This is a genomic window from Thermaerobacter composti (assembly GCF_033582035.1).
GTDB lineage: Bacteria > Bacillota > Sulfobacillia > Thermaerobacterales > Thermaerobacteraceae > Thermaerobacter > Thermaerobacter composti.
This window is the reverse complement of the sequence record NZ_CP132508.1, coordinates 519043-980415: the sequence shown is the minus strand read 5'-3', so window position 1 is coordinate 980415 and position 461373 is coordinate 519043. Positions and strand designations below refer to the sequence as shown.

Here is a 461373-nt window from a genome sequence, read left to right as displayed (position 1 = left end):
AGATCACGCCGTCCATGAACACGGCGCCCAGCACCGTCTGCCAGGGCACGCCCTGCCCGAGGACGACGGTGAAGGCGAAGTAGGCGTTGAGGCCCATGCCCGGCGCCAGCGCGAAGGGCATGCGCGCGAACAGTCCCATGATCAGCGTGGCCACCCCCGAGGACAGGGCGGTGGCCATGAGGACCGCGTTGGGATCCAGGCCGGCGGCCCCCAGGATCTGGGGATTGACGAACAGGATGTAGGCCATGGTGACGAAGGTGGTCAGGCCGGCCAGGATCTCCGTGCGCAGGTCGGATCCACTGGCCTGGATGGCGAAGAACCGGTCCAACCAGCCGCCGCGGCGCGGCGCCGGTGCGTCCCCCGCCGGCTGGGGCTGAACCGCAACCGACATGTGGTCGACCCCCTTGGGTGCGATGCAGCCGTGCGGCTCGCCGGCGGCCCGTTCGCCGTGGTCGCTCCCGCGGCTTCGCCGCCGATCCCGCAGTTTCCGCGAACGACCCCGTGGAATGTGCCGACGGGTCGCCGGCCGATCCCGGGAATGCGCCGCCGTGCCGCCGGTCGAGCCGGTCAACTCTGGCGTACCACAGCATTGCCCGGCAAGCAACGGTGAAAGTTTGCTCCTGCTGAAACGTTTAATATTAATATGGCTTAATCGTTCGGTAACTGATAGTATCGATCGGGTCGAAGACCTTCCGCGCCGGATCGGCCCTGGCTCTTGATAAACGTGGTGCAAGCCGCCAGGACCCGCCCCGCCCCGTCGGGTTGCGGCCCGGACGTCGCGCGGCCCTGCGGCCCCCGGCGGGCCGGGCACCGGACCGCCGGCCGGCGTGGTTCGCCGTCCCGCACGACCCCCAGGGGAGCCGCGGCGGCCCCAGCCGTGTCGAACCTCGGCCGTCGGCCCGGGGATTCACTGTGGGCCCCGGATTTGCGAGCCTACCCCCCGGCGCCGGCGCGCACATTAGGCCGTGGGAACGCCACCTGAACGGGTTCCGGACGAACCGGTCCCGAGCCAGCGGATCGGCAGCACGGGTCGCGGCGCGCAGGACCGCGAGGCGGCGGCAGCGGCGGCCTGGGCGCCGCCCGGGCGCCGAGGGCCGGCCCCGACGGCGGGTCCGGCGCGGCCGGCGGCTCCCGGGTCGAAGAGAGGCCGGGTCAGGGCGGCAGCCCGGGCAGGCAGCGTCGCGCCGCGCCGCGTTGGGGCCGCGACGCACCGCGAGCGGAACGGTGGCGATGCGCCGCACGGTGGGGCCGCGACGCACCGCGAGCCGGACGGTCGCGCCGCGCCGCACACCGCGCGCCGGACGAGCCGGGTGGGATCGGGCCCCAGGGCGGTGAGCCGCGAGGGCGCATCGGGACGGCACCCGATCCGCGCCGCGAAGCGGGCGACCGGGCTGAAGGCGGAAGGGCGGTGCGGTACGCGCCGCGGGCGCGCGGGTCCAGGTCGGCCCATTGAGGTGATCCCCATGGCGTTGGGACAGAAGACCAACCGGTTGCTGGTGAAGGAAGCCCACCCGGCGCTGGACAACCTGAAGTACGAGATCGCGGCGGAGCTGGGGTTGCCGGTCCATCAGGGATCCGAGGACTACTGGGGAGAGATCCCCGCGCGCCAGGCGGGCGCCGTCGGCGGCCGCATGGTGCGCCGGATGATCGCCCTGGCCGAGCAGGCGCTGGCCAGCGGCCAGGCGCTCCCCCCGGATCCCAAGGCGCCGCAGGGCTAGGGCGGGTCGGTGCCGCGGGTCGGAGCCTGGGTCGCGGGAACGCCGCGGCGGGCTCCGCAGTCGCAGCGCCCGTGCCGCCCGAGCGCTCGCCGGCGCAGCCCGAGCGGGACAGCGGCCCCGGGTCGAAGAGCGGCGTCAGCACCTGCAGCAGCACCTGCTGGATCAGGGGTCCAGGACGGTCGGGATGCTCAACGCGCCAGCGGACGGGGCCGGCGCCGACATCGCGGGCGCGATGTCGGCGCCGGCCCCTTGTGGCTCTTTTCGGAAGGAATGGCGGGATGCCCGCACGAATAGCGGGTAATCAAACGCCCTGCCGACCGATTTCCCGCGACCGTGCGCGGTCGGCGACCGGCCTGCGCCCGGCGCACGGCGCGACGCCGCCACTGCCACGCCGGTGGCGGCCCCCCCGCGTCCCTCGGCCCGGGGGGCGTCCGCGCCGTGGACGGCGGGCGCGGCGCCTCCCCGACCTCCCGTCGGCGCGCCCGCCGCGGTGGGCGGCGGCAAGGCTTCGACCGCGCGGATCCGGCCGGTGGCCGGTTCGTCCCGCACCTCTCGGGAGGGGTGGCCGTGAAGGCGCTCAACTTCTACTCCACCGTCTATCAGGCCAACCTGCTGGCCGCGGAGAAGCGCTGCACCATCCGCCTGGGCGACAAGCGCGACAAGTATCGCGAGGGCGATCTGGTCTGGGTGACCTACGGCAACCGGTATGAACCCCGCCAGAAGCTGTTCACCGCGGTGATCGATCGCGTGGTGGTCAAGCGGCTCGGCGACCTCACGACCGAGGAGCTCCGGGCCGAGGACGCCAACCTGAAGGACCCCGCAGAGCTGGCCCGGTTCCTGGAGCGGATCTACGACCGTCCGGTGGCGATGGACGAGACCGTCAGCGCCATCTTCTTCTCCCGGGTGCTGGAGTGACCCACGCCGCCGGACCCGGGGACGCGAGCCGCGCCGCCGCCGCGACCCCCTCGGCCCGCGGAGGCCCGAGGCCGTGCCCCGTGGTCCAGACAGGGGCCGGTGGCCTAGGACCGCGGCCGCGCGGCGGCCTGTCGCCGGCTGAGGATGTGGCGCACGATCCGCTCGCCGTGCCAACGGCCGTTCTCGATGAAGATCTTGTTGGCGTCGTACCCTGCGGCCGCGACGCCGGCCAGATAGACGCCCGGGATCGGCGTCGCCATGGTCTCCGGGTCGTGACGGGGCTCCCCCGTCGCGGGATCGATGGGGATGCCGAGCCTGCGCACCAGGCGGTGATCGGGGCGGTACCCCACCAGGAGGAAGACGAAGTCGGCCGGCAGCCGGCGCGGCTCGCCCGCCACCCTCAGCCGCACGGCCTCGGGTTCGATGGCCTCGACCTCGGTGTTGTAGAGCACCGTGATCCGGCCCTTGTCCACCAGGCTGCGGAAGGGCGGCAGCACCCACGGCTTGATCCGCTCCGAGAGGGCGGGGCCGCGGTGCGCCAGGGTCACCCGGGCACCGCAGCGGTGCAGGTCCAGGGCCGCCTCGACGGCCGAGTTCTGTCCCCCCACCACCAGGACGCGCCGCCCGTAGAAGGCGTGGCCCTCGCGGTAGTAGTGGCTGACGTGGGCCAGGTCTTCCCCCGGCACCCCCAGGCGATTGGGGCGGTCGTAGTAGCCGGTGGCCAGCACCACGTGGTGCGCGCGATAGACGACGGGACGATCCAGCCGGCCCACAGGCGCCGCCGGTTCGTCCTGTTCCGCCTGTGGCGCCCCCTCCGGCCCCAGGGGCGGCCACCCCGCCACCAGGCGCGGCGCCCGTCGCGCCACCACGCGAAAGGGCCCGTCGGGCTCGCGCTGGATGTCGACGACCTCCGTGTACGTCTCCACCGCCAGGCCGAGGTGCTGGACCACCGCCCGGTAGTAGTCCAGGGCCTCGCGCCGGGTGGGGTTGGGCCGCTCGCTGACGAAGGGGATCCCCGCGATGGCCAGGTTGTCCGCCGTGCTGAAGAAGTTCATCTGCAGCGGGAAGTGGACCAGGGAGTTGACGATGGCCCCCTTCTCCAGGACCCGGTAGCGCAGCCCCGCCCGGTGGGCCGCCGCGGCACAGGCCAGGCCGCAGGGCCCGCCCCCCACGATCACCAGATCGAGGGGCGCCTCCTCCGCCGGGTGCGCCGGCCCGCCCCCGGACTCCGCCGGACGCGGCGGAGTCTCCCGGGTCGGGCTTGCCTGGCCGGTGGGGGCGTGGCGCGTTGCCCGGGTTCCATGGCCTTCGGGGGTTTCATGGGTCTCGTGGGTTGCGGTGGCCATGCTGCGCGTCGGACCTCCCTACCCGCTCCGCCCGCGACGGGCGATCCTCCCTCCGGCCCGCCAACCGGCGGCCCTCCAGCCCTCGAACGGACGGCGACCGGCAGCGGGGGCCGGGTTCGTCCGGTCAAGACGCAAGACGGTGTCCCCGGCCTCTGCGGCCCTGGCATCGCTCCGGCGTCGCCCCGCCGCCGGCTCGGCTCCCGGTGAGGGCCATGGGTCGCTCCGCAGCCTCTTCCCGCGCCCGCGGGGCGGATCCCTGCCGGCGCCGCATCACTGCTGGTCGGCCGGCACCAACGGGCGCATGATCACCGTGCCGTAGATGACCCGGCGCGGCGCCGCGGCCACCTCCAGCACGGTGTGGGCCACGTCCTCGGGCCGCAACGCGTAGTCCCGCGGCGGCGTCCCCCCGAAGTGGGTCTGGACCGAGCCGGGGCACACGGCGGTGACCCGCAGCTCGTAAGGACGCACCTCCTGCCGGAGGGTATCCGCCAGGGCCATCAGGCCCCATTTCGAGGCGCAGTAGCCCGCCCCGTTGACGAAGGTGGTGGTGCCGGCCACGGACGAGATCATGATGATGTGGCCGTCCCGCCGCTCCATCATATGGGGGAGCACGGCCTGGGACCAGAGGAAGGGTGCCTTGAGGTTGACCGCCATCATCTCGTCCCAGGCCGCCTCCGGGAGCTCGTGGACGGGCGCGAAGTGGCCGACCCCGGCATTGTTGACCAGGATGTCGATCCGACCGAACCGCTCCAGCGTCTCCCGGACGACGTCGCGGGCCGCCGCCGCAGAGGTCACGTCGGCGACGCGCGGGACGAACCGGCTCGCAGCCTCGCCCAGCGCCGCCCGCAACGCCTCCAGGGCGTCGCCGGAGCGGGCCACGCCCACCACCTGGGCCCCCTCGGCCACGAAGGTGCGCACGATGGCGGCGCCGATGCCGCGGCTGGCGCCGGTGACGATGGCCACCTTGTCCTGAAGCCGGCCTGCCATGCTCTTGCCTCCCCCGTCGCTGGCGTCGGGTTGCGGGTTGCTCGCACCCTTCCACTTTAACCCGATTCGACCCGAGCGTGGGTAGCGCCGCGGTGCGGCGCGGGAGCACCGCGCCACGGCGACCGCGGGGACCGGCGGGCGCCGACCGGTGCGGGCGGGCGCCGTGGGTCGGCATGGCGGGCCGGGATCCCCGCCGCCGGGCGCCTGCGCACATCGGCATCCTGGGGCGGGGTGGCGGTATGGCCGCGGCGGCCGGCCAGCCCGCTTACGGAGGAGGGCCAACGCCTGCACCGTGGGGCGGGGTGGCGGCGTGGTCGCGGCGGCCGGCTTGCCGGTCGCAGGGCGCCGGTGCTATCGTGGTAGCCGCCGTGCCCCCCTCCGCCGCGAGCTCCGCGGGCCAGGACGGTGCGGGGTCGCAGCGGCGGAGCGACGCCGGCCCGTCCGGCCGATCACGGCCCATCCGGCAGCGGACGCCCGCGGGCCGACGGGCGGCGAGGGCCGGCGGTCCGGACCCCGGCGCAGTTCCGGGTGCCTGCGCCGTTCTGGGGCCCCGGTGCACCGGGGCGGCAGTCGGGCGGTGCGCCGGGCTGAGGCCGGCGCCGGTCGCGGGGCGGCGATCCCACGGAAGGACGACGATCGGTTCCATGGATCCCCAACGTCCCGTCCAGGTCGAGGCCGACCCATCGTCGCCCGGGGAGACGACCCCCGCCGCCGTCCGGGGCGGCGACGACGCCGCGGGTGTCCGACCGGCGTCGGTCGGCGACGCGCCGGCCGGGGGTGGCGCCACGTCACGCCCGCGCCCCCCGGCGGGCGGCCTCCGGCGGCTGGCCCGGTTCTATGGGCCGCTGGCCGCCAGCGACCTCCTGATGGCCGCCTCCGAGATGGCGGTTAGCGCCGGCATCGCCCGGCTGGCGGCGCCGGACCTGTCCCTGGCGGCGTACGGGGCGGTGATCGCCACCTGCCTGCTGATCGAGAGCCCCGTCATCATGTTGCTGCATGCGGGCAACGCGCTGGCGACGCATCCCCAGGCGCTCCGCCGCCTGCAGCGGTTCACCCTCCTGCTGGCCGGGGGGCTGACCGGCCTGCACGCCGCCCTGGCCTTCACGCCGCTGTTCGATCTCTACTTCGGCCGGATGCTGGGACTCGATCCGTCGGTGCTGGCCCTGGTGCGGCCGGCCTTCGCCCTGATGCTGCCCTGGACGGCCGCCATCGCCTGGCGCCGGGTTCATCAGGGGCTCCTCATCCGGCACGGACACACCGTCGTGGCCAGTCGCGGCACCTTGCTCCGGTTGACCACCCTGGCGGCGGTCATGACCCTGGCGGGGGTCCTCGGACGGCAGCCCGGGGCGGTGGCCGGGTGTGCAGGACTGGCCGCGGCCGTGACGGCCGAGTGCGCCTACGTCGACGCGTACGCGCGGGGCTGGCTGGCCCGGTCCGGATGGCGACAGCCGGCGGCGCACGCCGCGACGTCTGCGGGATGGCCTCAGGCCGGGGTCGCCGCCGGGGAACCCCGGGGTGAGGCCTCTCCACGGCCTGCCGAGGCGAATCCGGAACCCTTGAGCTGGCGGGGGCTCTTGGGGTTCTACGTTCCGCTGGCCCTGACCAGCGTCACCACCTTTGCCGCCCGGCCGGTGCTGACGGGCCTCCTGGCCCGCTCGGCCGACGCCGCCCGCGCCCTGGCCGCATGGCCGGTGGTCTGGGGGACCGTGCTCCTGTTCCTGTTGCCCATGCGCACCGTCGAGCAGGTGGCCATCGCTCACGGCGAGGCGGAAGCCCAGCGGCTGGTGCGGGCCTTCGCCCTGCGCATCGGCCTGGCGGGAGCCGCCGCCCTGGCGCTCCTGGCCGCCACGCCGCTGGCCGGGGCGTATCTCACCGCGGTGATGGGCGTCGGCGGGGGCGTGGCCGAGGCGGCCCGGGTCGGTCTGCTGGCCATGGTCCCCGTGCCGCTGGTGGTGGCGCTGGCCTCGTGCGAGGCCGGCCATCTGGTGCGGGCGCGGCGCACCCTCTTCATCCACGGCTCGGCGCTGGCCAACGTGGCGGTCCTCTGCGTCACCGCGGGGCTGCTGGGCCACCTGGCACCGCACTGGCCGGGCACGCGCCTCGCGGCGGTGGCCCTGGTCGCCGCCTATCTGGCCGAGTGGGCGGTGGTGGCCGCCGGGACCCTGCGCGGTCCCCATCGCCTGCCCCATGGCCCCGGCGTGCGTCGTCAACCGCCGTCCGAGGCGTGGGCTGCGCGGTGATTGGGTCACCCGCCGCCGGTGGGCGCACCTTCGTCGGAGCGCCGGCCGTCCCCCGCGCCGCGGGGGTTGCCGGGGCCGCGGGCGATGCGGTGGGCCGCCCGCACCGACTCCGTGGACTGCCGGGTCGCCTCGTAGTCCGTCCCGCTCTCCGGATCGGCGCCGTAGGTGGCGCCCCACAGCCGGGCGGCCTCGGGCGACCGCGGTCCCGGGACGCCGCCGTCCACGGGCACCACGGGGCCACCGGCCCCCCGACGAACCCGGCCGGGGACGCTGCCGTGGGGGGCTGCCCCCGCGCCCTCCCGCCCTCGCCCGTCGGCCTTCGCCACCGCTCGTCCCTCGGCCCTGCGTCCTGCCGGTTCGTCCCGATCCGCTCCCTCCATGACCGTCACCCCCTTGGCGGCTAGTATGGCTCGTGGGGCTTGCGTCGCCGTCCCGCCGGCGGCCGCGGCCGGATCGGCCCGGCCGCGATGGGACCGCGACGGGACCGAGGGACGGGCACCGGCGAACCGGGGAGCCGCCCAGGGATGCCGGCGGGACCGAGCGGCCCGCTCCGCGTCACCGTCGCCCGTCGGTCCCGTCGGCGCGACCCGGTCGGCCGGGATCAGGGCACCGGCACGGCGGCTCCTGCGGCCAGGAAGACGAGGTAGGCCTCCTTGACGGGGCGGCCCGTGATCTCCCTGAGCGCCCGGCGGTAGAAGCGGACCTGCCCCGCGTAGAGGGCGGCCATCGCCTCCAGCGTCCGCCCCCGCGGCTCGTCGGTCTTGAAGTCCAGCAGGAGCAGGCCGTCGTCCTCCTCCACGAAGCAGTCCACGACCCCCTGGACGACCACCACGTCCGCATCCGCGCCGGTGCCCCCCTCCGTCCCGCCGGCCGCCAGGTCGGGGTAGAGCTCCGTGGCGGGCACACCCAGGGTGAACATCCACTCCCGCCGCACCCGCTCGGGCGCGCGGCGGAGCCGCCGCCCCAGGGGACCGGCGAAGAAGCGGGCCAGCGCCTGCCGGTCGACGACCTCCGCCTCCGCCGGCGTCAGCAGGCCCCGTCCCACCATGGCCTCGATCTGGCGGGCGACGTCGTCGACGTCCAGCGGGCCCGTCAGGTCCAGGTGCTGCAGGACGCGGTGGGTCGCCGTGCCCCGCTCGGCGCCGCTCAGCGGGAGGGCTGCCCCGACAGCCGGCGCCGCCGCGGCGTCCAGGCGCGGCTGCCGGAGCCCCCGGCGCAGCTCGGCCGGCAACGGGTAGGCCTGCCACTCCGGGTCGGCACGGCCCTCGAGTTCGCTGACGGACCGCTTGGCGAAGCGGTTGGCCAGGGCAGCGAAGGGATACCGCCACGCCAGGCGCCGCCGCAGCGCCTCCACCGCCTCGCGGTCGACGGCGCCCGGCGGTAGCGGCTCCCCGCGCAGCAAGGGCTCCAGCCACCCGGGGACCGGGACACCTTCCACCGCGCCCGGCGTCGCCTCCTCCGCCTCCCGATCCCCGGTCCCATCCGAGGCGGCCGGCTGCGACCTACACGATCCGTCCGCCGGCGGTGCAGCGGAGGGGTCGCCGGGACCGCCGTCGGCCGGTGCGGGCGCGGGTCCCGTCGCCTCCCGGGGCGCGGGCCCGGCGGGGTCGTCCGGTGCCGCCGCCGGCATCGCCGGCCGCAGGAGCAGCGCCCAGGCCCAGCGGGACGTCCACCCCGGGCCCGGCGGCGGCTCGACCGCCCCGCGCCCCGGGCCAGCGGGGGAGGGCGCGCCGGGAGGGTCCGGGTCCTGGGGCCGGCCGCGCCCCTGGCCGCCCAGGGCCAGCCGGCGCAAGGGGGTGGCGTCGGGATGGTGGATGAGGGCGGTCCCGATCCAGTCCAGGAAGCTCCTGGCGCCCTCGAGGATCGCCGCCGGCAGGGGCTCGGGCCCCCGCCCGTCGCCGGCCCAACCGCCGGCCGCCGCCCACCACGCGGCCGCGGCGGTGGGCAGGTCGCGGACGGATCCGACCAGGATCAGCCGCTCCCGCGCCCGCGTCAGGGCGACGTAGAGGATGCGCAGCTCCTCGGCCAGGGTGTCCAGGCGCTGCCGCGCCCGGACCGCCTCGTAGGCCAGGCTGGGATAGCGGATCCGCAGTTCCGGGTCCGCCACCTTGAGCCCGAGCCCCAGCTCCCGGTGCAGCAGGGCGTGGCCCCTCTCCTCGGGGAATCGCGCCCCCAGGTCCGCGACCACCACCACCGGGAACTCCAGCCCCTTGCTCTGGTGGATGGTCATCACCCGGACCACGTCCTCGTTCTCCCCCAGGGCCGGGGCGGTGCCCAGGTCGTCACCCCGCTCGCGCAGCCGCTCGATGAACCGGAGGAAGCGGAAGAGCCCCTGCCGGGCGAACCGGTCGAACTGGCGGGCCCGGTCCCGCAGCGCCTCGAGGTTGGCCCGGCGCTGTTCGCCCGCCGGCAGGGCGGCGACGAAGGTCAGCAGGCCCGTCTCGTCGTAGATCGCCTGGATCACCCGGGAGAGCGGCCAGCGGCGGGCCAGGCCCCGCCAGCGGGCCAGGTCGGCCAGGAACGCCCGCAGACGCTCCGCCAAGCCCTCGCCGGCGGCACCGGCCCAGCCGGTGCCGCCGGCGGCCGGCCCCCCGGGGCGGCCCCCTGCGGCCCTCAGGTCGCCCGGGCCGGAGGCGCCCCCCGCCGCTCCCGCATCGCCGAGGCCGCCCGCCGGTCTGGCGTGGCCTGGGCCCCCCGCCGGTCCTGCATCGCCGGTGCCCCCCGCCGCTGCGGCATCGCCGGGGCCGCCCGCCGCCCGGGGGCTCGCGAGGGAGGGCGCCGCACCGGCGGCGGGCGGCCCCGGGCGGGCGTCCGAGGCCGCCGCCTGGCACGCCTGATCCCGCGGCGCAGCCGGTTCCTCCCGGTCGGGATCCCAGCCGGCGACGCGGCAGACCGCCTCGTAGAAGGGGACGTCGCGGGCGGCCACCCGGATCCGGGCCAGGTCGTCCGCGTCCAGCCCCACCACCGGCGAGCGCAGCACCGCGGCCAGCGGGATGTCCTGGCGGGGGTTGTCCAGCACCTGCAGCAGGGCGAGGACCATCTCCACCTCCGGCGCGGTGAGGTAGCCGGTCCGCGAGCGGGTGTAGACCGGCACCCCGTGGCGGGACATCACCTCCACGAAGGTGGCCGCCCGCACCTTGGCGCTACGCAGCAGGACCACCACGTCCCGGTACCGCACCGGCCGGTAGCGCTCCAGGTCGGGATCCCAGACGTGCAGCGGCGGCTGGCCCGGTGCCCCCTCGACGAGGCGCCGGATGCGCCAGGCCACCAGCCGGGCCTCCCGCTCGAGGACGGTCGGGTCGACCTCCTCGTCCTCGCTGCCCTCCTGGTCCCCCGTCCCGTGGGACCCCGGACCCGCCTCCCCATCCCCCTCCTCCGCGCCGTCGCGCAGTTCCGGTCCGGGTTCCCCGGCACCGCGCCCAGCGGGTTCCCCTGGGCGGAGCCCAGCCTCCGCCTCGGGATGCGACGGTCCGGCAGCCGGCCCGCCGTCCGCCGCCTCGAGGCCCGGGACGGGGATGGAGCCGGCGGCCAGGGCGTCGGGGAGGTCGTCGTCCAGCGCCTCGGGCTTCCGTTCCAGCACGTAGACCTCCACCGGGGCCTCGCCGGCCGCCGTGCCCGCGGGCGGGTCGGGGAAGGAGGCCCGCGGGCGGAGCCGGGCGGCCTCGTCGTAGGCGAGGCCCCCCAGGTCCTGCACCATGAGGCGCGCGAAGAGGTCGTTGACCGCCGTGAGGATGGCCGGCCGGCTGCGGAAGTTGGCGTTGAGCTCGATGCGCCAGCCCGATGCCGGCGCGGCGTCCGCCGGCGCCGGCACCGGGGGCGCCGGCTCGTAGGCGCGGTAGCGGCCGAGGAACAGGGCGGGTTCGGCCTGGCGGAAGGCATAGATGCTCTGCTTGACGTCGCCCACCAGGAAGAGGTTCGGCGCTCCGTCCTCGCCGTCCCGCGCCACGAGGCGGAGGATGGCGTCCTGCAGCGGATTGATGTCCTGGTATTCGTCCACCAGGACCTCCTGGTAGTGGCGGCGGAGCTCGCGGGCCACGGCGGACGGCACCAGGGCGCCGGGATGGGCGGGGTCGGCCAGGAGCGCCAGGGCGTAGTGCTCCATGTCGGTGAAGTCCATCAGGCTGCGGTCCCGCTTGGCGACCTGGAGGGAGGCGGCGTACGCCTTGACCAGATCGACCAGGGTGGCCACGTGGGGCGCGAGGCGTTCGAGGTCGGCGGCGACGTCGGCCGCCGGGCGGGCCCATAGGCCCTCGCGCAGCCCGCGGAGGTCCCGCTTGATGTCCTCCCGGCGCCGTTGGATCCGTTTGTGGAACGGGTTCGCCTTGGCCTCGGGGTTGCCGGGGAGACGGGGCCACTGGGTGGCCGCCTCCAGGATCTGCCCCAGCGCCTCCCACCCCACTCCCGCGGCCTCGGCGGCCAAGGATGCCAGCCGACGGGCGTCGCCTTCCAGCGTATCGGCCCAGACCGCGGGTCCTCCCGGCCGGCGACACTGGGCGGCGAGGCCGGCCAGGGCCATGGCGTGGCGCTGCAGGCGGCGGGCCACCCCCTCCCGCGCCGCCTGCAGCCACCGCGCGCCGTCCAGGTCGGCGCCGGCCTCCCGGTACATGCGCACCAGCGCGTCGAGCCAGGCCTCCGGCCAGGGCTGGGCATAGGCGCTCTCGTAGAGGGCCAGGACCAGCTGCCGCAGGTCCTCGTCGCCGCGGCGGCCGCCGTACGCCTCCACCAGGGCCAAGAAGTCGGCGGCGGCGGCCGCGTAGCGCCGTTCGAAGAGGTCGTCCAGCACCTCGTGGCGCAGCAGCTGGGCTTCGTGCTCGCCGGCCACCTTCGTCGCCGGGTCGAGGCCGAGGCGGTAGAAGTACTGTCGGATGATGCGCAGGCAGAAGGCGTGCACCGTCGAGATGCTGGCCCGTCCCAGAAGCGCCAGCTGGCGGCGCAGCCGCCGGTCGTCGGGGTGCTGCGCCAGGGCCGCCTCCAGCCGCTCGCGGATCCGCTCCTTCATCTGCGCGGCGGCCGCCTCGGTGAACGTCACCACCAAGACCCGGTCGACGTCCAGCGGATCCGCGGGGTCCAGCACCCGGCGCACGACGCGCTCCACCAGCACGGAGGTCTTGCCGGCACCCGCGGCGGCGCTGACCAGCAGGTTCGCACCGCGCAGGGCGATGGCCTGCCACTGTTCCCCGGTCCACCGCGTGCCCGTTCGCGCGCCGCCCTCGGCCGCCACCGGGCGCGACGCCGCGCCGCCGGTGGCTGCGGCCCGGGCCGGCCCCCCTCGGCCGCCTGCGGGTTCACCGACGGTCATCGTCCGCCCCTCCCTCCGCGGCAGCGGGGACGGGCCCGGCGGGTCCGCCCCCGTGGGATCCGTCGGCGTCCGCCGGGGCGGGCCGGTCCGGCGGCCGCGGGGCCGCCCGGCCGGCCGACAGGCCGGTCGACGCCCCACCGCCGCCGTCCGGGGCGTGGGCCTGCCGCACCCGCTGCCAGACCTCTTGGGGACGCAGGGGCCGCATCACCCGGTAGCGGTTGCCCGGCAGGCGCGGGTCGAACTGGCAGAGCGCGCGGAAGGCGCAGGTGCCGCAGGGCGAGCGTTCCTTGAGGCGGTACGGCGCCACCTCCACCCGCCCCGCCAGGATGGCCGTCGCCATCGCCTGGACCCGCGCCTCCACCAGCCGGAAGAGATCCGCCATCTCCCCCGGCTGGAGGACCCGCGCCCAGGCCGTGGGCGTCCCATCCCTCCTGAGCTCCACCGGGATCAGGGTCTCGGGCTTGAGCTCGCGGTCATGGGCCCGGATGACCTCCGCGTCGTCGACCACCCAGCCCTGGGCCCGCAGGAGCCGGCGCGCCCGCCGCCGGGCGGCCTCCTCCGCCGGCAACGGACCCTCGGTGTCGAGGAACGGGTCGTGGACCGGGAAGTACAGCAGCGCCGCCGGCTCCACCGCGGCCGCCGGGACCGGGCTCCCGGGCGGGCCGCCGTCCGGGGCCGGGACCGGCGATCCGGCTCCCGGCCGCCCGGGCGCCCCCCCGGGGTCGATCCCCAAGGCGGCGCCCGCCCGGACGGCCACCAGCAGGTACAGCGGCAGTTGCAAGGCCAGCCCATGGTAGACCTGGTCCAGCGGCAGGTCGTGGGCGCTGCTCTTGTAGTCGACGACGCGGACGAGCCAGCGGCCCGACGCGGTCCGGGCCCCGTCGATCCGGTCGATCCGGCCTTGCAGGGCCAGGCGCTCGCCCGAGGGCAGCCGCCACGGCTCGACCTGCAGCGGCGCGTCGGGATCGGGCCCGAAGTCCACCTCCACCGCCAGCGGCCGGAAGTCGCCGCGACGGGCGTGCTCCGCCAGGCGACGGGCGGTCTGGCCGAGGATGCGCCGCGTCCGCTCCAGCAGGTGCGCGTGGTACGCCGTCTCCACGGCCAGCTCCTGGGCCAGCCGGGGGCCGATCTCGTCCAGGCACGCGGCGACCATCGCCTCGAGCCGGGAATCATCAAGGTCCTTCCAGTCCAGTCCCTCCTCCCACACCTTCCGCGCCAGGAGGCTGAGGGCGGCATGGTGGATCCGGCCCAGGCGCGGCGCGTCGAGCCGCCCGACCACGCGCTCCCGCAGCCCGAGCCCATGGGCCGCGAAGTGCTGGAACGGACAGGCGGCGAACCGCTCCAGCCGGCTGACGCTGGTCCGCAGCAGCCATCCGGCCGCGGCCGGGCGGGCATAGAGCTGCCGCCCCAGCTCGCGGCCCAGGGGACGAGGCCGGTTGGCATGGGCCAGGGCGGCCAGCGAGCGCAAGGCCCGGGGCCGGACGGCGGGGTCGGTGACGGCCCACTGATAGAGCACCGCCCAGGTGGGAGGCGGGTCCCCGCGGCGCGGGGCGGGCGGAGCCCATGGCCCCGCGGAGACCCCCATTGCATCCCGGTGGCGGGCCAGCAGCCGGGCCAGCCGGTCGATGCCCTGCGCCGGCGTCGCCACGTCGTCCGTCCCGTCGGCCGTCGCGGAACTCACGGCGAGGCCGGGCAGGAGGACCCGAAGCCGCCGCGTGAGCCAGGCCGGCGCCACCGCCCGGCCCTCCTCGTCGCCCAGCGGGTAGCTCACCCAGAGGCGGTCCCGCGCCCGGGTCAGCGCCACATAGGTGTGGTACTGCTCGTGCAGCGCCCGCACCCGCCCGGGCGGCCCCAGCTCGACGCCGCGCTCGGCCAGTTCGTCCCGCTCCTGATCGGTGAAGATGGCATCCTCCTCGACGCGGCGGGGGAAGGCGTCGTCGGTGGCGCCCAGGACGAACGCGGCCCGGGCGCTGGGGTGCCGCGAGCGCTCCACGCTGCCCGCCACCACCTGGTCGAGGCCCGGCGGGATGAGGCCGACCCGCAGGCCCTCCATGCCCGCCTCCAGCACGCGCAGGAACTCGGCCGCCGTCAGGGCGATCCCGGGCAGGCTGGCTCCCACCTGCTCCAGCAGCTCGGCGACGCCGTTCCAGACCTGGAGGTGCTCCTGGGCCGCCTCGAGGTCGCCGGCCCCCTCGGCCTCCTCGCTCCACCCCTGGAGCCGGGCGGGGACGTCGAGGTCGACCAGCAGCTGGTACAGGGCCGCCGCCAGGTCCGCCGCCGGCACCGGTTGCCGGCGGGCCGGCGCCACCCGCTGGAAGAACCGGCGCAGGTGCCCGGTGGCCTCGTCGCGGATGCGGTTGATGGCCTCGAGCTCCGCCTGCTGCACCGGCGTCGGCTCGACGTCCGCCTCCAGGGCCTCGTGGCGCCACCAGCGCCACGGGCCCCCTCGATACCACCGCGAGCCCCGGATGCCGAAGGCCAGCACGTAGTTCTCCAGCCGGTCCACTTCCCCCCGCGGCACGGGCACCAGGTCGGTCTTGAGGTAGCGGAAGACCGCCTCGTAGGGCCAGTCGCCCGCCACCACCTCCAGCGCCGCCCGCACCAGCTCCAGCAGGGGGTGGTGGGCCACCGGGCGACGGCGGTCGACGAAGAGGGGGATGCCGTGTTCCGCGCAGGCGGTCGCCAAGAGGTCGTGGTAGGTCTCCAGATCCCGCACGATGACCACCATGTCCCGGAACCGGTATCCCTCTTCCCGGGCCAGGCGCAGCATCTCCCGCGCGGCCGCGGCCACCTCCGCCCGCCGGTCGGGCGCGGCCACCAGCGTGATGCCCTCGGGCGGACCGGCGAAGCGGCGGCCAGGGAACTGGAACAGCTCCCGCTCCAGGTGGGCCAGGGCTGGGTTGCGGAAGCGCGGCATGCCCCCGCCCGCTTCCGGGAGGACCCGGGCGGGGGCGACGGCCACCCCCGCCCGCCGCGCGATGTCCAGCAACTGCCGCGCCGTCACCGCCGTGGGGTGGAAGAGCGCCGACTCGTCGTCCCCTCGTCCCACCTGACCGGCGCCGCCCACGGCCCAGGGCGCCTCCTGAGGGTCCAGGCAGAGACTGACCTCGACGCGGTCCGCCACCCGCAGGAGGGCCTCCAGGACCCGCAGCTCGCCGGGGGTGAACCCGGTGAAGCCGTCGACCCAGACGCGGGCCCCCTGCAGCCAGGCGGCGTCGTGGATGCACCGCGCCACCCGCTCCAGCACCTGGACGGGGTCGTGCAGGTGGTGTTCGGCCAGAAAGTCTTGGTACGCCTCCAGGATCAGGGCGAGATCGTGCAGCTTGACGGCGAGGAGGCCCTCGCGGCCCTCGCCCACCAGGGCCGCATGGCGGGCCCGCAGGGCGTCGGCGTCGATCCCGTAGGCCGCCAGCTCGCCGAGGGTGGCGACCAGTCGCTCGATGAAGCCGGGCCGGTCAGCCACCTGGCCGAACAAGGCGAGCCGCGGGGCCTCGCGGGCGACCAGCGCGCGCAGGATCAGCCGCTTGCCCAGTTCGGTGACGGTGGGCGTCGCCGCCCCGCCGGCCTCCTGCTGCACCCACCAGGCCAACCGCTGGAAGCTCGCCACCCGCGCCCGGGCGAACCCCCGCCGGCCATGGCGATGGACCGCGGCCAGCAGCGCCTGCTCCATCTGGAACGTGGCCTGCTCGGGCACCAGGAGGATCAGGGGCGGTCCGGCCGGACGGGCCGCCTCCTCCCGCGCCACCGCCTCCAGGCAGTGATGGGTCTTGCCGGCCCCCGCCCGGCCGAGAATCAGCCGCAGGCTCACGAGCCCTCGCCCTCCCCTTCCCGCGTCGCCCCGCCACCCGCCGCATCCGTCGGCCCCGCCGGCGCAGACGGCGCCGACGCCACGGCGACCTCCTGCGCCGTGGCCGGCAGCGCCCCGGCCAGCTCCACCGGTTGCCCCCACGCCGCCAGCGCCGGCCGGTGCGACAGGACGACCACCTGGCGGTCCTGGGCCAGGGCGGTCACGATCCGCCGCCCCTCCTCCAGACGCCGGTCGTCCCAGTGGACGAAGGGGTCGTCCAGCACGAAGGGGAGGTTGACGTCGCCGGCCAGCAGGTCGGCCACCGCCACCCGCAGCGCCCAGAACAGCTGGTCCCGGGTCCCCTGGCTGAGCTGCTCGGCCACCACCGGCGTGCCGTCGGCTTCGCGCACCGACAGGCGGAACCGGGCATCCAGCACCACCCGCCGCCCCGGCTGGCCCGTGATGCGGGCGAAGTAGCGGCTGGCCGCGTCCTCCAGCCGCTGCCGGTAGGTGGCGTGGAACTCCTCCAGCGCCTCCCGCAGGTGTCGGTGGGCCAGCACCAGGGCGTCCAGCTCGTCCCGCAGGGCTTCGCGCCGTGCCTGCAAGGCGACCAGCTCCAGCTCCGCCTGGGCGATGTTCAACGGCGCCTGCTGCAGGAGCGCCGCCTCCTGCGCCGTCAGGTGCTGGAGCTCCGCGTCGGCCTGGCGGATCGCGGCCTCGATCCCGCGCCGCTCCTCCTCGAGACCGGCCAGGGGGTGCGCCGCCTGGGCCGGGTCGAGGTCCTCCCCCGTCGGCAGCTCGGGGAAGCGCTTCGCCAGGTCCTCGATGGCCCGCAGCTCGACCAGGCAGGCATCGCGCCACTGCTCGAACCGCACCGCCAGCGCCTCCGTGTCGGGCGCCTCCCAGGCGCCCAGGACTCCCTTGAGCTCGCCCTCGCGCTCCCGCCGCCGCTGGCGGTGGGCTGCGTACGCCTGCCACTGCTCGCGGGCCTGGATCGGATCGCCCCCGCAAGCCTCGAGGAGGGCGCGGCACCGCGCCCGCAGGGCGGCCTCCTGCGCCGTGAGGGACGCCAGCTCCTGCGCCAGGGTCTCCGCCCGGCGAGCCGTCGCCTCCGCCTCCTGGGCCTGCTCGACCTCCAGCCGCTGCAGGTGTTCGTAGACGGCCGGCGGCCCGTCGGGCACGGCGGCCGGCTCGGGGTCGCCGCCAGGGGACCAGCTGGCCTCCAGCGCCTGCAGCCACGCGGCCTCCCGCTCCTCGAGCCGCCGCCACCGGTCGGCCTCCGCGGCGGGTTCCTCCCAGGACGCGGCGTCCCACCGACTGAGCTGCTCCACCAGGCGCCCCACCGTCCAGGCGCCGGAGGACGCGCCGTCCCCCAGCGCATCCCGCGGGTCCGCCGGCGACGCGGATCCTCCCGGGCCCGCCCCGCCGGCCATCACGAGGCGGGCCATGGCGCTCCACGACGGACCGGTCTCGGGCAGCGACAGCCGCGCCACCTCGTCCGCAGACGGGGGCGGGCCGGAGCGGACCCCCCAGAGCTCGGCCGCCAAGCGGGCCCGCTCCTCCTCCAGCCGCCGCCGCAGGCTGCAGACGGCGTCCCACCAGGCCGTGACCTGATCCACCGCCCCCGCCCCGCCGGTGAAGGAGGTGACCCAGCGGCGCAGATCTTCGATGGACGCCTCCACCGCCTCCAGCCGCCGCCGGACGTCGTCACGCGCCGCGGTCTCGCGCCCTCGGCGCTCCTCCAGGTTCGCCTGCCGCGCCTGCCACTCCCGGAACCGGCCTTCCAGCTCGCGGAGGCGCGCGGGCGCCTCGTGCGCCCAGGGCCCGAGCCGCGCCCGCACCGCCTCCAGGCGCTGGCGAAGCCCCTCCTCGGCGGCGGGAGCGACGCGCTGGGCCCCCGTGACCCCTCGCCACGCCAGCCACCCGACCCCCAGCGCGGCGAGGCCCACGGCCAGGACGAGCATCCACCCCGGGGCCTCCACGGCGCGGCCCAGGGTCGCCGCCGCCACCCCGGCCGCGGCGGCCACCGCCAGGGCGACCCGGCGGCCCAGCCTGCGCCGCTGCACCATCTCGGCCCGTCGCCGCGCCGCCTCATGCTCCCTCCGCTGGATCTCCTCCTGCAGGGCCGCCGCCTCGGCGGCGGCAGCGGCGATCTCCGGCGTCCACCGTTGGACCTCGGCAAAGGTCGCCGCCAGTGCCCGCCCCTCCTCGGCGAGGGCCTCGAGCGCCTGCTCCCGGGCCCGGAGCTCCCCAGCGAGGGCCGCCGCCTGGCGCTGCAGCTCGGCCTCCTGGCGCGGCGCCGCCCGCAAGCGCTCGAGCTCGTCCGCCGACGCCGCCGCCAGCCGCGGGGCACGCCGCCCCAGCCGGTCCAGCGTCGCCAGGGCCCGATCGAGGAACCGGTAGCGACACCACGCCGCCCACAGCACCCGCGCGGCGGCCTGCCACCGCCGGCGCTCCAGGACCGCCAGCTGATCCCGCAAGGCCGCGGCCGCCTGGCTCAGCTGCAGCAGCCGGTCCAGGGCGGCCGCCAGGCCGCTCTCGTCGTCGCCCGCCCAGTCCTCCCAGCCCGGCCAGCGACAGCGCTCCTCCTCCCGGAGGGCCGCGACCTCCGCCTCCAGCACGGCGGCCCGCTGCACCGCCTGCTCGATGCGCCGCCGCTGGACCAGCCGGTCCCGGTACCGTTCCACGCGGCGACGCCACTCGGCCCAGGCGTCGTGGCGCTCCCGGCACCGCTCCAGCCGCTGCTCCAGCGCCTGCCGTTGTGCCGCCACCTCCGCCCGGCGCCGCCGCACCCCCTCGAGGGCATCGGCCGCCTCCCGGTCGCGGGCGATGGCCTCCTCCAGTTGGCGGATCCGCTGCTCGACCTGCTCGATCGCCCGATCCTGCCGCAGGTTCTGCCCCGAGACGCCGAGGTCGCGGGTCCAGCGGGTGAGCGCCCGGATGGCCTCCTCCAGGGCGGCCAGCGCCTGGGCGGGCGAGCGGGCGCCGGCACCGGCCAACAGCTCCTGCACCTCGGGGGTCAAGCCGGGCTGCCGGTCGGCGGCCGCCGGCGCGGGCAACGGCTGCTGGAGGCAGAAGGTCTCGAGCAACACCGTCCGGGAGCCGATCCCCACCAGCCGCCGGATCGCCTCCTCGTACCCGGGGGCGGGCCGGTTGGCGGCGGGGTTGTGGGTCCCGGCCCACTCCTCCACCGGACCGCGCGGGTCGAGCCGCACGAGCCGCACGCGGTGGGTGGCGAAGTCCCGCTGGATGCGGTAGCGCCGCCCGTCGACGGCGGTGAACTCGAGCTCGCCCTCGAAGCGCGCAGCCCCGCCCCAGTGCCGGTACCGGGCCTGGCCGTAGCGCGACGGGTCGGACGAACCCGGCAGACCGAAGAGGATCGCCACGAGCCCGGCGACCAGGGTGGACTTGCCGCTCTCGTTGGGCGCCACCCAGTGCCCCAGGCCGTCGGGGAACCGGAACTCGACGGCCTCCCGGAAGGGTCCGAAGCCCTGCAGCCGCAGCCGGTGCCAGCGCACCCGGCCGCCCCCTGGGAGCGGGCATCGCCCCCCCGCCCCGCCGGCGCCGTCCCCCGGGCCGCCGGCACCGGCGCCCTCCGCGGGGACCGGGGTGCGGCGGTCCCTCGCACCGCCTGCGCCCGTCACGGTCGGGGTCCCTCCCGCAGCAGGGCGCGGACCCCCACCCGCAGGGCCCGCTCGGCGACCTGCCGCCGGCGGGGGTCGGCCGCCGCGTCGATCTCGCCCAGGAGCCGCTTGACGAACAGGCCCAGGATCGTGGGTTCCGCCGCCCAGGCCGCCAGCTGCTCCGGGCTGACGGGATCCGTGGCGTCCTCGATCTCGAGGTGGAAGAACCGGTGGCCCAGCGCTACGGCCAGCGCCTCGGCATCGACGGGGAACGCCGGCACCCCCTCCAGGCGCACTCGCAGGATGGCGTCGGGCGGGGCCACGTCCTCCAGGTGGGACCGCAAGCGCTCCACCGAGGGGAATCGCCCCGCGTCCACCGTGACGGTCACCACGGGCTGGACCTCCACCGGCTCCCGTCGCAGCCCCACCACGCCGCGGCCGGGCTCCACCTCCACCAGCGTCCACGCCCCGGTCCCCGGGTCGTCGAAGCCCTTGCCCTCGACGGCGCCGGCGTAGGCGGCCAGCGTTGGCCCCAGCCACTCCTCGTGGGCCTGGTGGATGTGCCCCAGGGCTACGTAGTCGTACCCCGCCCGTCGCAGGCCCTCGCGGTCCAGGGGCAGGCTGCGGTCGCCCCCCCACCGGCCCAGCGTGCCGTGGAAGACGGCCACGTGCAGGCCGGGTTCGTCTGCCCGGGGGAAGTCCGCGAGCGGGACCCCCGCCGGGGTGATGCCGCCGGTGTAGGCGAGGCCGTACAGGTGGACGGGGGTACCCGCCACCGTCAGGGTCGCGACCCGGTCGGGGAGGGCGTTGCGCACCAGGACCCCCGGCCACGAGCTGCCGTAGAGGCGGTACACCGAGTCGTGGTACGTGATCTCGTCGTGGTTGCCGGGCACGGTGACCACCGGGATGCCGGCGGCCTCCAGGCGACGCAGCTGGCCGACCACGGCCGTCACCAGCGCGGCTTCGGGGCGGTGGGTCTCGAACAGGTCGCCCGCGATCACCACCAGGGCGACGCGGTGTTCGGGATCCAGGGCGTAGTCGACGGCCCGCTCCAGCAACCGGTCCCGCCGCTGCCGCCGCTCGGCGGCCCGCGCTGGCGGCATGAAGGCCGGTTCCCAGCCCAGGTGCAGGTCCGCCAGGTGCAGGATGCGGAACAAGGCTCGTCCCTCCTGAGGGCGCGGGCGGTCCCTGCCGCCGTCCCGTGTCGCGTCGCCACCTGCCGACGGCCGGCGGTGCGCCGGCCGCGGGGCGACGGCCGCCCTAGATCCACCGCCCGCGGTGGCGGGTCCACTGCAGATACCGCAGGCCGACGGTGACCATCGCCGCCACCGCGGCGGCCACGCGGATCCCCGGCGTGTGGGTCAGCAGCATCAGCACGAGCCCGAGGGGAAAGCCGACGATGCCCACCCACGGGGTGCGCCGCCGCCAGAGCGCCACCCCGCATCCGACCAGCAGGGCGGGGATCAGGGCGGTCGGGGCCAGGTAGACGGTCACCCCAATGGCGCTGGCCAACCCTCGCCCGCCGGGACGGAACCCCCGTTGCAACGGCCAGTTGTGTCCCGCGACGGGAGCCACCGCCGTGGCCACCAGCAGCCAGCCGCCGGCGCCCAGCCGGTCGGCGAGCCAGATGGGGATCAGCCCCTTGGCGAAGTCGAAGGCGAAGACCGCAAGCCCGGCGGCGGCCCCCGCCTGACGCCAGGTGCCCGCCGTGCCGGGTTCGTCCCCCAGTTCGCGCGGCGAGGCGCCGCGACGCCAGCGCACCAGGTACTCCCCCGGCAGGATGCCGCCGAGCAGATAGGCCGCCACCGGCAGCAACACGACCCCGTCCATGGACGACCTCCGATCCTCGAAAGACTGACCATCGGCCCGCAGGCCTCGCGGGGCGCCCGGGCAGCCGGCACCGAGGGGCGCCCCAGGACCCCCACCCCGGAGGCCGCCCCGCCCGATGCACCGGCCAACCTCGTCCGGTTGGGCCTAGCCACCGCCCGAGACCCACCCTCGCCGTCGCCCCGCCCCCCGGCCGCAGGCAGGATCATCCTACCCAAACATGTGTTCCCTGTCAATGGGCTACCAGGAGGGACCGATCCATGGAAGGCGGCCGGACCCGCACCCGCGACCGTCCCGGCCTCGGACGGCGCGGCCTCGTCAACCGGGACGGGTTGCGTCGGGATCGTCGCCCGCCTCCTTGACCGCGGTGCCGTCGGCCGCGACCACGCTCCCCGCCGGCACCGACGCAGGCCGGGCGGCGCCGGTCGCGAGCCCGCCGCCCTTCTCGGCGGCCGTCGCCACGATCTTCCGGACCCGCACCGCGGTCACCCGCAACCCCTCGCGGCGCTCGACGGCGATGTGCCAGCCGCGGTGCTCGAACCCCTCCCCGACCTCCGGCAGCCGGCCCAGCGTGTAGAGGACGAACCCGGCCAGCGTCTCGTAGTGGGGACTGGCCGGGATGCCCAGGTTCAGCCGCTCGTTGGCATCCTCGATGGGCGTGTCGCCCTCCAGCACCCACTCCGTGGCCGCCACCTGGCCGGTGGCGGCCGGCCCTCCGCCCACCTCGCCCACGATCTCCTCCAGCAGGTCGTCCAGCGTCACCAGGCCGGCCACGCCGCCGTACTCGTCGACCACCACCGCGAGCCGGAAGCGGTCCCGCTTCATCTCCTTCAGGAGATCGAGGGCCAGCTTGGACTCGGGGACGAACCGGACGGGCTGCATGCAGCCCTCGACCGTCTTCTCGCCCTCCCCTGCCAGCGCCGACAGGAGCAGGTCCCGGGTGCTGACCTGGCCGACGATGTCATCCGGCCCCTCGCCGGTCACGGGGTAGAAGGCGTGGCCGAGCTGCACCGCCCGCTCCACTGCCTGGCGCAGGGGCAGGTGACGCGGCAGGGTCTTCATCTCGGGCCGCGGCACCATGAGCTGGCGGACCACCCGGTCGCCGAAGTCGAAGACCCCCTGGATCAGCTGCTTCTCCTCCGAGCGCAGGTCCTGGTGCTCGGCGACGTAGAAGCGGATCTCCTCCTCGGTCAGACCGCGCTCCTGGACCTCCTCGACCCGCCCCCCCAGGGCGCGCACCACCAGGTTCGTCGAGCGGGCGAGCAACGCGGTGAAGGGGCCGGCCAGGCGCGCCAGCGCCGCGATGGGGCGGGCCACCCGCAGGGCGAGCGACTCCGGGTTCTGCAGGGCCAGGCGCTTGGGGACCAGCTCGCCCAGCACCAGGCTGACGTAGGAGATCAGCAGCGTGACGACGGCCACCGCCGTCGGACCCGCCACCTGGGCACCGAGGCCCGCCCCCTCGAGCCACCCGGCCAGCGGGCGCGCCAGCGTCACCGCCGCCGACGCGCTCGCCAGGAACCCGGCCAAGGTGATGCCCACCTGGATGGTGGCGAGGAAGCGGCTCGGGTCCCGCATCAGCTGCAGGGCCACCTGCGCCGCCCGGTGGCCGTCCTCCGCCAGCTGGTGGATGCGGGCGTCCCGGGCGGCGATGACGGCGATCTCGCTGGCGGCGAAGAAGGCGTTGAGCAGCACGAGGACGGCGATCCAGACCAGTTCCGGCAACACCTCGGCCAACGTGGGTCGTCCCCCCTCCGCCGCGACCGGAGCCGATGCCCGCGGCACCCCCATGCGGCGGTTCGTCGAACCGGTTCTTCCAACAATATAGCGGCCCCGGCCAAAATCGGAGGTGAACGGTGGGCGTGACCGATCCGGGCGAGGGCGCCGGCACGCCGGACCCGCGGGCGCCGCGCCCAGGGGACCCGGATGCGGGAGGTGAGGCCGCTTGGCGAGGTTCCAGTACCCCACCCATCCCCGGCCGTCCTGCCACGCGGTGGTGAGCGACGGCGAGCGCCTCGTCCTGGTGCGGCGAGGGGGCGAGCCCTTCCGCGGCTGGTGGGGCTTGCCGGGCGGGGCGGTGGAGCTCGGCGAGACGGTGGAGGAGGCCCTGCGCCGCGAGGTGCTGGAGGAGACCGGCCTGGAGGTGGAGGTCGAGGGGTTCCTGACCTACAAGGACGCCGTCAACCGCGACGAGGCGCAGCGGGTGCGCTTCCACTACGTGATCCTGTTCTTCGCCGCCCGGCCGGTGGGAGGCCGGCTGCAGGCCAGCGACGACGCCGCCGAGGCGGTCTGGGTGCCCTGGAGCGAGGTCGACCGCTACCGCCTGGTGCCGGGGACCCAGCAGGTGCTGGCGGCCTGGCGGGCCGCCCGGGCCCGGTCGCGGGGCGAGGGGTAGGGCCCGCCCCCGCCTCACGCCCCGGCGCTCGCCTGCCGGAGCAGCGCCACCAGCTGGTCGTGGATCCGGCCGTTGGTCGCCACCACCGACGGCTGCCAGATGTCGAAGGGGCTGCCGTCCAGCCGGCTCAGCCGCCCGCCGGCCTCCCGCACCACCAGCGCGCCGGCGGCCAGGTCCCACGGCCCCAGGCGCAGCTCCCAGAAGCCGGAGAGGCGGCCGGCGCCCACGTAGCACAGGGACAGGGCCGCCGAGCCGATGGCCCGCACGTTGCGGGCCTCGTTCAGCACGACCCGGAACAGCTCCACGTTCAACCGCCGACCTTCGACGGCGTCGTACTGGAAGCCCGTCGCCAGCAGGCTCTCGGCCAGGACCTCCTCCGTCGAGACCCGCAGCGGCCGGCCGTTGAGGGTGGCCCCGTGACGCCGGACGGCGACGAAGAGCTCGTCCTGCATCGGGTTGAACACCGCACCCGCCAGCACCTCGTCGCGGTACATCACGGCCACCGACGTGGCCACGATGGGCAGCCCGTGGATGAAGTTGGTCGTGCCGTCGATGGGATCGATCAGCCACTCCCACTCCCGACCCTCCGCGGCCTGGGCCACGGCCCCCTGGCGGGAGGCGGCCTGCCCCGAGAGGACGCGGCGGGAGACGTCCTCCTCCCCCACCACCGCATGGTCCGGGAACTGGCGCCGGACGTAGGCCGTGAGCTCCGCCTCGATGGCCTCGTCGGCCTCGGTCACCAGGTCGTAGCGCGAGCTCTTGGTCCGCACCCGGCTCGCCGAGCCGAAGCGCTGGCGCAGCATCTCGCCGCCGCGCAGGGCGACGTCGATCACGGCATCCCGCAATGCCTCCACGTCCAGGTCCATCGACCGTTCCCTCCTCGTCGCCGGGCGGCGTGCCGCCGGGGCACCCCGCCGGCATCCCGGACCGGTGCAGCCGCAGCCGGCCCCACGTCCGCCGCGCGGACGCGACCACGAAGAACCCGCGCCCTGGGGCGCGGGTCGACGCGGGCAGCCCAAGCGGCGGCCCGGGTCGCCGGGACACCGGCTCCATTGTCGCAGATGGGGCAACCGCGGCCAAGCCGGTGGGAGGCTCCCGGCCGTGGGCAGGCCGCCGGCCGCAGGCAGGCTCCCGACCGTGGGCAGGCCCCCGGCCGTGGGCAAGCTGGGGCCGTGGGCAGGCTCCCGGCCGGGGGCCGGCCACCGGCCGTGGGCAGGCCGGGGCCGTGAACAGGCTGGGGGTCAGGCTGGGGTCGCGAGCACACTCCCGGCCGCGGGCCGGCCGCCGACCGCAGGCAGGCTACGGCCGTCGGCAGGTTGCAGTCGTGAGCCGGCTGCGGGCCGGCCACCGGCGGACCCGCCCTGGCCCGTCGCGGCCGCGTCCTGACCGTCGGTCGGTGCGGCGGATCGCGTCCCCGGTCGCCGGCCCGCGGCTACGCGGCCACCGGCCCGCCCGGCGCGGCCGGTTCGCTGCGCCCCCGGCGCCGCAGGCCCATGACCAGCACCCCCACGGCCAGGGCCAGGAACGCCCCCGCCAGGGGGCGGCTCACGAAGATGGCCGGCGAGCCGCCCGCCATGGTCAGGGACTGGCGGAACGACTCCTCCATCAGCGGGGCCAGCACGTTGGCCAGCACCAGGGGCGCCACGGGGAACCCCAGCTGCCGGAGCCCGTACCCCACGGCCCCGAAGGCCAGGGCGACGCCGACGTCGAACAGCGAGTACCTCAGGCTGTAGGCGCCCAGGGCCGAGAGCACCAGGATCGCCGGACCGAGCACCGCGAAGGGCACCCGCGCCACCCGCACCCAGAGCCCGATCAGGGGCAGGTTCAACAGCAGGAGGATCAGGTTGCCCACGTACATGCTGGCGATGACGGTCCACACCAGGTCGGGGTGCTGCCGGAACAGCTCGGGACCGGGGTCGAGGCCGTACATCATGAGGCCGCCGAGCAGCACCGCGGGCACCGGGCCGGCCGGCAGCCCCAGGGCGAACAGCGGGACGAACCCGGCCGTGGACGTGGCGTTGTTGGCCGCCTCCGCGGCGGCCACGCCCTCGATGGCGCCCCGGCCGAACCGCTCGGGCCGCCGGCTCAGCCGGCGCTCCGCATCGTAGGCGACGAAGGTGGTCACCGACGGGCTGCAGCCCGGCAAGAGGCCCAGCAGGAACCCCAACAGGCTCGCCCGCAGCATGGCCGGCGTGGCGAGCCGCAGATCGCGCCGGGTGGGAAGCCAGCCGCGGACCCGGGGCTCGTAGAGGTGGCGCACCCGCTCCTCCGCCGCCATCAGCACCTCGCTCACCGCGAAGAGCCCGATGATCACCGCGACGAAGGGGAAGCCGGCCGTCAGGGGCAGCCAGCCGAAGGTCCAGCGGGCGACGCCGGTCACCGGGTCGAGCCCGACCATGGCCACCAGCAGCCCCAGCAGCGCCGCCGCCGCCCCCTTCAGCCCCTGCCCCCCGGACAGGCTGGCCACCAGCGCCGCCGCCAGCACCGTCAGGGCGAAGTACTCCGGCGGACCGAAGGCCAGGGCCACCGTCGCCAGGGTCGGGGCAAAGAAGGTCAGCCCCACCAGCCCCAAGGTGCCCGCCACGAAGGAGGCCATCGCCGCCACGCCCAGGGCCGCGCCCGCCCGTCCCTGCCGGGCCAGCGGGTAGCCGTCCAGGGCCGTCGGCACCGACGACGCCTCCCCCGGGATGTTGACCACGATGGCCGTGGTCGACCCGCCGTACATGGCGCCGTAGTAGATCGCCGCCATCATCACCAGCGCCGGCCCCGGCGGCAGGACGGCCGTCAAGGGGAGCAGCATGGCGATGGCCGAGGTGGGCCCGATGCCGGGCAGCACCCCGACCAGGGTGCCCAGGAGGCACCCCGTGAGCCCGTACAGCAGCGTCTGCGGCTCCAGGGCCATCGTCAGGCCGTGTCCCAGCCAGTGGAAGGCCGACACCCCAGCACCCCCTCTCCGGGCCACGCCCGCCGCGACGGCGACACGGGGGACGAGCGGCGCCCGCGGGCGGGCGCCGCGAGGTGCCGCGATGCCGTGCCGCGGACGGGCCGGCTGGTGCCCCGTTGCGGGCGGGGGGACGCGGGCCGCCGGGTGACGCGATGCGACGGCGGCGGGGGACGCCCCCTGGTGCCGGGCGGCCGCCTGGGGCCGAAGCTTCAGGACGCGGGCCCCGGTACGCCACGGGGGGCGACGCCCCGTGGCCTAGGCAGCCGCCTGCGGCCGAAGCGGAGGGACGCAGGCCGCCACGCGGCCCGGTGCGACCGCGGCGAGGGACGACGCAGGGCGGCTCGGGTCTCCCCACCCCCGGGGCTCCCCGCGCCGGGGACCGCGCGGTCAGGGGCGCCCCAGCGGCCCCAACGGCAACGGGACGCCAAGCCCGCGGACGAACCCGGCCCACAGGGCGGCGGCGAACAGGCCGCCCCACAGGACCGCCACCGTCACCCGGCGCTCGCCCAGGTACCAGCTCAAGCCGGCCACGAAGAGCGCGCTGGCCAGGGGGAAGCCCAGGTCGGGCAAGGCCGCCGCGTACGCCGTGGTGGCGAGGGCCGTCACCAGCAGGCGGACCCGCCCCCGGTGGGGCGCGCCGGCCGCCCTGGCCGCCGGCGGATCCGCCGCCGGCGGATCGGTCGCCCCCGCCTGGGAGGGCCGCGGGTCGGCCTGGATCGCCGCGGGGCGTCCCGGCACGGACGGTCCGTCGGCCGCCCGGGCGCGGCAGGCCGGGTCTGGCCCGGCTGCTGCGGCGGCGCCCCGCGCCGCGGTCGCGTCACCAGCCCCTCGGCCCCTCCGGCGCCTGCCCGTCGGCGGCCGCAGCGCCGACGCCACCAGGCCGAGACCGCAGAGCACCAGCCCCAATGCCACCAAGGAGGGCAACACGCCGGGTCCCATCACGCCGGCGACGGGATCGCGGGGCGGCGCCCCGGCCAGCGCCACCGTCCCCAGCACGGCGAGAGCGGCTCCTGCCACGGCGTCGCGGTCCACGTTCCGTACCCTCCTTTCGTCGGATCCGGGGAGCCCATGGGGATCCCGTGCCTTCGCTTCGCGCGCCGCCCGCCGCCCGCGTTGGTCGGGTCCGGGGAACCCATGGGGATCCCGTGCCCCTCCCCCTGGTCGGCGCGGACCGACTTCATCGGCGCGGATCGACCTCATCGGCGCAGATCGTCCAACAGGCTCCGGTAGGTCGCGGTGACCTGGCGGATGTAGGCCTTGCTCTCCTGGTGGCCCATGGCCAGGGGGACGAAGCCCTGCTCCTCCATCTGGGCGCGGATGGCGGGGTCCTCGGCGATGGCCAGGAACGCCCGCTCCAGCTCGGCGAGGATGGCGGGCGGCGTCCCGGCCGGCACCCCCACGCCCCGGTCGATGCGCTCTACCAGGTGGATGCCCTGCTCCTCGAAGGTGGGCGCGTCCGGCAGACCGCGAAACCGCTGCTCGGCGGCGATGCCCAGCACCCGGATGCGGTCGCGGTACCGGACCAGGTCGTTGGAGTTGGCGAAGACCGCGTCCACGTGGCCGCCCAGGAAGGCGGTCATCTGGGGCGCCGCGCCGCTGAAGGGCACGTAGGTCAGGTCGATGCCGGCCAGCTTCTCCAGGCGCACCGTGGCCACGTGGTGACCGGAGAAGGTGCCGGACCCGCCCACGGTGAGGGCCCCCGGCCGGGCCTTGGCCGCCGCGATGAACTCCGCCAGCGTGCGGTAGGGGCTGGACGCCGGCACCGCCAGGCCCAGCGGCGTCGACTGGAAGAGCACCACCGGCTCGATCTGCTCGGTGCGGTACCCGGTCTGCTGCTGCAGCGGTTGCAGGACGATGTGCGGCACGTTGATCCCCGCGACCACGGAGCCGTCGGGCCGGCTGCGGACCAGCTCGCTCCAGCACAGGGCGCCGCCGCCGCCGACCTTGTACTCGATCACCACCTGGCGCCCCAGGAGCCGCTCGAGACGGGGCTGCTGGCGGCGGGCCTCGATGTCCGACTGGCCGCCGGGGTCGAAGCAGACCAGGTAGGTCAGCGGCCGCGCCGCAGCCGATCCGGTGCCGCCGGCGGCCGATGGGGACGGGCCGCCCGGGGCCGTCGCCTCCCCGGGGCCGGCGGGGCCGGTTCCTCCGGACGAACCGGCCGCGGCGCCGCCCCCCGCCGAGGCGTCGGGGGACCCAGGGCCGGGGCCGCACCCAGCCGCCGCCAGCACCAGCAGCGCCACGCCCACCAGGGCGAGTCCCCGCCGCCACCGACACCCCGAGCGACTCCCCCCGTGCCGATGGTCGCCGTGGTCCATGGTCTGTTCCCTCCCCGCCCGGCGCCCAGGGCCGGCCGCTCCCCGCTAGCGGGGCCGTCGGCGGACTTGCGCGGTGGCGATGGTCGCCCGCAGGGCCCGGGAGCCGCGACCCAGGCGGGTGGGGCCGGCACCCAGCGTCCCTGGGCACCCATCCCTTCCGGGCTAGGCGTACTCTATGCCCGCCGGGGCCGGAGGGTGCCCCCACATCGGTCCAGGTTGGGACGACCGACGCGCCTCCGCGCGGCGTCCGATGGACCGTCGGGCAGGGCCGTAGGAGGGGGCGCGCACCCGAAGACCGCTACCCCTCGACCCGAGCCCCATGAAGCCTCGGACGCCGGTCGTGGGCGGGGGTTGGTGCGCCGTCAGGCCCGGGCGCCCTTGCGGCTGCGGGCGTAGAGGCGCGGCGTGCGGGCGCGGGGGGCGGCCATGGTGGCCGGCGGGTCGCTGGCCGGGAACGTGCCCTCGACCACGTCGTCGTAGTCGAAGGCGAATTCCTCGAGGCCTCGCTCCAGCTCGGCCCCCAGGCCGGCGAGCCCCTCCTCCAGGTGGCGGCGGGCGAGGGGGAACAGCTCCTCTTCCTCCCGCTGGACGTGGTCCGCCAGGGCCTCGGCCAGCCGGTCCAGGAGCCGCTCCGGCGTCCCGTCCTCCCGGCCGCCCGGACCACCGGGGTGGCTGGGGCCCCCGCTCCCCTCCACCGGGAGGCCGGCGCCCGCCGTTCCCGACGATCGCGCCGCCGCTGGCCGGGCCGCCACGCCTCCCGGCCGGGCCACGGCGGGGTCCGGTCCCGGGCCGCCCTCGCCGGCGAGCCCCTCGGCCACCGCCCGCCCGAGGCGGTCGGCCAACCGCTCCAGCTGCCGGTGCTCCGCCAGGCGAGCCGCCAGCCGGTCCGACACCGTGGCGTCGCCGGTGCGCCGCAGCGCCGGGTAGAACACCTCCTGTTCCAGACGGCGGTGGGCATCGAGCTCGTCCATCAGCTCCACCACCAGGTCGGGGCGGTGCGCCGCGCCCGCCTCGCGGGCGTCGGTGAGCAGCCGTCCCAGCCGCCGGTGGCGATCCGCGAGGATCTGCAGGGCGCGGGGGCCGGTTCGTCCGGTCTGGTCGGGCAGGCTTCCGCTCGGCGGGGTCCGTCCGGTCATGCGGGTCCCTCCTTCTGGTCTTCGGCCGTCCCTAGTGTGTCCGCCGTCGGGCCGCGGGGCGGCCGGGACGCATCTTGGCCACTTGCGCTCACCCTTCAGAGCACACCCGGGTGTCCGCGGTGGGGCCGTGGCCGGCGCCGCGCGGAGTGGGTCCCGGGCCAGTCCACCGCTGCGTACGCGAAGCAACGGTCTGCGATGGTGCCGCAACGCACCGGGCGTGCCCTCCGCAGGTATGAGCGGGGGTCGCAGCGGCCATACTGATGGCTGCCCGGGCACCAAGAAGGAGGATGCAGGTTGGTCGGCAAGGTCAGGCCGCGGCGCGTCATCATGCCGTCGGACCTGGTCGGGCCTCGGGGCGCGAACCGGCCCCGATCCGGTCCGGTGGTCCACTACCGACTGGACGATCCGGCCGCAGCGGCCGCGGATCGTCGCGCCGCGGGGGGTCGGCCGCGAGCCGAGGCCCCCGCGGCGGGGTCGCAACCGGCCGCCGGTCCATCCCCGGCCGCCGGTTCCCCGATGCAATCCCTGGGAGGAGGACGGATGCCGATGCAGGAGCCGATGACCCACGCCGGTGCCAGCGGCTACGGCCAGGGGGTGGGCGCCGCCGCCCCCGCGGGTCCCGCCGCCAGCGCCGCCGCCGGCGCCTCGTCCACCGGGTCGAGCCCGGGCGGGGCGGCGCGGCGCATCGACTTCCACCGCCTGAGCCCGCAGCAGCAGCGGCAGGCGCTCTTGGAGCTGGTCCGCGACGGCCGCAACGACGAGGAGATCGGCGAGCTGTTCGGCCTCAGCCAGTGGCAGGTGCGCAACCTGCGCTACCGGTTGGGGATCAAGAAGGACCGCGGCGGCAACGTGCACCTCGAGCCCATCCGGCTGCGGGGCGCCGACGTCGCCGACGGCGTGGAGGCGCTGGAGTCCGGGGACGGCCGCCCGCGCCTGGCCCTCACCCTGGAGGGCGAGTTCAGCGGCGCCACGTTGGCCAGCTACCTCGAGGGGATCACCGGCTTCGTGAGGGCCGCCGGGTCGCGCCCCTTCCGGGTGCGCTGCTTCGTCTGCGAGGCCGAGGCCGACGAACCCGGCCCGTCCGGCCGGTAGCCGACCGCCCTCCGCCGGCGTCGCCCCATCCGCGGGCGGCGCCGATGACCGAAGCGAAGACCTGGTCGAACCGGGGCGCGCCCGCTGCCGTTACCGCCCTTCGCCGCCCTTGGGCCCTGGCCTGGGGCCCGGCGCCGGGGAGCCGGCGGTCTCCCCGGCGCCGGGCCCCCGGGCATCCGGCCGCCCTCCCTGGGAGGCCACCGCCCCCCGCCCGTCGTCCCCACGGACAGCCGGCCCGTCCTCCCGCTCGTCCGGGAGACCGTCCGGCGGACCGTCCGCCGGTTCGTCCCGCGATGCGCTGGAGGGAGGGGCCGTCGCCGGGGTCGCCCGCGGAGCGCCCGATCCCGTGCCGGCCCCCTCGGGGGCCGCCCCGCCGCCCCCGGCCCGCCGCACCGGCTCCCCCGCCTGCCCGGTGGGGCATTCGGGCCGCAGGGCGCAGAGGTCACAGCGCGGGTTGCGGGCATGGCAGATGCGGCGACCGTGCCAGATCAACCAGTGGTGGGCCCGCGACCACTCGGCCTCGGGGAGCTTCGCCATCAGCTCCTCCTCGACCCGTTCGGGGGTGTTGCCCGAGGCCAGGCCCAGTCGGCGGGCCACGCGGAAGACGTGGGTGTCCACGGCGATAGCCGGGATGCCGAAGGCATTGCTGAGGACGACGTTGGCCGTCTTGCGGCCGACGCCGGGCAGCTGCATCAGCTCCTCCCGGGTCCGCGGCACCTGGCCGCCGTGGCGTTCCACCAGGATGCGACAGGCGGCCAGCAGGTTGCGGGCCTTGTTCCGCCAGAGGCCGATGGTCCGGATCATGGACCCGAGCTCGTCCTCGCTCAGCTGCAGCATGGCCTCCGGCGTGGGACAGCGCGCGAACAGGGCGGGGGTGACCTGGTTCACCGCCGCGTCGGTCGTCTGCGCGGAGAGGATCGTGGCCACCAGCAGCTCGAAGGGCGTGCGCCAGTGGAGGGCGGTGGTGGCGTCAGGGTACATGCGGGCCAGCTTCGCCCGGATGCGGGCGATGCGGGCCGCTTCGGCGTCCCGGTCGGTCGTCGTGGCCGGGGCGCTCCCCTCCGTCACCGGAGCCGCCGTCGCCGGGGTCCCTGCCCGGGCGGGGCGCGCTGGAAGCCCGCCAGCTGACCCGCTGGGGTGCCGTCGGGCCGCTTCCTTGCGCAGCGGCGTGGGCTTCGACCGCTGGGATCCCCGCCGGGGGTCCTGACCGTCTCCGGGGCTGTGCACTCCGCGTCACCGCGCCTAGCCTATCACGTGTCGCGCTAGCGGAGTAGGGTGGCGTCGCGTGCCGCACCAGCGGGGTGGGGTGGCGCTGCCTCCGTTCTACGTCGCCGGCCCGTCCCCCGGACCCCCCGCGGACGGCCGAGCCGGTTCGTCCAGCCGCCGCACCAGGGTCTCCGCCAGCTCCCGGGCGATGCCGGCGGGATCGACGGCAAGCCGTCGGCAGGGGCACCACCAGGGCTCGTCGGCAGCCCACACCGGCTCCGCCCCCGTGCGGCGCGGCAGCCGATACCGCGGGACGAACCCGGCCGGAGCCTCCGCCAACCGGCGGTACGCCATCCCGCTGACCCCCACCTGCAGGAGCCACCCCGACTCTCCCGCACCCGCCGAGGGGCCGTCGGGTCCGTTGCCTCCGTGGCCGTCGGCCGGCCCCCGCCTCGGGCCAAGGCGCGGCGGTGCCGCCCCGCCGGCTTCGACGCCCGGCGTCGCGGTCGCGCCTCCCGTGCCGGCGGCAGGACCCGGGCCGCTCCGGCAGTCCGTCGCCAGGGGCTCCAGCAAGCGGCGCAGCTCCGCCTCCACCCGGGCCGGGGGGATGAAGAAGAGGGCGAGGGGATCCCGCGGGTCGTTGGGGGCCGTCAAGCTGGCCGTCGCCACCCGCACGCCGTCCTCCTTCGCCACGTCACGCCGCTCCCTTGCGGAGTCCACCCGGACCGCCACCAGGTGCAACCACGCGTCGAAGCCCCCCGGCGGCGTCACCCCGCGGCGGACGGCTTCCAAGGCGCGGCGGGCTTCTTCCTGGCCGCGTTCGTCCGGCGGGGACATCCGATCCCGGTCCTCCGCTGCCACCGGCAGATCCCCCTTCGCCATGTCGTGCCCGAGGGGCGTTCCCACGGCCCACCCGTCGCCTGTTCCCGCGCATCAGGAAGCTCCAAGATCATCCAAAGCCACCGTACCAGAGCGTCCGTTCTCGGGCAACGAGCGGGCCGAGGCCGGAGGGCCGTACGAAGCATTGGCCGACGGCGATTTGGCGACGGACCACGGAGGAACGATAAGACGCGCACGAGCCGTGCTCGGCCCCCGCGGAGACGGCGTCGCCGGGGGGTGCTGGCCGGCGCAGGACGGGGTGGGTGCAGACACCCGTGACCGGTGCGTCCGGTCTCGCCACCCTCTTCGCGGTCACTTTGGCCGCGGTGCTGGTCGGCCTGGCCAGCGCCATCCTCAGCCTGTGGGCGGTGCGGCGGAGGCTGCTGGACCGCACGGTGGATGGGGCCGTCCGCCGGCTGCTCAGCGATCCCTACCCGGAGAACCTCTGGGACCTGGCTGTGGGGATGCAGCGCGTGCCCCCGACGGTCCTGCTCGAGCTCGAGCTCCGGGCGCACAAGGGTGCGCTCCTCGAGCGGCCCCTGGGCAGCGTCACGCGGCGCAGCCAGTGGGAGGACATCGCCTTCAACCCGGCCCAGCTGGTCCGCCCTCCCTTGCCACCGGACGCCCCGGTGGACACCTCCGTCGTCCTCGGGCCCGAGGCGGGCCGCCCGTTGCGCCTGGAGACCCCCTTGCTGGTCGGTGCCATGGGGTACGGGGTCGGCGTCAGCAGGGCCGTGGCGTTGGCCCTCGCCCGGGGCGCCCATCAGGTGGGGACGGCGTACAACGCCGGGTCGGGCCCCATCCTTCCGGAGCTCCTGGACGGTCGCGGTCCCCTGATCCTCCAGTTCACCGGCGGGGCGTGGACCCGCGACCCCGCCGTCCTGGCGCGGGCCGACATGGTCGAGATCCGCCTCGGCCACGGGGCGCGGGGTGCCCTGGGGCGGCGCTTCGATGCGACCCGCCTGCCCCCCGAGGTGCGGCGCCTGCTGGGAGGGGGAGCCGATGCACCCCCGGTCCTCGAGGCGCCCCTGCCCGAATCCCTCGATCCGCAGGCCTTCCGGCAACTGGTCGACCGGCTGCGCCGGTGGACCGATGGGGCCCCGGTGGCCGTCAAGCTGGCGGCGACCCACGACCTGGAGCGGGAGCTCCTGGCGGTGGTCGACGCCGGGGTCGACGTCGTCGTCCTGGACGGGTCCGAAGGGGGCACCCACGGGACGCCCCCGGTCCTGGCGGACGACTTCGGCATCCCCACGCTCCACGCGTTGGTGCGGGCGGCGGCCCTGCTCGAGGCCACGGGCCTCCGTCCGTGGCTCAGCCTGGTCATCGGCGGTGGGCTGCGCACCCCGGGTGAGGCTCTCAAAGCCCTCGCCCTGGGCGCTGACGCCGTCTACCTGGGGACCGCCGTGCTGATGGCGGCCACCCACGGCCAGCTCAGCAAGGCCATCCCCTTTGAGCCCATCACCCAGCTGGTGTGGGCGACGGGGCGGCGGGCACGCCGGTTCGACCCCGAGCGCGGGGCACGGACCGTCGCCAACTTCCTTCAGGCATGCACCCTGGAGATGGCCGAGGCAGCCCGGGCCCTGGGCAAGGACAGCCTGCGGGCCGTGGACCGGTCGGACCTGGTGGCCCGAACCCCCGAGGCCGCCCGGATGCTGGGGCTGCCGCCGTCGTGGCGTCCTCCGGGGTCCGGGACGCCGTGAGCGGGCCGCACGAGCGCTCGGGTGCTCCGCAAGCGCTCGGTTGGTATAAGATGGGGTCGTGACCCGCACCGCGCGTCCCGCGGTTGGCCGCAACCGGAGGAGGGTCCCCCATGGCGTCTCCCGTCTGGTCCCCGGGGTCCAGCCCGCGACGCGCTGCGGCGGCCGCCGTCGTCGCCGCCGGTCTCGTCGCCGTCGCCGGGCTGGCCTACGTCAAATGGCTACCATACTACCATCGCCTCCTCGCCGTCTCCCTCACCCACACCCTCGGATCGTCGCTGTTCGGGCCGGAGGGCTACTTCACGGCAGTAAACCTGGGAGTCGCCTGGAGCTATGCGGTCGAGTACTTCCGGAGCGTGTGGCAGGCCGCTCTCCTGGGCCTCGTCCTCGGTGGGGCCGTGGAGGCTGTCCTACCGGCAACGTGGATTCAACGACTGCTGGGGGCACGTCCCCGGGCCGTGGCCTTGGCAGGGCTCTTCGCCCTTCCCGGCATGATGTGCAGCTGTTGCGCCACGCCCGTGGTGGCGGGGCTCCGGCGGCAGTCCGCCTCGGCAGGTGCGGCCGTGGCCTTCTGGTTGGCCAATCCCGTCCTCAATCCCGCCACCCTGGCCGTCCTGGTGATGGTGCTGGGGTGGCCCTTCGGCCTGGTCCGCCTGATCTTCGGGGTGCTGATGGTGTTCGGGATCGGCCTTCTGGTCGATCGGCTCTTCCCCGAGGAGCGCCACCCGCCCCAGGCTGCGACCACGGGACACCCGGCGACCCGGACGCCGCACCCGGCTTCGGCGTCCTGGCCGGTCCGGTGGCTTCGAAGCACCCTGCGCCTGGCGGCGTGGATCGTGCCCGAATACCTCGTGATGGTGTTCCTCACGGGCCTGCTGGGGGGTGTGTTCTTTCCTGCCGGCATCGGGCAGTGGGCCCATGCGCCCCTGGCCCTGCCGCTGATCGCCCTGGCGGGGACCCTGTTCGTCATCCCGACCATGGCCGAGATCCCCATCGTGCAGGGGCTGATGGCCGTCGGACTCCCGACGGGACCCGCCGCAGCCCTGCTGCTGACGTTGCCGGCCGTCAGCCTGCCCGGCTTGGTGATCCTGGGTCGGTCCTTCCGCGCACGAACGCTGGGGGTGGTCACCCTGGCCGTGACGCTGGTAGGCGTAGCCGGCGGGCTGGTGGCGGCGGCCCTGCTCTGAGCTGAAGGCTGTCATCGATGCGGGACGGTCGCGGCATCCCGCCGTCCACGGAGGGCGGTCCGTCGCCCTCAGCCCGCGGCGGAGGGCGCCTCGGCTGGAAGGCGGACGGTCACCGTCGTGCCCCGGCCCGGCGCGCTGTCGATGGCGATGGAGCCGCCGTGGCGGTCCACGATCCAGCGGGCGATGGACAGTCCCAGCCCCGTGCCGCCGGGATCGCGGCTGCGGGCGGGATCGGCCCGGTAGAAGCGTTCGAAGACGTGGGGCAGATCGGCGGGAGGAATGCCGACCCCGGTGTCGGCCACGGTGAGGGTGGCACCGCCATCGGGACCGGCGCGGAGCCCCAGGGTGATCCGGCCGCCGGCGGGCGTGTACTTGATGGCGTTGTCCAGCAGGATCAGCAGCAGTTGCTTGATCCGATCCGCGTCGCCGCGGATCCGCACGGGCTCCAAGGGGTCCAGCACCAGCTCCTGGCCGCGGGCGAGCCCGCGTGCCTCCTGGAAGGCCTCCAGGACGACGGCGTCCACGTCGACGGGCTGGATCGCCAGGGGCACCCCCGCGTCGGCCCGCGCCAGCGCCAGCAGGTCGGCCACCAGCCGGCTCAGACGCTCGGCCTCCCGTCGCGCCTCGGCGAGGGCCTGGGCCTGTTCCTCCGGGGGGAGGTCGGGCCGCCGTCGCAGCAGGTCCAGGTTGCCCAGGATCGCCGTCAGGGGCGCCCGCAGCTCGTGGGAGGCATCGGCGACGAACCGCTGCTGCAGCCGGTAGGCGGTCTCGATGCTGTCCAGCATCTGGTTGAAGGTGGCGGCCAGCATGGCCAGCTCGTCACGCCCGGCGGCCTGCACGCGGCGGGACAGGTCGCGGGAGGCGGCGATGGCGCGGGCCGTCTCCGTCAGCCGCGCCACGGGGCGCAACGCGCTTCCCGCCACCGCCCAGCTGCCGACGCCGGCCACCACCAGTCCCAGCGCCCCGAGCCCGGTGAGGAGCACGCGGAAGTCGGCCATGGATGCGTCCAGGCCCCCCAGCGGCGAGAGGGCTACCACGTAGCCGGGGCCCTCCCCCGCGCCCTCGCCACCGTCGTCCACAGGCCGGACGAACACGCGCCACCGCTGCCGGCCGTCGTGAAGGGTGCCGAAGGCGCCCTTCGCCACCGGCGGCATGTCCACGATGGAGGGCGCCAGGGTTGGGAAGAAGCCGTAGGCGGGTCCGGATGGGCGAGCCAGCACCGATCGCGGGTCCACCGCCGGCGCCGCGTCGTCGGGCGAGCGCTGCAGGAGCCGGCCGTCCGCGGCATGCAGCCGCAGCGCCATGGCCACCCCCTGCTGGGCCGCCAGATGCCCGAGGTGGCTGGGCGCAGCCGGGTCCGCCACGGCGGCGGCGGTGGCGGCCAGGAGGGCGCGGTCGACGGCCTCGTAGTGGGCGCGGGCGTGGAAGGCGTAGCTGGCCATGGAGCCCACCAGCACCACCACGGCCATCACGGCGCCAAACCACACCACCAGGCGCCAGCGCAGGGGCAGCGCTCATCCCTCCCGCAACACGTAGCCCACGCCCCGCACCGTGTGGATCAACCGGGGCTCCCCCTCCGCCTCCAGCTTCTGGCGGAGCTGTCTGACGTACACCTCGAGGACGTTGGCGTTGCCGCCGAAGTCGTAGCCCCACACCCGCTCCAGGAGCTGGTCCTTGGGCAGCACTTGCCGGGGGTGGCGCATGAACTCGTGCAGGAGCTTGAACTCCAGGGCGGTCAGGTGGATCTGGCGCCCACCGCGGCGGGCGGTGTAGGTACCGGTGTCGAGCACCAGGTCCGCGAAGCGCAGGACCTGGGGCCGCTCCGCCTGGCGTCGCCGCAGCAGGGCCCGCACGCGGGCCACGAGGACCTCGAAGGTGAAGGGCTTGACCACGTAGTCGTCGGCGCCGGCCTCCAGCCCCCGCACCTGATCGGCCGGCGCGTCCCGGGCCGTCAGGAACAGCACCGGCAACTCGGGGTCGGCCGCCCGCAACCGGCGCAGGACCTCCATCCCATCCATGCCGGGCATCATGATGTCGAGGATGACCAGGTCCGGCGGTTGCTCGCGGGCGATCTTCAACGCCTCTTCGCCGGAGCCCGCGGTGTCCACGGTGAACCCCTCGTACGACAGGCCCCGCTTGAGCAGGCTGGTGACGGCGGGGTCGTCGTCCACCACCAGGATGCGCTCCACGCGCTCTCCCTCCGCCCCTCGGAGCGGTACCGCCGCGGCAGTCCCCGGCTCCCATTGTCGCCGCGGGCCGTGATGGCGGTCAATGCGGCGGGGCGCCTCGGCGGGGGCATGATCCGGACACCCTTCCGGCCGCTGGGGTCGCCGTGGCCTCCGCGCCCGTGCGTTGCACAGCCGGGTGCACGCGGGGCAGGCCGTCCCCGGCCCGCGCGACGGCGCCGGCCACTGGCCGGCGCCGTCGCGGACTTCGTCGCCACCGCCGACTGCATGGCGACATCGCCGCCTTCCCCGCCTGACCCCCCAGGCGGAAAGGGCGGAGCCCCGGCTGCCGCCGCCCGGCGCCACCGCCGGCGAGCGCCGGGGCTCCCTCGACGCTGCCGATCGGTCGCTACCGCCGCCGTCCCGCGAACACCGCACCAGGCTGCCAGGGCGTACCCAGGGCCGGCAGCACCCAGCGGTCGGCCCCATACCAGCCGGCCACCCTCCAGGCGAGCACGAGCCACGTGGCAACGATGAACATGACGGGGTTGCTGCTCACGGTGCCGGCGAAGAGGAAGTTGGCGTTCATGAAGCTTCCGGCGAAGGCCGCGATGCCGGTGAACAGGCCCAGGATCAGCGCCACGCCGATCAGGACCTCGCCGTACGCCACCAGGTGCCCGAAGAGTGGTGCATGGGGCAGGGCCACCCGCTCGATGAACCAGGCGTACCAGGCGGGCACGTCCGGGTGCTCGCCGGCGGTCTTGGCCAGCGCCCCCTTCAGGAACCCGGCCACCGCCGCCCCCGCCTGGTCGCCCGTCCAGGCCGGGTTGCCCACCTTGCCGAGTCCCGCCTCAAGCCACCGCCATCCCAGCCACACCCGCAGCACCAACCAGATCCAGGCGGAGCGGGTGTCGCTGAAGAGCCACCGCACCACGGGCGGCTCGGTGAACACGCCGTGCTGCTGCTTGATGCCCTCCACCGTCCGCGCCGGTCTCACGGCGCCCACGCTTCCCGTCGTCGCCATGGCCGTCGCCTCCTTCCGGTTCCAGGATGGGAGGCAAGGCTGAGGCCCACATGAGCGCCATCTGAGCGGTCGCTGAGAAGTCCGCTCAGCCGGCACGCACGAGCCTCGTCGGCCTGCGCCGGTGCCGTGAGAGGGGAAGGAGGAGGGATCCGACGATGCCGACGACACCCCAGCGCCCTCAGGAGGCGGAGGCACGAACCGGCCGGACGAACCGGCTGCCGCTCACCGCCGGGAAGGCGAGGTCTGGCGCAGAACCACCGGTCCACCCGAGGCCCGAACGGCCACCTTGCCCGGCTGCATGCCCGACGCCGGCCTGCGCCCCACACCTCATCGCCTGGGGTCGACCGCCGCCTCAAGCACTTCCCCGCGCTGCTGATCGAAGACGGGCTGGCACGGCGGGTCATTCCACGTCCACCTCCACTGCCGTTCGTCGGAGGATCACCAGGAACCATCCTCCCGGCCCCGAAGTTCCCAACGAGGGGGTCGTCCATGACGTCGCACCGCGGACCCGACGGCCGGCGCGTCCCCGACCCGCGCCGGTGGCGCAGCACGGGGGCACCCGCCGGGAAACCCGGACCGTGGGGCCTGGTGGCGGTCGCGGCCATCCTACTGGTGGCCGCCGGCGCGCTGGCCTGGCTTGCCCATACGGGTGGGGCACCCGAGGACGGCGGTGCGGGACCGGCCTCCCCTCCGGGCGGCAGCGCCACCGGGACGGTGCCGGGTCCGACCGCGGAGGAACCGGCCACGCCGCCGGGCGACGACACCCAGGCGGCCGGCGGCGCCCAGGGAGGGGAAGGCGAGCCGGGATCGCCCGCGGGGCGAGGCGACGGCACCGGTCCGAGCACGGGGGACGCAGGGGGCGGCAGGGTCGTCCTGCGCGTCGAGGAAGTCGCCGCGGGCCTCGAGGTCCCCTGGGACATGGCCTTCGACCCCGAGGGCCGGATGTTCTTCACCGAGCGGCCGGGCCGGATCAACCTGCTGGACGGCGACCGGGTGATCCGCCTGGCCTCCCTGCCCGATACCCTGGCCATCGGGGAGGCCGGCCTCCTCGGCATCGCCCTCCACCCCGGGTTCCCGGACCCGCCGTACGTCTACGTCTACCAGACGTACCAGACCCGCGGGCGCGGCGCCGCGGTGAACCGCGTCCTGCGGTTCCGGTTCGACCCTGGCGCCGTGGCATCGGGCGGCGCTTCGGGCCCCGGCGCCCGGTCCCCGCGGCTGGTGGACCGGACGGTGGTCTTCGACGGCATCCCCGCCTCGTCCATCCATGACGGCGGACAGCTGGAGTTCGGCCCCGACGGCAAGCTCTACGTCACCACCGGCGATGCCCGCGCGGCGGCGCAGGCCCAGAACCCGCGCTCGCTCCACGGCAAGATCCTCCGCCTCAACCCCGACGGCTCCGTTCCCCCCGACAACCCCCTGGGGCCCGACAACCCCGTGTACTCCTACGGGCACCGCAACCCGGAGGGGCTGGCCTTCGACCCCGTGACGGGCCGCCTATTCGCGGTCGAACACGGCCCCGACGCGGGGGACGAGATCAACCGCATCGAACCGGGCGCCAACTACGGCTGGCCCGATGCCGTGGCCCCCGCGAGCCACCGGGGCCGCTTCACCCCGCCCCTGCGAAGCTACGACCCGATCATCGCCCCGGCGGGGGCCGCCTTCTACCGCGGGCCCGTCCACGCGTGGGACGGCAGCCTCTTCTTCGGAACCCTGGGATTCTCGCCCGACAGCGCGGGGCGGCACCTGCGGCGCGTCCGCCTCGATTCGTCGGGGGTGCGGGTGGTCGAGGAGGAGGAACTCTTCAAGGGACGGTACGGACGCATCCGCGCCGTGCAGATCGGCCCCGACGGCTGCGTCTACTTCGGAACCAGCAACCGCGACGGGCGCGGCGAGCCGGGCCCCCGGGACGACCGCATCCTCCGGGCGTGTCCGGTCAGTTGAGGGTCGGGCCGGGATCCGCCGGTGCGCTCCGCCCGCAGGGTGTCGCGTCGCCGCCCCCACCCCCCAGCCGTCGGGGAGCGGGCCACGGCGCCGCCGCACGCCATGGGCACCGGGGGTGCGCCATCGGTACCGGGGGTCGGGCGGGTTCGTCCTGCGTCGGGCGGGTTCGTCCGCCGCAAGGCCGCCCGCAGGCCCGTCGTGCGGGACGTGGCTCGGGGCCCCGCCCTTCGGGGGCCGGCTCATCGCCCGGCGAGGGGCGCCCGGGACCGGTCCTGGAGAGCCTGCCACAAGGCCTCGGCCGCCGCCTCGCCCTGCCGGATGCAATCGGGGACGCCGACCCCGAAGTACCCCGCACCGGCCAGGACCAGCCGCGGGTGCTCCTGCAGCGCCGCCCGCACCGCCGCCATCCGCTCCAGGTGCCCGACGGGATACTGCGGCATGGCCCGCGGCCAGCGGTAGACCCGCACCAGCGCCGGCTCGCCCGCCACCCCGGCCAGCTCGGCCAGGTCGGCACGCACCCGCCCCACCAGCTCCTCGTCGGGAAGAACCAGCGGGTCCTCCCCCGGCCGGCCGACGAAGGCCCGCAGCAAGGCCATCCCCGGCGGCGCCGTGCCGGGCCACTTGCTGGAGACCCAGGTGCAGGCCGTGACGAACCGCTGTTCGTCCAGCGGCACGATGAAGCCGCTTCCGTCCAGCCGACCGGCCCGCTCCTGCGGGTAGGCCAGCGCCACCACCGCCGTGGACTTGTACGGGATCGCCGCCAGCCGCTCGGCCACCGCGGGGAGGAACGGCTCGACCAGCGCGGCCGCCGCCCAGGCGGGGACGGCCAGCACGACGCCGTCCACCGTCTCCCGACCGCCGTCGGCGGCGTGCACGCGGTATGCGGCCGGACGGCCGCCCGCCGCACCGGCCGGCACCACTTCCATCGCGACGACGCGCGTGGCGGGGACGATCCGGCCCCCCAGCGCCACGATGCGCCGCGCCACCTCGACGGGCAACCGGCCGAGTCCCCCGCGCAGGGTGACGAACGGCGAAGGGTGCGCAGCCGCAGGCCGACGACCCCCTTCCCCATCCGGCGCTGTGCGCGACGCGGGGTCCCGGTCCGGCCCGTTCGTCCCCGAGCTGCGCTGCCGGCGGGCCATCCCCCGCATCAGGCTCCCGAACTCGCGTTCCAGACGGACCAGTTGCGCGAACGTTGCCTGGATGCTCAAAGACTCCGGATCGCCGCTGGCCACGCCGGCCAGGAGGGGAGCGGCCAGCCGATCCGCGACCTCCCGGCCCAGGCGCCGCCGCAGGAAGGCGGCGATGGACTCGTCGGCCCCGTCTCGCCGCGGGGGCAGCCAGGGCTCCAGGCTGGCCCGCACCTTGCCGCCCAGGCTGAAGAGCGACGCCGCCCAGAGGGCCCGGACGCTCTGGGGAACGCCCAGGGAGAACCCCTGCGGCATGGGCCGCAGCCGTCCCCGGTGGACGATGAAGGTGCGCCCAGCCGCCGGACCGGGCGCCACCAGGTCGTCCTCGAGCCCGAGGTGGCGCACCAGCTGGAGGCCGTGGGGCTTGGACGTGACCAGGGAATCGGGCCCCTGTTCGATGACGAAGCCGCCGACCCGCTCGGTCTGGATCTTCCCGCCCACCCGCCGCGCGGCCTCGATCACCCGCACGTCCAGGCTCGCGCCGTGGGACCGGGCGAGCTCCAACAAACGGAGGGCGGCCGCCAGTCCGGCGATGCCGCCCCCCACCACGACGACGCGTAGTGCCGCGGTCCCTGGTCGCAGCGGCGAGGCCATGGGCGTCACGGCTCCCCCCCGTCTTCCGCGCGCGCTCCCGCCGCCGCGGCCTCGTGCCGGGTCGCGCCCAGGCGGTCGAGGACCAGGTCGGCCAGCACCTCGATGAAGTCGGGATCGGCGTTGAGCGACGGCGTGCGCGCGAAGCCCACGCCCGCCTCCTCCGCCACCTGCCGCGCCTCGATGTCCAGGTCGTAGAGCACCTCGAGGTGGTCCGCCACGAAGCCCACCGGGCAGGCCACCACCGCCCGCGCCCCCTCCCGGGCCAGTTCCCGGATCACGTCGGTCACGTCCGGGCCCAGCCAGGGGTCGGCCGTCCGGCCCGCGCTCTGGTAGGCCACCCGCCAACGCTGGAGCCCTGCCGCCGCCGCCACCTTGGCCGCGGTCTCCTCCACGTGGCGCGGGTAGGGATCGCCCCGGTCCACCACGGGCTGGGGGATGCTGTGGGCGGTGAAGACCACCACCGCGCCGTCCCGTCGGTCCGGCGGCAATGCGGCCAGCGTCGCCTCGACCCGCCGGGCCAGGGCGGCGACGAAGCCGGGGTGTCCGTGGAAGTGGTCGATGAAGTGCACCGGCGGTGCGCCGGCGTGCCGCGCCAGCGCCTCGCGGGCCGCCTGTTGGTAGAGGGCCACGCTGGCCGCCGAGTACTGGGGGGCCATGACCAGCGCCACCGCCTCGCGCGGCCGCGCCCCCACCAGCCGCTCCACGGCCTCGGCGATGAAGGGCTTGGCGTGCAGGTAGCCGACGAAGGCCGACACCGGCCGGCCCAGGCGCTCGGCCACCGTCGCGGCCACGCGGCGGGCCTGTTCTTCCGTGATCTCGTGCAGCGGCGACCGGCCGCCGATGGCCTTGTAGCGGTCGATCAGCTCCTGCAGCAGCTCGGGCGTCGGCGGACGCCCGTGACGGATGTGGGTGTAGTAGGGCTCCACCTCGTCCAGGCTCTGGGGCGTCCCGTAGGCCATGACCAGCAGACCCAGCAGGCCCTCGCCCCGCACCGTCCCCTCGGCCGCCGCGCTGGAGGGCGGCGACCCCGGGGGCCGGGGGGCGTTGTCGGTCGTCCTTCCGTCCATCGCTGCTCCCGCCTCCCAGGCCACGTTAGCACACGCAGCGCGGCGTGGGCGTCGGGTCAAGGCCCGGGGACGCCCACGGGCATGGACCGGAGCCGCGACCTGCCAGGGGCCCCCGCCTCACTGGAGCCACGTCTCCACCAGCCCGCGGTTTTCCTCGAGCCAAGCCGCCACGCCCTTCGCCGGCTGGTCCGCGCCGTGCTCCTGGATGGCCGCCTCTAGCGCCGCCAGCTGGTCGAGGGTCAACTCGAACCGCTCCAGCCAACGGGCGACCTCGGGGAAGTCGTCCCGGAAGCCCTGGCGCGCGATGATCTGGAGCTTCTCCGCCCCCTCGGGATTCATCAGCCCCTTGGGATCGTCCAGGTAGCGGATGTCGTACTTCGCAAACGCCCAGTGGGGGCGCCACAGGGTGACCACGATCCACTCCCGGTTCTGGATGGCCCGCTCGAGCTCCGCCAGCATCGTCGGCGTGCTGCTCTGGACCAGCTCCCAGTCGTCCAGGCCGTATCCTGGCATGGCGCTCTCCCGCGTCACGCGCATGAGGCCGGCACCGGCCTCGATGCCCACGATGCCCTTGCCGAACCGGTCGGCGTAACGGGGCAGGTCGGCGATGCTGCGCGCCTCCACGTAGTCCGGAACGGCCAGCCCCAGGTCGGCCTGGTCGTACCAGGTGCCCAGGACCTCCACCCGATCGCCGAACCGCTCCATGTATTGGCCGTGGGTCGAGGGCATCCACACGTCCAGGAAGAGGTCGATGCTGCCGTTGGCGACCGCGGCGAAGAGCGGCGCTACCTCGACCTGCGTCAGTTTGACCTGGTATCCCTGCTCTTCCAGCAGCGCTTTCCACAGGTAGGAGACGGCGATGTCCTCGTCCCACGGGATGTAGCCGATCTCGAGGGTCCCCTTGGCCTCGTTCCCCGCCCCGTCCGAGCGACCCATCCCGCCGCAGGCCCCCAGCAGGAGCGTGGCGAGGACCACCAGCCCGGCCAGCCATGGACGCCACCCCCCGCCGCGCCACCGTCGTGGACGAATCCGGTGATTCCGATCGCGATGCATCGTGCCACCTCCCGCTCCTTCGTGGCTCGCGCCGCCGGTCCCCGCCGCGAGCGACCACCGGCGGCTTCCCACAGGACCAGCCCGCCCGCGGGTGCCAGGCCGCCCGCTGGCGCGCCGCGGCCTTCGGACCGTCACGCCGCCCGGACGCCGGCGTCCCGTGCCCGACCGCCCGCGCGTCGAGACACCCTGCCGGCCAACCCCTCCGTCACCCGGTCCAGGTATACCGCCAACAACACCACGGCCAGCCCGGACTCCACGCCCAACGGGATGTCCAGCGCCGTCAGGCCGCGGACCACCTCGGCCCCGAGGCCTGGCGCACCGGCCATGCCCGCGATCACGACCATCGACAGCGCCAGCATGATCACCTGGTTGACACCGGCCATGATGGTCGGCAGGGCCAGGGGTAGCTGGATCTTGCGCAGGATCTGGTTCGGGGTGGATCCAAAGGCGCGACCCGCCTCCACCACGTCGGCTGGCACCTGGCGGATCCCCAGGTCCGTCAGGCGTATCGCCGGCGGGACCGCGAAGACCACCGTGGCCAGCAAGCCCGGCACCACGCCCGCGCCGAAGAACAGCACCGCCGGCAGCAGGTGGACGAAGGCCGGCAGGGTCTGCATGAGGTCCAGCACGGGCCGCAGGACCGCCCGCAGCCAGGGGGACCGGCTGGCGGCGATCCCCAGGGGGATGCCCAACGCGACGGCGATCACGGTGGCCGCCAGCACCAAGGCCAGGGTCTGCATCGCCGGCTCCCACTCGCCCATCGCCGCGACCAGGACGAACGCGGCCGCGGCGAACAGCCCGAAGCCCCGTCCCCGCAGCCACCAGGCCAGGGTGGCCAGCACGGCGATCACCAGCAGTGGAGGGCTGCCGACCAGTAGCGTGGTGGTCGCATCCACCAGACCGCTGACACCCTGCGCCAGGGCGTCCCAGACGGGGTCCAGGGCGTCGAGCAACCAGTAGATCCCGGCCTCCACCCACTCCCCCAGCGGCACGTCGATCTCACCGATCCCCACCGGCAACGGATACATCCCCTCCTTCCCGCGTCTGCCCGGCGCCGCCGTCGGCGGACTGGCTCCGCCCTCCGGCCGTGGAGGCGCCGTCGTCGCGACCGTGGGCCTGCGCCGGCTCGCCGGAGCCCTCGGGCGGGTTGACCGCCACCTCCCCGGCCATGCCCGCGAGGACCTGCACCCGGGCGACCAGGCCGACCAACCGGCCCCGCTCGTCGACGACGGCCACGGGCCACGGGCTGCGGGCGATGACCGGAATCAAGTCTCTGAGGGTGGTCTCGGGGGAACACGTGGGGACGTCGCGCCGGACCACCGCAGCCAGGGTCCGCTCCCCTCGCCGGGCCGCCTCGAGCGCGTCGTCCGCCGTCACCAGACCCCGCAGGCGCCGCTCCCGGTCCACCACGAAGACCGACGAGAGCTGCAGCTCCTCCATCTTGCGGAGCGCCACCCGGGGGCCATCGCTCTCCCGCACCGTCTCCGGCCGCCGCATGACCGTGCGCGCCGTGAACACCTTGCTCCGGTCCACGTCTTCGGTGAAGGAGGCCACGTAATCGTCGGCCGGTCGCGCCAGCACGCCCTCGGGCGTGTCGACCTGGACGACGCGGCCGTCTCGCATGATGGCGATGCGGTCCCCCAGCTTGAGGGCCTCGCTGAGGTCGTGGGTGATGAAGACGATGGTGCGCTGCAGCTCCGCCTGCAACTGGAGCAGTTCGTCCTGCATCTCGCGGCGGATCAGGGGATCCAGCGCGCTGAACGCCTCGTCCATGAGCAGGATGTCCGCATCCGTGGCCAGTGCCCGGGCCAGGCCCACCCGTTGTCGCATGCCGCCGGACAGCTCCCCCGGGTAGCTGTCGGCCCACTGGGCCAGGCCCACCGTCTCCAGCGCCTCCAGGGCGCGCTGGCGGCGCCGCCTCGCGTCGACGCCGCGGACCTCCAGGCCGTACTCCACGTTCCCGAGGACGGTGCGATGGGGGAGGAGGGCGAAGTGCTGGAACACCATGGCGAAGCGCTCCCGCCGCAGCTGCAAGAGGGCGCGCGGCGGCAGCGCGGTGACATCCTCTCCGTCCAGCAGGATGCGGCCCGCCGTGGGCTCGACGAGGCGGTTGAGACAACGCAGCAGCGTCGACTTGCCGCTGCCGGAGAGCCCCATGATGACGAAGATCTCGCCCTTCTCGATGGCCAGGCTGACCCCCGCCACCGCCAGGGTGTGGCCCGTGCGCCGCAGGATCTCGTCCTTGGAGCGGCCCGCGCGCGCCAGGGCGAGGGCTTCGTGGGGGCGTGGCCCGAACAGCTTGTAGACGTCGTCCACCACGATCTGGGCCACGCGTCGGCTCACCTCCCCGTGGCTTGTCATGGTGGGCCATTCCGGCGAGCAAGGCAGGGCAGTGCCGGATGGGGCGCGACCTCGCATGGAGAGGAGGCGACTGGGAGCGGGCCCCTCAAGGCCCGCATCGGAGACCCTGGGGTTCCAGGGGGAAACAAAAAACCGGCCTGCGGAGCCTGCCGGTTCCAGTTGTGGGCACTCGCCGGAACGATGGGCTGCAGCCTCCTCCTTGGTAACACAACAGCGCGCCGGTCTGCAAGGCCTGCTCGGCGACGTCCCCGCGGCGCCCGGTCGTGCGCCGCATTTCCGCGGCATTTCGGCGGTATTCTCTCCCCGCCCCTTTCCCCTATACTGGGGGCGAGGTCCTCGGACCGCCGGGCCGCGCAGCCGCCACGGCAGGAGCCCAACGGTGCTCGCTTGGGCCGAAGAGGAGGCCGTCCACCATGGAAGTCATCAAGATCTCGCCCCGCGGCTACTGCTATGGCGTGGTCGACGCCATCGCGCTGGCGCGGCGGGCCGCCGCCGACCCCACGCTGCCCCGGCCCATCTACATCCTGGGCATGATCGTCCACAACCGCCACGTGGTGGAGGAGCTGGCCCGGGAGGGCGTCCACACGCTGGATGGCGAAGACCGCTTGTCGCTGCTGGAAAAGGTGGACCGCGGCACGGTGATCTTCACCGCCCACGGCATCGCGCCCCAGGTCCGGCGGCGGGCCATCGAGAAGGGGCTGACCTGGATCGACGCCACCTGCCCCGACGTCACCCGCACCCACGAGCTGATCAAGGACCGCGTGGCCAAAGGGTTCGAGATCATCTACATCGGCAAGAAGGGCCACCCCGAGCCCGAGGGCGCCATGGGCGAGGCGCCCGGCCACGTGCACCTGATCGAGACCGTCGACGACCTCGACGCCCTGCCCCTGGACCCGGCGACCACGCCGCGGGTCGCCGTGGTCACCCAGACCACCCTGAGCAAGTGGGACACCGAGGCGCTGATCCGCGCGGTGCTGGAGCGCTACCCCCACGCCGAGGTCCACAACGAGATCTGCCTGGCCACCCAGCTGCGCCAGGAGGCCGCCGTGCGCCAGGCCCGCGACGCCGACGTGGTGATCGTCGTGGGCGACCCGCGCAGCAACAACTCCAACCGCCTGGTCCAGGTGGTGCGGGAGATCGCCGGCAAGCCGGCCTACCTGGTGGACAGCGCGGAGCAGATCGACCCCGCGTGGCTGAAGGGCGCGCGCCGCGTCGCCGTCACGGCGGGTTCGTCCACACCGAGCCAGATCACGCGGCGGGTGATCGAGTGGCTCGAGGCCTACGAGCCGGACGAACCGGCCGGGATGACCGCCTCCGGTTGACCCCTACACCGACCCCAGCCCCGCCATGCGCATGATGCGCTCCCACAGCGGCTCCGGCACCGGCATGACCGACAGGCGCGAGTTCCGTACCAGCTCCCAGTCCTTGAAGGCCGGGTCCGCCTTGATCTGCACCAGGGTCACCGGCCGCGGCAGGCGCAGGCGGGCCTTGAGATCCACGGCCACCCAGCGCCCGGTCGGGTCGGTGGGGTCCGGGTAGGCCCCGCGCACCACCTCGGCCACCCCTACCGCCTGCTTCTCGCTGCCCGTGTGGTACACGAGCACCAGATCCCCGGGCTGCATCGCCTTCATGTGCTTCTGCGCCAAGTTGTTGCGGACACCGTCCCAGTAATCCGTCCCCTCCCGCTCGAGGTCGGCGTAGCTGTAGACCGCCGGCTCGGTCTTGACCAGCCAGTAGGCCATCGCGCACCGAACACCCCTTCCTCCGCAGACCCCATGGGCCCGGCCCCGTGGTACATTGTTGCCCAGCGGCAACCGCGCCGCCGCGCGGCGACCGCGCCCCGCACGGCCCGGGCGCCGCGCGCCGGCCGGGCCTGCCGTCGCGGGCGGCCGCGGCGTCCCCGTCGCGGACCTCCCGCCGCTCCGCGCATCCCCGCCGCCACGGCGGGCGAGAACGCCATCCCGGGAGGGGGAACCGGCCGTGCTCCGGACCTTCATGCGGGCCAAGCTGCACGGGGGCACCATCACCGAGGCGAACCTGCGCTACGTGGGCAGCCTGACCGTCGACCGGGAGCTGCTGGCCGCCGCGGACATCCTGCCGGGGGAACTGGTCCAGGTGATCGACGTGACCAACGGGGCCCGCCTGGAGACCTACGTGATCCCCGGTCCCGCCGGCTCCGGCGTCATGGCGGCCAACGGCGGCGCCGCCCGGCTCGTCCAGCCGGGGGACCGGGTCATCGTCATCGCCTATGCTCACCTGACGCCGGACGAGATCCCCGGCTTCCGCGGCCGCGTCGTGGTCCTGGGCGAGGGCAACCGGGTCCTCGAGGTCCGGGAGCAACCGGCTGCGTGGTGACAGGCCGTCGCGGCCTCAGAGCCAGAACCGCCGTCGCCGCCGCACCGCGGGCCGGGGCAGGTCGATCCGCTCGCCGGCCAGGACCGCCGCCGTGGCCCGTTCGACCACCGCCAGGGTCTCCATGCCGCCGGGCAGGCGCCCGAGCTCCCGGTAGGCCTCCGCCAGCTGCGGCGGGCGATGGGCGTTGTGGGCATCCGAGCCGATGAGGTGGACCATCCCCCGCCGCACCAGCCACTCCGCCGTCCGTCGGATCGGGTCCCGCCGCGGTCGCAGGAGGGCGGACGCCGTGATCTGGAGCCACACCCCCCGCTCCACCAGCGGAACCAGCCACTCCGGCCGTCGCTGCACGGGAAGGTACCGCTCGGGATGGGCGACGACTGGAACCGCCCCCGCTGCCTGCAGCTCGAAGAGCACCCCCTCGACGTAGGGCGGCAACGCGATCATGTTCCACTCCACCAGGACGTACGGCCCCTCGCCGCCCAGCGGCACCAGCTCACCCCGCCGCCACGCCCGCGCCGTCTCCGGCACGAGGAAGACCTCGCTGCCCGGCCGCACCCGGAGCGGGACGCCCGCCGCGTCGAGGCGCCGCTGGAACTCCGCGGTCAGGCCGCGGATGGTCTCGGGCCGGTTGTCGTAGACCTCGGGGTAGACGTGGGGCGTCAGGATCAACTGCGCCGTACCGTCGGCGACGGCCGTGCGGGCCAGGGTCAGGGCCTCGTCCCAATCGGCGGCGCCGTCGTCCAGGCCCGGCAGCAGATGGCTGTGGACGTCGACGCGAGCTGCTGCGGTCACCCTCTCCCTCCCGGATGCCCAGTCTGCCCACCGCATGCCGCCGCCGACGATGGCGGCTCAGGGAGGCAACCGCCACGGCTCGGCCGCACGGGGAACCGCGCTTCGCGGCGAGGCCCGGGTCGGCCTGGGCCGGCCCCGGCCGGTGGTCCGGGCCATCACCGCGGCCGTGGGACCCGTTCCTACGCGGAGGCCGGGGTCGCCGCCTCGGCCGCCGTCGCGCCCGAGGGGTGCGGGAAGGCCCGGGCCAGTTCGCGCACGCGGTCCGCGAGCCGCTCCAGCTGGGCCGGTTCGTCCCGGTGCCGCAGGACGGCGGCGATGAGCTGGCCGATCTCCCGCATCTCCGCCTCCCCCATGCCGCGGGTGGTCAGGGCCGGGGTACCCAGCCGGATGCCGCTGGTGACCATGGGCGGCTGGGGGTCGAAGGGGATGGCGTTCTTGTTCACGGTGATGCCCACGCGCTCCAGCACCTGCTCCGCCTCGCGCCCGGTGACGCCCAGGGGGCGCAGGTCGACCAGCACCAGGTGGTTGTCCGTGCCTCCGCTGACGAGGCGCAACCCCTCGGCGGCCAGGGTCTCGGCCAGGGCGCGGGCGTTGGCCACCACCTGCCAGGCATACGCGCGGAAGGCGGGCTGCGCGGCCTCGTGGAAGCACACGGCCTTGGCGGCGATCACGTGCATGAGCGGCCCGCCCTGCATGCCGGGGAACACCGCCTTGTCGAGCGCCTTCGCCTCGCCGGCGCGGCACAGCACGAACCCGCCCCGTGGGCCGCGCAGGGTCTTGTGGGTGGTCGAGGTGACGAACTCGGCGAAGGGCACCGGGTTCGGGTGCTCGCCACCCGCCACCAGGCCGGCGATGTGGGCCATGTCGACCATCACCTTGGCCCCGACCTCGTCGGCGATGGCGCGGAAGCGGGCGAAGTCGATGACCCGCGGGTAGGCCGACGCCCCCACCACGATGAGCTTCGGCCGGTGCTCCCGCGCCAGGCGTGCCACCTGGTCGTAGTCGATGCGCTCGGTCTCGGGGTCCACCCCGTAGGCCACGACGCGATAGAGCTGGCCGGAGAAGTTCACCGGGCTGCCGTGGGTCAGGTGGCCGCCGTGGGCCAGGTCCATCCCGAGGATGGTGTCGCCGGGCTGGAGCGTGGCGAAGTAGACCGCCATGTTGGCCTGGGCACCCGAGTGGGGCTGCACGTTGGCGTGCTCGGCACCGAAGAGGGCGCAGGCCCGGCGGCGGGCCAGCTCCTCCACCTCGTCGACGAACTGGCAACCGCCGTAGTAGCGGCGGCCGGGGTAGCCCTCGGCGTACTTGTTGGTGAGGGCGGAGCCCATGGCCTCCAGGACGGCGGCGCTGGTGAAGTTCTCCGACGCGATGAGCTCCAGGGTCTCCCGCTGGCGGCGGTGCTCCTCCCGGATCCAGCGGAGGATCTCGGGGTCCGTGGCGGCCAGCGCGCTCATCACCGGGGCATCTCCTCCTCTCGGCGGCCTCGCGGCACCGGGGTGGCGTCCTCGGGGCGGCGCCTCCTGACGGCGGTCTCCGCCACCCGCCGGGACGAACCGGCCCGGGCCCCCGGGCACGGCGACCTGCTGCAAGTGTTCGCAGATCGCATCCGATCCCCTGCCCTCGCCGCCCCGCGGCGCGGGCGGTGCGCCACGGCCGCCGGTTCGTCGCGGTAGGGGGCCCCCCGGCGTACCCGGCGATGGCGTCGGCCCGCCGGAGAACGGCACCGGCGGTCGGGCCTTGCGTTACCTTACTTTTCTAAAGTAACTTGATGTTCAAAAGGACGGCGGAGGATCACCCTCCTGCCATAAGCCCGCACGAGGGAGGGCTAGCCTTGGAGATCGGCATCTACAGCTTCGGCGAGCGCAACGTGGACCCCGAGACCGGGCAGCTGATCAGCCCGGCGGAGCGCATCCGGCGCCTCCTCGAGGAGATCGAGCTGGCCGACCAGGTGGGGCTCGACGTCTTCGGCGTCGGCGAGCACCACCGCCCGGACTATGTCGTCTCGGCACCCGCCGTGGTGCTGGCCGCGGCGGCCGCCCGGACCCGCCGCATCCGCCTGACCAGCGCCGTCAACGTGCTGAGCTCGGACGACCCGGTGCGCGTGTTCCAGCAGTTCGCCACCCTGGACCTGATCTCCGGCGGGCGGGCGGAGATCATGGTGGGGCGCGGCTCCTTCATCGAGTCCTTCCCCCTCTTCGGCTACGACCTCAGGGACTACGACGCCCTGTTCGAGGAGAAGCTGGACCTCCTGCTCAAGCTGCGGGAGTCGGAACGGGTGACCTGGTCGGGGCGGTTTCGGCCGCCCATCCGCGACCGGGGCGTGTACCCACGGCCGATCCAGAACCCCATCCCGGTGTGGATCGCCGTGGGCGGCACCCCCGAGTCGGCCGTCCGCGCGGGGCGGCTGGGCCTGCCCATGGCCCTGGGCATCATCGGCGGCATCCCGGCGCGGTTCCGGCCGCTGGTGGAGCTGTTCCGCCAGGCGGCGCGCGAGGCCGGCCACCCCGTGCCGCGGCTGAGCATCAACTCCCACGGCTTCATCGCGGACACCTCCAAGGACGCGGCGGACACCGCCTTCCCCGCCTTCAAGGAGGTCATGGACCGGCTCGGGCGCGAGCGGGGCTGGGGGCCGCTGACGCGGGAGCAGTTCGAGTTCTCCCGGTCCCTGCACGGCGCGGATTTCGTCGGCAACCCGGAGGAGGTGATCGAGAAGATCCTCTACCAGCACGAGCTGTTCCACCACGACCGGTTCCTGCTGCAGCTGACGGTGGGCACCCTGCCCCACAAGAAGGTGCTGCGGGCCATCGAGCTCTTGGGCACCAAGGTGGCGCCGGCGGTGCGCAAGGCGCTGGGGAAGGATCGGGAGGACCGTGGGGGCCGCGGTGACGGGGGCAACAGCGGTGGCGGCCGGGGCCGCGACGGCCAGAAGGATGCTGCGGCACCGAGCACGGCGGTGGGGACGCCTCCTGCCACGGGGCGGTGACCGGACGGGCGGGCGCCGGGCACAGCGGCCCAGGGTGGGCAGCGTGGAATCCGCGGACCCGCCCCTGGCAGGCCCGCCCGAGCGAAGGTACGGACCCGGCGGAGGTCGGGAACGTCACGGCTCGCCCCGGGGTTGGTCAGAGCCGTCACGGCTCGCTCCGGCGGACGGAGCCGTAACCGGTCTCGCCTCGGATCAGGAGGTCGGGAGCGGTGGTTCTCCGGACGAACCTCCGTCGCGTAGGGGCCGGTGCATCGCGCCGGCCCCTACGAATGCCGTGCCCGTTGCACTTAAGCCGCGGACCGTCGCCCCAGTCCCCCGCCACGTCGGCCCTGTGTTCCTCGGTTTAGGTGTCCCGCGGCCCCCAGATCATGAGCACGGCCCCGGCCACGGCGACGGCAGCCCCGACCAGATCCCAGCGGTCGGGCATCCATCCGTCCACCCAGCGGCCCCAGGCCAGGCTCAGCACGATGAAGAAGGCGCCGTAGGCGGCGTACACCCGCCCGAAGTGCGGGATCGGCTGCAGGGTGGGGATGACGCCGTACAGAAAGAGGATCGCCGCCCCGACGACCAGCCACCCGACCCCCTTGCCCTCCCGCAGGGACTGCCACACCAGCCATCCGCCACCGATCTCGGCCAGGCCCGCCAGGACGAAGAGGGCCAGGCTGACCAGTGCCGTCACCCTACGATCCCTCCCGTTCGACCCGTTCAGCACCTCGTTCGCGCAACGCCTTGTCCCATTCTGGTCATACTTCGGAAGCGAGGGCAGGTCCCGCCTGCGCCCCGCGCGCCCGGGCCCGAAAAAGCCTGGGACAGGCCTGGGACGGGGACTGCTGGGCACCCCACCCGCCCCGCGGCCGCAGCCGCAGTCGCGGGCACCGGACGCAGCGCCGCTACGGAACAGGCGCGGAGCCGTACGCGGAGCCGTATTCGTCACCACTCGGTTGGACTGCGGGGTGATCCGATGCTCCAAGACGGCGACCGTACCCCGGAGGCCGCCAAGCATGCGAGAGACGGGAGGGACCGCTACCGTGCAGGCCCCACGGCGACCGGTCCCGGCCCTGGGACCGCAGCGGGCACCGCGAGCGAAGGGGACCGCAGCGCCGGCGACCTCCGGGCCGCCGTGCGCCGCGCCGAGGCCAAGCCCTACCCCACGCCCGTCAGCGGCCAGGGCGCCCAGCCCGCGGCGACGGAGGAAGCCCGCGAGCGCCAGGCGCGGGCGCGGGCCATCACCGCCCAGAGCCCGGAACCCGAGGTGACGGGCGCCCCCGCTGGCGAAGGGCCCCGCTTCTCTCAACAGGACGAGCTCGAGCCCGACGTGATCCGCCGCCTCGACGCCCACCCCTCCATGCGGATCCCGGGGGTGTGGCAGTGGCTGCCCGGCATCGTCACCGCCCGCCTGCAGGAGCTGGTCAACTGGGGGCGGGCCAATTCCCTGTGGTATCTGCTCTTCGGATTGGCCTGCTGCGCCATCGAGATGATGGCCGCCGGCGGCACCCGTACCGACCTGGACCGGATCGGATCGGTCTTCCGCGCCTCGCCCCGCCAGGCGGACCTGATGATCGTCTCCGGCACCGTGACGGAGAAGATGGCCCCCGTGGTCAAGACCCTCTACGACCAGATGGCTGAGCCGAAGTTCGTGGTCTCCATGGGCGCGTGCGCCACCAACGGCGGGCCGTACTACCAGGGCTACAACGTGGTCGACGGCGTGGACAAGATCATCCCGGTGGACGTCTACGTAGCCGGCTGCCCGCCGCGGCCGGAGGCGCTGGTCCACGCCATCTTGAAGCTCCAGGACAAGGTCCGGCGCATCGGGGTGGCCCATGAGGCCTGAGGCGGAGAAGGGGGCACCCGGTCCAGTCCCGCCCGCCGGCCCACGGCCTATCTCGCGTCCCGACCCGGCCGCCACACCGGGGCTCGAGCGGGAGGCCGCCCGTGACCTCGACTCCACCACCTCTCCGGGCTTTGACCGGGTATCCCCGCCGCCGGCCCGGCCGGCGGTTCCACCGGATCTGCCGCCTCCACCCGATCTGCCGCCAGCCCCTGCCCCCCTCGAGCCCACGCCCGTGCCGCTGCCCGGCCCTTGGCTTCCGTGGCAGCGCTACGTGGCCGCGTTCGTCCGCAGCCGGCAGGCCCGAACGGGGGCTCACAAGCCCCTCTGCACCGCCCGCGCCTGCCACTACAACCACGGGGGCACCTGCAACCTCGAACGGGTGGAACCGGCCCCGGCCCCGGTGATGGACGCGAGCCTCTGCCCCCACGCCGTCTTCCTCACGCCGGGACCCTCCTGATCCCCGCCCTCAGTCAGAGACCTCCTCATCTAAGTCGGGTTGACACGCCCGGGAGCTGTCGGATGTCGGCGCAACGGATTTGTCTGCGATAGAGTAGACCTGTCCCGTTTCTCCGGCTGCGGCGAGGAGGCGATCCTCAATCGCCTCCTTATGCTCGCCTCAATCACCTCCATATGCTCGGCCATAACGACAAAGGCGCGGTAGCCGTGATGCAGATCGAGCTGCTGGGCTTGGGGCCGGTAGACGCCCTGTAACCACTGGCGCACCAGGCCATGCTTGGATCAGGGGTCGGTCAGACGGTTGAGGACCATGGTGAAGACGGCCTCGGCCACGTCGAAGGCGAGCTGGCGATCTTGCAGTAGTGCCTCGAAGGCTTTGTCCAGTTCGGCCTCTCGCCACATTCGAAGATCAGCGCCGGACCCCACTGCTTGGACCAGCGGACGTTCAGGCGCTCCACCTGTTCTTCGAGCCGCCGCCAGGTGCTCTAGGAGAAGCGGGCCAGGTTCTCGATCAGGGCATCGAGGCGGCCGTTCTGGAGATCCTCCAGCCGGCCCAAGGTGGCGACCACCCGCTGCCGGACGCGACCGCCCTGGCACACGCTGTCGACGAGTTGGAGGTGGGTGCGGGCGGAGCCGTCTTCATTCATGCGGGTTCTTGGGGCAGCATGGCACCGAGAAGGGCCGTCAGCTGTCGAACCCGAACCTGCACTCCGCTGCCGCCTCCGCTCGCGGAATCGACACAAGTTTATCTCTTGACTGCGCCGATTCGTGCGCTGAGGGACCTGACCTCAATTGTGCACACACGAATTTACGGGAAATGATCGAAAGCAGTAGGAAGGAGTCACCGTCTTAACATGTTGTCGAATCTCTAGTGAGAGCGTCGACAAGTTTGGGCTTGCGCGATTCCATCGGTTACGTTAAACTCAATGCCATAGTTGCCATTGGAAGGGGTGATTCTGATGCGCTGATAGCTGATAAACCGACCGATGTGTTCGTTATGGGGGCGGTGTGATTGATTGATCGACTAAAGTCCTGCTCCTTTTGTGGGAAAACCGAAGCGAAAGTCAAGCTCATAAGTGCTCCTGATGACTATGATTTGGAAATGAATATTTGCAGTGAGTGTGTAGAAGAGTGCATACACATCATTGATGGTAAAATCACGGCAGGAAAGCTATTTCGTAGTGCTACTGTGGATACAACGGAAGAACGATCTACAAATTGCTCCTTGTGCTTTAAGAGTCCGAAGCAGGCAGGTATGCTTCTGACGAACGGCACCCTCTTCATCTGCAATGAATGCATCTCTCTCTGCAAAATGGTTCTTGACGAAGAGAGCAAGAATCGGGCGGGAAAGTGATGTTTGTCGCAGTGAGAAGGTTGCATTTTATCACGTGGGCAGTACTTCTTGTGGTGGTGTTAGCGCTCTATGGGGGCTTGGTGACGGCGTCAGCTAGTGCCCACGCGGTCGAGGGAGGGTTGGTGGCCCCAGAGTCTAACAGTGGGGGCGATATCCAACCACATCATATCATAACCGGTAACTGTGGTAGTGTCGACTTCACTGTTTTCCGTTCTGGCAGAACTGCTGCAGCGAGAATCGGTATATTTGGGTATCCAGGTGTTACTGTAACTGGTCGCTGGACTGTGGATTGGGGTGATGGGACCACTAGTAGTGGGTGGATACCTACGGGTGTATCATCTTGGTCCTATCGAATAACTTTCAATAATGTTACAGTAGCTCTTCGCCTTCTCCACAAAATTGGAAACAGCGCTTCCGTTGCTAACCGACACCTGAACACCACCTCACGGCGCGAGCATAGGCTCCTAATGCTAGCGACGGCGGAGTCGTCCCATCTTCTCAGCAATTCGTCGTGCAAGCGTGATCGGTCTATTTCACCATGGTGTTCGTGCTGCTGCCGCTGTCCGTTGGCATCGTCCACTGGATGTTCCGTGTCATACGCGAGGGTTCCTAGCCGGCGCGTGGCAGCGGGGTGAGCTCAGCCCAGAACTGCAAGATCACCCAAGCGCAAAGCGCAACGCCCCTTGCGGAGCGGGCAATTACGGCACCGTCCCGACACGTTGGGGCGCTAGGCTACGGCGCTCCAAGGCCCCGCGGGGCTAAGCGGTGGCCATCCCCCGCTCCAGCTCCTCATCCCCCACGAGGTACCGCAGCGTCACCGCCAAGAGCGCGCGGCCCGCCACCAGCATGGCCCGCTCGTCGATGTCGAAGCGCGGGTGATGGTGGGGGTACGACGCCCCCACCTCGGGATTGCCTGCCCCCGTGAAGAAGAAGCAGCCCGGCACCTTCTGCAGGTAGTAGGCGAAGTCCTCGCCGCCCATCACCGGCGCCACCCGCTCCACCGCCTCCGCGCCGGCGTAACGCTGGATGGCTTCGGCCGCGAAGGCCGTCATGTCCTCGTGGTTGCACAGGGCCGGATAGCCCCGCTCGTACTTGAAACGATACCCGGCCCCGTGGGCCTCGCAGGTCCCGCGCACCAGCCGCTTGAGCAGGGTCTCCATCCGGTCCCGCACCGCGGGGCTCAAGGTCCGTACCGTCCCCGTCAGGGTGGCGGTGGCGGGAATCACGTTGAAGGCCGCGCCGGCATGCAGCGTCCCCACCGAAACCACCGCCGGCTCCAGGGGGTCGACCATCCGCCCCACCACCTGCTGCAGCTGCGTGACCACCTGGGCCGCCACCAGGATGGGGTCGACCCCCTGGTGCGGCGCCGCGGCGTGGCAGCCCTGGCCCAGGATCTCGATCTCGAACCGGTCGGCGGCCGCCATGGCGTAGCCGGGGCAGTAGCCCACCCGCCCCACGGGCAGCGGGGTCCAGAGGTGGGTGCCGAAGATCACATCGACCCCGTCCAGGCACCCGTCCTCGATCATGGGCTTGGCGCCGCCCGGCGCCACCTCCTCGGCGAACTGGTGGATCAGCACCACGCGGCCCCGGAGGCGGCGGCGTTCTTCCATCAAGACCCGTCCCACCGCCAGCAAAGTCGCCGTGTGGGCGTCGTGGCCGCAGGCGTGCATGACGCCGGGCACCTGGGAGCGATAGGGCACGTCCTTCTCGTCCTGGATGGGCAGGGCGTCGAAGTCGGCCCGCAGGGCCACCGTCGGGCCCGGCCGGGCGCCCTCGATCACCCCCACGACCCCCCGCCCGCCGACGCCGGTGCGGACGGGGATGCCCGCCTCCCGCAGCCGCTCCGCGATGAAGCGCGGCGTCTCGACTTCCTGGAAGGACAGCTCGGGATGCTGATGGAGATGGCGCCGCCAGGCCACCATAGTGCCGAACAGGGCCTCCAGGCGCGGACCCCAGGGGGCAGGGAGCACGGCCAACGGACCTCCCTCCTCGGGTTCCAGGACGGGTGCTCCGTCCCGCGACTCGGTTCCCTGGATTTCACCGCCGAGGGGCGGTCATCCTGGCACGGATCGGAGGAATGGAAGCCTTGCCAAGGCAGCGCGGCTGGACCGGTGAGGCCAGCGACCCGGCCGGTGCGGCGGGAGGCGGGGCCGGTTCGTCCCCCGGCATGGGCGGACCGAACGGCGCAGCCGGTTCGTCCGGAGGAACGCGGCCGCGGACGGCCCTCGGTCCCTTGCGGGTGGCCGCCACCTATATCGGCACCGTGGTGGGAGCGGGATTCGCCTCGGGCCAGGAGATCTTGCGGTTCTTCACCGCGTACGACGGGTGGGGCACGCTGGGCCTCCTGGGGGTCGCCGCGCTGCTCGCCGCCTTCGGGGTGGCCATCATGCGGCTCGGCGCGGCCACGGGCGCCGAATCCCACCAGGAGCTGGTCCGGGCGGCGGGCGGTCGATGGCTGGGCGCCCTGGCCGACTGGGTGATCACCGGGTTCTTGTTTGCTGGCACCGCCGTGATGATCGCCGGGTCCAACGCCATCTTCCGGGAGCAGTTCGGGTGGCCCGGGTGGCTGGGCGGGCTGGCCATGGCGGCGGCGGCCACGGTGACGGTGCTCTTCCGGCTGCGGGGGGTGACGGCCGTCACCTCCCTGGTGGCGCCCGTCCTGATGGTGGGGGCGCTCGGCGTCAGCGCCGGGGTGCTCGTGCGCGAGGGCTGGCCGGCCACCCCGCCCGGCGGCACCGGCGTGGCTGGGGCCGCGCCCTTCTGGCCGCTGGCGGCCATGCTCTATGCCAGCTTCAACCTGTTGCTGGCCATGCCGGTGCTGGCCCCGCTGGGCGCCCAGGTGCAGCGTCCGTCTACCCTGCACGCCGGCGGGCTGCTGGGGGGCGCGGGGCTGGGGCTGGCCGCCCTGGCCCTGCACCTCGCCGTGTGGGCCGGCCTGCCGGCCACCGCCCGCGTCGAGGTCCCCATGCTCGCCCTCGCCCGCGGCTTCGGCCCCGTCCTGGGCACAGCCTACGCGGTCATCCTGTGGCTCGAGGTGTTCACCACCGCCGTCACCTCCCTGTACGGGGTGGCGGCGCGCCTGCGCTCCCCCGAGCGGACGGGCTACGCCACCACGGTCCTGGGCCTGGGAGGCGTCGCCTTCGCCGGCAGCTTCGTCGGCTTCGCCAACCTGGTGACGCGGGTCTACCCGCTGGTGGGGTACCTGGGCCTGCTGGTGATGGTCGCCGTGGCCTGGCGGGCCGTGCCTCTCCTGCTGACGGGACGCGAGTCGGCCCAGGCTGACCGGCCGGCGAAGGAACCGGACCGTGTCCCGGCGGGAGCCCCGGGACGGCGAGAACCCGGTGGTGTCCCGGCAGGAGCGCCGGCACGGCGGGGGCCGGAGCGCAGGCCCGCGGAGGCGCTCACGTCTCGTCCCCTGAGGGAACACCGGTCGGCACCGGTGCCCGTTCCGGCCCTCGGCCGTGCCCTGGCCCGGGCGACGGCCGCGGCCGGGGTGCTGTGGGGCGGCGCCCACCTGACCGGTGGCACGGCCACGGGCTGGAGCGTGCCCGAGCTGGGCCTCTGGCTCGCCGCCGGCACCGGCCTCGCCCTGATCGGCGCCCTGGCGGACCGGCTGCGCTGGGCGGCGGTCCTTGGCGCCGGCGCCCGCACGAGCCTGGCCGCGGCGGCCATCGCCTTCCTACTGGAGTTCGGTCTCGGCAGCCTGTGGCTGGCGACCACCGGGTCCGCCGCCGGGGCGTGGCTGGGGGGCGACGCCGGCAGCGGCAGCGGGGCGCCGGCCGCCCCCGACCCGGCAGGACCCGGCCGGGCCGGGCCTTCAGGCACGGGAGTCCGCGACCTCGCCGGCTCGTCCCCGCCGGCCGGCGTCCCGGACCAGCCCCTGCCCGAGACAGGCGACCGCTCTCCGCCGGCGCGCGGAGCGGAGTCCGGTATGCCGGGCGCCTGGTGGCTCGAAGCCCCTTCGGCGGGTCTAGTGCCCCCGGAGGCCGCGGGCGCCGACAGCCTGCCGAGTCCGGCCTGGACCGGGGACCTCCCGGCGCAGGCGAGCCTGACCTGGAGCACGGCGCTCCTGGCCGTCGTGGCGGGGACCGCCGCGCCGGTAGTGATGGCGGGCCTGGCCCGACGGCGGAGTGGGGGCGCCCCGCCGTCCCCGCCGTGAGCCACAGGCCCGCACGCTAGCTCGAGGTGGCGCCGCTCTCATTTCCGCCGCTACCATGGGCGGGAATGGCTGCGGCGCCTACTTCAACGCCTCTGCAACTTGGTCGATCATGCGGGCGACCGACTCCAGGCCGCCTCCCGCGAGGTACCAGACATCCGGCGCCAGATAGACCACATTGCCGTTCTGGAACGCCTTGGTACCCCTGACCAGCTCGTTGTCCAGAACCTGCTGGGCGGGTGGCAAGCCCTCGCCCCCGACCACGCTGTTGCGGTCGATGACGAACAGGAAATCGGGGTTCTTCTCCGCGAGGTACTCGAAGGAGACGTTCATCCCGTGGGTGGACGGCTCGATGTTGGGGTCCACGGGCTCGAAGCCGAATTCGTCGTAGACCAGGCCAAAGCGCGACTTCGGACCGAACACGGTGATGTTCCGGTCACTGACCAGGACCACCAGCGCCTTGCGAGCATCGAGGGCTTCCACGCGCTGGCGCAACGCTTCGACCTTCTCGTCGATGCGGGCAAGCTCGGCCTCCACCTGTTCCTCGCGACCGAAGATCTTGCCCAGCAAGCGCATGTTCTCCTTGAACGAGTCCATGTACCGGGACGGGTCCACGGCCATGTACACGGTTGGCGCCAGCTCCTGGAATTGCTTGTAGTAGTCGCGCTGGCGACCGGAGATGAAGATCACGTCGGGCTCGAGCTCACTGATGGCCTCGAAGTCGGGCTCCATCAGGCTGCCCACGTTGATGTAGGGGTCCCCCTTGTACTTCTCAAGGTAGGCCGGCACGTTGGCCTGCGGGACGCCCGTCACCTGAACCCCCAAGCGATCCAACGAGTCGACCACGCCGAAGTCGAAGGCCACCACCTTCTGCGGGTTCCGCAGGACGGTGGTCCTGCCAAGCGCGTGTTCGACGACGATCTCGCCCTCGCCGCCTGCCGTCGCCGAGGACGCAGCCGTTTCGCCGCCGCCGGGAGAACCCTCTTCCGGGCCGGAGCCGCCGCCGTTCGACGCGCCTCCGCCGCACGCCGACAGGATGAGAGAGGCCAACAGCAGGAGGAAGGACACGCGGCGCTTCAACGCCACGCCCTTGACCCAGGCCCTGACCACGACTTTCACCCTCCCCGGTTCGACATGCCATGCCGCGGGCCGGGACGAGACAGGATCATCCCCTCTGGAGCGACACGGCTGCACACCCGACCATGCGCCCCGCATCCACGCGGCCACGGTTATGCTAGTGATAGTAGTTATCATTCTCTTTTTTGGATGTCAAATCCGCACCCCCTCGCTTTGTCGATAGGCGACTGGATGCCCGGCTCCCCTTCGCTCCCGCCGACCTGCGGACCCCGGGCCGCGGAGCCCTACCACTGGGCGTAGATGCAGATCCGTCGGCCCTGCAACGACGTCACCAGCATGTCGATGTCGAACAGGGAGCGCAGCACGTCACGCTGGATGACCGCGTCCACCGATCCGTGCTTCCGGACCTGCCCGTCCTTCAGCGCTACGATCTGGTCGGCATAGACGGCGGCCATGTTGACGTCGTGGAGGGTGATCAGCACGGTCTTGTGGAGATCCCGCACCAGCCGTCGCAGGAGCCTCATGATCTGGACCGCGTAGCGCATGTCCAGGTTGTTCAGGGGCTCGTCGAGCAATATGTAATCGGTCTCCTGGGCCAGCACCATGGCGATCAGCGCCCGCTGCCGCTGACCGCCGCTGAGCTCGTCCAAAAAGGCGTCGCCCAAGGTCTCCAGTTCCATGTAGCCCAGCGCCCGCTCGACCGCCTCCCAATCCGCCCTGCGCAGCCGCCCCTCGCAGTGGGGAAAACGGCCGAAGATGACCAGGTCGCGTACCGTGAGCCGCGCCCCGACCGTGACGGTCTGGCGAAGGTATGCGACCTTCCGCGCCAGTTCCATGGAGCCGTAGGCGTGGAGCTCCTTGCCGTCGATGTAGACGCTGCCGGCGTCCGGCCGGATCAGCCGGGCGATGATGGACAGCAACGTACTCTTTCCGGCCCCGTTGGGACCGATCAGGGCCACCAGGGTGCCCTCCTCGACGTCCAGCGAGACGTCCCGCAGGGCCCAGTGCTCGCCATACCGCTTCGAAAGTTGACGAACGGTCACCATACCACTCGCTCCTTCGTCAGCAGGAACAGGAAGTACACGCCACCGACCAGCTGGATCACCACGCTGAGCGGCGTCGAGAACTCCAGCACGCGTTCCACCGCCCACTGCCCTCCGACCACGATGGCGACGCTGACCAGCGCGACGGCGTGGAAGAGGAGCCCGTGGCGCCAGTGCTTCACCAGCTGGTAGCCCAGGTTGGCGGCGATCAGGCCCAAGAAGGTCATGGGGCCGATGAGGGCTGTGGCCACCGACGTCAGGGCGGCGATGTCGACCAGCCATCGGCGGACCTGGCTCTGGTAGTCGACCCCCAGCGTCATCGCGACGTCGCGGCCGAGGGTGAGCACGTCAAGGTACCGATGGGTGCGCACCAGGTCGGCCACCAGACCGGCGACCAGCAGGGCGGCCGGCAACAGCAAGTCGGCGTTGACCCGGCTCGGGCTGGCGAACATCCGTCCTTGCAGCTGCAGGAACTCGTTGGGGTCGATCAACACCTGCATGAAGGTGGTCAGGCTCCCCCAGAAGGTGCCGAGCACCATGCCGACGAGCAGCAACCGGTAGACGTCTTGCAGGTGGCGGCCGAAGACCAGCCGGTAGAGGCCCAGCGCAAACAGGACCATGACCGCCAGCGACGCGAAGAAGTTCGCCTGGGGATCCGCCAAGGCAGCCAGATATCGCCCCCCCACGAACGTGGCCGCGGTCTGGATGAACAGGTACAGCGAGTCGAGCCCCACCACCCCCGGCGTCAGGATGCGGTTCTGGACGACGGTCTGAAACGCCAGGGTGGACACGCCGATGGCCACGGCGCTGATCACCATGGCGGCCACCTTCACTGCACGCCGGGAGAGGATGTACCGCCAGTGGCTCCCCATGTCGCCGAAGAGGAACACGCCGACGGCGATGAGCACCAGTGCGGCCAGGAGCCAGATCGTCCGCTCAGCCGGCTTCACGGGGCCGGATCCCCCTCAGCAGCAGATAGAGGAATGCCACCGATCCCACAATGCCGGCCATCAAGGCGATCGGGACCTCGTACGGCCGGATGATCAGGCGACCGACGATGTCACAGGCTAGGACGAATGTGGTTCCCGTCCAGGCCGTCAGGGCAAGATTCCTGCGCACGTGGTCCCCCCGCACCAGGGCGACCAGGTTGGGCACGATCAGGCTGACGAAGGGGATCTTGCCCACGGTGAGGATGACCACCGCCGTCAGCAGGGAGACGATGACTAGGCCCAAGGTCACCACCTGCCGGTAGTTGAGGCCGAGATTGGTGGCAAAGGACTCCCCCAGGCCGGCGATGGTGAACCGCTCCGCGTACAGGTAGGCCAGGGCCACCAGGGGAACGGCGAGGTAGAGCAGCTCGTAGTTGCCCTGGATCACCAGGGAGAAGTTCCCTTGCAGCCAGGCCGAGACGTTCTGGACCAGGTCGAACTGGTAGGCGAAGAAGGTGGTGAAGGCACCGACGACATTGCCGAACATCAACCCGACGATGGGGACGAAGATCGACCCCTTGTTGCGCACCCGGTTCACCAGGGCCATGAAGACGGCCGTCCCGGCAAGGGCGCAGACGAAGGCCACCAGCATCCGTTGCCAGGGCGCCGCGTGGGGGAAGAGCAGCAGCGCCACCAGGACGCCGAACCGCGCCGCGTCCTCGGTGCCCGCGGTGGTGGGTGACGCCAGCCGGTTCTGGGCCAGGTGCTGCATGATCAACCCTGCCACGCCGAGACCCATGCCGGCCAGGAGGATGCTGGCGAGCCGGGGGATGCGGCTCAGGATGAGCAGACGCCTGGCCTCATCCGTCGGGTGCAGGAGGTCGCGGGGAGTGAGCTCCGCCGTGCCGATGAACAGCGAGGTCAGGGCAAGGAGAAGGGGGATCGCCCACAGGCATCGTCTCACAACGGGGCCTCCCCACCCGGAGTGCCGTGACCCGTGACTCTGACCAGACCCACAGCAACCGCACGGCCACGGCCAGCTCTTGAGCGCCGGCAGCCAGCGACACCGCCGTGAGGAGCATCATCAGGCGGGGCCGGCTGCCGGCGAAAATGATAATGAATTGCGACGGAGGGTGCAAGCCCCGTTCGTCGTCAACCTAGGATCGCATCGAGCCGGACGGCCGGCCCCGCCCCCCTCACACCCGCAGCCGCGGATCCAGCATCTCCCGCAGCCCGTCGCCCAGGGTGTTCACCGCCAGGACCAGCACCAGCACGGCCAACCCCGGCAGGGTGGAGACCCACCACGCGGTGCCGAGATAGTCGCGCCCCTCGGCCACCATGGAGCCCCACGCCGGCACGTCGGGCGGGACGCCGATGCCCAGGAAGCTCAGGGACGCCTCCATCAGGATCATGTGACCGGCCCGCAGGGTGGCCACCACCAGGAGCGCGTGCACGATGTTGGGCAGGATCTCCCGCGCCAGGATGCCAGCGTGGCCGCGCCCGATGGCCCGGGCCGCCTCGACGTAGGGCTTGGCCTTCTCCGCCAGCACCTGGCCCCGGGCCACCCGGAAGAACTCGACCCAGGCCTTGAAGGTCAGGGCCAGGATCAGGTTGCCGATGCCCGGCCCCAGGATCCCCATCATCAGGATGGTGAAGAGCAGATACGGGAAGGCCATCAGCAGGTCGGCCGCGCGGGAGAGCACCTGATCGACCAGGCCCCCGAAGTATCCGGCCACCGCGCCGAGCACCGACCCGAAGAAGCCGGCCACCGTGACCCCCACCGCCCCCACCAGCAAGGAGACGCGGGCCCCGTAGAGCAACCGGGTCAAGAGGTCGCGCCCCAGCCGGTCGGTGCCCAGCAGGTGCTCCGGGTGGCCGCCGGGGAGGAAGGCCGGCGGTGCCAGCCGCGCGCTCAGGGTGAAGTCGTCGGGGTCGTAGGGCGCGAGCCAAGGCGCCGCCACTGCCGCCGCCACGTAGAGCACCACCACCAGCAGACCGACCACCATCTGGGGATGTCGCCGCCACAACCGGCGCCAGGCGCCGGGGGTCCCACCGGGCGCGGGAGCGCCGCCGGGGACCCGGCCTGGCGCGACGACGGTGGAGGCCGGGCGGTCGGCGATCGGGCCAGCCCCCTGGGGCGCCGCGTCCGGCCTGGCCACCGCTCCCACCCGGTAGGCAGCGGTCGGGCCGGAGGAAGGGGCGGCGACGAATCCGGCGGCCGCGGCGACGACGGTCGCCCCGCCGGACGCCCCGGTCCCCCGGATCGCATCGCCCAGATCGCCCCCGACGCCACCCTCCGGCCGGAGGTGCCAGGCCCGTTCGTCCCGTCGCCCGCCCCGCACCGGATCCTGCCTCCCGTCTGGCATGGCCGCCCCTCCTCTCCAACCGGTCCCGCTCCCGCCGCTCGCAGCCAGCCGCCGTCGCTGCCGCCCCCGGTAGCCCTCGTCCCCGGTTTCGCCCATGGGTTCGCGGTGCTCGCCCGCCACCACCCTGCGCCCGTCGTCCTCCGGCCGTGATGGTCCCGTCTTCGCCTGGGATGGCCCCGTGCGCCGCATCCCTCCCCAGGTCGGCCCGGCGGATGTCCAGTTTGACGGACCGCCCGGGCCGCCTCGGCGCGCCTGCGGGCAGGGACCTCGCCTGGCCCGGGCAGCGGCCACCGCGTGCCCGTGGGAACGGCCCCGTGTTCCAGCACGCAGGGAGCTCGCCTGGCCCGGGCGGCGGCCGCCGCGGGCCCGCGGGAACGGGCCCCGGCGTGCCGGCACGCGGGGACTTCGCCTGGCCGCAGGCAGGGACCGCTGCGTGCCCGCGGACGCGGGCGCCGGCGTGACCGCACGCACGGACCACGGATGGTCGCGGGTGGGACCCCGGCTTGCCGCAGGAAGGAGCCTCGGTCGGCACCTCCCCTGGCCGCGCGATTGGGCCTCGATTGGCCCAGGACCGGGAGCCGGTCGCCCTCGGCAACCGCCCCGCGCAGCGTCCCCCACCTCGTCCGCCCCCTCGTGCGGGGTCCGTACCTGCCGCGCCGTCCGCACCCCCGCCGTCGGCACGCCCCAGGCCGCCCGGCTACGCCTCCCGGATGCGCGGATCGAGCCACGTGTAGGCCAGGTCGACCAGCAGGTTCATCACCAGGAAGGTCAGCGCGTAGACCATCACCGCCCCCTGGACCACCGGGTAGTCCCGGGCGAAGATGGCCTCGACCACCAGCCTTCCTAGACCCGGCCAGCCGAACACCGTCTCGACGATCATGTTGCCGCCCAGCAGCACCCCCGCCTGCAGCCCCACCACGCTGGCGGTGGGGATCAGGGCGTTGCGCAGGGCGTGGACCAGGACCACCCGCCGCTCGTGGAGGCCCTTGGCCCGGGCCGTGCGGATGAACTCGGCCCCCAGCACCTCCAGCATGCTGGAGCGGGTCACCCGGGCCACCACCGCCGCCAGCTCCGCGCCCAGGGTCACGGCCGGCAGCACCAGGTGGGCGAGGGCGGACCGGAAGGCGGCCCCGTTGCCCGCCAGCAGCGTGTCGATCAGGAGGAACCCGGTCCGCCAAGGCACGGCGCCGGCGTACTCGGAGGCGATGCGACCGGAGGTGGGCAGCCAGCCGGTGCCCACCGCCAGCACCAGCATCAGCACGATGCCGAACCAGAAGGCGGGCATGGAGATGCCGAGGGAGGCCGTCGCCATGACCAGCCGGTCGAGCCACGAGCCGCGGCGCACGGCCGCCAGCACGCCCAGCGCCACCCCCACCACCACGGCGAAGCCGAGCGCCGCCACGGCCAGCTCCACCGTGGCCGGCAGGGTCGCCAGCAGCACCTGCCCCACCGGTTGGCGGCTGCGGATGGACTCGCCCAGGTCGCCGTGGGCCAGATCGGCGACGAACCGGCCCAGCTGGACGTGCAGCGGCTGGTCCAGGCCCAGCTCGCGGGCCAGGGCCCGCGCCTCCTCCTCGCTGGACATGCCGCCGCCGCGCAGCATGATGTCCACGGGGTCGCCCGGCATCACCCGCAGGAGGATGAAGCTCACCAGCACGATCCCCACCGCCAGGGGAAGCGCCATGGCCAGACGACGCACGATCCACGCGCCCCGCATCCCGTCACCTCCCGTCCCCTGCGGCCCGCGCCGCGCGGGTCCCCGGGCCGGCGCGCCCAAAGGGCGCCGACGGTCGCCCCGTCCCCGGCTGGCATTGGAACCGGCCGCCGGGGGGCAGCGGAACCGGCCGCAGGGCGGCCACGCCCGCCGGCGGCGCGGACGAAGCCATGCCGAAGCCACCTCCGGGAGCGCCACCGCTCCACGGCGGCCACACCCGCGGCCCGGGCGCCGCCACCACCCGCCGCCACCGCCCGCCGTTACCGCCCGCCGCCGCCCGCCGCCCTCGCCCGCCGCGCGCCCCGGCGCGGCCGCCGCGCGTCGGTCCGCCGGGCGAGGGTGGGCTCACCTGCCGCGCGGGTGCCGGGGAGGGTCCCATTCGTCCGCCCGGCGATGGCCGGGTTCGTCCCTCAGTCGACCGTGTAGCCCGCCTCGCGCAGCAGCTGCTTCGCCTTCTCCGGGTCGTAGGGGTACGGCTCGAGGCCCTCGTGGTAGCCGAAGCCGCTGGGCAGCATCGCCGTCGCCACGCGGTGGGCGTGGCCCTGGTACAGCTCCTGGAGGATCGCGTCCCAGTCGATGGCGTAGTTCAGCGCCTGTCGCACCCGGGGGTCGGAGAGCACCTTGTTGTTGAGCTCGATCATGTAGAGCCGGGTCCCCTGGGTGACCTTGACCTGCACGTTGGGGTCTCGCTCCAGGTCGGCCACCATGTCCGGCGGCACCTCCTGGACGATGTGGACCTCCCCGCTCTTCAGCGCCGCGATGCGGGTGGCTGGCTCCGGCATCATGCGGAAGACCACGCGCCGCACCTTGGCCGGGCCCACGGGCGGCAGCTCCGGCGAACCGCCGTAGTACCCGTCGAACCGCTCCAGCACGATCTGGCCGTCGAGGCTCCCCTCGACGAACTTGAAGGGACCCGCCCCCACGGGGTGCTCCGACAGCCCCCGGCTGCCCACTTCCTCCACGTAGTCCTTGGGGACGATCTGGGTGTGCACCAGGAGCTGGAGGAACGCGGCCGACGGCTTCGCCAGCTTCATCCGCACGGTGTAGTCGTCCACCTTCTCGACGGACTGGAGCGGCTCCACCAGCCCCTTCCGCGGCGAGGGCTGGCCGTCCAGCCCGTCGTCGGCCAGGATCCGCTCGAAGGTGAACACCACGTCGTCGGCCGTCAGCTCCTCACCGTTGTGGAACTTGATGCCCCGGCGCAGCTTGAAGATGTAGGTGGTCGGGTCGGGCTGCTCCCACGACTCGGCGATCTCCGGCACTACCTCGCCGTCGGGCGTCCGGGTCACCAGACCGTCGTAGATGTTGCGGATCACCGTCTCGGTGTCTCGGTCCCGGTAGGCCGCCGGATCCAGGGAGAGGATGCGGTCGGCGCGCAGGCCCACCACCAGCGTGTCCCCGTCCTCCAGCTCCACGTCGTGGAGATTGACGCGACTGTCCATGGAGGGTTGCCAGTTCTTCAACCGGGTCGACGCCGCCTCGATGGCGTCCAGGTAGTAGCCGAAGATCCACGGCGCATCCCGGTAGATGATCTCCTGCGCCTTCTTGTAAGCCTCGAGGGCCTCGCCCTCGTCGGTGGTGGCGGCCGCCTGCCGGAACAGGGCGTCGACCTCGGGGTTGGAGTAGAAGGAGTAGTTGCCGCGCCCGCCGGTCTCCAGTTTGGGCACCGCGAGGTCCACGGGACTGAACGTGGAGCTGCCCCAGTCGGTGGCGTAGGCCTGCCGGGTCCCCTTCTGGGCCTCGGCCACCAGGGTCTGGTACTCCCACACCCGCACCTGGGCGTCGATGCCCACCTGCTTCAGGTACTGGGCGATGACCTGCAGCTCCGCCTCCCGATTCTTCGCCCCGTCCAGGGTCAGGGTCAGCACCTTCCCCTCGGACGAACCGGCCTCCCCGCCGGCCGTCTCCTGCCCGCCGCCGGTGCAGCCGGCCACCGCGAAGCCGAGCAGGACGACCACCAGCCAGCACAACCAGGGCCGGGCGCCGGGCCGCCGCCCGTCCCACGACGGCGGGTACCCGGTCCCGGCTCCGCAGCCTTCATCGCGAACCATCCGGGGCCCGAACCACCTCGTCCGACCGACCATGCGTCTCCCCCTTTCGCCGGCGACCGGCGCCCCCGCGCCCGGTCGCAGTCCAGAAGGTCTCCGCCACCCCACCGGCCTTCGAGCCCTCGAACTCTTCCGCATCTCGCGGGCGTCCCGGCCGCGCTTCCGCGGGTCCCGACCGGGCCGCGGTCCCGGCGCCCCCGGGACCGGAGACGGTCCCTCCCCGTCCTCGGCGCCCGTCGACGGGGCCCGTCGACGCGGGCGCCGCGGCGTCGCACCGGGTCAGCGCCGGCGCCGCGGCGTCGCACCGGGTCAGCGCAGGCGCCGCGGCGCGGCGCCGGCCCGGTCGCCTGGCACGCACCCATCCCTCCCAGGCAGGCCAACGCACCGACCGGAGGCATGGCGGTGGGAAAAAGCCAGCGGGTCACAGGGACCGCGGGAGTCGGGGTGCATGGGCTGATGCGCGCACTGCGCATCGCGGTGCGGGCGTCACGCTGGGCACCGCGTCCGGGATTCCGATGGGTCGCCGCAGGGCGGTTCGATCCGGTTCGGGACCCCTGGGGGACGAAGGCTTCCCCGCCCCGAATCTAAGGACATCGCAGGCTCCGCGCAAGAGGAGGCGGCAGCGGCGGCCGCCCCGGGCGCTGGGCCCGCCCCGCGCGGTGGCGGGCGCGGGGCCGATGGACGGGGATGCGGTCCAGAGCGGCCGCGCGGGGCGCTGGGCCCGCCCCGCGCGGCCGTCCCCTCGCCGTCGCGGGATGCGCCGGGGGCTACGCCCCCTCAATCGCCGGACGCCCCGGTGGTCACGGGCTGCCCGCTGCCGGGGACCACCGGCTCCCGGCCCACCTCGAAGAAGCGCCGGGTCTCACGGACCACCACTCCGCTCAGGGCGAGGAGGCTGATCAGGTTCGGCACCGCCATGAGCCCGTTCATCACGTCGGCGAAGTCCCACACCAGCCCGAAGGTGGCCACCGAGCCGGCGAACACCCCGACCGTCCACAGGACGCGGTAGACGGTGATGGCGCGGGTCCCGAACAGGTACTCGAAGCACTTCTCCCCATAGTACGCCCAGCCGAGGATGGTCGAGTACGCGAAGAGGATCAGCCCGATGACCACGATCAGCCCACCCGGTCCCGGCAGGCCCATCTCGAAGGCCCGGGTGGTCAGCTGGGCGCCCGTCAGCGTCGCCGGGTCGGCCTGCTGCCACATCCCCGTCGCCACGATCACGAGGCCGGTGATGGAGCAGACCACGATGGTGTCGATGAACGTCCCCGTCATGGACACCAGGGCCTGCCGCGCGGGGATGTCCGTCTTGGCCGCGGCGGCGGCGATGGGCGCACTGCCCAGGCCCGCTTCGTTGGAGAACACGCCGCGGGCCACGCCCCAGCGGATGGCCTCGCGCACCCCGGCCCCCACCACGCCGCCGCCCACGGCCTCCCCGGTCAAGGCGTGGCCGAGGATCAGGGCGATGGCGCCCGGCACCGCCTCGATGTGCCGGACGAGGATGACCAGCCCCCCGATGACGTAGAACAGCGCCATGAAGGGCACCAGGAACGCCGTCACCCGGCCGATGGCCTTGATCCCGCCGATCACCACCAGCCCGGTCATGCCGGCCAGCACGACCCCCGTGATCCAGGAGGGTACGCCCCAATACTGCTGGATGTTGTTGGTGACCTCGTACGCCTGGACCGTGTTGCCGATGCCGAAACCGGCGAGCGCCCCGAAGAGGGCGAACAACACCGCCAGCCACCGCTGCCCGAGCCCGCGCTCGAGGACGTACATCGGCCCGCCGGCCATCTCGCCACGGGCGTTGCGCACCCGGTAGGCGACGGCCAGGATCGCCTCGGCATACTTGGTGGCCATGCCGACCAGGGCCGTCACCCACATCCAGAACACCGCCCCGGGCCCGCCCAGCGTCACCGCCGTCGCGACGCCGGCGATGTTGCCCGTTCCCACGGTGCCGGCCAGAGCCGTCGTCAGCGCTTGGAAGTGGTTGATGTCGCCCTCGGACCGATGGTCCTGCCGCCGGCTGAAGGCGAGGCGCAACGCATACCCCAGCTCGCGGAACTGCAGCCCGCGCAGGCGGATGGTGAGGAACAGGCCCGTGCCGACGATGAGGACCAGCATGGGCGGCCCCCACACCAGGTCGCTGGCGGCGTCGAGCAACGCAGCCAGCCCGTCCACGAACCCTTGCACCCGGATCCCCCCTCGTACCGGAATGGTCTCGGATCGCCTTCACCGGGCCCCGGAAACATCCGGAGGAGCCCGGCGTGCTGCGGGGCCATCCGATCGATACCGCCGGCGACACAGGCGAGAGAGACGAGTCGACAGACAGGTTCGGTCGAAAGGAGCACGAATCCTGCCCAGAGCGAACCCGGGTCTCCCGCGGCGGGAACGAGGACCACCGCGGCCAGGTACGCGCCGCCGCCGACGCGGGTACGCCGCCGACGCGGGTGCGCCGCCGCACCACCCGCGACCGGCGACTCGCGAAGGGGAGGGGGACTCGTGCACGACCGGGCGGTCCGCCCACCAGCGGGCGAGCCGCTCACGCGAACCCCGCAGGAACGGGTCGACGTCGCACGGAACCGCCCGAACCCCGGCGGGCAGACATGATGACGGATGCGATGGACAACCTGCCGGTGGGGCAGGTGGTGGTGACGGTGGGCGGCTGGACGGATGCCCAGGCATGGGCACGGGAGCATGGGACATCAGGCGCAGGCAGGAACCTCCCGAGCCGGCCGCGGCGGCATCCGGTCCGTATCCGCTGGCCGGGCTACCCGGCCAGGATGAAGCTGAGGATCATCCCCACGGCGGTGACCAGGCCGACCACGTTGCCCCCCTCCCGGTATGCCTCGGGGGTCAGCGTGTCGGCGGCCATCGCCACCACCCCGCCGGCCGCCAGGGAGAGGATCAACGCCTCCGTGACGCCGGCTAGCCGCTCGGCGAGGACGAAGCCGGCCGCTGCGGCGGGCGCCGCCACCAGGGCCACAGCGGCCCAGATCGACGCGATGAACCCGGGGTTGTAACCGGCGCGCCGCAGCCCCACGGACCCGGACAGGCCCTCGGGCAGGGTGCTGAGGAAGATGCCGGCGACCAGCGCGAGGCTCACCCCCCGGCCGGCGTACAGGTCGACGCCCAGGGCGAAGGCCTCGGGGATGCCGTCGAGCACCGCGCCGGCCAGGATCGCCCAGGCCGCGCCGGCCCGCGGCCCCGGGGCATCGCCAGCCCCCGCCCCTGGGGCGCCGCCGGTCCCGGCTGGGGTCGGCCCCAGGCCGCGCCCCGTCGCCCGCTGGCGTGGACCCGTCGACGCCGGCGCCCGCGGCGCCGCCGGCTCGACGCCGCTGCGCTTGCGGCCCGCCGCCCCGCGGCGATCGAGGGCGAAGTCGACCAGGGTGAAGAGGAGCGCCCCCGCCAGGAACCCGGCCACCGCCGGACCCGGCCCGCCCCGGTCGTGGGCCGCGGGCAGCACGTCGAAGGTCACGGCACCCAGCAGGGCCCCGGCGCCGAAGGCCATGACGGCGGCCAGCACCTCGCGTCCCAGGGGGATGAACAGGCCGGCGAGACAACCCCAGAGCCCGCTGCTGGCCGCGACCAGCGCCCACAGGGCGGCTTCGCCCCATCCGGGCCACCCCACCGTCCCACCCCTTCAGGGCGCGTGCTGACATCAACGTCCATCGACGCCCTGACATCCACAGGATGGCCAACAGGATGGCCCAGGCGCCGCGGCGCGGCCGCCCGCTTCGGGATACCCGTCGTCGGCCCCCCTTCCGTGGTCGCTTGCGGCAACCGGCTGGTCTGCATGAGGACCCCCGCTCCGGGGTGCCCGTCGTCGGCTCCCCTTCCGTGGGTCCTGCACCCCCGTCCCCCTGCCGGCAGCAAGCCCTGGCGGGGGGAGCGGCTGGCCCTGGCGCCCGGCTCGCCGCGGCGCGGCGAGCCGGGCGGGCCGGTTCGTCCCGAACCGCGGGATCGAGCGCGACAGGGACTCCCCCGACGGCTTCCCGGGGCTTCCCCGGGCCAGCGACGACAACCGCAACTACAGCGCCCGCATCATGCCGCCGTCGACGAACACCGCCTGCCCGGTCAGGTAGCGCGCCGCGTCGGAGACCAGGAAGGCCACCACGCGGGCGAACTCGTCGGGCTCCCCGTAGCGACCGAGGGGGATCTGCTGGCAGTAGCTCCGGCGCACCTCCTCCAGGGTCCGGCCGGAGTGGCGCGCCAGGTCCTCGTCCAGGCTCCGGACGCGAGCGGTGTCGATGCGCCCGGGCGCCACGGTGTGGATGCGGATGTTCCGCGCCGCCAGATCGGGCACCAGGCTCTTGACCAGCGCGTAGACGCCGGCCCGCATCACGTTGGAGAGGATCAGTCGCGGCAGGGGGACCTTGATGGAGGTCGAGGTGATGGCGACGATGGTGCCGCCGCCCGACCGCTCCATCAGCGGCACGCACGCGCGGACCAGCCGCACCACCGACATCAGGTTCTGCTGGAACGCCCTCTCCCAGTCCGCGTCGGTGACGTCGAAGAAGTCGCCCGGCGGCGGGCCGCCCGCGTTGCAGACCAGCACCTCCAGCCGGCCGAAGGCCTGTTCGACCCGCCGGGCCAGGGCCTCCACCTGCTCCGGCACCGCCACGTCCGCCGGCCAGGCCTCGACTCGCGACCCGGGGCCGGCCCGCCGGCTCACCTCGGCCGCCGCCTCGCGGATCCGCTCCGCCGATCGGCTGCACATCGCCACGTGCATGCCCTCTTCCGCCAGGCGGCCGGCGATGGCGCGCCCCAGCCCCTGGCTGGCCGCCGTGACCAGGGCCACCTTGCCCTGCAAGCCCAGCTCCACAGCTCGCACCCCCGATCCGCGGATGGCAAAAAGTTGCGCGGGACGGCAGGGACCGTCCGTCCCGCGTCCAATTCCTCTCAGCGACTGCCCCACCACGCGGATGGACCGAAGGCGGCCACGCCCCTCTTGGTGCACCGCACCGGCCCCTTCGCCCGCCGCGTGGTCAACCTCTGAGCCCGCCTTCGCCCTGGGCGGGCTCAGGTCCTCCTGGCGCCCCTGCACGGCATCGCGGCGGCGATGGCCCGGGCCCGGGCCCTGCGCGCCATCGCCGTGGCGACTCCCCAGCCTCGGCGGATCGGCCCGCTTGCCCCCGGCCCCCGCGCCTCCCGGCCGGCCCCGCGGCGGAGCCCCGCGGGCGATCAGGCGGCGCCTATGGCCGTGGCCGGGCCCGACCCCGGCGTTCGGCCGCGGTGATCCCCGCCAGGGCCGCGGCCAGGGCGGCTTCGTGGATGGCGTCGTGGGATGCGTGCCAGCGCACCATGCCGCGGTGCCAGAGCAGCACCTGGGGCGAGGCGTGCTGGACCCCCAGGCGCCGGGCGATGGCATCGGACAGGGCGCGCTGTTCGATCACGTGCACCACGCCGTAGCGGGCCGCCCCCGGCCGGCTGGCGGCGAAGCGCCGGAAGGCGCGATAGGCGGCGGCGCTGATGGGGCACCGCGTGCTGTGCTTGAAGATCAGCACCGGCTGCGAACCCGTCAGCATGCGGTCCAGGTCGGCCTCCGTCCGCAAGGGGACGATCACGGTCCTCCCTCCTCGGCGACGGGCGCGTAGGCGCCCGGCTTGCCCCGGCCACCGGACCGTGCCACCCGTCGCTTGCCGCGGCGCTTCGCGCCGTACATGGCCTCGTCAGCCAGGCGCAGCAGCTCGGTCCAGTCCCGGGCATCGGCAGGATACGCGGCCACGCCGATGCTCGCCCCCAGTCCCCGCCCGCCGGTGCCCGCGGCGAGGGGGTTGGGTTCGTCCGCCAGCCGCTGCTGGATCCGGGTGGCCACCGCCATGGCCCCCTCGGGTCCCGTCTCCGGCAGGACGACGACGAACTCGTCGCCTCCGTACCGGGCGGCGTAGTCCACCGACCGGCAGGCCTCCCGCAGCACGCGGGCCACCCGGACCAGCACCCGGTCGCCGGCCTCGTGACCCAGCCGGTCGTTGATCGCCTTGAGGTCGTCGAGGTCGATGAACAGCAGCGCCAGCGGCCGGCCGTAACGGGCGGCCCGTTCCCCCTCCTCCCGCAGCCGCGCCATCAGGTACGTCCGGTTGTAGAGCCCGGTCAGCGGGTCGGTGATCGCCTGCTGCTCGATGCGTTCCAGGAGCGACGCCCGCTCCAGGGCCACGGCCACCTCGTCGGCGATGGCCCCCAGCAGGCGCAGGTCGCGCCGGCTGAAGGCGGCGGGCTGCGGCGACTCCACGCTCAGGACGCCGACCACCCGCCCGTGTCGCGTCACCGGCACGGCGATCTGCGAACGCGCCCCCGCCAGGCCGGGGTAGTAGCGGGGATCCCGGGTCACGTCGTCGACGATCACCGGCTGGCCGGTCTCCACCACCGCGCTGCAGATGCCCTGGCCCTTGCGGAGCACCAGCCCCTGCACCTCCGGCGGATAGAGGGGCGCCGACGCCAGCCGCAGCGACCCGTCGGGCTGGACCAGCAAGAGGGCCAGATAGGGGTAGCCGAGCCGGGCCGAGAGTAGGTCGTTGAACTCGCGGATCAGGTCGTCGAGGCTGGTGACCTTGTTCAACGCATGGGTGCAGGCGTAGAGCACCTGCAACTCGGATTCGTCCAAGGGGTCGCGTTCCGGTAACGGCTCGCGATCCGGTCCCCCCGACGCCACCGGCGGCGTCGGCCCCGCCACGGCCGCGCCCGCTGCTCCGGCGGTCGCGGCTCCCCCGCCCGGCCCCGCCCCGGCAGGTCCGCCCCGCCCCGGCGCCACGGCCACCATCCGCCCCTGCCCCTGCCCCGCCGCCACGGCCACCATCCGCCCCTGCCCCTGCCCCGCCGCGACGGCCACCGCCCGCCCCTGCCCCTGCCCCGGCGCCGGCCCGCCGGATCCCTCTCCCGACTCCCGCGCCGCCGGTGGCACCGTCGGCCCCGGCGCGCGGGATCCTCTGGCGAGCGCCGCCGTGCCCACCATGGCCGCCGCCTCCGCCAACCACAGCCGCCAACCGGCTCCGCCGCCCGGATCGAGCGCCAGCCCCACCGCCATGGCCGCCAGCACCACGGCGGCCGCGGCGACGCCCCACCGGCCTCCGCAGCGACGCTGGACCAGGGCCGCAACCGGCAACGCCAGGACCCAGACCTCGACCCAGCCGGCGAGCCGATGGACCGCCGCCAGCGCCAGGACCAGCCCCGCCAGGCCCACCGCCCCGGCAGCCGCCCAGCCGCGCGTCCCGGTGCCCCTCCGGCCGGCGCGCCCGGGACCCGCCCCGCGGGCTCCCGCGCCCCCTTCCGCGGGGACCGCTGGCGGATGCCCGGTCCCCCGTCCCCCCTTGGCTGCCGCTCCCCCTGCCTCTGGCCTCATGCCCCCAACTCCCCACCCCACGGCCGCTTCCCCGGGCAGGACGCCCCGCACCCCGCGCCGGGACGAACGGCACCACCGACCCGCCCCGGCGGACGACGCCACCGGGGTCCCCGAGCACCCCGGGCCGGCGGCCCCGCGCCGTCCCCCCGGCCCACGACGGGGCGGCCGGCAGGCCCTGGACGCCCTTCCTGCCGCTGACCAGTTCACGCCGAAGCCCGTGCGATACAATCGGGGTGACGTCCGATGCCTCCGGGAGGGAGGACGGGATCCCATTCCATCCACCGTGTGAACCGCGGGTTCTGTGCGTGTCGGAGAGGGGAAGTTTTTCCACTCGCTACAGGGGAATTCGTGATGGTGGCCCCGGCTCCTGCCGGGCCCAAGGCGAGGGATTGCGAGATGGTTGGTCTTGGAAGAACGCGGCGTCGCTGTCTGCGCCGCACCGTGCTGTGGGTGGTCGGCCTGACCGCCCTGGTCTGCGGCCTCGCGGTCGCCTACTTCGCGGGGTCCGAGCTGACGGTGCCACCGGAACCCGTGGCCCCGGTCCCGAGCGAAGCGGGGTCCGGCTCGCCCGCCGGGCCGGGACCGGGCGGCGCGGAACGGGTCAACATCCTGCTGCTCGGCATCGACGCCCGCCAGGAGGGCGCCCAGACGCGGTCCGACACGATGATCCTGCTCTCCATCGATCCGGCCACGAAGGCGGTGGCGATGCTCTCCATCCCGCGCGACAGCCTAGTCGAGATCCCGGGACACGGCATGGACAAGATCACCCACGCCCACGCCTTCGGTGGTCCCCAGCTGGCCACCCGCACCGTGGCGCAGAACTTCGGCATCCCCATCCACCACTGGGCGCGGATCGACATGCCGGGCTTCCTCGAGCTGATCGACGTCCTTGGGCCCGTCGAGGTCAACGTCCCCTATGACCTCCGGCTCCAGGACGGCCGCTTCCTGGAGGCGGGCCGGCACACCATGGACAGCCAGCTGGCCCTGGCGTACCTGCGGGAGCGCTACAACGACCCCGACGGCGACTTCGGCCGGGCCGACCGGCAGCAGCAGTTCCTGATCGACGTGGCCAAGCAGCTCAAGGCCAACCTGACGTTGCTGGACGTGCCCCGGACCCTGGCCATCGTCGGCCGGTACGTGGAGACGGACATGGGCCTGCGCGACGCCGTCGCCCTGGCCCGCCTCGCCTGGGCCACCGACCTGGACGGCATCCGGCGCGGCATGGTGCAGGGCCATGGGATCATGCAGAACGGGATCTACTACTATGCCATCGACTGGCCGGCCACCCGGCGGGTGCTGGCGGACCTGGGCATCAAGGCCGATTCCCGTGTCGGGACGAACGCGGCCGCGGCCGCTGCCGCCCCTGCCCTCGCCCTGCCTCCGGCGGCCGGGGAGTAGCCACCGGCTCCCCCGCCTGGGGTGCGGTCCGCCCGGGCCGTAGGATCAGCGGCCGGTTCGTCCGCCAGGGGCTCCGCCTGGGGTGCGCTCCGCCTGGGGCTCCCCCTGGCGCGCGGGATCGACGGCCGGTTCGTCCGCATGGGGCGCGGGGCTCGCGGCTGCTGCGTCTCGCCGCAGGGCGGGGCGCGCGACCGGTGGGTCCGCCAGGGGGCGGGGATGCGGGGCCGCTTCGTCCGCCTGCCGACCGGGGCTCCCGACCGGTTCGTCCGCCTGGGGGTTGTCGCCCTTGAAGACGGCGAAGAGCAGCCACAGCGAGGGGATCAAGATCAGCAGGCCCACGGGCGTCACCCAGAGGGCGAAGCGCAGGATCGGGTCGGGGGCGGCGGCGTTGAACACCGTCACATCGGGGTAGATCAGGTACGGCCACTGGCCCAGGGCCCAGCCCCACAGCAGCACCACCACCTCGGCCACCGCGGCCACCCGCGCCAGCAGGAAGCGGCGTCGCCAAACCAGCCACGCCGACAGCGCAGCCAGCGCCGCCCCCGCCGCTACCAGCGGCCGACCGCGCTCCGACAGGAGCTCCCACAGGTGGGGTGCCGTGCGCGGCGCCAGCGGGAGCAGCACCGCCGCCAGCACCGCCACCGCCAGGCCCGCCCCCAGGGCGCGGCGGCGGAAGTCTTCCTGCAGGGCGCCCCGCGTCTCCACCGTCAGGTACACGGCGGCCAGGTAGGCGAAGAGCGCCACCGTCAGCGCCCCCACCAGCAGGGAGAAGGGGCTGAACCAGGCGTAGACGGCGTCCACCGTCACCGTGCCGTCGGCATCGACCCGGATGCCGCCGGACGAGACGGCGGCCAGGGTGGCCCCCAACAGGAAGGGCGTGATGGTGCTGGCCGCGCCGAAGACGCTGGCCCAGGCCCGCTGCGGGCCCGCCGCCGTGGCCGCCGGGGCGCGGAACACGAAGGCGGCGCCGCGCAGGACGATGCCCGCCAGCACCAGGTGGAACGGGACGAACAGTGCCACCCCGAGGCTGCTGTAGGCGCGCGGGAAGGCCGTGAAGAGCAGCACCAGGGCGAAGATCAGCCAGACGTGGTTCGCCTCCCAGACCGGGCCCATGGCCCGGGCGATGGCCTGCCGCTGGGCCTCGGCCCGGGGCCCGCGGGCCAGCAGGTCCCACACGCCGCCGCCGAAGTCGGCGCCGCCCAGCACGGCGTAGGCCGTCAGCGCCAGCATCAGGACCACCGCCACCACCGTCTCGGGCAGGGGATCGCCCACTCCCACCGGCACGAAGACCACCTGCCTGCTCGGCCTCCAGCCGCAGCCGACCGGCTGTCACTCCACGCTGGGCATGCGACCCGGCCGGCCGGTGCGCAGCGCGTCGCTCGCCCAGCGCCCCGTCGAACTCACTCCACGCCGGGCGTAGCGGCCCGCCCCGCCCCCCTCGCCCCGAGGGAACCCGACGGGCCGCCCGGCCCGGGGCCGTCGGGCGCAGCCGTGGCCCGCGGGCGCAACCCCGCACCCGCGGTCGTGGCACCCGGCACCGGCGGGCACGCCGACCGACCGGTGCCGGCGCCTGGCCGGAGCAACCCCGCCTCGATGGTCGTGGCATCCGGGACCGCCGGTGTCCCCGCCCGGCCGGTGGTGGCCTGCGCGGCCGACGCCGACGAGGGTGCGGCCCCGGACCGACCCGGGCTCGCCGACGCCGACGCCTCCGCAGCCACGGCCGATCCGGACCCGCCATCGCCGCCCGCCCCGGGCGGCGCCGTCACCCCCGGCACCGGACCGTGACCGATGCGCCGGAGCAGCCACACCAGGGTCGCGCTCAAGAGGAGGTAGAGCAGCGTGAACGCCACCAGCGTGGTCACCACCCCGGGCGCCGGCGTCACCGCCTCCGCCGTCCGCATCACCCCGCGGATGATCCACGGCTGCCGTCCGACCTCGGTGACGATCCACCCCGCCTCGAGGGCAACGATCCCCAGCGGCCCCGCCGCCACGAGCCCGCGCATGAGGGCGCGGTGGTCCATCACCGCCCCCCGCCGGCGCCAGGCGATCCACCAGTACCAGGCGGCCGCCAGCACCATCAGCACGCCGGCGATGACCATGACCTGGAAGGCCACGTGGGTCACCGGCACGTTGGGCCAGAGGTCGCGGGGCACGCGGTCGAGGCCGGGGACCACCGCCCGGGTGTCGCCGTAGGCGAGCCAGCTCAGCATGCCGGGGATCTCGATGGCATACGGCACCGCGCCCGTCTCCGGGTCGGGCAAGCCGCCCAGGCGCAGGGGGGCGCCGGCCTCCGTCTCGAACTGGGCCTCCATGGCGGCCAGCTTGACGGGCTGGTTGGTCGCCACGAACTTGGCGCTGGCGTCGCCGGTGACGGGCATCAGCAAGGCGGCGACCGTGCCCAGGGCCATGGCCATGCGCAGGGCGCTACGCCGCATGGGATCCCGGTGACCGCGGAGGGCGGCCCAGGCGTAGACCGCCGCCACCATGAACGCCGTGGCCGCATAACAGGCCAGGGTCGAGTGGATCGCCATCACCGGCCATGCGGGGTTGCCGAACAGGGCCCGCACGGGGTCGAACCGGTGGGGCTCGGACAGCAGCGTCTCCACCGCCACGGGGTTCTGCATCCAAGCGTTGGCCGCCACCACCATGACGCTGGAGGCGGCGCTGCTCACCGCCACGGGGATACCCGTCAACCAGTGCGCCCACGGCGACAGCCGGTTCCACCCGTAGAGGTAGAGGCCGAGGAAGATGGCCTCCGTGAAGAAGGCGAAGCCCTCCATCGTGAAGGCGGGACCCGTCGCCGGGCCGGCCAGTTCCATGAAGGCGGGCCACAGCAGGCCGAGCTCGAAGGAGAGGGCCGTGCCGCTGACCGCGCCGATGGCGAAGGTGATGGCTGTGACCTTGCCCCACGTGCGGGCCAGCTCGAGGTACCGGGGATCGCGCCGCCGCAGGTAGAGCCCCTCCGCCATCAACATCAAGACGGGCATGCCCACGGCCAGCGACGCGAAGATCATGTGAAAGCCCAGCGAGATGGCCATCTGCAGGCGCGCCGCCAAAAGCGAGTCCACCGCTCCGCCTCCTTTGCGCCCCCGGCGACGTCGACCGGATCCCCTGCCCTGGTCCCCAGACTAAACCGGGGGCGCGGTCTCCACCATCGGGCCCAGGGCCATCGGATGCCGCCCGGGGCCCGGTCCGGCAACGGTCGGGTCCATTGGCCCGGTCGCCCTCCCGGCGGCCGCCAAGCCTCGGGTCCCGTCCGCACCGGCCCCGTGCGGCCCTGTGCCGCCGCCGGATCCCGGACCGGGCCCTCGCCCGGCGGCCGAGTCCCCGGCCAGGCGGACGCACCGGTCCCCCGCCCCTCCGACCCGCGCCGGGCTTCGGTGAGGCACCCGGGTTCGCCGGTCCGGCCACGGCTCCCTGTCCGGCCACGGCTCCCAGGCGGGACCGGGGCACGGCTTAGGATGCACCTCCAAGCGAGGAAAAAGGCGAGAAAAAGAAAGAAACCCCGCGGTTCTCCCGCGGGGCTCCGTACCAGGTGCCGACGGTCTTTCGCGGCGCCGCACACCGATTGGGTTCCGGGGAGGGCGGGTGTGCAGCCGGGCCGGTTGGGTTCCCGGGGAGGGCAGCGGATGGGCAGTTCCGCTTGCATCCGGCCCGGGGCGCCGCGCGGCGGGGGTTCCGACCGCCGCACCGTGGCGATCACCTGGTCAGGATCGTGGCCGGCTGCATCGGCGGGGATGGACCGCATCAAGCCGATCAATCCGTCGGGGTGTCCCGCCGCTCCGGCCACTTCCTACTCTAGGGGGGCGTTGTTGCCGGGCAAGGTCGGTCGGTTTGCAAAAGTGTTACGGTTCCCGTCGCTCTTGACAATCCATTGCAGCAGCTGACCCAGCGTCCCGCGGGGCGCGTCGACCGCGCCCGGCTCCCCCTCGTGGAGCACCAGTCCCTCCGCGACGTACACGGCCATGCCCACGGCCCGCGCCGGGGCGATGTCCTGGCGCAGGTCGTTGCCGACCATCAGGCACCGGCCGGGTTCGACCCCGATGCGGTCGGCCACCTCCAGGTAGTAGTCGGGCTGGGGCTTGCAGCTGTGCATGTTCTCCAGCACCGTAACCAGGTCGAACTGGCCGACATCGAGCCCGGCCCAGCGCAGGCGCTCGGCGATGGCCGCCATGGGGAAGATCGGGTTCGTCGCCAGCACCACCTTCCATCCCCGGGCGCGGGCCGCCTCGACCAGCGCGGCCGCCTCCGGTCGCCGTCGAGCCATGAACTGCAGCTTGGGGAACTCCTCGCGGTAGAACCGCTCGAAGCGCACCAGCGCCTGCTCACGGCGATCGGGGCGCGCGCCGGGGTGGCGCGCCGGGTCGAGCCCCGCCCACAGCGTCTCGTAGAGCAGCGCCGCGTTGGTGCGGGAGCGATCGCGGTTCTCCATCACCGCCGTCGTGGCGCGGATCAGCTGGCGCACGAAGTCCTCCGGGTCGAACAGGTCCGCCACCCACGCCGCCAGCCGCCGCAGGTACACCGGCAGGAAGCGGTCCATGTCCAGCTCGAGCAGTGTCCCGTCGAGATCGAAGAGCACGGCCTCCACGGGGCCTCCCGGCCCGCTCGGGATCGCCGTCTCGGTGCCCGCCGGCCGCACGTCCGCCAACGGCCAGCCTCCCCCTTTCCCCCGTTTCCTCGCCCGTTTCCGCGCCCCTTGCGTGCCGGGACGCCCGCCGCCCCTGCCGCGCCGGAGGGGCTCGGCCGGCGACGGCATCCCGGTGCACGGACGCGACGGACCAACACGAACCCTGACGCAACACCGAACCGCTTCTTTCCAAGGAGATTGTACCGCTGCGATGGTACCGCTGCGGCGAAATCGCGCCGTCACGTCTCGTCGCGCCGGGCTCCCCACGACGCCTTGGCTCCCCTTCGCACCGCGCCGCGCGCATGACACCCTCCTGCGCGACCCAGACTATCCTGGGCAAGACCGGCGACCCCAGGGGCAAGACGATCCGCGCCGCAAGGGCAAGACCCGCGCCCGCCGGAGGCTGCATCGGCCGGAGCCTGCATCGCCGGACGGGCCGCGGCGCAGGAGGTGGAGTCCGTGGCACCCGAACCCCGGGGCGGCACCGGCCGGATCCTCCGACACCCCGCCGGCAGTCGTGCGGCGGCGCGCCGCGCCGACCCGGCCGCGCGCCTGCCCGGCGAGCCCTTCCCCTTCCCGGGCCACGAGCCGGCGACCCTGCCGCGCCGGGAGGTCGGGCCGGACCGGTGGCCGCGGGAAGAGCCCGAGACGGTGGTGGCGCCGACCGAGGTGGTGGAACCGGCGGTCTACCCGAAGCCGGAGCCGGCCACGCCCATCGACCCCTATCCCGACACGGACCGGGACGACGGCCGCGACGGCCGCGACGACCACGGCGACGGGGAGCGGTCGACCGGGCGCGAAGAGGAGCTGGGGACGGCCGGACGCGACGGGGCGTGGACCGTCGGCGGCGAAACCGCGGGGGTCTTCATCAGCCGGGTCAAGGTGGGGCCGCACGCCTTCGAGCGCGTGGTGGTGCGCACCCACTGGTTCCAGCGGGGGGAAGACCTGGCCACCGCCCTGCGCCGGTACCTCGGGCCCCACCTGCGGCCCGGCGACCACGTCATCATCAGCGAGACGGCGGTGATCGCCGCCCGCGGGCGGATGATCCCCGCCCAACAGGTGCGGCCGGGGCGTCTCGCCCGGCTGCTGGCCCGCCACGTCCGGCCCACGGGGTGGGGGCAGGGGCTGTCCGTCCCGGAGAAGATGCAGGTAGCCATCGCGGAGACGGGCCGGCTGCGGATCCTGGCGGCGGCCGCCGCCGCAGCCCTGACGCGGCCGCTGGGCATCCGCGGCGTGTTCTACCACGTGGCGGGCGACGGGGCGCGTTGCCTGGACGGGATGCGGGCCGGAAGCCCCTACGAGGGGTGGGTGCTCCCGCCCCTGCGCCGGGCCGAGGCGGTGGCCATCGCCCGGGAGCTGGCCCAGGCGTTGGGCGTGCCGGTGCACATCGTCGACATCAACGACAACGGGGGCACCATCCGGGCCAGTTCGCACCCCTTCCCCCCGCGCCTGCTGCTGGCCATCTTGCGGGACAATCCCCTGGGACAGGGCGCTCGGTGCTGTCCTGTGGGGCTCATCCGGCGTTGGGAGGGCGCCTTCGGCCTGCTCGGGGACGAATGACACTCCCGGCAAGTACCTCCTGCCTCCTCGTGGGTTATAGTCCAAGCAGGTTTTGACTCCCGCCTTCGCCAAGTTTCGTCAGGGCCGGAGGAGGTCCACTGCCTCCTCGCCGTGCGACGGCCTTAGGCAGACCGACCCCTCCGGCACCTGGCGAATCCGCTGCTCAACGGTCGCTAGGGCGTCGTGCCGCGAGCACCGATTCCACGAGGGCACCGTGGGTGGCGGGGATCGCCCCACGCGGAGGTGGCATCATGTTGCACGTCGGAATCGACCAGGGCAGCCAGCATCACGACGTCTGCCTGGCGTCCGAGGGGCAGGCTCCTTCCTACCTCCGGGTCCCCAACGATGCCGACGGCCTGCAGGAACTGCTCGCCGCGATCCGGCGTCGAGAACCGGACCCAGCACAGGTGCACGTGGCTATCGAAGGCTCGGGGCAGGGGCTCTTCGTGGCAGCGCTCCTCGCCGCAGGCTTTCGGGTCTATCCCGTCAATCCCAAGGCGGTGGACCGCTACCGGGACCGCCTCTCCCCGGCCGGCAGCAAGGACGACCGCCGGGATGCCCTGGTCCTGGCCGAGATCCTCCGCACCGATCGCCATCGCCTTCAGCCCCTGCGGCTGGAGAGCGACACCCTGCGCCAGCTCCGGGTGGCCTACAGCCACCACCAGACCCTGGTGGAAGAACGCACGCGGCTTCTGAATCAGCTCACCGCCTGCCTGCGCGCTTACTACCCGCGGGCCCTGGAGCTGTTTGCGGACTTGGGCCGGCCCGTGGCCTGGACCTTCTTGCGCGCCTTCCCGACCCCGGCGCACTTCGCCCGCGCCCGCCGGTCCCGGATCGAGAAGCTGTTGCGTCAGCACCGCTACCCTGGAGTCGCCGCCAAGACGGCCGAACTGCTCGAGCTCGCGCGCAAGCCCCAGCTCCCGGCCGATCCGGCCACCGTGGCCCTGTGGGCACGTCGCATGCTCTTTCTGGTGGATCAGCTCGAAGCCGTCTGCCGCGAGCTCGAGGCCTGTCATGAGCAGCTGGAGACCCTGGTGCAGGCGCACCCGGACGGCGATTTGTTTCGCTCCATGAAAGGCATCGGCACGGTGCTGGCTGCCGGCATGATCACCGTCTTCGGGGAGGACCGCCAGGCGGTCCCCAGCGTCCGCCCGATCCAATGTCGGTCGGGGACAGCCCCCGTGACCGTTCGCAGTGGCAAGACCGTCCGAGTCCGTTTCCGCCACGCTTGCAACAAACAGGCTCGCAATACGGTGCAACTGCTGGCGCAGCAACTCGTTCTACACCACGACTGGGCCCGGGAGATTTATCAGACCCACCGCGACCGAGGGCGTCACCATCATGAAGCCTTGCGCATCGTGGCCCACCACGCCCTTCGGGTCCTTTTTGCGATGTGGCGAGATCGTCAGCCCTACGACCCCACCCGGTTCGAGGCGGCGCGTCGTCAGCGGCAACAGCCCAAGGCCGCGTAGCGCCCACGGGCACGTTCCTCAGCAGCCGCTTTGTCAAAGATCACATCCCCGACTACGGCGACTTGACCCTAGGGCGTCTGCCGTGTTCGCACTCGAGCGCCAAGCCTCCGGAGCGGCACCGTTTGCGGACGCCTACCTCGCCTGCCGCTGCCAGGAGAACGGCGTCCACCTCTTGACGAACGTGGAGGGGTGAGATCGGGGTCGACCCCCTCCCCGAGCCTGGTCCTAGAAGGCCCCCAGGCCCGTCACGTCGCGGCCCACGATGAGCGTGTGGATGTCGTACGTCCCCTCGTAGGTGTCCACCGTCTCCAGGTTCAGCATGTGGCGGATCGCCGCGTACTCCAGCGTGATGCCGCTGCCGCCCAGGATCTCGCGGGCCGCGCGGGCCGCGCGCAGCGCCGCCCGCACGTTGCTGCGCTTGGCCAGGGACACCTGGGCGTAGGTCAGCTTGTCCTCGTCCTTGAGCTTGCCGAGCCGCCAGGATATCAGGAGCGCCTGGGTGTGGGACTCCACCATCTCCACCAGCTTCGCCTGCACCAGCTGGCGCTCGGCGATGGGCCGGCCGAAGGTGATCCGGTGCCGGGCGAACTCCAGCGCCTCGTGGAAGACGGCGTCGATCACCCCCGCCGCGCCCCAGGCGATGCCGTACCGCGCCTGGGTCAGGCAGCTCAGGGCCGCGCCCAGGCCGCGGGCTTCGGGCAGCATCTGGGCCGCGTCGACCCGCACCTCATCGAGGATGAGCTCTGAGGTCACGGAAGCCCGCAGGCTCATCTTGTGCTGGATCTCCCGCGCCCGGAACCCCGGGGCGTCCGTGGGCACGATGAACCCCCGCACCACGCCCTCGTCGTCCTTCGCCCAGATCACCGCGATGTCGGCGATGTTGCCGTTGGTGATCCACATCTTCCGGCCGGTGATCACGTAGGACGAACCGTCCTTCCGGGCGCGGGTCTTCATGGAGCCGGGGTCCGAGCCGCCGTCGGGCTCCGTCAGGCCGAAGCAGCCGACGATCTCCCCCCGCGCCAGCCGGGGCAGGTACTCTCGCTTCTGTTCCTCCGAGCCGTAGCGGTAGATGGGGTACATCACCAGCGAGCTCTGCACGCTGACGAAGCTGCGGAGGCCCGAATCGATGCGCTCCAGTTCGTACATGATGAGGCCGTAGGCCACGTTGCTGGCGCCGGCTCCGCCGTACGCCTCGGGCAGGTTCGACCCCAGGAACCCCAGCTCGCCGAAGCGGGGGATCAGGTGGCGCGGGAAGGTCCCCTCCTCCCACCACCGGGCGATGTGGGGCGCCGCCTCGGCCTCGAGGAAGCGACGCGCCTCCTCCTGGATCAGGCGCTCTTCGGGGGAGAAGAGCTCGGCGACGCGGTAGTAGTCCAGGCCTGCCAAGGGAAATACCTCCTCGCGGGCCGGCGGGGAGCCCCCACCGCCCGCTGCACTGGTCGAAGGTTGCATCTCCGGGTACGATTCGTTGCCTTCACCGGGCGCCCCTTCCCGGAGCTCACGGCGCGGCGCGCGGGCTGTCCAGGAGGGACTCCAGTTCCCGCCGTACCTCCCCCGGCAGCGGCTCCCGCAGCATCCGGGCCACGCAGTCCGGGGCGGCCCCGTGCTGCCGCAGGTATCCGGCCAGCAGATCCGCGCGATCGTGGCGGTTCAGCAGCCGGTAGGCCACCAGCCAGACTTCGGGGCTGGCGGTGGGCACGCCCTCCCAGGTCCCACCCTGCAGGGCCGGCAGCTGGCAGATCCCGCTGGCGGTGCGGATGGCGAACCCGCCGATCAGATCCACAGGGCGGCGGCATAACCCGCCGGGCGGGCGGGGTGAAGCCCTGGAGGAGCCCCGGCCGGCACTGGCGGGCCCGGGTTCCGCATCCGGGGCCCCCTCGGGGACCGGCGTCAAGCGCAGGAAGAACCAGCTGGCATACGGTTGCCGCGCCCGCAGCCGGAAGGACCCGCTCCAGCCCCGGAAAGCAGGTACTGCGGACAGGACCCGTTCCACCGGCGCGTCGGTGACCAGGTCCCAGTCGCGGACCCGGTCGATCAGCCCCAGGCTGGCCAGAAGCCCGCTACCGCCCAGCACCACCGGGCAGCCGGCCTCGGCCAGAGAGCGAACCAGGGGAAGGATCTCCACCCGGGCTGGGCGTAGCGATCGGCGGGCCGGCGGGGCGCTCGGCCGGAAGGTCATCCCGGTTCGGGTTCCCGTTGCGGTTCCTGTCCATGCTCGGTTGCGGGTGCACTCCTTGACGTGGCCGGCTTACGGGCCTGGGGACGCGGTCCCTGCTCCCAGAACCCGTGCCAGCCGGAATAGGGCCAGGTCTTTCTTCTGCGCCTCCACCATCCCGTCGACCTCCGGGACGCCCAGCCGGGGGAGGATCGCCAGCAGCGGCTTGACGAAGGCCGGGTCCACGTAGTCGGCATGGGCCCGCAGGCTGGCGCCGTCCCGGGGACTAGAGAGGTGGATCTTGGGCGGCCGGTCCCGCCACAGGCGAAAGCTCCGGACCAGGAGCGGCTCCAGGGCGGCCAGGCCCTCCGCGCTCCGGGGCTCTGGAAAGCCTGCCGGCGGGCAGCAGACGTGGTGGTGCCAATCGAAGGCCACGGGCAGGCCGAACCGTTCCGCCAGTTCCAGGGTGGTGGCGATGTCCACGGTCCGGTCGTCGTTCTCCAGGACCAGCCGGGACCGGGCCCACCCGTCCAGTTGCTCCAGATGACGCCCCGCTTTCTCAAGGATCGCCCGCGCTCCATCCCCGGCCGCAGCCCGCTGGTGCCGCTCGCGCCCGCGGTTCTCGCCCGGACCCTGGCTCCGGCCCCGGCGCCCGCCCACGTGGATCACGATCCGGGCCCGTTCGTCCAGATCCAGAAGGTCGAACAGGCGGCGGTGGTAGGCCAGGTACGCCTGCACCCAGCGGAACTGGCTCGCGCTGCCCAGGCCACAGACTTCGGGCAGGTGCGAGCTCAGCCGGATGCCCGCCTCCCGGGCCACCCGGCCGACCCGGGCGCCCGTGGCCTGAAGGTCCGGCTCGCCCCACCACCGCCAGTCGGCGGTCAGGGGGTGGGTTGCCAGGGGAATCATGTTGGCAGAGATCCTGTAGAGGCGGATTCCGTGGGCCCGGGCGAAGAACAGGATCCGCAGGGTGTTCTCTGGTGTTCTCTAGATTGCGGCGGGCGATCTCCCGCAACCGGTAGCGCCGCGCTTCGGGGTCGAGGCGCGACGCCGCCGTCACCGTCATGGACCCGGCGGGCGAGCAGTCCCGTTCCGAAAGGCAAATGGCAACGAAGCCCAGGTGAAGCTGCACGCCGCCCACCTGGATGGTCGCACCCCGAAGAATGCCGGAACGAGGACCCGCCCCCGTGACGCCGGCGTCAGGACCCTCCGCCGCGATGGCGGCGCCAGGCACCGCCGCCGAGATGCCCGAACCGGACACCTCCGGCGCCCCCCTGCGGTCCTCCGGGGAGTTGGAATGCGTCCCGCCGGCCGGGTCCGGCCCTGCCTCCGCCGGCGCCTGGGGCGACGGTGCCGTACGGCGCCCCCTGCTCCGGGGCGCTGCGGGCGATGCCTGAGGGGTTGGGCGCGGTGATCCTTCCGTCATGGGGGCGTCCTTTCGACTTGCTGCGGCTACCCGGGACCCGGGGCCGGTCGACGTACCTGCGGCCGACAGCTCGACAAAAAATGCAGGCCTTTCCGAGATTGCCCCGCAGGGGATCACCGCCATGTAGCGAGCAGCGGTGCGATGCGCGCCTCGAGGTCGGGTGGATAGAAGTGCCCGTCCCCCTGGACGATCTCGACCTGTACCGTGAGGCCCGCCGCCTCCATCCACCTGGCCACGTCCTCAATCATGCGGACGGCCCGTTCGTCCCGAGACCCGGCCCAGAAGTAGGCCCGGAGGCCTGGGTTGCGAGGGCTTGGCTCCAGAAGTCCTTCCATGTAGTTCCAATCCGTCAGGTGAGGCGCAAGGGCGATGACACCCCGGGCAGGTAGAACCCCCGACAGGGCGAGGTGGAGGGCAAGGGCTGCACCTCGGGAGAACCCCGCCAGCACCACCCGCTTGGGATCGAGGGAAGCCCCCGGGGCAGCCGCATCGTCGAGCATCGACCGGTAATGGTACCGGACATCCTGGGCACCCCGGTCGAGATCGTCCCAGTGGTAGGCATCCGGACCCATGACCTGGGTCGACTGGGGGACCAGAAGGGCCCATCCGTGGGAAGCCACGAAGCGCCAGCAACCCGCCGCCCTGGCGGCGTTCTCGGCGTTGCCGTGAAGCGCGATGAGGACTGGGACGGAACTCCGTCCCGGCGGGGCGGACCCGCTGCCCTGGCTCAGCGCGGTACCCTCGGGACGGAGGGCGGTTCCCTCGGGGAACTGGAGGACGCGCCGCGGCACGACCCTTCGTTGCGCTTCGCTCTGACGTTGCTCGCACACCGCGACCGCCCGCTCGAAGCGGGGATGGCCCCGAAGCCCGGCCAGGTCGGGGTCGTTGCGCAACCATGTCACGGGAATCCACAGGCCCTGGTCGAGCAGTTGCTCCAAATGGGTCAACGCAGCCTCCGCGTCGCCCAGGCGCGTTAGCAAACAAACCCGCCAATACCCGATGTGCCAGGCCTGTTCCGGGTGAGCGGCCCCCTCCCTGTCAAGAAGATCCAGGGCCTGCCGGTATTGCTGGCGCTCGTAGAGATCGAAGACCCGGGATGCCAGCCGGTCGAAGGTTGTCACCGCGGCACCACTCCTCTCACCGGAGAAACGCCGCATGTTAGGAAAGCAGCAGCAGGACCGCCGCCCCCGCGGCCGCGTATAGCCAGTACCACCCGCTCCCGCACGCCAGCCAGCGCCGCATCCGCCTCACCTCCCCCGCGACGCCGAACGAGCCGATCCAGCCGCAGCGACCGGGCGGGTCGGACGGGACCTTGATCGGACACGTCCCTGCGCAGACCAGATATGTCCTTGGGCCGGCCCGGCACCTCCTGATGGGACCGGGCGCGTCCTGGAACGGGCCCGGCGAGTCGCCGCCCCCAAGCCCCCGCGCGGCCAGTCCCCCGCGCTCTGGCGTCCATGCCCCTCGCAACGCTTCTTGTGCGCTACCATGGGTTCGATGGGGACCACCGGACCGGCCCGGGGGCCGGATCCTCTTCCGCCCTATCGGGGCCAGGACCACCCTCCCGGGTCCAGGACAAGGAGGATTCGCCATGGATCCGAACCTTCTCGCCTTCGCCCGCCGCCTGGAAGAGCGGCTCGTCTTCACCCCCGGCCCCACGGAGGTCTCGCCCCGCGTCCGGGAGGCCATGGCCCTCCCCGTGGCCAACTCGGACCTCGACCCGGACTTCGCCGCCCTCTACCGCGCCACCTGCGCCGGGCTGCAGGAACTGCTGCATACCCGGAGCGACGTCCTGATCCTCGCCGGCGAGGGCCTGCTGGGCCTCGAGGCCGCCATCGCCTCGCTGGTCGAACCCGGCGACCGCGTCCTCGCCCTGGCCAACGGCCTGTACGGCCACGGGTTCGCCGACTTCGCCCGGGACTACGGCGCCGAGGTCACCGTCTTCGAGGCCCCCGACCGCCAGCCCCTGGATCCGGACGCCCTGCGCCGGTTCCTCCGGGACCAGAAGCCCTTCAAGCTGGGGACCCTGGTCCACTGCGAGACGCCCACCGGCCTGACCAACCCCGTGGACCGGATCCTGCCCGTCCTCCACGAGCACGGCATCCTGACGGTGATGGACAGCGTCTCCGCCATCGCCGCCGAGCCCCTGGAGGCCGACGCCTGGCACGCCGACGTGGTCCTGGGCGGCTCGCAGAAGGCGCTCTCCGCCCCGCCCGGCCTGGCCTTCCTCAGCGTCAGCCGCGCGGCCTGGGAGGCCATGGCCCGGCGCCGCACCCCGATCCGCGGGGTCTACCTGAACCTGCGGCTGTGGAAGGACCTCTGGGTGGAGAAGGGCGAGTTCCCCTACACCCCGTCGACCTCGGACGTCTACGCCCTGTACGCGGCCGTCGCCGACGCCCTGGCCGAGGGCGAGGCGGCGCGCCTGGCCCGCCACGAGCGGCTGGCGCGGGCGATCCGCGCGGCCGGCGAGGCGGCCGGTCTGGAGCTGTACCCCGAGCCACGGGCGGCCGCCCGGGCGGTGACCGCCTGGCTCATCCCGGACGACCTGCGCCCCCGCGAGCAGGAGATCCGCCGCTTCATGTGGGAAGAACACGGCGTCCTCATGGCCGGCAGCTGGGGGGACGCCGCCGGCCGCGTCTGGCGGGCCGGCCACATGGGCGAGAACGCCCGCCCCGAGAAGGGCGAGCGGTTCGTCCGGGCGTTGGCCGCGACGCTCCGTCACTTCGGGTGGCAGCTGCCGGGCGACCCGGTGGCGGCGTACCGGGAAGCGTTGGGGTCGGGCGGCGCACCGGGGGTGGGGAGCGGCGGCTAGACGGCCGGGCCGCGCCCGGCGACCCGCCGGAAGAGCCCAGAGGAGCCCACCGGCCCCCCGGCGAATCCCGCCACCCGAACGGGACGAACGCAAGGCCAGGTCTGGTTTCGGAGGGGGCTTTCGCCGTGACCACCGGTCGTCCTGCCGTGACCATCCGGTTGGCCGAGCCCGGCGATTTCGAGGCCATCACCCGTCTCCTGGAAGAACTCGGGCGCCCCGCCGTCCCGGCGGAGGACGAAGCGGCCGCCCGGGCCGTGTTCCTCCGGCACATCCAATGCCCCGACACCGCCTCCCTGGTGGCCGAGCTGGACGGCCGCATCGTCGGCTTCATGTCGTTGGAGTTCCGCGACCGGCTCAACCACCTGCGACCGCAGGCGTGGATCCCCGACCTGATCGTCACCGCCTCCGCCCGCGGCCTCGGCATCGGCAAGGCCCTCCTCCAGCGGGGCTTCGAGCTCGCCCGAGAGCGGAACTGCTGGAGCGTGACCGTTCCTCAAAACATAGGCATTTATTGCATCCGCCTATGACGCCGGGCGAACGGTGTTCCCGACGATTCGCGCCGGGGGATCGCACCCCGGACCCCAAGCCAGACCATCGCACCCGGGGCCGTGCGGCCTGGAGGCCGCCGGTGCCCGGGTGGATCGGGGTTCCCCCCGACCTGGGGCGTCCTCGGAGGACCGCTGATAGAGCCGGTGCGCCCGCTGGCCGCGCACCGACGGAGCGATGCGCCGCCAATCGCTCCAGACGTGCCGCCCTCGATTCCTCGCGGGTAGAGGGCGGGCGGTTCCGGAGCGCAAGCGCTCGCCCAAACCCAGGCCCCGGCGGGCGATCGCCACCGCCGCGGCCGCGTGGGGCGACAGCCCGTACCGGGCCATGAACTTGACCTTGCCGATCACGCTGGTGAAGGCCGGGTTGACGCGGAGCACCTCCACGCCTTCCCGGGCGGCCCGGGCCATGAGCAGGGCGGAAAATTTGCCGTAAGCAAACGCGGACAACTTCCGGGCGTAGCGCTTGTCGTCTTCTCGAAGACGGGCCTTCTTCTCCCGGAAGTCCAGGTGCTCCACCACGATGGGCTTGCCGGCGCCCTTGGCCCATGCCACCAGGTCCGCCACCGCATCGCCCAGGATGGCCTTCACCTGCTCCCGGCGCTTGCCTTGGAGCGGAAGTCGGATGTCGCGCGCCGCCACCGGGTTGCCGAAGCGGTCGACCTCCGCCACGGCCAGCCGGTCGGGGTTCAGATCGGCACCAAGGGCCCCCGCCCTTCGCGATGTCGTGATCGGGGCCGCGGGCCGTTCGGTGGTGGCGAAGACGTACCAGGCGCCGTTCTTCCGGACAAAGCGGTAGGAAATCGCTTGCCCGGACGCGAGGGCCGCCAGGATGACATCCTGCCCATAGGAGAAACGGACGCCGTGCAGCCAAACATGCCGCCCGAAGCGGCCGGCCAGGGCGTTGGGCACCCGAAGGCGCAAGCGGTCGCCCAAGAGCGAACACGTCTGGTTGCCGCTCCTCTCGTCTTTGGAGCCGAGGCAGAAGAAGCTTTGGCTGCGGGCATCGCGCCATGCCTTGCGCCATGCGTCGTGGGAAGCGAACCCATTCGCCTCGAGGTGGAACTGCCGGTGGAACAAACGCCGCGAGCCAAAGCAAATCGGCGGCGATCCCGCCCGCGCTTCCGCCGCTTCCAGGCGGGCGCGCAGCATCGCCAGCCGCCGCTTCTTCTGGTGCAGCCGAAACCGGACCCGACGCCGGCGCGCCGCCCGTTCTTCGGGGGCAAGGGTCGCCCAGCGCCCCTTGCCCGAGGCCAAGGCTTTCTCCTGCTTGTGGAGCTTGGCGATCGCTCGTTCGGTGGATTGGATCTGCCCGCGCAGGTGCGCCAGATGGTGCCGATGGGCTTCCTCCGCCGCCTTCACCTTGGCCTTCAGTTCGGTGGCCAGCGCGTTGAAGTAGCGGGCTGTGATGCCGTCGCGGGCAATGGACTCCCGCTTGCATTCGACAAGGGGACGCTTCCGCACGTAGAGATCGACGAACAACCGGCGCAGCAGGCGACCGTACAGGGCGGCGAGGGCGTCCAGGGCCGGGTAAACCGACCGGTCATGGATCTTCGTCTGGAAGGTCGCCTGCATCGGCCCGATCATCCTCCCTTCCCAGGATACCAAACATATGTTCCGTCCGCAAGCCGAAGAGGGGACGGGTCGGAAGTGGGGGAACCGTTATGCGAAAGGTTCGCCTACGGCTGATAACAGATGGCGATGGAATGGTAAGCAGCTACGAACCCTGGAGTCGGGCTACCACCGCCGGGTGGCGCACCAGCTGTACCGCGCCGCCGGCATGCGGGACGAGGGCCTCTATTTCCGGATCTACCTGTAGATCAGGGATGTAGGTCGGCGCCCTACATGTGGGTCGCGTTCCACAGCTTCCGCAACACGATGACCTGCCCCATGTGGTGCTGGGCGTGTTCCACCAGGTGGTGCAGGATGAACGCGGCCTCCGCCGGCACCTGCTGACGGCCCACCACCCGCTGCGCCGCCAGGTCGGCGTCGCTCAGGCCCCGGATCCGCTCCTGGACCCGGGCCATCTCTTCGTGGAACTGGCGCAGGACCTGCGCCGGCTCCACCTCCGGCGAGGGCTTGAGCTCCTCCCGGGCGCGGGCGCGCAGCTCGTCGGGGATGGGCTCGCCCACCGCGTAGCAGAGCAGCCGCAGGCTGGACCCCGCGATGTGGCGCAGCAGCCCGCCGATGGGGTTCATCGCCGGCCCGGGCACCCACCAGAAGGCCTCGCGGCCGAGGTCGCCGGCCCACCGGTCCGCCATCTCCCGCACTTCCTCGAGGCCGCGCCACCAGGCTGACGGGAGCAGCCCCGCGCCCTGGACCCGCCCCCGGAGGAACGGCGGTTGGGCCACGGTGCCTCCATGCCCCGCCGTGCCCGCGCCGCCCGCTGCGGGGGTCTTCCGCTCGTTGGCCATGACCACCCCTCCCTCGTTCGGGATCGGTTCGCGACCGTAGCCGGATCGGCTACAGGGATTCCCTGCCCCATGGCGAAGCCGGTTCTTCCGGCGACGAACCAACAAAAGTTGACACCGTTCGACTCCGGTTCGACGCTGGCTCCCGTGCCGGCGGCGCCGCGGGGACACCGGGACGACCGGGGCGAGGATGCGCCCGGCGGGTGAGGATGCGCCCGGGCCCGGCGGCTGCGACGGTGGCGGCCGGCCAAAGGGGATTGGAACGTGCGAAGGATCTGGCGCCTCGTCATGGATTCGCTGAAGAAGGTCTTCCTCATGGGCGAACCCCCCGACTCCCCCCGGGAGGCCACTATCAACCCCGCCGCCTGGGAACTGCTTCGCGAGACGCTGACGCTGTTCCTGGGGCTGGCCCTGGTGCTGGGGCTGCTGGTGGTGGCATGGCTGACCGGCCAGGGGTGAACGGGAGGCCTCCGGGCCGCGCCCTGGCCGGCGGCCGCCCGGCCGCGCCGTGGCCGGGAGCCACCTAGCCCCACCTCAGCCGACGGCCTCCCTGCCCCTACCGGCGACCCCCCGGCCGCGGTCTGGCGGGCGCCCCCACCCGCGTCCTAGCCGGCCGGCGCTGGCTGCCCCGCCCGCCGGCGTCCTACCTGGCCGCACCCTACCCGCCTGCCGCCGGCTGCACCGCCGCCCGCGGCCTACCCGGCCGCACCGTACTTGCCTGCCGCCGGCCGAACCGCCCGCCCGCGCCCTACCCGGCCGGCGCCGGCTGCACCACCCGCTGGCGGTACCAGCGATAGGTCAGCGCGAGCCCCTCGTCGAGGCTCACCTGGGGAGCCCAGCCCAGCCGCTCCCGCGCCCGCCGGTTGTCCAGGACGCTGTGGCGGATGTCGCCGGGTCGAGGCGGCCCATGCCGGGGCGAGGGCGCCCCCTCCACCAACCGGCCGATCCGCTCGGCCAGATCCCCGATGGTCGTCGCCGACCCGCCAGCGACGTTGGCCACGAGCCCGGCCGGCCCCACCAGCGCCCGGGCGAAGGCCCGCGCCACGTCGGTCACGAACACGAAGTCCCGGGTCTGCCGGCCGTCGCCGTAGATCACCGGCCCCTGCCCGCGCAAGGCGTCGAGGAAGAACCGGGCCACCACGGGCCCCGTCTCGGGCCGCTGCCCCGGGCCGTACACGTTCCCCAGGCGGAGGATCACCGCCTCCAGGCCCGCGCCCCGGGCGTACTGCTGGATCAGCCACTCCGCCGTCTGCTTGGACCGGCCGTACACCGAGAGCGGCTCCAGCGGGTGGTCTTCGTCCACCGGCAACCGGCGGGGGTTCCCGTACACCGCCGCCGACGAGGCGAACACCACCCGGCGCGTCCCCACCGCCACCGCCGCCCGCAGGACGTTGAGGGTCCCGTAGACGTTGACCTCCACGTCCCGGTCCGGCCGCTGCAGCGACCGCTCCACGCTGACCTGGGCGGCCAGGTGGATCACGGTCTCGGGCCGGAAGGCGCGGAACACCGCCTCGACCGCCTCGGGCTCGGTGACGTCGACGCGCTGCACCACCACCTCCCCGATGCGGTCGACGCGACCGGCCGAGAAGTCGTCGATGGCGGCGATCTCGCGGGCCGCCACCGCGCTGCGCCCAGGCCCGGCGTCGCCCGCCCGGCCGTGTTCCTCCCGCCCCTCGAGCAGATGCTGCACCACGTGGGAACCGATGAAACCCGCCGCGCCCGTCACCAGCACGCGCAAGACCCGCCCGCCCCCTCGGTGCCCCGGCCCGCGTCCGGCCCCGCAATCGGCGCCGCCCACCGGGACCACGGCCGCTTACATGGCCGATGGATTCGACTACACGATCGATGGATTCGAATGGATTCAAATAAGGGCAGAAATCAACCGAGGAGGAACCCGAGACCCGCCCGGCCGCATCACGCGCCTCCGCCCACCGCCCCGCTCCGCGCCCCCACCACCTCGCCCCGCGGGAGGTCCAGCGCCGAGGAGACGACCGCGTCGCGGCCTTCGGCGAGCCGCTGCCGGCCCCGCCCCACGCCGCGGTACCGGAACCCCAGCGCCGCCATCCGCGCCGGGTCCAGCGCGTTGCGGCCGTCGAACACGAACCGCGGCTCGTCCATCCGCCGCGCCGCCTCCTCCCAGTCCAGGCGGACGAAGGCGTCCCACTCCGTGGCGAGCACCACCGCCCGCGCGCCGTCCAGTGCCTCGAGGGCCGACGGGGTCAACCGCACCTCGCCTGGCAGCACCGCCCGCGCCCGCTCCACGGCCTGCGGATCCGCCGCCCGCACCTCGGCCCCCTCCTCCACCAGGAGCGGGATGAGGTCGAGGGCCGGCGCCTCGCGGACATCGTCGGTGTTGGGCTTGAAGGCCAGGCCCAGCACGGCCACGGGCACCCCGGCCAGCGAGCCGAAGACCTCCCGCAGCGCGTAGAGGGGCAGCAGCCGCTGCCGCGCGTTGACCGCGATCACCGCCCGCAGCAGCTCGAAGGGGTAGTCGTAGACCCGGGCCAGGTGGTCCAGGGCCGCCACGTCCTTGGGGAAGCAGGAACCGCCGTAGCCGAGGCCGGCGCGGAGGAACTGGCTGCCGATGCGCGGATCGAGCCCGATGCCCCGGGCGACCTCCTCCACGTCGGCCCCCACGCGGTCGCACATGTTGGCGAGCTCGTTGATGAAGGAGATCTTGGTGGCCAGGAAGGCGTTGGCCCCGTACTTGACCATCTCCGCCGTCGTGGTGTCGGTGACCAGCACGGGCGCCCCGTACCCCGCGAAGAGCGCCGCCACCCGCTCCGCCGCCGCGCGCTCCTCGCTACCCACCACCACCCGGTCGGGATGGAACCAGTCGTGGACCGCGCTGCCCTCGCGCAGGAACTCGGGGTTGGCGACGTAGGCGAGGCCCAGGGGCGCCAGGTAGCGCCGGGCCAGCCGCCGGCCGGTCCCGGGCGGCACGGTGCTCTTCACCACCACGATGGGCGCCCGCAGCCCGCCGGCCGCAGCAGGCCACACCGTCCCGGCCGTCGCTTCGGTCCCGGCCATGGCGACCCGGTCGGCCGCGCCGACCCCGTCGGACGAACCGGCACCGCCCTGCGGATCGACAGCCTCCCCGGCCCGGAGAACGCCCGCCCCTGCCGGGCGCCCTCGGCGCACCCGTTCGGCCACCCAGGCCAGGGCCGCCTCCACCTGACTCAAGTCCGCCGCCCCGGTGGCCCGGGACGGCGTCCCCACGGCGACGAACACGAAATCGCCCAGCTGGCCGGGTTCGACCTCCCCGGCCAGGGCAAACCGCAGCCGGCCGGCCGCCACCCCTTCGCGCACCAGCTCGTCCAACCCGGGCTCGTAGAACGGCACCTCCGCCCGGCGGTATCGTTCGACCTTGGCGGGGTCGACGTCGACCCCCAGCACCTGGTGGCCGTCCCGCGCCAGCGCCGCCGCGGCGACGGCGCCGACATAGCCGAGCCCCAGCACGGTGATGCGCACGAAGATCTCGCCCCCTGCGAAATCGTTCAATCCATCCAAATGGACCAGCCCTCGGCGGCTGGAAACATGATACCATAGGGTCCCGCGAGCAGGATGACAACGGGCGTCATGGTCCTCTCCCGGTTCGGCGCCGCGAGCCGCCCAGGCCCCTACTCCGGGATGATGGGCAAGATCAAGTGCGACGGCCACGCCGGGGTGTGCCAGACCCGGTTCTCCGCCACCACCATGCGCGTCGAGGTGGCCAGGGGCTCGCCGGTGTTCAGGTTGCGGTCGTACTTGGGGAAGGCACTGGAGGCGATCTCGAGGCGAATCCGGTGCCCGGCCTTGAACACCTGGGCCGTGTTCCAGAGGTCGATCTCGAACCGGTACACCTTGCCCGGTTCCATCAGGACCTCCTTGTGCATCCCCTCCCGGAACCGCGCCCGCACCATGCCGTCGCACAGCCGCTGGCAGAAGCCATTGGGGTGCACGTCCACCAGCTTGGCCATGAAGTCGGTGTCCACCGCCGACGACGAGGCGTACAGCACCAGCTTCACCGGCCCCGTGACCTCCACGTCCCGCTCCAGGGGCGGCGTCGAGTAGACCAGCACGTCGCCCCGGGTCTCGATGGCGGAATAGTCGTCGGGGCCGCCGATCTGGCTGGAGAGCGGGTCGGTGATGAAGGGCACCGGCCGCGCCGGATCATACAGGTACACGTCCGGCGGCTCATCCGTGGCCGGTGGCTCGGTGGAGAGGACCCCGTCGCCGAAGCGGCTGTTGGCCCGCCCGCCGCTGCGCAGGTAGAACTTCGTCCACTTCGTCCGGGCCAGGGGCCACTCGTGCTCGTCCCGCCAGCGGTTCGCCCCCATGATGAACAGGCGCACCGGCGGCTCTTCGCCGATGCCGTTGTCGATCCCCTTGAGCCAGTAGTCGAGCCAGCGCACCTCGTAGCCGTCCAGGTCGATCACGGCCTCCGGCCCGAAGTCCACCTCGCCCAGCTTGCGGCTCTCGTTGACCCGGTGCCCCCAGGGCCCCATGATCAGCTTCTGGCCCCGCCGGGCCCGCTCACTGGGGGCGTGCCGCACCATGCCGGCGAAGTTCAGGGGCGTGCCGATCTGCTCATCGTCATACCATCCCGAAACGTGCAGCACCGGGAGGTCGATCTCGTGGAAGCGGTGCTGGTAGCGCAGGGGCTCCCACCACTCATCCAGGGTGGGGTGGGCGCAGTCCTCCCGCCAATGGCGGCTCGCGAACCCGGCCGCCTCGTCCATGGTCAACAGCGGCAGGTGCTCGTAGACCTTCATCCAGTCGATCTTGTCCACGTACTGAAGAACCCGGCCATCGGTCATGCGGTTCCAGCAGACGTGCATGGGCCCGGGCGTGCCCGTGGGCCACTCCACATAGGGGTCCGACGGCGTCACGTGGACGATCATGGCCTTCAGGTGCGGCGGCTTCTCCAGGGCGGTGAGCCACTGGATGCGCCCGAGGTAGGAGCCACCCCAGGTGGCCACGTCTCCGGTGGACCAGGGCTGGCGGGCCAGCCACTCGATGGCGTCGTAGCCGTCCCGGGCGTCGTTGCGGTAGGGGACGAACTCCCCCTCCGAATCCCCCCGCCCCCGCACGTCCATCCACACGAACACGTAGCCGTGCTTGGCAAAGAAGTTCCCGTAATGCCAGGCCCGCTGCGAATTCTTGTTGTAGGGCGTCCGGGCCAGGACCACGGGGAAGCGGCCGGGGGCGTCGGGGCGGTAGATGTCCGCCGAGAGCGTGATCCCGTCCCGCATGGGGATACGCACGTTGAAGTGGTGCCGCACACTATAAACGCCGCCCGCCGCCGATCGATCACTCGGAGCGGGCATGTCACCAACCCAAGCCAAAGGGGAACCTCCTTCACGCGAAAGGAGGAGGGGCCGACAGGACGAAATGACCTGTTTCGAACAGGCCCAGTTCCTCCCCCAATCCGGTTCGCAGGAGGAAATCGCGTTGATCCGATTCTGGCGTGTCCTTATCAAGGCTCTCCGTCAGCACCGCATCGACCGTCCCACGCCGGAAGACGTTCTCTCCAACGCGGAGAAAGCCCTGCTGCGGGAGACGCTGCTGGTGGCGGCCGGTATCACGGTGGTCGGTTTCGTCCTCGGCCTGTGGTGGCTGATCGAAGCAAGCATGCGCCGGTAGGGCAGCCGACCCCTACCGCCGCCGGTAGTATCGGGCGTAGTAGCCCATCTGCTTGAGCGGCACGTCGTTGAGCACCGCGCCCAGGATGCGAGCACCGACCTTCTCCAACGCCTCCTTGGCCTTCTGGGACTGCACGTAATCGGAGTTCTGGGCGCTGACCACGAGAATCACCCCGTCCACGTGAGGCGCCAGCACCAGAGGATCGGCCACCATCACCGGGGGCGGGGTGTCGTAAATAACAACGTCGTACTCCTCCGCCAGGGAGGCAAAGAGCTCCTGGGCCCGCCGCGATCCCAGAAGTTCCGCCGGATTGGGTGGCGTCGGCCCGGCGGGAAGCACCCAGAGGTTCTTGGCCCGAGGCACCGCCTGCAGCGCCTCATCCAGAGTACAGGACCCCGCCAGCACCGCTGACAGCCCATAAACGTTGGGGAGCCCGAACATCGCCGCCTGCACCGGCCGGCGCAAGTCGGCATCGACCAGCACCGTCGCCTTGCCGGCGTTGGCGAAGCTCAAGGCCAAGTTGGCTGAGGTCAACGACTTCCCCTCGCCCGGCAGGCCACTCGTGACCAGGATGCTCCGCAACGGCTTGTCCACGGCCAGGTACTGGAGGTTGGTGCGAATCATCCGGTAGGCCTCGATGGCTGGGGAATGCTCCTGAACCCCTCCGAGCATCCCCGCCTCGGCGCCTGCCGCCGGCTCTCCCCTCCGCTGGCGCCGGGGCGCCTGCAGCCTTCCCCGCCGTGGCCCGCCGGATTCGCGTGCCGGTACAGCATGCCCTTCAGCCAAAAGCTTTGCCTCCCCTCGATCGTCTACAAGGTCAATATGTCGAATCCCGCCAAGACAGGCAAGTCTAGGCGGAGCCTACGGCAGCCTTATCCCAAAAATGATTCAGCATTCAGCGGTCGCCACACAAGACGCCCGGCATGAGCCGTAGCGAGGGTGCTCCAAAGGGGGATCTCGAACCGGCACAGCGGGTCGGTGATGAAGGGCACCGGCCGCGCCGGATCATACAGGTACACGTCCGGCGGTTCATCCGTGGCTGGCGGCTCGGTGGAGAGGACCCCGTCGCCGAAGCGGCTGTTGGCCCGCCCCGCCGCTGCGCAGGTAGAACTTCGTCCACTTCGTCCGGGCCAGGGGCCACTCGTGCTCGTCCCGCCAGCGGTTCGCCCCCATGATGAACAGGCGCACCGGCGGCTCTTCGCCGATGCCGTTGTCGATCCCCTTGAGCCAGTAGTCGAGCCAGCGCACCTCGTAGCCGTCCAGGTCGATCACGGCCTCCGGCCCGAAGTCCACCTCGCCCAGCTTGCGGCTCTCGTTGACCCGGTGCCCCCAGGGCCCCATGATCAGCTTCTGGCCCCGCCGGGCCCGCTCACTGGGGGCGTGCCGCACCATGCCGGCGAAGTTCAGGGGCGTGCCGATCTGCTCATCGTCGTACCAGCCCGAGACGTGCAGCACCGGCAGGTCGATCTCGTGGAAGCGGTGCTGGTAGCGCAGGGGCTCCCACCACTCGTCCAGCGTGGGGTGGGCGCAGTCCTCCCGCCAATGGCGGCTCGCGAACCCGGCCGCCTCGTCCATGGTCAACAGCGGCAGGTGCTCGTAGACCTTCATCCAGTCGATCTTGTCCACGTACTGAAGAACCCGGCCATCGGTCATGCGGTTCCAGCAGACGTGCATGGGCCCGGGCGTGCCCGTGGGCCACTCCACATAGGGGTCCGACGGCGTCACGTGGACGATCATGGCCTTCAGGTGCGGCGGCTTCTCCAGGGCGGTGAGCCACTGGATGCGCCCGAGGTAGGAGCCTCCCCAGGTGGCCACGTCTCCGGTGGACCAGGGCTGGCGGGCCAGCCACTCGATGGCGTCGTAGCCGTCCCGGGCGTCGTTGCGGTAGGGGACGAACTCCCCCTCCGAATCCCCCCGCCCCCGCACGTCCATCCAGACGAAGACGTAGCCGTGCCGGGCGAAGAAGTGGCCGTACTTCCACGCCCGCTCGGTGTTCTTGTTGTAGGGCGTCCGGGCCAGGACCACGGGGAATCGGCCGGTGGCGTCGGGCCGGTAGATGTCCGCCGAGAGGGTGATCCCGTCCCGCATGGGCACGCGGACGTTGAACTCGTGGCGGACGGGGTAAACAGGCCGCGACAATTCCCGATGACTGAATAGGAATTCCCGATGACTGAATAGGGACGATCGGGAGGAAGCCATCCCACTGGAAGCTACCGAGGGTTCCGGGGTATCGCCAAGCCAGGCCAAGGCGACTCCTCCTTTCGACCTTGCAGTGGTGGGACCCGAGTCGAAGCAATCAACCGGTATGTCCGAGCCCCCGACCCGTTTTTCATAGCCAATCCGGCAAGAGGAACGAACCTGTAGGGGAACGCATAGACACCACTGGATAGACAACTTACGAAAAGAACCGACACTTGGCTTGAGAAGTGTCTAAGCTCACGGACGATCACGGCCACACTTGTACCAACTATTTCGGACAGACGGAGGAATCAACGTTGGACAAGCTGTTCCGCGTCGTGATTAAAGCCCTGCGGCAACGCCACTATGACCGCCCGACCCCGGAGGATGTTCTTTCCGCTTCCGAGCGAGCCCTCCTCAGGGAAGCTATGCTGGTGCTCGCGGGAATCACCGCTGTGGGTGGATTGCTGGCCATCTGGTGGATGGTAGAATCTATTGGACTCCGGTGAAGCCTGGCAGACGTTAGAAAAAGTGCCGGTCGAACGGAAGACCGGCATTTCTTTACCTCTATCACTTCCGCGTTCCTCTTCCTCCCTGGCCTAGCCAGCACACGCCCACCCGCGACCTCACCGCCGGCGGTAATAGCGGGCGTAATAGAGCCTGTTTCACGAACCCAGGTATTTCCGCAGGACTGCAGCCCCGGGAGGTTAAGTGAAAGCATCGGTTGGAATTCGCCATTGCCTGAGGTGTTCCTATGGCCTACAACTTCCGCCCGGTGAACCGCGACCAACTGTACCTGCTCCCACCGAGCCTTCGCGACGGGCTGCCTGAGGATCACCTGGCCTGGTTTCTGATCGACGCCGTCGAGCAGATGGACCTGCGGGCCTTTTACGAGAAGTACCGCGCCGACGGTTGGGGCGGAGAGAGTTACGACCCGACCATGATGGTGACGCTGCTGCTGTACGCCTACTGCGTCGGCGAACGGTCGAGCCGGCGGATCGAGCGGTTGTGCCTCGAGGACGTGGCCTTCCGGGTGATCACCGCCAACCAGAAGCCGGATCACGTGACCATCGCCCGCTTCCGCCAGCGCCACGAGCGGGAGCTGGCCGCGCTGTTCACCCAGGTGCTGCGGCTGTGCCGCGAGGCGGGGCTGGGGAAGGTCGGCGTGGTGGCACTGGACGGGACGAAAGTCAAGGCCAACGCCTCGCTGGCGGCCAACCGAACGTATGATGTGATTCGCCAGGAAGTGGAGAAGATGCTCCGGGAGGCGGAGGCCACGGACCGGGAAGAAGAGGAGCGGTACGGCCCCGGGCGCCGTGGGGATGAGTTGCCGGAGGAACTGCGCTCCCGCCAGAGCCGGCTGGAGCGGCTGAAGGCATGCAAGCGGCGGCTGGAGGACGAGGCGGCCCGGGAAGCGGCTCGGCTGCAGGCCCGCATCGAGGAGCGGAAGGCGCAGGAGCAGGCGACTGGCAAGAAGCGGCGGGGACGGAAGCCGAAGGCGCCGGATGCCTCGGTGGATCCGGCGGCCAAGGCCAACGTGACGGATCCGGACAGCCGGATCCTCAAGACCCGGCAGGGCTTTGTGCAAGGGTACAACGCCCAGGCGGTGGTGACCGAAGACCAGCTCATCGTGGCCGCGGCGGTGACGCAGGACGCCAACGACGTGGGCCAACTGCACCCGATGCTCCAGCAGGCGCAAGCCAACCTCCAGGCAGCAGGCGTGGACAAACCCATCCGGGCCGTGGTGGCCGACGCAGGGTACTGGAGCGAGGCGAACGTGAAGCAGGCGCCGGTCGAGGGGCCGGAACTTTTCCTGGCGACGCGCAAGGAGTGGAAGCAGCGCCAAGCCTGGAAGGATGCACCCCCTCCGCGGGGCCGGATCCCCAAAGGGCTGAGCCTGCGGGAGCGGATGGAACGCAAGCTGCGGACCCGGCGAGGACAGGCGATCTACGCCAAGCGCAGCCAGACCGTGGAGCCCGTGTTCGGGCAGATCAAGACCGTGCGAGGCGCCGACCGGTTCCTCCGTCGGGGTCTGGCGGCGTGTGACAGCGAGTGGAAGCTGCTTTGCTTGACCCACAACTTGCTGAAGCTCTGGCGGAGGGTCAGGGAGCGATCCGCCACCTTGCCCTTTGAATGTACGGTGGCGGGCTTGGCGTAGAAGGGTCACGATCGGGCCGCCGGCCTACACAGTCCTGACCGTCAGCCCATGTGACATGAGCGAATCGACCCGGTACGTTCCCACTAGGCCCGATCTCTCAGGGTCGGTGCAACAGGCTCAATAGCCCATCTGTTTGAGCGGCACGTCGTTGAGAACCACACCTAGAATCCGGGCACCGACCTTGTCCAGAGCCTCCTTGGCCTTCTTGGACTGCACGTAGTCGGAGTTCTCGGCGCTGACCACCAGGATCACGCCATCCACTTGCGGTGCCAGGACGAGGGGGTCGGCAACCATACCCGGCGGTGGAGTATCGTAGATCACGACATCATAATCGTTGGTCAGCCCGGCGAAGAGTTCCTGGGCGCGACGTGACCCCAACAGCTCCGCTGGATTGGGTGGCGTTGGGCCGGCGGGGAGAACCCATAGGTTCTTGGCACGGGGTACAGACTGGAGCGCTTCGTTCAAGGTGCAGGAGCCGGCCAGGACTGCAGAGAGGCCATACACATTGGGAATACCAAACAGCACCGATTGCACCGGTCGCCGCATGTCGGCATCGACGAGCACTGTGGCCTTCCCCGCATTGGCAAAGCTCAAAGCCAAGTTCGCCGCCGTGAGCGATTTACCCTCGGCAGGTAGGCCGCTAGTGATCATGATGCTGCGCAGGGGCTTGTCCACGGCCAGGTACTGCAAGTTGGTCCGCACCAGCCGGTAAGCCTCCACGGCTGGTGAATGAGCAGGTAGCTTGCCGACGATACCCGTGTCGTGCCCCTCCTCGTGGGTTATAGTCCAAGCAGGTTTGGACCCCGATTTTCGCCAAGTTTCGTCAGGGCCGGAGGAGGTCCAATCCCTCCTCGCCGTGCGACGGCCTATGTGAGACCGACCCCTCCGGCACCTGGCGAATTCGCTACCAAACGGTTGCTAGGGCGTCGTGCCGTGAGCACCGGTTCCACGAGGGCACCGTTGGTGGCGATCGACATCCAGTCCGGGAGGTTTGGAGCATGCTGCGCGTCGGAATCGACCAGGGCAGCCAACATCACGACGTCTGCCTGGCTCCCGAGGGGCAGGCCCCTTCTTCCCTCCGGGTCCCCAACGATGCCGACGGCCTGCAGGAACTGCTCGCCGCGATCCGGCGTCTGGAACCGGACCCGGCGCAGGTTCACGTGGCCATCGAAGGCTCGGGACAGGGGCTCTTCGTTGCGGCTCTTCTCGCCGCGGGCTTTCGGGTCTATCCCGTCAATCCCAAGGCGGTGGACCGCTACCGGGACCGCCTCTCCCCGGCCGGCAGCAAGGACGACCGCCGGGATGCCCTGGTCCTGGCCGAGATCCTCCGCACCGATCGCCATCGCCTTCAACCCCTGCGGCTGGAGAGCGACACCCTGCGCCAGCTCCGGGTGGCCTACAGCCACCACCAGACCCTGGTGGAAGAACGCACGCGGCTTCTGAATCAGCTCACCGCCTGCCTGCGCGCGTACTACCCGCGGGCCCTGGAGCTGTTTGCGGACTTGGGCCGGCCCGTGGCCTGGACCTTCTTGCGCGCCTTCCCGACCCCGGCGCACTTCGCCCGGGCCCGCAGGGAACAGATCGAGAAGCTGTTGCGCCAGCACCGCTACCCTGGCGTCGCCGCCAAGACGGCCGAACTGCTCGAGCTTGCGCGCAAGCCCCAGCTCCCGGCCGATCCGGCCACCGTGGCCCTGTGGGCACGCCGCATGCTCTTTCTGGTGGATCAGCTCCAAGCCGTCTGCCGCGAGCTGGAGGCCTGTCACCAGCAGCTACAGACCCTGGTGCAGGCGCACCCGGACGGGGATTTGTTTCGCTCCATGAAAGGCATCGGCACGGTGCTGGCCGCCGGTCTGATCGGCCTCTTCGGCGAGGACCGCCAGGCCGTCCCCGACGCACGTCCCATCCAATGCCGAGCCGGCACGGCCCCGGTGACCGTCCGCAGCGGCAGGACCGTCCGCGTTCGCTTCCGTCGCGCCTGCAACAAGCAGGCTCGGAACACGGTCCAGCAGTTCGCCCAGCAGCTCATCCGGCACCACGACTGGGCCCGGGAGATCTACCAGGCCCACCGCGACCGAGGGCGACACTACCACGAAGCCTTGCGCATCGTGGCCCACCACGCTCTTCGGGTCCTGTTTGCCATGTGGCGGGATCGTCAGCCCTACGACCCCACCCGGTTCGAGGCGGCGCGCCGTCAGCGGAAGGAGCCCAAGGCCGCGTAGCACGCATCGGCACAATCCCCAGCAACCGTTTGTCAAGGATCAGAACCCCAACGACGGGTACTTGACCCTAGGGCGTCTCACCAGAACGAAAGCGCTCCGGTCGCGCAGAACGGAAGCGCGGCAACGCGGCCTGCCCCTCGGCTTTAAAGGCTTCTGCCAACGTCGTGCCTCCCTTCCGCAATCCACGCCCTACAGGTCAATATGCGGGATCACACCCAGGACGGGCAAGCCCAGGCGCCGTTCGACGGACGCCTCGTCACGGATGCGGCGGTCCAATGTCTCCAGGGCGAAAGCAACGCCGGTACCTACCAGCAAGCCCATTACAGTAGCCACCGCCATTTCCAACAACGGGCGCGGGCTGACGGGTTTCTCGGGTGGTGCCGCGGGATCCAGGAGCACCAGCCGCTCCTCCTGCATGATGTCCGCGGCAACCCGGGTCATGATTTGCGCTGCACCGGTAGCGATGCGAGCCGCTTCCTCTGGCGAAGGGGCTCGAACGCGAACTTCCAGTGTTTGTGACTGCTCATCTTCCTCGATTCGAACCCGTTTGCGGTATTCTTCCGGAGACCAGCCCAGGTTCATTTCCGCCAGGACGGTTTCCATCACCCGGCGGCTAGAAAGGATTTCGCGATAGGCGGGCACCAGATTGCGGTACAGTTGCAATGTCTGCAGGTCCGCTACGGCCTCATTCGGAGCCAAGACAATGAGCTTGGCTTGCGCCTCATACTGCGGGGTGACCACCACCAGGCGCAAGACAACTAAAGTGACTGCAAACAGGCCTACCAGCACCACAGTCCGCCAGCGACGTAGGACGGGTGCGACAAGGTCACTTAGTGAGACTTCAGGTTCCGCGAAGTCGGTATTCATTGCGTCATCCCCCTCGTGGGTTATAGTCCAAGCAGGTTTGGACCCCAGTTTTCGCCAAGTTTCGTCAGGGCCGGAGGAGGTCCATCCCCTCCTCGCCGTGCGACGGCCTTCGGCAGACCGACCCCTCCGGCACCTGGCGAATCCGCTGCTCAACGGTCGCTAGGGCGTCGTGCCGCGAGCACCGATTCCACGAGGGCACCGTGGGTGGCGGAGGTCGTCCCCCGCAGGAGGTGGCATCATGCTGCGCGTCGGAATCGACCAAGCCAGCCAACACCACGATGTCTGCCTGGCTCCCGAGGGGCAGGCCCCTTCCTACCTCCGGGTCCCCAACGATGCCGACGGGCTTGAAGAGTTGCTTACGGCCATCCGGCGCCTGGAACCGAACCCCGCGCAGGTGCACGTCGCCATCGAAGGCTCGGGACAGGGGCTTTTCGTGGCCGCGCTCCTCGCCGCAGGCTTTCGGGTCTATCCCGTCAATCCCAAGGCGGTGGATCGCTACCGGGACCGCCTCTCCCCGGCCGGCAGCAAGGACGACCGCCGGGATGCCCTGGTCCTGGCCGAGATCCTCCGCACCGATCGCCATCGCCTTCAACCCCTGCGGCTGGAGAGCGACATCCTGCGCCAGCTCCGGGTGGCCTACAGCCACCACCAGACCCTGGTGGAAGAACGCACGCGGCTTCTGAATCAGCTCACCGCCTGCCTGCGCGCTTACTACCCGCGGGCCCTGGAGCTGTTTGCGGACTTGGGCCGGCCCGTGGCCTGGACCTTCTTGCGCGCCTTCCCGACCCCGGCGCACTTCGCCCGCGCCCGCCGGTCCCGGATCGAGAAGCTGTTGCGTCAGCACCGCTACCCTGGAGTCGCCGCCAAGACGGCCGAACTGCTCGAGCTCGCGCGCAAGCCCCAGCTCCCGGCCGATCCGGCCACCGTGGCCCTGTGGGCACGTCGCATGCTCTTTCTGGTGGATCAGCTCGAAGCCGTCTGCCGCGAGCTCGAGGCCTGTCATGAGCAGCTGGAGACCCTGGTGCAGGCGCACCCGGACGGCGATTTGTTTCGCTCCATGAAAGGCATCGGCACGGTGCTGGCTGCCGGCATGATCACCGTCTTCGGGGAGGACCACCAGGCGGTCCCCAGCGTCCGCCCGATCCAATGTCGGTCGGGGACAGCCCCCGTGACCGTTCGCAGTGGCAAGACCGTCCGAGTCCGTTTCCGCCACGCTTGCAACAAACAAGCCCGGAATACGCTGCAGCTACTGGCGCAGCAGCTCGTCCTGCACCATGCCTGGGCCCGGGAGATTTATCAGACCCACCGCAACCGAGGGCGTCACCATCATGAAGCCTTGCGCATCGTGGCCCACCACGCCCTTCGGGTCCTGTTTGCGATGTGGCGAAATCGTCAGCCCTACGACCCCACCCGGTTCGAGGCGGCGCGTCGTCAGCGGCAACAGCCCAAGGCCGCGTAGCGCCCACGGGCACGTTCCTCAGCAGCCGCTTTGTCAAAGATCACATCCCTGACTACGGCGACTTGACCCTAGGGCGTCTCACCTCTAACAGCCCTGTCGCATAGTCACAGGGGCGCGCTTAGATGGCGCAATCCACGGCATCACTCATTCCACTCAATAGGCCCCCTTTCCGGACAGAATAACCCGCACTGTCTTCGCCAGGATATACAAGTCCAACCAGATCGACCAGTTGCGGATGTAGTACGTGTCGAGCGCTTCCTGAACCCGAAGATCTCCCTCGCTCCTCGCCGTTACCTGCCAGAGCCCGGTCATTCCGGGGCGGACGCGACACCGCAACTCACGGAACTCGGACGGGAAAGCTTCCAGGTGATAACGAGGAAAGGGCCTAGGCCCCACCAAGCTCATCTCACCCCGCAGCACGTTCCAGAGCTGTGGGAGTTCGTCCAGACTCGTCCTGCGGAGAAAGTGTCCTACCCCGGGCAGAATCCTCGGGTCGTCTTTAAGCTTGAAATAGCGCTCCCACTCGGCCCGGGCACCAGGGTTTTCATCAAGGTACCGCTCAAGCCTCTCTTCAGCGTCCGGGTACATCGTTCGGAGTTTCCAGACCCTGATAGGCCTTCCCCCAATACCTTCCCGCTCCTGGGCAAAGAACACTGGCCCCGGACTAACCCACTTGATCCACAGCGCAAAGGCTGCAATCAACGGCAAGCTGGCGAGGAATAGCGGTATCGCTAGGGAATAGTCCAGGACGTACTTAACGATGCGATTCCGGACCAGCAGGAGATTCTTGCGGATCTCCAGCCCGAGGACACCGCCCAGGTCCTTCGCTTGAACCCACAATGATTCCAGGCCCAAAAGGTCCGGTACCAGGATCACGCGTGGAAACTGCAAATCTCGTACAATCCGACCTAGGCGGGTGCGTCCCGCACCGGGCATCGCCACGATGGCGACCCGCGTACATCTTGCCCATCGAGAGGCTGCCTCCAAAGGGCCTACGACGGGCACCCCCTCTACCAACTTTCCTTGTTTGGCCGGATCGTCGTCGAAGAGCGCCACCGGCACTAGCCCCAGCTCGGGGTTTTCCCTTAGTACCCGCGTCACCATGGCACCCGTTTGCCCGGCGCCTAGGATAATAACCGGCCAGCCCCATGCACGAATCCGTACGAGAATTGCCCGCACCAGCGCTTCCATCAAGGGCACCAGGAGTAGGGCGTAAACCACGGCGAATAACAGCATCCCTCTGGACCAGCGCCCTCCAAGGACGAGGTAGTCCCAAATGGCAAGAGCTGCAAAGAAGAGCACCGTCGAATAGCTCTGCTCACGTAGTCGCCCCACCGGACCCATACCATAGCCGGGATACAGTCCCCGAGCCGTTTGGAAGACGGGCAGCAGAAGTACCACGACAGCAAGCGTTCCGACTTGTTTAGAATCAATTTCTACGGGGACCCACCGCGCAAGGACAAGTCGTGTGATCCAGCCCATCACAAGGGAAAATTCCAGAGCGACCGAGTCGGCCATAAAAAGGACCGGCGCGACCCATCGCTTTTCACGAAAGGTGCCACCGTATACAACTTCCCATGATGTCGGCACCACTCGGTCGGCGCTCATCCCAGGTGAGCCTACCCCCGTTTAGATTTGCCATACTGTGACTCAGTCCCACTTCGCGTGCCAACTGGTTCCACTTTTGCCCCAACCATCCGGACACAACGACCCTTGGAAGCTTCCGTACTACTGGACGTCCGACCATACGGTTGCTCGCCGAACTTCCGGAACTGCGCTATTCCTGATTACCATCTACTCCGAAAGGTTGGCGGCTCCGGTACCATAGCCAGGCGGTTTCGATGATGGTAGTCAAGTCCGAGCGAGAGGGCCGCCACCCCAACAGCTCTCGGGCCCGCCGGGCGTCGGCGATGAGTGCCGGCGGGTCCCCCGGACGCCTTGGCCCCTGCCGGACCGGCACGCATCGGCCGGAGATGCGCTCCACGGCAGCAAGAACTTCGCGTACCGAGTAGCCACGCCCCGTGCCTAGGTTCAGCGCAGCGCTCTCGCCGCCGGCAAGCAAGTACTGAAGGCCGAGGACATGGGCCTCCGCCAGGTCCGCCACGTGGATGTAGTCACGGACGGCCGTGCCGTCCGGCGTCGGGTAGTCGGTACCGTAAATCTCCAATGGAGCCGCCCGGCCGAGGGCGGCGAGAATGGCTCGGGGGATGAGGTGGGTCTCGGGGACGTGCACCTCGCCCAATTCGCCATCCGGATCAGCACCGGCCGCGTTGAAATAACGTAAGGCAAGCCAGCGAAGGCCGTAGGCCTGGCTATACCAGTGCAGTGCCCGTTCGACTGCGAGCTTGGTCTCGCCATATGGGCTGACCGGCCGTTGAGGATGGCTTTCAGGGATGGGGATGACCTCCGGTAGCCCGTAGACAGCGCAGCTGGATGAGAAGACGATGACGTTTACACCTGCATCCAGCATAACGTCCAGCAGGTTCAGAGTGGCGAGGACGTTGTTCCGATAATAGCCGCGCGGATCGCGAAAGGAATCGCCCACACAGGCGCGGGCGGCAAAGTGGACCACAGCTTGAATGCCGTAGTCCTTCAAAACCGTAGAGAGGGCAGCCCGATCACCTAGGTCTGCCTCGATTAGCGGGCCCCAGCGAACAGCCCAGCGGTGGCCCGTGCTGAGATCGTCGAGCACCACCGGCTGGAACCCCGCGTGGGCCAGGACTTTTGTCGTGTGACTACCAATGTAACCGGCCCCGCCCGTAACCAAGACCGGCACTTTGGATGACCGGACGGAATGGCTCACCTTCTCATCTCCCCTACCCCAGCCTGTAACTGCCCGTCCGCCAGAACTTGGTGGAAATACTCGATGGTTCGGCGTAATCCCTCGCGCAAGGACACCTTTGGCCCCCACCCCAGGAGCTGGCGAGCCCTGGTAATGTCAGGACGCCGCTGCCGGGGGTCGTCCTCAGGCAGGGGCCGGAAGACAATGGGCGAGGAGCTCCCCGTCAGTTCCAGCACGAGGTTGGCGAGCTCCAGGATGGTGAACTCCTCCGGGTTACCGAGATTCACAGGCTCTTGGATCGGCCGCTCCATGAGGCGAATGATGCCCTCCACCATGTCGTCCACATAGCAGAAGCTGCGGGTCTGGCAACCGTCGCCGTAGACGGTCAGCGGCCGCCCCGTAAGCGCCTGGGTAATGAACGTACTCACCACCCGACCATCCGCAGGGTCCATGCGGGGTCCGTAGGTGTTAAAAATGCGAACAATACGCACGTCTAGGCCGTAGGTACGGTGGTAGGCCATAGTGAGCGCCTCAGCGTAGCGCTTCGCTTCGTCGTATACGCTGCGCGGTCCCACCGGGTTAACATTCCCCCAGTACGACTCAGGTTGCGGGTGGACCAAGGGATCTCCATAGACCTCGCTGGTACTGGCCAGGAAGAAACGGGCTCCGGAGTTACGAGCAAGTTCGAGCAGGTGATAGGTCCCCTCAGAGTTGACCCGCAGGGTCTCGATAGGAAGGCGCTGGTAGCGTGGCGGAGAAGCCGGACTCGCAAAATGCAGGACCCAATCAAAGGGCCCATGCACACTAATGCCGCTAGTGACATCACAGTGAACGAACTGAAAGCGGCAGTGATCCACAAGGTCACGAAGGTTCGTGTCGCTACCCGTAGAGAAATTGTCTGCACCCACCACCTCGTAACCCATATCGAGCAGCCTGAGGGCCAAGTGGCTGCCAATGAACCCCGCTACACCTGTGAGCAGTACCCTCATCGCATATCCGCTCCCATCAACGACCAGCGAGTCAGATACTCCGATCTCCAAATCCAGAGGCACTCATATAATCCCATAGCCCTTCGACACGCGCCTGACGGATAAAACACCGTCCACAACACCACCCTTATCTTGGCTACCATTTCTCACCCCGTATAGTCATGAGTTCCTCCTAATCCGTTTTACAACGTCGCCAATAAGCAATGGCAATAAGAACCAGGGCTCCCACAAATAGCGCCGCCACAATCTGCGTGGCTCCGACATAAGACGATACAACCATTCGAACCCAATTCGTCCCATCCAGCGTGGTGGCGTCGGAATCGCACCGGCCACATAATCAAAACACGCGCCAGCGGTGAGAATGGCATTTGCTTGAATCTTGTCGAGGTTATCAAGAACCCAATGTTCCTGGCGCGGCATGCCCATGCCCACCATCAAAATGTGCGGTCGGTACACTGCAATATCTGCCAGTATTTTCCCGTTCTCCTCAGGCGCAAAATAACCATGGTGTGTACGAATCTCCAGCCTCGGATACTTCTCCCTCAACCGCAACGCAGCCCTTGACGCCACTCCCAACTTGCCTCCCAGATAAAAAATGCGCCATCCCTTTGTCTCTGCAATAGACGCCAATGAATAAATCCAATCTATGTAAGTTACTCGCTGCCCTGAACTTACTCGATATCCCAAGGCTCTTGCCCAGTAGACAAGAGGCATCCCGTCGATATGGATAACATCCGCTTTTTTAAAGAAGGCACGCATCTTGGAATCCGAGTGATATAAATACACGCTATGAAGATTGTGATTGGCAATAATTATCTTACGGCCGTCCCTAACTGCCTCTTCTATAAGGCCGTTGAGTTCGTCCATAGTCAGTGGATCAACTTCTACGCCGAGCAGGATAAGGCGCCCCATACGCTTCCTCCAGAATTGATTCAATTTTGTTAATCGCGTCTCGCACACGTGCATGCCAACTGTGACGTTCGACCACAATCTTTCTTGCCCGCCGCCCCATCTCATTCCACTTGTGTTGTTCGGCATAGGCTTGCCTTAAGACTCGCTTAAGATCCTTTTTGTTCCCCATCCTGAAGATATATCCGCAGGACGCCTCTTTAACTAGTATACGCGCCTCATCAAAATCAGACGCTAGTATCGGCCGCGACATCGCGGCGTATTCGTACAATTTTAGAGGCGAGAGGTACATTACTCCAGGGGAAAGTGGTACCGGGCCGACATAGCCTATATCAAACCCGGCAATGTACTTCGGCACATCACTCCACGGAACTCGCCCCAAAAACCTAGTGTGCTGCGATTGGCCAAGGCGTCGAGCCAAGGATTCCCATTCCGCACGATGTGGGCCATCGCCTATTACTACCAGCTTCAAATCAACATCTTCCGCACGCAGCTCAGTAAGAACTTCAATCAACAGGTCCAGCCGCTGCCACGCGTGAAGTTGGCCGACAAATCCGATCGTGCAACCTTGGAACAGCCGTTTCGGTTGATGGCATCGCGGATCAAATATTGCAGTATCCACTCCATTCGGCATGATCACTATCTTCCTCGGATCGATCCCGACTTGTTCTACCACCATATCTGCGAGCGCTTGGCTGACACAAATCAACACATCACACCGATGATAAGCCCAACATTCGACCAGTCTTTGCAGACCAGAAAAGGCTACCGAGGCTCGATCCGCGCTTGCCTCCCGAAAGAGAAGGGCATTTGTCTCCAGAATCCACGGAATACCCCTTCGCTTAAACCACCATCCCAGCGCCTGAAAGGCACCTAGTCGCTCGTATACCCAGTCTACCTCTCCGATTTCACGAGTTGCCCGCCAACCATTTAGAACACTCATGTACCAACGTAGACCATCTGCTAATGCTCGCTTCAAGTAGTTGGACCGTAACGTGTGTTCCGTACGGCCATCGGTAACCCATCGGAGCGGCACCTTGTCCCCTACAATGTACGGTTGAACTTCCCATCCGAGGGCCTCGAAAGCTCGCATGACACCGAGGACGTGCGCACGCGGTCCAGGCAGTGCAGTTTCTTCGCGTGTGGATACCAGTGGTGCACCCGATAGATATCCAATTCGCCGCTCAGGAGTTTCGGTCCCTTCCGGAATCACGTCTCCCGACCACCTCGCATCCCGTTTCCTACTCCATTGTGTTTGTTGAGCTCTGGATATGGATCCATGGTTGGCTACAGATCAAAAGCAAGTAGAGCTTATTGTATGTAGTCAGGCGACCTTTTTGATCGTGCCCTGTAGATGCATCCTCTTCACCGACATATTTCTCGACATCAAATAGATGTAGGTCAGCAGCACCCAGTAAATGGCCTTATTAAGTCCACTTTCTAAGAAAACGCTCTCCGTAGCATTGGCAAGCCCGAAGAAGACGGAGTAAAGGAATGCAAATGTCGATATTTCTGATCCATTTTCTCTAAATACCCAGGCAGCCGACCGAAAAACTGTTAACACCAGCAATAGAACGCTCAACACGGCCCCCACTAAGCCCAATTCCAGCCAGAGGTCCAAGTAGCCATTGTGCGCATGCGGCGGATTCCAGCTCCGCGCCCATACAGCAGCTAACGGACTTCTCTCTCCCAGCCAGAACGCCCCATAGCCATACCCTAGCAAGGGTCTCTCAAGAGCGATGGGAATGAGGGTGCGCCACAGGGGAATGCGCCCCGTTAGGGTCAGATCCCTTCCGAAAAACCCTAGGATACTTTCAAGCTGGCTTGGCAACATTATGCTCAACACAAGAATGAGTGCTACCATGAAAGGCGCAATTGCTAGTCGATAGGCACGCTGCAATCGAGTCATGATCTGAATGGCGATCCAGCATGGGGGCAGGAGCAGGGCCATGGCGAGTGATGTGGCTGAGCGAGATCCGATTAGCGTAACAGTTCCAGCCAATCCCAATAGCGCCCAAACGACTCGATGGCGCCGCTCTTGACGAAAGAGTGTCCAATAGACAATAAGAGCGAGGACGCTGAGGCGTCCAAGGGTGTTCTTGTGAGTAAACACGCCCCTCCAAGCACCCGGGTGCGGGGGGCCCATGACCCCCCACTGAGGCGACAGTAATATCGATGCAAGACTTCCGATTATTATAATGCCCAATGCCATACCTAGCACGCGCAGTACCATGCGAGGAGAGTAACGGACCGCCAACAGGAGGCCGTACAAGGCAGCCAACATAGCCGCCGCCCCCCGGCGTAGCGTGGTCGCCGGCGCGGTTGACCAGAGAGCTGAAATCAAAACCCAGCCCAGGAGCACCCACAGCAGTGTTCCCCTGCGCCCGACCGCTATTGCCTTTCTGGAATGAAACACAAGTAGGATGACCCCTAGATAGGCCACACCTAGCAAAAAGCGGCCAACTGGGTCTCCCTGGTACAGATCTACCTCGCCAACTGTCATACGCCGCCACACTTGGAGGAACGCCCCGCTTAGTAATACGACGGCAGTCCCTTGCCAGGCAAGTTCCAGCTTCCGCAGAACGATATTCATCGAGCCGTTACACACCTCTGGCGCCAATGAGACAAGTCGCGTCCCAACAGCCTCTCCAACCGTCGGATGTCTTCTGCAAAGTAGCGGTCCAATTCGCCACGGAATTCTGGAGGCAGCGGAGGACGCGGCCTGCGACGAGTACCGATCTCTTCCAGTCTCCGCATAATGCCTAGGCTACGGCGAGGAAGCACGCCAGCTATGTGCTTAGCCCAGGCCACGCGCCGGCCAAGGCTGCGAAGGGCTTTCCCAAACCATCGAACCCGCCACTCCCGCGCCGGATTGTGCACGGGGAACGCCTGCCGACCATCGTCCGGCACGCCCAAGAACTCGAGCACGCGAAGATACTCGCGACGGGGATTCGCCTTAACATCGTCCAATACAACCACCAAGACGCGGTCCCTTGGCACTATAGAGTACAGACGTTCCAGTTGCTCACCAAGCCGACACCACACAGGGTAGTCTAGCAACACGGGATCGGGACAGCTCGACGGTACTTGGCGTCCGAGGCGCCGATGCGGAGCCATGTACCAAGCTTGCACGAAATCCGTAACGTTCTCATAAAAAACCCTAAGTTGTTCTTCGTGCAGGGAATACGCCATATCGATGGGGTTGCGCACCATCACGATGTATCGCGCGCCAGGAAACACTCTCTCGATCGATGGGACCGCTACCTTCGAGAAGAGGTAGCTGGTGGACGCTTCTCCAACTGCAGTATGTTCTAAACGCGCCGGCTCAAATAATCGTAGGTACTCCTCCCAACTACGTATGGATTGCTTCTTAATGTCGCGCGAAAAGTACCATGGCTCCTTAATAGGTGAGATATAGACATTTGGGTGTTGCGCAAGCCAAGCTGCCAGAGATGTCGTACCGCACTTTGGTGCACCAATGATAAAGAAATTTGGCATTTTCCCCATAGCTGTTCCCTGCTCCCGGCCTAGCGTCCCCACACGATTGGGAGCTCTCTCGTTAGCTCTATCCTGCGACATCTCTTTTAACTGTCGTAAACCAATTTGAAAAATCACGCTCAAGTAAGCGCTCCAGCTTCCGAATCTCCTCCGAATAAAACTTTTCAAGACGAGCTCTAAGTTCGTCTGGCATAGGCGGACGGGGCCTAGGCTTCTTGTTTAGGTCATTTAACCTCCATAGAACCTTGGAGTTCTGAGGAGGCAAACCAACCTTGCCCCGAACCACTCGTTCCGCCTTCAGAGCAAGTAGTAAAGCACGTTGAAAACCTCGCCACCGCACTCGCTTAGCCCGATTGAGCACTGGAAATTCTGTTCTGTTGTCGTCGGGAACCCCCAGAAAGGCAAGAACTCTCAAGTACTCCCTTCGAGGATTTTCCTTAATGTCATCCAAAACCAGCACCAGAACTCGCTCTTTCGGTACGATCGCAAAGAGCCGCTCTAATTGCGTTCCCAGCATGCACACTGACTGGTAATCCAGCAAGCGCGGCTCTGCGACCCAGCGGCTAACACCATGGCCCGCTCGGCGCACCGGACTTAGTTCCCATGCCTTGGCGAAATCGTAAACATGCTCAACCTGGTGAGCTACCATCTGTTCGTGCAACGAGTAGGCCATTTCGACTGGATTACGAATCATCACAATGTAACGCGCTCCAGGAATCTCCCGCTCAATGTTGGGAACAGCCTCCTGTGAGTAGAGATACCATACTGTAGCCTCGCCCACTGCAAGATGCTCGTCCGTGGCCCGTTTGAAAAGCGCAAAGTATTCGCGTTCCTTAATACGGAAGCGAGTTCGGAGGTCTCGGTCAAAATAACGCGGCTCTTTCCACGGTGACATATAGATTTTCGGATGTTCCCGCAGCCAACGCGCAAGCGACGTAGTGCCGCACTTTGGTGCACCAATAATAAAGAAATTTGGCTTCCTCATGTCGACCTTCTCACCTCGATATGGAACGCTAGACTGTTGACACCCAGCACCAAACGCACGCGCCACCACAGTAGCACATTCAAAACAATCATAGATATAGCAGTGGCAGCAGCAGCCCCGCGAATGTCCCAAACGGGCACTAGGATGAGATTGAGAATTATATTTAACACGGCCGCCACACCCATTCCCTGAACCGTTTGCCGCTCATGCCCGGTCATGTTAAGTAGAAAAGCTACTGGGCCTGTCGCGGAATTGATAAGCTGTCCCAGAAGCATTATTAGCAGCGGCACGTATGAAGCGGCGAATTCCGCCCCAAATACCAGCGGGAGGACTGGGCGCCCGAACACAGCGAAGACTATAGTGAGTACCATATTGAAGGCCAGGGCCACTCTGGTACTCACCGTCACCAGCTGCTGCAAGCGCTTGGTATTTCCGCGAGCGTATAGTTCTGCAAAACGGGGTGCCACTACCAGATTAACTGCCTCCAATCCGAAGGCAGCTAATGTGGCCATTTGGACCGCCACTCGGTACACGCCCACCTGGCCCGGCGATTCGAAGGCCCCAAGAGTAATTGTGCTGATCTGTTTATTAATCACCCCCAAGCCGGTAATCAATGCAAAGAGCGCACAACTCGTTAACCAGCCCTTCGTCTCCGCGGAAGGGCGCGCTCGTTGCACTGCTAATGGCGTGTGAAGCCAGAGCATCCAGGCTCCAATGACAAAGGCCACCAATGCGGCCATGACGTGCAGCGCCATCGCCAGGGATGCCGATAGTGAGTCTGGGACGAAGAGGGCCGTGCCTCCCACCAACATCAGAAACAATCCGGGGCGGAGGACAAACTCCGGTAACTGCCCGGCGACGACGTACTTTAAACCCCGCAAAGCCGCACCACGGAGGTTACCCAGAGCAATGAGGGGCACCAAGGGTAAAGCCCAAGCCAGAGTCTGGCCCTTGGCGCTATGGATCCCGCCCTGCCAGGCGACCAGGACGGGGCCTAATACTAGAACTAAGGGGAACGACAAGACCGCCACCACACGCCCCGCCCAACGCCAAGCACCTGCCACCGCTTCGGGCTGACCCTGCGCCATGCCGCGGGCGGTTTCACGCACAATCAGATTGGGCAACCCAGAGTGGGCGGGCATCGCCAGCAGCGTAACCAGAGCATAGGCATAAGCGTAGACGCCGTAGCCCTCGGCTCCCAGGAGGCGTGCCAGGAGCACCGTCGTTAGGAAACCCAACAGGGTATTTGTAGTTTTGAGAACGACGCTCCAAGCTCCATCGCGGGCCAGCCTGGAACTACGTAACCTGACCACCATCGAGTGCACCTGCATCGTCAAGCTGCGGTGTCCCGTTGCAGTACCAGCCCCTGCAGCAGCTGACCACGCTGCCCGCTTAAGTCCATGATGCTGTGGTATGCCCTGGGGCCGTCGTTCTGTAGCTGGCAAGGCATTATGTGGCGCTTGTTTGCTGAGCCTCACTCGCAAGCCACTTCACCGCTTTTCGTTGGCATGCCCTACGGGCTACCGAGAAATCCTAACCTTTCTAGTGTTGCGAGAATCGTCGCTACTCCCTCTTCCACGGACTGCTTGTCCGTTTCCACCACGACCTCTGGCTGCGAGGGTGGCTCGTAGGGATCGTCGACCCCTGTGAACCCTGTCAAGAGCCCAGCACGTGCCTTCCGGTATAAGCCCTTCACGTCCCTCTGCTCGCACACTTCTAGGGGGGCGTTGACGTATACCTCAATGTACCCCCCGTAGCGACTAATAAGCTCACGGTTGAATCGCCGGTCCGCTTCGTAGGGAGCGATCGGTGCGCAAATCACGATACCCCGGTGCCGCACGATCTCGGACGCCACATAGCCGATGCGCCTTACGTTCGTGGACCGGTCTTCCCTAGAAAAGCCCAGACCTTTGGAAAGATGCGTCCGGACAACATCGCCGTCCAGCAGCGTTACAGGACGGCCGGTCAGTTCCATCAGCCGCACCATCAACGCGTTCGCCAGGGTGGACTTCCCGGAACTGGGCAGGCCTGTGAAGAACACGCAGAACCCCTGCTCGTGACGTGGCGGGTAAGCCCGCCGGAGCTCCGCCGCCACCTCCGGGTAGGTAAACCAGGAGGGGAGTTCCTCGCCTTTCGCCAGGCGTGCCCGTAACTCGGTGCCGGAAATGCGCCAGGTCTCAATGCCTGGCTCGACTTCGTCGGCCGGAATATAGGCATCCCGGGACGGGACGTACACCATCTCCTGAAAAGGCACCATACGGATACCCAGTTCGTCCTCATAACGGGCGAAGAGCTCCTGCGCTTCATAACGCCCATAGAACGGGCGCCCCTGGCTGTCGGTCCCTGGACTGGCATGATCGCGCCCCACGATCAGGTGGGTGCACCCATAGTTCTTGCGAATGATTCCGTGCCACAGAGCTTCCCGCGGCCCGGCCATGCGCATAGCCAGCGGAAGCAAGCTGAGATCGGCCAATCCCTCGGGATAGTACTTGAGAATCGCCCGATAACAGCGCACGCGGGTCATATAATCCACGTCGCCGGGCTTGGTCATGCCCACCACGGGATGGATCAGTAGGTGGCCCCCGATCTGGCGGGCTGCCCGGTCCGTCAGCTCCTTGTGCGCCCTCTGCATGGGATTGCGGGTCTGGAACGCGACCACCCGCGTCCACCCCCGCTCGGCGAAACGGTGGCGTAACTGGGCCGGCGTAAGGCGCAACTCCCGGAAGTCATAATGGATGGGAAGTTGGACCCCTTCCACCCGGCCTCCCACGTAGTAGTCGCCAGCTACGTCGAACAAGTAGTGGACGGCCGGGTGCTTACGGTCGAGGGTGCGGAAGACCTCCCGCGCCTCCCGCTCCTTGTCGGGTTGCCACACGTCCTCCACGGTCATCACGGCGAGCAAGACACCCGTGGGATCGCGGAGAGCCACGCGATCCCCCACCTCAAGGCTCCGGGCCACGTCACGGTGTACGTCCAGGGTGATGGGTATGGGCCACAGGGTGCCGTCCGCCAGGCGCATCTCCTCGACCACGCGGTCGTAGTCGCGGCGGGTCATGAACCCGGTCAGCGGGGAGAACCCCCCGTTGAGCAACAGCTCCAGGTCGCAGAGCTGGCGCTCCGTCAACACGATGGAGGGCAGCTGGAGGGCCTCCTCCTTCAGCTTCTGGGCCCGCTCTGGCCCCACCAGTAGCTCACACAACCGGCCCCCGTGGGGGGCGATCAGCGCACCTTCCTTTAGCAATGCAGGACCACACCTCCACACACCTTGTCAAGATTTGTCATGGCTCTTAGTTCCCAACTTGCCAAAGTACGACGGAAATGGCGGTAACACCTACCAGCAGGCTCAACGGTAATCCGACCCGCACAAAGTCCTGGACACGATATCTGCCGATGCCCATGACCATGAGGTTGGTCTGGTAGCCAATCGGAGAGATAAATCCGGCTGAAGCACCGATCGTAACTAGCACGGCGAGAGGCCGCGGGTCGAGCCCCACCGATTTGGCGAGGTTGAGCGCTATGGGCATCATAAAAGCCACGGCCGCGGCGTTCGTCACCAGCTCAGTGACCAACACGGTGGCTATGTACAATGCAACCAGCAATCCCAACAACCCAGTAGAGTACCCGACCATTTGAACGCCCCGCCCGATAGTCGCAGCGAGGCCGCTGCTTTCTATGGCCTGTGCAATTCCCAAGCCGGCTGCGATGGTCACCAGCAGGCCCGGCCGCACCACGTGACGCAAATGCTCATACTCTAGGCACCGCGTCATCACCATACCACCGGCTGCGATCATGGTGGTCACCACCAGCGGCAGATCCAATGCCAAGTGGCCCGCCACGGCCGCTGCCAGCCACAACAGGGCCACGGGTCCCCTTTCCGGGACGGAGGCATAGGGGCGGTCCCGCCGGACCACGAGGTAGAACTCGCCGCCGTTCTTCCAACGATGGTCAAAACCAGGCGGAGCCTCAATGAGCAAGACGTCCCCCACCTTCAGGGGCACGGTTCCCAGCCCGCCATCGATCCGCTCCCCGCGCCTGCGTATGGCGACCACAACGCCGCCGAATCGCTCCCTGAACCGTACCTCTTTCAAGCTGCGCCCGACAAGAACCGAAGTGTCACTGACCACTGCCTCGTAAAGAGGGAGGACCGCGGGCGGACCCGCTGAACCCGTGCGCCGGGACGTCATGACTCGCTCCAAACCCGGTCGCCTCAGGAGCCGGTCCATCATGGCCGGATCGCCGACAAACGTCAGTACGTCCCCGTCCTGGAGGCGATCTTCTGGTCCTACCGGACCCAACACTTCGCCGTCTCGCTGGATGTGGGCCAGATAGGCCCGCCCCAGCGCCCGGAGACCCGCTTCCCGGACGGTCTTCCCTCCCAGCCCTCCCCCGGGCCGCACGCGAAGTTCAAACTGGAACGCCTCAGTCTCCTCAGCATCATTGGAGGAGCTACGTGCGGGCAGCAACCGGTGTCCAACGAGCAGCAGAAAGGCCACGGCAACGACGGCTACCGGCAAGCCCACGGGAGTCAAGTCAAACAGCCCGAAGGGTGGCAAGCCATGCTGCTCAAGGACCTGCGACGCCACAAGATTGGTGGAAGTCCCAACTAGGGTGATCATTCCCCCGACGATCGTCGCGTAGTTGAGGGGTAATAACATCCGGGAGAGCGCTAAACCGTAACGTTCGGCCAGGTCTTGGAGAATGGGTATCCAAAATGCCACCAACGGCGTGTTGTTGATGAATGAGGCTAGTAGAGCCGTAACGGGCAGGATGCGCCCGAGGACCTGCCCTTCATGCACGCGGTCGCCAGAGAAAGTGAGCCACCGATGAACAATCCGCAGGGCGTCCGTCCGCTGGATGCCCGCCGTGATGATCAACAGAGCGGCGATGGTAAACAGCGCTGGGCTCGCAAACCCCTGCAATGCCTGCTCGGGCGGCAATACGCCGGTGGCCATTAGCACCACGAGGCCGCCCATCATGATGACCTCGGGTCGCGCCCACTCTCGCAGCAGAGCTAAGAATATGAGTGTAACTACACCTAGCGTAATCCATGCTTGCCAGCTGAGGCCCATATCATGCGCCCATCCAATCGCAGTCCTCTAGAATGCGTTGAATACGGTTGGTCCAGTCGATGCTGGGATCTCCCGCTGCCACAAAGGGTGGGTTCACCAGTTCCACCTTGTTGTAGGTTAATGTGTCGCCCTCGGCCGTCCGCACTACGCCGCCCGCCTCTTCCAGGATGCACTGGCCGGCCGCGGTGTCCCACTCCATGGTAGGCCCGTCCCGATAGTAGAGGTCGGCCCTCCCCTCCGCAATGAGGCAAAACTTCAGGGCGCCGTCCATGGATACCGTCTCCGCACCGGCCACCCGCTCGAGGAGCCTCTGCACAACCGGCCCGGCGTGATGGCGGCTGGCGAGAATCCTGATCCGCTTCGGGTCCACCCGGACCGTGGAGAGCCTCACCCATTGCCCGTTGTCACCGAGACGGTAGGCCCCGCCTCCCTTCACGGCCACGAAGGTCTGCCGTAAGGCCGGAGCGTGTACAACGCCAACCACGGGTGCCCCTTGCTCCACGAGGGCAATGTTGACCGTGAATTCATCCGTACGCTTGAGGAAGCCCTTGGTGCCATCCAGGGGGTCGATCAGCCAGTAGCGGGACCAGGCCGTACGCTCAGCATAGGGGATCATGCGGGCCTCTTCCGAGAGCATGGGAAGGTCTGGTGCAGCCTGCTTCAATACCCGCACCAGCACGCGATGGGACGCGAGATCGGCTTCTGTGAGCGGCGAAGAATCATCCTTCAGGCGGACTGTCCCGACACCTGTCCCCATGTAGTACTCCAGGAGCGTCGCTCCGGCTTCCCGGGCTGCGCTGAGCGCTATTTCTGCATACGCGTCTAAGGGAGGCTGAAAACGCTGCCGGGCATCTTGAGGCATGCTCATTCACCCTATCCTGCTGACAGGATAAATGCGATCCGTCGAGATCGCGCAACATGTGCAGATTAGTCCGGACGCTTACCGGTCAAATCGGTGTGCCATTCGCTGCGCCGCCCGAACGCTCCACCGGCAACAGCATCACCGGGACGGTCCAGAGTAGGATCGCTAGGTCGAGCCATAGACTCCACTGCGTGGCGTAGCAAATCAAACCATAGCTGGGGGTCCGCACCGGTATCGTAGCGCCCTAGAACCTGGAACCTGTGCTATTCCCATAGTATCCGGTCTGGTCGGCTCCAGGGAATGGAACATGGAGTAAGCAAGAGGCCAGCTTGCCCACCACCTCGGGTGCGCTTCGGGCACGGTCCTGCCAAGCTCATCGCACCCCGAAAAACGTTGACGAAGGTCCTCGAATCGGGTCGAACGCAACAATTGCCCAATTCGAGTAACAGGCGGATCTTCCTGCCCCGCCCTAGTAGGGCCTGTCAACTTTTTCCCGCTACGTATCGAGCACCACGGTCCGGAACTTGAGGACCGGCCGTCCTGCCCCACCCGCTATCAGCGGGTCCCCCAAAGGCCGAATCGGGAGAACGGCAATACCACGAAACCGTACGGGTCGAGCTTCCGTCAATAGGTGTGTAAATGCGCTCAGGCGGCGACTCCCTTCTCCGCGACCTCGATGCCGTCTTCGTACCGCGCCCCGGCGTAGACCTTGGCCAGCAACTCCGGGGCGCTTAGCCGCCGGAAGCGGGTCTGGGCCACCATGAGCATCTTCCAGATCACCGCCGTGGCCCGCTCCACCTTCTTGAACCGCTTGGCCGCGTCCGTACGCAGCCGCAGCGCGGCGAAGGGGGATTCCACCACGTTTGTGGTCCGCAGGTGGCGCCAGTGCTCCTTGGGGTACCGGTAAAACGTCACCATGCGCTCCCAGTCCCGCCCCAGCGTCTCCGCCGCCTTCCCGTCGCCGTGCCGGTGACACCAGGCCTCGAACGCCTTGCGCTTCCGTTCCGCCTCCGCCCGGGTCGGGGCGTAGGCGATGGCCCGGAGCATGGGCTTGGCCACGGCCTGCTGCCGGCGCGGCAGCTGCTCCAGCACGTTGAGCACCTTGTGGTTCCAGCAGCGCTGCTCCTCCGCTTCCGGCCAGACGTTGCGCAGCGCGCCCCAGATCCCTAGGTGCCCGTCCCCGATCACCAGCCGGCGCGTTCATCCCTCGGTCCCGCAGGTCCCGCAGCACCTCCGACCAGCTCGCCACCGACTCCCGGTAGCCCGGCACAACCGCCACCACCTCCTTCCGGCCGTCCACCAGGCCCGCCACGGCCACGAGCAGCGCCGCCCGCTCCCGCTCCAACCCCGCCTTCACGTACACTCCGTCCACCCACAAGTAGACCACCTGCAGCTCATCCAGCCGCCGCGTCCGCCAGGCCTCCCACTCCGCCTGCCACCGCTCCTTCAGGCGCGCCACCGTCCGGGCAGAAAGCGGTGCCTCTTCACCGAGCAGCCCCCGCAGGGCCAGGTCGAAGTCCCCCTCGGCAAGCCCGTGCAGGTACAGCTCCGGCAACAGCTCCGAGACCTCCTTCGTGCGCCGAACGAACAGAGGCAGGATCCGGCTCTCGAACCGCTCCTCGAGGCCCCGCACCCGGGGACGCCGCAGGGTCAGGGTGCCCATGGGGGTTGTCAGCTTCCGCGGCTTGCCGTACCCGTTCCGGTACCCGGCCGGTGCATCGACGGCGGCACGCCGCTGGTAGCGGACCCGGCCCAAAAGCTCGGTCACCTCGGCCTCCAGTGCCTCCTGGATCAGCGCCTGGATCGCGTTACGCAGCCACTCGTGCAGTCCTTCCCACGTGGGGCTTGACGTCAGGTTCCCCGACGTGGTCCGCTGGTGCATGGCGGTGGCTCTCCTCCTCCGGGCTTCCAAGCCCTCGTTGTTCACCAAGAGGAGGGTACACCGCCTTCGCCATTTACACACCTTTTGAGGGTACCTCGTACGGGTCGGCCTAATGCCGACAAGATCTCGCACGTGCCCGGCACAAGCGTAGTTGTCCCTCTGCTGTCACAGGCTCCAACCGGCGATCCGTCCCGATCCACTACCCGGACGCCGAGGGTAATCATGACCGGCGCAGTCTAAGCGGGCGTGTACGAACGCGTTGGGCGATGCGGAATTATGGTGCACGACATACAGCGCTACGTAGGCCCTCCGTTACTTGAGTTTTTCACTTCTGATGGACGTCAAGCCCCCGCCGGGCGGAATCCCATTTCCTTCGTCCTCCTTGCCGCCGCCGTGGCCACCGACCCCGATCCCATCCCGAGACGGGCCAGGGTGGCCTGCAGCACTCGCTGCCCAACCGTCTCCTTGTCCGCACCCCGCTGGGTCCAGCGGCGGAGGGTCCACAGCTTCCGCTGCACGGTGCGCGGCTTTTGCGCCCGGTACGGCTCCCCCGTCCGCAGGATCCGCCAAGCCACGATCAAGAGCTTGCGCGCCAGCGCCACAAGGGCCTTGCGGGTACCGAGCTGCGCAGCCTTGCGCCGGAAGAACCGGCCCAGCTCCCCCTCGTCATGCCGGGCCACCGACCAGGCCGCCTCGATCAGCGCCCTCCGCAGCAGCCGATCCCCGTGGCGGCTGATGCGCCCTCGCCGGTCCCGTTCCCCCGATTGGTCGACCGAGGGGTCGAGCCCCGCGTACCGCGCCACCTGCTTGGGACCACGAAACCGCCCGGGATCGCCCAACTTGGCCCAGACGGTGGCCGCCGTCAACAGCCCCACGCCCGTGACGGTCAGCAGCAGCCGGACCTCGGGCACTTTCGCAACCTGCCGGGCGATCTCCGCCGTGAGCACCTCCACCTGCGCCTCCAGCACCTGCGCGGCCTCCAGGGTGACCTGCACCGCCAGCCGTTCGCCCGGCGGCAGCGGCACACCCTCCACGCGCTCCAGCAGGACCGCGGGGTCGGCACCCCGGGGGACCCGGATCCCGTGGCGGCCCAACGCAGCCCGCGCCTGGTTCAGCAGAGCCCGGCGCTGGCTGTCCAGCCGTTCCCGCGTCTTCAAAAGCCGGCGCACCTGCCGCATCGGCTGGGGCGGGACCCATACGGTGGGTACGATGCCCAGCGCCGCCATCTTGGCCAGCCGCGCGGCGTCCACGCGGTCTGTGTGCCGCCCTGAACCCAAGCGCTTCAGCTCCGCCGGGTTGGCCAGGAGGATTTTCCCTGCGTGGGGCAAAAGGATATCGTGGATCTCAAAGGCATTTCCGGTGACCTCGAGGACGACGACCGCCTCGCGGTCCAGTTCGGCCACCAAGGCCGTCCACGCCTCAGGCGTGTTGGGGAACCGGAAATGCCTTTCTTGCTGCCCTTCGGGCCGATCGGGCCGGAACTCGCAGGCGTGCACGTAACGCTGATGCACGTCCAGCCCAATGTAGCGCGGCATCGAAATCACCTCCCGCAGGAACCGGGCTCGGAGCGCAGACGGCGGTTTTCTCTACGATCGCGTGCGCGCGCAGTCACTTCTCCGGGTTCTCCGGCCGCTGCCGGTACCCATGCGGGCGATGCGCAGAGGGGGCCGACCAGACAGAGACTCGGGCTCGAGGCCCATGAAAAACCACGGCGCGCCCTCTGCTCTGCGCTCCGCGACCGCCTCCGCCCGCCTTTCGGGAGCGGAGATTAGCCGCCGCCTGCGGCCTTTCCTGGCCGCCCGGCGGGGGCTTGATTCCATCATGCCGACAGAGAAATAGGCACTCAGCCAGGACTAGAGCCGAGTCGGGACGCCGGCGGCCTCGATGCCTTCCGCCACGAAGGGCAAGCTATGAACCGTGAAGACATAGGCGATCCCCAGGGACCTGCCTGCCAGCCGATGAGGCCAGCTGGTTTTGGGCAATGGGCGGTAAACTGCTGGGGACCAGTTTCCTAAGGGCGCCGTGGGGTTCCACTACCGCGAGGACATCGGCTGGCGGAGCGAGGGACCTGTCAACGTTGTGCAAGGTGCGGTACAAGTCCCTAGGCCCAGCAACTCCGCGGCCTACAGCCGCTTGGACCGGTGAACAGTCTGACGTCGAAGCCGATCCGTCGGAGTTTCCGGCCCCGATCCCGCCGATGCACCTGGGCCCGCTGCTCGTGTTGGCACGGTCACCGCGTTACTGTCGAAGCCCCCACTTGCTTCATTACTAAGCCCTCATAGAATTCCAGAGTTCTCCTAGCGAGGTTCTCCCAATCCAGAGCATCTATCGACGGTCTTCCCTCCCGGGGGTAACGCACCGCCCATTCCAAGGCGCTACAAAGGACCGCTGGCGTTAGTTCACCTTTATACGTGTATAACCACGCCGGCCCCACCAACGCTTTCAGTTCACTCAGAGCACCTAACTCTGGCACCAGGACTGGCCGTCCAAACGACAACGCTAGTATGGCACTTCCAGAATTCAGAATCTCTCGATACGGAAGTACGACCAGATCAGCCGCTCTTAGAAAAAACTGTAAATCCTCATCTGGAACGAAATTTAAGTGTAGACGAATTCGCGAGTCGCCACGAGCCGCTTCGACCACTTGCTGTCGCAATTGACATAGGTCTACCTTTCCTGCAACAACAAGCCGCGCTTGTGGTTCCTTCACCTGTCGGAATACCCGAATCAAATGCGGCACATTCTTATAAGGCCGCACTTGACCAACAAAGAGTGCCACCTTATCATGTATAGACAATCCTAGACGACTTCTCGCGTGCCCTTTGGTTACAGTATCCGGATAAACCCCACAGTAATGCCCATGCGGGACAATAATGCCAGGCACCCGCTCCAAGTTACGAAACCGTTGACGAGCCAAATCCATTCCTGTTCTGCTCAAACTAATATATCCATCTATCTGCCTTGTAAACTCATCCCAGAACCTAGCTTCAAGATCTCTGTGAAAACCTTCATGCGCAGAAAGGTTATGAATTGTCCAGACAATTTTGATGCCACGAGCTCGTGCCCATTTCACAAGAACTAGAAGGGCTCTACTCTTGAACCATGCTTTCTTTCGATCCGGATCATTAAAAAATCTTTCCGGCCAGTGAAGATGCCAGATTGAGTAATGCCTATACAGCAATTTCCAAGGCGAAAACTCCTCCACGTTGATACCGTGCCGTAGAAGGTGGGTATACAATAGCCAGTTATATGGATTGTGAGCTTTATTCTTGAAAGCAGGCCAAGCAAGTACGTACACCATCAGTACCCCCAACTCTATTTCCGTATCGCTCCAGGGTGTTGACGATCATAGTTGCAAGGCCCAAGTGTCTACAAACCTCACGGCTCGCAGGGGCGTTTGCTACGAACTCATAACTCAATAAATACTTACATCTGACCAACCAGACCACTCTCGCCTTCTTATAACCTCTCTTCTGGGCTCATAATTTTTAGCCGAAGGCTCTGTCCGTGCTCCTCCCGGTCGGTAGCACGAGCCAGCGGTAAAAGCACTACGGGTAGTGTTCACAGTACTAATAACATATCGAGGCTAAAGCTCCAACTCCTTACATAGCGTAGATCGAACCGAATCTTAGCATCAGGGTCCGTATCGTAGCGACCAAGGACCTGGGCTAGCCCCGTAATCCCAGGCTTGACGGCTTCCCGCACCCTATACACGGGGTTACGGGCGACAAATTCTTTGACCAGCGCTGGCCGTTCCGGCCGGGGGCCGACAAGGCTCATATCGCCTCGCAGGACGTTGACGAGTTGCGGAAGCTCGTCGAGATGGGTCGAACGCAATAATTGTCCGATTCGCGTAATACGGGGATCTTCCTGCTGTGCCCAGACAGGACCCAACTCCCTCTCCGCGTCCGGCACCATGGTCCGAAACTTGATAAGATCGAACAACTTACCGTCACGGCCAACTCGTTGCTGTCGGTACAAGACCGGTCCTCGGTCTTCCACCCAGATCAACAGCGGGACGACTAGGAACGCCGGTATAAAAACGCAAAAAAGGATGATGGCGCCCACAACGTCCATCACCCGTTTGATTGCCCGGAGCTCGACTGGCAGACCCAGGCGCGGCATCTCCACAAGGAGAATGTCGCTGAGCTGCGTCGACCGGGCAGAGGCCACTAGAACTTCGTACACGTCGGGCACCAGGAAAACCTCCACCTCGTTCCGCAGGGCCCAGCCGACGATCCGCTCACGATCCTCTACCCGGACGTCGGGTGTCACCATGACCCGCTGGGTTGCCGGTCGTGCTTGAAGGAAGGCCTTTGGGGACATCCAGCTGTGAACCGCTACGTAAGACGGTAACCGCCGGCGCCAAACCTCGGATTGCGTGGAAATGGGCGTCACCGGCCTCTCCCGCCAGGCGTTCCTAGCCCACCGGCCGAAGGGGACGCGCCACATGGTCACCAGACACGCGGTGATCACTCCGGCTGGCAGCCAAGCTGAACCTGCCGCCAGCGCCGGGCTCCCGGGTTCATAGAAGTGCAGCACCGCCGTCGTCAGAAAAGTGGACCAAAGACCGGCGGTGAACACATCGCGGCCGAGTTCGAAATACGAGCGGTGCAAGTCCCGGTAACCCCTGTAGAGGGCAAGAAAGACGAGGCCGGACATGACCGGGACCACGGTAGCGAGCGGGTACTCCAACCACGGTCCAGGATCGAGAGGTACCGGGGTTCCATGCACCAATCCTCCCACATAGGTCCCAGTAACGTAACCCGTTAGAGCCAAGACTGCATCGCCGACCCCCAGGAGCACGAGCCGCGAGTAGCTGCCAAAAAACGCGCGGAACGTGATCGGTTCGTTCCGGGTAAATGGGGGTAAACCTTGCGGGCCCGCGGTGGCGTCTCGGAAAGGCGTTGCAGGCCCCCTCAATACGGTGCCCTCCCCTCTTCAGGTTCTTCCGGCTGTCGCGCCTGCCTACTCACCGGGAAACCGTATTTGGGCGGCGAGGGGTGTAAGCAGGTCACGGTACAGGCGCAGCAACCGCTGCTGCATGATCCGCCACGAGAAATGCTCGTCGTAAATGAGCCTGTTGCACCGACCCTGAGAGATCGGACCTAGTGGGAACGTACCGGGTCGATTCGCTCATGTCACATGGGCTGACGGTCAGGACTGTGTAGGCCGGCGGCCCGATCGTGACCCTTCTACGCCAAGCCCGCCACCGTACATTCAAAGGGCAAGGTGGCGGATCGCTCCCTGACCCTCCGCCAGAGCTTCAGCAAGTTGTGGGTCAAGCAAAGCAGCTTCCACTCGCTGTCACACGCCGCCAGACCCCGACGGAGGAACCGGTCGGCCCCTCGCACGGTCTTGATCTGCCCGAACACGGGCTCCACGGTCTGGCTGCGCTTGGCGTAGATCGCCTGCCCTCGCCGGGTCCGCAGCTTGCGTTCCATCCGCTCCCGCAGGCTCAGCCCTTTGGGGATCCGGCCCCGCGGAGGGGGTGCATCCTTCCAGGCTTGGCGCTGCTTCCACTCCTTGCGCGTCGCCAGGAAAAGTTCCGGCCCCTCGACCGGCGCCTGCTTCACGTTCGCCTCGCTCCAGTACCCCGCGTCGGCCACCACGGCCCGGATGGGTTTGTCCACACCTGCTGCCTGGAGGTTGGCTTGCGCTTGTTGGAGCATCGGGTGCAGTTGGCCCACGTCGTTGGCGTCCTGCGTCACCGCCGCCGCCACGATGAGCTGGTCTTCGGTCACCACCGCCTGGGCGTTGTACCCTTGCACAAAGCCCTGCCGGGTCTTCATGATCTGGCTGTCCGGGTCCGTGACGTTCGCCTTCGCCGCCGGATCCACCGAGGGATCCGGCGCCTTCGGCTTGCGCCCCCGCCGCTTCTTGCCGGTCGCCTGCTCCTGCGCCTTCCGCTCCTCGATGCGGGCCTGCTGCCGGGCGGCTTCCCGGGCCGCCTCGTCCTCCAGCCGCCGCTTGCATGCCTTCAGCCGCTCCAGCCGGCTCGCACGGTGGCGCAGCTCCTCCGGCAACTCGTCCCCACGACGCCCGGGGCCGTACCGCTCATCTTCTTCCCGGTCCGTGGCCTCCGCCTCCCGGAGCATCTTCTCCACTTCCTGGCGAATCGCATCGTAGGTTCGGTTGGCCGCCAGCGAGGCGTTGGCCTTGACTTTCGTCCCGTCCAGTGCCACCACGCCGACCTTCCCCAGCCCCGCCTCACGGCACAGCCGCAGCACCTGGGTGAACAGCGCGGCCAGCTCCCGTGCATGGCGCTGGCGGAAGCGGGCGATGGTCACGTGATCCGGCTTCTGGTTGGCGGTGATCACCCGGAAGGCCACGTCCTCGAGGCACAACCGCTCGATCCGCCGGCTCGACCGTTCGCCGACGCAGTAGGCGTACAGCAGGAGCGTCACCATCATGGTCGGGTCGTAACTCTCTCCGCCCCAGCCGTCGGCGCGGTACTTCTCGTAAAAGGCCCGCAGGTCCATCTGCTCGACGGCGTCGATCAGAAACCAGGCCAGGTGATCCTCAGGCAGCCAGTCGCGAAGGCTCGGTGGGAGCAGGTACAGTTGGTCGCGGTTCACCGGGCGGAAGTTGTAGGCCATAGGAACACCTCAGGCAATGGCGAATTCCAAGAGCCTGTTGCACCGACCCTGAGAGATCGGGCCTAGTGGGAACGTACCGGGTCGATTCGCTCATGTCACATGGGCTGACGGTCAGGACTGTGTAGGCCGGCGGCCCGATCGTGACCCTTCTACGCCAAGCCCGCCACCGTACATTCAAAGGGCAAGGTGGCGGATCGCTCCCTGACCCTCCGCCAGAGCTTCAGCAAGTTGTGGGTCAAGCAAAGCAGCTTCCACTCGCTGTCACACGCCGCCAGACCCCGACGGAGGAACCGGTCGGCGCCTCGCACGGTCTTGATCTGCCCGAACACGGGCTCCACGGTCTGGCTGCGCTTGGCGTAGATCGCCTGTCCTCGCCGGGTCCGCAGCTTGCGTTCCATCCGCTCCCGCAGGCTCAGCCCTTTGGGGATCCGGCCCCGCGGAGGGGGTGCATCCTTCCAGGCTTGGCGCTGCTTCCACTCCTTGCGCGTCGCCAGGAAAAGTTCCGGCCCCTCGACCGGCGCCTGCTTCACGTTCGCCTCGCTCCAGTACCCTGCGTCGGCCACCACGGCCCGGATGGGTTTGTCCACGCCTGCTGCCTGGAGGTTGGCTTGCGCCTGCTGGAGCATCGGGTGCAGTTGGCCCACGTCGTTGGCGTCCTGCGTCACCGCCGCGGCCACGATGAGCTGGTCTTCGGTCACCACCGCCTGGGCGTTGTACCCTTGCACAAAGCCCTGCCGGGTCTTGAGGATCCGGCTGTCCGGATCCGTCACGTTGGCCTTGGCCGCCGGATCCACCGAGGCATCCGGCGCCTTCGGCTTCCGTCCCCGCCGCTTCTTGCCAGTCGCCTGCTCCTGCGCCTTCCGCTCCTCGATGCGGGCCTGCAGCCGAGCCGCTTCCCGGGCCGCCTCGTCCTCCAGCCGCCGCTTGCATGCCTTCAGCCGCTCCAGCCGGCTCTGGCGGGAGCGCAGTTCCTCCGGCAACTCATCCCCACGGCGCCCGGGGCCGTACCGCTCCTCTTCTTCCCGGTCCGTGGCCTCCGCCTCCCGGAGCATCTTCTCCACTTCCTGGCGAATCACATCATACGTTCGGTTGGCCGCCAGCGAGGCGTTGGCCTTGACTTTCGTCCCGTCCAGTGCCACCACGCCGACCTTCCCCAGCCCCGCTTCGCGGCACAGCCGCAGCACCTGGGTGAACAGCGCGGCCAGCTCCCGCTCGTGGCGCTGGCGGAAGCGGGCGATGGTCACGTGATCCGGCTTCTGGTTGGCGGTGATCACCCGGAAGGCCACGTCCTCGAGGCACAACCGCTCGATCCGCCGGCTCGACCGTTCGCCGACGCAGTAGGCGTACAGCAGCAGCGTCACCATCATGGTCGGGTCGTAACTCTCTCCGCCCCAACCGTCGGCGCGGTACTTCTCGTAAAAGGCCCGCAGGTCCATCTGCTCGACGGCGTCGATCAGAAACCAGGCCAGGTGATCCTCAGGCAGCCAGTCGCGAAGGCTCGGTGGGAGCAGGTACAGTTGGTCGCGGTTCACCGGGCGGAAGTTGTAGGCCATAGGAACACCTCAGGCAATGGCGAATTCCAACCGATGCTTTCACTTAACCTCCCGGGGCTGCAGTCCTGCGGAAATACCTGGGTTCGTGAAACAGGCTCCCAACCGATGCTTTCACTTAACCTCCCGGGGCTGCAGTCCTGCGGAAATACCTGGGTTCGTGAAACAGGCTCAAATGCGGCGCACCCGCACCGCGAAGGCCCGCCTCTCCTCTCCCGTCCACCCAGCGGCCTCCTCCAGGGCGGTCTCCAGGCTGTCCGTGTCACCGTAGGGGACCACGTGCCCCAAGTCCCAGGCTTTGACCCGCCGGTCGATTCCGGTGCCTTCCGCCACCACGATGGGCTTCCCCAGCCGCATGGCCTCAAATAGCTTGTTGGGGCTGGAGTACCGGTAGTTGGGGATGGACGGGTCGTAGGTGGCTACCAGCACGTCTGCCCGGACGTATACCTCCATGCAGCGATGAGGGGAGACGCGCCCATGGAAGCGAACAATGGGCAGGGCCGCAGCCGCCCCCCGGATCAGGTATTCCTCCGCCCCGAACCCGCCCAGGTCCAGTTCCCAGTCCGGGTGCCGGCCCATGACCTCGATGAGCTCCAGCAGTCCCCGGTCGGCCTGGAGCAGGCCGATGTAGGCCACCCGCAGCCCCCGCCGGGACGGCAGCCCGCGGATGACGTCGTCGGGATCCCAGTCCGGGCTGTTGTAGACGATCTCCAGCCGGCGGGGGCGGGCCTTGCCCAGTTGAGGCAGGCGGTTTTCGTCCGCCAGGATCACGGCGTCGGCCCATTGCAGTAGCCATGCGTCCAGCCGCGCCAGCCAGCGGCGCAGGCAGCCGGGCATCCCCCTCACCGCGTCGGCGTACCAGTCGAAGATGTCGTAAACCACCCGCTTGCCCAGGAGGAGCTTCAGGAACAGGGCGGGCAGCAGGGTGTCGAAGTCGCAGGCGTGGATCACAGCATAACGCCGCCGGTGGGAAAGGAGCCAGCCCACCAGCTGCAACTGCCAGCGAAGCAGGGCGAGCAGGTTGCGGAGGCCCGCCCCGTAGCGGCCCCGGGCGCGGAGGCGCACCACCGGCCCGTAGGGGGCCATTTCCAGCGGCGGCAATCGGCCTTCCCGGTCCCGCGCCACCACCGTGACCTTGAACCCCTCGCGGGCCAGGGTGCGGGCAACCCGCTCCACCCGGGGGTCGGGGGCCACGGGATTGGACCTCAGGATCACCACTCCCTTCGTTCGGGGAGCGGCCGCCCGTGTCACGGCCCGGGCGGCGAGGTCCACGGCCCCGCCCAGGAAGAGGTATGCTAGGGTCCACTGCAGCGTCGCCCCGGGCTCCTTGACGAAGCCGCCCGCGGCGAAGAGGGCGCAGACCGCGTAGACCCAGCCGGGTCCACCAGGCAACACAGGTGGGATGCCGGGGTGCAGGCGCCTCGCAGCGGCCACCGTCAGGCGGGCGCCGGGCCTGAAGCCTGGGGAAGCCCTTCCTTCGCTCCGGCCGCTCGCAGAGGGGCGAACTACGTCGGGCACGCCGCGGGCCCGGCGCCGGTCCCGGTGCTGCCCCGGCGGCCCGACGGGGAAACCACTTCTCATGGCCCCGCCGCGCCAGATCCACCGGTCGCCCCCGGCCGCCAGGAGCCCCGCCAGGACCCCCGCCGCGGGCAACGGCCAGGGCCCGAAGTTCAGGTAGACCTCCTGGGGCAGGGTCACGTTGAAACCGAAGCGGGTCTGCCAGTAGAAGTGCTTCCACCGGTACTCGTTGAGGAGGTCGGCGGCCGTCCGCCAGCGGGTGGCCTGCCGGGCGGAAGGAGTCAGGAACCGGGCCGGGATGGCGGCCAGGGTCGACCCGCAGCGGAACCCGTGCTCGGCCGCATAGCCCTGGGCCAGGCCCCAGACGTCGACGTGATCGAAGGTGGCGCCCCTGCGGAGGGGCCCCATACCCGGAATAGGATCCTCCCCACCGTGCGTAGCAGCACCATGATGTCCCGAAACAGTCGCCACCCGGCCATATACCGGAGATCCCAAAGAAGCTTCACGGTAGGCGACGTTTGGTACACCCCTTCGACCTGGGCCAGGCCGGTGAGCCCCGGCTTGACGGCCTCGCGGAGCCGGAAGGCCGGTTCGTCCAGGGAGAACCGGGCCGCCAGCTCCGGCCGCTCGGGCCGGGGGCCCACCAGGCTCATCTCTCCGCACAGCACATTGACCAATTGGGGCAATTCGTCGAGATGGGTCGACCGCAACACTCGTCCAATTCGCGTTACCCGGGGATCTTCCTTCTTTGCCCAGGTGGGGCCCGTGTCGCGCTCGGCGTCGACCACCATGGTCCGGAACTTGAGGATGGTGAAGGGGTGGCCGTGGAGGCCGAGCCGCGTCTGGCGGTAGAGGACAGGTCCGCGGTCGTCCAGCCAGATCAGCAGGGGGATCAGGACGAAGGCGGGCGCGAAGACGACGAGGAGGATCAAGCTCCCCACCACGTCCAGGAGGCGCTTGGCCAGGCGGACCAGCGGGGGCGGCTCGAGGGGGCCGATGCGCAGGAGGGGTGCGTCCCCCAGGCGGCTCCACCGGGCGCTGGCGACCAGCACCTCGTAGGGATCGGGGATGAGGTCGACGGCCATCCCATGGCCCAGCGCCCAGATCAGGACGCGACGGCGCACGCCAGGCGGGACCTTCGGGCCGATGAGCACGCGGGGACCCCGGGGGATGCCCCGGCGTGGGACCACAGGGACACGGGGCGGGATGTGATCCTCTTGGTCGGGGAGGTCGGAGGGGTCGAGTTCCTGCCGACCGTGGTGATCGCGATGGGCGCCGGGGTCGCCACCGGCGTGGGGCAGGCGATCAGCATCCGGTTCGCCGTGGGGCGTGGCGAGGGGTCGCCCAGGGGCGTGGTCGGCGTCGCCGTCCGACGGAGGGTTTTCGCGGGGGAGCCCGGTGCCGTGGGTTGGGGTATCGCCCGCCGAACCAGGACCGCTACCGGTAGGCCGGAGGTGGCCCTCGGGCCTGCCCCCCTCCGACGGCTCGCCGCCGGCCCGGCGGGTCACCGCCCGATAGAGGGCGAGCAACCGCCGCTCCATGTGAGGCCAGGCCCAACGTCGTCTGAACAGACGCCGGACGCGGCGGGCGAAGGCGCGTCGCCGGGCCGCACTCCACCGTGCGGCGTCGGCGAGCGCCGCCTCGAGCCCCTCGCTGTCGCCGTAGGCGACGACCCACCCCAGGCGATGGCGCCGGACGCAGCGGTCGACCCCGGTCCCCCGGGCCACCACCACGGGCTTGCCCAGGGCCAGCGCCTCGAACAGCCGGTTCGGGCTGGCGTAGCGGTGATTGGGGATGGCGGGGTCGTAGAGGGCCAGGATGACGTCGGCCCGGCTGTAGATCTGGCGGCACCGGTCGTGGGCGACGCGGCCGTGGAAGGTCACGTTGGGCAACGCGGCGGCAGCCTGGCGGACCAGCGGCTCGTCCGGGCCGAAGCCGGCCAGCTCCAGGTGCCACTCCGGGTGCCGGGCCATGAGGGACAAGACGAGGTCCAGGCCCCGTCCCGGCTGCAGGGTGCCGACGTAAGCCAGACGCAACGCAAGCCGGCCCGCCGCGGGCCGGGTCGCCCGGGTCTCGCCGTTCGCACGGGGCGCGGGGTCGGACGGGGGCGGCGCGTCCTGCGGCAGCGTCGCGTCGCGACATGCCGTTGGGTCCGTGGGCGTCGCCGCGTCCTGGAGCGGCCCCGGCTCCTGCGGCGGCAGGGGATCCCGCGGTCCGTCCCAGTGCGGACTGTCCCAGTCCGGGCTGTTGTGGATCACGGCCAGCCGGCGCGGGCGGGCCCCGCCCAGCTGGGGGCGGCGGTGTTCGTCCGCCAGGATCACGGCATCGGCCAGGGTCAGCAGCCGCCGGTCGAGGGCGGCGACGAACCGCCGCAGAAGCGGCGGCAGGCCCCTCACGGTGTCGGCGTACCAGTCGAAGATGTCGTACACCACGGCGATCCGGGTCGCCGACCTGCGGTCCCGGCGTGCCGCCCCGTCCCTGGCTGCGCGAGGCGCCGGCCCGGTTTGGTTCGCCGCGCTGGCGAGGCGGTGCCGTCTGCGGGTCAAACCGCGGACGATCAGCGCCGGGATCAGGGTGTCGAAGTCGCAGGCGTGGATCACGTCAGTGCCGTGCCGGTGGCGCCAGAGCCAGGCGAGGAGCCGAGCCTGCCAGGCGAGCCACCGCGGCAGGTTGCGCAGGCCGTTGCCGTACGGGCTGCGGGGCGGGCGGGGCCGTGACCGCGACCGGAGCCCGAAGACGGGCAGGTCCGTGGCGAGGAGCACCTTGTGCACCCCCGTCCCCGTTCCCGGGGCCGTTCCCGTAGCCGTCCCCGGGGCCGTTCCCGTGACTGTCCCCGCCGCCAACCCCGCTCCCACCCGAGCGGGTCCCCTTCCCCTCCCCACCCCCGAGCCCGTCCGAGACCCGGGGCCCGGCCCGTTCCCCGCCGCCGATCCCGCTCCCGTCGCCGTCGCCCGCTCGGCCGTTGCCCGTCTGCCCTCCCGATCCCAACCCACCACCGTCACCCGGTAGCCGGCCCGGGCCAGGGTGCGGGCGATGCGTTCCACCCGGGGGTCGGGATCGACCGGGTTGGAGCGGCAGATCACCACCCGGACGCTGGAGGGTTCCGCGCACCCGGGAGCCCCCGCGGGTTCCGCACCCCCGGGGTCCGGCACCGCGCCCCTGGGGTCGGAAGGCGCATCTCCGGGGTCCAATGGCGCCCCCGGCCCGCGGCGGGACGGGGTGGTGCCCCTGTGCCCTGCATGCTCTCGCTGGGGCGGACCCGCGCCGTGCGGCGGGACCCCCCCGGCGGCCGCGGCGTGCACGCCGGCGCCGACCAGCAGGTGCGCCAGGACCCACAGCAGGGTCGCCGCCGGCTCCTTGGTGAACCCGGCCGCGGCCAGCAGCGGCGCCGCGGTGTACACCTCCCGGGCGGTGGGAAGCCCCGCCGGCCGCCGGCTCCACAGCCAACGGTCGGCCAGGGCCGCCAGCAGCCCCGCCACCCCGCCGGCCACGGGCAGCGCCCCGGCCCCGAAGTTGAGGTAGACCTCCTGGGCCAGCGAGACGTTGAAGCCGAAGCGCGTCCCCCAGTAGAACTGCCGCCAGCGGTACGTGTTGAGGAGGTCGACGGCCGTGAGGAGGCAGCGGCGGGACCGGTCGTCCGGGGGGAGCAGCCGGGCGGGAACGGCCGCCAGGGTCCGGCCGCCAAGGAGGCCGTGGCGGGCGGTGAAGCCCTGGACCAGCACCCACACGTCGGGCCCGTCGAAGTCGGGGGTGCGGGCCACGAAGCGAGCCGCCCCGAGGACCCAGGCGCCCAGCGCACCGGGCACCGCCCCGCGCAGGGCCGAGGCCCGCGGCGCCGCGGCCTCCCCCGCAGCCGGGTGCGCCGGCGCCTCCGCCCGGACCGCCCCTTGTGCGGGGCTGCTGCCTGCGGCCCCTGCGGCCGGGGCAGTGGGCCGGGCGGCCCAGGGGGCGGCGCAGCGTGGCATGGCGGCTGCGGCCGGCCCGTCCCGCGGCCCGGGACGGTTCGTCGACCGGGCCGCCCCCGAGGCCGTCCCGGCGGGCGCCCGCGATCTGGGTGCACCGGGGGCTGGATCGTCCGTCAGGGCTGCTGTGGGCAGAGCCCCGGGGTCCGGGGGCAGGCCACCCAGGATGGCCACGAGCCCCTCCGCCACCACCCCCGCCAGGGGCCGGGCGCCGGCCAGGAGGACCATCAGAACGACCAGCAGGGCCCCCAGGCGGCGGACGGTCCAGGGCCGGCGGCGTTCGTCCAGCCAGGCGGCGACCACCACCGCGTTGAGCAGATAGCCCCGCTGGTAGAGGAGGAGAAGGAGCGCGATGGCCCAGAGGGTTCCGACCCCAGGGGTGGCGCGAAGGGTGGCGCGCCCGACCGCAAGGGCGACCCTTCCGAAGGCGGTCCCGCGCCGGGACCCCTCCGCCCGGGGGCACGACGCCTGGCGGCGGCCGGTTCCGCCGTAGCCACCGTGGTCCGCGGCGGGGCCTGCGGTGGGGCCCGCGGCGGGTCGCGCCGCGGAGCTCCAGGTGGGGCCTGCCGCAGGTCCCGCCGCGGAGCCCGCGGTGGGGCCCCGATTCGGCCCGGCCGTCATGGCATAGGCCAGGGGCAGGCTGGCCGCCAGGGGGATGGCCGCCAGCGGGAAGAGGATCTTCCCGTACGGGACGGCGGCCGTCACCGTGGTCCCGCCCCGCCGGCCCGGAAGCCACGCGCCGTCGGAGAGGACGTGCATGGCCACCACCGCCCCCGTCCCCACGAGCAGCGAGAGCAGCCACGCGACCCGCAGATGGGCGGCGGTCCGGGCGACCTGGGCGCCCGTGCGGTTGGGAGGCGCGGGCGACGGCGGGGTGGGGGACGGCCGTGCGGGCGGCGACCCATCGGGCGACGGAGTACCTAGGGACCGGGCCGAACCGACGGGCCGGGCCGGCGGATCCCCCGGGACCGATGGCGGCACCGGTCGCACCAGGAGGTATGCCGCCACCAGCGCCGCCGCGAAACCCAGCTGCAAGGCCAGGCCGCGGTTGTAGGCCGCCCAGGCGGCCGGTTCGACCGGCGCCGGGGGCAAGAAGGAGAGCGGCGCCCCGCCGGGGTGCAGGTCGGCCGGAAACCCGTAGAGGAGGTAGCCGCCGATCAGCACGCTGGCCAGGGGTCGGAGCCCGTAGGCCACGGCGTCCAGGCCCAGGAACACGTGAAAGCCGGTCAGCAGCGGGCGACGGGTCCGCCCGAGGGCGACCGCCACCAGCGCCAGGTGCGCGCCGGCCAGGGCCACGGTGCCTGCCGGACCGGCCCAGATGGGGTCCATCGCGGCCCTCACCCCCGCCCCCTTCACCCCGGTCCCGCCCGCCGCCCCGGCGCGGGAGCGAACCCGCGCGCGACCGGGCTGGTGACGGTGCTTCCCGCCTGCGGCCCCGGGGGCCCAGCCGGGGCCGGTTCGGGGCCGGTTCGTCCCAGGGACATCGTGGATGTCCTGGTTGTTCCTGAGATCGGTGGATCGTGGGGCTGGAATATAGGAGGAACCGGCCGGCGCAGCTCGCCATTGGCGGCGCGGCCCGCGGGAACGACGCCGGGAGCGATCCGCTGCCGCATTGCAGGCGGGGTGGGTGGCAGGGGCGTCGCAAGAGCCGACTTGACGGTGCCCTTTCCGGACGGATCCGCGCGTGAGGGCAGCGGCCCGGTCGGGTGGTCCTCAGGAAATATGTGGTGTATGCTGGAGCGTAGGTGATGCCCGGCCGTCACGGCCAGACGTGTGTCGGGGTCCCGACGATCCCGCCTCGGGGTGGATTCCCTGGCGCGGGCCGCGGGAGTGGCGCCGGAGCGGGCTTTGGCCTGGCTCGAAGGCCGGGCTCGTCCCACCTACAAGCAGGCTCAACGGATTGCCAACCGGCTGCACGTGTCGCTGGGCCAGCTGCTGATTCCGCCTCCGGAGCGCGTGAGCGCCCCCATCCCCGACTTCAGCGTCGCACAATTTCAATCTTCGGCGTATCCTGCGTGCCCTGGTATCATGCGATGCTGGGCTTCTCCTGACGCTGGCGAAGCATGGACTGTCGCAGGTCGTCGGCCACCACGGACCGGTATACCGCCAGGGTCGCACGGACCATGCGATGGACGGTGAAGCGAGCCCGGTGGCGCCGGGATCCGGCGACGCCCATCCGACGCCGCAACACGGGATCGGTGAGCAGGCGGGCCAGGGCACCGGCCAAGGCGGCCGGGTCGTCCGGAGGAACCAGCAAGCCCGTGACCCCGTGGCGCACGGCCTCGGGCACCCCGCCGACCGCCGTCGCCACCACGGGCACACCCGCCGCCATGGCCTCCAGGACCGCCAGCGGCAGCCCCTCCCGGTGCGAGCAGAGCACCGCCACCGTGGCCCCCACGACGGCGGCCGCGCCGTCACCCCGAACGCCGAGGAAGCGGACCCGATGACCGATGCCCAGTTGCCGGGCCAGGTCCATCGCGGGGCCCAGGCCGGGTCCATCGCCCACCAGCTCGACGACCCACGGGGTCGCCGCCAGGGAGGATGCCCACGGCTCGGCACCACGTGAGGGTGCCGAAGGGCAGCAGGGCCCGTGCCCGGCGGCCGGCACCCGCCCGGCGCCCCGTTCCGCTCGCGATCGTCCCTCCAGCAAGGCCACCGCCCGCAGCAAGGTGGTGTGGTCCTTGGGCGCTTCGAAGCGCGCCACCATGACCACCCGCAAGGGCGGCCCGCACGGCCCTTCGGCACCAGCGGGCGGCTCCCCGCAGGGCGGCCCTTGGGCGCCAGCGGACGGCCCTCCGTAGAGCAGCCCTCCGGCGCCAGCGGGCAGCTGCCCGCAGGACGGATCGCCGGAGCCGGACGAGCCGGCAATCAGCGGGAAGCGGGCCGCACGTCCCCGACGGGGTCCCGGATGGAGCCGCGGACGGGGACCCGGTCCCGGAACGCCGTTGGGGATCACCACCGCCTGCCGGGGGTCGAACAGGCGCCGCCGGAGGCCCTCCTCGCGGTCGTGGCGGGACACCGTGATCACCGCGGCCGCCAGGCGGCCCAGGATGCGCTCACCCTCCAGGGCCAGGCGGACGGACAGGCGCCGCAGGATGCCGCCTTGCCCCGCTGTCGCGTCCCAGGGCCAGCCGTGCACCGTCACGATGCACGGGATGCCCAGGGTGGCGGCGGCGAGCCGAGCGAGCCAGGTGGCCTTGGTCGAGTGGGCGGCCACCAGGGCCGGCCGGTGGTGGCGCAAAAGGCTGCGGATCGCGAGGAGCGCACGCAGGTCGTCCAGCGGACGGACGGGACGGACTAGGTGCGGGACGGGATGGGACGGGATGCCCGCCCGGTGCAGGGCCCCGGTGAAGGGACCGGGCGGTCCGGTGATCACGCGGACGGGGATGCCCCGGCGGCGCAGGCCCTGGGCCAGGTGCAAGACGTGCACCTGCGCCCCGCCGACGCGATCGGCCCGGGTCACCACCATCACGACCCCGCGGCGCCTCAGCCGCGCGTCGGCGGCCGTCCCCGCACCGGGGACGGGAATCCAGCGTTCTCCCGCCAGCGGGCATCCGGTCGCGACGGCCGGGGCGGCGGCCGCCGTACGGGTGGGGACTCGGCCCCGCAGGCACCCCACGGCCGCGTCCCTCCCGACCCGCCCTGGCAAACGCGAGGGCGGGCCTGCTCGAAGGCCCGCCCTCGCGTGCCGGACGGGTTCCCGGAGGACGGAGCGCCTGCCCCTCGCCCTGCCGCGCCGTTCCCGGGGGACCTGCCCTCCCCCGGGCCGCTCCACCGCGCTTGCCGGGGTACCCATGCCCCCGGAACCCGCCGGTCACCGATGTGAATTCGACACCGAGGGCCAGCCTTCCTTCTCCTGGTATCGCGTTTTTATGGAGGATTTTTTAGGAGGGCCTGCCGTCATCGCGCGGCCGCGCCCTGGGGGTGCGCGTCGTGGGCGCGCAGGGCGACGGCCGCCGCCTCCGCCCGGGTGATGGAGCGGTGCGGGTAGAAATATCGCACCCCGCGCACCCGCACGCCCTGCATGATCCCGGCCCGTGCCACGGCCCCCACCGTGCCGGCGAAGCGGCCGGCGACGTCGACGAAGGGGTTGGGGGCCTCCCCCAGGCCCAGGGCTCGGGCGACGACGATCGCCGCTTCCTGGCGGGTGATGGGTCGCTGGGGACGGAAGGTGCCGTCCGGGTAGCCCTGGATCCACCCCGCCACCGCCGCCTTGAGCACGTGGGGCCCGAGGTTGCCGTCGCGTTCGTCCACGTCGGGGAAGTCCGGGGCCGGGGTGCCGTCGGGCGGCCGGTCGGGCAGCGGCCGGCGCGTCGCCCGCTCCACCGCGCCCACGATCAGCTTGGCGAACTGGTGCCGGGTGACCGGTTCGTCCGGGGCGAAGCGCGTGGCGGAGTAGCCCTGGGCCAGACCCAGCCGCGCCGCCCGCAGGATCTCGTCGTACAGCGCCATGCCGGCGGTGACGTCCCGGAAGGGCGGCGGGGCCACCGCCTCCGCCCACACGGCGTTGCCGGCGGAGACCATGGCGCCCGTGCCCACCCAGCCCTCCAGACCGGGCAAGGGCTGGGCCGTCGACAGCACCTGCTGCGCCAGCTGCTCGGGCGTGAGCCAGGGGTAGCGGCTGGCCGCCAGGGCCGCGGCGGCCGTGACGAAGGGGGTGGCCATGGAGGTGCCGTGCATCCAGCCGTAGGTCCCGCGGCCGAGGCCCGGCTGGCGGGGGATGGGGTCGGGCTCCTGGCCGGTGCCAGCCCGTTCGACCCGGGTGGGAAGGGTGCTCAGGACCGACCAGCCCGGCGCCGCCACGTCCACCGCCTCCAGCCCATAGTTCGAGAAGACGGGTAGCAGGCCGCGGTTCTCGGCGGCGGCGACGGCCAGCAGGTTCGGCGCCTCGCAGGACGCCGGGTAGAAGGGGGCGACGTCCAGGTCCTGGGCCTCGTTGCCGGCTGCGGCGACAAACAGCATGGGCGATTGGGCGATGACGCGGCACAGGGCCGGGTCGACCGGGCCCGGCGCCCCCCAGGACATGTTGACGATCCGGGCCCCCATGCGCCGGGCGTAGCGGATGGCCTCGATCACCGTGGCCGTGTCGGTCTCGCCCCGCCCGTCGAAGACCTTGAGCACCATGATCTTGACGCCGGGGGCGACGCCGGCCACGCCCTCGCCGTTGTCCGCCCGCGCGGCGATGATGCCGGCGATGTGGGTGCCGTGTTCCTCCCCGTCGGCGGGGTCGAAGAGGGTGGCGTCGCGGTGGACGAAGTCGAAGCCGTGGACGTCATCGACGTAGCCGTTGCCGTCGTCGTCCCGGCCGGGGCGGCCGGCGGCCTCGGCGGCGTTGGTCCAGAAGGCGCCCTCCAGGTCCGGGTGATCCAGCTGTACCCCGCTGTCGATCACCGCGACCGTGACCGTCGGGGCTCCGCGGGTCAGGATCCACGCGTCCAGGACGCCGACGTCGGCGCCCGGGGTCCCGGGCTGACCGAACACCGCCTGGCCCTCGTTGGCGAGCCCCCACTGCAGGGGGAAGCCCGGATCGGAGGGACGCAACCCGGCCGCCGGGGTCGCGGCGGCGGCCGGTGGGACGCGCCCTGGGCCGACGGCGGCGAGCGCGGTCAGGCTCAGCAGGGTGCCCACGGTCATCGTCCAGCGCAGAACCCGGGTCCGGATCCGTCGCCAGCGCAGAAGGTGCCGCGGCATGCGCCGCGGTCCGCAGCGACGCCCGCCGGTCGGCTCCATGGCACGGCCCTCCTCTCCCCTCTGCCGCGGCCGGCCCGCTTCCCATCGGCGCCGCCAGTACCGCGACATCCTCGTCGCCGGGCCGGACGCAGCGGACACGCAGGGTGTCTCCACCTGTATTCGCCACGGCGCGTCGAACCCTTCACCCGGTCGAACCCCCGCCCCTGGCGGCGACCCAGGAGATCCAAGGGCCGGCGTGCGGATCGGCGCGCAGCCGCCCCGTTACAAGGGGGGACGTCGCGCTCCTTAGGGGGGACCGTCGCGCTCCCGCTCAGCTCTCGCGTTCGGGTGCGGTAGAGAGGCCGTCTCGCTCCCGGTCGGCCGTGGCGCCCGGGTACGGGAGGCAGCCGTCGCGTTCCCGGTTCGCGACCGTCTCCCCGCCTCGCGGCCCGGCGGCGGCGTCGGTTCCCGGTCGCCGGGCGGGCTCCGGGTCGGCAACGGGTCCCGCTGGCGGCGCGGACTCCCGGCCAGCGGCGGGTGCCGGTGGCGCGGCGGGCTCCCGGCCGACGGCGGGTTCCGGGGGCGGGGTGCCCCCCTGGGCGGCAGCGGAGCCCTCGGGGGAGGCCGGCCCCCGGCTCGCGGCGGGTCCCTGGGGCGGAGCGACCTCCCGGCCGGCAGCGGACCCCTGGGGCGGGGCCGGCTCCCGGCCGGCGGCGGGTCCCAAGGCGGCGCGGAGGGAGCTCAACGGCCGGACCGCCCGGGCGGCGAGATCCTGGATCAGGGCCCACTCCTCCACCCGCAGGGCCCGCAGGACGGCGGCGTAGGCCGCGGCACCCACCAGCGCCAGGACCAGCACCTCGGTCAGGAGGGGCACGAAGCCCACGGGATCGCCGGCCCGGGCGGCCCGCGCCAGCTCGCCGAAGGCGTAGCGCCGGACCAGCTCCACCACCGCCGCCATCGCCGCCGTGGCCACCAGGGCCTGGACGGCGCCCTGGCCCACCGCCCGGTAGCTCACCTGCCCGGCCCGGCGCCGGATGCGCACCATGAGCATCGCCGCACCCCACCACATGGCGGCCGACGCCGCCAGGGCGATGCCGCCGTGGGCGAGGAAGCGCACCAGCACCAGGTTGAGGGCGATGTTGAGCGCCATCGCCACCGCCGCCGTCGAGGCCGGGGTCCACGTGTCGCCCATGCTGTAGAGGGCCCGCGCCAGGAGCTCGCGCCAGGCGTAGCCCACCAGGCCCAGCATGTAGAACAGCAAGGCGAAGGCGGTGAGCCGGGTGTCCTGGAAGTCGAAGGCGCCGCGCTCGAAGACCAGGCGCGTCACCTCGATGCGCAGCAGGATCAGACCGGCGGCGATGGGCGTCAGGGCGAAGGTCAGCACGCGCAGGCTCCGGTTCAGGGCGGCGCCGAAGCCCCGCCGCTCACCGCGGGCGATGCGGGTCGCCAGCTCGGGGTAGATCACGTTGATGATCGGGAAGGTCACCAGGCCCAACGGCAGGCCCTGCAGCCGCTGGGCGAAGGTCAGGGCTGCGGCACTGCCCGCGGGGAGCCCCGAGGCCAGGGCCTTGTCGACGATCTGGCTGAGCTGGACCGACCCCGTTCCCACCAGCACCGGCCCCGTGCGGCGGAGCACCAGCCGCAGGTCGGGATGGCGCCAGTCCAGGATGGGGCGATACGGCAACCCCAGGGCGCCGAGCCCGCGCCACTGCACCACCACCTGGGAGGCCATGGCGGCCAGGGACGCCCAGGCCACCGCCTCGATGCCGAACCGCCGGCCGAGGAAGTAGGTGCCCGCGATCAGGATCAGGTTCATCGGGATGCCGACCATGGCCGGTGCCGTGAAGCTGCGGGCGCTGTTGTGGACCGCCTGCAGCCAGCCGTTCATCCCCATGAACAGGATGCCGGGCAACAGGATCAGCGCCAGCCGCCGCGCCAGCTCCAGGGTCTCGCCGGTGAACCCCGGCGCGAAGAGGCGCAACACCACGTCGACCCCGGCCATCAGCACGGCCAGGAAGCCGAGCAGCAGCACCAGCAGGGCGTGGAAGAGGGTCCAGGCCACGCGCTGGAGGTCTTCGTGCCGCCCCCGGGCGCGATAGTGGGCCAACAGCGGCAGGACCACCGTGGTGATGGCCGATCCGAAGGCGGCGAAGACCACGAAGGGGATGGAGAAGGTGATGGTGTAGGCGTCGGTCACCTGGCTGGCCCCGAAGACCGCCGCCAGCACCATCTCCCGGAAGAACCCGAGGACACGGCTGATGACGCCGATGATGAAGATGATGACGACCGACCTGGCCAGCCGAGACCGGGACAAGCCTTCGCCCCCCAACACCTCCTTTATAGCAGCTGCGCGGCCGCTACGGTTCCAGCCCCGCGGCGGCGTCCCGGACCCTCCCCATCATCGTCACGAAGGCCTCCGCCAGGTGGGGGTCGAACTGGCGCCCGGCGTTGCGTTCGATCTCCGCCAGGGCCATGTCGACGGTGATCACCTGGCGATGGTAGGGCCGCCCTCCCACCATCGCGTCGAAGGCATCGGCCACGGCCAGGATGCGGGCGGCGGGCGGGATCGCCGGACCCGCCAGGCCATCGGGGTAGCCGCCCCCATCCCAGCGCTCGTGGTGGGAGCGCACCCACGCGGCCACCATCGGGAGCCCGGCCACCCGCTGCGTGAGCTGCTCGCTGACCAGCGGATGGCGCCGGATCAGTTCCCACTCGTCCGGGTCGAGCCGGCCGGGTTTGTGCAGGATGCGGCGATCCACCGCCAGCTTGCCGGTGTCGTGCAGGATGCCCGCGAGGGCGAGAAGGCGCAGGGACTCGCCCTGCCACCCCACGCACCGGGCCAGGCGGCAGGCCAGGGCGGCCACCCGGCGGCTGTGCCGGTAGGTCGCCTCGTCATACCGGAGGAGGACGTGCAGGAGTTGGCGGACGGCGGCGACGCCCGGCCGACGCAGTGAGGTCACCAGGCGGGCGACGGACTCCCCTGCGAGGGAGGCCGGTTCGTCCACGCCCTGGGGCGAAGCCGCGGGGTACGGCGCGACCGCCTCCCGCACCTGCGCGGCATCGGCCCCCGAGCCCGCGGTCCGCCGACCGCCCGGTGCCGCCGCGCCGTCCACAGGCTCGACGGCGCGCCCTGCCGGCGGGCGGTCGCCCTCTCCCCGTGCAGCGGACGGGTGGCCATCAGGCAACGCCGGGCCGGATGTCCGGGCAGCGGGGCTGGCGGGCGGTGACGGGCGCCGGGCCGAAGCGGGCCCTGCGGGCGGCGTCCCGCACCCCCCGGCGCCTTGCCGTCCGCCGTCGCGCCGGAAGGCGTCCCCGGTCGCTGCCGGACGCCGCGAACCTCGGGCCTGACCGGAACCGCCGCCTGCACGTGCCACCTCATCCCCTCCCTTTGCCGTCGTCGGCGTGGGACGGGGCGCGATCCGGATCCGCACCACCGCCCGGTGCCGTTGGCCCCGTCTGCCGGTAAGAGACCCATCATTTGTCACACTTTGTCATCCAAGTTAAGGGGAGTCGCTGGCAACATCAACGGCTGGGCCTTGGGACCGGAGCCCCATTTTCCTGGGCCGAGGGCGGTCAGCGGTCCCACCCCGGCATGGCGTGCCGTCGCGGCGACGGCGGCCGGGCGCTTGTCCCAGGCCGTCCCCACCACGGGGTCCCGCCCCCGGGGTGGGCGCCGCCCTTGGGGTCCCTCGCCGCCGATCCGCGCGGTGGGGTCCAGGCTCTGGCGCAACAGGACGATCTCCACCCGCCGGTTGCGGGCGCGGTTGGCGGCGCTGGTATTGGGGTAACGGGGTCGCCACTCGCCGTACCCTGCGGCCGCCAGGCGGCGCGGGTCGATCCCGCCCTGCTCGGCGAGGAACCGCACCACCGTGGTGGCGCGGGCGGTGGAGAGCTCCCAGTTGGTCGGGAACCGGCCGCTGCGGATGGGCAGGTCGTCGGTGTGCCCTTCGACCAGGATGGTCCCCGGCACCGCGGCCAGGATGGGGGCCAGCCGACGCAGCAGGTCGCGGCCCTCGGGTCGCAGCTCCGCACGCCCCAGGTCGAAGAAGACCTGGTCGTCGAAGATGATGGCGACGCCGCGGTCGGTCAACCGCGCCGAGGCCCGGCCGCCCAGTCCCGCCTCCCGCAGGGCGGCGTTCACCCGCTCCACCAGCCCCTCCAGCCGACGCCGCTCCTCGGCCGTCATCGGCGGCAGGGCGGTGCCGGCCGCCGGCACGCCCCGGGATCCCAGCCCCTGGTCGTCCGTGACCGGCGGGGACGAACCGGCGTCGCCGGGCGGCGCCTCGGCCGCGCTGGGTTCCACCGGGGGAAAGGGCTGGCCGGTGTCCCGGTTGAGCCCGTCCAGGACCTTCCGCGCATCGGGTGAATGGCCCTCGGTGTCGATCAGGGCCTCGCCGGCGGTGGCGAAGGCCGCCCGCAGCGACGCCGCCAGGGCCTGGTACCGTGCCGCGTTGACCTCGGAGATCGCGTACATGACGACGAAGAAGGCGAGGAGCAGGGTGATGAGGTCGGCGTAGGTGAGGAGCCAGCGCATGCTGCCCGTCCCCTCGTGGCCGCCGCCCCCACCGTGGCCGCCCGCCTCGGCCGCGTCCGTCCGCCCGCGGCGGCGGCCGGTTCGTCCCCGCAGCGCGGCGGTGCCGCCGAGGTCCTCGGCCGCCTCCCGCTCGAAGCCCAGGGAGGTGGCGCCCGGCGGTCCGGTTGCGTCGCGACCGGATCCCCAGCCACGGCGTGGAGCCATCAGTCACCCACCCCGGCGATCCGGGTCCCCGTCTCCGCGCGGGCGCCGGCCGCGCCGCCGGCTGCCGCGCCACCCAACCCTGCGCCGGCCCCCGCGGGACCGGTTCCCTGGCCGCCCGACCCCGTGGCCAGGAACGCCTCCAGCTTCTCGCGGACGATCATGGGGTTGTCGCCCCGCTGGATGGAGAGGATGCCCTCGACCACCATGCGCCGCACCTCCGTCTCCGCCTGGACGTTGGCCTTGATCTTGTTGGCCAGGGGCAACCAGAGGAGGTTGGCGCTGGCGATGCCGTAGAACGTGGCCATGAAGGCGACGGCGATGGCGGGGCCGAGCTTGGAGGTGTCCTCCAGGTTGCCGAGGACGTGGATCAGGCCCAGCACGGTGCCGATGATCCCCATGGTCGGGGCGTAGCCACCCGCCGTCTCCAGCACCCCCGCCGCCACCAGGTGGTGCCGCTGCTCCGCCTGGATGGCGTTCTCCATCACCTCCTCCACCATCTCGGGATCGGCGCCGTCGATCACGAACTGCAGTCCCTTGGCGAAGAAGGGGTCGTCCAGGTTCTTGCGCTCTTCCTCCAGGGAGAGGAGCCCCTCCCGGCGGGCTTGCTGGGCCAGGGTGACCATCTTCTCGATCAGCGACCGCGGTTCGAGGCGCGGGGACCGCAGGGCATAGGCGATGGCGGCCGGCACGAGGCGCACGTTCTGCAGGCCGGCGCTGGCCAAGGTCGCGCCCAGGGTGCCCCCGAAGACCAGCAGGCTCGCCGAGGGGTTCAGCAGCTGGCTCAGGTGACCGCCTTCCATCACGTTGGCGATCAAGACGGCCGCCACGGCGAGGACGAATCCGGCGACGCTTCCGAGATCCACGGGCCACCCCCCCGTTCGTCCCGAATCAATCCCGGTTATCGGTCAGGTCGGCGGGGAGTTGACCGCCCCGAGCCGGTGGCCGACGATAGCGGACAGGATGCGCCCGGTTCGTATCCCGGGGGAGGGCGGGCCGTGTCGGAACGGGCTCCAAGCCGGCGCCGGCCGGTGGGCGGCCGGCGGGAACGTCCCGGCGCGGTGGCGCAGGGCGTCGCCGCCGCCACCCTGATCATCGCCGTGCTCACGGCCGCCAGCCGCGTCCTCGGCTTCCTCCGCGAGACCGTGTACGCCTCGGTCTTCGGCGCAAGCCCCGAGCTGGATGCGTTCCTGGTGGCCCAGGGCGTGCCCAACCTGATCCTGGGCATGGTCTCGACGGCCATCGCCACCGCCGCGACGCCCGTGCTGGCGGGCTACGTGGCCGCAGGCCGCCGGGGCGAAGCCGCCCGCAGCTTCAGCGCGCTGGCCAACGCGGTGCTCGTGGTGGTGGTGCCGGCCCTGGCCCTCCTCGGCGTCCTGGCCGAGCCCGTGGTGCGGTGGATGGCGCCGGGTTTCGGCCCGGAGCAGGTGCGGCTCGCCGCGGGGCTGACCCGCCTCCTGCTGGTGGCGTCGCTCTTCGTCACGGTGATGAACCTCCTGACGGGCCTGCTGCACGCCCACCGGCGCTTCACCGGCCCCGCCGCCACGGGCATCCCGTTCAACCTGGCGATGATCGCGGCGGCCGCGTTCTTCGGGACGACCTACGGCCCCTGGGCGCTGGCCGCGGGGTTCACCGTGGGATCCCTGCTGCGGATCCTGATCCAGCTGCCCGAGGCCCGCTGGGTGGGGTTCCGCCACCGCTGGCTCCTGGATTGGGACGATCCCGGCCTCCGCACCATCGCCGGCCTGCTGCCGCCCCTCTTCCTCGGCGCCGCCGTCAGCGAGGTCAACGTCTTCGTCGACCGGATGGTGGGGTCCACACTGGGCGAGGGGATCATCTCCGCCCTGAACTACGCCTTTCGCGTGGTCACCCTGCCCCACGGCCTGGTGGCCATGGCGCTGGTGCAGGCGGTGTACCCCTCCCTGGGGGCGGTGGCGGAGGCGGGCGATGGGGCGGCGTTCCGGCGGTTGCTGCAGCGCGGGATGGGGGCGTTGGCCGTGGGGCTGGCACCCATGACCGTGGCCCTGGTCGTGCTGCGGGATCCCATCGTGGCCTTCGTCTATGGGCGGGGCCGCTTCGATGCGCAGGACGCCGCGCTGACCGCCCTCGCGCTGGCCGCCTATGGGCTGGGGCTCGTGCCCATGGCCCTGCGCGACCTGGCCAATCGGGCGCTGTATGCCGCCCGGGACAGCCGCACGCCGGCCCGGGTGGCCGTCGTGGCCATGGGGGTCAACGTCGCAGGGGACCTGGTGCTCGGACCGTGGCTCGGGATCACGGGCCTCGCCCTCGCCACCACGCTCTCCTTCACCACCGGCCTGGTGCTCCTGGTGGCCCACCTGGACCGGCGCTACGGGGCCGTCGACGTGGGTGGGCTCCTGGCGTCGACGGGACGGGTGGCGATGGCCGCCGCGGCGTCCGGCGTGGCGATGCACGGCGCGTACCGGGCGCTGCTGGCCCACTGGCAGATCCACCCGTCGGCGCTGGCGGACGGGGCGGCGGGCGCCGCGGTGGAGCTGGCGCTGGTGGCCGGGCCCGGTGCCGTCGGCTGCGTCGCCTACCTGCTGGCTCTGGTGGTGCTGCGGTCCCCGGAGGTGACCGACCTGGTGGAGGCAGGGCGGCGCCTGCTGGACCGGGCGTGTGGGGCCGCGGCGACGGCCCGACCGGGGATGCGGCGCACGGGCAGCCCGTAGGGGGATATCTTCATGCAAAATCAATTCGGACCCGGATGCCGTGTCGCTGGGAGGGGCTGAGCTTCACCGGCTCCCCTCCCTCTCAGCCCGCCGTCGCTCGTCCCAGAACGACTCCAGGAACACCCGAAAGTCCTCCGCCTGGCGGTCCACATCGAGGATGAACTCCAGTTCTGCATATTCGTCGCGGCTCAGGAGGCGAATGCCGCGGACGGCGTCCTGGGCGAGGAGCGGGTTGGCGTCGTTGAGCACCACCACATCCACCGGACGGTGGACGGCCTGCTCCAGGCGCAGCTGAAGGGCGGACAGGCGTTGGAAATCGGGACGGACCCGCATCCAGACGGCGACATCGATGTCCGAGTCGGGGCGGTCCCGGCCCTGGACTACCGACCCGAAGAGCCAGGCCGAGCGCACCTCGTCTTCGTGGATCAGCACAGCACGCAGGCGCCGGACGAGATCCGCGAGACGCTCGGGCATCGCCATGCGCGCTCCCCGCCCTTTCAGCTCCCTCAGCCGCCGCGCCGGTCCATGGGCTGGCCGCCACCGGGACCGCGCCGCTCACTTGCAGCATGCCGCCGTGGATGCCCCCTGCAGCTCGGCCCGACCGCCGCAGCGGCGAAGGAGGCTCCCTTGCAGCATACCACCTTGGAGGGCCCGGCGGCGCCCTCCCCTTTGGGATCCCCTTACACCACGGCGGGTTCGAGCAAGGCGAGCCGCGGCCGCTCGGGGGCCGCCTCCAGACGCGCCCGGATCCCGAGGGGGAGGCAGAACATCGGGTCGGTATGACCGAAGTCGAAGTCCACCGCCACCGGAAACTCGTAGCCGCGCACCGCCCGCAGGACCACCGCGTCGAGGGGGTCGTCGTCGGAGAAGCCGACGCGTGGGTGGAACCGGCCCAGCACCAGCCCGGAAATGCGGCCGAAGACTCCCATGTGTCGGAGCTGCGTCAGCATGCGGTCCACCGTGGCGGGCGTCTCGGCCTCGTCCTCCTCCAGGCAGAGGATGACGCCGTCGACCCGCGGCCACCACGGCGTCCCCGCGAGGAGTAGCAGGGTGCCCGCGTTGCCGGCCAGGATCGGACCCTCGGCACGGCCCGGGCGCAAGGTCCGGGGTCCTGGATTGGGGATGAAGCGGCGAGGGCGATCGTCTTCCACGTCCCAACGCAGGTGCTCGGCCGTCCACTCGGGAGAGGGGCGGAGTTCGCCCGGCGCCTCGGCCCGCATGGTGACGCGCTGGAAGTGCTCCCAGGTGTAGGGGTGCACCCCGCCATACTCGCCGAACTGGGGCAGCAGCGCCGGGCCGAGAACGGTCACCAGCCCCGTTCGGGCATGAAGGGCCACGTGGATCGCCGTGATGTCGCTGTAGCCGACGAAGAGCTTCGGGTGGCGGGCGATGTACTCGTAGTCCACGTCTTCCAGCAGGTGGTGCGAGTTGTATCCGCCGATGGTGTTGAGGATGGCCCGGACCTCCGGATCGCGCCAGAGGACGTGGAGGTCGGCCAGCCGCTGCTCGGGCGTGCCCGCCGTGTGGCCGTGCCGGGCCGCGACGTGGGCACCGGGACGGACGCGGAACCCGCGCCGCTCGAGCTCCTGCAGCCCCCGCCGGTAGCGACGGGGACACTCGGCCACCACCGGCGCCGACAGGGACACGACGCCCACGGTATCGCCCATGCGAAGCCGCGGGGGCTTGAGAAGCAACGGATCCCGCTCCCCTCTCATGCCGGCTGGACGGCCCCTATCCCTCCCGCTTGAGAGGCGCCGGGCTCGCCTGCCGGGCCGCCGCCTGGTCCACCGCGGCCGGCCACCGCCCCGCCTGGAGGTCGCCGACCAGCCGGATCAGGTAGTCGCGGAACGCCGGCGCCAGCTCCGGCCGCATCAGGGCGAACTCCACCGTCGCCTGCAGAAAGCCCAGCTTCTCCCCCACGTCGTACCGCCGGGCCCGCACCGGGCAGGCGTAGACGGCTCGCCGGCGGGCGAGGAGGCGCAGCGCGTCGGTCAGCTGGATCTCATCGTTCTTGCCACGCCCCACCCGCTCCAGCAGGTCGAAGACCTCCGGCTCGATGATGTACCGGCCGACGATGGCCAGGTTGGACGGCGCCTCGTCGGGTTCCGGCTTCTCCACCATGTCCCGCACGCGGAAGAGCCGGTCGCCCACGGGCTCGCCGTCCACCACGCCGTAGCGCCGCACCTGCTCCCGCGGCACCTCGCGGACCGCCACCACGCTGGAACCCGTCTCGTGGAACCGGTCGATGAGCTCGGCCAGGGCCGGTTCGTCCCCCACGAAGATCTCGTCGCCCAGGAGGACGGCGAAGGGCTCGTCGCCCACGTGGCGCCGGGCCTGCAGGACCGCGTGCCCGAGGCCAAGGGGTTCCTTCTGGCGGACGAAGTGGATGTCGGCCAGGTCGGCGATGTACCGCACCCACTCCAGCATCTCGTCCTTGTTGCCCCGTTCGAGGTGCCACTCCAGTTCGATGGCGCGGTCGAAGTGGTCTTCGATGGCGCGCTTGCCGCGCCCGGTGACGATCAGGATGTCGTCGATGCCCGCGGCGACGGCCTCTTCGACGACGTACTGGATGATCGGCTTGTCGACCACGGGCAGCATCTCCTTGGGCTGCGCCTTGGTCGCCGGCAGAAAGCGCGTGCCGAGGCCCGCGGCCGGGATCACGGCCTTCCGGACGGTGCGTCGCAAGGGACCAACCCTCCTCGATGGGCCACCCGCCGTTCCCTACCGAATCCCACAGGCTGGGTTTCCCATTCGGGAAGTCCCCTTCGCGGCGAGGGAACGGCGATCCTTCCCCCGGCGCCCCCGCCCCCGTCGGCTCAGGGGTCCGTGACCGGCATCCGCCGGACGACGGGCGCCGGTGGCGGGCCGCAGGGCCGTTCGGCGTCCCGAAGCCGTGCGGCGAGGGCGTCCAGCGCCTGGCGCAGTCCCGCGAGGCTGTCCTTCCCCGCCACCAGGACGCCGTCGCGGGTCGCCGCCAGGATCAGGTCGCGCACGCCCATCACCACCGCCGGCACGTCCTCGGCCAGGACCGTCACGCCGGACGAACGCTGCACCACCGCCGGCGCCCCGCCGAGGACCACGTTCCCGTGGGCATCGCGGGGGCCGTGGCGGTCGACGGCCAACCAGGATCCCAGGTCGTCCCAGGCGAAGCCCGCGCGGATGCAGTAGATGGAGCGGGCCCTCTCGAGCACGGCGTAGTCCACGGAGATGGCCGGCAGGGCGTGCCAATCGGGTTCCCATGCCGCCTGGGCCTCGCCCGCGGCCACCCGCCGTGCCAGCCGCGCCAGCTCCGGCGCCACCGCCTCCAGTTCGGCGCGGAAGACCGCGTTCCGCCACGCGAACATCCCGCTGTTCCAGAGGTAGCGGCCCGACGCCAGGAAGGCGGCGGCCTGCTCGGGCCCCGGCTTCTCGACGAACCGGCGCACCCGACAGGCGCGGTCGGCGCCTCCCCCGGCGGACACCGGCCCCGAAGCGGCGGCCCCATCCCGCGAGCCCATGCGGGACGCCGCCCCATGGTCCGCAGCAGGGTCTCCGGCGCCACCTCCTGCCACCCGGCCGTCTTGCCGTGACGCCGGTGCCGCGACCGCGGGCGATGCCGGGGTCGCCGGCGAGGGGGCCGGAGGGGCCGGAGGGGCTGGAGGGGCCGGTTCGTCCAATTCGATGTAGCCGTACTGGGTCTCCGGCCGGGTGGGCTCGATGCCGAAGGTCACGAGAGCGTCTTGGGATGCGGCCACCGCCAGGGCGCGGTCCGCCGCCGCGGCGAAGGCCGCTACGTCGGGGATGTAGTGGTCTGCGGGCAGGACCAGCACCGCCGCGTCCCCGTAGCGCCGGCTGAGGTAGCCGGTCACCAGTGCCAGGGCGGGGGCGGTGTTCTTCGCCGACGGCTCGATGACCAGGTGCTCCGCAGGCAGGTCGGGCAAGGCGGAGCGCGTCAGCTCGGCATAGGGAGCCCCCGTGACCACCCAGACGTCCTCGAGGTCGGGCACCGCCCGGGCCCGCTCCCAGGTGGCCTCCAGCAGCGTCCGGCCCCCGAAGAGCCGCAGGAACTGCTTGGGCCGCTGGGGCGTGCTGGCCGGCCACAGTCGGCGCCCCTCGCCGCCCGCGAGGATCACGGCGACGCGAGGTAAGCTGGGCATGGCTCCTCTCCCTTCCGGTCTTCCGGGGCGATCGCGATCCTTCGTCCAGTTTACCGTCCCGTGTTGGGCGGGCCAACGACGGGCCGGCCGCGGGTCGCGGGGCATGTCGCCATGGAAAGCCCCTTGTCGAATCGGCATTGATGGAAGACAAAAGATAGAAAATCCGGTAGACCGCAGCGCCCCGTTGAAGTCGCCTCGGCCGTCACCTCCCGCGATGGATCGCCAAAAGGCGATCTACGATAGCGCAGAACGGTTGCAATAGACGTCACGGTTATACTGGACGTAGCAACCGGCCTGGACGAAGGAGCGAGCATGGGGAGTGAACAGAGCCCGCGATTGGCTGGCCCAGGCGCGACTCAACCTGCGGCATGCCAACCATAGCCGCGATGCAGGGGACCACGCCTGGGCTTGCTTTGCAGCCCACCAAGCGGCGGAGGCAGCCCTCAAGGCCCTGCACTTGGCCAGAGGGCAGGTGGCCTGGGGACACTCCATCCGCCTGCTCCTCGACGCGTTGCCGGATGACGTCAAGCCGGACGATGCCTTCATCGAACGGGTGGCCGTCCTCGACCGGCTCTACATTCCCACGAGGTCCCCAGACGCCCACCCCGCAGGACCGGCAGGCCAGCATTACACTGCGAAAGATGCCGAAGAGGCGATCCGGCTGGCCAGCGAGGTGGTGGACTACTGTGCGAGTCAGGGTCTGGAAGATCGACCGCCCACAGCGACGTGGACCTGCTCATCGTCTTGAAGCAGTCCCATTTGCCCTTTCACGAACGCCATGGCTGCATCCCGTATCCGCCCGTACCCGTACCGGTTGAGCTCTTCCCCTACACCGCCGAGGAAGTTGAGGCGATGCTGCGCGAGGGGTGGGGCATGGCGCCACCGGCTGTCCGCGACGGGATGGTCCTCGCCGAACGTGACGGGGCGTGGCAGGCGCTGATCACGGGGCACGGCAGGCGCTGAGTAAGGGGCCGTTCCGCGAGGTCGGGATCGGGCGCGGCTCCCACGCCCCGTGAGCCGGCGACGGGAACGCCCACGCCCCGTCGGCCGGCGACGCGTACGGGTACAGCCGCGGACGGGTTCGGGTCCAGGTCGGGAGACGTGCCGCTCGGCGAGCTCGCGCGGAACCCATGCCCCGTGGGCTGGCGGCGACGCGCGGGGCAGCCCGCGGTGCCGGGCGGGTCACCGCGATAGCTGGCCGTCAGGGTCGCGCCTCGGGGGGTGCGACGGGGAACGGGGCCTCACCCCTCACCCACACGCGGCCGGACAGCTCCACGCGCTGATCCCCCGCGTCGCTCACGCCGATCGCCAAGCCCTCGACCCACACCGCCGGTTCCTCCCGATCGACCCGCTGCAACCAGGCCTCGACCTCCGGCCACGGGCCCTGCAGGGTGGCTGCGAAGGTCACGGCGCCGTACGGTGGATCGGACGAACCGGCCCCTTCGGCCGGCGCCGGCACCGTCGGAGCGCCGGGCCCCCCCTGTTCGGACCCCGCGAACCCCTCCTCTGTCCCGTCCACCTCGTCCGATTCGCCGGACAGCTCGCCGCCCCCGGTCGGGTCCGTCGCCGGATCGGTCGAGGGCTCGCCGTGTCGGTCCCCTTCGGCGTCCGCGCCCGATGGGGCAGGTTCGTCCAGCGGCTCGTATCCCTCGAACCGGATGGCCTCCAGCGTCACGCCGGAGTCCGCCGCCAGGGCCGCCAGCCGCGCCGCGAGCCCGGCGAGATCCGCGGCGGGAACTAGCTGCGACTCCCGCACCTGCACCTGGGCCGCCAGTTGGTCCACACCCGCCACCGCCTGCGCGGCGCTGCGATACGCCGACTCTGCCGCCGCGGCCGCCGCCTCCGCCTCCGCGGCCCGGTGATGCAGATCCACGAGGTGCCGCACGGCGGGACCAAGGATGAACCCTGTGAAGCCGAGGAGGAACGCGATGGCGACGATGCAGAGCACCGGCACCAGGCGCGCCAGGGGCGACCGCCGCCCGTACGCCCCGAGCAGGTCGGTGGCGAGGAGTCTGCGCACCCGCGCGCCGCCTCCCTTCCTCTCCCTCGCATGGATCCAGACAAAGACGGCCCCCGAGGGTCCCACGGTCAAGGCCCGTCCTCGCGCGACGGTTCCGGCGGTCACGGCCCGTCCCCGCGCCCCAACGCCCCCTCCCCGGCAGGGACCCAGGCCCTGGGCGCCCGGGCGCCGAGGTCGAACGCCACCCCATCCGCCCCTGCGCCCTCGCGACGGACCTGCTGGACCCAGACCTGGCGGAAGAATCCGCTCTGGCGCAGGGCGGCGACGTAGGCATCGACCGACGCGAAGGACGGCGCCTCGCCCTGGAGGCGCACCGATCCGTCCGCCGCAGCGAACTCGAGCTGCATCAGCCGGACCCCGTCGGGAAGAGCGGCCCGCGCCGCGGCGACCACCGCGGCCGCCTCCACCGGTGCCGAGCCGATGGCCTCGAGAGCCTGCCGTCGCCGCTCCAGGCGAACCTTCTCCTGGACCGTGGGCAGCAGCGGCGCCATGGCCGCCTCGGCCGCGGCCCGGCGCGCCTCCGCCCGGGCGAGGCGCTGCTCCGCGGCCGCCGCGAGGCCGCCGACGGCCAACCAGGCGAGGACCACCCCCAGGTCGAGGAGGGCCACGATCGCCAGCGCCACGGTCCACCGCGCCGCCACCTGCATGCGACGGGCCGGCAGCCGCGGCGCCAGCAGGTTCATCCGCGGTACCCAGGCCGGGCCCCGGTCCGAGGGCCCCGCCAGGTCACGCCCCCGATGGATGGCTGTCAACGCGTCCCCCCACCCCCGGACCCCCTGCCCTCGACGCCGACGCCCGCGCCATCGAACGGGACGGACCATCGAGGCCAGCGGTGGGATCGTCCCCTGCGGTCGCCGCCGCCACGGCCGTCCGGTGTCGGTGCCTTGCCGGATTCGCTCCCCACAGGGCCAGCGCCCCCGCCATCACCCAGCGCGGCGGCAGCGCCCCCAAGGGATCGGCTCCCCCTTCGGCGCCCGTCACGCGGAGCCGATCGCCCAGGGCCTCGCCCACGGCCTCCCGCAGCGGCGGCCACTGGGCGCCGCCGCCGATGCCCCACAGCCCCAGCCGCGACGAGGGCCCGCCCAGCTCCGCCCGGGCACGGCGCAGGGTGCGGGCCAGGTCGCCCAGCAGGGCAGCCACCGCCTGGCTGCGTTGCAGGTCCTCCAGCCCCAGGGCGCCGTCGGACGCCAGGAGCCGTCGCACCGCCGAGGGCAGTTCCCCGAGGGTGTGGACCAGGTCTTCCTCGAGGGCCAGCCCTCCCACCGGCGAGCGATGGAAGGCCACGGGGTTCCCTCGCGGGTCGACCACCGCCAGGCGGGTCGACGTGGCCCCGAAGTCGATGACGGCCACGGGCGCCGGCTCCGCCCGAGCGCAACCCAGCCACCAGGCACACCGCCACAGGGTCACCCACTCCGGCTCCAGGACCGCGGGGCGGATCCGGCGGCGTCGGAGAGCGTCCAGCCGCTGGTCGACCGCCGCGACCGCCGCTCCGCTGACGGCGAACCACACGCGATCGGCGGCGCTGGGGCCACCGGCGCGGACGGCCGCCCCCCCGCCCGGCTCCCGTGACGCCTCGCCGTCGACCGCCGGGAGTTCCACCCAGTCGTAGACGGCCTCGTCGACGGGGAGGGGGAGGATGCGCTGCAGCTCCCAGCGCAGGGCGTCCTTGCGCTCCCGCGCCGGGACGGGCGGCATCTCCACCAGCCGGAACACCGCCTGATCGGCGGGCAGGGCGGCCACCACCCCACCGCCGCCCTGCCGGTTGAGCTCGACGCGACCGGTCTGCGGCACGTAGGTAGCCCAGCGCACGCCCGTCGTCCCCACGTCCACGCCCGTCCGCGGCCATCGCCATGCCATGCCCGGGTACCCGCCCTTCTGCGTAGCCTGCCCCGCACCGGTTCCACCGCCGATGAACGCCCCTGCCGCCGGCCCGCCGCACCGCCCGGCCGGCGGCGATCCTGCCGCCCAGCCCGGCCCGGGCGACGTCCAGGGCCCCGCGCCCGACTCATCCCTGCCAGGCCTCGACGGCATACGGGACAAAGCCGGGTGCGATGCCCAGGTACCGGGTCAAGAGCCCGAGGTCCACGTCCCAGTCGACGGCGACCCGGTGGGCGCGGATGGCCACCGAGCCGGCGGCCACCACCGCCCCGCGCACGCGGAGCGTCCCCACCGCGGGGCCACGCCCCGGCTCGTCCGGCCCGGGCCCGCTCCCCTTCCCACCCTCTGCAGGGGCGGTTCCCAGGGCGAGGGTGATCCGGCTGGCCTCGGCGTCCCCCGTCGCCAGCGGCTCGGCGTAGGCCAGGACGTCGCGCACCCGGACCCAGCCGAGGTCGAGGACGTTGGCGTGGTCCGCGCCGCAGGCTGGCGCGCTGCAGTCGCTGCGGTCGAGAGCCAGGACCGCGAGGGGTGGGACCGTCGCCGCCCCGGCGGTGGCCCCGATCGCGCCGGCGACCCCGAGGGTGCCGCCGATGACCACGAGGACCGGCGCGGCCCCGGGGCCCGCCGGCCCAAGCTCCACGGTCTGCAGCGTGGCGTCGCCTCCGACCACCAGCCGGGCGCCCGGCTCGAGGATCAGGGCGCCCCGGACCGCCAGGTCCGCCGTGACCACCAGCGTCGCCCCCGCTTCGAGGACAAGCCCCGGATCGCACCGAAGGCTTCCCCGGACGGCGGCCGTCACGCCGCGGGGCACGATCACGGGGTGCGGCCCGCGACAGCGGCCGCCTTCATACCACCCCGCGCCCAGGCGTTCGGCCCCGGCGTCCGGTGCGGCGCCCCACGGAGGGGGCGATCCGGCCAGCTCCGCGAAGACGCCGAAGGGGATGTCCGGAAGGGCAAGACGCACGGCCACGGGGGTAGGGGAGACCGTGCCCGGGCCCCGGTAGCGCGGCGGCGCCCCGCCATATCCCGGCGCCGCCGCGAACCGCAGGGCGCCCGCCCGGGGCGTGACGTGGAACGTCAGGGTGGTGCCGGCGTAGACCGGCATCGCGTAGGGCGCGGTGACCGTGACCTGCACCTCGTGGCGGGACCGACCCTGGACGCCCGTGCTGACCAACCGCCAGCGGGCCGGCCCGTCGGGTACGACGCGGACCGTGTAGGCGGCGGAACCCGGCGCGGCGCCCACCGTCCCCGCGAGGGTGATGGGTTCGGCCCGGGGCGGGGCCAGCGTCCCGCGGGCCATGGCGGCCAGGGTGCGCGCCACCCCCGCCTCGGCCGCGTACAGGGCCGCCATGGTCTCCCCGAACCGCTGGGCACGAACGGCGCTGCGCACCCACAGCGTCAGGACGACGGCCGCCAGCAGCGACGCGACCAGCAGGGCCGCCAGGGTCAACAGGACCGCCTGGCCCCGCTGGGAGTCGGTCGCGTGGCCGTCCGCAGCGAGGGCACGCCATCGCTCCCGCATCAGCGCCCCCCGGGATTGCGCAGCGCCACGTAGCCGTGGACGGGTCGGATGCCGCCCCCATCCACCGGCCGCGGCTCGATCCATACGTACAGGCCCCGCACCCCTGCGCAGGTCCGGGACGGACCCGGACCGCACCCCGCCTCCGGTGGCCCGGATGGCGCCGGGTCCACCGCGAACCGCACGCGCTGGAAGGTGGCTCCCGGCACCAGGTCGATGGGCGCCGGCGGATCCGCACCGGCGCACCGGTCGTCCGGGGGAGCCGGGGGCGGGACGGCCGCGAGCACCAGTCGGCCCTCTCCGTCCCGGGCCACCTGGCCCCGCAGCACCTGGTCCTGCCAGGGGACCCCGCAGAGGACCAGCCGCTCCATCGCCGCCTCCCACACCGCCGGCCTGCCGGCCGCCCCCGCGCTGCGCACCAGGCGCCCCAGCACCTGGACGGCGACGTGGCCGGCCTCCACCCCGTCGTAGACCGACCCGGCCCGGGCCTGCTGCGAGGCCGTCCACGCCACCATGGCCACCGTGGCCGTGGCGAGGAGGCCGAGGAGCGCCAGGGCGACGGCTACCTCCACCAGCAGCGCACCGGCCTGGGATCCCTGCCGCCCCTTCCCCGAGCGCCCCTCATCCTTCCGAGAGCACCCCGCATCACGGGGGCGTCCCCGCCCGCCCGGGAGGCGCCAAGGGTCCGGGCAGCCAGAAGACCGACGCGACGGTGTAGATCGGCGCCGCCTCACCCGTCCCGGCCTCCCGCCGGACCTGCACGGTGACCAGCACCGCGTCCCCTGCCCCATCGCCATCGCCCTCGGTCGCCGGGTGCGACCCGTCCCGCGCCGCCATCGGGTCCGGATCGGGACGAACCTCGACCCGGTAGCGCAAGTCCCGGCCCAGCGGCGAACCGCACTCGCCCTCGACCGGGGGCGCACCCCCCGCCGCCAGCCCCGCCCGAACCTGCTCCATGACGCGGGCCGCACAGCCGACCGCCGCCTGCCGCGTCAGCTGGTCGAAGAGGCCGGCCCCGGCGGCCCCCATGCCAGCGAAGAGGGCCGTCGCGAAGACCGCCAGGATCCCCAGGGCAACGGCGACCTCCAGCGTGCCCAAGCCCGCGGACCCGCCCCGCCCGCCCGGCGGGGCGGGTCCGCGGGGGCGCCGGATGCCGCGCCGTGGCCGCCCGCCGCCCCTGCCGGTCACGGGCAGGCCTGGTTCTTCTTCTCCGTCACGCGCCCGCGGTCGTCCAGGGTCCAGCACAGCTTCTCCGCCTCGTGGGCGGCCACCAGGGTCGCGCTGTTCCCGCCCTGGGCCGTCACGGCGGTGTAGGTCCAGTAGTTGCTCTTCGGCGCCGGGTCGATCCCGGTCCACCAGCCGTTGCGCACACCGGGGAAGTCGCCGTAGCGCACGAAGTAGGTCCACAGCTCCGTCCGCACCATGTTCCAGGTCTGCCGGGCCTCCGCCGTGCGGGCCTCGTTGACGATCATCGCGTACATGGGCACGGACACCCCCACCAGGATCGCGATGACCGCCAGGACCACGCCCAGCTCGATCAGCGTGAAGCCCCCCTGCCGGCGCAGGGGGCTCCGTTCCACCCCGCCACCGGCGCTCCGCCCGGCACCGCGACGGCGACCGCCCCCCGTCAGGGGCGCGCCCCATCGGCGCAGCCGGCGAAGCCCCCCGGCGCCCCTCCACCAAGAGCGCAGCATGGAAGCTCCTCCTCCCCCAAGGTCTCTCCCCCCGGCCCGCCCCGCGCCTCGGTCAGGGACCCGTCCCCCCAAGCCGCGACACGGACCGACGATGGGCAACCCTATTCGCAACACCCACCCTCGTCTCCTGCCGCATCCGCCCATCGGAAGCCCGGATTCCGGACCAGGCCCCGCGGCTGGCGACCGCCGTCCGCAACGGCACGCGACCGCGACCGCACGCCGGATGGCATGGCGCTTCCTGATTCATCCAGCCCCGAGCGCCCCTGGCGTCCCGGGCGCCGGCTGCGTTCGCCCCACGGCTCGTCTCACGCCTCACCCGCCCAGGGTCGTCACGCCGGAGAGCAAGGCGAGGATGGGCAGCACCACGGAGATCGCGACGAACCCGACCACCGCGCCCATCACGAGCACCAGCACCGGCTCCACCAGGGTGGTCAAGCCGTCCAGCCGCCGGTCCGCCTCGTCCTCGTACAGACGGGCGGCCCGATCCAGCAGCTCGTCCAGCGCCCCCGTCGCCTCCCCGACCGCGACGAGGTCGACCAGGATCTGGGGGAAGACGCCGGGCGCCCCCAGCGCCGATGCCAGGCTGGCGCCCCGCTGCAGGGCCGAGCGGGCCTGCGCGAGGGCGGCGGTGAAGACCCGATTGCCCGCCAGGGCGCCCGCCGCGGCCAGGGACTCCAGCATCGGCAGACCGGACCGGTACAGGGTGGCCAGGGCGCGGGTGATGCGCGCCAGGACCAGGGCCTGGGCCAGGGGCCCGATGATCGGCAGCCGGAGCTTCCACGCGTCCCAGCGCCGGCCGCCGGCCGGCGACCGCGCCCACCCCCAGGCCGCGGCCCCGACGGACGCCGCCAGCGCCACGAACCCCGCGAGCCCGCGCCCATCCCGGGCCACGCCGAGCCAGAAGCGCGTCGGCCACGGCAGGGGCAGCTCGAACTGGGCGAAGATCCCCGCCAGGGTGGGCACGACGAACGTCACCATCACCACGAGGACGCCCAGGGTCACGACCAGGACGAACAGCGGGTAGCCCATGGCCGCCCGCAGCTTGCCCTCGACCCGCACCCTGCGCTCCTCGTCCGCCGCCAGGCGCGCCATGGCCTCGTCCAGCGTGCCCGACAGCTCCGCCGCGCGGACCAGCGCCAGGTGGACGGGGTGGAACGCCCCCGCCTGCAGGGCCAGCGCCTCGTGGAGGGAGCGCCCCTCGTCGATGGACCGGTGGAGCCGCCGGTTCAGCTCCCGCAGGCGCCCGCGGCTCTGGGCGGCCAGGGAGGCGAGGGCGGTGGTGAGCGGGATCCCGGCCCGGAGCAGGGCGGCCATCTGGCGGAAGAACACGGCCCGCTCCCGCGGGTGCAGCCGCAGGCGATCGCGCCGCAGCCACTCCCGGACGTCCAGGTCCCGCCACCAGACCAGGGGTCGCACCTGCAGTGTCACGTAGCCGGCTTCCCGCAGCCGGCCCAGGGCCTCCTGCAGCGAGGCGGCATCGATCCGCCCGCGCACCCGACGGCCGGTGCGGATGTCCCGGGCGAGGTAGACGTACATCACGCCTCCCGCCCCCGCCCCGCCTCGTCCCAGCCGGGCGCCTCGGTGACCCGCAAGACCTCTTCGACCGACGTGATGCCCGCCAGGGCCAGGTCGAGGCCGGCCTGCCGCAGGGTCCGCATCCCGCCGGCCACCGCCCGTCGGCCGAGCTCGGCGGCGGTGGCGCCGGCGGCGATGCGGTCGCGGAGGGCCGGGTTCGTCACCATCAGCTCGGCGATCGCCCGCCGACCGGCGTAACCGCCCCGGCACTCGCCACACCCCACCGGCCGATAGAGCACCCCATCGGCGGGCAGCGGGACGCCGGCGGCCGCGAAGACCGGGCGCACCGCCTCGCCGGGCGCATACGCCTGCCGGCAGTGGGGGCAGAGGACCCGCACCAGGCGCTGGGCCAGGACGGCCAGCAACGACGACCCCAGCAGGAACGGCTCGACGCCCATGTCCACGAGGCGCGTCACGCTGGACGGGGCGTCGTTGGTGTGCAGGGTGGCCAGGATCAGGTGGCCGGTGAGCGCCGCCCGCACGGCGGTGTCCGCCGTCTCCCGGTCGCGGACCTCCCCCACCATGATCACGTCGGGATCCTGGCGCAGCAGGTGGCGCAGGGCCACCTCGAAGGTCAGGCCCGCCCGGGGGTTCACCTGGCTCTGGCTGGCGCCGGGGATCTCGTACTCCACGGGGTCTTCGATGGTCAGCACATTCAGGCGCGTCCGGTCGATCTCCTGCAGCAGCGCCGCCAGGGTGGTCGACTTGCCGCTGCCGGTGGGCCCGGTGACGAGCAACAGGCCGTGGGGCCGACGGACCAGCTCCCGGAGCTGCGCGACGACGTCCGGCGGCAGGCCCAGATCGTCGAGCCGCGCCACCCCGAGGGAGCGGTCCAGCAGGCGGATCACCACCTTCTCGCCGTGGACCGTCGGCATCGTGGAACAGCGGCAGTCGAACTCGCGACCGTCCACCCGGATGCGAAACCGGCCGTCCTGGGGCAACCGGCGCTCGGCGACGTCCATCCCCGCCAGCACCTTCAGGCGCGTGGTCACGGCCGGGTGCAGGGCCGGCGGCGGGGTCATCGCCACGTGCAGGGTGCCGTCGATGCGGAAGCGGATGGTGAAGGTGCCGTCCCCCGGCTCGACGTGCACGTCCGAGGCCCGCTGCCGCACCGCCTCTTCCAGCAGGTTCTGGACCAGCTCGATCACGGGGGCCGGGGTCGCGGCGGGATCCCGCTCGGGACGAACCGGCCTCCCGCCCGGGTCCCGCGGCCGCGGAGCCGTGGGCCCGCGGCCGCGGGACCCGGTGGTGCTGCCTCGGGAGGAGGCGTGCGGATCCGGCGCGTCGACCTCCCCGCCGTCCCCCCGGAGCCCGCCGGGGTCGGGCCCGACCTCGGGATCCCTGGCCGCAGCGGCGTGTCCGGGCACGTCCGCACCGTCCCCCGGCCGTCCCATCCCCCGCGGAGCCGTCCGGCCTGGGGCCGGTTCGTCCCGGGTGTGAGGCGTCCCCGCTTCCCCGGACGTCCGGGTCGCCTGGAGGGCCCGCTCCGCCACCTCGAGCAGGCCGAAGATGCGGGCCAGCCATGCCCTGATCGCGTCCTCGTCGGCCAGGACGGGTTCGACCTCGCGACCCGTCACCAGGCGCACCTGGTCCAGGGCCTCCAGGTCGGTGGGATCCGCCATCGCCACCGCCAGGCGGCGACCGTCGTCCGCCACCGGCAACACCAGGTACCGCCGGGCCACCCAGTCGGGCACGCGACGGGCGACGGCGGGGTCGGGCGGGTTCTGGCGGAGGTCCCAGACCCGCACCGCCAGCTGGGCTGCCAGCGCCTCCTGGAGCTGCGCCCGGGTGATCCAACCGTGGTCGAGCAGGATCTGGCCCAGCCGCCGGCCGCTCTGGCGCTGCTCGTCGAGGGCGGCCTGCAGTTGTTGGGGGGTGATCCAGCCCCGCTCCACCAGGTAGTCTCCCAGTGGGCCGCGAAAGAGCCACCGCGCCATGGTCCTCCCCCCACCCGGTGCGGGCGATGCCGGCGATCCGCGACCCTCCCTCGCGGCGGACGCCCGGCCGCGGTTCGACGACGCCCCGCCCCTGGTGACCGGACGGTCCGGGCGCTGGCGTGCCGTCGGGGGCGTCCCTCCCCCGACCGCGGCGTCCCCTTGCGTCCGGTGGCCGCCCCAGCCCTACCCCCCCAGAGCGACGCCCGCGCAGGCCGCCCCCAGCTTCGAAGCCGAAGGCCAGCAGCTTGCGGGGCGCGTCCTACCGCAGGCCGACGCCCACGTAGGCCGCCCACAGGGCTTCGCCGCCGAACCACCCCACCAGGCCTCCCACCGCCAGGAAGGGGCCGAAGGGGATGGCATCCCGACGTCCACGGCGGCGGGCCACGAGGAGCCCGGTCGCCACCAGGCCCCCGAGGAGGGCCGCCGCGAAGAGGGCCACCGGCAGGGCCCGGGGCCCCAGGTAGAGGCCCAGCCAGGCGGCCAGTTTGACGTCGCCGAAGCCCAGGCCGCCGCGGGACCCCCACCGGAGGACCTGGAAGACCGCGCCGGCGACGGCCGCCGCGCCCAGCGACCCGGCCCAGTGGGCCCCCCCGGCCCCCACCGCCGGGGGCCGGAGCCAGCTCGTCGCGAGCCCCTGAGCCGGTTCGTCCGCCGGGATCAGGAGGTTCACCAGCAGCGCCCAGCCCGCCCCCGTCAGCAGCGCGACGTCGGGGATGAGTTGACAGCGCAGGTCGACCCCGGCGACGGCGACCAGCACGGCGACGAACCCGAGCCCCAGCATGAGCTGCGCCCCGTTCGCCGCCGTGGCCGCCACCGCGGCGAACAGGACGCCCGTCATCGCCTCCACCACCGGCGCCTGCCAGCCGATGGGCGCCCGGCAGGTGCGGCACCGCCCCCGCAGCGCAATCCAGCTCAGCACCGGCACCATCTCCAGCGGGCGGAGCCGCCGGCCGCAGCGATCGCAGTGGGAGGGCGGCGCGATCACCGACTGGCCCCGCGGCCAGCGGTCGATGAAGGTGTTGACGAAGCTGCCGACGGCCAGGCCCACCACGCCGGCCGCGGCGGTCGCCGCCGGCCCCATGGCCCGCTGCCCTCCCGCATGACGATGACGGCCCGTCGGACGGTGGCGGCCCCTTGGACGCCTCGGTCCCGCCCGCGCGCCCGGTGCCGCGACGGGCGTGAGCGGCATCCCCGCCGCAGCGGGCGACGACCGGCGCGGGTGATGCGCCCCACCAAGCCCCCGTTCCCGGCGGCGTCGCCGCAGGCACCACCGACCTCCCGGGCGCGGCGGGGGTCGCCGTGGCCTAGCGCACCCCGGCGCGAAGCAGCGCCTCTCGCGTCACCAACCCCCGGGCGAGCAGCTGCCCCGCGCTCTCCCGCAGGGTCACCATCCCGTACTGCCGCGAGGTCTCCATCACCGCCGGGAGCTGGGCCGTCTTGCCCTCGCGGATCAGGTTGCGCACCGCCGCGGTGCCCAGCAGGACCTCGGCCACGACGTGCCGACCCCGCCCGTCGGCGGTGGGCACCAGCCGCTGGGCGATCACCGCCTCCAGGACCCCCGCCAGCTGCACCCGCACCTGGTTCTGCTGCTCCGCGGGGAAGACGTCGATGATCCGGTCCACCGCCTGGGGAGCGCTGGGGGTGTGCAGGGTGGCGAGCACCAGGTGCCCGGTCTCCGCGGCCGTCAACGCCGTGGCGATGGTCTCCAGGTCCCGCATCTCCCCGACCATGATCACGTCGGGGTCTTCCCGCAGGGCGGCCCGCAGGCCGGCCGCGAAGGTGGGGACGTCGATCCCGACCTCCCGCTGGTTCACCAGGCTCCGACGATGGCGGTGCAGGTACTCGATGGGATCCTCCAGCGTCACGATGTGGAGGCGTCGGGTGCGGTTGATCCGGTCGACCATCGCCGCCAGGGTGGTCGACTTCCCGCTGCCCGTGGGGCCGGTCACCAGCACGAGCCCCTGGGACAGCTCGCAGAGGCCGGCCACGGCCGGCGGCAGGCCGAGTTCGTCCAGGTCGGGTACGGAGGTGGGGATCAGGCGGAAGGCGGCCGCCAGGCTGCCCCGCTGCCGGTAGACGTTGGCCCGGAAGCGGCCGACGCCGGGCAGGCTGTAGGCGAAGTCCACCTGCCCGTCCCGCTCCAGCCGCTCCTGGAGCCGCTGGTCCAGGATCGGACGAACCAGCGCCTCGACCTGCTCCGGGCGCAGCCGAGGTCCCGGCAGGTCCTGCAACTCGCCGTGGACCCGCACCACCGGCGGCGACTCCACCGTCAGGTGGAGATCGGAGGCGCCGCATTCGGTCGCCTGGCGCAACCAGAGGGCCAGCTCGGGCCCTGCCACGTCCCCTCACCTCGAGCGGCGGTCCATCCACGCCGTTCCAGTCCACCAAATCCAGAGACATCGTGTTCGCGCTTGCCAAGGGGGATTCCTGTCGAAGGGACGCCTTTCACCGTTCTGCCACGCCGACTGCGCTGCCCAGCGCCCGACCGCATGGACGCCCCAGAGCGGCGCCGCCCCCCATCGTCCCGCACGCGGCGGGTTCGGGGGGCGGCGTCGCACCGACGGTGTCCCATGGTCGCGGGGCCTCGACACGGATGCCCCTGGTCCGGCCGCAACGACCGAGGGAGCCAAGGCGACCTACACCTTGATCCCATACTGCGCCTCGATGTACGGCCCAAGCCCAATCCGTGCCAGCCGGTCGACGGGGGCCAGGAAGGTCACCTGCACTACGCCGGGGTGCCGCGCGATCTCGATGGCCCCTGTGATGGTGGCCCGGTTCTTCACCTCGGGTACGGTCATGTCGAGCAGCCGAGCGGCCCGTTCCAGGCCGTTGTCGGTGGCCGCGTTGAGATCCGGTCCCGTGCCGATCACCGAGATGGGGGCCGTTCGCTCCAACTCGCGAAGCCCCCACTGCTCCGCCAGAGCCCGGGCGCGGGCCAGTTCTTCCTCCGTGAAGGGCCGGGCCAAGTAGGGCAGGTCCTCCGGGACCGGGAAGAGGATGGGGCCGTCGATGTTCAGGCCCTTGATGACCTCGACCTGAAGGGTCACCGTGCCGGAGACGTCACAGGTGTGGCCGGCGATCTCACCGTCCCCTTGGAGGGCGTGCATGTCTCCGAGGTAGACCCCAGCCCCTGGCACCTTGACCGGTGCGATCACGATGGCACCCGCACGTACGGCGTCACAGTCCATGTGCCCGTCAGTGCGAAGGGCAAGCTGTTCCGCGTCAAGGCGAACTCGTGCTGCTTACCGATCAGGAACGCGCCGAAGTCCCCGGCGTTGTGGGAATCCGGCATGCGGATCGCCGGTACCGTCCCCAGCTGGCCGAGGAAGGGACGGAGCCGCGCCACCACACCCACCAGGTCGTGGGGCGCGAATCGCAGGATGGGGTTCTGCGTCGAACGGGCCGGGAGGGCGGCATAGCGGGCCGCGTCGCGGGCAATGGCCTCCGCCGCCTCGCGGTGGACGGTCACCCCCACCCGCCGCGTGGCGTCGAACACGATGGTGTAGCCGTTGGTGAAGGTGAAGGGCGTCGCGTCGGCGCCGCAGTTGGCGCAGCGGACCGACTCGGGCCCGATGCCTTCAAGCCGCGTCGGCGGGTACATGGTGCCGCACTGGGGACAGCGAGCGGCGCAGTATGGATCGTCGACGAAACGCCCCTCCATGGGGCGGTCGTTGCCCGAGGCCGTAGCGATGGAGGTCACCGTGATGTCCTTGATCCGGATGGCGACGGCGTCCCCGACTTCCGCCCCCTCGACGGCCACGGGCACGGTCACCTCGTGCCCGCCCTTGAGGTGGGGCGTGATCATCGGCCCCCAGCAACCCGGGGCGGTGTTGGCCACGATATGCCCGCCGTCGCGGACGGGTCCCAGCATGGGCTGTTCGGGGTCCAAGACGCCGTCGGTGAAGCGGTCGACAAAGACGGTTTCGTCCGCGGTGCGCAAGGGCAACGCCATGGATCTCCCCCCTAAGGGATGCTAGAGGCTACCCGTCTCCCTGCCCGCCCGCCATGGGCTGCAGCAAGGCCAGGTCAACCCCCGCCGGAACTACTTCCCGGCGGCCTAACACGCGCCCGCCGGCAACCAGCAACGCCGTTGACAGGGCCTCCCGCAGGGCGGGATAGTCCTCGCCCAGCCGCAACAGGATCTGCTCAACGGTGGTCTCCATGGGCGCTTCGACAACCGCCACCGGCACCCCGGCCGCCCTGGCCAGGTCGGGGCCAAGACGCACCCGGAACTGCATGGCATCCCTCCTGGTGGCTCGCTGGCCGAGCCGGCAAGGACCTCGTCGGGCGGCGGACGGAGGGCAAGACCGGGCCGGGTCACTGGGAGCACCGAATCGGTGGCCCGGCGCCGTCCATACTGTCCATGCTTCAGCGCTCATAGAACAGGGGCGGCTCTATGCCCAGCTCCCGCAGATACACGTACCCCTGCCCCCGGTGGTGGATCTCGTTCTCCAGGGCATACACCAACCGCTCAAAGTGGCTCTGGGGCGGGCCTCCGAAGAAGGGATCCGACTCGACCTGCAAGAGGCGCTCGGTCGTCACCCGAGGCCACAGTTCGCGCGTTCGGGCCCGGACCTGTTCGCAAGCGGCCAGGAGGTCGGCTTTCGTGCGGGCGTCGTCCGCCACCTTGCCGAAGTACCACTCGCCCAGGGCAATGCCGCGGACGTAATCGTCTTCAATGTTCAGGATCTCCTGGACCATCTCGGCAAAGGGGCGCAGGATCTCCACGGGCTTGTATTGGAAGAGGGCCTCCTCCGGGAACGCTTCGATGACCCACACGGTGAGGCGGCGATTGCTCTCAAGGATTTGAAGAAGCCCGGCAGGATCGAGCAAGATCCCGTTGTTGCGGCTCCCGTCCTGGGCCGCTCCCGTCACGGCTTTCCCTCCCCCCCACTCACCCGCGTCTGATGCAAGGACGCACGGTAACCACCCGCTGCCTTACCGAAGCGCCATCCACGTCCTCAGCCGGATGGATCGCTTGGCAGGGCCTCGTCTTCGCGCCGCTTGCCGGTACGGTTCGACTCCAGCCGCGCCAGTTCCTGGTCGACCCGTTCCAGGACGTCCCCCGCCAGCCCGCGGAGGACGAGTCCCGCCTCCTCATCCAGCGGCGTCGGGTCGCGGTTGACGATGGCCAGCACAGCCTCGCCGGCGGCCGCCCGCCTTGCCACCAGCTCGGGAAGGGACGCGGCGGGATAGACCTCGAGGGACGAACCGACCACCAGCATCAAGTCGCAGCGAAGCGCCTCGCCCCGGGCCTGCTCCCAGACCGCGGCTGGCAGGGGCTCGCCGAAGAGCACGACGTTGGGCCGGAGGCGCCCCCCGCAACCGCAGTAGGGGTGGCTGAGGAAGGCCTCGGAGGGCTGGGTTCGTCCGCAGCGCTGGCAGCGGCACGTCCGCAGGTCGCCGTGCAGCGGCAGCACCCGGCGCGATCCAGCTTGCTGGTGGAGGCCGTCGACGTTCTGGGTGATCACGGCCTTCAGCCATCCCGCCGCCTCCCACCGGGCCAGGATGCGGTGGACCCGGCTGGGCCGCGCCCCCTCGAGGGCCGCGATCCGCTGGTGGTAAAAGGCCACGAACTCGTCGAAGTGGCGCTCCAGGAACGCCAGGCTGGCCATGTGCTGCGGAACCCGCCGCCACAGGCCCTGCGACGAGCGGAAGTCGGGCAAGCCCGATTCGGTGCTGGCCCCGGCCCCGGTGAAGGCCACCATGTGGCGCGCCCCGCGGATGAGGGTCGCCAGGCGCTGGATCTCGGTGGAAGAAGGCACGGCTTGCCCGCCGCCGCACCCCGACGCCGCCCCGTTGGTTCGGTCCATTCTCCGGCTGCCTCCCACCGATCGCATTGCGCTTCCGTGCGCTTCCCCCTCGGGCTCCCGCCCTGGCGCATCGATCCCAGCGTGCTCACCCTCACCCGAGGGGGAGGGCTCAGGACCCCGGTGCCGTCCGAGCCGGAGCATCATGGCTGAACGCCATGGCTTCGATGGCCAGGCGAGCCGCAAGCAGCGCCGTCATCCCACCCGGGTCCAGGTACGGGTTGACCTCCACGATGTCGATGCCCACCACCCGGGCGCGGCTCGCCGCCAGGCGCAGGATCTCCCGGACCTCCTCGTAGGTCAGGCCGCCCGGTTCGGGACTCGACGTGCCGGGGGCCACCGCCGGGTCCAAGCCGTCGATGTCCAGGCTGATGTAGAGCGGCCCGCCGGGGGGAATGGCCGCCAGGAAGGACGCCAGCGGGTTCGCGTCAGCCAGCGGGTTCGCGTCATCGCCTTGTGCGGGCGGCCAGCCCAGTCGGCTGCCGGCCCGCTCCTCACCGCCCGGGCTCGTTCGACCGCGTGACCCTGCCCCTCCGGCCGGGCTGGCCCCTGGGCCAGAGCCCGTCGGCCCACCCGTCCTCGCCTCCGCGGTGGTGTCCGCTCGTCGAGCCCACGCGGCCCGCCAGTCCCGCATGGTCACGATGCGGTTGCCCCGCTGGACGGCGGCCGCATAGGCCTCGGGGCTGGTGCGGATGCCGCGGACGCCGATGACGGTGATGGTCCCGACGTACGGCAGTTCGGCCGCCCGGCGGAAGGGGCTCGAGTTGGACCGGAGGAACCCGGCCACGCGGTCGGTGTAATCGAGGTGGGCGTCGATCTGAAGGATGTGCAGCCGTCCCCCGCCATCCCCTGGGCCGTCCCCTTGGGCGTCCCCCTGGCCGCCCCCTTGGGCCCCCCCTCGGGCCCCCTCTTGCGGCTCCATCCCTTCCATGGGATGGGCAACCGCGCCCCTCGGTGACGTGGCGCCCGGTGACGGCAACGGGCTGGGGCCGGTTCGTCCCGCCGGGACGGTGGCGCCGGCGCTCGGCCCGCCTTCCGCCGGGGAGGACCCCGGGCTGGCCGCCGGCTGCGGCAGCTCGCCGTGCGGCCAACCACGTCGACCGGCGAACCAGGCCGCCGACCCCGACCTGGCCGCGGCCTGCAGCAGCTCGCCGTACGCGCGCAACACCGAGTAGGTGATGGAATGGTCGCCCCCCAGCACCACCGGCACGGCTCCCGCCCGCAAGGCGGCGCCCACCACGTGCTCCACGCTGCGATCCAGGTGATCCAGGTCGGTGTAGAGCGGGTCGGCGTCGCCCAGGTCGACCAGCCGGCAGCCCTGAAGATACCAACGGTCGTCCTGGATGTCCCAGTAGCCGGGGTTGGCCGGTCCCCAGGGCAGGGCGTAACGGGTGGAAAGATCGCGGATGGCCCGCGGCGCCAGCCGCTGGCCCGGCCGGAAGCCTACGACCGCGTCGAAGGGCACCCCGATGACGGCAAAATCGGCCTGGCCGGGCTGCAGCGCCTCGGGGGGCACGTAGGGCGCCCGGGCAAAGGTGGCGATGCCGGTGAAGGGCATTCCGGCCTTCGGCTGTTGCGGCGCCTGCATCGCCTTTACCCCCCTCTGCTTGCCGTTCCTCAAAACATAGGCATTGATTGCATCCGCCTATGACGCCGGGCGAACGGTGTTCCCGACGATTCGCGCCGGGGGATCGCACCCCGGACCCCAAGCCAGACCATCGCACCCGGGGCCGTGCGGCCTTGAGGCCGCCGGTGCCCGGGTGGATCGGGGTTCCCCCCGACCTGGGGCGTCCTCGGAGGACCGCTCATAGAGCCGGTGCGGCCGCTGGCCGCGCACCGACGGGGCGATGCGCCGCCAATCGCTCCAGACGTGCCGCCCTCGATTCCTCGCGGGTAGAGGGCGGGCGGTTCCGGAGCGCAAGCGCTCGCCCAAACCCAGGCCCCGGCGGGCGATCGCCACCGCCGCGGCCGCGTGGGGCGACAGCCCGTACCGGGCCATGAACTTGACCTTGCCGATCACGCTGGTGAAGGCCGGGTTGACGCGGAGCACCTCCACGCCTTCCCGGGCGGCCCGGGACATGAGCAGGGCGTAAAATTTGCCGTAAGCAAACGCGGACAACTTGCGGGCGTATCGCTTGTCGTCTTCTCGAAGACGGGTCTTCTTCTCCCGGAAGTCCAGGTGCTCCACCACGATGGGCTTGCCGGCGCCCTTGGCCCATGCCACCAGGTCCGCCACCGCATCGCCCAGGATGGCCTTCACCTGCTCCCGGCGCTTGCCTTGGAGCGGAAGTCGGATGTCGCGCGCCGCCACCGGGTTGCCGAAGCGGTCGACCTCCGCCACGGCCAGCCGGTCGGGGTTCAGATCGGCGCCAAGGGCGCCCGCCCTCCGCGATGTCGTGATCGGGGCCGCGGGCCGTTCGGTGGTGGCGAAGACGTACCAGGCGCCGTTCTTCCGGACAAAGCGGTAGGAAATCGCTTGCCCGGACGCGAGGGCCGCCAGGATGACATCCTGTCCATAGGGAAAACGGACGCCGTGCAGCCAAACATGCCGCCCAAAGCGGCCGGCCAGGGCGTTGGGCACCCGAAGGCGCAAGCGGTCGCCCAAGAGCGAGCAGGTCTGGTTGCCGCTCCTCTCGTCTTTGGAACCGATGCAGAAGAAGCTTTGGCTGCGGGCATCGCGCCATGCCTTGCGCCATGCGTCGTGGGAAGCGAACCCATTCGCCTCCAGGTGGAACTGCCGGTGGAACAAACGCCGCGAGCCAAAGCAAATCGGCGGCGATCCCGCCCGCGCTTCCGCCGCTGCCAGGCGGGCGCGCAGCATCGCCAGCCGCCGCTTCTTCTGGTGAAGCCGAAACCGGATCCGGCGCCGGCGCGCCGCCCGCTCTTGGGGGGCAAGGGTCGCCCAGCGCCCCTTGCCCGAGGCCAAGGCTTTCGCCTGCTTGTGGAGCTTGGCGATCGCGCGTTCGGTGGATTGGATCTGCCCGCGCAGATGCGCCAGATGGTGCCGATGGGCTTCCTCCGCCGCCTTCACCTTGGCCTTCAGTTCGGTGGCCAGCGCGTTGAAGTAGCGGGCTGTGATGCCGTCGCGGGCAATGGACTCCCGCTTGCATTCGACAAGGGGACGCTTCCGCACGTAGAGATCGACGAACAACCGGCGCAGCAGGCGACCGTACAGGGCGGCGAGGGCGTCCAGGGCCGGGTAAACCGACCGGTCATGGATCTTCGTCTGGAAGGTCGCCTGCATCGGCCCGATCATCCTCCCTTCCCAGGATACCAAACATATGTTCCATCCGCAAGCCGAAGAGGGGACGGGTCGGAAGTGGGGGGAACCGTTATGCGAAAGGTTCGCCTCCGGCTGATAACAGATGACGATGGAATGGTAAGCAGCTACGAACCCCTCGTCGGCTGTCGTGTCGCCGGCTGCGTGCATCGCTGCTGTCGCGAACCTCTGCCGGTTCGTCCCAGCCGGTTCCCACCGCGACCGCCCGGGATCGGGGGGCGTCACCCGGTGCGTTCATGCCGTCACTAGATTGGTGCCCGGCTTCAGTCGTTGAGCCCCTTGCCCTCCAGGATCCGCGGGATCGACCGCTCGATCCGGTTCTTCCGCGTCACCGGCTGCTTCGCCCGAGTGAAATACAATATGTAAGCCCGCCGGCGCCCTGGGGTCAGGGCCTCCCAGGCCGCCTTCAGTTCCGGCATCGCGGCAAACTTCTCCTCGAGCTCGCCGGGGACCGGCAGGTCCCGCCCCTCGGCGAAGTCAACCCCCAAGCCCGCTTCCTCCACGGCGATGGCCCGGCGGACGTAGTCACGGATGACCGGCTCCTTCGCCTCGATCTCCGCCAGGCTCGTGAACCGCATCTGCCGGGCCACCCGCACCGTCTCCGTTTGACTCCCGTTTGACATCACCCCCGACGAACCCGCATCACGCTTGGATTCGTTGCGTGGCATTCCAGCAGGGGCCGCGGTCTTGCGTGGCACGACACGGGCGGGATCGGCTTATCGGGCGCCGCCTCCGCCCGCCCATAGCACGATGCCCGGCCGCGGCCGATACCTTCGGATCCGCCGGGCGCTCACCTCCGTCACGACGCCATCGGGACGAACGCAGGCGACGGTCCCCCGGCTCTTGATGGCGGTCACCACCGCCAGACGCCCATCGCCCTCTAGCCGGACGAGATCGCCACAGGCGACCAGTTCACGCCGCGGGATCCCCCGGCGGCACCCCGCAGGGACCACCTGGGGCTTGGGCCCAAGCCGCACCCCGGCGTTCACCCGCACCGGTCGCGCCCACCCTGAGGAGAGCCGCACGGCCTGGCTCGGCCGCTTCCCCTCGGCGTAGCGCTCGGCCTTGTACGCCTGCCGGGGCCGGAAGGACGCAGGCCGGGCCTCAAGCCGCAGGCCCGCGAGTGGCACCGCCGGTGCCTCGGGGCTGGGGTAATCGCTCAGGGCGATGAGGCCCGCATCGATGAAGTGGCTTTTCTCCGCGCCCCGCACCTTACGGGCCCAGGCGGTGTAGGCGCCGAAGGTGGTCCGCATCTCGAGGCCCATTTGCCGGAGCCGCCAGAGCAAATACCCCTTCCCCTGCTGGGTCCAGGTCGCCATCCGGAACGCCTTGCCCAGGGGCTTGGGCTTGACCCGGGGGCGGACGCCCCACTCCTCCGGTGTCCGGTTCCCCTTCGCCTGATTGCACGGCCGGCAGGCCGGCAGCAGGTTCTCCCAGGCGTTCGTCCCCCCGCGGCTCCGGGGCCGCACGTGGTCGATGGTCAAGGGCCCCGGGCCGCCGCAGTAGGCGCACCGGTCACCGTAGGCCGCCACCAGCGCCGCCAGGGTGCTGTCGTGCCCGTAGCGTGGGCCCCGCTGGTAGGCTGCTCCGTCGATGTCAGGATCGCGGAGCTTTTGCAGGTCGAACCGCCCGACCTCCACGGTCACCCGCCGGATGGGCAGAAACGCCTGCAGCTTCGCCAGCACGCGGAGCAGGACGTCCTCCCGCGCCTTGACCGAGGGCGGAAGCCACGGCGCCGGCTGGGGCAAGCCCGTACGCGGCGTGCCCCGGTGGTGGCGGCACGTGTCCGTCCCTGGACGGGCGTTGCCGCCGCACACCCAGCACTTCGGCGGCCGCCGGTTGGCAAAGCGGGCGGGCCGGCTGCGGAGCCGATAGCGCCGCAGCCGGCGGTAGGCCCGCCGCTGCTCGAGCCGCCGGCGCACCTCGCCCTGGGGCACCGGAATCGCGACGGCCAGCACTTCGTCCGGCCACCGCCGGGCCCGCGGCAGGACCACGCTCAGCGCCCGGGTCTTGCCGCCCGGATCGTCCCCGACCCAAAGACCCGGGACCGCCGGGTGCGGCAAATCGTAGGTCAGTTTCAGCGCGAAGATCATCCCGTCGATCCAGACGACCTTCGCCTTGCCCCGCCTGAGCAGGTGCCGGGCCCGGTCGGGCCGGCACGGCATCAGCGGCTCTCCCCGCCGAGAGAGCACGGGAACGCGCCGCATGGCGGCCTCCTCCTTACCTTCCGGCCGGCAAGGCCGGGGCGGCGCAAGCCGCCTTCCCGATCCCCGGGCCAACGCCCGGGGCCGTTCCTCCCGCCCCCTGCGGCTGGATCGCCGCATGAGCGGGCGCGCCTCGCCCAACCGCACCGGTAGCCGTCTGCGTCGTTTGGCAGCATCCCGCATGCCCGGGATGCTGCCGCCCTCCGCTTCCAGGGTCCGGAGCTGACGCATCACCCCGGAGTGGCACTTGGGCAACCCGGTGCGGCGAGCTCATCCTTATCCCGACGGACGTGTCGCCCGGCGGGGTTCGTCGCTTGGGCTGACTCACGTTGCGCAGCGGTCATTGCGCAGCATGGCACTACGCGCTGTCAAACGTGAGTTGAAGAAGAGCAGGGCGCAGTAGTCCTTGAAGCCGTGGATCAGCACCACGTTCTTGCCGCCGTGGGTATAGCAGGGCTGCCCCCACTTGACGGTTTCCTCCAGGGGCCGGTCAAGGAGGATGGACCGCAGCCTGCTGAATTCAGCCCGCCAGCGGGTTTCCCGCTGGAGCAGGTCGCCGACGCGGGGGTCCTTGCCGCCCGAGCCGCTGCCCGGGTGGCCGCCCGGGTGCCCATCCGGGCTGGTGCCCGGCTCGCCGGCCCGGTTGCCGGCCGGCTTGACGCCCCGGTTCTTGGCCGGGCCGGCGGCCAGGTTGTCGCCGTTCAATTGTGCGGCCGTGGCACCATGGGCATGCCTTCCTTATCAGCTTGCGGCCTCCATTGCGGCCTGCGGCACGGCACGGCCGCCCCCCGCCGGTTCCGCCGGCGACCCGTTACGCGGGCTGCAACAGCGCGCGGCGCCAACCGTACCGGGTTCTAACGACGCCGGCCCCCCAGTGTCGGGTTCCAATCGCGCCGGGTTCTACCCGCGCCGGCCGCCAACGGCGCCGGGTCCTCACCACGCCGGGCCCCAACCGCACGAGACCCCGCCCTCTTCGTGACACCCTCCACGATACCCGGCCCGTTACGCCACAACAACCCGGCCACCCTTCACCACCGCCACCACCGGCACCGTTCCCAGCCGGTAGGCCAGGTGCTGGTAGGAGGGCGCGTCGATCACCACCAGGTCGGCCTGCTTGCCGGGCTCCAGGCTGCCCAGGCGCTGGGCCCGTTCCAGCGCCCAGGCGCCACCCAGGGTGGACGCAACCAGGGCCTCGGTGGGCGTCATCCCCATCCCCACGCACGCGATGGCCATCACCAGGGGCATGCTGCCGGCCGGGTGGCTGCCGGGGTTGTAGTCCGTGGCCAGGGCGACGGGAACGCCCGCCGCGATCAGCTTCCGGGCGGGGGCATACGGCTCCCGCAAAAAGAAAGCCGTTCCCGGCAGCAGGGTCGCCACCGTCCCCGCCTCCCGCAGCCGGGGGATGTCCTCGTCCCGCACGTGGAGCAGGTGGTCCGCCGACACCGCCCCCACCCGGGCCGCCAGCCCCGCCCCGCCCAGGGGAGTGAGCTCATCCACGTGGAGGCGGATGCGGAAGCCCAGGCGCCGGGCAGCCTCCACGATCCGCCGGGTCTGTTCCAGGTCGAACACGCCCTGCTCGCAAAAGACGTCGGCGTACTCGGCCAGGCCCTCCCGCGCCACCGCCGGCAGCATCTCCTCCACGATCCGATCGACGTACTCGTCCGGGCGGCCCCGGTACTCCGGAGGCACCGCGTGGGCCCCAAGGAAGGTCGCCACCACCTCGGGAAGAACCAGCCCGCTGCCCAGATCCCCGTGGCCACCCGCCCGGTCGGCGGCCGGTCCGGCGGCCACGGGCCCAGCCGCAGGAACCGCTGCGCGGGCAGCAGCTCCGGCAGCCGCACGAGGGGGGGCGGTGCCGGCCGTCGGTCGGGCGTGGGCCGTACCGGCAGCGGCCCAGGTTGCGGCCGCACCGCCCGCACCGGCAGCGGCCCCGCCACCAGCGGTCCCGCCACCAGCGAGTCTAGCGCCACCCGCGCCGTCGCCGGCGTCGACGTCGCTGCCGCTACCCGGCCCCCCGCTTCCTGTGGCCCCGGGCCGGTTCTTCCGCAGCCGCGGGCCGTTGGCGGGTCCCCACGCCCCGGCCCCCAGCGGCCAGGTGCCGTCGAGGTCGTCGGCCGGGTCGGCAGCCCGGCGGATGGCCCGGAGCATCTTGAGCTCGTCGGCCGTGGTCAGGCCGTAGCCGCTCTTGACCTCTACCGTGGTGGTGCCCAGGCGCAACACCTCGAGGAGCCGCCGGCGCAGGGCGGCGGCCAGTTCGACCTCCGACGCCTCCCGGGTCCGGCGCACCGTATCGAGGATGCCGCCGCCCGCCGCCAGGATCTCCTGGTAGCTGGCCCCGGCCAGGCGCCGCTCGAACTCCTCCGCCCGCCACCCGGCGAAGCAGAGGTGGGTGTGGGGATCGACGAACCCCGGCACCACGGTGCAGCCCGAAGCGTCCAGCACCTCGGCCGGGTCGTAGCGCCGCGCCAGGTCGGCGTAGGGCCCCACGGCCACGATCCGCCCGTCCCGGACGGCCACGGCGCCACCGGGGATCACCTCGAGCCGCCCCTGCTGGGGGCCGGCCGGCGGCCGCTCGGCCGCCCGGGGCGTCGCCACCTGGGCCGCAGGTCCGATCAGCAGGTCGACGGGTTCCCGGGATGGATGCACGGTCGACGTCCCTCCATCGCTCACCGGCGTTTCCCCGCGCACTGGGGCGTTTCCCCGCGCACTGGCGTGGCTTTGGCTCTCGTCGGCGTCGGGGGCCCGGCCACGCCCCGTCTCCGGCCGCCTCTCCCGTTTCTGGTGGCGCCCGGCCCCCCGCAATACTTCGCCGAGCGTCACATACCACGCCCTTGCAGGCCGCGTCCCGTTATCCCGTTTGCGGTCGCGCCCCGTTCCCCGCCCCGCCCCCGTCAGCCGCCCTGGCGCCCATTCCCGGCGTCCATCCCGATCCCCAGGGACGGCATCTTGATCCCCCGTTCCCGGGCCACCTGCTGGGCCCGCTCGTAACCCGCGTCGGCATGCCGCACCACGCCCATCCCCGGGTCCGTCCGCAGCACGTGGGCAAGCCGCCACTCGGCCTCGTCGCTGCCGTCGGCCACCACCACCTGCCCGGCGTGGATCGAGTAGCCGATGCCCACGCCGCCGCCGTGGTGCACCGACACCCAGGAGGCCCCCGCCGCCGTGTTGATGAGCGCGTTGAGGATCGGCCAGTCGGCGATGGCGTCGGAGCCGTCCCTCATCCCCTCCGTCTCGCGGTAGGGCGAGGCGACCGACCCCGCGTCCAGGTGGTCGCGGCCGATGACGATGGGCGCCTTGAGCTCGCCCTTCTTCACCATGTGGTTGAACAAGAGCCCCGCCCGGTCCCGTTCGCCGTAGCCCAGCCAGCAGATCCGCGCCGGCAGCCCCTGGAAGGGGATCTTCTCCCCCGCCAACCGCAGCCACCGCGCCAGGCCCTCGTTCTCGCGCCCGAACTCCTCCAGGATCACCCGGTCGGTCTTGTAGATGTCCTCGGGGTCCCCCGAGAGGGCGACCCAGCGGAAGGGTCCCTTGCCCTCCTCGAACAGGGGCCGGATGTACGCCGGGACGAACCCGGGATAGCTGAAGGCCTCGTCGAACCCGGCCGCCTTCGCCTGGCCCCGCAGGTTGTTGCCGTAGTCGAAGACCACGGCCCCCGCCTTCTGGAACGCCACCATCGCCTCGCAATGGGCCGCCATGCTGGCCATGGACCGCCGCACGTACTCCTCCGGGTCGGACGAACGCAGCCGCTCCGCCTCGGCCACGGTCAGCCCCGCCGGCACATAGCCTCCCAGCGGATCGTGGGCGGAGGTCTGGTCGGTCACCACGTCGGGGATCCACCCACGGCGCACCAGCTCCGGCTCCACCTCGGCGCAGTTGCCCAGGAGGGCCACGGACAAGGGCTCCCTCTTCTGGCGCGCCTCTTCGACCCAGCGCAGGGCCTCGTCCAGGTCCGCCGTCCAACGGTCGCAGTAACCCATGTCGACCCGGCGGCGGATGCGCCGCTCGTCGACCTCGATGATCAGCCCCACGCCGCCGTTCATCGTGATGGCCAGGGGCTGGGCGCCGCCCATGCCGCCGAGGCCACCGGTCAGGACGACCCGGCCCTCCAGCGACCCGCCGAAGTGCTGCCGGGCCACGGCGGCCAGGGTCTCGTACGTGCCCTGGATGATGCCCTGGGAACCGATGTAGATCCAGGAGCCTGCGGTCATCTGGCCGAACATGATGAGCCCCTTGCCCTCCAGCTCCCAGAAGTGCTCCCAGGTCGCCCATTTGGGAACCAGCAGCGAGTTGGCGATGAGCACGCGCGGCGCCCGCTCGTGGGTCTCGAAGACGGCCACCGGCTTGCCCGACTGGACCAGCAGGGTCTCGTCGTTGCGCAGGACCTTGAGGGTCTCGACGATGCGCTCGAAGGCCTCCCAGTTGCGGGCGGCCTTGCCGGTTCCTCCGTAGACGATGAGCTGGTCGGGGTTCTCCGCCACCTCCGGGTCCAGGTTGTTCATCAGCATGCGCATGGCCGCTTCCTGCTGCCACCCCCGGCAGGTGAGGGTGGACCCGCGTGGCGCGCGAATGGTGCGGACGGCGGACATCGTGGCACCTCCCGGCTGCAAGACGGGTCGCCATAGCTTCCGCTTTCGTCACCCTATGCCGGATCACCTCGCCCGCCGGCCACCACGGTCTATCAGTTCCTCGTGCTCCCGCTCGTCAAACGACCCCAGGCTATGCGAACGAGCAACTCGGCACGCGACACGGGACCACCGGATGCGGTACCCATGCGCTGTGCCCATCCCTCGCCCATGCCAGAGCGATCGGGAACCACCGTTCCACCCCCACGGGCCATCGCCGCGCCACCCGGCCAGCCAGATCGAGCGTCCGCTGCCCGGCCTCAGTCGCCCGGGTCGGCTACGGAGGCACGCCGACCGAGTTCACGGACGACGGTGCGCAGGCCCGTCGCTGACAGGACGGCGAACGCGGCGGCACCGGCCACGAACCCCCAAAGCGGCCGATGCAACAGCGGGAACACGGTGAAGGTCGCCAGGAAGATCTCGATGTTGCTCGGTACCGGATAGAGTCGGTGGCGCCGGCAGAGATCCATCCACCGGCGCGCGAATCCCTTCCGGGCCAGGCCCACGCGGATCGACTCCTGGGGTTCTTGACCAAAGCCCAGCAGCAGGTGACGCCGCTGGACCATCAGGTAACGCACGGAGAAGAGTCCGAGCCACACCATCCCCGCCACCAGCACGTGGACGTCCCCCGTGCGCCTGAAAGCGCCGATGGCCAGGGTGATGGCCGCGTACACGTCCATGGACCGGTCCAGGATCCAGTCCAGGAACGCCCCCACTGGCGAGCTCATCCCCTTGTAACGGGCCAGTTTGCCGTCCACGCAGTCGAACAGGAAGGCCACCTGGTACAATACAGCCCCTGCCGCCAGGGAACCGGTGAGGAAGGCCAGCCCTGCCAGGAAGCCGATGAGGTTGGCGATGGCGGTCACGGCATTGGGGGTCAACCGGGTGTAGCGTGCGATCCAAACGGTCAGGCGGACGGCGATGGGATCGATCACCAGCACCGTCCACCAGGCATCCATGGGCTTGAGCATGCCCCGGACGCCTCTGGATGATGCCTGGACGTCTTGATCAGCCATTTCCCACTCGTCGCTCCTTTTGGGGGCGAGCCAGCGCCCGACCCAGCAGGTCAGTCAGGAGTCGGCGCTCTTCGACGCCGAGCGCGAGCAAGGCCAGCAGGTAGACGACGGCACCCACCCCGACCAGGACCAGGGTGCTTGCCGTCAGCGGCACGAACCCGGCATGCTGTCCCAGCCGCCCCAGCAGAGGCCCGCGCAAGGCCCAGACGGCGATCGACATCGCGGCCGTCGCCACCGCAGCCTGCAGCGAGCCCACCGCCAGAGGGTAGAAGCGCAACTGCGCATACCGCCGCCGCAGACGGAAAATCAGGCTCAATGCGGCCCACCACGTGGCCAGGGCGGTGGCCAGCGCGATGCCCCCGTGGCCCATGAACCGGACCAACAGCAGGGACAGCACGATGCTGAGGCCCATGGACATCATGCCGTTGGTGGCAGGGGTCCGCGTGTCGCCGAGGCTGTACATGGCCCGGCTCAGGAGCTCGCGCCATGCGAAGGGAATCATGCCGAGACTGTAGTACAGCAGAGCGGTGGCCGTGAGCAGCGTGTCCATCCGGTCGAAGGCGCCCCGTTCGTAGATCAGCGCGGTGATCTCCACCCGTAGCAGCACCGCCCCCGCCGTCAGGGGTGCCATGATGAAGGTCAAAAGGCGTAGGGCCCGGTTGATGGTGGCGGACAAGGCCTGCATCCGGTTGCCGGCCGCCTGCTCCGCCATGTCGGGATACAGCACGGTCACCAGCGGGATCGCCAGCAAGCCCAGGGGCAGCAGGTACACGCGGTACGCGAAGGACAGGGATGCGGCGCTTCCCGCGGGCAGGCCGGAAGCCAGCGCACGGTTCACCACCTGGCTCGCCTGACGGGTCACCGTCGCCAGCAGCACCGGGGTGGTGCGGCGGGCGGCGGCCCGCAGATCGGGATCGCCCCAGTCCAGCACCGGCACGTAGGGGAGTCCTATCTTGCGCAGCGCGGTCCACTGCAGGACCACCTGGGAGGCGAAGCCGGCCAGCGTACCCCACGCTACGGCCTCGATGCCGTAGCGCGTCCCCAGGAACCAGGTGACCGCGATCAAGACCAGGTTCATCGGGATCGAGACCGCCGCCGGGGCCGTAAAGCTCTTGCTGGAGTTGAGGACGCCCTCCATCCACCCGGTGAGCCCCATGAAGACGATGCCGGGCAACATGATCATGGTCAGGCGACGGGTCAACTCAAACTGGTCCCCGGTGAACCCGGGTGCGAACAGCCGCACCAGCCAGCCCGAACCGGCGAGGGCCAGTGTCAGGAGGATCACCAGAACCAGGAGCAGGGCGTGGAAGAGGGTCCACGCGAGCCGTCGGAATGCGACATCGTCCCCCCTCGCCCGGTGGGCCGCCAGCATGGGCACCATCACCGTGGTGATGGCGGTGCCCACGGCAGCGAAGAGGACGCCCGGGATGGAGAAGCTGATGGTGTAGGCGTCGGTCACTTCGCTCGCACCGAAGACCGCCGCCAAGACCATCTCGCGAGCGAAGCCCAGCAGGCGTCCGATCGTGGTGAGCAGCACGAACAAGGCGACAGAGCGAGCCAGGCGGTATCGAGCCAAGTCCGTCGATGCCTCCACGAACAGGGACCCGTCGCACCTGGTGCCGCCCGGCGCCGGCGCCCTGCCGCCGGCGCAGCCGCCGGGGCAGCGACGGTCACGGAGTGGCCGGCCAGCAGGACGGGACGGGGGCCTTGAGCACGCGTTCGACCTGCGAGGGCGTGGCCACATCCAGGATCGTGAATCGGCCCGGGCGCATTCGCGGGGCTTGGCGCACGACCTCCACGATCTGGTCGCGGGTGAGACCAAGGTCCGGCAGGCTCGTGGGCATGTTCAGTGCCCGGTAGACACGGAACACGTCGCGGGCCAGCCCGTCCTGCCCCTGGAGCACCAGCATGGGCACGGTCGCCGCCGCCACCTGCAGGCCATGGGCCGCGACACCGCCGTAGAGGTAGTCGAGGGCGTGGCTGATGAGGTGCTCGCTGCCGCTGCAGGGACGGCTAGTGCCCGCGATGGCCATGGCCAGCCCGCTGAGCATCAGCCCCTCCAATAGTTCCAGGACGAAGTCCCGCGACCGCACCGACGCCCCCTGCAGCAAGGAGCGCAGCACCGAACGCGCCGCGTGCCGTGCCAGAAAGGCCGAGAAGTCGTCGAACCGGTCCCTCTGGTGGTCCTGGGCCAGCCGCCAATCCTCGATGGCCGAGAAGTTGGAGAGCAGGTCGCCGATGCCCGCCAGCAGCATCGGCGTGGGAGCGTCCTGGATCCAGTGCAGCGGGGCGATCACGGCCGCCGGCATCGTAGCGGCCAAGCTGCGCTTCCGGTTGTCCCCGTCACGGATCACGGCAACCGGGGAGACGATGCCGTCGTGGGAAATCTGGGTGGGGACGGCCACCACCGCCATCCCCAGGCGAGCAGCCACGAACTTGCCCGTGTCCAGGACGCTCCCCCCGCCGACGGCGACGATGGCGTCGCTCTCCAGGCGGGTCACCTCGTCCTCGAGACGCTCGCTCTCCCTCGCGCTGGCCTCGCGGACCACGAGCAGCGGTGCCGCCGCGCCCAACATGCCCACGATCTGTTCCGCCAGTTCGCGGGTGCGACCCGGCCCACAAAAGACGGCCGGGCGCCGGACCGCGAGCACCGCCAGGGCCTCGGCAATCTGTCGGCCGGCGTCGGCCGTCGTTTCGACCACCTTGAGGATCCGACTCACTTCAATGGTGCGCATGGCTGCCACCGGCCGCATCGCGCTTGAGCTCGCTGTACAGCGCCCGGGCCCGTTGGTAGTCCTCTACCGTATCGACTTCCGTCCACGGCAGGCCGTCGATGAACAGGGGCCGCAATCGGATGCGATCCAGGACGCTGTGGATGACGTCCTCGTAGTACAGGTCGGTGCGCCCGGCCGCCAGGAGGTCCCCCGCCGCCGACAGGACCACGTCGGCATCGGCCGGCGTCAGGTAGAGGATCCCGATGTATTCGCCCGCGGACTCCGCAGGGGCGAGGCGCTTGCTCACCGCCCGGAGGAACCCCTCCGCGCCGACGGCGACCTTCATCTCCTCCTCGGCCAGATCCACGCTGCCGTCCACCACCATGAAGGACTGGTCCGCTTCCTGGGCCATGTGCTCCAGGGCCCGTCGCAGGATCGCCGGGTGGTAGACGATGTCCGAGTTCAGCAGGAGGCACGGCTCCACGAAGGCCGCCCGCGCGAAGTACAGCGTGCCGATGTTGTTCACCGTGCGGAAGTCGGGAAACCGCCGCAACACCAGGACGCCCCTGCGCAGCCAGTCCCCCCAGCGCGCCGCCACATGGGCCTCGAGGGCGGCGAAGGCGTGGCCGCCCACCACGTGCACCTGGCGCACCGGCGTCCCTTGCAGGCAACGCAGGGAGTGATCGAGGAACGTGTCGCCGCCGTCCGCCAGGGGCAACAGGGCCTTGGGTCGATCGGCGGTCAGCGGGCCCAGGCGGCTTCCCACCCCTGCGCCCAGGATCACTGCGTTGAACGCTGGTCGTGGCGTGGCCATCGCCGGTCCATCAACTCCTCGATCCGGGCGGTCAAGCGCTCACATGCCCGGCCCGGCGGCAGAGCGAAATACCGGTCGTAGAGCACGGCCTGGCGCCGCGCCCCTGCCTCGGTGAGACGGCCGCGGGTGAGTACGTGCTCCAACACCGGGACGAGCTCGTCCATGGATGCTGCCACGTCGCCCGGGAAATCGTCGGGATACCGCCAGTGAATGCCTCGCACGCGGTCGTATTCCTCAAGATCGGGCACGTAAAAGACGATCGGTCGCCGCAGGACGAGAAAGTCCACACATAGGCTCGAGTAGTCGGTCACGAGCACGTCAACCCCTGCAAGGTACTCGTAGATATCGGGTGCCACGTCCCCATTGAATCGGACGAACCGGCGATCCAGCCGGGACGGCTGCCAGCGCGAGTAAAGGGGGTGGGTTCGCAGCAGGACCAGCGTGTCCGACTTCTCCACCAATTCCTCCAACCGTGTCCAGTCTGGCTCGGCTTCTGCCCCTTGCTCGCGCCACGTGGGGGCGTAGAGCAGGATGCGCGCCGGCAATCCAGGCCGACCCAACACGCGCGCGATCCGCTCCCGGGCCCGCTCGCGATCATCCCGCAGGATGGCGTCGTGCCGTGGATAGCCGTCGAGGACCAGGGCGCCCGGTTTCAGCGGGATCCGGGTGCCCCACTCCGGGGCCACCTCGTACGAGGTGGTGGTGAAAAGATCGTATTTCGAGAAGAACTCCCGCTGCTTGCGGACGACCCGGATGGGCGCCGTTCGCGCGGGCTCCCGCTTGGGCCCAACCCCGTGCCACAACTGGACCGTGACGCGCCGCCGAGGATGCCACGCAGGGAGGATGGGGCCATGATCCATCACCCAGACCCCGCTGCGCAGGGCCGTCCACAACCCCGCCAGGCTCCGTGCGAACACGGCCTGCACTCCCCGTTGACGGGCCCATGCCACGAGGCGCGGATCGTGGAACCACCACACGAGCCGTTCCCGCGTATGGCGCGCCATGTATTCGAACAGATACCGGGCATTGTCCGCATACATCCGTCCATTGCCGGAGGAGAACAGGATTTGTCGTCTTTTGGGAACCAACGCGTCGGCCCACACGAGGACGACCTCGGCGAGCCCGGCCAGCCGACGCCCCAGTGCCCATAACCACTTCATCGCCTGCTCTGCCTTCTTCCCCAGACAGCGGACCGGATCCTAGCGGCCTTGCCGACCCCCGTCCGCCTGGGGCGGGGTGCGGCCGCATGGCGCCGTCTCATCGTTCCTGCCGGAGTTGCAGCGCCCAGGCCGCCCCCAAGGACAGCCAGTAGACCGCGGCCAGGGGCTGGTTCTCCCACGCGTTCTGACCCAGCCCGAAGCTCACCATCGCCACCACGACCGCCGTGAACGCAGCACCTTGCAGGGGATCGATGCGTGCCGTGCGGTACGCCAGGGCAAGGGTCGTGAGGATCATCGCGCCTAACGCAAGCAGCCCGAGGGTGCCGAGCTCCATGGCGGTCCGCACGTACTGGTTGTCCGCGTACGCATGGTCGGGCAACCCGTACCGGACCTGGAGTTCATGGTCGGGATTCAGCGCCCCAGCCCCACCAACGCGGCCGGGCCCGACGCCCAGCACCGGGTGGTCGCGCAGCATGGCCAGCGCGTAACGCACCATGGCCAGCCGCCCGGTGGCACGGCTCTTGTCCACGGTCTCCTCGTCGAAGGTCTCGGAGATCCTCCGCAACTGCAACTGACGGGTCCGCGAGATCCCGTCATCGTCGCCCCAGGCGAACAGCGGCACCGGCAACATCGTGGTCAGCACGGTGACCACGACGACAACCAGCATCAACAGCGCCGTCACGCGCCACGGGACGAGGCGGCGGGCCACCCATCCGGCCGCCAGCAGACCCGCGGCAACGGCCAGCCACCCCTGCCGCGAGTAGGTCAACGCCAGCCCCATGAGCAGCAGGACCGCCCACGCCCAGACGGCTCGATCCCGCACCCGCCGGGTCACCGCCGCCACCCATCGCGGCCAGAGCAGCAGCAGGCCCAGGACCAGAAAACATCCCAGGGTGTTGGGGTTCTTCATCAGTCCGACGGCGCGCCCGGCGTTGGATCCCGTCAGGGTCGCCACCCACTCCGCCGGGCCGTACCACCCGAAGAGCAATACGCCCGCGGTTTCCACCAGCGCCATGAACACGGCGAGGGCGACGACCCAAGAAAGCACGCGCAAGGCCCAGGGGCGTCGGCCGGCACCCTGGGCCTGACCCGGTCCGTAGGCCAACTCCCAGGCCGCGACGAGTCCCACGGCGGCCAGCAGCGTGCACCACAGCACGAGGCTCCGGATGCCGGTGGCGATGTCCACGAGCCCGCGTCCGTTGGCAAGACCCGAGGCGAGCACCGTGACGACGGCCAGGACGATCGCCCCCGCCAACCCGAGGAGCACGTTCCGAAGCCCAGGCCGGCAAGCCCAAACCGCCCGCCGCCAAGCGGGATCCCTCCACAGGGCCAGCACCGCGAGCCCGCCCAGGCTGAGGGACAGCACATCGCTGATCCAGCGCAGGGGGGACCACACATAGTCCACCAGGACGAACCGGAAGGCCAGGTACGTGATCGTGACCAAGGTCAAGCCGCGCAGCAAGGCAACCGTCGTCCGGGACCCACGCCAGGCCCCGGTGCCCGCGACGGGGTGTGTCACCATTCGGGCATCCTCTCCAGGCGCTGTCGCAAGACGGTCCATTTCCTTCTGTGGCGTCGCCTGTCGGGTGGTCAGCGGTCCCATGGCTCGTCACCGCTTCGGGACCCGTGCACGGGACGCCCGGCAAGGCCGAAACGGGCCTCAGACCCCCGGCGAGACCGGTACGGGTCCCCCGCCCCCACACCGGCGGCCCGGTCGCCCGGTCCCGCGCGTCGGGGACGGCACGTTGGTCCGGGCACGCCGTTCCGGCACGGGACAAGCAAAAGGAAGCGCACGAACATACAAGATTCGTCCCTCTGCAACAAAGTCCTCTCCCGCGAAGGGGCCGGTCGCCCACCAAGATGTGGGGATCAAGCCGTACACCCGCCCCGCGCCGCGCCGCGGTGCGCGTCAACCGACCTGGGCCGTCGCCTGGCCGTAGATGTGCAGAAAACGAGCGGCTGCGGCCAGGTGCGAATGGTGGGCGAGCACATACGCCCGGGCCGCCTCGGCCAGACGCCGTGCCAGGGACGGCTCGGCCGCCAGGCGGGCCAGCGCTCGAGCCAGGGCGTCGGGGCGCTTCTGCGGCACCAGCAACCCCGTCTCGCCGTCCCGGATGATCTCCTTCAAGCCCCCCACCGCTGAGGCGACCACCGGCACGCCAAAGACCATGGCCTCCAGGGCGCTGATGGAGGTCGCCTCCTCCACCCCGGCGGCGTGGACCGAAGGGATCACCACCGCGTCCGCGGCCCTCAGGTAGACCGCCATCGCCTCGTGCGGCCGGCCGCCTTCCAACCGGCAGAAGGGCGCGAGCCCTCGCTGGCGCACGAAGGCCTGCACCGCCGGCCACTGCTCGCCGGTGCCCACCACCACGAGCAGCGGGCGGCGGTCCGCCGGCCACTCCACCTCGCCGTTCCGCACGAGGTCCATCGCCTCCAAGGCGTAGACGACACCGTTCTTCGGGGTCAGGCGTCGTGGGCACAGGACGACGAAGGCATCGTCGGCAAGGCCCAGCGTGGCCCGCGCGGCCGTCCTGTCGGGCGCGCGCCTCGGCCAGTCGCCGTCGACGAAGTTGGGGATCACCGTCACCCGGCGATGCCCCGCCAACTGCTCGCGGCGAACCTGGGACAAGGGTAACACGAAGGCGGCGAGCCGACATGCGGCCGCCCTGCCGCTTATAGGCTCTTCGCCCTTCTCCTCACCGAAAGGGACGCACCGTCGTGCACCACAGGACGAACCGGCTCCCGCTGCGCGCACGGGCCGCACCACCCTGCATCCACCCGCACCGCAGGGAATTTCCGCTATACTGGCCTCGTACCGGGGCCCGGATTGCCGCGACCACGGCGGCGCGCCGGCAGGCCGCGGGACCGACGCCAGGAGGCGACCCGACCCGGCGCGGCCCGCGGTCTCGGGTCGTGGATGTCGACGACGAAGTGGGTGCGGACATGCTGAGCATCGTCGTGCCGACCTACAACGAGCGCGACAACGTGGAGCAGCTGGTGGAACGGATCACCGCCGCCGTCCACGTTCCCTTCGAAATCGTGTTCGTCGACGACAGCCGGGACGACACGCCGCAAATCCTCGCCCGGCTCGCCGCGAAGTACCCGCAGGTCCGCTTCCTCCACCGGGAGGGCGAACGGGGCCTGGGTTCCGCGGTGGTGACCGGTTTCCGCATCGCCCGGGGCGACCTGCTGGCGGTGATGGACGCCGACCTCCAGCACCCGCCGGAGAAGCTCATGGACCTGGTCCGCGAGGCCGAACGGGGTGCGGACATCGTCATCCCCAGCCGGTTCGTCCCGGGTGGCAGCGACGGCGGCCTCAGCCCCTCCCGCAAGCTGGTGTCGTGGACGGCCCGCTGGATGGCCCGGGCGTTGCTGCGCCGCGTTCGTCCCGTCACCGACCCGACCAGCGGGTTCTTCCTGGTCCGCCGTCGCGTGGTCGAGGGCGTCGAGCTGAGCCCCATCGGGTGGAAGATCCTCATTGAGGTGCTGGTCAAGGGCCGGTACGAGCGGGTGGTCGAGATCCCCTACGCCTTCGAGGCGCGCGCGGCGGGCGAGTCCAAGATGGGCCTGCGGGAGCAGTGGGAGTACCTCGTCCACCTGGTGCGGCTGGTCGCCTCCTCGCCGGAGGATCGCCGCTTCTGGCTCTACTGCCTGGTGGGGGCGTCGGGGGTCGTCGTCAACTTCACCATCTACTGGATGCTCGTGAACCTCGCCCATCTCTACGTGCCCCTGGCGGGGGCGCTGGCGGCACTGGCCGCCATGACGTCCAACTTCATCCTCAACGACCGCTTCACGTGGCGGGACGCGCGCGGCGGCCGTCTGCACGTCCGCGCCTCTCGGTTCCTAGTGGTCTCGGCGACGGGCGTCCTCATCAGCGCAGGGATCCTGGAGTTGATCCACCGCGGGGTCCACTACCTGCTGGCCAACCTCATCGCCAGCGGCGCGGCGGTGTGGTGGAACTTCACCCTGAACAACCGCTGGACGTGGGCCGGCCGCCCGCAACCCGGCCGAGCCCAGCGTGCGGCGGCGGCGCGGATCGCCAGCCGGCTGCCGCAGCCAGAACCGGTGCGGCGGTCGCAGTCGGGATCGGCGCCGGGCCACTAGACCGGGGCCCGGCGCACGTCCCTCCGGGATCGCAGCGCCTCGATGGGCGCCGCCAGGGCGAGGCCCGCCAGCGCCAGCATGAAGGGCGTGAAGGGGAAACGGAAGCGGTCCCACGCCGGGAAGACGAAGTGCAGGGCGAGCATGTACAGGAGGAAGAGCGCCGGGAGCGACGTCCGGGCCAGCTCCCCCGCCGGATGTTTCCAGCCTCGTCCCAGCCACGTCAGCAGCCCCGCCACGGTCAGGGCGAGGAGGATGTTCAGCGCCCACTGCAACACCGTGTAGACGTGCCGGCGCACCACCGACGGCACGGGCCGCGACGCCTTGCGGATCGCGAAGTTGGGTGCGGTACGGACGTCGGTCAGCAGGTGCCGCCACTTCGTCAGGCCCAGCCGCGCGAAGTCCAGCGGGTTCTCCCGGATCCACTGCAGCGCGAGGCGACGGCCCAGCCGATCGCGCTCCACCTCGTCCCGCACCCCCGACAGGGGATTCCTGGCGGGATCGGTCGGCCAGAAGAACGCCCCATTGGCATCGGGATTGTTCCCCTGCCAGAGGTTGACGCCCCCGTTGGTGGAGACGGGGACGAAGGCGCCCAGCGCCACGTAGTTCCGCACCGTCCAGGGCGCGACGACCAGGGCCATGCCGAGGACCACCGCCGCGGTGCCGGTCACCGCCCGGCGCCACGTGGCGAGCGACCGCCAGCCGTCCCGGGCGCACAGCATCGCATAGACGAAGAACACACCCGCCGCGGGCAGCATCACGGGGCGGGTCAGCGCTGCGAGCCCCAGGAACACCCCGCTGACCACCAGGGTCCCCAGGGACGGGACGAACCCGGCCGCCCCTCGGGGCGGCACCCAGAGGGCCACGCCCAGCAACATCCACACCATGAAGGGGACCTCGGAGTCGAGGACCGTGCTCCACAGCAGGTGATCGGGCATGATGGCCGTGAGCGCGGCCGCCGCCAAGCCCGCGGTGGTACCGAACAGGCGCGTGGTCAACCAGTAGGTCGCCAGGACGACGCCCGTGCCCATCAGGGCTTGGACGACGATCGCGTACCACCAGTCCTCGCCGAAGAGCCGCACCACCAGGCTCAGCAGCAGTGGATAGCCGATGGGCCGGTACGCGCTGGGCTCCCCCTCCTTGGTCACGTAGCCCTCCCCGCGAGCCAAGTCCACGGCGATGTTCCAGTAGGCCTTGAAATCCGAAATGGGGACGGGGCGAAGATACGCGGCGAGGCCCAGGCGCAGGGCCAGGGCCAAGCCGATGATCGCGACCAGCGCGATGCGCGCCCTCCGGACTCGGTTTCCCGTTTCGGCCAACCGGCGTCCACTCCTTGCGTTCCAGGGTTGTTATTGCGTTATGGTTCCCGCTCCTACGCCAGGCTTGGAGTTTCTACGGGTGAGCTCATGAGTTCAGCGGGACTTACTGGCGCCAGTGGCCGCCTGGTGGTCTGCCTTGGGCTTGATGCCCAGGTCGGCCAGGACCTTCTCCGTTTCCTCCCAGTCGATCTCGTAGTAGTAGACGCCCTTGATCATCACGCCGCGGCCCTTGACCATGCCGCGCTTCACGCCCTCAAGGTCGGTGCCCCAGGCCAACCGGGCCAGGGCCACCGCATCGCGAATCCCCATGTCCGTCTCCACGTACCGGATTACGATGGACAGGCTCTTCGGTACGTCCAGCAGGGACACGTTGGACTTCATCTGCCTGGCCACATCGATCAGGAACTGTTGCTGGCGGTCGGCGCGGCCGAAGTCGCCGCTGCGGTCGTTATAACGCTCACGCAGATAGGCCAGCGCCAGCTTGCTGTCCATCTGGTGCGGGCCGGCCTCCAGATGGCGCCCGTCGCGAAGGCGCAGGTCATAAGGAACATGAACGGTCACTGGGCCCAGGACATCGACAAGTCGCAGGAAACCGGGCATGTCGATACGCGCCCAGTGGTGAACCGGCACGCCGAAGTTATCGGCCACGGTGCGCATGGCTAGCTCAATGCCGCCGTAGGCGTGGGCGTGGTTGATCTTGTCCACGCCGCGGCCGGGGATCTTTACGCGGCTGTCGCGTGGGATGGAGAGCATGGACACGTCCTTCGTACGAGGATCGATGGACACCAGGATGATCGTGTCAGACCGAGTTTGCTCCCCTTGCTCGCGGGCATCGATGCCCAGGAGTAAGATGTTTATGCGGTGCGAAGGGGCCAGCTTGCCGGTTGTCGGCTTGATGCCACCGCCATTCAGCGTGGTGGCCGGTGTGCCGATAAAGCCGAACAAGTATGCAATCGCCACGGCCGTTCCAAGGAGGCCGAGCGCCGCCACCCAGGAGAGGACCCGCAGCAGGCGGCGGATAGGACTCGGTCGATGCTTCCGTGCACCAGGAATCGGGATCATTGTCGCCCCTCGTTTCTCCACCCAGCGGGTTCGAGCAAGTTTAATCGTATTATCGCCATGGTTCCTGCCCGGAAGCCGCAGTTGGTGCGACTACGTGATGTACGTTCCAGTGGCAGGTCGCACACCCCCGGTAATCAGAACTTGCTGCCTATCGATATGGGGCGCAAGGGGCGCGAAGCACGAAATAGAATGTCGCTCATAAACAAGACGGAGTGATCGGGTCTCGCACAAGGGACCTCACCTCTCGCACAAGGGACCTCACCCCTGGGGCGGGCTGCCACATACCCCGATGGCATGGGTCACTGAAGGATTTCGCACGGCTCGCAAGCTCTCAACAATGTAATTTCCTGCCAGCCCTGCCAACGCCAGCATGAATGGCGTAAATGGAAACCGGAAGCGGTCCCAGGCCGGGAACACGAAGTGGATGGCAAGCATGTACAGGATGAATAGGATGGGTAGTGACGTGCGCCCCAGCGATCCGTCGTGGAAACGAAACCTCACGATCCACACCGCCGCCCCAACAGCAGTAAGGGACATCACGAGGAACAGACCGGACCACATCCACCAGTATACTGCTTCGCGAAACCACTGCGGCAATGGCCTAGCAGCTTGGCCGATCGTGAAATAGGGGGCGGAGTGCAACCGGAAAAGGTACCACCACTTCTTAAGGCCAAGTCGCAGAAACGCATCCGGGTTGTCCAGGATCCACGCCAGGGCGAGTCGCCGGCCGAGCCGGTCACGTTCCACTTCGGTCTTTGCCGTCAGCAAGGGATTGACAGTCGGATCCCAGCTCCAGTAGTACTCCCCATTCGCATGCGGATTGTTTCCCTGCCACAGGTTGACCCCACCATTGGTAGACACCGGCACAAACGCACCCAACACCAGGTAGTTTCGCGCAGTCCAGGGTGCAATCACCAGCATCATTCCCAGGCTGAGAACCAAAGTACCGGTGATAACGCGGCGCAGAATGGCTTGTGAACGCAATCTCCCCCAATTGCAGAGGCATGCATAGGTGAAATAGAGGCCCGCCACGGGAAGTAATACGGGCCGGATCAGGGTGGCTAAGCCTAGCAACATGCCGCTTAGAAAAAGGCGTTGCCCCGAGGGGACCATGGGCTCGCCCGCATTGGGGCTCCGTCTGTCTGCTCCGCCCCGGACCTTAGGTACCCAGAGCGTTACGCCGAGCAAGGTAACTAGTGCAAAGGGGATCTCAGACCCAAGGACCGAACTCCACATGACATGGTCGGCCATCAGGGCGGTCAATACACCGGCGATCCAGCCCGCCGTCCTTCCAAAGAGCCGGGTAGTCAACCAATACGTCGCCAATACGACGCCGGTACCCATGCCGATCTGAAACAGTACCGCGACCCACCAGCTCTCGCCAAACAAGCGGATGACCAGACTCAGCAGAAACGGATACCCAATAGGACGAAAAGCGCTGGGCGCCCCTTGTTGGACGTACGCTCGACCATAACCGACATAGCCTTCACCGTGAGCAAGTCGAATCCCGATATCCCAATAATCTTTGAAGTCTGTATAGGGCACCGGCTGGACGTAGGCCGCAAACGCCAGGCGGAGAATGAATGCTACCGCGGTGAGAATGAGCAATGAATATACGCCTCGTTTGCTCCTCATGCGAACATCCACCCCTGCCATCTCATACGTCGTGGGCTACGGACCTGACTGTCCGTTCTTCCCGGAAGCTGTTGTGGCCACTCGCCATGGGCGGCGTTAGACTCGCTTGATGCACGTCCCCCTCCACTCCCATATGTTCGTGGAGGGGACGCTGACCGGCCACCAACACTCCAAACACAAACCGCGGCAAACGCATTACACGCCGCCAGCGTGAAGGCTGTCGAATAAGGCGGTATAGCCACTCCAAACCGACCCGTTGCCAAATCTGCGGAGCGCGCTTCACCCGTCCTGCCAGCACGTCAAAGCAGCCACCTACGCCCATGGCTACGCCTACTTGCAGGCGGGACCGGTATCGGTCGATCCAGAGATCTTGCTGCGGAGACCCCATGCCAACAAATAGCAAGTCTGGGCCGTACGCGTTGATCATGGCCACGATGCGTTCGTCGTCCTCCGGCCCGAAAAACCCATGGTGAACCGCCACGGATAGCTCTGGCCAGTGCCGAAGTGCCCGTGTCCTTGCCGCCTGGATGACATCCGGCCTGGCTCCAAGAAAAAAGACCCTCCACTTCTCCCTCTCTGCCTGGCTCAACAGGCGCACCAGTAAGTCAAAACCGGTTACCCGTTCCGGGATGGGTAAGCCGATGAATCGTGACGCCAGAACAACCCCGATACCATCAGGCGTTACCAGATCCGCACGCTGGAGCACGCTCATCAACCGACTGTTGTTCTGCGCTTCCACAACGATCTCAGCGTTTGCGGTGACAACATGCATCAAACTTGCTGCCCGACCTGCACGGCGGTTACGGACGTGCTGCACGATGCGTATAAAAGACTCCTCAAAGTTTAAGCGAGAAAGAGGAACCCCGAGAATGGTTACCTTCGGTTGGTCATAAAGAAGGCCTTCCCCGGCGCGAGGTTTGTGTATGACATGCTTGCCTGACAATGCAGTCACTTCCCTGGAAGGTTACGAGGCCACTTTCCCGGTCGCCCCAAGTCTTTGCCCAGTATCGGCGACCGCTACAGTGCTCCGGCTTCCGCTTAGCGACCGCTTGGTTGGTTCAACCCAAGTATGCGGCTATGACCTGGGCTGGCCGCAAGGCACGTTTGCGAAGGTGATCCCGCCTTGTCTCGATCCAACGACGATGGTTATCCCAATTTCTCAGGATGGAGAGTGCCTCACGGACAAGCCAAGCCTTTGAGACGGCCTGGATCGGAGCAAGCGGGATCTTGCCCACTTCTTCCAAGAAGCCGTCAACCTTGGGATCGTAACTGAGACCCACCACGGGTACTCCTACATTCACAGCCATGATCAGCGCGTGCAGGCGGATACCTATGACAAGCTTAGCGTACGTCATCAGCGCCAGCAGCTCTTCGGGCCGGTAGTCGCCGCGTAGAATCGTGGCAGGATGACGCATTCGCTCCCGGATCCGGTAGCATACGGCGGTATCCACCGCCGGCTGCATCGGCAGCAGCCAGATGGCGTACCCTTCTTCAACCAACCGGTCAGCCCCCGCTGCCAGCTGGGCTATCAGCTGCTCCTGACCTGCTGTTGGCCGCGGAGCTATGATGATCGGAGCCGCATCGGTTCGTAGGCCCTCTTCATGCAAGATCAGCTCGGCCCGATCGGTCGGCGCAGGTTCCAGCAGTAGCACCGGATCGGCAACAACATCGATCAGCGAAGCTGGTACCCCGAGCGCTTTCAGCAGTGCCGCGGATCTTCTATCACGAACCGAGACGTAGGTCGCCCGCCGCAGCACCCGTCGCATCCACACCCGGTATAGGCTGCTGCGTACTGGGCCAACCCCCTGCGCATACACGAACGTGGGCTTCCCCCACCGCTGGGCCCAGCGCAGGAGCCCCAGATAATAGAGAACGCTCCGGGGGCCGGTAGCGTCCTGGAGCAAGGTTCCACCACCGCTGATGAAGCCAGAGCAGGCGCGCAACACGCGGGCAATAGCCGGCAGATCGTACCGAAAGATGCTTGCTACCCCATGCTGGCGAGACGTGTCCGCCGGAGTCGCCGACAAAACAACGGGCACCAGGGAGGTACCCGTCGTCTCCAAGGATCGAATGAGCGCCGCGAGGATGGCCTCGTCCCCTGCGTTTCCAAAGCCGTAGTACCCAGACACGACGATGGAACGGGACAAGATCGCCACCCCACCCGCTTTCAGTTCTCGACGCACACCTGGTCACGCAAGCATGCGCGATTTACCACGGTCGCGATTTCGGCCCGCGTAGCCTTTCCAGACCCCCGGAACGTCTTGTCCGGATATCCGGAAACATAGCCCTTCTGCACCAATGCAGCTACGCTCGGTGCCGCCCAACTCGGAATCTGCTTCTTGTCCTTAAAGGGCAGGGAACCACCGAGGGACAGCTTCAGTACCTTTGCCAGCACGACGCTCATTTCGTTCCTGGTGATGGGTTGATTCGGCCGGAACGTCCCGTCCTTGTAGCCCTTTATATACCCGGCCTTCGCGGCCGCAGCCACGTGACCGGAAAACCAATCACCCTTCTTCACGTCCCGAAAGCCAACCGTATATGACAAGGGTTGTAGGCCAGCAGCCTGGCTGACCAGCGTCACGAACTCGGCACGCGTCATCGACTGGTCCGGCAGGAACTTCCCACCGGGGTAGCCCCTGACGACACCCGCATCTGCCAGAGCTTGAATGCTGTCCTTCGCCCAGTGACGAGAGATATCCGTCAACTTCACGACCACCTTGGCGCAAAGGCGATAGAGCCCAAGAGAAGCCTGTTCTGGATCCGCCCCCTGCACCAGGATTCGGTATTGGCCAGGAGGCAATTCACGGGTCAACGCCTTCCGAGATGGATCGAGCTGAAGAACTGGACCACCGGAACCACTGGCCTTCTCAACGCGCACCTGCGCTCGCAAATCGGACGGCAAGGAATAACTGACTTGTATAGGCGCCTTGAAGTAAAGTTGCCAGCGATACCAGTCCAGATCCTCAACAGGATTCACCCGTGCCTCGACACACCGTCCCAAGGGGAACCTCTTGGCAAACTCCGGCCGGTCATTGCCCTCGTAGGCGTCGAGCAGCGCCAGGTGGATGTTCGGATCGACAGCCCGCTGGGCGTTTACCACACCGATACCGAACTCTTTGTCGGGCCCGGGGTCGCCCCGATCGTCAGCCGTTGCCAGGAGCATGTAGATTATCTGCCACGCCGTATAGTCGGGGTACATACTTCGCACTAGGGCAGCTACTCCCGAAACGATCGGCGCGGAGAAGGACGTACCGCTTCCCTCCATGTATCCGCCTTCATCAACGGTGGTGGGAACGGTTGTCAGGACGTCAACCCCTGGTGCCGTCAGGAAAGGTTCTACCAACGGCTGTTCGCTATAGTTGCTGAAGGAGGCTCGTCGGCCAGTGCGGTCTATCGCGGCTACAGCGATGACGCCAGGAATGTTCGCAGGGGTGCTGAGCCAGGGTAGTTCCTCATTGCCGGCCGCCGCCACCACTACAGCAAAGATACTCAATATCCTCCGGCAACGGATCTGAACTACCCCAACTAAGGTTAATGACTCGCGCACCCCGCTTCGCCGCTTCTAAAATGCCCGCTATCCCTGTGGCTACTTCGATTGCATCGGTTTTCGTCACCCGGATGGGTAGCACGGAAGCCCTACCGGCCACCCCAGCAATTCCACGGCTGTTTCCCGTGACTGCCGCGGCGATTCCCGCCACCATGGTGCCATGGCCATCGAAGTCCGTGGTGTCCTGTGAGCCCGAGAGAACATCATAACCAGGGCGCACGTTCCCCGCAAGATCTTCGTGTGCCCTGTCCACTCCGGTGTCCACAATGCCGATGACCACGCCTTCGCCCATACGTGGGCCCAAGGACCACGCACCAGGTATCTTTACTGCAGGGAGGTACCACTGATGGATATACCGCGGATCATTTACCAGGGAACCTTGCAGGCGCATGACCAGGTTGGGAACTATCGCCGTCAAACCGTGTATCGATCTTATGATGCCGGTGATCTCACGTGCCCGTTCGGAATCCCCCTCGACCACCAGCATCTGTAGCTCGGGCACTTCCCGGTCGATGCGTACCAACCGCGAAACATCGGGATCCAGCAGGGCACGACGGGCCTTGGCGTAGGCCGAAGGTGAGCGGAATCGTAAGATGAGCCCGTGACCAGACAATCCCTCACGCACGGTGGCTTCCGCGACATCAACCCCAACGGCGTCGCGAGTAACATTGGAGAGAGAGGCCTGGTGTTTCCGGACACGCTGCCGCAGTTTCTCCAACGCACGGTTCGCCCATTTGGCGGCTGCCAAGTACTCCGTCGACCTCGACCCTGTGTTTGCCGCATCTTCACCCCCGGCGGCCACTGGGCCTGGCGGCCATCCTACCACCGCTACAGCAAGTGCAAGGCACACCGCAACCGCACGCCGAAGGGCACGGGAACGCCATGCCACGGAGCCCACCCCTTACAGCCTCAGCGAGACCTCAGTTCAAGAACACCCACAGACGATTCCATGCACGATCCACGATCGTCGCCATTTCCGCTCGCGTTGCACTATGATTACCGCGGAAAGTACCGTCCGGATAGCCGCTCAAGTATCCAGCGGCCACCGCCGCCGCGACGCTCGATCTCGCCCACGCGGGAATTGCGTCACGATCCTTGAAGGTTAAACTTCCACCCGCCGGCAATTGCATGGCCTTGGCAAGTGCGACCGCCATCTCATTACGTGTAATCTTACGATCTGGCTTGAAGGTGCCATCAGGGTATCCCTTAATGTACCCGGCTTTCACCGCTGCAGCCACTTGTCCTGCGTACCAGTCGTCCGTACGGACGTCCTTGAATGTACCGCTGTACTTCGCGGGTGCAAGTCCCCCAGCCTCATTGACCAGGGTAACGAATTCTGCCCGCGTGAGCGACCGATCAGGCCGGAACGTTCCATCTCGGTATCCCTCGATGACCCCGGCACCCGCCAGTAAGCGGATGGATTCCTCGGCCCAATGCCCTTCGATATCAGCCAAGTCCGGCACTCGCAGGCGACGTCCATAAATCAAGGTCGACTTAAGACCTAAACCAGCCGCCGATCTAATACTTGTATATGTCACTTTGTCGCACCTCTCGGATCCTGTGGGAGGAGAGCCACCATGATCCATAATGACAACGCAGCCCGTCGACCCGTCGATCCGGATGCTCCGTACACCCTTGCCTGCGCTCCGCTCAAGAACATGGATTGATCGGAAGGAGCCGATTTGTGGCCACTTCTTCCGAATGGCGGTGACACTCCAAGCAGTATCGTACCAGCGGTGGTTCGTGGCAGAAAACTTCTTTTCGCCGACCATATAGTTCTCTGGGATGATCGGGATGACCTTGCCCTCCACTGACAGCCTAAAAATGTCCGGCCTACCCGTCAGATAAGACTCTTCATTTGATGAACCAAATCCCGCCACATTAGACTCAATCCAACCACCATTAGATGAACTGTAAACCGCAGATGCCGGCAATCCGCCTGCCATTAAGACCTGGCCCTTGGTGTCCCCGATGACCTTCGCAATCTTTTCCGCGTACTTTGCATTCTCATACTTACCGTTGTAGACCTGTGCGAACGTTGAATCGACTAGGACGTTGTCCTTCGTGGCAGTCTTTACGCCGAAATTGTGGAGGGCGGCGAAAGTACGGGCCGCAATGGTTTGGGCCATCAGTGCATGGGCCGCCCAAGACGCCGGCATTTCGTAAGGAACCACCCCCATCAAATAGCGGCCAAGGGGAAGTTGGTTATGGGCTGTCAACTTGTTGTCATCCGTCTTACGGAACACCATTCTCCCCTCGTACTTGTAATCCGGTTCGCTACCATTACGGTATTGCTTCTTGTACCAAACGCCGACATACGCGTCCGCAGGGGTTTGCACCACCAACTCAGACCCAGGGACCGCCCGGGTAGCCCCTGATCCCCCGAGATCCGTAATTATGAATTTACCATCCTTGCTGTTGAAAGCAATTCTGTACACACCGTCAGGAAGCGTGATCGGGGTACCCCCTGCGTTACCGGACATTTGTGAAGCCTTAACGAGCTGTATTACCCAATCATTGCGTGGTTCGGCCACCCTCCCGCCGTTGGCCAGATCCACCTCCACCTGTTGCTTGGCATCATCATACCTCTTCTCAATCTTGGTTCCTGGATAGTAGTGGGCAAGGATCTGATCGTATCTTACGCCTAGAAGAGCGAGCCCCTGTGCCCCATATTGGGACATCCCGACGCGGTGACCCCAACCACCACCCGGAATAACAAGAACTGGTGATGATGTCCCTGTTGACTGCAGGTTGAAACCCCCGGTCCAGGCCGGCTGACCGGAGCGGTCATCGATCCGTAGATCGGTGATATAGGGATGTGTCGTCTCACCTTGCACTCCAATCACGGTCAACGTAACGACATGCTGCCCTGTTTGGACGGTGCCGTTCGTCATGCTGGGATACCCTGCCGCGAGCGCGTGGATAGCATACCTAATCCCGTCACGGGCAACGTCCTCGACAACCAAACGGTAGTCATCGGATACAAGGAGCTGCGGTCCATGTGCCGGTACCGTGACTTTCAATACAGCACCCTCGTGAGGCAACTCGATACGCATTACCCCTTCGCGACGATCGAGGGTCCACCGACCGTTCTCGTCCCTGAACAACCCATTGACCTCGACAATCATTGGCTCAGAAGTACGAATCTTACTTCCTCCGGACGTCGCTTGCATCGCGCCCCCCACACCAACCGTTAACGTCACGCATAACACCAGCGCAAAAGTGCCCAGCCACGCCCTGCGTACACGCATACCACTACCTACCTCCTACGATCAATGCGCCGCCAGGTACATGAACATGCACGATGTCGCCCGGGAGAGGCTACGAAACGATGCCCACAGAATCGTGCGCCCTCGGCCTATCTCAACTCCCGTTCCGGATGCGACTATACAGGCGGAAAGCGACGGCCGCCGCTTCGGCGCGGCTGATAGCCTTACCGAATCCGAACACGTCCTTCGCATAACCAATCATGAGCCCGGCTTTGCGAACAGCCCCGATGCACCCGGCGAATATGTTCTTGTCCGGCACATCTTTGAAGGGCTCTGGAGCATCCGCCAGGCCGAGCACTTGTCGGAGTACGGCCGCCACTTCTTCCCTGCGAATGGAATGAGTCGGGCGGAACGTACCGTCAGGATAACCCCGGATATAGCCAGCCCGTGCAGCCTTATAAACTGACTCGGCAAACCATTGGCCTTTACTGACATCTTCAAAGAATACAGGCAATTTCACTGGGGCAGGCACTTGGCCTCTCCCCTTTTCTACGGCGCGAACCAGCATGGCAACGAGCTCCGCGCGGCTTACGGCGTTCTGAGGCCGAAAGGTACCATCACCATAGCCTGCTACCAAACCGGCTTCATAAGCTTGTACGACCTCGGCGGCCAAGGGACCCATCAAATCGTAAAAAGGCCGCCGATCCGCGTTATCACGTCGGGTGGAACCGTCATACCCGCCGTGACCGCCGTCACCGCCGGCATTTTGTCCACCGGACATTAAGTCCCCTTCCGGAACTCTTTGCAGGATAAAGGCCCCGGCACCGTCAGCGATACCCTTGGCAGCCACCCGTAGGAAGGTGTCATTCTTCAGCAGGGCTGCGTCGTCTCTATTGGTCAAAAAGGCAACCTCGATGATTGTTGCGGGCACCTTCGAGCGGTTGGTGATGGCCAAGGTCGTACCGCGAATCTCGGTGTCTCGGTAGACACCGCGCCCGAAGGACTTATGGTCGAAACCCTGACGCATGGCAGTCCAATATAGCACCCGATCGTGGATGACCTGGGCTAGTTCCCGGGATTGCGGGGCATTTCCCCAGATCGTCAGAAATCCTCGTGCGGTGGTATTCGGGCTGGAATTATTGTGCACGCTGAGGAGCATGTCCGCTGGCCATCTGTTAGCCATGCCCGTCCGCGTAGTCGGGTCGTTGGGATTTGATGAATAATGAGGGGGGTTCTTGGCCCATGTCTCGCGGGTCATTCTCACCTCTGCGCCACGGGCGCGCAGGATCTCCCTGAGGTAGCGGGCGATATCAAGGTTGACCTCCCGTTCAACGAGCCCGTTGGCATAGGCACCGCCATCGTGGCCTCCATGGCCGGGGTCGACCACAACCCGAACTCCGTCCAGCCGGGCCGTCAGGTACTTCCCATCGACCCAGCCGCTCACCCCCCCGGACCCGGCAACACGGAACCACTCGCCGCTACGCCCAGTGATCGTCACGTCCGCCCCTTCCGTCAGCTTGCCTACCAACGGGTGGTTGGTCCCAGGGCCGCTACGCACGTTAAGCGTACTGGCCGTTACCAGGGCGCGCTTCGGCGTGGTGCCGGCGTAGGCCACGGTCCACTCCCAGGCAGGGGCCCACAATCCGAAGACGAACACCAAGACTGCTACGAACCCTGCTACCGGTCGTTGCCACAACCGTCGCGCGTGGTGCAACACAGTCCGCGTCCACATTTCCATTTCCCGTATCCTCTCCAGCTCGCCATCCTGGAGTCACACTGACAGGCTGTTCGTCTCCCCGCCAGTGTCTCCTCCCGACCCCTGTAGATTAATGTCTGGACATTATCGGGGCTGGGAACTCACTCCGCTTCTGGATTATATACTCGGACGGAACTTGCCACCAGTTTAGTAGGGTTCGGCTTCCAGGAGCGATTATGCGGGGCAATTAGCAAGGCAAGGTAGTCTCCGAGCGATCTATCAAGCGGACGAATTATGCGCTACGCGCCAAACCATCGCCAGGAAACGGGCATTGTCCACGATCACCCGGCGCCAGCGCTTGCGGGGCTCCAGGAGCAGCCGATAGACGCCTTCGAGTCCGGCCCGCTGGACCCATGTCGGCGCCCGGCGCGCAACCCCTGCCAAAACGTCGAAGCCGCCGCCGACCCCCTGGGCATAGGTCACGCCCAGGTGCGCGAACCACCGGTCCAGGAACAGCTCCTGCCGCGGGGTCCCCAGGGCGACGAACAGCATCCGGGCGCCGCTGGCACGGACCCGTTCCACCACCGCGCTCTCCTCTTCCCCTTCGCGGAAGTAGCCGTGGTGATACCCGGCGACCGCGAGGCCGGGCCAGCGGCGTCGGGCTTGAGTGACGGCCCGTTCCACCACCTCGGGGCGTGCCCCAAGGAGGAACACGGACCACCCCCGGGTCGCGGCGACGGCCAGGAGCGCCATCATCAGGTCGACGCCGGGCACCCGTTCGGGGACGTGCAGCCCCAGGCGCCGGGCGGCCAGCAAGGGACCGGCCCCGTCGGGGCTCACGATGTCGGCCCGCCGGATGAAGGAACGCAGTGCCGGGTTCTCGGCAGCCCGGACGTACTTGGCCGCGTTCATCGACACTTGCACGGTGGGCTCCCCGCGCTCCACCCGTCGGACGATGCATCGGACGGTTTCGTCGAAGGTCAGGGCGTCGAGGGGCAAGCCCAGAAGCTCGATGCGCAGCGCCTCTCCCTCCCACGCGACGGCGGTGGCCCGTCAGTCGCCCTTGGGGCGGTGGCGTGCGGCGGCATCGCCGGATCGGCGGGTCCCCTCCGCACCCGTTTGCAATGACCGATAGAGGACCACCAGTTCCGCCGCACGCCGGCGCCGGTCGTGACCGGCCGCCACCCGGGGGCCGTACAGCCGGGCTCGCTGTCGGAAGGATGCGTCCTCGAGGACGCGCCGGATCGCACCGGCCAGGGCGTTCACGTCACCCGGTGGCACCAGCAGCCCGTAGTCGCCGTCCTGGACGATCTCCGGGATGCCGCCCACCCGGCTGCCGACCACCGGCACGCCGCATGCCAGAGCCTCCAGCACCACCAGCCCCAGGCCCTCCTCCAGCGAGGGGAGCACGAAGACGTCGGCGGCCGCCATGAAGGCCGCCACCTCGGCCGGCGGGCGGGGTCCGGCGAAGGTGACGTGACCGTCCAGGCCCAGGCTTGCGACGCGTGCTCGCAGAAGGTCCTGGTAGGCTTCGTCGACGCTTGGCCCGACGAGCACCAGGTGTCCGGAACCGAGACGCTCCCGCACCCGGGCGAACGCCCGCACCAGGATGTCCACGCCCTTCTGCCGGATCAGGTTGCCCGCGAACACCACCAGCGGCTGGCCGCCATACCGCGCCCGCACCGCCTCCGCCCCCGGCGCCCCGGGCCGGAAGACCCGCGTGTCGATGCCGGCGCTCTGCACGGTGATCCGCTCGGGCGGGACGCCGAAGCGGTCGACGATGCGGTCGCGGAGGAACCGGGACACGGCGATGACGTGGTCGGCGCCGTGGAGCACCCGGCGCAACACGGGCGCCAGGCGTGGAAAGCGGTCGGGCAGGACCAGGACGTCGGAGCCGTGGACCGTGACCACCAGCGGCCGCCCGGCCAGGCGCCGGAACCAGAGGCCGATCACGCCGCTGGGCACGGCGTAGTGGGCGTGGACGGCGTCATACCGGCGCAGGAGCCGCCCAAGCCCCCGCAGCGCCCATCCGGCGTAGGCCAGGCGGCCGCGCCAGCCGCGGCCGCGCCGCGGCATGGCCAGGACGTCCACCTGCACCCCTGCCGCCCGCAGCGCCTCGACCTGCCCCTGGACGAACAGGCCGAAGGACGGCTCCTCGCGGTTGGGGTACATGTTGGTCATGACCAGCACGCGCAACGGGGCTCGCCGGGGACCGGAGCCGCCGGCGCCGGGGCCCTCCGGGGCGCCGGGGTGGTCGGACCCGCTGCCGGCGTCGCGGAGGCGGTCGGGCTCCCGGCCGGCCCCACGGGGGCAGTCGGGCCCGCGGCCGGCCTCTCGGGGACGGTCGGGCTCGCGCTCGGCGTCGCGGACGCGGTCGGGCCCGCGGTCGCCCTCGCGGGGGCGGCCGGGCTCGGCGTCGCGGAGGCGGCCGGCCCGGTGGCCGGCATCGCCCGGATGGCCGGCTTCCCGGGGGCCATCGGGTATCCGGCCGCCGTCGCGGCGGTGGTCGGCCCCGCCCGCGCCGCGGGCGTGGCCGGATCCACCGCCGGCACGACGGGGGTTGGCGGCATCACGCGGAGGGTCGGCCTCGCCTCCCCCGTCCGACGTCGGATCGGCCTGGCCGGTGGGGTGGAGGGCCCCCCCGCCACCGTCGCGAGGGCCGGCCTGCCGGCCCGCATCACGGGAGCGGTCGGCCGCGTCTCTGCCGTCGCAGGGAGGGGCGGCCGGCCCGCCCGCATCCCGGGGCGGGTCCTCGACGGAACGGCCGTGCCCCCGGTCGCCGGCATCGGGAGAGCGGCCGCCCCTGCCTCCGGCGTCGCCGCTTCGGCCGAGGTCGCCGCGGCGGCCGGGACCAGGGGCGCGCTCCGGCCCGTTGGCCGCGGCCCCAGCGCCACCGGCCGCGGGCCCCCCGCCGGGCACGGGCGCACCCGCGCCGGCAGCCGGTTCGTCCCGATACACGGCCCCGGCCGCCCTAGCGGACGCGGCCAGTCCCCGGCGCACCTTCACGGGTCGACCCGCACCCCCGGGGCATCCAGCGCCACCGCGGTCGGCCCGCCGGGCGACTGCGCACCGCGGCGGCCCTTGCCGTCCCCCAGCACGTGCACCTCGAACCCTGCCGCCCGCCAGCGGGCGTGGTCCAGGTGGTTGCGGGTGTCGAGCAGCACGGGCTGGGCCACCAGCTGGCGCAGCGCCGCGGGGTCGATCTCGCGGAAGCGGTCGTGGTCGGTGACCAGCACCAGGCAGTGGGCACCGCGGGCGGTCTCCTCCAGCGTGGCGTTGGGCAGCGCGCCCCGCCGCACCAGGGGGTCGTAGGCCGCCACCTCGAAGCCGCGGCTCTGGAGGATCCTCGCCAGCACGTACGCCGGCGATTCGCGGCTGTCGTCCGAGTTGCCCTTGTAGGCCAGGCCGAGCAGGCCCACCTTGGGCGCCCTGCCCCCCGGGCGTCCGGTCCCCGCGCCGGCCTCCTCCGCCGGGACCCCCGCGGATGCGGCCTCACCCAGGGCGCCGGAACCCGCGGCCATGCCGGCACCGGCCGCCACCCCGCCCTCCGCTGGCCGCATCCCGCCGACCGCGCCCCTCCCGGCCCCGTTCCCAGGCACCGTCGCCGCGTCACCCGGCGTCGCGTCGCCCGGCGCCGCGCCGGACCCGGGAAGAGCCACGTCGGCACGGGCACCGACGCCGAAGCCGCGCCCCAGGGTCAGCTGCTCGATGCGCTCCGCCACGACGACGGGCATGCGGTCGTTGGTGGTGCGGGCCTGCCGGATCAGGGCGGTCTCCAGGGGCGCCCGCTCGACGATGAACCAGGGGTCCACGGGGATGCAGTGGCCTCCCACCCCGGGTCCCGGCCGGTGGACGTTGACCCGCGGGTGGAGGTTCGCCAGCTCGATGGCCTCCCAGACGTCGACCCCCAGGCGTTCGGCGGCGAGGGCGAACTCGTTGGCCAGCGCGATGTTGACGTCGCGGTAGGTGTTCTCCATGAGCTTGACCAGCTCGGCGGTGGTGGGGTCGGTGACGCGGATCTCGCCCCGCACGAAGGTGGCGTACAGGGCCCGAGCACGCTCGGCGGCGCGGGGCGAGTCGGCGCCGATCAGCCGCGGGTTGCTGGGCAGCTCGATCAGGATGCGCCCGGGCAGCACCCGCTCGGGCGAGAACACGTAGTCGAGGCCGGGCACCCGGGCCTCGATGATGGGACGAACCAGCCGCTGCAGCGTCCCCGGCGGGACCGTGGACTCCAGGATCACCATCTGCCCGGGCCGGGCCACCGCTGCGACCATCTCCGCCGCGCGGCGCACCGCCGAGAGGTCGGCGCCCCCCGTCTCCCGGTCCAGGGGGGTGGGCACGGTGAGGATGTACACGTCCCGGCTCTCCAGCCGCTGGGTCACCCGGAACCGGCCCGAGGCCAGGACCTGGCGGAGCAGCTCGGGCAGGCCGGGTTCCTCCACGGGGCACTGGCCGGCTTCCAGGGCCGCCACCAGCTCGGGGTTGATGTCGACCCCCAGCACGTCGACGCCAGCGCCGGCGAAGAGCAGCGCGGTGGGCAGGCCGACGTACCCGAGGCCGATGACGGCGATCTTCTCGGGCATGGATCCATCCTCCCTGGCCATAGGGTTACGGTCCGCAGGGCGGCCCATTGGCCAAACCTTCTCCATTCGTTGCACACCCGGGGGACCGGCGGCAAGGGTGGCCGCTTCCGGCGGCACCGGCGGCGCAGCGCCGCTGCCCGGCCGACCGGAGGCCGGTTCGCCCCCTGTCCGCACCCCTCCGCCCGCTGGCAGGCGCCACGCCGGCCCCGTCACCGCGCCGGCACCCACGCCGCGAGGCGGAACGAGGGGTCGGGGCCCGCGGGCCTCACGGCAGCGGAGCGGGGGTCGGGGTGCGGGGGGACGGCGGCCGGGCGTCGGGGGACCACGCACAAGGGCCGGACACCCGGGGAGCCGGGCGGCCGAGGGGCCGGGGGCCGAGCAGCCGGAGAGCGCGGGCCGAGGGCCGGAAGACCGGAGCCCGCGGGCCAGGCGGCCGGGCGATGGAGGTGCGACGGGACCCGGCAAGGGCGTCCCGCGGACGCCCGCGCCTCACGGGAGAGCGGAGCCGCCCCCCGCCCCGGCGGCGCCCATGCGGTTCGCCGCCCACCACCCGACGGCGAGAAAGGCCACGCCCACCGGGAAGAACGCGGCCCATCCCAGCCGGTCCACCGCCGCACCGTACACCGGCGGCGAGAGGACGCCCGCAAGCCCGATCACCAGGTTCCAGAGGCCCGTGTAGGTTCCCGCCGTCCCGACGGGAGCCAGGTTGATCAGGATCGGGTAGGAATTGGTCATGAGCAGCGCCCAGCAGAGGCCGGCCACGGCGAACAGGACCGGGGCCACGGCGGCGGGCGGTTCGAAGGCCAACGCGAGGAAGGCCAGCACGATGCCGGCGGCGCCGATCCGGATGGCGCGGAGCCGGCCGATGCGGTCGCCCACGATGCCCGCCGGGATGGAGAACAGGATGAACGGGGCGGCGAAGTACCCCAACATGAAGGTGGCCTGCACCTGGGTGAGGCCGAGGTGTTCCGTGCCGTAGCGCGTGAACATGTTCTGGGCGCCGTTGACGGCGGCCACCCAGGCCAGCGCGGCGAGGAGCAGCCAGAAGGGGCGGCGGTCCCGGTCCACCAGCACGTGGGCCAGGGCCACCAGCAGGTGGCCTCGCTCGGTGGGTTCCTCGGCCTCCGTCCCCTCCCGGGCGGCACGGGCCGGTTCGTCGGCCGCCGGCTGCCAGGCGGCGCCGGCGATCGCGTCGGAGGGCGCCGGCTCCGGGACGGTCCGGGTCCCGCCCTCGGTGGCCGTCCGCCCCGAGGCGTCCACGGCCGGTGCGTCGGGTTCCCTCGGCTCTGGGGCGGCCTGAGCCGGGATGTGGGGACCCCCCGGCCCTGGGGCGGCGTGAGCGGGGGTGCGGGGATCCCCCGGCCCTGGGGCGGCCTGAGCGGGGGTACGGGGATCCCCCGGCTCCGGAACGGGCCGAGCGGGGGTGTCGGGAGCCCTCGGCGTCTGGGCGGCCGGGGCCGGCCTGCCGGGGGCCGCCGGCGCCGGTCCGGCCGGAGCCGGTTCGTCCGACGGTCGGGGCGATGCGGGCTCGGGCCCCCCTGGGGCCGTCCCGTCCGTCCCGGCCGTCATGCTGCCGTACTCGTCGGCAGGCCGCGTCCCCTCGCCGACGGCGTACCGCGCCAGCCGCCGCTCGGGCAGGGCCAAGGCCACCGCCAGCAGCGACGCCAGGACCAGCAGGGCAGCCTGGTCGAAGGGCAGGACGCGGGAGCGGTCGAAGGAGGGCGACAGCACGAAAATCGCCAGCAGCGCCCCCAGGCCGCCCATGACCATGATGATGCCGTTGGCGCGGGCGCGCAGCGCGGGGGGCGTCACGTCGGGCATCAGGGCCACCGCGGGGCTGGAGTAGATGCTGATGCCCACGTTCATCAGCAGCGTGGCCAGGAGCAGCGGGAGCAGGCCCTGGGCCCGGGGCAGCAGGACCAGCCCCAGAGCGGTCAGCGGCACCCCTATCAATAGGAAGGGCATCCGGCGGCCAAGGGGCGTCTGCACCCGGTCGCTCAGCGCCCCGAAGTACGGCTGCACCGTGAGGGCGGCGATGTTGTCCAGGGTCATCACCAGGCCGATCAAGGCGTTGCTGGCCACGTAGGCGCCGTAGAAGTTGGGCAGGTAGGCGTTGTAGAGCGTCCAGACCACCTGGGTGCCGAGATAGCCGCTGCCCAGCACCGCCACCCGCCACCAACCCGCCCACCGGGCCGCCGTCGCGCTGCTCACGCCCCGGTCCCCCCGTCGTCCCACGCCCCTGCGTCGTCCGCCGTCGCCGACGATCCCGCTCCAGAAACTGCTATCCTAGGCGTTCGCCGCCGCGAACACGCTTCCTCTTGAAGGGGCAAGCCGCCACGCCACCGGGGCGGCGACGAGGAGGGGGAAGGGTGCAGCGCACGGTCCACGAGGCACTGGAGCTGCGGGACTTGATCGTCGCCTGTGAGACGGCGGCCAACAAGCTGCTCCACGCCGTTAGCACGGTCCGCGATCCCGACGTGGTCCAGATGCTGGGCGCCCACGAGCGGACCTTCCGCCAGCAGAGCCACCAGCTCAAACTGGCGCTGAAGGGCGAGAGCGGACTCTACGGAGCGGGGGCCCATCCCGCCGGTGGAACCGGCGTAGCCGGGCCGGCCGGCCCGGCTACCTTCGGCACGCCGGGGGTGGCGACGGGGGTGGGCGGCCCGGTCGCCCCCGGCGGTCCGGGAGGGCCGGGCAGCCCCCTGGGACCGGCCGGAGCGGCAGCACCGGGTGCCCCGGTCCCACCGACCGGCTGGTCTGCATCGGGGGGCCCTGGCGCACCGACCAGCCCAGCAGCACCGGGGGGCTCGGCCGCACCGACCGGCCCGGCAGCCCCGGCAGGCTCGGCAGCGCCGGCCGGCCCGTGGGGACCGGGGCCGGTTCATCCCGCCGAGGCCGGCGGGTCACCGGGGTACCCGCCCACGGGGCCGGGGACCTACAGCTACCGTCCGTCGGCGGCGTCCCCCGACCACCGGTACCCCGCGGGCGCCGACGGCCGGTCGGGGCCGCCAACCGCAGGGCAGGCCGCGCTCTCGACGGGGCCCTCCGCCGGTGCCGGGCCGGCGAGCCGGCCCGGCGACGCCCCAGGCGACCCGTGGCGTCCGATCCGCGGCGGCGGCCCGGAGGGCGGCCGGCCGGGCCAGGGCGGCGACGTCACGCGCCACGCGCTCCGGGCGGACCGTCCCGAGCTGGTGGGGTGGGAACCCGGCGCCGGCAACAACGAGGGCTGGCAGGCCGGGGCGCGGCGCGAGCCGACGGGCCTGACGGCCGCGGTCGAACCCCGTCAGACCCCGGCGCCCTACGCCCCGGGCGCCGGCGGCCCCGTGGCCCCCGGCAGCGTCACCGCCTTCGACGCGCCAGGCGGCGGCACGATGGCCGATCCGGGGGCGGGCGGGCCCGGTCGGGACCGTGCCGCATCCGGGCGGGCCGGGCGGGCCGATGCCGGAAGCCCCGGGGTGGCCGGATCCGGCGGCACCGTCCGCTCGGACGGGAAGGACGCGGAGGCCTTCACCGCGGTGCGCCCCGTGGGCTACGGCCCCGGCGCGGCCCCGGGGGAGGCCGGGGGCGTGGCGCGGGGGCGGGAGGAGCCGACGTTCCGCGGCCACTGGGCGGCGCAAGGCGGGCCGCAGGGACCGGGGAGCGAGGGCGTCCGCTACGATTCGCCCCGCGTCGGGTTCCGGGCCGAATGGTCGCCGGCCCCGTGGACCGGCCCGGCGGCGGGCTCCCCACCGGTGGGATCGCCTCCCGTCGACGCGCCGGGTGCCGCGGTTCCAGGGCCCAGGCCGGGGGCGACCGAACCCGCCCAGGCGGCCGGGGTCCGGCTGGTCGACCCCGACGCCCTGGCCGTCGCCGATTGCCTGCAGGATTGCAAGCACCTCGCCCTGCGCATGGTGGTCGCCGCCACCGAGGCGTCGGATCGGCACCTGCGCCGGACCCTGTACCAGATGGCGGGGCAGCACCTAGAGATGGCGGAGCAGCACTACCAGTGGTTGCGCGGCCGCGGCCTCTACACCGTGCCGCCGGCCACCCCCGACCTGCTCCGTCAGCTGGAGGACGACCTCCGGCGCGCAGGACAGGCCGTCCGGGTGCTCCCCGCCGTCGCCGGTGAGGCGGCCGGCGGTCCGGGTGGCGCGGTCAACACGGACCTGGCCGGCTACCCGTCGGGCGGGCTCAAGGGCGCCTTCGGCGGCCAGCAGATCCGCGACTAGGACCGAGGCTGGGCCGGCGGGCATCGCCGACGGGCCGGGGTACCTGCCGGCCCGTCTCGTGTCCGTACACCGTGGGCCGCTCCATCCCGCGCGGACGCCGCCCGCGCCGCCATGGCGGCCCCCGCCCGCCTCGCCGAGGCGCGCCCGCTCCCCTCAGAGACGCCCAGGACCCGGACGCTTAGAGGGCACCCTCGACGGGCATCGACCGCGCTCGGGCACGCGTCAGCCCCGATGCCTCACCGTGGCGCTCACGCCATCGCTCCGCCCGCTGACGCTGGGCTTCCCGGCGCGCGCCCTTGGGATTCACCTCACCTCGGCTTGGGAGCAGGCCGATGATGCTCGGCAAGTCGCCCCCCGGCTCCGGGACAGGCTCGAGGATGAGCCGCCCCCTTTCCACATAGGCGAGAAGGACGGAGTTGTCCCCGATGCCCAGCTGCTCTCGAAGCACCTTGGCGATGGTGATCTGGCCGCGCTCACGCACCCGCAGCAGCTCCATGACAACCCCCTCCGGCGATTCGTCGAGTTGTCACACCCATCGCAGCCCGTTCGACCAAGGCGCCTGCCGCCCCCTCCCTGGCGCTGCCCGCTCTTGCGGACCACTCACCCGCCAAGGGCTGCCGCTCACGCCCGCCGGGCCACCGCTGGCGGCACGGCGGCAACTCTTCCACCGATCGGCCGCCCGCTTTGCAAGTTGACCATCATAAACTTTCTTAACGATTGCTTGACGGGGTACCCGCGGACCGTATAATCATGCCTAAATATTCGTTGCCGGCGGTCCCTGGACGAACCGCCCGGGGCACAGCGGCCAAAAACCCGAACGATCCCTATCCCATTTCCCCAAACAAACCGGAAAAACGTAGGCGATTCTACCGAACGATTCGACGTCGACCGATCCCGCGCGCCACCCGGGGTCATGCAATCCGGTGAATATCCCGGCCGCCGGCCCGGCGTTGCGGCCGATCCTCGGCCGGCTGAGGTGCAGGACGAATGCAATGAAACTTGCAAGTCAAGGGCCGCCCTGCACCCGGACCCCGCAGGCGCACCGGACCGCGCCGCCGCCGCGGCTCCGCGGCGGTGCGTGAAACCCACCCCGGCGGCCGGCGAACCCGGCGGCGAGCCGAGGGGTGGACCCAACCCAGGCAAGGGAGTGGACCCGACCCGGGCAAGCCGACGGGTCGACCGACGGGCCAACCAAGGAGGAGTGCCGATGCACCCGCATCCACGCGACCACCGACCGACCCTGGACGGGGGCCATGCGGCGGGGTTGCCGCCCGAGCATGACGCCTGCGGTGTGGGCTTCGTCGCCACCCTCTCCGGACGACCCGACCCCACGCTGTTGGCCGTGGGGCTCGAAGCCCTACGCCGCCTGCGGCACCGGGGCGGGGTGGCCGCCGACGGGCGCACCGGCGACGGCGCCGGCGTGATGACCGAGATCCCCCGTCGCCTGCTGGCGCGGGAGCTGGCGTCCCGCGGCGTCCGCCTCCCCGCGGAGGACGACTTCGCCCTGGCCGCCTGCTTCTTCCCCACCGCCCCCGAGGCGGAGCGCCGCGCCCAGCGGCTCCTCGAGGAGGCCTGCCGCCAGCAGGGTCTTGCGGTCCTGGCCTGGCGCCCCGTGCCCGTCGACCTCGACGCGCTGGGACCCATCGCCGCCGCCAGCCGGCCGGCCCTGTGGCACGCCGTCATCGTCCGGGGGCCGCGGGTGGCGCCGGGCCTCGCCTTCGACCGCGCCCTCTACCTCGCGCGGCGCGCCTTCGAGCGCCGGGCCGCCGCGTTCGTCCAGAGGGAAGGGCGGGACGGGGCGCCGGCGGCCGGGCCGGCCCCGGCGGGCCTGCGCAAGCCCTACATCGCCTCCATGTCGTCGCGGACCGTGGTGTACAAGGGGCTCGTCATGGCCGGCGACCTCGACCGCTTCTACCGCGACCTGCGGGATCCCGACTTCGCCACGCGGTTCGTGATCTTCCACCAGCGCTACAGCACCAACACGACGCCCACCTGGGAGCGGGCCCAGCCCTTCCGCCTGCTGGGGCACAACGGGGAGATCAACACCCTGCAGGGCAACGTCAACGGCATCGCCGCCCGCGAGCCGTGGCTGCGGGTGCCCGACTGGCCCGAGCTGGCGCCGGCGGCGGTGGCGCCGGTCATCGACCCCGAAGGCTCCGACTCGGCGATGCTGGATAACGTCCTCGAGCTCCTGGTGCTGGCCGGCCGCGACCCCCTCCACGCCCTCCTGATGCTGGTGCCCGAGGCCTGGGAGAAGGTGGCCGACCTGCCCCCGGCGCTGCGCGACTTCTACCGCTTCCACGCGTGCCTGACCGAGCCGTGGGACGGGCCGGCGGCGCTGATCTTCAGCGACGGGCGCTGGGTGGGGGCGCGGCTCGACCGCAACGGGCTGCGACCCCTACGCTACACCGTCCTCAAGAGCGGCCTCGTGGTGGCCGCCTCCGAGGCGGGCGTGCTCGACGCCGAGCCTGCCGACGTGGAGGAACACGGCAAGCTCGGCCCCGGCCAGATGATCGCCGTCGACCTGGCGACGGGCCGGTTCCTCCGGGATGGGGAGGTCAAGGCGGAGGTGGCGGCCCGCCGGCCGTACGGGCAGTGGGTGCGGCAGATCGTGCGCTATCCGGACGAACCCGGTGCGGAGGACGCCGCGCCGGCCTCGGGGGGGACGGGACCTGGAGCCGGACCCGCCGGCGATGGCGCCGCCGGTGCATGCCCGGCGGGCGGGTCGGCCGGGGTCGCAGGCACCGACCGACGGGAGGCGGCGGATCCGTGCCCCGGCGCCCTCGCCTCCGCCCCGCTCCCCCCGCTGGCCGCCTTCGGCTGGACCCGGGAGGAGCTGACGGTGATCGTCCGGCCCATGGTGGAGTCGGGCAAGGAGCCCGACGGCTCCATGGGCGACGACACGCCCCACGCCGTGCTCTCCCTGGTGCACCGGCCGCTGCACCACTACTTCCGGCAGCGCTTCGCCCAGGTGACGAACCCGCCCATCGACCACCTGCGGGAGGAGCTGGTGTTCTCCCTGACGGTGCGGTTGGGCCGGCAGCCGAACATCTTGGTGGAGGAACCGGCCCAAGCCCGGGTGATCGAGCTGCCGGGGCCCGTGCTGACGGCGGAGCAGATGGCCTGGCTGCGGCGGCTGGGGCGGCTTGCGCGGACGCCGGGGATCCGCCTCGCCGAACTGCCGATCCTCTTCCCCGCCACGGGGCCCGATGCCCTGGAGCCGGCCCTGGAGCAGCTCTGCCGGCGGGCGGAGGCGGCGGTGGACGCCGGTTCGTCCGTCCTGGTGCTGACGGACCGGGGCGTCGACGCCGACCACGCCCCGATCCCCGCCCTGCTGGCGGTGGGTGCGGTCCACCACCACCTGCTGCGGGTGGGCAAGCGGGCGCTGGCGTCCCTCGTGGTCGAGAGCGGCGAGCCCCGCGACGTCCACCACTTCGCCACCCTGGTCGGCTACGGCGCCGCGGCCGTGCACCCCTACCTGGCCCTGGCCGTCGCCCGGGAGCTGGGCGGGGCCGACGGCGAGGCGAACTTCATCCGGGCGGTGGAGGGCGGCCTCAAGAAGGTCATGTCGAAGATGGGCATCTCCACCGTGGACGCCTACCAGGGGGCGCAGATCTTCGAGGCCATCGGGCTCGATCCGGCGCTGGTCGAGCGCTGCTTCACCGGGACGCCCTGCCAGGTGGGCGGCAACGGGTTGCGGGAGCTTGGGGAGGACGTGCTCTACTGGCACCGGCAGGCCTTCGCGGCGGCCCCGGCGCGGGAGGCGGGCCGCGGCGGGCCAGGCCGCGGCGCCACCGGCGACGGGCCAAGCCGTGGCGCCGCCGGTTCGTCCGGGAAGGAACCGACGACGGGCCGGAGGCGAGGGGCCACGACCGGCAGCGGGGTCCGCGAGCCCGCGGCAGCCGGCGACGGGCTGGCCGACACCGCCGCCGACGGGTACGGGTTCTTCAAGTTCAAGAAGGACGGCGAGCTGCACGAGTTCAGCCCCGAGGTGGTGCGGGCGCTGCACGACGCCGTGCGGGCGCGGCCGGGGGTGCTGGACGGCGACTTCCTCGCCACCTACGAGCACTATCGCCGCTTCAGCCGGCTGGTCCACGACCGGCCGCCCAGCCAGCTGCGGGACCTCTTGGACTTCCGCTCCGACCGGGCGCCCATCCCGGTGGAGGAGGTGGAGCCGATCGAGGCCATCGTGCGGCGCTTCTCCACCGGGGCCATGTCCGTGGGCGCCCTCTCGCCCGAGGCCCACGAGAACCTGGCCATCGCCATGAACCGGCTGGGGGCCCGGTCCAACTCCGGCGAGGGCGGCGAGGACCCCGCCCGCTACGGGACCGAGCGCAACAGCGCGGTCAAGCAGGTGGCCTCGGGGCGCTTCGGCGTCACCCCGGCCTACCTGGCCTCGGCCGTGGAGATCCAGATCAAGATGGCCCAGGGCTCCAAGCCCGGGGAGGGCGGCCAGATCCCGGGCCACAAGGTGACGGAGCTGATCGCGCGGCTGCGCCACACGGTGCCGGGGGTGCCGCTGATCTCGCCGCCGCCGCACCACGACATCTACTCCATCGAAGACCTGGCCCAGCTGATCTACGACCTCAAGCAGGCGAACCCCGAGGCGCTGATCTCGGTGAAGCTGGTGGCGGAGACCGGGGTGGGCATCATCGCCGCCGGCGTCGCCAAGGGGTACGCGGACATCGTGGTGATCAGCGGCCACAGCGGCGGCACGGGATCGTCGCCCCTGAGCTCGATCAAGCACGCGGGCCTTCCGTGGGAGCTCGGCCTGGTGGAGACCCAGGCGATGCTGGTGGCCACCGGCCTGCGCGGCCGGGTGACGGTGCGGGTCGACGGGGGCCTGAAGACCGGCCGGGACGTGCTGGTGGCGGCCCTCCTGGGCGCCGACGAGTACTCCTTCGGCACGTCGGCCCTGGTGGCGGAGGGCTGCGTGATGGCGCGGGCCTGCCACACCAACACCTGCCCGGTGGGCATCGCCACCCAGGCCGAGCGGCTCCGGCAGCGGTTCCCCGGCACGCCGGAGCACGTGATGAACTACTTCCTCTACATGGCCCAGGAGGTGCGGGAGCTCCTGGCCGGGCTCGGGTACCGCTCGCTGGATGAGGTGATCGGGCGGGCGGACCTCCTGGTCCAGCGGCCCTCCCCCCTGCCGCGGGCCGAGCGCATCGACCTGGGCCGGCTGCTGGTGCCGGCAGGTCCCCCGGCGGCGGCGCGGGCGGAGGCGGCGACCGCGGTGGACGAACCCGGCACCCGCCGGTCGGGCGCCAAATCGTCCGCGACGGCCGAAGGGGACGAACCGGCCGCGGCGGCCGACGCCGGCCCGCAGCCCGTGCCCCTGCGCCGCGTCCAGCTGCGCAACCCGCTGCCGGAGGACGACAATCTCGGCCGGCGCATCGCCGCCGAGCTCGCCCCCCTCATCCAGCGGCGGCGGCCCGTCCGGCGCCGCTACGCCATCCGCAACACCGACCGCACCGTGGGGGCGACGGTGGCCTGGGAGATCGCCCGGCGCTACGGCGACCAGGGCCTGCCACCGGGCACGGTGCAGCTGGCCTTCCACGGCGTGGCGGGCCAGTCCTTCGGCGCCTTCTGCGTACGCGGCCTCCACCTCGAGCTGACGGGCATGGCCAACGACTACGTGGGCAAGGGCATGGCCGGCGGCGAGATCGTCATCCGGCCGCAGCCGGGGACGCCGACCGATCCCGCCCGCAACGTGCTGGTGGGCAACACCGTGCTCTACGGGGCCACCGGCGGCGCCCTGTTCTGCGCCGGCGCGGCGGGCGAGCGGCTGGCGGTGCGCAACAGCGGCGCCGTGGCGGTGGTGGAGGGGGCGGGCGATCACGCCTGCGAGTACATGACGGGCGGCACGGTGGTGATCCTCGGCCCCACCGGACGCAACCTCGGCGCCGGCATGACGGGCGGCACGGCCTTCGTCTACGATCCCGCGGGCGCCCTGGCGGTGCGCCACCACGCCCCCTCGGTGGAGCTCTTCCGGCTGACCGAGGTGCCCAGCGCCACTGCCCAAGAGGCCGCCCGGGAGAGCCTGCGCCAGCTCGTGGCCATGCACGTCGACCGCACCGGCAGCGCCCGGGCGCGGGAACTCCTCGCCCACTGGGAGCAGGCGCTCCCGGCCTTCTGGTGGGTCGTGCCGCGGGCCTCGCGGGAGCGGATCTTCCAGGAGACGGCGGCGGTCCTGCCGGCGGTGGCCGCGGGGCTCGATTGAGGGTCCCGCCGCGGTGGCCGCGGGGCTCGCTTGAGGGCCGGCACGCCGAGGCGCCAGGGCGCCTCCGGCGCACGAGCCCGGGCCAAGGCCGCCCAGGGGCCGCCCACGATGGCGGGGACGCCGAGGAAGCCACGGCGGCGCCGCACCCCGCCGGGCGGCGGGGTGCGGCGCCGCGGGGACCCAGCCGGGCGGCGGGTCTCCCGTGCCGAGGCAGCCGGAGCCTGCCCAGAGGTTTGACCTGGATTGCGGTGCGCGACCTGCGGCCGGCGGCCGGACACCCGGCCGCCGCCGCTCCCCCCTGATGCGCGCCGACAGCCGGGCCGGAGAGGACCCCGGCCCGGCCCCTTTTTTGGGGATGGCCGGCGTTCAAAGGCCTGCAGGCACCGAGGCCCAGACCTCCCGTTCCTCACGCCAGGGGTCGCGCTCGACGCGGGGCTCCCGGTCGAAGACCATCACGGCCCGTTCGTCCCGATCGTAACGGGGCCATGGGGGAAGGCCGTCATGCTGCGGATCCCCCTGGCGGGCGAAGGCGATCCACGCGCGGTGCATCATGCGGGCGACGTCGTACCGCTCCGGCGCGGTGCCGGTGAATCGGTCGGCCCCGGCCCGGTCCAGGTTGTTGAACACGAACGGGATCTCTAGGGCGTGGCAGGCCCCCAGCACGCCGCCCAGCACCGGGGTCTCGAAGTCGAACCGATAGGCCCACACCGGTGCCCCCACCTGCGCCTGGGCGTCGGCGGTGGCCAGCATCCCGCGGACGAACACGGCGTAGCTCATGAGCGGCAGGAGCCGTCGACCCAGCGGCCCCTGGCCCCGCCTGCGGTAGAACTCGATCAGCCGCCCCGCCGCCGGTCCCACCACGGCCTCCACCTGGCGGCGCAGCGCCGCCTCGTCGTCCCCCAGCCACACGGGGTCCTGGAGCGCGAACAGGTTGTACTCGTCCTTGGTGACGCCCGTCAGCACCGCCACGTCCCGGGCCGCGCCCCGAGCGAGGGCGTTCAGCGGGTGCTCGGGCAGCACGTGGCCGTCCACCACCGGCCCCAGGGGCAGGCCCGGCCCGAGGGCCGCCACCGCCTCGACCCAGGCCCTGGCAGGCAGGTCGAGGAGGGCGCGCCGGTCGCCGGGTTCGACCCCCGCATGGCGCAGGACCCTGGCCGCTACCCGCGCCGCGGATTCCCGCGTGCGCACCCCCAGGCCCCCCGAGCCGCTCTGCAGGATGGCCCGCCGGAACAAGCCCCGCGCGGCCGGGGCCGCCAGCAGCACGCCGACGCTGCCGGCCCCGGCAGACTCGCCGAAGATGGTGACCTGGTCGGGATCGCCCCCGAAGGCGGCGATGTTCTCCTTCACCCAGCGCAGGGCGGCGATCTGGTCGAGGATGCCGAGGTTGCCCGAGCCGGTGAAGTCGGACCCGAACGCCTCCTCGAGGTACAGGAACCCCAGCGCACCGAGGCGGTAGTTGACGGTCACCAGCACCACGTCGCCCTCGCGGGCGAAGGAGGTGCCGTCGTACCAGGGGATGGATCCGGCGCCCGTCAGGTATGCGCCGCCGTGGATCCACACCATCACGGGGCGGCGGCCCTCGGGGGAGGGTGACCAGATGTTGAGGTAGAGGCAGTCCTCATCCTGCGGCAGGGTCGCGCCACCGGTCAGGTTGCTGATCAGCCGGTCGTCCGGCTGGACCGCGGCCGGGCCAAAGCGGGTGGCATCGCGCACACCGCTCCACGGCTCCGGGGGCTCAGGCGGGTGAAAGCGCAGCGCGCCGACGGGCGGGCGGGCGAACGGGATCCCCTTCCAGACGCAGACCGCGCCCTCCTTGCGGCCCCGGACGGCCCCGTAGCGGGTCTCCACCACCACCGCTGACGCATCGGGGACGCTGGCCACCGAGAATCCCCTCCTCCCACGGGTCGGACTGGCCACGGGTCGAACTGGCGATCCCACCGCTTCATGGGATCGCCGGGGACTTTCGCCGACGAGGGGACGAGGCCTGCCGCGTGCCTTCAATCGCAAACCGCCCACCACGCCCCTCGCGGCTACCCCGCGGCGGGGCCGGCGGGTCGTGGCCTCAGCCGGCTGGCGCCTCGGCGCCGGGCGGGGGCACCGCCTCCGGGGCCCGCCCGTCCGCCGTTCGTCCGGGAGCGCTCCTGCACGGGACCCGTCCGCCCGTTCGCGCGGGAGGAGCTCCTGCACGACGGCCCGTCCGCCCGTTCGCCCGGGAGGAGCTCCTGCATGCCCGGCCGCCGAGGCGGGGCCCCGGCCCCGGGGCCCGGGCCGGGCGCCCGGGGGCGCGGTGTCCCGCGCCCGGCGGAAGCGGCGTCCGCGGAGCCTACGGCGGGGACGCCGCCTCCCCCGCCGCCTGCCCCTCCCGGCTGGCCGCTTCCGCTTCCGCGGGCTCGCCCCCTTCGTCAACCGGATGGGAGTCCGGGATGTCGTCGCACCAGCGGTCGGCCCACGCCTGGATGGCGGCCACCACCGGCTCCAGCGCCCGTCCCTTCTCCGTCAGCTCGTACTCGATGAGCACGGGCCGGGTGTCGTGCACGTGCCGGGTGAGGATGCCGGCCTCCTCCAGCTCCTTGAGGCGTTCGGAGAGGATGCGATCGCTCATCTCGGGCAGGCTGGCCTTGAAGTCGCAGAAGCGCTTCTTGCCGCTCATCAGCACCCGCAGGATCAGGCCCGTCCACTTCTTGCCCAGGATCTGCACGGCCTGCTCGTAGCGGGGGCAGACTTTCACCGGATCCAACGCCGGGACCACCTCCTTTCCCCTGCCCGGCCGCTCCGCGACGGGAGCGAGGGCCGGCGGACGGGCGCGAGACGACCAGGGGAAGCGAGGGTCGGCGAGGCGGCGGCCGACGGTCGCCGGGTCGGGGCGCGGGGACGCGGCTTGCAAGCCCTTCGACCAATCCGATGGTACCACGGCCGTTGACACTCCGGAAAGTGGCACTATACGATAGAGCTGCTTGTTTTAAGTAAGTTACGGACCCACCCGTACGAAGGAGGTCGGGAGTCGTGGCCGAGGCGGCGACGGCGACGCGGTGGACCATCGACGCGTCCCACAGCACCGTGGAGTTCGCGGTCCGGCACATGATGATCTCCACGGTCAAGGGGCACTTCGGCAAGATCGAGGGCTACCTCGAGGCGCCGGACATCACGGACCTCAGCAAGGGCGCCAAGCTGGAGGCCCGCATCGACGCCTCCACCGTCGACACCCGGGAGCCCCAGCGGGACGAGCACCTGCGGTCCGCGGAGTTCTTCGACGTGGCCAACTACCCCACCATCGAGTTCCGCAGCACCCGCATCGAGAAGACCGGGGCGAACCGCTACAAGGTCACCGGGGATCTCACCATCCGCGGGGTCACCAAGGAGGTCACCTGGGACCTGACCTACGAGGGCGGCGGCAAGGACCCCTGGGGCAACGAGCGGGCCGCCTTCCACGCCGAGACCCAGGTCAACCGCAAGGACTTCGGTCTGAAGTGGAACATGCTGCTGGAGTCGGGCGGCGTCCTGGTGGGCGACGAGGTGCGGGTCACCGTCGACGTCCAGCTGGTGAAGCAGGGGCAGGGCCAGGCCTGAGCCACATGACCGCCGACCGGCGCGCCTCCGGTGCCGGTGGGGCGGACCGGAGCCGCCGGCCGCGGCGGGCGCAGCGGCTTCGCTCCGCACCCCGGACCCAGGCGCCGCCCCGGCGCCGGACGAACGCAGCCCGCGGGGGCGGCCCGGCAATGCCCGGGCCGCCCCCGCGGCGTCCTCTGCGGCGTGCCGGCCTCTCGCCGCGTCTCGCCCCGCGCGCCGCGCCCACCGCACCCCGACACCCCCACCTCACCGCAGCCCGACGCGCCCCCGCACCGCAGCCCGACGCGCTACCCCGGTGCAACCCGACGCCCCAGCCCAGGGCCACCCGACGCCGCACCCCGGTGCGGCCCGATGCCGCACCCCACGCGAACCCGACGCCCCACCCCACCCGACCGCAACCCGACACCCCACCCCACCGCAGCCCGGCGCCCCACCGCACCGCAGCCCGACGCGCCACCCCGGTGCAACCCGACACCCCAGCCCAGGGCGACCCGACGCACCACCCCGGCGCAGCACGCTCGGCGCCCCGGCTGGTTCGTCCGCAGCCACGCGCCCAACGCGGTTGTGGACGCCCCTGCCGCCACCGGGCTGCCCCGGGACCGCGCCGGTCCCCCTCCCCCGCCGTCCCGGCGCCCCCTTGCTGCGGGCGCCCCACGGAGCGGCAGCGCCATCCACCTTCAACGTGCTCGGCGGGAGTGCCGTCGACCCTGGACGGTCTCATCGGACGCGCCGCCGACCAGGCTCGCCCCCTGCGGGGCACCCGCCACCTTGGGCGGCGTCCGCCAGCGCGCCTCCGCCCTGGACACCCGCACCGCCGCCCTGGACACCGTCAGACCTCGACCCGCACCCTGTACTTCCGCAGCCACAGGTCCACCTGGGCCAGGTAGGCCAGCATCTGGGGTCGGCGCATCAGCTGACCGAACCAGGGGAGGTCGAACTCCCCCTCCGCCTCCACCAGCTCCCGCACCGCTCCCTCGTCGATCAGCGGGCGCAGGGGGGAGTGCGGGTCGGCGAGGATCGATCGCACCCATTGGCCCACGGCCGCCAGGTACGCGGGGTTGAACGTCTTGGGGTACGGGCTCTTCTTCCGCCAGAGGACTGCGTCGGGCAGGACCCCGGCCAGGGCGTGACGCAAGAGCCCCTTCTCCCGACCGCCCATGGTCTTGAGCGCCCATGGCACGTTCCACACGTACTCCACCAGGCGGTGGTCGCAGAAGGGCACCCGCACCTCGAGGCCCACCGCCATGCTCATGCGGTCGTTGCGGTCGAGCAGCACCGGCATCCACCGCGTCAGGGTGAGGTAGGCGATCTCCCGGCGCCGGGCGGCGGCCGGTTCCTCCCCCTCGAGGCGCGGCACCTCGGCCAGGGCCTGGCGGTAGCGGTCGGCCAGGTACTCCCCCGGGCGCAGCCGCTCCCGCAGCGCCGGGTGCAGCACCGCGAGGCGGGCGTCCAGCTTCAGCGACCAGGGGAAGGTGTCGGCCCGCAGGGCGTCGTCCCGGAAGAACCAGGGGTAGCCGCAGAAGACCTCGTCGGCGCACTCGCCGGAGAGGGCGACGGTGACGTCGCGCCGGATCGCCTCGCAGAAGAGCAGCAGCGAGGCGTCGATGTCCGCCATGCCGGGCAGGTCGCGGGCGGTCACCGCCCGGGCCAGCGCCTCGACCAGGGCCGCGGTGGAGAGGCGCACCACCCGGTGCCGGGTGCCCAGGGTGCGGACCATCAGGTCCACGTAGGGCGCGTCGGCCTCGGGCTGGAAGTCGTTGGGCTGGAAGAACCGGTCGTTGCCCTCGTAGTCCACGGAGAAGGTGCGCAGCGGGGCCTCTCGCCCCGCCTCCGCCAAGGCCCGGGCGGCCAGGGCGGTGACGGCGCTGGAGTCGAGGCCGCCCGACAGCAGCGTCCCCAGCGGGACGTCGGACACCAGCTGGCGCCGGACGGCGTCGGCGAGGAGGTCGCGGACAGTGGCCACCGTGGTGGCGGGGTCGTCGGTGTGGGGCCGGCTCTCCAGCCGCCAGTAGTGGACCTGGCGCAGGCCTTGGCGGTCGCAGACCAGGTAGTGGCCGGGCAGCAGCTCCCGGATGCCGCGGAAGATCCCGTGCCCCGGGGTCCGGGCCGGCCCCAGGGCGAAGATCTCCAGAAGCCCCTCGGCGTCCACCACGGGCTCCACCTCGGGGTGGGCCAGCAGGGCCTTGAGCTCGGAGGCGAACAGCAGCGTGCCGCCGCGGACCTGGTAGAAGAGCGGCTTGATCCCGAACCGGTCGCGGGCCAGGAAGAGCCGCTGGGCCCGTTCGTCCCAGACGGCGAAGGCGAAGATGCCGTTGAGGCGCTCGGGCGCCCGCTCCCCCCAGGCCATGTAGGCGGCCAGCACCACCTCGGTGTCGGACCGGGTGGTGAAGCGGTGGCCCAGGGCCTCCAGCTCGCACCGCAGCTCGGCGGCGTTGTAGAGCTCCCCGTTATACGCCAGGACGAACCGGTCCCCGCCCCGCTCCCGCACCATGGGCTGGACGCCGCCCACCGGGTCGATGACGATCAGCCGCCGCTGGCCCAGGGCGGCATGGCGGGTGACCCAGTGCCCGCTCTCGTCGGGACCGCGGCACGCGAGGGTCTCCGTCATCGCCTCGAGCACGGACACCTCCCGCGTCAGGTCTCGTTCCCAGTCGATCCATCCCGCGATGCCGCACATGGGTGTCCGACCTCCTCCCGTGGGCGGCTGCCCATCGGCGCTGGGGCATCGTACGCGGGAGGCACCCCCGCCGGTGTCTGTCCAACCCCGGAGGACGGCCTGCGGCCCACCACCGGTCGAGGATGGTCAACTCTTTCGTCAAGGGTTGGTCAGGCTCGACCGTTGACGATGGGCCCGGTCCCCGACTACGTTGAGAAGCGAAGGCGGTCGGGCGGCGGGCCCGATGCGCCGCACGCTCACAACTCCACATGCGGACGACGGCGTCCCAAGGGGGCAACGGGGCCCATTCGCAGCCGCAGCCGGTTTGCGGATGGGCCCCTTTCCTTTGCCTTGGCATCGCGGTTCCGTCCCGATCCGGTTCCACCAAGGCCGACGTCTGGTCCATGTTGAACGGCGTGCTGGCGGGGCTGGTGGCCATCACCGCCTCCTGCGCCTTCGTCAAACCGTGGGCGGCCGTGATCGTCGGGGCCGTGGCCGGGGTGTTGATGGTCTTCGCGATCCGGTGGACCGAGCGGGTCCTGAAGGTCGACGATCCCGTGGGTGCCTTTTCCGTCCACGGCATCAGCGGGATCTGGGGCACCCTCTCGACGGGCCTGTTCGCCGCCCCCGATCTGGTCGACCAGGTTGGTATGGGCCAACCGGGACTGCTCTACGGCGCCGGACTCCACCAGCTGGGGGTTCAAGCCCTTGGCGTCACCGTCTCCTTGGCGTACGTGTTGGCGGCGGCTTGGTTGACCTTCGTGCTCGTGGACAAGGCGGTGGGCCTGCGCCTCTCCCGGCAGGACGAACGAATCGGCCTTGACATCAGCGAACACGGCCTGCCCGCCTATCCCGAGCTGCTCCCGTCGGCGGAGCCCGGGATCTCGGCCCCTGCGCAGCGGGCAACCCGGCCCACCTCGGCACAACCGACGGTCCAGACCTGAGTCGCGCCGGGCGCTGGAGCAACCCGGAGACGAGGCGCAGGCCACGGGCCCCGCCCCGCCAACCAGGCCCCCGAACGAACGCGCAGGGCGCGCACCTCGTGGTGCGCGCCCTGCGCTGCCGGGGTTGACCGGACCGCCGCCCGCCCACGGGCGCTCCTCCCCCGGGTCGTTTCCGTTCCGCCGGTCTTGTCCGGATCACGTCCGTTCCACCTGCCCAGGCCGGGAGCCCCGACCGGGGCGTCGCCGCCTCCCACCTGTCGCCGGCCCGTGGTGGTCGCGCGGCCGGACGGGCCGCGGGGACGGCTCGTCCCGTTCCTGGTTGCCGCCGGCCCCCTCCCCCACGGGCGCGGAGGGTCCCCCCAAGGGCCCGAGGCTCGCGAACTCAATGATGCTCTGGGCGATCTCCCGCAGGGGCTTGCGCTGGCGCATGGCCGTGTCCCGCAGCCGCTTGTAGGCCTCCGACTCCGCCAGGTCGAACCGGTCCATCAGGATCCCCTTGGCCCGCTCGATCACCTTGCGGTCTTCCAGCCTGCGGGCGGCCTCGGCCACCTCCCGAAGGGCCGCCTCCAGGCGGGCTGCGGCCGCCAGGAGGCTTCGGGCGACCGCCACCACCTGCCACCGGGGCGCGGTGGCGGGCAAGACCGCCCACAAGGGCCAGTCCTCCGAGCCCAGGTGCTGCCACAGGCCGGCCGGTTCGTCCCCGGCCGCGCCGTAGAACCAGAGCACCGGGCGGCCGGTGAGGCGCCCCAACGTGCGGGTCCGCTCCGCCGGGCGGTCGATCCCGTCGAGCCAGAGGACGTAGAGGTCCGCCGGGTGGCGAGCCAGCCAATCGTCGGAGGGCCAGCCCACGTGCAGCAGGATGGGCCACCCCGTCTCCACCAGAGAACGGGGCAATCGGGCCCCCTCTTGCGCCGGATCGAAACCCAGGGCGACGATCTGCGGCTGGCTCACCCGCCATCCCCGCCTCGCTGCATCCGCCTGCCTACCCGCCGCCGACGTGACGCCCGCCACCATCCCCGCGGCGACGGGCGAACCCGACCGCCGGCATCGGCGGCGGCTGCTTGCACGCCGCTCCCCTGCGCCGACGCCCGGCACCGTGGTCTCGCTGGCTCCATCATACCGCCTGCCCCCGTGCCATGGGGGCGGGACGGCAAGACGCGTGCCGGAGGAAGGTCGGCGGCTTGGCGTGGTCGGCCACCGCGGTGCCATCCCGACCACCGACGCCCCCGTGGAAAGAAGCGCCCCCGGGCGTCTCGCATCGCCCGGGGACGACCGATCCGCGCAGATCCGCACGGATCCCCGCCGGCTCTGCACCGGATCCGCAGCGGATCCGCCCACCGCCGACCCCCTCAATACTTCGCCAGGTATTCCTGCAGCTCCCACGGCGAGATCTGGGTGCGGTAGACGTCCCACTCGATCTTCTTCGCCTCCAGGTAGCGGGAGGCCACGTGGCTGCCCAGCGCCTCCAGGATCAGCGGGTCCTGCTCCAGGGCCCGGATCGCCTCGGCCAGCGAGCCCGGCAGGCTGGCGATGCCGAGTTCTTCCCGTTCGGCCTCGGACATGTGGTAGATGTTGCCCTCCACGGGATCGGGCGGCGTCAGGCGCCGCTTGATGCCGTCGAGACCCGCCTTCAGGATTACCGCCAGCGCCAGGTACGGGTTGCACGAGGGATCGGGCGAGCGCAGCTCGATCCGGGTGCTGAGCCCGCGCTTGGCGGGGATGCGGATCATCGGGCTGCGGTTGCGGTACGACCAGGCCACGTACACCGGCGCCTCGTACCCCGGCACCAGCCGCTTGTAGGAGTTGACCAGCGGGTTGGTCACCGCCGTGATGGCCCGGGCATGCTCCATGATGCCGGCGATGTACTGCTTGCACACGTCGCTCAGCCGGTCCGGCGTGGTGGGGTCGTAGAAGGCGTTCTCCTCGCCCCGGAACAGGGACTGGTGCAGGTGCATGCCCGAGCCGGCCTCACCATGAAGGGGCTTGGGCATGAAGGTGGCGTGCAGGCCGTGTTGCAGGGCGATGGTCCGGACCACACTGCGGAAGGTGGCGATGTTGTCCGCGGTGGTCACGGCGTCGGCGTACTTGAAGTCGACCTCGTGCTGGGAGGGCGCCACCTCGTGGTGGGCGGCCTCGATCTCGAAGCCCATCTCCTGCAGCGTCAGGACGATCTCCGCCCGCACCTCCTCGCCCTTGTCCACCGGCGCCAGGTCGAAGTAGCCGGCGTGGTCCAGGGTCACGGGCCGCCCCTGCTCCGCCGACGGCCGTTCGAACAGGAAGAACTCGGGCTCGGGGCCCACGTTCATCACGTAGCCCATCTCCGCGGCTTCGGCCACCACGCGCTTCAGCACGTACCGCGGATCGCCCTCGAAGGGCGTGCCGTCCGGGTTGTAGACGTCGCAGATGAGGCGCGCCGTGCGCCGCCCCTCCCGGGTCTTCCACGGCAGGATGACGAAGGTCGCCGGGTCGGGCCGCAGGTACATGTCCGACTCCTCGATGCGGACGAACCCCTCGATGGACGAACCGTCGAACATCAGCTCGCCGGCCAGCGCCTTGTCGATCTGGCTGGCCGGGATCTCCACGTGCTTGACGGTGCCGAGGATATCGGTGAACTGCAGGCTGATGGTGCCGATGTTCATGTCGCGGATGGCGGCCTTGATGTCCTCGGGGCTCAGGTTCTTCAACGCGGTTCCTCCTCTCCGCGAATCTCGACGAGTCTCCGCGAACCGACGAACGTTCCCGGGAGCGCGGTCCGGGTCGCGCGGTGACGCCTGGTGGCGGGTCGGGTGAGCGGCAACGCAGGCGGCACCGGCTTCGTCACCGGCCCGGTCCCTCGCTCCAGCGGTTGCCGGTGGCCGGTCCCCCGCTGGCCTGGGCCACCCCGAGCGGGCGTCGGCATCCGGGACCGTCGACCCGCCCTCCGTGTCGATCCCCCCCTGCGCCCAGGGCATCCCCTGCGCCCAGCAAGACGCGCATGGTGTGGACGTTGTGCCCCTGCTGCAGGAGCCAGCGGATGCGCCGCAGCTGCCGGATGTCCTCGGCCGTCAGCAGGCGCTGCCCGGACGGGCCGCGGGCCAGGCGGATCAGGCCCCGGGCCTCGTAGTACCGGATCTGGCGCTGGGTCAAACCCGTCAGCCGCTCCGCGACGGCCATGGTGTACACGGCCTTCACCTCCTCAAACGACAAAGCCCCTGCAGGACGAACCTGCAGGGGCGCCGTTGCCCTCTTCTCCGCCGCCACGCCGTTGTGGCAGCCGCGCTGCATCCCGATGCAGCTTGATGCAACTATATGCGACCAAGGGGGCCCTGTCAACGGGCGTGGGCGGCCTGGACTGCATCAAGCTTCGGTAGGTGGATCCCCCCGACCCATGTTCCGGTCACGCCACAGAAAGGCCGGCCAGATGCCGCAGCGCCTTCACCCACTCGCGGTCCGCATGGGGTCCGTAGAGCGCCGGGATCCGCACCCGCAGCCACTGGGCGACATCCTCCACGTCGCTCCGGCTCAGGCGCTGCCCGAACAGCCGGCCTTGCGGGGTCGGGGCCACCGGTGGCGCCTGGCGGCGCTGCCAGACCGGACGCGCGTAGCGATCGAGCTCCCCGTTCGCTCGAGCCGCCAACAGCCGGGCCAGGTGCCGAGCCCCTCGCTCGCTCCACGCGGCCCCGCGCCGCTTCATTCGCCGGGCCAGCACGTGGTAGTTCTCCGCCTCGATCGCACCGAGCCGCCGCGCGTTCGCGTCGGCCACGATGCCGTCCCAGTGGTTCTTCAAGTACTGCTTCAGTTCTTGGACGCGGTCGCGCGCTTCACCCCGCGCCCGCCGGCGAGCCGCATCCAGGATCGTCTACACCTCGCGCCACGGCTTCCCCTCGGCCAGGGCCGCCGCCAGCTGCCGGTGGGCTTCCGCGTCGTGCTGCAGTCCCCGCCGCATGGCCCGTTTCAGGTGGAACGGATCGAGGCGATACGAAGCCTGTGGGAGGTACTCAAGGGCCTTGCGGATCCACGGCGCCCCGTCCCCACCCACCGTGCACTGTTCCACCCGGGCCCAGTCCCACTCCGCCGCAAAGGCCGCCAGCGCCTCCTCGATGGACGCCGTCCCTTCGCCCACGGCCACGTGCACCCGCCGGTTCTTCAGCACCGTCCGCCCCCGCGCGTCCGTCGCCTTGCCCTCATACGCCAGCGCATGCATCAGCGCAATCCGCTCTTTCTGCCCATCCGGCCCGCGCCGCCGGCCCCGCACCAACAGCTCGTCAAACTCCAAGTCGACGGCGGCCGCCGGCCGGCTCCCGGGCGGGATCTCGCCCCGCTCAAACACCGCCTCCCGCTGCGCCTTCGCCGCTTCGTCCGCTCGGGCCCCGGCCGCCTGCACATCCGCCCACAAGGCCATGGCGCTCAGCCGCACGGCCCCGCAGCTCACCCGCTCCAGCCAGTCCGCTGCCGCCGCAAACGGCACTTGGGTGCACAGCTGAATCCCGAACTCCTGCACCAGCGGCGAGTATCGCTGCCGCGGCGCCAGCCCGAGCACTTCATCCAGCAAGAACCGCCGTGCGCCGCTCGGCCGCTCCTGGTAATACCGTCGTTCCCACTGGATCTCACCCACCCACGTGATCAGGCTCCGCGGTTGCTGATTGACGCACTTCAGTTGCCGCCGGTCCCGCTGCTCCATCAGCTGCCGGTCCAGCGCCTCCAAAGCCGTGACCAACAGTTGCCGCGCGGCCTCCTGCGCCCCTCGGACCACGGCCACCTCCAGCGCTCGAAAGTCCGGAGCCTCCCACAGGGCCTTTTCCACAACCCGAGCAAGCTGCAGGGTGATCTCCCCGATGCGGCGAATCACGTCCTTCATGGAGAGGCCTCACCTCCATCCTTGGCCAGAAGGATCGGCTGTCCCGTTTGGGACAACCTGGTGAGGTCTCTCCTTCGCTTTTCCCCCACCAGCACCTACCGAAACTTTAGACAGTCGGCGGCCTGTCCGTGTCACGTTCGGGTAGGGTGCCCCCGCGGAACGACGTCGTCAACCCCTTGGTGGGCCCCGACGTGCGTCTAGATCGCGGAACACCTGAACCCAGGGTCTGTCCGCATGGGGTCCGACAAGCGCCGGGGTGCGGCCACGCAGGCAACGGGCCGGGTCTTCCTGAAGCTGGCGAACGACTTGGGCCACGGCCTTTCGTGTCGCCCGTCGTACGGAGGACGAAACTCGCAAGCGAGGCCGTAACGCATGACGCCAAAGCGGGTGGGGAGCAACGCGGCGAAGGCCCTGGGCGAGCTTGTAGGCGCCGCACTGACCGTCTCGTCGAGGCTGACGGTGGTTGGCGCCACCCGCCTCCTGGTGCCAGCAGCACCGGCGCCGCGTCTGCGAGGCCCTGCCGGCCGCCCAAGGGTGGTGCTCGTGCGGCCGGCAAGCAATGCCGCTCCGGCTGGGCCAACACGACCAGGAAAGGCGCCGGCGGGCGCCACGCCTGGAAGGGCGGGCGGAGTAAACGAGACCGGCCCTGCAGGCCGATGGGCCGCACAAAGGGGGCACACCATGGCGTTGCCGCCGCCGAAGCTGGCGGTCCTGGGTGGCCCTTCGGCACAAAGCGAAGGCCCCGGGAGGGAAGTCCGGAGAGGGGTTGAAACCACCGCATGAGCGCCTGTTGGGTTCATCGTCTCTACGATTGGAGGGGCGCCATGAGCGTTTGGGACCGCATTGTCCATGCGTACCGGGCGCTGCAGACCGAGGTCGCCAGGGCGGCCGAACGCCAGCGGCGATTGAACGAATTTCGCAAGGTGGTGGCCGCCGCGGTGGCCGACGGCGTCGTCACCCTGGACGAGTTCGACGCGCTCCGCGAGGCCCAGCGGCAGCTGGGGCTGACTGACGCGGACGTACAGGCTATCCGCGGGGAGGTCATCCGGCAGGCGCTACAGGCCGCGACAGAGGACAAGCGACTCAGTCCCGAGGAGGAGCGCTCACTGCAGCAGCTGGCGGAATACTTCGATTTGCCTGCCGACCAGATCCCGGCGAACCGCGAGCAGCTCGATCGATACCGTCTCCTCTACCAACTCGAGCACGAGCCGCTGCCCGTAGTCATGGTCCCGGGTCTCGTCCTGCGTCGGGGCGAGACGCCGCACTGGTCCGAGCCCGGTGAGCTGTTAGAGGAGCGGGTAATCAACCGGCGGTATGAGGGCGGCTCGTCCGGGTTCTCCTTCCGCATCGCCAAGGGAGTGAGATACCGTGTCGGCGGGCACCGAGGCCGCATCGTCACGGAGACCGGCCTCGTGCCGATCAGCCGCGGTGATCTCGTCCTCACCAACCGGAGGATCGTTTTCAGGGGAGACCGAAGGTCCGTCGCGGCGGAGTGGACGAAGGTGATCGACGTGAGTCTCTACCTCGACGGGATCAAAGTCTCCGTGACGAACCGGGCAAAGCCCGTGTTGATCCGGTTCGCGGATTCGCGCAACGCGGAGATCGTCGGTGTTGTCGTCTCTCGGCTTATAAACGAGGCCTGATTCGGCCGCTGAGCAGGCAATCCACGAGGACACGAGGCGCTTCACCGGCCCCGCTCCCGGCGCGCGGCGCGCACCTCCTCGTCCACCTCGAGCTCGCTCAACCGGTCAAGGCCGCGCTGGGCCGCCCGCTCGCGCATCCGGCTTACCGCCGCCTGCGCCCGGGCCTGGCGCACCGCCCGCAGCGTCTCCTCCAGGTCCTCCTCGCTCGTGCCCACCAGGACGGCCACCGGCGTGCCGTTGATGGTCAGCACGGCCTCCTCACCCTGCCGGAGGGCGCGCCAGAGCTCGCCGGACCGGGACCGCAGCTCGCGCACGGAGACGAAACGCATCCCATGCTCCTCGTCGTAACACTATTGTGCCACGATGGTGTACCAGGCGGAAGCGGAACCGCTGGGACGGCCCTCCCGGCATCCACCCATGGTGCTACCCGGCGGTCGCCGTAGCCGTCTCCCGGCGCCCGGGCGGCAGAGCGTGCGGCCGCGGTAGCGATTCGTCCGGCGGACCGTGGGAGGGGATCGCCTCCTACCGAACGGTGACTCGGTCCGACGGGTCGCGAGCCGTGGCCGGCACCGCTTCGAGGAAGGCCCGCGCCCGCGTCACCGCCGGGTTGGGCGTGCCCTCCTCGGCGGCTCCCTCCTGGCGGACGGCGAAGACCATCAGGAAGCGGACCCGGTCGGACCCGGCGGGAGTCGCCCAGCCGGCGAACCAGCGCCAGCGCGGCGCCCGTTCCCCGCTTCCCACCTGCGCGGTACCCGTCTTGCCCGCGACCGTCCAGCCGCGGGTGGCGGCCAGCGCATGGGCCGTCCCCGTGGGGTCCGCCACCACGCGGCGCAGGGCCTCGCGGATCACCCGGGCCGTCTCCGGACGGATCGCCCCCTCCTTCCAGACGGCCGGCGCGCCCTGGGCGGCGTCCCCGGCCTGGGCCGCGGCCGCGCCCCCCTGCTCCCTCGCCGGGGCCGGTTCGTCCAGGACCAGCCGCGGCCGCACCACGTCGCCGTCGCGCAGGAAGGCGGTGTACATGGCGGCCAACTGGAGCGGGCTGACCTGGACCTGGCCCTGCCCGTAGGCGCTGTCCGCCAGCTGGATCTCCCCCTGGATGCCGCCCTCCCCGGCCACCTGGCCGGGCGGCACCGGCAGGTCGAAGGGGAACTCCTCGCCCAGCCCGAACCGGCCCAGGCCTTGGACGAACCGCTCGACCCCCAGGGCGAGACCCACCCGGGCGAAGTAGACGTTGTCCGACCAGACCAGCGCCCGCAGGAGGTCGACCCGACCCGGCGGGTGGGGCACCCGGCGGACGTGGTAGTCGCCCCAGGAGGCGTCCTTCTGCCAGGCCTCGGGGCTCGGGCCGAAGTCGGTGTCCGGGGCGATGACCCCCGCGTCCAGGGCGACCGCGGCGGTGAAGGGCTTGAAGGCGGACCCGGGCGGCAGCGGCGCCAGGGCCTTGTGATGGAGGGGCGCGTGGGGATCCGCGTTGAGACGCTCCCACTCCGCCGCGGTGATCCCGTCGGCCAGCTGATTGGGATCGAAGGCCGGGCGGCTGGCCATGGCCAACACGTCGCCGCGGGCCGGGTCGAGGACGACGGCGGCCGCCTCGCTGCCGACGCCGCCCCCGCTCCCCTGCCCGGCTCCCGCGCGGCCGGCTCCGCCGTCCAGCGCCCGCTCCAGCGCCTGCTGGACCTCGAGGTCCAGGGTCAGGCGCAGGTCCCGGCCCGGTTGCGGATCCCGCCGGGCGATCTCCGGCCCCTGCGTGCCGTCGGCCCGCTCGATCCAGATGCGACCGCCCCGCTGGCCCCGCAGCGCGTCCTCGCGGGCCCGCTCCAGGCCCTGCTTGCCGATGCGGTCGTGGGCGCCGTAGCCCGCCTGGCGGCGTTCTTCCGTCAGCTCCTCGGCGGTGATGGGGCCCGTGTAGCCCAGGGTGTGGGCCGCCAGCCGGCCGTGGGGATACCAGCGGGCGGTCTCGCGGGTGGAGCTGACGAGCACGCCGGGGATGGCCAGGAGGTCGTCCTCCCGCGCTGCGACCCGGGACGCCGGCCAGGTCACGATGGGGACGAACAGGTCGTCCTCGACCCAGGGCTGTTCCAGCTGCGCCTGCACCGCCTGGGGGTCGATCCCGAGCGCCTCCGCCAGCCGCTCCGCGGAGTCGGGCGCCATCTTCCCGGGTACCAACCCGATGGCCCGGGCCGGTTCGTCCACGGCCAGGGGCTCCCCGTCCCGGTCCAGCAGGCTCCCCCGGCGGGCGGGCAGGCTCTGGGCCCGGACCTTGTCGCCCTCCCGCAGGTCCGGGAAGATCAAGGCGGGCGTCCAGTGCACCCGCCAGCCCTCGTCCTCCCGGACCAGCCGCGCCGTGTACGCCTGGGTGAAGGCGCCGGCCAGGGCCGTCTCCCAGCGGACCTGGAAGGCGAGGGTCACCTCGTCGCCCTCGGGGCGGAAGTCGTCGGGGACGCGGACCTCCGCAGCCAGGCCCGTACGTTCGATCCCCTCCTCGATCCGCCGGTACCGCTCGGTGAAGTCCTGCTCGGGGACGGCCTGACGGCTGGCCTGGTCGAGGAGGGCGTACATCCCCGCGTAGTCCTGGCGTTCCCAGGCGTCCAGGTACTGGCGCAGGACGGCATCCGGCCCCGGCGTCCGGCTGCAACCGACGAGCAACGCGGCCAGGAGGCCGAGGACCACCGCCATCGTGAGGCCGGCACCAGGACGCGATGCCGGTCGACCATGGTGCAAGCCCGGGCGACGGGACTCCTCTCCGATGAGGCGGCCCGGCGCTCCGCCATCCCCTGCCCCGAGGGGCCGCCGGGCCGACATCCCGACCCCCACCCCGATGCCAGGCCGATCCCCCTTGGATCCCGCCACGGCTCCTCCCCCCTGCCGCCGGCGCGGCACCGCTCGCGCCGCGGTCATGCCGTGCCGCCGCTGCCCGTTACCCCTGCTCGGCCGACGGCCGGCGCGCCGACCCGCTGGCCGGTTCCTCCCGCGGCGGAGCCGCCGCCTCGGCCGCCCCCCTGGGTGCCGCGACGAGGTCGGACGCGGTGGCCTTCGCCGGCACCTCCGCCCCCTCCTCCACCACGTGGACCGTCTGGGTAGGGAAGGCGAACGGGATGCCCTCTTCGGCGAAGCGGCGGTAGATGGCCAGGTTGATCGCCTGCTGGATGTCCATGTAGAGCAGGTAGTCCGGGTCCGTGACGAAGTACACGAACTCGAAGATCAGCGCCGAGTCGCCCAGCTGCTTGAGGTGACCCCGATCGAACCGCACGTGGGGTTGGGATTCGATGATCTCGCGCACCATGGCCGGGATGCGCTCCAGCTGCTGGACGGGGGTGCCGTAGGCGACCCTGATGCGGAACTCCACCCGCCGCTCGGTCATCCGCTTCATGTTGCGGATGCGGCTCTTGAGCAGATCGGCGTTGGCGAAGACCACCTCTTCGCCCGTCAGGGCGCGCACCCGCGTGGTCTTGATGCCCACGTGCTGGACGGTGCCGACGAAGTTGTCGACCACGATGAAGTCGCCGACGACGAAGGGCTTGTCCAGCACGATGGACAGCGACGCGAAGAGATCGCCCAGCACGTTCTGCAGCGCCAGGCCGACGGCGATGCCGGCGATGCCAAGCCCCGCCACCAGGGCGGTGATGTCCATCCCCAGCTGGCGCAGCACCACCAGGATGACCAGGGTCCACAGGCCGACGCGGGAGAGCAGCTGGGCGGCCGCCAGGGCGGCGGCGACCTCCTCGTCTTCGCCGCCCCGCTCCTGGAAGGCGCGGCTCAGGAAGAAGCCGATGGCGTAGTTGGCCCAGAGGGCGACCTGCAGGATCAGGGCGATGCCCACGATCTGGCGCAGGCGGAAGGCCAGGGGCTCCGGCAGCGCCAGGACCTGGGACCCGGCCCAGACCGCCAGCACCAGCAGGGTCAGGGTGCCGGTCCGCCGCTGGAGCAGCTCGACCAGGAAGTCGTCCCAGGCCGTGCCGGTGCGGCCCGCCAGCACCGCCAGCCGTGCCGCCAGCCGGTCACGGGCCAGCTTGAGCAAGGCCAGCGTGAGCAGCGCCACGCCCAGCGCCACCAGCCAGCGCCAGACGGGGTTGCCCAGGATGAGCCACCGGGTGAAGGGTGCAGCCGCCAGGGCCAGGAACGCGGTGTCGCCCGTCACGGTTCCACCCCCTGTCCTTCGCTCCCGCGGGAGCGGCCGCGCCCCCACCAGGATCTACGTGCCCGCCCCCCAGGCCATGCCAAGCGCCCATGCCTGGGCCCGACCGCAGGTGCCATCCGCCGCACCCCGTTCGGGCCGGGGTACGCGCCGACCCGGCTCCACGAAGGCCGTCCCCCAAGTCGCCGATCGGGCTCCGCCAAGACCCGCGCCGAAGACGGCGATGGCCCGGTGGCGAGCCGTCCATCCGTCGCGACGAGGGACCGGTCCGTCGTCGCGATGGACCGGTGGGCTGTGCGGCGCCTGCCCCACCGGCGACCCGGCGGGGCGCCTCCCGCGATGGCCCGCCGGCCGCCGGCTCAACGCGCTCCGCCCGCCCCCGCGCCGGGCGCCGGATCGACGCCCGCGGTGCCCCCCGAGCCGCCGGCGCCGCCGGTGCCGCCGGGGCCGCCGGCGCCGGCGGTGCCGCCGGGGACCCGCTCCCGGAAGCCGTTGGTGATGGGGTAGCGCCGGTCACGGCCGAAGGCGCGGGCGGTGACCTTCGGACCCGGCGCCGCCTGGCGGCGCTTGTACTCGCTGCCGCCCACCAGCTGCACCGCCCGGGCCACGGCCCAGGCCGGGTGACCCCGGGCGACCAGGTCCGCCGCGGGCAGGTCCCGCTCCACATAGCCTTCGAGGATCGGGTCCAGCACCGCGTAGGGCGGCAGGCTGTCCTCGTCCCGCTGGCCCGGCCGCAGCTCCGCCGTCGGGGGCCGCTCGAGGACGGATCGCGGGATCACCGGTCCGCCGGGCCGCCCGTTGCGGTAGGCCGCCAGGCGGTAGACCAGGGTCTTCGGCACGTCCTTGAGGGGCGCGAAGCCGCCGGCCATGTCGCCGTAGAGCGTGGCGTAGCCCGTGGCCAGCTCGCTCTTGTTGCCGGTGGCCAGCACCAGGCCGCCGAACTTGTTGGCCAGGGCCATGAGGAGGGTGCCGCGGATCCGCGCCTGCAGGTTCTCCTCGGCCACGTCGAAGGGCCGGTCGCCGAAGAGCGGCGCCAGGGCCTGGCGGAAGGCGGCGAAGATGGCGTCGATGGGGACCACGTGGAAGCCGATGCCCAGGTTGCGGGCCACCGTCTCCGCGTCGCGCAGGCTGGCCGCGGCGGTGAAGGGCGACGGCATCGCGACCCCCGTCACCCGCTGGGGTCCCAGGGCGTCGGCCGCCAGGCAGGCGACCAGGGCCGAGTCGATGCCGCCGCTGAGGCCCAGCCAGGCGCGATCGAACCCGTTCTTGCGGAAGTAGTCGCGCACCGCCAGCACCAGGGCGGCGTAGACCTCCGCCTCGCCCTCGAGGGCCTCGACGCGCCGCGGCGGCAGGGGCGGCTTGGGACCGCGCCGCGCGGCGGCGCCCGCCGCTCCGACCCCCGCCGCCTCGTTCGACCCCGCGGTGGCGGCGGCCGGTCCGCGACCGGGCTGCGCCGGACCGCTGGCGGCGGCCGGCGGGCCGGGTTCGTCCGGACGAACCGGCCCCGCCTGCGGGTCGCGCTGCGATGCGGCGAGGCCATCGCCACCGGCGAGGTCGACCCGTTCGACCCGGGCCGCCTCCTCGGGCGACGGCGGCATGTGCCGCCAGCGGGGCTCGTGCCAGCGGGCGACCGCCGCCTCGGTGGGGTCGTAGTCCCAGACGATCAGGTCTTCGGCGAAGGGGCGGCCGCGGGCCGCCACCTGGCCCGCCGGGGTGACCACCAGGCTGTTGCCGTCGAAGACCAGCTCGTCCTGGCCGCCCACCATGTTGGCGTACACGATGGCGACGCCGAAGTCGGTGGCCCGCGTGACCAGCAGGCTCTCCCGCTCCCGCGGCTTGCCGGCGTGATAGGGCGAGGCGGAGAGGTTCAGCAGCACCTCGGCGCCGCCGGCCAGGGCCTGCTCGCGGACGGGGCCCTGGGGATACCAGAGGTCCTCGCAGATGCTGACCCCCAGGGTCACCCCGTGGAGGCGCAGCACCAGGGCGCGCCGGCCCGGCGCGAAGTACCGCTCCTCGTCGAAGACGCCGTAGTTCGGGAGGAAGCGCTTGCAGGCCACGGCCCGGACCCGCCCCCCCTCCAGCACCGCGGCGGCGTTGTAGAGATCGCGATCCTGGTGGACGAACCCCACCAGGGCCACGGGTCCGTCGGCGAGCCGGGCCGCGAGCCAGTGGAGCCAGCGCCGTCCCTCCGCCAAGAAGGCGGGGCGGAAGAGCAGGTCTTCCGGCGGGTAGCCGGTCAGGGCCAGTTCGGGGAAGACCACCACGTCGGCGCCCGCCCGGGCCGCTTCGGCGGCGAAGGCCTCCACCTTGCGGGCGTTGCCCTCGAGGTCGCCCACGGTGCTGTCGATCTGGGCGATGGCGATCCGGAGGGGACTGGCGGGTGACCCGTTCAACGCGGTTCCTCCCTGCCGGCGCGGCCGCCCCGGCGACGGACGGGATCGGGCGGCCTCCCCGCCCTCCCGTCGCGCCCGGGCGGTTCCGGCGGCGACGCCGGAGCTCGCCTGTAGTGTAGACGTCCCCCGGAGGCGGGTCAATTGGACGGAAGCGGCCGCGGGACGCGGGACCAGGAGAGGCCGCCGGCAGGGCGAAGGTTCCCGGGACGGACCGGGACGGGCCGGCGGTCCCGTGCGCCGTCTTGCAGGCAGAGGAGGTCCCGCGATGGACGAACCGGCCACCGGGCGCACCCTGGGCATCGCCGTCTACCCCGGCTATGGCCCGGAAGGCACGGAGGAGGCGATCGCGCGGCGGATGGAGGAGGCTGCCCGCCGCGGCTACACGGAGGTCTTCACGTCCCTGCACCTGCCCGAGGCGTCGCCCGTCGCCACGGCGGAGAGGCTGGCCCGGCTGGCTGGCCGGGCCCGCTCCCTCGGGCTCCGGCTCTGGGCCGACGTGGCCCCGTCCGCCCTGGCGGCCCTGGGTGCCGCCCCCGACAACCTGGAGCCCCTGGCTTCCCTGGGCCTCAGCGCCCTTCGCGTCGACCACGGCTACGACGCCGCCGCCGTCGCGGCCATGACCCGCAATCCCTACGGCCTGGACGTCGTCGTCAACGCCAGCACCGTGCGCCCGGCAGCGCTGGACCGCATCCTGGCGGCCGGGGCTCGGGCCGAACGGCTGGCGGCGTGCCACAACTTCTACCCGCGGCCGGAGACGGGCCTGAGCATCTGGTGGGTGCACCGCCTCTCCTCGGCGCTGGCGGAGCGGGGGATCCGGGTGGCCGCGTTCGTCCCGTCGCAACACGGCCGCCGCGGCCCCCTGTTCGCCGGCCTGCCGACGGTGGAGCGCCACCGGTCCCTCCCGCCCGACCGGGCAGCGACGGAGCTGTTGGCGCTGGGTTGCATCCACACCCTGTTCTTCGGCGACCCGGGGCCGTCGACCGACGAGATGGAGGCCGTGCGGGCGGTGTGGCGGGGGGACGGCATTCCCTTGCGCGTCCGGCTGCACCGCGACATCACGGCCGTGGAAAGAGCCATCGTGGAGGGCACGGTCCACGCCAACCGCCTAGACGCCGCGGAGGCCGTCGTCCGTTCCACGACCTCGCGCACCTCCGCCGGGTCGGCGACCGCCATTCCGCCCCGACCCGCCGAACCCCGGCCCCGCGGCACCGTCACCGTGGACAACGACCGGTATCTGCGGTACGCCGGCGAGCTCCAGGTGACGCTGCGCGACCTGCCGCCCGACGAGCGGGTCAACGTGGTCGGCTGGGTGCTGGCGGACGACTTGCACCTGCTGGACTTCCTGGGGCCCGGCGCCCGCTTCCGGCTGGTGGTGGACGGGAGGAACCCGGGCCGCCCCTCGTAAAATGTCATGCTGGAGACCGGGACAGACTACCACCGGTGGTCGGAGGGTGCCAGCCGCATCCGGCCGACCGCAGGGCATCGCGACCGTCCCGGGCCTTGATCACGGGCCGGACCCCGGCCCCGGGACCGCGACCTCGCCCCGGCCCGGCGCCGGCTCCAGTGGGCGCGTGCCGAACCGTGAGGGAGGGGGTTCTCATGCGTTATGCGTTGCTGGCGCCGCCGCGGGACGACTTCCTCGGCCGCGTGCTGGCCGGCTTGCGCGGGGTGCTGGACCTCCATGGACACCAGCCCACCGACGCCGACGACCCCGAGCTGGGCCTGGCCATCCAGGTGGCCGATCCGGCCGACCCGCGGCCCTTCCGCCGCCAGTCCCGCGGCACCTTCGTGGTCACCCTGATGGAGGGCGAGCCCGGCGAGAACGTCCTGCAGCGGGCCTACCCCTACCTGGTGCGCACCCTCTCCAACCTGCTGATCTACGTCACCGAGGAGCACGGGCGACGCTGCCTCCACTTCATCACACCGGAGCTGGGCCACTACCAGCTGGCGTACGAGGCCCGCGACGAGGCAGCCTTCTTCGAAGAGGTGTACGAGCGGCTGCGGCCCCTGGCCCAGTCCCGGTTCGTCCTGGACAACGTGTTCGTCCCGGACCTGCCGCGGGAGCTGTGGGACGGCAACGAGACCACCCGCGCCCTGGCCGAGGCGGGCCGGCGCCTGGCGGCGCTGGACCTGTTGCCCGCACCCTTCCCGCTGGAGGAGTACCTCTCGCCCCGGGACCTGCGCCACCTCAAGCTGCTCTACGGCATCGGGGGCTTGAGCTACGGCAACCTGAGCGCCCGGCACGAGGGCAACACCTTCTGGATGAGCGCCAGCGGCATCGACAAGTCGCGGATGGAGGTAATCGGCCGCGACATCCTGCTGGTCAAGGACTACGACCCCGAGCGGCAGGCGATGATCCTCAGCGTGCCCGCCGACCGGGAGCCGCGGCGGGTGTCCGTCGACGCCATCGAACACTGGATGATCTACCGCGAGCACCCCGAGGTGCAGGCGATCATCCACGTCCACGCGTGGATGGACGGCGTCCCGTCCACGGAGGTCAACTATCCGTGCGGGACCTACGAGCTGGCGACCTCGGTGGCGGAACTGGTGCGCCGCTCGCCCGACCCCGCGGCGGCGGTGATCGGGCTGAAGAACCACGGCCTGACCATCACCGGCCGGTCGCTGGACGACATCTTCGAGCGCATCGAGGGTCGCATCCAGCGGCAGGTGCCGATGACCTGACCGTTCCTAAAAAACATAGGCATTTATTACATCCGCCTATGACGCCGGGCGAACAGCGCTCCCGACGATTCGCGCCGGGGGATCGCACCCCGGACCCCAAGCCAGACCATCGCACCCGGGGCCGTGCGGCCTTGAGGCCGCCGGTGCCCGGGTGGATCGGGGTTCCCCCCGGCCTGGGGCGTCCTCGGAGGACCGCTCATAGAGCCGGTGCGCGAGCTTGCCGCGCACCGACGGGGCGATGCGCCGCCAATCGCTCCAGACGTGCCGCCCTCGATTCCTCGCGGGTAGAGGGCGGGCGGTTCCGGAGCGCAAGCGCTCGCCCAAACCAAGGCCCCGGCGGGCAATCGCCACCGCCGCCGCGGCGTGGGGCGACAGTCCGTACCGGGCCATGAACTTGACCTTGCCGATCACGCTGGTGAAGGCCGGGTTGACGCGGATCACTTCCACGCCTTCCCGGGCCGCTCGGGAGAGCAGGAGGGCCATGAATGCGGCGTAGGCAAAGGCGGACAGCATCCGGGCGTAGCGGGGGCCTTCTTCCCGAAGGCGGGTCTTCTTCGCCCGGAAGTCCAGCCGCTCGACGACGATGGGCTTGCCGGCGCCCTTGGCCCATGCCACCAGGTCCGCCACCCCCTCGCCCAGGATGGCCTTCACCTGCTCCCGGCGCTTGCCTTGAATCTGAAACCGGATGTCACGCGCCGCCACCGGGTTGCCGAAGCGGTCGACCTCCGCCACGGCCAGCCGGTCGGGGTTCAGATCGGCGCCAAGGGCGCCAGCCCTCCGCGATGTCGTGATCGGGGCCGCGGGCCGTTCGGTGGTGGCGAAGACATACCACGCGCCGTTTTGCCGGACGAACCGATAGCTGATGGCTCGCCCCGACGCAATGGCCGCCATGATGACATCCTGTCCATAGGGGAAGCGGATGCCGTGCAGCCAAACATACCGCCCAAAGCGGGCGGCCAGGGCGTTGGGCACCCGAAGACGCAACCTGTTGCCAAAGAGCGAGCAGGTCTGGTTGCCGCTCATCTCGTCTTTGGAACCGATGCAGAAGAAGCTTTGGCTCCGGGCATCGCGCCATGCCCTGCGCCATTCGTCGTGGGAAGCGAATCCATTTACTTCAAGGTGGAACTGCCGGTGAAACAAACGCCGGGAACCAAAGCAAATCGGCGGCGATCCCGTCCGGGCTTCCGCCGCTTCAAGGCGGGCGCGCAGCATGGCCAGCCGCCGCTGCTTCTGGTGCAGCCGAAACCGAACCCGGCAGCGCTTTGCAGCCCGTTCTTCGGGGGACAGGGCGGCCCAGCGCCCCTTGCCCGAGGCCAAAGCTTTCGCCTGCTTTTGGAGCTTGGCCATCGCTCGTTCGGTGGATTGAATCTGCCCGCGCAGATGCGCCAGATGGTGCCGATGCGCTTCCTCCGCCGCCTTCACCTTGCCCTTGAGTTCGGTGGCCAGCGCGTTGAAGTGGCGCGCCGTGATGCCGTAGCGGGCAATGTATTCCCGCTTGCATTCGACAAGGGGGCGGTGATGAACATAGACATCGACATACAACCGGCGCAGCAGGCGACCGTACAGGGCGGCGATGGCGTCCAGCGCCGGATAAACCGACTGGTCTTGAATCTTCGTCTGAAAGGTCGCCTGCATGGCCCACGTGTCCTCCCTCGCTCATCATACCAAACGCCTGTTCCATACACCAAAGAGGAACAGGGAAACGGAGGTGAAATGTTTCGCCTACGTCTGATAAGATTTAACGATCGTTTGGTCAGCAGTTACGAACCCTCCACCTCGCGCCCCTTCGCCCGCGGCATCCCCCACCGAGGCCCGGTCGGGATGGAGCGTGGCAGGCTGCCGTGCGAGGGCATGCGGCCGCACGGGGACACAAGGTCGGAGGCCGGAGGGCGGAGGGCGGCCGGAGCCGGCGGGCGGTCGCTGCGCCACCGCGCCGCCTCGACAGGGAGAGGAGGACACAGGTGAAGGCCCTGGTCTACCGGCTGTCGCTGCCCCGGGTGGTGCTGGCCAAGCTCTTGGCCCACCGCTGGCCGTGGCTGGTGTACGGCCCGGCCGGGGCGGTGGCGTACACCGACTGGCCGGATCCGGTGCCGCGGGGCGAGGACTGGGCGGTGGTGGCCCCGCGGCTGGCGGGCCTCTGCGGCTCGGACATCGGCGTGATCGCCGCCCACACCAGCCCCTCCGCCTCGCCCTTCAGCTCCTTCCCCGCGGTGCTGGGCCACGAGGTGGTGGGGGTGATCGCGCAGGGCGGCGCCCGGGTTCCCTGGCCGGCCGGCACGCGGGTGGTGGTCGACCCGTCGATCTCCTGCACCATGCGCGGCCTGCCCCCCTGCCCCCAGTGCCAGCGGGGCTTCCCCTACCTGTGCCAGCGCTGTACCGACGGGACCCTGTCGCCGGGGTTCCTGGTGGGCTTCTGCCGCGACCTGCCGGGGGGATGGGCCCAGCGGATGCTGGCCCACGCCAGCCAGCTCCACCCCGTTCCCGACGGGATGCCGGACGAACGGGCGGTGCTGGTGGAACCCCTCGCCATCGCCGCCCACGGGGTCCTGCGCCGCCCGCCTGCCGCCGGCGCGCGGATCCTGGTGATCGGCGCCGGCACCATCGGGCTGTCCACCGTGGCCGCCCTGCGCCTGCTCGGGTACGATGCCCATGTCACGGTGGCGGCCCGGCACGGCATGCAAGCCCGGCTGGCGCGGGAGCTGGGCGCCAGCCGGGTGGTGTCGCCCGCCGATCTCGGCCGGGCTGCGGCGGAGGCCGGCGCCCGCGCCTTCCGTCCCCTGATCGGCCGCGCCGTCTACCGCGGCGGGTTCGACCTGGTCTACGATTGCGTCGGCACCCGCCGCTCCCTGGACGACGCGCTGCGCCTCGCCCGGGAAGGCGGCACCGTGGTTCTGCTGGGCGCCGCCGGCGAGATCCCGAAGATCGACTGGACCTTCGTCTGGATGCGGGAGCTGGAGGTCGTCGGGGCGGTGGGCTACGGCCTCGAGCGGGTGGGCGGCCGCACCGTCCACACCTTCGACCTGGTCCTGGAGGCCCTGGCGGCGCACCCGGAGCTGCCCGTGGAACGCATGGTCACCCACCGCTTCCCGCTCCACCGCTACCGGGAGGCCCTTCAGGCAGCCCTGGACCGGCGCGCCTCGGGGGCGATCAAGATCGTCTTCACCCCGAACGAGGGCGGAGCGCCGACCGTCTCCACCCCGAGGGACGGCTGAGGGCCGGCCCTGCGATCCGCCGCGGCCAGGGCCATCCGCCGCGGCATGGGGGCCGCCCGCCGCGGCACGGGCGCCTCACATCGACCGCGACGACGTGAGGGAGGCGCACCAGGCGGCATGGGGGCCGCCCGCCGCGGCACGGGCGCCTCGGAAGGTCGGCCGTCGCCTGCCGGGCAGCCTGGACGGACGTGGACGGCGGCCGTCGGCTCCCGGACGCGGCCGGTCACGGGGCCCCGCCGCCCACCGCGGATCCTGTCGCCGGCCCGCCGCCGGCCGGCCGTCGCCGGGCCAGGTCGCGCAGGTAGTCCAGCACGTCCCCGTCGATGACCTCGTCCCCCACCACCCGCTCCTCGAAGTTCTCGTTCAGCTGGAAGGTGCGCAGCGCCTGGCGGGTGGCGTCGTCCAACCGCCCGCTGATCGGCCCGCGGTAGTAGCCCGTCGCCTGGAGAAGCCGCTGGATCTCCTCCACGACGGCGCCCTCGAGCCGCACCTGGCGGGAGGGGTCGGGGGCGCCGAAGTAGAGCCGGTGCAGCCGCACCAGGCGATGGAGCTCCTCGATGGGGCGGGGATGGTCGTCGACCCGCAGATCGAGCCAGCGGTCGGTGTAGCCGCCGTAGCCGCCCCGCGGCTTGACCAGCAGCAGCGCCGCCGACTGCTGGCCGCGCCGGTCGCCGCCCGCCGCCTGCCCGGCCCGCAGCGCCTCGATCAGGCGCTCTTCCATGGGCAGCCCGCGGTCCCGGGCCTCCTCGTAGGCCCGCGCCATCGCATCGACCACGGCCGGGCCGGCCAGGATGTTGCCCTGGCAGGCGTAGCCCGGTCCGACCCGGTGGCCGGCCCACTCCAGGCAGGCCGCACCGGTGTAGGCCGCCGCCCGCCCGTGGGCGTCGACCACCCCCAGCTGCCGGTGGTCCCGCCCGGGATCGGCCTGGACCAAGCGGTCCACCACCTCTTCCGCCGAGAGCCCCTGCCGCAGCAGGGCCAGTCCTTCCGGGCCGTAGGACACGTTGGCCCAGGCCTGGGTGGCGACGGCGCCGACCCCCGCCTCCGCCCAGGGCACCACAGCCCCAACAGCGAGGAACTTCGACTGGACCCCGACCCCCCACATGCCGACCCGGGGGTCGGCGGCCACGATGGAGAAGGTTGCCACGCATTCCCTCATGGCCCGCATGGTGGTTGGATTCGCTGGGCCGGACGCCGCTCCCTGCCCGGCGCCATCCGGGGTGGCCCTCCGAAGGGAGACGAGCCCCATGAAATTGCGTAAGAAGCTGATATTCGGCGATCGATGAAGAAAGATCGGGATATTTTCATGCCAATCGACTTGCCAACATCGCGAAAGTGTGCTAGCGATCGCCGCTCGAGTTTGACCTTTCCTGACGAAAGTGCATACGTTGGAGGCGGAAGGCCGGCTCGGGGCCGGACCCCGACGGCCCCCGGCCTTCCGGCTCGACATCCCGGACGGGAAGGGAGGGTGGTGCCGATGATGGGCGCGCTGGGTTGGGTGGCTGCCATCGTCGCGGGTCTCATCCTCGGTGGTGTCGTCGGTCGTTATGCCATCGGTGGCCGCCAGTTCCCGGGCAACCTGCCCGGCTCGCTGGTGACCGGCGTCGTCGGCGGTGTGCTGGGCGCGTTCATCCCGGGCAACTGGGGCTGGACGCTGGATGGCGCGAACATGGTCGCGGCCATCCTGGCGTCGGCGGTCCTGACGTGGTTGGTCGGCTACTTCGGCGGCAAGGAGGAGAGCAAGTCGGCCGGCACCTCCAGCTGATCCCAGCTGGCGCGGGCGCCGGTCCGACGGCGCGGTAGGCCGGCGGCGGGCGGCGTCGCGGTGGCTTCCGCGGGTCGCCCGGGTTCCGGCCCCGCGGCCCCGGGGGTTGCGCGACCCGCCCTTCCGGTCCGGCCAAGGTGACGAAGGCCATCGCGGAAGCGACGCCGCGGGCGGCAGGGGGAACGCGGTTCCCCCTGCCGCCCGCGGCTTCATTGCCCCAACGGATCGGGCCACCCGGGCCCGGCGCCTCGCCCGGCCCGCCCGGTCGGGCTGCGGAGCGCGTCACCGCACCAGGCCTGGGCTTGGCCACCAGGCCGCCCTCCCTTGGCCACCCACCCGTCCCCGGGGCCCGCCCCCGGGGCCCGCCCGCTGGTGCGCCACGGAGTCCATCCTCCGGCGGGCGACGCCATCGCCCTCCGCGGCCTCCCGGAGCCGGCCCCCGGCTTCGTCCCGGGGCGTCCCGTCAAGGGGCGTCCTGGGCGGCCTTCGCTCGCCTCACGGGGTCGCCGCCACCGCCCGGATCGTCTCGATCCACCACACGCCCTTCTCCCCGCGCCGCAGGGGCTGGACCAGGACCACCTCGTACTCGCGGCCGTCGTGCTTGACCCGGACCAGCGCCTGACCCTTCTCCGGATCCATCTGCACCACGGTGAACTCGTCGCTGAAGGGGTCGAACCCGTAGAGGGCGCCCTGCCGCCGCACGGTGTCCACCGGGTCCAGCCGCCAGAGGTTGGTGCCGCGGTCGACCTCCTCCTGCCAGCTCCGCACCACCTCCGGGTCCACCGGCTTGCGGCCGGTCTGGACCGCCCGCGAGCGGATGTCGTGGATCACCCAGATCCCCTGGTCGCCCTGCTCGCGGGGCTGGATCATGTGCAGCGTGTAGTAGCTGTTGCCGTGCCGCACCCGCACCAGGGCCTCCCCGCGTCCCGATCCCTCGCCGGGGTCGGTCCGGTGCAGCAGCACGTACTCGTCCCAGCCGTAGAAGCCGTAGGTGGTGGCCAGGTAGCGTGCCGCCTCGACGGGGTCGGTCAGCCACTGCATGCGCCCCTGGGCGACCTCGCTCTGGAAGAAGTTCATGACCGCATCGTCCACGTCCATGCGCCAGGGGCTCCAGCCGGAGTCTTCCGCCCCCTCCCCCGCCGCGCCGGCCCGGTCGCCGTCGCCGCCCCCACCGGCGTGGCCACCCGACGGAGGGCCGGCGGAGGCGGCCGGTTCGTCCGCCCCCTCGGGCCCCGCCACCGCGCCCTCCGGGATCGGCCCGCCCGGCACGATCAGGAACCGCTCCAGGGGCTCCTGGATCGCGACGTGGCCGGCCAGGGTCTCCACCGGCTTCCCCTCCACCAGGATCTGGACGCGGCGGATGCCGGGCAGCCCCGTCAGCGTCTGCACGATGGCGTGGACGGTGACACCCTCGCCGTAGCTGCCGCCGGGGTGGTTCTTCACCAGCTCCTGGGAGAAGTTGACGTACACCGTCTGTTGGCTGTCGTCGACGGAGACGGAGAGCACCCGCGTCCCCTTGGGGAGGACGGAGACGAAGGGGGAGTTGGGCGGCGGCTGGAGCAGGTTCTCCACCGCGATGCGGGCCAGGTCGGCCGTCCGCTGCGGGCGGTCGACGGTGCGGCGCCACGGCCACGGATCCAGCAGGCCCGAACGGGATCCGTAGAACAGGGTGAGGGTGACCCGCTCGTCGCCGGGGTTGGGCACGATGGCGGGCGTCGCCTCCAGGCCGGATGGCGCCGCCGGGGCACCCTCCGGGGCGTCCGCGCTGTCGGGCACGATGACCACCTCGTGGGCCCCGCCCGGCACGCCCGCCTGCCCGCAGGCGGCCAGGAGCAGCGCCACCAGCAGGGCGACGACGACCCCCCCGCACGCTCCGCCCCGGCGGACGACCTGCCGCCGGGGACGATCCGGCCGGGTCGGGGACCCCACCGCCCCCGCCCCCCGCGGCTCGCGGACCCGGTGGACCCGGTGGCCCCGCGCGCCTCCTCGGTTGCACCCAGCGGGCACCCCGATGGACACGACGGCCTCCCCTCCACCCGTCAGCGTACCGACCTGGCGTTACGCACCCTTGTCAGCGCGGTGTCGGAACGGTTGCATGCGCCGGCTCGGGGTCGATCCAAAGCGATGTTGCGGTCTCGGGCGCGCCAAAGCGATGTTGCGGTCGCGTGCGCGGTTCGCAGCGTCGGCGGTCGCCTTCGCGGTCGCGGCGCCACCGGGGTCGTCGCGGGCGCGCCCCCTCACCGCTCCGACTCCGGATCCCAGGGGTAGACGATCCAATCGTCGGTCTCCTCGGCGTAGTAGTCGGGCTTGCCGGGCACCACCGAGCGCCGCGGCTTGTAGTGCATCACGGCCACCGCGGGCCGCCCGCCGGCCTCCTCGACGCGGTGCTTGACCGCCGTCACCGTGCGGCCGCTGTCCCACACGTCGTCGACCACCAGCACCCGCTTTCCCTTCAGATAGGGGTCGGGCGGGAACTGCAGGAAGGTGGGCCGGTCCAGGGTCTCGCCCACGCCGGTGTAGAACATCACCGCGGCAACCAGGATGTTGCGCATGCCCGTCTTCTCGCTGATCAGGCAGGCCGGGACCATGCCCCCCCGGGTGATGACCAGAAGCGCGTCGAACTCCTCGATCCGGATCTGCTGCAAGAGGCGGTCCACCAGCTGCTCGATGTCTTGCCACGTCAGGTACTTCTTCTCCGGCTGGCCGATGACCTCCACCCCCACGATTCGCCGGGCGGTCGCCTCCCCGGCGGGACGGTGACGAAGGGCGTCGGCGGCGATTGGCCTGCCGGGCCGCGCTCGCGACCCGCCGAGGTCTCCCGCCGACCGCCCGCCGGGGACCCGCTGACGCGGGGCGCGCCGCTCTGGCCGACCCTCACCCGCTGACCCGGCGCGCGCCGGTCGGACCGGCCCTCGCGGACACGGGCCGACACCCGGGACGACCGACGCCCGAATTGCCTCCATTGTACCGGATGGCGCCCCCGCCGGCGGCGGGCGGCTCCACCGCAGGACGGCGCCGCTCCCTCGCGCCGGACCGTGGCGGACGAACCGGCCTCCGACTCCCGCAGGCGGGCGGCGACGCCCACCCTCGGACCGACGGGGCGGTGCGGCGGCGGGCCGTCGGTCGGGGTCATGGGACGGCCTGCGAGGGCGGCCGGTGCCGCCGGCCCACCGCCGTCACGGACGGCCCTCAGGGGGCGGAGCCCGACCGGGGCCCCGCGCCGGGAGCGGTTCCAGCCCCCGACCCGCTGGCGCGGGTTCGTAGCTGCTTACCATTCCATCGTCATCTGTTATCAGCCGTAGGCGAACCTTTCGCATAACGGTTCCCCCACTTCCGACCCGTCCCCTCTTCGGCTTGCAGGCGGAACATATGTTTGATATCCTGGGAAAAGGGGGATGATCGGGCCGATGCAGGCGACCTTCCAGACGAAGATCCATGACCGGTCGGTTTACCCGGCCCTGGACGCCCTCGCCGCCCTGTACGGTCGCCTGCTGCGCCGGTTGTTCGTCGATCTCTACGTGCGGAAGCGTCCCCTTGTCGAATGCAAGCGGGAGTCCATTGCCCGCGACGGCATCACAGCCCGCTACTTCAACGCGCTGGCCACCGAACTGAAGGCCAAGGTGAAGGCGGCGGAAGAAGCCCATCGGCACCATCTGGCGCACCTGCGCGGGCAGATCCAATCCACCGAACGAGCGATCGCCAAGCTCCACAAGCAGGCGAAAGCCTTGGCCTCGGGCAAGGGGCGCTGGGCGACCCTTGCCCCCCAAGAGCGGGCGGCGCGCCGGCGTCGGGTCCGGTTTCGGCTTCACCAGAAGAAGCGGCGGCTGGCGATGCTGCGCGCCCGCCTGGAAGCGGCGGAAGCGCGGACGGGATCGCCGCCGATTTGCTTTGGCTCGCGGCGGTTGTTCCACCGGCAGTTCCACCTGGAGGCGAATGGGTTCGCTTCCCACGACGCATGGCGCAAGGCATGGCGCGATGCCCGCAGCCAAAGCTTCTTCTGCCTCGGCTCCAAAGACGAGAGGAGCGGCAACCAGACGTGTTCGCTCTTGGGCGACCGCTTGCGCCTTCGGGTGCCCAACGCCCTGGCCGGCCGCTTTGGACGGCATGTTTGGCTGCACGGCGTCCGTTTCCCCTATGGGCAGGATGTCATCCTGGCGGCCCTCGCGTCCGGGCAAGCGATTTCCTACCGCTTTGTCCGGAAGAACGGCGCCTGGTATGTCTTCGCCACCACCGAACGGCCCGCGGCCCCGATCACGACATCGCGGAGGGCGGGGGCCCTTGGTGCCGATCTGAACCCCGACCGGCTGGCCGTGGCGGAGGTCGACCGCTTCGGCAACCCGGTGGCGGCGCGCGACATCCGACTTCCGCTCCAAGGCAAGCGCCGGGAGCAGGTGAAGGCCATCCTGGGCGATGCGGTGGCGGACCTGGTGGCATGGGCTAAGGGCGCCGGCAAGCCCATCGTGGTGGAGCACCTGGACTTCCGGGAGAAGAAGGCCCGTCTTCGAGAAGACGACAAGCGCTACGCCCGGAAGTTGTCCGCGTTTGCTTACGGCAAATTTTACGCCCTGCTCATGGCCCGGGCCGCCCGGGAAGGCGTGGAGGTGCTCCGCGTCAACCCGGCCTTCACCAGCGTGATCGGCAAGGTCAAGTTCATGGCCCGGTACGGGCTGTCGCCCCACGCGGCCGCGGCGGTGGCGATCGCCCGCCGGGGCCTGGGTTTGGGTGAGCGCTTGCGCTCCGGAACCGCCCGCCCTCTACCCGCGAGGAATCGAGGGCGGCACGTCTGGAGCGATTGGCGGCGCATCGCCCCGTCGGTGCGCGGCCAGCGGGCGCACCGGCTCTATGAGCGGTCCTCCGAGGACGCCCCAGGTCGGGGGGAACCCCGATCCACCCGGGCACCGGCGGCCTCAAGGCCGCACGGCCCCGGGTGCGATGGTCTGGCTTGGGGTCCGGGGTGCGATCCCCCGGCGCGAATCGTCGGGAGCACCGTTCGCCCGGCGTCATAGGCGGATGCAATAAATGCCTATGTTTTGAGGAACGGTCCGGCCCAGGATGCGGAGGCCCCTCATCGACCCGTGCCGGGAGCCGTTCCGGCCCCCGACCCGGCGGTCGCTGCCGTCGCCGCCGTCGGGACCGCATCCGCCGGCGGCTGGGGCGGCCAGTCCGTCACCGGCCAGTACAGGGCGAAGACGCTGCCCCGCCCCACCTGGCTGGCGACCACCGCCACGCCGTCGTGGAGCCGCATGATCTCCCGCACGATGCTCAGGCCCAGGCCCGCCCCGGCGGCGTCGCCCCCGCGGGCCCGCGCCCGGTCGAGCCGATAGAACCGCTCGAAGAGGTGGGGCAGCTCCTCGGCCGGGATGCCCGGCCCCCGGTCGATCACCCACACCCAGGCCACCCGCGGGCTGCGACGCAGCGGCTCGTCGTCGCCCACCACCCGCACGGCCGGTTCGGGCGGAGGGGCCACCGCCCCTCCGCCCGAACCGGCCCGCTCCCCGGCGCCCTCGGCGCCACCGGGCGACGCCCCCGCCGGGGCGGCGGCATCCGGACCGGATGCCGCCGCCCCGGCGGGCGGTGCCGCGGGCCCGGCGGGGGATGCTCCAGACCCGGCGGGGGAGGCCGCGGGCCCGGCGGGCGACGGCACGGCCGGCGCGGCGGGCCCGGGAGCACCCGCCGCTGCACCCTCGTCCGGGCCGACGGCCGCCGCGCTCCCCGCGCCATCGCCGGGCCCCCGGGCCGACTCCGCCCCGGTGTCCGCGCCTGGGGCCGCCGGCGCGTCGGGTCCGCCGGCCCCGGCCCCGCCGGGGGCAGCGGCCGGAGCCCCGTCGCGGTGGGCACCGTCGGCCGCGCCGGGCGGCACCGGCGCCCGGGGTCGCGCCGCCGGGCCCACGGCCGGCGTGCCGGTGGCCGCGACCGGCGCGCCGGTCGCGGCCACCGGCACGGCCGCCGGCTCGGGGGCCGGTTCGTCCTGGCGGGCCAGCTCCGCCGCCAGCAGGCGACCGACGGCTCCGGCGTCGAAGCCGGGCTGCTCGCCGAAGACCACCCGCACCAGGCCGGGGCCGCCGTACTTCATCGCGTTCTCCACCAGGTTGGTCAAGGCCCGCTCCATCTTGGTGCGGTCGACCAGCACCTGGGGGTTGCCGCGTCCCTCGAGGCGGATCCGGCACCCGAGGCGGCGCGCCTCGGGTTCGAGCCAGCCCACCACCGTGGTCACCAGCTCCGCCAGGGGGACCGGCCGCAGGTCCACCGTCTCCGTCTCTCGATCCAGCCGCGCCAGGGTGAGCAGGCTCGAGGTCAAGCGCGCCAGGCGTTCCACCTGGTCGTCGATGTCGCGGAGGAATTCGCGGTAGTCCTCGACGGTGGCGTCGGGGTCGTGGATCAGCGCGTCCGTCAGCGTCTTCAAGGCGGCGACGGGCGTCCGCAGCTCGTGGGAGGCGCTGGCGATGAAGTCCCGGCGCGACTCGTCGATCCGCGCCAGGTGGGCGGCCATGTCGTTGAAGGCCCGGGCCAGCTGGGCCAGCTCATCGCCTCCCCGCACCGGGACCCGCTCGTCGAAGCGGCCGCGGGCGATGCGCCCCGCCGCCCGCGCCATCTCCCGCAGCGGCGCGGCGAGGTAGGCGCCGAAGCCGTAGGCGACGACCCCCGCCGCCACGGCGATGACGACGCCCAGCTGGATCATGCGCCCGCGGATCTGATCCACCGCCGCGAAGACGTCGCTGACGTCCGTCGAGAGCACCACCGCCCCCACCACGCGGTCGCCGGCGGCGCGCACCGGCGCGGCGGCGTACATGGCGTAACGCCGGTCGGGCAACCGGTGCACGCCGGCGCGGCTCGTGCCCTCCAGGGCGCTCCGGATCTCCACGTGCTCGAGCCGGTGACCGATCAGGCTCGCATCGGTGCCGGCAGCCGTGTCCGCCAGGACGAACCCGGCCTCGTCCACGGCCAGCACCCGACCCAGTTCCTGGACCCGCAGGGCGGCCACCTGGTTCGTCAGCCGCTCGCGGTCCCCCTGGGCGATGGGCTCGGCCAGGCTCCCCGCGAAGAAGGCCGCCGTGGCCAGCGCGCGCGACTGGCGATCGCGCAGCAACACCCCCAGGGCCGTGTCGCTGGCGACCCGCACGGTCACGGCCAGGCTGGTCAGGGTGACGGCCAAGAGCGCCAGGATGATCTTCCAACGCAGGGACAAGGCACCCGTCTCCCGCTCGCCACCGGTCCCGGCGGATCGCGCCCCGGCGGCATCGGCCCCGGCGCCGCGCCGGGACGCCCAAGGCCGACCGCCGGAGGGGCGGCGGGGCGCCCGCGCCCCACCGCGTCAGCGGGCGTCGGCGCCGCCCGCCGAGGCGTCGTCCGCCCCGAGACGCCGGGCGATCTCCTCGGGCTCGGCAAAATAATAGCCCACGCCCCACTTGGTGCGGACGAAGACGGGATGCGCGGGATCCGGTTCGAGGCGCTCGCGCAGTCGCCGCACCGCCACATCGACCGTGCGGGTGTCGCCGGCGTAGTCGTAGCCCCACACCTGCTCCAGCAGCTGCTCGCGGGTGTACACGCGCCCCGGCCGCTGGGCCAGCACCAGCAGGAGGTCGAACTCCCGCGGCGTGAGCTCGACCGTCCGCCCCTGGAGGGTGACCCGGTAGCGGGCCCGATCGATGCGCAGCGGGCCCCGCACCAGCACCTCCGCGTCGGCGTCGGCCGCCGCGCCCGCGGCCGCGTCCTCCCGGCCGCTGCGGACCCCGGCGCCCCCTGCGGCCGCCGGAGTGCCGTCCCCCGCGGCTCCACCCGCCGGAGGCCCGGCGGCCGGCGTCCCCCCCGCCCCGCCGGCCGGCGGGGACGCAGCCGCCCGCCCCGGCCGGGCCGGCGTCCCCACGGCGACGCCGCCCACCGGCTTGACGCGGCGGAGCACGGCCCGGATGCGCGCGATCAGCTCGCGCGGGTTGAAGGGCTTGACCACGTAGTCGTCGGCGCCCAGCTCGAGGCCGACGATGCGGTCCACGTCCTCGTCTCGGGCCGTCAGCATGATGATGGGCACCTGGGACGTCTTGCGCACCTCGCGGCAGACGGTCAGCCCGTCGATCTCCGGCAGCATGAGGTCGAGGATGATGAGGTCGATGCCGCCCTCGGCGAACCGCTCCAGGGCCTGCCGGCCGTCGGTGGCGACCTCGACCTCGAAGCCCGCCTGCTCCAGGCTCCGGCGCAGGCCCTTGACCAGCGCGGCCTCGTCGTCGACCAGCAAGATCCGCTCGCCCACGGCACCGCCTCCTCCCCGTTCACCGTGCGCCGGCGCCGCGCGCCGGCGCCCCGGCCCGCCGGGACGTCCCGCCGGGCCGCGGCAACCCCGCACGGACCGCTCACCGCAGCCGGAGGAGCTCCGGGACCAGGTCGTCCAGCTCCAGGGGCGCCCGCGACCCGCCGCCCGACCCTTCCCGCAGGGCGGCGACCCACTCGGCCGGGACCGTCCCGGGGTACAGGGCGCCGGCCACGGCGCCCGCCAGGGCCGCCGTGGCCGACGCCGCGTCGGCGGGGCGGCCGTCCAGCTCCGCGTTGCCGGGGCGGGCGGTGCTCGAGGCCGCCGCCGCGGCCTCGAGCACCGCCCGCCGGGCGTCGCCGGCCGCCGCCGCCAGCACCAGGGCGAAGGGCACGGCCCGCGCCGGGCGCGGCTCGGGCTCCCAGCGGCTCGCCAGCACGGCCGCGATCCCGCCCGGCGGCAGGGCGGCCCCGCGGCACGCCAGGGTGAGGCGCAGCGTCTCGATGGCGTGGGCCACGGCAGCGGCCGGTTCGTCCCCGGGGACCGGCGCGGCCCGGGGTCGGGATGCGGTGCCGGCCGCCGGGTGATCGCCGCGCCGAGCCCCACCCTGCCCCGGATGCGGGGCGGCCCAACCGACGGCGACCGACGCGGCCGTCACCGCCCGGTCGAGGACGGCTTCGGGGCCCTCGCCCTCCACGGCCGCCGAGACGGCCGCCGCGACGGCGGCGGCCGCCGCCAGGGCGGCCGCCGCCACCGGCCCGGCGCCTCCCTGCTGCGGCGCCCGTTCGTCGGCCGCCGGACCGCCCGCCAGGCCGGCGCCGGTCCCGCCCTCCCCGGTGGCCAGGGCGGCGACGTCCTGCACCAGCCACTCCACGTCATCGGGCCGGTTGATCAGTCCCGCCAGGACCGCGCGCACCGCCGGCCCAAGGCCCGTCCCGACGGGCCGGGCGCCAACGGCCATGGGCCCCACCTGTCCCTCGGCGGCCACCACCGCCCTCGCCAAGGCGGCGACCTCCAGGGCCAGGGGCCCGGCCTCCAGGGCGGACGGATCCGGGCCCCCAGGGCCGTCGCCCCCCGGTCGGAAGGCCCCCTCCACCCAACCGCCGGCCCGGGCCGGGCCGCCCGCCGTCACCGCCCCGCCCGCGGCCGCCCAGCGCCCCACGGCCTCGCCGCAGGCGAGGCCCCACAGGGCGTCGCGGATCCGCCGAGCCGTCCCCTCGGCCGATTCCACCGGGGTCAACGCACCGCCTCACCTCGCCGCGCCGCGGGCCGCGGCCGGCGGCCCCATGGGACGCGTCGGTCCCTGGCCGCCGTATGTCCGGGACGTCCTGAGTCTCCCGCGCTCCCGCGGGTCCATCAGGCCTCCCGCTCCGCGGGTTCGTGTCCTGGTTGGGGTTCAAGCCCTTCTGGGCTTCGTCACCGGCGCGGGCCTTCCTCCCGCCGGCCGTCGTCCGCGGGGCCCGCCGCGCCGCCGTCGCCCGTCCGGTGGGGGCCCCCCTCCGTCCTCGTCTCGACGGAGCCGGCCGCCTGCCAGCGGGCGCGGGCCTCCCGGATCGCCCCCCGCGTCAGGGCGCTCGCGTCGGTGGTCCGGTCTCCCGGCAGCCGGCCCGACCGCTCGGCGGTGGCGGGACGCGTCGCCACCGCCCGCGGCTGCAGCGGCGTACGCAGCACGGGGCGCGGCCGCAGCTCCGCCGCTGCGTCGAGCCGCGGGTTCGCGGGCTCGGCCGCCACCGGCGGCCCGCCACCGGCGGCGTCACCCCGTCCAGGATCGATGCCGGGCCCCTCCCCCACCGCCTGGACCGCCGCGGCGTTCAACGGCACGGGAGCGCCTCCCACGTCCTGCACCATCGCGGTCTCCGGCGCGGACGAACCGGCCTCGGCCCGCACGCCCTCGCCGGCCTGGACCCGCGCCTCCTCGGGCCGGGCCGTCGCGGCCCGCGGCTCCGGCTGAGCCGGTTCGTCCTGCACCGGTCCCCGCGGGCCGGACCCGGCGCCCGCCGTCGCCGGTTCGACGGGGGGGATCACGTCGGCCGCCGGGTCGCCGCGGCCGTCGGCCGGCGTGGCCGCCGTGGCCGCGGGCTGCGCGCCGGCGGGAGGGGCGGCCGCCGCAGCCGGCTCGAACTCGCCCGCGGGCGCGATGGGGCGCCCCTGGGAGCTGGGCGACGGGCGCTGCGTCAGCTGGCGAGCCACCCGGTCGTCGACGCGCCCCTCCTCCGGGCGGCCGGGAGCGTAGCCGACCGCGGGCGGCGCGGCCTGCTCCACCAGGGGGAGGAGCTCGCGGGCCGCGGGCACGCGGTCCACCCCCTGGCGGCGCCGCGCCACCGGCCCGCGGCCCGAGGCGTCCTCGCCCTCGGCGGCTGCGCCCTCCGCCCCGGGGCGGGCCCCGGCAGAGGATCCGTCCAGCCGCTCCCGGCTGGGGACCAGCGGTTCGGCGAAGGCCGCGCGATGGTGACCGCGGTTGGGCTGCCCGTAGAAGAGGTCGGGTCGACGGACCCAGAGGGAGCGGCGGATGTCGTCCCGCTGGTTGGGCCCAGGCCCGGCCACCGCCCCCGCCTCCCCGGCGATCCCGCCGTCGCCGGCCGCCGCGCCGGGACCCGCGGTGCCCCGGTGCCCTGGGGCGTCGCGGCGCGCCGCCGGAGTCCTGGGCTGCCCTTCCCCGGCGGCCCTCAGGGCGGGCAGGGGGAGGGGCCCCGTCGGCCGCCCCCCGCCCTGGGCCGCGCGCAGGCTGATGGGGCGCGCGACCAGGGGTCGCGGCCGCGTGGTGCCCGCCCCCTCCGCCGGTTCATCGGCGGCCCGTCCCGACGCCGGGCCGCGGGCGCGATCCGGCTCGGCCCGGGTCCCCGCGGCGGCCTCTGCCGAAGGGGCAGCCGGGCGGGATCGCCGGCCGCCCTCGTCCCTTCCCTTGGATTCCATGCTCTCCGCTCCTTCGCAGACGTCCGTCGGCAGGGGACGCTCTGCCCGTTCGTCCCCGTCCTGGAGGCAGTATGCCCCGGGCCCAGGCCCTGGCGGCCCCGTGCCGGCGCGGTTCCACGGTCCGCGCTCCGCGGAGCGCGTGGGAACGGCCGGGCCATGCTCCGTGGCGGGAGCCCGTGGCCCCAGGTGGCAGCCCATGGCCCAGGCGGCCCTGGCAGCACGGCCGTGGAAGCCGGTGGGACAGGCCACCCGCATGGCACCCGATCATCCCGAGCCGTGGACGCCGAGCCGTGGGGACGGCCAGCGAAGAGGCAACGTCGCGGCACGCGACGGCCCCCACCGGAGGGCGCTCGGTCGGGCCCACCGGTGGGGGCCGGGTCGGCGGCAGGCGGCTCGCTGCCGCCCCGGTGCACGCCGGTCGGCGGTGCGGCGACGTCGCCGCCTACGCCTCCCGCGCCGTGGGGACGCAGACCACCTCGCCCGGCCAGATGCGATCCGGGTTGGTGATCTGGGGGTTGGCGGCGGTCAGCGCCTCGAGGTCGACCCCGAAGCGCTGCGCGATGGCGAAGAGCGTGTCGCCCGGCTGGACCACGTAGGGGACGCCCTCGCAGCGCCCCGGCGAACGCGGCACGCAGACGATCTGGCCGGGCTCGATCCGGTCGGGATCGGCCAGCTGGGGGTTGGCGGCGATCACCGCCTCCAGGGGGACGCGGAACCGCTGGGCGATGGCGAAGAGGGTGTCACCGGGGCGGACGACCACCAGATGGCCCCCGGGACAGCCCGGCGGCGCCGACGGGATGCAGATCCACTGGCCGGGCACGAGGCGGTCCGGGTCGCCGAGCTGCGGGTTGGCCAGGATGACGGCGGCCAGCGGAACGCCGTACCGCTGAGCCAGGAGGAACAGGGTGTCCCCGGGCTGGACCCGGACGGTCTGGCCGCCGGGACAGGGGGGCGGGCCCTCCGGCGCGGCGCCGGCCGGGACGGTGGCGGTCTCCGGCACCCCCTGGGGTGAGGTCCCGCTGGGCACGGGGGCTTCGGCGGCCGCGGGCGGCGGGGGATCGGCGTCCGCCGGTGCGTCGACGGCGGGGTGGTCCTGCGCCTCACGAGGCTTTTCGTCTTCGGCGGGGGCGGCGGCCCCCGACCCGCCCGGGTGCGGCCGGGTCGCGTCTCCCTCGGGCATCGGGTGCATCCCTCCTCGAGTCCCCGCACGGCGACGGGCCGCACGGGCAACCGTGCGAGCGCGACGACGGCCGGCGCGGGCAAGGCGCCGCTGACGGCGCCCCACGCTCCCGTCGCGGACGCGACCAGCGTCCTGCGCTCCTATCACCCTACGCCCGGGGATGCCGGGGCGTTCACCGCTCCTGGACCGTCCTCCACCGCCGCGGCGGTGCCTCGACCGCACCAGCGGCCGGGCACCGTCGGCACGGGACGGGCGCCCGCCGCGCTGCGGCGCACGGCACCAGGGACGGCGGGCCTACCGCGCCACCAGGGCGGCGATCAGCGGCGCGAAGCCAAGGGCGGGCAGGAAGTCCGCCACCGGCAGCCGCTTGATCTCCAGGAGGCCGAGTCCGATCATCACCACCAGGGCCCCGCCGGCAGCCGTCAGCTCCTGCAGCATCGCCGGCTCCACCAGGGGGCTGAGGACGCCGGCGAGCATCGTCAGGCCACCCTGGACGACGAGCACCGTCACCGCCGCCAGGGCGACGCCCGCCCCCAGCGCCGGCGCCATGGCCAACGAGGCGAAGCCGTCCAGCGCGGCCTTGACCGCCAGGAGCTGGTAGTCCCCCGTCAGCCCGTCCTGGACGGAGCCGAGGAAGGTCATGGGACCGACGCAGAAGAGCAGGCTGGCAGCGATGAAGCCGCGGGCCACGGTCCCGTCCGCCGCCGCAGCGGCCTCCGCCGGCCCGGGGCGGGCCGGCGGGCGCCCGGCCTCCTCCCCGGCGGTCGTCGCCGCCCCGGGCACAGGATGCCGCGTCGCCGACCGCGTACCCGGCGGGCCAGCGGCCACCACCTCGGCGGGGCGCGGTTCGGCCTCGAGGCCGGCTGCCACCGCCGCGGACCTAGTGCGCGCCGACCGCAGCGCCCGTTCGACCGCCCGGCCCAGGGCGTCCAGGCGCGCCTCCAGCGCCAGGGCGGAGCCCACCAGGCCGCCCAGCAGCACCGAACCCAGCACGATCAGGATGTTGGCCGTCTCCCGGGCCATGTCCAGCCCGATGAGGACCGTCACCACCCCGAGCCCACCGGTCAGCACCTCGCGCGTGCGCGGCGCGAGCCGCGCGCCGAGCCACAGGCCGAGGCCGGATCCGGCCAGCACCGTGACCACGTTGATCAGGGTCCCGAGGCCCTTCATCCCCCGCTCGCCCTCCGTTCCCCTCCCCCGCCGCGCCCCACGCCCGGCCGCGCCGCGACGCCCCGGCGACGGCCCTGGCCCGCGTCGCGCGGCGTCGCAGCCGACTCGGCGACATCGAGACGGCGGGAACGACAACACGGTATCATGGCGGACGAACCGGTTCCACCGGGCGCCGGCGAGCGCACCCCGGCGCGGGGACGGGCCCCCCGACGCCGCGGGGAGGGCGAGCGCCTCGCGCAGACCCGGCGCCCCGGGGAAGCGGACGCCCTCCCGGGGAGGTGGGGGATCGTGGCCGCCGCGAAGACGCCGAGCAAGGCCCACCGGTGGTTCCTCCAGCTCGAAGCCCACCCCGCTGCGCGCCTCCGCGGCGCCGTGGTGGGCCTGGCGGCCGCCACCACGGCGTCCGTGGTCCTGCTGGTGGCGGTCCTGGAGCACGTCGCGAGCCCGTGGCTGCGGGCGCCCCTGGTCCTGGTGACCGGCGGGCTGATGAGCGCCGCCGCCCTCGGGCTGGGGGCGGCGCTCTACGAGCTCCGCTACCGCCAACGCGCGTCCGCCGGGAACGCCGCGACGGACCGAACCGCCTAGCGCGTCCGCCCATCGGGGGACCGAACGCCTCGACCGCCCGCCCATCCGGGCGTCGGCACCCGGCCGGGGTCCGGCCCCGCCGTCCCCGCGGCCCACCACGGGTCCCTCGTCCAGGCGTCGCCCACGGCCTCCGCCGCCCCATGCCGGTTCCTCCCCTTGGGTCGTCGCCGGCCGCCCCCCCGGTGCGCGACGGCCGCATCGCCTTGGGATCGCTCCGCGGCGAGCCTCCTCCGCGCTGCGCATCGCCGCTCCGCGACCCTGCGCGCGGTCTCCACCCGGCCGCGCCCCCCCGCCGACCGCGGGGCGGGCCACCGCCCTCCTCCCACCCCGGGACCCGCGCGGGTCACCGCTCCCGGACCGTGCCCTTCCCGCTGACCGGTTGCGTGCCCGGGGGCCGGTGGCCCGCCCTTGGCCTCGGCGCTCCCTCGGCCGGCGTCCGACGCCGCCCGTCGCCTCTGCCCCCGCGTCCCCACCGTCCGCCTGCCCTCCCTTGGCCTCCACGGCCTCCGCCGGCGCCGGAGGCGCCGGCGGCGCCGGATCACGCCGCGCCGCATCCGCGGGGCGGCATTGACCCGTCGCGCGGCAGAAATCTATACTGGTTACAAAATTAGATGGGATATCAATTGATGCAAGTGGGAGTCAGTATCAATACCCCGCCCGGGATCCGGGTGGGGACCGGTCGAAGGGGGCACCTTCCGTGGCGGGATTCACCGCGCTACCGCGTTCGCTCGCCCATCGTCGGGCCGATGGGCAGGACGGCCCGGCCGCCCACGGACCCACGCCACCGGCGGAGGCCGCCGGTGGGGCGGTGCCGCCGGGCGGCGGCCAGCCGCCGGCCTCCCCGGGCCGGTTCGTCCGCGTCCCCGATGGGCCCGCCGCCGCTGCCGGCAGCACCCCGTCCCCCTCCGCGACGGGCACGGCGGCGCCGACGGCGGTCGAACCGGCGCCTCGGGCGATCCGCCGCGAGCCGGGCTTCTGGGAACGGCACCATCTCGCGGTGCTGACGGCCGTCACCCTGCTGGCCACGCTGGCCGGCTGGGTCGCCGAGCGCCTGCAGGCGCCCGCGGCCGTCAGCCTGTTCTTCTACGGCATCGCCTATCTGGCGGGCGGCACGCCGGCCGCCATCGCCGGTCTCCAGGCCCTGCGGCAGCGGGTGATCGACGTCGACCTGCTGATGGTCCTGGCGGCCCTGGGCGCGGCGGCGCTGGGGGCGTGGGAGGAGGGGGCGGCGCTGCTCTTCCTCTTCTCGTTGAGCAATGCCCTGCAGGCCTACGCCATGGACCGGACCCGGCAGGCGATCCGGGCGCTGATGGACCTCGCCCCGGAGACCGCCCACCGGCGCCGCCCCGACGGCGGCCTTGAGGAGGTGGCGGTCGAGGCGCTGGCCGTCGGCGACCGCATCGTCGTCCGGCCGGGCGAGCGGATCCCCATCGACGGCCGGGTCGTCGGCGGGCGCTCGAGCGTCGACCAGGCGGCCATCACCGGGGAGTCCGTGCCCGTGGCCAAGGGACCGGGCGACGAGGTCTTCGCCGGCACCATGAACCAGCTGGGCGCCCTGGAGATCGAGGTCACCAAGCCCGCCGGCGACACCATGCTGGCCCGCATCGTCGCCCTGGTGCAGGCGGCCCAGGAGGACCGCTCCCGCACCCAGCGGGTGATCGACCGCATCGAGCAGGTCTACGCCACCGCCGTGGTGGGCATCGCCGCCCTGGCGGCCACCCTCCCCCTGCTGTGGGGGGCCGAGCCGCAGCAGGCGGTCTACCGGGCGCTGGTACTGATGGTCGTCGCCTCGCCGTGTGCCGTGGCCATCAGCGCACCGGCCCCCGTCCTGGCGGCGGTGGCCAACGCGGCCCGTCGCGGGGTGCTGCTCAAGGGCGGTCGCTACGTGGAGGAACTGGCCGCCGTCAAGGTGGTCGCCTTCGACAAGACGGGCACGCTCACCCTCGGTCGTCCCCGGGTCACGGACGTGGTCCCCCTCGGCGACGCGGACCGCCGCGAGGTGCTGGAGGCGGCCGCCCTGGCCGAGCGGCTCTCGGAGCATCCCCTGGCGCGGGCGGTGCTCGAGGCGGCCGCGGCGGAGGGCATCCGGCCCCACGACGCCGACGAGGTCCGGGCCGAGCCCGGATACGGCGTGGCCGCCCGCGCGGGCGGTCGGGTGACCTGGGCGGGCAACGGCGACTTCGCCCGGCGCCACGGGGCCGATCCCGGGGCGGCGCAAGCGGTGGTGGACGAACTGGCCCGCCAGGGCAAGACGGTGCTCTTCGTCGGCGTCGGGTCCCGGCTCCTCGGCTGCATCGCCGTCCAGGACGTGCCGCGGCCGGGGGCGCGGGAGGCCGTGGCCGCCCTGCGCCGCCTCGGCCTGATCCCCGTGATGCTGACGGGCGACCGCCCGGAGGTGGCGACGGTCATCGCCCGGCAGGTGGGCATCACCGAGGTGCGGGCGGGCCTGCTGCCCGAGGCGAAGCTGCGGGCGGTGGAGGAGCTGTCGCGCACCCTGGGACCGGTGGCCATGGTGGGTGACGGCGTCAACGATGCGCCCGCCCTCGCCCGCGCCCGGGTGGGCATCGCCATGGGCGCGGCGGGGACCGACGTGGCCCTGGAGACGGCCGACGTGGTGCTGGTCAGCGACGAGATCGAGAAGCTGCCCTTCGTCTTCGACCTGGCGCGGCGCGCCACCCGCACGATATGGCAGAACCTGGCGTTCGCCCTGGGGGTGATCGCCGCCCTGGTCACCTGGACCCTGGCGGGACGGCTCGAACTGGCCCTGGGGGTCCTGGGCCACGAGGGCAGCACGGTGCTGGCGATGCTCAACGGCCTGCGGATGCTGGCGGTCCGCCCGGCCCCCTTCGGCGATGGCGGGCCGCGGGGAGCAGAGGGCCGGGCACGGGCGCCCGAGCCGGCCGCCGGGCGGACGGGCACTTGACCGGTTTTTGCACGCAAAAATAAGATCAAAGTAAGAATCGAAGATGGATTGATAGATCGCCTGATTTGAGCGGGATTCGCGAAAATTCCGATCAAGACTTGCGGTTCGGCGACCTTTGCAGCCCGTCCGCCGACCGCGCCGCAGCCGATGGGACGACCGGCGGGCCATGCCGCCGGGGAAAGGTTGTGACGGCGATGGCCCTGGCGATGGACGAATTCCGGCGACTCCTGGCCGATCGCGGTTACCGGGTGACGGCCCAACGCCTGGCCATCTACGAGCTGCTCCAGGAGAACGCGCGCCGCTCGCACCACCCCAGCGCCGAGGAGCTCTACCAGCAGGCGCGGGAGCGGTTCCCGATGATCAGCCCGGCCACGGTCTACAACACCCTGGAGCTCTTGGTGGAGCTCGGGTTGGCCAGCCAGCTGGGCTTCCCCGGCGACGTGCAGCGATACGACGGCAACCCCCATGCCCACGCCAACGTCCAGTGCGTGGACTGCAAGACCATCTTCGACGTCGACGCCGAGGCCCTGGAGGGCATCGGCCAGCGGGTCGCCGAGCGGTCGGACTTCGTCATCCTGGGCCAGCGGTTCGAGTTCTACGGCATCTGCCCGCGGTGTCAGGAGCGACGGGCCCGCGAGCGCACCCGGGGAACCGAGCGGTCGGGGAGCCGCAGCGGCGCCGCGGACGGGTCGGGGGCCCGGTAGCCCCACCGATCGCCGCGGCCGCGGGGGCGCCGGGTTCGTCGGCCGCGGGCCTGTCGGTGGGATCCGACGGAGGGCCATCGCGTCGCGGGACCGCCATGGCCGGGACGGACGCCGGCCGGCCGCCGGAGCCAGCCTCGCGCTGCCCCCGGGTCGGCGGCAGGGGGCGAGGCCGACCCCGGCGCAAGGCCGCCGCCAGCCGACAGGGGAGGCCCCGTGGTGGCATACCAGTCGCGCCTCCAACACCCTCGCGTCGACCGCCTCTTCGAAGCCATCCTCTCCCTGCAGAACCTGGAGGAGTGCTATCGCTTCTTCGAGGACCTCTGCACGGTGGGCGAGATCCAGTCCTTGGCCCTGCGCTTCGAGGTCGCCCAGCGCCTGGCCCAGGGCCAGACCTACGAGCAGATCCAGCGGGAGACGGGCATGAGCTCGGCCACCATCAGCCGGGTCAACCGGTTCCTCCACTACGGCGCCGACGGCTACCGGCTGGTGCTGGAACGCCTGGCGCGACGGCAGGCGCCTTCGGGGGACGGCGCGTCCGACGAACCGACCCGGCCCGCGGCGGGCCGGCGCGGAGCCGGCGATGCGGGCGATACGCCTCCCGCCCGGCCGTCCCCCCGCCGGTCCCCCTCCACCCCGCCGGCCTAGCGGACGAAGCGGCCGCCCGACGCGCGGCGTGGTGCCGGGAGCGCCCGCGGTGCGACGGCCAGGGGTGCCCGCGGCGCGACGGCCGGCAGCACGGCAACCCCCACGCCCAGGCGGCTGCGGCCGCGGCAGGACCCCGCCCACCCGCCCGAGGACCCGACCGGCGGCTCGACCCCAGGGGCTGCTCCAGGATCCACGCGATGGGCTGCGGCAGGATCCACGCGGCGGCAAGGCCGCAGCCGAGGGAGGGACCTCGTAGGGCCCTCGGCCCGTCGCGGGGACCGGACCCCGCCATGGGGCGGCCCCGGCGCCCGCCTCACCGCGCCGGCGAGGGACCTGGGGGCGCGTCCTGGCCCGCCGGCCCGGGCGCCTTGCCGGCCGTCGGGCTGGCCGCCCGCCCGGCCGACTGGGTGGCGATGAACAGGCCCGCCAGCGTCAACGCCCCGCCGGCCAGCTCCACCCCCGAGGGCGCCTCCCCCAGCAGCAGCCAGGCCAGCAGCGCCGCCCCCACCGGCTCGCCAAGGATCGACACCGAGACCAGGCTGGCCGGCACGTACTCCAGCGCCCAGTTGAGGACCGTGTGCCCCCCCAGGGTCGGCACCACCGCCAGGGCGACGAAGATCAAGAGTTCCCGCCCCGGGTACGGCCCGAAGGGCGTCCCGGTCGCCAGCAGCCCCAGGGCGATGACCGCCGCGGCCACCCCGTACACCACGGTGGTGTAGGGCATGACGGGCAGCACCTGGCGCACCCGCCGCCCGATCAGGATGTAGCCGGCGAAGAACCAGGATCCCGCCACCGCCAGGAAGTTGCCGTACAACGCCCGGCTGCCCGCCGCCAGGTCCCCCGTCCCCGCGCCCGCGAAGGTCACCACCGCCACCCCGGTCAGCGCCAGCAGGGCGCCCAGGAGGCGCCGCGGTGGCACCCGCTCCCGCAGCAGCCACGCGTCGGCGGCCATCACGTACAGCGGGTGGGACGTCACCAGGAGGACGGACGCGGCCACCGAGGTGTAGCGCAGGGACGCGATCCACGTCAGGAAGTGGCCGGCCAGCAGGACGCCGCTGAGGACCGTGGCCCCCCGCAGGCCCGGCGGCAGACGGCGGACGCGATGCACCTCCCGCCACGCCCAGGGCAACAGCAACACCGTGGTCAACGCCATCCGGTAGAAGGCGATGACGGCGCTGGGCGCCTGGGAGAACCGGATCAGGACCGAGGAGAAGGAGATCGCCAGCACGGCCCCGGCCAGGGCCAACAGCGGCGCCAGCGGATGCACCGGGGTCCCCCTTTCCTTGATCTACAGCGCCACGTCCCGGCCCACTCCGAGGGCCTGCGCGCGCTCCCACACCCGGGCGGCGGCGTAGAGGTCCTGGGCGGCGAGCCCGCAGCTCTTGAAGATCGTGACCTGGTCGGCGTCGACCCGGCCCGGGTGGGTCCCGGCCAGCACGGCACCGAGCTCAACCAGATCCCCGGGCGCCAGCGCCCCCGCCTCCAGCGCCTCGATCAGCTCCCCGGCCTCCTCGCGCGCCGCCTCCCGCTGGTCGACGAACACCGGACGGGCGCGCACCACCAGGTCGCGGGCAAGCTCCCGCATCCCGCGGCGAAAGCTGCCCACGGCGTTGACGTGGGTCCCCGGGGCCACGTCGGCCGCGCCCAGCAACGGCTCCGTGGCGGCCGTCGCCGTGCAGATCACGTGGGCGCCGCGGGCCGCCTCGGCCGGGGTGGCGGCGACCCGGACCTCGACGGCGGGCCCGAGCCGCGCGGCCAGCCGCCCGGCCAGAGCCTCGGCCCGCGCCCGGGTGCGGTTGTGGATGCGAACCTGGCGGATGGGCCGCACCGCACACACGGCCAGCACCTGGTAGGGCGCCTGCGCACCGGCGCCCAGCACCGCCAGCACCGAGGCGTCGGGCCGGGCGAGAAGGCGCGTGGCGATCCCGCTGGCCGCCCCCGTGCGCAGCGCGGTCAGGGCCCTGCCGTCCATCACGGCCAAGGGCCGGCCGGTCCCGGCGTCGAGCAGGATCACCAGGCCCGCGATGGCGGGCAGGCCCCGGGCGGGGTTGCCCGGGTAGACGGAGACCACCTTCAACGCCGTGTAGCCGAGGCCGGGATCGTGGGCCGGCATGAACAGCGTCGTGCCGCCGGCCGCCGGCGCCTCCAGGCCGAGGCGCAGGGGCATGGCCACCCGACCGGCGTGGACGGCCTCGAAGGCCTCGGCCATGGCGTCGATGGCCTCGGCCATGGGCAGGCAGCGCTCGACCTCGGCGGCCGTCAACCAGCGGACGGACACGGCCGTCTCGCCTCCTTCCCCCCGTCCGGTCCCCGCACGCCGCGGACGGCGCCCTCCTGGGCCAGCACGCTGGCCAGCAGCACCAACAGCGCCCCGACCCCTTGACCGCCCGTCAGCGCCTCCCCCAGCACCAGCCAGCCCAGCAGGGCCGCCACCACCGGCTCCACCGTCGCCACGATGGCCGCCGTGGAGGCGGGGATCCACTGCAGGCCGGCGGTGTAGAGGCGGTAGGCCAGGAACGTGGGGCCCGCTCCCAGCAGCACCACCCACCCCCACACCGCCGGCGTCCACTCCAGGCGAAGCAAACGGCTCGGCGGCAGGGCGACCAGCAGCACCAGGGCGCCGACCCCCAGCGTGTACACCACCACCGCGGCCGGGTCCAGATCCCGCAGCGCCAGCTTGCCGAAGATGCTGTAGAGGGCGTAGGTCAGGCCGGCTAACAGCCCGACGGCCAGGCCGACCCACGGGACACCGGCGGCGGGATCCGGGGCGCTGACCAGCACCACGCCGGCCACCGCCACCGCCAGGGCCAGCACCCGCCGCGGGCCCAGGGGCTCGCCCAGCAGCAGCCGCGCCAGCACCGCCACCAGCACCGGTGCGGTGTAGAGCAGCACCGCCGCCACCGCCACCGGCAGCAGCCGCACCGCCCAGAAGTAGCTGAGGTAGAAGAGGCCCACGCTGATGGTCCCGTAGGCCACCAGCAGCGGCCATCGCCGCCGGGGGACGGCCAGCGACACGCCCTGCCGCCAGGCCGCGGCCCAAGCCAGCCCGAAGGCGATGGCGGCGCGGAAGAAGACCACCTCGCCGGGGGTCGCCCCGCCTGCGTACGCCAGCCGCGCCACGATGCCCAGCGTCCCCCACAGGGACGCCGCCGCCAGCACGTAGGCCGTCCCCCGCGCGGCCACGCCGTCACGCCCTCCCCGATCCGGCCCGAAATCGGCCGGGGTCGAAGAGCGCCAGATCCCGGCGCGCCTTGCCCTCGATCAGGTCGGCCACCGCCTCGCCGATCGCCGGGCAGAACTTGAACCCATGGCCGGAGAAGCCGGCGGCCAGCACCACCGCCGGGTGGTCGGGATGCGTCCCCACGAGGAAGTGGCGGTCGGGGGTGTTGGTGTAGAGGCACACCGACGCCTGCACGGGCTCCGGGTCCAGGAGCGGCATGCGCCGGGCCAAGAGCCGGCGCACGGGCTCGACGTCGTCCTCCGTCACCTGGCGCGGGAGGCGGTCCGGGTCGCCCACCTGCCCCCCGTGGTGGAGCCCGACCTTCACACCCTCCCCCTCCAGCGCCGGCAGGCCGTAGAGGGCGGGCTCCGGACCGCGGTCCCAGATGAACACCGGGAGGTTCTCCTCGAACCACTCGGGCCGCTCCGCGGGCCGGAACCAGAGGCTCACCTGCCGCTCCACCTCCAGGGGAAACGCCCCGCCCAGCAGGCGCGGGTTCCAGGCTCCCGCCGCCAGCACCAGCCGCTCCGCCCGATACCGGCCGGCCGGGGTGCGCACCGACACCGAGTCGGACCCCGCCACCCAGGACTCCACCGGCTCGTCGAGCCGCAGCTCCGCCCCCGCGGCCCGCGCCAGCCGCAGATGGGCGGCCACCGCCCGCTCGGGGAACAGCACCCCGGCCTCTTCCTCGTAGACCGCCACCTCGTGGGGCTCCAGGCGAAAGGCGGGGAACCAGCGGCCCACGTCCTCCGGGCTCAGCATGCGGTACTTCAGCCCGTGGCGCCGGGCGCTCTCCGTGCTGCCGGCGACGATGGGCGAATCGGGGGCGCCGATCATCAGGCCGCCGGTCTTGACCAGCAGGGTCTCCCCACTGTCGCGCTCCAGCGCCTCCCACAGCTCGTAGGCCCGCAGCACCAGCGGCACGTAGGCCGGATCCTCGTAGTACGCCTGGCGGATGATGCGGCTCTTGCCGTGGGACGAACCGGCGTCGTGGGGCGGAGCCAGGCGGTCCAGGCCCAGCACCCGTCGGCCCCGCCGCGCCAGGTGGTAGGCGATGGCCCCGCCCATGCCACCGAGCCCGACGACGATGACGTCGTACACCGTCTCCGGTCCTCCTTCACCGCCGGCCCTCGCCTCCGGTGGGGGGTCGTGCGGGCGCCGCCGGCCCTCGCCGCCGACGGGGGGTCGCGCGGGCGGCCGTGGTCGGGCCCCTCCCTGGGGCCCCCTGGGCATCGGCCGTCCCGGCTGACAGGCATCCAGGACGGTCGTGCGGGCGGTCGTGGTCGGCCCTCCGGGACACGGGCGGCCCTGGGCGACCCGACGAGCGGGCCCAGCCCGCCCTGCGCCCCAAGCCGGCCGCGGAGGGCACCTCCCCCCGGGTCGCCGGCCCTGGAGGCCACCGGGGGCAGCCCCGGCCGCCATGAAACCCGGCCGTCTCCCGCAGGCCGGCGAGATCGCACACCCGGGCTCGGGCCGGTCTGAGGGGCATTTCCCCACGCGATCCCGGAACCCTCTCCCGCCGGACGCGAGGACGCGCCAGCCCCGGGAGCCTCCCCACCGCCGATGCCGCCCCGCCCCCTCCGGCCGCTCCCCGGGCCGCCCGGAAAGGACGGCGCACCCGCCTCGGGACGTTCCCGTCCGCCGCGGGCCGTGACGGCTGCGGTCTCGGCCGCCCCCCCATGCCCCCGCACCGCCAGCGCCCCCCGCGGGTCACGGCCCAATGCAGGCCCCCGGGTCGCGGGTCGTCTTGGTCGCTCGCGGGGTCGCCGCGTCCCCCGGATGGCGGGCATCGCCACCACCGGTCGGGATCGCCGCGTCCTTCGCGGCCGCGCCCGGGTGGCGCCGGAGGCGCCTTGCCCAACCGTTTCCACCCCAGCCGTCTTCGCCGCGGCGTCTTCCGGCCCGTCCGGGTCCGTCTCCGGCGGAGGGGGTCTTCGGGGTCCTGTGAACCGTCCCGCATCGCGCCGTCGGACGCGGCGGCGGGTTGGCAGGATCTCTTTAACGTGTTAATGTGCTAAAGAAATGAAGCATCGGAGGAACGGTCACCGGGGTGGGAGCGGGGATGTTCGCCATGAGCTTGCACGCCACGTCCGTGGGATCCCCCGCGTGGGGATCCGGCCCCGTCGTCGCCCTCGACCGGGAAGAGGCGGTCCGCCACCGGCTGGCCACCCTGTTCGCCCGCTGGGGGTACCGCCGGGTACGGACGCCGCTCTGGGAAGAGGCCGGCCCCCCTCTGCTGGAGGTGTTCCCGGAGACGGCGCTGTGCCGGTTCGTCGATCCGTCCGGCCGGGTCCTGGCGCTGCGGCCGGACCACACCCTCGCCGTCGCCCGCTGGGCAGCCCCACGCTTCCGCGGTCCCGATCCGTGGCGCCTGTCCTACATCGACGCCGTCTACCGCCGGGATCCGCGGGACGGCCGCTTCCACGCGGTCACCCAGGCCGGCGTCGAGCTCCTGGGTCTCCCCGCCCCCGCGGGGGACGTGGAACTTTTGGGCCTGGTCCTGGATGCGCTGGACGGGCTGGGGCTGGGAGGGACGTCGCCCGACGGCCCCGCCACCTCCGTCCGGGTGACGGTGGGGCACGTCGGCGTGCTGCAGGCGGTGCTGGCCTCGCACGGCGTGGATGGCACGGCGGCGGGGGCGATCCTCGCCGCCCTGGTCCGCCGGGACCGGGTGGCGCTGCGCAGGGAGCTGGAGGCGACCCTGGGCGCCGCGGCCACCGCCCGCCTGTACCCGGTGCTGGTCCGAAGCCTCCCCCCCGATGCCGCGCGGGAATGGCTGGCGGAGCTGGACGGCGAGGCGGCCGCAGGCCTTGCCGCGACGCTGGAGGCCGTCGGCCGGCTCTTCGGGTCGAAGCAGGTGGCCCGCATCCGGGTGGAGCCCGGTCTCGTCCGCGACCTGCAGTACTACACCGGCCTGGTGGTCGAGGTCTTCGCGGGCCGGCGGCGCATCGCCGCCGGCGGCCGGTACGACGGGCTGCTGGCCCGTTTCGGTGGCCAGGGGCCGGCGGTGGGGCTGGCCTTCGACGTCGAGGCCGTGGCCGAGGCGACGGCGATGGAGGCGGCGGCCGACCCGCACGCGGTCGTCGCCATGGGGGCGGCGGTCGGGGAACGGGGGGGCGCCGCCGGGACCCCGGACCCGGACCCCGGCCCTGCAGCGCGCGAGCTGCGGGATGCCGTCGCACCGGCGATCGGGCCTAGCCCGACCCGGGCGCGGGGCGGTGCCGCCCACGGCGGAGCGACGCGGGCCGGCGGGTCGGGGCCACAGGCCGCCTGGGACGGCACCGTCGGCCGGTCCACCTCCACCGGGGACGAAAGCGGCCCCCCTCCCGCGGCCGGGGGCGCCGGCGCGCCCATCGACTACCTGGTGGCGGGGCCGGCCCCCTCCGCGGGGGCCGGTGCGGAGGACGCCCGCTGGGCCGTGACGGCCCGCCTGTGGGAGGAGGCCCGAAGGCTCCGCGCCCAGGGGGCCTCCGCGGTGGTGATGGCGGGCTTGGCCGGCGAGGAGCAGGCGGCAGCCGCCGCCCGTCGCCTGGGGTGCCTGCGGCTCCTGTGGCTCGACGGAACCCGCCGCGTCCTGCGCATGGCGTGGCCGGCGGGCGAGCCCCCCAGCGCGTGAGGCCGGCCAGGGGCCGGCCCCGGCGGCGACCCTGCACCCCCCCGGCCCGCAACCCTGCAAAGGAGCGATGGTGGTGGAGGTTCCAACCCGCATCCCGACCCCCCGCCCCTTGACCCTGGCGCTCCCCAAGGGGCGCATGCTGCCGGAGGTGGCGGACCTCTGCGTCCGGGCCGGCATCGCCGCCGCCCGCCCCCTCGCCACCGGGGAGGAGCCGCCGGCGCTGCTGCTGGACGACGCCGACGCCGGCGTCCGGCTCTTGCTGGTGCGGCCCGGCGACGTGTGGAGCTACGTGGCCTTCGGCGGCGCCGACCTGGGCATCACCGGCAAGGACGTGCTGGAGGAGATGGCCGGCCCGACACCCCCCGGCTGGCTCGATGCCCCGGCGGCCGTCGAGCTGGCCGACCTGGGGGTCGGAGCCTGCCGCATGGCGGTGGCGGGGCCGGCGGCAGGCGCTGCGACGTGGCCGTGGCGCCGGCACCAGCCGGGAAGGCTGCGCGTCGCCACCAAGTACCCCCGCTGCGCGCGCCGGGCCCTGGGCGGCGGCCCGGTCGAGGTCGAGGTCATCCCCTTGGCCGGATCCGTCGAACTGGCCCCCCTGGCCGGGCTGGCCGACGTCATCGTCGACCTGGTGGCCACGGGTCGCACCCTGCGCACCCACGGGCTGGTGGAGTACGAGGTGCTCTTCCCCAGCACGGCGCGGCTGATCGCCAACGAGGCGAGCCTGCGGCTGCGGGAGGAGGCGGTGCTGCCGCTGGTCGAGCGGCTGGAGGCGGCCGCCCGCCAGGGCGCCGGCCGAGGAGGCGAACGGGCATGCGCCGGCTGACGCCCAGCCAGCTGCTCGCCGGGCTGGATCGCCGCGAGCCCTTCTCCCCCGAGATCCGGGCGGCGGCGGAGGCCATCGTCGACGACGTCCGCCGCCGCGGCGACGAGGCCCTGCTGGAGTACACCCGGCGGTTCGACGCCCCCCACCTCACCCGGGACGAACTGGTCCTCCCGCCCGACGCGCCGGCCCGGGCGCTGGAGGCCCTGCCGGCGCCGCTGCGCGAGGCCCTGGAGCGGGCCGCGGCCCGCATCGCCGCCTACCATCGCCGGTTCGTCCCGGGCGATGTGGCCTGGACCGACGAGGCCGGCAACCGACTGGGCCGGCTGGTGCGCCCCCTGGACCGGGTGGGGATCTACGTGCCCGGCGGGCGGGCGGCCTACCCCTCCACCGTGTTGATGACGGCGATCCCCGCCCGGCTGGTGGGGGTGGGCGAGATCGTGCTCGCCACCCCGCCGCGACCCGACGGGTCGATCCCCGCGGTGGTGCTGGCGGCGGCGGCGCTGGCTGGCGTTCGCCGGGTCGTGCGCGCCGGCGGTGCCCAGGCGGTGGCCGCCCTGGCCTACGGGACGGAGAGGGTGCCGGCGGTGGACAAGATCGTCGGGCCGGGCAACGCCTACGTGACCGCGGCCAAGGCCGCGGTGGCCCACCGGGTGGGGATCGACGCCTTGGCGGGCCCCAGCGAGATCGTGATCGTGGCCGACGACGCCGCCGACCCCCGCTGGGTGGCGGCCGACCTGTTGGCCCAGGCTGAGCACGACCCGCTGGCGGTGGTGGGGTGCCTCAGCCCCGACGGGGCGCTGCTGGACGCCGTGGCCGAGGAGCTCCGGCGACAGCTGGCGGCGACGCCCCGCGCGGCCGTGGCCGCCGCGGCCGTCGAGCGCGGGTTCCTGGTGGCCACGGCCAGCCTGGCGGAGGCCGTGGAGTTGGCCAACCGGCTGGCGCCCGAGCACCTCAGCCTCCAGGTCCGCGACCCCGAGGCGTGGCTCGGGCGCGTGCGGGCGGCGGGCGCCGTCTTCCTCGGACCCTTCGCGCCGGTGGCGGCCGGCGACTACGCGGCGGGCACGAACCACGTGCTGCCCACCGGCGGGGCGGCGCGGCATCAGACCGCCCTGGGCCCCGAGGCCTTCGTGCGATGCATCCCCTTCTTCGCCGGCAGCCCGGACGGCGTGGCGGCCTGGGCGCCGGCGGCCCGGACCCTGGCCGAGGCGGAGGGCCTCCCGGCCCACGCGGCCAGCATCCGGCTGCGGGAGGCAGTTGGATCCGGCGCCGATCCCCACCCGCCGGCCCCGTCGTCCGCGGGGCGGGCGCCGGGCGACGCCGCCGCACCTGCCCCTGGTTACGCCGTGGCCGACGGCCCCGCACCCGTCAAGCTGGACGCCAACGAGGCCGAGCCCTGGCCACCCGCGCTCCGGCAGGCGCTGGTGGCGGAACTCGAGCGGGTGCTCGGGACGTCCGCCCCCCACCGCTATCCCGCCCGCGACCTGCGCCGGGAGGTGATCGCCCGCATCGCCGCCTACGTCGGGACGGCCGAGGAGGCCGTGGTCCTCGGCAACGGCTCCGACGAGCTGGTCCAGGCCGTGCTGGGGACCCTGGGCGCCCGCTGCACCGCCGCCGTCGCCCCCTCCCCCACCTTCGGCTACTACGCCACCGCGGCCGCGGCGGCGGGGGTGCCCTACCGGCCGGTGCCGGTCCCTCCCGAGCGGGCGGTCACGCTGGACGACCTGCAGCCGGTCCTGGACGCCTTGCCGGGGGAGAAGCTGGTGTTCCTCTGCCGGCCCAACAACCCCACGGGCCTCTGTTGCGAGCTGGAGGTGGTGGAGGGGCTCCTCCAGCGGCCCGACGTGTGGCTCGTGGTGGACGAGGCGTACGCGGAGTTCGCCGGCGAATCCGTCCTCGACGCCCGTCGCGCCCCGGCGCGGACCGTCTGCGCCGCGCGCGGTGCGGCCTCCCCCTCCGGCCACCGGTCCCCGGCCGCCGTGCCCGACCCCGTCGGCCCCGGCACCGGCACCGGCGACGACCCTTCCGCGGGGACACCCCCCGAAGACGCGGGGGACGCCGCCCGTCCGGGGGCGGGCGGTCCCGCGCCGGCGACCGGGGCGGCGCCACGGGCTGGCGACCTCGCCGCGGGGGATCCGGCGGATCGCAGCCCGCACCCGCCGCGGCTGGTGGTGCTGCGCACCCTCTCCAAGGCCTTCGCCCTGGCGGGGGCGCGGGTGGGCTACGCCGTGGCGGCGCCCGCCGTGGCCGACCGGCTGCGGCGGTGGCTACAGCCGTACAACGTCAACATCTTCTCCCTGGTGGCGGCGCGGGTGGCCCTGGACCACCGGGAGGCCTTCCTGCGACGGGCCGAGGCCACCCGCAGCCGCCGCGACCGGCTCCTGCAGGCGCTGAGCCGCTCCCCCGGCATCCACCCGCTGCCCTCGCGCGGTAACTTCGTGCTCTTCCGGGTGGAGCCGGCCTCCGACGCCCGGCCCCTGGCGGAGGCGCTGGCCCGCCGCGGGATCGCCGTCCGGGCCTTCCCGTGGGAGCCGTCGCTGACCGGCTACCTGCGGGTGACCGTGGGCACGGAGGCGGAGAACCAGGCCTTCCTGGCCGCCCTGGCCGACGGCTTGGCCGCGGTGCGGGGAGGCGGGGACGCCGCGCCGTCCCGGGCCGGCCAGGGACCGGCCCGGCCGGGGCCGGCGGCCGGTTCGTCCGGAGAGAACCGCCGGGATGCGTCCGGAGCCAGCCGCCGGGGGTGGGGCGCATGACGGCCCCCAGCGGGCGCCGCGCCCACGTCCAGCGCGAGACCCGGGAGACGGCGGTCCGCTGCCGGATCGACCTCGAGGGCGCGGAGCCCGTGCCGGCAGCCCGCATCGAGACGGGCATCCCCTTCTTCGACCACCTGCTGGCCGCCTGGTCCGTCCACGCCGGCTTCGGCCTCGAGGTGGTGGCGCGGGGCGACCTGGAGGTGGACGGGCACCACACGGTGGAAGACGTGGGCATCTGCCTCGGCCGCGCCCTGCGGCAGGCGGCCGGCGACTACGGCACCGTGGCCCGCTTCGGCACCGCCTACGTGCCGATGGACGAGGCCCTGGCGCGGGTGGTGGTGGACTGCAGCGGCCGCCCCCTCCTGGTGTGGGCGGTGGAGGTCCCGCCCCGCGCCTTCGGCGCCTTCCACACCGAGCTGGCCGAGGAGTTCTGGCGGGCGGTGGCGGTGGAGGCCCGCGTCACGCTGCACGTCGATCTCTTGCGGGGCCGCAACGCCCACCACGGGCTGGAGGCGATCTGGAAGGCGGCGGGGCGCGCCATGGCCCAGGCGCTGGCGCCGCGGGCGGGCGGCCCGCTCTCCACCAAGGGCGTGCTGGAGTGACGGTCGCCCACTCCGTGCCCCGGCCGCACCGCCCCGCCCGGGGCCCGCTCCGCACCAGAGGTCCCCTGGAGCGGCCTGCCCTGGCGGGGCCGCCGCGGCCGCCAGGCCCGCCGGCCGCCGGGTCCCCCGCCCCGTCGGCCGCGGCCTGCCGCGGACCGGGTGCGGATGGCCGCGCGGGGGGCCTCGGACGGCGAACAAGAAGCCGCCCGTCCCCCGGCGGGTCCGCCGGCGCGGCGGATCGCCCCCCGGCCGGGCCCGCCGAGGCGACCCATCGCGACGAGGAGGCACCGACCGCCATGGCGCGTCCCTACCTGGCCATGGTCGACTACGGCACGGGCAACGTCCACAGCCTGGGCAAGGCCCTGGAGCGAGTCGGCTGCTCCGTGCGCCTCACCCGCGATCCGGACGAACTCGGCCGGGCGGCCGGGATCGTCCTGCCCGGCGTGGGGGCCTTCGGACCCGCCTGGCGGCGGCTGGATGCGACCGGCCTGGTCCCCGTGCTGCGGGGGCTGGTGGCGGCCGGGCGGCCGCTGCTGGGCATCTGCCTCGGCATGCAGCTCCTCTTCGAGGGCAGCCGCGAAGACGGCGAGTGGCCGGGGTTCGGCTTCTTCCCCGGCCGGGCGGAGCCCTTCGCCCCTGGGCCTGCAACGGCGCCCTCCGCGCCCCGGACGCCGGTTGCGTCGCCGCCGGAGCCCGGGAGGGGGCCCGTCGCCCTGGTCGCCGGGGACGGGGGCGCAGCCGACCGCCCCGACGCGACCGCCGGCGGGGGCCACGCGCCGCCGGGGCAGGGCGATGCCGCGCCGGCGGGGTCGGGCGGCAGGCGAGACGGCCCGGTGGCAGGCGAGGGGCATCCCGGCGTGCCCGAGCCGCCAGGGGGCGGGCCAGCCCAGGCGGCCGGCGCCGGGCCGGGCCAGCCGCGGGGAGCCACGGCAGTCCAGGCGGCAGGCGCCGCGGCGAGCCAGCCGGGGGGAGCCACGGCAGTCCAGGCGGCAGGCGCCGGGGCGAGCCAGCCGGGGGAAGCCATGGCAGCCCAGCCGGCTGACGTCGGGCCGGTTCAGCCGGCCGGGGTGGGGGCGACCCAGCCGGCACGGAGCGGGGCGGCGGCCCCGCTGAAGGTCCCCCACATGGGGTGGAACCGGGTCGCGGTGCCGGCGGGGAGCCGCCTCCTGGCCGGGCTGGGCGAGGGCTTCTACGCCTACTTCGTCCACTCGTATCGGGTGCCGTGGCCCCTCGCGCCGGCCCGCCCCCGGCCGCGCCCCGACGGGGCCTGCGGCGACGCCCCCGGCCGGGCGGCCGCCCAGGGCTCCGCCCACGGGGACGAACCGGCGGGGCCCCTGGTGGCTCTGGCCGACTACGGCGGCCCCTTCGTCGCCGCCATCGAGTGGGGCCCGGTGGCCGGCACCCAGTTCCACCCCGAGAAGAGCGGTCCGGTGGGCCTCAAGATCCTGCGGAACTTCGGGGCGATGTGCGGTGCTTGTGATCCCGGCCCTTGACCTGCGGGGCGGCCGGCTGGTCCGCCTCTGGCAGGGCGACTACGCCCGCGAGACGGTCTACGCCGACGACCCCGTCGCCGTCGCGCAGGCCTTCGCGGCGGCCGGCGCCCCGCGGCTCCACGTGGTCGACCTGGACGGGGCGCGGGCGGGCCGCCCCGTCCACCGCGAGCTGATCCTGCGCATCGCCGCCGCCGTCCCCGTCCCGGTGCAGGTGGGGGGCGGCATCCGCGATGCGGCGGCGGCCACGGCCTACCTGGAAGGGGGCGTGGCGGCGGTGATCCTCGGCACCGCGGCCGTCCGGAACCCGGAGCAGGTCGCCGACGTGGCCCGCCGCTACCCCGGAAGGGTGCTGGTGAGCCTGGACCTCCGGGATGGGCGGCCGGCGGTGGAGGGCTGGACCGCCGTGGCCCAGGTGGAACAGCCGGCGCTCCCCGGCACCCCACGGGGCGGTGCCGCGCCGGCCGACGCCCCCCTGGCCCCCCTGCTGGCCCGTCTGCGGGAGGCGGGCGTGGCCCACCTGGTGGTGACCGACACCGGCCGCGACGGCACCCTGGCCGGGGTCGACCCCGCCGTCTTCCGGCCCTTCCTGGCGGCGGGGTTCCACGTGATCGCCGCCGGCGGGGTGCGGGACGCGGCGGACATCGAGCGCCTGCGCGAGGCGGGCCTGTGGGGCGTCATCGCGGGCCGCGCCCTGTACGAGGGGACCCTGGATCTCGCCACGGCCCTGGCCGTGGCGTCGGGAGCGGCGCCCCCCACCGGCCCGCGGCCCTCGGCCCGGGCGCGGACGGCGGCAGCCCCGGCCCCAGCGCAGGCGGCGACCGCCGCGGAGGGGGCGCAGGCGGCGACCGGCCAGGCCGTGGAGCAGGCGGCGACGGCGGCGGACCCGGCGCGGACCCAGGACCCGGCCGGCGCGAAGCCCCCGACCCGGGTGCAGACGACCGCCCCGGCGCCGACCGCGGCACCCCCGGCGCCCGGCGGCGATTCGCCGCCCCGCTCGCCGGGACGCACCGCCCCGCGGCCCGGACGCGGAGGGCCGGAGGCGCGCCGGGATCGGCGGGACGGGGCCGGTTCGTCCGGAGAGGAGGGCCGACGGTGCTGACCCGGCGGATCATCCCCTGCCTCGACGTGGACGGCGGCCGGGTGGTCAAGGGCGTCCACTTCCGCGGCCTGCGCGACGCCGGCGATCCGGTGGAGCTGGCCCGCCGCTACGACCGGGAGGGCGCCGACGAGCTGGTCTTCCTGGACATCAGCGCCACCGTCCAGGGGCGCGAGACGCTGGTCGAGGTGGTGCGGCGGGTGGCGTCGGAGGTGTTCATCCCGCTCACCGTGGGCGGCGGGATCCGGGACTGCGACCAGATCGCGCGGCTTCTGGCGGCCGGCGCCGACAAGGTGGCGATCAACAGCGCGGCCGTCGCCCGGCCGCAGCTGGTCACCGAGGCGGCGCGGCGCTTCGGGCGGCAGTGCATCGTGGTGGCCATCGACGCGGGGAGGAACCCGGCGGCCGCCGGCGGAGCGGCGGCGCCGGTCGCACCCCCGGCGGCGGCGGCCGAGGGTGCGGTCGGCGCGACGGGCAGCCCGGCTCCGCCGCCCCGCTGGACGGTGTTCACCCACGGCGGTCGCCGCCCCACGGGCCTCGACGCCGTCGCCTGGGCCCGACGGGTGGCGGCGCTCGGCGCCGGCGAGATCCTCCTCACCAGCATCGACGCCGACGGAACCCAGGCGGGGTTCGACCTGGAGCTGACGCGGGCGGTGGCGGCGGCGGTGGACGTGCCCGTCATCGCCTCCGGGGGTGCCGGGCGGGCGGAGCACTTCGCCGAGGTGCTCACCCGGGGCGGTGCCGACGCCGCCCTGGCGGCGTCGATCTTCCACTGGCGGCAGGTGCGCATCGCCGAGGTGAAGGCGCTGCTGGCGGCAAGGGGCGTGCCGGTGCGACCCGTGCCGGACGCCGCCGCCCCGGCGGGGGCCGGTCCCGCGGAGGCCGCCCCGTGAGCCGGCACGGCGTCGGCCCGGCAGCCCGCGGCGGCCCTCCCCGGCCGCGGCGCCGAGGGGGCGCCGCGGCCGGTCGGGCTCCCCGCGGGGTGTCCGCTGGCCCTCAGGCGGCGCGGGGCGGTTTGCGAGAGGCCCATGGGGGCAGGTGAGACGGATGCGACACACCCTGACGGCGGTCCGGTTCGACCAGCGCGGGCTGGTCCCGGTGGTGGTGCAGGACGCGGGCCGGGGCGACGTGCTGATGCTGGCGTACGCCGACCGGGAGGCCCTGGCCCGCACCCTGGCCGAGGGGCGGGCCTGGTTCTTCAGCCGCTCGCGCCGGCGGCTCTGGCGCAAGGGCGAGACGTCGGGCCACGAGCTGCGGGTGCAGGAGGTGCGGATCGACTGCGACGGGGACGCCGTGCTGTACCGGGTGGACCCCGCAGGGCCTGCGTGCCACACCGGCCAGCGGACCTGCTTCCACCGGGGCGTCGACGGCGCGCCCCTGAGCGGGGCAAGCCGCGCCGGCCCCCCGCAGCCCGCCCCCGGTCCCGGCGGCGAGGCGGGCGCAGGTGCCGATGGCGCCGCGGCGCATGGGGGCGGCGATGACGATGGGGCGGATGCGGGTGACGACGGCGGCACGGCGGCTGCAGCCGCCCACCGCGGTTCGGACGCTGCGGACGCCAACGGTGGCGACGGCCATGCGACCACAGCCGCCCATCGCGGCATGGACGCTGCGGGCGCCAATGGTGGCGGCGGCGACGGCCGTGCGACCGCAGCCGCCCATCGCGGTGCGGGGGCGGGCGCCAACGGCGTCATGGCGAGCGGGAGCGCCGATGGCGCACCCGGCGGTCTCGCCGGGCTCGGTGCGCTCGAGGCGGTGGTGCGCCAGCGCCAGAAGGAGCGCCCGCCGGGCTCCTACACCACCCGGCTGTTCGAGGCCGGTCTCGCGCGCATCCTCCAGAAGGTCGGCGAGGAGGCGGTGGAGGCGGTGGTGGCCGGCGGCCACCAGTCCCGGCAACGGCTGGTGGAGGAGGTGGCCGACCTGCTCTACCACCTGACGGTCCTCCTGGTGGCGCGCGACGTGAGCTGGCAAGACGTGGGCCGCGAGCTGGGGCGTCGGGCTGGGGCGCCGTGAGATTGCCGGGCGGCCGGCGGCAGCCCGCCGCCTCGGGCCAGCACCGATCCAGGCACCCATGAGGCCACCGCGGCCGCCGGCAGCGCGCCGCCCGAGGCCGCCACCGACCCGGGCATCATGAGGGCGCCGCGCGGCCGGCGGCGGCCCGCCGCCCCGGGCCGGGGCCGGGCCGGGTTCGTCCGCACCCGCCACTCCCCGGCGCCGTCGCTGGGACCCGGGCGGCCCGCCCCACGAGGGGGCGGCATCCTCAGCCGCGCAGCAGGTTCCGCAGGACGAACCCCACGTTGGCCGGCCGCTCCGCCAGCCGGCGCACGAAGTAGCCGTACCACTCCCGTCCGTAGGGGACGTACACCCGCATCGTGTAGCCCCGATCCCGCATGGCCCGCTGCAGCTGCGGCCGGATCCCGTAGAGCATCTGGAACTCGAACCGGTCCCGGGGGATCCCGCGCCGCTCGATGAACGCCAGCAGGTCCTCGATCAGCCGGTCGTCGTGGGTGGCGATGGCCGCGTAGTGGCCCCGCTCCAGGTGCCGCTGGACGAGCTGCCGGTAGTTGCGGTCCACGTCGGCCTTGTTGGGGTAGGCGACCGACGCCGGCTCGTTGTACGCCCCCTTGACGAACCGGATGTTGGGCTCGAGGTCCGCCAGCGCCTCCAGGTCCTGGGCCGACCGGTAGAGGTAGGCCTGCAGGACGATCCCCACGTGCCCGGTGTCGAAGCGCTGCCGCAGCCGGCGGTACAGCCGCAGGGTCCTCTCGGTGTACGGCGAGTCCTCCATCTCGATGCGGACGAACCGGCCCACCGTCGCCGTCCGCTCGAGGATGCGCCGGCAGTTGGCGTAGGCCAGCTCCTCGTCCACCGCGAGGCCCATCTGGCTGGGCTTGATCGACAGGTACGCGTCGATGCCGCGTTCCTCCAGCGCGGCCAGCAGCCGCAGGTACTCCTCCACAGCCGCCTCCGCCGCCTCGGGGCGGGTCACGTGCTCGCCGAGGAACTGGATGGCCAGCGGGAAGCCCTCCTGGTTGAGCCGCCGCGCCACGGCGAGGGCGGCGTCCAGGTCTTCGCCCGCCACGAAGCGGGATGCGCCCAGGCGCATGCCGTAGTGGGTGACGAAGCGGGTGACGGCGGGGTTGCCGGCCAGGGTGAAGATCAGCTGGCGGCTCCAGTGGGGTTGGGCCACAGCCACACGCCTCCGGCGTCGCAGGATGGGGGCCCCGTGGAGAGGCCCCGATCGCATTGTACCGCTTTCGGCGGCCACCGCTTTCGGCGGTCGTCCCGGTGGCGGCCCCCGTCGCCTCGACCTGTGTGGGGGTCGTCCTCCCGGGGACCGTGCGGTCGCCGCGTCGCCTCGCAGGGCCGCCACCCCGGGGCGGCGGTCGGCCCGCGAGTCCAACGGCCCCCGACGGTGCGCTCACCGGTGGGTCGGGTCCTCGGCGACGGCGGAGCCGCCGCCGAGGAGCACCTCTTCGATCAACCGGGCCACGCCGTCCTGCCAGTTGGGGGCCGTGACCCGGTCGGCGCAGCGCTGCACCTCCGGGGCCGCGTTGCCCATCGCCACCCCCAGGCCCGCCCAGCGCAGCATCTCGCAGTCGTTGTCGTTGTCCCCCACCGCCACCACCTGCTCGCGGGCCAGTCCCAACCGCGCCGCGAGCCGCGCCAGTCCGGAGGCCTTGTGGGTCCCGGGCGGCAGCAGGTCGAAGCTCCCCGGCCCGGAGTGGGTGAGGCGGAGCCGCTCCCCATAGCGGTCCCGGATCCGGTGCTCCAGGGGACGCAACGCGTCGGCCGGCCCCAGCGCCGAGATCTTCACCGGCGGCTGCGGGGCCGCCGCCACGAAGCGGGCCAACCGCGGTCCGGGGACGACCCGTGCGTACCGCCGCAGCACCCAGTAGTGACGCAGGGACGGCAGCGCCAGGGATCGCACCAGGGTGCCCACGGGCGGGCGCCGGCTGCTGGCCAGGAACTCGGGGAACTGCACGACCACGGGGCAGCCCGCCGCCAGCAGATCGTCCACCACCGCCGCCGCCAGGTCGCGGGGGAAGGGCCGGACGTCCAGCACGCGCCAGGGCCCGCGGGGCCGGGCCCCGGGACCGGAGGCGGCGGGGGCACCGCGGACCCCCACCTCGGCCAGGACCGCACCGTCGCTGACCACCAGCGGCCCGCGCAGGCCCAGCAGGCGCGCGTACACCCACGCGGAGGGGAGCACCCGACCCGTGGCCAGGGTCACGCGGATCCCGGCCCGGAGGGCCCGCCGCACCGCCCGCCGCACCCGCGGGCTGACGCTCCCCTGCGGCGTCAGGACCGTCCCGTCGAGGTCGAGGGCCAGCAGACGGTAGGCGCGGCCGGGACCCCCTTCCGCCCTGCCCGCGCCGTCCACCCCGCGGCGGCCCGCGTCCCCCGCCGGGCCGGTGCCCGTCGGTCGGGCCGCGGCGGCCCGTTCCTCAGCCACGGCGGTCCACCCCGGGCTCGCCGGCCGGCGTGGGCCGCACCGGCCGCGGGCGGCGCGGGGCGGAGCCCGCGCCGGTCCCTCCGGCGCGGGCGGGGTGTCCCCTCCCCGATGCCGTCGGGTCGCCATCGGGCGGCCCGCCGGCCGGCGGCCGGGCCCCGTCGCCGCCTGGGATGGGGCGGGCGCCGCTGCCGGCCGCCGCGACCGTTCCCGCGCCGTCCAGGAGGCGGGCGGCCTCCCGGTCGAGGAACCAGGTGACCTGGGGGTGGCGCTGCAGGACGGACGCGGGCAGGGAGGGATCCACGGGGCCGTGGATGGCCCGGGCGACCGCCGGCGCCTTGGCCTGCCCGGCGGCGAGGACGAAGATCTCCCTTCCCTCCAGGATCGTGGCGATGCCCACCGTCAGCGCCCGCGGCGGGACGGCGTCGGGGTCGCCGCCGAAGTCGCGGGCGTTGGCGCGCCGCGTCTCCGCCGTCAGGGTGACCACGCGGGTGCGGGAGTCGAAGGGCGACCCCGGCTCGTTGAAGCCGATGTGGCCGTTGCGGCCGATGCCCAGCACCACCAGGTCGATCCCCTCCCGGGCGAGGGCCTCCTCGTAGCGCGCGCACTCGGCCGCCGGGTCGGCGGCCCGCCCGTCCAGGGCGTCGACGGCCGGCGCCGGATCCAGGTGGCGCAGGAGGTGCTCCTCCATGTACCGGCGGAACGAGCGGGGATCCTCGGCACCGAGCCCCAGATACTCGTCCAGCAGGAAGATCCGCGCCCGGCCCCAGGAGAGCGCCTCGCGCCGGGTGATCTCCACCAGGCGGCGGTACATGCCGAGCGGGGTGTGTCCCGTGGGCAGGGCCAGGCGCAGGCTCGGCCGCGCCGCCAGGCGGCGGGCGATGGCCTCGGCGGCCGCCGCACTCATGGCTTCGTAGGAATCGGCGATGCGGATGCGGGGTGCCATGGCAGGGCCTCCTCGTCGTCGTGCTGGCGCAACGGGGTGCGACTCGTCAGTCCGCGCGGCGGGTGGTGTTGAGCAGCGCGTCCACCGCCAGCGGCCGCTCGGGGCCGTGGACGGGCACCCCTTCCACCCAGGTTGCCACGACCCGCCACCCGCCGTCCACGCCGGTGTCCAGGGCGAACAGGTCGGCGTCGTAGCCCGGGACGATGGCGCCCTTGCGCTCGCCCACCCCCGCGATGCGGGCCGGCACCGCGGCCACCATGCGGGCGGCCTCCGGCCACGGCACGCCCACCCGCTCCACCAGGACCTGGAGGCACCGCAGCATGGTGGCCGTGCTCCCGGCCAGGGTGCCGTCGGGCAGCCGGCTGGTCCCGTCCGGCCGCACCTCGGCCACGAAGGCGCGCAGGTCGTACCGTCCCGGCGGCAGCAGCGCCGCCGCGACCGCGTCGCTGATCACCGCCAGCCGCTCGGTCCCCTTGAGCCGCCAGAGGATCCGCATGGCCACCGGGTGGACGTGCACCCCGTCAGCGATCAGCTCGGCGTCGAAGGGGAGGTCCATGACCGCCCCGACCAGGCCGGGGTCGCGGTGGTGCAGCGCCGGCATGGCGTTGAAGACGTGGTTGCCCAGGCTCACCCCGGCCCGCAGCGCCGCCTCCGCCTGCTCGTAGCTGGCCTCGCTGTGCCCGGCGGCCACCACGATGCCCAGGGCCCGCAGCCGCTGCACCAGCTGGAGGGCTCCCGGCAGCTCCGGTGCCAGGGTGACCCGCCGCACGGTCCCCGCCGCCTGCGCCAGCAGCACCTCGAGCCGTTCCGGATCGGGCGGCACCATCCACTCGGGGCGCATGGCGCCCGGCTTGCGGGGGTTGAGGAAGGGCCCCTCCAGGTGCAGGCCCAGCGGCCGCGCGCCGGCGGCCCGGGCGGGATGGGTTGCGACCGCGGCCGCACCCGACGTCGTCGGGGCCGCGGCCGCCGCCGGTTCGTCCGCGGCCGCCTCCCGCCCGGTGTCTGGACGAACCGGCCCCGCTGCGGGCAGCGGGCCGCCCCAGGCCTCCCGGATGAATGCCCCCCAGAAGGCGCACGCCGCCTCCATGTCGCTCCACGCCGCCGTGGCCAGCGTCGGCCAGTAGGCGGTGGTCCCGGTGGCCGCCAGCAGGAGGCCCAGGGACCGCGCCGCCTCCGGCCGCAGGTCGTAGGTGTCCCAGCCGCCCAGTCCGTGGATGTGCAGATCGATCATGCCCGGCATGAGCACCGCATCGCCCAGGTCGAAGCGGGTCTCCCTTCCCCGCGGCCCGGCGGGCGGCTCGCCCCTCCCCACCTCCGCGATCCGCCCGCCGACGATGCGGACGTACCCGTCGATGACGCCACCGGGCACGACGATGCGGCGGCTGCAGAGGACTTGTTCGCCGGCGGCGACCGTCCTCCGGTCCATCCGTCCTCCACCCCCTCCAACGACCCTCGGGGCCCCCGAAGGGACCGGGCGTCACCCCATCCGCGGGTCACTGCGCCGCCGGCTCGTCCCCCGCCGCGGCGGGCAGCGCATGGGTGGTGGCAGCGGGCCTCACCAGCTCGGTCTCGTACCGGTAGCGGTCCCCTCGGTACCACGAGCGGACCAGCTCCACCGGGCGGCCCGTGGTGTCATAGCTGACGCGGGTGAGCAACAGTAAGGGTGCCCCTTCCCGCACGTGCAACCACCGGGCGTGCTCCACCGTGGCCACGGCGGCTTCGATGGTCTGGCGCGCTCGCTGCAGCACGATGCCCATCCGCTCGAACCGCTCGTACAGGGAGAAGGCGGTGGCGCGGTTGCCCCGAAATTGCGCCCGGACGTGGTCGGCCAGGTCGGGCAGGAGCCGAAATGGGACCTGGACGTGCTCGATGGACAGCGGCTCGTCGTTGGCGTACCGGACCCGGCGTAGGGACGTGACTCGCCGGTCCACCGCCAACCCCAGGTGCTCGGCCACGGCGTCCTCGGCCTCGACCACCGCCACGGAGATGAGGCGCGACGACGGCACCAACCCCCGACGCCGCATGTCTTCCGAGAAACTGGTGAGGAACTGCAAACCCAGCGGGATCTTCGGCTCGGCGACGAAGCTGCCGCGCCCCTGTTCCCGCCGGATCACGCCTTCCCAGGCCAGCTGGTCCAGGGCGTGGCGCACCGTCATGCGGCTGGCGCCGAACCGTTCGGCCAACTCCCGCTCCGACGGGATGCGATCCCCCGGGCGCAGGTGCCCTTCCCGAATCTGGCGCCGCAAGTACTCCATGATCTCGACGTACAGCGTCGCGCGTCCACCGGGTCCCCGGATCAACGGGTTTCCCCCCCACCCGCCCGTTCACAAGGCCAAGGTACCCGCGCATGGCCCGACCAGGCCAACGTCGAAGCCCGTCTCGTCGTCCACCGCCATCGGCGGCGTTGGCTCCTGCGCATCGACAGCCTGGCGCGGTCGGAGTCAGCGTCGGTCGGAGGGTCCAACGGCTTCCAACACCCGCCGGACGAATCCGCCGTGCTCTTCGAGGCGCTGCCGCGCCGCGGCGGCATCCAACCCCGTGACTCCCATGACGATCGCCACCTTTACCTGGTTTCCCGACCGTTCCAGGAGTCCGGCGGCCGTCTCGTAGTCGCACCCCACCACCCGCATGACGATGCGGCGCGCCCGTTCCACCAGCTTCTCGTTGGTCGGCCGGACGTCGACCATCAGGTTGCCGTAGCACTTGCCCAGGCGAACCATGGCGGCGGTGCTCAGCATGTTGAGCACCATCTTCTGCGCCGTGCCGGCCTTCATCCGGGTGGAACCGGCCAGCACCTCCGGTCCCACGACCACCTCGATGGCCAGGTCCGCCACAGCCCCCATGGCGGAGCCGGGGTTGCACGTCACGGCGACGGTGAAGGCGCCGACTTCCTTGGCCAGCTCCAGGGCACCGAGACAGTAGGGTGTTCGACCGCTGGCCGACAGGGCGACCACCACGTCGCCGGATCCCACGCCGCGGGCTTCCAGGTCGCGGCGGCCCGCCGCGGCGTCGTCTTCCGCACCCTCGACGGCGCGTGTCAGGGCCACGGGACCGCCGGCGATGATGCCCTGGACCATCTCGGGGTCCGTCCCGAAAGTAGGCGGGCACTCGGCCGCATCCAGGACGCCGAGCCGGCCGCTGGTCCCTGCGCCCACGTAGAACAGGCGGTGCCCCTTCCGCAAGGCCTCCGCGATGCGCTCCACGGCCACGGCGATGGCGTCCAGCTGCTGTGCCACGGCCGGAGCCACCTTGTGATCTTCGGCGTTGATCAGCCGACAGATCTCCCGGGCGTCGAGAGTGTCCAGGGTCGCCGTGGCCGGGTTGGGCTGTTCGGTCACCAGCCGCGCCAGGTCCACCCGGCGGCTCGTGGGGGCGGAGTCCGCCCGCTCCGTGACTCCGCGGTGGGACGGCACGGAACCGCCCTGGGGCCTGTTCCCCTCTTGTCCGCTGTTCACGTCCACTCCTCCTCGCCCGCACGACGTCCCGTCGACGTCACGGCTTACGGAACGCGTCGCGCGACCATGGTCCGATGGGCAAGCCCGCTGAGCCCCGAAGCGGGACGGATGCCGGCCACCCCAGCGGCCGGCATCCGTCCCGCACGGGCGGGGGCTCGCCGGCTACAACCCGTCCCCGCCACCGGGCAGGCAACCCCCGTCGGGTCCGCCGGCGAGCCGGTCCACGCCCGCCGGGGTCGTCCGGCGCACCCCCACACCAACCGGTGGGTAGGGACTGGTTGAGCTTCCCGCAGTTGGAGCCCGCGGCCCTCCGCGCAGTCAGTCGGCGGTAAAGGCGAAGGTCTGGCTGTTCTGCGCCAGGCTCTCGTCGAACCCCATGGCGTACGAGATGGCGAATCCGGCGGCATACGAGATCAGGATCCCCAGCAGGTACAGCGCCGGATTGGTCACCAGGAAGGCCAGGAGCACCCCGGAGACCCCCAGAGCCAGCGCACCGATCTTGGTCACGGCGATGAAGGCACCGCCCACTGCGCCGCCCAGGCAGGCGGCGACGAAGGGCCGGCCCAGCGGCAGCGTCACGCCGTAGATCAGCGGCTCGCCGATGCCCAGGATGCCCACAGGCAGCGCGCTGAGGATGATCTGGCGCAACTCGCGGTTGCGCGTCTTCACGTAGACCGCCAACGACGCGCCCACCTGGCCCGCGCCGGCCATGGCCAAGATGGGCAGCAACGGGGTGTTGCCGAGGGAGTTGATGAGCTCCACGTGGATCGGCACCGTTCCCTGGTGGATCCCCAACATGACCATGGGCAAGAAGGTCCCGGCCAGCACGGCGCCCACCAGCGGACCGCCCACGTCCAGCAGGGCCTTCACGCCGTTGGCGATCCAGTTGGACGCGTAAAAACCGACGGGCTGTACGACGAACAGGATTACCGCGCCACCCACCAGCACCGTGATGAACGGGCTCGCCATCACGCTGATGGTGTCGGGCATCCGCCGATTGACGGTCTTGTACAACCACCCCAGGAACGCGCCGGCGATCAGGGCGCCGATGATACCACCCCGGCCGGGCGCCATGTTGGGGATGTTCTGCAGGCTCGGCGCGATCAGGAGCATCCCGGCCAAGGCGCCGATGGCCGGAGGGCCACCGTACTCCCGGGCTGCGTTCATCCCCACGAGGATGTGCATGAACGCTAGAAAGGTGCCGCCCAGGACCTGGAGAACGGCTAGTACGGGGACGCCCGCCACGGTGGTCTGGTCGGTGATCCAGCCGATCCGGACGAAGAAGTTGGTCAGACCGATGATGAGACCGCTGCCGATGATGGCAGGCAACAAGGGAAGGAAGATGTTGGCGATCCGTTTGAGGAAGCTGCGCACGCCGCCCGGGCGCGTCTCGGCGCCCGCCTCGGACGGCTCCACCTTGGCCTGCGGCGCGCTCCCACCTCCCGACCGCAGTTCGGCCGCCACCGCCGCCGTGACGCGCTCGGCCAGACCGGGACCAAAGATGATCTGCAGCTGGTTGCCAGTCCGCACCACACCCTTGACGCCGCTGATCTTCTTGAGACGGTTGGGGTCGACGGACTCCACGTCGGCCAGATCCAGCCGCAGCCGCGTCATGCAGTGTTCGGCAGCCCGGACGTTCGCCCGCCCCACGACGTCGAGTATGGTCTGCGCGATGGCTCGTTCTTCGGCCACGCGGACGCACCCCCTCACAGGATGGTCCCCCGACCCTGCCCGATGGCCTGGCGGGGAACTGGATAGAATGTATATACCACCTTGACCACGTTCCCTCCTGCCGCCGAATCCGGGGAAGCGACCCGTGATCCGTCACGGCGCCCCGGTTCTGCCTGCGGAACCGGCCCCATCGACCGCAATGGGACGCAATACGCGGCGGGGCCTCCGGCTCCCGCCGCGTCGGTGGACGTCGCCTCGGTTGGCGACTGGGGAACGGCCGGCCCGCCAGGCCGACCGTCACTCCGGAAGAACCCATCAGTCGGTGCTCAGCGTCCAGCCCTTTGCCGTCCACCCTGCCTCCGTGTCCCCCCGGTCCCGCCAGATCATCCCCGTCTGCCCGACGACCACGACCTCGTCCACGTACCAGCCCCGCCCGTTGACCGAAGCGTCCGTGACGTAGCGGAAGCGAAGGGTGACCCATCCACGGGCAGACGCCCTAGGGTCAAGTCGCCGTAGTCGGGGATGTGATCTTTGACAAAGCGGCTGCTGAGGAACGTGCCCGTGGGCGCTACGCGGCCTTGGGCTGTTGCCGCTGACGACGCGCCGCCTCGAACCGGGTGGGGTCGTAGGGCTGACGATCTCGCCACATCGCAAAAAGGACCCGAAGGGCGTGGTGGGCCACGATGCGCAAGGCTTCATGATGGTGACGCCCTCGGTCGCGGTGGGTCTGATAAATCTCCCGGGCCCAGTCGTGGTGTAGAACGAGTTGCTGCGCCAGCAGTTGCACCGTATTGCGAGCCTGTTTGTTGCAAGCGTGGCGGAAACGGACTCGGACGGTCTTGCCACTGCGAACGGTCACGGGGGCTGTCCCCGACCGACATTGGATCGGGCGGACGCTGGGGACCGCCTGGCGGTCCTCCCCGAAGACGGTGATCATGCCGGCAGCCAGCACCGTGCCGATGCCTTTCATGGAGCGAAACAAATCGCCGTCCGGGTGCGCCTGCACCAGGGTCTCCAGCTGCTCATGACAGGCCTCGAGCTCGCGGCAGACGGCTTCGAGCTGATCCACCAGAAAGAGCATGCGACGTGCCCACAGGGCCACGGTGGCCGGATCGGCCGGGAGCTGGGGCTTGCGCGCGAGCTCGAGCAGTTCGGCCGTCTTGGCGGCGACTCCAGGGTAGCGGTGCTGACGCAACAGCTTCTCGATCCGGGACCGGCGGGCGCGGGCGAAGTGCGCCGGGGTCGGGAAGGCGCGCAAGAAGGTCCAGGCCACGGGCCGGCCCAAGTCCGCAAACAGCTCCAGGGCCCGCGGGTAGTAAGCGCGCAGGCAGGCGGTGAGCTGATTCAGAAGCCGCGTGCGTTCTTCCACCAGGGTCTGGTGGTGGCTGTAGGCCACCCGGAGCTGGCGCAGGGTGTCGCTCTCCAGCCGCAGGGGCTGAAGGCGATGGCGATCGGTGCGGAGGATCTCGGCCAGGACCAGGGCATCCCGGCGGTCGTCCTTGCTGCCGGCCGGGGAGAGGCGGTCCCGGTAGCGGTCCACCGCCTTGGGATTGACGGGATAGACCCGAAAGCCTGCGGCGAGGAGCGCTGCCACGAAGAGCCCCTGCCCCGAGCCTTCGATAGCCACGTGCACCTGTGCTGGGTCCGGTTCTCGACGCCGGATCGCGGCGAGCAGTTCCTGCAGGCCGTCGGCATCGTTGGGGACCCGGAGGTAGGAAGGAGCCTGCCCCTCGGACGCCAGGCAGACGTCGTGATGCTGGCTGCCCTGGTCGATTCCGACTCGAGTTTGACAGCGAGGCCCAAAAGTGGCGTTGGTACGTGATTCTTCGCGTGGCACTCTAATAAGGGTCACGGACTTTCGTGGCACGACAAGTACGATAAGCCATTTCCGCCCAGATGAGATCTAATATGTGATCAGCATGGCACCACGAAGTGTCAAACTCGAGTCCGACGTGCAACATGATGCCACCTCCGCGTGGGGCGATCCCCGCCACCCACGGTGCCCTCGTGGAATCGGTGCTCGCGGCACGACGCCCTAGCGACCGTTGAGCAGCGGATTCGCCAGGTGCCGGAGGGGTCGGTCTGCCTAAGGCCGTCGCACGGCGAGGAGGCAGTGGACCTCCTCCGGCCCTGACGAAACTTGGCGAAGGCGGGAGTCAAAACCTGCTTGGACTATAACCCACGAGGCGGTGAGCTGATTCAGAAGCCGCGTGCGTTCTTCCACCAGGGTCTGGTGGTGGCTGTAGACCACCCGGAGCTGGCGCAGGGTGTCGCTCTCCAGCCGCAGGGGCTGAAGGCGATGGCGATCGGTGCGGAGGATCTCGGCCAGGACCAGGGCATCCCGGCGGTCGTCCTTGCTGCCGGCCGGGGAGAGGCGGTCCCGGTAGCGGTCCACCGCCTTGGGATTGACGGGATAGACCCGAAAGCCTGCGGCGAGGAGCGCTGCCACGAAGAGCCCCTGCCCCGAGCCTTCGATAGCCACGTGCACCTGTGCTGGGTCCGGTTCTCGACGCCGGATCGCGGCGAGCAGTTCCTGCAGGCCGTCGGCATCGTTGGGGACCCGGAGGTAGGAAGGAGCCTGCCCCTCGGACGCCAGGCAGACGTCGTGATGCTGGCTGCCCTGGTCGATTCCGACGTGCAACATGATGCCACCTCCGCGTGGGGCGATCCCCGCCACCCACGGTGCCCTCGTGGAATCGGTGCTCGCGGCACGACGCCCTAGCGACCGTTGAGCAGCGGATTCGCCAGGTGCCGGAGGGGTCGGTCTGCCTAAGGCCGTCGCACGGCGAGGAGGCAGTGGACCTCCTCCGGCCCTGACGAAACTTGGCGAAGGCGGGAGTCAAAACCTGCTTGGACTATAACCCACGAGGGGGGAGGTCGAGTTCCGCCTCCAGCCACCGGCCACCCGAGGAACCGGTCAGGACGCCTTCCACCGCAACCGAGGCTCCGCCGATGGCCCCAGCCCCCGTGGATGGCGGGACCTTGAGCCGCCCGCGCAAGGGTTCCCAGTGCTGACCCCCGTCCAACGAGATCTCCACGTAGCCGAAGTCGAAGCCCTCCTCGAGATCGAACCAGGTGTGGAATCGCAGCGTAGCCGGGCCGTCGACCGGGATGGTCCGCTGTAGCGTGTGCTCAACGCCGTCACCCATGCCGCCGTACCAAGCTCGTTGGCCGCTCCAAGGTCGTACCGGCAGCGATCGGGCCACCAGACGGGCCACCTGGCGTCGCCAGGGGTTGACGCTACCTCCGTTGCGCGTCGGGTGGACGCGGTTCGTCAGCAGGACGACCACCGTCTCCGAGCGCGGGTCGATAACCAGGGACGTACCGGTGTACCCCGTGTGTCCCGCGGTGAATGGTGATGCCAAGGCATCCATGTACCATCCTTGGTTGAGTTCCCAGCCGAGACCGTGATCGTTCCCCAGCATCTCAGGCAGCTGGTTGACCATCATCGCGCTCACCGTTTGCGGCTTCAGGATCCGGGCGTTGCCGTAGCGCCCACCGTTCAGCAGTGCCTGCGCCAAGACAGCCAGATCCCGGGCTGTGGAGAACAGCCCGGCATGCCCGGCCACCCCACCCAGCGCATGGGCGTTCTCGTCGTGCACGGAACCCCAAACCAGGCTGCGGTTCGTCCAGGGCTGATACTCCGTGGCGGCGATGCGTTCCCGCAAGGATGCGGGTGGGTTGAACATCGTGTCCCTCATACCCAGAGGCTCGGTGATGTGTTCCGCGATGTAACGGTCCAGCGGCAACCCCGAGACCCGCTCGACGAGCACGCCAAGGACGATCATCCCCAGATCGCTGTAACGGTACACGGTGCCTGGAGGGTCGGTCAGCGGAGTCTCCAGGACAGCCCGCAACCGGTCGGCGGGCGTCCCCGGCCACGTGTAGAGCGGCTTCCAGGCCGGAAGGCCCGACGTATGGGTCAGGAGTTGCCGAACTGTCACGAAATCCTTGCCTGCTAGACCGAACTCCGGCACGTACTTCGCCACGGGGTCGTCCAGGTCGATCCGCGCGCGTTCCGCCAATTGCATGACGGCAATGGACGTGACGAGCTTGGTCACCGACGCCAGGTCGAACACGGTGTCGGGCCGCATCGGCAGCCAGGCGGACGGAGGGAGGGGCTCCCGGTCCGTGGCGTACTTCAGGGCATGGCCGTACGCCTGGTGCTTCACGATGCGGCCGTGCCGCGCGACCAACACCACCGCCCCCGGGAAGACGCCGGCCTCGATCCCGGTGCGGACGGCACCGTCGATCCGGTCCAGGTAGGCGCCGATCATGCCGGCGTCCTCCGGCGTCCCCGGTTGCAGCAGCCGGGATGGGTTGCGCGACCACCAGTCCGCCGCCGTGGTCGGCGGGATCCCGGCCCCGGCCCTGCCTTCATCCCTGCCGGCCTTGCTTGCACCGCCGCGTTCGGCTTCCATCGACGGTCCCGGCTCCCGCGGTGTCGGGGACGACCGGACGGGCGGAGCCGCCGCTGCCGCCACGGCCCCGCCTGCCGCGGTCCTGGTCACGGCCAGAAGGAGCGCCAGGGCCAGGACTCGCACGGCCACCGTTCCGCGCGGCTTACGCATGGTAACTCCCCCCTCACCGGAAGCGGCCGCCACCGCGGAGACGGTACAGAAGGTACCGCTCGCGGAGGGCGTTGAACGCCGCCAGATCCCGCTGCCAACCGGCGACGATCTCATCCACGCCGCGGCCCGCATCGATGGCCGTGCGCACGTAGCTCGACCCCGTCAGCCGATCGATCCACAGGTCCGACCGCCACTGGAAGCGGTCGCCGTAGAGCCGCTTCGCCTCCACCATGATGGCGATGGCCGTGCGGATCGGGTCGAACCGGTCGCGGTCGGTGACGTACAGCTGGATGCCGCCCACGGTCCGCCCCGCATACTTGCTGAAGGTCGGCGCGAAGTAGGCCTCGCGGAAGCGCACGCCGGGCAGGTTCAGGCCGTCGAGGCGCTGGCTGAGGCGCCAGTCCACGTAGGGCGCGCCCACCAGCTCGAAGGGTCGGGTGGTGCCGCGGCCCTCGGAGAGGTTGGTGCCCTCGATGAGGCCGGTGCCGATGTACACCATGGCGGTGTCCACCGTGGGCATGTTGGGCGAGGGCATGACCCACGGAAGACCGGTCTCCTCGAAGTACATGTCGCGGAACCAGCCCTGCATGGGGACCACCGTGAGCCGCGCCCTGCGCCCGCCGGTGCGCTCGGGGACGAACACCTCGTTGAACATCAGGGCCAGCTCGCCCACGGTCATGCCGTGGCGCTGGGCGATGGGATAGCGGCCGACGAAGCTGCTGTAGGCCGGGTCCAGCACCGGTCCCTCCGCCCGGATGCCGCCCGTGGGGTTGGGCCGATCGAGGACGATGAATTCCGTCCCCGTCAGCGCGGCGGCCTCCAGGGCGTCGGCCATGGTCCAGATGTAGGTGTAGTAGCGGGTGCCCACGTCCTGGATGTCGAAGAGCACGGCGTCCACCCCGGTCTGGCGGAAGAGCTGGGCGATGGCGTCCCGGTCCTTCCCGTAGAGGTCGTAGACGAGCACGCCGGTGCGCTCGTCCACGTAGCTGCCCTCCGACCCGCCGGCCTGGGCCGAGCCGCGAAAGCCGTGCTCCGGGCCGAAGATCGCCACCAGCTCGACGCCCTCCGCCGCCGCCAGGGCGTCCACGCCGTGGCGCAGGTCCGGCAGGATCCCCGTGGGATTCGTGATGATGCCGACCCGCTTTCCCCGGATGAGGTCGAGCCGATGGTCGAGCAGCACCTCCAGGCCCGTGCGGACCCGCTGCCGGGCCGTGGCACCCCGTCCCTCCGCCCCGAAGGTGGCCAGGGCCAAGGCGGCGAGGGCCACGATGAGCATCGAGGCCAGCGAGGCCGCCCCGGATGGACGAAGCCGCCCCCTCGCGGATGGCTTCATCGCACACCCCTCCTCGCGGAACCGGTTTCCCCGGGCCAACCCCGGGCCCGGACGTCCCATGCCCGCGGTCCCCCAAGGGTACGGCTCCGGGGCTACTGCGCCCCGGAGCCCGGATCGAAGCGCAATCCCGCACCGTAGTCGAAGAGCCCGGGCACCGTCACCGGCAGGCGGCCGGACGGGTTGACCTCGCCCACCAGCACTCGCGCCAGGGCCGCCAGGGACACGGGCTGGTGGCCGTAGGTGGCCAGGTAGCCGGCTGTCGCCGGTAGCACCATGGCGTCGTAGGGGTTTCGGGTCGCCGCCACGATCACCGGTTTGCCCGTGGCCACCAGGCGTCCCACCAGCTGCCCCTGGCCTGGGTAGGAGGGCGCGTTGTAGGTGGTCACCACCACCGCGTCCGCCGCTGCAGCCCGGCGGACCGCCTCGTCCTGCTCGCTCGCCGTGGGGTTGAGCCCCGTGCCCAGGGCCGTCACCGCCAACCCCTTGGCCGCCAGCTCGCTGGCCAGGAGCTCGGCCCCTGCCGTGCGGGGACCGACCACCGTCACCCGGGTCCCGCGGCCCAGGGGCAGCACCGACCCCGCATTGCGCAGGAGGGTGATGCTGCGATCCGCCGCCTGGCGCGCCACGGCCTGGCTCTCCGCGGTGCCGAGGAGGGCGAGGTCCGCCGCGCCGGGCAGATCCCAGGCGAAGAGGCCGCGGCGCATCTTGAGCTCCAGGATCCGGTACACCGACTGGTCGATGCGGCGCTCGGCGATCTCCCCCCGCCGCACGGCATCCACCACCGCGTTGAACGCCAGGGATACGTCGGGAGGCATCAACAGGATGTCCGCCCCCGCCTTGATGGCCTCCACCGGGATCCGCTCGGGCGGAAGGACCTGCGCCCCCTGCATCCCCAGGGCGTCGGTGATGATGACGCCGTCGAAGCCCAGTTCCTCCCGCAACACGTCGGTCAGGATCGGACGGGACAGGGTGGCCGGCAGGCCGGCGTCGTCCAGCGCCGGGACCACGATGTGGGCGGTCATCACCGCGTCGACGCCCGCGGCGATGGCCTCGCGGAACGGGCGCAGGTCGACCCGCTCCAGGGTCTCCCGGTCGTGGTGGATGATGGGCAGCCCGTAGTGGGAGTCGACGTCCGTATCGCCGTGGCCGGGGAAGTGCTTCACCGTGGCGATGACGCCCTCGCCCTGGTAGCCCCGGATCTGCGCCACGCCCAGGCGGGCCACCAGCTCCGGGTCCTCGCCGTAGGAACGCACGCCGATGATGGGATTGGCCGGGTTGACGTTGACGTCCAGCACCGGCGCCAGGTTCATGTTGATGCCCAGCGCCCGCAGCTCCCGGGCGGTGATCCGGGCCGCCGCCTCGGCCAGCTCCGGCGAGCGGGTGGCCCCCAGCGCCATGTTGCCGGGGAACTCCGTGGCCGGCTGCCGCACCCGGGCGACGATGCCGCCCTCCTGGTCGGTGGCGATCAGCAGCGGGATGGGCACGCGCTTCTGGCGGGCCAGCTGCTGCAGCCCGTTGGACAGGCTCTGGACCTGCTGCGGATCCAGGGGGATCCCGATGTTGCCGTTCCAGTTGAAGTAGATGAAGCCGCCCACGTGGTAGCGCTGGATGGCCTCGGCGAAGTTGCGCACGCCGCGCCCCGACCGCAGGTTCTCGTCTGCGTAGTCGGGATCGGTGGGGGTCCGGCCGTAGACGTCGATCATGAACATCTGGCCGACCTTCTCCTCCAGGGTCATGCGGGCGACGATCCGCTGGATCCATCCGCGACGGACCCGCTCGTCCCCCCAGCCGCCCGGCGGGCCCTTCACCCCGTCCCGCGCCGGGCCGGCCGCGGCGGGGACCGACAGGACGAACCCGGCCACCCACACGACGACCGCCAGCATCCCCAGGACCCTACGGCCCCGCCCTCGCCGCCTCCGCACGGCTGGCACCCCCTCTTGGACCTCTGATCATCTATACAAGTCGATTCGCAACGCCCTTCCATCTTCTGGCCAGGCCTCCGCCGCGGGCGACGCCGTCGGAACCCCTTCCGGCCGCCGGGGGAACCGCTGCTACTCGAGCGGTTCCAGGCGCCCCTCCGTCAGCAGCCAGCGGGCCACGCGGCCCCCGGCGCCTTCGGAGCCCTCCGTCGCATCCGGGTCGCCCTCAAGCTCGACCCAGGCGACCCCGGCAGCCGGGTCCACGCCCAGCAGCCGGCGGATCGCCCCGGGGGCCGTCCGCACCGGAGGCCAGGTCTCGCTGGCGGCGGGAGCCGGTGCGGGCGCGACGGACGGCCCCCCGTCGGCATCCGCCCCACCCTCCGCGGTGCCCGGGCTCCCGGGGGCCCCGCCCTGCCCGGCGGACGAACCGGCCCCTGCTCGGCCGCCCAGGGAGCGCGCCTCGAGCCGGACGGCGCCGCCCGCGGCCACCAGATAGAAGAGGCGCCGGCCGCCGCCATCCCACGCGACGCCCGCCTGCACCAGCCCCGCCGGCAGGTCGATGGCCTCCCGGGTGGTGACGTCCACCAGGCGCCACGACCCCCTGCCCGCCGGGCCACCGGAACGGGCGCCGCCGTCCGCCCTCGGCTGTCCCGGCCCTGCCCCGGGCACCAACACCAACCAGCGCCCGTCCGGGCTGGCCCCCAGCACCCGCCACGGGATGCCGGGGTCGGCGAACACCGGCTCGGCGCGGCCGGTGGGAACCTCGACCGTCACCACCCGCTGCACGGGACCCGGCGCTTCGCCGGTTCGTCCGACGGCCTCGGGCCCGCCGGCCACCAACGCGGCGAGGAAACGTCCCTCGTCCAGCCACGGCCCGGGGAGCGCCACCGCGCCCCGGCCGCTGGCCAGGTCCACGGGACGCGCCTCGCCCCTCGGGAGATCGACCAGGTACAGGTGCGCCCCGCCACCCGGTTCCGCGCCCAGGGCGCCGTAGGCCCAGGACCGCCCGTCCGGCGAGGGCGGCCCGGCCCAGGCCAGCCGCTCCCCCGGCAGCCGGGACCAGCGCCGCGCCTCCAGCTGCCAGAGGTACGGAGGATCGCCGACCGCCAGCGTCTCCGGCCCGGCCCAGGCGACGGTGGCGGGGCGGCGCACGTCCTCGGGCACGGCGTAGGGGGTCGACGTCAGGTCGCTGCGCACCACCCAGAGGTAGGGGGTGCCCGCTTCGGCCCGCGTGAGAAAGGCGACGGCGCTCCCGTCCGGCGCCGGCACCACCGGGCTCGCCCAGCGGTGGCCGGGAGGCAGGCGAAAGATCTCCGTCGCCGTCCCGTCCGGGTCGACGAACCGCAGCCGCTGGCCGCGGACGGCCAGGACGCCGGTCTCGCCCTCTGCCTCCATGGCCACCGGGCGCGGCTGGACCGCGGACCCGTCCGACAGGTCCACCGGTTGCACCGCCGGCCAGAGGGGATTGTCCGCACCGTCCGCGGCCGCGGTCCCCCTCGCGTCGACGCCCGGGGTGCCCACCCCCTCGTCCGGTTCCTGCCCCCGGGCGCCGTCGGTCGCATCCGACCCCGGCGGCAGGCCGGCGGTCGGTCCGGCCGACGGGGCCGCCGGGTCGGTCCCGGCGCCCGAGCGCCACCAGGCCCAGCCGGCGCCGGCGAGAAGGGCGAGGAGGATCGCGAGGGTGATCCACGGACGGGCCGCAGCAGGATGCGGTCGGCCCACCAACCGATGGCGCCGCAACGCCCCCACCTCCTGCGCGTGTCCGCCCACCGTTCGCCAGGGGCACGGGCGGATCCTGCCGCGAAGGATGCCGGGTGCTGTCGGCGATGGGCGACCACCCCGCGGTGCTCGTCGGCCTTCGACCCCGTGGGCGCGAAGGCCTCGCGGATCGTCTCCGGTCACCGCCGGCCCTGGCCAGGGGCGAGGGAAGGGCGCGGGGCACGGGGTCCGCTCCAGCCGGGAACGCCATCCGCCGCCGGGGCGGACCGGCGGAGGGGAGCCCTTCGATGGATGGGAGGGGTCGAGGGATCCGGCGGTGCGGATCAGCGGTCGCCCGCCCGGTGACGGGCGGCCGGGGCGGCCGGGCGGACCGGCGCGGGCGAGGCCGGTCCGCCCGGCGCGGCCACCAGGTACACGCCGACCAGAACCGCGAGCCCCCCCACCACGTGGGCCGTCGTCAGCCGCTCGCCCAGCAGGCTGATGGAGAGGGCGGCGGTGTACACCGGCAGGAGGTTGGCGAAGATGGACGCCGGGCCGGCGCCGATGCGGCGGACGCCCTCGTTCCAGAAGAGATAGGCGACGGCGGACGAGACGACCCCGATGTAGAGCACCGCCCAGGTGTCGCGGAGCGAGAGGCTCCACGCCCCCGCCCGGGCCACCAGGTCCCAGCCGCGGACGGCGGCGGTCATCACCGCGCCGGCCGCCGCGGCGTAGAGGGTGAGGCCCAGGGGCGAGAGGCGGCGCGTCGCCACCCGGGTGACCACGGTGTACACGGCCCAGCTGGCGGAGGCAGCCACCATCAGCAGGTCGCCGGGGTTGAACCGCCAAGCCCGCAGCACCGCCAGGGACCCGCCGGAGAGGATCCACGCCGTCCCGGCGAGGCTCAAGGCGGCGCCCACGGCCCGCCGCCCCGTCACCCGCTCCCCGAGCAGGGGCACCGCCAGCAGGAAGGTCAGGGCGGGCGACGCCGTGTAGATCAGGGTCCCGTTGATGTTGGTGGTCTGCTGTTGGGCGATGTATTGCAGGGTGTTGTACCCCGCCATGCCGGTCAGGCCGCACAGCGCCACGGCCAGCCACTCCCGGCCGCGGGGCCGGGGGAGCCCGCCCTCCCGCCAGTACACGACGGGAGCCAGAACCAGCGCCGCCAGCACCCACCGCACCAGCACCAGGTCGGCGGGATGGACGCGGCGCACCAGCTCCTTGGCGATGGTCCAGTTGCCCGCCCAGAGCAGCGGCGTGATCGCCAGCAGCAGGTAGGCCAAGGGTCGTCCACCACCCGCGGGAGGCTGCGTAATCTCTATAGGTGAAGGCGTCGGTGGAGGCGGGATCCGTCCGCGTCCCCGGGCAGCCCGCCCGGCGCAGGAACCCGGGCGGGCCTGCCGAAGCCCTTGTCAGAACCAGCTAACGATTTCCGACATCTTCCCTGCGGACGAACGCCGCCTGGCGTCGTTCGGGGCGGACCCGGGCACCCCCTACGGTGGGGGGCGTGCCCCCCACGCCGCGGCCCGGTCGGCCGCAGCGACTCGCCCCCAGGGCGGATCGAGGTGAAGGGCATGAGCACCCGACGCATCCCCGAACACCTGCGTTTCTGGGAACCGGAGGCCGACCGGCTGCTGCTGGCCTTCGTGCAGGAGGCCCTGGACGCGGGCGGCACCGTGCTGGACGGGTGCCAGCGGTTCGTCCAGGCGTTGCAGGCCGCCGGCCCCCGGGTCACCCCCTCGCCCGAGCAGATGGCGATGCGGTGGGAGGTCCTGCAGACCTTCGGGGGCGACCCCGCCCGGGATCCGGGCGCGGCCGTGGGACGCGCCCGTCCCGTGCCGCCGCGGACGGGTGGGGAGCAGGCCCCCCTCCTGCCGCAGCTCGCCGACGAGCTCCACCGCCTGGCCGACGAACTCCACCGTCTCGCCCGGCGTCTGGAACAGGTCGCGATCCCCGCGGCCGAAGGCGGGCCGTCCCCGCCCCCCTCGGCGCAACCCCCGGGCCCCCAAGGGGCGACGGCTGGCGGGGCGACACCGGCGCCCCCCTCCGGCCCCTCTGCCGGCCCGCCCGCCGCCCCCGGCTCCCCGCCCGGTGCCGGCGGCTCCCCGCCCGGTGCCGGCGGCTCCCCGACCGGGACGGCGGAGCGCGCCGGTTCCGCGGAGCGCGCCGCGCACGCGGACGACGAGGACCAGGCCGTCCCGCCGGAGGCGGAGGCGGGGCCTCCGCTCCAGGGACCTGAGGACCCCCCGGCGGGCGACGCCGGCGACGCCGGGGGCGGCGCGGCCGCGGGCGCGGCGGAAGAGCCGGACTCCGGCTCGGGCGCCGCGCGGGCGCCCGAGCCGGAGTCCGGCAACGGCAGGCCGGCCGACGCGGCCCTGCCCGGGAGGGCTAACGGGACGGCCGGCCGCCGGGGCCGCGAGGCGGACCCGGCGGCCGGTGGCGACCCGGGGCCGGCGGGGCCGGCCCCGGGTTCGCCCGGGTGAGCCGTTCGCCCGGCGGGCGGCCCGCGCCGTCGCCCCTCCCGGCGCCGACCCGGGGGATCACCGCTCGCCACCGGTCCCCCTTGCGGTAGTTCCGCGGGCTGGCGCTTCCTTCCTGCCGCGGCCGGGCGCCTGCCCCGGCCGGGCGGGCCGCGCCCTCACCCGGCGCGGCCCGCCCGGCCGCCCAGGTAGGCCGCCTGCATCCGCGGATCGCGGGCGAGCTCGGCGGCCGGGCCCGCCAGCGCGACGGACCCCGTCTCCAGGACGTAGGCGCGGTGGGCCAGCTTGAGCGCCGCCCGGGCGTTCTGCTCGACCAGCAGCACGGTGACGCCCTGGCGGTTGATCTCCCGGATCGTCTGGAAGATCTGCCGCACCACCAGGGGCGCCAGGCCCAGGCTGGGTTCGTCCAGCAAAAGCAGCCGGGGCCGGGACATCAGGGCGCGGCCGATGGCCAGCATCTGCTGCTCGCCGCCGGACATCGTCCCCGCCAGCTGCCGCCGCCGCTCCTTCAGCCGCGGGAAGAGATCGAACACCCAGCGCCGCGTCTCCTCCACCGCCGCCCGGTCGGCCTGGGGGTAGGCGCCCAGGGTCAGGTTCTCGTCCACCGTCAGGGGACCGAAGATGCGGCGCCCCTCGGGGGCGTGGGCGATGCCCAGGGCGGGCAGACGGTGGGCGGGCAGGCGCAGCAGGTCCTGCCCGCGGAAGCGGATGCTCCCCTGGTGGGGCCGCACCAGGCCCGAGATCGCCCGCAGCGTGGTGGACTTGCCGGCGCCGTTGGCCCCGAGCAGCGCGACGATCTCGCCCTCGTCCACCGTCAGGTCGATGCCCTTCAGGGCGTGGATCGGCCCATAGAAGACGTGGACTCCGGCCAGCTCCAGCATCGCCATCAGAACTCATCCTCTTCCCGCCCCAGGTAGGCCTCGACGACCTGGGGGTCGGTCTGCACCTCCGCCGGCGTCCCCTCGGCGATCTTGACGCCGTTGTCCAGCACCACCACGCGGTCGGACAGGCCCATGACCAGGTTCATGTCGTGCTCGATGAGGAGCACGGTGATGCCGTCCGCCCGCACCCGCCGCACCAGCTCCACCAGCTCGGCGCGCTCCTGCTCGTTGAGGCCGCCGGCCGGTTCGTCCAGGATGAGGAGCCGCGGCCGGGCGGCCAGGGCCCGGGCGATCTCCAGGCGCTTCTGCTGGCCATAGGGCAGGTTGCGGGCCAGCGCGTGGCGCAGCTCCCACAGGCCCACCCGGCGCAGCGCCTCCTCGGCCTCGGCCCGGATCCAGGCCTCCTCCCGCCGCTGGGCGGGGGTGCGCAGCACCGAGGCCCAGAACCCCGCCCGCGCCCGGTGATGGGGTCCCGCCATCGCGTTCTCCAGCACCGTCAGGTTGCGGAAGAGCCGCAGGTTCTGGAAGGTGCGGGCCACGCCGAGGGCGGCCATGGCGTGGGCCGGGAGCCCCGTGACCCGCCGGCCGCCCAGGAACACGTCGCCCGCGTCGGGCCGGTAGATCCCGGTGATCAGGTTGAACACCGTGGTCTTGCCGGCGCCGTTGGGGCCGATCAGGGCCAGGATCTCGCCCTCGCGCACCTCGAAGCTGACGTCCCGCACGGCCACCAGGCCGCCGAAGCGCTTGGTCACGCTCTCCACGGCCAGCAGGGCCACGGCCCTCACCTCCCCCCGGCGGCACCGCCGGCGGCCGCCCCCGGACCGTCGCCCGCGCCGCCTGCCGGCGCGCCGGGGAGCCCACCCTCCGCCGCGGCGGGCCATCCGCCGGCGCCCCCCGGCACGGCGGCCGACCCGTCGCCGCCCCGCATCGCCAGCCGCCAGCGCCGGCTGGGCCAGAGGCCCTCGGGCCGGACGATCATCAGCACCACCATGGCCGCGCCGAAGACCAGCATGCGGTAGTCGGCCAGCCCGCGGAAGAGCTGGGGCAGCACCACCATGGCGAAGGTGCCCAGGAACACGCCGGGGATGGAGCCCGTGCCGCCCAGGATGACGATGGCGAACATCACCACCGACTCCCAGAAGGAGAAGCTCTCCGGCGCGATCACCCCCATCTTCACCGCGTACAGGTTCCCGGCCACCCCGGCCAGGGCGCCGCCGACGGCGAAGGCCAGCACCTTGTACCGGCCGGTGTCGATGCCCATGGCCGCCGCGGCCACCTCGTCCTCCCGGATGTAGCTCCAGGCCCGGCCGATGCGGCTGTCCTTGGCCACCGAACAGGGCGCTGAAGGAGACAGACTGGTATGACATGATATGGAAACAAAAGGAGGGTCATTCCTCCCCGCCAGGGACGGAGGGCGGCTCGCGCCCACCGCAGCCGACGCCCCGAGGGACCCACCGGCCTGCCCGGCGAGTTGACACCGCGCCCCCCTTCTGGTGTGATGGGAGGCGCACGGACTGGCACCGAAGGCCCCATCGGCGTACCCGTGACGCTCCGTCGGCGCTTCCCGTGGCGTTCCATCGGGGTTCCGTCGGCGCTTCCCGTGGCGTTCCATCGGGGTGAGGAAAACCGGGTGAACGTTGCCCGCGGGCCAACGCACCCGGTCTTTTTGTCAGTCGGCCGTGCCGGCGCACAAGGGCGCCGGGAGCGGCCGGGCGGAAAGGAGGCGGGACGCGATGTGCGGCATCGCCGGCGCCACCGCCCCCCGCGGCGAGGCGGTGGGCCGCATGCTGGAGGCCATGGCGCATCGGGGGCCCGACGACCAAGGGCTGTGGATCGGCGAACGGATCACCCTCGGCCACCGCCGCCTGTCCATCATCGACCTGGCGGGCGGGCGCCAGCCCCTGGCCAACGAAGACGGCTCCATCCGCGTGGTGTTCAACGGCGAGATCTACAACTACCGCGAGCTGCGGGACGAGCTGGCCGCCCGCGGCCACCGCCTCCGCACCCAGACCGACACCGAGGTCCTGGTCCACCTCTACGAGGACGAGGGGCCGGCCCTGGTGCGGCGGCTCTACGGCATGTTCGCCTTCGCCCTCGCGACGCCCGACGGCCTGTTCCTCGCCCGCGACCCCCTGGGCATCAAGCCGCTCTACGTCGGGCGCGACCGCCATGGCGCGCTGCTCTTCGCCTCGGAGATCGGCGCCCTGCTGCCCCACGTAGAGACCATCGAGGAGTTCCCCCCCGGCCACTACTGGACCGAGCGGGACGGGTTCGTCCGGTACTACGAGCTGCCCCCCGTGCGGTACGACCTGCCCAGCCCGGAGGCCGCCGTGGACGAGCTCGTCGCCCGCCTGCGGCGGGCGGTGCGGCGGCGGCTGGTGGCCGACGTGCCGGTGGGCGTGTTCCTCAGCGGGGGCCTGGACAGCAGCCTGATCGCCGCGCTGGTGGCGGAGGCGCGGGCCGAGACCGGAGAGCCGGTCCATTCCTTCGCCGTGGGCATGGAGGGCAGCGAGGACCTCGAGCGCGCACGGCTGGTGGCGGCGCACCTCGGCACCGTCCACCACGAGTACGCCTTCACCCGGGAGGAGCTGATCGGGCTGCTGCCCGAGGTCATCCGGCGGCTCGAGTCCTTCGACGCCGCGCTGGTGCGCAGCGCCGTCCCGACGTACCTGGTGTCGCGGCTGGCGCGCCGGTACGTCAAGGTGGTGCTCTCGGGCGAGGGAGCGGACGAGCTCTTCGGCGGATACCAGTACCTCAAGCGGCCGGAGATCCGGGCGCGGCTGCAGGACGAGCTGCGGGAGATCACCCTGGCGCTGCACAACACGAACCTGCAACGGGTCGACCGCATGACCATGGCCCACGGCCTGGAGGGGCGGGTCCCCTTCCTCTCGGTGACCCTGGTCGACCTGGCCTGGCGCATCCCCCCGCGCTGGAAGATCCACGACCGCACCGGGACCGAGAAGTGGATCCTGCGCCAGGCGGCGCGCCGCTTCCTGCCCGCGGCCGTGGTGCAGCGGGAGAAGGCGAAGTTCGCCATGGGCACGGGCGTGGGACCCACCCTGGAGCGCTTCGCCGAAGCCGCCGTCAGCGACCGCGAGTGGGCGGAGGGCCGGCAGCCGTGGCCGGACCTGGAGCTGGGCAGCAAGGAGGAGCTCCTCTACTTCCGCTGGTTCTGCCAGGCCTTCGGCCCCCGGGCGCGCTTGGCCGCCCGGCTGGTGGGACGCAGCCGCAGCCTGAACCCGCACGAGCTCTACGCCCCGGGCTGGCGGGAGCGGACGTCCCGCACGGGGACGGAGACGCCGTGACGGCGGGCAAGCCAGCCGGACGAACGCGGCCCGGGGGGGCACCGGTTGACAGCCGGACGCAACCGGCGGCATAATCGGCAGCGTACACGCGAGCCGGCTCGACCGCCGGACCGCGGCCCGACGCCCGGTCCCGGCGGCGCCCACGAACAACCGAATACGCCACATCTCTTCTTATCCAGAGTGGCGGAGGGACGGGCCCAATGAAGCCACGGCAACCTCCGTGCGGCCGCACCGCGGCCCCATCGGCCGTTCCGGCTCGGCCCGCCGGCGGCGGTGGCCGCGGAGGCGTCCGGTCTCGGGTCGGGCCGCCGCGATGCCCGCTGGTCGCGGGGGCGCGACCGCGGGGCCGCGCCCGATGCGGTCGCCGGGTGGTGCCAACTCCCGCAGAACCGCGTCCTGGTGCCGGGACGCCGTTCTGAGAGATAAGAAGGGATGGCACCCTTTGGCCATCCTTTCTGCGTCTCTCGGAAAGGATGGCTTTTTGTTGCCCGTCGCCGGACCGGGACCGCCCGGTTGCGGACCAGGGCTGCCCGCTGCGGCGCCGCGGACCGAGGCGGCCGGGTGCGGAGGGGTCGCCTGGTGGACGAACCGGCCCGCCTGAACGGGCACTGCGTCGCCACGGACCGAGGCGACCGGCTGCGGAGGCCGCCGGGTCGGTGGAGGGCGCGGGCCCCCGCCGAACCCGGATCCGGCGCGGGCGACGGGGGTGATGCGGATGCCGGAACCGATGCTGGAGGTTCGCAACCTGGTGAAGGTCTTCCGCGGCCGCCGCGGGACCACCACGGCCCTGGACGGGGTCGACCTCGTGGTTCGGCGGGGCGAGTTCTTCGGCGTCGTCGGTCCGTCGGGGGCGGGCAAGAGCACCCTGGTGCGGTGCATCACCCTGCTCGAGCGCCCGACGACGGGGTCCATCCGCCTCGGCGGCGTCGAGCTCACGCGACTCCGGGGTGCCGCCCTGCGGCGGCAGCGCCGGCGCATCGGCCTGGTCTTCCAGCACTTCCACCTGCTCTGGTCCCGTACGGCGGCGGGCAACGTGGCGCTGCCCCTCGAGATCGCCGGCGTCCCGCGGGACCGCATCCGGCACCGGGTCGAGGAGCTGCTGGATTGGGTCGGGCTGGCCGACAAGGCGGGCGCCTACCCCGCCCAGCTCAGCGGCGGGCAGAAGCAGCGGGTGGCCATCGCCCGCGCCCTGGCCACGGAGCCGGAGCTGTTGCTCTGCGACGAGCCCACCTCGGCCCTGGACGCCGCCACCAGCCGGACGGTGCTGGAGCTGCTCCAGCGGGTCCACCGGGAGCTGGGGATCACGGTGCTGCTGATCACCCACCAGCTGGAGCTGGTGCGGGCGGCCTGCCAGCGGGTGGCGGTGATGGACGCCGGTCGCATCGCCGAGTGCGGACCCGTGGACGCGGTGTTCGGCCGACCCCAGGCCGAGGCGACCCGGCGCCTGCTGGCTGCGGCGGGCGACGGCGCGGGATCCGACGCCGCGGCGGGGATCGCGACCGCCGGGCAGGGTGCTCCCCTCGCCCAACCGCTCCCCGACGCCGTCCATCCGCTGCCGGCCGCCTCGGGACGGCTCCCGGCGCCCGGCGTCGCCGGCCCATGGCGTGTCGGGAGGTGACGGTGCGTGGGAGGAACCGGCGCGATGCCGGGCGGTTCGACCCTGACGGCGGCGGGGTTCGTCCCCGCACCGCTGGTCGAACTGCTCGCGGCCCTGACGGAGTACGGACCCGACATCGTGGAGGCCACCGGCCAGACCCTGTACATGGTGGGCCTCGCCATCCTCTTCGCGACTCTGGCCGGGGTGCCCATCGGCACCCTCCTGGTGGTGATGGACCGGGGGCACATCGCCGCCTTCCCGCCGCTGCGGGCGCTCCTGGCCTTCGTGGTCAACACGGGTCGGTCGGTGCCCTTCATCATCCTGCTCATCGCCCTGGCGCCCTTCACCCGCCTGCTGGTGGGCACGTCCCTGGGGACCGCGGCCGCGGTGCCGCCCATGGCGGTGGCCGCCACGCCCCTGGTCGCCCGGGTCGTGGAGACCGCGCTCAGGGAGGTGGACCGCGGCACCATCGACGCGGCGGTCGCCATGGGGGCGACCCCCTGGCAGGTGGTGACCAAGGTGCTGCTGCCCGAGGCGCTGCCCGCCGTGGTGCTGGGGGTGACCATCGCCACCGTGGGCCTCATCGAGTTCTCCGCGGTGGCGGGCGCCGTCGGGGGTGGCGGCCTGGGCGACCTGGCCTTCCGCATGGGCTACCAGCGGTGGGAGGCCGGGGTGCTGCTGGCCTGCGTGGTGCTCCTGGTGGCGCTGGTGCAGCTGGTCCAGTGGACCGGCGAGTCGCTGGCCCGGCGGCTCAACCACCGGTGAGCCGGCACCGCCCCCGGCGGCCGGAGGGCGGCGGACCGGCGTCCGCCGCCCTCCGGCCGCCGGGGGCCGCGGCTCGGGACGGCCAGGGACTGCCGCCCGATCCGGCTTGGCGTCCCGGCCCATGGAGCACGCCGGGTCTTGGGCACCGGGTCGGCGCGGCAAGCGGGCATGGGGGATGGTCCGCGGGAGCGGCCGGTTCGTCCGCGAGGGGGTGACGGGGACGCGATGGGTGAGAACAGCCACGTCCACCGCCCGATGACGAACGCGGCCGAGCGGTGGACGGGAAGGAGGTCGCAGCCCGATGCGTGCAGGCTCCCCTCTCCCCCCGCGCCGGCGCTGGATCCGGCGGATCGCGACGTCGTTGACGGTCTTGCTGGTGGCGGCCGTGGCGGCCGGCTGCGGAGGCGGCCCGTCGGCCGGTTCGTCCGGCGCTGCGGCCGATGAGGGTGCGGCCGGCGGCGACGGGTCCGCGGGCGCGCAGGGATCCGTCACCTTGAAGGTCGGCGCCACCGCCGTCCCCCACGCCGAGATCCTCCGCGACGTGGCGGCCCCGGCCCTGGCCAAGCAGGGCATCGAGCTGGAGGTCGTGGAGTTCAGCGACTACACCAAGATCAACCCGGCCCTGGTGGACGGCGAGCTGGACGCCAACTACTTCCAGCACATCCCCTACCTGGACCAGTTCAACGAGGACCACGGGACGAACCTGACGCCGCTGGCCAAGGTGCACATCGAGCCCATGGGGCTGTACTCCGACAAGATCACCGATCTCGACCAGCTCCGGGACGGCGCCACGGTGGCCATCCCCAACGACCCGACCAACGGCGGGCGGGCGCTGCTGCTCCTGCAGTCGGCCGGGCTGATCAAGCTCGAGGAGGGCGCGGACTACACCGCCACGGTGCGGGACATCGTGGAGAACCCGAAGAACCTGGAGATCCGCGAGGTGGCGGCCGAGCTGATCCCGCGCACCCTGGCCGACGTGGATCTGGCGGCCATCAACACGAACTACGTGCTGGAGGCGAAGAAGGCGGGGGCGATGAAGAACCCCGAGCCGCTGTTCATCGAGGACGCCGACTCGCCCTTCGCCAACGTGCTCGTGGTGCGGCCGGAGGACGTGGACCGGCCGGAGCTCAAGGCGCTGGCGGAGGTCCTGGTGGGTCCCGAGGTCAAGGAGTACATCGAAGAGCACTACGACGGCGCGGTCGTGCCCGCCCAGGAACTGTTGGAGTAGGATCGCCGCGAACGGGTGCAGCCGAGTCGCCTGCCGGAGGAAGGCCTCACCCGCGGCGCGGGTGAGGCCTTCCGCGTCCATCCTCCCAGCACCGCAGGTCCCGTTCCACCGGCCCGCATCCAGCGACCGCACCCGGTGACGAGACCGCGCCGCATGGGCTGGAGGGCAGGAACACGGGGACGGCGGGAGGGCGGAACCCCCCGAACGCCGGGGCTAGCCGCGCAGGCCGGCATCGGCCCCGCCCCGGCGCCACAGGGCCAGCACCCGCTCCACGTAGGCCTGCGTCTCGCGATAGGGAGGAACGTCCCCGTGCCGCTGCACGGCACCGGGCCCCGCGTTGTAGGCCGCCAGGGCCAAGCGGATGTCACCAAACCGCTCCAGCTGCTGGCGCAGGTAGCGGGCGCCGGCGTCGAGGTTCTGCCAAGGATCCCAGGGGTCGGTGACACCCAGCGCCCGCGCGGTGGCCGGCATGAGCTGCATCAGGCCGAGGGCGCCCGCAGGCGAGCGTGCCAGCGGGTTCCAGCCGGACTCCACCTCGATCACCGCACGGAGCAGGGCGGGATCGAGGCCGTGGCGGCGGGCGGCCACATCGGCCAGGGTCTCCAGCCGATCGCGGGGCCATGGCGACGCATCGTCCCCGGACGGGGTCCCTCCTGCGCTGCCGACCGCGCTGGTGGCGTCGGCCCCGGCCGCACCCAGGGCCGCCAGGGCCCCCCACAACCCGCTGGCCCCCGGGAGGGCGCCCCACCCCACCGTCGCCGGGGAACCGCGTCCGCCCGTCGCCGCGATGCCGAAAGCCAGCGCCGTTTCCGCCAGCGCCGCTCCCCCCGTCCAGCCCTCCAGCGCGAGGAGCGACGCCAGCGTCGCCGCGAAGTCGAGGTGCCCGGCGTTTGGCCGGGCCCGGGAAGCGGCGCCGATGACGGGCTCAGGAGGCTGCGAACCGGATGGCATCGGGGCCGAGGGCGTCGCGTCGGTCCCGGCGGCGCCCGCGGCACCCTGCAGCCCCGATGCACCGATGCCGGCGGGCCGCTTCGCTCGTTGCGCCCGCAGGGCCGCCGCCCAGAGCAGGAACTCCAGGTCCCGGTCCCCGATGCCCCATGTCCCGCCGACGGCCACGTCCACCACCTCCCCATCGCCCCGGGGACATCCGAACCCGCGGCCACCGGTCGGCGTCCCGGACCGCCGGCCCCTCCGGGAGCCCCCGGCGTGCGAGCCCCTGCCCCGTGGGGTCCTGCGATTCCCCATGGCGCCCGCTCCGTCCACCCCGTCGGACGCCCCCAACGCCGTCCACCAAGCGATCTATCCCAGCGGCTCCTGTCGCCCCACCCGCCCCTCGAACACCGTCACCGTCTCGAATCCATGGGCCCGGGCGTAGGCGACCAGCTCCGGGTACGCCCATCCCACGTGTTCGGGCTCGTGGGCGTCGGAGGCCAGGGTCACCCGCACCCCGAGCCGTCGCGCCTCATCCAGGATGCCCGGGTCCGGGTAGAACTCCCCGACCGGCTTGCGCACCCCGGCGCTGGAGATCTCCAGGCACACCCCGGCCTCCGCCGCCGCCCGCGCCAGGCGCCGGTGGTACTCGGCCAGTTCGTCCCGGTATTCGGGCGGCAGCTTGTAGCCGAACACCTTGATCACGTCGGGGTGCCCGAAGACGTCGAAGAGCCCGCTGCGGATCGCCCGCTCCGCCAGGTCGAAGTAGCGCCGGTACGCCTCCCGGACGTCGCGCCCGGGCCAGCTGGCGGGATCCAGGTCGAAGCCCCAGTCGTCGATCCAGTGCACCGAACCGATGACGAAGTCCAGGGGATAGGCAGCCAGGAACGCGCGGATGTCCTCCTCCCGGCCGGGGACGTAGTCCATCTCGATGCCCGCCTTCACCGGCAGGCCCTCGGCGCGGGCGGCCTGCAGGAGGGCGATGTAGTCCGCCATGCGGAAGCCGCTGCTGTAGCGCTCCACGTACCACGGGCGGCCCAGAAGCGGCGCCCCCTCGACGAAGTTGTACGCGTGCTCGGTGATGCCGATCTCGTCCACACCGCGGGCCCGGGCCGTCTCCACGAACCGCAGCAGGTACTCCCGGGTCAGCCCGCCCCGCTCCAGGTGCATGTGGTAGTCGACCAGCATGGCTTCGGCCCCAGCCCCCTTGCCCGCCTCTGGCCGCGGCGCGCACCGCCCGCGCCCACCCCCTGGGCGCGGGGTTCCGCCCCGGTCCGGACGGGGCTCCGGACCTCCGGACCCGCGTCGCCGCCCCCCTGACGAGATCCCTACCCCGGCGCGGCCGGCGACGTCCCGCGACGCCACGGTCGTGCTCGTCGCGGCCGCGGGCCTAGCCCCGGGCCGCCGGTTCCTCCGACGGCGCCGGCGAGCGCGCCCCCGTCGACCGCTCCGGCTGCAGGTAGCGGTCGAACCAGTCGACGATGCGATCCAGCCGGTAGACCCGGTGCCAGGGCTTGCCGCCGCGGCTCAAGCCGTGGCTCTCGTCGGGGAAGCGGACGAACTCCGTCGGCACGCCGAGGACCTTGAGCGCCGTGTAGAGCTGCTCCGCCTGTTCGATGGGACAGCGCAGGTCCATCTCCGAGTGCATCACCAGGAGCGGCGTCTTGCACCGGGCGATGTGGTGGATGGGTGACATCGCCAGGTACCGCAGCGGGTCCTCCCACGGCGGCACCTCCAGGTCGAAGAGGTCGTAGAAGCCGATGTCGCTGGTGCCGAAGAAGCTGTGCTCGTTGGCCACGCAGCGCATGGTCACCGCCGCCCGGAAGCGGTCGGTGTGGGTGACGATCCAGTTGGTCATGTAGCCCCCGTAGCTGCCGCCCGCCACCCCGAGCCGCTGGCGATCGATGAAGTCGTACCGCTCCAGCACCGCGTCGACGAAGGTCATCAGATCCCGGTAGTCGCGGTTGCCCCAGTCGCCCCGGATGGCCGCACAGAAGGCCTGGCCGTAACCCTGGCTGCCCCGCGGGTTGGTGTAGAACACGGCGTAGCCGCGGGCGGCCAGCAGCTGGAACTCGTGGAAGAAGGCGTACCCGTACATGGCCATGGGGCCGCCGTGGATCTGGAGGATCGCCGGGTACCGCTTGCCCGGTTCGAAGCCCACGGGCCGCATGAGCCAGCCGTCGAGGACGTTCCCGTCGGATTCGAAGGTGAAGTGCTCCGGCTCGACGACCTCCACCTCGGCCAGCCACCGGTCGTTGGCCCGGGAGAGGCGCCGGCCCTGGATCACGGGGTGGCCGTTGCGGGTCGCCCCGCCGGTCGGCCCCGCGGTCGGACCGTCGGCCGCCGCGAGGCGGGCCGCCGCGAGGCCGGCCTCCACGGCGGCAGTGCGGCCATCCTTGCCGGAGGAACCGGCACCGGCCTCCGCGCGGCCGTCCCCTGCCGTGCCCGGGGCGGCGGCCGCCCCGCCGCCGGCCACGGCGGCCGCGGCCGATTCGTCCCGGGAAGGAAGCTCGGCGATCCACACCTCGCCCGGCTCCGTCGCCGTCAAGCGAAGGTAGGCGCAGCGCCGGCCCGCCCGGTCGATGCTGATCCCCCGCAGCACCTGCGGCCCGTCGGTCAACGGGCGGATCGTCCCGTCCACCCCGAACCAGTAGAGCTGCACCTCCCCACGGCGGCTGACCAGGGCATAGAGACCCGACCCGTCGGGAGCCCACGCCATCACGGCCCCGGGCTCACCGACGACATCGTTGACGCTCTCGTCGCCCACCGTCAGGTCGGCCTCGGCGGTGAGGCAGCGCCGCTGGCTGCCGTCGGCGGCGATCAGGTACAGGTGGGTGTTGCTATAGGCCCGGTAGCGGCGGGCGTCCTGGCCCCGGACGGCGATCCAGCGGCCGTCGGGCGACGGCAGCGCTTCGTAGACGTCGAGGTCCGAGCTGGTCAGCTTGCGGACGCCCGGCGGCAGCGGGTCGCGGGAGAGGTCGAGGGGCCGCTCGCAGGTCGCCCCGGAACCCGCCCCGCCCTCCCCGCCGGCCGGGTGGAAGGGCACCAGGTAGACGTCGGTCCAGGGCTGGCGGTCGGCGTCGGGATGCGGGTTCGTCACCACCAGCAGCTCGCGACCCGAGGGCATCCAGGCCACCCAGCGTACGTCGTACTCGCCCGCGGTGATCTGGAACCAGGGTACGGTGGCCGCACCGGGCGGGGCGACCTGCGCCAGGTGGGCATCGCCGTCCCCCAGGTCCAGCACCAGCGCATGGTGGCGGTGATCGGTGAAGTAGCCGACGCCGTCCAACTTGTAGGCCAGCCGGCGGATCACCTTCACGCCGCGGGTGTGACGCCGGTACGGATCGTCGTCGCCCGGCTCGGGGTCCCCAACGGCCTCCAGCCCCCGCTCCGGATGAACCTGCGCCACCACCGACAGGTAGCGGCCGTCGGGCGACCAGCCGGCGGGGCTCACCCCCTGCTTGAAGCGGGTGAGCAGGCGCGCCTCGCCACCGTGCGCCGGCAAGAGATAGAGCTGGGGCCGGGGCTTCTCGTTCCCCCGGCCGGCCTCGCCGGCCTTGCCTGCGGAGCCGGCCCTCGTCCCCGCCCCGTCGCCGGGCAACGGCCGGTCGGAGAGGAAGGCCAGCCAGCGGCCGTCGGGCGACCACCGGGGCGCCCGGTCGATGCCCGGTCCGGTGGTCAGCGGCGCCGGCGGGCCCTCACGGGACGCCGGGGCCGCGTACAGGTTGGACCGGTACTGGTTCCGGTCGGCGTCGATCCAGCGCTCCACCCACACCACCCGGTCCCCGTCGGGGGCGATGCGGGGATCGCCCACGAACCGGAGGTCCAGCAGGTCGCGGGAGGTGATGGGGCGCCGGCCGTTGGCCGGCTGGGTCGCACCATGGGATCCCGTCATGACGTCACCTCGGTCGATGGGTCGAGCCGGCCCCCGCGGGCCGGCTCGCTGGCGATGGACCTGTTGGGGGGATTCGAGCTGGAGTACGGGAACCCTCTCCCCGACCGTGGGCGGGTCGGGCATGCGAAGCCCGGCGCAGGTACGGCTCTCTCTGGACACCATCGGAAAGGCCCCAGCGCGCCACCCCCGACTCGGGCGGCTCGACCGGGACGAGAGCACAGCGTGGAATGTCGCGGCCTTGTGGCCGCCGTCGCCGGGAGTGGCCCGCAGACGGGAAACGCCCGTGGACGGGGCGGAAGACCTGCTTTACAGCAGGCGGCCCCGGAGGAAGCGGGAATCCGGCGCCGGCCGGCCGCCGGGTAAGACCGGCACCGCAACGGCTGGAGACCAACACCGCCAGGGGGTCGTCGTACCCATACAAGGCAAAGGACCGGGCCGGCTCACCCGGCCCGGTCCGCGTCCCGCCTCGCTCAACGGTCTGCCTCATCCCCATTTGCGATGGCTAACGGGTTCAGAATTTGGATCGGCAAACCGCGGAAATCCCGCTCGTTGTCGGTTATGAGCACCGCGTCTTCGGACAGAGCCGTTGCCGCGATTAAAGCGTCGGGCAGCTTCAGCTTCCCTTCGAGACGCTTGCCGCATGTCGGGCACCGCTCGCCTGCCCGTCCCCGCTGCCGGAGCCGCCGCAGCTCCCCGGCCTTGCGCGCGATCTCGGCATCGACCGCGATCACATCGTCCGAGAGGTCCATGAGTGCCTCGATCTCCTGAATGCGTTCCGGTGTCAGACCGGCGGTACTCAGCAATTCAGCCCGCGTCACTTCTGAAAAGAAGATGCGGCAGCCTCGCGCCCGAAGCTCCTGCAGGCACTGGACGACAGCAGGGTGTCCTTCGAGGAAGTGCGTGGCCACGGTAGTATCGACGACGAACGCCTCTTGTTCGGCCACGCCTCATTCCTCGCGATCTTCCCGGATTTGCCGGCCCAGCTCGGGGTAGTCCTCCCAAGCCCCTGCCAGGCCCGCCCAGTCCTTCGGCTTCTGCTTGCTCTCAAACGGAACGGAGGTCAGCTTGCCATGAAACTGGGCCGCAGGGATTCGCCAGGTTCCGCCAGGCGTCCTCTCCGCCTGGATCCGGCCGCTCTCGCACCATCGGCGCACCTGCTGTTGGCTGACCCGAAAGCGCCGCGCAACCTCCGCCGTCGTCAGATACTCTCCTTCAAGCCGCTCGGCCTGGATGCTCAGCTCCAAGCGAAGACCCTGGTGCGCCGCGTCGGGGTTCTCGTTGATGAGCTTCGTAATCGCTTCCAGCATGGGATCGACGACTCGCTCCAGCAGATGCTCCCTCAACGCCGCACGCTGATCCGACGCGGCAGTCCGCCGCAACGCCTCGACCGTCTGCCGGTCAAGGTTCAGCGCCACGGACATGAGCCGGACCCCCTCTCTTCCTACCACCACTCTAGCCCCTCCGCTCCTCCTTGGGCAACATTTCGCACGTATCGCGCATTTCTTCTATGCCTATGCTGGCCAAGGGTGCCGCGCGCCATACAGGAGCGCCAGCACATCTCCGGCCTGGCCACACCCGGTTCCGGCGGACAACCGACCCGTAAAAACCAAAGCCCCGGGCCGGAATTCCGACCCGGGGAGCGGGCGTGTGGGGTGGATGACGTCGGTGTCCCGCAGCCACGTGGCCACGGGCGACCTCCTCACCGCGCCCTCTGGCCGGCCGCCACCCCCGCCAGCACCGAGCCTTCGACCGGCTCAAGGCCGTGCTCTTCCACCCAGCGGCAGGCTCGCTGGTTGCGAACGGCCGTCCGCGCCTCCGTCTTCTCGCCACCCGGTACCGCCAGTACGTTTTCCCCAGCGCCTTGAGGCTCCGCGGCCGCGGGAGCGGGTTCAGCACGATCTCCCCCTCGCCGTTGACGGATACCAGCACGTCGTCCCCGTCCGCACCGCCCACCCGCTCCTGATCCAACCAGGACGGATCCCGGCCGGTCGGGGAGCTCCAGCGGTGCGTTCACGGAGCAACAGGCTCCAACGCCCCCGGTCCTCAAATCACAAGGGCGCGGGGGTTGGCCCGCCTCCGCGCCCTTTGCCGGTGATCGATCCACCTCGCCGCCTCACCTGGCCCGGGCCAGCCGGCCACCCTGGACCCGCGCAACGGGCCCCCGGGTCCCGGGTCGGATGTCGAACTCAAAGATCTCCGTGGGCAGCCACAACGTGCAGCAGGCGTTAGGAATGTCCACGATCGCGCTGATACGCCCCTCTACGGGTGCTGCCCCCAAGATGGTGTACGCCTCCTCCCCGGTATAACCGAATCCTTTGAGGTACTCGACCGCTTCGAGACACGCCCGTCGGTAGGCCACATGGGGGTCCAGGTAATACTGTTCCCCCTCTTCATCGACCGAATATCCTTCAAATACCAGATAGCGTGAAAACCGCGGCTCGATCGGGCTTGGCTCGAACATCGGATGCCGGATCCCGTACTCGTTCATTCCGTCCTTGATTAGATCGACGTGTAACTCAATCCACCCGGCCATCTCAATGGCACCGCAGAACGTGATCTCGCCATCACCCTGGGTGAAGTGGAGATCACCGACCGTCAGCTTTGCCCCAGGTACGTAAACGGGAAGATAGGCGCGAGCGCCGCGGGTGAGGTTTTTGATGTCGCGGTTTCCCCCATTCTCGCGTGGGGGTATCGTCCGTGCCGCTTCTCGGGCAATCCGCTCGTATTCCGGGGTTCCGGGACGCAACGAACCGAGAATGGCGTTACGCGGCTCTGGCGGTAACGCAAGGGGCGGCACGCGGTTCGGATCCCGTGCAATGAGTTTACGCTCGCGTTCGTTCCAACGCTGCAATAACTCGTGAGACGGTGCCGTGCCTAAAATGCCCGGATGAGGAATCGCAGGAATCTTCACGCCGGGCACGTGTCGGGATGTCGCGTAAACACCGTGAAAGTCCCAGATCGCTTTATGCGCCTCAGGGAAGTGGTCCGTCAGGAAGCCGCCGCCATTGGACCTCGCGAAGATTCCCGTATAGCCCCATTTCATCTTGGGGTGCGGACCCAGGTCAAGGATGTCGACCACCAGGATATCTCCTGGTTCCGCTCCACGGACAGCAATGGGGCCTGTTAGGTGGTGGTTGTGAGTCAGGTCCATGTCCCGGATGTCGGAGGCATCATCATCGTTACGGACCTGTCCCCCGGTCCAGTCCAAGCATTCTACGACGAACGTGTCTCCAGGACGCACCTCAACGACAGCCGGGATGTCCGGGTGCCAACGATTCTGTAAGACCTCCCGCTGTTCCTCCACAGGTCGCGTGGGATCGACTTCGATCAGCGGCCGCCCCAAGATGAACACACCCCCTTTGCATCACTTGGTACTGGGATGTTTCCAGCGTACCCGCCAGATGGGGCGTCCTCAAACGTATCCAGGGATCCTGTGGCGAGTTGCGAGCAACTGGGACAGCGTTTCCTGTGCCGCAGTGGGTTTTTCGGACTATTCTGCGGCACCGTTGACAGAATGCGTACTGACAGGACAGCATACGCTATATTTCCTTGCTTGGCCTTCCCATGCCATGGCCTGGGCCAGCCTGCTGGCGCACCGCGTAGCCCCGCCCCGCGGGGCACGGTAACATGCAAAGCGGGTGCGCATGTCCCCCGCCGACGGCACCGAGGTCCCGGGCTGCGCACCCGGACCGCGAGTTCCCGGAGGTCGAACCAGCGTGCGCGCGACGGTGACCCGCACCCGTGACGACCTGCGGCAGATCCTCGGCCGCATCGACGGCCGCGGCTACCCGGCCTACAAGGACATCGCGGGCAGCTACGACTTCGGCTCGTTCGTCCTGGCCATCGACCACGTCCAGGGGGACCCCTTCGCCGCCCCCTCGCGGCTTCGCATCATCATGGCGCCGGCGCGGATGCAGCTGCCGGACTGGGCCGCCGCCACGCCCCTTCGCCGCACCGCCACCGCGGACTGGCTGCTGCGCCGCTTCCACCGCGCGGCAGGGGCCGCCGCCGCGCGGCGCGGCAGCGGCAAGAGCGGTCTGATCACCGTCGACCGCCCCGGCCAGGAGATCCTCCCGCGGACGGCCTGCGTGGTCCACCCCCATCGGGTGGAGGTGCGCTTCTTCGCGGGTCTGCCCGCCGCGGGCCGTCGCATCCTGGGCCGGCAGGCCATCGAGATGCTGTGCCAGGATGTCCCGAGGCTGGTGGAGACGGCCCTGGTCCTCAAGCCAGGCGACCACCGCGACCTGGAGCGACACGTCGCCGTGGCCGAGGACCAGGCCGCCTTGCGCGAGGCGCTGGCCGAGCACGGCCTGGTGGCCTTCGTGGGCGACGGGGCGATCCTCCCCCGGGAGAGCGGGGTCAGCGACCGGCCCTTGCGCGGGCCGCGGGTGATCCCCTTCACGGCGCCGGACTCCCTGGCCGTCGAGCTGGACACCCCCCACCGGGGCAAGGTGCGGGGCCTGGGCATCCCGCGGGGCGTCACGCTGATCGTGGGCGGGGGCTATCACGGCAAGTCGACCCTGCTGCGGGCCCTGGCCCGCGGCGTCTACGACCACATCCCCGGCGACGGCCGGGAACTGGTGGTGACGGACCCCACGGCGGTGAAGATCCGGGCCGAGGACGGCCGCCGCATCGAGCAGGTGGACATCAGCCCGTTCATCCGCAACCTGCCCTTCGACGCCGACACCCGCCGCTTCTCCACCGACGAGGCCTCGGGCAGCACCAGCCAGGCGGCCAACATCATGGAGGCCCTGGAGCTGGGGGCGCGGGTGCTCCTGATCGACGAGGACACCAGCGCCACCAACTTCATGATCCGGGATCGGCGCATGCAGGCCCTGGTCAGCAAGGACCGCGAGCCCATCACGCCCTTCATCGACCGGGTGCGGGCGCTCTTCCGCGACCGGGGCGTCTCCAGCATCCTGGTGGTGGGCGGGGCGGGCGACTACCTGGACGTGGCCGACACCGTGATCCGGATGGACGCCTACCGCGCCCAGGACGCCACGGCCGAGGCCCGGGAGGTGGCCGCCCGCTTCCCCACGGGGCGCATCGCCGAAGACCCCGGCCCCTTCCCGCCCGTACCCCAGCGGGTGCCGCTTCCGGCCAGCCTGGATCCGCGCCGCGGCGCCAAGGTCAAGATCCGCGCCCACGGCACCGACGAGATCACCTTCGGCGTCGAGGAGATCGATCTGAGCGCCGTCGAGCAGCTGGTGGACCCCTCCCAGACCCGGGCGGTGGGCGCCATGATCCGGTACATGACAGGCCGCTACCTGGACGGCCGGCGCACCCTGCGGGAGGCTCTGGAGGCCCTGTACGCCGAGCTGGACGAACACGGCCTGGACCGCGTCTCCCCCTTCCCCACCCCGGCGGGCGACCTGGCCCTGCCGCGGCTGTTCGAGGTGGGAGCGGCCATCAACCGCCTGCGTTCCCTGCGGGTGGAGGTGCGCGGGCCGGCGGTTGGCGAGGACTCCCGCGGACATACTTCCTAGCGGGAACGGCCCGCCTGCACCGATGGACAGGAGGTGGTCCGCGTGGGGATGCGCACCGACCTGGACCGCTGGTCGTGGCCCGCGCCTGCCGGCCGCGGCCTGGGCAGCTGGCGTGAGATGTTCTGGCGCCCGTGGGACTTCTGGCGCGCTTTGGATGGCGAGGCGGACTGGGCCTTCGGCCAGCGCCCGTCCGTCGACGTCACCGACGCCGGGGACAAGGTGGTCGTTGAAGCGGAGATGCCCGGGGTCGAGCCGGAGGACATCCAGCTGGACGTCTACGAAGACCGGGTGGTGATCCGCTCCGAGACCCGGCGCGAGACCCGCAACGAGGGCGACGGGTACTACCTGATGGAGCGGCGCTTCGGCCGGTTCCACCGGGTGGTGCCGCTGCCGGAGCGGGTCAACCCCGAGGGGGCGCAGGCCCGCTGCCGGAACGGCGTGCTGCGGGTCGAGATCCCCAAGGTGCAGGATCAGGGGCGCGGGCGGCGCGTGCCGGTGACCGGGACGTAGGGGGAGCGCGCGAACCTCCGACGCGGGCAAGAGCCCCGGCCTGGCCGGAGGATTCGGGAACGGGCCGGCGCGACCGGCCAAGTCCAGGGGATGCGGCCGGGGCTTCCCCTAAGCCGGGGCTCCCCGGCCGCGGCGGTCCATGCCCCAGGGCGGGACGGCGCCTTGGCTACCGGCCCGGCCCAGGGCGGGGTAGCCTGCCGGCCACCGGCCGGCGCGTCAGTGCCCTCCCGAATGCTCCCCTCCACCTCCACCGGTGCTCGTGCCGGCCGTGTCCCGGACCTCCGCGGTCACCGGCACCTCCAGGCCGCCCTCGAAGACCAGGGTCAGGTCGACCCGGTCCCCGGGGTGCAGCGTTTGCTTCAGGTCCATGAGCATCACGTGGTACCCGCCGGGGGCGAAGGTGACGCGGCCGCCGGCCGGGATCTCCACGGCAGCGACGGGCTGCATGCGCACCGTGTTCCCTTCCTGCATGCTCTCGTGAACCTCCGCCTCGCCCGCGACGCCGGTGCGCACGCCGGTGAGGCGGACCGCGGATTGGCCCTGGTTCGTCACGGTGAAATAAGCCGCCGACATGTCACCCTCAGCGGCCGCCCGTACCCAGGCATCGGTGATCGTCACCCCGGGCCCGCCGGCCTGCTCGGCACCGCCACCGGGCGCAGGTTGCCGGGTCGACCCGGCCTGGCCGCCGCAGCCTGCCAGGGCGCCGAGGACGATGGCCACGGCGCCGGCGAGCACCAGAAAGCGAAAGCGCATGACGTTCCGCCACGATCGCACCATTACGGCCCTCCTCTCAGGTCAAGGCGACCCGTGGCCGAGCAGTCGCCGGGCCGGGATCGACCGTAACAGACTATAGGCCGGGTTCAATTCCCCTGCGCCAGCAGCAACCGGATGTCCGCCTCGATGTCCTCGGCGGTGAAGCCCAGGGGATAGAGGAGGCGCTGGCGCCCTTCCTGGTCGATCAGGTACACCTGGGCCGGGTGGGCTACCGCGTACTTCATGGAGCTCTCAGGCAGCTCGATGCGCTCGGGCTTCACGCCGTAAGCATCCCACACGGGCCGCAGTTGCTCCCGCGTCCCCGTCAGGCCGACGATGTGCCGGCCGAACTGGGGCAGGTGCTCCCGCAGCCGCTCGGGCGTATCCCGCTCGGGGTCCACGGTGACGAACACCATACGGACGCTGTCAGCATCGTCCTGCAAGCGGTCCGCCAGCTCCCGCCATACGGCCAGAGTGGCCGGACAGACGTCGGGACAGTAGGTGTAGCCGAAGAAGAGCAGCACGATCTTGCCGCGCTGGTCGGCCAGGCGGAAGGTCGAACCATCGGCCGCGGGCAGGGCGAAATCGGGCGCCGGCTGCGGATCCAGTAGGGTCATGCCGCGAAAGCCGCCCTCGCCCTTGCTGTCGCCCGAGCCGGCCGCCGGCTCGGGGGCCGGCGTCGCGGGGCCATTGGGGCGCGGATCCCAGCCGGCTCCCGTTTGCAGCACCACCAGGGCCACGACGGCGACCACCGCCAGGCCAGCGAGTGCAAGCCACCATCGCCTGCGCATCGCATCGCCCCCTCGCCACCGGTAGCTGGGCGCACGGGTGCTCCCCATGGGGCACCCGGGTCACCACGGGTATCGCCACCGGGGGATCTGCCGCCGACTCCAGTGTAAGCCCGGTCGCTCACGGAGCGCATCCGGTTCTGGCCCGATGGAACGAGTTGCCATAGACTACGTCGTGGTCCATCATCCTTGTGTGGCGCACGCGGTGGGAGGAGTGACGCAGTGGCCGGCAGCACCGGCCACGGTGAGGCGTTGCGGTTCATGGGCGAGGATCGTGCCAGTCCGGGGCATAGCATGACGCCCGCATCCGGCGCGGGCACGCCGCTCCCCGGTGCCTCCACCGGAACCGGACGGTCCGGCGCCCCTCCCTCACGTCTCGGCCGGCCGCGCCCGGCCCGCGGCCTGCGCCCCCCGCTGCCGCCGGTCCCGCTCGGGCACCGGCACCAGGAGGGTCAGCAAGAGTCCGATGACCGGCAGCAGCACCATGGCGGACAGGGTCGCCTCCAGGCCCCAGCGGTCCGCCAGGGCCCCCAGGGCGGCGGCCCCGATGCCGCCCAGGCCGATGGAGAAGCCGGTGTTGAGCCCCGAGGCCACGGCCACATGGCCCGGCATGAAGTCCTGGCTCATCACCAGGGTGATGCTGAAGGTGGCCACCAGGGCGAACCCGGTGGCCGCCAGCAGCGGCAGGGTCGCCCAGGCCGGTCCGTGCACCAGCGCCCAGTGCAAGGGGATCAGCGCCGCCATCGACGCGATCAGCACCGTCCGCGTCCCGATCCGGTCGGCCAGCGGCCCTCCCACCAGGGTCCCCACGGCCCCCGCGGCCAGGAAGACGAAGAGCAGCACGCCCGTGGAGACCCCGTCGGCACCCGCCTTCTCCAAATAGAGGAACGGCATCAGGCTGAGGACGCCGAACTGCAACCACGACCGGACGCCCACCACCCCGATGAGGAGCGCCTCGGCGAACCAGTTGGGCGCAGCCGCCTGCCCCGCACTCGCCGCGGACGCAGACCCCGCCCCGCTCCCCGTCCCGGTGGCGGGCCGGTCCCGGCGCGCCGCGCCGGTCGCCGGCTGCGCGTCTCCGGACGACCGTTCGCCGCTCGCTGCGACTCGCCCCCTGCCCGACGGTCCCGGCGGCGCCGCGGTCCCCGAGGCGATGGCCGCCGGGTGGCGCACCGCGCCCGCGGCGGCCTCCCGTTCCCGCCGCGCCATGCCCGGCAACGCGGCCATGGCTGCGACGGCCAGCAACGCCGCGGGCAAGACCAGCCAGGCGAGGCCCTCCGGTCCCCAGGCGCGCACCAGGGCGACGGCGACCACCGGTCCCAGGGCGAACCCCAGGTTGCCCCCGACGGAGAAGATGGACATGGCCGTGGCCCGCTGTCCCCCCGCGACGCCGCGGGCCGCCCGGGCCCCCTCGGGGTGGAAGAGGGCGACGCCGATCCCGCACAGGACCGCCGCCAGCAGCACGCCCTCATAGCTCCGCGCGAACCCCACCAGCGCCAGCCCCGCCGCCGCCAGCAGGGGCCCGAACGCCACCAGCCAGCCCTGGGGCCGCTTGTCGCTCCAGTACCCGAAGAGCGGCTGGATCAGCGACGAGGTGATGTTCAGCACCAGCAGCACCACGCCCAGCTGGGCGTAGGTCAGGCCGTAGTCCTCCTTGAGCTGGGGCAGCAAGGCGGGCATGCCGCCCTGGTTGAGGTCGGTGACCAGGTGGGCGATGCTGAGCAGCACCAGATAGCCGAGGGCGCCTCGCACGACGACGGTCGCCTCCTCCGCCCGGCGGATGGCAGGTCGGCTGGGGAAGGATGCAGGATACTTCGCGACCCGAAGGATGTTCCCTCCCGCCGACGCCAGGCCCTAGCCGCCACAGCCCAACGCGAGCCGCAGCCGGTCCAGGTTCTGCTCCAGCAAGGACAGGTAGTCCCGCCCCGCCTGGCGATCGGCCGCGGTCAGCGTCTCGAGGGGATGGACCTCGAGCAGCCGCGCCCCGGTCTCCCGGGCCAGCGTCGCGGCCGCCCCGGCGGCGCCGGGTTCGACCACGATGTAGGGCAGGCCCCGTTCCCGGACGAACGCGGCCACCGCCGCCAGTTGCCGCGGGCCCGGCTCCCGCTCTTCCGCGAAGCCCTCGATCGGGATCTGGACGAGCCCGTAGCGGTGGGCCGGATAGGTCAGGAAGGCATGGCTGACCACCAGCTCCCGCCGCGGGCAGCGGGCCAGCTGCCGGTATTCGGCAGCCAGCTCCTCCAGCCGGCGGGCGAGCGCCTCACCGCGCCGCAGGTAGACGGCGCGTCCCGGGGGATCGGCCCGCCCCAGGGCGTCGGCGATGGTGCGCACCTGGCGGGCGGCCAACGCGGGATCCAGCCACACATGGGGATCCGGTGGGGTGTCGGCGGCGCTCCCCTCGGCGTGCCCGTGGTCCCCGTGCCCGTGACCGTCCCGGTCGGCCGGGGCGCCGGCGGATCCGCCCCCCGCTCCCAGGACCCGCGTGGCGGTGCCTGCGGGGACCAAGGGCAGGCCGGCTGCCGCCTCGACGTCGATCCGCCCCGAGCGGCCCGCGGCCTTCAGCAGCCGCGGGACCCACGGCTCCAGCCCCGCGCCGTTGTAGATGAAGACCCGCGCCTCCGCCACGGCCCGCACGTCGGCCGGGCGCGGCTCCCAGTGGTGGGCGTCGGCGCCGGGCGGGATCAGGGCGGTCACCGCCACCCGGTCGCCGCCGATGGACCGCGCCATGTACTCCAGGGGGTAGAAGGTCACCACCACCGGCAGGCGCGCCCGTTCCTCCGACGAACCCGCACGCCCCGGGGCGGCCGGGCCGTCACCCCCGCCCCGGGGCCCGCAACCGGCGGCCAGCGCGGCCAGCGCCATGATGAGGGCGACCAGCAGCCCGCCGACCCACCGCCCCCATCCCCGCCGCCCCCGTCGGCGGCGGGATTCGCCCCGCGCAACCCCATCCGGCATCGGCAGCGGCATGCCGTCCCCTCCCTCTTGCCTTTCCTGAGCCCACCGCGGGCATCGGGGCCGCGCCGTCCCGTGTGCTCAGCGGGCGCCGCGCCCGGGCTGCCGCCTGGGCCGGCCGCGGCTCTCGGGCCGGGCGCTCGCCCGGACCCCTGCCGGCGTTGGACCCGGCTCCTCGCCTGCGTCCACCGCGGGTGCCGCGCCCGGGCTGCCGCGGCTCCTCCCCTCAGGCCGGCCCCAGATCGGGCCAGAGCCGGCGCGCCGCCAGGGCGCCCAAAAGCAGCACCACAGCCGCCAGCACCACCGTGGCGCCCGGGGGCAGGTTCAGCCAGTACGCCACCACCAGCCCCGCCCCCACCGCCAGCTGGCCGAACAGGACGGACAGGCCCAGGGCGGCCCGGAAGCTGCGGGCGACCTGCAGGCTGGCCGCCACGGGCAGCACCATGAGCGACGAGACCAGCAGCACCCCCACGACCCGCATGCTGGCCGCCACGGCGGCGGCCGCCATCATCGTGAAGAGGCCGTTGAGGGCCCCCACCGGCAGGCCGGTGACGCGAGCCAGCTCCTCGTCCAGGGTGAGGGCCAGCAGGTCGCGGTAGAGCACCGCGACCACCCCCAGCACCGCCAGCGTCAAGCCGGCGATCAGGGTCACGTCCGCCGGGCTGACGGTGAGCACGCTGCCGAAGAGGTACGCGAAGAGGTCGATCCCGCCCGTCCCCCCCAGGCTGAAGAACACGGCCGCCAGGGCGACGGACGCCGCCAGCGTGATGGCCACCGCCAGCTCGCCATGCCGGCGGTAGCGGGCCCGCAGCGCCTCCATGGCCGCACCCGCCGCCACGGCCAGTCCGAGGGCCGTACCGGTGGGGTACACCCCGAGCCAGAGCCCCCCGGCCAGTCCGGCCAGGGCGACGTGGGCCAGCGCGTCCCCCATGAGGGACAGGCGTCGCAGCACCAGGAAGGTCCCCACCACCGGCGCCAGCAGCGCCACCAGCGTGCCGGCCATCAGGGCGCGGACCATGAAGTCGTACTGGAACAGCTCCGTCACGCCGGCCATCGCCCGTCCTCCCTCCGCCGACGCCCGCCCGCGCTCCGCCGCTGGCCCTCCTCCCGCCGGCCCGGGCAGGAATCGGTCGTCCGACGCCCCCACCGGCACGACGGCAGGAGTGCCCCGCCGCCCGCAGGGCTGCCGGCAGCCGAGGACGCCCTCCGCCATCGGGGCCGCGGGGCGCATGCCGGCGCCGCGCCGCCCACCGGCTGCCGGCGACAGAGGGAGTCACCGACCGCCACCTCGGCTCGCCACCGGTCCAGACAGCGGACGCCGCCGCGCTGCCGCCGGTCACCCATTCCCCCTCGGGCGGGTCGAGCCATCAGTGCCGGTGACGCACGGTGGTCACCGGGAACCCGTAGAGCTCGGCCATGGTCCCCGGCGCCAACCGCTCGGGGGGCCCGTGGAAGAACAGGCGCCGGTTCAGGCACGCCAGGGTGGTCACCTCGGCGCTGACGACGCCGACGTCGTGGGAGACCATGATCACCGTCAGACCGTCGCGTTCCCGCAGCTCCCGCAGCAACCGGTAGAAGCGGTCCTGTGTGGCGGCATCGACGCCCTCCAGCGGTTCGTCCAGCACCAGGAGCTCCGGCCGGCCGACCAGCGCCCGGGCCAGGAAGACCCGTTGCTGCTGGCCGCCCGAGAGGCGGCCGATGGGACGCCCCGCCAGGTGCTCCATGCCGACCAGGGCCAGGGCCTCCCGCGGCGACCGCGGTCGCGCCGCGGCGGACGCGCGGCCGATGGCCACGAGCCCCGTGGCCACCACCTCCTCCACCGTGGCGGGAAACCCACCGGCCAGGGCAGCCGGTCGCTGGGGGACGTAGCCCACGCGCCACCACTGGCGAAAGGCTCGCACGTCCTGGCCGAAGAGGCGCACCCGGCCGCGGGTGGGCTCGAGGAGACCGAGGAGGACGCGGAGGAGCGTGGTCTTGCCCGAGCCGTTGGGACCCACCAGCCCGAGGAACTCGCCGCGCCGCACCGTCAGGGAGACGCCGTCCAGCACCGGGTCGGCACCGTGGGCGAAGGCGACGTCCTCGAGCTCGACCACGAGGGGGCCGGTCGAACCGGGGCGGGTGGCCCCCCCTGGCTCGCCCGCCGGGGCGCGTCGACCCCCGCCGCCGGCTTGCCGATCGGCGCCCCGGTCGCCCGCAGGCGCGCCCGCACCGCGGACCGGTTCGTCCGGCGCGGGTCCAGGCTCGCCGCGGTCGCGTCGGGCATGACCCAGGATGGACGCCATGGCTCGGACCTCCGCCTCCGACTCGCGATGTGGAATCGGAATATTCCGACCTAGTAATAGCGGCCAACACCCCGGCCTGTCAAGGGAGCAGGCCACCCCGCGGGCGCCGGTGGGCACCAGGTCCGCGGCCGACGGACCCGATGGCTCGCCCTGGCCTGGGCGCAATCTTTGACACCGGAGGCCGTCACCGCTAGATTGGAGGTGTCGAGGGGACGACGAAACGGGGACGACCGGCAGCGATCCATTTCAGAATATTCCGATTTCCAACCCGGGTCCAGCGGGACGCCGACTCCCGCCCCACCGGGTCGGCGGCTGTGGAGGTCGGGGCACGGTGAACTTCCAGCGGGCGGTTCAGCGGTTGAAGGAACGGGGGCTGAAGGTCACCCCGCAGCGGCTGGAGATCCTCCGGGCGGTGATGCGGGCGGGTCGGCCCGTCACCGCCCGGGAGGTGACCGACGCGGTGCGGGCCCGTCATCCCAGGGTCAGCCTGGACACGGTCTACCGCAACCTGACCCTCCTCACGCGCTGCGGGCTGATCAGCCCCGTCAACCTGCAAGGCCGGGACGGGACCCGCTTCGAGTACCAGGGGGATGACCGCCACCACCACCACTTCGTCTGCGTCGCCTGCGGGCAGTCCTTCTGCGTCGAGTGGTGCCCGACGGCCACCCTGCACGCCGTCCCGACCCAGGACCCCGGGTTCCGCGTCGTGGGGCACGCCTTCGAGGTCTACGGCTACTGCAGCCGCTGCCAGCCGGCCGGCTGAGGGGCGAAGGGGGCCGGCCTCGCGACGCTGGCGCCGGCGGCAAGCCGCGGGCATCGGCGGCGGTGGGGCGGGCGAGTCGCCATCAGGCGGGCGACTCGCCATCGGGCGGCCGGGTCACGGGCCGGGCCGAAGCCGCTCGACCACCTCTTCGGCGAGCCGGCGCAGCCGGTGGGCCCGCGCACCGTGGAGCCCCTCCAGGTGCCGTTCCAGGTCCCGAGCCAGGTCGACCATCTCGTGAAGCTGCGCCTGGACCGCGTCCCAGGCCGCCGCACCGGCCTGCCCACCCAGGGACTCGTCCTCGCCGGCACCCCGGGGCGCCTCGTGGGCTTTGCCGCGTTCGTCCGCCATCGTCGACCCTCCTCCTCGGCGGCCACGACCGACGGCCTCCTCGCCAGCCGCAGCCGGGTCGCCGTCCGGGAAGCACGCGTCGGGGCACCCGCACCGGAGCGGCCATCCCCTTGCCAGCGCGCCCGGACGCCACCGAGGTCAGGATGCGCCGGCCGCCGCCCCGTCATGAACGACCCGCCCGACGACCAGGGCGGTGGGCGCACCGCGACCATGGCGGGTGGGCAGCGCAGGTTGCAGGCCCCGGAGGGGACTGCGCGCGGGCCTGGACGCCCACATGCCGGAGGAACCATGCCGGAGGAAGGCGACGGCCCGGCGGCGGTTCCGCAGAACCGCCGCCGGGCCGCGGGCAGGACCCAGCGCCATCCGTCTCGTTGCTCGCCTCGGCCACCAACCGATGGCTCGCCCCGGCGTCCCCCTCGCCGTCGCCAACGCCCTCCGTCCGCCGGGGCCCCGGCGGGAGCGCCGTTCCCTGCGGGTGCACCGTTCCCTGCGGCTGCGCCGTTCCCCGCGGGCCCCGGACCCCTCAGGCGCTGGCCAGCTTCCGCGCCAGCTCCTGCAGCTCCCCGGGGTCGATACCGGGCACGAAGCTCTCCGGAACCTCCGCCAGCTCGGGCACGGGCCCGCCCTCCGGCGCGCCGTCCACCACCTCCAGCTGCCCGCCGTCGGGGGCCGTCCCCTTCCAGATCCGCGCCACCTCGCGGAAGTCGTCCGGGCTCAGCCGGTACAGCTTGCGGTGGATCCCCATCGCCTCGAACTTGCGCGCCTCGGGGAACTTGCTGTTGTCGATGTCCGGGATCGGCAGCATCCGCGCCACCTCGACCCCCGTCAGCGTCTCCAGCGCCCGCGCGTACGCCAGCGCGTGCACGCCGCCCCGCACCAGCAGATAGCCGATCATCTCCCGCGCCACCGGGTTCGTCGTCATCTCGTAGACCCGGATCTTCTGCAGCCGCGCCCCGCACTCCAGGAAGAAGTTGTGCAAGAGGTCCAGCACCAGGTTGCCGCTGGAGAACACGTAGTCGCCGCTCCAGGGCGCGCCCATGGAGTTGCCCACCAGCGCCGCCTGTCCCGTGGCGATGAAGTGGTGGGTGTTGCGCAGGTCCTTCGCCACCGCCAGCGGCGCCGTCTCCGGCGCACCCGGCCGCGTGCTCCCCTCCAGCAGCAGGTTGATGGTCGCCGCCACCAGCTCGATGTGCCCCAGCTCCTCCGTGGCGATGTTGACCAGCAGGTCGTAGTAGGGCCGCAGCTTCTCCCGCCCGCGGAAGTTGAAGGACTGGTAGGTGTAGTTCATCAGCGTCGACATCTCGCCGAAGCGCCCGCCCAGCAGCTCCTGCACCGCCGCGGCGGCGTTCGGGTCCGCCTCCTTCGGTCGCGGCAACTCCACGGCCAAGCGGTCGATGCGCAGGAACACGCTCTCTCCCTCCCACCGGCAAGCTGCGGGCGGCGGTCCCGCAGCTCAGGCCGTCATCCGTCGGTGCCGGACGGCGGCGCGATCCCGCGCGCGGCGTTCGCGACGGCCGCGGGAAAGCCCCCAGCGCCGCGGTCTCGCCCCGGCCGATCGCCGCGGGAGCCGCCGTGCGGGCCAGCCGATCCGGACACCGAGCCACAGGGCCTGGGTCAACAACACCTCCAGGACCGTGGACGCGATCCTGCACCAGCAGTCGCCGCCGGTCCCGGTCTCCCCCTGCACCACCGGCCCACCTCCTCTACCGCCTGGACGGGACCGCCGCCCAAACGTGGCCCGCCAGGCCCGGTGGGACCGCAGGGTCCCAGGCCTGCCCCCCAGGGCTGCCACCGGCGCCCGCCGCCCGCCGACCATGCCGGCGGGTCGGGACGCCCGGGGCGGCCCTCACGCCGGGCGGTGGACGGGAGGACCGTCCGCCGCCCATGGAAACGCAGCGGATCCCGGCGGTCGCGGGAGGCCCGCGTTCACGGATCAGGCCAGCGGGTGCCGGGGTTGGCGTGCGGCGCGAAGCCACCCTCGTGGGACCCGACCCTGGGGAGCGCCACCAGCGGTGGGCCGCCCCGGGTCGCGTCGATCGTCAGGGGCGGGAGGTGCCGCCCGGCCATCGCGCCCATGATGCGCTCATGGTGGCGCCGACGGCCGCGGCGGTCGACGGGGTCGGCTCAGGCCTCCACGTCAAGCTCCGGGACGCCGGGGCCCATCAGGTCCGCGAGGACCGACAGCTCGGGGATCTCCGGCCCCATCAGGTCCGCGAGCACCGTCAGCTCCGGGATCTCCGGTCCCATCAGGTCCGCCACGGTCGACAGCTCCGGGATCTCCGGACCCATCAGGTCGGCATGGATGCCCTCACCGGCGTCGGCTGCTGCCACCCCACCTCCACCCCCCGCGAGGATCGCCCACGTCAGCGCCACCAACAGGGTTGCGCCGACCGTCCAACGAACCCTCAACACGTCCTCACCTCCCGCGGGCGATGGGCGTTGGCAAGTCCATCGTGGACCCGGGCGATCGGAACACGGCGTGCCGGTCGTGCACCCGGGTGACCTGGAAGCCGCGCACCAGCGCCCCGGGGGACCACCGCGCCGAGCGAAGGGAGGGCCGGCCCGTGATCGGCGACCGCATCCGGGCCCGGCGCCGGGAACTGGGCCTGACCCAGGAGCAGCTGGCGGCCGGGCTCTTCGACCGCTCCTACATCAGCCGCATCGAGGCCAACGAGGTCGTCCCGCCCCTGGCGACGCTGCGCCTCCTGGCCGAGCGCCTCGGCAAACCCGTGGGCTTCTTCCTGGGCGAGCAGGACGAGTTCGCCCGCCGCCGCGTGATCCATGACTACGTCCAGCGGGGACGCCGCTACACCCGCAAGCGGCGTTTCGGGGAGGCGGTGCGGGCCTTCCGCATGGCCCTGGAACTGCTGGAGCAGGACGAGGACTCGCCCCTCCTGCTCTCGGTCCAGGTCGACCTGGCCTACGCCCTGGCCTGTCTCAACCAGGCGGAGGAGGCCGGCCGGTGCCTTTTCGCCGCCCTCAACCTCCTGGCCCGCGTCCCCCTGGATCGCTGCCCGCCGGGGACCACCTTCCGCCTCCACTACACCCGCGGCAAGCTGGCCTTCCAGCGGGACGAACTGGCCGTCGCGGCGGAGGCGTTCCGCCTGGCCGCGTCGGCCGCGGGCCGCCCCGCCGACCGCATCCGGGCCCACGTCGCCCTGGCCAGCACCCTGTTCCGCCAGGGGCACTACCGGGAGGCCCTGGCGTACTACGCCACCGGGTTGCCGGACCGCGAGCGGCCGCCGCGTGCGGCCCCGTCATCGGGTCGCGGACATGCCCGGGGTTCCCATGCGGAGGCGGCCGCGTCCGCAACGCTAGGAGACGCCCGGGGGTCCCTGGTGGAGCCGGCCGCAGCCCCGACGCCCGGGAACGCGCGTTCCCGCTCGGAACCGGCCCCAGAACCGGCCGGGGTCCCGGCGGCACCCGGGCAGGCTGGCGCCGGCGGGGTCCCGCCGGCGAGGGCATCCGCCCCCGCGCCCGTGCCGGTGCCGGTCCGCCACCTGCCCAGCACGCTGATCGCCGCCTGCCATCATGGGGTGGGCGTCTGCTACTGCGCCCTCAACCAGCTGGACCTGGCCGCCTACCATCTCGAGCGGGCCATCCAGCTGTACCGGGGTCGGGACCCCGCGCGCGTGCTGACGGCCACCCACGATCTCGGCGTCGTCCAGGCGCGCCAGGGGGCGTGGCGGCTGGGTCGGCAGCGCCTCCGGCAGTGCCTGGCGGGGTATCGCCGCATCGGCCGGCTCGACGGCGTGGCCAGCGTCCTGGTGGACCTGGCCAACCTCGAGCTGGCCGCGGGACGCCACCGCCGGGCGCTGGTGCTGGCGCGCATCGCCCGCTGCCGCGCCCGACAAGCCCAGCGACCGCGCCTGTACCTCAGTGCCATGGCCGTCGAGGCGCGCGCCCTGGACGCCCTCGACCCCTCCGCCGCCCGGGCCCTGGACGGGGTGGTGCGAGACCTGCGGGCCCTGGGGTGAGCAGCGCGGCGACACCCCGGGACGTCGGCCCGGCGCGAACGCTCCCCTCGGTCCCGGCGTAGATTGGGACCGCGGCCGATGCCGGACCCGGGGAAGGATGGGGACCCCTTGCGTTCGCCGCGTTGCCGCCGTCGGAACCGCGACCGCGCGCTGCCGGCCCCTGGCGCCGGTGCCATCCATGCCGCCCCGCAGCGGGAGCGTCGACGGGAGCCCGGGCCCCGTCGCCAGGGCGGCGCCCGCGAGGCCGTGGGCGCCGCCCTGGGGCTGCTGGCCGTCGTGCTCTTCAGCCTCACCCTCCCCGCCACCCGGGTGGCCCTGGAGCACCTCCCCGGCGAGCTGGTGGGCCCCGGCCGGTCGGCGGGCGCGGCCCTGGCCGCCGCCCTCGCGGCCCTCGCGGTCCGCGGCCGCGCCGCCGCACCCGGATCCCCCCGGGGACGCCCCGCCGTCCGCCCGATGGCCCACTGGCTGCCTCCCCCGCCCGCATGGCCCTCGGTCCTCGTGGTGGCCGCCGGCACCACCGTCGCCTTCCCCTGGCTCTCGACGCTGGCGCTGACCCAGCTCCCGGCAGCCCACGGGGCGGTGCTCCTGGGACTGCTGCCCCTGTTGACATCGGGACTCGCCGCGTTGCGCGCGGGGGAGCGGCCCTCGGCCCGGTTCTGGTTGGCGGCGATGGTGGGAAGCGGCGTGGTGACGGGATTCGCCGTACGCCAGGGAGCCGGTCGCCCCCACGCCGCCGACTTCCTGATGCTGGCGGCCGTCGTGCTGGCCGCCGCCGGGCACGCGGAGGGCGGCCGCCTGGCGCGGCGGCATGGCGGGTTCCTCCCCGTCGCATGGGGGCTGTGGGCCGCCCTGCCGCTCACCCTTGCCGCGACCTGGGAGGCGATCGTCGCCGGGCCTGCGGCCCCGTCCGTCTCGGAACCCCCCTCCTCGGGGCCGGCGCCGATGGCGTCCCCATCCCTCTCCGCCGCTGCGGCCACGGCAACCGCCCGGCCAGGGTGGGACCCGGCGGTGCGCGCCTGGTTGGCCTGGCTCTACATCAGCGTCGTGACCCAGTTCGGCGCCTTCATCCTCTGGTACCTCGCCATGGCCCTGGCCGGGGTGGCGCGGACCAGCCAGTTGCAGCTGCTGCAGCCCTTCCTGACCCTCTTCGTCGCCCACGCCGCCCTGGGCGAACGGGTCGACGGGGTCACGGTGCTCGCCGCGGTCGCGGTAGCCCTGGTGGTCGCGGTGGGACGCCGGGCTGCCGTCTACCCCGCAGAGCGCCCGGCGCCGGCCACCGATACGGCGTCGCCCCCACCCGGCGGCACCGCACCCTCGCCGCCCCGGCTCCCCCAGGACGCCGCGGGCCCGCCCGCCGCCGCCCCACCCCAGCCGCCCTCCCGCTGGCCGTAGGACGCGCTCGTCCAAGAGGAGGACCGGGCCGCCTGGCGAAGCAAGGGATGGGGGCCGCGGCCGGGCACCGGCCACGGCCCCCGCTCCCGTGCATCCGGTGGAAGCCACGGGCGTCGAGGGTGAGGAGGCGGTCCATGGAGACCATCGACCCCGCCCGCGTCCAGCGGGCCCTGCAAGCGTACGTCGGCGACGCGGTGTACCTGCACCTGGAGACCACCCACGGCGCCTACACCCGCGGCGGTTTCGGCGCCTTCGCGCGCAACGTCCGGGTTCACCTGGAGGCGGCCGCCGTGCGCGGCCGCGGTCCCTACCGCGTGGGCCTGCGGGTGATGGGCGGCTGGGTCTACGCCGAAGGGCTGACCCACTGGTGGCAAGAGCCGGATCGGGTCCTTCTGGAGGGCCATGACGACGAAGACCGGTTGACCGTGGTGCTCGAGGTGGCGCGACGCCCGTTCCCCTTGGCGACCGACGGGGGGACCGCCGACCGGCCGGCGGCCACCTTGCCGCCACGGCAGCCGCCGGAGGGCGAGCGGGAACCGGCGCCGGCGCCGGAAACGGTGCCGGTGACCGCCACGGACCCGGTCCCCGCCCCGTGGGACCGACACCTGGTGGTGGTCCTGGCCCACCCGGATGACGAGTCCTTCGGCGCCGCCGGCACCATGGCCCGGGCCGTGCGGCAGGGCATCGGCGTCACCATGGTCTGCGTCACCGCCGGCCAGATGGGCCGCCGCGTCGGGCGGCCGCCGCTGGCCAACCGCGAGTCCCTGGGGCCGCTGCGCATCGAGGAACTGCGCCGGGCCATGGCGGCCGTCGGCGTCACGGACGTCCGCGTGCTGGGGGTCTGGGACAAGACCGTCGAGTTCCAGGATCGCGCCCAGCTGGCTGGGCGCATCCGCGCCATCCTGGAGGAGACCGGCGCCACCACCGTGATCACCTTCCATCCGGAGTTGGGCGGCCATCCGGACCACGACGCCGTCGGCGCTGCCACGGTGGAGGCGGTGGCCGCGCTGGGCCGGCTGCGGCCGCGGCTGCTGTTCGTCAAGGGCCCCTTGCGCGATGCGGATCCCGGCCTGCCCGTGGTCACCGTCCCCATCGCCGAGGTGCGCACCCTGAAGGAGGCCGCCTTCCGCGCCCACCGATCCCAGACCACCGGGTGGGACGAGCGGCTGCGGCAGGACGAGGAGATGGCCCGGCGCTTCGACCAGCTCCTCCGCGAGGAGAGCTTCTGGGTCGCCCCGTACGATGGCAACGGGCGCGGGCGGTCGGGACCCGTCGGCGTCCAGCCCTCGTGAAGGCGGCCGGCCTCCGAGGGGCCGGCGGCCGCAGGGCGCCCTGCCCCCGCGGCCGACGGCCCGCGCCCGCCGGCCGCGAACGCCCCGGGACCCCGCCCCACCCGCCGCGCCCGGCAGCCACGGGGCACCCTGCACCCCTCGCCCGCCAACGGCCCTGATCCTGCCAGCGCGACCCCCCCGGTCCCCTGCCCGTCCCCCTGCGCCCCCCGGCCGCCGACGCCCCGCGACGCCGGCCGTGGACGCGCCCCGCCTGCGGCGCAGGATGGCCGGGCGGCGGCGCCGACCCGGGCCCACGCGCCAACGCAGGCCCCGACGCGGGGCGACGGACCAGGGGCCAACCCCGCGCGGCCCACCGGAGTCCGAGGCTCGCCGTGGCCGTCCGGACGCCGTCGGCCACCGCGCCTCGGGAGGGCTGAGCAGCAGCCAGTGCGTTGCTCATCGTCTCTCGTCCTATGCCGTCCCCTCGTCGCAGGCCGATCGGTCCTTGCACGACGCCTCCCTTTGGTTTAGCATGGGAGGTACAAATCGAAACGGCAGGCCGAAGCCCCCTCCAGGGGCGCGGGGGAACCGTCTTCGGGGCGAATTCCCGGCCGCCGCGGCCGCCATGAGGCGTCCTCGCCGGCCCGGAGAGGAGCGGATGCGACCGCCGCGTCGCGTCCTCCGTCCGCCGGGCACGTAGCGCGGGACCGCACCCCACGCCGCGGCGACTCCGGGATAGGGCAGCCCGGCCCGAGCCCGGCAGCTAACCCCGTAGGCACGCGGGCGTTGCATGCACGCCATTCCCTGCCTATCCTGTCCCCCCTTCTGCGGCCGGATTCCACCGCCTCGGAACCGACCGCCGCTTCGTTCCCCCGCGCCCATGCGGCCTGCCGCGGAGGGAGGTCGTTGCGTGAAGACCGCGGCACGGCGAGCGGCGGGTGTCCGCCGGCGCGCCCCGCGGGTCCGTCGATGGGCCCCGTCTCTCCTGACGCTGGTGGTCATCCTGTTGGCGACGGCATGCGGCAGCGGCGCCGGCCCCGGCGGCGGGGGATCCGCCGGGGGAGGAACCGGCCCAGCCGACGGTCCGGCGGGCGGTGGCGGCCCGTCCGGCGAGAAGCCCACCCTGGTCTTCGGCGACTTCAGCTGGGACAGCGTGCAGGTGCACAATCGCATCGCCGGGTTCATCATCGAGCAGGGCTACGGCTACCCCGTCGACTACAAGTTCGGCGACACCGTCCCCATCCTCCAGGGCCTGCAGGACGGCAGCGTCCACATCACCATGGAGCTCTGGCCCGACAACATCCGCGAGGCCTGGCAGAAGGCCGTGGACTCCGGTCGGGTCCTCGACCTGGGCCGGAACTATCCCGAGTCCCCGCAGGGGTGGTACGTCCCCGCCTACGTCGTCGAGGGCGACCCGGAACGCGGCATCGCGCCCATGGCCCCGGACCTGCGCACCGTCCAGGACCTGGAGCGTTACTGGCAGCTGTTCGAAGACCCGTCGGAGCCCGGCAAGGGCCGCTTCTACAACTGTCCCACCGGCTGGGTGTGCGCGGACATCAACCCCCAGAAGCTCGAGGCCTATGGGTTGACCGACCGCTTCACCGCCTTCAACCCGGGGTCGGAGGCGGGTCTGAACACCTCCATCACCACCGCCTACGAGCAGGGCAAGCCGTGGGTGGGCTACTACTGGGAGCCCACGTGGATCACCGGCAAGTACGAGCTGATTCGGCTGGAGGAACCGGCCTACAGCGACGAGTGCTGGGAGAGCGACAAGGCCTGCGCCTACCCGCCGAGCCAGGTGCTGGTGGCGGCCAACAGCCGACTCGAGGCCATGGCCCCCGAGGTGGTCGAGTTCTTGAAGCGATACGACACCACCCTGGAACAGACGGCGGCCGCCCTGGCCTACATGCAGGACGAGAACGCCAAGCCGGAGGAGGCGGCCGTGTGGTTCCTCCAGACCTACCGCGACTGGGAGCAGTGGGTGCCGGCCGACGTGCGCGACCGGGTCGAGGCCGCCCTGGAGGAGGTGCGGTGAGATGACGGCTCCGACGCCGACGAAGGCGGCTCCCGCGGTGCCGGCATCGCGGCCTGCCGCAACCGCGGCCCGGCAGGGCGGCCGCGACGGCCGGGGCGACGGCGGGTCCGACGGCCGCCGTCCCGTCCTGCTGGCGGTGCAGAACCTGTGGAAGATCTACGCGCGCCACCACCGGCGCATCGACGTCCGCGACCCGGAGGCGGTGGCGCGGGCCGAGTCCCAGGGCGCCGTGGTGGCGGTCCGCGACGCCACCCTGCGGGTGCGGCGCGGGGAGATCTTCGTGGTGATGGGGCTCTCGGGCAGCGGCAAGTCCACCCTGGTGCGGTGCCTGTTGCGGCTGGTGGAGCCGACCGCGGGCCGCATCCTGGTGGACGGCGAGGACGTCACCGCCATGGACGCCCGGCAGCTGACCGCCTTCCGGCGCCACAAGGTGGCCATGGTCTTCCAGCACTACGGGCTGCTGCCCCACCGCACCGTGCTGGAGAACGTGGCCTTCGGCCTGCGCCTGCGGGGCGAACCCCGTCGCGTCCAGCTCGAGCGGGCGCGGGCCGCCTTGGCCCGCGTCGGCCTGGAGAAGTGGGCGGACCGCCACCCGGCTGCCCTGTCCGGCGGTATGCGGCAGCGGGTCGGCATCGCCCGCGCCCTGGCCCGCGACGCCGACCTGCTGTTGATGGACGAACCCTTCAGCGGGCTGGATCCGCTCATCCGGCGGGAGCTGCAGGACGAGCTGCTGCGCCTGCAGGCGGAGCTCCACAAGACCATCGTGTTCATCACCCACGACCTGCAGGAGGCGTTGCGCCTGGGCGACCGGCTGGCCATCATGAGGGCAGGCCGCATCGTCCAGGTGGGACGGCCGCGGGAGATCATCCAGCACCCGGCCGACGACTACGTCCGCCGGTTCGTCCGGGATGTGCGGGAGGCGGCCGCCCTAGCCGGGGGCACGCTCCGGGCGGCCGCCCTGGAGCCCGTGGGCGCGGAGGGGGGATCCGGCCTTGTTCCCTGAGGCCCTGGAGTTCCACGTCGCCCCCTGGATCCAGGACGGCCTGGCGTGGCTGGTGGACCGGGGGGGCGGGTTCTTCCACGGCGTCTCCGTGGCCATCACCCGCTCGCTCAACGCCATCGAGGCCGGTCTGCTGGCGGTGCCCTGGTGGGCCTGGGTCGGCGGGGTGCTGCTCGCCGCGTGGGCCGTCACCCGCCGCCCGCTGACGGCGATGACGCTGGCCGGGCTGATGATGGCCATCGGCGCCTTCGGCTACTGGGCGGCCGCCATCGAGACGCTGGCGATGGTCATCGTCGCCGTCGCCCTGGCGGTGGCCATCGGCCTGCCCCTGGGCATCGCCATGGCCGAGTCCCGCCGCATCCACGCCCTGGTGCTGCCCGTGCTGGACGCCATGCAGACCATGCCCAGCTTCGTGTACCTGATCCCCGTGATGATGCTCTTCCAGGCCCTCGGCCCGGTGCCGGGCACGCTGGCGACGGTGGTGTACGCCCTGCCGCCGGTGGCGCGCCTGGTGGACCTGGGCATCCGCCAGGTGCCCGCCGACGCCCAGGAGGCCGCCCAGGCCTTTGGCGCCACCCGGTGGCAGCTGTTGTTCCAGGTGCGGCTGCCCCTGGCCCTGCCGAGCATCATGGCGGGGATCAACCAGACGACGATGATGGCCCTGGCCATGGTGGTCATCGCCAGCATGGTGGGCGCGGGCGGCGTCGGCGAGGCCGTGATGCGGGCGATCCAGCGCGTCGACCCCGGTGCCGGCTTCGAGGCGGGCTTCACCATCGTGGCGCTGGCCATCGTCATGGACCGGCTGTCCCAGGGCTTGGCACGGCGGTGGCAGGTGCCCCGGACCGGATGAACCCGGCCGCCGACGGGCCATCCGTCCGCCGCCGGCGGCGCTGCGGACGGCGAGTCGGGCCGCCACGGGTGGCGGCGTGGACGGGGAGTCCGGCCGCCATCCCCCACAGGATGAAGCCGGCCGTCGCGGACGGCGTGAAGCCGCCAACCGCCAACGGGACGAGGCCGGCCGCCCCTGCCGGGGACCGTCCGGGCATCCCCCTCCTTCCCCGGCCGCAGCGGCGCGACTGCGAGGAGGTGGTGGCGGTGTCCCTGGTGGTGGTCGCCAACCGGGAGCCTCTGCGGCAGGAACGGGGCCGATGGGTGCCGGCCGTGGGCGGGCTGGCCACGGCGCTGCTGCCGGTGCTGGAACGGCGAGGCGGCACCTGGGTGGCGTGGGGGGAGAAGGAGGCAGACGCCGTGCCGCGCCTCGCCCATCCGCCCGAGGCACCGCGCTTCACCGTGCGGCGGCTCCACGTGCCCGCCCGGGAGGTGACCGGCTCGTACCACGGCATGGCCAACCGGGTCCTCTGGCCCCTGGCCCACTACTTCCTGGAGCGGGTGGAACTCCGCCGCGCCTTCTATGCCGCGTACCAGGCCACCAACCGCCGCTTCGCCGAGGCGGTGCTGGAGGAGTGGACCGATCCCGCCACGCCGGTGTGGGTCCACGACTACCACCTGATGCTGGTGCCGGCCCTGCTCCGCGCCGCCCGCCCCGGTGCGCGCATCGGCTTCTTCTGGCACATCCCGTGGCCGCCGCCGGAGGTCTGGCAGGTCCTCCCCTGGACGCGCCAGCTTCTCGAGGGCGTGCTGGGCGCCGACCTCGTGGGCCTGCACACGCCCGAGTACGTGGCCAACTTCCTCGCCACCTGCCGCACGTTGCCCGGGGCGGTGGTCGACGGCCAGCGGGTGCGCTGGCAGGGGCGCACGATCCGCGTCGAGGCCCACCCCATCGGCATCGACACCGCCCGCTTCGCCCAGTGGGCGGCGGAGCCGCGGGTGCGGGAGCGGGCCCGGCGGATCCGCCGCATGGCCGGGACCCCCCTGGTCGTCGTCGGCGTCGACCGGCTGGACTACACCAAGGGCATCCCCGAACGTCTGGCGGCCTGGGAGCGTCTCTTCGAGCGGTATCCCCAGTGGCTCGGCCAGGTGACCCTCTATCAGATCGCCGTCCCCAGCCGGACCCGGCTGCCCTCGTATCGCCTCCTCAAGCGCCTGGTGGACGAACAGGTCGGTCGCATCAACGGCGCCTACATGCGGGACGGCTGGGTCCCCGTGCACTACCTCTACCGCGCCTTCACGCCCCGGGAGCTGACGGCGTTCTACCTCGCCGCCGACGCCGCCCTGGTCACCCCCCTCCGGGACGGCATGAACCTGGTGGCCCAGGAGTACGCCTGGGTGACGGAGAATGGGGTCTTGATCCTCTCCTCGCTGGCCGGGGCGGCCTCGGTGCTTCCCGAGGCCGTGGCGGTGAACCCCTTCGACGTCGACGGGCTGGCGGACACCCTGCACGAGGTGCTCGCCTCCCTGGCGGACGAACCCGGCCGGCGCCGATGGGACGCCCGCCGGGCCGCCCTCAAGGAGCGGGTGGCCGCCCTGGACGTCCACCGCTGGGCGGAGCGGTTCCTGGCGTCCTTGGAGGGCAGCCCGGTCACCCTGGCCGGCGCGTCCCCCGGTTGAGAGGCCGGCCCGCGGGTCACCCGACACCCGGCCGAGGCGTGGAGGTGCATACCACCGGACATGGAGCAGCCCCATCCCATGGGATCCCCGCGCACCCGACCGGACGCCGTCGGCCCCCACGCCGGACCCGCCGCAGAGGACGCAGAGACCGCGGCGGCGGGCCGGCGGGATGGACGCGCGGACCAGCGGCGTCCCGGGCGGGGCATCGGCCCGGAGGCGACCGGGGGTACGGCCGCCGGCGACCTCCCGCCGGTGGTGGTCGCCGGCGGGGGCATCGTGGGCACCGCGGTCGCCTTCGTCCTGCAGCGCTCCGTACCGGTGGTGCTGGTGGAGGAGGGCGACTTCCCCGGGCTGGGCGAGACCCGGGACGCCGTGGGCATCCTCAAGGCCTCCGTCGGGCACCCGGTGCTGGACGCCTTCGCCCAGTGCACCTGGGCGTTCGCCGTCGCCCAGCACCGCCACCCCCGCTCCCCCCTGCGGCTGACCTTCGCCCGGCTGGACGGCCATCCCGGCCGCGCCGCCTTCGTCGATCACCTCCTGCTGCTCGACGCCATGTACCTGGCCGCCCGGCGCGCCGGGCTGCGGCTGTTGACCCGCACGCGGGTGATGGCGCCGGTGCTCGCCGGGGACCGGGTGACGGGGGTCCGGGTGGCCCGGGCGGGCGGGGGCCCACAGGCGACCCGTCCCGCCGCCGACCGTCCCGCCGGTCATCCGGTGGAGGGATGGGACGACGTGGTCCCCGCCTCCGCGCTGGTCCTGGCGCCCGGTCCGCGGCCGGAGAGCCTCGCCATGGACGGGCTGCCCCGTGGGTTCGCGAGCCGGTTCGTCCCCGTCAAGGACGTGGTGATCCCCTTTCGCTTGCCGGCCACGGTGGAGACCCCACCGGCGGTGTTCACCCGCCGCTCGCTGATCTGGCGCTTCGCCCTCGGGATCGAGGCGCGGACGCTCTTGGCGGCCGCCCGCCTCGAGGGCGACTGGTCCCCGCCCTCCTTCGACGAGCTCGTGGCGCTGGTGGAAGACCTGGTGGAGCGGTTCGACCTGACCGGGGAGGCCCAGCTCGATCGGGTCCGGACCCTCATCGACCTGCGCGGCCCCGACGGCCTGCCCTTCGTCGGCGCCGTCGCCCCGTGGGGGGGCGCCCGAGGGCTGTTCGTGGCTGCCGGCTTCGGGCTCGAGGGGCTGTCGACGGCCCTCGGCGCCGCCCATGCCATCGCGGCGGCCGTGCTGGCCGACCTCGCCGATCGCCGCCTGATCCCCGGCCGTTGAACGACTCCGCGACGCCCGTCCGACGACCCCCAGAATGCGGCGCCCCCGCCCGAATCCGGTTCTGGTGAACCGTTCTGGGGGAACGGCGTCGCGGTGGGGACAGGGGGCGCCGTCCCGGCCCGCGGGGGGACGTCCCGCTCCCGGAGGCTTCTCCCCTCGCCCCGCCCGACCGGCCGGACGGTCGGTCCTGGCGACCGCCGATGCGGGTCCCACGCCGGCCCACCATGGGCAGGGGCGCGAGCCCCTGCGGTCCGCCGACCGCCGGCCGCTGGGCCGGGGCCGGGCGTTCCGGGCCGCGGTTCCCGGAACGCCCGGCCGCGGTCCGCCCTCCCGGTCGCGGCTCGCGCACCCGATCCCGGCCCGCGGGGCTCCGGGCCGAGGTGCCGGAGCTGCGGGCCACGGGCGTCGTCCGGCGGCCGTCGCCGGTGGCCCCACCCGCCCTTCCCCCGGCCAGCGGTCCGTCCTGCGGAAAGAAGGGGGGTGAGTGGATGAAGGGCGCCCGCAGCGGTGGGCGGCGCACTCCATGGCGGGTCGCCCTGCGCCGCGCCGGCGGCGACGCCATCCCACCCCGTCGGCCCGTCGCCCGTGGGCGGGGTGGACGGGCGCGCTGCGCCGGTGGGGCGCGACCGCCGTCCGCACGACCGCCGTCGCGGATCGCGGGGGTGGCGGCGGTGGCGCTGCTCGCCCTGGGTCCCCTCGCCGGCGCGGCCGGCGCAGCCGGTGCGGCGGCCCCTGGACCTGCGGACCTGGGCGATCTCCTGGTCCCCGACCGCTACTTCGTCGTGACCGCGGACGAACTGGTGGGCCGCGACGCCGTCATCCTGCCCGCCTCCGGCCCCGGCGCCGGTCCCTTCGACGTGGTGGTGCGGTTCGCGTCGGCCGACATCCGCGACCTGGCCCTGACCCAGGAGCTCGGCCGCGACGGCCCTCCCTACCTTCAGATCACCAGCCGCGGCGTGGCCCGCGTCACCGACGTGGCGCTGCGGACCGACCTCCTCTCGCTGGTGGGCACCATCCCCGGGGCCGTGAAGGCGACGGACCCCATCGCGTTCGTCCTCGACCTGCTGCAGCGCGGCGGACGGGTGACCCTCCGCGTCCGGGACGTGGGCATGCGGGCCACGTGGATGCACAGCGGAACCGCCGTGCTCCCCGACGCGACCCTGCGGTTCGTCCACGATCCCGCCGACCTGGCCCAGCGGGAGCGCATCGACCGGGTCCGTCGCCAGGCGGATCTCCTCCACCGCCGGTACCGCGATGCCCACGGCCTCGACGACCTCCGGGACCGGCACCGGTCGTCCGACGGTTCGCAGCGGCGCCCGCCCGGTGCCTCGCCCGAAGCGGCCCCGGGCGCGGCACAAGGCGATACGGGTTCGTCAGCGCAGCCCGCCGCGGGCTCCAGGGAGTCGCAGCCGGCGGCCCCCGGTCCGCCGTCGACGCCGGACGCCGGGCTGCCACCTGCCGCCCGAGCGCTGGTGACGTGCCTGGCCCAGCGGCTCCATCGCGATCCGCTGCCCCTCGTGGACCTGGAGGCCCTCCGTCAAGGTCGGTGGGATGCGGCCCTCGAGCGGTTGCGGCCGCTGGATCCCGCCGCCGTGTTGGCGTGTCTGGGGGAGGGTACGGGCGCGCCGCCGCCTGACGGGGGGACCTCGGACGGGGCCTCGCGCCATGCCGGCGGCGGCGCCGAGGACGGCGCGGTCCCGCCGCCGCAGCGGTCCCTGCCGCCGACGGACCCGGTGCTGCCCGAGCTCGGTCCGCCGCTGACGTGCGTCGCCGGCGCGCTGGATCGGCCGGTCCGCGACCTGGCTCCGTTGGCCGGTCGCGCCCTCCGCACCGGCGTCGACCTGCTAACGGCGCTGGTCGACGAAGGACTGCTCCGGCCCGCGGCGGCTCCCGCCGCGACGCTCCGGCTGGCCGAGGCGTGCGGCCGCTTCTGGCCGGACCTCCGGCGACTGGCAGATCGGCTCGACGGCCCACTCTCTCCACCGTCGTCGGCCCAGCCCGACGAAGGGGGCGGCGGTGGCGGCGACGCCGAGGGAGCCACCCCGGGTTCCGAGCCCGGGGACGCGACCCCGCCGCCGTCTCCCGACGGCCCTGACGCCAGTCGGCGCCAGCGGGGGCTGCTCCCGCGGCTGGGCGAGCTCCTCGATGCGCTGGGCCTGGGGATCTCGCTCGGCGGGGAGCGGTGAGCTGCCCCGGGATCGACCGTCCGGCCCCGAGCGCCCAGGGGTACGCGGGAACCGCGATCACGAGGAGGGAGGCGCCATGCCCCACGTGGCCACCACGGGGACCTTCTCCTGGAGGCGCTTCTTGGTGACCTTCGCCATCTCCATGACGGTGCTGGCCATCATGCTCTTCGTCATGGCGTCCCAGGGGATCGCCCTGGCGGCGCCGCTGGCCGGCATCGGCGGCGTCGTGCTGGAGTTCGACCGCCTCGAAGGACAGGGCTTCCAGCTGCTGCCCGTCACCAACGACACCGATCGGGCCGCCGGCGTCCCCATGGCGCGGGCCAAGATCGAGCGGCTGGTGATCACCGACCTGCACATGTACAAAGACCTCAAGGTCGGGGGCAAGACGGTCCGGGTGAGCATCACCGCGTCGCCGGTGGAGATCAGCGGGCTGGTCCAGGACATGACCTATCAGCAGGCGGGATCCATCGCCTTCACCCAACAGACCGTCGACGAGCAGCGCGGCGCAAATCCCCTGTCGATGACGGCCCCGGGCGTGGTCATCGAAGATGCCCGGATCATCGCCCACTACCTGTTCCAGAACAAGGCCAAGCTGCCCGGCATGAAGCTAGAGGTCAAGGTCATCGACTGAGCCCGCCCCTCAGCCTGCTCCGTCGCCTTGGCGTCGCCGTGGCACCTCCGGCCGTCCCGCGACGGTGGACGAAGGCGGCCACGCAGCGCCACCGAGCCGGTGAGGGAACGGAGGGGGCAGGGGCGGGATCCCCGGCATCCGTCGGCCGGGGCGATGTCGTGGCGCGCGGCGGCGGGCCGGGGCGCGGAGCCCCGGCCCGCCGCCTCGTGCCCTCTGCGATCTGCACTGGTCGCGTGCGTCGGAGGTGGCGACCCGTCGTCGCCGTCCCGCGAGCCTCGCCGGCGAAGCCGTGGGGTGCCAGCCTCCGGTGCCTCGCCCCGGCGGCTCAGTCGGCGGCCATCGCCCCTTCCCCACCGGCGCGCTGCCAGGCCTGCTCCAGCGCCCGGCGGGTGTAGACCCGCGCCAGATGGGCGCGGTACTCGGCCGAGGTCAGCGCGTCCCCGTCCACGTCAACCCCATCCACCGCGTGGGCGGCCGCGTCGGCCAGCAGCTCCGGCGACGGCACCCGGCCGGCCAGGCGCTCCTCCACCGCCGTCGCCCGGTAGGCGGCGCCGGTGACGCCGTTGAGGGCGACCCGCACCGCCGCCGCCGTCCCCTCCGCATCCCGGGCTACGGCCGCGGCCACGCCCACCAGGGCGAAGTCCGAGGCCCGGCGGGCCATCTTGAGGTAACGGTAGCCCCACCGCCATCCTCGCTCGCCGCCGGCCGCCGGCGGGATGCGCACGGCGGTCACCACCTCATCGGGTTGCAAGGCGGTGATGAAGGGACCGAAGAAGAACTCCCCCGCCGGCACGGTCCGCCGGCGCCCACCCGGCCCCGCCACCTCGATCTCGGCCTCCAGCGCCAGCAGCGCCGCCGGGTAGTCGGCGGCCGGATCGGCGTGGGCGACGCTGCCGCCCAGGGTGCCGCGGTAGCGGACCTGCATGTCGCCGATGACCCCGGCCACCTCCGCCAGCAGGGGCGCGTGCTGGCGTACGACCGGATCGGTCATCACCTGATGGTGCGTCGTCAAGGCCCCCAGGCGCAGGGCCCCGCCGGGTTCCACCGACACCCCGCGGAGCTCCTTCACCCGAGCCAGGTCGATCAGCACCTGGGGCTGGGCCAACCGCAGCTTCATCGCCGGCAACAGGCTGTGCCCGCCGGCCAGCAGCTTGGCCTGGTCCCCGTACCGCCCCAGCAGCTCGAAGACCTCGTCCAGCGTCTCCGGCCGGTGATAGGTGAAGGCGCTGGGGATCACCGCCCCTCCCCCCCTTCGGCGGCCGCCGCGGTCTGCTGGGCCTCCTGGATCGCCCGCCAGACCCGCTCGGGCTTGCAGGGCATGTCGATGTGCCGCACGCCGAGGTGGGAGACGGCGTCGACGATGGCGTTGACCACCGCCGGCGTGGCCGCGATGGTGCCGGCCTCGCCGATGCCCTTGACCCCCAGCGGGTTGACCGGCGACGGTGTGCAGGTGAAGTGGGACTCGAAGGACGGCAGCTCCGCCGCCGTCGGCACCGCGTACTCCATCAGGGACGCGTTGACGGGCTGGCCGCTCTCGTCGTAGACCAGCTCCTCGTACAGCGCCTGGGCGATGCCCTGGGCGACGCCGCCGTGGATCTGGCCCTCCGCCAGCAGCGGGTTGATCACGTTGCCGCAGTCGTCCACGCAGACGTACCGCAGGATGCGGGTGCGGCCGTCCTCGGTGTCGACCTCCACCACGCAGACGTGCGTGCCGAAGGGGAAGGTGAAGTTCTCCGGCTGCCAGAAGGCCGTCTCCTCCAGCCCCGGCTCCAGCCCGGGCGGGAAGTTGATGTGGGAGCCCAGGTTGGCCGCCGCGGCGATCTGGGTGAACTTGATCGCCCGCTGGGGCGCGCCCTTGACCCGGAACTCGCCGTCCACGAACTCCAGATCCTCGGGGCTGCACTCCAGCTGGTGGGCGGCGATCAGGGCCGCCTTCCGCTTGACCTTCTGCAAGGCCTGGTAGAGGGCGATGCCGCCCACCGCCGCCGAGCGGCTGCCGTAGGTGCCCAACCCGATGGGCCCCCGGCCCGTGTCGCCGTGGAGCACCTCGACGTCCTCCGGCGGGATGCCCAGCTCGCTGGCGACGATCTGGGACCAGGCCGTCTCGTGCCCCTGGCCGTGGGCGGACGAGCCGGTGTACACCGTCACCTTGCCGGTGTGGTGGACCCGCACCTGGGCCGACTCGAACAGGTTGCCCCCGTAGAAGGTCCCCGCCAGGGCCGCCGAGGGCGCCAGGCCGCAGGCCTCGATGTAGCTGGAGATGCCGATGCCCAGCTGCAGCCGGTCGCCCCGCCGGCGCCGCTCGGCCTGCTCCCGCTTGAGCTCCTCATACCCGACGGCCTCCAGCGCCTTGTCCAGGGCGGCGTGGTAGTCGCCGGAGTCGTAGGTGATCCCCACGGGGTTGGTGTACGGGAACTCGTCCTTGCGCACGAAGTTCTTGCGCCGCACCTCGGCCGGGTCGAGGCCGAGTTCGTCCGCCAGCCGGTCGATGGTCCGCTCCAGGAAGTGGGTGGCCTCCGGCCGGCCGGCGCCGCGGTAGGCGTCGGTGGGCGTCTTGTTGGTGAACACGCCGGTGATCTTGATGGCGTGGTTCTTGTGCCGGTAGGGCCCGGGCGAGACGATCAGCCCCAGGATGGGGATGTAGGGCGTGTTGAGCTGGTTGTAGGCGCCCAGGTCGCAGATCCAGTCGATCCGCATGCCCAGGATCTCGCCGTCCCGCCGGGCCGCCACCTCCACGTCGATGATGCCCTCCCGGCCGTGGATGGTGGCGACGAAGTTCTCCCGCCGGTCCTCCACCCACTTGACGGGGCGCCTGAGCTTGCGCGCCAGGTACGGGACGACGACCTCCTCGGGGTAGACGTTGAGCTTCGCCCCGAAGCCGCCGCCCACCTCCGGGGCGATCACCCGCATCTGGTGCTCGGGTACGCCCAGGATCCCGCAGAGGTTGATCTTGAGCAGGTGCGGGATCTGGGTCGTGCTCCACACGGTCAACTCGCCGGTGGCGGGGTGGCAGTCGGCCACCACGGCCCGCGGTTCGAGGGGCGTGGGCACCAGCCGCTGCTGGATGTGCCGCTGGCGGACCACCACGTCCGCCTCGCGGAAGGCGGCCTCCACGTCGCCACCCGATGCCTCCCAGGTGTAGGCGACGTTGCTGTCGAACTCGGCGTGGACCCGGGGCGCGTCCGGCTCCATCGCCTTCTCGGGATCGACCACCGCCGGGAGGGGCTCGTAGTCCACCTCCACCAGGGCCGCGGCGTCCTTGGCCGCCGCCCGGCTCTCGGCCACGACGGCAGCCACCGCCTCGCCGACGTGGCGCACCTCGTCCACCGCCAGGGGCCAGTGGGGCGGGTTCTTCAGCCCTTCGTAGAGCCAGGCGCAGGGCAGCGGGGCCTTCAGCTCCCGCTTGAGCTCCTCGCCCGTCAGCACCGCCACCACGCCCGGGGCACCGAGGGCTGCGTCGGTCCGGATCCCCCGGATGCGGGCGTGGGCGTGGGGGCTGCGGACGATGGCCACGTGCACCATGTTGGGCAGCTGGATGTCGTCGGTGTACGTGCCCGACCCCGTGATCAGCCGGGGGTCTTCCTTGCGCTTGAGCCGCGCGCCGATGCCTGCAACCGGCACCTGCGTCACCCCCTCGCCGGCGGCCTCAATCCGCGGCCGCGCTTCGCTCCTGCAGCTTGCGGGCGGCGTACTGCACCGCCCGGACGATGTTGTGGTAGCCCGTGCAGCGGCAGAGGACCCCTTCCAGCCCGCGGCGGATCTCCTCCTCCGTCGGGTTGGGGTTGACCTCCAGGAGGTGCGCCGCGGCCATGACCATGCCCGGCGTGCAGAAGCCACACTGCAGCCCGTGCTCCTCCCAGAACCCCTCCTGCACCGGGTGGAGCCGGCCGTCGCGGGCGAGCCCCTCGATGGTCACCACCTCGCCGCCGTCGGCCTGGACCGCCAGCACCGTGCACGACTTGACCGCCTGGCCGTTGAGGTGGACCGTGCAGGCCCCGCAGTTGGACGTGTCGCAGCCGACGTGGGTGCCGGTCAGGCCCAGTTCCTCCCGCAAGAAGTGGACCAGCAGGGTGCGGGGTTCCACCTCGCGGGTGTAGGTGCGGCCGTTGACCGTCAGGGTCACCGGCACCCGCTGGCCGGCCGCCTCCTGGCCGGTCGCTGCCATGACGCCGCCCGACCTCCTTTCACGGGCCCGCGCCCGCGTGACGCTTCCCGGCCCCGGGCGTGCGACGACGCCGGGACCGCCTGCCGGGGGATACACGGTTGCAAAGGCGCCCTGGGTCACCCGCAGCGATCGCCCGCAGACGAAGCCGGCCCCGCCGCCACAGGATCGGACACACCGGTCCCTGCGGGATCCGGAGCTTGCAAAGCAGGATCGACGAAAGGCGCCACGATCGCGGTGGAAGGTGACTGGATGCCCGCTGCATCCCCCGTTACTCGGTGCAATACGGCGGACAGGTTCCATCTCCTGCCGCCCGGCCTTGGTTCCGCGGCCGCCGAGACCTCTGCCCCCTGCCACCCAGGCTGGAACGCCCGCGAGGGCCTGGACGAAGGCGCGCTCGATCCCCATCGGCGCCGTCCCAACGGGGATCTCGCGGGCGACCGAGGATCAGGACTCCCCCAGCTCGGCTGTTCCAGACTGTCTAAAGTTTCGGTAGGTGCTGGTGGGGGAAAAGCGAAGGAGAGACCTCACCAGGTTGTCCCAAACGGGACAGCCGATCCTTCTGGCCAAGGATGGAGGTGAGGCCTCTCCATGAAGGACGTGATTCGCCGCATCGGGGAGATCACCCTGCAGCTTGCTCGGGTTGTGGAAAAGGCCCTGTGGGAGGCTCCGGACTTTCGAGCGCTGGAGGTGGCCGTGGTCCGAGGGGCGCAGGAGGCCGCGCGGCAACTGTTGGTCACGGCTTTGGAGGCGCTGGACCGGCAGCTGATGGAGCAGCGGGACCGGCGGCAACTGAAGTGCGTCAATCAGCAACCGCGGAGCCTGATCACGTGGGTGGGTGAGATCCAGTGGGAACGACGGTATTACCAGGAGCGGCCGAGCGGCGCACGGCGGTTCTTGCTGGATGAAGTGCTCGGGCTGGCGCCGCGGCAGCGATACTCGCCGCTGGTGCAGGAGTTCGGGATTCAGCTGTGCACCCAAGTGCCGTTTGCGGCGGCAGCGGACTGGCTGGAGCGGGTGAGCTGCGGGGCCGTGCGGCTGAGCGCCATGGCCTTGTGGGCGGATGTGCAGGCGGCCGGGGCCCGAGCGGACGAAGCGGCGAAGGCGCAGCGGGAGGCGGTGTTTGAGCGGGGCGAGATCCCGCCCGGGAGCCGGCCGGCGGCCGCCGTCGACTTGGAGTTTGACGAGCTGTTGGTGCGGGGCCGGCGGCGCGGGCCGGATGGGCAGAAAGAGCGGATTGCGCTGATGCATGCGCTGGCGTATGAGGGCAAGGCGACGGACGCGCGGGGGCGGACGGTGCTGAAGAACCGGCGGGTGCACGTGGCCGTGGGCGAAGGGACGGCGTCCATCGAGGAGGCGCTGGCGGCCTTTGCGGCGGAGTGGGACTGGGCCCGGGTGGAACAGTGCACGGTGGGTGGGGACGGGGCGCCGTGGATCCGCAAGGCCCTTGAGTACCTCCCACAGGCTTCGTATCGCCTCGATCCGTTCCACCTGAAACGGGCCATGCGGCGGGGACTGCAGCACGACGCGGAAGCCCACCGGCAGCTGGCGGCGGCCCTGGCCGAGGGGAAGCCGTGGCGCGAGGTGGAGACGATCCTGGATGCGGCTCGCCGGCGGGCGCGGGGTGAAGCGCGCGACCGCGTCCAAGAACTGAAGCAGTACTTGAAGAACCACTGGGACGGCATCGTGGCCGACGCGAACGCGCGGCGGCTCGGTGCGATCGAGGCGGAGAACTACCACGTGCTGGCCCGGCGAATGAAGCGGCGCGGGGCCGCGTGGAGCGAGCGAGGGGCTCGGCACCTGGCCCGGCTGTTGGCGGCTCGAGCGAACGGGGAGCTCGATCGCTACGCGCGTCCGGTCTGGCAGCGCCGCCAGGCGCCACCGGTGGCCCCGACCCCGCAAGGCCGGCTGTTCGGGCAGCGCCTGAGCCGGAGCGACGTGGAGGATGTCGCCCAGTGGCTGCGGGTGCGGATCCCGGCGCTCTACGGACCCCATGCGGACCGCGAGTGGGTGAAGGCGCTGCGGCATCTGGCCGGCCTTTCTGTGGCGTGACCGGAACATGGGTCGGGGGGATCCACCTACCGAAGCTTGATGCAGTCCTGTTCCACGGGCGAATTGACAGGGAGGCCGCCTCGCGGGTGTACAATCGACCCATGAGCCAGACCTTCGGCACATCCTGCCCCGGTCAGCCGGCGGAGGACCCGGCGAATCGACTCCTGCCCGACACCGGCGTGGGTCGGTGCCGCGGAGCCCAGCGACACCAAGCCGACGCCCTGGCCCGCATCAACCGCGACATCGTTGCGTGTCGCCGCTGCCCGCGGCTGGTGGCCTACACCGCCGAGGTGGCCCGCACCAAGCGTCGGGCGTACCGCGACTGGGACTACTGGGGCCGCCCGGTGCCCAGCTTCGGCGACCCCCTGGCCCGCCTGCTGATCGTCGGGCTGGCTCCCGCCGCCCACGGCGCCAATCGCACCGGCCGGATGTTCACCGGCGACGCCTCCGGCGACTGGCTGTACCGGGCCCTGTATCGGGCGGGTTTCGCCAACCAACCCACCAGCACCCACCGGGGTGACGGGCTGGAGCTCCGGGACGCCTACATCACCGCCACCTGCCACTGTGCCCCGCCGGACAACAAGCCGTCGCGGGACGAGATGGTGGCGTGCCGCGACTTCTTGAGGCGGGAGCTGGAGGCCCTCCGCACAGTGCGGGTCATCGTGTGCCTTGGGCAGATCGCCTTCGACGCGGTGCTGCGGCTGATGCGGGAGCGGGGCTACGGGTGGCCGGTCGAGGTCTCGGAAGCGCAGGGCGTCTCGGCCCCGCCGGGCCCGGACCCAAATCCGGGCTGCAGCTTCCACCACGCCCCCAAGGCCGGGGGTACCGCCGGTGCGGTCGCCACCGGCGGGGATGGCGAAGCCGGTGACGACAGGGATGACGAGGCGGCTACCAAAGGGGGTGGCGCAGCCGAGGCCACCGCAGGCCCGGGTGGGTCGCAGGACACCCGGTCCGCCGGTTCGTCCCGGACGAACCGGCCTCGAACGGCCAAGCCCCGCTTCCGTCACGGCGGAGAGTACCGCTGGGACGCGGCCGAGCCACCGGCCCCCCGATCGCCGCGCCCCGACCTTCCCTCCCCGCCGGTCCTGCTGGCCAGCTATCACCCGAGCCGGCAGAACACCCAGACCGGGGTTCTGACCGAGGCCATGTTTGACGCCGTCTTCCGGCGGGCCCGGGAACTGCTGGATCGCGAATCCACCCGGGGCGCACCGTCCGGCCTCCGCAGATCCAGCGGGAGGGGACGCGCATGATGCACCCCCTCGCGATGCAACGGGGTCCGCACAACGCCATCACCGACGTCGCCGGCGTCCGGGTCGGCCACGCCACGGTGATCCGCGGCGAGGGACCGTTGCGGGTCGGCGAGGGGCCGGTGCGCACCGGCGTCACGATCGTCCTCCCACCCGGCGATCTGCGGGCGATCTACGACGGCAAGTTCCCCGCGGCCGCCCACGTGATCAACGGCTTCGGCAAGGCCCTGGGCCTCGCCCAGCTGATGGAGCTCGGCCGCCTGGAGACGCCGATCCTCCTGACCAGCACCCTCTCCATTTGGCGGGCCGCCGATGCCCTGCTCGATCACATCCTCGAGTCGCACCCCGACATCGGCGTCACGACGCCCACGGTCAACGTGGTGGCGGGGGAATGCAACGACGGCTGGCTCAACGACATCCGCGGGCGGCACGTGGGTCCGCGGGAGGTGGCGGCGGCGCTGGCCGCCGCGGCCGGCGGCCCGGTGGCGGAGGGCAGCGTGGGCGCGGGCACGGGGATGGTCTGCTACGGCTTCAAGGGCGGGATCGGGACCGCGTCCCGCGTCTGGGCCTCGCCCCTACCGGAGGCCGGTCAGACGACCATCACCCTGGGCTGCCTGGTCCTGGCCAACTTCGGCCGGCGCCGCGACCTGACAATCGCCGGGGTCCCGGTGGGCCGGCTCCTGACCGACCCGGACGAACCGGCCGCACCCCGGCCGGCCCAAGCCGGCCTGCCTGGGGCGGGCGGCCGGCCGAGGGACACCGGCCAGCGGGCCGCAACCGCCGGCGGCGCCCGGCACCAAGTCGCTGCCGAGTCGTCCTGCCACGGCCCGGGAGCCGGGGGTCCGGCGAACGCGAGTCCCGGCGCGGGACAGGACACCGGGGTGGCGACGGCCGCGGGCCGGGGTGGGGAACCCGAGGCGGGAACTTGCGGAGCCGATGGGCCGCCGAGCGGCGAGGGCGGCTCGGTGGTGGTCATCCTGGCCACCGACGCCCCCCTGACCTCCCGGCAGCTCGGGCGCGTCGCCCGGCGCGCCGCCGCCGGCCTGGCCCGCACCGGCACCGTCTACTGGCACGGCAGCGGCGACTTCGTCCTGGCCTTCAGCACCGCCCGCCGCCACCCGCCGTACCTGCCCGACGAGGGCGCCTATCTGAACCCCTTCTTCGAGGCGGCGGCGACGGTGACGGAGGAGGCGGTAATCCGCGCGCTGGTGGCGGCGCGGCCCATGACCGGGCGCGACGGCCACCACGCCCCGGCCCTACCCGTGGCCGCGGTGCGGCGACTGCTGGAAGAACGCGGTGTCGCCTGGGACTACGGCCCCGAGCCGGCGTGACCTGCGGGCGGGCGGGCCGGGACGTTCCGGCCCGGCGGCACGGCTTCACCCTCGGCTCCGGCCCGCTCCAGGATCGCCCACGCCTCCGCCAGCTGCCGCTCCACGGCTTCCCGGGCGGTCCCGCCGTAGAGTCTCCTGGCTGCCACCACCGCCCGCGGCGAGAGGCGCGCGAGGGCGTCGGGCCCGAAGGACGCCGAGCGGGCCCGCAGTTCCTCCGTCGTCAGGTCCTGCAGGCGCCGGCCCGCGCGAAGACAATCCAGCACCAGCTCGCCCACGATGCGATGGGCCTCGCGGAAGGGCACGCCGCGTTCGACCAGATAGTCGGCCAGGTCCGTGGCGGCGGAGAAGTCGCGCTCCAGGGCGGCTTCCATGCGGTCGGCCCGCACCTGCATGGTGCGGATCATCCCGGCGCAGAGCGGCAGGGCCGCCTCCAGGGTGTCGAGGGCGTCGAACACGCCGGGCTTATCCTCCTGCAGGTCCCGGTTGTAGGTCAGGGGCAAGCCCTTCATCACCGTCAGCAGACTGAAGAGGGCGCCGTACACCCGCCCCGTCTTGGCGCGGACGAGCTCGGCCACGTCGGGGTTCTTCTTCTGGGGCATGATGCTGGAGCCGGTGCAGTAGGCGTCAGCGAGCTCGATGAACCCGAACTCCTCGGACGACCAGAGCACCAGTTCCTCACAGAGCCGCGAGAGGTGCATGGCCAGGATGCTGCCCGCCGCCAGGAACTCCAGCAGGTAGTCGCGGTCGCTGACGGCGTCCATGCTGTTGGGGTAGACCCGCGCGAAGCCGAGCTCCCGTGCCACCCTCTCCCGGTCCAGGGGGAAGCCGGTCCCGGCCAGCGCGGCCGCCCCGAGGGGACACCAGTCCGCCCGTTTCCGGGCGTCGGCGAGCCGGCCCGCGTCGCGCTCCAGCATCCAGAAGTAGGCCAGCAGGTGGTGGGCGAAGAGCACCGGCTGCGCCCGCTGCAGGTGGGTGTACCCGGGCATGATCACGTCCAGGTGCGCCTCGGCCTTCTCCACCAGCGCCCGCTGCAGGTCCCGCACCGCGGCGATCAGCCGGCCCAGGGCCTCCTTCATGTAGAGGTGCATGTCCGTGGCCACCTGGTCGTTCCGGCTGCGGCCGGTGTGCAGCTTGCCCGCCAGCGGCCCCACCACCCGGCCGAGCAGATGCTCCACGTTCATGTGCACGTCTTCCAGCGCCGGATCCAGTTCGAACTCGCCGCTCTGCAGGCGGCGGCGCACCTCGTCGAGACCCTCCACCAGGGTGCGGGCCTCTTCCGGCGGCAGCACGCCGCACGCACCGAGCATGCGCGCGTGGGCCTGGCTGGCGCGGATGTCCACCTCCAGCAGCCGCCGGTCGACGTCGATGGAGGCGGTGAACGCCTCGACGGCCCGGTCGGTCGCGGCGGTGAAGCGACCGCCCCAGGGCTTGGGGTTGGCCCGCGCAGCGCCCGCGCTCTGCGGACCGCCGCCGGGGCTCGCCGCAGGACCGGCGGCAGGATCGGCATCGGTGCGGGGCGTGGGCTCGCCAGCCGCTGGCACGCCGGGATCGCCTCCCCCTCGAAGTCCGTGCTCCACTGCCCAGCATGGGCATCCCACGCGCCGGAAGACCACCGGACCGCGCCGCGGGTCGCCGGCCCCCCCCCGCGGCGCTCGCAGCCGGCGCCAGGCAGCGGACCGCTTGCCACCGTCACCTGCAACGACCGTGACCTGAGACGTCGTCGTCGGCTTCGGGCGGCCGCTCCCCACGGATCGGACGCGAGCGGAGGAGCGACGCCCTCGCTGCGCTCAGCCCGCTCCGGAGGCCTCTTCGCCCCCACCCCGCGGGGAGGGCGGGGGCGCGGATGGGGTCCGGGATGGGGAGCGGGCCGCTTCCGCTGCCCCCGCGTAGGCTTCGGCGGCGACCACCGGGTCGCCGACCCGGACCACCCCCGTGGTGAGGATCCGCGCCCGCAGGCCGCCGCGACCGGCCAGGGCCGCCTTGAGCCCCGGCGCGACCTGCCGCTCCAGGTAGCCGCACGGGTCGCATGGGCGGACGCCCTCCACCCAGACGGACCCGAGGCGGAAGCGGCGACCGATGAGGTCCACGAGGCGGACGCCACGGGTGACCACGTTGCGCCGCAGGGCAGCGGGGTCGAGGCGACGACCGAGCTCCCGGGCGACCGCGACCACGGCTTCCTCTTCGACCAGCGTCAGCTCCGGGTCGGGCCAACCCTGCCAGGTGCCGCTGCCGACGAAGTAGCGATCCCCCTCGAGCCCCCGGCCGGCGACGGCCCGCACCGCGGGGACCGTCACCATCGGTGCGCCGCCGGTGGGGGCGATGCACAGGAGGACCACCCAGCCGCAAGCCAATGGCCTCGCTCCCTCCCGCCGGGGTCCCGGGGCATCGGTGGCTGCACCAAGCCGGCCGTCGCCCGCATCGGCGCTGCCGGTTCGACCGGCGGCAGGCCGGTGCGCCGCCCGGCGCCCCGGAACCTGACGACGAGGCCCCAGCCCCGGGTCCGCGTTCATGCACCGGCGACGCCGGAGTCCGCCTTCGCGAGTTTCCGACCCCCGGCTCGGCGACCCTGCACCCGCGACGCCGGCGTGCGCCTTCGCGCACCCGTGACGCCGTGGCCGGCCTTCACGCGGTCGCAACGCCGGGGTCCACCTTCACGCGCCCGCGACGCCGGGGACCCCCGTTCACGATCCCGCGACCTCGGCCGGCTGCGGCGCCACGGGACCTCCGGGTCCCACCGCCTCCCCCGGCTTGCCCCCGGCCCTGCCGGGTTCGACCGCCGCCCCGAGCCCCGCCGCGCCACGGACCGCCGGGCCGGCTTCTCCCGCGTCTTGGCGCCCTGCGCCGTGCACGGCCGCGTGAACCCGCGTCGGCAGCCCCCAGAGCTGGATGAACCCCACCGCCGCGTTGTGGTCGAACCGGTCGTCGGGCGAGTAGGTGGCCAGCTCGTGGCGGTAGAGGGAGACGGGCGAGCGGCGCCCCACCACCGTCGCCGTCCCGCGGTACAGCTTGACGCGGACCTCGCCCGTCACGAACCGCTGGGTCTCGGCCACGAAGGCATCCAGCGCCCGCTTGAAGGGCGAGAACCAGAGGCCGTTGTAGATCACCTGGGCCACCTGCTGCTCGATCACCGGCTTGAAGTGGAGGACCTCCCGCGGCAGGCACAGGGCCTCCAGCGCCCGGTGGGCCTCGACCAGCACCACGGCGGCCGGGGCCTCGTACACCTCCCGGGACTTGATGCCCACCAGCCGGTCTTCGACCATGTCGATCCGGCCGACGCCGTGCCGACCGGCCACCCGGTTCAGCCGCTCGATGAGCTCCACCAGGCCCAGCGGCCGGCCGTCGAGGGCCACGGGCACGCCCGCCTCGAAGGTCAGGGTGACGTACTCCGGCTCCGCCGGCGCCCGCTCGGGGGCGACGGTCATCGCGTAGGCCGCCTCGGGCGGCTCGACCCAGGGGTCCTCCAGCACCCCCGCCTCGCAGCTGCGGCCCCAGAGGTTGGCATCGATGGAGAAGGGGTTCTCCTCGGTCACGGGGATCGGGATGCCGTGCTCGCGGGCGTAGGCGATCTCCTCGTCCCGCGACCAGGCCCACTCCCGGACCGGCGCCACCACCTTGAGGTCCGGCGCCAGGGCCGCCACGGAGACGTCGAAGCGCACCTGGTCGTTGCCCTTGCCGGTGCACCCGTGGGCCACGGCGGTGGCGCCGTACTGCCGTGCGGTCTCCACCAGCAGCTGGGCGATCAGCGGACGGGAGAGGGCCGCCGAGAGGGGATACCGTCCCTGGTACAAGGCATTGGCCTGCAGGGCCGGCAGCACGAAGTCGCGGGCGAACCGTTCCCGCGCGTCGACGACCACCGCCTCCGCCGCCCCGATCTGCAAGGCCTTCCGCCGGATGGCTTCGAGGTCCTTGCCCTCGCCCACGTCGGCGGACAGGGCGATGACGTCGTAGCCGTAGGTCTCCTTCAGCCAGGGGATGGCCACCGACGTGTCGAGGCCCCCCGAATACGCCAGGACGATCTTCTCCGCCACGGCCATCGCCTCCATCCCGATCCGTCCCCGGGGTGCGGACATCCGGTGCGGAGGAACCGACCGGGCCGGCCGCCCGGCCCGCGCCCCGCGGCCGGTTCGTCCCCCGCCGCGGCCATCCCGCGCCGCCGGACCGGCGGGCCGCATCCGCCGCGCCGCACGGTGCCGCCCAGGGCGAGCCGAGCCCGCGGCGGTGGCGCCTCGGCGCCTCCCCCACCGCACCCCGGGCCATCCCTCAGGCGAGCAGGGCCAGCAGGATCGCCTTCTGGGCGTGCAGCCGGTTCTCCGCCTGGTCGAGCACCACCGAGTGGGGGCCGTCCAGCACCTCGTCGGTCACCTCCTCGCCGCGGTGGGCGGGAAGGCAATGCATGAAGATGAAGTCCGGCGCCGCGTGGGCCACCAGGCGGGCGTTGACCTGATAGGGCGCGAAGGTGCGCCGCCGCTCCTCTTCCTCCCCCTCCTGGCCCATGCTGGTCCAGACGTCGGTGTAGACCACCTCGGCCCCGCGCACGGCCGCCACGGGATCGTGCAGCACCTGGATGGTCGCGCCCGTGTCCCGCGCCAGGACCTCCGCCAGCGCCAGCACCTCCGGCCGCGGCTCGTACCCGGGCGGACAGGCCAGCCGCAGGTGCAGCCCCAGCAGGGCCGCGCCCAGCAGCCAGGTGTGGGCCACGTTGTTGCTGTCGCCCACGTAGGCCACGGTCACCCCGCGCAGCCGACCCTTGTGCTCGCGGATGGTGAGCAGGTCGGCCATGATCTGGCATGGATGGTAGAGGTCCGTCAAGCCGTTGATCACCGGGATCGAGGCGGCCTCGGCCAGTTCCTCCACGGTGGCGTGGGAGTAGGCCCGAACCATCAGGGCGTCGACGTAGCGGGAGAGGACGCGGGCGGTGTCGGCCAGGGTCTCGCCGCGGCTCAGCTGCAGCTCCCGCGGGCTCAGGTTGAGCACGCGGCCGCCCAGCTGCTGCATGCCCACCTCGAAGGACACGCGGGTCCGGGTCGACGGCTTCTCGAAGATCATGGCCAGGGTCTTGCCGTAGAGGGGCTCGCCGCCCCGGCCCCCTCGCCATTCCTGCTTCAGCGCCGCCGCCAGGTCCAGCAGGGCGGCCAGTTCGTCCGGCGTGAAATCGCTCAGCGTCAGGAAGTCCCGCCCGGCCAGGCCGGGCAGGGGTCGCGGGGATCCGGCCGCCGGCATCGCCAGCGGCCCCGGGCTCGTCGGCGTCCACGCGTCCACCGGTCTCCCTCCCGTCGCGATCTGGCGGGCCGCTCCGCGCTCACGCCGTGGCCCGGCCGACCCGGGCCAGCGCCCGCTCCAGGCGCTCGACGGCCTGGTCGAGTTCGTCCACCGTGATGGTCACCGGCGGGAGGAACCGGACCACCCGGCCACCCGCCACGGTCACCAGCAGGCCCTCCGCGAAGCAGGCCTCGACCACCGGCGCCGCCGGGCCATCCAACACCAGGCCCAGCATGAGGCCCCGCCCCCGCACCTCGCGGCATCCGGGGTAGCGGCGGGTCACGTCGACCAGGCGGGTCCGCAGGTATTCGCCGAGGCGAGCAGCCCGCTGGGGCAGGTCCTCCCCCTCGAGGACGTCCAGGGTGGCCAGCGCCGCCGCCGTCGCCAGCGGGTTCCCCCCGAAGGTCGAGGCATGGGTGCCCGGGCCCAGCACCTCCGCCAGCCGCCGGCTGGCCAGCATCGCCCCGATGGGCACCCCGTTGGCCAGCGCCTTGGCCAGGGTCACCACGTCGGGGGCGACCCCCTCCCCCTGCATGGCGAGGAAGGTCCCCGTGCGGCCGCAGCCCGTCTGCACCTCGTCGGCGATGAGCAGCAGGCCGTGGCGATCACAGAGCGCCCGCAGCCCCGCCAGGAACCCCGGCGCGGCCGGCACCACGCCGCCCTCCCCCTGGATGGGCTCCACGAGGATGGCGCAGGTCCGGGGGGTGATGGCCGCCTCGACCGCCGCCAGGTCGTTGAAGGGAACGTGCCGAAAGCCCGGCGGCAGGGGGTGGAACCCCTCGTGGTAGTGGGGCTGGCCGGTGGCGGCCAGGGCACCCAGGGTGCGGCCGTGGAAGCTGCCCTCGAAGGTGATGATCTCCGGGCCCTCCCCGGGGGCGCCGGGTTCCCCCGCAGCACGATCCGCCGTGGCGGGCGTGGCTGCCGTGGCCGCCGTCCCCCCCGCGCCATCCGCCGGCTTCCCCGCCGCCGGTCGGGACGGGGCGGACGGCGGGGCCTCCGGACCGGCCGGCGTGGCGGCCCCCGCCCCCCGGCCCACCCCGCGCGTCAGCCACCAGTACCGCCGGGCCAGCTTGATCGCCGCCTCGTTGGCCTCGGCCCCGCTGTTGGCGAAGAAGGCGCAGTCGAGACCCGTCAGGCGCGCCAGGCGCCGGGCCAGCTCCTCCTGCTGCGGGATCCGGTAGAGGTTCGAGCAGTGCACCAGCTCGCCCGCCTGCCGGCGGATCGCCTCGGTGACGGCGGGGTGGGCGTGGCCGAGGATGGTGACCCCGATCCCGCTGGTGCAGTCCAGCCACGCCCGGCCTTCGTCATCATAGAGCCATGCCCCCTCGCCGCGGACGAAGGCGACGGGGAGGCGGCGGTAGTTGGGGAAGAGATGGGAGGCGGCGTCCGGCACGCCTCCCGTCGTCCCGGTCCCGCCGGTCGGGGCGGATCCCTGGGCCGCCGCCGGTGCGGACGCCGGCCCACCCGCCCGCAGGTCCCCGCCGATGGCCTGCCGCCCGCTGCCCTTGCCGCTGCCCTGCTCGCCCCGCGTCACGCCACCCGCCCCCTCTCGCCGGCGACCACCATGGTGCCCACGCCTTCGCTGGTGAACAGCTCCACCAGCAGGGCGTGGGGCCGCCGGCCGTCGACGATGTGGACGCTGCCCGCCCCCGCGGCCAGGGCCCGCAGGCCCGCCTCGACCTTGGGCACCATCCCGCCGCGGATCTCCCCGCGGGCCATGAACGCCCTCGCCGTGTCGGCGTCCAGCCGCGAGACCACCTCGGGCTCGCCGTCGCCGTCCACGTCGGCCATCACGCCCGGCACGTCGGTGAGGAACACCAGCTTCTCCGCCCGCAGCGCCCCCGCCACGGCGGCTGCGGCGTCGTCGGCGTTGACGTTGTAACGGGTCCCCCCCTCCCCGACGGCCACAGGCGCGATCACGGGGACGAACCCGGCCTCGAGGAGCTGGAGGAGAAAGGCGGTGTTCACCCGGACGATCTCGCCCACGTACCCCAGGTCGCGTCCGCCGGGACGCTTGGGGCGCGCCACCAGCAGGCCCGCGTCGCAGCCGGCGAGGCCCACCGCGATGGGACGGCCCGCGGCCTGGTTGAGGCCGGTCACCAGGGCCTTGTTGACCTGGCCGGCCAGGACCATCTCCACCACCGCCAGCGTGGCGGCGTCGGTCACCCGCAGCCCGTCGACGAAGCGAGCCGGCAGGCCGAGGCGATCCAGCCAGGCCGTGATGGCCTTGCCGCCGCCGTGGACGACGACGGGACGGACCCCCAGGGCGCGGAGCATCGCCACGTCGCGCAGGACGCCGTCGTCCCCGCAGGCGGGCGCGGCGGGGATGCCGGCGCCCGGCGCGGCGGGTTCGGGCGGCCGGGCGTCGCCGCCGGGGGCGGGCCCGAGGGTGGAACCGCCGTGCTTGATCACCACGATGCGCCCGGCGAACCGCTGCACCCAGGGCAGCACGTCGGCCAGCACCGCAGCCCTGATCTCCGCCGACAGCCCCAGGTCGCCGTCCCCGCGGGCACCCGCCGCCACCCCATCGCCGGGCGTCGGCCCAGGGGGTGCCGTCCGCATGGGCGCCGTCACCCCATCCCCCGCCACCGGCGGCGCCGCCCCGGGATCCGCAACCGGACCGCCTTCGGTCGGCGCGGGCGCGGTCCCCGCGACTTCGCCGCCGGGCCGCGCCGCCAACGCCGACCCCGTCCGGCGATCCGCGGCCGCCGCCCCGACTTGCTCCGCGATGTCCTGGGTCAACCTCCGCTCCTCCCCTCGCTCTCGGCCGGCTCGCGGGCCCGCGGCCCCCCCGACGCCCACCGCCCCTGGGGCCGACCGGCACCGCCCCCGGCGCCCAGGGCCAGGGAGCGACGGGCCGCGGGGTCCCGCGCCTCACGTGCGGTAACTGGCGTTGATGTGGACGTAGTCCGGACTCAGGTCGCAGCCGTAGGCCCGGCCGCGGCCCGGGCCGTCGCCCACCCGGATGCGGATCGTCACCTCCGGGGAGCGCAGGTAGGCGGATGCGGCGCCCTCGTCGAAGGGCACGCCGAAGCCGCCGCGGCACACGGGGATGGGCCCCAGCTCGATGTCCACCCGCGAGGGGTCGAGCGCGACCCCCGACCGGCCGGCCGCCGCCAGGACGCGACCCCAGTTGGCGTCGGCGCCGTGGACGGCCGCCTTGACCAGGGGGGAGGCCGCCACCGTGCGGGCCACCTGGCGGGCCTCGGCGTCACCCGGCGCCCCTTCGACCTCCACGGTGATCAGGCGCGTCGCCCCCTCGCCGTCGGCGGCGATCTCCCGCGCCAGCCGGTCGCACACGGCCTCGGCCGCCGCCGCCCACGTATCCCAGCCCGGCCGCCCCGGCGCCAGCGGCGGGCCGCCCGCCCGGCCGCTGGCCAGCACGATGACCATGTCGTTGGTGCTGGTGTCGCCGTCGACGGTGATGGCGTTGAAGGTCCGGTCCACGACCTCGCGCAGCCAGTCGGCCAGGACGGCCGGCTCGATGGCGGCATCCGTGGTGATGAAGGCGAGCATGGTGGCCATGTCGGGGTGGATCATCCCCGACCCCTTGGCGGCGGCGCCGATGCGGACGAACCGGCAACGGGCCGGATCCTCCGGGGCGGCGCCCGCCTCATCCCCGGTCCCGGTCGCGGCGTCCCCCTGGCCTCGACCGCCGACCGCCGGCGAAGGCCCTTGCCCGGCGGGGCGCGCTCCCCCCTCGGCATCCCCCCTGCCGCCCGCGGGCGCAACGGGCAGGGCGCACAGCGCCCCCCACTGCTTGGGGCGGGTGTCGGTGGTGAGGATCGCCTCCGCGAAGGCGTCGCCGCCCTCGGCCGAGGTGGCCGCGGGCAGGGCCACCACGCCCTGCCGCACCGCCGCCATGGGCATGGGCTCGCCGATGACCCCGGTCTGCGCCACCGCCACCAGCTCCGGGGCGACGTCCAGCGCCGCGGCGACCAGCGCCTGGAGCTCACGGGCGTCCGTCGCCGCCCGCGGTGTGCACACGTTGGCGTTGCCGCTGTTGCAGACCACCGCCTGCAGGTATCCGCCCGTGGCCGCCAGGGCGTCCCGCGTCACGTCGAGGCACGGGGCGTGGACCCGGTTGCGGGTGTAGACCGCCGCCGCGGCGCAGGGTCCGTCGGCCACGATCCAGCCGAGGTCGGGCTTCCGTCGCTTGATGCCGCAGTGCAGGCCGGCGGCCTTGAAGCCGGCCGGGACCGTCACGCCCCAGCCCTTGCGGAGGACGAAGTCCCCCGGCGCCAGATCCTCCCCATCGACCGCCGCCGGGCGCGGAGCCTCCTTGCCAGCGGCCACCGGCGCCAGGGCACCGTCCTGCCGGTTCGTCCCGGACATCCCAAGACCCCTTCCTCCGTCGACTCAGGGGAACAAGGGCACCAGGTCGAGGCCGGTGGTCTCATCCCAACCCGCCATCAGGTTGAGGTTCTGGACCGCCTGCCCCGCCGCGCCCTTGACCAGGTTGTCGATGGCGGCGAAGACCGTGATCCACCCGCTGCGCGGGTCGTAGTGCACGCCGAGGTCGCAGAAGTTGGACCCCTGGACGTTCTTGATGGCGGGGACCTGCCCCGGCGGCAGCACGCGGACGAAGGGGCGTCCGCCGTAGAAGCCGCGGTAGAGGTCGTGGAGGGCCGCCGCCAGGTCCGCCGCCGTCGCCGGAGCCGCCGGCCGCGGGCGCGGGACGGCGCCCGCACCCGGGACCGGCTCAGGACCCGGGCCAGGGGTCGGCTGCCACTGATCGGGGTCGGTGGCCACCGCAGCGGTCGAACGCCGGCTGGCAACGCCGGCTGCGCCCCGGCTCCCGCCCGTCGGCGCTTCGCGCTGGCGATCCCCGCCCACGCCCGGGCTGCCCGCGGTCGCCGGCCGACGCGCTCCCCCGGGCGGAGCGGCAGCCTCCGGGACGACGGCATCTGCCGTCATGACGGCATCCGCCGCCACGGCGGCCGCCGTCGGACGATCCCCCGCCGGCGGCGACGGCCACCAGCCCTCTGGAGGCCGGACGTAGCAGGTGGCCAGGATCCCCCGCGTCACCGGCAGCAGGTGGGTGGTGAGCAGCACCGTGACCGGGCGGCCGGCCAGCTGCGCCAACACGTGTTCGACCTCCGGCGTGTGCTGGTGGCGGCCGACCTTGTAAGGGTAGAAGTTCTCGTTGACCTCGGCGAAGGCGGTGGCCGCCGAGGCACCCCGCCCCGCGCCGGAGACGCCGCTCTTGGCGTCGATCACCACCTGACCGCCCGCCAGGCCGCCGGCGGCCGCCAGGGGGGCCAGCGCCAGCAGCACGGCGGTGGCATAGCAGCCCGGGTTGGCCACCAGACGGGCGTCGCGGATGCGGGGGGCGAAGAGCTCGCTGAGCCCGTACACCGCCTGGGCCTGCAGCGCGGGATCGGCGGCCGGCCGGCCGTACCAGGGCTCGTAGAGGGCGGCGGGCAGGCGCAGGTCGCCGCTGAGGTCGATCACCCGCACGCCGCGGTCGGCCGCCGCCGGGAACACCCGGCCCAGGAGCTCGGCGGCCTGGCCGTGGGGCAGGGCGAGGAAGACGAGATCCGGCTCCAGCTCGTCCCATAGGGCCGGACTGGCCGCATCGGCCAGATCCAGGTCGACGATGCCCCGCAGGTGGGGGAACACCGCCGCCATGGGCTCACCGGCCCGGGACGAACCGGCCACCGCCACCAGCTCCACCCGCGGGTGCCGCACCAACAGCCGCACCAGCTCGCCGCCCGCGTACCCACTGGCACCGAGGACCGCCACCCGCACCGCTGCCGTCACCGTCCGTCCTTGGGATTGGCTGCACCCGCCCGGTGCGTCGGATGCAACTTGCGTATGAGTATACGACCGTTTGTATATTAATGCAATCCTGCACGACGCGCCCCTCGACCCCGCTCCGCCTCCGGAAGGTCCGAACGCGACCCATCGCGGGATCCACAGCCCGCGGCAGGGCGTCAAAGCCTCGCGTCCGTCGTCTGGCGGGCTCCATCCGGGCCAATTGTTAACCAAACACATGTTTTTGTTGACGGACCCGGCTCGCCACGGTACGCTGGTCCCGTCGCCCCGCCGGGCCGACCCGCCCGCCTCCCCACGGGCGAGGCCAGGTGCCCGCGGGGCGGGGCGATGCTTCGACGCATCCCGAACCCATCCCGGGAGGGATCGCGATGACCAGGGATCACGAGCCCGCCAAGGGCGCCGCGAGGCGCACCTCCACCGGCACCGGGGGATCCGATGCGCCCACCCTCCCCGCGGCCGGCCCCGATCCCGTCCATGCCACCGCCCACGCCCAAGGGACCGTCGGTCGCACTGCCGCCGCGGCACCGGCGGCGGCCACCCCTCCCCTGCAGCCAGGGGCGGCGACCCGCGGGGCGCCTACCCGTCCGCTGGTCCTGGCCGGCATGCTGGCGGCCCTGACGGCCGTGTTGGCCTACCTCCGCATCCCCCTGCCCTTCACCCCCGTGCCCATCACCGGGCAGACCCTGGGCGTCATGCTCTCGGGGCTTCTCCTGGGGCCCCGTTGGGGGTTCGCCGCCCAGCTCACCTACCTCTTGCTGGGCATCGCCGGGGTGCCGGTGTTCGCCGGCGGGCAGGCGGGCCTCGCCCCGGTGATGGGGCCAACCGGCGGCTACCTGCTGAGCTATCCCCTGGCCGCGTGGCTCGTCGGATGGCTGGCGGACGGCGGATCGCCCGGCACCCGCGTCCCGGGGTTCGGCCGGGCCTTCCTCGCCGCCCTGGCGGGCGGGGTCGTCCTGGTGTATGCCGTCGGCGCCCCCTGGTTCGCCCTGCACGCCGGGGCAGCCTGGAGGCAGGTGTGGGTCGGGGCGGTGCTGCCGTTCATCCCGGGTGACGTGGCCAAGGCCGTGGTCGCCGCGATCCTGGGACCGCGGGTGCGCCGCGCCCTCGCCAACCCCGTCCGCTGAGCGGCCGGCTGCAACCGGAACCGGTCGGAACCCGCGGGAACCGGTGGACCGCGGCCTCGGAGCCCGCGAGGGGCGGCGCCCCCCGCCCGCGGGGCGGGGGGCCGGTCAGCCGGCCCGGGTGGCCAGGGTCAGGAAGTGGCGCACCAGGCGAAGGTCGTCCACCAGCTCCGGGTGGAAGGCGCTGGCCAGGTGACGTCCCTGCCGGACCAGCACCGGGTGCCCCCGCCAGGTGGCCAGCACCTCGACCCCTGGCCCCACGGCCCGCACCACCGGCGCCCGGATGAACACCGCGCGCACCGGCGCCTCGCCCAGGGCGGGGACGGGCAGGTCGACCTCGAAGCTGTCCACCTGCCGGCCGTAGGCGTTGCGCTCCACCGTCACGTCCAGCACCCCGAGCCGCGGGGGAGCACCCCCCAGCACCTCCCGGGCCAGCAGGATCATGCCGGCACAGGTGCCGAAAAGGGCTAGGGTCCCGGCCGCGGCCCGCGCGCGCAGCGGTTCCAAGAGACCGGCCCGCTCCATCATCCGGCCGATGGCCGTGCTCTCCCCGCCGGGGAGGACGAGCCCCTCGAGCCCCTCCAGGTCGCCGGGGGTCCGCACCGACCGGACCTCGGCCCCCGCCCGGGTCAGCGCGGTGCGGTGTTCCTCCACGTCGCCCTGAAGGGCCAGCACGCCCACCCGCGGCCGGCCATCGCCCCCACGGGCCGGCGCCGGGCCGGCGCCACCGGCGGTCCGGTGGACGCCGCCCCGTGGGGCCTCCCGCCGGTTCGTCCACCCGACCGCCGGACCCCCGGTCGGACGGCCGCGATCCCGCCCTGCATCGCCCACGAACGCCTGGCTGCCTCCGTGCATCGGACGTCGACCTCCCGTCACCCGCCCCGCTGCTGCATCCGCTGGCCTTCCCCCAGGGTGTGGGCCGCGATGCCCGGCATCGCCTCGCCCAGGCCGCCGGAGACCTTCGCCAGCCACGCCGGGTCGTCGTAGTGGGCCACGGCTTCGACGATGGCGCGGGCCCGGGCCGCGGGGTTGGCGGACTTGAAGATGCCCGAGCCGACGAAGACGCCGTCGGCGCCGAGCTGCATCATCAGCGCCGCGTCGGCCGGCGTGGCGATGCCCCCGGCGGCGAAGTTCACCACGGGCAGACGCCCCAGCCGGCGCACTTCGCGCAAGAGCTCGCAGGGCGCCCCCAGCTCCCGCGCCAGGGCGACCAGCTCCTCGTCGCCGGCCTCCCGGACCCGGCGGATCTGCTCGTTCATCCGCCGCATGTGCCGCACCGCCTCGGCCACGTCCCCCGTGCCGGGCTCGCCCTTGGTGCGGATCATCGCCGCGCCCTCGGCGATGCGGCGCAACGCCTCGCCCAGGTCGCGGGCGCCGCAGACGAAGGGCACCGTGAAGGCGTGCTTGTCGATGTGGTAGCGCTCGTCGGCGGGCGTAAGCACCTCGCTCTCGTCGATGAAGTCGACGCCCAACGCCTCGAGGATCTGCGCCTCGACGAAGTGCCCGATGCGGCACTTGGCCATGACGGGGATGGTCACCGCCTCCATGATGGCGCGGATTCGCTCCGGGTCGGCCATCCGGGCGACGCCGCCTGCCGCCCGGATGTCCGCCGGCACGCGCTCCAGGGCCATCACCGCCACGGCGCCGGCCTCTTCGGCGATGCGGGCCTCGTCGGGGGTGGTGACGTCCATGATCACCCCGCCCTTGAGCATTCGGGCGAGGCCGGTCTTCAGGCGCCACGTCCCCTGGAGCGGTCGGGGGCGGTCCTGGTCGTCACGGGTCTCCGGCGACCCGGCCGCCGCGACGGTCGCGCCGGGCGTCGCGATGGCCGTGCTGCCCCCTCCCTCCGCCCGGCCCCCCGCCGGGGACGGGGTGGCCGATCCTGCCGGAGGCTGGTCCAGCACGTGCTGTGGAACCGTCACCGGCATCCCCTCCCACCTCGCCACCGGCACCGCCCGCGGTGCACCGACCCTGCCCTGGGCGGCTCGCTGCGCCGGGCCGCCACCGGGCCCCGCGGCGAGCGGGGCCGGACTGGCGGCAGCACCGGCGCCCCGGGCCTGCGAGCCCTGGACCTGCCACGGGAAACGAAAGGCCCGACGCCACCCCGGGCGGGATGGACGCCGGGCAGAGGGCTGCGGCCGGACCGCCAAGCCGTCGCGGGCTTGCGGCCCCGGGCCGTGCCGGACGGGAGGGGGCGCGTCGCGGATCCGCCGGCTCCTGCGGCTTCACCGGCGAGGGCGGGTCCCGAGCTCTCCCAAGCCGGTGGCCCCGGGTCCCACCCGGTGCGACGGTCCAGGCCGTGGCAAGCCGACGGCCCCGGGTCCCGCCCTCGGCGGCGGTCCAGGCCGTGGGACCGTCACCGCCGCCGGCGGATGCCCCTGGCCGCCGACCCATCACCACACGCCCCGCAGGCCGCCGGGGCCCGCTGCGCCCTCACCGTCCGGGTGCGCCGCCTCTGCCCGATCGGACTATACCGTCGGCTCCGGATTCTCACCGGATCGACCGCCGAGGCTGGCAGGCTCGTGGGCTGGCCCCGTCGCGGACCGCAGGCTCCAGGACCCGCACGGATCCCCGGACCCCGGGTCCGCCCGCTGCAGCACGAAGGCCGCTGCACCCGCCTTCCGCCCGTCGGAGCCGCCCCATCACTGCCGGTCGGGAATTGGCGCCGGCGCACGGCTGCGCCCGGCGCCTCACCCTGCCCCAAAGGAACGGCACACCACGGTGTCGATGCCTGGGTTGTTACCTCTTACGATCGCCCGGTGGGGCCGGCGTGTCAACGGGTTCAAAGGTGGATGCCACCGCATCGCACGGCGGCGATGCCCGGGGACCGGGACCGGCCGACCCCGTCGCGCGCCGCCCCTCGGGCGGCCGTCACCCCCGGCCAGGATCGACGCCCGTTCGCCTGCACGATCGCCCAAGCTTCACCCCGCACCGGGACCGGGCCGCACCCGCCGTCATAGATCGCCGTGGGAGGTGGAACACCCATGGTCCATGACGACCTGCCCGTGGTCGACCCCACGCCCGGCACCCGGGGGGAGGAGCCCCACGGAGCCCGCGCCGACGAGTCCGGCGCGATCCGTTCCGACGAACCCGGCGGCGCCGCCGAGCAGGCGGCCACCGCGGAGGGCACCGGGGCGGAGACGGCCGCCGGCCATCAGCCCCAGCTGCCGCCCCCGCCGCCGTGTCCCAACGGGTTCATCTACACGGCGCAGCCGGGGGACACCCTGTTCCTGATCGCCCAGCGCTTCGGGGTGACGCTGCAGGCCCTGATCCAGGCCAACCCGCAGATCCCGGACCCCAACACGATCTTCCCCGGCCAGCGGATCTGCGTGCCCACCGGGGTCGTGGTGCCGCCCCCGCCGCCCGCGTGCCCCGGCGGCTTCATCTACCGGGTCCAACCGGGCGACACGCTGTTCTTCATCGCCCAGCGCTTCGGGGTGACGCTGCAGGCCCTGATCCAGGCCAACCCGCAGATCCCCGACCCCAACGTGCTGGTGCCGGGACAGCTGATCTGCGTGCCGACGATCCCGACGGCGCCGCCCCCGCCCCCGCCGCCCTGCCCCAACGGCGTCCTGTACATGGTGGCGCCGGGCGACACGCTGTTCCTGATCGCCCAGGCCTTCGGCGTCACCCTGCAGCCGCTGATCGCCGCCAACCCGCAGATCCCGGACCCGAACCTGATCGTCCCGGGGCAGCTGATCTGCGTCCCCACGGGGGGCCCGGCGCCGCAGGTGCCGACGGTGGAGTGCTGCATGCTGCTGTTCCGCACCGCCAACGTGCCGCGGGGCCCCGAGGCGGGGGGCGTGACCCGGATCTTCCAGTCGGCGGCGGTGGGAGCCAACGCCCTGATCGCCACCATCGACCTGCCGGCCCCGTCCACCTTCGGGGGTGCCACCTTCGTCGCCTGGTTGCGGGGCGTGGCCCCCGACGGCCGCACGGTCAAGGTGCCCCTGGTGCGGACGAACCCGCTGCTGACGCCGCGGGTCTGGGCGGGGTCGCTGGCGCTTCCGGCGGGACGGCAGCTGGCACCCTTCAACGACCTGATCGTGACCGCCGAGATCAGCGCCGACGTGATGACGCCCAGCCTCAACCGGATCGTGCTGATCGGGCTGTTCGCCCAGTGCCAGCCCCAGTTCGCCGGCGGCCCCTGGGTGGGCGGCAAGGGCAAGGCCGGCGATCTCGCCGGCGCGGGCGGCTCCGGCTGCTGCAGCTAGGCCTTGAGGGGCCCGGCCGGCATGGGCGAACCGGATCCGGAGGCGGGGGCGGCCCCGCCTCCCGGCGACGCGGGCCGCGGACGAACCCGCCACCCGGCTCCGCGGTCTCGACGGCGGCGCCGTGGCCTCGATGGCGCCTCCGCCGCCTCGGTGGCCGCTCCGCGGTCGCGGTGGCGGCCCCGGGAGGTGGATCGCACCGCGGTGGCCGCTCCGCGGTCGCAGCGGCGGCTCGCGGAGGTGGATCGCCCGTCGCCCTGAGGGCGATCGGAGAGGGCGGAGGGGCGGCCGGACGGGCGGTCCAGGGCACGCCGGAGGCCGAGCAGGCGAAGGCGCCGCCGGGGGCGGAGCACCCAGGTGCCCCGCCCCCGGCGGCGCCGCTCCCCTTGGGGGTCGCACGGCGCCATGGCTTGCCGTCGGCCGGATGCTCCGGCGCCCCCTCCCTCCTACGCACCCCCCGCTTCCCCGGCATCCACCGGGGCGGCGCCGGCCGGTTCCACCGACCGGGGCAGGCTGCGGACGATGGGGAGCACCCCCAGCGCCAGGAGCATCACCACGGCCATCGCCGCGTGGAACGCGTCGGCCAGGGCCTGCCGCAGCGCCGCCAGGGCCGCCGGATCCAGGGTCGCCCGGCGGCTCGCGTCGAGCAGCCAGTTGCCCGCGTCGGCACCCAGGCGCGCCAGCTCGGGATGTCCGGCCTGCATCAGCGCCCCCTCGAGGCGGGCGTTGATCACCCCGCCCAGCAACGCCGCCCCGACGGCGCTGCCCAGCATGCGGGCGAAGGCCTGCGACCCCGTGGCCACCCCCCGCTCGTGGCGGGGCACGGACTCCTGGATCGACACGATGTACGTCGTCATGGTCAGGCCCATGCTGACGCCGACCAGGAAGCAGCCCGCCGCCACCTGCCAGGGTGACGCACCGGCGTCCGCCAGAAACAGGACCGCCACCCCGGCGACCCCGAAGAGCGCACCGGCCGTCGCGGTGCCCCGGAAGCCCCAGCGCAGCATCAGCCGCCCCGACAGCGAGCTGGCCAGCGGCCACCCGATGGAGAGGGTGGCCACGGCAAAGCCGGCCACCACCGGCGCGTGCCCCAGCACGCCCTGGACGAAGGTGGGTACCGTGGACGAGAGGCCGATCAAGACGACGCCGCCCACCAGGCCGCCCAGGTTGCCCGCGCGGAGGACCGGCCGGCCCAAGAGCTCCAGCGGCAGCAGCGGGTCCGGCGCCCGCCGCTCCTGCCGCACGAAGAGCCAACCCGCCGCCAGGCTGACCGCGAGCAGCGCCGCCGTCGTCCCCGAAAGCCACGGCCAGGCGCTGCCGCCCTCCACCAGCTGCACCAGGAGGGCGCTGACCGCCACCACCATCCAGAGGGAGCCGGCCAGGTCGACGGACACCCGGCCGTGGCGCGGCGGCTCGTGGAGGAACAGGGCGATGCCCGCCATGGCCAGCAGGCCGATGGGCAGGTTGATGTAGAAGACCCACGGCCAGCCGGCGTACTGCACCAGCAGCCCGCCGGCCGCCGGTCCGACCACCGCCGAGATGCCCCAGACGCTGGAGAGGTACCCCTGCACCCGGGCGCGCTCCTCGAGCCGGTACAGATCGCCGACGATGGTCATCGTGATGGGCTGCACGGCCCCGGCCCCGAGTCCCTGGAGGGCGCGGAAGGCCACCAGCTGCTCGATGGTGGCCGCCGTGCCGCAGAGCGCCGATCCCAGCAGGAACAGCCCGGCGCCCGCCAGGAACACCGGCTTCCGCCCGAAGAGATCGGCCAGCTTCCCGTAGATGGGCACCGAGGCCGCCGACGTCAGCATGAAGGCCGAGATCACCCAGCTGAAGCGGGAGAAGCCGCCGAGGTCGGCGACGATGGACGGGATCGCCGTGGCGACGATGGTGCCCTCGATGGCGGCCATGAACATGGCCAGCATCAACGCGGCCAGGATCCATCCCTTGGGGGACGAACCGGCCACCGCCGACGACGCCGCCAGGTGCCTCGAGGGCCCCTCCGCCGGCTCGCCCCGAGGGGGCGAGCCGGCGCCACGGGCGGCGGAAGCAGCGGGGTCGCCGGCGCGCGGGCCCGCCGGGCCCGCGGCCCCGCTCCGGTCGCCGTCCGGGGCAGCCGGGTCGGCCACCGCACCCGGACCCGACAGGCCCGCCCGGGTCGCGGGACGAGCCGCGGCGGGGCTGACGGCACCCGCCCCGCAGCCCGGATGGCGGCGCCGCTCCTTCATGACCGCCGGCCTCCGGCCGACCGGTCGCCATCCCCCGCCGACAGGCCGGGGGAGGCCCCGCCCTTCGCGCTCGCCCCGCCCCCCGAGCCCCCGCGGGCCGCCAGCTGCCGTTCCACGACGGCCACCTTCTCCTCCATGGTCTGGGGACGGTCGCGGCGGTCGTCGATCTTGATCACGGTGGACACCCGTTGGGCTCCGCCGGCGAACATCGCCTCGTGCATCTGGCGGATCAAGGCGAGGATCTCGTCCAGATCGCCCTCCAGGGTGGTGAACATGGGTCCGACCTGATAGCGAACCCGGTCCTGGGCGGCCAGCACCTCGAGGGCCCGCGCCACCCACGGGCTGACGCTTACCCCCTCCCCCACCGGGGCGATGCTGACGGCGACGATGGCCACCCTCACCACCTCCCTAGCGGGTCGCCTCCGCGCCCGGCCGCTCGCGACCCGTACCCGCCCCCATCGCCCGGCACCGGTTCACAGCCCGTAGAGCTCCCCGTACTTCCGCCGCACGTAGCGCAGGAAGGCTTCCTCGCCGAGCTCGCTCCCCGTGGCCCGCCGCACCAGCTCCAGCGGCTCGTAGCGGGCGCCGTGGCGATGGACGTGCGCCCGCATCCAACGCAAGACGCCGCCCAGATCGCCCCGGGCGATCTGCTCGGGCAGGGCCGGTTCGTCCCGCAAGGCCGCCTCCCAGAGCTGCAGGGCGATCAGGTTGCCCAGGGCGTAGCTCGGGAAGTAGCCGAAGCCGCCCCAGGACCAGTGGATGTCCTGCAGCACGCCCTCCCCGTCGTCGGCGGGCTCGAGGCCGAGGTAGGCGCGGGTCTTCTCCCGCCAGGCGGCGGGCAGCTCGTCCACGGGCAGGTCCCCGTCCAGCAGGGCCAGCTCCAGCTCGAAGCGCAGCATGATGTGGAGGTTGTAGGTCACCTCGTCGGCGTCGACCCGGATCAGCGAGGGGCGGGAGCGGTTGACCGCCCGGTACATCGCCTCCGCGTCGACCCCCGCCAGCTGGTGCGGGAACCGCGCCTGGACCTTGGGGAAGAAGAAGATCCAGAACTCCCGGGACCGGCCGATCACGTTCTCCCACAGGCGGCTCTGGGACTCGTGCACCGCCGACGAGGCGCCGTCGGCCAGGGGCGTCCGTTGCCAGGCCGTGGGGAGGCCCTGTTCGTACAGGCCGTGGCCCCCCTCGTGCAGGCTGCTGAACAGGGCCGGACCGAAGACGGTCGGGTCGACCCGCGTGGTCAGCCGGACGTCGCCCGGCGAGAGACCGGCGGTGAACGGGTGGATGGAGCGGTCCTGGCGTCCGCGGCGGAAGTCGAAGCCGATGGCCCGCAGCGCCTCCAGGGTCAACGCCCACTGGTCCGCCTCGGGGAAGTCGCCGCGCAGGAAGTCGTCCCGCACCCGGTCCTGGCGCTCGGCGATGGCCTGGACCAGGGGAAGCAGGCCCGCCTTCAGGCGGGCGAAGAGCTCCCGCACCTGCCGGGTGCGCATGCCGGGCTCGTGCTCCTCGAGCAGCGCATCGTAACGCTCCTCCGCATAGCCCAGGGCATCGGCCATCTGCCGCCGGAGCTCGATCAGGCGGGCCAGCGCCGGGGCGAAGGGTGCGAAGCGCCGCTGGGCGCGGGCCTCCACCCAGGCCTGGTACCCCTGGGACGACGCCCGGGCCAGCTCGGCCACCAGGTCGGGCGGGACGCGGCGGGACCGGTCGTACTCGCGGCGGGTGACGCGCAGCAGCGCCGCGGCGTCGCTCTCGGGGTCCAGCTGCGCCGCCCACGGGGCCAGCTCGTCGAGCCACTCCCCCACCTCGGGGGCGGTGAAGGCCTGGTGGGCCAGGCGGCTCAGGGTGGCCTTCTGCTCGGCCCGGGCGGCCGCCCCGCCCGGTGGCATGTTGACCTCCTCGTCCCAATGGAGCAGGGAGGTCGTGGCGCGCAGGTCGCTGACCTGTCCGAGCCGCTCCAGCAGGCGGTGGTAGGCCGGCGGGGCATCGGGCGGGACGAGGCGCGACCCGTTCCCCGGGTCGCCGGCGACCCGTGTCCCCTCCCCCGCCACCGCTCCGGCACTGGCGTCGATGTCGGCCACGAGACCGTCTCCTTTCCCAGCCCCCGGGGCGCGGCAGGCCTCCCGCCGGCCGCCCACGCCCAAGGCCCCTGGCCGGCCGCATCGTCGGCGCCCAGGGGGTCTTGCCTTCCGGCGCCCCGGGGGCTTTCCTTAGATATGTTGCGGTTCTGCGGCCAGCCCGTCAAAGCCTGCCAGCCCAGGCGCATGGGGCGCGGCGGCGCCGGCCAGCCTGTGACCGGAGGAGAGGAGCGCCCCCAGGCGGCGGCGAAGGTGCCCAGCGACGATCCGCGGGGACCGGGCACGGCCCGGCCGACGCGGGGTGCTGGAGGACGGGGCCAACCCACCGCGCCGGCCGTCCGGGCGGGCGTCACGGAACCCAAGGGGCTCTGGGGGAAAGGACATCGACCGTGGACCACCGTGGGGCAGCGGACGCCGCCATCGGGACGGCCGGTTCCTGGCCCGCCGAACTGGTCGCCGCCCTCGCCCGGGCACGCATCGAGGTCGACCTCGACGTCCTGGCGGCGAATCTGGCGGCGGTGCGCCGGTTCGTCCGACCGGGAACCCGGATCCTGGCCGTGGTCAAGGGCGACGCCTACGGGCTGGGGGCGGAGCTGGCGGCCCGTGCCCTGGTGACCGCCGGCGCCGACGGGATTGGCACCGACACCCTCGAGAGCGCCCTGCGCCTGCGACGGGCCGGGATCCCCGGGCCGATCCTGGTGTTCCAACCCGTCGAGGGCGCCCTCGCCCCCCATTGGGTGCAGGCGGGCCTGACCGCCACCGTCCACGACATGGCCTCCCTTCGGGCCCTGGCACGCGCGGTGGAGGCGGTGGGCGCGGCGGCGGACGTCGGTCCGGGGCCGGATGCCGCCGGTGCGGCCGCCAGGGCTCGGCCGATCCCGGACGCCGCCGTCGGGGCGGCCTCGTGGGCCGAGGGGCCGGGCACGCCACGGCCGGGGGCGGCGGTGGAGCCGGCGCCGGCGGGTCCGCGGGCCGTCGAGAGCCTGCCGACCGTCGATGCCCCGGGAGCGAGCCCGGGGACCGGGTCCTGCCCCGGGTGCCCCGTCCACCTCGAGGTCGACATGGGCTTCGGCCGGGGCGGCTTCCGCCCCGGCGAGGTGGCGGCGGCGCTGGCGGCCGCCCGCGACCTGCCCGGGGTCCGGATCGAGGGGCTCTACACCCACCTGCCCACCGCCGTGCGGCCGCGCCTGGCGCTGCGCCTGCTGGAGCGGTTCCTGCGCCTCGTGGAGGAGCTGGAGCGGGCGGGCTTGCGACCGCCGGTGGTCCACTGCGCCGAGAGCCACCTGCTGGTCCTGGCCCCCGACGCCCAGCTCGACCTGGTACGGGTCGGCAACCTGCTCTACGGTTACGCCCCCCGGGCGGCGCGGCGGGCGGGCCTGGACGTCCGTCGGCCCTCGCGGCTGCTGGTGCGGGTCCGCTCCGTGCACCCCTGCGGGGCGCTGGCTCCGGGGTACCGCGGCGCCTGGGCACGCCGCGGCGCGCCGGTGGCGGTCCTGCCCGTCGGCCTGGCCGACGGCTTGCGCCCGGGGCGCGAGCCCCGATTCTGGCACGACCGCCTGTTGGTGCTGGGCCGGCGGCTGCTGGACGCCCTGGGGCGCGGGCGGCTGGCGGGGCTGGCCGGCCTGCCGCCAGGACCGCGGCTGCGCGTGCACGGGCGGGAGGTGCCCCTGCGGGGCGAGTTCATGATGAACCACTGCCTGGTCGACGCGTCGGGGCTCGACCTCCAGCCCGGCAGCGAGGTGGAGCTGGTGGTCGGGCGGTTGACCGCGCCCGCCCACCTGCCCGTGGTGTACCGGCGGGGCGGGTGCCCGGTGGCCGTCGCATGGCCCGGACGACAGGTGCTGGACGTGGCTCCGGGAGGCTGGGGCGGAAGCGGAGGGACCCAGCCGTCCGCGGTGGCGGCATCGTCCCCGACCCCCGCGGCGCCGGCCGACGCAGCCCTCGGTCCGCCTGCCCTCCCGGGTTGCGGCCGCGATCCCGACGGTTGGGAGAGGGAGAGGATGGGATGAACCGGCCCCGCTCGCTGCGCGTGGAGCCGGCCCGGGAGCCGGACCGCGAGGCCTACGACCGCGCCGTGGCCGCTTGCGGCAAGCCCCACTTCATGCAGCTGTGGGGCTGGGGCGAGGTGAAGCGGACCACCGGGTGGGAGCCCCTGCGCTTCCTCGCCCGCGACGGCTCGGCCATCCGGGGCGCCCTGACGGTCCTCTGCCGTCGCCTGCCCGGCCTGGGCGCGGTGTTCTACGCGCCGACGGGCCCGGCGGTGGACTATCGCCACCGCGCCGTGGTGGAGGCGCTGCTCGCGGCGGCGGCGGACGAGGCCCGGCGCCGCCGGGCGGTGATGTTGCGCATCGACCCCGACATCCCCGTCCAGCACCGGGACGCCGTCGCGCTGCTGGACCGGCTGAGCTTTCGCCGCGGGACGGAGGCCACGGCCTTCGAGGGCCTGCAACCGCGGTTCGTCATGCGCCTCCCGCTGGCCCCGACCCCCGAGGAGACCCTGGCCCGCTTCGAGGCGAAGACGCGGTACAACATCCGCTACGCCGCGCGCCACGGCGTCACCACCCGGGCGGCCGCCAGCGAGCAGGACCTGGCCGCCTTCTACCGCCTGCTCCAGCTCACCGCCGCCCGGCAGCGCTTCGCCATCCGGGCCTTCTCCTACTACGAGGCCCTCTGGCGCCATCTGATCGCGCCCGGCCACGGGCGCGTCTTCCTCGCGGAATACCAGGGTCGGCCGGTGGCGGGGGTCATGGTGTTCCGCTGTGGCGACGTCGTCTGGTACCTCTACGGTGGCACCGACTACGCGGCCCGCAAGGTGATGCCCAGCCACGCGGCCCAGTGGGCGGCGATCCGCTGGGCCATCGCCGAGGGATGCCGGATCTACGACTTCCGCGGCGTGTCCGGCAACCTCGACCCGGCCGATCCCCACTACGGGCTGTATCGCTTCAAGAAGGGCTTCGGCGCCGAGCTGGTCGAGTACGTGGGCGAGTTCGAGCGGGTGTTCGCGCCCCTGCGCTACTGGGCCTTCCGCGGCGCCTTCGCGGCCCGTCGCCGCCTGCTGCGGCTCCTGCGGCGCCGGCGCGCCGCCCCATCGCCGGCCGACGCCGAGTAGACCGGCGCTCCCGGCGCCGACGAGCGGCGCCACGCCCGCGCAGGACGACGTCCGAGCGGGCCGATCCGGCGGAACCGGCGAACGGGACGAACCCGGCCCCTGCGCACCGCCCCTGCGGGGAGACGGGGCGTGGCGACCCGCGCGGTCGCACGCGCCGCGGATGGGCGGTTTCGCAGCGCCGGGAGTGGCGGGCCGCCCGGCAGGGGCGGCCCTTCCGGCCATGGAACTCCTCTTCCGTCGGGAGCCGTCTCGCCCCGTCCTCATCCAGACGCCCCGACCCCGGAGGGGCGGCGACCGGCCCCGCGGGCCGGTCGCCGCCGGGGCCAGGTCCCCGGGATCCGATCCGCCTTGGGCAGACCGGGTGGGATGGAGGTGGACCGTCGTGGAGGGCACCCATGTCCAGCTGGAGTGGCCCCAGCGCGACGTGGCCCTGGTGCGACTCAACCGGCCCGAGCGGATGAACGCCTTCGACACCGCCATGGCGCAGGGGCTCGCCGCCTGCTTCGAGGACCTGCACCGGCGCACCGACCTCAGGGCGGTGGTGCTCTGCGGCGCCGGCGAGCGGGCCTTCTGCACCGGTGCCGACCTGAAGGAGCGGGCCACGCTGGACGAACAGGCCTGGTTCGCCCAGCACCACGTCTTCCAGCGCATGTTCCGAGCGGTGGCGGAGACTCCCGTGCCGGTGATCGCGGCGGTGCGGGGCTATTGCCTGGCGGGCGGCTTCGAGATCGCGCTAAATTGCGACTTCATCGTGGCGGCGGCCGACGCGCGGTTCGGGCTGCCGGAGGTCACCCGGGGCATCATGCCCGGCGGTGGCGCCACCCAGATCCTGCCGCGGGTGGTGGGCGAGGCGTGGGCCAACCGGCTGATCATGACCGGCGAGATCATCGACGTCGAGACCGCCCGGCGCATCGGGCTGGTCACCGAGGTCACCGAGCCGGAGCGCGTGGTGACGCGCGCCCTCGAGCTGGCCGCCGTGATCGCCGCCAACGCCCCCATCGCCGTGCGGCAAGTCAAGCAGGCCGTCCGCGCCAGCCGTTCCCTGGGATGGGAGGAGGGCCGCCGCCGCGAACTGGAACTCTACGCCGCCTGCGTCCCCACCGACGACCGCCGCGAGGGCATGCGGTCCTTCCTCGAGCGGCGGCGGCCGGTGTTCCGGGGTCGCTGAGCCGTTCCCAAGGGTCAGGCGCCCAGGTAGGCCCGGCGCACGTGCTCGTTCTCGCGCAGCGCCTGCGCCGGCCCTTCCAGCACGAGCCGGCCGGTCTTCAGGACATAGGCGTAGTCGGCGACCTGCAGGGTGTGGTACACGTTCTGCTCCACCAGCAGGATCGTCACGCCCTGGGCGGCGATCTCCCGGACGAACCGGAAGATCTCGTCCACCAGCTTCGGGGCCAGGCCCAAGGAGGGCTCGTCCAGCATCAAGACGCGGGGCTCGGCCATGAGGCCGCGGCCGATGGCGCACATCTGCTGTTCGCCGCCGGAGAGGGTGCCCGCCAGCTGGTGGCGTCGCTCCTTCAAGCGGGGGAACAGGGCGTAGACGCGCTCCAGGTGCTGGCCCACCCGCTGGCGCCGGGCCGGGGTGTAGGCCCCGAGGATGAGGTTCTCCTCCACCGTCATGCGGGGCCACAGCTGGCGGCCCTCCGGCACCAGCACCAGGCCGCGGGCGACGCGCTGGTGGGCCGGCAGTCGCGTGATGTCCTCACCAGCCAGCCGCACCCGGCCGGCCTTCAGCGGGAGGACTCCCGCCAGTGCCCGCAAGGTGGTGGTCTTCCCCGCGCCGTTGGACCCGATCAGAGCGACCACCGCGCCCTCGGGAACCCGAAGGCTGACCCCCCACACCACCTGGACGGCTCCGTAGGCGATCTCCAGGTCCACCGCCTCCAGCAGCGCCGGGCCGGCCGGCGAGGTCTCTTCCGACCCCTGCCGTGTCGGTTCGGACCCGCGCGTCCCCCGACGGGCCACCGTCTCCGCCTCAGCCGGACGGCCGGTTCGTCCCGGTCGATGAATCTCAGGTTCCGCCACGGGCTCCCACCTCCGCGGCCCGACCTAGATACGCCTCGACCACCGCCGGGTTGCGGCGAATCTCGTCCGGCGTGCCCTCGGCCAGCTTCTGCCCGAAGTTCAACACCGCGATCCGGTCGCAGACGGACATGACCGCCCGCATGTCGTGCTCGATGTAGACGATGGTCGTGCCGGCGTCGCGGATCTTCCGCAACAGCCCCATGACCTGCCGGGTCTCCGCGTCGGTCAAGCCACCGCAGATCTCGTCGCAGAGCAGCAGATCCGGCGCCGTGGCCAGGGCTCGGGCCAGCTCCAGCAGCTTCTGTTGCCCGACGGGGAGCACCGCCGCCGGGGACTCGGCCTGGGGCGCGAGCCCCACGAACTCCAGCACCTCGAGGACCCGCTCCCGGGCCTCGGCCGCCGAGCGCGGAGGACGCCGACCATAGCGGGCGGCCAGTTCGACGTTCTCGGCGACCGTCAGCGACCGGAACGGACGAACGATCTGGTGGGTTCGGGTGATGCCCAGCCGGACCCGCTGAAAGGCCTTGAGGCGGGTGACGTCGCGACCCCGGTAGATCACGCGGCCAGCGCTGGGCGCCAGCGAACCGGCGATCATGCTGAAGGTCGTGGTCTTGCCCGCGCCGTTGGGGCCGATCAGGCCGAAGATCGTCCCCTCCGGCACCACCAGGTCGACGTCCTTCACCGCGGCCAGGCCGCCGAAGTAACGGGTCAGACCCCGCACCTCGAGCACCGGCGCCGTCATGCCCTCACCCCTCCGCCCGGCACGGCGGCCGCAGGCGTCCGCCGGCGCCACACCACCGCGGCCAGCCGGCGCACGAGGCCCACCACGCCGCCGGGCTCGAAGAGGATCACAAGGATCAACAGGGCTCCGTAGATGCCCAGGTGCAGGTCGGGGAAGCGGGCGACCAGTTCCTCTTGGACGATGCCGTAGACGGCGCCGCCGATGACGGGTCCCCACACGGTGGCCAGCCCGCCGATCACCGGCATCAACAGGATCGCGACGCTGTTGTTGAAGCTGAAGACGCCGCTGGGATCGATGAAGGCGGCGTACCGTGCATAGACGCCTCCGGCCGCCCCGACCAGCGCAGCCGCCAGCGCATGCACGGCCAGCTTGTGTTGGAAGGCGTTGATGCCGATGTCGGCCGCCGCATCCTCGTCGTCCCGAATGGCCTGCAGCGCCAGCCCGAACCGGGACCGCGCCACCAGGATCGACAAGACCAGGGCCAGGGCAAAGAGCCCGACGGCCGTCAGGTAGTGCTCCTCCATGACGAAGCGAGCCCGTTCGACGACGCGATAGCCGCTGGCGGCACCGATGAACTGCAGGTTGTTCATCACCACGCGCACCGCCTCGTTGACGCCGATGGTGGCGATGGCGAAGTAGGGGCCGCGCAACCGGAAGGTGGGAACGCCGATGAGCAAGGAGGCCACCACTGCCACCAGCGCCGCACCGACGAAGGCGACATAGGGATCGACCCCGCCGGCCGTGATGAGCAGGGCCGCCGCGTAGGCCCCGAGGCCGTAGAAGACCGCGAAGCCGAAGGACACCTGACCGGCATAGCCTCCCACGAGGTTCCAGGCGATGCTGCTGGTGGTCCAGAGCAAGGTGGTGAAGAGCAGCCGTAGATTGCCCTGCCAGCCTGACAGCCCGAGCCCTGCCAGCACGACGATCAAACCCGCCGCGATGGCCAGGTCGCGACCTCCGGGGAGTCCTGGGCGCCTGCCCGCCCCCGGGGCGCGGCCGGCCGGAGCCGCAGCGACGCCCGCCTCCCCCCTGCGCGCTACCTCCGCGGGATCCCGTCGGCTTTCGGGGGACCGGGCCGTCATGCCGCCCGCCCCCTTCGCTCGAGCAGGCTGGCCACGCCCCCCGGCAGGGCCAGCAGGGCGACCACCAAGAGGGCGAAGGAGATGGCCATCTGGTACCCCGCGGGCACGAACTGCACGCTGAAGGTCTCCACCAGCGCCAGGATCAAGGCACCCAGGGCCACGCCGGTGAAGGACTCCAGCCCACCCAGCACGATGATGACGAAGGCGCGCAGCAGGAACGGTCGCCCGAAGTCCGGGTCGAAGGAGTACAGCGACGCCAGCAGCCCCCCGGCCAACCCCGCGAAGGCGATGCCGAGGCCAAAGCTCAGCCGGGCCGTCCTCGCCGTGTCGATGCCCACCAGCTGGCCGGCGAACGGATTCTGGGTCAAGGCGCGCACGGCTCGCCCGAACCACGTGCGGGTCAACATGAGCTGAAGGAGGACGAGGGAGACCACCGCCACGGCGAAGACCACCAGCTGGACCACGGACAGGGTCAGCGGACCCACCCGAATCGTCGCCAAGGTCATGTCCGTGTAGATGGAGCGGTCGTGATTGCCCCAGACGGCGTACCCCACATTCTGCAGGACCAGCCAGAGGCCAAAGAGCAGCAGCAAAGAGGGCAAGGTGGGCTGGTCGGCGACGGGGAGCCAGCGGACCAGCAGCCAGTGGACGGCCATGCCCACGAGGAAGAACACGGGAAACGCCAGGATGGCACCCACGATGGGGTGGACCCCCAAGCGATTGAACGACTCGAAGACGAAGTACGCCCCCAGCATCATGAAGCCCGCATGGGCCAGGTTGATGATCTTCATCACGCCGTAGATGATGGTCATGCCCAGGGACATCGTGGTGTAGATCCCCGCCAGCAGCACTGCTGCCACCAGCAGGTTGAGCACGTCCACCCAACCCAATGCCGCCTCGCCCCCCCTCGGCGAAGGAGGGACGCGACCCAGCGCGCGGACGGACGGCCGCGCCCCCTCCCGCCCGGTGCCGGATCGTCCCTTGTTGGGGAGGAACCGCCGCGGTCCGCCGAGCCCTCAAGGCTCAGCTGCCCGGTATCGGGGCTACGACCTCCCCTGTGGCTGCATCCTCGGGGTAGACGATGTCCACTTCCCCGCCGGGCTTGTTCTGGACGATGACAAAGGGCAGCTCCACCTGGCCGTTCTCCGAGAACTTCAGACGCTGGCCCGGGAGCAGCGAGTCGGTCAGCTCCACCTGGCGCAGGGCGTCCCGGATGGCCGTGGGATCCAGGTTGTCGGCTTCGTCGATGGCCTTGGCCAGGATGCGCATCGCATCGTAGGCGGTCGCGGCATACCACGAATCGGGCTCGCGGCCGTACTTGGCCTTGTAGTCGTCCACGAACTTCTTGACCTGCGGGTACGGAAGCTCTTTCGACCACCAGATGCCTGCGAAGATGTAGTCCACCGCGTCACCCAGCGCCTCCCGCGCCGCTTGTTCGGGGCCGCGGGCGCCGTAGCTGATCATCTTGTGCCGGAGGCCCATCTGCGTGTACTGGCGGTGCATGGTGATGTAGTCCTCGAGGTGGGCGTCGGAGAGGAAGATGTCCGCGTTCGCGTTCTTGACCTTCTGGAGGAGGCCCGAGAAGTCGGTTCCACCGAGTTCGAAGGTGTCCTCGACGACGATCTCGAAGTAGCCGGGGTGCTCCTGGATCCACTGCTTGATGCCGTTGGCGTAGTCCACCCCGTGATCGGTGTTCTCCACCACCAGGGCGATGGTCATGCCCTTCTCGAGTTTCCCTTGGTCCACGAGCCAACCGAGGAACTCGCCGGTGGTGTAGCCTAGCAGGTTGACGGGCGCCAACGTCCCAAAGGTGTACTCGTAGCCCTGATTGAAGATCGTGCTGGCCGCGGCGCCCGGCGTGATCCACGGGACCCGGTACCGGTCGGGCATGGGCGACTGGGCCTGCCCCAGCGCCGTGGAGTAGCCGCCGATGACCGCAACCACCTTGTCCTGCTCCATCGCCCGCTGGACCAGCGAGGCCGATTTCGCCTGGTCGGACTCGTCGTCATAGAACACCATCTCGACCGGCAGCTTCTTGCCGCCGACGTCGATGCCGCCGGCCGCGTTGATCTGGTCGATGGCCAGCTGGATGCCCTCGAGCTGATATTGACCGGGTTTCGCCTCCCGGCCGCTGCGCGGCAGCACCACGCCGACCTTGATGCTCTCGGCGGACGAACCGCCCTCGCCGGGACCGCCGCTGGAGGCTCCCTCGCCGCCACCGGCTCCGCCGCACGCCGTCAACGCCGTGAGCGCCAGCGCAAGCACGGCGGCCAGGTGCCACCGGACACGCCGTGGGACGGGTGGTCGGCGATGCCCGCCATCCCGTCCGCAGCGTCCCGCAGCGAACCCCGGTTCCCGCCGGGGTTCGGCCCCGAACGCCGCCGCCGTTATACGCGCTCCCTCCCGCCGGCGCGGGATGCAGCCCGCCCGTCGGCTTCCGCTCCGACCTCGCACTTGCGATCCCCCCGGTGAGTGAAGCTCGCCCTGGATCGCCATCCTTTTTGGCGAAGGCACCCGACGAATCCTGCCCTTCGTCGGGAAACGCAGCCGACGCGCAGGGCCGGCCTCCCGGGGAGGGACGCGCCGTGGACGGAGAACGGCAGGGCGCCGGCAACGGGGCCGGCGCCACGGCCATCAAGTACGGGGCCTGGATCATCATGCTCCTGGCGGTGCTCTACTTCCTGGCCAACTACGTGATCCCCCTGTTCCGGTAGCGGAGCCCTGGGTACGGGAGGGGGAGGGCCGGCCCGACGGGGCGTACACCGCGCGGGCCCGGCCGACCCCCTGTCACCGAACGGCTGGCGGGCCCCTTCGCGGGGTGCCTCGTCGCCGTGGCAGCGACTGCGCCGACTGCAACCCGGGGATCCGCGGACGGCGGCCCGACCTACCGAGCAGGCAATCCCAGGCAGCGGCCGGCTGCGCCGGCATCCCCGGACCCGGGCGGCAGCGGCTGCGCCCGCAGCATCCCGGGTCCCGGGCGGCGGCTGCCGCGCCTGCGGCGTCCCGGGTCTCGGGCGGCGGCTGCCGCGTCTACGGCGTCCCGGGAACCAGCGAGCCGCGGGGGGCGGCCTAGCTGGCCCGCTCCCGCGCGGCGCCGGGACGGTCGGGCCGCGCCTGCGGGGGCCCCTCCCCGGCGTCCTCGTCCCCGCGGAGCGGGGCGCCGGCTTCGTCCCACCCCGTCGCCGGCCGCGTCCCCGCCTCCCGGCCGATGCCGCCGGCGAGCCGTCCCGGTCCCCGCCCAAGACCGCTTCCCTGCCGTCCCGCGTCGGCGGCCGCTGCGCCACCCACCGTCGGCGACGGCACGGGCGCGAGCAAGGCCGGCGGAATCTCCACCAGCCGCGCCTCCCCCATCCCCGGCAGGCGGCGGATCTCGTCCAGCAGCGCCGCGGGCACCGGATCGTCGAGGGCCAGGACCATGATCGCCTCGCCCCGCACCTGCCGGCGCGCCACCTGCATGGCGGCGATGTTGATCTCCCGGGCGCCGAGCAGGCTGCCCACCTTGCCGATCATGCCGGGCCGATCGTGGTGCCGGGTCATGAGCAGCCGCGCCGCCGGCACCATGTCCAGGGGCAGCCCGTCCAGGTGGACCAGCCGCGGCAAGCCCTCGGGGGTGAGGCTGCCCGCCACCGCCCGGCGGACCGCCCGGCCCCCGGCCAGTTCGACCACCGGCACGGGCAGGTCCGGGTGGCGCTCGCTGCGCCAGCGCAGGGACAGACCGCGCCGCGCGGCCAGGACCGGGGCGTTGACCGTGTTGACGGGCCCGTCGACCACCCCGGCCAGCAAGCCCTTCAGGGCCGCCCCGGCCAGGAGCTCGAACCCCCGTTCCGAGGGGAGGTCGCGGGCCGCCACCCGCAGCTCCAGGTCCTCCAGCGGCCCGCCCAGCCCCTCGCGATAGATCAGGCCGACCAGCTCGGCCACGGGGGCCAGGGGCCCCGCCGCATGCCAGTCGCTGTCCGACAGGCGCGGCAGGTTGACCGCCCCCCGCACCGGCTGTCCCCGCAGGGCCCGCAGGACCTGCTCGGCGATGGCCCGGGCGTTGTACGCCTGAGCCTCCCGGGTCGACCCGCCCAGATGGGGTGTGGCCACCACGTTGGGCAAATCCAGCAGGGGGCTCTCCCCCGGCGGTTCCGTGGCGAAGACGTCGAGCCCCGCCCCCGCCAGCCGGCCCTCGACCAACGCTCGATAGAGGGCTTGTTCGTCCACGATCCCGCCCCGGGCGGTGTTGATGAGATAGGCGCCGGGACGCATGCGGGCCAGCGCCGCCGCGTCGATCAGGTTGCGGGTGGCGTCGGTCAGCGGCGTGTGGATGCTGACCACGTCGGCCCGGGCCAGCAGCGTCCCGAGGTCCACCGGCTCGGCGCCCAGCTCCCGGATGCGGCCCTCCGGCACGTAGGGGTCGCAGGCCAGCACCGCCATCCCGAAGGCGCGGGCCCGGTGGGCCACCTCCTGGCCGATGCGGCCGAAGCCGACGAGCCCCATGACCTTGCCGCGCAGCTCCTCTCCCACCCAGCGGGACCGCTCCCAGCGGCCCTCGCGCAGGGACGCGGCGGCGGGGAGCAGCCGCCGCACCAGGGCGAGGAGCAGCGCGAACACGTGCTCGGCCACGGCCACGGTGTTGCCGTCGGCCACGTTGACCACGACGATGCCCCGCTCCGTGGCGGCATCGAGGTCGATGTTGTCGACCCCCACCCCGGCCCGGCCGATGACCCGCAGCCGCGGCGCAGCAGCGATGAGGTCGGCGGTGACCTTGACCCGGCTGCGGACGATCAGGGCGTCGGCCTCGGGCAGCAGTTCGCGCCGCAAGGTCTCGGTGCTGGCTCCGGCGGCGTCGATCACCTGGCAGTGTTCGTCCAGCAGGGCCAGCCCGTCCCGGGGGAGCGGATCGGCGACCACCACCCGTGGCTTGCGCGTCATGCGCCCACCTCCCGGGCATCGCCCGCGGCCCGGGCATCGCCCGCGGCGGCTGCGGCGGATCCCGTGCGGCCCCGGGGGGACGCCGTGACCGGGGACGAACCGGCCGACGCGGCCGCGTCTCCCGCGCCGGACGCCGATTGCCGACGGAAGGCCTCCCACACCGCCTGTGCCGCGGCCCAGGCGCTGCCGGTGCCCGCCCGCGCCGGCGCTGCCGACGGGGCGCCCCCCACCGCCGCGGCCGTGCCCCGCGCCTCTCCGGCGCCCCCTGGACCGGCGGCAGCGGAACGAGCCCCCGCGGCACCCGGATGCCGGCCCGGGCCCGCGTCCCGGGGCTCCGCCTCCGCCAGCGCGGGCGCCAGCACCGCGTCGAGGGCGGCCATGCCGGCCAGCACGTCGGCCGGGCTCACCGCCCCCATGTGGCCGATGCGGAAGGCCCGGTCCTTGAGACGGCCCTGGGCGCTGACCACCACCACGCCGTGTTCGTCCTCCAGGCGACGGATTACCTCGGCGGGCCGAATCCCGGCGGGGAGGAGCACCGCCGTGACCGTGGGCGAGGCGTCCTCGTCCCGGACCAGGGGCTCCAGGCCCAGCGCCCGCACCCCTGCCCGCACCATGGCCGAGAGCAGCCGGTGCCGGCGGTAGACGTTCTCCTCCCCCTCCGCGGCGATGCGCTCCAGCGCTGCCTGCAGGCCGAACCACAGGGTGACGGCCGGCGTGTAGGGGAAGTCCCCGTCCCCGGCCAGGTACGGGCGCAGGTCCCAGGTGAACCGGGGCAGGCGCGCCCGTTCCACCGCCTCCAGGGCCCGCGGCCCCAGGGCGACGATGCCCAGGCCGGGCGGGGTCATCAGCGCCTTCTGGGAGCCGGTGACCGCCACGTCGATGCCCCACGCGTCCATGGCCACGGGCACCGCGGCGAAGGAGCTCACCATGTCGACCAGCACCAGGGTCTCCGGGGCCGCCTCGCGGATGGCCGGCACCAGCCGGTCCAGGGGCAGCAAGGCGCCGGTGGAGGTCTCCGAATGGGTGAGCAACACGGCGTGGTAGGGCCGGGCGCCGCCCCGCAGACGCGCCACGACCTGCTCCACCGTGGGGACCTGCCCCCACGGGACTTCCAGGCGGTCGACAGCGAGCCCGTACGCCTCGGCGATGGCGGCGAAGCGGTCGCCGAACAGGCCCATCACCACCGCCAGCACCCGGTCCCCCGGCGACAGGGTGTTGACCACCGCCGCCTCCAGGGCACCCGTGCCCGAGCAGGGGAACACCACCACCCGGCCCTCGGTGCGGAAGAGCCGGCGCAGCCCCTCCAGCACGAAGCCGCTGACCCGGTCGAACTCGCGGCTGCGGTGCAGGACCACCTGCCGGCCACAGGCGGCCCGCACCTCATCGGGGACGGCGGTGGGTCCCGGCGACAGGAACACCTTCGCCGGACGAACCGGCTCGCGACGACGCCTGTCGACCCGCTCGGCGTCGCTCTCGCCGGCCGGTCCCGCGGCCGGCTGGGCGGAGAAGGCTCCGGCCACCCTCTCCAGCGGCTGGTGCATGGCGACACCCTCCTTTGGGCGAGCCGGGCAGCGGTGCCCGGACGGTCGAAGCACCCTCGCGATCCCCCGGCAACGCCGCGCGCCGCGTACCGGGTCGGACCCCGGGGCGCGGGAGACCGGGGGGACTACGCCCCCGCAGCAGGCCCCAGAACGCCGGGTCGCGCCTCGAGACGCGATCCCGAGCGCCGCTCCCGGACCCGCCCCGACCACCGCACGCGAAGGGGGGCCCGGGAGGGGACGTCTTGGCCCGCACAGCCCCTTGCAGCCGAGCCTCCTGCACGCCAGGCCAGGGGGCCCGGAAGGGACGTTCCGGCCCGCGCGGCCCGCGGCGACGGGCCGGCAACGGGGCAGGAAAACACGAGAACCCGTCCCTTCCGGGACGGGTTCTCACCCGCGGTGCCACCCCGCTTGACCTCGCGCGCATCGGACCGGGCGGCTCGCGACCGGCATCCGCCCGATGGATGCCCTTCGCTGCCGGCCGGCGCCCGCCCGGTGGCGAGGCCCCCTCTCGGCCGTTAACGGCGGCCTGCCGGACCCCTTCCGATCCCTGCCGGACCCTCGGGGCCACCTCCGGGGTGGATTCCCCTGCCCGCCCCACCGGCTCGCACCATCCGCCGGCTCTCTGGCGGCAGCGTCAGCAGGGTACTAGCCCCTTCAACGGCGCCTCGACCATCGTTCAGGTTTGGGCGGGATTCTAGCACAGGCGCCCCGGCCAGGCAAGGCGGCGTCGCGGGGATTTTGCGAATGTTCGTCGGCGTCAGGAATCGATCTTTCGACAGCGCGGCATTCGCGGACGTGCCTCCGTAGCTCGCGAGGCCCCGCGTCATCGCGTCATCCTTGACGGAGGAACCGCTCGTTCCTCCGGTAGCGTTCGGCCGTCGCCAGCGCCGCCAGGCCAGCCAGGCCCACCAGCGCCCAGCGGTTCGCGACCAAGGCGGGCGGCAGCGGCTGTCCCAGGGCCAGGGCTTCCACGATGGCAGCGGGATCGACCCCGGCCGCGCGCAAGCCGCCACTGGCCGCGAAGAGGTAGAGCGACCCGGTGAGGTCGCCGCGGGTGACGGCCTCCAGCGCCCACCAGGCCACGGCCGCCCCGGCGCCGGCCACCGGGGTCCGGACGAGCACGGCCACCAAGGCTGCCAGAGCGCCGAGCCAGGCCGCGGCGGGCAGCGCGAGGCCCACCGCCCGTAGGCCGGTCCCCCAGGGGGCTCCCCCGGCTGGGGCCAGCCGGAGAACGGCCACGGTGGTCATCCCGAGGGCGACCAGGAGGTAGGTCGCCAGCGCCAAGCCGATCCGCTCTAGCACGACCACCGTCCGGCGAAACGGCAGCGCCCGCCAGAGTCCCGGCCGCCGCCCCTCCACGTCCGCCCACAGGGACACGGTCACGGGCAGGACGGCCAGGACCAGGAACTCCTCGACGAGCCGCAACAGGGTGTGCAGCGCCAGGGGGTGCCCTATCAGCCGCTCGGGCCACACCAACACCGGGACGAACGCCAAGCCCAACACCGCGGTGACCGCCAGGCCTGGTCGCGCCAAACGGAGGTGCAATCGCACCAGACCGGCGCTCATCGCGTCATGACCTCCCTCAGGTCCGCGGCCGTCAGGGGCCGCCGGGCGGCCAACTCACGCAGCCGGCTCAACCGGGCCGTCACCTCAGAACGGGGCGTGCCGAGGAGCCAGCGCTGCACCTCTTCGTACCGCGGTCCGTTGGGCAGATTCTCACAGGGTCCCTGCGGCGGCGCCCCCCCGGCCCCCGGGGCGGTCGGCGCGTCGCCGCCGGGGGTCGGAAACGGCGGGCCTGCCGGCGTCCGACCTGAGGACGCACCCACCACATCGGCGAGAACGGCAAGCAGGCACCCCTCGGCGTCGCCTGCCACCTCCCGGCGTCCGTAGAGCACGGCTTGCGCCACCTGTTGCGGAACCAAAATGTTGGAGCCACGCTCGATGACCGTGCCGGTGTCCGGATCGAGGTGGACCCAATGGGCGTCGCCGCGACCAGGGGGCAGCGTGACCACCCGGGGTCGGACGGTCCGGCCGACCCAGCGGTAGGCCTCGACCAGGTCGCGGGCCCACCGCAGGGCATCGTCGCGGCTCCCCAAGTCCTCAGGGGAGTACCAGATTTCCGCGCTAGAGTCGTTCGCTTGCACCAGGTGCCCACCTACCAGTTCCAGGAAGGCCGTGGTGCCTCGCATCACGGTCACCGGTCCCCAGGGCCTCTCCACGGTCTGCAGATTCGACAGCACGGGATACCGACCCGCATGGCGAACCGTCACCTGGAACGATGCCCGCAAGCTCTCCGGGACGTACGGCGGCCGGGGCGCCGCGACGCCCGCCCACCGGATGACGTCGGCGGAGGTCCTGTCCGGACCTTCGCCAAACCACCAGACCTCTTGACCGCCGCCGTCCGGGTCGGCGTGGGTGGCAAGGACCCGGGCCAAGGTCACCGCTCCCGGCAACGGGTACCAGCCATAGGACGGCGGCAGGCTGAGGCTGGCGGGCCCCACCTGGGCACCTCGCATGGGTGGCGGCGCGATGGTCATGCCCGCCGTCCGCACCGGCGGGTATTCGAAGGGCAACAACCACTGGTCGACGCGTCCCCGGTAGGACAGGGCGACCGTCGCCGCCCCGCGGGGTGGCAAGACCAGGCCTTGGATGCGGATGACATCGCCTTCCTGGGACCAGCGGACGGCATCGCCGCCCGGCGCCATCACCTGGAGCCGGGTCACGGTGAAGACGTGGCGAAGGGTGAGGACGGGATCCTCCACGGCCTCGCGGCCGCGGTTCTCCAGGCGGAGCCGGGCATGGACGACGACCTCCGGCGCCCGGCGGGCGTCGACGTCGAGTTCGTAGCGGCTGATGGCGAACGGGGGCGCCGGATCCGGCTCAGGACCAGCATAAAGGGAAGCAACCCCGTTCCGGGCGTAGTGCAGCAGCTCAGCACGGGCGGCGTCCGCCTGGGCATACAAGGTGGCGACGAAGCCTGCCGACGATGCCAGGGTGAGCAGCACAAGGGCGGCTGCGGTCATTCGCAAGCCCCATCGCACCCGTGTCTTGACCCAACGGCGCCGGCGGTAGGCCAGGGCCAGGGTCACCACCACGACCCCGGCCGCCGCCAGGTACAGCACCCGATGGGCGACAAACAGGGGCACGTCTTCGGCGAGGGCCGCCAACGCGACGTCCTGCCAATCCCCAGGGAGCATCCCCGAGCCGGTCCACTGTAGAAGCCACGCCACGGGGATGAAGGGTCTGACGAGAGATTGGAAGACATATGGTCCCACAAGGCCCGCCAGCCACGTGGCCAGGATCGCCGCGAACAGCGGCAGACCCCGCAAGCCCAGCCCCAACGCGCCGCCGAGGACACCGGCCCACAGCGCTCCCGAAACGATCCACAGCGTCAGCAGGCCCCACTCGGCGAGCACGTAACCCCATGGTAGTCCGGCCGACCGGGCCAGTATGGCCATCCGCACCGCCGGCGGCACCACCGCCCCCAGGGCCGCCAGCAGAGCCAGGGGTGCCGTCCCGGCGAACTTGCCCAGGACCAGGGCTGCCTTGTCCACCGGCCAGGACCACAGCACCGCGGCGCTGTCCTCATCCCGCTCGGGATCGGCCGCCAGCCCCGCCAGCACCATGACCCCCACCTGGAGGAAGGCGAGGAACTGGGCCGCCTGCTGAAGGACGCCGGCTCCGGTCTCCGCCACGGTTTGGGTCACGGTCACCAGGCCGGTGGCCAGGCCGCCGGTCGCGGCGGCCGGCAACCACCAGCTGCGCCGCACCCGGGTCCAGGTGTAGCGGGCCGCCGTCCGGAAGGAAGCGGGCCAGCTCACGGCCTGCCCCCCTTCCCATGGGAGGGCGAACCGGCCCCGCGGCCCCCGGGGGCCCCGCCGGCGGCGTCGCCCTCCGCCGGCCCCGCCGGTTCCTCCCGATCCGGCGCCTCCGGACCGGTCACCCGCTGCGGCGGTGGCGCCCCAGCCGGTTCCTCCCCATGCGCCGGCTCCGCCTCACCCACGGGCCACGGCCGGTACTCCCTGCCGGAGCTTCCCGTTCCCGGCCGCCCGGCCGCCAGGCCCCGCAGCAGGGCCACGTAGCCGTCTTCCACCCGGGGTTCGGCGGGACGGGCTCCCGGCGGCCGGTGCCAGGCCAGCACCCGCAGCAGGGCGGTGCCCCCCTCCCGGCGGGACGAGACCACCACGGCCCCTTCGGGCGCACTCCCTTCCACCTCCCAGACCAGGCCCGCGGCACAGGCGGCCAGGTCCTGGGGCGGTCCCAGCCAGCGCAGCCGCCCACCGGCGATGACGGCCACCTCCTCGCAGGTGGCAGCGATGTCCTCCACCACATGGGTGGAGAAGATGACCAGCCGCTCGGGGCCCAGGCTGCCCAGGAGCTGGCGGAAGCGGACGCGCTCCTCGGGGTCGAGCCCCGCGGTGGGCTCGTCCAGCAGGATCAGGGAGGGATCCCCCAGGAGGGCCATGGCGATGCCCAGGCGCCGGCGCATGCCGCCCGAGAGGCGGCCGGTCCGGACATGGCGCACGTCCAGAAGACCCACTTGCTCGAGCCGGTGCTCGATCTCCCGCCGGCGGGCGGCCGAGTCGGCGATCCCCTTGAAGATGGCGGCGAAGTCCAGGGTCTCGTAGACCGTCAGCTGGGGGAACCAGCCGCCTTCCTGCGGGAGATAGCCCAGGTGCTGGCGGACCGCGTGCTGGTCCCGGGGCAGGGTCCAGGGCCCGATGCGGACCTGCCCCCGGCTGGGTTCCACCAGGGTCGCCAGGATCCCCAGCAGGGTGCTCTTGCCGGCTCCGTTGGGCCCCAGAAGACCCAGCACGCCGGGTCCCCAGGCCAGGTTCACGTCGTCGAGGGCCACCTTCCGGCGGCCGTAGATCTTGCTGACGCCGGTCAGGTGCAGCCGAAGGCCCGTGTCCTCTCCTGCGCTGGCCGTGGCGGCCGCGGGACCGCCCGGGCGCCGTGAGGCAGCGTGACGGCTCGCGTCCATCCTCCACCCTCCCCGCACCGTCTCTTCCACCCGGAGGGACGGGCGAGATGGCCGGGCGTTCCCCACAAGCAGCACGCCGGCCGGGAGGATCCGGCCGGCGTGCTTGCCCTGCCGCCTACCGAGGGCGCACTTGCCCTCTTGCCTTGCCCTCTTTGCCCTCTTGCACAGAATCTCGCGAACTTGCTTGTTGCGGACTTGCCCAGGCATGCTTGAACCCGAACCCAGCCGCCCGGGCGGCCCCGTAGCCGAGCAAGGCACCGACAACGTTAAGCAGCAGGTCGTCGACGTCCCAGGAACCGGTCCCCAGGAGGAACTCGGCCGTCTCCAGGACACCGCTGGCGATCAAGGCGCTGACGGCAACGTGCCGGGCCTGTGCCCGCCGCGGCCAGCACCAGGCCCAGAGGACTCCCCACGGCACGAAAAGCAGCACATTACCGGCCAGGTTTTGTATTGCGACCCCGGGCGAGGGCTCACCGGCCAGATACCCAGCAATGGTGCGAAAGGGAACCAGGTTCACGGACCAGCGCCAGCGGGCCGCGAACCATTCAGGGCCGAAACGGTCACGCCACAGCGCCACGGGGAGCTTGAACACCGTGACACGCAGGAGCACCGCCACGTACACCCCAAAGGCCAGGGCCCGCAGCCAGCCCCACCCCTGCCACCACCGGACCTGCTGGCGACCCACCGGTACAGCCCCCTCGTCCCTGCTTCTTGGCCGGCATTGCACTAAGGCTGCTGTCTTCTTACACCCGCAGCCCCCGGGAGCTCCGCTCAGGCTATCCGGGCCAGACAGCGGGCAGCGTGCAGCCTCAATTGTGCAGCCCCGCTCACCGCCCCGGCAGGACCAAGCACTGGTCCGCCAGGTCGACCAGCCGCCCCTCGCTGTCGACCACCACCGCCCACACCGGCCGCCTGCCGGCGGCCGCCGCCCGGTATTCCTCCAAGGCGGCCCGCAACAGGATCACGCCGTCGTGGTCCAGGCCCCGGGCGGGTTCGTCCAGGATCCACAGGGCCGGGCGCGCCAGCAGGCTCTGGGCCAGCAGCCAGCGGCGCCACTGGCCGCCCGAGAGCTCCTCCAGGCGCTGGCCGGCCGCACCGTCCAGGCCCCATCGCCGGAGGGCCGCGGCCACCGCCTTCCGTGGCTCCGGCACGGCCCGCAAGGCCGCCAGATAGGCCAGGGCGGCCGCCACCTTCATCCCCCGGACCACGCGGCCTTCCTGGGGCACGTAGCCGGTGCATCCCCGGACCGCGGCCAGGGCGCCGGGCCCTGCCCCGGGGAAGGAGACCGGCTCCCCGCCGGGAGCCGGCCAGGGGTAGTGCACCTGCCCCCGGCGAGGAACGGCCAGCGTCGCCAGCACCCGGAGCAACAGCGACTTGCCCGCCCCCGGCGGCCCCGTGACCAGCACCACCCCGGGAGCCAACACCGTGTCCGGGACCGCCACGGGCTGCCGGCCCGGCAGGACCAGCCCCTCCCACGCCAGGCGCTGCACCCCGGCCAGGGTCAGGGGCACGGGATCCATCCCCCCACGCCACGAGCCCAGTTCATGCGGCGACCTCCCCGGCACCCGCCTGCTTGGCCAGTCCCCACCCCAGCAGGGTCGCCAGAAGGAGCATGGCGACCTGCACGGCCACCGCCGGCACGGGGCCCGCGGCCAGCGGGTTCCAGGGACCAAGCCAGTGCCCCCCCAGGGTCACGGCCGTCCAAAGCCCGGCGGAGGCCAACATCGCGCCCAGGGTGCCCGCGCGCATGTGCCACCACAGGGCCCACGCCGCCGCCAGCCAGAGGGGCGCCAGCCGGGCCAGGATCACCCCCAACGTCCCGCCGGGGCTCCCGCCCGGCACACCGGCCGCCGCCCCCGCGGCCGACCACGCCAGCACGGTGTCTGGAGCGGGACCCCCGGGCGGCAGGCCCATGAACGCCTGCACCGCGGCCGGCTGGATCCACCCCGTCACCAGGATGAACAGGGTCGCCAGCAGGCCCGCCACGCCGGCCCGCGCCAGCAGCCGGCTGGCCGCAGGGAAGGGCGACAGGGTCTCCAGATCGGCCCATAGCATCTGCCGCCGGGGCCAGACGGCCGCCAGGGCCACCAGGGTGCCCAGCCAGGGCGCCACCAGGGCCAGGCTGTCGGCGGAGAGCAGGATGAGGCGCCAGCCGTCCAGTGCCAGCGGGCTTGCGGGACCAAGGGCTCCCGCCCCGTCGCCGGCCGCACGGAGCGCCGGGGTCCAGTCCGGCCAGAGCCCCCGGGCCGTCTCCACCGCCACCAGGTGCAGCACAAGGCCGCCGGCCATCAAAAGCAGCTGCAGGGCGAGAAACGACAGGGGAAAGCAGCGGGCTTCCGCGGCCAGAAGCCTCAGCAGCGGCACCAGACGAGGCCGCCGCGAACCGTCCGGGGCCAGGGCGGCCCAGTCCAGCGTCCCCCCGCCCGCCCCAGCCCGATCCGGCTCGCCGGTCGGTACGGCAACGGGCTCGGCCCCCTCCTGCGGCTGGGCCTCCTCCTGCCCGCCCGCCGTCTCCAGCAAGGCCCGGGTCACCCGGGCGACCAGGTCCTGGGGAACGGGTTCGGGGCGGGCCCGCAGGGCCGCGAAGTCCGCCCACAGGGCCTTCACCTCCGCCGGGGAGAGGGGATCGTCCCCCTCCCGGCGGGCCCCTTCCGCCGCTTCCTGCCAGAGCATCTCCCAGGCCTGCGCCGCGCCCTGGGAAACCGCCGTGGCCCGCGCAAGACGACGGTCGGCAGAGCCGGCGGCCGGACGGTGGTGCGGTGCCCCGCCCGGGACGCCGGCGGCCGGGTTGGGTGGCGCACGTCGTTCTTCCCCAGCCGGTGCGGGCGCGCTGGCCGCCGGCTCCCGCCGCTCGCCCGTCCGGCGACCCACCGCGTCAGGGCCCGTCATCGCCCGTCACCTCCCCCCTGGCCGCCCGCCGGTTCCAGCCCCCGGTCTAGCCTTTCAAGCGCCTGGCGCAGGCTCTTCAGCGCCCGGTGCAGGCGGGACTTGACGGTCCCTTCGGCTACGCCGAGAATGGCCGCCACCTCGGCCACCGGCCGTTCCTCCAGGATTCGCAGGACCACCACCTGGCGCCACGGTTCCGGCAGGGTGCCCAGGGCCGCCCGCAGCCTCTCGACCCGGGCCGCGCGGCCGGCGCGCCAGGTCACCACCTCCGCCGGATCGCAACCGGACCCATCCACCGCGGCCCCATCAGGGGAGGATCCGGCGTGCCATGGTGGCGGCCCCTCGGGCATGGCGGCCGCCAGGGCCACCCGCTGGCGGTACGCGCTGCGAGCCTCGTCCCGCAGCCGGTTCGTCAGGATGGTGTAGAGCCAGGGGCCCAGGCGGCCGGGAATGCGCCCGGCGCGGAAGCTGCCCAGCGCCCGGACCAGGGTGTCCTGCACCAGGTCCTGGGCAGCCTCTGGATCCGCTCCCAGGCGGCGGGCATAGCGGTACAAGCGGGGTGCCCAGTGCTCGGCCAGCCGCTGCAGGGCGGCCGGATCGCCCGCCCGCAGGCCGGCCTCCCAGGAGGGATCCTCCTCCGGCCCGCGGGAAGGCGCCCGCAAGGGGGCGGCCGCCCCGGGAAGAGTCCCGGGGCCTGGAACCCCGGGGCCAGCGGTCGCCTCGATCAAGGCCGAGCCCGGGCGCCCGTCCGCCCACGCGACCGCTTCGACCTGGCCGCCATCCCCTTTCCCGGCCCCGAGCCCTGCCCCATCGATCGGGCCGGTGCCGGCCGCGGCCCCGCGGTCCCGGGCGGGTTGCCGCGCGGGGCGGGGTGGCTCGAGGCTGCGCAGCCGCCACGGGATGTCCGCTGCATACCCGCCGCCTGCCAACGGTCCGATCCTCCTCCATCACCCACGGCCGCCCCATCCCCAGTCCAGCGCCGCCGTCCTGCTGAAGGGGCGCCGTGCCGGCCAGGAAGCGGCACCCCCTCCGATCCTGTGAGCTCCGGTCCTTTCAATACGACGAACCACCCTGCGCCGGGTTCCCGCCGGGGACCGGCCGGGGTGGGCCGGGGTGGGCCGGGGGGATCGCCCCAGGAATGCGCGAGTTGCGGGAGCGCCACGAAGCCGCTGGGGTGGACCCATCGCCGGGTCGCGCCCGGCTAGCTCACCAGCGCGGCCGGAGGGGCGCCTCATCGAGCTGCAGGTGGGTCGACCGCAGGTAGGGGTACAGCCGTAGCCCCCGGCCCAGGGCCCGGCTCAGCCCGATGTAGGCCAGCCAGCCCAGCAGGGGCAGGTAGACCCGACCTGCCAGCCACCATCCCCCAAGGCCCAGGAGCAGCGGCAGCACCGTGCTGTGGGCGGCGTTGTACAGGACGAACCAGCGGCGCGGGACCAGCGGTTCCGGCGCCTCTCCCGCCGGGCGCCGGCGGCCGCCGGTTCCCGGGGCCGGGGCGGAGCCATGCACCCCATCCCGCTCCAGGCGCCGTGCGGCCCAGCGGAAGAGAGCCGCACCGATCACCCCGGGCAGGACGAAGAACACGCCGAAGGCCGCCCAGCGGCCTCCGGCGGCCGCGTGGGCCGCCACCGCCGCCACGGCCAGGAGCAAACCCTCCAGCCGCAGCCACCACCGCGCCACGGCTTCCCCCTCCCCCGGACCCCGGGCACGGCCTCAGCCGGATGGCAGAGCCCCGGGCCCCGGGCCGCCCGGCAGGGCCGCGGGCCGCCCCGGGGGTGCCGTCCCGGGGCCTTGCTCCGACGCACCGACCGGCGATGCCGCCACCCGGCCGCTACCTTGCGCCCCTGCGGCCACGGGCGGCCGCTTCCACGGGCTGCCGCCTCAGCGGCGGTCAGCGCCGGGATGCGGTTCGTCCAGCAGGTCCCAGGCCAGCAGCGCCGCGCCCACCAGGCCCGCGTCCTGGCCCAGGGCCGCAGGCACCAGGCGGACCGCCGCCAGGTTGGCCGGCAGGGCGCGACGACGCATCTCGGCCTCCATGGCCGGCGCCAGCAACGAATAACGGGCCATCACCCCGCCGCCCAGCACCAGTCGATCGGGGTTGAACAGGTTCACCGCGCTGGCCAGCCCGATCCCCAGCAGCCGGGCGTACTCCTCCGCCACCGCCCGGGCCCGCTCGTCACCCGCGGCCGCCGCGTCCAGCAGCTCGCGGGCGGTCCACCGGCCGCCCGGCCGGCCCGGCGGCGGGCCGAGGCGCTCGGTGGCGAGACGCCCCAGGGCAGGCCCGGCGGCCACGGCCTCCCAACAGCCCCGGTTGCCGCAACCGCAAGCCGGCCCGTCGGGGTCGACGGTGGTATGGCCGATCTCCACCCCGTTGCCGTTGACGCCGCTGAACAGGCGCCCGCCGATCACCAGGCCGCCGCCGATGCCCGTGCCGACGGTGACGTACACCATGACCTCCGCCCCGCGGCCGGCACCCAGCCGGGCTTCGGCCAGGGCCGCGGCGTTGGCGTCGTTGTTGACGGCGACGGGCAAGCCGAGGCGCCCGGCCAGCTGGTCCCGCAGGGCGAAGCCGTTCCACCCGGGCAGGTTGGGGGTGCCTACGAACCGGCCTTCGGGCAGCAGCAGGGGACCGGGCGCGCCCACCCCCACCGCCTGCGGCCGGCGGCCGGCCTCTTCCGCCAGCTCCCGGACGGCGGCCGCGATGCGGTCCATGGCCGCCGCCGGGCCCGAGGGTGCGTCCGTGGGGAGCGTCCGGCTGGCCAGCACCCTGCCCTGGTGGTCGACCAGGCCGGCCGCGATCTTCGTGCCCCCGAGGTCGATGCCCGCCACCACGGGCTCCTCGCCCCGGCCGGCGGGGGGTGGGGATGCCGCGGAGGCTGCGGGGGCCGCGGGGTCCACGGCGGGCCGGGCGGCCGCCCGGTCGTTGCCGCCGGGACCGGCCCGGCCCGCTGCGTCCGATCCAGATGCTTGCCTATGGAAGGTTCCCGTCGTTCCCGTCATCGATCGCGCCTCGCAAACCGGATGATCCCGCGCACCCGGGCAAGATCCCGCCCTAGGGTTCACCGGGTGGCGCCGCAGGTCCTCTTGGCACCCGTCGCACCCGTCCCTCCCGGTCCCCTGCCGCCCGTCCCCTCCCCTCGTTCCCCTGGCACCCCGTCATCCGTAGTACAATGCGGTTGTCATGACCCCCGTGCGCGTTCCCGCTCTTCGCTCGGCCGCCCGGCGCGAGCCCATCGGCCGCTACGGGCTCTTGGCCTTGCGCCTGGCCTTGCTCGTCGGCCTGGTGGCCGTGGCGGCGCGGGTGGTGCGGCCCGCCGACGTGGCCGCGCTGGGCCGGTTCCTCCGGGACGAACCGGCCCCGGCCCTGGCGGCCGTGGCCGCGTACGCCGCCGCCTTTGCCCTGCGGGCCTGGGCGTGGCAGGTGCTCCTGCCGCCGGCAGGGCGCCGGCTGCCCTTCGTCCTGCTCTGGCGCCTCACCCTGGCGGCCAACCTGGTCAACCACCTGGCGCCGGGCAAGCTGGGCGAGGTCGCCCGCATCGCCCTGGCGGCGCGAGCCGGCCTGCCCCGGGCGGAAGCCCTGGTGTCGGTGGTGCAGGCGCGGGTCGTGGACACGGCCGCCTTGCTGGCGGCGGCGGCCGCCGCCCTGTTCCTGTCGCCCGCCCATGCGGCCGTCGTGCCGGCTGGGGTCCTGGGCCTCTCCATCCCCCTGGCGCTGGCGGCGGCAGCCCGCCTGGCCCCGCGCCTGGCCCGGCGCTGGCCGCGCCTGGCGCCGGTGGCCGCCGCCCTGGCCGCCGTGCCCGGGCGGCGGCTGGCCCTGGCGTGGCTGCTCTCGGCCCTCAGCTGGCCCCTGGAGGCGGGGATCCTGACGGTGGTGGCCCGGGCGCTGGGCACGCCCCTCGCCCCGGCCGCCGCCCTCACCGCCACCCTGGTGGCGGTGGCGGGCCAGGTCCTGGCGATCACCCCGGGCGGCCTGGGCACCTACGAAGCGAACATGACCCTGGCGCTCCAGCTCTACGCGGTGGAACCCGCCGCCGCCTTCCGCATCGCCCTGGCCACCCACCTGGCCAAGTACCTCTTCGCGGTGGCGGCGGGCCTGGAGCCGGCCTGGCGCCTGGCCGGAGGCCCGGGCCGGCTGCTGGACCGGGCGCGGGAAGCCGCCGGCAGCCGCCAGCAGCCCACCGGCCGCCGGCAACCGGGGTCGACCGGCCTCTCCGGCGCCGGCGCCCCACCCCCGGCAGCTGCCGCGGAACGGCGCTGATCCCGGCGCCGGCGGCTCCGCCCCGGGTGGCGCACCGATGCTTCCGCTGCGGGTCGCGTCGGCCCTTCCACCACGGGTCGCGAAAGCGAGGAGTCCCGCCATGCCCTATGCCGGAACCTGCGTGGTGGCCGCCGTGCTGGTCGCCACCGAGCCGGACACCTTCGTCAGCCGCCGCGTGGAGGCGGTGGAGGTCGACCTGGGCGGCATCCCCGGCGACCGCCACCACGGGCTCACCCGACCTGCCGGGAGCCGCGAGCCCATGTACCCGCGGGGCACCCCCATCCGCAACCGGCGCCAGCTCAGCGCCGTGTCGGTGGAGGAGTGCGCCGCCATCGCCGACGGCCTCGGGCTCGACGCGGTCCTGCCCGAGTGGCTGGGCGCCAACCTGCTGATCAAGGGCCTGCCGGAGCTGACCCGACTGCCGGCGGGAGCCCGGCTGCTCTTCCCCAGCGGCGCGGGGCTGGTCTGCGAGGGGGAGAACCGCCCCTGCCGCCACCCCGGCGAGGTGCTGGCCGCCCTGTACCCCCTGTACCCCGAGCGGGAGGCGCTGCCCGTGCGGTTCGTCCAGGTGGCGCGAGGACGGCGCGGCATCGTGCTCTCCGTGGAGCGGCCCGGCCGCATCGCCCAGGGCGATCGGGTACGAATCTGGCTCCCTCGGTGAAGCAGACCCGGTGATCCGGGTCCGAAGGCCCCGACGGTCCCGTCCAGCCGGGCCCTCGGGACCGGCGCCGCCGGACCATGCCGGCAGCCCCGAACTCGAACCGCCGGCCCCAGCGTCCGGCCCGGCCCCCGGGGCGGGCGCCGCGGGGCCGCCCGGTGCAACGGGTCATCGGTCGCAGCGCCGCGTTCCACCCGCCGATCGCGGCGCTCGGCACGCCACCGCGCCCCCACCACCGCCCGCTACCGCCCCTCCGTCGCCGGCCGTCCGCGACGGCTTCCGGGCATCCAGCCCGCCGGCGCCGGGCCGTGGTGCCCCAGGCCCCGGCACCGTGCTTCACTGCCGGGCGGGCGCCGGCATCGGCTCCGCCTGGGCGTAACCGCGCTTCAGCTCCTCATCCGGCAGGAAGAACAGGCAGCAGAGCCCCATCACCGCCATGGCCGCCGTGTAGAGGTACACCTGGCGCAGGGCCTCCGTGACGGCCTCGTTGAAGGCGGCGCGGAACGCGGCCACCGCCTGGTCCACCTGCTGCTCCATGGCCCGGCGGATCTGGGCGATGGCCTGTTCTTCCGCCTGGGCCGCCATGGCGTCCACCTGGGCGTCCAGCGCCTGCTGGGCCGCCGCCAGGGCCGCCCGCCGCGCGCCCGGGTCGGCCGGCGGGTGCTCCACCAGCCGGCGCAGGGAGGCGGGCAGGGCCGGGTCGGCCAGGAGGGCCTGCCGCGCCCGCTCGTCACCCTCGAGGGCCGTCGCCAGCGCCGTCTTCAGGGAGCCCACCCGTTCCCGCACCCGGGCGCGGATCCCGCCCTTCGGCAGCTGCTCCTTGAGGTCGGCGGGTACCCGGGGGTCGGCCTGCAGCCGCGCGTAGGCCTGTTCGTCCCCGCGCAGCGCCCTCTCCACGTCGGCCAGCACCGCCTCGAAGCCCTGGCGCACCCGGACCTCCAGGTCGACGCCACCCGCCATGCCCTCGGCGGGCATCGCGATGGACTGGGTCGCCGCCCGGTAGGCCGGCGGCAGGTGCTGGATCATCCCTTGGTGCAGGGCACCGCTGAGCACCGTGCCGAGCAGGGCGACGGCCACCGTCGATCCCACCTGGCGGAAGAACTGGGTGGCGCTGCTGGCCGTGCCGATCCGCTCGCGGGAGACGCTGTTCTGCACCGCCATCCCGTAGAGCGGCATGGACGGGCCGAAGAAGAAGCCGAGCAGCACCATCAGGACGAGGACCTGCCACAGCGGCGTGTCGACCCGCAGCACCTCGTGGAAGACCAGGAACAGCGCCACCGAGCCGACGGAGCTCACCAGCAGCATCGGCTTGTAGCGCCCGAACCGGGTGGCCAGCTGGCCCGCCAGCAGGCTGCCGGCCATGGTGCCGAAGGTCAGCGGCGTCAGGGCGAGGCCGGAGTTGGAGGCCGAGAAGCCCTTGACCTGCACGAGGTACAAGGGCAGGAACATCACGCTCCCCAGGAAGGTGCCGCCGAAGAACAGCAGCGCCAGCACCGCCCACCGGAAGGTGGGGTTGGCGAACAGGCTGAGGTCGAACAGCGGCTGCGCGCTGCGACGTTCCACCACGACGAAGAGGACCAGGCCCACCGCCGCCAGGGCGAACAGGCCCAGCACCTGGGGCGATCCCCAGGGGTAGGTGGATCCGCCCCACGAACAGGCGAGGATCAGCGGCACCGTCCACAGCGCCATGGCGACCGCACCCGGCAGGTCGAAGGCCGAGCGGCGCAGGGGCGGCAAGAGGGGCATGTGCCGGAGCAGGAAGTACAGGGCCACGATGCCCACCGGCATGTTCACATAGAACACCCAGCGCCAGTCCAGGTGATCGGTCAGCAGCCCGCCCACCCAGGGTCCGACCACGCTGGAGAGCCCGAAGACGGCGGCGAAGACGCCCTGGACGCGCCCGCGCTCCCGCGGGGGGTAGAGCAGCCCGATGGTGGTGATCGAGGTGGCGAACAGGCCGCCGCCGCCGATGCCTTGGAGCGCGCGGAAGGCGATCAGGGCGTCCATGCTCGGCGACAGGCCGCAGAGGGCGGAGCCGGCGAGGAAGATGCCGGCCGCCGCGGTGAACACCCACTTGCCCGGCAGCAGCTCGTTCAGCCGGCCGAAGATGGGCAGGGCGACCACCGTCGCCAGCAGGTAGGCCGTCGCCACCCACGCGTAGCGGTCCAGGCCGTGCAGCTCCTCGACCACGCGGGGCATGGCGGTGGCCACGATGGTCTGATCCAGCGCCCCGAGGAACATGCAGAGCATGACGCCGATCATGGCCAGGCGCCGCTCCCCGGGCCGCAAGCCCGGCGCGGCCGCCCCGGCCCCGCCGGCGGTCGCTGCGGCGGGTTGCGCTTCAACGGGTTGCTTCGTCATGGGCCCTCGCTCCTTCGCCGTTGGCGGCTTTCGTCTTCACCGGCGGCGGCTTGGGCGCCCCGGCGCCCCCTTCGCGCGGCGCGTCACCGCCGCCGACCGGTCCCCCGTGGGGCGCGCGGGCGGCACCGGCCCCGTCGCGGCCGTCCGCTCCCCAGCGCGCGGGATCGGCCCCCTCGCGGCCGGCCGCATCCCACCGCGCGGAACCCGTACCATGGCGACCGGCCGCTCCCGATTCGCCCGGGAGCGGCACCGGTCCATCCTCGGCCGGCACCGGCCGGCGCTCCTGCCCTGGTCCCGAGGGCGTCCCGTCGTCCGGCCGGCGCCGCGCAGGCCCGGCGCCGTCCCGTGGCCCTCCCGAGGCCGGGCGGCCCGAGGCTGCCCCGCCCCCAGACGAAGGCCACGAGAGGCCGGCGCCCGCCACTCGCCCCGGGGCCGGGCGATCCCCTTGCAGCCGCAAGAGGAGCTGCCGCAGCGTCTCCCGCTCCGCCGGCGTCAGGGTCTCGAGGTGGCGGTCCATGGCCGCCTGGAGGCACGCCCGGGCGGCCGCCAGCGCCTCCTGTCCCGCCGGGGTCAGCGCCAGGCGGTAGCGGCGCCGGTCCTCGGGGTCGAGCTCGCGCGCGATCCAGCCCTCGGCCTCCAGGCGGCGCAGGATGTGGCTGACCGTCGGCGCCGGCAGGCCGAGGGCCGCGGCCACCCCGGACGGCGTGCCGCAGCGCCGGACCATGGCCAGGGCGAAGGGGGCCATGCGGAAGAGCCCGTGCCGCTCCAGGCACGGCGTCGCCTCCCGCAGGACCACCCGCTGCAGCCGCCAGATCTGCTGGAGGATCTCCCAGCCGTTCATACCGGGCATCGTAGGCGCGTCGGATGTCGTTGTCAAGTTGAAATATTTCGAGGGTGAAACAAGCCGGCCGGAAAGGCGTCCTGGTGCAGGATCCTGCGGGATCTGCAGAATCCTGCAGGAGACGAAGGGGGAGCCTGCAGCGAGCGGGACCGTACGCAGGACGCGAGCCTGGGGCCAGCGATCCTAGTTCCCCCGCAGCCACGCCCGCGCCTCCTCGAAGAGCCGCAGCCGCTCCGCGTAGGGCACCGTGCTGCGGCTGGACGGGTTGGGCGCGACGAACTCCCGCACCCCCGCCACCGACTCCCGGGGTTGCAGCCCCCAGTCCACCCGCGCCGTACGGGCCAACCCGGCGTAGGCCCGGTAGACCTGCTTGCCCAGGAGGACCACCAGCCGCGGCCGGTAGCGGGCCATCTTCGCCCGCAGGGCGGCGCCGCCCGCGGCCAGTTCGTCCCAGCCCAGATCCGCCTCGCCCCGGGTCGCCCGCGGCACCACGTTGGTCACCCCCACCCCCCACCGGAGAAGGAGCCGGTCCTCCTCGGGCCGCAGCACCCGGGGCACGAACCCCGCCTCATGGAGGAGCCGCCAGAAGAGGTTGTTGGGCCCGGCGAAGTGGTGCCCGGCGGTGGCGCTGGCGCGGCCGGGGTTGAGGCCGACGAACACGACCTCCAGGCCGGGGGCCAGGACGTCGGGCACCGTCATCCGCTCCCAGCGCAGGGCGCGCAGCTCCCGCAGCACCGGCATGGCCTCCAGGTCGTCCTCCGTCACCGCGTCCCACCGGATGCCGCGGGGCTTGGGATACGGCGTGCGGGTCTCGATCACCGCGTCCGGGGTGACGATGACGTCGACCGACAGGTCGTGGGGGTCGACGGGCAGCCGGTCCACCAGCTGGAGGGGATGGACGGTGGTCACCACCGGCAGCTCGGGATGGCCCAGCTCGCGCAGCAAGGCGTACTCGTAGTCGGCGTAGCCCTCCCCCTTGCCCGCCCGGGCACCGTCGCGGGTCACCGCCACGGCGCCGACCACCACCAGGTCGATGGGCGCCGCCTCCGGGGCCAGTTCCTCGAGGGGGACGAACCGGCCGTAGGCCGCCGCCTTGCTGAGCTGGGCCGCCCGCCGCTCCTCGCCGCGTGGGACGTCCTCGGGGCGGATGCGAAGGAAGGCGCCGCGCAGGCGTGGGGTCGGCATGTAGAGCGTCTTGCCATCGGCCAGGGCCATGGCGCGCACGGGGAGCTGGGGCGTGTCCGGGTTCACCTTGAGGGCTCGCGCCCGGCGGTAGAGCTCGAGCTCCCGTAGCCGGGCCGCGGCCCGTTCGGCGCCCTTGAAGTTGGGGATGCGCCCCTCGATGGGAAAGGGGAAGCGGGCCGCCCCGCCCTCCCGCAACCGCCGGTACACCAGCCGGCGGGCCGCCTCCTTCTCCTGGGCGGGATCCCCCGCGGCCTTGCCGGCCCCTGGGCCGTCGCCATCGGGTGCGCCCGGGTCCGGCGCCAGCGGCCGACGGTCGCCATCCTTCGCCACGGCTCTCCACCCTGTTCGCGCCGGACGCCGCGCGTTCGATGGGCTGCGGGACGGGCCCACCGGCCGCTCACCGGCTGCTGCGGCCACCGCGTCCCGCGCCGCTCCCTCCCCGCACCGGCCCGGATCCCAGCGGGTTTCGCGGCGAGGGCTGGTCCCGTTCCTCCAACACTTTTATCATGTTCATCGGATCGTCAGCATTCGTCGGGATGATGACGAAGGGAGGGACCCGCCTCACCGCGGGGCAAGGGACATGAACGCCTACCTCTGGATCCCGCTGGTTGGGAGCCTGCTGTCGCTGCTCACCGGACTCGTCTTTGCCACCCGCATCGTCCGCCAGCCGGTGGACCACCCGGCGGTGGCCGACATCGGCGGCCACATCCAGGCGGGCGCCACGGCCTACCTGAACCGGCAGTACCGCACCCTGGCCCTGGTGGCGCTGGTGCTGTTCATCGTGCTGGCGGTGGCGCCGGGCATGGGCCTGACCACCGCGCTCTGGTTCGTGGTGGGCGCCGCGCTCTCGGCGGCCGCCGGCTACATCGGAATGAACGTGGCGGTGCGCGCCAACATGCGCACGGCCATGGCGGCGCGCACGGGCCTGGCGGCGGCCTTCCGCGTCGCCGTCCAGGGTGGTGCGGTGACCGGGCTGATGGTCGTGGGCCTGGGCCTGCTGGGCGTCACCGCGCTGGTCTGGCTGACCGGGGCGGAGGACAACTCGGCCCTGGTGGGCTTCGGGTTCGGCGCCAGCCTGATCTCCGTGTTCGCCCGCCTGGGCGGCGGCATCTACACCAAGGCCGCCGACGTCGGCGCCGACCTGGTGGGCAAGGTCGAAGCCGGCATCCCGGAGGACGATCCGCGCAACCCCGCCGTCATCGCCGACAACGTGGGCGACAACGTGGGCGACGACGCCGGCATGGCGGCGGACCTGTTCGAGACCTACGCCGTCACGGCGGTGGCGGCCATCCTGCTGGGCCTGCTGACGCCGGAGTTCGCCGGCGACCCGCGCTACCTCTACTTCCCGCTGCTGCTGGGGGCGGTGGGCATCGTCAGCTCCATCGTCGGCGTCCTGGCCACCCCGCCCGCACGGCCGGGGGCGATCATGCGGGCGCTCTACCAGGGCGCCCTGGCCAGCGGTGTGGTCGGCGCCGTCGGCTTCTTCGCCGTCACCCGCTGGCTCGGCCTGGACCTGGACCTGTTCTACGCCGCCCTGATCGGCCTGGGCGTCACCGTGGCGATGATCGTCATCACCGAGTACTACACCTCGGCCAACTTCCGGCCGGTGCAGAACATCGCCCACGCCTCCCAGACCGGCCACGCGACCAACATCATCGCGGGCCTGGCCGTGGGCATGCGCTCGACGGCGGTGCCGGCCCTGGTCATCGCCTTGGCGATCCTGCTGGCCTACAACCTGGCTGGCCTCTACGGCGTGGCCATCGCCGCCATGGCGATGCTGTCGCTGACGGGCATCATCGTCACCATGGACGCCTACGGGCCCATCACCGACAACGCCGGTGGCCTGGCGGAGATGGCGGACCTGGAGGACTCCGTCCGCGAGGTCACCGACCAGCTGGACGCCGTGGGCAACACCACCAAGGCGGTGACCAAGGGCTACGCCATCGGCTCGGCGGGTCTGGCGGCCCTGGTCCTCTTCGCCTCCTACGTGGAAGAGCTCCGCAAGGCCGGCGTCGAGGCGCTGTCCTTCGACCTGGGCGATCCCTTCGTGCTGGCCGGCCTCTTGATCGGCGGCGTGCTGCCCTTCTTGTTCGCCTCCATGAGCATGGAGGCCGTGGGGCGGGCCGCCTTCGACGTGGTGGAGGAGGTGCGCCGCCAGTTCCGGGAGATCCCCGGCATCATGGAGCGCAAGGCGAAGCCCGACTATGGCCGCGCCGTGGACATCGTCACCCGGGCGGCCCTGCGCGAGATGGTGCTGCCGGGGCTGATCCCGGTGCTCGGCCCCGTCCTGGTCGGCTTCGCCCTGGGCCCGAGGGCGCTGGGCGGCCTGATCGTGGGCTCCATCGTCACCGGTCTGTTCATCGCCATCCAGATGACCAACGGCGGCGGCTCGTGGGACAACGCCAAGAAGTACATCGAGATGGGTCACTACGGCGGCAAGGGCACCGAGGCCCACGCCGCCGCGGTGACGGGCGACACGGTGGGCGACCCCTACAAGGACACGGCGGGACCGGCCATCAACCCGATGATCAAGATCATCAACATCGTCGCCCTGTTGATCGCGCCCATCGTGGCGTCGCTGTGGCTGTAGGCTACCGGTTGCCGCGGACCCGAGGAGCGCTTGAGTGCCCGGCCTCCTCGGCAGGGGTCGCGACGGAATTCGGATGGCCTTCCGCCAAACCGGGTGGACGAACGAGCGGGGCAGGATGCCTGGCCTCCTGCCCCGCGCCTTTTCCGGCGCGTCTCCCCTGTCATGCACCGTCCGTCCGGTTCGTCAGCAACCGCCGGACCTAGCGGTAAAACTTGCCGAAGGAGTCGCTGCGATTTGCGCGCCAGACGGAGATCCATGCGCAGGGCTAAGGCGACTTGGTCCACGGTTTCGCGGTAGTCACGAGGCGGCCGAATCTGGCTCCGCAGGAATTCCTTCGCCCCCCGAACCGCCTCGGGATCCGGTGGCGAGGTTAACGCCCGTTGGTCTCCCGCCGCTGTAGACCGCGGCGGACGTGGTTTCCTGCCCCCCTCGCCGCCCTTCCTTCTCCCCTGCCCACCGGCAGGTGCCACCGCACCCAGCCGACGTACCTGCGCAGTCCCTCCTCCAGCGCCGTCCGCGGATGGTAGCCCAGCCGCTGCCGCGCCCTGGTGATGTCGGCCCAGGTGGCCGGGGCGTCCCCCGGCGACGGCGGCTGCAGGTCCAGGGCGATGGGGCGGTGCAGGACCCGCCCCAGGGCGTCGATGAGCTCCTTCAGGGTCACCGGCCGCCCGCTGCCTAGATTGTAGACCTGAAAGTCCGCGCCGGGTTCGCACAGGGCGGCCCAGGTGCCGCGGACGGCGTCGCCGACCTCGGTGTAGTCGCGCCGGCTGTGGACGTCGCCGAATACGGGGATGGGCTGGCCGGCCAGGGCGCGGGCGGTGAAGCGCGCGATGGCCATGTCCGGACGCTGGCGCGGCCCGTAGACGGTGAAGTAGCGCAGGCACGTGACGCCGATGCCGAGCATCCGCTGATAGGTCCGCGCGAACTGCTCCGCCGCCGCCTTGGAGGCCGCATAGGGCGAGAGCGGCGCCGGCGGCAGGTCTTCCCGCCAGGGGCCGGGCTGGGCGCCGTACACCGAGGACGACGACGCCACCACGACGCGCTCCACCCCCGCTCCGTGGCGCCGGATGGCCTCGAAGACCGCCACGGTCCCCGCGACGTTGGCCTCCAGGTAGCGCCGCGGCTCGGCCAGCGAGGGCCGCACCCCCGGGAGGCCCGCCAGATGGGCCACGTGGGTGAAGCGGTGACGGGCGAAGAGCCGATCGAGGAGCTCCCCGTTGCGCACGTCGCCGCGGACGAACCGGAACCCGGCCCCGGCCCTGGCGGCCCGCATGCGCACCAGCTCGACGTTGGCTTGCTTGAGGGCCGGGTCGTAGTTGGCGGCCAGGTTGTCCAGGATCACCACCTCGGCCCCGTGGGCCAGGGCCCGCTCGGCCAGGTGGGAGCCGATGAACCCCGCGCCGCCTGTGATCAGCAGCCGCATTCCCGATCCCCCCGGTGGACGGCGGCAGCCGATGAAGGGCCCGAGGCAGCCGATGCAGGGCCCGCCACCCTGCCACCCTCCCTGCCACCCGTGCCGAGGGCGCGCCGGCCTGCGGCCCCGCGGCCTCCGTCCGCGGGCGGGACGGGCGGCGTCACCGGGACGGCATCCCGGCCTCGATGAGGCCCCGCCTCGGCACGGCGTGCCCCCGAGTCGCCGCGCATCCGGTCGGCGCCGCCAGCGACCGCGTCCGTCGCCGGCACCGTCTCCGGCCGGCTGCGCGGCGGGGCCGGTTCGTCCGTCGCGGGGAGGCAATGGAGGGGATGGCCGGCCGTCACCGTGACCCGAACCCGCATCCCCACGGGGAAGTCGTGCACGTGCACCATCTCGCTGCTCACCACGGTGCCGGTGTCGAGGCGCACCCGGTAGTGGTAGTATCCGTCGCGGCGCTCCCGCGCGACGACCACCCCGGCGGCGCCGCCGGGGCCGGTGGCGTCGCGGCCCGCGGGCGTGCCGGTGCCGTCGTCCAGCGGCTGCAGGCGCACGTCGTCGGGCCGGATCAGCACCTGCACCGGATCGCCCGGGGCCTGGGCGGCCGCCTGCCGGAAGAAGCCCAGCTCGGTGGCGATGCCGCCCGGTTCCACCGTCCCCGGGAGCAAGGTGCCCGGGCCCATGAACTCCGCGACGAAGCGCGTGGCGGGTCGGTAGTAGACGGCCTCCGGCGTGCCCACCTGCTCGATGCGACCGGCCTCCATCACGGCGACCCGGTCGCCCAGGTTCAGGGCCTCCCGCCGGTCGTGGGTCACCAGGACCGCGGTGATCCCGGTGCGGCGCAGGATCTCGCGGACCTCCTCCCGCACCTGCTGGCGCAGGTCGGCGTCCAGGTTGGAGAAGGGCTCGTCCAGCAGCAGGATCTCCGGCCGGGGAGCCAGGGCGCGGGCCAGGGCCACCCGCTGCTGCTGGCCGCCGGAGAGCTCGTGGGGGTACCGGTCCTCCAGGCCCTCCAGCCGCACCAGCTCCACCATCTCGCGGACGCGCCTCGACCGCTGGGGGCCCCGGGCCAAGCCGTACCCGATGTTCTCCGCCACCGTCAGATGGGGGAAGAGGGCGTACTCCTGGAACACGAAGCCGACCCGGCGCTCCTCCGGCGGCACCGGTCGCCCCTCGCCGGCGACCATCCGCCCCCCGAGCTCGATGCGTCCCGCATCGGGCGTCTCGAAGCCGGCGATGAGCCGCAGGGTGGTGGTCTTCCCGCATCCGCTGGGTCCCACCAGGACCAGGATCTCCCCGCGGTAGACCTCCAGGTCGAGACCGGCCACGGCCTGCGTCGCGCCGAAGCGCTTCACCAGGCCGCGGCAGCGGATCACCGGCGCATCGGTGTCCTTCACGGCTCCCACTCCCCCTCCCGGCGGAGGATCAACCCCACGGAGGCGGCCGAGGCCGCCACCAGCAGCAGGGACTTGACGGCCGCCTGGCCGAAGTAGGCCTCGCTGATCGAGTTCCACACCGACGCGGCGAGGGTGTCGAACCCTGGCGGGCTCAAGATCAGGGTCAGGGGCAGTTCCTTCAGGGTGACCAGGAACACCATCCCGGCCCCGGCCAGGATCCCGGGGCGCACCAGGGGCAGGGTCACCGTGGTCAGCACCTGCCACGGTCGCCGCCCCAGGCTGCGGGCGACCTCCTCGAGCTTCGGGTCCACCTGGAGCCACGAGGCCCGCAGCGGCCCCAGGGCCGTGGGCAGGAAGACCATCGCATAGGCGACCACCAGCATCGCCACCGTCTGGTACAGGGGCCCCAGGAAGCGGATGCCGAAGAACACCAGGGCCAGCGCGATGACGATGCCCGGGATGGCGAAGCCGATGTGGACCACGCGGTCGACGAGCCCGCTCCAGCGTCCGGGATGCCGGGCGCCCAGGGCGGCAACGGGCAGCGCCGCCGCCACCGTGACCACGGCCGCCAGCGCGGCCACGGCCAGCGAATTGAACGTGGCCGGACCCAGCAGCACCCACCAGTCCCCCTCCAGGGCACCGCGCAGCGCCCAGTAGGCCAGCACCGCCAGCGGCACCCCCAGGGCGAGCAGCACGACCAGCCCACAGAAGGCCAGGGCAGGCAGGCGCCAGGGGCCCAGCGGCACCGGCGCCGGCGGGCGCGGCGTCCCCGGGGTGTCGCGGTGGTACCGCCAGCGCTCCCGCAGCAGGGCGTCGATGCCCAGGAGGGCCATGGCCGCCGCCACCAGCACCAGGGCCATGCCGCCCGCGGCCTCCCGGTCGAAGGCCACCTGGTACTGGACGTAGAGCGCCCAGGTGAAGGTCTCGTAGCGCAGCGTGGCGACGGCACCGAATTCCGCCAGGGTGTACAGGGCCACCAGCCGGGCGCCGGCGAGGATCGCCGGACGCAGCTGGGGCAGGACCACGGCGCGGAAGGTGGCCCACCGACCGCGTCCCAGGCTGTACGACGCCTCCTCCAGGGCCGGGTCCAGGCGCTGGAGCGCGGCCCGCACCGGCAGCAGGACGTACGGGTAGGTGAACAGGGTCATCACCAGATAGGCGCCCCAGAAGCCGTGCAGATCGGGCAGCCGCTCCACGCCCCAGGGGGCCAGGAGTCGCTGCAGCAGGCCGTGGGGCCCGGCGGCCACCACGTAGAGGAAGCTCCCGACGTAGCTCGGGATCGCCAGCGGGAGGACCGTGGCCACCGCCCAGAACCGCCGGCCCGGCAGGTCGGTCCGGGTCACCAGCCACGCCAGCGGCACCGCCAGCAGCACGCCGGTGGCGGTGACCGCCGCCACCAGCCCCAGGGAGCGGCCGGCGATGGCCCACGTGGACGGGCGGAGCAGCAGCTCCGCCACCCGGTCCCACGCACCCGCCGTGCGGAGGAACAGGTACCCCACCGGGAGCAGCATCATGAGCGCCACCGCGCCGGCGGCCGCCCCCAGGGCCAGGGGCGGCCGGCTCCCCCGGCCGGGCCCGATGGCGGTGGCGCGGCCCGATCCCGTCGCCGCGGCGGGTCGCACCGGCCGCAGCGGGAACGACGGGCCGACGGATGCGCCTCGTCCTGACGGTGTCGACCGCGCCGTGGCCGAGCTCATCGGCTTGCCTCCTCGCGTCCACTGTAGCACGGCCTGCGTCGGATTGAGAGAGATGTTCCATATCAACATCAACAAGGCGCGCCTCGAGGGCCCCCGCCGCACGAGCCCGCCCACGGGCGCCCCGAGACCCGTCACCGCCCGGGCGGCCACCCGCCGCCCTTGGCCGGGTTCGTCCGCCGGTGGACCCCGGCCGACGCAGCGGGGGGAGCCGCGGCGCACCCCGCCCGGTCCGCCGCCCCGCGGACCGGCGAAGCCGCCGGGACCGCGGCATCCCCGCGGCGCACCAGCCGCCACCCCCAGGCGCCGAGCCCGGCGAAGACCGCCAGCCAGAGGGCCGTCAAGGCCGTGGTGGTGGGCGTCCACGCCCGGTAGTCCGGGAAGAGCCGTCCCATGGCAGCGAACCACGCCACGGGCATGGCGAAGGGGTCGACGGCCACCGTCACCTGCCCTGCCCCCACCGACCGCACCAGGGCTGCGGTGATCGCCAGCGAGACGGCGGCCAGGACGGCGAAGGCGCCCCGCGCCCGCCGGCCTGCCCGCTGGAGCACCAGGGTGATGGGCAGCGCGTACAGCGGCAGGACCGTCATCAGGGTTCGGCCCGGAAACCACCAGCCCATCATGGTGATGGCGACGAAGGTGGCCACCAGGTGCTGGACGAGGGCGAGAGCCAGCGCCAGGCGACCGCCGCCGCGATCCCGCGCCGCCATCACCCATCCCGGCAGGGCGAGCAGCAGCACCGGGGCCCAGCGGACCAGCCCAAAGCGGCGGTCCACGAACAACCCCCACAGGCGGTAGAACCGGTTGGCGAGATCGGTCAGGTGCGCCTGCAACACCTCCGGGGTCGACTGGCCCGCGTAGACCACGTTGACGCTGTACGGCGTCAGGGCCCCGAACACCCGCAGGTGGAAGAGCACGTAGGGGATGCCGAGGACCAGGGCCGCCAGCCCCAGGGCCCACCGTCCGCGGCGACCCGCCCGCCAGGCCGCGGCGGCCGCCACCACCGCCGCCAGCGGGGCGTACTTGATGCCGAGCCAGCAGAGGGCGGCCAGCAGCAGCGCCAGCACCGCGCACCGGCCGATCTCGCCCGGATGCCCGGCCCCGGGCCCGGGCGCCTGCTGCCCTCGGCCGATGGCCGCGATCCGTCCCCCCAGCCGCCGGGATCCGCCGCCGCACGACCCCGGGGGCACCGGCGCCCGTCCCGTCCCGGCAGGCGCCCAGGGGGGCGGGCCACCCGGCGGCACCGTCGGCCGACCGCCCTCCTCCCCCGCCCCGGATCCCGCCTGGGCGCCCGGGGCCCGTTCGTCCCGCGCCAGCACCAGCAAGGCGGCCACCAGCGCCAGCGCCGCCGGCACCTCGGGGTAGATCTCCGTCGCATAGACGAAGGGCGTCGCGCTGAGGGCCACGGCCAGCGTCGCCCAGGCGCTCCACCGCGTCTCGCCGGTCCGCCGCGCCACCCACACGTACGTCAGGGCGAAGGTCAGGGCGGCCAGCAGCTGCAGCTGGAACTGGGCCCCCCGCAGGCCGGCGAGGGCGAAGCCCGGGATCAGCAGCACCGACAGGCCGGGGTTGTGGGGGCTGAGGATGCGGCCGTCGGCCGTGGGCACCGACTGCATCCAGAGGCCGTCGGGGTGGTCGAAGAAGCTTCGGTAGGACGCGCGCGCATACTGCTGGCGCAGGTCCAGATCCCCGTCCTCCAGCAGGCTCTGGGTCGTCAAGAGGTAGAAGGGCTCGTCGCCGGTGATGGCGGCACCGCGGCTGGCCCGCAGGTCCGCGGACAGGCTGTAGATCACGGCGAGGAGGAGGAACAGGCCCACGGCCCGCCGCGCCACGTCCGCCTCCCCGAACGCGCGGCGCGCCGCGGGCACGGCGCCGGCCGGGCGCCGCCCTGGCCGGGCGGCCTTCGGCCCAAGGCTGCGACTGCCGAAGACGGCCTGGCGCACCTCGTCACCTCCCGGCGACGGGGCCGGCGGTGCCGCCCCCGCCCTCGTCTCGCCCCCCTCGGGGACTCGGCCCTGACCGCCCCTGCCCCCTGACCGCCCCCCGCTCCCGTCCCTGGCTCCCCGCCCTTTGACCCCTTCCCCGGGTCGCCGGGCCAGGGGCTGGGGTCCCCCGGCGCCTCGAGGAGCTGGGCTGCCGGTGCCCGCTGGCGACCGGCGTCACCGGGCCAAGGGCTGGGGTCCGCCGGGGGAGCGGGGCGCCGGACGGCGCCCCGCTCCCCCGGGCGCCCGGCCACCGGTCAGGGCAGCACCCCGGTCTCCCGCAGCAGGTTCAGCGTCTCCCGCAGCTGACCCAGGTCGCTCTGGTCGATGGCCGGCGGCTCGAGCTCCTCCAGCGGCGGCACGCCCTCGGGCAGCGGAACGCCCGGGATCATCGGGTACTCCTTGGTCTCCTGGGTGAAGTAGCGCTGGGCCTCCTCGCTCAGCAGGAATCGGACGAACCGCTCCGCCGCCTCCCGCTGGTCCGTGGCCTTGAGGATCGCCACCCCCGTGACGTCGATCACCGCCCCGGGGTCCCCGTGCTTGAGGAAGTGGTTGCGGGCCGCGAAGTCCGGGCCGAGTTCCTCCATCAGGCGCGGGACGTAGTAGTGGTTGGCCACGCCGATGTCCACCTCGCCGTCGGCCACGGCGCGGACGATGCTGATCAGGTTCGGGTACTCCTTGGGCTCGTTGGCCTTCATGACCTCGAGCCACTGCCGGGCGGCCTCCTCGCCCTCGGTCAGGCGGATGGCGGTCACCAGGATCTGCCATTCCCCGTGGGTCGGCGCCCAGCCGAAGCGCCCCTTCCACTTGGGGTCGGTCAGGTCCATGACCGAGTCGGGCAGCTCGCGCTCGTCGATCCGGTCCTTGTTGTAGACGATGACCTTGGACCGGCCCGACACGCCGATCCACTGGCCGTCGGGCGAGCGGAAGCGCGGATCGACCTTCTCCAGCACGTCCCGGGGCAGCTCGGCCAACAGGCCCGCCTCCCGCAAGGGCCCCCAGCCGCCGGCGTCGGACAGGTAGAGGACGTCGGCCGCGCTGCGCTCGCCCTCCTCCAGCAGCGCGTTGACCAGCTCGGCCGTGCTGGCGTACCGGACCCGGATGTCGATGCCCGTCTCCCGGGCGAACTGCTCCAGCAGCGGGTGCACCAGGCTCTGGGTGCGGCTGGAGTAGACCACCAGCTGCGGGCGATCCCCGCCCCCCAATGCGCCGCATCCCGCCAGGACGAACCCGGCCAACGCCAGCAGCGCGACCAGCCCCACGGCCCGGCGGGGCCGGCACCGGCCTGGCCGCCACCGCAGCCGCCAGCGACCGGGCCCGCCGGCTCCCCCAGCCCGTCGAGGCGCTCTCCCCACGGACTGCAAGCTCCTCATCCCCTTCGTCCCAGGGTTCACGGGGTCACCGTCAACTCCGCCACCATGCCCTCTTCGAAGTGGCTGACCGCGTGGTCGCCCTCGCCCTCGACGATGTTGCAGATCAACAGGTACCGCCCGGGCCCGAGGTCGAACAGCCCCGAGGCCTGGGTCCCCGCGGCGAAGGCCTCCACCTCACCGACCATCTCCACCCGGTCTTCCGGCACCCGGCCCTCCACCACCGGGAGCTCCTCCGGCTTCTGGTCGGTCCGGATGACGACCAGCTCGTGGGGGTGCTCCGGGCCCTCGTTGGTCACCAGGAAGTAGACCTGGCCCGCCTTGACCCGAGCCGGTTCGACCTCGATGGCCCATTCCTTCAGGGTCACGTCGACCTGGGTCGCGCCGGCGGGCTTGGGCTCCACGTGGCCGGGCTCCGCGCCGGCGTGGGTGCCCGTCGCGCTGCCGGTATGGGTGCCCGAGGCGCTCCCCGTGTGGGTCCCCGAGGCGCTGCCGCTATGGGTGCCGGATCCACTGCCGGTGTGGGTCCCTGAGCCGGTGCCCGTCCCGGTCCCGGTGCCCGTGCCGGACACCGACACGGTGGTGCTCTCTGGGTCGACGGAGACGGTGCCCGGCCGGTCCTCGCCCCGGCCGCACGCGGCCAGGGCCATGGCTGCGAGCACCAGCACCGCCAGGGTCGCCAGCCGGCGTCCCCGCGGTCGGACGGCTCGCGGGCTCCGGCGGCGGACGCCTTCCCGACGCCCGCTCACCTCCCCACGGAAGAGGTCTTGGCGGCCGCCGGCCGGTGGCGGCAGGGCCTCCGCCGGCGACACGGCCGTCCTTGGAATCGCCATGGAGCATCCCTCCCTGGGGGCCGGTTCGTCCGGCCCGGTGATGTCCATCAAGGTGCGGCCCAATGGGTGCTGCGAGGCACGGGCCCGCCGACGTCAAGGGTCGGCCCGCGGGAGAGGGGGCGGCACCCGCCCCCCTCGCGGGCACGGGGCGCGGCGCGGCCCGGACCGACCCGCCGCGGCGGCCGGCCGGCGACCGCCCACCGCCCCGGGGATCCCGAATTCGCCCGTCGCCCCGGGACGCGGCCGACGGCCCGCCCGTCCACCGGCAGGGTCAGCTCCCGCCACATGGCCGGAAGCACCCGCCGCACGTAATCGCGGAAGCGGATGAACGACTCCCCCGTCTGCCGCACCCGGTACGCGATGGGCACCTCCGCCAGGCGGAAGCCCTGACGCAGGAGGTTGAGGTTCATCACCTGCGCGTAGTTGTAGTCGTGGACGATCCGGCACGCCCGCAGCGCGGGCCGACTGAAGGCCCGCAGCCCCGTCTGGCCGTCGCTGATCCAGCGGCGCAGGATCAGGGCCTGCAGCAGGGTGAAGGCGTAGTTGCCCAACCGCCGATACCAGCGCATGCCGCGGATTCGGCCGCGGAACCGGGAGCCGAGCACGTAGTCGGCCTGCCCGCGGGCGATGGGGGCGAGCACCGCGGGGATCGCCTCGGGCGGGTACTCGCCGTCGGCGTCGATCATGACGGCGGCGTCGGCGCCCAACCGGTAGGCCAGCCGCAAGCCCTGCCGCACCGTGTACCCGAGGCCGCGGTTGCGGGGATGGCGCACCACCAGGTCCGCCCCGGCCGCCCGGGCGACATCCCCCGTCCCGTCGGTGGAGCCGTCGTCCAGGACCATCACCAGCGTCTGCCAACCGGGCAGGGCCGGGCGCGGGATGCGCCGGATCACGTCACCGATCGCCGCCGCCTCGTTGAAGGCGGGAAGGAAGACGACGACCACGGGTCGCGAATAGGCGGCGAGGCCGAGGGATGGCGGCTTCGACCCGTCGCCCCGCCTGCGGCGGCCGTGCCGGGTCGCCCGCGAGCCGGACATGGGGGTCGCGGCCATGGCGCTCACCTCCCGGCTCCCCCTTCCTGCCGCCGAAGCCCCCGGGACCGCCCCCCGACCGCCGACGGTGCCGGGGAGGTCGGCACCGTCGGGGCGGCCGCCCGCCCCTGGGCCACGGCCGTCGGCCGCCCGCTGGGGGCGTCGCCCACCGCGTTCGCCGGCGCCGTCGCCGCCTCCGCCGCCGGCCCTGCCGCCCCGCCGGTCCGGGCGAGGCGGCTGCCCTCGGCTGTGACGGGGGAGCGAGCGGCGAAGTAGGCATCCAGGTCCGCCACCAGGTCCGGGGAGGCGGCATCGATGGCCTCCTCCAGCACCGGCCCGCGGGCCCGCTGGGGCAGGGGCAGGCCGAGGAGGTGCATCAGCGTCGCCGCCACCGAGACGATGCTGTGGGGTCCCTCCACCCGCCGTCCGCGGGCGATGTTGCGACCCACCAGGAAGAAGGGCACCCACCGCTCCCCCTCGCCCAGGTGGCCGTGGCCGCCGATGCCGTCGCCCTGGCCGTGGTCGGCGCAGATCAGGAAGGTGGCGTCCCGGGTGTAGCCGTGGCGGTGCATCCAGGCGAAGAAGGCCTCGATGTGGGCGTCGGCCTCGCGGATGCGCTCGAGGTACTCCGGGTAGTGGACGCCCCGGGCATGGCCGGTCTGGTCGGTGGCGATCAGCTGGACGACGAGCAGGTCCGGGTCGTCCCGCTGGAGGATCTCCCGGGCCGCGGCCATGATGTTGCCGTCGACCTCGTCCCCGTGCTGCACGCTGGTGATGGCCCGCACGTGATGGCCGAAGGCGTCGATCAGGTGGGCGATGCCCAGCAGGACGCCCTTCCGGCCGTGGCGCGCCAATACGTCGAAGACGCTCTCGACCCGCACCCCCAGGCGCAGCACCAGGTTGCTGGTGATGCCGTGCTCCCGCGGGTAGGTGCCCGTGAACATCGAGCTGAAGCAGACCACCGTGCGGGCGGGGTAGACCGTCTCCATCCGGTCGAACCGGGTCCCCCGCGCCGCCAGCCAGTCGAGGAAGGGCGTCTCGGCCTGCTCCAGCTTGTCCTTGCGGCAACCGTCGATGACGATGACCACCACCCGCCGGGACGGACGTGGCAGCGGCGCCGGGGCCTCGGCGTACTCGGGGTACTCGGCCGGCCGCCAGTTGAAGCCGACGCGGTGGACCACCGCCGCATAGACGGCCACGGCCACGGTGAAGAGGAACACGGGGAGCACCGCCGGCCCGCCGCCCACCTCAGCCACCAGCCCCGCTCCGGCCCCTGCCCCGGCCGCGGCGGGCACGGCCCCACCGGCTGCCGCGGCCGCGGACCCCGCCCCGGCCACCGCACCGAAGGCGCCGCCGGTGGGCGCCATGGGCGAGGCCGCCCCTGCCAGCAGGTGGTGCCACACCGCCAGGGTGAGGAAGGACTTGGGCAGCTGCTCCTGCGCGTTGCCGCTGGTGGAGTCGGCGTTCTTCAGGACCAGCTTCCAGAAGCGGAGGAAGTTCCACAGCGTGGTGCCCGTCCGCAGGTGGTAGTAGACCGTACCCCAGACGATGACGGTGAAGAAGAAGTACAGGCCGGTGGACAGGCCTACCGCCTCGAGGGACGGCCACCCGAAGAGGACGCCGAAGGCGAGGAGGGGTGGCCAGAGGAACCAGCGCAGGTGCAGGGGGAAGTCCCAGCGGACGTACGCCAGCAGCAGGGGGAGACTGGCCAGCAGCGCCCGGCCCAGTCCGGCGCCGCCCCCCATGAGGGCGCCCTGGCGCCAGGCGGGGTCGACGGCGACCAGCACCGCGAACAGGCCCAGGTTGAACAGCGGGTAGAAGCTCTTCCCCTCGTTCAGCAGGTTCCAGGCCCGCGCCGCGAGGACCTCGAAGGCCGAAGCCGCCTTCACGGGGCCGCCTCCCAACCAATAATGAGAATGAATGTCATTCGTGGGATTCCGCGGCCAGTATAGCGGCCCCGGCTGCGGGCGTCAAGCCGTGGCGTCCCGCCATCCTCCGGCTCTCGTCGATGGGCGATGGGGGTCGAGATCACGGCGGCGCGACCGCGGCCGACGTCACCGCAGCGAGGCCGCGGTCACAAGGCGGCGTAGACCCGGTTCCCCGGGTGAAGACGACGCGAAGGGGTCGAGGAGGCGCGGTGGGACGGCGGGCCGGGCCCTGTCCACGCATTGCCGGCGCCCCAGGCCACGGAGGCCGGCGCCGTCACCGCCGCAGCGGGCCGCGGGCCTGCTCCAGCGCCGCGCCCACCCGCAGCACCGTGGCCTCGTCTAGGACGCGGCCCACTACCTGCACCCCGAGCGGCAGGCCGCTGGCGCCGACGGCCACGGGCACCGACAGGGCCGGTTGCCCCGTCACGTTGAACGGCGCGGTCAGCCGGATCAGCGCCTCGGGGACGGGTTCCGGTTCGGCCCCAGCGGGCGTCCACGTCGCCTGGCCGAGGCGGGGAGCCGGGATGGGCAGGGTGGGCACCACCAGCACGTGGCATCGCTCCATCACCGCGGCGGCGCGGCGAGCCAGTTCCGTCCGCAGCCGCTGGGCGAGCAGGTAGTCGCGGGCCAGCAGGAACTGGCCGAGCTCGAACCGGATCCGCACCTCCTGGCTGTAGTCGCCGGCCCGACGGGCCAGGGTCGCGGCGTGGTACGCGCCCCCTTCGGCCAGAGCCAGGAGGCGGTTGACCAGCGTCAGCACCCCCGCCGGAGGGAGGTCGGCGTCCCCGATCTCCACCAGTTCCGCACCCATGTCCTCCAGCTGACGCAGAGCGCCGCGGAAGGCCTGTTCGACCTCGGGATGGATGCGGTCGCGGGCCCAGTCGGCCAACACGCCGATGCGCAGGCCGCGCAGGTCCCCGGTCGCCCCCGCCTCGGCCGCCTGGACCAGGCCCCGCGCCGGCGCCCCCAGCGCCGCGGGGTCCAGGGGGTCGGGTCCCGCCAGCACCTCCAAGACGCGGGCCGCGTCGGCCACCGTGGCGGCCAGGGGACCGGTGTGGTCCAGGGACCAGCTCAGCGGTACGGTCCCGTGGCGGCTGACCCGGCCGTAGGTGGGCTTGAGGCCGACGGTGCCGCAGGCGGCGGCGGGGATGCGGATGGAGCCGCCGGTGTCGGTCCCCAGGGCGACGGGCAAGAGGCCGGCCCCCACCACCGCGCCGGATCCGCCGCTGGAACCGCCCGCCGAGTGCTCCAGGTTCCACGGGTTGTGCACGGGTCCGTGGAAGGGCGTGTCGGTGGTGGCGCCGAAGGCGAACTCGTGGGTCGCCGTCTTGCCGACGATCACGGCGCCCGCCGCCTCGAGCCGCCGGACCACGGTGGCGCTGGCCTGCGCCACGTGGCCGGCCCGCACCCGGGAGCCGGCCGTGGTGGGCACACCGGCCAGGTCGATCAGGTCCTTGAGCGCCACGGGCACGCCGAACAGGGGACCCGGCGCCTCGCCCCCGCCACCCCCGGCCTCGCCCCCGCCGCGGCGCCAACGCACCAGCTCCGCGTCGCGGTGGCGGGCGGCCTCGAGGGCCTGTTCGGCCGTCACGGTGACGAAGGCATGGAGGTGCGGATCCAGGACCTCGATCTGCTGGAGAACGTACCGGGTCACCTCCTCGACCCCGAGCCGGCCGGTGCGGAAGACCTCGACCAGTTCCCCGGCGCTCATCCCGGCCAGGGGTCCGCCGGCCATGACCCGGCGGCCGGGGGCGGCCCAGGGCTGCCCCGGCGGCGCGCCATGGGCCCGGCCACCGGCCGCGGGGGCCGGCTCGACCCGCCCGGCGACGGGCCCGCCCGCTGGGACCGGCTCTGCCGTCCCGGCGACGGGAGCGCCCCCTGGAGCCTGCTCCGCCGGCCCGGCCAGGGTCCCGCCCGCCGCGATGGCGCCGGGGACCGGCCGGGTCGTCCCTTCTCCGGCGGCGGGGCGAGGCGCGGGTCGGGCCGCCCCGTCCGCCCCCGCGGGTCGTGCAACCGGCCGCGCCGCCCCGTATCCCGTCCCGCCGGTCCCGCCCAGGCGCTCGAGGGCCGCCACCGGCAACCCCGGCGCGACGCGGTAGGCGGGGTGGCCCGGGTCGAAGGCCATGGCGGGCAGCGTCTCGCCCAGCACCTCCTCGCCAAAGGCCCGCAGGCGGGCGACCAGCCCCTCCAGGCGGGCCGCCGTCTCCCGGATCACCTCGTCGTCCACCGAGCCGCGGTGCAAGAGCTGTTCAGCCATGGAGCGGACGAGCTCTTCCAAGAGCACACCCCCGTTGCCACGCCTTTGCCGGGGAATTCGTGACGGGCCGGCCCGTCCCTACCCGGCCGGGGGCAACCGGAAGCCTCGGGACGGGCACCCCCGCGGACCCACCTCTGCCGATGGGGCGGCGGCGGCCGGAACGGCGGCGCTGGGCACCCTCCTCAGGCGCCCCGCCGATCCGGGGGCACTGGGCACCTTGCCCCAGCGCCCCGCCGATCCCGGAGCGCCCGGCACCCTCCTCAGGCCTACCGTCGATCCAGAGCGCCGGGCACCCTTCTCAGCGGCCTTCCGCTTCGGCGGCCACCTCGCCGGCCGCCTCGGGACACAGGAAGCGAACCAGGTCGTCCGGATCGGTGCGGACGCCGACGTAGAAGGGGCCGAACTCGCCGTAGCGGGCGCTGGCCTCGTCGAAGCGCATCTCGTAGACCACGCGCTTGAAGTCCACGGGGTCGTCGGCGAACAGGGTGACGCCCCACTCCCAGTCGTCCAGGCCCACGGAGCCGCTGATGATCTGGGTGACCCGCCCCGCGTACTTGCGGCCGATGAGCCCGTGGCTGTGCATCAGGCGGCCGCGCTCCTCGAAGGGGAGCAGGTACCAGTTGTCCGCCCCAGAGCGCTTCTTGTTCATCGGGTAGAAGCAGGCGTGGCGAGCCGGCGGGATCGCCGGATAGAGGCGCCCCCGGACGAAGGGCTCGTGGCGGACGTCCCGCTCGGGACCCCCGGGACCGGCACGGTAGAAGCTCAGCTCGGTCACCGACACGTAGGAGTAGGCGGGCTGCAGGTAGTCGCCCAGCGCCGTGCGGGACAGAGCGGCCTCCAGGTCGCTGAGGGCCTCCAGGGTGGGCCGGAAGTGGAGCCAGAGGAGGTCGGCCTTGTGGCCCACCACCCGGTACAGCGCGCTGGCCCCCTCGCCGGTGTCGGCCGCCGCCGTCACGCGGCGCAAGAACGCCGCCGCCTCCCGCGCAATGGCCGCCCGGCGGGCGATCTCCAGCGACTTCCAGCGCCGCCAGTCCAGGCGGCGGAAGTCGTGGAGGACGAACCAGCCCTCCAGGGTGAAGGGCGGCCGGTTCTGGGTCTCGCCCGCCCCCTCGGTCGCGACCTCGTCTTGGCGTCCATCGGCCGCGGGCCCGGCGGTTCGGGAGACCGCCTCCGCACCGGCCGACGCGGGGCGGGACCCGGCAGCGGCCGCCCCGCCGCCGACGGGCGGCGTGATGTCGCCAACGGAGTGCATGGACATCCACCTCACCGCCACGAGCATGGCAGAAGGGGTGCGCCCGGACAAGGGCCGTCCCCCCATCGGGCGCGGACCCGAGGGACGGTGGCGTCCGCATGACGTCCCGCCCGTCCGCCCCGGGCCCGGCTGCCCCGTCCCCATCACTCGCCGGTTCGTCCCGTGGGAGGAGCCGGTTCGTCCCGTTGGAGGAGGGCCAAGCATTCGACGTGGGCCGTGTGCGGGAACATGTCCACCGGACGAACCGACACCAGTCGGTAGCGGGACCGCAGGTGCCCGCTGCGGGCGGCGCCAGGCCTCCCCGTCCCCGAACCGGCAACGGCCGCGGGCAGGGGCGGCGCGGCCGGCGATCCGGTGGCGCAGAGCACGGCCAGGTCCCGGGCCAGGGTGACGGGATTGCAGGAGACGTAGACGATCCGACGCGGCGCCAGCTCGAGGCATGCCGCGAGGGCGGCGGGATCGCACCCCTTGCGCGGCGGATCCAGGATGATCACGTCTGGACGGCGCCGGTCGTCCCCGGCAGCGGGGACGGGAGGGTCGTCGTCGGGCCCGGTGGCCGCCTCCGCCGCGGGAGGACGGCCCTGCCCCCCTTCCCCGCGGCGGAAGGCCGCGGCCAGCCGCGGCAGGACCTCCTCCACGCTGCCCGTGAGGAACTCCACCCCTGCGAGGCCGTTGAGGGCCGCGTTGATCCGGGCGTCGGCGACGGCCTCCGGCACCACCTCGATGGCGGTCACCCGCCACCGGCCGGCGCCCGGCCGGTGGCGGGCCGCGGCAGCGCGCAGGCGGGCCGCCGCCAGCAAGGCCAGGGTGCCGATCCCGGCGTACGCGTCGATGAGCCAGAAGTCGCCGTCCCTGGCGCCCGGCGCCGGCTCGCCCAGGGCGTGGTCCAGGGCCAGGCGATAGAGGCGCTCGGCCTGGATCGGGTTCACCTGGTAGAACGACGTCAAGCTGATGCGAAAGCGCAGGCCGCCCAGCCGGTCGACGATCCAGGGCCGACCGTCGAGGGGGTGCGTCTCCGGGCCGAGGATCGTGTTGCCCGGGCGGCGGTTCACGTTCTTCACCACCCCGACCAGGGCGGGGACCTCCCGCCGCAGGTAGCGAGCCAGCCGGTCCTCGCCCGGCAGGCCGTCGCCGTTGACCACCAGGCCGGCCAGCGCCTCCCCGCTGCGCAGGCCCACTCGGACCACCAGGTGCCGCAGCAGCCCCTCATGGCGCGCCTCGTCATAGGTCGAGGTGGCCCGGCCGTCGGGGTCCTCCTCCAACCAGCGCCGGAGGGCGGCGATGACCTGGTCGATCACCGGGTGCTGGATGGCGCAGCCCGTCCACCCCATGTCGACCACCTGGTGGGTCCCGGCTGCGAAGAAGCCCATGGCCACCCGGCCGGACGGGAGCCGTCGCACGGGGATGGCGGCCTTGTTGCGGTAGTGCCAGGGCGGGTCCATCCCCACCGCCTCCGCCACCGGTGGCGAGGGGATCCGGGCGATGCGCTCCAGGGCGTCGATCACCATCTGGCGCTTCCACGCCAGCTGCTGGGGATAGGCGAGGTGCTGCAGCCGACAACCGCCGCAGCGGGCGAAGAAGGGACACCGCGGTTCGACGCGGTGGGGCCCGGGCGCCACCACCGCCACGGGCTGGGCCCGCGCGAACCGCCGTTTGACCTCCGTCACGCGGGCGCGCACGCGGTCGCCGGGCGCCACCCAAGGAACGAAGACCACCATGCCGTCGTACCGGGCCACGGCGTCGCCGCCGGCGGCGACGCCGTGGGGTTCGAGCTCCACCACTTGGCCGGGCTCGAGGGGCGCTGGCTGGGTCCGTTGGCGGGCCATGACATCTTCCTCCTGCCCCGCGGCTTGGCAGGGATGCCGCAACGGGGCGCCAAAACCCTCCCTAGGGCGATCCGCCTCGGGCGCGGCAGCGCCGCCGCACCGGGGCCCTTCGCGAATCCAGGGAGGCGGTGTCACCGTGGCCGTCGATCCCGTGTGCGGCATGACCATCGACGAGTCGACCGCCGAGGAGATGGGCGTCGAGACGGTGGTCTACCGCGGCACCACCTATTATTTCTGCTGCCCGTACTGCCGCAAGCAGTTCGAGCGGGATCCCGAGCGGTACCTCCAGGCCCCGGGGGCGCACCACGACGCGGTCCACGGGGACGGCTGAGGCGCCGGCCTACGACCGGGCCGCGGACCGGCCAGCGGGGGCCGTGGGGTCGCCGGGCGGGTCGTTCGTGCCCGACGGACCGCCATCCCCCGGAGGGAGGGGGCGATCGCCGCGCTCCCCTCGGCCGCCGGAGCCGGGCGCACCGACATCCGCGGCGGCGGTCCGGGCGGGGGGGCGGCCGGCCGGCGCGGAGTGGGGCTCGACGTGCACGTGCACCAGCTGGATGTCGGGGTCGCGCCGCAGCGCCTGCTCGACCCGGTCCGCCACGGCGTGGGACTGTTCCACGGTGAGGTCGGGATCGACGGTGATGGTCACGTCGATGGCGGACGCCTTGCCCAGGCGCCGTCCGCGCAGGTCCCGGACCCCCTGGACACCCGGCACCCCTGCGATCCGCCTGCGCAGCCGCTGCAGGCGCTCGGGCTCGAAACCGTCCAGCAGGTCGTGGGTGGCCTCGACCAGCAACCGCCAGGCCGTGCGCACCACCAGCACGCCGACCACCATGCCCGCCACGGGGTCAAGCCAGGGCCAGCCCCGTTGGGCCCCCCAGATGCCGACCGCCGTGCCCAGGCTGACCAGGACATCGGCGCGGTGGTCGCGGGCGGCGGCCCGCAGCGCCAGGCTGCCGGTGCGCTGCGCCAGGGCGCGGTTGTAGAGGTAGACCCCGCCCATGACGGCGGCCGCGGCGAGGGCGACCAGCGCCGCGTAGGGCGCGGGCGGCTCGAGCCGCGGGGTGAGCGCCGCCTGGAGGGCGCCGACGCAGACGTCGAGCCCCACCAGCCCCATCACCGTCCCCACCACGAGCTGGGCGACGGTCTCCGCCCGCCCGTGGCCGTAACGGTGCTCGGCGTCGGCCGGCCGGGCCGCCGCCCGGATGCCCCACAGCACCGCCACCGACGCCAGCACGTCGGTCAGGTTGTTGAGGCCGTCGGCCAGGACCGCCCGCGAGCCCGCCCGCCAGCCGACCGCGATCTTCACCGCGCTCAGCAGCGCGTAGGCGGCGATGCCCAGCCAGGCCCCTCGCAGGCTGGCTGCACGAGGGTCCACCGTCTGGAACCCCCGGTCCCGCACCCCACCCGTCACGGACTTTCCTCCCCGCAAGAAGGTTGCGGTCGTGCAACTTCCCAGACACGGCGGGAGGGAGGTCCGCGCCCCCGCGGCCTCCCTCCGCAGCGGTTCCAGTATAGCGCCCCGCCGTGGCCTCCGCCAGCGGGGCGATGGCACCCCTCCCCCGGACGAACCGGCTACCGCCGTCCGGCCACCCGCTCCCGCTCCTCGTGCCGGCGTGCGGCCAGCACCTCGTCGCGCAGGGCCTGCCAGACCCGCTGGTAGATGGCGGCGTAGGCGGGGTGCGCCCGCAGGCTGTCCAGGTCGCGGTGCCGCGGGATGGTCACCGGCACCTCCGCCTTGATCCGCCCCGGCGAGGCCGTGAAGACCACGATGCGGTCGGCCAGGTGGATCGCCTCGTCGATGGAGTGGGTGACGTAGAGCACCGTCTTGCGGTTGGACTCCCAGAGGCGCAACAGCTCCTCGGCCAGCAGCAGCTTGTTCTGCTCGTCCAGGGCCGCGAAGGGTTCGTCCATCAGCAGGATCTCGGGGTCGACGGCGAAGGCGCGGGCGACGCTGACCCGCTGCTTCATGCCGCCCGAGAGCTGGTGGGGGTAGGCGTCGGCGAAGGGTTCGAGGCCCACCAGCTTGAGGTAGCGGTCGACGATGCGCTCCCGCTCGGCGCGGGGCACCCGCCGGAGGGCCAGGCCGTAGCCGATGTTGCGGCGGACGGTCATCCAGGGGAACACCGACTGCTCCTGGAACACCATGGCCTGCAAGGGCCGGGAGGGATCACGGCGCGCCACCTCGATGGTGCCCGCCGTCGGCGTCTCCAGGCCGGCCAGGATGCGCAGCAGGGTGGTCTTGCCGCAGCCGGAGGGGCCGACGAGGCAGACGAACTCGCCCTCGGCGACCTCCAGGTCGACGCCGTCGAGGGCGGTGATCACGCGCCGCCGGGTGGCGAATTCCTTGCGCAGGCCGCGAATCCGGATCTTCCACGGTGTGGTCATCGCGATCCCCCCTGAAGCCGTCCCTCGCCACGCCGCTCCCAAGCCGGGCCGTCCACCCACCCTCGCCGCCCGAGGCCCGCCGCCGGCGCGTGGGCCGTGTCGGGACGATCCCCGCCGCCGGCCGCACCCGCGCGCGCCCCCCCTGCCGCGGGCCCCGGGCCGGGGCGCCGCAGAGGGCCCAGCGGCCCGGTCCGGACGCGGCACGCCCCACGACGCGGCGTCCGGCGGTGGTCGGCCAGCTTTCCGCCGCGCCGGTGTGCGCCCGTCCCTGCCCGCGCCGCTACCGGGGCCGCCAGGGCAGCACCACCCGTTCCAGCTCGTTGAGCGCCATCGTGAAGACGTAGCCGAAGAAGCTCATCAGCACCAGGCCGATGTACATGGCGGCCATGTCCCAGACCTGGTAGGAGTTCCAGATCAGGTAGCCCAGGCCGCTGCGGGCGCCGATCATCTCCGCGGCCACGATGAGCAGCAGCGACACGCCCATGCCCAGCTTCAGGCCGGCGAAGATCATGGGCAGGGCGCCCGGCCACGCCACCGTGCGGTAGAAGTCCAGGCGCGAGGCGCCGAAGTTGCGCGCCACGTCGATGTAGATGCGCTCGATGTTGACGACGCCGGCCACGGTGTTCACCAGCACCAGGGTGAAGCAGCCCAGGGCGATGGTGACCACCTTGAAGGTCTCGCCGACGCCGAAGATCATCAGGAGCAGCGGCAGCAGGGCGATCTTGGGGATGGGATAGATCGCGGCCACCACGGGCTCCAGGACCGCCCGCACCACCGGGAACAGCCCCATGGTCAGGCCGAGCACCACCGCCGGCACGGCGCCCGCTGCGAAGCCGAGGAGCACCCGCAAGAGGCTGATGCCCAGGTGCTGGACCAGGGTGCCGTCGGCCACCATGGCGGCGAAGCGGACGGCGATCCGGCTGGGCGGCGGGAAGAACCGGACGTCCAACCAGCCCAGCCGCACCAGCACCTCCCAGATCAGCAGCAGGCCGATGGGGCTGGCGATGGAGAGCCACCGCTCTCGGTCCAGCACCGGTCCGCGGCGGGGCCGGGGGCCGCGCTGCGGCCGCCGGCCCCGCCGGTGCCACCGGTCGGCGGAGCCGCGTTCGTCCCCGGTGACCGCGGGCTCCACCGGGGCCACGGCCCGCGGGTTCGCGGACGATCCATCGGATCGATCGACCACCGGCGCCAGCCGGCCGGCTGCCCGCCACCGGGGTCGGCCGTCGCCCTGACCGGGCTGCCAACGGCTCATGGCACTCCCCCCTGGTCCGCAGCGCTCGGTCGCCGCGGGGCCGGGTGCGCGCCGGCGACCGCAACCCCCCGGGGGCCATCCCCCTCCCGCCGACGGCCGAGGCCCCCGATCCGGCGCCGTCGCAGCGTGGACCGGACGGCGGCGACGCCGACGACGGCGGGGTGGGCGGGGATCGCCGACGGGAACGGGAGCGGCCGCCGGGCCGCGGGAGTGGGACCCGGACACCCCCAGTCGCCTGCGACCGCCCCCAAGCTTCACCCGGCACCCGGCGCCAGCCGTGCGCCCTACTTCCCCGGCTTATAGGGACCGAGGACCCGCACCGCGTACTCCACCAGCGACTGGTCGACCACCGCGTCCAGATCGATCTCGCCCGTGAAGTAGCCCCGCTCGCGGTACCAATCGAGCTGCGCCTTGAGGCTCTCCACGTTGAGCCGTCCATCGGGATTCAACCCCGGGACGTACACCTTCTTCCAGAGCTCGGGGTCCTTGAGCGCGGTGTACTTGGTCATGATCGGGATGATCTCGGCCATCTTCGCCTCGTCCCGCTGCACGAAGGCGTCGTTGTAGTCCCGCAGGGCCTTCACGTAGGCCAGCATGAAGCGCTGGGAGAGCTCCTTGTCGGCCACGAAGCGCGGGCTCGCCAGCACCTCGGCGATCTGGAAGCCGGGGGCGTAGTCCCGGGCGGCGTCGCCGAAGCGCTTGAGGATGCCCTGGGCCTCCGCCTGGGTGATCAAGGGCTCGATGTGCATCGCCAGGTCGACGGCCCCGTTGGCCAGGGCGGCGTTCATGTCGCCGAAGGACTTGATGATCACGTACTCCACGTCGTCGCGGCTGAGGCCCGCGTGCCGGAGGGCGAGGTCGACGAACTGCTCGTCCAGGGAGGCCTCCGCCGTGATGGCGATGCGCTTGCCCTTGAGGTCCTTGTAGTCCTTGATCGCATCGGCCTTGTCGGCGGCCACCGTCAGGTTGAAGTACGAGCGTCCCGGGATGTTCTCGCCCTTGGTGGCGACGAGACGCAGGTCGAGCCCGCTCTGGATGGCGTTCCAGAGCCCGACGCTGAGCACCCCCCCGGCCACCTGGACCTGGTCGGCGGCCAGGGCCGGCAGCATGTACGCGCTCGACTCGAAGGTGACGAACTCCGGCTTGATGCACAGGTCACGGAAGTAGCCCTTCTCGGTGGCGATGTAGAAGCCCGCTCCCGAGGGGGCGCCGTCTTCCGCGATCTTGACCGTGACCTCCTGGGGCAGGGGCGGCACCCCGGCGAGGCCCGGTCGCCGGCTGCAGTCCCCGGCGGCGCCGCCCGACCCGCCGGCCGCACCCCCGCCCGACCCGCCCGTCGCCGCACCCGGCGCGGTCCCGCCACCGGGTCCGCCTGCGCTCCCGCAGGCCGCCAGCACCAGGGCGGCCATCAGGATGGCCACCAGCGCGGGAAGAACGCGGCCCGCGCCGCCGGCCCGGCGGGCCGTGCGCCGGCTGGTCGGTCCGGGCACCGGCCCCTGCACCGGACCGGGCGCCGCTTCGTTCTCCCAGGCGCCGGCGGCCGCCGCCACCGCCCCGCCTCGGTCGATTCCCCTCATGCCTCGGACCCCCCGTCGAGAGACTCCATGGACCGGGATCGTGGCACGGGACCGTGTCAGGAATCCTGACGTCCCGGCCGTGACGACTACCCCACGATATGCCGCGGCCATGGGCGGGTGTGCAGGACGGCGGACGCGGCGGGGCCGGGACGGGCGGGCTGGACGGGGGTGCGCGCGCAGGGGGGCTGGGTGGACGAGACGGGGGCCGAAGGCAGGGCCGACGCGAAGCCGGGCCGCCGTCGAGGCCTGGTCGGCGGCTGGAACCCGCTGCGGGGGCCGGCCAGAACCAGCCGCGGGGGCGGCTGGAACCCGCCGCGGGGGGCGATCATCCGGCGCGGGACGGGGGCCGTCCAACGGAGGCAGGAGGGGCGCCCGGCGGGGGTGGCGTCCGGCGCCACCCGGCCGCGGCGGCATGGGGGTCGCGGGTCGGGCGCGCAACGGGGTCGGCCGTCCGGCGCGGGGCGGGGGCTTGCGTCGCGGTGGGGTCGGGTTCTCGGCCGGTCGCCGGCCGGGAGTGGCTCGTCGAAGGCGAGCGATACGGTGGCCCGCAGGGGCGGGACGGGGTTGCGATCCGGGCTCGGGCCTCCCACCCGGCGCGGGACGCGGTCGCGACTCGGGCTGCCACGTGCCTCCGCGCGCGGGACGCGGTTGGCCGCCAGGCGGAGGGCGGGGGTCCCTCGTCGGGCGCGACGGGGTTGCCAATCGGGCGCCGGGCGTCCCTCGCCCGGTCGGACGGGGACGGGGCTGCCCGGCCGGGGCGGGTTGGGCGCCGGATGCGCCCTCGGGAACCGGGTGGGCCACCGGGACAGGATCGGGCGGTCGCGAGGCCGAACCCCGCAACAGCACGCGGGCGGCATGGGAGGGCCCGCCGGGCGGCGAGCGGTCCGCCACGGACCGCGGGGCGGTGCGGTGCACGGCGCGGGCTGTGCGAGGAGCGAGGGGCGGCGTTCCCGAACAGCGACGGTGGTGAGGGGCGCCGGTGCCGCCGCCCAGAACCCGGCGGGCGACGGTCCCGACCCTCGAACCGCAGCGGGCAGCGGATTGGGGAAGCGCTCGCCGGCGCCGCGGCTGGCGGCAGGTCGGCGGCGGGTCGCGCGTCGCGTGTCGGCATGTCGGCGTCGCATTCGCTGAACCGGGTGTCGGCAGGTCGGCATCGGGTCGCGGGTCGGTACACGCCGGAGCGCCCGCATGGGCAGACGCCCTAGGGTCAAGTCGCCGTAGTCAGGGATGTGATCTTTGACAAAGCGGCTGCTGAGGAACGTGCCCGTGGGCGCTACGCGGCCTTGGGCTGTTGCCGCTGACGACGCGCCGCCTCGAACCGGGTGGGGTCGTAGGGCTGACGATTTCGCCACATCGCAAACAGGACCCGAAGGGCGTGGTGGGCCACGATGCGCAAGGCTTCATGATGGTGACGCCCTCGGTTGCGGTGGGTCTGATAAATCTCCCGGGCCCAGGCATGGTGCAGGACGAGCTGCTGCGCCAGTAGCTGCAGCGTATTCCGGGCTTGTTTGTTGCAAGCGTGGCGGAAACGGACTCGGACGGTCTTGCCACTGCGAACGGTCACGGGGGCTGTCCCCGACCGACATTGGATCGGGCGGACGCTGGGGACCGCCTGGCGGTCCTCCCCGAAGACGGTGATCATGCCGGCAGCCAGCACCGTGCCGATGCCTTTCATGGAGCGAAACAAATCGCCGTCCGGGTGCGCCTGCACCAGGGTCTCCAGCTGCTCATGACAGGCCTCGAGCTCGCGGCAGACGGCTTCGAGCTGATCCACCAGAAAGAGCATGCGGCGTGCCCACAGGGCCACGGTGGCCGGATCGGCCGGGAGCTGGGGCTTGCGCGCGAGCTCGAGCAGTTCGGCCGTCTTGGCGGCGACGCCAGGGTAGCGGTGCTGGCGCAACAGCTTCTCGATCCGGGACCGGCGGGCGCGGGCGAAGTGCGCCGGGGTCGGGAAGGCGCGCAAGAAGGTCCAGGCCACGGGCCGGCCCAAGTCTGCAAACAGCTCGAGGGCCCGCGGGTAGTAAGCACGCAGGCAGGCGGTGAGCTGATTCAGAAGCCGCGTGCGTTCTTCCACCAGGGTCTGGTGGTGGCTGTAGGCCACCCGGAGCTGGCGCAGGATGTCGCTCTCCAGCCGCAGGGGTTGAAGGCGATGGCGATCGGTGCGGAGGATCTCGGCCAGGACCAGGGCATCCCGGCGGTCGTCCTTGCTGCCGGCCGGGGAGAGGCGGTCCCGGTAGCGATCCACCGCCTTGGGATTGACGGGATAGACCCGAAAGCCTGCGGCGAGGAGCGCGGCCACGAAAAGCCCCTGTCCCGAGCCTTCGATGGCGACGTGCACCTGCGCGGGGTTCGGTTCCAGGCGCCGGATGGCCGTAAGCAACTCTTCAAGCCCGTCGGCATCGTTGGGGACCCGGAGGTAGGATGGGGCCTGCCCCTCGGGAGCCAGGCAGACATCGTGGTGTTGGCTGGCTTGGTCGATTCCGACGCGCAGCATGATGCCACCTCCTGCGGGGGACGACCTCCGCCACCCACGGTGCCCTCGTGGAATCGGTGCTCGCGGCACGACGCCCTAGCGACCGTTGAGCAGCGGATTCGCCAGGTGCCGGAGGGGTCGGTCTGCCTAAGGCCGTCGCACGGCGAGGAGGGGATGGACCTCCTCCGGCCCTGACGAAACTTGGCGAAAACTGGGGTCCAAACCTGCTTGGACTATAACCCACGAGGGGGGTCGAGAAGGTGACCGCGGATCGAGGCGCCCAGCACCCGCCGGCGGCTGGGGAGGGCCGGCCGCCGGCGGGAGCGATCGCCGTCCAGGACCGGTACGCCGACGATTTCGCCTGGTGTTACGGCTGCGGCCGTCACAACCCGGCCGGCCTCGGCCTCAAGACCCACTGGGACGGCGAGGGGACGGTGACCCGCTTCCGCCCCCGTCCCGAGCACATGGCGGTACCGGGATACGTCTACGGCGGCCTGATCGCCTCGTTGATCGACTGCCACAGCATGGCGACGGCATCCCTAGCCCTGTACCACCGGGACGGCCATCGCCTGGGGGACCCGGAACCCGTGCCACGCTGCGTCACCGCTTCGCTCCAGGTGGACTACCTGCGACCGACGCCCCTGGGGCCGGAGCTGGTGGTGCGGGGGCGGGTGGTGGAGCTCGGTGCGCGCAAGGCGGTGGTGGAGAGCGAGCTCTACGCGAACGGCGTCCTCTGCGCCCGCGGCCGCGTCGTGGCCGTGCCGGCGCCGCCGACCATGACGGGGGCCTCGCCGGGCCAAGGGGAAGGGTGAGCCGGCACCGGGGGGAGAGGCGGGCGGCGAGGGACCACGCGGGCCTTCGGCGTGCCATCACCTGGAGACCGACCCCGGCACCGGGGGACAGGTGGGCGGCGAGGGACGACGGGCCTCACGGGCTCGCCCGCCGGGTCAGGACGTACAAGGCGGTCGGCCCCGCGGATCCGCCCCCCAGACCCGTCGGCGGGATGCACCGGTCCATCAGGTAGCCCGCGGCCAGGCAGGCCTCCAGCACCTCCCGCAGGTGGTAGCGCCAGGCCAGGCCCCAGTGGGGTCGGCCCTGGCGCCACGCGGCGAACTGGGCCGGGATGCGAACCCCCACCGCGGGCTCGCCCTGGGGCGGCCGCCAGCCCACCGGCTCCGGGATGCCGTCGGCATCCCGGAGCCGGTTGAGCACCGGCACCTCGGCGTCGGCCCCTGGGCGTGCCTCGGCAGCCGGGCGCGCCCCCTGATCGGGAGCAGCCTCGCCGCCGCGGCCGCGTTCTTCCGCCCCTCCCGCCCCTCGTGGGGCCGGCTCGACGCCCCTCCTGCCCGCCTCGACCACGCCGGCGGCCGCGGCGCGGCGGCTCACCCGTGGACTCCGGAGGTACCACTCGACCACCGCCCGATCGGCCGGCAGCCCCCGGTTCAGCTCGTCGTCCAGCGTGCCGTAGAACTCCCGCACGTACCGGCGGACGACGCCGCCCAGGCGGGTGAGGTTCAGGTAGCCGTTGCGCGCCTGCAACGGGTCGTAGGTCCAGGTGATGAGGTGGATCCCCTGCGCCAGGGCCCACTGGCGCTGGGCCAGCTTCAGCCGCCGGCCGATCCCCCGGTCCCGGAGATCGGGTCGCACGGCCAGTAGATCCGAGTGGAAGACGGGCTCCCGCTCCTCGCCCTTCGCGGGGTCAGCTGACGCCGGCCGGGCCGGCGTGCCCTCCCCCGGCCCGGGCGGCGTCGGGACGGGCGGCGCAGGACCGAGGGGCGGGTCGGGGGCGGGTTCGTCCAGACCGGGAGGAACCGGCTGCCGCCGACGCCAGCCGGGGAAGCCGAAGCAGAAGCCGACCAGCTCGCCGTCCAGCCACGCCCCCATGACGCAGCCGCCCACCTCGAGCGCGGCTCGCATGGTGGCCGCCGGGACGATGGGCGGACCGCCCCAGACCACCCGCTCGAGAGCCTCGGCCTGCGACAGCTCGTCGTGGGACTCCAGGGGCCGGATCTCCGGCTCCACGGTTCGGTTCGCCTCCCCGCCCCACCTCCGGGGCCCACCGGCAGGCTGCACGGCGCAGGGCCGTCCGCCGGGCGACCCGCATCGCCCGCTGCCGCGGCACCACCCCGCCGCGCCAGCGCTCGGGGCTCGCGCCGGATCAGCAGTCGCGAGCCCCGCCGGACGGACGATCGGGATCCGCCCCATGCGCCGCCGGATCAGCGATGGGGGCCCCCGCCGGACCGGCGGCCGCGAGCCCCGCCGCATCCGCGGGCGGGAGCCCCCGCCGGACCGGCGGCCTCCCCCGGCCGCCGGTCCGGCACCGGGCCCGTCAGGGCCGGTCTCCGCCGCCGGCCGCCTCGCCGTCTCCCACCGGGCCGCTCGCCGGACGGCGGGCGGGAACGTCCGCCGTCCGGCCGGGCCCCTGGGCGGGCTCCGCCTGCTCTTCGACCAGCCGGCCGACCCGCGCCAGCCGCGCCTGGCGGCGCCGTCGCGCCTCGGCCTGCCTGCGTCGCTCCTCGGGCGTCTCGGCGATGACGGCGGGGACCGGCGTCGGCTGGCCCCGCTCGTCCAGCGCGACGAAGGTGAAGAAGGCCGTGGCCGTGTGGCGGCGCTGCCCCGTGCGCAGGTTCTCGCTGTAGACGTCGACCTGCACCTCCATGGAGGTGCGGCCGGCGTCGGTCACCTGGGCCACTACCTGGATCGCCTCACCCACGCGGATCGGGTGCAGGAAGTCGATGCTGTCCACCGACGCCGTGACGCAGACCCGGCGCGAGTGCCGGGCCGCCGCCAGGGCACCCGCGATGTCCATCAGGTGCATGACCTTGCCGCCCAGGATGTTCCCCAGGGGATTCGCGTCGTTGGGAAGGACCAGCTCGGTCATCTCGACCCGGGACTCCCGGGCGGGGCGGGCCGGCGGCATGACCTCGGCGGCCGGGTCGGCATGGCCCGTCGGGGCGGTTTCGGCACGGGCTCCGGCCGGCGCCGGGCCGGGGCCGCCGGCGGGAGGGGCCGCCTGCTCCGCGGCAACGCGGGGGCGCCATGGGTACGGCACGGGCCCGTCGCCCGCGGCCGCGGCGTCGGGCGCCGCCGTCGCCGCGGCCGCAGGGGCCGAGCCTCCAGAGCGCCCCGCCGTGCCGGACCCACCGACCGATTCCACCGGGCGCGAATCAGCCCCTTGGGCTGCGCCATGCTCGTCCGGCGCCATGCCGGACCGACGCCCCGGTTCCGCCGGGCGCGAACTGGCCCCTTCGGCTGGGCGATGCTCATCCGCCGCCGTGCCGGATCCCCGTGCCGGTTCCAGCGGGCGGGTGCCCGCCGCGGACTCGGGGCAGCCGCTGGAGGACGCCGCCTCCTCCGCCGTTGCCGTCCGTGATGAGCCGGCGCTGGCCGGCCTGGTGCCGCGCGGCGGCCGTGGCGGCGCCCCGGGGACCGGACCCGTGGAGGGCCCCGTCGCGGAGGAAGCGGGCTCCAGCGGGCGGGTGCCGGCCACCGACCCCGGGCGCCCGCTTGCCGGCGCCGCCTCCGCGGAGGCGGCGGCCCGGGCTTCGCCCTCGGCCGCCGCGGTCTCCCCCTGGCGAGGCGGCGGCGGGCTTCCGCTCCGGTTGGCCGGCGGCTGCGTCCCATCCCGCGCCTCGCGGCCGTCCATGGACCTCACCCCACCTGCGCGGGAGGGGCCGGCCGCGCCGGCCCCTCCCGCGGTTGCGCCTCGACGGCGCTGCGCCCGTCGCCGCCCATGATAGCACGGCCCGGCGGCGGACACCTCATGCGCCACGGCCGGCTTCGTCCGATCCCTCCTGCACGCCCGTGCCCTCGGGGACCGGCGCCGCCGGCGCCGACGCCCCCGACGCGCCCGCCGCGCCGCCTCCGGCTGCCCGCCGGCGTTCCTCCTCCGCCAGCACGCGCCGCAGCACCTTTCCGATCAGGCTCTTGGGCAGCTCGCTGCGGAACTCCACCGCCCGCGGCACCTTGTACTTCGCCAGCCGCTCCCGGCAGAAGGCGATGATCTCCTCCTCGGTCGCCGTCTCCCCCGGCTTGAGCACGACGAAGGCCTTGACCATCTCGCCGCGGTACGGGTCGGGGACCCCGACCACCGCCGCCTCCAGCACCTTGGGGTGCTGGTAGAGGACCTCCTCCACCTCGCGCGGGTAGACGTTGTAGCCGCCGGTGATGATCATCTCCTTCTTCCGGTCCACGATCCGGAAGAAGCCGTCCTCGTCCATCACGGCGATGTCGCCGGTGTAGAGCCAGCCGTCCCGCAGGGCGCGCTCGGTCTCCTCCGGCCGGTTCCAGTAGCCCTTCATCACCTGGGGCCCGCGGATGATCAGCTCCCCCTCCTCGCCGGGCCCCAGGACCCGGGTGCCCGTCTCGATGTCGACGATGCGCGCCTCGGTGTCCGGCAGGGGGATGCCGATGGTGCCGTTGCGCTTGCCCTCGCCGGTGGGGTTGACGTGGGTGACGGGCGAGGCCTCGGTCAGGCCGTAGCCCTCCACCAGCGACCCGCCCGTCAGCCGCTCGAAGCGCTCCTGCACCTCCAGGGGGAGCGGCGCCGCCCCGCTGACGCACGACTCGATGGACGAGAAGTCGTACTGGCGCAGCCTGGGATGGTTGAGGATCGCCACGTACATGGTCGGCACGCCGGGGAACATGGTGGGCTTGTAGCGGGCGACGGCCTTGAGGACGTCGTCGACGTTGAAGCGTGGCAGCAGGATCATCGTGCCGTGGATGGCGATGGCCAGGTTCATCACCGTGGTCATGCCGTAGACGTGGAAGAAGGGGATGACGCCCATGATCCGGTGCCGCGGCCCCTCGTCGACCTTGCCTTGCAGCACCCACTCGGCGGTCTGCAGGGCGTTGGCCAGCAGGTTGCGGTGGGTGAGCATCGCCGCCTTCGGCCGGCCGGTGGTGCCGCCGGTGTACTGCAGCAGCGCCACGTCGTCGGCATCGACCGGTACCGGGATCCGCGGCTCCCCCGCGTCCCGGCTGGCCCCGCCCTCCGCCGTCGACCGCGCGGCGGGTTCGCCGCCCCGGCCGGCCAGGAGGTCCTGGAACCAGAGCACGCGGTCGCCGGGGGCGATGGTCGGCCAGGTCCCGTCGCGCCGGGCCTTGAGCGGATAGAGCAGGCGCAGCAGCCCGGGCATGTACTCGTTGATGCGCGTCAGGATCACCGCCTCCAGCGGCGTCCGCGGCCGCGCATCCCGGACGGTGGGATAGGTCATGTCCAGGGCGATCAGCAGCCGGCAGCCGGAGTCGTTGAGCTGGAACTCCAGCTCCCGCGCGGTGTAGAGCGGATTGTGGTTGACGACCACGCCGCCGGCCTTGAGGATCCCATAGTAGGCGATGACGAACTGCGGGCAGTTGGGCAGCATCAGGGCCACCCGGTCCCCGCGCCGGAGGCCCAGGCGCACCAGGGCGCGGGCGAAGCGGTCGGCGGCGTGGTTGAGCTGGGCGTAGGTCAACGTGCGGTTGAAGAAGACGACGGCGGGATGCTCGGGCCGCTCCCGCGCCGCCCGTTCCAGCAGGCCGTACAAGGGCATGTCGGGGTAGTCCAGGTGCGCCCGGACGCCCTCGGGGTAGAAGCGCAGCCACGGGAACGACGCCGCCCCGGCCTCCCGTGGAGCGCCCGCCTGCCCTGCCACGGTATCCGCCACGGTACTCCCCTCCCCCGCCCCCGGCTCTCCGCGACTCCCCGCCGGGGGCCCGTCTCGCTTCCCCGGTGCCGATCCGCCCCGGGTCGCGTCCTTCACCTCGACCGGCGGTCTGCGCTCCTCCGGCGCGACCGCCGGATCGCCGGCTCGCTCAAGCCCGGCCCTCGTCCTGGGAGGCGCCGGCCGGACCCGTCCCCACCGGGTCCGCCAGCGCCTCGTCCACCAGCTCCACGAAATCGCGCACCTTGACGCCGCGTTCCTCCGCGCCGGGGACGCCCTTGATGCCCGCCTCCATCATCGCCAGGCAGAAGGGGCAGCCGGTCACCACCATGTCGGCGCCGGTGCCCACGGCCTCCTCCGCCCGGTTGCGGTTGATCTTGCCGCCCTGCTTGTCCTCGAACCACATGTGGGCGCCGCCCGCCCCGCAGCAGAAGCTGCGCTCGCGGGAGCGGGCCATCTCGACCCGCCGGGTGCCCAGGCCGTCCAGCACGCCGCGGGGGGCGTCGTAGACGTCGTTGTAGCGACCCAGATAGCACGGGTCGTGGTAGGTCACCCGCAGCGACCGGTAGAGCTCGCGGGCCAGCTCCAGCTTGCCCTCCTCCATCAGCCGGAAGACCAGCTCGCTGTGGTGGATGACCTCGTAGTGGCCGCCGAAGCGCTTGTACTCGTGCTTGAGCTGCTGCAGGCAGTGGGGGCAGTGGGTGACGATGCGCCGCACCTTGTAGCCGTTCAGGGTCTCCACGTTGGCGCGGGCCAGCATCTCGTAGTGGTACTCGTTGCCGCTGCGCCGGGCCGGGTCGCCGGTGCACTGCTCCTCCGGCCCCAGCACGGCGAACCGGATGCCCGCCTTGGCCATCACCCGGGCCAGCGCGCGGGCCACCTTCTGCGCCCGCTCGTCGAAGGCCCCGGCGCAGCCGACCCAGTACAGGTACTCGATCGCCTCGGGGTCCTCCACCTCGGCCATGGTGCGCACCGGCAGGTCCTTGTACCAGTCGGTGCGGTCGGCGGTGGCGCCGCGGTAGGGGTGCTGGCGCGTCTCCAGGCTCTCCATGGCGCTGGCCAGGGTCTCGGGCATCTCCGCCCGCTCCATGGCCAGGTAGCGGCGCATCTCCAGGATCGTCGGCACGTGCTCGATGAAGACCGGGCACGCCTCCTCGCAGGCGCGGCAGGTGGTGCAGGCCCACAGCGTCTCCTCCCGGATCACGCCGCCCGCCAGGATGGGCAGGTGCTGGACGATGCTGTCATAGGTCTCCTGGTCGCCGGCCAGTTGGGCCGCCTTGGCCCGCAAGAGCTCATCCCGATAGGCCCGCACGTGGTCCCGCAGGTCCAGGATCACCCGCTTGGGCGAGAGGGGCTTGCCCTCGGCGAAGGCGGGGCAGGCCGCCTCGCAGCGGCCGCACTCGGTGCAGGCGTCGAGGTCGAGGAGCTGCTTCCAGGTCAGGTCCAGCGCCGTGCGGGCGCCCAGGCTGGCGCTCTCGTCCTCCAGGTCCATGGGCTTGGGCTCGGCCTTGGCGTCCAGGTTGCTGAAGAAGACGTTCAGCGGCCCCGTCACCAGGTGGAAGGCCTTGCTGTAGGGCAGGGCGGCCATCCACGCATGCCAGGTCAACATGTGCAGCAGCCACGTGCCCGCGTGGACCGCCCGCAGGGCGCCCTCCGACGGCAGCACCGCCGCCAGGGCGAGGCCGGTCAGGTAGCCGAAGGGCGACCAGAGCGCCCAGGGATCGGCCGTCACCACCAGCCGGATCCCCTCGAGGACGAACCCGGTCACCATGATGACCAGAAGCCCGAAGAGCAGCAGGAAGTCGGCCCGCTTGCCCTTCTCGAGCTGCCCCGGCCGCATCACGTACCGCCGCCAGAAGAACACCGCCAGGGCCACCGTGGCCAGGGCGCCGAAGACGTCCAGGGTCAGGCTGTGGAAGTAGAGGTAGAACCGGCCCCGCAGGATGGGGATGCCCAGGTCGTGGTGGACGAACACCACCAGGGTGCCGATGAACAGCACGATGAAGGCGAAGAACAGCAAGGCGTGGGCGATGCCCGGCAGCCGCTCCTTGAGCAGGCGCCCCTGGCCCAGGGCGTGGACCAGGACCCGACGCAGGCGCTGACCGGGGCGATCCCACCGCACCTCCGGCTTGCCCGCCAGCCACGTGCGCACCCGCTGCCAGACCCCGTAGCCCATGATCGCCAGGGCCACGGCCATGCTGATGTACATGACCCACACGAAGCCGTGGGGGACGTTCCACTGCACCTCGCGGGTCGCCTCGGCGACGGCAGGCATCGCCTCCGGCATGCTCCTCCCCCCTCGCTCCATCCCGGCGCGCCGGCCCAGGACGGCCGCTGCGCCGACCCAAGCCGGCCCAAGGCGCCCGCCGGACCCACCCCGGGCGGGCGCGGGCAGATCATCCCGGCCACAGGCCCACCGCGGCGTCCGCCCCCCGGCCCACCGCGGGCGCCGTGGGGGCTGGCGCCTCGCCGACCCCGGGACCCCGCGGGCCTGGGCCGCGGCCTCCTCGGGCCGGCGTGGCGGCTGGACGCCACCGCGCCCCGCCCCCCGCTGCCGCAGCCCGCTGCCGCAGCGCCCCTCGTCGCGCCGGCCAAGCGGGGTGAAGCCGGCCGGCACCCCGCCCTCTCCTGCCGAGCGCCGGCGCGCCGCGTCGCCCGGCACGCCGCGTCGCCCGGCACGCCGCGGAGCCGGCGTCCCCCGACGGGCGACGAAGCCGGGCGTGCCCCGCTGGCCCGCCCCCACGGCATCCGGCGCGTCCCCGGCGCCGTGCGTGCCATGGCGGCCGGCGTCGCCCGGTACGGCCCGTACACCCCAGCGGGCGGCAGGCCACGACGGGCGGCACACCAAAGCGTCCAACATGGCTCGGCGGCCCGCACACCATGGCGTCCGGCGTGGCCCGGCGGGCGCCGCGCCTTGGCGGGTGGCGGCGGGACGAACCGGCCGGGCCACGGCCGGTTCGTCCCGCCCGCCCTCAGCTGGCCTTGAGCTTGCGGACCTCTTCGATCAGGTGCGGCAGCACCTTCTGGTACTCCATGGGCACGCCCAGGCGCGCCACCTCGAAGATCGGCGCCTCGGGGTCCTTGTTGATGGCCACCACGGTCTTGGCCCCCGCGATGCCCGCCAGGTGCTGGCTGGCGCCCGAGATGCCGATGGCGATGTACAGATCCGGGGCGATGATCTTGCCGGTCTGCCCCACCTGCCGCTCGGGCGGCGCCCAGCCCTCGTCCACCGCCGCCAGCGACGCGCCCACGGCGCCGCCCAGGAGCCGGGCCAGTTCCTCCAGGTCCTTGAAGGCCTCCGGGCCGCCCAGCCCCCGGCCGCCCGAGACGACGATGCGCGCCTCCTCCAGGCGCACCCCGCCCTCGGCCGCGGGCCTGACCTCCACCCGGCGCAGGGGCCGGTCGGTGCCGGTGACGGTCAGCGCCTCGACCTCCACCGAGGACGAACCGGCCCTCTCCGCCGCGGGGAAGGAGCCCGGCCGCACGGTGGCCACCTGCGGCGAGCGCCTCAGGACCACGTCGGCGATGGCCTTGCCGCCGAAGACGGGCCGCGACCAGACGATGCGGTCGCCGTCGCGCCGCGCCTCGATCACGTCGGTCACCGCCGCGCCGCCCAGCCGTGCCGCCAGGCGGGGCGCCACCTCGCGGCCGCGCGGGTCGGCGGGCATCAGCACCACCTGGGGCTTCAGGCTCTCGCAGGCCGCCGCCAGCGTGGCCACGTACGCCTCTCCGCCGTACGCCTCGAGATCGCCCCCGGCGGCGTACGCCCGGGCGCCGTAGGCCCCGGCCTCGGCCGCCGCCTCCCGGGCATCGGGCCCCAACACCACCACGGCCACGGCGCCGTCCCCGGCCAGCTGCCGGGCGCCGCCCAAGAGCTCCGCGGTGGCCTGACTCAGCGCCTTGCCACCCCACTGGACCACCAGGATCATCGACCGCCCTCCTCCCGGAGCCCACCCGTCACAGCACCTTGAGCTCCCGCAGCCGCCGGACCAGCGTGGCGGCCACCGCCGCCGGATCGTCGCCCTCGATCATCTCGCACTCGGTCTTGCGCTCGGGGATCCGCAGGGCGAGGACCTCGCTGGCCGCCTCGTCGGCCAGGGCCGCCGCATCCAGCCCCAGGTCCGCCACCGTCCACTGGTCGATGGGCTTGCGGTTGGCCATCATCACGTCGCGCACCTTGGGCAGGCGCAGCACGTTGCTGTCGTCGTTGGTCACGGTGACCACCAGGGGCGGCCGGGCCTCCAGCACCTCCCGGCCCGCCGGCGCCTCCCGCACCAGCCGCAGGCCGTCGCCCGCCGGCTCCATCTGCTGGACCAGGGCGGCACACGGCCAGCCGAGTTCCTCCGCCAGCAGGTAGCCCACCTGGCCCTGGTCCCAATCGCCCGCCTGGCGACCCGCCAGCACCAGGTCGACATGGCCGACCTTGCGCACCGCCGCCGCCAGGACCCGCGCCGTGGTGGCCGCATCCGGCAGGTCCAGGCCGTCCAGCTCCACCCGCACGGCCCGGTCCGCCTTGAGGGCCAGCGCCTTGCGCAGCCCGTCGGTGGCCTCGGCGCCGCCGGCGCTGATCGCCGTCACCGTGGCCGCCGCGCCCTTGTCCTTGAGCTGCAGCGCCAGCTCCAGCGCGTTCTGGTCGAAGGGGTTGATGACCACCGGCGCGTCGCCCCGCTCCGGCCGGCGGCCGTCCGCCGCCACCCGGAACTTGCGCGCCGGCAGCTCCGGGTCGAGGATGGGCTTGAGCAGCACCACCACGTTCCAACCCATCCGGCTTTCCCACCTTTCCCGTAGGGGTGTGTCTCCCGTAGGGGCGTTTCGGCACTTCGACGGGCGGCGGCGCCCGTCGGGTTCAAGCGCCCAGCGGCCCCGCCGGCCCTGGGGCGTCCAAGGCCGGGATGCTCCGGACCGCCTCGCCGCCCGCTGCGGTGGGCCGGTTGGCGCCGGACCGGGCAGCGGCCGGCCGTGGGGACGGCTCCCCCGCCGGGCGGTCGTCGCCCCGCGGCGCCAGCAGCCCGTGCAGGATCACCTGGACGAACTGCTCGCCGATCTGTGCCGGGGAGAGCCGACCGTCGGCGCTGTACCACCGGTACATCCAGTTGCAGGCGCCGAGGATGGCCAGGCAGGCGGCGCCGGGATCCACCGGGCGGAACTCGCCCGTCGCCACCCCTCGGGCGATCAACGCCGTCAGCCGCCGCGTGTAGCGGCCGGTCTCGCCCCGCACCTTCTCGGCGTGCTCCGGCGGCAGGGCGTGGGACTCCCGGAAGAGCACCGTCAGCGTCTCCTGGTGCTCGGCCACGACCCGCACGTGGGCGCGGATGGCCGCCGCCAGCTGATCGGCTGCGCTCCCCCCCGCCGCCTCGATCCGATCCAGCTCCGCGTGGAAGAGCCGCATGGTCTCGCCCGCGATCTTGAGCAGGAGCGCCTCCTTGCTGCGGATGTAGTGGTAGAGCGAGGCCTTCTGCAGCCCCACCGCGTCGGCGATGTCCTGCATCGTGGTGGCGTAGTAGCCCTTCTCGCGGAACAACTTGCGTGCCGCGTCGAGGATCTCCTGCTCGCGGCTGGCCATGCCGTCGCCTCCCTGCAGGGCGGTCGGTCGCCGCGTCCCTACCGACCGTTCGGTCGAGCGGTGTGCATAAAAAATTCATTAAATTCATTCCAAATGCACCAAATGCACACCATCCGCCCACCCCACGCCGCTCGCCTCTCGCGATCTCGCCGCGAAGCGCACCCATCCCGCTCCCGCCACGCGACCGGCCTCGCTGGCCTCTGCCCCGGCCGCTTCGGGCCGCGACCCCGCTCCGGGACCGCGGCCCCCGCGTCGCAGCCATGGGATGGATTCGCCGCCGCGCCGCCGTTTCCTGCCGGAGCGCGGCCGCGGCCCCTGTCGCGGGCGCGGTGCCCGCCCCTCCCCCTGCGTCATCCCCGGGTTGGCGTTCCTGGGCCTAGTCGCCCTGCGGGGCGCCCTGCCCTTCGCCTCCCTCGTCCTGCGCCGCGTCGCCCGCTTGCCCTTGCCCGCCGCCGGTGGCCGGCTCCCGCAGCCTCGGCAGGACCTGGTCTTCGAAGTAGGCGAGGTCGTCGGGGTCGAGGCGATAGATCCACGGTCCCTCGTTGGTCATCACGTACCGGCCGCCCTCGTCGGCCGTGCCGCCGACCCGGATCTCCAGGTGCGGCCCGGCCTTCTGACCCGGCGCCGCCTGGAACTCCAGGCGGATGCGCCCGTAGGGTGCGTCCAGGCCGTGGCGGGCCCGCACGGCCGGTTCGTCCCCCTGGTCGCTGACGAAGTCCGCCGCCCGCCACTGGTGCAGGGCAAACCAGAGCTCGGACAGCTGGCTGTCGTCCTGGGTGCCGACCCGGCGGCCGTCCCGCTCCATGGACCAGCTGGTGCCGCCCTCCTGGCGGACGAACACCAGCCGCGCACCGTCCCACTCCAGCTCCACCCGCTGCACGCGATCGTCCTCGAACGGGACGAACATCGTCTCCCGCAGCGCGTCGGGCGCCATCTTGAGGGTGTCGGCGAGCCCGGGGGAGAGCAGGTAGACCGCATCCTGGCCCGCCCGCCGCCCGTAGGTCCCGCCCCCCGTGACCGGGCTCTCGGCCCCCAGCTCCAGCACCCGCGCCTCGTCCTGCCCGGTGAATCGCACCGTCACGCGGACCGTCGGCCGATGCAGGCCGTACTGCTCCAGCGCCTGGCCGGTGACGCCCTCGGCCACCCGGCGCTGGGCCGTCAGCCGTCGCAGCCCGTCGACCAGGGTGGTGGCGTACTCCTCGGCCAAGGGGTAGGGGCCGGGCTCGTGCATCCACCAGCGCCGCGAGGACAAGAGCCCGCCGATGGTGTCGGCCGCCATCGGCCCCTGACCGCCGAAGGGGGCGTCGGGCGACGCCACCAGCTCGGGGGGCGGGCCGGGCCGCAGGACGATGCGCCCATGCTCCCCCTCGATGACGATCTCGCGCACCGTGGCGTCGCCGGCATCCCAGACCACGGTGTCCGTCGCCTCGTCCTCGCTTTGGGGCTGGTCGCCCCGCGTGGCCCAGGCGTAGACGGCCAATCCGGCCGCCACCAGCAGGAGGAACAGGCCGAGGAAGGCCTGGGAGGCCGGGTTCCGCCGGCGGCGACGGCCCGGGGCGCTCATGCGTGCCGCCTCCTCCACCAGATGGCGAGGCCGGTGAGGGCGACCAGGGCGGGGAACCCCAGCACGAGCCCGTAGAAGATCCCCACCACCGCCCGCGGGGTGAGCACGATGGGCGTGGCGGCCAGCTCCTTGGGCCGGATGGTCAGGCGCTCCTCCGAACCCAACAGCCAGTTGACGGCGTTGACGATGAAGTCACGGTTCCCCGGGACCCGGTCCAGGTAGTCGTTGGCCACGAAGGCCGCGCTGCCCACCACCACGGCCACCGGCTGCGACCCGCCCTCCCCGTCGCCTTCGGCCGCCTCGCCCTCCGCAGCGGACGCGGCCTCGCCGCCCTCGTCCCGCCCTTGCTCGTCCGCCTGGCCTGCGGACCGATCCGCGTGGGCGAGGTCGCCCTCCACCGCCAGCGCCAGCGTCAGCGGGCCCGCGCGGTCGTCACCGTCGCGGCGCACCGTCTCGGACCGCAGATCCGTCTCGCCCCAGGCCTCGTCGCTGGTGTGCAGGAGCTCGGTGGTCGTGAGCTCCGTGCCCTCGCGCGCCTGCAGGCTGCGGGACCCTGGCAGCACCAGCACCAGCTCGCCCTGTCGCAGCGGGTCGACGATGGCGTGGCTCCCCAGGAGCGGCATGGGCGAGAGGGGATCCTGGCCGAGGAAGGCGCGCTGGGGATCGACCACCACGTCCTGGGCGGCCTCCACCCCGACCGATGCCAGCAGCGCCTCCAGCTGCTCCAGGCGCCGGCCGTCGGGGACCGGCCCGTAGAGGACCAGCAGCCGGCCGCCTCGCCGCACGTAGTCCTCCAGTCGCTGGCGCTCCTCCTCCAGCAGGTCCCGGCTGGGACCGGCGATGACCACCACCGCCGCATCCTCCGGCACCTGGCCCCGCTGGGCCAGGTTGAGCGTCTCCACCGTCAGGGCCTCGCCCTCCAGCAGCTGGCCCAGGGTGGTCAGCTCGGTGTCCGGGTTGCCCTCGCCGTGGCCCGTCAGGAAGTAGACCTTCTTGCCGCCCCGCCCCGTCAGCTCGAGGAGGGCGCGGGTGATCGCCTGTTCGGCCCGGATCTCGAGGCCGCCGCCCGCCCCGTAGCCGAACAGGCTCAGCGGGTCGATCTTCCGGTGGTCGTCGCCGACCTCCACGACCACCGTGTTGTAGGCCTCCACCTCGTACCGCCTCGCCGTGGACGGCTCCCGCTCGGGGTCCACCACCTCGAGCCGGATCCGGGGCGAGGCGCGGTCGTACTGCTCGAGGATCTTGCGCAGGGTGTCGCCCTCCCCCGATCCGGACTGCAGGAAGCCGTAGAGCGTGACATCCTGCTCGAGGTCGGCCAGGACCTCGTGGGTGGAGGGCGAGAGGGAGTAGATCTTCTGGGCGGTGGCATCGTACCGCCACGAGTAGCGGGCGGCGAACACGTTGGCCAGCACCAGCAGGGCCAGCACAGCCACCGTCAGCACCACCGCGTTCGTCCCCCGCCACAGCACGCGACGGCGATGGACATCGGCCCGCTCGGCCATGGACGGCCCTCCTCACCGACTCCGCTCGCTGTTCGCCAAGCCCGCACCCCACCGCGCGGTGCGCCCCGCACCCGGCGCCACGTCCGGCGGACGGCTCGCTCCACGCCTCGAACCGTCCGGGCCGCCTCCCCTTGGGCGTCGGGGGCGGTGGGCCGGGGGCGATGGATCGCCCCCGCGGTCCGCTGCCCGGTCGGCACCCCGCCGCGGCGCCCGCCGCCACCGCCGGCCCGCACCAACCCCGGCGGGCGACGGACGGCCGGCCGCGTCACGCGGCCCAGGTGCGCCGCTCCACGTTGCGGACCGCGAGGAACAGGAAGCCGAAGATCAACGAGAGGAAGTAGACGAGGCGCCGGGTGTCCAGCACCCCGTCGATGAAGTCGCTCAGGTTCTCCCAGACCGACGCCGCTCGCAGCACGTCCCCCAGGGTCCCGCCGACGGCCCCCGCCGCCCAGTCCAGCATGTACAGGGCCAGCAGGATCCCGAAGCCCGCCACGGCGGCGATGACCTGGCTGTCGCTGAGGGTCGACGCCAAGAGCCCGGCGGCGGCGAAGGTGGCGGCCACCAGCCACACCCCGAGGTAGCCGACCACCAGCATGGGCCACTCCACGGCGCCGTAGGCCGCCGTGACGGCGGGGTAGATCCCCGTGACCCCGAGGAGCACCGTCAGCAGCGTCAAGACCGCGAAGAACTTCGCCAGCACCACCTGATTCAGGGTCACCGGCGCGGTCAGCAACAGCTCGGCGGTGCCGCGCTGCTGCTCCTCGGCCCAGAGCCGCATGGTCAGCGCGGGCACGACGAACAGCAGCAGCACCACCATGTGGTCCAGCAGGAAGCGCAGATCCGGCGCCTGAAAGCTGGCGACCACCGCCAGGTAGTACCATCCCGTCAAGGCGAGGAAGACGGCCGCCACCACCCACCACAGAGGCGACAGCCAGAAGGACAGCACGTCCTTGCGCCATAGGGCGAAGAGGCCCTGCCAACCCATGGCGCTCACCTCCGGCCGGCGCCCGCCGGTCGCTGCCGGCCGGCGGCGCCCTCGCCCGCCCCGTCCCGGGTCCGGCCCGCGGACCCGGAGGGGGCCTGTTCCTCCGTCACCAGTTGCATGAAGATCTCCTCGAGGCTCATCTCCAGCGGGCGCATCTCCAGGATGGGCCAGCGCTCCGCAGCCATGGCGAAGAAGACGGCCTCGCGCAGGTCCTTGCCGCGGGAGGCGACCTCGAGGCGCACCACCGGGGTCGGCGCGGAAGACGCCGCGTCGGCCGTGGACCGGTCCGCCGGCGCCCCCTCCTCCGCCCCGGCCGGCGCCGGTTCGTCCCCTTCCAGGATGCGGACCGACTCGACGCCATCCAGCTCGCGGAGGCGGCGCGCCACCTCGCGGGCCGGCCCCTTGACCGCGAGGCGCAGGGTGCTGACCCCCTGCAGCGCCCGCGTCAGTCCCTCGGGCGTGTCCTGGGCCACCAGCCGCCCGCGGTTCATGATCAACACGCGCTGGCAGGTCTGCCGCACCTCGGGGAGGATGTGGGAGCTCAGGATCACCGTGTGCTCGCCGGCCAGGGAGCGGATCAGCTGGCGGACCTCGACGATCTGCGCCGGATCGAGGCCCACCGTGGGCTCGTCCAGGATGAGCACGTCGGGCTTGCCCAGCAGCGCCTGGGCCAACCCCACCCGCTGCCGGTAGCCCCGGGACAGGTTGCCGATCAGGCGCTTCCACACGTGGGTCACGCCGGTGCGCTCCGCCGCCTCCTGGGCCTCGGCCCGGCGGCGGGGGCGGGGCACGCCCTTGAGGGCCGCCACGAAGAGCAGGTACGCCTCCACGGTCATGTCCGGGTAGACCGGCGGATGCTCGGGGAGGTACCCGACGCGCCGCTTGACCTCCAGCGGTTCCTCCCACGTGTCGAAGCCGGCCACGCGGATGGTGCCGGCGCTGGGGGGCATGTAGCCGGTGATCAGGCGCATGGTGGTCGTCTTGCCGGCCCCGTTGGGACCGAGCAGGCCCACGATCTCGCCCCGCTGCACCGTGAAGGTGAGATCCGTGACCGCGCGGTGCTCGCCGAACCGCTTGCTGACGTGGGAGACCTCGATCATCGCCGTCCTCCTCCCGGTCCGGGCGCACCGGGCGAGCCCCCTCCCCGGCTGCCCCGCCGGGCTGGGTCCCGTCGGGCTTCGCGGCCATTCTGGTCCCTGCGCCAACTCGTGGACGGCAGAGGCGAAGCCCCCGCGGCGCCAAGCCGACGGCCTCCGTGGAGAGGCGGTGTGGACGCCCGGCCGCACGGCGGTCGCCGCGGCGGTGGCAGCCGATGGCCCCCTGCCCAGGCGGTCTGGGACCCCCACCGGGGACGAGCCGCGCCTTGCCGCGCAACAGTATAGCATTGGCGATCCGGGGCCCGCCGGCCGCGCGCGACGGGAAATGTAACGGATCTGTTAACGGGCCGGGGACCGAGGGCCGCCCTCGGGCGGCGGGCGCCATCCACCACGGACGAACGCGGCGAAGGGCGGACGCACGCGGTCGCCGGCCAGGACGGGACCGGCCGGCTCCGCGGGGCGCTGGCGGGGGTCGTCCACGGGCAGGGGGGCCAGCAGCTGGCCCAGCGGGACCACCACCAGGCCGCGCCGGTGCAGGCCCTCGATCATGGCGGGGAGGGCCTCGACCGTGCCCGGCGTGGGGTGCATCAAGATCAGGTCCCCGGGCTGCGCCGCGGCGACGATGCGCCGTGCCATGAGCGCCGGGGGCGGCTTCATCCAGTCGACGGTGTCGAGGCTCCAGTAGACCAGTCGGACGCCGGCCTCCTGCGCCGCCCGCTCCACCGCGGCGGTGCGCACCCCGCGGTGGGTGCTGTAGAACCGCACCGCCGACGGGTCCAGGCCGGCCGCCCGGGCCACCGCTTCGACCCCGCGGCGGAGGTCGGCCAGCACCCCGTCGACCGGCTGGTCCTCGAGTTCCAGGGCGTCCGAGTAGCCGTGGCTGCCGACCTCATGGCCGCGGCGGACCATCTCCGCCACCAGGCCGGGGTGGGCCTCCGCCCACCGCCCCACGGGGAAGAAGGTGACCCGCACCCCATGCGCCTCCAGCGCCGCGAGCATGGCGGGCACGTGCTCCTCCCCCCAGGCCACGTTGACCAGGAAGGCCACGGCCTGTTTGCGCCGATTGGCATGATAGACGGGCTGACCGGGGAAGTCGTCCAGGTCCTTCTGCGGTGGGACGGCGCGGAACCGGAGGTCGACCCGGCTGCCCGGCGGCGCCCGCAGGATGGCTTGCAGGCTGGCGTCGACGTCCAGGGTCAGGCCGGCAACGCCGGGGATCACCGCCCGCTGGGCGGGGTCGGGGCGCGCATCCTCAGGCGGCATGTGCACCGCGCGGGCCAGCTCCTCGAGCCATTCGGACACCCGCTCCCGCGACCACCCGCCCACCGGCACGGGTCCGACCCACACGTCGGGGGCGACCCGGCCGGGGAGCCCGCCCGGTCGCCCCATCCCGGGCAGGAGGCGCAGCGGCGACCAGCCCGCCCGGCCCAACGCGGTCGCGGCTGCGATCAGGAGGAGCCACGCCGCGGCTCGCCGCCACCGGATGCCTGGGCCTGCCATGGATCCCGCCTCCTGGGCGGGCGAGCCGGACGCCAGGAGGAGGGCGGCGCGTCCTCGCCGCACCGTCCCTCCGACGCAGCCGACGTCTGGGGGTCCGCGCCCGTGGAGCGCCATCGCCTCCCGGCGCCGGCCCCCGAACGGCACCGACGGCCGCGACTCCGGCTGGTGCCGCCCCCCAGACCACCCGCCCACCTGCAGGCTATGGGCCGCCCACGCCCTCCATGCTCCCGGACGGGACCGCCGCACCGTCGGGGCGCCGCCAGCACCGACGACCCGCTCGTTCTTGGCCCGCGCGCCGACCCGTGGTCAGGCGGTCACCTCCCCGCGCTGCGACCGTGCTTTGGCGATCTTGTGGGGACCGCGCACGTCTGCGAACGGGACGTCACGCGGCGCCATTGGCTCGGTACGTCGCGCGGCGGCGGGTGACCCGCTGGATCCGGTCCTCCCGCACCTGGTGACCGATGCCGGGCTGCTGGGGTACGGCGATGGTCCCATCGGGATCCACCGTCACCGGCGGGTCGATCACATCTTCGAGCCAGTACCGGTCGCTCCCGGACGTATCCCCGGGCAGGGTGAAACCCGGCAGCGTCGCCAGCGCCACGTTGTGCAACCGGCCGATACCGGTTTCCAGCATACCGCCACACCACAGGGGGATGCCCAGCTGGCGGGCGAGGCGATCGATGGCTTGGACCTCGGTCAGCCCGCCAACCCGGCCGACCTTGACGTTGAGGATGCGACAGGCACCGATCCGCGCCGCCTTGCGCAGGTCGTCGGCGTGGTGAACGCTTTCATCAAGGCAGATGGGCGTCCGAAGCTGCCGTTGCAGTTCGGCGTGGTCCACCAAGTCATCGTGGGCGAGGGGTTGCTCGATCATCATCAGGTCGAAGCGATCCAATTGGGCAAGATGGGACGCATCCGCCAAGGTATACGCCGAATTGGCGTCGACCATCAGCGGGATGTCACCCAAGGCCCGGCGGACCTCCCGGACGACGTCGACGTCCCATCCCGGCTCGATCTTGATCTTGAAGCGGCGATAGCCCTGGGCCTGGAAGGATTCGATGGCCCGCAACAGCGCGGGCACATCCTCCTGGATACCGATGCTGACGCCGACTTCGACGCGGTCCTTCGTGCCGCCCAACGCCCGCCACAGCGGCAAGCCGCGGGCACGGCTCCAGGCATCCCAAAAGGCCCCTTCGAGCCCGGCCTTGGCCATGGGGTGGCGGCGCACATGGGCATAGGACGCCCGGAATTCGCGGGGGCTGTCGAAGGAGCGACCGAGGACCGCCGGCACGAGGAAGTCCCGCAAGATGTGCCAGGCCGTCTCCACCGTCTCCTCGCTGTAGAGCGGAGCCGCATCCGCCACCACCTCCCCCCACCCCTCCACGCCGTCGGCCTCCAACCGGATGAGAAGGCAGTGACGTTCGTGGGTGACGCCAAAACTGGTGCGGAAGGGAGCCCGCAGCGTCATCGCCACGTGGAAGACGTCGATCCGCTGGACACGCATCCGGTCACCCTCCTCAGCAGGCCACCCATCCGCGATCCCCGGAGATCGTTGCGGAATTCAGGCAAGCCACGCCCCGGCGCGGTCAACGCACCAGCACGTACCACCCGACGCCCCGCTGGCGGTCCACCGGCGGCACGAGGTCCACCGCCGTGTAACCCGCTGCCAAGAACCCTCCGAGGCTGTGGCGCACGGCCATCCGCCACGCCCGCGCCAGCTCGAGGTCGGTGCCTTTCAGGTCCTGGATCCGGGCCGGCACGGGCACTCGCACCCGCGGGGGGCTGGGTTCGGCGACGACGGAGCGGGCCGGTGGCGGAGACGCGGAGGGCGATGGCATCCAGCCACCGCCCTCCGCCCGTCCATCGGTTGCTCCGCCTGGCCATCCCTCGTCGGCCGCTCCGCCCGGGCATCCTGCGTCCGCAGGGGGCTCGACCGCGGGGGTTCAGGCTTCGCCCAGCTTGGCGAGGATCGCCTTCATGTAGGCCGGCAGGTCGTCCGGCGTCCGCGAGGTCACCAGGTTCCCGTCGACGACCACGGGCTCGTCCACCCACTCGCAGCCGGCGTTGCGCATGTCGTCGCGGATGGCCCGGACGCTGGTGGCCCGGCGGCCCCGCAGGACGTCGGCCGAGACCAGCATCCAGCCGGCGTGGCAGATGGCCGCCACCAGCTTGCCCTGATCGTGGATCTGACGGACGAACCGGACCATCCGCTCGTCGCGCCGCATGCGGTCCGGCGCGTAGCCGCCGGGGATCACCACCCCGTCGTAGTCCTCCGGCCGCACCTCGGCGATGGACTTCACGGCCTTGGCCGGGTAGTGGTGCTTGCTGGTGTAGGCGCGATCCCGTTCGCTGCCGATCAGGTCCACCTGGTGGCCCGCCTCCAGCAGGCGGTAGTACGGGTACCAGAGCTCGAGGTCCTCGTACAGGTCGTCGACCAGGATGGCGATGCGCTTGGCCGCCATGGGACCACCTCCTCCTCCATCGTTCCCCCGCGGACCCGGGGGGTCAACGCACAGCCGCCCGCCACGCGGCCCATCGGCCAGCCCTCCATGCTTGCGTCGATCAGGCCGGCCTCCCGGTCGTCCGGCCGCCCACCGCCCGCACCTCGGCGTCGGCCGCCGCCCGTTCCGCCAGGATGGCGCAGACCGCCTTCAGGAACTGCTCGTCGTCGGCGCTGAAGGCGGCCAGCCGGTCGCTGTCGATGTCGATCTCGCCGTAGACCTTGCCGTCCCGGGCGATGGGCACGACGATCTCCGACCGGCAGGAGACGAAGCACTGCAGGTACCGCGGGTCCTTGCGCACGTCGGGCACGTTGGCCACCTGACCCGTGGAGGCCGCCCAGCCGCACAGCCCCGCGTTCAGGGGGATCTCCACGTGCTGGGTGGGCTCCGGCCCGTCCCAGGCCCACAACTTGAGGCGATCGCCCTCCACCAGGTAGACGCCCACCCAGGAGTAATGGGGGAACTCCCTGCACAGACGGGAGCAGACCGCCTGGGCCAGCTCCCGGAAACGGGTCTGCCGGCCTGCCTCTTCCCGCAACCACGCCAGGGTGCGGGCCCGCAGCCCCTCGAGGGTGGACGCGCCCCCCTGGGGCCCCGCATCCCCAGCCGGTTCGTCCTGCGTGAACGCCGCCATCGCAACCACCTCGCCTCCGCATGCGGCACGCGCCCCAGGCGCGCCGCCCATGCCGGCGCCCCGGTCCCGGCAGCTCTCCTGCGGCCTTCCGCCATCGCCTGGGAGGCCGCAACTGAGACGCCGCAACCCCCCTGCGGCTCCCCACCGCGGTCGCCGCGACCCCCACCGACAGCGCCTACCCGGCGCCCCCCGCCGCGTCACCGGCCTCCTTGGCGCCCCCCACCAGCGGGCCGATGACGGGCTTGCGCTCCAGCCGGTGCCAGGCCTCGACGAAGCGCACCGTCCCGGTGCGGTAGCGCATGGCCACCGAGTGGGTGAAGGCGCCGCGGCCGGTGAACTGCACGCCCTTCAGCATCTCGCCGCTGGTGATGCCCGTGGCGGCGAAGATCACGTCCTCGCCGCGGACCAGGTCCTCGATGCGCAGCACCCGGGCCTCGTCGATCCCCATGGCCCGCATGCGCTCGCGGTCCTCCTCGTCTTCGGGCCAGAGGCGCCCCTGCAGCTCGCCGCCGAGGCAGTACAGGGCGGCCGCCGCCAGCACCCCCTCGGGGGCGCCGCCGATGCCGACCATGAGGTCGATGCCGGTTCCCTCCAGGGCGGTGGCGATGGCGGCCGACACGTCGCCGTCGGCGATCATGCGGATGCGGGCACCGGCCCGCCGGATGCGGGCCACCAGGTCGGCGTGGCGCGGCCGGTCGAGCAGGATCACCGTCACGTCCTGCACCCGCTTGCCCAGGGCCCGGGCTACGGCCTCCAGGTTCTCCTCGATGGGCCGCTGGATGTCGATGGCGCCGGCCGCCGCCGGCCCGACGGCGATCTTCTCCATGTACATGTCCGGGGCGTGGAGCAGGCAACCCCGGGGCGCCACCGCCAGGACGGCGATGGCCCCGGGCAGGCCCTTGGCGACCAGGTTCGTGCCCTCCACGGGGTCGACGGCCACATCCACGGCGGGCCCCTGGCCGCTGCCCACCTGCTCGCCGATGTACAGCATCGGCGCCTCGTCCATCTCCCCCTCGCCGATGACCACCGTCCCACGGATGTCCACGGTGTCGAACACGGCCCGCATGGCGTCGACGGCGGCGCCGTCGGCGGCCTCCTTGTCACCGCGGCCCATCCAGCGGGCGGCGGCCAGCGCCGCGGCCTCCGTCACCCGCACCAGCTCCAGGGTCAGTTCCCGTTCCATGCCGACTCCTCCAACCTGCCTCAGGGCCGGTCCTCCGCGCTGCGCCGGGCGGGCACGGCCGGTTCTTCCCGGACGAACCGGCACGCGGCGCCGGGGCCCGCGCCCGCTCCGCCGGGCGGGCTCACGCCTTGCCCGCCGAGCCGAAGAGCCGCATCTTCTCCTTGACCTTCTCCTTCATCGCCTCGCGGGCCGGTCCCAGGATCTTGCGGGGATCGATCTCGTCGGGCCGGGCCGCCATGATCTCCCGTGCCTTGCCGACGAAGGCCGCTCGCAGCTCCGTGTCGATGTTGATCTTGCGGACGCCCAGGGGGATGGCGCGGCGGATGTGCTCCTCGGGGACGCCGCTGCCGCCGTGCAGCACCAGGGGCAGGTCGGGCATGAGCTGGTGGATGCGGGCCAGGCGGTCGAAGTCCAGCTTGGGCTCGCCCTGGTAGAAGCCGTGCTTGGTGCCGATGGCCACCGCCAGGTAGTCGACGCCCGTGCGCTCGACGAAGTCGGGCACCACCTCGGGGTCGGTCAGGACCACGTCCCAGTCCTCGACCCGGATCTCCTCCTCGACGCCGCCGATCTTGCCGAGCTCGCCCTCCACGGAGACGCCCACGGCGTGGGCGGCCTCGACGGCCTTGGCGGTCAGGCGCACGTTCTCCTCATAGGGCAGGTGGGAGCCGTCGAACATCACCGAGGTGAAGCCGTAGCGCAGGCACTCCATGACCTGCTCGAAGCTGGGACCGTGATCCAGGTGGAGGCAGATGGGGACCTTGGCCTCCTCGGCGGCGGCCGTCACCAGGGCGCGGATGTAGCGGATGCCCGCGTACTTGATGGCGCCCTGGCTCGCCTGGAGGATCACGGGCGACCGCTCCTCCTCGGCCGCCGCGATGATGGCCTGCACGATCTCCATGTTGTTGACGTTGAAGGCGCCCACGGCATAGTCGCGCCTCCGGGCGTCGTCCAGGAGTTCGATGCCGGTGACCAGCGGCATCGGGGGATCACCTCACCGAGGGTAGTCCACACCGCTCCCACGATAGCAGGAAAGGCCCGAGCGCGGAAAGCACGGCGGGCAGCACGCACCCCCGCCCTCGCCGACGGGTCGCCCGCGGCCCCTCCCCGCAGCCCCGTCCTCCGAGCGCCTGCCCGCCGGGTGCCGTCTCGCCGCCTCGGCCGCGGGCGCCGCACCCGGCGGCCCCATCCCCCGGAGCGCGCTGCTCCTCGGGGAGACCATGGCGGGCGGGCCCGGGCATCAGGGGCGGGAGGGGCGCGAGGGACGGGACGGACGGGGTGGACGGGAGAGGCCGCTGTGGCCCGGCCGGACGGCCCGGAACCACGCCGATTCGCCGGTGGCGAGGAGGACGCGGACGCCGCCCGACCCGTGCTCGCGGCGCACCGGTCCGATGTGGTGGAGCAGCAGCACCAGCTCCCCTGCGTCCCCCTCGAAGCCCAGACCTGGCCCCGCCGCGTCCCGCACCAGGCCGCGAAACTTGGAGGCGACGTCGGCCACCACGGCGTGACCGCCCATGAACTCCACCCAGACGTCCAGCGTCGCGCCGGCATCCACGGCGTCGAGCAGCTCGAGCAGCGGCTCGAGCCGCGCGGTGAGGCCGGCGAGCGAGGGATCGGCGGCCTCCAGGCGCTGGAGGTCGGCGACCAGCCGCCGCCGGCTGCTCAACAACGCCGGTCGTCCCCCTCGCGGGCTTCCGGCGTCGACGAGGGGGTCGCGACGGGATCGGCCCGATCCGCCGCTCTGCGGGCTGGCGCGGCCCGCGTCCCGCGGGGAGCCGGTTCGTCCCCATGGGATGGTGGCGGCGCGACCGACGATCCCGCGGGGGCAACCGATTCCCGGGGGAGGGGCGTCGCCGCCTGCAGGGGCTCGAGCCTTCGCCAGACCTCCGGGCGAGCCTTGCGCAGGTTGACCGGCTTGCCGCGCCGGTCGATGAAGGCATGCCGCGTCGTGCCCTCCGCCACGGGCTGCCCGGTGGCCGCCAGCCGCAGACGGTAGGCGAAGTCCATGCGCGTGGGCGTCAGGCGCTCCAGCCGCACCTCCAGCTCGAGTTCGTCGTCGTAGTCCACCGGCCGCAGGTAGCGGCACGCCGCCTCCAGGACGGGGAGGAACACGCCCTGGTCCTCCAGCTGGCGATACGAGAGCCCCATGCGGCGGATCAGCTCGGTGCGCCCGTCGGTGAACCAGTCGAAGTAGCGCGCATAGTACGCCCGGCCCATGCGGTCCGTCTCGCCGTAGCGCACCCGCAGGCGCAGGGTCCAGGTGGCCAAGCCCATCGCCTCCTCGCCGGTTCCACCATACCACCTTGAGTGTCCTCAGTGATCGATGGCGAAGCTTGCGCCAGCGCCGGACCGTCACGGATAGTGACAGCCTGGAGGAAGGGGTGCAGGGTTTCTGGCATCGATTAAGTTGAAGGGGAGAGCGCGATTCGACCACTTCACCGGACGTGACCACGAATCACCCATGCTACGTAGCACCGCCGAAGGGTTGGTACTGGTCTGCATGGAACATCTATTGCGACGTGGCCTCCGCCAGGTCATCGTTTGGGCCATGCCAAGGAGTGCTGCGTGGACCCTTCATCCCCTCGTTGAGCATGATCCTCGCTCGCTCTCGACTCACGGTACGGCGGGAGGCGGGTTGTTTGACGGCGAACAATGCGCGCCAACGGCGCCGGGTTGTCCTCCTGATGGTCTCACTGCTGGCATCGGTCACCGTGGTCTTGCTCGCCGGCATCTTCCAGAACGCGCCCACCGGGGGACCACGGCTAGCCGGGGATCTGGTCGTGGCCGCAGGTGACAGTCCGGGACATCCATCTACAAGCCGTCAGCGAATCAGCTACGAGGCTTCGTTCACCAACACAGGGAAGGCCCCCATTCACGGCTGGCGATGGGAGGTGGTCATCCCATCGGCCCTTCAATCGCGTCGAATCAGAGAGGAGCACAGGGCCAACCCGGATCCGCGATCCTCCCCTACGCCCCTTGACCTCAATCCCGGCGAAACCATTCGCATCACGGGTTATATCGACGTGCGCACAGAAGGAACATCCAAGCAACAACTGGAGGCCATTATCGAGGAGATCGTGGTCCGAATCACCAATGCGAATGGGCAAGCGATCCTGGAGCTGCCAGCTCGATAGGGCTTCTTCCGAACGCCGTCGACGCTGGCAAGGCGTTTCTTATCGAGCGCCGAGACTTGTTGCGATTACCGCCGGGTCACCCGGACTACAGCACGGGTCGACGCCAGCCTCGGCATGCCGAAGCCGTGAATCCGCTGGCTGTGCCCGAGCGGAGGCGGTGTTCATCGAGCCCCTTCCCTCCAGGACCACAGGGGCCCTGGGGTCGCGCATTCATCCGGAGAGATATTCGGAGACTGCCCAGACGAGCGCTGCGATCCCCAGGACGAGATTCAGAGCGTGGAACCACCAAAGCGGTTTGCGCCCCCGGGCCCGATCCAGCCGAACTCCCCAAACGGCAACAACGAGCAACGTCACACCGCTTGCGGCCGGTACGATGGCGTCCAGCACCGATCATCCACCCTCCTCCCTCGAGTCGGAACGGGTCCGTCCCCGCGCAGCACCACGTCGACCTGCGCATCGCTCACACGATGTCCTCGGGTTTGGACGCCTGGCCCCCCGCCAGGACGTCGTCGGCATCCACGCTCCAGACCGTGCGCCCTGATCTTCCGCGATCGCCGCCCTGGCGCGATCCCTCGCTTCCATGGCCGGTTCGGAGCCTGCTGACGTGGGTGGTCGAGGATGACCAACCCGGGCTGCTAGCGGGGGCTCGCCGTGCCGTCCACGGACAAGCGCCGGCCGGAACGGGCTCGCGGG

General features: G+C 72.7%; 346 protein-coding genes and 3 pseudogenes (2 of these 349 cut by a window edge). 85 read left to right on the top strand and 264 right to left on the bottom strand.

Annotated features, from left to right (window positions below; translation table 11 throughout):
* On the bottom strand, positions 1 to 391 hold the beginning of the coding sequence (locus Q5761_RS03835; protein ID WP_135225164.1) for an NCS2 family permease. Its footprint begins 1022 nt before the window's first position; 391 of the gene's 1413 nt are visible here — the first part of the coding sequence; its start codon is at positions 389 to 391; the stop codon falls past the left edge of the window.
* A 1072-nt stretch (positions 392 to 1463) separates the two neighbouring features.
* On the opposite strand from Q5761_RS03835, the gene Q5761_RS03830 reads away from it, so the two are divergent.
* Both Q5761_RS03830 and Q5761_RS03825 read left to right on the top strand, forming a co-directional pair.
* Positions 1464 to 1718, top strand: a complete 255-nt coding sequence (locus Q5761_RS03830) for an alpha/beta-type small acid-soluble spore protein (RefSeq protein WP_135225163.1) — start codon at positions 1464 to 1466, stop codon at positions 1716 to 1718.
* Between the two features lie 567 nt (positions 1719 to 2285).
* A complete protein-coding gene (locus tag Q5761_RS03825; protein ID WP_135225162.1) occupies positions 2286 to 2633 on the top strand; it encodes an ASCH domain-containing protein in 348 nt (115 codons plus the stop codon).
* A 104-nt stretch (positions 2634 to 2737) separates the two neighbouring features.
* Here the strand turns inward: Q5761_RS03825 and Q5761_RS03820 are convergent, their stop codons facing one another.
* Both Q5761_RS03820 and Q5761_RS03815 read right to left on the bottom strand, forming a co-directional pair.
* Positions 2738 to 3811: a YpdA family putative bacillithiol disulfide reductase gene (locus Q5761_RS03820; protein WP_318751278.1), complete on the bottom strand. Its 1074-nt coding sequence runs from the start codon at positions 3809 to 3811 to the stop codon at positions 2738 to 2740.
* A gap of 438 nt (positions 3812 to 4249) precedes the next feature.
* Positions 4250 to 4966 (bottom strand): SDR family oxidoreductase, encoded by a 717-nt coding sequence (locus tag Q5761_RS03815; RefSeq protein WP_318751277.1) that lies wholly within the window; start codon positions 4964 to 4966, stop codon positions 4250 to 4252.
* Between the two features lie 644 nt (positions 4967 to 5610).
* Here Q5761_RS03815 and Q5761_RS03810 point away from each other — a divergent pair.
* Complete coding sequence (locus tag Q5761_RS03810; RefSeq protein WP_135225159.1) at positions 5611 to 7206, top strand: hypothetical protein; 1596 nt, start codon at positions 5611 to 5613, stop codon at positions 7204 to 7206.
* A 5-nt stretch (positions 7207 to 7211) separates the two neighbouring features.
* Here Q5761_RS03810 and Q5761_RS03805 read toward each other — a convergent pair whose 3' ends face one another.
* The 7 genes from Q5761_RS03805 to Q5761_RS03775 all read right to left on the bottom strand — a co-directional run bounded on the left by Q5761_RS03805 (position 7212) and on the right by Q5761_RS03775 (position 23467).
* Entirely contained in the window at positions 7212 to 7586 is a 375-nt protein-coding gene (locus tag Q5761_RS03805; RefSeq protein WP_135225158.1) for a hypothetical protein, read from the bottom strand.
* 221 nt (positions 7587 to 7807) lie between these two features.
* Positions 7808 to 12505 (bottom strand): UvrD-helicase domain-containing protein, encoded by a 4698-nt coding sequence (locus tag Q5761_RS03800; protein WP_318751276.1) that lies wholly within the window; start codon positions 12503 to 12505, stop codon positions 7808 to 7810.
* A complete protein-coding gene (locus Q5761_RS03795) occupies positions 12492 to 16313 on the bottom strand; it encodes a PD-(D/E)XK nuclease family protein (RefSeq protein ID WP_318751275.1) in 3822 nt (1273 codons plus the stop codon). Before Q5761_RS03795 ends, Q5761_RS03800 begins: the two co-directional genes overlap by 14 nt.
* The gene (locus Q5761_RS03790; protein WP_318751274.1) at positions 16310 to 19810 is read right to left on the bottom strand and encodes an AAA family ATPase; all 3501 of its coding nucleotides are present in this window, start codon (positions 19808 to 19810) and stop codon (positions 16310 to 16312) included. The genes Q5761_RS03795 and Q5761_RS03790 overlap by 4 nt, the downstream gene beginning before the upstream one ends.
* Positions 19811 to 19932: 122 nt before the next feature.
* Positions 19933 to 21072, bottom strand: coding sequence for a DNA repair exonuclease (locus Q5761_RS03785; RefSeq protein WP_318751273.1), 1140 nt, complete (start codon positions 21070 to 21072; stop codon positions 19933 to 19935).
* Between the two features lie 103 nt (positions 21073 to 21175).
* Positions 21176 to 21745 carry a glycerol-3-phosphate acyltransferase gene (locus Q5761_RS03780; RefSeq protein WP_135225154.1) on the bottom strand — a complete coding sequence of 190 codons (570 nt, stop codon included), beginning with the start codon at positions 21743 to 21745 and terminating at the stop codon, positions 21176 to 21178.
* Between the two features lie 315 nt (positions 21746 to 22060).
* A complete protein-coding gene (locus Q5761_RS03775; protein WP_318751604.1) occupies positions 22061 to 23467 on the bottom strand; it encodes a hemolysin family protein in 1407 nt (468 codons plus the stop codon).
* Between the two features lie 217 nt (positions 23468 to 23684).
* Here Q5761_RS03775 and Q5761_RS03770 point away from each other — a divergent pair, with 217 nt between their 5' ends.
* Complete coding sequence (locus tag Q5761_RS03770) at positions 23685 to 24134, top strand: NUDIX hydrolase (RefSeq protein ID WP_135225152.1); 450 nt, start codon at positions 23685 to 23687, stop codon at positions 24132 to 24134.
* A 14-nt stretch (positions 24135 to 24148) separates the two neighbouring features.
* On the opposite strand, the gene Q5761_RS03765 is transcribed toward Q5761_RS03770, so the two are convergent.
* The 5 genes from Q5761_RS03765 to Q5761_RS03745 form a co-directional block, all read right to left on the bottom strand.
* Positions 24149 to 25000, bottom strand: coding sequence for an inositol monophosphatase family protein (locus tag Q5761_RS03765; protein WP_318751272.1), 852 nt, complete (start codon positions 24998 to 25000; stop codon positions 24149 to 24151).
* Positions 25001 to 25566: 566 nt separating this feature from the next.
* Positions 25567 to 27072, bottom strand: coding sequence for a tripartite tricarboxylate transporter permease (locus Q5761_RS03760; protein WP_318751271.1), 1506 nt, complete (start codon positions 27070 to 27072; stop codon positions 25567 to 25569).
* A 393-nt stretch (positions 27073 to 27465) separates the two neighbouring features.
* On the bottom strand, positions 27466 to 28110 hold the full coding sequence (locus Q5761_RS03755) for a tripartite tricarboxylate transporter TctB family protein (protein WP_318751270.1): 645 nt from the start codon (positions 28108 to 28110) through the stop codon (positions 27466 to 27468).
* A gap of 164 nt (positions 28111 to 28274) precedes the next feature.
* Positions 28275 to 29396: a tripartite tricarboxylate transporter substrate binding protein gene (locus tag Q5761_RS03750; protein ID WP_318751269.1), complete on the bottom strand. Its 1122-nt coding sequence runs from the start codon at positions 29394 to 29396 to the stop codon at positions 28275 to 28277.
* A 362-nt stretch (positions 29397 to 29758) separates the two neighbouring features.
* Positions 29759 to 30532 (bottom strand): hemerythrin domain-containing protein, encoded by a 774-nt coding sequence (locus Q5761_RS03745; protein WP_318751268.1) that lies wholly within the window; start codon positions 30530 to 30532, stop codon positions 29759 to 29761.
* A gap of 546 nt (positions 30533 to 31078) precedes the next feature.
* On the opposite strand from Q5761_RS03745, the gene Q5761_RS03740 reads away from it, so the two are divergent.
* Entirely contained in the window at positions 31079 to 31624 is a 546-nt protein-coding gene (locus Q5761_RS03740; RefSeq protein WP_167758881.1) for a hypothetical protein, read from the top strand.
* A 411-nt stretch (positions 31625 to 32035) separates the two neighbouring features.
* Here the strand turns inward: Q5761_RS03740 and nth are convergent.
* Both nth and Q5761_RS03730 read right to left on the bottom strand, forming a co-directional pair.
* Positions 32036 to 32605: pseudogene (nth, locus tag Q5761_RS03735) on the bottom strand (endonuclease III); the annotation flags it as partial.
* A gap of 342 nt (positions 32606 to 32947) precedes the next feature.
* Positions 32948 to 33691, bottom strand: coding sequence for a hypothetical protein (locus Q5761_RS03730; protein WP_318751267.1), 744 nt, complete (start codon positions 33689 to 33691; stop codon positions 32948 to 32950).
* Between the two features lie 281 nt (positions 33692 to 33972).
* On the opposite strand from Q5761_RS03730, the gene Q5761_RS03725 reads away from it, so the two are divergent.
* Positions 33973 to 35409, top strand: a complete 1437-nt coding sequence (locus tag Q5761_RS03725) for an FMN-binding glutamate synthase family protein (RefSeq protein WP_318751266.1) — start codon at positions 33973 to 33975, stop codon at positions 35407 to 35409.
* 110 nt (positions 35410 to 35519) lie between these two features.
* Positions 35520 to 36593, top strand: coding sequence for a permease (locus Q5761_RS03720; protein ID WP_318751265.1), 1074 nt, complete (start codon positions 35520 to 35522; stop codon positions 36591 to 36593).
* Positions 36594 to 36661: 68 nt separating this feature from the next.
* Here the strand turns inward: Q5761_RS03720 and Q5761_RS03715 are convergent, their stop codons facing one another.
* The 3 genes from Q5761_RS03715 to Q5761_RS03705 form a co-directional block, all read right to left on the bottom strand.
* Entirely contained in the window at positions 36662 to 38083 is a 1422-nt protein-coding gene (locus tag Q5761_RS03715; RefSeq protein WP_318751264.1) for a sensor histidine kinase, read from the bottom strand.
* A 24-nt stretch (positions 38084 to 38107) separates the two neighbouring features.
* Positions 38108 to 38782, bottom strand: coding sequence for a response regulator transcription factor (locus Q5761_RS03710; RefSeq protein WP_318751263.1), 675 nt, complete (start codon positions 38780 to 38782; stop codon positions 38108 to 38110).
* 385 nt (positions 38783 to 39167) lie between these two features.
* The gene (locus tag Q5761_RS03705; protein WP_243123237.1) at positions 39168 to 39782 is read right to left on the bottom strand and encodes a DoxX family protein; all 615 of its coding nucleotides are present in this window, start codon (positions 39780 to 39782) and stop codon (positions 39168 to 39170) included.
* 489 nt (positions 39783 to 40271) lie between these two features.
* Between Q5761_RS03705 and Q5761_RS03700 the strand changes: the two genes are divergently transcribed.
* Positions 40272 to 41726, top strand: a complete 1455-nt coding sequence (locus Q5761_RS03700) for a PQQ-dependent sugar dehydrogenase (RefSeq protein WP_318751262.1) — start codon at positions 40272 to 40274, stop codon at positions 41724 to 41726.
* Between the two features lie 239 nt (positions 41727 to 41965).
* On the opposite strand, the gene hemG is transcribed toward Q5761_RS03700, so the two are convergent.
* The 5 genes from hemG to Q5761_RS03675 form a co-directional block, all read right to left on the bottom strand.
* Positions 41966 to 43510, bottom strand: a complete 1545-nt coding sequence (gene hemG, locus Q5761_RS03695; protein WP_318751603.1) for a protoporphyrinogen oxidase — start codon at positions 43508 to 43510, stop codon at positions 41966 to 41968.
* Between the two features lie 5 nt (positions 43511 to 43515).
* Positions 43516 to 44577 carry a ferrochelatase gene (gene hemH / locus Q5761_RS03690; RefSeq protein ID WP_318751261.1) on the bottom strand — a complete coding sequence of 354 codons (1062 nt, stop codon included), beginning with the start codon at positions 44575 to 44577 and terminating at the stop codon, positions 43516 to 43518.
* A 117-nt stretch (positions 44578 to 44694) separates the two neighbouring features.
* Positions 44695 to 45630, bottom strand: a complete 936-nt coding sequence (locus Q5761_RS03685; RefSeq protein ID WP_318751260.1) for a glycine betaine ABC transporter substrate-binding protein — start codon at positions 45628 to 45630, stop codon at positions 44695 to 44697.
* A 131-nt stretch (positions 45631 to 45761) separates the two neighbouring features.
* Complete coding sequence (locus Q5761_RS03680) at positions 45762 to 46649, bottom strand: ABC transporter permease (RefSeq protein ID WP_207669851.1); 888 nt, start codon at positions 46647 to 46649, stop codon at positions 45762 to 45764.
* The gene (locus Q5761_RS03675) at positions 46630 to 47961 is read right to left on the bottom strand and encodes a quaternary amine ABC transporter ATP-binding protein (protein WP_318751259.1); all 1332 of its coding nucleotides are present in this window, start codon (positions 47959 to 47961) and stop codon (positions 46630 to 46632) included. Before Q5761_RS03675 ends, Q5761_RS03680 begins: the two co-directional genes overlap by 20 nt.
* 443 nt (positions 47962 to 48404) lie before the next feature.
* Here Q5761_RS03675 and Q5761_RS03670 point away from each other — a divergent pair, with 443 nt between their 5' ends.
* The gene (locus tag Q5761_RS03670; protein WP_318751258.1) at positions 48405 to 49313 is read left to right on the top strand and encodes a 4-hydroxy-3-methylbut-2-enyl diphosphate reductase; all 909 of its coding nucleotides are present in this window, start codon (positions 48405 to 48407) and stop codon (positions 49311 to 49313) included.
* Positions 49314 to 49316: 3 nt separating this feature from the next.
* Here the strand turns inward: Q5761_RS03670 and Q5761_RS03665 are convergent, their stop codons facing one another.
* Positions 49317 to 49733 carry an EVE domain-containing protein gene (locus Q5761_RS03665; protein ID WP_318751257.1) on the bottom strand — a complete coding sequence of 139 codons (417 nt, stop codon included), beginning with the start codon at positions 49731 to 49733 and terminating at the stop codon, positions 49317 to 49319.
* Between the two features lie 238 nt (positions 49734 to 49971).
* Between Q5761_RS03665 and panD the strand changes: the two genes are divergently transcribed.
* Complete coding sequence (panD, locus tag Q5761_RS03660; RefSeq protein WP_318751256.1) at positions 49972 to 50346, top strand: aspartate 1-decarboxylase; 375 nt, start codon at positions 49972 to 49974, stop codon at positions 50344 to 50346.
* Positions 50347 to 50361: 15 nt separating this feature from the next.
* Here panD and Q5761_RS03655 read toward each other — a convergent pair whose 3' ends face one another.
* Both Q5761_RS03655 and glyA read right to left on the bottom strand, forming a co-directional pair.
* Entirely contained in the window at positions 50362 to 51138 is a 777-nt protein-coding gene (locus tag Q5761_RS03655; protein ID WP_318751255.1) for a tyrosine-protein phosphatase, read from the bottom strand.
* Positions 51139 to 51317: 179 nt separating this feature from the next.
* A complete protein-coding gene (gene glyA, locus Q5761_RS03650; protein WP_318751602.1) occupies positions 51318 to 52592 on the bottom strand; it encodes a serine hydroxymethyltransferase in 1275 nt (424 codons plus the stop codon).
* A 377-nt stretch (positions 52593 to 52969) separates the two neighbouring features.
* On the opposite strand from glyA, the gene Q5761_RS03645 reads away from it, so the two are divergent.
* Entirely contained in the window at positions 52970 to 54121 is a 1152-nt protein-coding gene (locus Q5761_RS03645; protein ID WP_318751254.1) for an LLM class flavin-dependent oxidoreductase, read from the top strand.
* A gap of 343 nt (positions 54122 to 54464) precedes the next feature.
* Here the strand turns inward: Q5761_RS03645 and Q5761_RS03640 are convergent, their stop codons facing one another.
* Positions 54465 to 54791 carry a YnfA family protein gene (locus Q5761_RS03640; RefSeq protein WP_040827211.1) on the bottom strand — a complete coding sequence of 109 codons (327 nt, stop codon included), beginning with the start codon at positions 54789 to 54791 and terminating at the stop codon, positions 54465 to 54467.
* Positions 54792 to 55466: 675 nt separating this feature from the next.
* On the opposite strand from Q5761_RS03640, the gene Q5761_RS03635 reads away from it, so the two are divergent.
* Positions 55467 to 55952 (top strand): NADH-quinone oxidoreductase subunit B family protein, encoded by a 486-nt coding sequence (locus Q5761_RS03635; protein ID WP_318751601.1) that lies wholly within the window; start codon positions 55467 to 55469, stop codon positions 55950 to 55952.
* Between the two features lie 232 nt (positions 55953 to 56184).
* Complete coding sequence (locus Q5761_RS03630) at positions 56185 to 56409, top strand: hypothetical protein (RefSeq protein WP_318751253.1); 225 nt, start codon at positions 56185 to 56187, stop codon at positions 56407 to 56409.
* A 484-nt stretch (positions 56410 to 56893) separates the two neighbouring features.
* Here the strand turns inward: Q5761_RS03630 and Q5761_RS03625 are convergent, their stop codons facing one another.
* Positions 56894 to 57055 (bottom strand): hypothetical protein, encoded by a 162-nt coding sequence (locus Q5761_RS03625; RefSeq protein WP_318751252.1) that lies wholly within the window; start codon positions 57053 to 57055, stop codon positions 56894 to 56896.
* Positions 57056 to 57420: 365 nt separating this feature from the next.
* Between Q5761_RS03625 and Q5761_RS03620 the strand changes: the two genes are divergently transcribed.
* Positions 57421 to 57762 (top strand): ClpX C4-type zinc finger protein, encoded by a 342-nt coding sequence (locus Q5761_RS03620; protein ID WP_318751251.1) that lies wholly within the window; start codon positions 57421 to 57423, stop codon positions 57760 to 57762.
* A 758-nt stretch (positions 57763 to 58520) separates the two neighbouring features.
* On the opposite strand, the gene Q5761_RS03615 is transcribed toward Q5761_RS03620, so the two are convergent.
* Positions 58521 to 59732, bottom strand: a complete 1212-nt coding sequence (locus tag Q5761_RS03615; protein ID WP_318751600.1) for an amidohydrolase — start codon at positions 59730 to 59732, stop codon at positions 58521 to 58523.
* A 116-nt stretch (positions 59733 to 59848) separates the two neighbouring features.
* Between Q5761_RS03615 and Q5761_RS03610 the strand changes: the two genes are divergently transcribed.
* Complete coding sequence (locus tag Q5761_RS03610; protein WP_318751250.1) at positions 59849 to 61921, top strand: hypothetical protein; 2073 nt, start codon at positions 59849 to 59851, stop codon at positions 61919 to 61921.
* Positions 61922 to 61999: 78 nt separating this feature from the next.
* On the opposite strand, the gene Q5761_RS03605 is transcribed toward Q5761_RS03610, so the two are convergent.
* From Q5761_RS03605 to Q5761_RS03550, 12 genes are all read right to left on the bottom strand, one after another.
* Positions 62000 to 63028, bottom strand: a complete 1029-nt coding sequence (locus Q5761_RS03605) for a siderophore ABC transporter substrate-binding protein (RefSeq protein ID WP_318751249.1) — start codon at positions 63026 to 63028, stop codon at positions 62000 to 62002.
* A 251-nt stretch (positions 63029 to 63279) separates the two neighbouring features.
* Entirely contained in the window at positions 63280 to 64041 is a 762-nt protein-coding gene (locus Q5761_RS03600; protein WP_318751248.1) for an ABC transporter ATP-binding protein, read from the bottom strand.
* Positions 64035 to 64988, bottom strand: a complete 954-nt coding sequence (locus tag Q5761_RS03595; protein ID WP_318751247.1) for an iron chelate uptake ABC transporter family permease subunit — start codon at positions 64986 to 64988, stop codon at positions 64035 to 64037. The genes Q5761_RS03600 and Q5761_RS03595 overlap by 7 nt, the downstream gene beginning before the upstream one ends.
* Positions 64975 to 65931, bottom strand: coding sequence for an ABC transporter permease (locus Q5761_RS03590; RefSeq protein WP_318751246.1), 957 nt, complete (start codon positions 65929 to 65931; stop codon positions 64975 to 64977). Before Q5761_RS03590 ends, Q5761_RS03595 begins: the two co-directional genes overlap by 14 nt.
* A gap of 232 nt (positions 65932 to 66163) precedes the next feature.
* Positions 66164 to 67333 carry an ABC transporter permease gene (locus tag Q5761_RS03585; RefSeq protein ID WP_318751245.1) on the bottom strand — a complete coding sequence of 390 codons (1170 nt, stop codon included), beginning with the start codon at positions 67331 to 67333 and terminating at the stop codon, positions 66164 to 66166.
* Positions 67334 to 68030: 697 nt separating this feature from the next.
* Complete coding sequence (locus tag Q5761_RS03580) at positions 68031 to 69050, bottom strand: ABC transporter permease (RefSeq protein WP_318751244.1); 1020 nt, start codon at positions 69048 to 69050, stop codon at positions 68031 to 68033.
* Positions 69051 to 69457: 407 nt separating this feature from the next.
* Entirely contained in the window at positions 69458 to 71098 is a 1641-nt protein-coding gene (locus tag Q5761_RS03575; protein WP_318751243.1) for an ABC transporter substrate-binding protein, read from the bottom strand.
* Positions 71099 to 71872: 774 nt separating this feature from the next.
* Positions 71873 to 73288 carry a sodium:alanine symporter family protein gene (locus tag Q5761_RS03570; RefSeq protein ID WP_318751242.1) on the bottom strand — a complete coding sequence of 472 codons (1416 nt, stop codon included), beginning with the start codon at positions 73286 to 73288 and terminating at the stop codon, positions 71873 to 71875.
* A 577-nt stretch (positions 73289 to 73865) separates the two neighbouring features.
* Complete coding sequence (locus Q5761_RS03565) at positions 73866 to 74726, bottom strand: ZIP family metal transporter (RefSeq protein WP_318751241.1); 861 nt, start codon at positions 74724 to 74726, stop codon at positions 73866 to 73868.
* Between the two features lie 399 nt (positions 74727 to 75125).
* The gene (locus Q5761_RS03560; protein ID WP_318751240.1) at positions 75126 to 75920 is read right to left on the bottom strand and encodes an SDR family oxidoreductase; all 795 of its coding nucleotides are present in this window, start codon (positions 75918 to 75920) and stop codon (positions 75126 to 75128) included.
* Between the two features lie 370 nt (positions 75921 to 76290).
* Positions 76291 to 76662, bottom strand: coding sequence for a bacillithiol system redox-active protein YtxJ (ytxJ, locus tag Q5761_RS03555; RefSeq protein WP_318751239.1), 372 nt, complete (start codon positions 76660 to 76662; stop codon positions 76291 to 76293).
* On the bottom strand, positions 76659 to 78275 hold the full coding sequence (locus Q5761_RS03550) for a sensor domain-containing diguanylate cyclase (RefSeq protein WP_318751238.1): 1617 nt from the start codon (positions 78273 to 78275) through the stop codon (positions 76659 to 76661). Before Q5761_RS03550 ends, ytxJ begins: the two co-directional genes overlap by 4 nt.
* A 555-nt stretch (positions 78276 to 78830) precedes the next feature.
* Here Q5761_RS03550 and Q5761_RS03545 point away from each other — a divergent pair.
* Positions 78831 to 79832, top strand: a complete 1002-nt coding sequence (locus Q5761_RS03545; RefSeq protein ID WP_318751237.1) for an LCP family protein — start codon at positions 78831 to 78833, stop codon at positions 79830 to 79832.
* Between the two features lie 45 nt (positions 79833 to 79877).
* Here Q5761_RS03545 and Q5761_RS03540 read toward each other — a convergent pair whose 3' ends face one another.
* The 3 genes from Q5761_RS03540 to Q5761_RS03530 form a co-directional block, all read right to left on the bottom strand.
* Entirely contained in the window at positions 79878 to 81125 is a 1248-nt protein-coding gene (locus tag Q5761_RS03540; protein ID WP_318751236.1) for a cytochrome d ubiquinol oxidase subunit II, read from the bottom strand.
* Positions 81126 to 81232: 107 nt separating this feature from the next.
* A complete protein-coding gene (locus Q5761_RS03535) occupies positions 81233 to 82900 on the bottom strand; it encodes a cytochrome ubiquinol oxidase subunit I (RefSeq protein WP_318751235.1) in 1668 nt (555 codons plus the stop codon).
* A gap of 725 nt (positions 82901 to 83625) precedes the next feature.
* Positions 83626 to 84471 carry an HAD family hydrolase gene (locus Q5761_RS03530; RefSeq protein WP_318751599.1) on the bottom strand — a complete coding sequence of 282 codons (846 nt, stop codon included), beginning with the start codon at positions 84469 to 84471 and terminating at the stop codon, positions 83626 to 83628.
* 447 nt (positions 84472 to 84918) lie between these two features.
* On the opposite strand from Q5761_RS03530, the gene Q5761_RS03525 reads away from it, so the two are divergent.
* On the top strand, positions 84919 to 86019 hold the full coding sequence (locus Q5761_RS03525; RefSeq protein WP_318751234.1) for a hypothetical protein: 1101 nt from the start codon (positions 84919 to 84921) through the stop codon (positions 86017 to 86019).
* 251 nt (positions 86020 to 86270) lie between these two features.
* The gene (locus Q5761_RS03520) at positions 86271 to 87491 is read left to right on the top strand and encodes an IS110 family transposase (protein WP_318751233.1); all 1221 of its coding nucleotides are present in this window, start codon (positions 86271 to 86273) and stop codon (positions 87489 to 87491) included.
* Positions 87492 to 87716: 225 nt separating this feature from the next.
* On the opposite strand, the gene Q5761_RS03515 is transcribed toward Q5761_RS03520, so the two are convergent.
* The 4 genes from Q5761_RS03515 to Q5761_RS03500 form a co-directional block, all read right to left on the bottom strand.
* Positions 87717 to 88877, bottom strand: a complete 1161-nt coding sequence (locus Q5761_RS03515) for an acyl-CoA dehydrogenase family protein (RefSeq protein ID WP_318751232.1) — start codon at positions 88875 to 88877, stop codon at positions 87717 to 87719.
* Between the two features lie 112 nt (positions 88878 to 88989).
* Positions 88990 to 89568, bottom strand: a complete 579-nt coding sequence (locus Q5761_RS03510) for a hypothetical protein (protein ID WP_318751231.1) — start codon at positions 89566 to 89568, stop codon at positions 88990 to 88992.
* A 171-nt stretch (positions 89569 to 89739) separates the two neighbouring features.
* Positions 89740 to 90615: a hypothetical protein gene (locus tag Q5761_RS03505; protein WP_318751598.1), complete on the bottom strand. Its 876-nt coding sequence runs from the start codon at positions 90613 to 90615 to the stop codon at positions 89740 to 89742.
* Positions 90616 to 91185: 570 nt separating this feature from the next.
* Positions 91186 to 92193 (bottom strand): alpha/beta hydrolase, encoded by a 1008-nt coding sequence (locus Q5761_RS03500; protein WP_318751230.1) that lies wholly within the window; start codon positions 92191 to 92193, stop codon positions 91186 to 91188.
* A 470-nt stretch (positions 92194 to 92663) separates the two neighbouring features.
* Here Q5761_RS03500 and Q5761_RS03495 point away from each other — a divergent pair, with 470 nt between their 5' ends.
* Together Q5761_RS03495 and Q5761_RS03490 are read left to right on the top strand one after the other, a co-directional pair.
* Positions 92664 to 93884, top strand: a complete 1221-nt coding sequence (locus tag Q5761_RS03495; RefSeq protein ID WP_318751229.1) for an alanine--glyoxylate aminotransferase family protein — start codon at positions 92664 to 92666, stop codon at positions 93882 to 93884.
* 125 nt (positions 93885 to 94009) lie between these two features.
* Positions 94010 to 94411, top strand: a complete 402-nt coding sequence (locus Q5761_RS03490; protein WP_318751228.1) for a GNAT family N-acetyltransferase — start codon at positions 94010 to 94012, stop codon at positions 94409 to 94411.
* Here Q5761_RS03490 and Q5761_RS03485 read toward each other — a convergent pair.
* Complete coding sequence (locus Q5761_RS03485) at positions 94406 to 96016, bottom strand: IS200/IS605 family accessory protein TnpB-related protein (protein ID WP_318751227.1); 1611 nt, start codon at positions 96014 to 96016, stop codon at positions 94406 to 94408. The two genes, Q5761_RS03490 and Q5761_RS03485, sit on opposite strands and share 6 nt — an antisense overlap.
* Positions 96017 to 96041: 25 nt before the next feature.
* On the opposite strand from Q5761_RS03485, the gene Q5761_RS03480 reads away from it, so the two are divergent.
* Positions 96042 to 96248: a hypothetical protein gene (locus Q5761_RS03480; RefSeq protein WP_318751226.1), complete on the top strand. Its 207-nt coding sequence runs from the start codon at positions 96042 to 96044 to the stop codon at positions 96246 to 96248.
* Positions 96249 to 96270: 22 nt separating this feature from the next.
* Here Q5761_RS03480 and Q5761_RS03475 read toward each other — a convergent pair whose 3' ends face one another.
* Entirely contained in the window at positions 96271 to 96843 is a 573-nt protein-coding gene (locus Q5761_RS03475) for a DinB family protein (RefSeq protein WP_318751225.1), read from the bottom strand.
* Between the two features lie 261 nt (positions 96844 to 97104).
* On the opposite strand from Q5761_RS03475, the gene Q5761_RS03470 reads away from it, so the two are divergent.
* Entirely contained in the window at positions 97105 to 97299 is a 195-nt protein-coding gene (locus Q5761_RS03470) for a hypothetical protein (protein WP_135225113.1), read from the top strand.
* A gap of 289 nt (positions 97300 to 97588) precedes the next feature.
* On the opposite strand, the gene Q5761_RS03465 is transcribed toward Q5761_RS03470, so the two are convergent.
* The 3 genes from Q5761_RS03465 to Q5761_RS03455 all read right to left on the bottom strand — a co-directional run bounded on the left by Q5761_RS03465 (position 97589) and on the right by Q5761_RS03455 (position 102167).
* The gene (locus Q5761_RS03465) at positions 97589 to 98572 is read right to left on the bottom strand and encodes a GDP-mannose 4,6-dehydratase (RefSeq protein ID WP_318751597.1); all 984 of its coding nucleotides are present in this window, start codon (positions 98570 to 98572) and stop codon (positions 97589 to 97591) included.
* A gap of 182 nt (positions 98573 to 98754) precedes the next feature.
* Positions 98755 to 100350 carry a UDP-glucose/GDP-mannose dehydrogenase family protein gene (locus tag Q5761_RS03460; RefSeq protein ID WP_318751224.1) on the bottom strand — a complete coding sequence of 532 codons (1596 nt, stop codon included), beginning with the start codon at positions 100348 to 100350 and terminating at the stop codon, positions 98755 to 98757.
* 110 nt (positions 100351 to 100460) lie between these two features.
* Positions 100461 to 102167 carry a CocE/NonD family hydrolase gene (locus tag Q5761_RS03455; RefSeq protein ID WP_318751223.1) on the bottom strand — a complete coding sequence of 569 codons (1707 nt, stop codon included), beginning with the start codon at positions 102165 to 102167 and terminating at the stop codon, positions 100461 to 100463.
* Between the two features lie 106 nt (positions 102168 to 102273).
* Here Q5761_RS03455 and Q5761_RS03450 point away from each other — a divergent pair, with 106 nt between their 5' ends.
* On the top strand, positions 102274 to 102465 hold the full coding sequence (locus Q5761_RS03450) for a hypothetical protein (RefSeq protein ID WP_318751222.1): 192 nt from the start codon (positions 102274 to 102276) through the stop codon (positions 102463 to 102465).
* A 12-nt stretch (positions 102466 to 102477) separates the two neighbouring features.
* Here Q5761_RS03450 and Q5761_RS03445 read toward each other — a convergent pair whose 3' ends face one another.
* Together Q5761_RS03445 and Q5761_RS03440 are read right to left on the bottom strand one after the other, a co-directional pair.
* Positions 102478 to 103089: a CpsD/CapB family tyrosine-protein kinase gene (locus Q5761_RS03445; RefSeq protein ID WP_318751221.1), complete on the bottom strand. Its 612-nt coding sequence runs from the start codon at positions 103087 to 103089 to the stop codon at positions 102478 to 102480.
* 405 nt (positions 103090 to 103494) lie between these two features.
* Complete coding sequence (locus tag Q5761_RS03440; protein WP_318751596.1) at positions 103495 to 104553, bottom strand: CocE/NonD family hydrolase; 1059 nt, start codon at positions 104551 to 104553, stop codon at positions 103495 to 103497.
* Between the two features lie 407 nt (positions 104554 to 104960).
* Here Q5761_RS03440 and Q5761_RS03435 point away from each other — a divergent pair, with 407 nt between their 5' ends.
* Together Q5761_RS03435 and Q5761_RS03430 are read left to right on the top strand one after the other, a co-directional pair.
* On the top strand, positions 104961 to 105152 hold the full coding sequence (locus tag Q5761_RS03435) for a hypothetical protein (RefSeq protein WP_318751220.1): 192 nt from the start codon (positions 104961 to 104963) through the stop codon (positions 105150 to 105152).
* Between the two features lie 245 nt (positions 105153 to 105397).
* Positions 105398 to 106801 (top strand): transposase, encoded by a 1404-nt coding sequence (locus Q5761_RS03430; RefSeq protein ID WP_318751219.1) that lies wholly within the window; start codon positions 105398 to 105400, stop codon positions 106799 to 106801.
* Positions 106802 to 106918: 117 nt separating this feature from the next.
* Here Q5761_RS03430 and Q5761_RS03425 read toward each other — a convergent pair whose 3' ends face one another.
* Positions 106919 to 107521: a CpsD/CapB family tyrosine-protein kinase gene (locus tag Q5761_RS03425; protein WP_318751218.1), complete on the bottom strand. Its 603-nt coding sequence runs from the start codon at positions 107519 to 107521 to the stop codon at positions 106919 to 106921.
* 278 nt (positions 107522 to 107799) lie between these two features.
* Between Q5761_RS03425 and Q5761_RS03420 the strand changes: the two genes are divergently transcribed.
* A complete protein-coding gene (locus tag Q5761_RS03420) occupies positions 107800 to 109020 on the top strand; it encodes an IS110 family transposase (RefSeq protein ID WP_318751217.1) in 1221 nt (406 codons plus the stop codon).
* Positions 109021 to 109209: 189 nt separating this feature from the next.
* Here Q5761_RS03420 and Q5761_RS03415 read toward each other — a convergent pair whose 3' ends face one another.
* Positions 109210 to 109887: a YveK family protein gene (locus Q5761_RS03415; RefSeq protein ID WP_318751216.1), complete on the bottom strand. Its 678-nt coding sequence runs from the start codon at positions 109885 to 109887 to the stop codon at positions 109210 to 109212.
* 238 nt (positions 109888 to 110125) lie between these two features.
* Here Q5761_RS03415 and Q5761_RS03410 point away from each other — a divergent pair, with 238 nt between their 5' ends.
* Entirely contained in the window at positions 110126 to 111346 is a 1221-nt protein-coding gene (locus Q5761_RS03410; protein ID WP_318751215.1) for an IS110 family transposase, read from the top strand.
* Positions 111347 to 111499: 153 nt separating this feature from the next.
* Here Q5761_RS03410 and wbaP read toward each other — a convergent pair whose 3' ends face one another.
* From wbaP to Q5761_RS03290, 27 genes and pseudogenes are all read right to left on the bottom strand, one after another.
* Positions 111500 to 112864 carry an undecaprenyl-phosphate galactose phosphotransferase WbaP gene (gene wbaP, locus Q5761_RS03405; protein WP_318751595.1) on the bottom strand — a complete coding sequence of 455 codons (1365 nt, stop codon included), beginning with the start codon at positions 112862 to 112864 and terminating at the stop codon, positions 111500 to 111502.
* A 259-nt stretch (positions 112865 to 113123) separates the two neighbouring features.
* The gene (gene galE, locus Q5761_RS03400; RefSeq protein ID WP_318751214.1) at positions 113124 to 114149 is read right to left on the bottom strand and encodes a UDP-glucose 4-epimerase GalE; all 1026 of its coding nucleotides are present in this window, start codon (positions 114147 to 114149) and stop codon (positions 113124 to 113126) included.
* Positions 114146 to 115117 carry a UDP-glucuronic acid decarboxylase family protein gene (locus tag Q5761_RS03395; protein WP_318751213.1) on the bottom strand — a complete coding sequence of 324 codons (972 nt, stop codon included), beginning with the start codon at positions 115115 to 115117 and terminating at the stop codon, positions 114146 to 114148. Before Q5761_RS03395 ends, galE begins: the two co-directional genes overlap by 4 nt.
* Positions 115118 to 115276: 159 nt before the next feature.
* The gene (locus tag Q5761_RS03390) at positions 115277 to 116029 is read right to left on the bottom strand and encodes a WecB/TagA/CpsF family glycosyltransferase (protein ID WP_318751212.1); all 753 of its coding nucleotides are present in this window, start codon (positions 116027 to 116029) and stop codon (positions 115277 to 115279) included.
* Positions 115995 to 117239, bottom strand: a complete 1245-nt coding sequence (locus Q5761_RS03385; RefSeq protein WP_318751211.1) for a glycosyltransferase — start codon at positions 117237 to 117239, stop codon at positions 115995 to 115997. Before Q5761_RS03385 ends, Q5761_RS03390 begins: the two co-directional genes overlap by 35 nt.
* Positions 117240 to 117350: 111 nt before the next feature.
* Complete coding sequence (locus Q5761_RS03380; RefSeq protein ID WP_318751594.1) at positions 117351 to 118172, bottom strand: O-antigen ligase family protein; 822 nt, start codon at positions 118170 to 118172, stop codon at positions 117351 to 117353.
* Positions 118173 to 118615: 443 nt separating this feature from the next.
* A complete protein-coding gene (locus tag Q5761_RS12370) occupies positions 118616 to 119524 on the bottom strand; it encodes a sulfotransferase family protein (RefSeq protein ID WP_413084590.1) in 909 nt (302 codons plus the stop codon).
* A gap of 67 nt (positions 119525 to 119591) precedes the next feature.
* Complete coding sequence (locus Q5761_RS03375; protein ID WP_318751210.1) at positions 119592 to 120509, bottom strand: sulfotransferase; 918 nt, start codon at positions 120507 to 120509, stop codon at positions 119592 to 119594.
* Positions 120506 to 121840 (bottom strand): flippase, encoded by a 1335-nt coding sequence (locus Q5761_RS03370; protein ID WP_318751593.1) that lies wholly within the window; start codon positions 121838 to 121840, stop codon positions 120506 to 120508. The genes Q5761_RS03375 and Q5761_RS03370 overlap by 4 nt, the downstream gene beginning before the upstream one ends.
* A gap of 182 nt (positions 121841 to 122022) precedes the next feature.
* On the bottom strand, positions 122023 to 123771 hold the full coding sequence (locus Q5761_RS03365; protein ID WP_318751209.1) for a bifunctional sulfate adenylyltransferase/adenylylsulfate kinase: 1749 nt from the start codon (positions 123769 to 123771) through the stop codon (positions 122023 to 122025).
* A 25-nt stretch (positions 123772 to 123796) separates the two neighbouring features.
* Entirely contained in the window at positions 123797 to 125578 is a 1782-nt protein-coding gene (locus tag Q5761_RS03360) for an SLC13 family permease (RefSeq protein ID WP_318751208.1), read from the bottom strand.
* Between the two features lies 1 nt (position 125579).
* The gene (cysQ, locus tag Q5761_RS03355) at positions 125580 to 126446 is read right to left on the bottom strand and encodes a 3'(2'),5'-bisphosphate nucleotidase CysQ (protein WP_318751207.1); all 867 of its coding nucleotides are present in this window, start codon (positions 126444 to 126446) and stop codon (positions 125580 to 125582) included.
* A gap of 639 nt (positions 126447 to 127085) precedes the next feature.
* Positions 127086 to 127628 carry a transposase gene (locus Q5761_RS03350; RefSeq protein ID WP_318751206.1) on the bottom strand — a complete coding sequence of 181 codons (543 nt, stop codon included), beginning with the start codon at positions 127626 to 127628 and terminating at the stop codon, positions 127086 to 127088.
* Between the two features lie 22 nt (positions 127629 to 127650).
* Positions 127651 to 128322, bottom strand: a pseudogene (locus tag Q5761_RS12365) (transposase); the annotation flags it as partial.
* 341 nt (positions 128323 to 128663) lie between these two features.
* Positions 128664 to 129857 (bottom strand): IS110 family transposase, encoded by a 1194-nt coding sequence (locus Q5761_RS03345; RefSeq protein ID WP_318751205.1) that lies wholly within the window; start codon positions 129855 to 129857, stop codon positions 128664 to 128666.
* 695 nt (positions 129858 to 130552) lie between these two features.
* On the bottom strand, positions 130553 to 131245 hold the full coding sequence (locus Q5761_RS12360; protein ID WP_413084589.1) for a glycosyltransferase: 693 nt from the start codon (positions 131243 to 131245) through the stop codon (positions 130553 to 130555).
* 638 nt (positions 131246 to 131883) lie between these two features.
* Entirely contained in the window at positions 131884 to 133245 is a 1362-nt protein-coding gene (locus Q5761_RS03340) for a sugar transferase (protein WP_318751204.1), read from the bottom strand.
* Positions 133246 to 133517: 272 nt separating this feature from the next.
* Positions 133518 to 134921 (bottom strand): IS1182 family transposase, encoded by a 1404-nt coding sequence (locus Q5761_RS03335; RefSeq protein ID WP_318751203.1) that lies wholly within the window; start codon positions 134919 to 134921, stop codon positions 133518 to 133520.
* 149 nt (positions 134922 to 135070) lie between these two features.
* The gene (locus tag Q5761_RS03330; RefSeq protein WP_318750826.1) at positions 135071 to 136474 is read right to left on the bottom strand and encodes a transposase; all 1404 of its coding nucleotides are present in this window, start codon (positions 136472 to 136474) and stop codon (positions 135071 to 135073) included.
* Between the two features lie 168 nt (positions 136475 to 136642).
* On the bottom strand, positions 136643 to 138052 hold the full coding sequence (locus Q5761_RS03325; protein WP_318751592.1) for a glycosyltransferase family 4 protein: 1410 nt from the start codon (positions 138050 to 138052) through the stop codon (positions 136643 to 136645).
* 218 nt (positions 138053 to 138270) lie between these two features.
* The gene (locus tag Q5761_RS03320) at positions 138271 to 143280 is read right to left on the bottom strand and encodes a sugar transferase (protein ID WP_318751202.1); all 5010 of its coding nucleotides are present in this window, start codon (positions 143278 to 143280) and stop codon (positions 138271 to 138273) included.
* 697 nt (positions 143281 to 143977) lie between these two features.
* Entirely contained in the window at positions 143978 to 145420 is a 1443-nt protein-coding gene (locus tag Q5761_RS03315; RefSeq protein WP_318751591.1) for a glycosyltransferase, read from the bottom strand.
* Between the two features lie 431 nt (positions 145421 to 145851).
* The gene (locus tag Q5761_RS03310; RefSeq protein WP_318751201.1) at positions 145852 to 147681 is read right to left on the bottom strand and encodes a S8 family serine peptidase; all 1830 of its coding nucleotides are present in this window, start codon (positions 147679 to 147681) and stop codon (positions 145852 to 145854) included.
* A 271-nt stretch (positions 147682 to 147952) separates the two neighbouring features.
* Entirely contained in the window at positions 147953 to 149935 is a 1983-nt protein-coding gene (gene murJ, locus Q5761_RS03305; RefSeq protein ID WP_318751200.1) for a murein biosynthesis integral membrane protein MurJ, read from the bottom strand.
* A 43-nt stretch (positions 149936 to 149978) separates the two neighbouring features.
* The gene (locus Q5761_RS03300) at positions 149979 to 150671 is read right to left on the bottom strand and encodes an HD-GYP domain-containing protein (RefSeq protein ID WP_318751199.1); all 693 of its coding nucleotides are present in this window, start codon (positions 150669 to 150671) and stop codon (positions 149979 to 149981) included.
* Between the two features lie 431 nt (positions 150672 to 151102).
* A complete protein-coding gene (locus tag Q5761_RS03295; RefSeq protein ID WP_318751198.1) occupies positions 151103 to 152359 on the bottom strand; it encodes a flagellar motor protein MotB in 1257 nt (418 codons plus the stop codon).
* Entirely contained in the window at positions 152359 to 153222 is an 864-nt protein-coding gene (locus tag Q5761_RS03290) for a flagellar motor protein (protein ID WP_318751197.1), read from the bottom strand. The genes Q5761_RS03295 and Q5761_RS03290 overlap by 1 nt, the downstream gene beginning before the upstream one ends.
* A gap of 132 nt (positions 153223 to 153354) precedes the next feature.
* On the opposite strand from Q5761_RS03290, the gene murJ (Q5761_RS03285) reads away from it, so the two are divergent.
* Positions 153355 to 155046, top strand: a complete 1692-nt coding sequence (gene murJ / locus Q5761_RS03285; RefSeq protein WP_318751196.1) for a murein biosynthesis integral membrane protein MurJ — start codon at positions 153355 to 153357, stop codon at positions 155044 to 155046.
* A gap of 63 nt (positions 155047 to 155109) precedes the next feature.
* Here murJ (Q5761_RS03285) and mntA read toward each other — a convergent pair whose 3' ends face one another.
* The 4 genes from mntA to Q5761_RS03265 all read right to left on the bottom strand — a co-directional run bounded on the left by mntA (position 155110) and on the right by Q5761_RS03265 (position 159182).
* Positions 155110 to 155520, bottom strand: a complete 411-nt coding sequence (gene mntA / locus Q5761_RS03280) for a type VII toxin-antitoxin system MntA family adenylyltransferase antitoxin (protein ID WP_318751195.1) — start codon at positions 155518 to 155520, stop codon at positions 155110 to 155112.
* Positions 155521 to 155726: 206 nt separating this feature from the next.
* Positions 155727 to 156740, bottom strand: a complete 1014-nt coding sequence (locus Q5761_RS03275; RefSeq protein WP_318751194.1) for an LD-carboxypeptidase — start codon at positions 156738 to 156740, stop codon at positions 155727 to 155729.
* A 37-nt stretch (positions 156741 to 156777) separates the two neighbouring features.
* The gene (gene galU / locus Q5761_RS03270; protein ID WP_318751193.1) at positions 156778 to 157731 is read right to left on the bottom strand and encodes a UTP--glucose-1-phosphate uridylyltransferase GalU; all 954 of its coding nucleotides are present in this window, start codon (positions 157729 to 157731) and stop codon (positions 156778 to 156780) included.
* A 131-nt stretch (positions 157732 to 157862) separates the two neighbouring features.
* Positions 157863 to 159182 (bottom strand): mannose-1-phosphate guanylyltransferase, encoded by a 1320-nt coding sequence (locus Q5761_RS03265; protein WP_318751192.1) that lies wholly within the window; start codon positions 159180 to 159182, stop codon positions 157863 to 157865.
* Between the two features lie 319 nt (positions 159183 to 159501).
* On the opposite strand from Q5761_RS03265, the gene Q5761_RS03260 reads away from it, so the two are divergent.
* Positions 159502 to 159930, top strand: a complete 429-nt coding sequence (locus Q5761_RS03260; protein ID WP_318751191.1) for a HEPN domain-containing protein — start codon at positions 159502 to 159504, stop codon at positions 159928 to 159930.
* Between the two features lie 453 nt (positions 159931 to 160383).
* Here the strand turns inward: Q5761_RS03260 and Q5761_RS03255 are convergent, their stop codons facing one another.
* The 30 genes from Q5761_RS03255 to Q5761_RS03110 form a co-directional block, all read right to left on the bottom strand.
* Positions 160384 to 161202, bottom strand: a complete 819-nt coding sequence (locus Q5761_RS03255) for a hypothetical protein (protein WP_318751190.1) — start codon at positions 161200 to 161202, stop codon at positions 160384 to 160386.
* 101 nt (positions 161203 to 161303) lie between these two features.
* Positions 161304 to 161954: a PilN domain-containing protein gene (locus tag Q5761_RS03250; protein ID WP_318751189.1), complete on the bottom strand. Its 651-nt coding sequence runs from the start codon at positions 161952 to 161954 to the stop codon at positions 161304 to 161306.
* Positions 161929 to 163059: a hypothetical protein gene (locus Q5761_RS03245; protein WP_318751188.1), complete on the bottom strand. Its 1131-nt coding sequence runs from the start codon at positions 163057 to 163059 to the stop codon at positions 161929 to 161931. The genes Q5761_RS03250 and Q5761_RS03245 overlap by 26 nt, the downstream gene beginning before the upstream one ends.
* Before the next feature lie 148 nt (positions 163060 to 163207).
* Complete coding sequence (locus Q5761_RS03240; RefSeq protein WP_318751187.1) at positions 163208 to 164602, bottom strand: hypothetical protein; 1395 nt, start codon at positions 164600 to 164602, stop codon at positions 163208 to 163210.
* Positions 164602 to 165171 (bottom strand): hypothetical protein, encoded by a 570-nt coding sequence (locus Q5761_RS03235; RefSeq protein ID WP_318751186.1) that lies wholly within the window; start codon positions 165169 to 165171, stop codon positions 164602 to 164604. The genes Q5761_RS03240 and Q5761_RS03235 overlap by 1 nt, the downstream gene beginning before the upstream one ends.
* A gap of 73 nt (positions 165172 to 165244) precedes the next feature.
* The gene (locus tag Q5761_RS03230; protein ID WP_318751185.1) at positions 165245 to 165697 is read right to left on the bottom strand and encodes a hypothetical protein; all 453 of its coding nucleotides are present in this window, start codon (positions 165695 to 165697) and stop codon (positions 165245 to 165247) included.
* An 86-nt stretch (positions 165698 to 165783) separates the two neighbouring features.
* A complete protein-coding gene (locus Q5761_RS03225) occupies positions 165784 to 166293 on the bottom strand; it encodes a type IV pilin protein (protein ID WP_167758871.1) in 510 nt (169 codons plus the stop codon).
* Between the two features lie 312 nt (positions 166294 to 166605).
* Positions 166606 to 167829, bottom strand: a complete 1224-nt coding sequence (locus tag Q5761_RS03220) for a type II secretion system F family protein (protein ID WP_318751590.1) — start codon at positions 167827 to 167829, stop codon at positions 166606 to 166608.
* Positions 167829 to 169805 carry a GspE/PulE family protein gene (locus Q5761_RS03215; protein WP_318751184.1) on the bottom strand — a complete coding sequence of 659 codons (1977 nt, stop codon included), beginning with the start codon at positions 169803 to 169805 and terminating at the stop codon, positions 167829 to 167831. Before Q5761_RS03215 ends, Q5761_RS03220 begins: the two co-directional genes overlap by 1 nt.
* Positions 169806 to 170064: 259 nt before the next feature.
* Entirely contained in the window at positions 170065 to 170886 is an 822-nt protein-coding gene (locus tag Q5761_RS03210; protein ID WP_318751183.1) for a prepilin peptidase, read from the bottom strand.
* 223 nt (positions 170887 to 171109) lie between these two features.
* Positions 171110 to 172144, bottom strand: coding sequence for a type IV pilus twitching motility protein PilT (locus Q5761_RS03205; protein ID WP_318751182.1), 1035 nt, complete (start codon positions 172142 to 172144; stop codon positions 171110 to 171112).
* A gap of 297 nt (positions 172145 to 172441) precedes the next feature.
* Positions 172442 to 172960: an acetamidase/formamidase family protein gene (locus Q5761_RS03200; protein WP_318751181.1), complete on the bottom strand. Its 519-nt coding sequence runs from the start codon at positions 172958 to 172960 to the stop codon at positions 172442 to 172444.
* Positions 172957 to 173757, bottom strand: coding sequence for an acetamidase/formamidase family protein (locus Q5761_RS03195; RefSeq protein ID WP_318751180.1), 801 nt, complete (start codon positions 173755 to 173757; stop codon positions 172957 to 172959). The genes Q5761_RS03200 and Q5761_RS03195 overlap by 4 nt, the downstream gene beginning before the upstream one ends.
* Positions 173758 to 173785: 28 nt before the next feature.
* The gene (locus tag Q5761_RS03190; RefSeq protein ID WP_318751179.1) at positions 173786 to 174043 is read right to left on the bottom strand and encodes a MoaD/ThiS family protein; all 258 of its coding nucleotides are present in this window, start codon (positions 174041 to 174043) and stop codon (positions 173786 to 173788) included.
* 130 nt (positions 174044 to 174173) lie between these two features.
* Entirely contained in the window at positions 174174 to 174680 is a 507-nt protein-coding gene (locus Q5761_RS03185) for a DinB family protein (RefSeq protein ID WP_318751178.1), read from the bottom strand.
* Positions 174681 to 174766: 86 nt separating this feature from the next.
* Positions 174767 to 175570: an NAD-dependent deacylase gene (locus Q5761_RS03180; protein ID WP_318751177.1), complete on the bottom strand. Its 804-nt coding sequence runs from the start codon at positions 175568 to 175570 to the stop codon at positions 174767 to 174769.
* A gap of 157 nt (positions 175571 to 175727) precedes the next feature.
* Entirely contained in the window at positions 175728 to 177203 is a 1476-nt protein-coding gene (locus tag Q5761_RS03175; protein WP_318751176.1) for an arginase family protein, read from the bottom strand.
* Between the two features lie 57 nt (positions 177204 to 177260).
* Positions 177261 to 178871 (bottom strand): IS200/IS605 family accessory protein TnpB-related protein, encoded by a 1611-nt coding sequence (locus Q5761_RS03170; RefSeq protein ID WP_318751175.1) that lies wholly within the window; start codon positions 178869 to 178871, stop codon positions 177261 to 177263.
* A gap of 287 nt (positions 178872 to 179158) precedes the next feature.
* Entirely contained in the window at positions 179159 to 179473 is a 315-nt protein-coding gene (locus Q5761_RS03165; RefSeq protein ID WP_318751174.1) for a YdeI/OmpD-associated family protein, read from the bottom strand.
* A 138-nt stretch (positions 179474 to 179611) separates the two neighbouring features.
* Positions 179612 to 181102 (bottom strand): RRXRR domain-containing protein, encoded by a 1491-nt coding sequence (locus Q5761_RS03160; RefSeq protein ID WP_318751173.1) that lies wholly within the window; start codon positions 181100 to 181102, stop codon positions 179612 to 179614.
* Positions 181103 to 181423: 321 nt separating this feature from the next.
* Complete coding sequence (locus Q5761_RS03155; RefSeq protein WP_318751172.1) at positions 181424 to 181804, bottom strand: DUF1801 domain-containing protein; 381 nt, start codon at positions 181802 to 181804, stop codon at positions 181424 to 181426.
* A gap of 297 nt (positions 181805 to 182101) precedes the next feature.
* On the bottom strand, positions 182102 to 183745 hold the full coding sequence (locus tag Q5761_RS03150) for an imidazolonepropionase (RefSeq protein WP_318751171.1): 1644 nt from the start codon (positions 183743 to 183745) through the stop codon (positions 182102 to 182104).
* A 245-nt stretch (positions 183746 to 183990) separates the two neighbouring features.
* Positions 183991 to 185685 carry a urocanate hydratase gene (gene hutU / locus Q5761_RS03145; RefSeq protein ID WP_318751170.1) on the bottom strand — a complete coding sequence of 565 codons (1695 nt, stop codon included), beginning with the start codon at positions 185683 to 185685 and terminating at the stop codon, positions 183991 to 183993.
* Between the two features lie 296 nt (positions 185686 to 185981).
* Positions 185982 to 186692, bottom strand: a complete 711-nt coding sequence (locus tag Q5761_RS03140) for a CDP-alcohol phosphatidyltransferase family protein (protein ID WP_318751169.1) — start codon at positions 186690 to 186692, stop codon at positions 185982 to 185984.
* A gap of 37 nt (positions 186693 to 186729) precedes the next feature.
* Positions 186730 to 188313: a murein biosynthesis integral membrane protein MurJ gene (gene murJ / locus Q5761_RS03135; RefSeq protein ID WP_318751168.1), complete on the bottom strand. Its 1584-nt coding sequence runs from the start codon at positions 188311 to 188313 to the stop codon at positions 186730 to 186732.
* 94 nt (positions 188314 to 188407) lie between these two features.
* Complete coding sequence (locus tag Q5761_RS03130) at positions 188408 to 189472, bottom strand: iron-containing alcohol dehydrogenase family protein (RefSeq protein WP_318751167.1); 1065 nt, start codon at positions 189470 to 189472, stop codon at positions 188408 to 188410.
* Entirely contained in the window at positions 189459 to 190265 is an 807-nt protein-coding gene (locus tag Q5761_RS03125; protein ID WP_318751166.1) for a phosphocholine cytidylyltransferase family protein, read from the bottom strand. The genes Q5761_RS03130 and Q5761_RS03125 overlap by 14 nt, the downstream gene beginning before the upstream one ends.
* Entirely contained in the window at positions 190232 to 191425 is a 1194-nt protein-coding gene (locus tag Q5761_RS03120) for a CDP-glycerol glycerophosphotransferase family protein (RefSeq protein WP_318751165.1), read from the bottom strand. Before Q5761_RS03120 ends, Q5761_RS03125 begins: the two co-directional genes overlap by 34 nt.
* A 97-nt stretch (positions 191426 to 191522) precedes the next feature.
* Positions 191523 to 192887 carry an O-antigen ligase family protein gene (locus tag Q5761_RS03115; RefSeq protein ID WP_318751164.1) on the bottom strand — a complete coding sequence of 455 codons (1365 nt, stop codon included), beginning with the start codon at positions 192885 to 192887 and terminating at the stop codon, positions 191523 to 191525.
* A 447-nt stretch (positions 192888 to 193334) separates the two neighbouring features.
* Positions 193335 to 194063 (bottom strand): glycosyltransferase, encoded by a 729-nt coding sequence (locus tag Q5761_RS03110; RefSeq protein ID WP_318751163.1) that lies wholly within the window; start codon positions 194061 to 194063, stop codon positions 193335 to 193337.
* Between the two features lie 305 nt (positions 194064 to 194368).
* Between Q5761_RS03110 and Q5761_RS03105 the strand changes: the two genes are divergently transcribed.
* Positions 194369 to 195529, top strand: a complete 1161-nt coding sequence (locus Q5761_RS03105; RefSeq protein WP_318751162.1) for a glycosyltransferase family 2 protein — start codon at positions 194369 to 194371, stop codon at positions 195527 to 195529.
* Here Q5761_RS03105 and Q5761_RS03100 read toward each other — a convergent pair.
* The 13 genes from Q5761_RS03100 to Q5761_RS03045 all read right to left on the bottom strand — a co-directional run bounded on the left by Q5761_RS03100 (position 195526) and on the right by Q5761_RS03045 (position 214788).
* A complete protein-coding gene (locus Q5761_RS03100) occupies positions 195526 to 196845 on the bottom strand; it encodes an ArnT family glycosyltransferase (protein ID WP_318751161.1) in 1320 nt (439 codons plus the stop codon). The genes Q5761_RS03105 and Q5761_RS03100 overlap by 4 nt on opposite strands.
* A 93-nt stretch (positions 196846 to 196938) precedes the next feature.
* Complete coding sequence (locus tag Q5761_RS03095; RefSeq protein WP_318751160.1) at positions 196939 to 197907, bottom strand: LCP family protein; 969 nt, start codon at positions 197905 to 197907, stop codon at positions 196939 to 196941.
* Positions 197908 to 198165: 258 nt separating this feature from the next.
* Positions 198166 to 199554, bottom strand: a complete 1389-nt coding sequence (locus tag Q5761_RS03090; protein ID WP_318751159.1) for a glycosyltransferase family 39 protein — start codon at positions 199552 to 199554, stop codon at positions 198166 to 198168.
* A gap of 10 nt (positions 199555 to 199564) precedes the next feature.
* A complete protein-coding gene (locus Q5761_RS12355; protein WP_413084588.1) occupies positions 199565 to 200254 on the bottom strand; it encodes a WecB/TagA/CpsF family glycosyltransferase in 690 nt (229 codons plus the stop codon).
* A gap of 346 nt (positions 200255 to 200600) precedes the next feature.
* Entirely contained in the window at positions 200601 to 201671 is a 1071-nt protein-coding gene (csaB, locus tag Q5761_RS03085; RefSeq protein WP_318751589.1) for a polysaccharide pyruvyl transferase CsaB, read from the bottom strand.
* A 38-nt stretch (positions 201672 to 201709) separates the two neighbouring features.
* Complete coding sequence (locus Q5761_RS03080; protein WP_318751158.1) at positions 201710 to 203035, bottom strand: S8 family peptidase; 1326 nt, start codon at positions 203033 to 203035, stop codon at positions 201710 to 201712.
* A complete protein-coding gene (locus Q5761_RS03075) occupies positions 202995 to 203837 on the bottom strand; it encodes a S8 family serine peptidase (RefSeq protein WP_318751157.1) in 843 nt (280 codons plus the stop codon). Before Q5761_RS03075 ends, Q5761_RS03080 begins: the two co-directional genes overlap by 41 nt.
* A 172-nt stretch (positions 203838 to 204009) precedes the next feature.
* Positions 204010 to 206340, bottom strand: coding sequence for a SpoIID/LytB domain-containing protein (locus Q5761_RS03070; RefSeq protein WP_318751156.1), 2331 nt, complete (start codon positions 206338 to 206340; stop codon positions 204010 to 204012).
* A 112-nt stretch (positions 206341 to 206452) separates the two neighbouring features.
* Positions 206453 to 207955 (bottom strand): N-acetylmuramoyl-L-alanine amidase, encoded by a 1503-nt coding sequence (locus Q5761_RS03065; protein WP_318751588.1) that lies wholly within the window; start codon positions 207953 to 207955, stop codon positions 206453 to 206455.
* 318 nt (positions 207956 to 208273) lie between these two features.
* The gene (locus tag Q5761_RS03060) at positions 208274 to 208993 is read right to left on the bottom strand and encodes a WecB/TagA/CpsF family glycosyltransferase (RefSeq protein WP_318751155.1); all 720 of its coding nucleotides are present in this window, start codon (positions 208991 to 208993) and stop codon (positions 208274 to 208276) included.
* Positions 208994 to 209047: 54 nt separating this feature from the next.
* Positions 209048 to 210175, bottom strand: coding sequence for a glycosyltransferase (locus tag Q5761_RS03055; RefSeq protein WP_318751587.1), 1128 nt, complete (start codon positions 210173 to 210175; stop codon positions 209048 to 209050).
* A gap of 821 nt (positions 210176 to 210996) precedes the next feature.
* The gene (locus Q5761_RS03050; RefSeq protein WP_318751154.1) at positions 210997 to 212577 is read right to left on the bottom strand and encodes a nucleotide sugar dehydrogenase; all 1581 of its coding nucleotides are present in this window, start codon (positions 212575 to 212577) and stop codon (positions 210997 to 210999) included.
* A 489-nt stretch (positions 212578 to 213066) separates the two neighbouring features.
* Positions 213067 to 214788: an MFS transporter gene (locus Q5761_RS03045; RefSeq protein WP_318751153.1), complete on the bottom strand. Its 1722-nt coding sequence runs from the start codon at positions 214786 to 214788 to the stop codon at positions 213067 to 213069.
* Positions 214789 to 214946: 158 nt separating this feature from the next.
* Here Q5761_RS03045 and Q5761_RS03040 point away from each other — a divergent pair, with 158 nt between their 5' ends.
* A complete protein-coding gene (locus Q5761_RS03040) occupies positions 214947 to 216785 on the top strand; it encodes a spore coat protein (protein ID WP_318751152.1) in 1839 nt (612 codons plus the stop codon).
* A gap of 178 nt (positions 216786 to 216963) precedes the next feature.
* Here the strand turns inward: Q5761_RS03040 and Q5761_RS03035 are convergent, their stop codons facing one another.
* Positions 216964 to 217281 carry an AbrB/MazE/SpoVT family DNA-binding domain-containing protein gene (locus Q5761_RS03035; RefSeq protein ID WP_318751151.1) on the bottom strand — a complete coding sequence of 106 codons (318 nt, stop codon included), beginning with the start codon at positions 217279 to 217281 and terminating at the stop codon, positions 216964 to 216966.
* Between the two features lie 711 nt (positions 217282 to 217992).
* Here Q5761_RS03035 and Q5761_RS03030 point away from each other — a divergent pair.
* On the top strand, positions 217993 to 223008 hold the full coding sequence (locus tag Q5761_RS03030; RefSeq protein WP_318751150.1) for a glutamate synthase-related protein: 5016 nt from the start codon (positions 217993 to 217995) through the stop codon (positions 223006 to 223008).
* Positions 223009 to 223374: 366 nt separating this feature from the next.
* Here Q5761_RS03030 and Q5761_RS03025 read toward each other — a convergent pair whose 3' ends face one another.
* A complete protein-coding gene (locus Q5761_RS03025; RefSeq protein ID WP_318751149.1) occupies positions 223375 to 224889 on the bottom strand; it encodes a carboxylesterase/lipase family protein in 1515 nt (504 codons plus the stop codon).
* 442 nt (positions 224890 to 225331) lie between these two features.
* The gene (locus tag Q5761_RS03020) at positions 225332 to 225736 is read right to left on the bottom strand and encodes a helix-turn-helix domain-containing protein (RefSeq protein ID WP_318751586.1); all 405 of its coding nucleotides are present in this window, start codon (positions 225734 to 225736) and stop codon (positions 225332 to 225334) included.
* A gap of 275 nt (positions 225737 to 226011) precedes the next feature.
* Between Q5761_RS03020 and Q5761_RS03015 the strand changes: the two genes are divergently transcribed.
* On the top strand, positions 226012 to 226575 hold the full coding sequence (locus Q5761_RS03015; RefSeq protein ID WP_318751148.1) for a YceI family protein: 564 nt from the start codon (positions 226012 to 226014) through the stop codon (positions 226573 to 226575).
* Between the two features lie 829 nt (positions 226576 to 227404).
* Here Q5761_RS03015 and asnB (Q5761_RS03010) read toward each other — a convergent pair.
* Complete coding sequence (asnB, locus tag Q5761_RS03010; RefSeq protein WP_318751147.1) at positions 227405 to 229252, bottom strand: asparagine synthase (glutamine-hydrolyzing); 1848 nt, start codon at positions 229250 to 229252, stop codon at positions 227405 to 227407.
* 248 nt (positions 229253 to 229500) lie between these two features.
* Here asnB (Q5761_RS03010) and Q5761_RS03005 point away from each other — a divergent pair, with 248 nt between their 5' ends.
* Positions 229501 to 230175: a hypothetical protein gene (locus Q5761_RS03005; protein WP_318751146.1), complete on the top strand. Its 675-nt coding sequence runs from the start codon at positions 229501 to 229503 to the stop codon at positions 230173 to 230175.
* 195 nt (positions 230176 to 230370) lie between these two features.
* Here Q5761_RS03005 and Q5761_RS03000 read toward each other — a convergent pair whose 3' ends face one another.
* The 4 genes and pseudogenes from Q5761_RS03000 to Q5761_RS02985 all read right to left on the bottom strand — a co-directional run bounded on the left by Q5761_RS03000 (position 230371) and on the right by Q5761_RS02985 (position 235012).
* Positions 230371 to 231126 (bottom strand): ANTAR domain-containing response regulator, encoded by a 756-nt coding sequence (locus tag Q5761_RS03000; protein WP_135225059.1) that lies wholly within the window; start codon positions 231124 to 231126, stop codon positions 230371 to 230373.
* 398 nt (positions 231127 to 231524) lie between these two features.
* Positions 231525 to 232859, bottom strand: a complete 1335-nt coding sequence (gene glnA, locus Q5761_RS02995; protein ID WP_135225058.1) for a type I glutamate--ammonia ligase — start codon at positions 232857 to 232859, stop codon at positions 231525 to 231527.
* Between the two features lie 133 nt (positions 232860 to 232992).
* Entirely contained in the window at positions 232993 to 233328 is a 336-nt protein-coding gene (locus tag Q5761_RS02990; protein WP_243123841.1) for a MerR family transcriptional regulator, read from the bottom strand.
* Positions 233329 to 233551: 223 nt separating this feature from the next.
* Positions 233552 to 235012, bottom strand: a pseudogene (locus Q5761_RS02985) (ISLre2 family transposase).
* A gap of 824 nt (positions 235013 to 235836) precedes the next feature.
* Here Q5761_RS02985 and Q5761_RS02980 point away from each other — a divergent pair.
* Complete coding sequence (locus tag Q5761_RS02980) at positions 235837 to 236655, top strand: hypothetical protein (RefSeq protein ID WP_135225056.1); 819 nt, start codon at positions 235837 to 235839, stop codon at positions 236653 to 236655.
* 41 nt (positions 236656 to 236696) lie between these two features.
* Here the strand turns inward: Q5761_RS02980 and Q5761_RS02975 are convergent, their stop codons facing one another.
* The 4 genes from Q5761_RS02975 to Q5761_RS02960 form a co-directional block, all read right to left on the bottom strand.
* On the bottom strand, positions 236697 to 236984 hold the full coding sequence (locus tag Q5761_RS02975) for a type II toxin-antitoxin system Phd/YefM family antitoxin (protein WP_135225055.1): 288 nt from the start codon (positions 236982 to 236984) through the stop codon (positions 236697 to 236699).
* 193 nt (positions 236985 to 237177) lie between these two features.
* Positions 237178 to 239331: a penicillin-binding transpeptidase domain-containing protein gene (locus Q5761_RS02970; protein ID WP_318751145.1), complete on the bottom strand. Its 2154-nt coding sequence runs from the start codon at positions 239329 to 239331 to the stop codon at positions 237178 to 237180.
* Between the two features lie 241 nt (positions 239332 to 239572).
* Complete coding sequence (locus Q5761_RS02965; protein ID WP_318751144.1) at positions 239573 to 240793, bottom strand: mechanosensitive ion channel family protein; 1221 nt, start codon at positions 240791 to 240793, stop codon at positions 239573 to 239575.
* A gap of 356 nt (positions 240794 to 241149) precedes the next feature.
* Positions 241150 to 243183 (bottom strand): NAD+ synthase, encoded by a 2034-nt coding sequence (locus tag Q5761_RS02960; RefSeq protein WP_318751143.1) that lies wholly within the window; start codon positions 243181 to 243183, stop codon positions 241150 to 241152.
* A gap of 265 nt (positions 243184 to 243448) precedes the next feature.
* Between Q5761_RS02960 and Q5761_RS02955 the strand changes: the two genes are divergently transcribed.
* Positions 243449 to 244588 (top strand): DUF871 domain-containing protein, encoded by a 1140-nt coding sequence (locus tag Q5761_RS02955; RefSeq protein WP_318751142.1) that lies wholly within the window; start codon positions 243449 to 243451, stop codon positions 244586 to 244588.
* A gap of 194 nt (positions 244589 to 244782) precedes the next feature.
* Complete coding sequence (locus Q5761_RS02950; RefSeq protein WP_135225050.1) at positions 244783 to 245865, top strand: class II aldolase/adducin family protein; 1083 nt, start codon at positions 244783 to 244785, stop codon at positions 245863 to 245865.
* 36 nt (positions 245866 to 245901) lie between these two features.
* Here Q5761_RS02950 and Q5761_RS02945 read toward each other — a convergent pair whose 3' ends face one another.
* Positions 245902 to 247500: an IS200/IS605 family accessory protein TnpB-related protein gene (locus Q5761_RS02945; RefSeq protein WP_318751141.1), complete on the bottom strand. Its 1599-nt coding sequence runs from the start codon at positions 247498 to 247500 to the stop codon at positions 245902 to 245904.
* Positions 247501 to 247826: 326 nt separating this feature from the next.
* Between Q5761_RS02945 and Q5761_RS02940 the strand changes: the two genes are divergently transcribed.
* Positions 247827 to 249077, top strand: coding sequence for a zinc-dependent alcohol dehydrogenase (locus tag Q5761_RS02940; RefSeq protein WP_318751140.1), 1251 nt, complete (start codon positions 247827 to 247829; stop codon positions 249075 to 249077).
* Between the two features lie 223 nt (positions 249078 to 249300).
* Here Q5761_RS02940 and Q5761_RS02935 read toward each other — a convergent pair whose 3' ends face one another.
* On the bottom strand, positions 249301 to 250224 hold the full coding sequence (locus tag Q5761_RS02935) for a DUF1028 domain-containing protein (protein ID WP_318751139.1): 924 nt from the start codon (positions 250222 to 250224) through the stop codon (positions 249301 to 249303).
* 330 nt (positions 250225 to 250554) lie between these two features.
* On the opposite strand from Q5761_RS02935, the gene Q5761_RS02930 reads away from it, so the two are divergent.
* The gene (locus Q5761_RS02930; protein WP_135225045.1) at positions 250555 to 250842 is read left to right on the top strand and encodes a hypothetical protein; all 288 of its coding nucleotides are present in this window, start codon (positions 250555 to 250557) and stop codon (positions 250840 to 250842) included.
* A 495-nt stretch (positions 250843 to 251337) separates the two neighbouring features.
* Here Q5761_RS02930 and Q5761_RS02925 read toward each other — a convergent pair whose 3' ends face one another.
* A complete protein-coding gene (locus tag Q5761_RS02925) occupies positions 251338 to 252771 on the bottom strand; it encodes a GerMN domain-containing protein (RefSeq protein WP_318751138.1) in 1434 nt (477 codons plus the stop codon).
* A gap of 308 nt (positions 252772 to 253079) precedes the next feature.
* Positions 253080 to 253565: a phosphoribosyltransferase gene (locus tag Q5761_RS02920; protein WP_318751137.1), complete on the bottom strand. Its 486-nt coding sequence runs from the start codon at positions 253563 to 253565 to the stop codon at positions 253080 to 253082.
* A gap of 672 nt (positions 253566 to 254237) precedes the next feature.
* Between Q5761_RS02920 and Q5761_RS02915 the strand changes: the two genes are divergently transcribed.
* Positions 254238 to 255848 (top strand): IS200/IS605 family accessory protein TnpB-related protein, encoded by a 1611-nt coding sequence (locus Q5761_RS02915; protein WP_318751136.1) that lies wholly within the window; start codon positions 254238 to 254240, stop codon positions 255846 to 255848.
* A gap of 59 nt (positions 255849 to 255907) precedes the next feature.
* Here the strand turns inward: Q5761_RS02915 and Q5761_RS02910 are convergent, their stop codons facing one another.
* From Q5761_RS02910 to Q5761_RS02885, 6 genes are all read right to left on the bottom strand, one after another.
* Positions 255908 to 258028 carry an ATP-binding protein gene (locus tag Q5761_RS02910; RefSeq protein ID WP_318751135.1) on the bottom strand — a complete coding sequence of 707 codons (2121 nt, stop codon included), beginning with the start codon at positions 258026 to 258028 and terminating at the stop codon, positions 255908 to 255910.
* Positions 258029 to 258154: 126 nt separating this feature from the next.
* Complete coding sequence (locus tag Q5761_RS02905; protein WP_135225043.1) at positions 258155 to 259087, bottom strand: response regulator transcription factor; 933 nt, start codon at positions 259085 to 259087, stop codon at positions 258155 to 258157.
* Positions 259088 to 259187: 100 nt separating this feature from the next.
* A complete protein-coding gene (locus tag Q5761_RS02900; protein ID WP_318751134.1) occupies positions 259188 to 260324 on the bottom strand; it encodes a hypothetical protein in 1137 nt (378 codons plus the stop codon).
* A 176-nt stretch (positions 260325 to 260500) separates the two neighbouring features.
* Positions 260501 to 261628, bottom strand: coding sequence for a hypothetical protein (locus Q5761_RS02895; protein WP_318751133.1), 1128 nt, complete (start codon positions 261626 to 261628; stop codon positions 260501 to 260503).
* Between the two features lie 811 nt (positions 261629 to 262439).
* On the bottom strand, positions 262440 to 263177 hold the full coding sequence (locus tag Q5761_RS02890) for a LysM peptidoglycan-binding domain-containing protein (RefSeq protein ID WP_318751132.1): 738 nt from the start codon (positions 263175 to 263177) through the stop codon (positions 262440 to 262442).
* A gap of 294 nt (positions 263178 to 263471) precedes the next feature.
* Complete coding sequence (locus Q5761_RS02885; RefSeq protein ID WP_318751131.1) at positions 263472 to 264347, bottom strand: DUF554 domain-containing protein; 876 nt, start codon at positions 264345 to 264347, stop codon at positions 263472 to 263474.
* 288 nt (positions 264348 to 264635) lie between these two features.
* Between Q5761_RS02885 and Q5761_RS02880 the strand changes: the two genes are divergently transcribed.
* The 4 genes from Q5761_RS02880 (at position 264636) to Q5761_RS02865 (ending at position 269204) form a co-directional block, all read left to right on the top strand.
* Positions 264636 to 264932, top strand: a complete 297-nt coding sequence (locus Q5761_RS02880; protein ID WP_318751130.1) for a hypothetical protein — start codon at positions 264636 to 264638, stop codon at positions 264930 to 264932.
* A gap of 697 nt (positions 264933 to 265629) precedes the next feature.
* Positions 265630 to 267855 carry a heavy metal translocating P-type ATPase gene (locus tag Q5761_RS02875; RefSeq protein ID WP_318751129.1) on the top strand — a complete coding sequence of 742 codons (2226 nt, stop codon included), beginning with the start codon at positions 265630 to 265632 and terminating at the stop codon, positions 267853 to 267855.
* Positions 267856 to 268049: 194 nt separating this feature from the next.
* The gene (locus tag Q5761_RS02870) at positions 268050 to 268559 is read left to right on the top strand and encodes a Fur family transcriptional regulator (RefSeq protein ID WP_318751128.1); all 510 of its coding nucleotides are present in this window, start codon (positions 268050 to 268052) and stop codon (positions 268557 to 268559) included.
* Positions 268560 to 268775: 216 nt separating this feature from the next.
* Positions 268776 to 269204, top strand: coding sequence for a YerC/YecD family TrpR-related protein (locus Q5761_RS02865; protein WP_318751127.1), 429 nt, complete (start codon positions 268776 to 268778; stop codon positions 269202 to 269204).
* Positions 269205 to 269517: 313 nt separating this feature from the next.
* Here the strand turns inward: Q5761_RS02865 and Q5761_RS02860 are convergent, their stop codons facing one another.
* From Q5761_RS02860 to solA, 4 genes are read right to left on the bottom strand one after another with little or no spacing between them, the layout of a single operon-like run.
* Positions 269518 to 270471, bottom strand: coding sequence for a DMT family transporter (locus Q5761_RS02860; RefSeq protein WP_318751126.1), 954 nt, complete (start codon positions 270469 to 270471; stop codon positions 269518 to 269520).
* A 21-nt stretch (positions 270472 to 270492) separates the two neighbouring features.
* Complete coding sequence (locus tag Q5761_RS02855) at positions 270493 to 271482, bottom strand: ornithine cyclodeaminase family protein (protein ID WP_318751125.1); 990 nt, start codon at positions 271480 to 271482, stop codon at positions 270493 to 270495.
* A complete protein-coding gene (locus Q5761_RS02850; RefSeq protein WP_135225035.1) occupies positions 271464 to 272387 on the bottom strand; it encodes a DMT family transporter in 924 nt (307 codons plus the stop codon). The genes Q5761_RS02855 and Q5761_RS02850 overlap by 19 nt, the downstream gene beginning before the upstream one ends.
* A 4-nt stretch (positions 272388 to 272391) precedes the next feature.
* Positions 272392 to 273525 (bottom strand): N-methyl-L-tryptophan oxidase, encoded by a 1134-nt coding sequence (gene solA, locus Q5761_RS02845; RefSeq protein ID WP_318751124.1) that lies wholly within the window; start codon positions 273523 to 273525, stop codon positions 272392 to 272394.
* 961 nt (positions 273526 to 274486) lie between these two features.
* Here solA and Q5761_RS02840 point away from each other — a divergent pair.
* The 8 genes from Q5761_RS02840 (at position 274487) to hisI (ending at position 284814) form a co-directional block, all read left to right on the top strand.
* Positions 274487 to 276040, top strand: a complete 1554-nt coding sequence (locus Q5761_RS02840; RefSeq protein ID WP_318751123.1) for an ATP phosphoribosyltransferase regulatory subunit — start codon at positions 274487 to 274489, stop codon at positions 276038 to 276040.
* Between the two features lie 67 nt (positions 276041 to 276107).
* On the top strand, positions 276108 to 276863 hold the full coding sequence (gene hisG / locus Q5761_RS02835) for an ATP phosphoribosyltransferase (protein WP_413084558.1): 756 nt from the start codon (positions 276108 to 276110) through the stop codon (positions 276861 to 276863).
* Positions 276851 to 279613: a histidinol dehydrogenase gene (gene hisD / locus Q5761_RS02830; protein WP_318751121.1), complete on the top strand. Its 2763-nt coding sequence runs from the start codon at positions 276851 to 276853 to the stop codon at positions 279611 to 279613. Before hisG ends, hisD begins: the two co-directional genes overlap by 13 nt.
* Positions 279610 to 280215 (top strand): imidazoleglycerol-phosphate dehydratase HisB, encoded by a 606-nt coding sequence (gene hisB / locus Q5761_RS02825; protein ID WP_135225031.1) that lies wholly within the window; start codon positions 279610 to 279612, stop codon positions 280213 to 280215. Before hisD ends, hisB begins: the two co-directional genes overlap by 4 nt.
* Positions 280216 to 280511: 296 nt before the next feature.
* Entirely contained in the window at positions 280512 to 281708 is a 1197-nt protein-coding gene (locus Q5761_RS02820) for a glutamine amidotransferase-related protein (RefSeq protein ID WP_318751120.1), read from the top strand.
* A complete protein-coding gene (locus Q5761_RS02815; protein ID WP_318751119.1) occupies positions 281686 to 282807 on the top strand; it encodes a HisA/HisF-related TIM barrel protein in 1122 nt (373 codons plus the stop codon). The genes Q5761_RS02820 and Q5761_RS02815 overlap by 23 nt, the downstream gene beginning before the upstream one ends.
* On the top strand, positions 282801 to 283697 hold the full coding sequence (hisF, locus tag Q5761_RS02810; RefSeq protein ID WP_318751118.1) for an imidazole glycerol phosphate synthase subunit HisF: 897 nt from the start codon (positions 282801 to 282803) through the stop codon (positions 283695 to 283697). The genes Q5761_RS02815 and hisF overlap by 7 nt, the downstream gene beginning before the upstream one ends.
* Positions 283698 to 283851: 154 nt before the next feature.
* Complete coding sequence (hisI, locus tag Q5761_RS02805; RefSeq protein WP_135225028.1) at positions 283852 to 284814, top strand: phosphoribosyl-AMP cyclohydrolase; 963 nt, start codon at positions 283852 to 283854, stop codon at positions 284812 to 284814.
* A gap of 247 nt (positions 284815 to 285061) precedes the next feature.
* Here the strand turns inward: hisI and Q5761_RS02800 are convergent, their stop codons facing one another.
* From Q5761_RS02800 to Q5761_RS02735, 14 genes are all read right to left on the bottom strand, one after another.
* Positions 285062 to 285991, bottom strand: coding sequence for a proline dehydrogenase family protein (locus Q5761_RS02800; protein WP_135226002.1), 930 nt, complete (start codon positions 285989 to 285991; stop codon positions 285062 to 285064).
* Positions 285992 to 286222: 231 nt separating this feature from the next.
* Positions 286223 to 287257 carry an HAD family hydrolase gene (locus Q5761_RS02795; RefSeq protein WP_135225027.1) on the bottom strand — a complete coding sequence of 345 codons (1035 nt, stop codon included), beginning with the start codon at positions 287255 to 287257 and terminating at the stop codon, positions 286223 to 286225.
* The gene (locus tag Q5761_RS02790; RefSeq protein ID WP_243123201.1) at positions 287250 to 288200 is read right to left on the bottom strand and encodes a glucosamine-6-phosphate deaminase; all 951 of its coding nucleotides are present in this window, start codon (positions 288198 to 288200) and stop codon (positions 287250 to 287252) included. The genes Q5761_RS02795 and Q5761_RS02790 overlap by 8 nt, the downstream gene beginning before the upstream one ends.
* Before the next feature lie 46 nt (positions 288201 to 288246).
* Positions 288247 to 289626, bottom strand: a complete 1380-nt coding sequence (gene nagA, locus Q5761_RS02785; protein WP_135225026.1) for an N-acetylglucosamine-6-phosphate deacetylase — start codon at positions 289624 to 289626, stop codon at positions 288247 to 288249.
* A 67-nt stretch (positions 289627 to 289693) separates the two neighbouring features.
* A complete protein-coding gene (locus tag Q5761_RS02780; RefSeq protein ID WP_243123200.1) occupies positions 289694 to 290500 on the bottom strand; it encodes a GntR family transcriptional regulator in 807 nt (268 codons plus the stop codon).
* 141 nt (positions 290501 to 290641) lie between these two features.
* Entirely contained in the window at positions 290642 to 291556 is a 915-nt protein-coding gene (gene murQ, locus Q5761_RS02775) for an N-acetylmuramic acid 6-phosphate etherase (protein ID WP_135226000.1), read from the bottom strand.
* 417 nt (positions 291557 to 291973) lie between these two features.
* The gene (locus Q5761_RS02770) at positions 291974 to 293347 is read right to left on the bottom strand and encodes a PTS transporter subunit EIIC (RefSeq protein WP_318751116.1); all 1374 of its coding nucleotides are present in this window, start codon (positions 293345 to 293347) and stop codon (positions 291974 to 291976) included.
* Positions 293348 to 293894: 547 nt separating this feature from the next.
* Positions 293895 to 295163 (bottom strand): IS110 family transposase, encoded by a 1269-nt coding sequence (locus Q5761_RS02765; RefSeq protein ID WP_318751115.1) that lies wholly within the window; start codon positions 295161 to 295163, stop codon positions 293895 to 293897.
* A 249-nt stretch (positions 295164 to 295412) separates the two neighbouring features.
* Positions 295413 to 295970 (bottom strand): IS110 family transposase, encoded by a 558-nt coding sequence (locus tag Q5761_RS02760; RefSeq protein WP_318751114.1) that lies wholly within the window; start codon positions 295968 to 295970, stop codon positions 295413 to 295415.
* Between the two features lie 211 nt (positions 295971 to 296181).
* Positions 296182 to 297897: a serine hydrolase domain-containing protein gene (locus tag Q5761_RS02755; RefSeq protein WP_318751113.1), complete on the bottom strand. Its 1716-nt coding sequence runs from the start codon at positions 297895 to 297897 to the stop codon at positions 296182 to 296184.
* 13 nt (positions 297898 to 297910) lie between these two features.
* Positions 297911 to 299230 carry a DUF1343 domain-containing protein gene (locus Q5761_RS02750; RefSeq protein ID WP_318751112.1) on the bottom strand — a complete coding sequence of 440 codons (1320 nt, stop codon included), beginning with the start codon at positions 299228 to 299230 and terminating at the stop codon, positions 297911 to 297913.
* A 92-nt stretch (positions 299231 to 299322) separates the two neighbouring features.
* Positions 299323 to 301152 carry a glycoside hydrolase family 3 protein gene (locus Q5761_RS02745; protein ID WP_318751111.1) on the bottom strand — a complete coding sequence of 610 codons (1830 nt, stop codon included), beginning with the start codon at positions 301150 to 301152 and terminating at the stop codon, positions 299323 to 299325.
* A 129-nt stretch (positions 301153 to 301281) separates the two neighbouring features.
* Positions 301282 to 302889, bottom strand: coding sequence for a hypothetical protein (locus tag Q5761_RS02740; protein ID WP_318751110.1), 1608 nt, complete (start codon positions 302887 to 302889; stop codon positions 301282 to 301284).
* A 302-nt stretch (positions 302890 to 303191) separates the two neighbouring features.
* Positions 303192 to 304130 carry a DMT family transporter gene (locus Q5761_RS02735; RefSeq protein WP_318751109.1) on the bottom strand — a complete coding sequence of 313 codons (939 nt, stop codon included), beginning with the start codon at positions 304128 to 304130 and terminating at the stop codon, positions 303192 to 303194.
* 291 nt (positions 304131 to 304421) lie between these two features.
* Between Q5761_RS02735 and Q5761_RS02730 the strand changes: the two genes are divergently transcribed.
* A complete protein-coding gene (locus Q5761_RS02730) occupies positions 304422 to 305330 on the top strand; it encodes a hypothetical protein (protein WP_318751108.1) in 909 nt (302 codons plus the stop codon).
* A gap of 155 nt (positions 305331 to 305485) precedes the next feature.
* Here Q5761_RS02730 and Q5761_RS02725 read toward each other — a convergent pair whose 3' ends face one another.
* The 3 genes from Q5761_RS02725 to Q5761_RS02715 are packed head-to-tail and all read right to left on the bottom strand — an operon-like array spanning position 305486 to position 307538.
* Positions 305486 to 306214 (bottom strand): ABC transporter ATP-binding protein, encoded by a 729-nt coding sequence (locus Q5761_RS02725; RefSeq protein ID WP_318751107.1) that lies wholly within the window; start codon positions 306212 to 306214, stop codon positions 305486 to 305488.
* Positions 306214 to 306984 (bottom strand): ABC transporter ATP-binding protein, encoded by a 771-nt coding sequence (locus Q5761_RS02720; protein ID WP_318751106.1) that lies wholly within the window; start codon positions 306982 to 306984, stop codon positions 306214 to 306216. The genes Q5761_RS02725 and Q5761_RS02720 overlap by 1 nt, the downstream gene beginning before the upstream one ends.
* Before the next feature lie 5 nt (positions 306985 to 306989).
* On the bottom strand, positions 306990 to 307538 hold the full coding sequence (locus tag Q5761_RS02715; protein WP_318751105.1) for an ABC transporter permease subunit: 549 nt from the start codon (positions 307536 to 307538) through the stop codon (positions 306990 to 306992).
* A 403-nt stretch (positions 307539 to 307941) separates the two neighbouring features.
* Between Q5761_RS02715 and asnB (Q5761_RS02710) the strand changes: the two genes are divergently transcribed.
* The 4 genes from asnB (Q5761_RS02710) to Q5761_RS02695 all read left to right on the top strand — a co-directional run bounded on the left by asnB (Q5761_RS02710) (position 307942) and on the right by Q5761_RS02695 (position 313103).
* Positions 307942 to 309513 (top strand): asparagine synthase B, encoded by a 1572-nt coding sequence (gene asnB / locus Q5761_RS02710; RefSeq protein ID WP_318751104.1) that lies wholly within the window; start codon positions 307942 to 307944, stop codon positions 309511 to 309513.
* Positions 309514 to 310228: 715 nt separating this feature from the next.
* A complete protein-coding gene (locus Q5761_RS02705) occupies positions 310229 to 311131 on the top strand; it encodes a methionine ABC transporter ATP-binding protein (protein WP_318751103.1) in 903 nt (300 codons plus the stop codon).
* A gap of 24 nt (positions 311132 to 311155) precedes the next feature.
* The gene (locus Q5761_RS02700; RefSeq protein WP_318751102.1) at positions 311156 to 311875 is read left to right on the top strand and encodes a methionine ABC transporter permease; all 720 of its coding nucleotides are present in this window, start codon (positions 311156 to 311158) and stop codon (positions 311873 to 311875) included.
* 301 nt (positions 311876 to 312176) lie between these two features.
* Complete coding sequence (locus Q5761_RS02695; protein ID WP_318751101.1) at positions 312177 to 313103, top strand: MetQ/NlpA family ABC transporter substrate-binding protein; 927 nt, start codon at positions 312177 to 312179, stop codon at positions 313101 to 313103.
* A 213-nt stretch (positions 313104 to 313316) separates the two neighbouring features.
* Here the strand turns inward: Q5761_RS02695 and Q5761_RS02690 are convergent, their stop codons facing one another.
* The 6 genes from Q5761_RS02690 to fmdA all read right to left on the bottom strand — a co-directional run bounded on the left by Q5761_RS02690 (position 313317) and on the right by fmdA (position 321280).
* Positions 313317 to 314219, bottom strand: coding sequence for a lytic transglycosylase domain-containing protein (locus Q5761_RS02690; RefSeq protein WP_318751100.1), 903 nt, complete (start codon positions 314217 to 314219; stop codon positions 313317 to 313319).
* A 183-nt stretch (positions 314220 to 314402) separates the two neighbouring features.
* On the bottom strand, positions 314403 to 315221 hold the full coding sequence (locus Q5761_RS02685) for a histidinol-phosphatase (protein ID WP_318751099.1): 819 nt from the start codon (positions 315219 to 315221) through the stop codon (positions 314403 to 314405).
* A 202-nt stretch (positions 315222 to 315423) separates the two neighbouring features.
* Positions 315424 to 317928: a S9 family peptidase gene (locus Q5761_RS02680; RefSeq protein ID WP_318751098.1), complete on the bottom strand. Its 2505-nt coding sequence runs from the start codon at positions 317926 to 317928 to the stop codon at positions 315424 to 315426.
* A 470-nt stretch (positions 317929 to 318398) separates the two neighbouring features.
* Positions 318399 to 318872 carry a type II toxin-antitoxin system VapC family toxin gene (locus Q5761_RS02675; protein ID WP_318751097.1) on the bottom strand — a complete coding sequence of 158 codons (474 nt, stop codon included), beginning with the start codon at positions 318870 to 318872 and terminating at the stop codon, positions 318399 to 318401.
* Positions 318873 to 318875: 3 nt separating this feature from the next.
* Positions 318876 to 319349 (bottom strand): helix-turn-helix domain-containing protein, encoded by a 474-nt coding sequence (locus tag Q5761_RS02670; RefSeq protein WP_318751096.1) that lies wholly within the window; start codon positions 319347 to 319349, stop codon positions 318876 to 318878.
* A gap of 692 nt (positions 319350 to 320041) precedes the next feature.
* Positions 320042 to 321280, bottom strand: a complete 1239-nt coding sequence (gene fmdA, locus Q5761_RS02665; RefSeq protein WP_318751095.1) for a formamidase — start codon at positions 321278 to 321280, stop codon at positions 320042 to 320044.
* Positions 321281 to 321644: 364 nt separating this feature from the next.
* On the opposite strand from fmdA, the gene Q5761_RS02660 reads away from it, so the two are divergent.
* Together Q5761_RS02660 and Q5761_RS02655 are read left to right on the top strand one after the other, a co-directional pair.
* The gene (locus Q5761_RS02660; RefSeq protein ID WP_318751094.1) at positions 321645 to 323414 is read left to right on the top strand and encodes an ABC-ATPase domain-containing protein; all 1770 of its coding nucleotides are present in this window, start codon (positions 321645 to 321647) and stop codon (positions 323412 to 323414) included.
* 48 nt (positions 323415 to 323462) lie between these two features.
* Positions 323463 to 323924 carry an Hsp20/alpha crystallin family protein gene (locus tag Q5761_RS02655; RefSeq protein WP_243123840.1) on the top strand — a complete coding sequence of 154 codons (462 nt, stop codon included), beginning with the start codon at positions 323463 to 323465 and terminating at the stop codon, positions 323922 to 323924.
* Between the two features lie 216 nt (positions 323925 to 324140).
* On the opposite strand, the gene Q5761_RS02650 is transcribed toward Q5761_RS02655, so the two are convergent.
* From Q5761_RS02650 to Q5761_RS02625, 6 genes are all read right to left on the bottom strand, one after another.
* The gene (locus tag Q5761_RS02650; protein WP_135225011.1) at positions 324141 to 324701 is read right to left on the bottom strand and encodes a copper chaperone PCu(A)C; all 561 of its coding nucleotides are present in this window, start codon (positions 324699 to 324701) and stop codon (positions 324141 to 324143) included.
* An 83-nt stretch (positions 324702 to 324784) separates the two neighbouring features.
* On the bottom strand, positions 324785 to 325468 hold the full coding sequence (locus Q5761_RS02645; protein WP_167758862.1) for an SCO family protein: 684 nt from the start codon (positions 325466 to 325468) through the stop codon (positions 324785 to 324787).
* 366 nt (positions 325469 to 325834) lie between these two features.
* Positions 325835 to 327217, bottom strand: coding sequence for an MFS transporter (locus tag Q5761_RS02640; protein ID WP_135225009.1), 1383 nt, complete (start codon positions 327215 to 327217; stop codon positions 325835 to 325837).
* Between the two features lie 102 nt (positions 327218 to 327319).
* Positions 327320 to 328432, bottom strand: a complete 1113-nt coding sequence (locus Q5761_RS02635) for a metal ABC transporter solute-binding protein, Zn/Mn family (protein WP_318751093.1) — start codon at positions 328430 to 328432, stop codon at positions 327320 to 327322.
* 211 nt (positions 328433 to 328643) lie between these two features.
* A complete protein-coding gene (locus Q5761_RS02630; protein WP_318751092.1) occupies positions 328644 to 329471 on the bottom strand; it encodes a metal ABC transporter permease in 828 nt (275 codons plus the stop codon).
* A 313-nt stretch (positions 329472 to 329784) separates the two neighbouring features.
* A complete protein-coding gene (locus Q5761_RS02625) occupies positions 329785 to 330699 on the bottom strand; it encodes a metal ABC transporter ATP-binding protein (protein ID WP_318751091.1) in 915 nt (304 codons plus the stop codon).
* Between the two features lie 331 nt (positions 330700 to 331030).
* Between Q5761_RS02625 and Q5761_RS02620 the strand changes: the two genes are divergently transcribed.
* The gene (locus tag Q5761_RS02620) at positions 331031 to 331462 is read left to right on the top strand and encodes a Fur family transcriptional regulator (protein ID WP_318751090.1); all 432 of its coding nucleotides are present in this window, start codon (positions 331031 to 331033) and stop codon (positions 331460 to 331462) included.
* 114 nt (positions 331463 to 331576) lie between these two features.
* Here Q5761_RS02620 and Q5761_RS02615 read toward each other — a convergent pair whose 3' ends face one another.
* From Q5761_RS02615 to Q5761_RS02605, 3 genes are all read right to left on the bottom strand, one after another.
* A complete protein-coding gene (locus tag Q5761_RS02615) occupies positions 331577 to 331810 on the bottom strand; it encodes a hypothetical protein (RefSeq protein WP_318751089.1) in 234 nt (77 codons plus the stop codon).
* 523 nt (positions 331811 to 332333) lie between these two features.
* The gene (locus Q5761_RS02610; RefSeq protein WP_318751088.1) at positions 332334 to 333218 is read right to left on the bottom strand and encodes a manganese catalase family protein; all 885 of its coding nucleotides are present in this window, start codon (positions 333216 to 333218) and stop codon (positions 332334 to 332336) included.
* 716 nt (positions 333219 to 333934) lie between these two features.
* Positions 333935 to 334222: a hypothetical protein gene (locus Q5761_RS02605; protein ID WP_318751087.1), complete on the bottom strand. Its 288-nt coding sequence runs from the start codon at positions 334220 to 334222 to the stop codon at positions 333935 to 333937.
* A 152-nt stretch (positions 334223 to 334374) separates the two neighbouring features.
* Between Q5761_RS02605 and Q5761_RS02600 the strand changes: the two genes are divergently transcribed.
* The 10 genes from Q5761_RS02600 (at position 334375) to Q5761_RS02555 (ending at position 348076) form a co-directional block, all read left to right on the top strand.
* A complete protein-coding gene (locus Q5761_RS02600) occupies positions 334375 to 335787 on the top strand; it encodes a helix-turn-helix transcriptional regulator (RefSeq protein WP_318751086.1) in 1413 nt (470 codons plus the stop codon).
* Positions 335788 to 335895: 108 nt separating this feature from the next.
* Positions 335896 to 337179 carry a DMT family transporter gene (locus Q5761_RS02595; RefSeq protein WP_318751085.1) on the top strand — a complete coding sequence of 428 codons (1284 nt, stop codon included), beginning with the start codon at positions 335896 to 335898 and terminating at the stop codon, positions 337177 to 337179.
* Positions 337180 to 337313: 134 nt separating this feature from the next.
* Positions 337314 to 338471: a bacillithiol biosynthesis deacetylase BshB2 gene (gene bshB2 / locus Q5761_RS02590; RefSeq protein ID WP_318751084.1), complete on the top strand. Its 1158-nt coding sequence runs from the start codon at positions 337314 to 337316 to the stop codon at positions 338469 to 338471.
* 889 nt (positions 338472 to 339360) lie between these two features.
* Positions 339361 to 340485: an ABC transporter substrate-binding protein gene (locus Q5761_RS02585; RefSeq protein ID WP_318751083.1), complete on the top strand. Its 1125-nt coding sequence runs from the start codon at positions 339361 to 339363 to the stop codon at positions 340483 to 340485.
* Position 340486: 1 nt separating this feature from the next.
* Positions 340487 to 341488 carry a betaine/proline/choline family ABC transporter ATP-binding protein gene (locus tag Q5761_RS02580; protein ID WP_318751082.1) on the top strand — a complete coding sequence of 334 codons (1002 nt, stop codon included), beginning with the start codon at positions 340487 to 340489 and terminating at the stop codon, positions 341486 to 341488.
* Positions 341478 to 342335, top strand: a complete 858-nt coding sequence (locus Q5761_RS02575; protein ID WP_318751081.1) for an ABC transporter permease — start codon at positions 341478 to 341480, stop codon at positions 342333 to 342335. The genes Q5761_RS02580 and Q5761_RS02575 overlap by 11 nt, the downstream gene beginning before the upstream one ends.
* 245 nt (positions 342336 to 342580) lie before the next feature.
* Entirely contained in the window at positions 342581 to 343993 is a 1413-nt protein-coding gene (locus Q5761_RS02570) for a trehalose-6-phosphate synthase (protein ID WP_318751080.1), read from the top strand.
* Positions 343994 to 344053: 60 nt separating this feature from the next.
* Complete coding sequence (locus tag Q5761_RS02565; RefSeq protein ID WP_318751079.1) at positions 344054 to 345259, top strand: FAD-dependent oxidoreductase; 1206 nt, start codon at positions 344054 to 344056, stop codon at positions 345257 to 345259.
* Between the two features lie 488 nt (positions 345260 to 345747).
* A complete protein-coding gene (locus Q5761_RS02560) occupies positions 345748 to 347445 on the top strand; it encodes a hypothetical protein (RefSeq protein WP_318751078.1) in 1698 nt (565 codons plus the stop codon).
* 76 nt (positions 347446 to 347521) lie between these two features.
* A complete protein-coding gene (locus tag Q5761_RS02555) occupies positions 347522 to 348076 on the top strand; it encodes a DUF6230 family protein (protein ID WP_318751077.1) in 555 nt (184 codons plus the stop codon).
* 325 nt (positions 348077 to 348401) lie between these two features.
* On the opposite strand, the gene Q5761_RS02550 is transcribed toward Q5761_RS02555, so the two are convergent.
* From Q5761_RS02550 to Q5761_RS02540, 3 genes are read right to left on the bottom strand one after another with little or no spacing between them, the layout of a single operon-like run.
* Positions 348402 to 349313, bottom strand: coding sequence for an FAD binding domain-containing protein (locus Q5761_RS02550; protein WP_318751076.1), 912 nt, complete (start codon positions 349311 to 349313; stop codon positions 348402 to 348404).
* The gene (locus Q5761_RS02545) at positions 349310 to 351697 is read right to left on the bottom strand and encodes a xanthine dehydrogenase family protein molybdopterin-binding subunit (RefSeq protein ID WP_318751075.1); all 2388 of its coding nucleotides are present in this window, start codon (positions 351695 to 351697) and stop codon (positions 349310 to 349312) included. Before Q5761_RS02545 ends, Q5761_RS02550 begins: the two co-directional genes overlap by 4 nt.
* A 25-nt stretch (positions 351698 to 351722) precedes the next feature.
* Complete coding sequence (locus tag Q5761_RS02540; RefSeq protein ID WP_318751074.1) at positions 351723 to 352241, bottom strand: (2Fe-2S)-binding protein; 519 nt, start codon at positions 352239 to 352241, stop codon at positions 351723 to 351725.
* Positions 352242 to 352829: 588 nt separating this feature from the next.
* Here Q5761_RS02540 and Q5761_RS02535 point away from each other — a divergent pair.
* The 3 genes from Q5761_RS02535 (at position 352830) to Q5761_RS02525 (ending at position 356868) form a co-directional block, all read left to right on the top strand.
* A complete protein-coding gene (locus Q5761_RS02535; protein ID WP_135224670.1) occupies positions 352830 to 354290 on the top strand; it encodes an ISLre2 family transposase in 1461 nt (486 codons plus the stop codon).
* 86 nt (positions 354291 to 354376) lie between these two features.
* Entirely contained in the window at positions 354377 to 355540 is a 1164-nt protein-coding gene (locus Q5761_RS02530) for a uracil-DNA glycosylase (protein ID WP_318751073.1), read from the top strand.
* On the top strand, positions 355537 to 356868 hold the full coding sequence (locus Q5761_RS02525; RefSeq protein ID WP_318751072.1) for a P1 family peptidase: 1332 nt from the start codon (positions 355537 to 355539) through the stop codon (positions 356866 to 356868). Before Q5761_RS02530 ends, Q5761_RS02525 begins: the two co-directional genes overlap by 4 nt.
* Here Q5761_RS02525 and argH read toward each other — a convergent pair.
* The 8 genes from argH to argC all read right to left on the bottom strand — a co-directional run bounded on the left by argH (position 356847) and on the right by argC (position 367890).
* Positions 356847 to 358409: an argininosuccinate lyase gene (argH, locus tag Q5761_RS02520; RefSeq protein ID WP_318751071.1), complete on the bottom strand. Its 1563-nt coding sequence runs from the start codon at positions 358407 to 358409 to the stop codon at positions 356847 to 356849. The genes Q5761_RS02525 and argH overlap by 22 nt on opposite strands.
* A 246-nt stretch (positions 358410 to 358655) precedes the next feature.
* On the bottom strand, positions 358656 to 359219 hold the full coding sequence (locus Q5761_RS02515) for an MOSC domain-containing protein (protein ID WP_318751070.1): 564 nt from the start codon (positions 359217 to 359219) through the stop codon (positions 358656 to 358658).
* Between the two features lie 330 nt (positions 359220 to 359549).
* Complete coding sequence (locus tag Q5761_RS02510) at positions 359550 to 360902, bottom strand: argininosuccinate synthase (protein ID WP_318751585.1); 1353 nt, start codon at positions 360900 to 360902, stop codon at positions 359550 to 359552.
* A gap of 226 nt (positions 360903 to 361128) precedes the next feature.
* A complete protein-coding gene (gene argF, locus Q5761_RS02505) occupies positions 361129 to 362088 on the bottom strand; it encodes an ornithine carbamoyltransferase (protein WP_135225992.1) in 960 nt (319 codons plus the stop codon).
* A 79-nt stretch (positions 362089 to 362167) separates the two neighbouring features.
* Positions 362168 to 363661: an aspartate aminotransferase family protein gene (locus Q5761_RS02500; RefSeq protein WP_318751069.1), complete on the bottom strand. Its 1494-nt coding sequence runs from the start codon at positions 363659 to 363661 to the stop codon at positions 362168 to 362170.
* Entirely contained in the window at positions 363658 to 364869 is a 1212-nt protein-coding gene (gene argB / locus Q5761_RS02495) for an acetylglutamate kinase (protein ID WP_318751068.1), read from the bottom strand. Before argB ends, Q5761_RS02500 begins: the two co-directional genes overlap by 4 nt.
* 132 nt (positions 364870 to 365001) lie before the next feature.
* Positions 365002 to 366462, bottom strand: a complete 1461-nt coding sequence (locus Q5761_RS02490; RefSeq protein ID WP_318751067.1) for a bifunctional ornithine acetyltransferase/N-acetylglutamate synthase — start codon at positions 366460 to 366462, stop codon at positions 365002 to 365004.
* A 24-nt stretch (positions 366463 to 366486) separates the two neighbouring features.
* Positions 366487 to 367890 carry an N-acetyl-gamma-glutamyl-phosphate reductase gene (gene argC / locus Q5761_RS02485; RefSeq protein WP_318751066.1) on the bottom strand — a complete coding sequence of 468 codons (1404 nt, stop codon included), beginning with the start codon at positions 367888 to 367890 and terminating at the stop codon, positions 366487 to 366489.
* A 383-nt stretch (positions 367891 to 368273) separates the two neighbouring features.
* Between argC and Q5761_RS02480 the strand changes: the two genes are divergently transcribed.
* Complete coding sequence (locus tag Q5761_RS02480) at positions 368274 to 369029, top strand: biotin transporter BioY (RefSeq protein WP_318751065.1); 756 nt, start codon at positions 368274 to 368276, stop codon at positions 369027 to 369029.
* A 105-nt stretch (positions 369030 to 369134) separates the two neighbouring features.
* Here the strand turns inward: Q5761_RS02480 and pdxT are convergent, their stop codons facing one another.
* Both pdxT and pdxS read right to left on the bottom strand, forming a co-directional pair.
* Positions 369135 to 369881: a pyridoxal 5'-phosphate synthase glutaminase subunit PdxT gene (gene pdxT / locus Q5761_RS02475; protein ID WP_318751064.1), complete on the bottom strand. Its 747-nt coding sequence runs from the start codon at positions 369879 to 369881 to the stop codon at positions 369135 to 369137.
* A gap of 17 nt (positions 369882 to 369898) precedes the next feature.
* Positions 369899 to 370948: a pyridoxal 5'-phosphate synthase lyase subunit PdxS gene (gene pdxS, locus Q5761_RS02470; RefSeq protein ID WP_371413453.1), complete on the bottom strand. Its 1050-nt coding sequence runs from the start codon at positions 370946 to 370948 to the stop codon at positions 369899 to 369901.
* Positions 370949 to 372010: 1062 nt separating this feature from the next.
* Between pdxS and Q5761_RS02465 the strand changes: the two genes are divergently transcribed.
* A complete protein-coding gene (locus Q5761_RS02465; protein ID WP_318751063.1) occupies positions 372011 to 373240 on the top strand; it encodes a LysM peptidoglycan-binding domain-containing protein in 1230 nt (409 codons plus the stop codon).
* 443 nt (positions 373241 to 373683) lie between these two features.
* On the opposite strand, the gene Q5761_RS02460 is transcribed toward Q5761_RS02465, so the two are convergent.
* The 3 genes from Q5761_RS02460 to Q5761_RS02450 all read right to left on the bottom strand — a co-directional run bounded on the left by Q5761_RS02460 (position 373684) and on the right by Q5761_RS02450 (position 377540).
* A complete protein-coding gene (locus tag Q5761_RS02460; RefSeq protein WP_318751062.1) occupies positions 373684 to 375465 on the bottom strand; it encodes an MDR family MFS transporter in 1782 nt (593 codons plus the stop codon).
* On the bottom strand, positions 375462 to 375860 hold the full coding sequence (locus Q5761_RS02455) for an MTH1187 family thiamine-binding protein (RefSeq protein WP_318751061.1): 399 nt from the start codon (positions 375858 to 375860) through the stop codon (positions 375462 to 375464). The genes Q5761_RS02460 and Q5761_RS02455 overlap by 4 nt, the downstream gene beginning before the upstream one ends.
* A 78-nt stretch (positions 375861 to 375938) precedes the next feature.
* Positions 375939 to 377540, bottom strand: coding sequence for a carboxypeptidase M32 (locus Q5761_RS02450; RefSeq protein WP_318751060.1), 1602 nt, complete (start codon positions 377538 to 377540; stop codon positions 375939 to 375941).
* 386 nt (positions 377541 to 377926) lie between these two features.
* Between Q5761_RS02450 and Q5761_RS02445 the strand changes: the two genes are divergently transcribed.
* From Q5761_RS02445 to Q5761_RS02435, 3 genes are all read left to right on the top strand, one after another.
* A complete protein-coding gene (locus tag Q5761_RS02445; RefSeq protein WP_318751059.1) occupies positions 377927 to 379546 on the top strand; it encodes an alanine racemase in 1620 nt (539 codons plus the stop codon).
* Entirely contained in the window at positions 379543 to 380646 is a 1104-nt protein-coding gene (locus Q5761_RS02440) for a lipid II:glycine glycyltransferase FemX (RefSeq protein ID WP_318751058.1), read from the top strand. The genes Q5761_RS02445 and Q5761_RS02440 overlap by 4 nt, the downstream gene beginning before the upstream one ends.
* Positions 380647 to 381028: 382 nt before the next feature.
* The gene (locus Q5761_RS02435; protein WP_135224982.1) at positions 381029 to 381814 is read left to right on the top strand and encodes an enoyl-CoA hydratase/isomerase family protein; all 786 of its coding nucleotides are present in this window, start codon (positions 381029 to 381031) and stop codon (positions 381812 to 381814) included.
* A gap of 14 nt (positions 381815 to 381828) precedes the next feature.
* On the opposite strand, the gene Q5761_RS02430 is transcribed toward Q5761_RS02435, so the two are convergent.
* The 5 genes from Q5761_RS02430 to Q5761_RS02410 form a co-directional block, all read right to left on the bottom strand.
* Positions 381829 to 382533 carry an ABC transporter ATP-binding protein gene (locus tag Q5761_RS02430; protein ID WP_318751584.1) on the bottom strand — a complete coding sequence of 235 codons (705 nt, stop codon included), beginning with the start codon at positions 382531 to 382533 and terminating at the stop codon, positions 381829 to 381831.
* Positions 382534 to 382654: 121 nt separating this feature from the next.
* Positions 382655 to 383410, bottom strand: a complete 756-nt coding sequence (locus tag Q5761_RS02425) for an ABC transporter ATP-binding protein (RefSeq protein ID WP_318751057.1) — start codon at positions 383408 to 383410, stop codon at positions 382655 to 382657.
* The gene (locus Q5761_RS02420; RefSeq protein ID WP_318751056.1) at positions 383407 to 384492 is read right to left on the bottom strand and encodes a branched-chain amino acid ABC transporter permease; all 1086 of its coding nucleotides are present in this window, start codon (positions 384490 to 384492) and stop codon (positions 383407 to 383409) included. The genes Q5761_RS02425 and Q5761_RS02420 overlap by 4 nt, the downstream gene beginning before the upstream one ends.
* Positions 384489 to 385373: a branched-chain amino acid ABC transporter permease gene (locus Q5761_RS02415; protein ID WP_318751055.1), complete on the bottom strand. Its 885-nt coding sequence runs from the start codon at positions 385371 to 385373 to the stop codon at positions 384489 to 384491. The genes Q5761_RS02420 and Q5761_RS02415 overlap by 4 nt, the downstream gene beginning before the upstream one ends.
* Before the next feature lie 142 nt (positions 385374 to 385515).
* The gene (locus Q5761_RS02410) at positions 385516 to 386757 is read right to left on the bottom strand and encodes an amino acid ABC transporter substrate-binding protein (RefSeq protein WP_318751054.1); all 1242 of its coding nucleotides are present in this window, start codon (positions 386755 to 386757) and stop codon (positions 385516 to 385518) included.
* Positions 386758 to 387077: 320 nt separating this feature from the next.
* On the opposite strand from Q5761_RS02410, the gene Q5761_RS02405 reads away from it, so the two are divergent.
* Positions 387078 to 387206: a hypothetical protein gene (locus Q5761_RS02405; RefSeq protein WP_256369301.1), complete on the top strand. Its 129-nt coding sequence runs from the start codon at positions 387078 to 387080 to the stop codon at positions 387204 to 387206.
* 355 nt (positions 387207 to 387561) lie between these two features.
* Here the strand turns inward: Q5761_RS02405 and serA are convergent, their stop codons facing one another.
* The 11 genes from serA to Q5761_RS02350 all read right to left on the bottom strand — a co-directional run bounded on the left by serA (position 387562) and on the right by Q5761_RS02350 (position 401643).
* Positions 387562 to 389406 carry a phosphoglycerate dehydrogenase gene (gene serA / locus Q5761_RS02400; RefSeq protein ID WP_318751053.1) on the bottom strand — a complete coding sequence of 615 codons (1845 nt, stop codon included), beginning with the start codon at positions 389404 to 389406 and terminating at the stop codon, positions 387562 to 387564.
* Positions 389403 to 390947, bottom strand: coding sequence for an alanine--glyoxylate aminotransferase family protein (locus Q5761_RS02395; RefSeq protein WP_318751052.1), 1545 nt, complete (start codon positions 390945 to 390947; stop codon positions 389403 to 389405). Before Q5761_RS02395 ends, serA begins: the two co-directional genes overlap by 4 nt.
* Positions 390948 to 391778: 831 nt before the next feature.
* Positions 391779 to 392513, bottom strand: coding sequence for a hypothetical protein (locus Q5761_RS02390; protein ID WP_135224981.1), 735 nt, complete (start codon positions 392511 to 392513; stop codon positions 391779 to 391781).
* Positions 392510 to 394768, bottom strand: a complete 2259-nt coding sequence (locus Q5761_RS02385; protein ID WP_318751051.1) for an ABC transporter permease — start codon at positions 394766 to 394768, stop codon at positions 392510 to 392512. Before Q5761_RS02385 ends, Q5761_RS02390 begins: the two co-directional genes overlap by 4 nt.
* Positions 394765 to 395931 (bottom strand): ABC transporter ATP-binding protein, encoded by a 1167-nt coding sequence (locus Q5761_RS02380; RefSeq protein ID WP_318751050.1) that lies wholly within the window; start codon positions 395929 to 395931, stop codon positions 394765 to 394767. The genes Q5761_RS02385 and Q5761_RS02380 overlap by 4 nt, the downstream gene beginning before the upstream one ends.
* 115 nt (positions 395932 to 396046) lie before the next feature.
* Positions 396047 to 396616, bottom strand: a complete 570-nt coding sequence (locus Q5761_RS02375; protein WP_318751049.1) for a VanZ family protein — start codon at positions 396614 to 396616, stop codon at positions 396047 to 396049.
* A gap of 142 nt (positions 396617 to 396758) precedes the next feature.
* Positions 396759 to 397451, bottom strand: coding sequence for an ATP-binding cassette domain-containing protein (locus Q5761_RS02370; RefSeq protein ID WP_318751048.1), 693 nt, complete (start codon positions 397449 to 397451; stop codon positions 396759 to 396761).
* Between the two features lie 22 nt (positions 397452 to 397473).
* A complete protein-coding gene (locus Q5761_RS02365) occupies positions 397474 to 398820 on the bottom strand; it encodes a hypothetical protein (protein WP_318751047.1) in 1347 nt (448 codons plus the stop codon).
* Positions 398817 to 399479 (bottom strand): RNA polymerase sigma factor, encoded by a 663-nt coding sequence (locus Q5761_RS02360; protein WP_318751046.1) that lies wholly within the window; start codon positions 399477 to 399479, stop codon positions 398817 to 398819. Before Q5761_RS02360 ends, Q5761_RS02365 begins: the two co-directional genes overlap by 4 nt.
* Before the next feature lie 544 nt (positions 399480 to 400023).
* A complete protein-coding gene (locus Q5761_RS02355; RefSeq protein ID WP_318751045.1) occupies positions 400024 to 400494 on the bottom strand; it encodes a DUF4260 family protein in 471 nt (156 codons plus the stop codon).
* Between the two features lie 201 nt (positions 400495 to 400695).
* A complete protein-coding gene (locus Q5761_RS02350) occupies positions 400696 to 401643 on the bottom strand; it encodes an ROK family protein (RefSeq protein WP_318751044.1) in 948 nt (315 codons plus the stop codon).
* A gap of 352 nt (positions 401644 to 401995) precedes the next feature.
* On the opposite strand from Q5761_RS02350, the gene Q5761_RS02345 reads away from it, so the two are divergent.
* Complete coding sequence (locus tag Q5761_RS02345) at positions 401996 to 403072, top strand: lysylphosphatidylglycerol synthase transmembrane domain-containing protein (RefSeq protein ID WP_318751043.1); 1077 nt, start codon at positions 401996 to 401998, stop codon at positions 403070 to 403072.
* A gap of 100 nt (positions 403073 to 403172) precedes the next feature.
* Positions 403173 to 403733, top strand: a complete 561-nt coding sequence (locus tag Q5761_RS02340) for an MOSC domain-containing protein (RefSeq protein ID WP_318751042.1) — start codon at positions 403173 to 403175, stop codon at positions 403731 to 403733.
* Between the two features lie 333 nt (positions 403734 to 404066).
* Here Q5761_RS02340 and Q5761_RS02335 read toward each other — a convergent pair whose 3' ends face one another.
* The 3 genes from Q5761_RS02335 to Q5761_RS02325 all read right to left on the bottom strand — a co-directional run bounded on the left by Q5761_RS02335 (position 404067) and on the right by Q5761_RS02325 (position 408447).
* Positions 404067 to 406091 (bottom strand): MDR family MFS transporter, encoded by a 2025-nt coding sequence (locus Q5761_RS02335; protein ID WP_318751041.1) that lies wholly within the window; start codon positions 406089 to 406091, stop codon positions 404067 to 404069.
* Complete coding sequence (locus tag Q5761_RS02330) at positions 406072 to 406932, bottom strand: MarR family winged helix-turn-helix transcriptional regulator (RefSeq protein WP_318751040.1); 861 nt, start codon at positions 406930 to 406932, stop codon at positions 406072 to 406074. The genes Q5761_RS02335 and Q5761_RS02330 overlap by 20 nt, the downstream gene beginning before the upstream one ends.
* A 183-nt stretch (positions 406933 to 407115) precedes the next feature.
* A complete protein-coding gene (locus Q5761_RS02325; RefSeq protein WP_318751039.1) occupies positions 407116 to 408447 on the bottom strand; it encodes a 5-formyltetrahydrofolate cyclo-ligase in 1332 nt (443 codons plus the stop codon).
* 250 nt (positions 408448 to 408697) lie between these two features.
* Here Q5761_RS02325 and Q5761_RS02320 point away from each other — a divergent pair, with 250 nt between their 5' ends.
* Entirely contained in the window at positions 408698 to 410707 is a 2010-nt protein-coding gene (locus Q5761_RS02320; RefSeq protein ID WP_318751038.1) for a sodium-translocating pyrophosphatase, read from the top strand.
* A gap of 370 nt (positions 410708 to 411077) precedes the next feature.
* On the opposite strand, the gene Q5761_RS02315 is transcribed toward Q5761_RS02320, so the two are convergent.
* The 11 genes from Q5761_RS02315 to rlmD all read right to left on the bottom strand — a co-directional run bounded on the left by Q5761_RS02315 (position 411078) and on the right by rlmD (position 427688).
* Positions 411078 to 412130, bottom strand: a complete 1053-nt coding sequence (locus Q5761_RS02315; protein ID WP_318751037.1) for an SDR family NAD(P)-dependent oxidoreductase — start codon at positions 412128 to 412130, stop codon at positions 411078 to 411080.
* A complete protein-coding gene (locus tag Q5761_RS02310) occupies positions 412118 to 413515 on the bottom strand; it encodes an ABC transporter ATP-binding protein (RefSeq protein WP_318751036.1) in 1398 nt (465 codons plus the stop codon). Before Q5761_RS02310 ends, Q5761_RS02315 begins: the two co-directional genes overlap by 13 nt.
* A complete protein-coding gene (locus tag Q5761_RS02305) occupies positions 413512 to 415212 on the bottom strand; it encodes an ABC transporter permease (RefSeq protein WP_135224967.1) in 1701 nt (566 codons plus the stop codon). The genes Q5761_RS02310 and Q5761_RS02305 overlap by 4 nt, the downstream gene beginning before the upstream one ends.
* A 131-nt stretch (positions 415213 to 415343) precedes the next feature.
* A complete protein-coding gene (locus tag Q5761_RS02300; protein WP_318751035.1) occupies positions 415344 to 417152 on the bottom strand; it encodes a hypothetical protein in 1809 nt (602 codons plus the stop codon).
* A gap of 296 nt (positions 417153 to 417448) precedes the next feature.
* Positions 417449 to 418546 carry an iron ABC transporter substrate-binding protein gene (locus Q5761_RS02295; RefSeq protein ID WP_318751034.1) on the bottom strand — a complete coding sequence of 366 codons (1098 nt, stop codon included), beginning with the start codon at positions 418544 to 418546 and terminating at the stop codon, positions 417449 to 417451.
* Positions 418547 to 418581: 35 nt separating this feature from the next.
* Positions 418582 to 419394 (bottom strand): hypothetical protein, encoded by an 813-nt coding sequence (locus Q5761_RS02290; protein ID WP_318751033.1) that lies wholly within the window; start codon positions 419392 to 419394, stop codon positions 418582 to 418584.
* 47 nt (positions 419395 to 419441) lie between these two features.
* Positions 419442 to 420446 (bottom strand): glycosyltransferase family 2 protein, encoded by a 1005-nt coding sequence (locus Q5761_RS02285; protein ID WP_318751032.1) that lies wholly within the window; start codon positions 420444 to 420446, stop codon positions 419442 to 419444.
* A 5-nt stretch (positions 420447 to 420451) separates the two neighbouring features.
* Complete coding sequence (locus Q5761_RS02280) at positions 420452 to 422314, bottom strand: alkaline phosphatase family protein (protein ID WP_318751031.1); 1863 nt, start codon at positions 422312 to 422314, stop codon at positions 420452 to 420454.
* Positions 422315 to 422627: 313 nt separating this feature from the next.
* On the bottom strand, positions 422628 to 424631 hold the full coding sequence (locus Q5761_RS02275; RefSeq protein WP_318751030.1) for an amidase: 2004 nt from the start codon (positions 424629 to 424631) through the stop codon (positions 422628 to 422630).
* 277 nt (positions 424632 to 424908) lie between these two features.
* A complete protein-coding gene (gene hemQ, locus Q5761_RS02270; protein WP_318751029.1) occupies positions 424909 to 425862 on the bottom strand; it encodes a hydrogen peroxide-dependent heme synthase in 954 nt (317 codons plus the stop codon).
* 143 nt (positions 425863 to 426005) lie between these two features.
* On the bottom strand, positions 426006 to 427688 hold the full coding sequence (gene rlmD, locus Q5761_RS02265; protein WP_318751028.1) for a 23S rRNA (uracil(1939)-C(5))-methyltransferase RlmD: 1683 nt from the start codon (positions 427686 to 427688) through the stop codon (positions 426006 to 426008).
* A 136-nt stretch (positions 427689 to 427824) separates the two neighbouring features.
* Here rlmD and Q5761_RS02260 point away from each other — a divergent pair, with 136 nt between their 5' ends.
* Positions 427825 to 428019, top strand: coding sequence for a YHS domain-containing protein (locus tag Q5761_RS02260; RefSeq protein WP_135224964.1), 195 nt, complete (start codon positions 427825 to 427827; stop codon positions 428017 to 428019).
* A 9-nt stretch (positions 428020 to 428028) separates the two neighbouring features.
* Here the strand turns inward: Q5761_RS02260 and Q5761_RS02255 are convergent, their stop codons facing one another.
* From Q5761_RS02255 to Q5761_RS02235, 5 genes are all read right to left on the bottom strand, one after another.
* Positions 428029 to 429099 carry a cation diffusion facilitator family transporter gene (locus Q5761_RS02255; protein ID WP_318751027.1) on the bottom strand — a complete coding sequence of 357 codons (1071 nt, stop codon included), beginning with the start codon at positions 429097 to 429099 and terminating at the stop codon, positions 428029 to 428031.
* 161 nt (positions 429100 to 429260) lie between these two features.
* Positions 429261 to 430073, bottom strand: a complete 813-nt coding sequence (locus Q5761_RS02250) for an ABC transporter ATP-binding protein (protein WP_135224962.1) — start codon at positions 430071 to 430073, stop codon at positions 429261 to 429263.
* A 280-nt stretch (positions 430074 to 430353) separates the two neighbouring features.
* The gene (locus Q5761_RS02245) at positions 430354 to 431325 is read right to left on the bottom strand and encodes an ABC transporter permease (RefSeq protein ID WP_318751026.1); all 972 of its coding nucleotides are present in this window, start codon (positions 431323 to 431325) and stop codon (positions 430354 to 430356) included.
* Positions 431326 to 431609: 284 nt separating this feature from the next.
* Complete coding sequence (locus tag Q5761_RS02240; protein WP_318751025.1) at positions 431610 to 432902, bottom strand: ABC transporter substrate-binding protein; 1293 nt, start codon at positions 432900 to 432902, stop codon at positions 431610 to 431612.
* 1273 nt (positions 432903 to 434175) lie between these two features.
* Complete coding sequence (locus tag Q5761_RS02235) at positions 434176 to 435396, bottom strand: IS110 family transposase (protein WP_318750444.1); 1221 nt, start codon at positions 435394 to 435396, stop codon at positions 434176 to 434178.
* 239 nt (positions 435397 to 435635) lie between these two features.
* Between Q5761_RS02235 and Q5761_RS02230 the strand changes: the two genes are divergently transcribed.
* Complete coding sequence (locus Q5761_RS02230) at positions 435636 to 436187, top strand: PaaI family thioesterase (protein ID WP_318751024.1); 552 nt, start codon at positions 435636 to 435638, stop codon at positions 436185 to 436187.
* A 115-nt stretch (positions 436188 to 436302) separates the two neighbouring features.
* Here Q5761_RS02230 and Q5761_RS02225 read toward each other — a convergent pair whose 3' ends face one another.
* The 20 genes from Q5761_RS02225 to Q5761_RS02130 all read right to left on the bottom strand — a co-directional run bounded on the left by Q5761_RS02225 (position 436303) and on the right by Q5761_RS02130 (position 459814).
* Positions 436303 to 437397 carry a GNAT family N-acetyltransferase gene (locus Q5761_RS02225; RefSeq protein WP_318751023.1) on the bottom strand — a complete coding sequence of 365 codons (1095 nt, stop codon included), beginning with the start codon at positions 437395 to 437397 and terminating at the stop codon, positions 436303 to 436305.
* A 307-nt stretch (positions 437398 to 437704) separates the two neighbouring features.
* Positions 437705 to 438256, bottom strand: a complete 552-nt coding sequence (locus Q5761_RS02220) for an acyl-CoA thioesterase (protein WP_318751022.1) — start codon at positions 438254 to 438256, stop codon at positions 437705 to 437707.
* An 880-nt stretch (positions 438257 to 439136) separates the two neighbouring features.
* On the bottom strand, positions 439137 to 440909 hold the full coding sequence (locus Q5761_RS02215) for a long-chain-fatty-acid--CoA ligase (protein ID WP_413084587.1): 1773 nt from the start codon (positions 440907 to 440909) through the stop codon (positions 439137 to 439139).
* 262 nt (positions 440910 to 441171) lie between these two features.
* Entirely contained in the window at positions 441172 to 443307 is a 2136-nt protein-coding gene (locus tag Q5761_RS02210) for a (Fe-S)-binding protein (protein WP_318751020.1), read from the bottom strand.
* Positions 443308 to 443992: 685 nt separating this feature from the next.
* A complete protein-coding gene (locus Q5761_RS02205; protein WP_135224956.1) occupies positions 443993 to 444949 on the bottom strand; it encodes an electron transfer flavoprotein subunit alpha/FixB family protein in 957 nt (318 codons plus the stop codon).
* A 28-nt stretch (positions 444950 to 444977) separates the two neighbouring features.
* The gene (locus Q5761_RS02200; protein ID WP_318751019.1) at positions 444978 to 445784 is read right to left on the bottom strand and encodes an electron transfer flavoprotein subunit beta/FixA family protein; all 807 of its coding nucleotides are present in this window, start codon (positions 445782 to 445784) and stop codon (positions 444978 to 444980) included.
* Between the two features lie 82 nt (positions 445785 to 445866).
* On the bottom strand, positions 445867 to 446583 hold the full coding sequence (locus tag Q5761_RS02195) for a TetR/AcrR family transcriptional regulator (protein WP_243123784.1): 717 nt from the start codon (positions 446581 to 446583) through the stop codon (positions 445867 to 445869).
* 376 nt (positions 446584 to 446959) lie between these two features.
* Positions 446960 to 448147 (bottom strand): DUF4340 domain-containing protein, encoded by a 1188-nt coding sequence (locus Q5761_RS02190; protein WP_318751018.1) that lies wholly within the window; start codon positions 448145 to 448147, stop codon positions 446960 to 446962.
* Positions 448144 to 449649 carry a GldG family protein gene (locus Q5761_RS02185; RefSeq protein ID WP_318751017.1) on the bottom strand — a complete coding sequence of 502 codons (1506 nt, stop codon included), beginning with the start codon at positions 449647 to 449649 and terminating at the stop codon, positions 448144 to 448146. Before Q5761_RS02185 ends, Q5761_RS02190 begins: the two co-directional genes overlap by 4 nt.
* A 265-nt stretch (positions 449650 to 449914) precedes the next feature.
* The gene (locus Q5761_RS02180; protein WP_318751016.1) at positions 449915 to 450634 is read right to left on the bottom strand and encodes an ABC transporter permease; all 720 of its coding nucleotides are present in this window, start codon (positions 450632 to 450634) and stop codon (positions 449915 to 449917) included.
* Between the two features lie 5 nt (positions 450635 to 450639).
* On the bottom strand, positions 450640 to 451734 hold the full coding sequence (locus tag Q5761_RS02175; protein ID WP_318751015.1) for an ABC transporter ATP-binding protein: 1095 nt from the start codon (positions 451732 to 451734) through the stop codon (positions 450640 to 450642).
* A gap of 336 nt (positions 451735 to 452070) precedes the next feature.
* The gene (locus Q5761_RS02170; RefSeq protein ID WP_318751014.1) at positions 452071 to 453231 is read right to left on the bottom strand and encodes a polysaccharide deacetylase family protein; all 1161 of its coding nucleotides are present in this window, start codon (positions 453229 to 453231) and stop codon (positions 452071 to 452073) included.
* Between the two features lie 382 nt (positions 453232 to 453613).
* Positions 453614 to 454735, bottom strand: coding sequence for an o-succinylbenzoate synthase (gene menC, locus Q5761_RS02165; RefSeq protein WP_318751013.1), 1122 nt, complete (start codon positions 454733 to 454735; stop codon positions 453614 to 453616).
* An 82-nt stretch (positions 454736 to 454817) separates the two neighbouring features.
* Positions 454818 to 454991: a hypothetical protein gene (locus tag Q5761_RS02160; protein ID WP_167758858.1), complete on the bottom strand. Its 174-nt coding sequence runs from the start codon at positions 454989 to 454991 to the stop codon at positions 454818 to 454820.
* Positions 454992 to 455174: 183 nt separating this feature from the next.
* Entirely contained in the window at positions 455175 to 455693 is a 519-nt protein-coding gene (locus Q5761_RS02155) for a type 1 glutamine amidotransferase domain-containing protein (RefSeq protein WP_135224946.1), read from the bottom strand.
* 100 nt (positions 455694 to 455793) lie between these two features.
* Entirely contained in the window at positions 455794 to 456366 is a 573-nt protein-coding gene (locus Q5761_RS02150; RefSeq protein WP_318751012.1) for a GAF domain-containing protein, read from the bottom strand.
* 175 nt (positions 456367 to 456541) lie between these two features.
* Positions 456542 to 457549, bottom strand: coding sequence for a class II fructose-bisphosphatase (glpX, locus tag Q5761_RS02145; protein WP_318751011.1), 1008 nt, complete (start codon positions 457547 to 457549; stop codon positions 456542 to 456544).
* A 121-nt stretch (positions 457550 to 457670) separates the two neighbouring features.
* On the bottom strand, positions 457671 to 458528 hold the full coding sequence (locus tag Q5761_RS02140; RefSeq protein WP_135224943.1) for a class II fructose-1,6-bisphosphate aldolase: 858 nt from the start codon (positions 458526 to 458528) through the stop codon (positions 457671 to 457673).
* A 258-nt stretch (positions 458529 to 458786) separates the two neighbouring features.
* Positions 458787 to 459215 (bottom strand): glycine dehydrogenase, encoded by a 429-nt coding sequence (locus Q5761_RS02135; protein ID WP_318751010.1) that lies wholly within the window; start codon positions 459213 to 459215, stop codon positions 458787 to 458789.
* Entirely contained in the window at positions 459209 to 459814 is a 606-nt protein-coding gene (locus Q5761_RS02130) for an acyl-CoA thioesterase (protein ID WP_318751009.1), read from the bottom strand. Before Q5761_RS02130 ends, Q5761_RS02135 begins: the two co-directional genes overlap by 7 nt.
* 371 nt (positions 459815 to 460185) lie before the next feature.
* Here Q5761_RS02130 and Q5761_RS02125 point away from each other — a divergent pair, with 371 nt between their 5' ends.
* Complete coding sequence (locus Q5761_RS02125) at positions 460186 to 460680, top strand: hypothetical protein (RefSeq protein ID WP_318751008.1); 495 nt, start codon at positions 460186 to 460188, stop codon at positions 460678 to 460680.
* Positions 460681 to 460890: 210 nt separating this feature from the next.
* Here the strand turns inward: Q5761_RS02125 and Q5761_RS02120 are convergent, their stop codons facing one another.
* Positions 460891 to 461067, bottom strand: a complete 177-nt coding sequence (locus Q5761_RS02120; protein ID WP_167758856.1) for a hypothetical protein — start codon at positions 461065 to 461067, stop codon at positions 460891 to 460893.
* 248 nt (positions 461068 to 461315) lie between these two features.
* On the bottom strand, positions 461316 to 461373 hold the final stretch of the coding sequence (locus tag Q5761_RS02115) for an ABC transporter ATP-binding protein (RefSeq protein WP_318751007.1). The gene runs 1934 nt beyond the window's last position; the window shows 58 of its 1992 coding nt (coding positions 1935-1992); the start codon falls outside the window, past its right edge; its stop codon occupies positions 461316 to 461318.

Bases quoted from the DNA above. Each gene is read 5' to 3' on its own strand.
- Q5761_RS03830 (WP_135225163.1), top strand. From the start codon at position 1,464: ATGGCGTTGGGACAGAAGACCAACCGGTTGCTGGTGAAGGAAGCCCAC.
- Q5761_RS03815 (WP_318751277.1), bottom strand. From the start codon at position 4,966: ATGGCAGGCCGGCTTCAGGACAAGGTGGCCATCGTCACCGGCGCCAGC.
- Q5761_RS03810 (WP_135225159.1), top strand. From the start codon at position 5,611: ATGGATCCCCAACGTCCCGTCCAGGTCGAGGCCGACCCATCGTCGCCC.
- Q5761_RS03805 (WP_135225158.1), bottom strand. From the start codon at position 7,586: ATGGAGGGAGCGGATCGGGACGAACCGGCAGGACGCAGGGCCGAGGGA.
- Q5761_RS03800 (WP_318751276.1), bottom strand. From the start codon at position 12,505: ATGACCGTCGGTGAACCCGCAGGCGGCCGAGGGGGGCCGGCCCGGGCC.
- Q5761_RS03780 (WP_135225154.1), bottom strand. From the start codon at position 21,745: ATGGACGGGGTCGTGTTGCTGCCGGTGGCGGCCTATCTGCTCGGCGGC.
- Q5761_RS03765 (WP_318751272.1), bottom strand. From the start codon at position 25,000: ATGGACCTGGACGTGGAGGCATTGCGGGATGCCGTGATCGACGTCGCC.
- Q5761_RS03750 (WP_318751269.1), bottom strand. From the start codon at position 29,396: ATGGACCACGGCGACCATCGGCACGGGGGGAGTCGCTCGGGGTGTCGG.
- Q5761_RS03745 (WP_318751268.1), bottom strand. From the start codon at position 30,532: ATGACCGGACGGACCCCGCCGAGCGGAAGCCTGCCCGACCAGACCGGA.
- Q5761_RS03740 (WP_167758881.1), top strand. From the start codon at position 31,079: ATGCAGGAGCCGATGACCCACGCCGGTGCCAGCGGCTACGGCCAGGGG.
- Q5761_RS03720 (WP_318751265.1), top strand. From the start codon at position 35,520: ATGGCGTCTCCCGTCTGGTCCCCGGGGTCCAGCCCGCGACGCGCTGCG.
- Q5761_RS03705 (WP_243123237.1), bottom strand. From the start codon at position 39,782: ATGGCGACGACGGGAAGCGTGGGCGCCGTGAGACCGGCGCGGACGGTG.
- Q5761_RS03700 (WP_318751262.1), top strand. From the start codon at position 40,272: ATGACGTCGCACCGCGGACCCGACGGCCGGCGCGTCCCCGACCCGCGC.
- hemG (WP_318751603.1), bottom strand. From the start codon at position 43,510: ATGGCCTCGCCGCTGCGACCAGGGACCGCGGCACTACGCGTCGTCGTG.
- hemH (WP_318751261.1), bottom strand. From the start codon at position 44,577: ATGGACGGAAGGACGACCGACAACGCCCCCCGGCCCCCGGGGTCGCCG.
- Q5761_RS03685 (WP_318751260.1), bottom strand. From the start codon at position 45,630: ATGCATCGCGATCGGAATCACCGGATTCGTCCACGACGGTGGCGCGGC.
- Q5761_RS03670 (WP_318751258.1), top strand. From the start codon at position 48,405: ATGGAAGTCATCAAGATCTCGCCCCGCGGCTACTGCTATGGCGTGGTC.
- Q5761_RS03665 (WP_318751257.1), bottom strand. From the start codon at position 49,733: ATGGCCTACTGGCTGGTCAAGACCGAGCCGGCGGTCTACAGCTACGCC.
- glyA (WP_318751602.1), bottom strand. From the start codon at position 52,592: ATGAGCGCGCTGGCCGCCACGGACCCCGAGATCCTCCGCTGGATCCGG.
- Q5761_RS03635 (WP_318751601.1), top strand. From the start codon at position 55,467: ATGCGGATCCCGGGGGTGTGGCAGTGGCTGCCCGGCATCGTCACCGCC.
- Q5761_RS03625 (WP_318751252.1), bottom strand. From the start codon at position 57,055: ATGAATGAAGACGGCTCCGCCCGCACCCACCTCCAACTCGTCGACAGC.
- Q5761_RS03600 (WP_318751248.1), bottom strand. From the start codon at position 64,041: ATGGTGACCGTTCGTCAACTTTCGAAGCGGTATGGCGAGCACTGGGCC.
- Q5761_RS03585 (WP_318751245.1), bottom strand. From the start codon at position 67,333: ATGCCAGACGGGAGGCAGGATCCGGTGCGGGGCGGGCGACGGGACGAA.
- Q5761_RS03580 (WP_318751244.1), bottom strand. From the start codon at position 69,050: ATGCGGGGCGCGTGGATCGTGCGTCGTCTGGCCATGGCGCTTCCCCTG.
- Q5761_RS03575 (WP_318751243.1), bottom strand. From the start codon at position 71,098: ATGGTTCGCGATGAAGGCTGCGGAGCCGGGACCGGGTACCCGCCGTCG.
- Q5761_RS03545 (WP_318751237.1), top strand. From the start codon at position 78,831: ATGGTTGGTCTTGGAAGAACGCGGCGTCGCTGTCTGCGCCGCACCGTG.
- Q5761_RS03520 (WP_318751233.1), top strand. From the start codon at position 86,271: ATGTTGCACGTCGGAATCGACCAGGGCAGCCAGCATCACGACGTCTGC.
- Q5761_RS03495 (WP_318751229.1), top strand. From the start codon at position 92,664: ATGGATCCGAACCTTCTCGCCTTCGCCCGCCGCCTGGAAGAGCGGCTC.
- Q5761_RS03485 (WP_318751227.1), bottom strand. From the start codon at position 96,016: ATGATCGGGCCGATGCAGGCGACCTTCCAGACGAAGATCCATGACCGG.
- Q5761_RS03480 (WP_318751226.1), top strand. From the start codon at position 96,042: ATGTTCCGTCCGCAAGCCGAAGAGGGGACGGGTCGGAAGTGGGGGAAC.
- Q5761_RS03475 (WP_318751225.1), bottom strand. From the start codon at position 96,843: ATGGCCAACGAGCGGAAGACCCCCGCAGCGGGCGGCGCGGGCACGGCG.
- Q5761_RS03445 (WP_318751221.1), bottom strand. From the start codon at position 103,089: ATGATTCGCACCAACCTCCAGTACCTGGCCGTGGACAAGCCGTTGCGG.
- Q5761_RS03440 (WP_318751596.1), bottom strand. From the start codon at position 104,553: ATGCGGGACGGGATCACCCTCTCGGCGGACATCTACCGGCCCGACGCC.
- Q5761_RS03430 (WP_318751219.1), top strand. From the start codon at position 105,398: ATGGCCTACAACTTCCGCCCGGTGAACCGCGACCAACTGTACCTGCTC.
- Q5761_RS03420 (WP_318751217.1), top strand. From the start codon at position 107,800: ATGCTGCGCGTCGGAATCGACCAGGGCAGCCAACATCACGACGTCTGC.
- Q5761_RS03415 (WP_318751216.1), bottom strand. From the start codon at position 109,887: ATGAATACCGACTTCGCGGAACCTGAAGTCTCACTAAGTGACCTTGTC.
- Q5761_RS03410 (WP_318751215.1), top strand. From the start codon at position 110,126: ATGCTGCGCGTCGGAATCGACCAAGCCAGCCAACACCACGATGTCTGC.
- wbaP (WP_318751595.1), bottom strand. From the start codon at position 112,864: ATGGCCGACTCGGTCGCTCTGGAATTTTCCCTTGTGATGGGCTGGATC.
- Q5761_RS03395 (WP_318751213.1), bottom strand. From the start codon at position 115,117: ATGAGGGTACTGCTCACAGGTGTAGCGGGGTTCATTGGCAGCCACTTG.
- Q5761_RS03390 (WP_318751212.1), bottom strand. From the start codon at position 116,029: ATGGGGCGCCTTATCCTGCTCGGCGTAGAAGTTGATCCACTGACTATG.
- Q5761_RS03380 (WP_318751594.1), bottom strand. From the start codon at position 118,172: ATGGGCCCCCCGCACCCGGGTGCTTGGAGGGGCGTGTTTACTCACAAG.
- Q5761_RS12370 (WP_413084590.1), bottom strand. From the start codon at position 119,524: ATGCCAAATTTCTTTATCATTGGTGCACCAAAGTGCGGTACGACATCT.
- Q5761_RS03375 (WP_318751210.1), bottom strand. From the start codon at position 120,509: ATGAGGAAGCCAAATTTCTTTATTATTGGTGCACCAAAGTGCGGCACT.
- Q5761_RS03370 (WP_318751593.1), bottom strand. From the start codon at position 121,840: ATGCAGGTGCACTCGATGGTGGTCAGGTTACGTAGTTCCAGGCTGGCC.
- Q5761_RS03360 (WP_318751208.1), bottom strand. From the start codon at position 125,578: ATGGGCCTCAGCTGGCAAGCATGGATTACGCTAGGTGTAGTTACACTC.
- cysQ (WP_318751207.1), bottom strand. From the start codon at position 126,446: ATGAGCATGCCTCAAGATGCCCGGCAGCGTTTTCAGCCTCCCTTAGAC.
- Q5761_RS03345 (WP_318751205.1), bottom strand. From the start codon at position 129,857: ATGCCGCGCTACATTGGGCTGGACGTGCATCAGCGTTACGTGCACGCC.
- Q5761_RS12360 (WP_413084589.1), bottom strand. From the start codon at position 131,245: ATGGATTTGGCTCGTCAACGGTTTCGTAACTTGGAGCGGGTGCCTGGC.
- Q5761_RS03335 (WP_318751203.1), bottom strand. From the start codon at position 134,921: ATGGCCTACAACTTCCGCCCGGTGAACCGCGACCAACTGTACCTGCTC.
- Q5761_RS03330 (WP_318750826.1), bottom strand. From the start codon at position 136,474: ATGGCCTACAACTTCCGCCCGGTGAACCGCGACCAACTGTACCTGCTC.
- Q5761_RS03325 (WP_318751592.1), bottom strand. From the start codon at position 138,052: ATGAGAAGTGGTTTCCCCGTCGGGCCGCCGGGGCAGCACCGGGACCGG.
- Q5761_RS03320 (WP_318751202.1), bottom strand. From the start codon at position 143,280: ATGGACCCCATCTGGGCCGGTCCGGCAGGCACCGTGGCCCTGGCCGGC.
- Q5761_RS03315 (WP_318751591.1), bottom strand. From the start codon at position 145,420: ATGGTGGTGACCCGGGCCGATCGCGTCGGCGGGGCGCAGGTGCACGTC.
- Q5761_RS03310 (WP_318751201.1), bottom strand. From the start codon at position 147,681: ATGGAGCCGACCGGCGGGCGTCGCTGCGGACCGCGGCGCATGCCGCGG.
- Q5761_RS03295 (WP_318751198.1), bottom strand. From the start codon at position 152,359: ATGGCTCCACGCCGTGGCTGGGGATCCGGTCGCGACGCAACCGGACCG.
- mntA (WP_318751195.1), bottom strand. From the start codon at position 155,520: ATGCCCGAGCGTCTCGCGGATCTCGTCCGGCGCCTGCGTGCTGTGCTG.
- Q5761_RS03265 (WP_318751192.1), bottom strand. From the start codon at position 159,182: ATGCCCAGCTTACCTCGCGTCGCCGTGATCCTCGCGGGCGGCGAGGGG.
- Q5761_RS03245 (WP_318751188.1), bottom strand. From the start codon at position 163,059: ATGGCATGGCGATGGCCGCGGACGGGCGTGGACGTGGGGACGACGGGC.
- Q5761_RS03240 (WP_318751187.1), bottom strand. From the start codon at position 164,602: ATGCGGGAGCGATGGCGTGCCCTCGCTGCGGACGGCCACGCGACCGAC.
- Q5761_RS03225 (WP_167758871.1), bottom strand. From the start codon at position 166,293: ATGCTGCGCTCTTGGTGGAGGGGCGCCGGGGGGCTTCGCCGGCTGCGC.
- Q5761_RS03220 (WP_318751590.1), bottom strand. From the start codon at position 167,829: ATGTACGTCTACCTCGCCCGGGACATCCGCACCGGCCGTCGGGTGCGC.
- Q5761_RS03215 (WP_318751184.1), bottom strand. From the start codon at position 169,805: ATGGCGCGGTGGCTCTTTCGCGGCCCACTGGGAGACTACCTGGTGGAG.
- Q5761_RS03210 (WP_318751183.1), bottom strand. From the start codon at position 170,886: ATGGGGCCGGCGGCGACCGCCGCGGCCGGCGTGGTGGGCCTGGCCGTC.
- Q5761_RS03195 (WP_318751180.1), bottom strand. From the start codon at position 173,757: ATGGCGTTGCCCTTGCGCACCGCGGACGAAACCGTCTTTGTCGACCGC.
- Q5761_RS03190 (WP_318751179.1), bottom strand. From the start codon at position 174,043: ATGCAGTTCCGGGTGCGTCTTGGCCCCGACCTGGCCAGGGCGGCCGGG.
- Q5761_RS03175 (WP_318751176.1), bottom strand. From the start codon at position 177,203: ATGCAGGCGCCGCAACAGCCGAAGGCCGGAATGCCCTTCACCGGCATC.
- Q5761_RS03170 (WP_318751175.1), bottom strand. From the start codon at position 178,871: ATGATCGGGCCGATGCAGGCGACCTTCCAGACGAAGATCCATGACCGG.
- Q5761_RS03165 (WP_318751174.1), bottom strand. From the start codon at position 179,473: ATGCGGTTCACGAGCCTGGCGGAGATCGAGGCGAAGGAGCCGGTCATC.
- Q5761_RS03160 (WP_318751173.1), bottom strand. From the start codon at position 181,102: ATGCGGCGCGTTCCCGTGCTCTCTCGGCGGGGAGAGCCGCTGATGCCG.
- hutU (WP_318751170.1), bottom strand. From the start codon at position 185,685: ATGTCCGCCGTCCGCACCATTCGCGCGCCACGCGGGTCCACCCTCACC.
- Q5761_RS03140 (WP_318751169.1), bottom strand. From the start codon at position 186,692: ATGCTCAAGCCCATGGATGCCTGGTGGACGGTGCTGGTGATCGATCCC.
- Q5761_RS03130 (WP_318751167.1), bottom strand. From the start codon at position 189,472: ATGCGCACCATTGAAGTGAGTCGGATCCTCAAGGTGGTCGAAACGACG.
- Q5761_RS03125 (WP_318751166.1), bottom strand. From the start codon at position 190,265: ATGGCCACGCCACGACCAGCGTTCAACGCAGTGATCCTGGGCGCAGGG.
- Q5761_RS03120 (WP_318751165.1), bottom strand. From the start codon at position 191,425: ATGAAGTGGTTATGGGCACTGGGGCGTCGGCTGGCCGGGCTCGCCGAG.
- Q5761_RS03105 (WP_318751162.1), top strand. From the start codon at position 194,369: ATGCTGAGCATCGTCGTGCCGACCTACAACGAGCGCGACAACGTGGAG.
- Q5761_RS03095 (WP_318751160.1), bottom strand. From the start codon at position 197,907: ATGATCCCGATTCCTGGTGCACGGAAGCATCGACCGAGTCCTATCCGC.
- Q5761_RS12355 (WP_413084588.1), bottom strand. From the start codon at position 200,254: ATGAGCGTGCTCCAGCGTGCGGATCTGGTAACGCCTGATGGTATCGGG.
- Q5761_RS03070 (WP_318751156.1), bottom strand. From the start codon at position 206,340: ATGCGTGTACGCAGGGCGTGGCTGGGCACTTTTGCGCTGGTGTTATGC.
- Q5761_RS03055 (WP_318751587.1), bottom strand. From the start codon at position 210,175: ATGACCAACATGTACCCCAACCGCGAGGAGCCGTCCTTCGGCCTGTTC.
- Q5761_RS03050 (WP_318751154.1), bottom strand. From the start codon at position 212,577: ATGCCCGAGAAGATCGCCGTCATCGGCCTCGGGTACGTCGGCCTGCCC.
- Q5761_RS03035 (WP_318751151.1), bottom strand. From the start codon at position 217,281: ATGGAGCTGCTGCGGGTGCGTGAGCGCGGCCAGATCACCATCGCCAAG.
- Q5761_RS03030 (WP_318751150.1), top strand. From the start codon at position 217,993: ATGCACCCGCATCCACGCGACCACCGACCGACCCTGGACGGGGGCCAT.
- asnB (WP_318751147.1), bottom strand. From the start codon at position 229,252: ATGTGCGGCATCGCGGGATGGATCGACTGGGAACGAGACCTGACGCGG.
- Q5761_RS03005 (WP_318751146.1), top strand. From the start codon at position 229,501: ATGCGGACGACGGCGTCCCAAGGGGGCAACGGGGCCCATTCGCAGCCG.
- Q5761_RS02990 (WP_243123841.1), bottom strand. From the start codon at position 233,328: ATGGCCGTCGCGGAGCGGCTGACGGGTTTGACCCAGCGCCAGATCCGG.
- Q5761_RS02980 (WP_135225056.1), top strand. From the start codon at position 235,837: ATGAGCGTTTGGGACCGCATTGTCCATGCGTACCGGGCGCTGCAGACC.
- Q5761_RS02975 (WP_135225055.1), bottom strand. From the start codon at position 236,984: ATGCGTTTCGTCTCCGTGCGCGAGCTGCGGTCCCGGTCCGGCGAGCTC.
- Q5761_RS02970 (WP_318751145.1), bottom strand. From the start codon at position 239,331: ATGGCGGTGGTCCTCGGCCTCCTGGCCGCGTTGCTCGTCGGTTGCAGC.
- Q5761_RS02955 (WP_318751142.1), top strand. From the start codon at position 243,449: ATGGACGAACCGGCCACCGGGCGCACCCTGGGCATCGCCGTCTACCCC.
- Q5761_RS02950 (WP_135225050.1), top strand. From the start codon at position 244,783: ATGCGTTATGCGTTGCTGGCGCCGCCGCGGGACGACTTCCTCGGCCGC.
- Q5761_RS02945 (WP_318751141.1), bottom strand. From the start codon at position 247,500: ATGCAGGCGACCTTTCAGACGAAGATTCAAGACCAGTCGGTTTATCCG.
- Q5761_RS02930 (WP_135225045.1), top strand. From the start codon at position 250,555: ATGATGGGCGCGCTGGGTTGGGTGGCTGCCATCGTCGCGGGTCTCATC.
- Q5761_RS02915 (WP_318751136.1), top strand. From the start codon at position 254,238: ATGATCGGGCCGATGCAGGCGACCTTCCAGACGAAGATCCATGACCGG.
- Q5761_RS02890 (WP_318751132.1), bottom strand. From the start codon at position 263,177: ATGCCCGAGGGAGACGCGACCCGGCCGCACCCGGGCGGGTCGGGGGCC.
- Q5761_RS02885 (WP_318751131.1), bottom strand. From the start codon at position 264,347: ATGAAGGGCCTCGGGACCCTGATCAACGTGGTCACGGTGCTGGCCGGA.
- Q5761_RS02870 (WP_318751128.1), top strand. From the start codon at position 268,050: ATGGCCCTGGCGATGGACGAATTCCGGCGACTCCTGGCCGATCGCGGT.
- Q5761_RS02840 (WP_318751123.1), top strand. From the start codon at position 274,487: ATGTTCGCCATGAGCTTGCACGCCACGTCCGTGGGATCCCCCGCGTGG.
- hisG (WP_413084558.1), top strand. From the start codon at position 276,108: ATGGTGGTGGAGGTTCCAACCCGCATCCCGACCCCCCGCCCCTTGACC.
- hisD (WP_318751121.1), top strand. From the start codon at position 276,851: ATGCGCCGGCTGACGCCCAGCCAGCTGCTCGCCGGGCTGGATCGCCGC.
- hisB (WP_135225031.1), top strand. From the start codon at position 279,610: ATGACGGCCCCCAGCGGGCGCCGCGCCCACGTCCAGCGCGAGACCCGG.
- Q5761_RS02820 (WP_318751120.1), top strand. From the start codon at position 280,512: ATGGCGCGTCCCTACCTGGCCATGGTCGACTACGGCACGGGCAACGTC.
- hisI (WP_135225028.1), top strand. From the start codon at position 283,852: ATGCGACACACCCTGACGGCGGTCCGGTTCGACCAGCGCGGGCTGGTC.
- Q5761_RS02790 (WP_243123201.1), bottom strand. From the start codon at position 288,200: ATGGCACCCCGCATCCGCATCGCCGATTCCTACGAAGCCATGAGTGCG.
- nagA (WP_135225026.1), bottom strand. From the start codon at position 289,626: ATGGACCGGAGGACGGTCGCCGCCGGCGAACAAGTCCTCTGCAGCCGC.
- Q5761_RS02760 (WP_318751114.1), bottom strand. From the start codon at position 295,970: ATGTTGCACGTCGGAATCGACCAGGGCAGCCAGCATCACGACGTCTGC.
- Q5761_RS02755 (WP_318751113.1), bottom strand. From the start codon at position 297,897: ATGCGTAAGCCGCGCGGAACGGTGGCCGTGCGAGTCCTGGCCCTGGCG.
- Q5761_RS02750 (WP_318751112.1), bottom strand. From the start codon at position 299,230: ATGAAGCCATCCGCGAGGGGGCGGCTTCGTCCATCCGGGGCGGCCTCG.
- Q5761_RS02730 (WP_318751108.1), top strand. From the start codon at position 304,422: ATGAGCACCCGACGCATCCCCGAACACCTGCGTTTCTGGGAACCGGAG.
- Q5761_RS02725 (WP_318751107.1), bottom strand. From the start codon at position 306,214: ATGGCGATGCTGGAGCTGGCCGGAGTCCACGTCTTCTATGGGCCGATC.
- asnB (WP_318751104.1), top strand. From the start codon at position 307,942: ATGTGCGGCATCGCCGGCGCCACCGCCCCCCGCGGCGAGGCGGTGGGC.
- Q5761_RS02705 (WP_318751103.1), top strand. From the start codon at position 310,229: ATGCCGGAACCGATGCTGGAGGTTCGCAACCTGGTGAAGGTCTTCCGC.
- Q5761_RS02700 (WP_318751102.1), top strand. From the start codon at position 311,156: ATGCCGGGCGGTTCGACCCTGACGGCGGCGGGGTTCGTCCCCGCACCG.
- Q5761_RS02695 (WP_318751101.1), top strand. From the start codon at position 312,177: ATGCGTGCAGGCTCCCCTCTCCCCCCGCGCCGGCGCTGGATCCGGCGG.
- Q5761_RS02685 (WP_318751099.1), bottom strand. From the start codon at position 315,221: ATGCTGGTCGACTACCACATGCACCTGGAGCGGGGCGGGCTGACCCGG.
- Q5761_RS02680 (WP_318751098.1), bottom strand. From the start codon at position 317,928: ATGACGGGATCCCATGGTGCGACCCAGCCGGCCAACGGCCGGCGCCCC.
- Q5761_RS02670 (WP_318751096.1), bottom strand. From the start codon at position 319,349: ATGTCCGTGGCGCTGAACCTTGACCGGCAGACGGTCGAGGCGTTGCGG.
- Q5761_RS02655 (WP_243123840.1), top strand. From the start codon at position 323,463: ATGCGCACCGACCTGGACCGCTGGTCGTGGCCCGCGCCTGCCGGCCGC.
- Q5761_RS02650 (WP_135225011.1), bottom strand. From the start codon at position 324,701: ATGGTGCGATCGTGGCGGAACGTCATGCGCTTTCGCTTTCTGGTGCTC.
- Q5761_RS02645 (WP_167758862.1), bottom strand. From the start codon at position 325,468: ATGCGCAGGCGATGGTGGCTTGCACTCGCTGGCCTGGCGGTGGTCGCC.
- Q5761_RS02635 (WP_318751093.1), bottom strand. From the start codon at position 328,432: ATGCCGCTGCCGATGCCGGATGGGGTTGCGCGGGGCGAATCCCGCCGC.
- Q5761_RS02630 (WP_318751092.1), bottom strand. From the start codon at position 329,471: ATGGCCGGCGTGACGGAGCTGTTCCAGTACGACTTCATGGTCCGCGCC.
- Q5761_RS02625 (WP_318751091.1), bottom strand. From the start codon at position 330,699: ATGGCGTCCATCCTGGGTCATGCCCGACGCGACCGCGGCGAGCCTGGA.
- Q5761_RS02615 (WP_318751089.1), bottom strand. From the start codon at position 331,810: ATGGCGGACGAACGCGGCAAAGCCCACGAGGCGCCCCGGGGTGCCGGC.
- bshB2 (WP_318751084.1), top strand. From the start codon at position 337,314: ATGGAGACCATCGACCCCGCCCGCGTCCAGCGGGCCCTGCAAGCGTAC.
- Q5761_RS02580 (WP_318751082.1), top strand. From the start codon at position 340,487: ATGACGGCTCCGACGCCGACGAAGGCGGCTCCCGCGGTGCCGGCATCG.
- Q5761_RS02565 (WP_318751079.1), top strand. From the start codon at position 344,054: ATGGAGCAGCCCCATCCCATGGGATCCCCGCGCACCCGACCGGACGCC.
- Q5761_RS02560 (WP_318751078.1), top strand. From the start codon at position 345,748: ATGAAGGGCGCCCGCAGCGGTGGGCGGCGCACTCCATGGCGGGTCGCC.
- Q5761_RS02555 (WP_318751077.1), top strand. From the start codon at position 347,522: ATGCCCCACGTGGCCACCACGGGGACCTTCTCCTGGAGGCGCTTCTTG.
- Q5761_RS02540 (WP_318751074.1), bottom strand. From the start codon at position 352,241: ATGGCAGCGACCGGCCAGGAGGCGGCCGGCCAGCGGGTGCCGGTGACC.
- Q5761_RS02535 (WP_135224670.1), top strand. From the start codon at position 352,830: ATGAAGGACGTGATTCGCCGCATCGGGGAGATCACCCTGCAGCTTGCT.
- Q5761_RS02525 (WP_318751072.1), top strand. From the start codon at position 355,537: ATGATGCACCCCCTCGCGATGCAACGGGGTCCGCACAACGCCATCACC.
- Q5761_RS02510 (WP_318751585.1), bottom strand. From the start codon at position 360,902: ATGGCCGTGGCGGAGAAGATCGTCCTGGCGTATTCGGGGGGCCTCGAC.
- argF (WP_135225992.1), bottom strand. From the start codon at position 362,088: ATGCCGGCGGCCGGATCCCCGCGACCCCTGCCCGGCCTGGCCGGGCGG.
- Q5761_RS02490 (WP_318751067.1), bottom strand. From the start codon at position 366,462: ATGTCCGGGACGAACCGGCAGGACGGTGCCCTGGCGCCGGTGGCCGCT.
- Q5761_RS02480 (WP_318751065.1), top strand. From the start codon at position 368,274: ATGACCAGGGATCACGAGCCCGCCAAGGGCGCCGCGAGGCGCACCTCC.
- pdxT (WP_318751064.1), bottom strand. From the start codon at position 369,881: ATGCACGGAGGCAGCCAGGCGTTCGTGGGCGATGCAGGGCGGGATCGC.
- Q5761_RS02465 (WP_318751063.1), top strand. From the start codon at position 372,011: ATGGTCCATGACGACCTGCCCGTGGTCGACCCCACGCCCGGCACCCGG.
- Q5761_RS02460 (WP_318751062.1), bottom strand. From the start codon at position 375,465: ATGAAGGAGCGGCGCCGCCATCCGGGCTGCGGGGCGGGTGCCGTCAGC.
- Q5761_RS02440 (WP_318751058.1), top strand. From the start codon at position 379,543: ATGAACCGGCCCCGCTCGCTGCGCGTGGAGCCGGCCCGGGAGCCGGAC.
- Q5761_RS02425 (WP_318751057.1), bottom strand. From the start codon at position 383,410: ATGACGGCGCCGGTGCTCGAGGTGCGGGGTCTGACCCGTTACTTCGGC.
- Q5761_RS02420 (WP_318751056.1), bottom strand. From the start codon at position 384,492: ATGACGGCCCGGTCCCCCGAAAGCCGACGGGATCCCGCGGAGGTAGCG.
- serA (WP_318751053.1), bottom strand. From the start codon at position 389,406: ATGACGCGCAAGCCACGGGTGGTGGTCGCCGATCCGCTCCCCCGGGAC.
- Q5761_RS02395 (WP_318751052.1), bottom strand. From the start codon at position 390,947: ATGCACCAGCCGCTGGAGAGGGTGGCCGGAGCCTTCTCCGCCCAGCCG.
- Q5761_RS02390 (WP_135224981.1), bottom strand. From the start codon at position 392,513: ATGAGCGCCGGTCTGGTGCGATTGCACCTCCGTTTGGCGCGACCAGGC.
- Q5761_RS02380 (WP_318751050.1), bottom strand. From the start codon at position 395,931: ATGGACGCGAGCCGTCACGCTGCCTCACGGCGCCCGGGCGGTCCCGCG.
- Q5761_RS02370 (WP_318751048.1), bottom strand. From the start codon at position 397,451: ATGGATCCCGTGCCCCTGACCCTGGCCGGGGTGCAGCGCCTGGCGTGG.
- Q5761_RS02365 (WP_318751047.1), bottom strand. From the start codon at position 398,820: ATGACGGGCCCTGACGCGGTGGGTCGCCGGACGGGCGAGCGGCGGGAG.
- Q5761_RS02345 (WP_318751043.1), top strand. From the start codon at position 401,996: ATGACCCCCGTGCGCGTTCCCGCTCTTCGCTCGGCCGCCCGGCGCGAG.
- Q5761_RS02340 (WP_318751042.1), top strand. From the start codon at position 403,173: ATGCCCTATGCCGGAACCTGCGTGGTGGCCGCCGTGCTGGTCGCCACC.
- Q5761_RS02335 (WP_318751041.1), bottom strand. From the start codon at position 406,091: ATGACGAAGCAACCCGTTGAAGCGCAACCCGCCGCAGCGACCGCCGGC.
- Q5761_RS02330 (WP_318751040.1), bottom strand. From the start codon at position 406,932: ATGAACGGCTGGGAGATCCTCCAGCAGATCTGGCGGCTGCAGCGGGTG.
- Q5761_RS02320 (WP_318751038.1), top strand. From the start codon at position 408,698: ATGAACGCCTACCTCTGGATCCCGCTGGTTGGGAGCCTGCTGTCGCTG.
- Q5761_RS02315 (WP_318751037.1), bottom strand. From the start codon at position 412,130: ATGCGGCTGCTGATCACAGGCGGCGCGGGGTTCATCGGCTCCCACCTG.
- Q5761_RS02305 (WP_135224967.1), bottom strand. From the start codon at position 415,212: ATGAGCTCGGCCACGGCGCGGTCGACACCGTCAGGACGAGGCGCATCC.
- Q5761_RS02290 (WP_318751033.1), bottom strand. From the start codon at position 419,394: ATGGCGATTCCAAGGACGGCCGTGTCGCCGGCGGAGGCCCTGCCGCCA.
- Q5761_RS02285 (WP_318751032.1), bottom strand. From the start codon at position 420,446: ATGGCCGCGACCCCCATGTCCGGCTCGCGGGCGACCCGGCACGGCCGC.
- hemQ (WP_318751029.1), bottom strand. From the start codon at position 425,862: ATGCACTCCGTTGGCGACATCACGCCGCCCGTCGGCGGCGGGGCGGCC.
- rlmD (WP_318751028.1), bottom strand. From the start codon at position 427,688: ATGGCCCGCCAACGGACCCAGCCAGCGCCCCTCGAGCCCGGCCAAGTG.
- Q5761_RS02250 (WP_135224962.1), bottom strand. From the start codon at position 430,073: ATGACCACACCGTGGAAGATCCGGATTCGCGGCCTGCGCAAGGAATTC.
- Q5761_RS02245 (WP_318751026.1), bottom strand. From the start codon at position 431,325: ATGAGCCGTTGGCAGCCCGGTCAGGGCGACGGCCGACCCCGGTGGCGG.
- Q5761_RS02240 (WP_318751025.1), bottom strand. From the start codon at position 432,902: ATGAGGGGAATCGACCGAGGCGGGGCGGTGGCGGCGGCCGCCGGCGCC.
- Q5761_RS02235 (WP_318750444.1), bottom strand. From the start codon at position 435,396: ATGCTGCGCGTCGGAATCGACCAAGCCAGCCAACACCACGATGTCTGC.
- Q5761_RS02220 (WP_318751022.1), bottom strand. From the start codon at position 438,256: ATGACCGAGCTGGTCCTTCCCAACGACGCGAATCCCCTGGGGAACATC.
- Q5761_RS02215 (WP_413084587.1), bottom strand. From the start codon at position 440,909: ATGCCCTTGTACGGCCTGCTGGAACGGGCGGCGCGGGAGCGGCCCGAG.
- Q5761_RS02210 (WP_318751020.1), bottom strand. From the start codon at position 443,307: ATGCCGGAGGCGATGCCTGCCGTCGCCGAGGCGACCCGCGAGGTGCAG.
- Q5761_RS02205 (WP_135224956.1), bottom strand. From the start codon at position 444,949: ATGATCCTGGTGGTCCAGTGGGGTGGCAAGGCGCTGAGTCAGGCCACC.
- Q5761_RS02200 (WP_318751019.1), bottom strand. From the start codon at position 445,784: ATGGGTTGGAACGTGGTGGTGCTGCTCAAGCCCATCCTCGACCCGGAG.
- Q5761_RS02195 (WP_243123784.1), bottom strand. From the start codon at position 446,583: ATGGCCAGCCGCGAGCAGGAGATCCTCGACGCGGCACGCAAGTTGTTC.
- Q5761_RS02190 (WP_318751018.1), bottom strand. From the start codon at position 448,147: ATGAGCGCCCCGGGCCGTCGCCGCCGGCGGAACCCGGCCTCCCAGGCC.
- Q5761_RS02185 (WP_318751017.1), bottom strand. From the start codon at position 449,649: ATGGCCGAGCGGGCCGATGTCCATCGCCGTCGCGTGCTGTGGCGGGGG.
- Q5761_RS02180 (WP_318751016.1), bottom strand. From the start codon at position 450,634: ATGGGTTGGCAGGGCCTCTTCGCCCTATGGCGCAAGGACGTGCTGTCC.
- Q5761_RS02175 (WP_318751015.1), bottom strand. From the start codon at position 451,734: ATGATCGAGGTCTCCCACGTCAGCAAGCGGTTCGGCGAGCACCGCGCG.
- Q5761_RS02170 (WP_318751014.1), bottom strand. From the start codon at position 453,231: ATGGCAGGCCCAGGCATCCGGTGGCGGCGAGCCGCGGCGTGGCTCCTC.
- menC (WP_318751013.1), bottom strand. From the start codon at position 454,735: ATGCGTGTCCAGCGGATCGACGTCTTCCACGTGGCGATGACGCTGCGG.
- Q5761_RS02155 (WP_135224946.1), bottom strand. From the start codon at position 455,693: ATGGCGGCCAAGCGCATCGCCATCCTGGTCGACGACCTGTACGAGGAC.
- Q5761_RS02150 (WP_318751012.1), bottom strand. From the start codon at position 456,366: ATGGCGGCGTTCACGCAGGACGAACCGGCTGGGGATGCGGGGCCCCAG.
- glpX (WP_318751011.1), bottom strand. From the start codon at position 457,549: ATGGAACGGGAACTGACCCTGGAGCTGGTGCGGGTGACGGAGGCCGCG.
- Q5761_RS02140 (WP_135224943.1), bottom strand. From the start codon at position 458,528: ATGCCGCTGGTCACCGGCATCGAACTCCTGGACGACGCCCGGAGGCGC.